Genomic DNA, 333382 nt, shown 5'->3' on the forward strand with positions numbered 1-333382 from the left:
TGCACGAAAGTAAGGACCAGAGGCAAAGCTTCGAGGTGTGATGAACACGAAGTCGCCGCCTGGTTTGAGCAGCGTTGCTCCAATCGCCATAAACAGCCCATAGATATTGGGTTGGCCATGCACTACGCTTAACGCTGCCTGAGCTCGGGGATCTGCCTTACTAAGTTTGAAGTAGGGAGGATTAGAAATGACAACGTCATAGGAATCCTCCGTCTTAGCGGTGAAGAGCCCTCCGAGCTGCTCAAGCCTATCGGCATTTGCAAGTATGAAGTCGGATACATGCACGTTAAATGTGAGTTGAACTTCCTGCTCAGCGGCCCAGTGTTCCAATGCTGCCAGGATAGTTTGCAGCTTGCTGGCAAGAGCAGGGTCAACTTCGTAAGCTGTAATCGCGATTTGACGCGGTCGCCCAGAAGACACAAGCGCCTCAACGGCAGCACAAAGGAGGATCCCAGCTCCTGCGGCTGGATCGAGGATCTTGATGGTCTCTCCATGGTCGCCGATTAAAGCGCCCATGAATCGCGCTACCGCAGGTGGAGTTAAGTACAACCCATGGTTCTTGCGATGGTCAGCGGTCACTGCCGCAGCATACTCCGCCCCAACTTGGTCGGCGAGGTTGCTGGGCAGTTGAATGCCGCTATCAATGAAAGCACGTTGGTTGAGCTGGTTCATCCATGCAATTTAGCTTTACCTGCGCGGGTGGCTACCTATGCCTTTGTCCTGTCCCAAGGAAATTTGCCATGAAGGCTTCAGTTCACAGGTAGCCCTAGATTCCTAGATCTTTAACGAGGATCGCTCGAGGAAGCGTGTCCAGGTCGAGACCGGCGGGAAGATCTATCTCACTTGTCACCAAGACACGGCGTGGGTTCTCGCGATCCGGCGGCTGGGCCAGAAAAGCTCTCATACGCTCAGTCTCGTGGATAAGGAGGCATTCGATTATGCCAAGATATGGCGACAAGTTCGAGGGCGGCTCTCCCCCACGCTGTTTTACATACTCTCTCAGATGCTGCTCCAGCTTTTTCGGTGGAAGCTCGATGAGCTTACATAATTCAGCAATATTAAGAGCCAATCTTCGCATGTCTTTGGGAGCAGCATCGCCCCAGAATTGGCGGATAATTGTAGCGAACTTCTTTATACGAAGGATGTCCAACGTGGTCTTTGACAACACGCTGTTCTTTGCAAGAGGAACTGCCTCCGCAATCGAAACTTCAGCATGCTCGAGCATAGCCTTGACTTGGTAGGCAATGCGGTCAGTCGGCCATTCGACCCCTTCGCTCTTATATATGAGGTCGTGGGTTGCAATAGACCAAGCATGCTGCAGAAAGGTCTTGATTTGAACCTCGAAGGTGATCCCTTCAATACCTGTCTCTGGGTAGCGCGTATCTGACCGCACAGCCACATAGAGCCGTAAATCATCAAATGGAAAGCTGTCGGGGGTTTTATGAGTTATGTCCCTATTCTTAGGGCGCCGAGAGCGGAGCTCAAACTGTTGGCACACCAGATCCTCTGCCTGGCTCAATGCCAGGAGGTTAGGCACAACCAGAGTTGCAGCGAAGAAATCCTCTAACTCACCGGGGACTGGCACACGTCCAGTTTCGATTTTCAAAGCGAAACTCTCTTCACCTTTGACACGGCTCTCATAGTGCCAACGTGGGTCTCGCCAGCCGATAACGCGTTGGTCGACCTCTGCTTTTAGACGAGCGTAAATAGGCCTACGCTCTGCGTAGATTGCTCGGAGGGATGCAGGGATCTTCATTGTTGATTGAGAAGTGCCCGCCGAAGGGCCTCAAAACGCTCGGTCCGTGGCGTCAAATCCGTATTCGCACCGCGCAGCGCGTTAAGATAGCGGAGTGCATCTGCATATTCCTCGGACGCGCCCTGCATGAAGTCTACAATGTTATCTTGTGCAGAAAGGGTCTCAACCTTCCGCATGAACGCCGTGTACCTATCTGCGAGAACCGCTGGTTCTGGGAGATTTGTTTCGAGGACGACAAGACTCCAGAGTGAGTAGACATTTCCAAGTGCTCGGGAGAACCTAGCTACGTTCGCATCGACTCGGGCCATGTCACTTAGATAGCGCCGCGCACGCTCGAAACGTGCCGTGAAGTCCTCAAGGTCGAATTCGGCTTCAAGCTCAGAAAGTGAGTCGTACTGAGCATATGCAGCGTCAAGCGCATCTTGATCAAAACCGTGCATTCGGTTTTCGATCACAACAAGCATAAGCTCCGAGATGAACTGCACATCCGCCATTCGCTTGGATCGAGCGGCTGTTACAACGCCTAATTCACGCCATTCATCTTGGATTGCCTCGCGCTCTGCTTCTTGAGCGAACCAGCCGCCGAATTTCGCGTGACGGAGCTCTTGGTTCGTGAGGCGTCTAGCATTGCGATTGAGCCGATCAAAAACTTGGTTCACAAGACTAATTTCATCGAAATCGATGAGCTCGACCGTTAGCTGATAGTTCCAAAACTGACGACGCAGGTCTGGCTCCGAGGTCAGGTCAGACCATTTCTTCCCGTCTAATCGAATATCACCAAAGTCGCTGCCGATCCGAATTCTGTCGTTGACGAATTCGAGTATGGTCTGTGTCCGCTGTTTACCATCTACGACGTGATAAGTTGTCTTGCCGCTCTCATCAATCGTCTTATGTAAGAATATTGCGGGACTTGGATAGTTCCGGAAGATCGTGTCCAGGAAGAATTTTTGATCACTTGGCGTCCAAACACTCTTTCGTTGGTAGGGCGGGTTGAGATCCAGCTGCTTGTTGCGATCAAGATCAAGGAGCCAAGAGATATCCTGTGTCGTTGGGCGGCGCTGCATTTTAATTCCGTCTATTTTTTACACCGCGTGATTTGGCGCGGCGGAAAACTACCGGAGCGCCACAACCGTTGGCCAGAGCCTACTTAGTAGCACTATTCGAGTGTGGGTGGGGAGGGGGCTTCATGATGTGTTGCATGTATCGGCAGATGGGTGAGTGAGCGGTGTATACCCCGCAGCAAGGGTCTGCACAGTAGGTGAGGGTGTTAAAATCATCGCAATCTCAGTCCCAGAGATGGGCTTTCGCTCCTGGTAACCCTCATGAGACCAGCGGTACCGCGCGCCCCGCCAGATTAACCAAGGAATATTCGGAGTATCAGGAAGGGCGATCATAGCTCCATCGGGAAGAGCTGATGCTGTTGTGCATCGACGCTCTTGGTCAACCCTTGACCGATGCAGCGCGACGTCAATGGCTTTCGATGGCAATGGCCCCTCTTGCGCGAGCCCATTGCCTTCTATCCACGCTTGCTTGAACCGCTGATAAGCTGAACGTCGGCACTCGGCACAGGGCCGATGCCCGGCGGCCAGCGCCGTTGCTTCGTCGAGGAAGAATAGCTCACTGTATTGATCAGGAGCAAAAATGGTACGACGGCGCTTTCTGTAATGCAGCTGGCATATGATCCAGTGCTGGTGTCTCCAGCGCGCTTGCCCCAGTCGCCCTGTCTCGTCATGCAAAATACCCCGATTACCCATGAGCAGGCCTCGAGCTGGGCTTTCTTCAAACTCGCCGAATGGGTTGACGCGGTTCCGGTGTGGCATGACACATGCTGTGCGATCGATTTCAACCCATTCGGGGAGGATAAGTCACGGACGGCTCAGGATGCATTCGCATCGCGCTCATCATCCCACTCTTGGATTTCGATGTGCTGAGGCTGCAAACGCACCCGAAAAGTTCTGTCATCCACTTTATCAAGGTCAATAAGATAGTATGCGCTGTCCCGATAGCGCCAGCTAAAGCGCAATGCTCCCTCATGCTCAGTCACAATAAGGTTCGTCTGCTCATTAGACGGAAACTCGACCACAACCATATCCCCGTCTCTCCAGGGTTGGGGTGCATCTATAAATGTTATTTCTGCGCCATGCTCGACCCGGCGGCTACTTGTGAAGCCATTGAAAATGCGACTTGGGGTAATATCCATGTTCGTGTTTCCTTCGAGATTTAGGTTAGCTTGCGTTGTTGGTGTTTTGTCCGGGCCGCGCTAGTACTCGTGCGACTTGCGCAGCGCTCCAGCTCCCGCCTCTACGAGGGGTCTGGATACCACGTTCGGTTAATGTAGCTGCAACAGTGCGGAGCGAAGCTCCAGCGGCCTGAAGCTCTCGGATTATGGGAACTAGATCAGCAGCTCGCTTGTCTGCTCTAGCCGAGCGTACTGCAATACTCATAGGAGGGCCTTTAGCTCGGACCGTAGCGAAGTTGCCACGGTCTCCTCCGAGCTTAGTCCCGCGAGCTTTAGCTGCCTTGAGTGCTGCCTTCGTGCGAACCGCTATCATCTCCCGTTCGTGTTCCGCAACAGCCGCTAGGATATGGACCGTAAGGCGGTTGGCCTGTGGGAAGTCCACAGCAACGAAATCGACGCCGCTATCCATTAGGTTTGAAATGAACGCAACGTTGCGAGCGAGCCGGTCGAGTTTGGCGATGATAAGGGTGGCTCCATGTAAACGGCATAGACGCAGAGCCTCGGTAAGCTTCGGGCGGTCCGAGCGCTTTCCGCTTTCAATCTCAATCACCTCAGCCACCAGACTCCCATCATTCCTGCTCAGGTAAGTCCGCACAGCTTCCTGTTGCGCCTCTAAGCCGAGGCCGCTTTGGCCCTGACGAACGGTGCTGACACGGAAATAGGCCACGAATTTGCCGCTCGCCATGTCCTCTCCTGCGGTGCAACCTGTTGCACCGAGCGCATTACATTTATGCCAACGTGGGTTGCCGTAAATGTAACAAATGCCGCGGTACTGTCAAGCTTGGTCCTAGAGGGGACGCATACTGATCTAAGCTAAATGGCCTAGCTTGGCAGTATTGTTCTCAGGTTCTATCTTGAGCCGCTGACGTCCGAGGAAGGGTTTATGAAGCTGCTTGGCTACCTGTTCTTAGTTGCTGGCCTACTTGGCATGGCGGCTGCTTTTTTCTTTCCCATCGCACACACCACATTGGAGGTCAGTGGCGGGCTTGGAAGCATCGCGAATTTGAACTTGTTAGCCCAGCGCAGCATGCTCCACATGACGGCTGGGACACTTGCGCTCATAGGATCGGTTCTTCTGGGAGCGAGCTACGTTGCACACTCGTTGAACCCGCCGAAGGCTAGGCCGCTACCTGCTGAGCAGGATTACGCGGAGATAGATGCAATTTGGAGCGGCAGAAAACGAGGATGAGCAGTTCAGGAGTGGTTGAAGTGCTCGATAGAGTGCGCGATCTTCGGTTGCCTCATGGTCGCTGTGCTCAATCTAATATGCGCTGAAGCAGTTCGTAGATGGTAAGAAGGTTAGATATCGACGGACCAGACCTGAATGCCATTCTTCTCGAACTGCGGCCAGCGCTCGTTCCCCGGAAACAGGGGCGACATGAAGAACACATAACGGTGGAGCTCGGGTCGGGCAGCGAGCTTTGCGAGGTCGCCCGCCAGCTTGCCATTGTTGCGTGGGGTCACTGCTGCAAACGTCTCGGCGCCAACCAAGCCTTCGACCTCACTCATGATGTCAAGATCAAGAGAGGCATGGGCGCCAGGTGCAAGATGGAAGCCGCCGGCATTTGGGTGTAATACGAGCAGCTGGCGCGCAGCCGCGATGGCAACTGCATAGGTCCAGGTCTGGTTTATCTGTTCAATTAGGTTGAGAGGGCGGTGCTCAATAGGGTGAAAACCGATAGGCTCAAATTTCATCCGGCGCAGCAGGTTGAGCGGATCGCCTTTCTGGGCCGCAATCCAATCGTGGGCGCGGGTGGCTGAGAGCCGTACCTGCTCCATCAACCGGTCCGCGTCCCCCACCGTGCGTACGCTCAGATGGGTTACTACCTCAACCTCAGTCATTTGCTCTGCTGCCCCTAATGCTATGTATGATGATAGATACTGTTGAGGTCCGGGAGTTCACCCAATTCACCTCAGGCACTATCCTTCGCTAACGCTTACAACACCTTCCGGATGGTTAGTGCATCTGTCTCGAAACCGCGCGAACGTTGTCGCAAGAGAAGATATCAGAACAAATCGTCGGGATAGGTTTCGCTCAATTGGTGCAACCCGTTGCATGACACCCAGCTTTGTAAGATCCTCAGCAAGGCGGCAGAGGCTAGTATTACGCCGAGCGGTTATGCTCCCATCAAAAGTCAGTTGCGATAGCGTTTCACGGATTAAAGTTACATTCCCCTGAGCTGTTCTAGCGATCACCTCGAGTGCCCGGGAGAGTTCGACCATATCATCTGCCGCTTTCACCATGGCTATGCTCGGTAGTTCGCCAAGCAGACGATTGATACATCTTGCCCCATCGATCCGTAGGCGCTCAAGGCGTTCAACAAGCGGGGTATTGCTGCGAAATCGAAGATCCGATTGAACTATATCCCCAATTGATGGTGGGCCTTTGTAGGTCACCTCTAGCCGAATTCGGCCGTCGAGCTTCGCATAAACAGTAAATCTCACTCCCTTACGCATCTTAATCGAGATCCACCGCGCAGCATCATCTCGTCCTTCGCTAAGATTGATTTGTTCCTGCACAGAAAAATTATGTGCAGTCGCTCTCAAGGCGCGTTCTAGAGCGGCATAAGAGAGGCGGGCGTCACTAGCGCTCAACTCCCAATGGACCTCAGCATGCTGCAGGGACGGAACGTGCGTGTTCAGGTCTTGGAGCCGGAGCTTAGGAGGATTGTTCGGGCATGTAATCGCCGCACGTGTGTTGAAATCTTCGGTGACAAATCGGGAGACGGCTTCAATGTATAGAGCGAGAAGCTGCTGCCACTCCTTAGTTACGGAACTGATCCAAGGAGTGGACGGGATCCAATTATCCCATTGCGCGAGCGATGCTGCTTCGAGCGACGCTCGGCGTTGCGGGTCGCGGTGGAGCAGATCAGAAAGTTCGATTTCTCTTAGATCTGCTACGCTGCTTGGATCAAAACGCTGAGCATATGCGGCAAATCGAGTGGGGTTTATACTTAGCTCTAATCGAACGGAGCGCGCACCCTGGTCAATTTGACCATGGTAACGCAGTTTCCCCGCGAATAGCCAGGTGTTCCTCGCAATCTCCTGCCATAGAGATCGCCCACTGCGGCGTGGCGCGGTGAAGACTTTGGGCCTCTCTCGCAACTTGTTGTGGGAGCTATTTATAACGGTGTTCAGATCGTCGAGGTCGTCATAAGTCACGGCTCCATGAAGAACCAATTCGATCTTATCATGTCGACCATAGTCCGAGATCACCTGTGTCTCGTCTCGTAGGAGGTGAATACCAGGACGAGCCCGGCGCCTGGTCGTGGGACGAAGTACTGTGTTTTGGTTCACTGGGAGGCCAATAGTATACGTTTGAGCGAAGTTGTTGAGTTCTGCATCGAGTTAAATATCCACTATCTAGCCGACGGGAACGGAACATGTAAGTGTCCGAGGTTTAGGCCAGGATATTGTACTTTCTCAATCTCATTCGCGAGTGTGCTCGCGCGGAGACCGGAACCGTAGTCATCCTCTGTTCTGCCGCTAGACCAGCCGCCTAGGGCGCGCACTCGTTCTGGCGAAATGTTCGCCTCGCGAAGGGCATCTCGATATGAGTGTCGGAAGCTATGGAAGGATGTTCTCGGCCTTTTGGCCCCTGCCGATCTCAGAAAATTCGCAAACCATTTGCTAAAGTTGTCGCTGAGATAGCCAGAGGCCTCGGATGCTGTCAGCTCCGGAAACAATCGCCGCTCGCCACCTTCCCGCATCAATCGATGGTACTCAAGAAATCCGATTTGCTTTAGCTCAGGGTGAATTGGAACGTAGCGCCGTCCGGCCGCCGACTTGATCCGCTTTACCCCTGCATCGTCATCCTGAACGATGATCACATCTACTCCATCCAAGATTGCAATGTCTGAGACCTCCAGCTGGCAAATTTCTTGCATTCGCATTCCGGAGAAAAGTGAGATCAGAGGAACCCAGAAGCGTCCGCGGCGAATGATATTTGGACCTCGCTTCGCGTAACCCTGCTGATCATCTTTGCACCCTGTGTACAGAGGTGCACTGAAGATCTTATTCAGCTGCTCAGTATTGAACGGGTGACGCCTATCCTTCGCAGATATGCGGTCACTGCCGACCGAGAGACGCTGGGCTGGGTTGTCTGTCCTGAAGCCGCGGCTGATTGCAAACTCCATAAGCGAGGAGAATGCTGATAAATAGCTCTTTGCAGAGATGCGCGACATAGGCGCAAGTCGTTTAGTAACTGCAATGTCTACCACGTCACGGGCTGGAAGTCCGGGAAATCGCTTTGAGGCGTTTGCGGGAAGTTTTGTAAGGACGTCAACCAGAGCTGCTGCATCATCCCGTGTGATGTCGGATATTAGTTTCTCGGCCCCAATGACTTCCTTGAAGAGGCGAGCTTGTCCCGCGGCTTTGATTTTTGATTTTGGCGATAGCGCTAGCCGCGAGGGCTCTGTCGTCTGCTTATTGATAAGTTCGGACAGGGTTACTCGTGCAACCCGTTGCAGCGGTCGGTCCCCGTGCACATGCTCAAATAGCTCATCTCCCACCCCTCTGGAGAAATCCTGGCGGAACGCCCGCAATCGGCGGCGCTCCTGCTCAAGCATTCCTCGCCGGATCAACTCAAACAGGTGCGCAAACTCACGAGCTGCCGGATCGATGGAGATGCCTTGTTTCAGAAATATCTGCTGCACGGTCCCATGGACGGTGACGGAGCAGTCGGGATGATTAGGATCGGCCAAAACCGCTTCCCAATAAAGGTGGTCATGTTCACTCTCTTCTCTGGAAAGCTCGCTTTCGCCAGTTGGAGAAGTGATAACTCGCTTGTTCTCGCTTTCATGGAACCACTGTAACGCTAAGTAGTCGAGATCGGAACGAGATAAAGTTGCTACTGGGGTGGATTCTAATTTGCGCCACCCTGCGGCAATCTCAGCATCAATCCGAATGCTCTCCATGTGGAGGAGCCGACGTGCTTCGGCCAAATTTGCAGTTCCAAGCGACTTGCGAAATTCACGCTTTTTGATGATGCCTGCCGTCCTTAGGGCTTCCGGCACCTTCACTCGGATGTGCCACCGGCCATTTCGACACTGGAGCCGGGGATCGCGCTTGGGCATGGCTTCTCGCTGTTGGTGTACCAGGACGGTGTACCAAATTCGGCGGAAAAAGCCTTATAAAGCAAGGATCTTATTGTTTTTTAGCAACTTAGCTGGGGCTTGGTGGAGCTGAGGGGATTCGAACCCCTGACCTCTGCAGTGCGATTGCAGCGCTCTCCCATCTGAGCTACAGCCCCGGCCGGTGTAAGACCATGCGGGCCGAGTATTAGGCCTCCTCGCTTGGGTCTGTCAATCGGCGACGGAGCGCATCGGAATCGCCTTTCGGGGGAGAAGGTCCTCTTTTGAGGGGCTTGCGGGTTGTTCAGCCCCGCTTGGAAGGTTACATGAACAGCGCCCGATCCCGACAGGTTTCCCATGCGCGCTCTGTTCGAAGTCATCCTGGTTGCCCTGCAGCTCTACACCTACCTGATCATCGCCTCGGCGATCCTGAGCTGGCTGGTCGCCTTCAACGTGGTCAACACCCGCAGTGAATTCGTCCGCTCGGTCTGGAAGTTCCTGGATGCGGTCACCGAGCCCGCTCTGCGGCCGATCCGCAACATCATGCCCAATCTCGGCGGGGTCGACATCTCGCCGGTCATCCTGATCCTGCTGATCATGCTGGTGGACCGCGCCATCCGCTACTACGTCCTGCCCTTCGTCTTCTGAGGGAGGAAATCCTGAGCCTGCCCTGGTGGATCCGTCCCGACGGTCTCGAAATCCGCGTAAGGGTCGCGCCGAGGACGGGATCGCCAACGGGGCCGTGAGGCGCCTGCTCGCCAAGGCGTTGAGGCTGCCCGCTTCCGCCGTCAGCCTCGAGCAGGCCGACCGCCCGGCTGAAGACATTCTGATCGCCGGCGAGGGGGAGGCCCTCGCCAGAGACATCGCCGCTTTGACAGGACAGAATCCATGACCGCTACGATCATCGACGGAAAGGCCTATGCGCAGGGCCTGCGGGGCCGCATCGCGAATGCGGTCGCGGACCTCTCGGGTCAGGGCGTGACCCCGGGGCTGGCCGTGGTGATCGTGGGCGAGGATCCGGCAAGCCAGCTCTACGTGAAGAACAAGGCCCGCCAGACCGTGGAAGTGGGAATGGGCTCCTTCGAGCACGTCCTGCCCGCCTCCGCCACCGAGGCGGAGCTCCTCGCCCTGGTAGCCCGGCTCAACGCCGATCCGGCGGTGGACGGCATTCTCGTCCAGCTGCCGCTGCCGAAGCAGATCGACGCGCAGAAGGTGATCGAGGCGATCGATCCGGCGAAGGACGTGGACGGCTTCCATCCGATCAACGCCGGCAAGCTCATGACCGGCGTGCCGGGCCTCGTCTCCTGCACCCCGCTCGGCTGCCTGCTTCTCATTCAATCGGTTCGCCGCGATCTCGCCGGTCTGAACGCCGTGGTGGTGGGCCGCTCCAACATCGTCGGCAAGCCCATGGCGCAGCTGCTGATCGCCCAGAGCTGCACGGTGACGGTGGCTCATTCGAGGACCCGCGACCTGCCCCGGGTCTGCCGCGAGGCCGATATCCTGGTGGCCGCCGTCGGGCGGCCCGAGATGGTGCGCGGCGATTGGGTGAAGCCTGGCGCCATCGTGATCGACGTCGGCATCAACCGCGTGCCGAACCCCGCCGCCGGCCAGGACAAGACCAGGGTGGTCGGCGACGTGGCCTACGCGGAGGCGGCTCAGATCGCCTCTGCCATCACCCCGGTACCGGGCGGCGTGGGCCCCATGACCATCGCCTGCCTGCTGCGCAACACGCTGGAGGCCGCGTGTCTGCGCCGCGGCATCCCGATGCCGCAGGTGGATTTCGCGGCTTAGACCATCGGCGGCCCGCTTCTGCGCGCGATGCACCCGTCAGTTCGCCGCAAAGCAGTAGAACAAGCCTGCCCCGCCGGTGCTCTTCAGGGCATCCTGGCTGCACCCGCCCCGTGTGGGGTGCGAGGCGTTCCAGGATTTCGCCGGCGGCTCCTCGTTGAGGCCCATGCGGTCGTGGTGCCCGACCATCGCGGCGCCGTCCGTGCCGCTCTTCGTCCAGTTGCCGCAGGTTCGATCCTCGGGCCCCGCGAAGGCCGTCCCATCCGCCTGGGATCCTGTCAGGATATCGTGCTCGTTCGGCGAGTCGCCCCGGCCCTTCACCATCGCGCCCTTCTCGGTCAGGGAGGTCTGCTTGTTGAGGTTGTTGCCGGGTCCGTGCAGATCCGCCACGTCCCTGGCGATCACGACCCCCTTGGCGTTCCGCCAGGGGCCGCGGCCGATCCTGTCGCGGGCATTGACGGCCGCTGAACCGCCCGCGGCCTGGGTGGAGAGATAGGCGCGCCACGTCTTTCCGCGGATGCCGGCAGCCTCCGCGAGGGACTGGCAGTGCCGGTCCGCTCCTTCGAGCCCGCCGAGATCGGCACCCTTGCCGGATCCGACGCTGGTGACAAAGAAGGTGGTGTCTACGGAAGCGCCGGTGCCCTGTGCGTGGGCGGCGAAAGGGACTACGGCCAGAAGGCCCATGGCGGGCCACATGGCGGGCCACACGCTCCTCACCCTTCTCATTCGTTCCTCCTCGTGTCATTGGCAGGCTTCCGCTGCCGTGAACGAAAGGATTCTCGTCCTTCCCGCGGCGTTTTGAGGGCAGAAGGCGAATAACGAAATCCCAAAGGCGTGATCGGGCTCAGGTCCTTCGCCGCAAATGCTCCGCCAGCATCCGGGCGGAGGGCGGCAGGTCCTTGAGGGAGCGGATGCAGAGTGTCAGGTCGCGGGCAGCCCAGGAATCGTCCAGGGTGACGCTGCTGATCGCCATGGTGCGCGTGGCGGGCTGGGCCGTGGTTTCGGGCACGATGCCGAGGCCGACGCCGGCCTCCACCATGCGGCAGACGGCGTCGAAGCTGCGGAGCTGCACCCGAAGCTTCAAGGGCTTGCCGATACGGCTCGCCTTGCTCGACAGGAAGCGCTGAAGGGCGCTCGCCCGGTCGAGGCCCACGAAGTCGTGGTCCAGCACCTCGGCGAAGGCGATGCTGCGACGGGAGGTGAGGGGGTGACCCTCCGGAACCACGAGCACGAAACGATCGCTGCGGAACGGATAGGTCTCGAGCTGGCCCGTCTCCACGGTGCCCGCCACGATGCCGATATCGCCCACGCCTTCAGCGATCAGCCCCACGATCTCGTCGCTCAGCCGCTCCTCCAGGTCGATGGAGACCTGCGGGTGCTGGGCCAGGAACGCGCCCAGAGCCTCCGGCAGGAACTCGGTCAGCGCATTGGTGTTGGAGAGGATCCGGATCTGGCCTGCCAGGCCTCCCGTATAGGTGCCGAGATCCTCCTTCAGCTTCTCGGCCTGGGCCAGGAGCGTGCGGGCGTGCTGGAGGAGGGTCCGTCCGGCAGGGGTCGGGGTGACGCCGGCGCGGGTGCGCACAAGGAGAGGGGCCCCTAGGGACTTTTCCATGTTGCGGATGCGGGTGCTGGCGGCCGCGAGGGCCAGATGGGCCCGCTCGGCCCCATGGGTGATGCTGCCAGCCTCGACCACATGGCGGAAGAGGCTCAGGTCGGTCAGATCGAATTGCATGAGGTTCCTTCGTCATTCGCGAAGGGAGATAAGAATAATTAAAAATTGCACGTTAAGCGAGCCCGGGGCATTCTTCGCGGCCGACGAAGTGTGCCTCTTGTGACCATCTTGGGCGGAAGGCGCATTGCGGTGTTCCCGCGCTTCCGATACGAACCATTCCAAACTACGGGCGACGCCGTCGCCGATCAGGAGTGAAAGCTATGGCTGAGGCGAAAGTGGCCCCGCGGCCCTTGTCCCCACATCTTCAGATTTACCGGTGGAGCTGGACGATGGCGATGTCCGTCGCCCACCGCATCACAGGGCTCGCGCTTTACGGGGGCATCGTGCTCTTCGCGATTTGGCTGGTGGCGCTGGCGTCGGGCCCGTCTGCGTTCGACACCGCACAAGGGTTCTTCGGATCGCCCCTCGGGTACCTGATCCTGTTCGGCTACACCTGGATCCTCATGCACCACATGCTTGGCGGCGTGCGCCACCTGGTCTGGGATTTCGGCTATGGCATGGAAGCCGCCCAGCGCATCAACATGGCCCGTTTCACCCTCATCGGCTCGATCGCGCTCACCCTCGCGATCTGGGTCGTAGCCTTCCTCGCTTTCTAAGGAGACCGGACCATGGCCGACAACAGGGCTGACACCCGCGTTTCCATGCGCACCCCGCTCGCCCGCGTGAAGGGCCTCGGCGCTGCCGGGCACGGCGTCGAGCATTGGTGGATTCATCGGGTCACCGCGGTGTCCAACGTCCCGCTCATCATCGCCTTCGTGATCATCGTCGCGGCGCTCGCGGGCTCCTCCTATCAGGACGCCATCGCGATCATCTCGCATCCGCTCATCGCGATCATCCTCATCCTCGCCGTGATCTCGGTGACGAACCACATGCGGCTGGGCATGCAGATCGTCATCGAGGACTACGTCCACGACAAGGGCTACAAGATCGCGGCCCTCATCGCGAACAACTTCTATGCGGTGATCGTCGCGGTGGCGTGCCTCTACGCCATCCTCAAGGTCAGCCTCGGCCGCATCCTGGTTTAAGGAATTCTCCCATGGCTCAAGCAACGAACGGCCCGGCCATCAACGGCAAGGCCTATGACATCATCGATCACACCTTCGACGTTGTGGTCGTGGGCGCGGGCGGTGCGGGTCTTCGCGCCACCGTCGGCTGCTCGCAGGCGGGCCTGCGCACGGCCTGCATCACCAAGGTGTTCCCCACCCGCTCGCACACGGTCGCGGCGCAGGGCGGCATCTCCGCCTCGCTCGGCAACATGGGCCCGGACGACTGGCGCTGGCACATGTACGACACGGTGAAGGGATCCGACTGGCTCGGCGACCAGGACGCCATCGAATATCTGGTGCGCAACGCGCCCGCCGCCGTCTATGAGCTGGAGCACTGGGGCGTTCCCTTCTCCCGCACGGCGGAAGGCAAGATCTACCAGCGGCCCTTCGGCGGCATGACCACCGAATACGGCAAGGGCACCGCCCAGCGCACCTGCGCCGCCGCCGATCGCACGGGCCATGCGATCCTGCATACGCTCTACGGCCAGGCGGTGAGGAACCAGACCAACTTCTTCATCGAGTATTTCGCCCTCGATCTGATGATGGATGCGGAAGGCCGCTGCATCGGCGTCGTGGCGCTCAACCAGTCGACCGGCGAGATCCACCGCTTCCGCGCCCATATGACGATCCTCGCCACCGGCGGCTACGGACGCGCCTATTTCTCGGCCACCTCCGCCCATACCTGCACGGGCGACGGCAACGCCATGGTGCTGCGCGCAGGGCTCCCGCTGCAGGACATGGAGTTCGTGCAGTTCCATCCCACCGGCATCTACGGCGCGGGCTGCCTCATCACCGAGGGCGCGCGCGGCGAGGGCGGCTATCTCACGAACTCGGAAGGCGAGCGCTTCATGGAGCGCTATGCGCCCTCCGCCAAGGACCTCGCTTCCCGCGACGTGGTCTCCCGCTCCATGACCATGGAGATCCGCGCCGGCCGCGGCGTGGGCAAGAACAAGGACCACATCTACCTGCACCTCGACCACCTCGACCCGAAGATCCTGCACGAGCGCCTGCCCGGCATCTCGGAGAGCGCGAAGATCTTCGCGGGCGTGGATGTGACGAAGGAGCCGATCCCGGTTCTGCCGACCGTGCACTACAACATGGGCGGCATCCCCACGAACTATCACGGCGAAGTCCTGACGCTCAAGAACGGCAACCCGGACACGGTGGTGCCGGGCCTCATGGCGCTCGGCGAAGCGGCCTGCGTGTCCGTGCACGGCGCGAACCGCCTGGGCTCGAACTCGCTCATCGACCTCGTGGTGTTCGGCCGCGCGGCGGGGCTGCGCTGCGCCGAGATCCTGGAGCCGAATGCCCGTCACGCGGACCTGCCCAAGGGGGCCGACGAGCTCGCGCTCTCGCGCCTCGACAAGCTCCGCTATGCCAACGGCTCGACGCCGACCGCGCAGCTGCGTCTCCAGATGCAGAAGACCATGCAGAACAACTGCGCGGTGTTCCGCACCGGCGAGGTTCTTGAGGAAGGCAGGAAGCTCATCCACGACGTGTGGAACGCGGCCTCCGACGTCAAGGTCACGGACCGCTCGCTCATCTGGAACACCGACCTGCTCGAGACGCTGGAGTTCGACAACCTGATCGGACAGGCGGTCGTCACCATGGAAGGGGCGGCCAACCGCGAGGAATCCCGCGGCGCGCATGCCCGTGAGGACTTCCCCGAGCGCGACGACAAGAACTGGATGAAGCACACCCTGGCATGGCTCGACGACACCTCGCACAAGGTGACCCTCGATTACCGCCCGGTGCACACCTACACCATGTCGAACGACATCCAGTACATCGAGCCGAAGGCTCGCGTGTACTAGCAACACCCGTCATGGCCGGGCCAGACCCGGCCATCCACGTCCTTCCCACGCCCCAGCGGAGCAAAGGCGCGGATGTCCGGCACGAGGCCGGGCGTGACGAAGTAGAGGCAAGGTAAGTCCTAATGGCCCAATTCACGCTTCCCAAGAACTCGAAATACACCGAAGGCAAGGCCTGGCCGAAGCCGGCGGGCGCTACCAACGTCCAGGAATTCCGCATCTATCGCTGGAACCCGGACGACGGCGCCAATCCGCGCATCGACACCTACTATATCGACCGCGACGATTGCGGCCCGATGGTTCTCGACGCCCTCATCTGGATCAAGAACAACGTCGATTCGACCCTGACCTTCCGCCGCTCCTGCCGCGAGGGCATCTGCGGGTCCTGCGCCATGAACATCATGGGCAAGAACACGCTCGCCTGCACGCTGGGCATCGAGGATTGCGAGTCGGATTCGATCAAGATCTATCCGCTGCCGCACATGCCCGTGCTCAAGGATCTGGTGCCCGATCTCACCAGCTTCTTCGCCCAGCACGCCTCCATCCAGCCCTGGCTGCAAACGGAGACGGCGGAGCCCGAGACCGAGTGGCGCCAGACGCCGGAGGAGCGCTCCAAACTGGACGGCCTCTACGAGTGCATTCTCTGCGCCTGCTGCACCACCTCCTGCCCGAGCTACTGGTGGAACGGCGACCGCTTCCTGGGGCCGGCGGCTCTGCTCCAGGCCTATCGCTGGCTCATCGATAGCCGCGACGAGGCCACGGGCGAGCGCCTCGACAACCTGCACGATCCGTTCCGGCTCTATCGTTGCCACACGATCATGAACTGCGCGAACACCTGCCCGAAAGGCCTGAACCCGGCCAAAGCCATCGCCGAGGTAAAGAAGATGATGGTGGCGCGAGCCGTGTGACGCTTCTTTGCAACACTTCTTCGAAAAGGCGCCTCGTGCGCCTTTTTTTGTCAGTATGGTTCCCATAGTTTCGGGCCACTGGATTCCTTCGGCGGATAGCCGGATCCCCCGGACCGTACCGCCGATGCCTCGTCCGTGAGGCGACCAAGCAACAAGAGGACCATAATGAAGAGCCCCATCTGGATCCTGACCGTGACGCTCTGCTCGGCGCTGGCGCTCGGCGCGTGTTCCTCGACTCGCTTCGGCGGACCGTCCATGCGCGGCGCTTCCGCGGCACCTGCGTCGCCGGCTCCGATCGAGGCCGTGCCGTCTGGGCCCGTCGAGTCCGCGCCGCTCGCGCCCATCGAAGGCCAGCCCCTGCCGCCGCTGGCCGGTGCGCCCGCTCCCCTGAATTCGGAACTGGCGCCCGCTCCCGGAACGGACGTCGCCGGGCTGCCTCCGGCCGCCGCGCCGGCGCCTGCCGCCCCCGCCAGCCGCACGGCCATGGTCGGGAACTGGACCGTCAGGGAGGCTTCCGGCAAAACCTGCCGCGTCCAGCTGTCGAGTTCGCCGGCGCTCGATCTCTACCGGGCTTCCGCCTCGGGCTGCTCCAATCAGGACCTGTCGAAGGTGAACGCCTGGGACTACCGCGACGGTGAGGTTTATCTCTATCAGACCGGCGGCTCCGTCGCGGCGCGCCTGCGCGGCTCCTCCTCCTCGCTCTCCGGCGTGCTCGCCAAGTCCGGCGCACCGCTGTCGCTGGCGCGATAATCACGTTGCTCTTACGTCAGGCGAGCGGTATCGGTGAGCACGTGACCGATACCGACTTCCACCCGCCGCAATCCATTACAGCCCGCTACGATGCGCTCGTGTCCTCGGGCGCGATCGAGCGCGATCCCGCGCAGGTGAGGCTCCTGCGGCAGCTCGAGACGCTCGCCGAAAGCCTCGGGAATTACCGCCTCGCCCGCAAGCCCAGCGCCCTGGGGTGGCTCTTCGGCAAGAAGAACCCGGCTCCGCCCAAGGGGCTCTACGTCTGGGGCTCCGTGGGGCGCGGCAAGACCATGCTCATGGACCTGTTCTTCGACGCGCTGCCGGTCAGGCGCAAGCGCCGGGTCCATTTCCACGCCTTCATGGCGGATGTGCACGAGCGCATCCACGATTTCCGGCAGAAGCTGAAGACCGGCGCTGTGAAGGGCGACGACCCCATCGCTCCCGTCGCCGAGGCGCTGGCCGCCGAGGCCTGGGTTCTCTGCTTCGACGAATTCACCGTCACCGACATCGCCGATGCGATGATCCTGGGGCGCCTGTTCACGGCGCTCTTCGCCCGCGGGGTCGTGGTGGTCGCCACATCCAATGTCGAGCCGCAGCACCTTTACGAAGGCGGCCTCAACCGGGCTCTCTTCCTGCCCTTCATCGCGCTCCTGCAGGAGCGGATGACCATCGTGAAGCTCGAATCCCGCACGGATTTCAGATTGGAGAAGCTTGCGGGCAGCCCGGTCTTCTACACCCCCGCCGACGAGCGATCCCATGCGGCGCTCACCCGCGCCTTCAGGAGCCTGACCGGGCGCGAGCAGGGCAGGCCGGCGACGCTCACCGTGAAGGGGCATCCGGTCGAGGTGCCGCAGGCCGCCTCCGGCGTCGCCCGGTTCTCCTTCGAAGATCTCTGCTCCAAGCCGCTCGGAGCCGCCGACTACCTCGCCATTGCCGACGAGTACGAGACGGTCATTCTCGAAAACATTCCCAGAATGTCGCTCGAGCGCCGCAACGAGGCCAAGCGCTTCATCATGCTCGTCGATGCGCTCTATGATGCCAAGGTCAAGCTGCTTGCCTCCGCCGAGGCCGAGGCCCATGAGCTTTACCATGCCGACACGGGCCGCGAGGCGTTCGAGTTCGACCGCACCGTGTCGCGGCTCATCGAGATGCGTTCCGAGGAGTATCTCGCCCTTCCGCACGGGCGGGAGGAATCCGGCAGTTCGGAAGGGCTGGTCGAGACATGAGGCGGCCCCGCGCCTCCGTCCAGCGGATGATGGAGGCCGACGCTCCGGCGGACAGCCGGCTGCTCGCCATCGCCGCCGACCAGCTCAAGCATTTCGGACCCAGGCATGTGACGGTGGTCGGCATCGCCGATGCCGCCGGGATGACCCATGCCAACGTCTACCGTTACTTCGCGTCCAAGGCGGCGCTCATCGACGCGGTGGCGGGGCAGTGGCTGCGCCGAATGGAGGCCATCGTCGCCGATATTGCCGATTCCCCCGATCCGGCCGACGACAAGCTCGAGCGCCTGATCCAGGCCTGGGCCCGCACGCACAGGGAGCTGCTGAAGGAGAACCGGCACCTCTTCGACGTCTATTGCTCCGCCACCGAGACCTCCAGGGCTCTCGTCCGCAAGCACCGCTCCCGGATGAGGGTTCTCATCGAGCGTGTCCTGGACGAGGGCATCGTGACGGGCAAGTTCGACCCCCGGGACCGGGAAAGAGCGCTCGCCTTCATCAGCGACGCGGTCTATCGCTTCATCAATCCCCTGACCGTTCGCCTGGATGCGGAGGTCCCTCAGGACATTCTGGACCAGCGTCTGGCGGCCATGATCCGGGTGGTTCTCCGGTCTCTGGAGCTTGGCGTCGTCTAGACGAAGTTACATTTTCCCAAAAATGTAACAGGAAAATTTACCCCAGGCGAAGAACTCTAACCGCCTGAAATCAAAGGTCAATCCGCGGCGGCTGAGCTGCGGCGGAGACCGCAAGCGCCTCAGTCCTCTGGCGGTTAACCTTTTGCTGGCTTGAAGCATCCCCATTTCTGGTGTCAAACAGCGCCACCTTTCATAAGGCCCCAGCCTAACCAACATCCAAGGACAGACCATGGCCCGGAAAAAGATCGCGCTCATTGGTGCAGGCCAGATCGGCGGAACTCTCGCCCATCTCGTCGGCTTAAAGGAACTCGGGGACGTCGTTCTCTTCGATATCGCCGAAGGAATTCCCCAGGGCAAAGGTCTCGACATCGCGGAATCCGCTCCGGTCGACGGGTTCGATGCCAAGTACAAGGGCGCCAACGACTACGCTGCCATTGAAGGCGCCGACGTGATCATCGTGACCGCCGGTGTGCCGCGCAAGCCGGGCATGAGCCGCGACGATCTGATCGGCATCAATCTGAAGGTCATGGAAGCGGTCGGCAACGGCATCAAGCAATACGCTCCGAACGCCTTCGTCATCTGCATCACCAACCCGCTCGACGCCATGGTGTGGGCCCTCCAGAAGTTCTCCGGCGTCAGGCCTGAGAAGATCGTCGGCATGGCCGGCGTTCTCGACTCGGCCCGCTTCCGCCACTTCCTGGCCGAGGAGTTCAACGTGTCGGTCGAGGACGTGACCGCCTTCGTGCTCGGCGGCCACGGCGACGACATGGTACCGCTGGTGCGCTACTCCACCGTGGCCGGAATTCCGCTGCCCGACCTCGTGAAGATGGGCTGGACGACGCAGGAGAAGCTCGACGCGATGGTCGAGCGCACCCGTAAAGGCGGCGGCGAGATCGTCAACCTGCTCAAGACCGGCTCCGCCTTCTACGCCCCGGCCGCTTCCGCCATCGCGATGGCCGAGAGCTACCTGAAGGACAAGAAGCGGGTTCTGCCCTGCGCCGCGTATCTCGCTGGCCAGTACGGCGTGAAGGACATGTTCGTCGGAGTGCCGATCGTGATCGGCGAGAACGGCGTGGAGCGCGTCGTCGAGGTCGAGTTCTCGGCGGAAGAGAAGGCCATGTTCGAGAAGTCGGTGGCCTCCGTGCAGGGCCTTGTGGACGCCTGCAAGCAGATCAATCCGTCCCTCGCCTAATCGCCGTACGTCATGGCCGGCTTCGGGCCGGCCGTCATGTCTTTAACCGCCACGCCTCCTGGGCATGACGGAGAGGAAAACAGATGAACATCCATGAATACCAGGGCAAAGCCATTCTGAAGGAGTTCGGCCTGCCCGTCTCCAATGGCGTCGCCATCTTCTCCGCCGACGAGGCGGAAGCCGCCGCCAACAAGCTCGGCGGTCCCCTCTGGGTCGTGAAGTCCCAAATTCATGCTGGCGGCCGCGGCAAGGGCAAGTTCAAGGAGCCCGAAGCCGGCGAGAAGGGCGGCGTGCGCCTCGCCAAATCCGTCGACGAGGTGAAGCTCTTCGCGGAGCAGATGCTCGGCAAGACCCTCGTGACCGTGCAGACCGGCGAAGCCGGCAAGCAGGTCAACCGTCTCTACATCGAGGACGGCTCCGACATCGAGCGAGAGCTCTATCTCTCCATGCTCGTCGACCGGGCCACGGGCCAGGTCGCCTTCGTCGTCTCCACCGAAGGCGGCATGGATATCGAGCAGGTCGCACACGACACCCCCGAGAAGATCATCACCTTCTCCGTCGATCCGGCCACCGGCGTCATGCCCCATCACGGCCGCACGGTTGCCAAGGCTCTGGGTCTCAAGGGGCCGCTCGCCAAGGAGGCCGAGGATCTGGTCACGAAGCTCTACAAGGCCTTCACCGCGAAGGACATGGAAATGCTCGAGATCAATCCGCTGATCGTCACGAAGGAGGGGCACCTCAAGTGCCTCGACGCGAAGATCTCCTTCGACGGCAACGCGCTCTACCGTCACCCTGACGTCGTCGAGCTGCGCGACATCACGGAGGAGGACGAGAAGGAGATCGAGGCCTCCAAGTACGACCTCGCCTATATCGCCCTCGACGGCACCATCGGCTGCATGGTCAACGGCGCGGGTCTCGCCATGGCGACGCTCGACATCATCAAGCTCTACGGCGAGGAGCCGGCGAACTTCCTCGATGTGGGCGGCGGCGCCTCGGAAGAAAAGGTGACGGCGGCCTTCAAGATCATCACCGCCGACCCGAACGTGAAGGGCATCCTCGTCAACATCTTCGGCGGCATCATGAAGTGCGACGTCATCGCCCGCGGCGTTCTCGCCGCCGTCAAGGCGGTCGGTCTGCAGGTTCCGCTGGTGGTGCGCCTCGAGGGCACGAACGTGGAAGAGGGCAAGAAGATCATCCGCGAATCCGGCCTCAACGTGATCCCGGCCGATGACCTCGACGACGCCGCCCAGAAGATCGTGAACGCCGTGCGCGGCGGAAAGTAAGGTTTCGAGCTGATGTCCATTCTGATTGACAAGAACACCAAGGTCATCTGCCAGGGCTTCACCGGCAAGAACGGGACCTTCCATTCCGAGCAGGCCATCGCCTACGGCACCAAGATGGTCGGCGGCACCTCGCCGGGCAAGGGCGGTTCCACGCACCTGAACCTGCCCGTGTTCGACACGGTCATGGAAGCCCGCGAGGCGACCGGCGCCGATGCTTCGGTCGTCTATGTTCCGCCGCCGGGCGCGGCCGACGCCATCTGCGAGGCGATCGCCGCCGAGATCCCGCTCATCGTCTGCATCACGGAAGGTATCCCGGTGCAGGACATGGTGCGCGTGAAGCGCGCGCTCTCCGGCTCCAAGTCGCGCCTCATCGGCCCGAACTGCCCCGGCATCGTCACCGCGGGTGAATCGAAGATCGGCATCATGCCGGCCAACATCTTCAAGCCCGGTTCCGTCGGCATCGTGTCCCGCTCCGGCACGCTCACCTACGAGGCGGTGTTCCAGACCACGAGCGAGGGCCTCGGCCAGACCACAGCCGTCGGTATCGGCGGCGACCCGGTGAAGGGCACCGAGTTCATCGACATGCTCGACATGTTCCTCTCCGACCCGAAGACGGAGTCGATCATCATGATCGGCGAGATCGGCGGCTCCGCCGAGGAAGAGGCGGCCGAGTTCATCGCCCGGGAGGCCAAGAAGGGCCGCAAGAAGCCGATGGTCGGCTTCATCGCGGGCCGCACGGCTCCTCCGGGACGCCGCATGGGCCATGCCGGCGCGATCATCTCCGGCGGCAAGGGCGGCGCGGAAGACAAGATCGCCGCCATGGAGGCCGCGGGCATCCGCGTGTCGCCATCCCCGGCGCGCCTCGGCAAGACCCTGGTCGAGGTTCTCAAAGGCCAATAACAAGCAAACGGCCGCCCCGATGTCGGGGCGGCCAATCACCTTTCGGATTGTAGATTGCCATGGCACGCCAAGACGCCAACGAAAACTTCCTGAACACGGCTTTTCTCTATGGGGCGAACGCGTCCTATATCGAGGAGCTTCACGCCCGGTACGAGAAGGATCCGTCCTCGGTGGATGCCGAGTGGCAGGCGTTCTTCGGCGCGCTGAAGGACGACAAGCAGGCTGTCGAGAAGGCGGCCAAGGGTCCTTCCTGGGAGAGGCCGAACTGGCCAATTCACGCCAACGGCGAGCTGATTTCCGCGCTCGACAGCAACTGGGCCCAGGTCGAGAAAGCCGTCGGCGACAAGCTCAAGGCGAAGGCGAAGGACAAGGGCGTCGAGATCAGCCAGGCCGACGTGCAGCAGGCGACCCGCGATTCCGTGCGCGCCATCATGCTGATCCGCGCCTATCGTGTGCGCGGCCATCTCCATGCCAAGCTGGATCCGCTGGGCATCAATCCGCGTCCGAACGATCAGGAACTGCACCCGTCCCACTACGGCTTCACCGAGGCCGATTGGGACCGCAAAATCTTCCTCGACAACGTGCTCGGTCTCGAGTTCGGCACGATCCGCGAGATCGTCGCGATCCTTGATCGCACCTACTGCCAGACCATGGGCGTCGAGTTCATGCATATCTCCGATCCGGTCGAGAAGGCCTGGATTCAGGAACGCATCGAGGGCCCCGACAAGGAGATCACCTTCACGAAGGAGGGCAAGCGCGCCATCCTCAACAAGCTCGTCGAGGCCGAGGGCTTCGAGAAGTTCCTCGATCTCAAGTATACCGGCACCAAGCGCTTCGGCCTGGACGGCGGCGAGTCGCTCATTCCGGCGCTCGAGCAGATCATCAAGCGCGGTGGCAATCTCGGCGTGAAGGAGATCGTGCTCGGCATGGCCCATCGCGGCCGCCTCAACGTCCTAACGCAGGTGATGGGCAAGCCGCACCGCGCGCTGTTCCACGAATTCAAGGGCGGTTCCTTCGCGCCCGACGACGTGGAGGGCTCCGGCGACGTGAAGTACCATCTCGGCGCATCGTCGGACCGCACCTTCGACGGCAACAACGTCCACCTGTCGCTCACGGCGAACCCCTCGCATCTGGAAATCGTCAATCCCGTGGTGCTCGGCAAAGTCCGCGCCAAGCAGGATCAGCACGGCTGCACGCCGGACAACCGGGGCGCGGTCATGCCGCTCCTGATCCACGGCGACGCAGCCTTCGCCGGTCAGGGCGTGGTTGCTGAATGCTTCGGGCTTTCGGGCCTGCGCGGTCATCGCACCGGCGGCTGGATCTCCTTCATCATCAACAATCAGATCGGCTTCACCACCGATCCGCGCTTCTCGCGCTCTTCGCCCTATCCGTCCGATGTGGCGAAAATGGTCGAGGCGCCGATCTTCCACGTCAACGGAGACGATCCGGAGGCCGTGGTGTTCGCGGCGAAGGTCGCGACCGAGTACCGCCAGCGCTTCCAGAAGCCTGTCGTGATCGACATGTTCTGCTACCGTCGCTTCGGCCACAACGAGGGCGACGAGCCGTCCTTCACCCAGCCGCTGATGTACCGCAAGATACGGTCGCATCCCTCGATCACCGAGATCTACACCAAGAAGCTCATCGCCGAGGGCGTCATCACGGAGGCCGACCTCGAGGAGATGAAATCCAGCTGGCGCTCGAAGCTCGACGCCGAGTTCGACATCGCCTCCAACTACAAGCCCAACAAGGCCGACTGGCTCGACGGACGCTGGTCGGGCCTGAAGGCGGTGCGCGAGGATCAGGACGATCCGCGCCGCGGCAAGACCGGGGTGTCGGCCGAGACGCTGCAGAAAATCGGCAAGGCGCTGACCACGGTGCCGGAGGGCTTCCACGTCCATCGCACGATCCAGCGTTTCCTCGACAACCGCAAGAAGATGCTGGAAACCGGCGAAGGCTTGGACTGGGCCATGGCCGAGGCGCTCGCCATCGGCTCGCTGCTCGTGGAAGGGCACCGGGTGCGCCTCTCAGGCCAGGATTGCGAGCGTGGCACCTTCTCGCAGCGCCACTCCGTTCTTACCGACCAGGAGAACGAGGAACGCTACACCAACCTCAACCACATCGACGAGAAGCAGGCCCGCTACGAGGTCATCAACTCGATGCTCTCGGAAGAGGCGGTGCTGGGCTTCGAATACGGCTATACCCTCTCCGAACCCAACGCCCTGACCCTGTGGGAGGCGCAGTTCGGCGACTTCGCCAACGGCGCCCAGGTGGTGTTCGATCAGTTCGTCTCCTCGGGCGAGCGCAAGTGGCTGCGCATGTCGGGCCTCGTCTGCCTTCTGCCGCACGGCTATGAGGGCCAGGGTCCCGAGCATTCCTCCGCCCGCCTGGAGCGCTTTCTCCAGATGTGCGCCGAGGACAACATGCAGGTGGCTTACTGCTCCACGCCCGCCAACTACTTCCACATCCTGCGCCGCCAGCTGAAGCGCGACTTCCGCAAGCCGCTGATCCTGATGACGCCGAAGAGCCTGCTGCGCCACAAGCGCTGCACCTCCACGCTCGCCGCCATCTCGGAAGGAACGTGCTTCCACCGCGTCCTCCAGGACGACGCTCAGGCAGGCCGCGAGGGCGTCAAGCTGGCGAAGGACGACAAGATCCGGCGCGTCGTGATCTGCTCGGGCAAGGTCTACTACGACCTGCTCGAGGAGCGCGAGAAGCGGGGCATCGACGATGTCTATCTGCTTCGCGTGGAGCAGCTCTATCCGTTCCCGGCGAAGTCGCTCGCGGCGGAGCTCTCCCGCTTCAAGAAGGCCGACGTGGTGTGGTGTCAGGAAGAGCCCAAGAACATGGGCTCCTGGACCTTCGTGGAGCCCTATCTCGAATGGGTGCTCAAGACGGCAGGTTCCAAAGTGGATCGTCCGCGCTATGTGGGCCGCCCCGCTTCCGCCGCGACGGCGACCGGCCTGATGTCCAAGCATCTCGCCCAGCTCCAGGCATTCCTCGACGAGGCTTTCGCGGCCTAAGACCGCGAAGGCTCTCACTCCTTTCCCCGGGCCTCAAACAGCTCAGACAAAGACTAGAACGATCATGGCAACCGAAATCCGCGTACCCACTCTCGGCGAATCCGTTTCAGAGGCCACCATCGGCCGCTGGTTCAAGAAGCCCGGCGATGCCGTCAAGGCCGACGAGCCCGTTCTCGAGCTCGAAACCGACAAGGTCACCCTCGAGGTCAATGCGCCCGCGAGCGGCACGCTGGGAGAGATCGTCGCCCAGGACGGCGAGACGGTGTCCCCCGGTGCGGTGCTCGGCTCCATCGTCGAGGGCGGCGCGGCCGCTGCCGCTCCCGCCTCAGCCCCCAAGGCGGAGGCTCCCAAGGCCGCTCCGGCCCCGGCTCCCGCTGCCCCCGCTCCGGCGGCTCCGGGCGCCGCCAAGGATCACGGCCCTGCCGTGGCGCGGCTCGCGGCCGAGAGCGGCGTGAGCCCGGCGAATGTCGGCGGCACCGGCAAGGACGGCCGCGTGACCAAGGGCGACATGCTGGCCGCCATCGCGACCGGCGCCGCTGCCGCTCCCGCGCCCGCCGCGCCGGTCTCCGCCCGCGCCCCCTCCGCTCCGGTCGATGCCGAGCGTGAGGAGCGTGTGAAGATGACGAAGCTGCGCCAGACCATCGCGCGCCGCCTCAAGGATGCGCAGAACACCGCCGCGATGCTCACCACGTTCAACGATGTGGACATGAGCGCGGTCATGTCGCTGCGCAGCCAGTACAAGGACATCTTCGAGAAGAAGCACGGCACCAAGCTCGGCTTCATGGGCTTCTTCACCAAGGCCGTGATCCAGGCGTTGAAGGACATTCCTGCTGTCAACGCGGAGATCGACGGCACCGACCTCGTCTACAAGAATTACTATCATATCGGCATCGCGGTCGGCACCGAGAAGGGTCTCGTGGTTCCGGTGGTGCGCGACGCGGATCTGCTCTCGATCGCCGGCATCGAGAAGACCATCGCCGATTTCGGCCGCCGCGCCCGCGACGGCAAGCTCGGCATCGACGAGATGCAGGGTGGCACCTTCACCATCACCAACGGCGGCATCTACGGCTCGCTCATGTCGACGCCCATCCTCAACGCGCCTCAATCCGGCATTCTCGGGATGCACCGCATCGAGGAGCGCCCGGTGGTCCGCAACGGGCAGGTGGTCGTGCGTCCGATGATGTATCTCGCGCTCTCCTACGATCACCGCATCGTCGACGGCAAGGAGGCCGTGACCTTCCTCGTGCGGATCAAGGAAGCCCTGGAAGATCCGGCCCGCCTCGTTCTCGACCTGTAAGCGAAACACCTGCTCAAGCCCGGCCTCACGCCGGGCATCCACGCCTTCTCAGCCGGGCGGCCGCCGCAACAAGTGGATGGCCGGGACAAGCCCGGCATGACGTCCAAGGGGATGACTCCCATGTCCTACGATCTCATCGTCATCGGCACCGGCCCGGGCGGCTACGTGGCCGCCATCCGGGCCGCGCAGCTCGGCCTCAAGACCGCCGTGGTCGAAAAGCGCAAGACCCACGGTGGCACCTGCCTCAACGTCGGCTGCATTCCCTCGAAGGCGCTGCTCCATGCCTCGCACATGTTCGAGGACGCGCGCGATCACTTCGAGCATCTCGGCATCGGCGTCGCCGCGCCGACGCTCGATCTGAAGAAGATGCAGTCCTTCAAGCAGGAAGGCGTCGACGGCAACACGAAGGGCGTCGAGTTTCTGCTCAAGAAGAACAAGATCGACGCTTTCCAAGGCACCGGACGCATCGCAGCCGTCGGCCAGGTCGAGGTGACGTCGGAGGACGGCTCCAACCAGATCCTGGAGACCAAGAACATTCTCATCGCCACCGGCTCGGACGTGACGCGCCTGCCCGGCATCGAGATCGACGAGAAGGTGGTGGTGTCCTCCACCGGCGCCCTCGAACTCGAGAGCGTGCCGAGGCGCCTCGTGGTCATCGGCGCCGGAGTCATCGGCCTGGAGCTCGGCTCCGTATGGCGCCGCCTCGGCGCCGAGGTCACGGTGGTGGAATATCTCGACCGCATCCTGCCCGGCATGGATGGCGAGGTCGCCAAGAACTTCCAGCGAATCCTGTCCAAGCAGGGCTTCGCGTTCAAGCTCGGAGCGAAGGTCACCGGCGTCGAGACGACCGGAAAGGGCGCCACGCTCACCTACGAGCCCGCCGCCGGCGGCGCCGCGGAGACCATCGAGGCGGATGTCGTGCTCGTGGCGGTAGGCCGCGTGCCCTACACGCAGGGACTCGGCCTCGAACATGTGGGCGTTCAGCTCGACAGCCGCGGGCGGATTCAAACGGACGAGCATTTCGCGACCAACATCACCGGCATCTATGCCATCGGCGACGTGATCGCGGGCCCCATGCTCGCCCACAAGGCCGAGGACGAGGGCGTCGCGCTGGCCGAGATCCTCGCCGGCAAGGCCGGCCACGTGAACTACGACGTGATCCCGAGCGTCGTCTACACGTTCCCGGAGGTCGCTTCCGTCGGCAAGACCGAGGAAGAGCTGAAGAGCGCGGGCGTCGCCTACAACGCCGGCAAGTTCCCCTTCACGGCGAACGGCCGCGCGAAGGTCAACCGCACCACGGACGGCTTCGTGAAGATTCTGGCGGATGCCTCGACCGACAAGGTCCTCGGCGTGCACATCATCGGCCCCGAGGCGGGCAACCTCATCCACGAGGCTGCCATCGCCATGGAGTTCGGCGCGTCGTCGGAGGACATGGCCCGCACCTGCCATGCACATCCGACCCTCGCGGAAGCTGTGAAGGAAGCGGCGCTCGCAGTGGAGAAGCGCGCCATCCATATGTGATATGGATTCATGGCCAAACTTCACTTCCTCTACTCGGTGATGAACGCGGGCAAGACGACGCATCTCCTGCAGGTTCGTCACAACTACATCGAGAACGGCGGCCACGTGCTGCTGTTCTCAAGCCCCATCGACGACCGCTTCGGCGTCGGCAAGGTGAGATCGCGCATCGGCATCGAAGCGGATGCGACGGTCCTGAGGAAGAACGACGCCGTCGACGACATCGTGGCGGCCGAGCACGGCAAGAAGAAGGTGACTGTGGTCCTCATCGACGAGGTGCAGTTCATGACGGCGGACCAGGTTCGCCAACTCGCCCGGATCGTCGACGAACTCGGCATTCCGGTGATGGCCTATGGTCTCAAGAACAACGTCTACGGCGCGTTGTTCAGCGACGCGATCGCGGCGATGATGGCGCTGGCCGACGATTTCCAGGAGATCAAGCAGCTCTGTCATTGCGGCCGCAAGGCCACGATGATCCTGAAGTTCGATCCCAACGGGGAGCCCGTGCGGTCCGGCACCGTCATCGAGATCGGTGGCGAGAGCCGCTATGTCTCCGTCTGCCGTCCCCACTGGACCAAGGGCGATATCGGCCCCGCCGCGCGCCAGCTCCTGGCGCAGGCCGTGGTGCCCGCGGAGTAAACCCGCCGTCCCGGCGAAGGCCGGAACTGATCCCCGGATCAGATCCAGAGACAGCCATGACAGAAAGTAGCCATGACGGCGTAGGTTGCCCTCATCGCTCCATACCCTCTCTCACGTCATCACCGGCGCGGAACCCGGAGCCTACTTCACCCGTGCCCTGGGATGCGCGGCATTGAAGGCGTCCATCAGCCGTGCCGCATCCACCTTCGTATAGAGCTGCGTCGTCGAAAGCGACGCGTGGCCCAGCAGTTCCTGGATGCCGCGCAGATCGCCGCCCCTGGCGAGAAGATGGGTGGCGAAGGAATGGCGCAGGGCATGAGGCGTCGCGCTGTCGGGCAGGCCCAGGGCGCCACGCAACTCCTCCACCGCGAGCTGAATGATGCGTGGCGATAGCGGACCGCCGCGCGCGCCGACGAAGAGCGGACCTTCCGGCGGGATCGCATAGGGGCAGAGGTGCAGATACTCCTCCAGCGCCCGCTGAATCGCCGGAAGCACGGGAACGCTGCGCACCTTGCCGCCCTTGCCGGTCACGGTGATCGAATCGACGCCGTTGACCGGCGCGTCACGGCGCTGGAGGCCGAGCGCCTCGGATATGCGCAGGCCCGCGCCGTAGAGCAGGGAAAGGACGGCGGCATCGCGCGCCAGGATCCATGGTTTGCGGTCCTCGGACGCGCGCGCCTCCTTGTTCGTCACCGCCACGGCGGAGGAGGCGGAGAGGGGGCGCGGAAGATTCCTGTCGGCCTTTGGGCTGCGAATCGCCGCGAAGGCCGAGGCCGTGCCGTGGCCTTCCCGTTCCAGATAACGGGCGAACGAGCGAAGCGCCGAGAGCTGACGCATGAGGGACCGGCTCCCCACCGCCTTCATGCGTCGCGCGGCGAGAAAGGAACGGATGTCGAGGGGCTTCAGGCCCAGAACGTCCTTGACGCTCGGCGGCTCGCCGAGATGCTCGGTCAGAAAGGTCAGGAACTGCCGCAGGTCCCGGGCATAGGCCTCCACGGTCTTGGGCGAGAGTCTGCGTTCCTTCGCAAGCCCGTTGAGCCATGCCATCATCTCCCGGCGCGTATCCGCCGCGCCGGGCAGGACGAGGTCGAGGCTGTCTTCAGGTGCGCCGCCGGACATTTCGCTCTTTGACATGCTGCCGCTATATGCAAGGGGGCAGACAGAGTAGCAGCCACAGGTTAACTCCTTTCAAATGACAAGCCGCATCGCCGATGTCCTCATCCCGCTGGCGCTGGACACGGCCTATTCCTACGCCGTGCCGGATGGCCTCTCGCTCGAGGAGGGCGACGTGGTGCAGGTGCCGCTCGCGACCCGCGAGGTGGCGGGCGTCGTCTGGAGCCTGCGGGAGGGGCAGGGCGCCAATTTCAAGAAGGTGACGGGCGTCCTCGAGGGGCCGAACCTGTCGTCCGAGATGCGCAGGTTCATCGACTGGGTCTCCTGGTACACGCTGTCGCCCAAGGGCTCGGCCCTTGCCATGAGCCTGAAATTCCCGGATCCGGACCGGACGGAGGTCGTGCGCGTGGGCGTCAGACTCACCGTCGACCGGCCCAGGCGCATGACGCCCGCGCGCCAGAAGGTGATCGAAGCCGCGCAGGACGGGATCGTGCGCTTGAAGAGCGAGCTCGCGCACGCGGCCGGCGTCAGCAACAGCGTCATCGACGGGCTGATCGACGAGGGCGTGATCGAGACATTGGCCTTGCTCCAGGAGCCGGTGGCCGGGCTGCCGAACCCCGATTTCGGCGACACGGAGCTCTCCGACGGCCAGCGCGAGGCGGCGGGCGAGATCGTCGGCGCCATGCGCGGCGAGCATCCGCCCGTGATCCTGCTCGAAGGCGTCACGGGTTCCGGCAAGACGGAGGTCTATTTCGAGGCGGTGGCCGAAGCCGTGCGCCAGGGCCGGCAGGCCCTCATTCTGATGCCGGAGATTGCTCTCACCGCGCAGTTCCTTGACCGTTTCGCAGCGCGCTTCGGCGTGAAGCCCGCCACTTGGCATTCAGGGGTGACGGGCCGCAAGCGCGAGCGGCTCTACGCGGCCATCGCCTCAGGCGAGGTCAAGGTGGTGGCGGGTGCGCGCTCGGCGCTGTTCCTGCCTTACGCGGATCTGGCGCTCATCATCGTCGACGAGGAGCACGAGACCGCCTACAAGCAGGACGACGGCGTGCATTATCATGCCCGCGACATGGCGGTGGTGCGGGGCAAGATCGAAAATGCCATGGTGGTGCTGGCCTCGGCCACGCCCTCCATCGAGAGCCGCGTCAACGTGGAGCGCGGGCGCTACCGGCACGTAAAGCTGCCGGAGCGCTTCGGCGGGCGCTCCATGCCTCGGATCCGCGCCATTGACCTGCGGCGGGAGACGATCCCGAAGGGCCGCTGGCTCTCGCCGACGCTCGTCACTTCCGTGGAGGAGACCGTGGGTCGAGGAGAGCAGGCGCTGCTCTTTCTCAACCGGCGCGGCTACGCGCCGCTTACCCTCTGCCGCGCCTGCGCCCATCGCTACGAATGTCCGAACTGCTCGGCCTGGCTCGTGGAGCACCGGTTCCGGCGCGCCCTCGTGTGCCATCATTGCGGCCATGTGGAGCGCACGCCGCAGGCCTGCGTGGAATGCGGCAGCCTCGATTCGCTGGTGCCCTGCGGTCCCGGCGTGGAACGCATCGCCGAGGAGGTGGCGGAGCTCTTTCCGGACAAGCGATCCATCGTGCTCTCCAGCGATTTTCCCGGTGGCACCGAGCGGCTGCGCGCGGAGTTGGCGGCGATCGCGGCGGGCGAGGTCGACATCGTCATCGGCACGCAGCTCGTGGCGAAGGGCCACAACTTCCCGCTCATGACCCTCGTAGGCGTGCTGGACGCCGATATCGGCCTCACCTCTGGCGACCCGCGCGCCGCCGAGCGCACCTTCCAGATGCTGCAGCAGGTCACGGGCCGCGCCGGGCGCGGCGAAAAGCCGGGGAGGGCCCTCGTCCAGACTTGGCAGCCGGACCATCCCGTCATCGCCGCCCTGGTTTCCGGCGATGCAGAGCGGTTTTACGAGGAGGAGACCCGCGTCCGCGAGATGGCGGGGCTGCCCCCCTTCGGGCGGCTCGCCTCGCTGATCATATCGGCGGAGGAGCGCGAGGCGGCCGAGGTCCATGCCCGGGCCATGGCCATGGTGACCGAACCGCCGCCCGGAGTCATGGTGCTCGGCCCCGCCGAGGCGCCGCTCGCCCTGATCCGGGGGCGTTACCGCTACAGACTTCTGGTGAAGACGGAACGGGAGGTCGACCTCCAGGGATATCTGCGCTCCTGGCTGGCCCGCTGTCCGAAGGCAAGGGGCAACATCCGGGTCACTGTGGACGTGGATCCTCAGAGCTTTCTGTGAGGCCTGCGGCGACGGTCTCTCCGGACGGCACCCGCACGTTCTTCGGCGCGAGCACGAGGACGGGCTCGCCGCCACGCGCCGCGGGCGCGACCTTGGATCGGACGGTCCTCTCGATCTGCGGAGCGAGGGGCGCCAACAGGGGATAGCTCCAGAACAGGCTCAGGGAGAGCAGGGTGAAGGTGGCGAACAGGCGCATCGGAGCCTCATCGAATCAACCACTCGTTAAGGATGGAGGCCGGCTCCGGCTTCTCAAGGGCACAAAAGCCGATCTGCGGCGGAGTACCTCATCCGGGGCGAGGCGCTCGTCGGCGGGGCGTCCCCCGGATCGCTCCGAAAGTGGATTCCCCTTTCGGGCCGGATGTTCTACCGAGGACCCCATGCCCAAGATCGTTCACTGCATCCGTCACGGCCAATCCACCTTCAACGCCCATTTCGCCGAGACCGGCGAGGACCCGCTGCATTTCGATGCGCCCCTCACCGAGCTTGGCCGCAGGCAGGTTCAGGAGCGGGCCCGGGAACTGCGTCGGTACCCTTACGAACTCGTCATCACGTCCCCGCTCACCCGCGCGATCCAGACCACCCTGGGGCTGTTCGGCGATCATCCCGCCGCGCCGCCGATCCATGTGGAATGCCTCCACCGGGAGCACCTGGAGAGCAGCTGCGACGTGGGACGCGCCCCATCCCTTCTCAGGCAGGAGTTTCCTCACCTCGCCTTCGATCACCTGGACGAGATCTGGTGGCACAACGAGGGAGAGGCGGACCCGCGCGGCTTCGTCTACGAGCCCGGCCATGTCTTCGAAGGCCGGGTCGAGCAGTTCCGGCGCTGGCTCCAGGGCCGGCCGGAACGGATGATCGCGGTCGTGGGGCACGGCACCTTCTTCAGCCGGCTCACCGGCCGTTACCTCGGCAATTGCGAGGTCGCCGTCCTGGAGCTGGGAGACTGAATGCCCGAGCGGTTTCGCCGAACTTTTAGAGGGCGCTCCTGGTCCAGCTCGCCTTGCGTCCCGGGAAAACCCATGCTAGTGCACCCCCGCCTGCGGGCGGATACGGTCCCGCCTAAGGCTCACTTCCATCGACCCGACGGGATTCCCGACAGCTTGCTTCAAGGCTCGCCGGTGTGAAACCCGTAACTTGAGAGAGACGATTACGTGGCGCAAAGCGGTTCGCATGAAGGACCCCTCCTGTCGGGCGTAGCGTTGCGCTACGCATCGGCGCTGTTCGAGCTCGCTCGGGAGGCCAATGCCGTGGATGCCGTCGCCGGCGACCTCGGCCGCTTCGAAGGCATGATCCGGGGCAGCGAAGACCTGCAGCGCCTGATCCGTAACCCTGTTTTCACGGCGGAAGAGCAGTCCCGCGCGATCGACGTCCTCCTGACGAAGGCCGGCTTTTCGGGCCTGGCGGGCAATTTCATCCGCCTCGTGGCGTCCAAGCGTCGCCTCTTCGCCCTTCCGGACATGATCCGCGCCTATCAGGATCTCGTGTCCGACGCGAAGGGCATCGTCCGGGCGCAGGTGATCCTGGCGGAATCTCCGTCGGACGCCGTCCTCAACGAAATCAAGGCGGCGCTGCGCGACGTCGCCAAGGCTGACGTCGCCGTCGACGTCAAGATCGACCCGAGCCTCATCGGCGGCCTCATCGTGAAGATGGGCTCCCGCATGGTGGATGCCTCGGTGCGCACCAAACTCAATTCCATTCGTCTAGCGATGAAAGAGGTCCGCTGATGGACATTCGAGCCGCTGAGATCTCCGCGATCCTCAAAGAGCAGATCAAGAACTTCGGTACAGAAGCTGAAGTCACCGAAGTCGGTCAGGTCCTGTCCGTCGGTGACGGTATCGCCCGTTGCTATGGCCTCGACAAGGTCCAGGCCGGCGAGATGGTCGAATTCGAGAGCGGCGTGCGCGGCATGGCCCTCAACCTCGAAACCGACAATGTCGGCGTCGTGATCTTCGGCTCCGACCGTGAGATCGCCGAAGGCCAGACCGTGAAGCGCACGGGCGCCATCGTGGACGTGCCGGTCGGCAAGGGGCTCCTCGGCCGCGTCGTCGACGCGCTGGGCAACCCGATCGACGGCAAGGGCCCGATCCAGTCCACCGAGCGTCGCCGCGTCGACGTGAAGGCTCCCGGCATCATTCCGCGCAAGTCGGTGCACGAGCCGATGGCGACCGGCCTCAAGGCCATCGACGCCCTCATTCCTGTCGGCCGCGGCCAGCGCGAGCTGATCATCGGCGACCGTCAGACCGGCAAGACCGCGATTGCTCTCGACACGATCCTGAACCAGAAGCCGCTGAACCAGGGCAACGACGAGTCGCAGAAGCTGTATTGCGTGTACGTCGCCGTGGGCCAGAAGCGCTCCACCGTCGCCCAGTTCGTGAAGGCCCTCGAGGACAACGGCGCGCTGGAATACTCCATCGTCGTCGCCGCCACCGCCTCCGACCCGGCCCCGATGCAGTTCCTGGCACCGTTCTCCGGTTGCGCCATGGGCGAGTTCTTCCGCGACAACGGCATGCATGCCGTGATCGTGTATGACGACCTGTCCAAGCAGGCTGTCGCCTACCGCCAGATGTCGCTGCTGCTGCGCCGTCCTCCGGGCCGCGAGGCTTACCCGGGCGACGTGTTCTACCTGCATTCCCGCCTGCTGGAGCGCGCTGCGAAGCTCAACGACGACAACGGCGCCGGCTCGCTCACCGCTCTGCCGGTCATCGAGACGCAGGCCAACGACGTGTCCGCCTACATCCCGACCAACGTGATCTCCATCACCGACGGCCAGATCTTCCTCGAGACGGACCTGTTCTACCAGGGCATTCGCCCTGCGGTGAACGTCGGCCTCTCCGTGTCGCGCGTGGGCTCCTCGGCCCAGACGAAGGCGATGAAGAAGGTCGCGGGCAAGATCAAGGGCGAGCTGGCGCAGTACCGCGAGATGGCGGCCTTCGCCCAGTTCGGCTCCGATCTCGACGCCACCACGCAGCGCCTGCTGAACCGTGGCTCGCGCCTGACCGAACTCCTGAAGCAGCCGCAGTTCTCGCCGCTGAAGATGGAGGAGCAGGTCGCCGTGATCTATGCCGGCGTCAACGGCTATCTCGACAACCTGCCGCTCAACCGCGTGCGCGCTTTCGAAGACGGCCTGCTCGCCACCCTGCGCGGCAAGCACGCCGACATCCTGGAATCGATCCGCGCTTCCAAGGACCTGTCGAGCGACACCGAAGCGAAGCTCAAGGACGTCGTCCAGACCTTCGCCAAGTCGTTCTCGTAAGATCCAGCCGGAACTCCGGAGAGGGTAGGGCCGCTCGATGCCGAGCTTGAAAGACCTTCGTAACCGCATCGCCTCGGTCAAGGCGACGCAGAAGATCACCAAGGCCATGCAGATGGTCGCCGCCGCGAAGCTGCGCCGCGCGCAGACAGCGGCGGAAGCCGCGCGTCCCTACGCAGAGCGTATGGCCGTGGTGCTCGGCAATCTCGCGTCCGGCATCACGGTCGGACCCGAGACGCCGCGCCTGCTCGCCGGCACGGGTGCCGATCAGGTGCATCTTCTGATCGTCTGCACGGCTGAGCGAGGCCTGTGCGGCGCATTCAACTCCTCGATCGCGCGCCTGGCTCGCGATCACGCCAACCGGCTTCTCGCCGAAGGCAAGACGGTCAAGATCATCTGCGTGGGCAAGAAGGGCCACGACATTCTCCGCCGCCAGTTCGGACAGCACATCATCGAGCTGATCGATCTCCGCTCCGTGCGCCAGATCGGATTCGAGCAGGGAGACATGATCGCGCAGAAGGTGCTCGGCCTCTTCGAGGCCGGCGAATTCGACGTGGCCACCCTGTTCTACTCGCGCTTCCGTTCGGTGATCGCGCAGATCCCGACCGCGCAGCAGATCATCCCGGCCCAGATCGAAACGACCGGCGCTTCGTCGGATGCTGTCTACGAGTATGAGCCTGAGGAAGGCGAGATTCTCGCGACGCTTCTGCCGCGGAACCTCACCGTGCAGATCTTCCGCGCGCTTCTCGAGAACGCCGCCTCCGAGCAGGGCGCCCGCATGAGCGCCATGGACAACGCGACCCGCAACGCGGGCGAGATGATCAAGAAGCAGACGCAGACCTACAACCGGTCGCGTCAGGCGATGATCACCAAGGAACTGATCGAAATCATTTCGGGCGCCGAGGCGCTCTGACGAATCCGAGAGGAGCCTCACATGGCTAACACCGCTACTGCCGGCAAGAAGGCCGGCCACATCACGCAGGTCATCGGCGCCGTCGTCGACGTGCAGTTCGACGGCCATCTGCCGGAGATCCTCAACGCCCTCGAGACGACCAACCAGGGCAACCGCCTGGTGCTCGAGGTCGCCCAGCAGCTCGGCGAGAACACCGTGCGCTGCATCGCCATGGACACCTCCGAGGGTCTGGTTCGCGGCCAGGAGGTCACCGACACTGGCGCTCCCATCTCCGTGCCCGTCGGCGCCGCCACCCTCGGCCGCATCATGAACGTCATCGGCGAGCCGGTGGACGAGGCCGGACCGATCACCGGTGAGTCCGCACGCGCCATCCACCAGCCGGCTCCGTCCTACGCCGAGCAATCCACCGAGGGTCAGATCCTCGTCACGGGCATCAAGGTCGTCGACCTGCTCGCCCCCTACGCCAAGGGCGGCAAGATCGGCCTCTTCGGAGGCGCGGGCGTCGGCAAGACCGTGCTCATCATGGAGCTCATCAACAACGTCGCTAAGGCGCACGGCGGCTACTCCGTGTTCGCCGGCGTCGGCGAGCGCACCCGCGAGGGCAACGATCTCTATCACGAGATGATCGAGTCACGCGTGAACGTCGACCCGCGCGAGAACAACGGCTCGGCCGCAGGCTCCAAGTGCGCCCTCGTGTACGGTCAGATGAACGAGCCCCCGGGCGCCCGCGCCCGCGTCGCCCTGACCGGTCTCACCGTCGCCGAGCACTTCCGCGACCAGGGCCAGGACGTGCTGTTCTTCGTGGACAACATCTTCCGCTTCACCCAGGCAGGCTCCGAGGTTTCGGCGCTTCTCGGCCGCATTCCCTCGGCCGTGGGCTACCAGCCGACGCTCGCCACCGACATGGGCGCCCTGCAGGAGCGCATCACAACCACCACGAAGGGCTCGATCACCTCGGTGCAGGCCATCTACGTGCCCGCCGACGACCTGACCGACCCGGCTCCGGCCACCTCCTTCGCCCACCTCGACGCCACGACCGTGCTGTCGCGCTCGATCGCCGAGAAGGGCATCTATCCGGCCGTGGACCCGCTCGACTCGACCTCGCGCATGCTCTCCGCCGCCATCGTCGGCGAGGAGCACTACAACGTCGCCCGTCAGGTCCAGCAGGTGCTGCAGCGCTACAAGGCCCTCCAGGACATCATCGCGATCCTGGGCATGGACGAGCTCTCCGAAGAGGACAAGCTCACCGTCGCCCGCGCCCGCAAGATCGAGCGCTTCCTCTCCCAGCCTTTCCATGTGGCGGAAGTGTTCACCGGATCGCCCGGCAAGCTCGTCGCGCTTGAGGACACCATCAAGGGCTTCAAGGGTCTCGTGAACGGCGACTACGATCACCTCCCCGAGGCTGCCTTCTACATGGTCGGCACTATCGAGGAAGCCATCGAAAAGGCCCAGCGCCTCGCGGCCGAAGCGGCCTAATTGAACCTTAGCGCTTGTCCCGGAGCGTGCCGTCAGCACGCCCCGGGACCTGCCTTTCCAAGACCGTCTCCCATGATCCCGGGCCGCTCCCACGGAGCGGACGGATGACGAGAAGCTCAGATGGCCACCTTCAACTTCGAACTCGTCTCTCCCGAGCGCGTACTGTTCTCAGGCGCCGTTGATGCCGTCGTCCTGCCTGCGAGCGAAGGCGACATGACGGTTCTTTCCGGCCACGCGCCGATGATGACGACCCTCAAGACCGGCTTTCTCGTCATCACGAGCAATCCCGGCAACGGCCGCCGGGTTCTGGTGCGCGGCGGGTTCGCCGACATCAACCAGAACGGCCTGACCGTTCTCGCCGAGCGCGCTCTTCCCGCCGAGGAGCTGACGCAGGAAATCCTCGACAAGGAAATCCTCCAGGCCGAGATGGCCTATGACGCCACGAACGACCCGGCCGCCAAGCACGCGGCCGAATCGGCAATCGCGCAGCTGCGCGAGGCCAAGGCGGCGCTGAACTACTGATCGGAAACAACCCGGCCACGAGCCGGGTTTTTCTTTTCATGACCCGCATTGCGCCGCTGATCCTCACGCTCGCCCTCGACGAGCACTCCTTCGCCTTCTTCGACGCGCAGAGGCGGCGATCCTTCCCGCCCGAGCGGAACTTCATCCCCGCCCATCTGACCCTGTTTCATCATCTGCCGGGCGATCAGCTCGAGAGCATTCAGGAGGTGATTGCGCAAAGGTGCTCCGTCCAGGGCTGCTTTCCACTCCAGGTGACGAGCCTGCGCTCCCTCGGTCGTGGGGTCGCCTATGTCCTGCATTCCGTCGAACTTGCGGCTCTGCGGAGCTCCTTCGCGAGAGAGTGGGCGCAGTGGCTGACCCCGCAGGACCGGCAGAAGCATCAGCCGCATGTCACGGTGCAGAACAACGTCGATCCGCAAGCCGCGAGGGCGCTGCTGGCCGAGCTCACCGCTGCCTTCGTGCCCTTCGAGGCCACGGGAATCGGATTGGACCTCTGGTGGTATCGCGGCGGGCCTTGGGAGAAAGTGCGCCGCTATTCCTTCCCCACAGGGTGATGCCCCTCCTCACGTCATGGACGCGCAGCGTCCTGGCCAACTCGGCCAAAAAGGAGGTGGCATTCCTGGACGGGATCACCGGCACAAGGCCGGTGAGCACGCATTTCAGCACGATGCAGCAACAAGAGGGGTGACAAGCCCGTCGTCACTCGCCCATCGCGATCAGGTTCGCATTGCCCCCTGCGGCAGCCGTGTTGATCGTCACGGTCTGCTCGGTGGCGAAGCGAAGGAGATAGTGCGGGCCGCCGGCCTTGGGTCCGGTGCCGGAGAGACCGTGGCCGCCGAACGGCTGCACGCCCACCACGGCGCCGATCATGTTGCGGTTCACATAGACGTTGCCCACCGACAACGCATCGACGACGCGGTTCACTGTGGCATCGATGCGCGAGTGAACGCCGAGCGTCAGGCCATAACCCGTGCCCTCGATGGCCTGGATCACCTCCTCGAAGCGATTGGCCCTGTAGCGCACCACGTGCAGCACCGGGCCGAACACTTCCTGTGCCAGATCGTGCGGCTTGTTGAGTTCGAAGACATGCGGAGCCACGAAAGTGCCGGAGGCAGGGGCGGTTCCCGCATAATGCACCTTCGCCCGGGCCGTCATGGCAGCAATGTGCGCATCGAGCTTGTCCTTCGCCTCCCGGTCGATCACCGGACCGACATGAACCGAGACATCGCGGGGATCACCGAGCTTCAGCTCCCGCGCGTTGCCCGCGATCATCTCGATCATGCGATCGGCTACGTCCTCCTGCACGTACAAGAGCCGCAGGGCAGAGCAGCGCTGGCCCGCCGAACGGAAGGCCGACATCGTCACGTCGTCCGCCACCTGCTCCGGCAGTGCCGTCGCATCGACGATCATCGCGTTGATGCCGCCGGTCTCCGCGATCAGCGGGACGATGGCAGCGTCCTTGTTCGCCAGGGTGCGATTGATGATTCGCGCCACTTCCGTGGAGCCCGTGAAGACGACGCCGGCCACATCCCTGTGCTCGACGAGGCGCGCGCCGATGCGCCCGTCGCCGGGCACGAGATGCAGAGCTGTTGCGGCAACACCCGCCTCATGCAGGATGCGCACCGCCATGCCGGCGATCAGCGGCGTCTGCTCGGCGGGTTTCGCGACGACAGCGTTGCCCGCCATCAGGGCTGCGCTCACCTGCCCGAGGAAGATCGCGAGCGGGAAGTTCCAGGGCGAGATCGCCACGAACACGCCGCGTCCGCGAAGACGCAGCACGTTGCTCTCGCCGGTCGGACCCGGCATCGCTTCGCCGGAGCCGAACAGGGTGCGGCCCTGCACGGCGTAATAGCGGCAGAAATCCACCGCCTCGCGCACTTCCGAGAGCGCGTCGTCGAGCGTTTTGCCGGCCTCGGTCTGCAGCAGGTAGAGCAGCGCGCCGCGGCGCTCTTCGAGCAAGTCGGCCGTGCGCTCCAGCGCCTTCGCGCGGGTCTCGGCATCCGTCCGGCTCCAGGAGCCGAAGCCGGCGCGGGCCGCGGCCATGGCGCGGTCGACGGTCTCGGACGTCGCCTCCGTCACCTGGCCGACAATGGTCGCGCCGTCGATGGGGCTGACGACCGAACGCGTTTCTCCCGAAACGGCCTTGCCGTCGATCAGCGGATCGGCGCGAAAGCTCTGCGGTGCCGCCTTCCTGATCTCGCCGAGCAGCGCTTCGAGCGAAGCCCGGTGGCCGAACTCGACCCCCTTCGAGTTGGCGCGTTCCGATCCATAGAGATCGCGCGGCAGCGGAAGCTTCGGGTGGCGGGCTTGATCGGCGGAGACGATGATGTCGGCAGGGCGCTTGAGCAAGGCCTCGACCGGGACGCCGGGATCGGCCGCAACGGACACGAAGGATGAATTCGCACCGTTCTCGAGCAGGCGGCGGACGAGATAGGCGAGCAGGTCGCGGTGGCCGCCGACCGGCGCATAGGCGCGGCAGGCCAGACCCGGATTGTCCTCCAGCAGGCGTGCATAGAGCGCCTCGCCCATGCCGTGCAGGCGCTGGAACTCGTAGCCCTCCGTGCCGCCCGCGCGCTCGATGATGGAGGCGACGGTGAGCGCATTATGGGTCGCGAACTGCGGATAGATGCGCGGACGAAGCGAGAGCATCTTCTCGGCGCAGGTCATATAGTGCAGATCTGTCATGGCCTTGCGGGTGAAGACCGGGTAATCGTCGAGCCCGCGCTCCTGCGCGCGCTTTACCTCCGTATCCCAGTAGGCGCCCTTGACGAGGCGCACCATCATCTGGCGATCGTACTTCTCGGCCATGGCCGCGATCGAGTCGATCACGGAGCCCGCGCGCTTCTGATACGCCTGGATGGCCAGGCCGAAGCCCTTCCAGGCCGCCAGCGACGGATCCGCGATCACGGCCTCGATCACCTCGAGAGAGAGTTCGAGGCGGTCCGCCTCCTCCGCATCGATTGTGAAGTTGAGGTCGTAGGATTTGGCCTTTTGGGCAAGCTCGATCACGAGCGGCACGAGCTCGCGCATGACCCGTTCGCGGCTCGTCGCCTCGTAGCGGGGATGGAGCGCGGAGAGCTTCACGGAGATGCCCGGCCGGTTCGGCAGCGGCTCGTTGCCCGCCGAGCGGCCGATGGCGTCGATGGCGGACGCATAGGACTCGAAGTAGCGGTGCGCATCCTCCGCCGTGCGGGCTCCTTCGCCCAGCATGTCGAAGGAATAGCGGTAGATCCGGCCCTTGGAGGAGGTGGCGCGCTTCAACGCCTCCTCGATGGTCTGGCCCAGCACGAAATGGTTGCCCATGACCCGCATGGCCTGACGGGTGGCGGTCCGCACGGCGGGAAGGCCGATGCGCTTCGTGAGCTGGCCCAGGATGCTCTCCGGCGTCTCGCCGGGCTGGATCACCCGGGCCGTGATCCCGAGCGCCCAGGCCGAGGCCGAAACCAGAAAGGCCTCGGATTTCGCCTCGTGGCCGGCGAAATCCGCCTGACCGAGCTTGTCCTCGATGAGCTTGTCGGCGGTAGCGGCGTCCGGAACGCGCAGCAGGGCTTCCGCCAGGACCATGAGCGCCAGGCCCTCCTTGGTGGAGAGCGCATATTCCCGCAGCATCTCCTCGACGCCGCCAAGCCCGCCGCCCTTGGCGCGGATGGCCTGGATCAGGCGGGTGGCGCGCTCGTCGATACGGCGCTCGCGTTCAGGAGAGAGGCGGGAGCTCGCGAGAAGCCGGGCGGCGATGGCCTTGTCGTCCTCGGCGAAGGGCGGGTTGAAGGCGGGGGCAATGCGGGGATTGAAGGTCATGAGGGCCTCGGAAGGTTTTTTAGGACTATACAGGGCTCGCTGCCGTGTTTCGATGGCGATATTGAAGCCTTTGCCTTAAGTTGGTCGCCAAGAGCGGCTTAAAGGCGTTGAAATGACGGAAATTGACCGGATCGATCGGAAGATCCTGAAGCTCCTGCAGCAGGATGGACGCATTTCCACGGTGGATCTGGCCGAGAAGATCGGCCTTTCGCCCACCTCCACGGGCGACCGGATGAAGCGGCTGCAGCGGGAGGGCTACATCGCCGGCTTCGGGGCGAGGCTCGACCCGCACCGCCTCGGTCTGGAGCTCCTGGTCTTCGTGGAGGTTTCCCTCGACAAGACGACCCCGGACGTCTTCGAGAAGTTTGCAGGAGCCGTCAAACGCGCGCCGGAGGTTCTCGAATGCCACATGGTGGCGGGAGGCTTCGACTACCTGGTGAAAACGCGCGTCGCCGATATGGGAGCCTATCGCCACTTCCTCGGCGAGATCCTGCTCGCATTGCCTGGCGTCAAGGAAACCCGCACCTATGCCGTGATGGAGGAGGTCAAAAGCGACGGCATGCTGCCGGTCTGAACCGGCGACGCGGCATGACCGGGGCGGCCCGGCCATGCCTTTCTTCGAGGGGCGTCGCCTTGCAGGCGGGGATGACGAGGTGGATGCGTCAGCCGGTCGCCTTCCTGTACGCTTTCCTGCACTTCGTCACGCGTCCTCCAGAGACTCCAGAGGACACCGGTCGCGAGAATGGCGAAGGTGATGCCGAGCGAGACAGGGGCCGGGATCCTGGCGAGGCCGAGCATGTCGGCCACGAGGATCTTGGAGCCGATGAAGATGAGCACGAAGGCCAGCGCGAACTTCAGGTAGTGGAAGCGATGCACCATCGCGGCGAGCGCGAAGTACAGCGCCCGAAGCCCCAGGATCGCAAAGATGTTGGAGGTGTAGACGATGAACGGATCGGTCGTGATGGCGACGATCGCCGGAACCGAGTCCACTGCGAAGATCACGTCCGCGATCTCCACGAGCACCAGCGCCATGAAGAGCGGGGTCATGAACCACGCGAGCTTGCCGGCCTTCGGATGCTCCTTCTTCACGAAGAAGTGCTCGCCATGGTGCTCGTCGGTGACGTTGAAGCGGCGGCGCATGAAGCCGATCACCGGGTTCTTCGCGATGTCGCATTCCTTGCCGGAGAAGGGAGCATCGTCACGCCGGTGCCGATCAGGAACACGGCGAAGACATAGAGCACCCAGGAAAACTGGGAGATTACCGCCGCGCCGAAGCCGATCATGATCGCGCGCAGCACGATGACGCCGAGAACGCCCCAGAACAGCACCCGGTGCTGGTAGAGACGCGGCACGGCGAACAAGGAGAAGATCATGGCGATGACGAACGCGTTGTCCATCGCCAGCGCCTTTTCCACCGCAAAGCCCGTTAGATAGTTCATCCCCGCTTCCGGGCTGACATACCACCAGACAAAAGCGCCGAACGCGAGGCCGAGACTGATGTAGAGGGCGCTCATGAGAAGGCTCTCGCGAACTCCGATCTCATGGTGCTTGCGATGAAGCGCGCCAGGATCGACTACGAGGAGAGCGACGACAATTCCGAGGAAGGCAAGCCACATCCACAAAGGCGTGCCAAGCCAGCTTAAAGCCAAGACTTCGAGCATATGACCGAACCCATTGTTGAACCATATCGGTTCCGAGATCGCAGGGCTTCTTGCGCCTGCCAGAGGGGCCCGGTCACTGATGGGATTCAACTTGGGAGCGCGCCCGAGAAGCGTCAGGAGCCTTGCGGAACGGGAGGGCTGCTCAATTTTATGTCAGATGACGGCCTTCAATGCGCCTTCGCCCGGGCAACAGGCTTGACCCTGCCTGCCGATCTGATTGCATGAGCAACAGGGCGAGGCAAACTTTTCAAGGAGCTGGGCCATAACAACAGAGGTGATGGTGATGGCGTCGGGACGTTCGACGAAGGCGCGGTGGGTCAGGGGGCTTTTGGCAGGTGCTGCGGTGCTTCTTGGCATCGTCGCAGCGCAGGCGCAAACCCCCGTGCGGTTTTCCCTCGACTGGCGCTGGGAGGGACCGGCGGCTCCTTTCGCCGTGGCTCTCGACAAGGGCTACTTCGCGGCCGAGGGCCTGGACGTCACCATCGATCCGGCATCGGGCTCCCGCGAGCCGATCTCGCGCGTCGCCTCCGGCACCTACGATGCGGCCCTCGGCGACGTGAACTCGCTGGTACGCTTCCGCGACGAGAATCCCGGCAAGGATATCAAGGCGGTCATGATGGTGTACGATCGCCCGCCTTTCGCGATCATCGGCCGCAAGAGCCGAGGCATCACCAAGGAAGTCTCAAGCCTTCAGGGCAAGACGTTCGGGGCGCCCGCGGGGGACGGCGCCTTCGCGCAATGGCCGATTTTCAAGGCGGTCAACACCATCGACGATTCCAGCATGAAGTTCGAGAATGTGGGCTTCCCGGTCCGCGAGCCGATGCTCGCGCAGGGCGAGGTGGATGCCGTGTTCGGCTTCGCCATGTCCTCCTACATCAACCTGAAATCCCGCGGCGTCCCCGCCGACGATATCGTGGTCCTGCTCATGAGCGACTACGGGGTCGATCTCTACGGCAACGTCATCATCGTGTCGGAGAAGTTCGCAAAGGAAAATCCGGAAGCGGTCAAGGGACTGCTGCGCGCAATCATGAAGGGCGTGCAAGATACGGTGAAGGATCCGGAGAGCGCCGTGGATGCGGTGATCAAGCGCAACGACGTCGCCAAGAAGGACGTGGAGCTCGAACGGCTCAAGATGGTGCTGGAGCAGAACATACTCACTCCTTTCGTGAAGGAGAACGGCTTCGGCGGCATCGACAAGGTTCGCTTCGCCAAGGCTCTCGATCAGATCGGGCTGGCTTTCACCTACAAGGAAAAGCCGACGGTCGAGAGCGTGTTCACGGAGGAGTTCCTGCCCGCGGCCGATCAGCGGAAGGTGAACTGAGGCTGTTCAGGGCCCGGCCGCATTGCTGCAGCCATGCCCTCGAGCCGCCGCAAAGGCTCCGGTTCGCCGCCGAAAGAATGCGGCGCACCAAGGAAGAGACGTGATTTCACCCAGGTCCAAACAGCTCTAGCGTCTCAGGGAGAGCGGGTTGTCCGACAGTGCAGCCGCGTCAGGCTGATCGACGGCGGGGCGCCCGAGGAAAGCGTTCCAGAGCTTTTCCACCGTCTCCCGCTCCAGATCGTCCACGATAAAGACGATGCGGCTGCGCCGGTCCTCGCTCGGCCAGCGCGGCAGGATCGCAGGTACATGGATCACGTGCTGAACGCCGTGAATGACAACGGGATGCTCCGGGTCCTCCGCGAGCGCGACGAGGCCCTTCACGCGCAGGAGCTTCGCGCCTTGCGACGAGCGCAGCAGGTCGAGGAACATGTCCAGCGTGCCCTGCCGGACCGGCTGGTTGCTGGTGAGGCAGAAGGCGCGGATGCGCTCGTCGTGGCGATTCACGTCGTGATGACGATGACCGTGATCGTGACCGTCGTGGTCATCATGGTGGTGATGCGCATGCTGATGGGCGTGGCTGAGGCGCTCGGCCTCCTCCACGGCCTCCGTCTTCAGCCACCCGGCCACATCGGCGATCTTGCCGTCGAGGTCGAAGAGGCCGCCCGCGACGATGTCCTCCACGGGCGCGTCGGCTTCGAGAATGGCCGCCCCCGGATTGAGTTGGCGTAGCCTCTCCCGCAGATCCCGAAGGCTCGTCCGGTCCTGGACCAGATCCATCTTGGCGAGGACGATCCGTTCGGCGACGGCGGCCTGTTTGACCGCTTCACGGTGCAGATCGAGGGTCAGCGCGCCGTTGACAGCGTCGATCACCGTCACCACGCCTTCCACCGCGTAACGCATGGACAGATAGGGGTGATAGAGCACCGCGTGGAGGATGGGGGCCGGGTCCGCGAGGCCCGTCGTCTCGATGATCACGCGCCTGAAGGGCATGATGCGGCCATTGTCGCGCTTGCGCAGGAGGTCTTCCAGCGTGGCGATGAGGTCGCCGCGCACGGAGCAGCACAGGCAGCCTGCGGAAAGAAGCACCATGCCCTCGTCGACCGTTTCGACCAGGAGATGGTCGAGGCCGATTTCACCGAATTCGTTGATGATCACGACCGTATCCTGCAAGGCGGGGCTCTTCAGCATCCGGTTGAGCAGGGTCGTTTTTCCGGCGCCGAGAAAGCCCGTGAGGATCGTCAGGGGGATCGGCGGAGGAGGGGTCATGGGGGCATTCGTCATGGCTTAATCCGCAACCGGAAGCAGAGGCGCGTGCTTCACGCGGCGCTGTTCCAGGAAAACATTGGCGATGATCGCGGCCAGCACAAGGGTACCGCCCGCAACCTGCAGGGGAGAAAGGACCTCGTTCAGGATCAGCGCCGAGCAAATGGCCGCGACGACGGGCTCGGTGCAGAAGATGATTCCGCCCGCGACTGCCGAGATGCGCCCGAGGGCCACCAGCTGCAGCACGAATCCGCCGACATAGCCGCCAATGGTCACCGCGACCGCGAAAGGCGCCAGGGCCAGGACCGACGGCGGCGCGAGCTGTCCCGTGACGAGGCTGATGAGGATGGCCGTGGGCAACACGATCAGTTGCACCCAGAACACCTTTGCCACGACTCCCGTATTCGTGCAGCGGGCCGCAGTGAAGAACTGAACGGCCGTGGCGACGCTTGCACCGAAGGCGAGCGCCAGACCGCGCCAATCGAGCTCCGTGAAAGCCGGTCCGACCACAAGGCAGACTCCCGCGGCTGCAACCGCGGCGACACCGACGAGCGTCGGTGTCAGAGGTTTTTTCTCCACGAAGGGGTTCGCGAGAACGATGAGGATCGGAAAGGTGTAGAACACCACGGCTGCGACCGTCACGGGAATGAAGGCGACGGAGGACAGATAGCCGATACCCTGGAGAGCGCTGGAAACGCCGAGGAGAAGGAGCGCGCCGCGCTCCTCCCGCGCCACGGTGAGGGGGCGCCTTGCGACGAAGGCCACGATGGCCACGAGAGCCAGCATCAGGAACACCCGGTAGACCACGATGGCCGAGCCGCTGGCCCCGGCGAAGGATGCCACCCGCGCGAAAACGATGTTCAGGCCGTAGAGACCGGCGGAGCCGATGGCGAGGAAAAGGCCGGTGCCGTGCGAAGAGCGCGTCATGTCAAGGAGTGTGGCTTTTTAGGACGAACACCGTTCGCGCGGATTAGCGGCGAATGCAAGGGGCTTCAGGCAAGGGCGGCCTCAAGCAAGACGCCCGGCACGGGGGCCGGGCGTTGCGATGGGGCTCGAGGACGATCAGTTCGCCGAGGATTTGGCCTTCGGGGCGGCCTCGGCCTTCTTCTGGTCCTTCTTAGCAGTGGGCTTTTTGTCCTGGCCCGTCACCGGCTTCACGGTGACGCTGACGCGGCCTTTGGACTTGGTCTTGTCGCCGTCCTCGATCACGGGCTTCACATCCGGCTTCTTGGTAGCCTGATTGGTGCTTTTCTTGCGGGCGGCAGACTTCTTCTTGTTGAGGCGGGTCTTCTCGGCGGCTTCCTCCGCAGCGGCCTGGGCGGCGAGCTCGGCGCTGGTGGGCGGGTTCAGGCCGATCCAGACGCGTTCGGGCTGCACGGCGGCGCGAGGCCCGAGCACGGTGCGTACGGGTTTCTGGGTGTTGCCGGCAAAGGCCATGACATCGGAGGAGAAGAGGTTGGGAATATTCGAGTTGTCCTCGGCCACGACCGGGGTGTCCTCCTCCTGAGGCATCGGCCCGCGCCGGTCGCAGATCACTGGGCGCATGTCCGGCGGAGTGGTGTTGGCCGAAGCGGGCAGGGCAGCGAGCTCGGGATTCGTGAAGTTCACCTTGCTGTTGAAACCGCGGTCGAACAGTTCCGCGGCCTTCATCGTGCGCTCATTCGCCGAGGGCGCGCCGAGCACCACCGTGATCAGATGCCGGCCGTCGCGATGGGCGGTGGCTACCACGTTGAAGCCCGACGAGCAGATGAAGCCGGTCTTCATGCCGTCGGCGCCCGGATAGCGGCCGATGAGGCCGTTCGTGTTGCGCATGATCCGGCGGCCGAACTGGACGGCGCCGATATGGAACAGGTCCTGATGCTCGGGAAATTCCATCAGAAGCGCACGCGCGAGGATCGCCATGTCGCGGGCAGTCGTCTGGTTGCGTTCGTCGGGCAGCCCGTGGGGATTGGCGAAATGACTGCTCGTCATGCCGAGCCGCTGAGCGTGAGCGTTCATGAGCGCCGAGAAGCCGTCGATGGAGCCGGCGATATTCTCCGCGATGGTTGCGGCGACGTCATTGGCCGATTTCACCAGCATGATCTTGAGGGCGTTGTCGAGGCGGATCTGGGTGCCCGGCTTGAAGCCCATCTTGGACGGTGGCAGCGCCGCGGCGCCGTCGCTCACCGTGAGCAGGGTGTCCATGCTCAGCTGGCCGGAGCGCACCTTGTCCAGGGCGACATAGGTCGTCATGAGCTTGGTGATGGACGCCGGATACCATGGATCGGTTGCCCGCTCCGCGTGCAGAACGCGTCCCGAATCGAGCTCGACCACGAGGGCGGGGGTGCCGGCGGCCAGCGCCTGACCGCCCAGGAAGGCAGCAACGGCAAAGACGGTCGCGCGAAGGGCTCGGCTAACGTTCATACGGAACGACTCCTTGACTAAGCAACGTTCGGAGAGGGGATTCTAAAGCCCCGCTTGCCAGCTGAGCTATATTCTTATGCCCAGACCCGGGCTTTGCCTAGGTGAGGGTGGTGCAGTGCAATCCCGGTCTGCTCTTTGTACCGAACTCCATGGCAAGAGAGTGGCAAGAGCCGCTCGCTTTAAAGAACAAGAGAGCTCGGCCATTGTTTCACGGCGGCGCGAACAATTGCGCCCCAGGTTAAGGGATCACCGGACTAGGGCTCCAGCGCCAGGGCCAGCGGCAGGATCGTGTCCCGCGTGAGCGGGGCGAGTTTTCGTTCGCCCGGTGACCGCGGATCGACCCAGGCGAATTCAGCGATCTCGGCTCTGCAGACGACGGAACCCGAGAGGCTGGCCGCATAGGCCGCAGCACGCACCCACTGGCCCGGCTCGTTGGCGGCGGGCGCCTCGAAGATTCCGAGCAGCCGCACGGAGGCCGGAACGATGGCGCAGCCGAGTTCCTCGCCGAGCTCCCGCTCGAGCGCCGCCAGATCGCTCTCTCCGGGTTCGCGCTTGCCGCCCGGCTGCATGAAGCTCTCCGTGCCGCGCTTGCGAACGAGCAGCACATGGCCCTGCCCGTCGCGGATGAGGGCCGTGACGATGTCGATCAACGCTCGCCCGCCCTGATCCATTTCTCGACCTTCGGAGGCTCGTAGCCGCGGATAGCCTCCACCAGGGCCGCCGGCTCCTCCTTCACGATCAGCATGGCGCGGTGAACGGGCTTCACGAAGCCGCTCTCCACCACGCCGTCGAGAAAGGCCGCGAGCCTGTCGTAGAAGCCCGCGACGTTGAGCAGGGCGCAGGGCTTCCTGTGATAGCCGAGCTGGGCCCAGGTCCAGACCTCGAACAGTTCCTCGAAGGTGCCGAGGCCGCCCGGCAGGGCGACGAAGCCGTCGGACAGCTCGGCCATCAGCGCCTTGCGCTCGTGCATGGAGCCGACCACCCGCAGGTCGCTCAGGCCCGTATGGGCGATTTCCTTGTCGACGAGCGCCTGGGGCATGACGCCGATCACTTGGCCTCCCTCCGTCAGCACCGCATCCGCCACGGCCCCCATCAGACCGACCGAGGCGCCGCCATAAACCAGTCCGATGCCGTTTCGCGCCAGAGTATCACCCAGCAGGCGGGCGGCCTCCATATAGACAGGGTCCCGGCCCGGGCTGGAGCCGCAGAAGACACAAAGACGCATGGGAGTGGTCCCTTGATTCGTTCCGTGCGTCCATGGAGGCCGAGCACGCCGTAAATTCAAGGGCCGTTCCGCCAAAGATCAGGGCTGGCTTGCCGAACGGCCGGAACCATTCCACCTTAGGTCAGCAATCAAGCTCTGTGAGGAGACACCCATGACCGCCTGCATCGTCGGATGGGCTCATACACCCTTCGGCAAGCTCGACGCGGAAAACGTCGAGAGCCTTATCGTCCGCGTCACCAACGAGGCGCTCGAGCATGCCGGGATTGGGCCCGAAGACGTGGACGAGGTCGTGCTCGGCCACTTCAACGGAGGATTCTCCCCCCAGGAGTTCACGGCCTCCCTGGTGTTCCAGGCGAGCGACAGGTTCCGTTTCAAGCCCGCCACCCGCGTGGAGAATGCCTGCGCGACGGGTTCCGCGGCCGTGCACCAGGCTATCAAGACCATCGAGGCCAGGCGCGCCAGGACGGTGCTGGTCGTAGGCGTCGAGCAGATGACCCGCACGCCCGGCCCGGAGATCGGCAATATCCTGCTGAAGGCCTCCTACCTGCCGGAGGACGGCGAGACGCAGGGCGGCTTCGCAGGAGTGTTCGGCAAGATCGCAGGTCAGTATTTCCAGCGCTACGGCGACCAATCCGACGCGCTGGCGCTGATTGCCGCCAAGAATCACAAGAACGGAGTCGATAATCCCTATGCGCAGATGCGCAAGGATCTGGGCTTCGAGTTCTGCCGGGCCGAGAGCGACAAGAATCCCTTCGTGGCCGGCCCCTTGAAGCGGACCGATTGCTCGCTCGTCTCGGACGGTGCGGCCGCGCTCGTGATCGCCGACACGGAAACAGCGCTCCGCATGCGCCGCGCCGTGGCGTTCCGCGCTGCCGCCCATGCGCAGGATTTCCTGCCCATGTCGAAGCGCGACATCGTGGAGTTCGAGGGCTGCGCGGAAGCCTGGAGGCGGGCGCTGGATCAGGCGGGCATCCGGCTGTCGGACCTGTCCTTCGTCGAGACCCATGACTGCTTCACGATCGCCGAGCTCATCGAATACGAGGCGATGGGGCTCACCCCGCGCGGGCAGGGAGCGATTGCCGTCAAGGAGGGCTGGACCAACCGGGACGGCCGGCTGCCGGTGAACCCCTCCGGCGGGCTCAAGTCCAAGGGGCATCCGATCGGCGCGACAGGCGTGTCCATGCATGCGCTCTCCGCCATGCAGCTTTGCGAGGAGGCCGGCGGCATCCAGGTCAGGAATCCGGTCCTCGGCGGCATCTTCAACATGGGCGGCGCGGCGGTGGCGAACTACGTCAGCGTGCTCGAGCGGATCAAGTAGAGTCCGGAATGGTCTCCACGTCATCACCGGCCTCGGGCCGGTGATCTCGCTTCCGTAGGGCGCTTGCGCCTTTCGCAATCGGGAGGGGCGGCCGCGAGGGGAAGGGCTCTCCTCACTCCCCCGGCGCCTTGGCCTGAACGGCCAGGGCGTGCAGGCCCCTGTCGAAGGCGTCCTTCAGCACCTCGTTGACGAGGCGGTGGCGCTCGACCCGGCTCTTGCCGGAGAAGGCATCCGATACGATATGTACCCTGAAGTGAGTTTCGCCCCCCTCCCGCCATCCGCTGTGACCGTGATGCTGTTCCGACTCGTCCGTGACGGTCAGTTGGGACGGATGCAGGCGCTCCTGCAGAGTTTGGGTGATCCAGCGGTGAAGGGTCATGGGTCTCGATAAGCCTTTTTAACGGGTCTGCGGCGAAAAGCTCTTAAGCCTTGGCTCAGGGCCTCAAGCCCCTCATAATGTCTGAATCATGGATCTCAACTCGCCTCTTTTCGACCGCATCCGGATCAAGCCCTCCTGCGAAGAGCCGCGGGAGACGAAGGGACCTGCCTGCGAGCATCCCGGCTGCAAGGCCGCGGGCGAGTACCGCGCGCCTAAGGGCCGGGACAGGGAGGGCCAGTATTGGCGCTTCTGCCTCCAGCACGTGCGCGAGTACAACGCATCGTACAACTATTTCTCGGGCATGTCCGATTCGGCGGTTGCGGCCTACCAGAAGGATGCGGTCATCGGGCATCGCCCGACCTGGGCCATGGGCGTGAACGCCTCCGGCAAGGGCGAGGAGCCGGGACAGAAGCAGGAAACCCGCGACTGGGCCTATTTCGACCCCTTGGGCATTCTCAGGGGCGAGGACTTCACCCAGGCCCGAACCCGCGGCCAGGAGAGGCCCGAGCCGCGGCGGCCGCGCTATTCGGGCGCGATCCGCCGGGCGCTGGACATCCTCGGGCTGGACGAGACCGCCGACGGGCCTGCCATCAAGGCCCAGTACAAGTCCCTGGTGAAACGGTTCCATCCGGACGCCAATGGGGGGGACCGCTCCTTCGAGGAGCGGCTGCGCGACATCATCAAGGCGCACGATACCCTCAAGAGCGCTGGCCTCTGCTGAAACGCCGTTGTTTCATGCAGCCCCTCCGGCGTTTAGGAAATTGCACCGTACCGCCATGGCGTTTAAGAAGCCATGGCACGACATTGAAACACCCATCCGATCGAGAGGCCCCTATGACGGCACAAACCGACACAACGACCCTACTGCCGGATATGAAGGTATCCGTGCGACAGGTCTTCGGCATCGACTCGGATCTGGAAGTTCCGGCCTTCTCCCAGACCGACGAGCATGTGCCCGATCTCGATCCGGATTATCTCTTCGACCGGGAGACCACGCTCGCCATCCTGGCCGGGTTCGCGCGCAACCGTCGTGTGATGATCACCGGCTACCACGGCACGGGTAAGTCCACCCATATCGAGCAGGTGGCCGCCCGCCTGAACTGGCCCTGCGTGCGCGTGAATCTGGACAGCCACGTGTCCCGCATCGACCTGGTCGGCAAGGACGCCATCGTGCTCCAGGACGGCAAACAGGTGACCGCCTTCCAGGACGGCATCCTGCCCTGGGCGCTTCAGCACAACGTCGCCCTTGTGTTCGACGAGTACGACGCTGGTCGCCCGGACGTGATGTTCGTGATCCAGCGCGTGCTGGAGCAGTCGGGAAAGCTCACGCTGCTCGACCAGAAGCGCGTGATTCGCCCTCACCCCGCCTTCCGGCTCTTCGCCACCGCCAACACGGTGGGCCTCGGCGACACGTCGGGACTCTATCATGGCACGCAGCAGATCAACCAGGGCCAGATGGACCGCTGGTCCATCGTCACCACGCTCAACTATCTGCCGCACGACAAGGAGGTGGACATCGTCCTCTCCAAGGCGAAGCATTACCAGGACAGCTCGGAAGGGCGCGATATCGTCAACAAGATGGTTCGCGTGGCCGATCTCACCCGCTCAGCCTTCATGAACGGCGATCTCTCCACCGTCATGAGCCCGCGCACGGTGATCACCTGGGCCGAGAACGCCGAGATCTTCGGCGACACGGGCTTCGCGTTCCGCGTCACCTTCCTGAACAAGTGCGACGAGCTGGAGCGCACGCTGGTCGCAGAGTTCTACCAGCGCTCCTTCGGCAAGGAACTGCCGGAAAGCGCCGTGAACATGGTGCTGTCTTAAGGTGTCATCCCGGAGGCGCCCTAGCGCAATCCGGGACCGTTTGGGAGCTTCGCTGGTTTTAGCGATCCCGGCTCTTCGCGATGCTCCGGCCGGGATGACGGATGAAGGAAAGCGATGTCCATCTCGAACCGCAAGCCGGGTGAGAAGAAGGAAGCGCCGGCAGAGCCGCTGAAGCGCTCCATCGCCGGCGCCATGAAGGCCATTGCCCGCAAGCCCGATCTCGAGGTCGCCTTCGCGTCCGACCGCCCGGTGCTCATGGGCCAGGAAAAGGCCCGCCTGCCGGAGCCGCCCCGGCGGCTCACGCTCCAGGATGTAGCGATCCTGCGCGGCAACGCGGATGCCATGGCTTTGCGCCTCGCTTGCCACGATGCCACGCTGCATCGCAGGCTCGCCCCGGAGGGTCAGGCCGCGCGTGCCGTCTTCGATGCGGTCGAGCAGGCGCGCGTGGAATCCATCGGCTCGCGCCGCATGGCCGGCATCTCCTCCAACATCTCGGCGATGCTGGAGGACCGTTATCACCGCGGCGGCAAATACGAGGAGATCACGGACCGCGCCGATGCTCCCATCGAGGACGCGCTGGCGCTCATGGTGCGCGAGCGCCTGACCGGCGAGAAGCCGCCGGCGGCTGCGGCCAAGATCGTCGATCTCTGGCGCGACTTCATCGAGGAGCGCGCGGGCAAGAACCTCGACGGGCTTCTGAAGAACATCGACAGCCAGCGCGATTTCGCGCGCGGCATCCGGGAAATGCTCTCTTCCCTCGAGATGGCCGACGACGCGGCCCTGGATCAGGAGGACGAGGAGAACGAGGACGACAACGAATCCGAGCAGCAGGAGCAGCAGGGCGAGGGCGAATCCGAGCAGGAGAGCCAAGGCGACCGCGCCGAAATCGAGATCAGCGAGGATTCGAGCGACGACATCGAGGACGGAGCGACGGAAGAGGCCGATGGTCCCTCCGGCGAGCTGCCCGAGGAAGCGGACGAGGCGGATTCGGACGAGGCCGGCGAATCCTGGCGTCCGCCGTCCCGCTCCAACGAGGCGCGTGGACCGGACTACAAGGCCTATACCACCAAGTTCGACGAGATCATCCATGCGGAGGATCTCTGCGACGCCGACGAGCTGACCCGCCTCCGCGCCTATCTCGATAAGCAGCTCGCGCACCTTCAGGGCGTGGTGGGACGCCTCGCCAATCGCCTGCAGCGCCGCCTGATGGCCCAGCAGAACCGCTCCTGGGAGTTCGATCTGGAGGAGGGGACGCTCGATCCGGTGCGCCTGCCGCGCATCATCATGGATCCGTTCCAGCCCCTGAGCTTCAAGCAGGAGCAGGACACCAATTTCCGCGATACGGTGGTGACCCTGCTGCTCGACAATTCGGGTTCCATGCGCGGACGCCCCATCACGGTGGCGGCCACCTGCGCCGACATTCTGGCGCGCACGCTGGAGCGCTGCGGCGTGAAGGTGGAGATCCTCGGCTTCACCACCCGTGCATGGAAGGGCGGGCAATCCCGCGAGATGTGGCTGCAGAGCGGCAAGCCCGCTAATCCGGGCCGCCTCAACGATCTGCGCCACATCATCTACAAGTCGGCGGATGCGCCCTGGCGGCGCGCGCGCAAGAACCTGGGCCTGATGATGCGCGAGGGCCTGTTGAAGGAGAACATCGATGGCGAGGCCCTCGATTGGGCGCACAAGCGCCTGCTCGGGCGCCCCGAGCAACGGCGCATCCTGATGGTGATCTCGGACGGCGCGCCGGTGGACGATTCGACGCTCTCCGTCAATCCAGGCAACTATCTCGAACGGCATCTGCGCTATGTGATCGAAGAAATCGAGACCCGCTCCCCCGTCGAGCTCATCGCCATCGGCATCGGTCATGACGTGACGCGCTATTACCGGCGCGCCGTCACCATCGTCGATGCGGAGGAGCTCGGCGGAGTGATGACCGAAAAGCTCGCGGAGCTGTTCGAGGAGAACGCGCAAGCCCCGCGCGGAGCGCCCCGTCTCCGGGCTCGCGCGTGAGGCTTCTCACCCGCCGGAATCTGCTCCTGGGCGGCGGCGCGCTCGCCGCCGCGACCGCCGCGGGCGCGGCCCTCGCGCAGCGCCCGCAGGCATTTCGCGCAGTAACACCGATCAGGGTCTCTGCGCAGCCGATCGGCCATCTGTCCAACACGGATCCGGACCGCACGCGCTTCGGATCGCTCCTCTTCCGCTCCGGGCTCAGCCTCAGATCGGATGTGTCCGCCTTTGGCGGGTTCTCCGGCCTGTGGCGTTCGCCCGAGGGGGACGAGGTCATGGCGCTGGCCGACAACGCGCAGATCCTGAAAGCGCGGATCGAAACCTCGGATGGGCGCCTGTCGGGCCTCTCCAACGCCAGAATGGCGCCCCTGCTGTTGAGCGACGGGCGTCCGGCGCGCCGGTCTCGTTACTATGACACGGAAAGCTTGGCGATCGCGGAAGACGTGGCGTTCGTCGGCGTCGAGCGCAACCACGCGGTCATCCGCTTCCGGCGCAATCGGGAAGGAACGTTCGTCCAGGGTGCTGCGATGGCGACGCCGGGGATCCTGAAGGATCTTCCGAACAACGGGGGGCTGGAGGCGCTCGCGGTGGCGCCGCAGCGCTCACCTCTCGCCGGTTCTCTGATCGGCATCGCGGAGGGCGGAAGGGGCTTCATCCTCACGGTGAGGCGGCAGGACACTTTCGAGGTCCGGCCTCGCGACGGCTATGACATGACCGATCTTGCCTTTCTCGATTCCGGCGATGCGCTCGTCCTGGAGCGCCGCTTCTCGCTGTTCGGCGGCTTCGGATGCCGCCTGCGCCGGATCGCTTCCGGAGCCCTCAAGCCGGGGGCGAGCCTGGACGGCGAGGCGATCTACGAGAGCGAGGCCTCGCACCAGATCGATAACATGGAAGGTCTTGCAGTGCACAGGGAGGGAAGCGAAACCGTCGTCTCCCTGATCTCGGACAACAACTTCAATGCCAATCTCCAGCGGACGCTGCTGCTGGAATTCTCCCTTAGGGAGTGATCGCTGCACGCTTGCCCGGGGTGAGGCCGCCAGCCGCCGGATCGATCAGGCGGCCCGGTGGGCCGCCGTGTAGCGCATGATCCGCAGGATCGCGCCGTAAGGGGCGATCGCGATGGCCGCGAGGGCGAGCTTCACCAGGTAATCGGCAACGGCGAGGTTGACCCAGGGCAAGGCAATGCATTCATCCGCGACGCCCGCGCGGGCGAACATGTCCGTGATGGTCAGGTCAAAGCCCGGAACGGCGCCGCAATAGAAGGCGAAGGAGAAGAAGATTGCCGTATCGAGACCGGAGGAGATCACCGAGGAGACGAAGGGCGGCATCCACCAGGCGTACCCGCGCAGGCGGAAGAAGATCTGAATGTCCAGGAGCTGGGCCGTCAGGAAGGCCGCGCCCGAGGCAATGGCGATGCGCGGCGTCGCGAGCACGATTGAGAGAGCCACGGCCAGCGCAAAGCCCGTATAGACGATCCGCCGCGCTCCTTTGGGGCCGAAGCGGCGATTCGACAGGTCCGTGACCAGGAAGGCGAAGGGATAGCTGAAGGCGCCCCAGGTCAGATAGTCGTCCAGGCCCAGATGCTGGAAAGGATATTGAACAAGAATGTTCGACGAGAGGACGACGAGAGTCATCGCGGCCAGGGCGATGAGAAAGTCGCGGTGCTCGGTCTTGATCATGATCGGCCTTCCCGGAGCGAGGCTGGGCTATGAAAGCAACGCAAAACGGGCGGCCGTGAGGCCGCCCGCAGCGTAGAGCATGAAACGAGGCCTGAGATCAGCTCGCAGCGGCGAGCTTCTTCTCGATCTCGCGCTTCACGGCAAGGGCGGTGGTCGAGAGCTCGCCAGCCGAGGCCTTCGCCAGGAAGGCGTCGAGACCGCCGCGATGCTCGACCGAACGCAGAGCATGGGCGGAGACGCGCAGACGCACGGAGCGCTGCAGGGTCTCGGACTGGAGAGTGACGTTGCAGAGGTTCGGCAGGAACTTCCGCTTCGTCTTGCGGTTCGAGTGGCTCACCAGGTGGCCACTCAGCACGGCCTTGCCGGTCAGTTCGCAACGGCGGGACATGGGTTCAATCCTATTGTCAAAGGGGTCGCGGCCTTGAATTCGCGGGTTTGCCTCAACGCAGATCCCACGTGGCCGGACACCAGAAGTCCTTGGAAGGTGCAGGGCTATAGGCCGAAAACCGGCCCCGCGTCAAGAATAGTGCGACAGCACAACTCCTTTTTTTGCGCGGCCGCGGTCATCATTTATTCGGAATCTCGTGCGATGCAACAGAATAGACTCACGGGACAGCCCCGGGACCATCTCAATGCGCTTCACCGCTTCAGCTCTGCTAGCCTTGGGTCTGACTGGAATCCCCTTTCAGGTTCAGGCTCAGCCCGCCCAAACGCTTAGGGTGAACTATAGCCTCTCCTTGGCGGGCCTGCCCTTGGGAAAGGCTGATCTTTCTTCGACTTTCAGCGGCCCGAAATACGAGATGCAGGGCAGCGTGAAGCTCACCGGGCTCGTGAGGATGATTACCGGCGGCAAGGGGGCTGGCACGGCCTCCGGCACGATCGTGGGGTCTCAGCTCCAATCGGAAGGCTTTGCCGTCAACACCAAATCCTCCGGAGAGCGGCGCGTCGTGCGCATGGCGCTCGATGGCGGGAACGTGGCCGAGGTCGAGATCGAGCCACCCATCGAGCCGAAAGAGGGCCGGGTGCCGGTGAAGGCGGCGGACAAGAAGGGGGTGCTCGACCCCCTGAGCGCCCTCATCATGCCTGCCATGGCGTCAAAAGGCCTCACCGATGCCGCGAACTGCAACCGCACCATCCCGGTCTTCGATGGGACGGCGCGGCAGAACATCGTGCTCTCCTATTCCGAGACCAAAACCGTCAAGGTGCCGGGTTACTCCGGTCCCGTCCTCGTCTGCAACGCGCGCTGGGTACCGATCTCAGGCCACCGTCCGCAGCGCTCCACCATCAAGTTCATGCAGGAGAACAAGGACATGAACGTATGGCTGGCGCCGGTGGAGGGGGCCCGCGTGCTCTTCCCGATCAAGGTGGCCGTGCGCACCATGATCGGCATGGGCGAGCTCGAGGCCGCCAGCTGGACGGTCGAGGGCGGGGGAGCCGCGACGGCCGCCAAGCGCGGAGTCAGGGGAAGGGAGCCCGTGAGGGCGGGGGGCGGTCAATAAGCCCTCAAAATCCCTGGAGAATTCTTGGAAAAGCCGGTAGCGAAACCGGCTTGAGATCCCATATAAGAGGGAGCCTGCCGCCGGACATTCGGGCCAGGCCTGTTTTGTGAGAAGGCTGCCTGCATCTCCCGATGCGGGAGCATCTCGTCCCTCTCACCCGGGATCGTATCCGACATTAGCCCGCATCCAGGCATGGTTCGCCGTTCTCTCCCCCCGCAAGTGCGCGCGCGCGGCGTCACCGCCGTGCTCGGCCCCACCAATACCGGCAAGACACACCTTGCCATCGAGCGCATGCTCGGCCACGACAGCGGCATGATCGGCCTGCCGCTGCGCCTGCTCGCACGGGAGGTTTACAGCCGAGTCGTCGAGAAGGCGGGGCCACACAACGTCGCTCTCATCACGGGCGAAGAGAAGATCAAGCCGGACCGGCCCCGCTACTGGATCTCCACCGTGGAGGCCATGCCGCGCGACATCGACGCGGCCTTCGTGGCGATCGACGAGATCCAGCTCGCCTCAGATCTCGACCGTGGTCATGTGTTCACCGACCGGCTGCTCAACCAGCGCGGGCGCGAGGAGACAATGCTCATCGGCTCCTCGACCATGCGACCTCTCATCGAGGCGCTGATTCCCGGGGTTCACGTGGTCACGCGGCCGCGCCTCTCAAAGCTCACTTTCGCAGGCGAGAAGAAGGTTTCCCGCCTGCCGCGCCGCTCGGCCATCGTGGCCTTCTCGGCCGAGGAGGTCTACGGCATCGCGGAGCTTATCCGCCGCCAGAGCGGCGGTGCGGCGGTGGTGCTTGGCGCGCTCTCGCCCCGCACCCGCAACGCGCAGGTCGAGCTCTATCAGAACGGGGACGTGGATTATCTGATCGCCACCGATGCCATCGGCATGGGCCTCAATCTCGATGTAGACCATGTGGCCTTCGCCGCCGACAAGAAGTTCGACGGTTTCCGCTTCCGCAAGCTCTATAATCCGGAGCTTGCGCAGATCGCGGGCCGCGCGGGCCGCTATATGCGCGACGGCACCTTCGGCTCCACCGGCCGCTGTCCCCCCTTCGGCGCAGAAACGGTGGAGGCACTGGAAAACCATACCTTCGACCCTGTCCGGATTCTGCAATGGCGCAATCCGGATCTCGATTTCTCGTCCCTGGGACGCCTGCGGGATTCCTTGAGCCAGCAGCCCCGGGAGCACGGTCTCGTGCGCGCCCCCATGGGCGAGGACGTGGCGGCTCTCGAATTACTGGCCCGGGACGACGACATTCAGGCCTTCGCCCGCACCAAGCATGCGGTCGAGCGGCTCTGGCAGATGTGCCAAGTTCCTGATTATCGAAAGGTTTCGCCCCAGACCCACGCGGATCTCGTCGGCCAGCTCTATCGTTTCCTCATGAGGGAGGGGGCGATCCCGGCGGACTGGTTCGCCCGCCATCTGTCGGCCTCGGACCGGACGGACGGCGACATCGACACCCTCTCCAACCGCATCGCCCAGGTGCGGACTTGGTCTTTCGTCGCTAACCGTCCGGACTGGTTGAAGGACCCGGAGCATTGGCAGGGTGTTGCGCGTCAGGTAGAGGACAAGCTATCGGATGCGCTTCATGAACGTCTCGCCCAAAGATTCATCGACCGGCGGACGAGCGTTCTCATGCGGCGCTTGAGAGAGAACACGATGCTCGAAGCGGAAATTACGACCACCGGCGACGTCACCGTCGAGGGGCAACATATCGGCCACCTGCACGGCTTCCATTTCGTGCCTGACCCCCAGGCCGATACGACGGAGGCCAAGACCCTGCGCAATGCTGCCAGCAAGGCCCTGGCCGGCGAGATCGAGGCGCGGGCCGACCGGTTCGCCGAGACGCCGGACACCACGCTGGTGCTGTCGAACGACGGCACGATCCGCTGGACGGGCGATCCCGTGGCGAAGCTGGAGCCCGGCGACAAGCTCTTCGAGCCGCGCGTGCGCATTCTCTCGGACGAGCACCTCACGGGGCCCGCCCGCGACAAGGTGGACAACCGCCTGCGCGCCTGGCTTAAGGCCTATGTGGTGCGCCTGCTCGGCCCGGTGATGGATCTGGAGACCAATGCCGAGCTGACGGGGCTCGCCCGGGGCATCGCGTTCCAGGTCGGCGAGGCGCTCGGCGTGCTGGAGCGCGCGAAGGTTCTCAACGAGGTGCGCAGCCTCGACCAGGGTGCCCGCGCGGCGCTTCGCAAGGCGGGCGTGCGCTTCGGGGCGTATCACCTTTACCTGCCGGCTCTTCTGAAGCCCGCTCCGCGCGTTCTGGCGACACAGCTCTGGGCCCTCCAGAACGGCGGTCTGGATCAGAAGGGAATCGATGAGATCGCCCATCTCGCTCAGTCCGGCCGCACCTCGATTCCGGTCGATCCGGATATCGCGACGGGCCTCTACCGGGCCGCGGGCTTCCGCGTCTGCGGCGGCCGCGCCGTGCGCGTGGACATTCTCGAGCGCCTGGCTGACCTGATCCGCCCGGCCATCGCCTACCGTCCCGGCCTTACCCCCGGCGAGCCACCGGCCGGCGCGGCCGATGGCGACGGTTTCGTGCCCACCGTGGCCATGACCTCCCTGGTCGGCTGCGCGGGCGAGGATTTCGCCACGATCCTGAAGTCCCTCGGCTATGTGGTGGAGCGCCGGCCCGGTCCGGCCATCACGGTGCCGCAGGCTGCGGCTCCGCAGCCTGTCGAGGGCGAAGCAGCCTCTGCCGGCTCGTCCGCCGAGGCTCCGGCCGCGGACCAGGCCGTGGCCGAGGAAACCGGCGCGGTGGCCATGGAGGCGCCTGAGGCTTCCATCGCGCCCGAGGCCGTGGAGACCAGCGCCGCCGAGGCCGTTGCCTCGCCTGAAGGGCAGGCCATGGCCCCGGCCGAGGGTGTTGCCGAAGCGTCTGCCCAAGCTCCCGCCGAGCCCGAGATGATCGAGGTCTGGCGTCAGCACCGCCGCCACGAGGGCGGGCATGCCCGTCAGGGCCGCGAGGCTCGCGGCAACCGTGGCGAGCGCGGCGACCGCCGCCCTCGCCAGGGCGAAGGCAAGAGCGAGCGCCCGGGCGAGCGCCCGCGCCGGGAGGCCCAGGGGGAAGGCGGCCGTCCGCAGAACCGTCCCCCTCGCGGGCCCCGCTCGGACGACCGCCGGGGTCCGCGCCCGGACAAGCGCGCCGATAACCGCCGCGAGGGCGGGCAGGAGCGCCGCGAGAAACAGCCCGATCCGAACTCGCCTTTCGCCAAGCTCATGGCCCTCAAGGCTCAGCTCGAAGACGGCAAGAAGTGAGATGGCCCCATGCGTGAGGACCGGCAGCGGCTCGACAAGTGGCTCTGGTTCGCACGCTTTGCCAAAACCCGGACGTTGGCCGCCAGGCTCGTGACGAGCGGGTTCGTCCGGGTCAACGGCCAGCGCACCGACAATGCCGCCAAGGCCCTGTCCGTCGGCGACGTGGTCACCATCGCCCTCGCCCGCACGACTCTTGTGGTGCGGGTCGAGGGGCTCGGGGAGCGCCGGGGCCCTGCGCCGGAAGCAAGGCAGCTCTACGCGGATCTCAACGAGAGCGACGGAACGCTTGTCAGCGAAGGCGACAAGAGCTAGAGCGGCGGCAGCAGCCTTGCCTTCTGTTCGAAAACGACCCTCAAAGGACCGGTCATGACCTACGTCGTCACGGAAAATTGCATCAAGTGCAAATACATGGACTGCGTGGAGGTGTGTCCGGTGGATTGTTTCTACGAGGGCGAGAACATGCTGGTCATCCACCCGGACGAGTGCATCGATTGCGGCGTCTGTGAGCCGGAATGTCCTGCCGAGGCGATCAAGCCCGACGCCGAGCCCGGCCTGGAGCAGTGGCTGAAGATCAACGCCGATATGGCCAAGAGTTGGCCCAACATCACGCAGAAGAAGGAGCCCCCGGCAGACGCCAAGGAATTCGACGGTGTCGCGGGCAAGTTCGAGCAGTACTTCTCGCCCAATCCCGGCGAGGGCGACTGAGGCCCGGCCGCGAAAGCAGGTCTTCTGCCGGATCGGGCCGGGATGTCTTTTGCCCGTGCGGATTCCGCGGAGAACTGGAAGTCCCGTTCGGGAAACCGGGTCCGCTTTCGTGCAGCATGGCAGACGCCGAGCCCGGCCATAAACCGAGCTTCTTTACGCTACGCTTTGAAATATTTTTGCTTTTTCGGCCGGACTGTGATAGGGTCTGCCAATGCCGTCGCTTGCGCTCAAGCCGTGCACCGTCCCCCGCAGGTCGTCGGTTCACACACTGAAGCATGATGCACGAAGCCCAGCCGAAGGGGGGCGAGTCCACCTTGGGTCCGGGACGAGCGTGTTCTAGCTGCTGGCTTACATCAGGGAGTCGAGCGGAATAGTCAAGTTCCGTCTTTGCTCATCTCATTCCTGTTCCCCTGGGGCCCTGCTCAGTGGAACCACCGCTCCCGTGCCTTGAAAGGCAGGGGACCATGCAAGGAGGCCTCTCTCGCATGACAACCGCTAAGAAGTCCACTCAGCGCCTGGGTTTCAAGTCCGGCGAAGCCATTGTTTATCCCGCTCACGGCGTCGGCCGCATCACGGCCATCGAAGAGCAGGAAATCGCCGGCTTCAAGCTGGAGCTCTACGTGGTCTCCTTCGACAAGGACAAGATGGTTCTGCGAGTTCCGACCGGCAAAGCTGCCAGCGTCGGCATGCGCAAACTCGCCGAACCGGCCCTGGTTCAAAAGGCTCTGGACGTTCTGACGGGTCGTGCTCGCGTGAAGCGCACCATGTGGTCGCGCCGCGCTCAGGAATACGAGGCGAAGATCAATTCGGGCGATCTCATCTCGGTCACCGAGGTCGTTCGCGACCTGTACCGCTCCGAGGCCCAGCCCGAGCAATCCTACAGCGAGCGGCAGCTTTACGAATCCGCCCTCGACCGGGTCGTGCGCGAGATCGCCGCAGTGAACAGGATCACGGACACGGAGGCCCTCAAGCTCATTGAGCAGAGCCTGGCCAAGTCCCCGCGCCGTTCCAAAGGCGCCGAGGCGGATGTCGAAGCCGACGGCGACGACATGCAGGAAGAGGCCGCCTGATCGGGCGGCCCGGCTCCATCCTCAGCTTTCAAGAAGCCTGGCCTCGTGCCAGGCTTTTTTATTGAGAGCGGGCCCTTGCTTTTGGGGTCCGGGAATCTATTTCGCAAAACTTGACTGTCAGGCGTGAACTTTTTCCCGTTTCGCTCGTTGTGTCTCTGCCAAGGGAGGACACAATGGGAGAAATCTCAGGGGTTCGTCGTCGTTTCGTCCGCGCCGCCATGAACGCACCTTTTCTCGAAAGAGAAGAGGAGCATGCGCTTGCCGTGCGCTGGAAGGAACACGGCGATGAAACAGCTCTTCACCAATTGACGGCTGCGCATATGCGCCTCGTGATCGCGCTGGCGGCCCGCTTCCGTCACTACGGCCTGCCGATGGCGGATCTCGTTCAGGAAGGGCATGTCGGCCTTCTCGAGGCCGCCGCTCGGTTCGAGCCGGAGCGGGAAGTTCGTTTCTCGACCTATGCCACGTGGTGGATCCGCGCTTCCGTGCAGGATTACATCCTTCGTAACTGGTCAATTGTCCGTGGAGGAACAAGTTCCGCGCAAAAAGCCCTTTTCTTCAACCTGCGACGGTTGCGGGCCCGTCTGACGCGTGGCGGCGAGGAGCGCATCTCCTCCGACGTGCACGAGAAGATCGCCGAGGCGATCGGCGTGTCCAAGGCCGACGTGGCCCTCATGGACGCCCGCCTTTCGGCTCCGGATACATCTCTCAATGCGCCGGTCCTCGATGCCGATCCGGCCAATTCCGCCGAGCGCGTGGAGTTCCTCGTGGACACGAGCCCGCTGCCGGACGAGAGCGTGAGCGACGTTATCGATACCGAGCGGCGCGTGCGCTGGCTCAAGCAGGCGCTCGAAGTGCTCAACGAACGTGAGCTGCGCATCCTGCAGGCGCGCCGCCTCGACGACGAGCAGGTCACCCTCGAATTCCTCGGCGACCGGTTAGGGATCTCGAAGGAGAGGGTCCGCCAGATCGAGAACCGGGCCCTGGAGAAACTCAAGCGAGCCCTGATCGACAAGTATCCTCAGGCCTCGGGTGCTTTCGTCTAAGGAAATTCGAGACCCTTAGAACAGATCAGGCGAGCCGGTCCCCGGCTCGCCTGATCATTTTTGGCTGATAGTTAAGGACTGGCTCCGGTCCTGAAGGAGGGGCCTCGCCCCCCGAGACCGGGCGCGCATGCTCCCGGCGCGAGCCCGCGTCAGCTTCGTTCGCTACTCGACGATGATCTTGTAGCGCTCGCCCGGTTTCAAGGGGCCGTTGCGATCGAGCCCGTTGATCAGCAGGAAACGCTCGAGCGCCCGGTCGACCGGCATATGCGCGGCGAGGGATTGCGCCGTATCACCTCGCTGCGCCGTCACGATCCGGAGTTTGAGCGGGCGGATACGGCGCGCCTCTTCCGGCTGCACCTGGCGAACGCTGCCGAGCGTCTGCTGGAACATGCTCTCCAGTTCCGCGCCGCCGCTGCGGGCCGCCATGATGAGGCGATAGGTGGTGTTGCCGATGCGAATGGCCGAGAGGCGGAAGGTCCATTCCTTGCCGATCGACAGAGCCGTCACGACCGGGAGGTCGTTGACGGTTGTCGTGACCAGGCTGCCCGGCTCGATGGTGTCGGTCCAGGTGGAACGCAGCACCTCCTCCAGACTCTGTCCGGCCGGAGTATCGGCCGCATCGAAGAGCAGGCGGCGCTCGCCATCGGGCGAGGAGCCGAGAACGGCCTGGGAGGTATTTTCCAGAGTGAAGCCCGCCGGCGCTTCGAAGGCGACGCCGAGGCGCGCATGGATGAAGCGGCGGCCTTTCACGACCCCGTCACCCGGGTCGTCTCCATAGGCGAGCCCGTCGAGGGCCGTCAGGTACTCGAGCCTGCCCGTTTCCCCCATGCCCCGGGGCCCGGCGCGGCGGGCCGCCTGAAGGGCCTTCGAAACGCGCTCGGCGGTGCTCGGGTGGGAGGCGACACGATCCGTCGTTCCCCCGGTGCTCGCCGCGGAGCGGCCCAGGGCCGTGAGGAAGCGCGGCGCGCCATAGGGATCGAACCCGGCCCGGGCGAGGACCGTGATGCCGGTCTGATCCGCTTGGAGTTCCTGCGAGCGGGAGAAGCTCGCAAGCGTGGACCGGGCCTGGTCCTGGACCACGGCCGCTTCCCGGGAATCGTTCAGGACGTTCTCCGCCACGCGCTCGATCAGCTCGGAGCGCGCCTGCAGCTCGCTGCGCTGGGAGGCGTGGCGAAGGGTGATATGGGCGATTTCATGCGAGAGCACGGCCGCCACTTCCGAAGTGTCGTTCGCCAGGGCCAGCAGGCCGCGCGTCACGTAAAGGCGACCGTTCGGCAGGGCGAACGCGTTCACTACCGGTGAGTTGAGGATCGTGACCTGATAGGATTCGTCCGGCCGGTCGGTGGCCATGACGAGCCTGTTCACGGCGTCGGTCAGAAGCCGCTGAAGCTGGGGCGCGCGTCCCTCGCCGCCGAACGCCGCTACGAGTCGGATGTGATCGCGGTCCCGGTCCGGTCCGATCACGCGGGGCGCGTTTGCCGGCAGGGAGGCGTTGCCGCCCAAGCCCGAGCAGGCCGAGACCAGGCCCGCGATGAGCAGGCCGGCAGCGATCCGGATCTTACCTGTGTGACGTCTCTCGTGCATGCTCGCTCAACGGGCCAAGCGTTAATCTTCATCTCTGTCGCCTCGAAGGCCTTCGCCTTCGAGGTGTTCGATCATCTCCGGTAAATCAATGGTAAGGGCGGTGCCCTGCCAAGACTGCAAAATGCCTCGGGCCCGCAGGATGCGGCCCTTCAGCGAATTTGCCGAAATGCCCCTCTCGGCCATCCGCATCCAGGTTTGTCGCGGGATGATGATCGTGAAGTCTTCTGCCCAGTGCCCCCCGAAGTTCAAATAGGTTCTCCGCTTGCGCTCGCCGATGCTGCGAACCCGCCCCTCGACGATCGCGAAGCTGCCGACGCGCTCTTTCAAACGCTCAGTTTGCTCAGCAAGAATGGGGTTATAGCGGCCATCGGCCCAAAGACCAAGGCGTCGTTCGCGTGCCGTTTCTTCGAAAGCGAGCAGTTCAGGCTGGCAAAAGACCTGGTCCGTGCCCGCATCGACGACGGCGAGGCCCGCCTCGACGAGGCCGTGGCCGAGGTCGAACCCCTGGCCCTGAGCGAGGCGGGCGCGCAGGGAGCGGCGATCCCAGCGATCGCGATGGCCCTGAACGGAGACGAGAAGCGGCTGATCGATCCGGGCTTTGAGCCAGTCCAGGGCCTGTTGCCGGTAAGGAGGACCGTCCGGAAGCCTGATGCCCGATAGTTTGGCGAGCAGCTCCGTTTCGAGCACAAGATCGCCTTGGGCCGTGAGACCGGCCAGACGGTCCTGGCGAACCTCGTTCGTGCAGGCAGGCGCGAGGGCCCCTGCCGCCGCAGGTTCTACCGCAAGCGCTGCCAGAATGCCTATCGCCGCTCTGATCCGCATAGCCGGTCCCGTATGTGGCCCGGGATCATACGCGGTCTTTCGGATACGGTCAGGCTCGGAAATGCAACCTCAGTGCTTTTCCTGAGCGGGGCTGTGCTTCTGCGGTTTGTGTCCGCTCTGGCCAGGCTCGTTGTGCTTGTTGTGCTCGCGGGTTTCCTGATGGGTCGCGCCGCCCTGACGCCCGATGTCGGGAGAGCCGGAGGCGTTGTCGTGAGCTTGACGATCCTGCCCGTCCGGATGGCCGGACACGCGGGTCTCGTTCGGGTTGCTGCGGTTGCCGGTGCTGCTCATGACTTTTTCTCTTGCTGCCGCTTCTGGGCTCCGTTGCCGTCCTTGCCCTGCTGGTGTTGTGTGCCGCGGGTGTTGGAACCACCATGCCCTTCCTGCGGGATGCCTTCAGGATTGGTCCGGGAGCCGGGAATGTTCTTGGTCATTGCGAAGATCCTGATCGTTCATTGGCTGCGATGAACAGCCTGCTCGACACGCACGGCGTGTGGAGCAGCAGTCCGCAGGGTCAATCGATCGCGCCGCCGATGGTTTCAGGCTGGGCCGGAGGCTTTTGGCCTCACCACCGGATGACGACGACGGTCTGCTTGCCGTTTCCGAGTTCGACAGCCTCAAGACCCTCCGATCTCCTGTTCTGCGGTTTGGCGTTTTCGACGATTTCGAATTCCTCCACATGGGACGCGAAAGCCTCGTCCACCTCCGCCACGCAGAGCAGGGTGTCGGGGGGAAGCTTCTCGACCTTCTTGAGAAAGTCGCGCAGGGTCTGAGCCATGGAATGTCTCCGGTTGCCCTCACCAAACCGGCTGAAGCGCGGCAGGTTCCTTTGCTGCTCCCCAGGGCCCAAACCTGCCACTCCGCGCCGCCCTCGGCACAGCGATTCAGGCATGATGGAGAGCATTCCGCCGCAAGGGTCTGGCAGCCGGAAGACGACCGTGCTATCTCATCTCGCGTGCGGTCCCGTAGCTCAGCAGGACAGAGCAGCGGTTTCCTAAACCGAAGGTCGGAAGTTCGAGTCTTCCCGGGATCGCCAGCATTTCAGAGCCGCCAAATGGGCCGTGGTCACCACTCGGTTACACGGTGAGGGAATACCCGAACTGCCTGGGTGGACGATTGCTCCTTATCAAGCGGAGAACTGGCCACTCCTGAGGAGCTGGATATCTCATAGTTATATCCGCCCTTATGCTTGCGAGCATATGTGTAATTCCGTCACATCTGGCGGCCTTTCAGGGAGGGGGGTGAGCCTTGATCCTGACCTTGCCCGAGCCTTAGGATGCGCGTAATCTTGACTATACCGGACATTCGCGATCGCGAGTGCCGGGAGTAAGGCAGCAGGCTATGCTGACGTTATGAAGTACAAGTCCAAAGATGGGTCAGCGTTGGGGGCGCAGATAGATGCATAAGCAATCATACGTTTCTTAACGTTTATCTCAAATAATCAAGAACCGCTTTGACTTAGCCGATGCTTCACTAGTTGACGAAGTTCTTTCGCCCCAAGTGTCGCATCGATGCTTTTGCGGCTTCGTAGATCACCAAACAACTATATCTGGCCTTATGAATAGGGCGCTTCAACTGCGCTAGAAATATGGACAAATTCCAGCTCAGTGAGCGCGACATATGCTCTAAGTTCATTACACCAGCCATCCAACAGGCTGGCTGGCAGCAGCACCAATTCCGCGAGGAAGTGAACTTGACCGACGGCCGCGTTATGGTGCGCGGAAAACTTGCGGCACGCGTTCGTAACCCAAACGCTAAGGGCGGCCCAAAGCGGGCTGACTACGTACTCTATGCACGTCCGAATCTGCCTATCGCAGTAATCGAAGCTAAACAGGCTCGTTTTTCGGTCGGACATGGAATGCAGCAGGCACTACTCTACGCCGAAATGCTCGACACGCCATTCGCCATCAGCAGCAACGGTGATGGTTTTTTGTTACACGACCGCACGGGTTTGACTCAACCCGTCGAGCGTGAGTTGCGGCTCAATGCATTCCCAGCCCCTAACGAGCTGTGGGCGCTTTATCAGCAATGGAAGTCCTTTACCACGCCAGAGGCCATGAAGCTGGTCGAGCAGCCATTCCACACCGATGGCAGCGGCAAGGAACCACGTTACTACCAGCGCGTGGCCATCAACCGGGCTATTGAGGCCATCGCCAAAGGGCAGTCGCGTGTGTTGCTCGTTATGGCCACCGGTACCGGCAAGACATACACCGCCTTCCAGATTATCTGGCGGCTATGGAAGGCCAAGGCTAAGAAACGCATCCTGTTCCTGGCGGACCGCAACATCCTGGTCGATCAGACTATGCAGCAGGACTTCGCTCCCTTTGGCGAGGTGATGCACAAGGTCACAAACCGCGAGGTCAAAAAGAACTACGAAATCTATTTGGCGCTTTACCAGGCTGTGACAGGCCGAGAAGAGTGGAAGCAGATCTACCGGCAGTTCCCTGCGGACTTTTTTGACTTGGTGGTCGTTGACGAATGCCATCGCGGTAGCGCTGCCGATGACTCCGCCTGGCGGGATGTACTCGATTATTTCAGCGGTGCCACACACCTGGGGCTGACCGCGACGCCAAAGGAAACAAAGGAGGTGAGCAATATCACCTACTTTGGCGACCCGGTCTACACATACTCGCTCAAGCAAGGCATCGAGGACGGATTTCTCGCCCCCTACAAAGTTATTCGAATTGCCACCGACGTTGATGCCGTAGGCTACACGCCCGAGAAGGGCAAAATCGACAAACTCGGTCAAGCCGTTGAACAACGGCAATACAACACCAAGGACTTTGACCGCAATCTGGTGTTGGAGAGGCGTACGCAGCTCGTGGCCAGCAAGGTGTGGGAATACCTCAAGGCCACTGACCCGATGGCTAAGACCATAGTGTTCTGCGACGACCAGGACCACGCCGAGCGTATGCGGCAGGAGCTGGTGAAGATCATTCCGGCTGCCGCCAGTAACCGCCGTTACGTGATGCGCATCACCGGCGACGATAATGAGGGGAAGGCCCAGCTCTCCTACTTCATCGACAATGACGAGCCGTATCCCGTCATTGCCACCACCTCCAAGCTGCTCACCACCGGGGTAGATGCCAAGACCTGCAAGCTCATTGTGTTGGATCAGAACATCAACTCAATGACCGAATTCAAGCAGATCATCGGCCGTGGTACCCGCTTGCGCGAAGACTATCAGAAGCTCTATTTCACTATTATGGATTTCAAGGGCGCCACGCGCCTGTTTGCCGATCCCGATTTTGACGGCGAGCCAGTGGTGATCTACGAGCCTAAGCCCGACGAACCCGTGGTACCGCCGGAGGACCCCAATCCAACTGGCTTCGACGAATCCGAGCAGCCGCCCTATCGTCCTGACACGACAGGCGGTGATAACATGCCATCCGGCGGGAACACGGGCGGTGGCGAAGGCCGTGTAAAATACGTGATCGACGACGTGAGTGTGCGTGTCGCAGTTGAACGTTCGCAGTACCTGGACGCCGACGGCAAGCTCATCACCGAGGACTACCGCGTCCTCCTGAAGGACGATATCAAAAGGGCACTGCAGGCCGAGTTCGGCAGCCTTACCGAATTCCTACGTCGCTGGAACAGCGCCGAGCGCAAACAAGCCGTGCTTGAGGAGCTAGCCGATCACGGCGTGCCGTTGGACGTCCTGCAACAGGCCGTGGCCAACGGCACTGAGCTCGATGTCTTCGACCTGGTAGCCCATGTGGCCTTCGACCAGAAACCGCTCACCCGCCGCGAGCGAGCCAATAACGTCAAGAAGCGCAATGTGTTCGGCCAATACGGCGAACAAGCCCGTGCCGTGCTCGAAGCCTTGCTCGAAAAGTTCGCCGACCACGGCGTACAGGACATCGAAGACGCCAAGGTGCTGGAGCTGCCGCCCTTCGACCAGTTCGGCAGCAAGACACAGATCCGGCGCGGCATCTTCGGCAGCGCCGAGCAGTACACCCAAGCCCTGCAAGCGCTCGAACAGGCGCTGTACGAGCAAAACGAACAAAAGCAGGCCTGAGACACCACGCAAGCCGATTGAAACGAAACAACACGATGAACCTCAGCAGTACCGTCAAGTCGATCCAGGACATCATGCGCAAGGACGATGGCGTCGACGGCGACGCCCAGCGCCTGGGCCAGCTCACCTGGATGCTTTTCCTCAAGGTCTTCGATCAGCGTGAGGAAGAATGGGAAGACGACAACCCTCAGTACAAGTCTCCGCTGCCCGAGCGCATGCGCTGGCGCAACTGGGCCGCCTATGTGGCAGGTGCTGATGGAAAAAAGGCCCCGCAGAAAGCAGCCAGCGAGATCATCAGCTTCGTCAACAACGAGCTGTTCCCCACGCTCAAGGAACTGGACGCAAATGCCAGCCCCCAGCACAAGGTGATCCGAAGCGTTTTTGAAGACGCCAACAACTTCATGAAGTCTGGCACTCAGCTGCTCGCCGTCATCGAGAAGCTGGATGAGGCCATCAACTTCCACGACTTCAAAACACGGGCTAACTTGGGCGACGTGTACGAGCAGTTGCTCAACGACTTGCGCGGCGCCGGCAACGCGGGCGAGTTCTATACTCCACGCGCCATCACCCAGTTTATGGTCGACCGCCTAAATCCCAGCCTGGCCAAGCGCGAAACAGTGATGGACCCGGCCTGCGGCACCGGTGGCTTCTTGACAGCTGCGATCGACCACTTCCGCAACCAGATTACCACCAAGTCGAGCGCCACAGACAAAGCAGCGATTGAGGCACTGATTAGAGGCATCGAGAAGAAGCAGCTGCCGCACCTCTTGTGCACCACCAACATGCTGCTGCATGGCATCGACGTGCCCAGCCAGATCGAGCACCGGAACACCCTGGGGATCGGCTGGAACGATTGGAGCGCCAACGATAGGGTGGAATGCGTCATCACCAACCCGCCGTTCGGCGGCTATGAGGAAGACGGCGTTGGCAATACCTACCCGGCCGACCTGCGCACCCGCGAGACGGCCGACATGTTCATGGCCCTTATCGTCAAGAAACTACTGAAGGAAAACGGCCGCGCCGCCGTGGTCCTGCCCGACGGCTTTCTGTTTGGCGACGGGATCAAAGCCACGCTCAAGAAGCTTCTGCTGCGGGATTGCAAGCTGCACACCATCGTGCGCCTGCCCAAGGGCGTGTTCGCGCCTTACACTACCATCAAGACTAATCTGCTGTTCTTCACCAAGGGCGCCACGGTAGACGATGGCACCGAGCACTTCCACACCGAAACTATCTGGTACTACGAGCACCCGTACCCACCGGGCTACAAGAGCTACAGCAAGACCAAGCCCATACGTTTCGAGGAATTCAAGGCCGAGCAGGACTGGTGGGGCAACGAGGCTAACGACTTCGCCGACCGTGTGGAAAATGAATTTGCCTGGAAGGTGGATTTCAAGACCAAGCGCGAACAGGCCGAAGCCGCAGCGCAGCCGCATTGGGATCGCGCCGAACAACTCAATAACAAGGCCAGTGCGCTGGAAAACCGCGTGCGCGACCTGCGCGAATCCATCAAGGGGGTAAGCGATGCCAAACAGCGCCAGCCAATAGAAGACGAGATTGACACGCTGCGCGCCGACGCCGAGGGCCTCCGCCTTCAAGCCCGCGACGCCAAGGCCGCCGGGGACCGTCTCTACTGGCCCATCTACAACCTAGATTTGAAGAACCCCAACGCACCGGAAGAAGAAAGCCAAGATCCCGACGTGCTGCTGGATAAGTACAAGGCCCTGCTCGGTCAAATTGAAGAAACAGAAAATCGCCTGAAAAGCGAACTCGCCGCCGCCCTCGCGCATCACTTTGTCAGCGAGGACGTCTGATGGACACGCAGCAATTTTTGGCCGAGTTCGGGCATATCGCGAATGCGCAGGGGGGAATCTCCCAGCTGCGGCAGATGATCTATCAACTGGCTGTGACCGGATCGCTTACTCCGCGCGACAATAGCTCGGAAGACGCAGGTCAACTTCTGTCTAGCATCGAGCAAGAGCGACAGCGGCTGATCCGAGCCAAGAAATACAAGCGGATGCTTGAGCTTGAGAGTGAGCCCATTAGGCAGCCTCAGGGCGTTAAACTTCCTGCAACTTGGCGTTGGTCTCGTTTGCTCGACGTCGGCGAGATCAATCCTCGCAATGAGGCAACGGACGATATGTTGGCTGCCTTCGTACCGATGAGTGGGGTGCCCCAGCTTCATAAGGCACCCATCGTTGCCGAAACCAAGCGCTGGAGTGAGATCAAGAAGGGCTATACCCACTTTGCGAATGGCGATGTGATTCTGGCTAAGATCACGCCTTGCTTTGAAAATGGCAAGGCGGCGGCGATTGAGATGCTGCCCGGTGATGTAAGGATCGGTGCCGGGACAACCGAACTTCATGTATTCCGGCCTATCCATGCAGGCGTTCTGCCAGATTACGTGTATCTGTTCCTACGATCGCCACTGTTCACGGTTGAGGGTCAGGCGAACATGACCGGAACTGCTGGCCAGAGGCGCATTCCCACAGACTATTTTGCGACGCGCGCCTTTCCGTTGCCGCCAACGGAGGAACAAGCCCGCATCGTCGCCAAAGTCGATGAACTGATGGCCTTGTGCGACCAGTTGGAAGCGCAGCAGCAAGACCGCCGCAAATTACAAATCACCCTGCGCCAGTCCTCCCTGCAAGCCCTCGCCAGCGCCCAAAGCCCACACGAACTGCAAGAAAGTTGGCAACGCTTGCAAGCCAGCTTTGGGCGCTTGTTCAGTGAGCCGGAAGATGTTCGCCTATTTCGCGACGTGCTTTTTGATCTCGCACTCCGCGGCCTCCTTTCTCCTGATTCAAAACTAATCCCAAGCAACGATTCTTCGGACAAAGATCTGAGCCCGCTTCCAAATGGTTGGGCATGGAAAACACTGTCCGACCTGTCCGAGTACATCACGAGTGGGTCGCGGGGCTGGAAGGCCTATATGGCGAGCGTCGGCGATTTATTCATCCGCTCTCAAGACATCAGGCAGGATGCTCTGATTTTTGATAGTCCGGCTTTCGTCAAATTGCCTGACCGGGTCGAGGGGAAGAGGACTCTAGTTCGTCCCGGTGATCTTCTGCTTACAATAACTGGCGGAAATGTCGGCCGGTGCGCAGTTGTTCCAGAGCTTCCGAACCAGGCTTATGTCAGCCAGCACGTTGCCCTGATCCGTTTGAAAGAGCCGAGCCTGTCGGAGTTCATTCACTTCTGGATGATCAATGCTTTTGGCGGGCGAGCATTCTTGGCTCGATATATATATGGGGACAAACCGGGGCTGAATCTTGCCCAGGTGGGTAGTGTTCTGATCCCCGCCCCCCCAGCGCCTGTTGTTCCCGAGATACTGAGAAGTTTGCGCAGGCATCAGCAACTCTGCGATGAACTGGCGAAACAACTCGGTGCCAAGCAGGATCTTGCGGCAAGACTTTCTACCGCCGCCGTCACCGCCCTCACCGGTATTTCCATCAAACAAGAAGATGAGGCCCCTGTGAAAGCTCCGCAAACCGAACTGATTGCCCCGTTGCGCCTCGGCATGTCGCCCGACGCGAAAGCCCAGGCCCCCCTGGCCACCCTGCTGGCCCGGCACAACGGCGAGATGTCGGCTCGCGACCTGTGGCAGCGCTTCGGCGGCGAGATCGATGCCTTCTACGCGCAATTGAAACTCGAGGTCGCACACGGCTGGATTGACGACCCGACCTATGTGCTGGATAGGGAGGCTCCGGATAGCCCGAAGAAATATCCGGACGGTGCTCAAGTCGCTAAGATGAAAGTCAAAGTGGAGGCTTGAGTTGCAGCTTCTTCATCTAGCCATTCCGGACTTCCGCAATCTGCACGGGGTGGAGATTAACTTCGCGACGCGGCTGTCGCCCCGGCCAGATGCAAAAGTCGATTCGGATGCCAAAACCATCCGCAGCCATGCCTTAATTGGCCAGAATGGCACCGGCAAGTCCAACTTGCTCGAGGCGCTGATCACTATTTTTCGCGACGTGGATCTCGACCGCGATGCTGCACTCGACTACACCCTAGAATACGAGATCCGTGGCCATAGAGTACGCCTCCAGGCGGACACGGCTAATCAGAAGCGACCCTTCGTATGGGTGGACGGAAAAAGCGAGTCGCAACGCCACCTGCTGAAGAACCGCGAGCTGCTGCCTTCACACATCTTTGCGTACTACTCCGGCCGCAACGAGCGCATCGAAGCCCTGTTCCAGGAACATCAGCGCCGCTTCAACCAGCGGCAAGAGATCACGACCGACGAGGTATTGCCCGAGCAACTGCTGGAGAACTTCACTGCCAGCGAGGCAGACATCCGAGCCCTGGAAGAGGCTAAACGCCGCCGCGAGTCCCGACTAAGACAGACCGGAGATGATCGCCTACGCCGCTTATTCTATTGCCGAGGCGGCCACAGTCAGTTGGTGTTACTGGTCTGTTTGCTGTCCGATGACCCGGTGTTTCAGAAGGTGCTGAGAAACCTACACATCGAGTCTCTGGAATCAGCCCTGTTCGTTCTGAAAGAGCCGCATCGTCTGCGTGAAAAGCGCCGGGGTGGTAAGTTTGACGAGAATGACCTCACCGAAGGTGATCCACGCTTCTGGTATGCGCGCGGTAATGTAGTGAGCGAGTTTCTCGACAAGCTGTGGCAGGTGGCCTGGGCGCCGATCGAGCAGGAAGCTACCCGGCAGATTGACTTCCGTGGCCGTACCGAAAAGCAGAAGCAGCTATACCTTTTTGTGCCAAGCCTCGCCAAGCTCAAGCAGCTAGGCGAGCTGATGGGCGGTACTGACAGCTTTTTCCGCTATGCCGAAGGCGCCTACATCGGCGACCTGATCGACGAGGTGCGCATCACGGTCAAGAAGCGCGACGAACACGGAGGCAAGGTAAGCTTCACCCAACTCTCGGAAGGTGAGTTGCAAATGCTCACTGTACTGGGCCTGATGCGCATCACACGTGAGGACCACTGCCTGTTCCTGCTCGACGAACCCGACACGCACCTGAACCCGATCTGGAAGCTACGCTACTTCGACGACATCGAGGGGGTCCTTAGCCCCGACGCCGGCCACCTGATGCAAGGCGAATCGCAGATCCTCATCACCACGCACGACCCGATGATGGTGGGTAGCCTCAAGCGCGAACAGGTGCACATTCTGCGGCGCCACGGCCACCGCACAGTCGTGGAGAATCCCGACGAACATCCGCAGGGTATGGGGGTGACGGGGCTGCTCAAAAGCGAGCTGTTCGGCCTGTCGTCTACGCTAGATATTGAGACAGAGCGGCGTTTGTTTCGGCGCAACGAACTGTTCGTGAAGTCACCGCGCACGCCCGAGGAGGACGTCGAACTTTCACGGTTGTCGGCCGAACTGGCCGACCTTGGCTTTTCTACGGCCGATTTTCGTGACCCGGACTATGCGTTATTCGTGCGAAAGATGGCGCAGCACCGCAAGTTCCGCAAACCGACGCTCACACCGGAAGAGCAGGCCGAGCAGGACCAAATTGCGGAGGAGATCATCAACGAAATCTTGCGCAAGGAGGGGGGCCAGTGATCTTCATAGACTTGGAACACAAGCGCCCAACCGATACTGACATCCCGGGGTGGACACCCTGGACGCAGGCGGAATGGGATGCGTGGCTGGAGAAGTCCAGGAGGCTTGTGGACCAACTTGCGGAACTCGATGCTGCAGGCGCGCGCGATGCGCGCAATGAGTTAATTGATGCGAACAGTGCTCACTGGGGCGCATTGAAGGAATGGCTGCTCACCCTGTCGGCTGGTAAATGTTGGTTCTCCGAAGCGCACGAGCTGTTCTCGCACTATGACGTGGAGCACTTCCGCCCTAAGAAAGAAGCCAAGTCACTCGATGGCAGCGAGCGCGACGGCTACTGGTGGCTGGCTTTCGACTACATGAATTTCCGCGTCTGTGGGAACGTTGGTAATCGCAAAAAAGGGGGCTGGTTTCCACTACGGGAAGGCTCACTTTGCTCTAGCCATACCAACCGTTGTGAGGAATCCGAGACTATCTACCTACTCGATCCTATCAACCCAGCAGACGTAGCCCTTCTTGCTTTCGATGAAGAAGGCAAAGCGATTCCCGCCCCAGGCAATTCTGACTGGGATGAGAAGCGCGTCATAGAGACAGTCAAACGCCTCAAGCTCAATGAGCACGCGAGGCTTACTGAAGCACGACGCAAAGTATGGCAACATATGAGTAATCTCATTGCGGACTATCGCCGCGCGAAATCGCGCTCTTCTGGCAACAACCCGGCCGCGAGTGCCGAGATGCGTCTTGCAGCCAAGCAGATTCATGCAATCACCCGGCGAGACGCAGAGCTCTCAGCCGTTGCACGATACTGTGTTTTGTTCAGCGGAGACCTGCACCTCACGAGGCTCGTGGCCTAGGGACTTAAGCCTCGGGAGGCCTGCTAAGCACATGCAGAATTGTTATAAGATGCCCTCAGATATTCGCCGTCCGGAATGGGGCCCCCGGTGGAATTGGCGCTGACATACACAATGGGGGGAGGTCGAGCAGTCGGGGGCGAGACGCCCCTGACGTCGTGGTACGATTCTACTTGGCCCGAAAGACGACTCTGAGACTAGCGTTTATTCTGTATCGATGATTCGGTAGCGGTCTGTCTCACAGATCCCGTACTCCTCGAGCGCCCACTCAACATCCTCAACCAAGAGCTCTGATATCTCAGCGGCGGCATAAAGGCAGAGGCGTGACTCGGCAGAGGTGACTAGATCTACTAAGACGACTTCTCTATCAGACATGTGCTACTCCTCCTTATCGGAAAAGCAAAACACGCCGGAGTCTCGCACAAAATTATCCGCGACGCAGGGTTCCGCGCCGCGGCATGTTTCGAGAGCATAATCCGATCTGACGCTCTATACGAAAGCTCGCTCTAGCGCCGCAATTGCATCCTCGCCGCCGCGTACAGCTTGTGTGTAGTGACCGAGCGTAACTACAGCGTTCGAGTGCCCCGCAAGTTTGGCGACAAGACCAACCTCGACGCCCTGTGCCTGCAATGTGGAAATGAAGCAGTGACGCGCTGAGTGAGGCGTGACGTACGGCAAGCCGAGCCTCTTGAAAGCCGGCAGCCAGAAGCGCGTCCGGAAATTTGCATATAGCAGGGTGCCCCCGCCACCGACACGTCCTTTGGGCCAGGCTCGCCGCTGCCCAGGGCTTGGGAAGACACGAAAGAGCTCTCCTAGCTTGCGAGGACAGCGTACGCGCCAGTCCAACAGCATCGCCCGCAGTGTCGGGCTCATGGGGATGTCGCGCGTGCCTGCGGCCGTCTTTGTCATCTCGCTGATGGTCCCGTCCATCTCTTGCATGCGCCGGATGCGGATTAGGTTTTTTTCGAAGTCAACGTCATCCCACAATAGGGCAAGCTGTTCGCTCGGCCGAGTCCCAGTGAGGAAAGGAAAGGCATAGTAGATCCCGCGCTCTAGGTCGTCGCGCGCAGCCTTGAGTAACGTTGCGACCTGATCTGGGGTCAGGATGGCCTTCTTGAGCTTTTGACGTCCACGGCCCAATTTGGAGGGCATAGCGGGCGGACGGATATTGTGATCCTCGGCAGCGAGCGCTAGCACCGCTTGCAAGTACGTCTTGGCGCGGTTTGCCGTGAACGAGCCAACTTCCTTCGTCAGGAGCTTATGCCAAGCCCGAATGTCGGCCGTGGTCAAATCCGCGACCTTCACTGGCCCTAACAGGGGCTGTAGCCGCGTACCCTTTGGCATCTTGCCAGTCAGCGTATATTCAGTGCGCTGGTCCTTGGACCCCACCAAAAGCGGGCCGATGATGGAGCGCGCGACGTGACGATAACCCCGTAGGGTCCGTTCCTTGACGTTACCAACACAGTTGTTGAGCCAGTTCTGAACGACATCCTCGACGACCAAATCAAGACGGGCCGCTGGTGTGGGGGCATAAGTGCCCGTCACCACAGCTGCGGCGATCTCGCTTGCCTTATGCTGCGCGTCTTTCTGTCGCTCAAAGAACAGCTGTTTACGCTTGCCGGTAATCGGGTCGCGGAAATTGATCACGTATCGCGTTTGCACGACGACTTCGCCCGACTTGAGGCGGCGCCGGCGTTCGCGCTTGGTAACTTTGATGGCGATCGACATCTTGGTTCCTTAGGAGAACGAAAAATCAAAAGGGAAACATGCCCGTGCAACTGGCACAATTATTCGCGGTGCTGCGAGGCATCGAAAGGCGGCGAGGCGTGTGCGAGAGTGACCACGCAGGTAACCACGGGACCATTCTGGCCCGAGAGTCCCGAAGAGGCGCGGCCTGAACCACGGTTCGCAGGGCCGTAGGTCGCTTCGATCAATCAAGCAAATGACCGCGGGAGCGGGTGGCGGTGTGGCGGGTATGGCATGTGCAGCGGCTCCCCCATGGGCTGCTGGTGCGGATCTGCCGCAGAGACTCTACTACCCACACACCGACGCCCATACGTGACGTGCCACACCTGCCACACCCGCCACTGACTAGAACTTGGGTTTGTCGTGGTGTCCTTCTGGCTTCGGCCGTTCATAACCTCGGATCGTTTGGCCTCCGATATTGAACTTTTTGCCCTCCCATCCGAGTTTGCGCATGAGAGTGGCGAGGCGTTTTGTGTGTGCCTGCGTTTGTCGTTCGGGAGGGATCTGGAGTGCTCCCGCGAGGAGTTCCTGAGTAAAGACTCGGACCACCTCGTCGTGTGCCGTTCCGCGCTCGACCGAAAGTCTCTCAAGCCAGGGATCATCTTCAAGGCGTTCGGCCTGTTCTATAGCTGCAGCAGCCCAAAGGGCTTTGGGTAGAACAATCGATTCTCCTTGTGCTTCCCGGTAAGCTGCCTCAGCCCATAGTTGATCTCGGTCCTGCCGTAGAGCTTCCAGATCGATGCTCCCGGTCTTCACGGGCCAGAAGCGCCGGTTTCCTGTTTGGTCACGAAGATACTTCGCCTCGTTGGTTGTACCAATGAAGATCGCTTGGCGTGGCCGTTCTACCGCATAGTGCGCATAAGCCATCCTGCTACGGTCTGCTGTACGGGAGACAAAGGCCTTGATCTTGTTGATCTCGGCTTTGTTGAATCCTTCAATTTCACCGAGTTCGTAGATCCAGATGCCTTGCAGCATTTCCATCTGTGTCCTGGTATCCGCTGTGATGATCTCTTGGTCTGAATGGTTGCCCGGTCCAGCCAGGACGACGAGGGCGGAGGATTTGCCTGTGCCTTGTGGCCCCTCAAGAACGACGACCTGATCGAACTTGACGCCCGGCTGCCGAACGCGCCGGATGGCTGCGACCAGTACAATCCGGGAAATGGCACAATTAAGAGGCGTATCCTCTGCACCCAGGTAGGTGGTCATCCACCGGTCAATGCGTGGGACGCCGTCCCAGATTAGGCCGTCGAGCATCTGTTGGATCGGGTGGAATGCGTTCTCAAGACAAAGCAGCGAGATCGCATCACGAACGTGCTCTGATCTGGGATCAAATCCATATTGCGCGAGGATCATTCCCCTGAGGAGCATACAGGCGTCGTCACTTATTTCACCCTGGTGGTCCTCAAGTTGGTTACCACCCAAAACCTTTCGCATCCGGAATCGGTCGTAAGCACATGATATACCGAGACGTCTAATCGCGGTGACAGAATTACGCATCGTGGGCAAAGGGTTGCCTCTCTTGTCGCAGTCTGGCCAACCTTCTTCAATAGCGGCCCTTGCAGACCTCGCTTGCCGAAGGGCGTATTGGACCGGATTTCGCTTCTCGACGACCGAAACAGAAATGCCCAAGTCCTGGTTGGTCAGTACACCTGCGATAATTTCCTCAGAGCAGCCCGCACGCACGAGCTCACACGCAACATGGAAGACGGCTTCACTGCGCGAAGGATATCTCGGCGCCTCACTGTTGCGTGGTCGTCCAGGATCGTCGCCGATTTTGATCACAGCACGAACTGCAGCTGTGACGCTCAGGGGCAGGTCGTCCAAGCTAATCGGAGTGACACGCATAGCTGAAGCTTGCGGGGACGTTGGGCTGGGCTCTGGCGCTCCTTCGGAGAACTCATCAATAGAATAGACTCGGTCCCACTTCGTGAGCTCGCCCACCACGTAAGCTAAAGTTGGCTTGCGCCCTGCTGCACGTTTCTTTGCATTTGGGACATTGATTGTGCCCGGTAGCCGCATGATACGGTCTACGTTATGGCATTTGTCGCCGCCAAGACCAGCAGCAATCGCTTTATTGCATCGCTCGATACGATCTAGATCAAAGCAATCCTCAGAAAGCCTCCAGAAGGCTTGATAGCCTCCTCCCGAGAACACAACAACTGTAGGGGTTGGGGAATATTGTTCGATCCGACTTAGAGCTCCGAGATCATCAACATCGACATGGAGGTAGATTGCTTTCTGTATGACCGCCTTCGTCGCCTTCTTGTCTCGGATCTCAGGTGTCAGATAGTTTACATGAAAGTAAATATTCTCCATACCTTGGCGCTCGTCGATCCAAGCAGACAGTGCATCGAGTTCATCAGAATCGAATGTCTTTGCTCTGACAGTTTGATCTGAGCTGATTGCTACGAGATGCCAAGGCCCGTCCGGGCTCATCGCCTGTAGGAATGTAACCGCTTCAGCAGTCTCAGGAGCTCCTCCCGACAAGCGTCGTAGGAGGTGTGTCTCGTCGCGGGTGCATTCACGCATGGTCGCTGCCCCCCTGACGCGAGGCTTCGATGAACGTGATAACCTCCGAGAGACGGACCAGGACTCGGCTATTGTGGAATCTATATGAGGGAACCAACCCCGCCTTCACAGCGCGGCGTAGTTTCCAACGATAGATCCCCAATCTATCGGCCGCCTCTATAACTGGAATGAACGGTTCTACCTTAGTTACTGATTGGTCGAGCATGCTTTTTCCTTTCAGGTTGCATGCCCTTCCTAATAATCACCTTCGGTGCAGCGTGGTGGGGTTTATCTTGGTAGGATGCTACCCAAAACCAACTCCAACTGGCGCTCCGACAATGCGAGATCACACAGACGATGAAGGCACGACGGACCCGCTTACAGGGCCCTCAATAGGTAGATCAGCTCAAGATAAATTCTTGCTGGCCATTATTGATGCCTACCCTGATTGGGACGACACGGGATTGACCAGAGAGGAGCGCCGTGAGCAAAGGCTAGCGGAGGCGAAGAAGGCCTTATTTAATGAAAGGCCTGCCGATGGGCCGAAGCCCAGCGACGATAGGCGAGCTCTCCTTTACATGGCGCAGCAGCGCTATAAGGATCTTGCAATTCGGGATGTGCGGAAGCTCAATCCAACAGCGTTTCCGAAGTGGGCTTTGAGGAAGCCGCGTTCAATTCGTAAGCTTGCCGAGGAGGCTGCAAAACTTGTTGTGTCGAACTCTGCTGATGCGGCTGTCGAACGCCTCAGAAAAGCGTTTGCTAGGCAGGAAGACTTCTGGATGGAGATGGTGAGGACACACGACGATGTTGTCGAGTCTCTCGAGCATAATCTGTTGCAGGAGGTCGCCATTCGGCTGGCGAAGTTAGATATTCGCTTGAGCATTAACGTGCGCAAGAACGCTTGATGTAGCATCCCGCAGCTGGGCCCCACGGATGCGGAGGCCCCACGCTGGCGCGCTGTGGCCCCGCGGACGCCGCTGCAGCACCGCCTAGCCCCTACTATAGCTCCCTGGCCCACGCCAGCCCGCCGGCGCTTCCTCGTGAGTATATGGCGGCGCCCCCGCGCGTGCGTGTATGTGGCTATGGGGAAGCGGCTCCTAGTAGTTCCATGACGAGCCGTATGGTAAGTACCAAAGTATCTAAGAGTTGACTGTGTAGGACGAAGTCTCTCACGTCGCAGCGAGCGAACGTCACTCGTATGGCATCTACCTACGCCGCATCATTCACGCCTTAAGTGTTTATACCTGCTTAGCAGGCTGGCGCTTCACCTGTATGGCGGGTATTTGTAGCCAAGTTTTGAGGTTTGGTCGATCACAGGTGGGTGGGCGTGGCATTAGAGAACCAAATCATTTCTCAGCTTGAGAAATCTAAGAATGAGCTTCTGGAAAGAGGCGAGCTGATTCCGGTAGAGCAACTAAACGAAAGTTACGCGCTGTTTCGTAGCCGGTTCGGGCCTGAGCGGTTGCGTGCCTTGGATGGCGAGGAGCTCCTTAATGTCATGCACTTGCATGGTAGCCAGGATAGCCTTGTCTATTGGCTGGAGTTCAAGGAAGACGACGAGTTGCCACCTGTATTTGGGAGTATTGCTGGTGGAAGCGCGCTCAAATTTGGAATGTATAAGCGAAAAGATGCTGGTGTGTGGATGACGGGGCATCCGTCAAACCAAGTTCAGCTTACCACGGCGCAGGCGGTTGAGATTGCCCGGAAACATCGTGATCAAATCCTAGCAGGCTCTGAGTTGCTGCACGCTCTTCCGCAGGATGGAAGCGACGCCGACTATCTTAGGCTTCAGCGCGACTTGGATAGATACGCGCCGGAAGTCAGTAACAGTTCCTGGGGACACAAGTACTTTAGCCTTCTATATCCTAATAAAATTGACAGCTATCATGCTGAGGATTTTCAAAGGTTTCACCTTATAAGGCTTCTTCAGATGCCTCCGGCAGAACAGGGCCGCTATGTTGCTGCGGGGCGCTTCGTTGCCGTCGCAGCAGAGCTTAGCGTCCCTCTGAATCACCTGATGTCCATGTTGAAGCACGTGAACGGTCGCCCTTACCGCACGTGGCGAATTGGGACGAAGCTTAGAGAAGACGCTAGCATCTGGCCATTTATGCGAGAGGCAGGATGTATTGCAATTGGCTGGGATGCACTCGGAGACCTAAGTTGGATTGAGAGAAACCAGGACCACAAGAGTCGACTTCGAGCTCTGGTCAAAAATGAGTATTATCCGAACGACGCTAACACTGGATCGAGAAAGGCGGGAGAGATCTTTAACTTCATCACTGCCATCCAGGATGGAGATCTCGCTCTGGCGGCAGATGGTCAACAGATCCTTGGTATTGGCCGCGTAATAAGTGGATATCGATACGATGCTGCCCTGAATGCTGGTGCGCCTCATCAGCGTCCAGTGGATTGGCTTAACATTTCGGATTGGAAGCTGCCAACTGGTGAAGGATTGCGTACGACCGTTTTTCAGGTTCGCAAACAACCAGAAAATTTGATTCAGGTAGAAAGAAGACTTTTGGGTGCTCCGCCTGTTAGTCAGGTTGGTCCTTCAACTCGGGTAATGGAGCGGGAGCAGCTCACTGGTATTCCGGGCCAGGTTCAAGGAATTCTTGAGCGAAAGGGACAAGTTATTCTCTACGGACCGCCTGGCACTGGCAAGACTCACTGGGCTAGGGCTGCTGCCGCCGATCTAGCATCGCTCGCGACCTATAAGAAAAGGTATGAGGCACTTGGACCAACAGACCGGGCCATCATCGACGGTGATGATACTCATAGGGGACTTGTTCGCCTTTGTACGTTCCATCCTGGCTATGGTTACGAAGATTTTCTGGAAGGCTATCGCCCCCATAGCAATCAGGATGGACAGCTCGTCTTCGAGCGTCGTAGTGGCATCTTCAAGCAGCTTTGCGCAGATGCGGCAGTACAGCCCGAAAAGAACTTCTATCTGATTATTGACGAGATAAACCGCGGGGACATCCCACGCATCTTTGGTGAGTTGATTACCCTCTTAGAAGCGGACAAGCGCGGGGTAAGCCTCCACTTGCCCTTATCTGGCGAGCGCTTCTCTGTTCCGAAGAACGTTTACATCATCGGAACGATGAACACAGCGGATCGGTCTATTGCCCTTCTAGATACAGCGCTACGCCGACGCTTTGGTTTTGTGGAGCTGCTGCCGCAGCCGACGCTTTTGTCAGATGCCGTAGTGGCCGGTAGCATTCCGTTGAGCCCCTGGTTATCAGCCATAAATGATAAAATTCGCCAGCATGTAGGTCGTGACGCGCGAAATCTCCAAATCGGGCATGCGTACCTGTTGCACAGGAGCCGACCGATCACGGACTTGACGCACTTTTCCCGCGTTCTGCTGGAGGACATCATCCCACTTCTCGAGGAATATTGTTACGAAGATTATAGCGCGCTCGAAAAGATCCTAGGATCAGGGCTTGTAGACAAGGACCGTCAGCGCATCCGAGAGGAGTTGTTCTCTCCGTCTAGGAGCCAGGATCTTATCCAAGCCGTTCTGAACCCTCATTCCGAGCTGGCAACTCTAGGCCAGGTTGTCTCAGCATCAGGTGCCGATGACATCAACGAGGAGGATTCAGAGGAAGACGAGACCACCGCATGAACCCTACCGCTGTTTCAGCCTCCGAATGGCAGCGGCTTGATCCTAAGTCCGACCCGAAAGTAGCGGGCCTCTCGTTAGGGGCCGGAGCCGAGTTGGCAGAGGTGCTCTCGCGCTCCGGGAAGGTGGAAATCATCGAACTCGCCCGCGGCCTAGATATTCGTACGTCGTCTTGGGTGGGTCGGGTCGCTCTTGGCGATGTGGTGCTTACGATCGAGCCGAAGCTGAAGGGTGCCCCACTGCTAAATTTGCTCCGCTATGCCTATGGCCTTCGTGATCTCGCCCTGTTTTCCAACACCTACTACACGTCATCCGACGTGACGTTTCAGGATCTCTTAATAGCGCAGCTGGCAGCAGAGGTCGCTGAACTCATGGCCCGGGGTCTCCATCGTGAGTACCAAGCTCGGAAGGATGACTTGCCGAACCCAGTAGGGAGGATCGATTTTTCGGCGTACGCACGGTCCGCTAGTCAGGCGCGAGCATCGCTGCCATGCGTCCATTATCCTCGTACCCTTGCGACGCCACTCAATCAGCTTCTAGTCGAGGGGATGCGCTTCGCTGCCCGAAGAGCCGCAGATCCAAGGCTAAAGAGCGATGTGAGACAACAATGTAAAATTCTGGAGGTAGATATCCCGCGTGTCCACCTTGACTGGAACACCCTTAAGAGTGTTCGGGCGGGAATGGACAGGCGACATGCGGCCTATGAACCTTCTCTTCGGTTGATAGAACTGCTTTACCAAGGCTCCGGCGTATCTCTAGATGATGCTGGCTCGTCGCTTCCGATGTCAGGTTTTTTGTTTGACATGAATCGCTTCTTCCAAGCGATGATTTCGCGCTTTCTGCGGGAACACCTGCCCGATTACCTTGTTCAGGACGAGCAAAGTTTAAAGGGCCTTTTCAACTATCTCCCAGATAAGAACCCACGAGACCGCAGGGCCCCAACTCCGCGTCCGGATTTCATCGTATCCCAGGCAGGCCGGGTGGTTGCGATTTTAGATGCGAAGTACCGAGATCTATGGGAGACCGCGCTGCCCCGGGAGATGTTGTACCAACTTGCACTCTATGCATCGAGCCAATCCGGCCCGAACGCTCAGGCCACCATCATTTTCCCCACCCTTCAATCAAGGGCCAAAGAACAGGCTATCCAGTTTAACGATCCGCGATACGGAACGGAGCGGGCCAGGGTTATCCTTCGCCCCGTCAATCTACTTGAACTGAAGGAAGCTCTTGAAATGAATGGTGCGGCTGGGTTGCACACACGACGTTCACTGGCGCGGAAACTGACCTTTGGTGACACAAGCCATTCGCACTAAGGCTGTATCAACGCAGATGCTCGATTTAAAGCCGGGATACGGCGGGCGTAGTGCTGACAATGTGAGGCAAGCTACCTAGCTGATGAACCATCACAGTTCATTCGCCAAACACCGTGCCGTGATGATTGCGAAGTGGGTACCAGTATGTCTAGTTCAACGCTCCCCGTACGTCTCCTGGTAGATCTCACGCAACAATCGTCCGTCAAATGTCCAATATGGTCCCGGGGCTACACTGTACTCTAGACCAAGTACCCGACGAGTAGCCGCCGTCAACGACATCTCCTCATCTCCTAAGCGTACTCTTTTGGAGCTCACAACGGTCACGCTGACATCTTTGGTCGTGGACTGGAGTATCGATCCAACTGGAATTCCCATTTCACTAAAATCTAAATTTGGTCGACGGGAGCGGAAGTTCTCAGCAGCAGCTAGTTCCTGCTCTGCAACTAACGGAGGTCGCCCTGATATTTCGGCCGTGGCGTCTTCAGTGTGTAGGAGCTTCAGTATAGCGATTGCCTGAGCAGGCTCGACCGCAAAGAACTCCCTTTTTGCATTTACGCGATTGGGAGCAAACGCTGTGTGCAAAGCCTGTTCAACCTCATCTGCGTTGGTGACCCGGCATGCAAACTCAAGCTTAAAAGGGAATGGAACACCCGTTGTATAGAGCTGGGCGATACGTAGATTTGCATCTTCGTGAGTGGTCTTCCCAATCTTAATCAACCCTGGCATCGCAGGGTTTGTTACAACATATACGATGCTGTATTGAATGGTGGGTAGGTTGTCTATGGTCCTGGATTGAGCGAAAGGCTCTGCTGTATCGGCCATTTGGAAATCTTTGTTGGCGGGCTATTGTCGAGGGGTTCGCGGAAACTCAGGTCGAAGTTTCGATAGATTGCCGTCTACAATCTGAGGTGATGCTAACGGAATCCTATTGTGGCGCTACAGACTGGTGCTCTCACACTTAAGAGCTGCCTGCGCCGCTTCGATAGCTATGTGAGCATCCGTTTTTATTGCGGTCACAGTTCCGAATTGGCTACGAAGTGCGTTGATGATGACTTCGGGGACCATATTCTCCATTCCGGCATTTGCCCAAGTGCAGCGACGGGTCATGTGCAGATCGTACAGGTCAAAGGCGCCTCCCACCCTATACTCGAACTCGCCCTCAATCCGGCAGCACCAATACTCACCGGCTCCAGGTATATAGGTCCAGCAGAAGTCTCCGACCTTCATCTGGCTCCCGAAGATCTTCGCTGCTGTCAGCATGGCTGAATTGGAAGGAAAAACCTTTTTGGCGTGGCGGAGGTATTTCAGGAGATCACGGCAGCCATCTGGTACTTCAGTTTCCTGGGTAGAACCATTCAGGCCCCATCCAGCGCCCACAACACCATTCGTGAGGGCAAACTTGCGTGCTGCGGTGTGGTCAACGCCAGGAGCGCCAGACTTCATCCTCACACGCCAGACATTGGGCATCGTTCCCCCTTATTCATCCGCCGGTTGCTTGCCGGTTACAGTTTCCTGCCTTCATAGGGATGAAAGCCGTCGCGCTGGATTACAATCCAATCCATCCGGCGAGGGATTTCCATAGGGCTGCTCTCGATAGAAAGCGATACACCCAGGTATATTTCGGTGAAATGCTGTAGAATACCGAAACGATACAAATTATCGCTTCCTAAACCGAAGGTCGGAAGTTCGAGTCTTCCCGGGATCGCCAGTTCGTTCCAAGCCGTTCTTGTCAGGAGGGCTTGGACATTCCTCCCAAGGGAAAGTCGATGAGGCAGACCACGCCCGTCGGCTCGTAGCGAAGGTGCACCTCGCCGTCCAACTCGCGGGCCAGGCCGCGCTCGAGGAGACGGGTTCCGAATCCCTTGCGCGCCGGAGGCGACACGGCCGGGCCGCCGTGCTCCTCCCAGCGGATTCCAAGGTATGGCCTGTCGTCCGACGTGCGCTCCGCCCAGGTGATCCGCACGAACCCTCCAGGATGGCTCAGGGCTCCATGCTTGACGGCATTCGTGCTGAGCTCATGGAAGGCCATGGAAAGGCTGAGGGCGGTTTGGGGCGGCAGGCGGATATCCGCTCCGGATAGGATGAAGGGACCGTTGCCGTCCAGGCGCTCCCGGTAGGGGGCCGTCGCCTGCCTGAGAATGTCCATGAGGCCGACGCTCTCCCAGTTCTCCTGGGTCAGGACGTCATGGGCCCGAGCCAGCGCGAAGATGCGTTCCTCGAACGCGCCTTTCGCCGCGAGAGCTGCGCCCTCATCCGAGAGACGAACGTCGCGAAGGCTCTGGGCCGCGAGCGACTGGACCGTCGCCAGGGTGTTCTTGACCCGATGGTTCAACTCGTTGATCAGGAGCCGCAAATGCTCCTCGGCCCGGGTTCTCTCCGTGACGTCGTAGAACGTGCTCATGGCCAGAGCGTCGCTGCCGATGCCCTCGACCGGGGCCGAATTGACCGCGAGATGCACGACCCGCCCGTCCGCCCGATGGTAGATCACCTCGTCCCGATCCACGAAATCCCCGCGCAGGATCGCCCGCGTGATCGATTCCTGCTCGTCATAGGCGGCGGCTCCGTTGCGGCGGACGGCCCCGAAACCGGATTCCGTCCCGCCCTCCATGAACGTCGTCTTCGGCCCGAGCAGGCCGACGGACATCGCATTCTGGAAAAGGATCTCTCCGGATGGAATTCTCGCCAGGGTCACACCGACGGGCATGCGTTCCAGCAGCATCCTGAGGCGCTCCTCGCTGGCCCGTACAGCATTCTCGGCGCGCCGATGCTCCGTCACGTCGATTTGCACTCCGTCCCAAATCACCTGGTCATCCGATGAGAGGCGCGGGGCCCAGATCAGGCGACACCAGCGGGTTTCGCCGCTTTGCGCGTGCCGGATGGCGATCTCGACATCCAGAGGCTTGAGGTCGCGAAGAGCGGCTATCTCCGCCTCTGCGAGCACGGGGACGTAGTCCGGCAGAACCAGCCTGTAGAGAAGGGTTGGATCCCTGAGAACATCCTCCGGCGACACACCGTTCACGGGCAGGCAACTGCGCGATATGTAGACGAATCTGCGTTCGGAACCGTCCCTGGAGCTCACGATCTGGTAGATCATGGTCAGCGGGATGTTGTCGGCGACGGCCATGAGCCTGGCTTCGCTCTCGCGAAGGGCATCCTCCACCGTCTTGCGATCGGTGATGTCCAGGAGGACGCCGATCATCCGGATCGGCGTCTCCTTCTCGAAGAGGATCTCCGCCCGCAGAAGGAACCATCGCCAGGCGGCGTCGCCGCAGCAGAAACGGAACTCGGCCTCGAAGTGCCGCTCCCCACGCGAGGCGGCCTCCTGAACGGCGGCATGAAGCCGCTGGCGGTCCTCGGGATGATGGCGGTCCTGGAGTTCACGGGTGGTGAGATCGTGGTCCGGGTGAAATCCCAGCAGCACCTTGAGTTCACGGGATGGATGAAGAATCCCCGTCCCGATGTCGTATTCCCAAACGGCGAGGCGGCCGGCAGTGAGGGCCAGGCGCAGCCGGGCCTCGCTCGTGCGCAAGGCCTCTTCGGTCCGGCGCTCGTCGGTCTTGTTCCTGAATCGGACGCCGAGGCCGTCATCGTATCGGAACAGGTGGACCTCATAGGTCCTGTCCGGATGCCGCATCGATGCCGTCTCGAAGGTGGAGGGGAGGCCCGTTTTCATGGTGTCTTCGTAACGGTCCCGGCACGCGCTCCCGGACGTCCAGGGGAAAGCCTCCCAGATCGTCCTTCCGAGCATCGCCTCCTGCGGCTGGCCGAAATGGACCTCGGCGGCTCGGTTGACGTAGGTGTAGCGCCATTTCCGATCGAGGGCACAGAAGGCATCGCCCATGCCTTCGAGCACGTCGGTCAGGCACCTCTCGGCCTTTCCCTTGCCGACTGCGATCCCATGCATCTCAAGCGACGCCCTCATGGCGCCCCTCACATTGTTTTTTTCACACGCTTACGGAAGCTGAAACTCACCGCCGATCCAGAGGCTGTTGCGGTTCAGACGAACAAACAGAGCGAGACCGAAGATCCGCCGCCGCTCCGTTTCATTCTGTACGTATCATTATATCGATGCAAGAAGATTTGGCCGGCTCCGGTGCAAACCGGCGCCCTGACCCGGAAAGGCCCGGAACTTGCGTCCCGCAGGCCATGGGCGCACCTCATGGGCGCATGGGCCGACCTCCTGTCAGCGAAGGCTGAAGCGCAGAGGCACCGAGAAGGTGAATTGTTGCTGAGGGAGCGCCGCAGGCGCGGCCGGTAGCGACGAACCGGGGCGGGCCGCCGCCAGAGCGGCGTTGTCCAGCATGGGATGTCCGGCACTGCGAGCAATGGTTGCGCCGATGATCCGCCCCGAGCGGTCCATAGAGAACCGCACGGTCGCGACGCCGGATATGCCCTGGCTGCGGGCCTGCTCGGGATAACGGAGGCGGCTGCGGAGCGAAGCGGCAAGGCTCGCCACGTAACGGTTGAGCACATTGGGATCCGCTGACGCTGCCGAGCCTTGCATGTTCTCACGGGACGAGGATGCCTGCCCCCGGCGGGCATTCGCAGGAGGGGGGCTGCGCTCGGCGATCACGCGGCGCGGCTTGGGAGCGGGCTTGCGCTCGACCTTTTCCGGAGGCTGCCTCACGGGCTTGGGGGCGGGCTTCTCTTCCAGCGGCCGGGCGACCACGATTTCGGACGGAGCCAGCGCCGGCACGGCTTCGGGCGCGATGCTCTCCTCGGCGGGCACGGCCTCGACCTCGGTGGCTTCCGTCATCTCCAGGGCGGTTTCTTCGACCGGCTCCTCGATGGGCACGGCTTCCGCGACAGGAGGTTCGAGCGGCTGCGCTTCGGCCTCGACGGGCGGAACCTCGGGGGCGGAGACTTCGGCCGGCGCAATCGATTCGATGTTCTCCATGGCGGGAGCGAGATCGATGGTGATTTCCTGCTCGCCGGGCGGACTCACGGCATTCTGGGACTGCCAGAGCGTCACCGCCAGCAGGGCGCCGGCATGGAGGGCGAGCGCCGTCAGAAACGCCAATCCGATACGGCGCGGCTCCTGCAAGGGTCGTGTACTCTGAGCGAACATGAATGCGGCTGCCGTTTACGGACGCGACCCGCCGGGCGCCTGCGCAATCAGGGACACCTTCTGGAAACCGGCCGCGTTGATCTGTCCCATGATCTCGACGATGCGCCCGTAAGGGACGGCCTTGTCCCCGCGCACCAGAACGACCTGGGAAGGATCGGCGTCCGCGAGCTCCCGGAGGCGCGGCAGAACGGCCTCCGGCGGCAGCGGCTCCTTGTCGAGGAAGGGCTGGCCCTGACCGTCGATGGTGACGACGACCGGCTGCTTCGGTTGCGAAACCTTCGGCGCTGCCGTCTTCGGCAGCTGCACGGGAACGCCGACCGTCATGAGGGGAGCCGCCACCATGAAGATGATGAGCAGCACCAGCATCACGTCGACCATCGGCGTGACGTTGATCTCGGACAGGGGGCTTGCGCCGAACTCGTCCTCGGAATCGGTCGTGCGGATCGGTCCCAGGCCCATTATTCGGCGGCCTCCGACCGGAGCTGGGGCCTGCGGTCCCGCGCCAGGCGGTCGCCGAGTGCGGTGATGCCCGCCGCGAAGGATTGCTGAAGGCGTCCGAGATCGGTGGTGAGCTTGTTGTAGGCGATCACGGCGGGAATGGCGGCCACGAGGCCGATGGCCGTGGCGAACAGGGCCTCCGCAATGCCGGGGGCGACGACGGAGAGGCTGGTGTCCTGGCTCGACGCGATGGCCGAGAACGAATTCATGATGCCCCAAACCGTGCCGAACAGACCGATGAAGGGTGCGGCCGAGCCGGTGGTCGCGAGAAACGCAAGACCCACCTGAAGCTGTCGCAGGTCGACCGAGAGCGCCGCGCGCATAGCGCGCTCGATCCGCTCGCGGCGCTCCGCGCGCGTCTCGGACGGGTCCTGGTCGCGCCATGCCTCGTAGCCCGCGGCTACGACGCGTCCACTGGTTCCCGGCATCTGCGGATCGAGCTTGCCTCCGGCACGGGCTGCGGTCTCGAAAGCGCGGGCCTGACGGCGGACGGCCATGAGGCGCAGGAGCTTGTCCAGGATGATGGTCCAGCAGCCCAGGGATGCCAGTACGAGCAGGATCATGACCCCTTTGACGATGGGGTCCGCCTGCAGAAAGAGGCCGAGGAAGGAAAGGTCATGTGTCGGCGCGGCGGCAATCGGATCCATGGCTCTGTCCTCACTTGGCAAAGGAAACGCTGTCGACCTTCGAGGTCGTCTCGATGGTTGCCAGGCACTCCTCGCGCGAGGTGCCTGCGCCCTCGCAGGCTACGACGTCGTTGAGGAGGACGCTGCCGATCTGCGGACAGCTCAGGCCAGGGAAGTCGAAGAGCTTGATGAGCGTCTTGCGGCCCGGCACCGGGCCGACCTCCACGGCCAGCCGCTTGGCGGCGACGCCGTCCTTGTCGAGAGCGAACAGATCGAGCTTGAGGGAGCGCCACGCCTCCTGCTGCCGATTGTCGATCAGGAAATAGGTGCGGCAGTTCTCGCCGGCCGCTTCGATCTTGTTCAATTCGACACGCAGGGACGTTGCGGCTTTCGATGGTTCCTCGGCAACCGCCATCGCGCTGAAGCCGGTGATCGTGAAAGCGCAAACCGCACTCGCGAAGATCGATTTCACCGCATGCCATCCGTTCTGGCGCATGGTCCCATCTCCTTGTGCCGGCACGGATTCGCGATGCGTGGCAAGGGGGCAGCTTCGGCACCCTGCGAAAACGCCGTTCACGGATCTTGTCGGCAGTTTCGATCAATCTCAGGCAACCTGATCGACGTCAGGCGGCGACAATCAGGAGATATCTGAAAGAAGCCAGACGGATCAAGGGCTTAGAACAAGATCAGATCCATTCTAAAAGAACCTCTACGGCTTTGAGATTGGGATGGAAATCGCCTCTTTAAAAACGCTTCAAAGTGATTTTCTTCTCTTTTCAGGCCAGTCCGCTGCGTGAAACAGCTTCGTTCGACCGGCTCAGCGGCGGGCATTCTCGAGAGCCCCGCAGAATCTCGCTCCACGCATGTCCAGAGTTTCTGTCCCGGCACGGCTCGTCGGTTTTCCGCTCCCGTGCCTCCGGTCCTGCCGACGGGCCAGGCTCTGGCAGGTTCGGTTCCGGCGTCTCCCTAGCAGATCATGCATGTCCGGGAACAGGTTTCCGCAGAGGCAGCCATGTGACGCATAGCACCTCCATGAACGGCCAGGTGCATTACAGATCCGTAATTCGATCGTAAGCGTGGAGTGGCGCGGGCAAGCCTAAGCTCATGGCGAGGCGGTGAGACTTACCGATGGTCCGCCCACGGAATCGAGAGTCGTGGGCTCGACTGCTCGAGATCCGTATTTTCGAAAGGGCTGCCGGTCGTCTGCCGCAGTTTCCGATGTGCGATCGACCGCATTGGTTCGAGTGGAGCATTGCCGATGGTGATCAAACAGAATTCCGCGACGGATGAAGCCCGGCTTGTCATGGTTCGCTCCCTCGGCGAGATCAGGGATGCGGTGCGGATGCTGCGAGAATCCGCGCCCGACAGCGCCCTGGCCAGACTCGCGGAGGAGATGATCGAACGGATGGAGCAGGGCCATCCTGAAGGGCCGGATCTCCACGGCGACGAGTCGAGCAGAACAACCAGCCGCAACGGCTGAGCGGCTTCGCGAGGGCCCAGCACAGGCACATCCTAATGGACGACGGGGGATCATTCCATCTCGTCCACCGGCGGCGTCCCGTAGGTGTGGAAGGATTCGGCGGTCTTCATGCCCCAGGCCTGCCCTTTCTTCCGCTCGTCCTCCGTCCAGACGATCGTCTTCCAGTCGGGCGCGAGGATAAGGCGCGCCCCGGCGTTGCACACCTCCACGCGATTGCCGCCGGGTTCGTACACGTAGAGGAAGAAGGTCTGCTGCACGGCATGCTTGTGCGGGCCCGCCTCGATCGGAACGCCCGCCTCGAGGAAGATGTCGGCCGCTCTCAGGACGTCCTCGCGGCTGTCGACGGCGTAAGTCAGATGATGGAAGCGGCCCTTGGCTCCCGTGTGATCGCGCGTATAGGCGAAATCGTAGCTCTTGTTGGTCACCGTCATCCACATGCCGGCCTCCGAGCCGTCGCTCATGACGATCTGCTCGGTGAGGCGGCATCCGAGATAATCCTCGAAGAAGATGCGGTTCGCCCGGACGTCGGACGCAAGGCAGTTCAGGTGATCGAGCCTGCGCACATTGATGCCGCGGGCCGGGAAGCGCTGAGCCTGATTTTTCAGGGCGGGCTTCAGCTCGGGCGGCGCGGCATACCATTCGGTCTCGTAGTAGAGCTCGATCACGTGCCCGTCGGGATCCCGGCAGCGGAAAGCCGGGCCGTGGCCGAGATCGCCGTCCGTCCAGCCGATATCATGGCCCGAGCCTTTGAGGGCGGCGACCCGCCGCTCCAGGGCCTGCGGGCTGCGGGTGCGGAAGGCCATGTGCCCCATGCCGGGCTTTTTCGCCGCCGTCAGCTTGAGGGTGTGATGCTCGTAATCGTCCCAACCCCGCAGATAGACGGAATCTCCCTCGCGTCCGCTCTCCGCCATGCCCATCACATCGACGAAGAAGCGAAGACTCGCGTCCGGTTTGGGCGTCAGCATTTCAAGATGCCCCAGATGGGCCAGGTCGAGAACGGGCTCAGGTTGCATCCTCATGCGGCTCCCAGACGGAACGGGCGTTCTCAGCCTGCATGAATCATCGGGATGCAACAAATGGTTTGTTTGTGATTATCCGGGAATTCAATTCCTGAGCGCCGCTTCACGCGAATGTCCGGACGATGATCCTTCGCGGCTCTTCGGCGAGCGGCGAGAGGGACGCCGCGCTCGTCGACCCTGTCCCCCAAAATATACCACTTGCTTCAGATCCTGTTTGCTGGCGTCCTGATGCCGGCGAGGCGCCATGGGCAGCCTGGATGCTTGGGAGGAGAGCCCGGAGGGCCGCATGATGGCTTCCGAGACGGCCGAGAAATTGTCTCTTGATGGGGCCGGAGTCTGGGCCAATACTCAAGAGAAGTTCCGTGGGTCATGTCACTGGAGGAAAGGTGCTGGGGATCCCGTAAGACGAGCCGGGCACAAGATTGAACGAACCGCAAGAACGTCGAACGGCTCTGGCTCGAAGACTTTATGGAAAGGCTGGTGGTGAACGGGTCCTGACAGGATCGGAGAATCCTGCATTCGCGCTCCACCGGTTGCGTATCGCGGGATGCTGCGGAACCCCGGCAGAGTCAAAAGACAAGGCAGATAATGCCGAAGAGGGAGGGAAGGACCATGCGACGGAGAAGTGTCTTGAGCGCGGCCGGCGCTGCTCTGGCCATATTGGCTTTCGGGGGCACGGCATCGGGTCAGGAGGTGGTGAAGATCGGCCTGATCCTGCCGATGACCGGCCCGTTCGCCTCGACCGGCCGGCAGATCGAGGCGGCCGCCAAACTCTACATGCGGCAGAACGGCGATACGGTCGCCGGCAAGACGATTCAGCTGATCGTCAAGGACGATACCGGTGTCGCCGACATTACCAAGCGCCTGGCGCAGGAATTGATCGTCAACGAGAAGGTCGGCGTGATCGCGGGCTTCGGCCTGACGCCGCTCGCCCTGGCGTCCGCACCTCTCGCGACCCAGGCGAAGGTGCCCGCCGTCGTCATGGCGGCGGCCACCGCCACGATCACCGAGGCGTCTCCCTACATCGTGCGCACCAGCTTCACGCTGCCGCAGGCCACGGTTCCGATGGCGAACTGGGCATCCGAGAACGGCATCAAGAAGGTGGTCACGCTCGTCTCCGATTACGGTCCCGGCATCGACGCCGAGAAGGCGTTCACCGGCGCCTTCTCGGCCAAGGGCGGGCAGGTGGAGAACCTACGCGTCCCGCTCGCCAACCCCGATTTCTCGCCCTTTCTGCAGAAGGTCGCCGATGCCAAGCCCGATGCGCTCTTCGTATTTGTGCCGTCCGGCGTCGGCGCGCAGTTCATGAAGCAGTTCGTCGAGCGCGGTCTCGACAAGAGCGGCATCAAGCTGATCGGTCCCGGCGACGTGACGGATGACGACATTCTCAATGGCATGGGCGATGTCGCGCTCGGGGCGATCACGACCCAGCATTACTCCGCCGCCCACGACAGCCCCGAGAACAAGGCCTTCGTCGAGGCATTCAAGAAAGCCAACAATGGCATGCGGCCGAACTTCATGGCGGTGGGCGGCTATGACGGCATGCACCTGATCTATGAGGGACTGAAGAAGTCCAATGGAGCCGGGGGCGAGGCGCTGGTCAACGCCATGAAGGGCCTGAGCTGGACGAGCCCGCGTGGGCCGGTCAGCATCGATCCGCAGACCCGCGACATCGTTCAGAACATCTATGTGCGCAGGGTCGAGCGGGTGAACGGCGAGCTCTACAATGTCGAATTCGCGACGATCCCGAACGTCAAGGACCCGGTGAAGGCCGCCAAGTCCAACTGATCGATGCAATGGGTGAGAGCGCCGCCTCCTGGGCGGCGTTTTCGTAAGCCTCTCCGGAGAAGCCGTGCTCACCATTCTCTTCGACGGCATCGCCTATGGCATGGTCCTGTTCGTCCTGGCCTGCGGATTGGCCGTGACGCTCGGGCTGATGAACTTCGTCAATCTGGCCCATGGGGCCTTCGCCATGGCCGGCGGTTACGTGACGGCCGTTCTGATGAACCGCTACGGGGTGCCGTTCCTGGCGACGCTTCCGCTGGCCTTCATCGTTCCGGCGATCATGGGCCTCGTGCTCGAGCGGTCCCTCTACCGGCAGCTCTATGCGCGCAGCCACCTCGACCAGGTCCTGTTCTCCATCGGCCTCGTCTTCATGGCCGTGGCCGCCGTCGACTACGCCATGGGCTCCCAGCAGCAGCTGATCCAGCTTCCCTCATGGCTTCAGGGCCGCGTCGAGGTGCTCGGCATCCAGGTCGGGCTCTATCGCAGCTTCATCATCGCCATCTGCGGTGTGCTCGTCGTCGCGCTGCAGCTCATCCTGTCCAGGACCCGCTTCGGCATCCGCCTGCGGGCTGCCGTGGACGATCCACGCGTCGCCCGTGGTCTCGGGATCAATGTGAGCATGATCTTCGCCGCCACGTTCGCCGTCGGATCGGGCCTTGCGGGGCTCGGCGGGGCGCTCGGCGCGGAAATCTTGGGCCTCGACCCCACGTTCCCGCTGAAGTTCATGATCTACTTCCTGATCGTCGTCACGGTGGGAGGGACGACCAGCATCACCGGCCCGTTCCTGGCCTCTCTGATCCTCGGCATCGCCGACGTGGCCGGCAAATATTACGTCCCGAGCCTGGGCGCCTTCGTCATCTATACGCTCATGATCGTCGTTCTCATTCTTCGACCGCAAGGACTCTTCGCTCGTGCACGCTGATCCGATTGCAAAGTCCGCGCCGCCCCCGAGCACGGCCGACCTCGTTCGAAGGAGCCTGGTCCGGAAAGGCCGCTGGGGCGTCGCCGAGATCGGTTTCTGGGCTGTGGCGGCCGCGACCCTGTTTTTCCTGCCCGAGCGCCATCTGATCCTGAACGAGATCGCCATCATCGGGCTGTTCGCGCTCTCCCTCGACCTGATCCTGGGCTATGCCGGGATCGTCTCCCTGGGGCACGCGGCCTTCTTCGGGTTCGGCGCCTACACGGCCGGCATCCTGGCGAAACACGGGTTCGCCGATCCGCTGCTCGGGCTGGGCGCCGCAGCCTTGGCGGCGGCCCTTCTCGGCTTCGTCACGAGCTTTCTCGTCCTTCGCGGAACCGACCTCACGAAGCTGATGGTGACGCTCGGCGTCGCGCTTCTCCTCGGCGAGATCGCCAATCAGGCCTCCTGGCTGACCGGCGGCGCCGACGGTCTCCAGGGCATTTCCATGGGGCCGGTTCTCGGCCTGTTCGAGTTCGACATCTTCGGCACGACGGCCTATGCCTACAGCCTCACGGTGAGCTTCCTTCTGTTCATCCTTGCGCGCCGGATCGTCGTCTCGCCGTTCGGGCTTTCGCTCCGCTCGATCCGCGACAACCCGCTGCGCGCCCGCGCGGTTGGCATTCCGGTCAGCCGCCGCCTCGTGGCGGTCTACACGCTTGCCGCAGCCTATGCGGGCGTGGCCGGCGCGCTTCTGGCGCAAACCACCCAGTTCGTGTCGCTGGACGTGCTCGCCTTCCACCGCTCGGCGGACATCATGCTCGTGCTGGTGATCGGCGGCGCCGGTTACCTCTATGGCGGACTTCTCGGCGCCATCGGCTTCAAGGTGCTGCAGGACATCCTCTCCGGCTGGACACCGCAGTACTGGCAGTTCTGGATCGGGCTGATCCTGGTGGTGATCGTGCTCGTGGGCCGCGAACGGCTGACGGACAAGGTCGGGGCCCTGTGGCCGCGCTCCAGAACCCGCCCGGCCGGGCAGGCGCAGGTTCTACCAGCCACCCCGGCGCGGGAGGTCTGACATGGCGGCCGCTCTCGAAACAAGAGGTCTCGTGAAGCGCTTCGGCGGGCTCGTGGCCACCGACAACGTCACGTTCCGGCTGGAGCAGGGGGCGCGCCACGCCCTCATCGGCCCGAACGGCGCGGGCAAGACGACCTTGATCAATCTGCTCACCGGCGTTCTCGCCCCGACCTCCGGGCAGATCTTTCTGGACGGGGTCGACGTCACGCAGATGCCGCCCGAGCGACGCGTCCAGCGCGGGCTTGCCCGCACGTTCCAGATCAACCAGCTGTTTCCGGCCATGACGCCTCTCGAAACGATCGGGCTCGCGGTATCGGAACGCATGGGAGGAGGGCGCGATTGGTGGCGCGTTACCGGCAGCAAGCGCGAGATCGTGGACGAGATCGTCGAGATCGCTCAGCGCTTCCGCCTCACCGACGTGCTCGACGAACGCACGTCGAACCTGGCCTACGGCAAGCAGCGCCTTCTCGAGATCGCCGTGGCGTTCGCATGCCGTCCGCGGGTGCTCCTCCTCGACGAGCCGGCCGCCGGCGTGCCGGAGGCTGAGCGTCATGAGCTGCTCGCCACGGTGGCCGCCCTGCCGCGCGACGTCTCGGTGCTCCTGATCGAGCACGACATGGATCTCGTCTTCAGTTTCGCCGACCGGATCTCCGTTCTCGTCAACGGTGCATTGTTTGCGGAAGGTACCATCGAGGAGGTTTCGACCGACCCGAGAGTGCGGGCGGTCTATCTCGGGGAAAACGTCGATGAGTGACCTTCTGAACCTCCACCAGGTGTCGGCAGGCTATGGAGACGCCACCGTGATCTCGAGGATCGATCTGCGCCTGCAGCCCGGCGAGGCGCTCGCGGTGCTGGGGCGCAACGGAACCGGCAAGACCACGCTGCTCAACACCATCATCGGGGTGACGCGCCACAGAGGCGGCACCGTCACGCTGGCGGGCCGGGACCTCACCGGCGCACGTCCCGACAGGCGGGCGCTCGCCGGCATCGGCTGGGTGCCGCAGGAGCGCAACATCTTCAAATCACTGACCGTCGAGGAGAACCTGACGGCGGTCGCCCGCCCGGGCCTCTGGACGGTCGGACGCGTCTACGAGATGTTCCCGCGCCTGAAGGAGCGCCGCGCGAACATGGGCAGTCAGCTCTCGGGCGGCGAGCAGCAGATGCTGGCGATCGCGCGGGCGCTCGTGCTCAACCCGAGGCTCCTGCTGCTGGACGAGCCCACGGAGGGGCTCGCGCCGATCATCGTCGAGGAATTGCTGGCGGCTATGAAACGCATCATCCGGAACGAGGGCATGTCGGCCGTGGTGGTGGAGCAGCACGCTCAGAAGGTCCTCGGCGTGACGGATAGCGCCATCATCCTGGATCGCGGTACGATCGTCCATGCGGGTTCGAGCAGGTCCCTGATCGACGATCCCGCGCCCCTCGAGCAGCACCTTGGAGTCACGGCCAGGAAGAAGCCGCGCCAGGGCGCCATTCATTGAACACCCACCGGAGGAACAGCCCATGCAGCGCACCACACCACCTTTTCGGGCCGATATGGTCGGCAGCCTTCTGCGTACCGGGGAACTGAAGGAAGCGCGGCATAAGCACCATCAGGGCGAGCTCTCGGACGCAACCCTGAAGGAGGTGGAGGATCAGGAGATCCGAAAGATCATTCGGCGCCAGGAGGAGATCGGTCTGCAGGCCGTCACGGATGGCGAGTTCCGCCGGGCCTACTGGCACTTCGACTTCCTGGAGCATCTCGACGGCGTGACCTCGATCGAGGCCGATTCCGGCATGAACTTCAAGGGCGGCATCGGCATCACCAAGGCTTTGCGGATCACGGGCAGGGTCGGCTTTTCCGATCACCCGATGATCGATCACTTCCGCTTCGTGAAGGACAACACGAGCCGGGTGGCCAAGATGACGATCCCCGGCCCGAGCATGCTTCATTACCGCGGCGGCCGGAAGATGATGAATGTGGGCATCTATCCGGAGATGGACACGTTCTATGCGGATGTGGGTGCAGCCTACAACAAGGCGGTCCACGCCTTCTACGATGCGGGCTGCCGCTATCTCCAGTTCGACGATATCTCGTTTGCCTATCTGTGCGATCCCGACCAGCGCGAGATGCTGCGCCAGCGCGGCGACGATCCCGAAAAGCAGCCGGACATCTATGCGGGCATGGTGCGCGAGGCCCTTAAGGACAAGCCCGACGATCTCTCGATCACCATGCATCTGTGCCGGGGCAATTTCCGCTCCACCTTCATCGCCTCGGGCGGCTACGAGCCCGTGGCCGAGACATTGTTCAACGCCATGCCCGTCGACGGCTACTTCATGGAGTGGGACACGGACAGGGCAGGCGGGTTCGAGCCCTTGCGCTTCCTGCCCAAGGGCAAGACCGTGGTCCTGGGGCTCGTCACCTCCAAGACGGGCACGCTGGAGAGCAAGGACGACATCAAGCGCAGGATCGATGAGGCGACGAAATATGTCGGGCTCGATCAGCTTTGCCTGTCGCCGCAATGCGGCTTCGCCTCGACCGAGGAGGGCAATCTCCTCGCGGAGGACGAGCAATGGGCGAAGCTGCGCATGATCGTGGAGATCGCCCAGGAGGTCTGGGGCTGAACGCGCGATCCTGCCTTGCGGCGCCGGCGGCAAGGCGGGACGGATCCTCCCGCGAGCAGACGTCGAGATCTCCGGGACAAAGAATCAGGGCTTCATCTGTGCCACGGCTGCCTTCGCATCATCGAGATCGGGCGCGTCGATGTGGCGGTAGCGGGCCTGCACCAGGCCGTACAGGCCGAAGGCGAAGAGGCCCATGGCCGTGAGAGCCAGAAGAACCCAGCCATAGGGCTGCTGTTGCAGAGTCCTGAGGGCGCCGCCGAGGCCTTGGACCTCCGCAGACGAGCTGTGAAGAGCGGCCAGGGCGAGAAAGCCGCCGATGATCACGAAAACCACGCCTCGGGCGGCGAACCCCATGCGGCCCAGAGACACGATCCACTCCCTCTTGTCGGCCGGGAGCGAGAGGTGGGCCGCCACGTCGCCGCGCCAAGCCTTCCAGGCAAACGCAAGGCCTGTCGCCGCGATGGCTGCCCCGATGAGTCCCACGAGCCAGAGGCCGAAGGGCTTGCTCATGAGCCAAGCCGTCCAATCCTGGGCGGCCCGATTCTCTCCGCCGCCAGCTCCTTGACCAAGCGCTAGGCTCAACGCGGAAACCGCAAGGCCGGCATAGATCACGCCGCTGATCAGATGGGCGCCTCTGATCGCCCAGCCTTTCAGGTCGGATCCGCGACGATCGGCGTCGGTCAGCGCCTCGACGATGCGCCATGTGCAGAACCCGAAGAGGCCGAGCGCGATCAGAAACAGCCAGACCCGACCGAAGGGTTGTGCGAGCAAGGTCTGCAACGCGGAACGGCTGCCGCCGGTCTGCCCGCCCGAGCCGATGGCGGCGAGAAGGGCCAGACCGCCGACGAGGCCATAGACCACGCCGCGCGCGCCGTATCCCAGCCGGGCCAGTGTCTCGATGGGATTAGAGGTGAGATTCGGCATCGAACGCGGCTCCGCTTACATGAGCATGAACCAACAAGCCTTACCGGATGTTCCTTGTCACAGGCGTCAAGCGAGGATTACGACTGGTGCGAATGTCCGGCGTGATCGAAGACGTCGTCTACGAGAGGAGGACCTGCGACCAGAACGAGCAGAAGGGCAAAGGGCAGGGAAAACAGGAAGCCGAGATGGCTGAAGCCGATGGCCCCCGTGACGCCGCCGAGGAAGAACGAGCCGAGCAGCAGGAGAAGCAGACGCAGCTTCTCGCGATCCGCCAGCACGATCCCATCGAGATGACGGCTCCGGTTCCAATAGAAGAGCTTTCCGAGCTCGATACCGATATCCGTCACGATGCCGGTGACATGGGTCGTGCGCATGCGTGCGCCGGAGATCTTCGTGACGGTGGCATTCTGCAGGCCCATGATGAAGCATAAGAGAGGCACCGCGCCTGCGACGAAGCTCGGCGAGGGATGTGCGATCCAGCCGAGTAGGCCGAAGACGCAGAGGAGGCACGCCTCCAGTATCAGGGGGAGGGCGTAGCGGCCGCCGAGACGATGGCGCCTGCCCCAGTTGATCAGAATGGCCGAACAGGCCGCCCCTGCGACGAAGGGGAGGAATGCGGCAAGACCCGCCGCCACGAGCGCGACGCTGCCTAAGGCGAGGTTGTCCGCCATGGACGAGAGAATGCCGGACATATGCGAGGTATATTGCCCGACGGCGAGAATGCCGCCCGCATTGATGGCCCCTGCGATGAAGGTGAGCGCCATGCCGAGCAGGTTATCCGCCGCGCCGGTCCGTTCCGAGGCTGCGATTGCCTTCACCGATCCCAAGGCGCGGGCGGCTACGGTGCGATGCTTCACGGATGGGCGCTTCAGTTCCATTGCCTGGAGATTCCTGCGGTGGTCTGATCGGGTCCAACGATCAGAAAGCCGCTCGAAGGATATCGAGCGACTTCCAGGGACTTATTGCGCAACGCTCGTCGAAGCGGAGGCGCGCCGCTCCTGGGGCGGCATGCGGATCGTGTTCAGGATCTCCGCTTCGCCGACCGCCTCGGCAAGCGAGCTGCCGCCGACGAAAGCCTGGATCGCTCCGGCTTCGACGACATAGGTGCCGTCGCTAAGGTGAAAGCCGAGGGCCTCGACAGGTACGCGCAAGGTCACGCGCTTCGTCTCGCCGGGCTTGAGGCTGATCTTCTCGAAGGCCTTCAGCTCGCGCAAGGGACGGCTGCGGCTCGCCACGGGATCGCGCGTATAGAGCTGCACGACCTCCTGTCCGGCTTTCGAGCCCTTGTTCGTCACGCTCACCGAGACCTCCAGAACATCGCCCGCGTCGAGCCTCTGTCGCGCGATCGTCGCGTCGGAATAGGCGAACTGGGTGTAGCTGAGACCCCAGCCGAACGGATAGAGCGGCGTGATCTCCTCATCGATGTATTGCAGGGTGAACCGGTTGTCGGGAATCGTCGGGCGGCTGCTGGGCAGACGGTTGTAATACATGGGCAGCTGACCCGTGGCGCGCGGCCAAGTGAGCGGGAGCTTGCCGCTCGGGCTGACGTCGCCGAACAGAACGTCGGCGACGGCGTTGCCGCCTTCCGTGCCCGGGTACCAGGCCATGAGGATCGACGGGATGCGCTCCGCCACCGGACCCAGGACCTGCGGGCGCCCGCCCATGATCACGAGCGCCGTCGGCTTGCCGGTCGCCGCGAGGGCCTCCAGGATTTCGATCTGCTTGCCGTTGAGTTCGAGATGGGCGCGCGAGGCGGCCTCGCCCGAAAGCTCCTGCGGCTCGCCGAAGACGGCGATGACGAGGTCGGCCCTCTTCGCCGTCTCAAGCGCCGCGGGCAACTGCTCGGTGGAGCGGCACATGAGGTCGCAGGCGGGCGCATGGGTCACCGCGATTCCGGCGGATCGCGCGCGCTGGCGGATTCCCTGAAGGATCGTGACCGTATCCTCCTTGTGGCCGCGGGCCGCGTGCGGGCCCATCTGATCCTGCGGCGCATCGGCCAGCGGGCCGATGACGGCGATCGAGCGCGTGCCGGGCTTCACCGGCAGAAGGTCGCCCTTGTTCTGCAGCAGCACGAGCGTTTCGCGCGCGACCTCGCGCGCGGCCCGGCGCGCTTCCTTCGAGGGAAATTCCGCATCGGTGCGGGTGGGGTCGATGGCGGGCCGGTCGAACAGGCCGAGGCGGAACTTCGTGCGCAGGATCCGGCGCACCGATTCGTCGATCACGCTTTCCGGCACGCGTCCGGCGCGCACCTCCTCGGGCAGATGCTCGATGTAGAGCTGCCCCATCATGTCCATGTCGACCCCGGCCAGAACGGCCTTGCGCGCGGCCTCGGCACCGTCCGCGGCGACGCCGTGATTGATCAGTTCGCCGATGCCCACCCAATCGGAAGTGACGAAGCCGTCGAAGCCCCATTGCCCGCGCAGAACGTCGGTGAGCAGCCAGGCATTGGCTGTCGAAGGTTCGCCGTTGAGCGCATTGAAGGCGGCCATGAGGCTCGCCGAACCTGCCTCGACAGCGGCGCGGAAGGGGGGCAGGTAGGTATCGTACATCTCCGCGCGGGGGATATAGGTGGTGTCATAGTCGCGCCCGCCCTGAGGCGCGCCGTAGCCCGCGAAATGCTTCGCGGCGGCGGCAAGGCCGCCTTTGCGGAAGCCCTCCACGCGGGCGGCCGTCAGGACCGAGCCCAGATAGGGATCTTCTCCGAAGCCCTCGACGATGCGGCCCCAGCGGCTGTCGCGCGAGAGATCCGCCATCGGCGCGAAGGTCCAGTTCACGCCCACATGGGATGCCTCCTTCGCAGCCGTTTCCGCCGCCAGGGCCGAGAGGCGCGGATTGAAGGCCGCAGCCTCCCCCAGAGGAAGCGGGAACTGGGTGCGAAAGCCGTGCAGAACGTCGAGACCGAACAGCAGCGGGATCTTGAGGCGCGATTGCTGAACGAGGGCCTGAGCCCTCGCAACATCCGCGGCGTTGTTGAAGTTCAGCACAGCCCCCGCTCGGCCTTCGGAAAGATCCTCCCAACGCAGCGGCGGTCCGTGGGAGACGAGGTTCATCTGCCCGATCTTTTCCTCCAGAGTCATCTGCCCGAGCAGTTCGTCCACGCGGTGTTCGATGGTATCCTGCGCGAGGACCCCGTTCAGGGGCAGGCCGGACACGGCAAGGGCTGAGAGAAGGCCAAGGACATAAGAAAGCCGCACATTCGTCTCCTAGAATACGCACGAGAACGTTATTGCGAGAGTTGTCCCGCCTGCCGATCGTTCGTGCTACATAAGATAACGTCCCGAAGTGGCGTCTCGCGGACGTTAGGTCAATCCATTTGTGAGAAATCGCGAGCAACCCGTGCCGGCACTCCTGAAGCTGCCCTTTCTGGCCTTGTCCTGCGCCCTGATCCTGTCGGGCTTGGCGCTGACAGCGGCCGCCTATGCCCGGGATCCTGAAGCACTCGCGGCGTCCCTGGCCTTCTTTCTCGCGGTGGCGGCTGGCGTTCCCCTGCTGGTCGGCCGCCAGATCGGCAGGATCTTTGCCGAGACGGAAAAGACCATCGAGGACGTCTCCTTGCTGGAGACCATCACCCTGGATCACGCTGCGGGGGCGGACCAGCTGCCCGCCGCCGAGGAGCCTGTGCCCGACGAGGACAAGGAGACTCTGCGCCGCCTCCAGAAGGCGGAGGCCGTCGAGCATCTCCGGGACGGCATCACGCACGACCTCAACAACAAGCTCATGGTGATCAGCGCCAATATCGATGCGGTTGCCCGCCATATGATGGATCAGCCGTCAATTCAGCGCAAACTGCTCTCGGCCCTCGTTGCGTCCGATCAGGCGGCGAAGCTCATCGCAAAGTCAGCCTCCTTTTCGCGGCCGAGCGAACCGCAGGTTCAGTACCTCGATCTGTCCGAGAGGATCGGCTCGGTCGCGGCGCTCATGGGAAGGTCCCTCCTGCGCGACACGGTGGAACTGCACCTGTCCCTTGCGGAGGAGCTCTGGCCCGTGGAGGCGGATCCCGACGACATCGAGACCGCCATCGTTACGTTGAGCGCTTATGTGCGGGACAGCCTGACGCAAGGCGGCACGATCTCTCTCTCGGCACAGAACGCCCGGATCGAGAAAGGCATTCTTCCAAACCTGGATGTCGAGGGCGATTTCGTCGAGCTTCGAATCTGCAGCACTCCGGCGGTCGAAGGCTTTCTCGACGTCGGCGACAGCGCGGAACAAGCCTTCAGGCTTCAGGATATGGACGTGTCGTCCTGGCTTCGTCTGAACCGGAGCCTGCATTTCCTGCAAGGGATCGGTGGAGCCTCGAAGGTTTCGCGCAACGGCGATGAGATCGCGATCACGCTGTACCTGCCCCGCGCAGAGGCCGCCACGACTCTGCCCTTCCGGGCGCACAGCGAGGACGATCTGCCCGAGGACAGCGTGCGGCGGAACGCGGAGATTCTCATCGTCGACGACGAGCTCGAGGTTGCTCTGGCGCTGCAATCCACGCTCGAAGAATTCGGTTACGTCACCAGCATCGCCACCGATGCCGCGCAGGCGGTCAAAAGCCTGCATTCTCGAAAGCCCGGTCTCGTGCTCACGGATGTCGCCATGCCCGGGACCATGAACGGCGTGATGCTGGCGCGCGAGGTGCGGCAGGTCTTCCCGGGAATGCCAGTGCTGCTGATCACGGGCAATCCCGTGATGGCAGGTGAGGCCGGCGAATTTCCGCTGCTGCAAAAACCCATCGTCAGCCGTGACCTGCATGCCGCGATCCAGCATCATCTGACATCGCCGGGCGATGAGAGCAAGATCGTGCCGCTGTTCCCGCGCTCGACCAAGCGGGTAAGCTGAGTCACGAGACAAGCGCTGCGGCGGCCAGTGGAGACGCAACTTCGCCGGCAGCATGCACGAGAGCTGCGAACAGCCGCTGCTGCGGCTTCTTCCAGACCAGCAGTTCAGGATGCCATTGAACCCCGATGAGGAAGGGCGCCCTGTCGCTCTCAATGGCCTGAACGATGCCGCTCTCGTCCCGCGCCGCGATGGCCAATCCCTCCCCGAGCCTGTCCACCGACTGATGGTGCAGGGCGTTCACCAGGCAAGGATTGCAGCGCAGGATCCTGTCCAGACGGGAATCGGCCTTGATGGTCACACGCTTCTTCGGCAGGACGGTGCGCATCTTGGGCGCCTGGACATAGACTTCGTAGATATCCGTGTGCAGGGTGCCGCCCAGCGCCACGTTGATCATCTGCGATCCGCGGCAGATACCGAGAATGGGAAGCTGCCGGGGCAAGGCGGCCCTCAGAAGAGAAAGCTCCATTTTGTCGCGATCGGGATCGATGCGAACGTCGGGCAGAACCTTTCCGCCATAGATCTCTGCGCCGATATCGTCGCCTCCGCCGATGACCAGTCCCTGGAGAGGTTCTCCCGGCAACGGCTCGCCGGGCACGAGACGCACGGAACGTGCGCCCACCCGGGCGAGAGCCAGCCGATGCATGAGATAGCTGCGCCAGCCGCCCTGCCGGGAGGTGGTGACGCCGATCAGAGGTCTCGTCATGATCGTACGACCTGCTCCACCACGTTGGCCCAACTTTTGTCCTCGCCCTTGAAGGCAAGATAGGTGTTGCCCACCATGTCGAGCGTCTCGCGGTCCGATGCCAGGCGCTCCACCGCGACCCAGCGATTCCAGTCCGGTGCGATGCTCCAGCCGGCGTCGCTCACGCGCGCGTCGGGAAGCCGGTAGTGAAAGGTCGGGCGCCCGTTGATCTTCTCGTTCGGCAGCACGGCTCGGACGCGGCTCCTGTCGAGGTGGTGCAGCAGGGGCAGAAGGTCCAGATCGCGGTTGCGGGTCGGATTCGCGGCCAGATAATCGTCGATGAAGCGCGGGGTATCGGGCCAGTAAGCGGGCGAGACGATCATGCGGACATAGTCGGGCGGGAACGGATCGGCAAAGCCGAGAAGGTCCCGGGTGCGATCGGGGGAGACCTCCCGGCGCAGCCATGGGTTCAGGAGCACGAAGCTCTTGATGAAGGCCGTGACGGTGTGAGCGTCCTGGCGCGGAGCTTCCGGATTGAAGTGAAGCCCGAAGGCATAGAAGGGAGCATCCTGCGTACCCTTCGCGCCGAGGCGGCGAAGGATATCGAGAACGCGGTCGAAATCCTGCAGCCGGTCGATGGGCGTGGGGCCCGTCACCAGCTCGCAGGGCACGAGGTAGCTTGCCGCAAAGCCGAAGAGGGCCGCGACCTTGGGCAGAACGCCCTTTCCCCCGCCTTTGCTCTTGCCCGGATGCAGGATGCGGCTGTCGAGCTCGACCGTCAGCTCACCGATGGCGGAATCCTTCAGAGCGAAGGAATGCGGGTCCACCTCGACAAGACGGCCCCCGAGCGCCTCCTGCAGGGCCTGTATGGTCTTCTCGGCCGAGGGGCCGACGAACTCGATCTCCACGCCGACCGTGCGGACCTCGCCGCGCTCGTTGTGGAGCACGGGCGGGGCGAGGAAACCAATCGAGGTCGGAAGCGCGGTCTGCGCCATCGGGAACTCCGGCGGAACACCAAAATGTGCGGCCTTTGAGCAACGGACGCCGTCCGGCGGAGTTCCTTGCCCTTGTCCTCTTCCCTCTTTTCGGGATGCCGGTGTGGCTTTCCAAATGTCCTTTGGCTACAAGCCCGCTACCATGATCGCGAAACACCGGACCTTCGATAAATTCGCCTGGATGGCGGAACTGCGCGCCACGATCGCGTTGGGCTGGCCTCTGGTCCTGACGAACGTGGCCCAGAACGCCCTGATGACATCGGACGTCATCCTCATGGGATGGCTCGGCTCCGATGCGTTGGCCGCGGGCGCGCTCGGCACGAATCTCTATTTCGCCTTCCTCATCTTCGGCATCGGCCTCATGAGCGCGACCTCGCCTCTCATCGCGGAGGAGCTGGGCCGAAGGCGCCATTCCGTTCGCGAGGTGCGCCGTACGGTGCGGCAGGGGTTCTGGGCTGCGATCACCGTTGCGGTACCGATCTGGGCCGTGTCCTGGAACGGGGAGATCATCCTCCTCGCGATGGGACAGGAACCCAGGCTCGCGCATGAGGCGGGTCAGTACATGAGGGCGCTCCAATGGAGCCTGCTGCCCTTCCTGCTCTATCTGGTCCTGCGTTCCTTCCTGGCGGCGCTGGAACGTCCCGGATGGCCGCTGATCATCGGCATCATCGCCGTGCCGGTGAATCTCGGCGCGGCCTATTGCTTCATGTTCGGCACGTTCGGCATGCCTCATCTCGGCCTGATCGGGGCGGGCGTCGGCACGGTGATATCCAGCACCTTCATGTTCGTGGCCCTCGCCCTCGTGATCGTCCTCGATCCGAAGCTCAGGCGCTATCGCATTTTCGGCCGTGTCTGGCGTTCCGACTGGCCGCGCTACCGGACCCTGTGGCGCATCGGCGTGCCCATAGGCCTGACGCTGGCCTTCGAGGTGACGATCTTCAACGCCGCCGCCCTGCTCATGGGCCGCATCGGCGCCAATGAGCTGGCGGCTCACGCCATCGCCCTGCAGATCGCTTCCTTCTGCTTCATGGTGCCCTTCGGCCTCAGCCAGGCGGCGACCGTGCGGGTCGGTCGCGCCTACGGGGCTCAGGACGCTCCGGGCGTGGCCCGGGCCGGCTGGACGGCCTTCGTCCTCGCCACCAGCTTCATGGTCGTGACGGCATCCCTCATGCTCTTCGCGCCGCGCCTTCTGCTCAGCGCCTTCCTCGATCTCAGCGACCCGAAGAACGAGCCGGTGGTCGCCTTCGCCATTTCGTTCCTCGTGATGGCGGCGATCTTCCAGCTTGCCGATGCGGCGCAGGCCGTCGGCGCGGGCATGCTGCGCGGCCTGCAGGATACCCGGGTGCCGATGATCTATGCGGCTCTCGGCTATTGGGGTGTCGGCCTGCCGCTCGGCGTCATCCTGGCCTTCGGCACGCCCCTTCGCGGCATCGGCATCTGGATCGGGCTGGCGACGGGCCTCGGCGTCGTCGCCTCGCTGATGCTCTGGCGATGGGTCCGCCGCGACAGGCTGGGCCTCGTCACAGCCATGCCGAGGGACGTTCAGGAGGCTTTCGCGAGCTGAGCGATCAGCCGCGAAAGATCGACAGGGGCGAATTGCGCGCCCTCCTGGGTCACGCGGACTTCCTCGACCGTGAGCCTGCGCCACTGGGCGAGCACGGCCAGGGCCTCCTGAACCAGCTCTTCCGGGGCCGATGCGCCGGCGGTGATGCCGATCACCGCCGCCCCGTCGATGAAGGAGAGCGTGAGATCCTCCGGGTCCTGCATCAGAAGCGCAGGCCGCCCCTCGCTCTCCGCCACCTCGCAGAGCCGGTTGGTGTTCGAGGAGTTGCGCGCGCCGCAGACGATGATGCGTTCCGCCCGCTTCGCAATCACGCGCACGGCGAGCTGGCGGTTCTGCGTGGCGTAGCAGATCGTTCTGGTATCCGGTCCCTGGATGGCGGGAAAACGGGTCTTGAGGACGGCGATGATCTCCCGCGTCTCGTCGACGGAGAGCGTGGTCTGCGTCACGTAGGCGATGCGCTCCGGGTCGCCGACGACCAGCTCCAGGGCCTCTTCCACGCACTCGATCACATGGACGGTGCCGCCGATCCGGCCGATGATGCCTTCCACCTCCGCATGGCCGCGATGGCCGATGACGACCACTGCGCGGCCTGCCTGCGCATGCCGCTGTCCCTCGAGGTGAACCCGGCGCACCAGGGGGCAGGTGGCATCCAGGACCGCGAGATCACGGCTCCTCGCCTGCCGCTCCACGGCACGGGAGACACCATGAGCGCTGAAGATGGCGACCGCGCCGTCCGGGATGTTCTCCACGTGGTCGACGAAAACGGCGCCCTGCCGCTTCAGCCCGTTCACGACACGCCCGTTATGCACGATCTCGTGGCGCACATAGACGGGCCGCTCGGTGTGCTGCAGGGCATCCTCGACGGCGCGGATGGCGCGCTCGACGCCGGCGCAGAAGCCGCGCGGTGCCGCCAGCAGAACGGTGAGGGAGGGACGGTCCTGAATCATGCGGCGTCCTCTCGTCGGGGCGGATGATGGCGAGAGGCACGGATTCCGGCGGCAGGCGCGTGCTGGAGCGCCGCGACGGCCTCCTCGCCGGAGATGATTGCACTCTCGATGGTGGCCGGAAGCGCGCCCAGCCAGTCTCCGGCGAGCGCCAGATTAGCGAGGGGTCGCAAGGGCGGTTGCGGCAGCGAAGCGGCGTCCTGGCGGATCGTGGCGCGCTTCTCCTTCACGATCCGCGCCTCCGGCTGCCGCTCGGCACAGGCATCGAGGCCGAGATCGCGCAGCACCGGGACAATCTCGCGCCAGATGGCCGAGGCGAGGTCGGCCGCAGGTTCTTGAACCACGGTCTCGGCTGCGGAGACCGTGACGCTCACATGGTCGCGGCGCACGAGCAGCCATTGCGTCAGGGCGCCGGTAAAGCCGATGAAGCGGGGCCTCTCCGGGCCGGGCAAGCGGAAATGCACGTTGAGAATCGCTTCGAACCGTTGCGGGACAGCCAGGGCCGGGAGCAGCCTTTCGACTTCGTAGGGCGGGAGAGCCACGATCACGTTGTCCCTGGGGCCGAGGGCAACCGCACGGTCCGTGAGGCTCAGGCCGATGACCCGTTCGCCATGAATCACGAGGTTTTTCAGGCGCTGTCCTGCCAGGATGGGGATGCCCGAAGCCTGGAGGGCCTCGACCGTGGGCAGGATGAGGTCCTCGCTCAACCCGTTCCTGGCCACCAGGAGGCGGCTCGCCTGGGGCCACAGCAGACGCCGCAGGGCGAGAGCGAGCCGACGGGCGGATGCCACCTCTGGAGGTGTGTTGAGAATGGCCAGCGTGAGCGGACCGACGAGATTGTCCATGATCGGCCGGTCGCCGACGATGGAGGCCACGGGGCAATCCCGCACGGACAAGGCGAGACGCACGAGCCGCGCGAGGTCGGCCATGCGGATGCCTTGCGGACGACGGGACGGCCGCAGCCAGGACCAGGGCGACAACCCGATCCTTTGCATCGTGCCGCTGCGCATGTCGTAAAGCGGAAGCCCCCTTCGCTCCGGCTCGATCCATCGGTCTCTTGCGCCGACGGTTCTGAGCAGGTTCAAGGCATGGCGGTTGGCCGTGAACAGGACATGGGTGCCGTTGTCGTGCGAGAACCCGTCGGCGGAGTGGATCGTCCGGCAGCGGCCTCCGGGCTGCGGGGCTGCTTCGTAGAGTACGGCCTCGCCTCCTTCCTCGGCGACGGCGAGGGCAGCGCTCAGGCCGGCGATGCCGGCGCCGACGATATGAGTTCGTCCTGCGGTCATGCGGGCCTCATGGCGCGGGTGAGAAGCAGCAACTTGTCCGCGGCGGTCAGCCGGAGCCTGCCTTGGCGCGTTCCCCAGCCGCGCGCGATGAGCCGGTCGAGGACGCGGCGGTAGTTTTCCATCATCAGAATTGCCGGCTTGAGCGCTGCTCTGTCGAGCCGCGTCAGGGCCTCGTCCGCGGCGGCAAAGCCCGCGCGTGCCTCCTCGGCCAAGGCTTCGCAGACCCGGGCGAAGCGCGGATCCGCGACGAGAACGGCCGCGGGCGCATCCTGCACGCCGAGCTGCGCGAGACGGGAGAGCGGGATGTAGACCCGTTCGCGTGCGGCATCCTCATCCACGTCGCGCAGGATGTTCACGAGCTGCAGCGTGCGCCCGAGATCCAGGGCGAAGGAGCGGGCCTTCGGCGTACCGAAGATGTGTACCGAGAGAGTGCCGACGGAGCCCGCCACGCGGCGCCCGTAAAGCTGAAGGTCGTAATCGCTCTTCAGGCGCACCCGTTCGGCGCAGTCGACCTCCAACCCGTCGAGAAGGGCGTGGCATTCGTCGAGCGGAAGCTTGAAGAGGCTGGAGGCGCGCGCAAGCTCGCGTCCGATGGGCGTTTCGGGCGCGCGGTGCAGCCGGTCGACCTCCCGGCGCCAGTCGCGCAGGGCGCGGATTTTTTCGGAGACGGGGGCGGCCCCGTCGGCAATGTCGTCGACGGCCCTGCAGAAGGCATAGACCGCGTGAATGGCGCGACGGCGCTCGTGGCTCAGGCTCCGCATGCCGAGCCGGAAGGAGGAGCCCGACCGGCGCACGGCGGCTGCGGTGATGCGGGCATCGCCGTTCCCGGGCTTGCGGACGAAACCCCACAGGCCCGTCAGGAAGGCCAGGGCGGCGTCGGCCTTGCCGATCTCGACGCGCTCACTGGCCGGATCGCTGCGGCGCAGGCGCTGGCTCAAGCGTTCGGCCAGCGCGACGGTCGCCGTGCTTTGAGCGCGCAGGCGTTTGTTCTGAAGCCGTTCCGGCAAGGCGCGCGCCCGGTGGATCAGTTCATCGACGCGATCCAGCATTGCGTCGAGCACCATCCGGCGCGCACTTGCCTGGGCGGGCGTGAAGAAGGCTCTCTCGCCTCCGCCCAGCATCATCCACTGAAGGGGTATGTAGATTCGCCCCAGGCGCTCATGATCCTGACGGCAATCCTGCAGGTGGTTGAGAATCTGCAAAGCGGTGCAAAGCGCATCCGCAGGCGCCTCTGCGGAGGCGCATTCCCCGTGAAGCTTCAGCAGGAAGCGCCCGGCGGGATTGGCGGAGCGGCGGCAATAATCGACAAGATCCGCCCAATCGTTGTAGCGCGCCTTGATCGCATCCTGCCGAAAGGCGCGCAGCATCTCGCGGGCCTGAGCCATGCCCGCCCTGTGCCTCCCGTCCACCTTGTGCAGGCGTGCCGCCTCGGGAACGCGCGGATCGCCTGTCAAGAGCGCCTGCTCGAGGGCTTCCAGGCGCGTCAGCTTTTCGGCTGCTCGGAGATCGGCGGCATCGGCGATGTCGTCGGCCATGCGCACGAACGCGTAGAAGGCCAGCACGGCCTCCCGGCGATCCGGTGACAGCACGAGGGAAGCGACGGGAAAGTTCTCCGTCTTCGGCGTCTTCGTCGGTTCCCTCGCCAGCGTGCTCATCGCGTCATCCCACCGGATAGAGCCTGCCCTTCCATCCCGCCCGGCGCGCACGGCCGATCCGCAGCAGAACACTCCACTGGATCGCCAGGCTCGTCAGGACGGTGAAGGGATGCAGAAGAATCGAGAGAGGATTCTCGCGGGTCGCGACCGTCACCATGGCACGCGTCGCAAGCGAGAGCAGGGCGGCACTCACGACCGGCCATGTGGGGGCGAGCGGGAGGAGGGCGAAAGGCAGCACGTGCCCGCCCAGGAGCAGAATGGTCCAGACCGGCAGAGCCACGGGCTTCGCCATGCCCTCGTGGGCGTTCTTCGAAAAACCGTTCCAAGCGTCGGCAAAGCGCGTGTACATGCGGCACGAGGCGAGCCTGTCTCCCGGGACGAGATCGGTCATGAAACCGCTTCGCCGGAACTGGCGGGCAAGCTGAATGCCGTCATGGATCAGGGACCGGATCGCGGCATGGCCGCCGCTCGCGCCATAGGCCTCCCGCTCCACGAGCATGAGCTGCCCGCAGGCCGCGCCGAAACCCGGATGGGCCGATGCGCGCATAAGGCCCATGGGCAGGTAGCCGAGGAGGAGAAGATTGATCGCCGGTACGGTGAGCCATTCGCCCGGTGACTTCATGATTTGCCGGGGAACCGCGCTGACGAGGCCGGCGCCTGTCGCCTGGGCATGTCCGGACAGCAGATTCGCAGCATGGGGCGTCAGTCTCACATCCGCGTCGACGAAGAGGAAATGCGTTCCCCGCGCGTGCTTCGAGAGGTGATGGCAGGCGTGGACCTTCCCGGTCCATCCTTCCGTCAGAGCGGGCGCAATCAACAGGCGGATGCGCGAATCGCCGGAGGCCATGGAGCGGACGATCTCGGCGGTGGCATCCGTCGAGCCGTCGTCCATCACCAGCACCTCGATATCGACGCCGCGGCTCGCGAGGGCCGCTTCGACGGCCGGCCCGATATTCGCGGCTTCGTTGCGCGCCGGGATAAGAATGGAAACGAGGGTCCGCCCACGTGCGGGCGCATGAGGCGTTCGGCTCAAGACAGCGAGGTTGACGACGGTGAGCCCTGCCGGGAACGCCGCAAGCACAAGGAGGATGAGGGTGAGCACCGTCATGGCCGGCGACCCTCGTGGGAAGGGTTGAAGGAGCGTCCGGACAGGGCGGAGGACATGCGGCGCCAACCGTCGTAGATGCCGCCCACGCCCGAACGCCCTTCGATCAGGGACTGGAACCGCGCGGGATCACGGGTCATCACATCGCCGCTCAGGCGGTCGATCGCTTTCGTGAGCTCCGCATCGAGACGCTGCAAGCGGGCCGGTCGGGGGAGATCGAGCAGATCACGGCCGTGCATGGGATCGCCGAAAGCCAGGAAGGCTTCCGCGCCTCTCTCGATCCAGAACCCGTATTCGATCCCGAGGGGAATGATCGTGCATTCGGGCGCGATCTCGATCAGGTGAGCGATGCCGGGCTTCAGGCCGAGAGGGCGCTCCCGCACATCGGAAAAGCGGCCCTGGGCCGTCACCCAGAGAGCGCGGTGGGACGAAGAGAGAATGTCCGCGCTCGCCGTCAGGAAGTCCGCCGCGCCCCGCGCGGTGTGCAGGTCCACTCCGAACGCGCCGATGCGCCCGAAGATGCCGTATCTCTTCAGCATTTCGGCATCGATGGGGGCATAGCTTTCATAGGACGGAAACAGGTGGTCCGCCGAGAGGATGTAGATGGCCGCGTCCCACCATGACGGGTGGTTGGAGTAGACGATGACCGGGCCGCTGCGCGGCACGTCGGGAAAGCCCCAGGCGGCGATCCGCAGCGCATTCATGTGCTGGGCGAAATAGCGGCGGAATACCGATACCATGAACCGGTGGATCAACGCGGAGCGGCGCGTGACGGGGGAAGGCCCCCGCCGCCGCGAGAGCCGAGATCCTCCTGCCGCGCTGCCTGTCTCGTGCATCAGGATGCGTTCCGCAAATTCCCGGCCTTGAGATCGGCGTCGAGAGCATCGGCCGCGATCCAGCCCGACATCATCACCATCGGCATTCCGGGACCCGGATGAGCCGCGCCGCCGGCGAGATACAGCCCGCGTACCTGCCGGCTCCTGTTGCCGGGCTTGAACGCGCCCATGAACTTGCCATGGCTTGCGAGGCCGTAGATCGCGCCGTTCAGAACCCTGTAGCGATCATGGATATCCTGGGGTGTCAGATGTCGCTCGACGACGATGCGCTCCTCGATGTCGTGCATCCCCGCCGTGCGCTTGAGCTTGTCGATGATCGTCCGGCGATAGCCCGGGAACATTCGGGACCAGTCGTGATGAGGCCGCAGATAGGGCGTGTGAACCAGAACGTAGAGCGCCTCTCCGCCCTCCGGCGCGACGCTCGGGTCGGTTCCAGCCGGGGCTGCGAGATAGCAGGTCGGATCGGGGGCGGGCTCGCCCCGGCGGTAGATGGAGTCGAACTCCTCTTCCGGGTCGCGGGAGAACACGAAGTCGTGGTGGAGGATGTGATCGTAGCGCCTGTTCAGGCCGAGATAGAGCACAACGCCCGAGCAGGCCGGCTCGAAATCCTTGCGCGCGTAATGCTCGCCCACTTCGCCGCCCACGAGCTCGCGATAGGTGCGGATCGAATCCATATTGGAGATGACGCTGTCGTACGGCGCGGTCTCGCCGCCGGCAAGGACGAGACCCTTCACCTCGTCGTTCTCGATCCGCAGCGATGCCACGTCGGACGCGGGCTTGAAAGTGGCGCCGAGTTCGGAGGCCAGATTCATCAGCGCTTCGGCGACGGCCCGCGTGCCGCCCATGGGATACCACACGCCATCCGCCGCCTGCATGTGTGCGATGGCGCAGAGCACGGCGGGGGAGCCATAGGGGGACGAACCCACATATTGCGTGAAATGATCGAGCATCTGCGCCAGCCGCTCGTCCTTCACCTTGGAGCGGATGGTGCCTGCAACGGACGAGCCCATGCGCAGCGACAGAACATCCCGCAGGGTGGCGGGATTCATGTTGGCGCGGATGTTGATGGTGTCGAACAGGTCCTCCACCGGTTTCCAGAAGAAGAAGCGGTTGGAGATGTCGTGGAGATGGGCGGAGATTTCCTGGAAGCGCCTGTAGCCGTCACCGGCGCCCGTACCGGGAGCGAAACGGTCCATGGCGGCGGCCATCGCAGGGATGTTCTCCTGCAGATCGATGTGGGTGCCGTCGGCGAAGAAGCAACGCCATTGCGGGTCGAGCCGGACCAGATCGAGATAGTCCGCAAGGTTGCGCCCGGCTTCCGCGAAGATGCGCTCCAGAACGCGTGGCACGGTGAGGATGGTGGGGCCCATATCGAAGCGAAATCCACCCTCGTGCAGCACCGCCGCCTTGCCCCCGAGCCATGGGTTCTTGTCGTAGAGCGTCACTTGGTGGCCACGCGCCGCCGCGACGCAGGCCGCCGCCAGCCCGCCCAGACCGCCGCCGATCACGGCAACCGAAGATGCTTGAGCGCTCACGAAGATCCTCCAGTCGGATCTGGACCATGGATTGCTGGCCAGACGGTTTCCAGGCCTCTTGTCCTGGCCAGGCACATGACCCGAGGCCTTGGTTGTAGGAGGCAAGAAACTCAGTTCAAGGCAACCTCCCGATCAAGGAGCGGCGGGCCGGGTCATCCGCAGCGCGTCTGCCTGAGCCGAGGGCGCGATCGGAACGGGCCCTAGGACCATCCAAGGCGTCCCATGTGAGCCCCTTCACAAGGCGGCTCCGCGGATCGCTTCGATGGGGGCTTCCTGCTCCCGCCAGCCCGCGCGGCGGCGTTCCCAATCCTCCATCAGGAGGCGCGCGGTGATGCGCGCACCCTCGAAAATCACGGGCAGGCCACTGCCGGGATGCGTGCCGCCGCCGACGAGATAAACGTTGCGGCCGAACCGGTTGTGCGGCCGGAAATAGAGCATCTGCGTGAGGTTGTGCGCGAGGTTGAAGGTCGCGCCTTCGTACACGGAGAAGTCATCCTGCCAGCCGCGTGGGGTCACCACGCGCTCGTAGCGGATCCGGCTTTCGATGTCGGTGAGGCCCAAGAGCCGGAGGCGCCGGATCACGAGATTGCGATAGCGCGGCGCTTCCTTCTGCCAGTCGATGCTGCATCTCAGGTTCGGCACAGGCACGAGCACATAGAGGCTCGTGTGCCCTTCCGGAGCGAGCGACGGATCGGTCGCGCCCGCATGCTGGATGTAGATCGAGGGCTCTTCCGAAAGAACCCCTTCGGTGATTTCGCGGATGTTTCGCTCGTAGTCGCGAGCGAGAAGAATCGTGTGGTGGGCAAGATCTCCGACCTCGCCCTCGATGCCCAGATAGAGCATGAAAGTCGAACAGGAAAGTTTCGCCCGGCGGAGCTTTTTGTCCGTCCAGCGCGGGCGCATGGATTCCGGGACGAGGCGGCGCATGGCGTGTCCGAAATCGCCGTTGACGACGATGGAGTCTGCCGCGAAGCGCTCTCCGCCCGCCTCCACGCCAACAGCCTCGCCGTCGTCGTAGAGAATGCGGTCGACCGGGGTGTTGAGGCGGATATCGACGCCCATCCTGCGGGCGACATTGGCCATGGCTTCCGACACGGCGCCGCAGCCGCCGGTGGGGTGATAGACGCCGTGCTCGTACTCCAGGAACGACAGGATCGTAAAAAGACTCGGGCACTGGAACGGCGACATTCCGAGATATTTCGTCTGGAACGAGAAGGCGAGGCGCACGCGCGGATCGGCGAAGTAGCGCTTCAGGTTGCCGTCCACGCTGGAAAAGGGTCGCAGCTTCGGCAGGGCTGCGAGCATGGCAGGCGTTACGAGATCGGCCGGGCTCGTGAAGGCCTGTTCGAGAACGGGTCGGAAGGCCTCGAGCTTTGCACGGTTATCGTCGAGAAAGCGGCGGACGTTGCGCGCATCCGCAGGCGCAAGACGCGCGATCTCCTGTTCGAGACGCGCGAGATCGGGTGTCGCGCGAATTTCGCCGCCCCTCTCGAAGACCAGGTGATATTGCGGGTCGAGGCGCCTGAGATCGACATGGTCCTCCAGGCGTTCGCCGCAGGCTTCGAAGATGTCCCTCAGGACGCGGGGGTAGAGAAAGAACGTGGGGCCGATGTCGAATTTGTAGCCGCCGGGCGCACGGATCGTTCGCGTGCGGCCGCCAACCGCGGGCTCGCTCTCGAACAGGGTGACAGGAATGCCTTCCCGCGCGAGCAGCATGGCGGATGCAAGGCCTCCCGGACCCGCTCCGACAATGGCGACATGCGGCGACTGCGAGGCACTCGACATGGATCAATCACCCCATGAACCGGCAGGTAAGCGGACGTCCCGACTCAAGCTCAGGTAGAACTGCGTGACTCGAAGACCAGAGGTTCGGCATTCGGGAGGCACAATTCGGCAAATTTCCCTCAGAGCGTGAAACGATATTAAGGCTAGTTACAGATTGAATCGGAAGATTCTAGGCTATAGTTTCGAGGAATGCGCTGTCTCAAAAGTATGAGCTTGCAAGGAGAAAATCTAAGCGCCTTATTCTTGCCTTTTTAAAGTTGAGCTTCACTTCCAACCAAAATGGAAGGGGAGACGATCTTTGAAGAACATCCTCACCCGCATGTCGGCAATCGCGCCACTTCTATTCGTCGCCGCGTGCAATACGACCGCGTCCAATGACCCCTCGACCACGGGATCGATCTCGCAGGCCAGTCTGGGCAAGGAATTCCAGCGCGGTACGGCCTCCTGGTACGGCCCCGGCTTCCACGGCCGGAAGACCGCCAGCGGCGAACGCTTCAATTCCAGTGCCATGACAGCGGCCCACCGTTCCCTGCCTTTCGGCACCCGTCTGAGGGTCGTCAACGAGCAGAACGGCCGCTCCGTGGTCGTGCGCGTCAATGATCGCGGACCCTTTGCCCACCGGCGCATCATCGACCTCGCGAAAGGGCCGGCCCAAATTCTGGGGCTGACCACGACCGGAACCGGGTATGTCTCCCTGCACAGGCTCGACTGAGGCCTCCTTTCCGGAGTTAGGCGCTTCTTAATCCCTTGAGGCGATTCTTGGCCCGATTCGGGACCAAGGGTTGCTTACATGGAATCGAGATCGTCACAGCCGACGAACGTCATCCGTTTTCCGGGCGCGCGCTCGTCGGCCAATCCGCGCCGTGATCAGAAGAGCCTCATGGACGCCGTCTATGCCGCGGGCTCGCTGCCGATCCCGGCGGATGATCGAGCAACCAAGGATGTGGCGACACGGCTCCATATTTTCGGGTTCGTCGTCATAGACGAGGTGCTGTCCGACGGCACGGCGCGCCGCCTGCGCCCCTCCGAGTCGTTTCAGTCCTCCACCCTTCATCCGTGGCGTGTCTCGAAGCCTTCGGGCCGCTATCGGATCGACGAGGATTGGCCTGAGACCGATCAGGATCTCTTCGCTGCTCTTCTTGCCTGATCTGCCGGGCCTCGCTTTTTTAAGCCCTTGAACTATTTCCTGCGGCAGGGCGGGGCTTGCACAGTCTCCGCAGAGACCCGCGACCGCAGGACCGAAGCGATGCATCTGGTGCAGATCCTTCTGCCGCTGGCCGACAATGCCGGCCGCCGTTTCGACGGCAAAGCCTATGGCCGCGTCCGTTCCGAACTGTCCGAGCGATTTGGCGGCATTACCAGCTTCACCCGTGCTCCCGCGGAAGGGGTCTGGAAGGAAGGCGGCCATACCACCCATGATGACATCGTGGTTTTCGAGGTGATGGCCCGCGAAATCGACCATGGCTGGTGGGAAAACTATCGTGCGGAGCTGGAGCGCCGATTCCAGCAGGAAACCATCGTAATCCGTGCCATCAAGGTTGAAATGCTCTGATATCGGAACCGGCGCCGCGCCGCTTCGCTTGTCGTGTCGGTTAAGCGCATTCTGCGGAGGGTCGTGTTGGGGCTTCCGCAATGAAGGAATGCGCTCTGGTCAAAGAGAGCACCGCCATGTCTAAGCCCCTCATTGTTTCCATTCCCCATAACCTCGGCAAAGCCGAGGCGCTGCGCAGGCTCCAGGGTGGCATGAGTGGCCTGAAATCGCAGTTCAGCGACAAGGTTGCATCCATCGATGAAAGCTGGGCCGGGGACCGCATGGATTTTCGTGTCGGCGCCTTGGGGCAACAGGTGAGCGGGAACGTCCTGGTGATGGACGAACAGGTGCGCGTGGAAGTGCAACTGCCGTGGATCCTCGCCATGATCGCCGAAAAGGCGAAGACCTTCATCCAAAAGCAGGGAGCCCTGATGCTGGAGAAGAAGTGATGCGTACGATCATCATGAATAGTCGTTCACTAACATGAATGCAGATGGAACCAAATAGCACCTCCTGCGTTGAATAAACGATTGCGCCCGCGACCGATTTCCGGTGCGCTTCACTAAAGACATCGTTTTATTCACCCCGGACTGTGTTCTTCCGTCCGTTCGTGACAACACATCTGTTCTTGAGGATCGCGCTATGCATGAGCGTTTGATGACGCAGCCGCATGCCCTCCGTTCGCCCTCCAAGGCCAACTCCGAAAAGCCTCTCCTCGTCTGTTTCTCGCACCTTCGGTGGGATTTCGTCTGGCAGCGTCCTCAGCATCTGCTCAGCCGTGCTGTCAGGCACTACGACGTGCTGATCATCGAAGAGCCGATGTTCAAGTCCGGGATAAAGCCGCACATGGACGTGAGCGCCCGGCCCCAGGGTGTTACCGTAGCGGTGCCGATGCTGCCGGAAGGCCTCTCGCGCGAGGACGTCATTGCCGAGCAGCACGATCTCGTCGAGGCCCTGATCGGGCGTGAGCCGAGCGGCTCCCGGGTGTTCTGGTACTACACGCCGATGGCCATGGCCTTCACCAGCGATTTCGAATGCGACCTGTGCATCTACGACAACATGGACGAGCTGTCGCTCTTTCGGGGCGCGTCGCAGGAACTGCTCGATCTCGAGAATGCGCTTTTCTCGCGGTGCGATCTGGTCTTCACCGGCGGCATGAGCCTCTATGAAGCCAAAAGGAGCCGCCACCGCAGCGTTCACGGCTTCCCGTCCTCCATCGACTTCGACCATTTCTCGCAGGCACGTTCCATTCACGAGGATCCGGAGGACCAGGCGCATATTCCGCGTCCGCGTCTCGGCTTTTTCGGCGTCGTGGACGAGAGAATGGACACGGATCTTCTGGTCGAGGTCGCGGATCTGCGTCCCCACTGGCAGTTCGTCATGATCGGTCCGGTCGTCAAGATCGACCCCGCCACGCTGCCGCAGCGCCCCAACATCCATTGGCTCGGCGGGAAGCATTACAAGGAACTGCCTCGCTATCTCGCCGGCTGGGACGTGGGCTTCATGAACTTCGCGCTGAACGAAGCGACGAAATTCATCAGCCCGACGAAGACACCGGAGTTCCTCGCCGCAGGCGTACCGGTGGTCTCGACCCCCATCACCGACGTGGTGAGGCCCTATGGCGAAAAGGGGCTGGTCGAAATCGCCCGCACGGCCGAGGAGGTGGTCGCCAAGGTCGAAACCATCCTGGCAAGACCGAGGGACGCCTGGCTCGCCAAGGTCGACCGGCATCTGGCTCAGGGTTCCTGGGACAAGACCTGGGCCGCGATGCACAGGCTCATGCTCAACGCGGCCGGCGACGCGGCCGGAGATCGCCCTGCCGCAGCCTCCCTCCCGACCTATGCCACCACCCCTGCGGAGTGAAATGAATGTACGATTGGCTGATTGTCGGCGCCGGCTTCGCAGGTAGCGTTCTGGCCGAGCGTCTCGCAACCGAGCGCAACGAACGCGTCCTTCTCATCGACCGCCGCAACCATATCGGCGGAAACGCCTATGACCGCTACGACGACGATGGCCTGCTGATCCATCAGTACGGGCCTCACATCTTCCACACCAACTCGAAGCAGATCTTCGATCATCTCTCGCGCTTCACCGAGTGGCGCTTCTACGAGCACCGGGTTCTGGCGGAGGTGGACGGCATGCAGGTGCCGATCCCGATCAACCTCGACACTGTCAACAAGCTGTACGGGTTGAATCTGACATCCGAGCAGTTGCAGGACTGGTTCGCCCAGCGGGCCGAGAAGATCGGCGAGATCAGGACGTCGGAAGACGTGGTGGTCTCGACGGTCGGCCGCGAGCTCTATGAAAAGTTCTTCCGGGGCTATACCCGCAAGCAATGGGGGCTCGATCCCTCCGAACTCGACAAGTCCGTGACCTCCCGCGTGCCGACCCGCACCAACCGGGACGACCGCTACTTCACGGACGAGTTTCAGTTCATGCCCAGGTACGGCTACACCCGGATGTTCGAGAAGATGGTGAGCCATCCGAACATCCACGTCATGACGCAGACGGATTACGGGGACGTGAAGAACGTCGTGCCTCATCGCCGCGTCATCTATACGGGCCCGATTGACGAGTACTTCAACTACCAGTTCGGAAAGCTGCCCTACCGCTCTCTGCGCTTCGAGCACGTGACCCTCGACAAGCCCTGGCATCAGTCCGTCGGCGTGGTGAACTATCCGCAGACGCAGGATTATACCCGGGTGACGGAATACAAACACCTCACCGGCCAGGAGCACGCCAAAACCGCCCTGACCTACGAGTACCCATCAGCCGAAGGCGACCCCTATTATCCGATTCCGAAACCGGAGAATCAGGAGCTCTTCAAGAAGTACGAGCGTCTGGCGCTTGCGACGCCTGACGTTTGGTTCGTGGGCCGATTGGCGACTTACCGCTACTACAACATGGATCAGATCGTCGGTCAGGCGCTTGCCACGTTCCGGCGCATCAATGAGGCCCTGCCCGTGGGCGCGGACACGTCGAGCGTGAAGGTGATGTCCGGATCGACGGCTCTGCTCTCGTAGCGACGATGTTTCATCGAACGATCCGTGCTGATCATAGTTTGTGTGAGTTGGTGTAAGTTAGCTCGGAGCTGAATGATGAAACGACCCCTGGAGCTTTGGGGCGGTATCGAGTGTACTGTCGCGCGTGTTGGCGACGAATACCGTGACCAAAGCCTCGAGACCGGATACAGCGACCGGATCGAAGATCTCGACCGGATTGCCGAACTCGGAATCCGCACGCTGCGTCATCCGGTGCTTTGGGAAAGGATCTCTCCGGAAAGTCCGGACCGCACTGACTTCACGTGGCATGACGAGCGTATGGCGCGTCTTCAGACGCTCGGCATCCGCGCCATCGCAGGTCTGTGCCATCATGGCAGCGGCCCGCGCTACACCCATATGCTCGACCCCGCCTGGCCCGAGCTTCTGGCGCGTCATGCCGCCAACGTGGCGAAGCGCTATCCCCATCTCGACCTCTACACCCCTGTGAACGAGCCGCTCACCACGGCACGTTTCTCGGGTCTTTACGGCCATTGGTATCCGCACGGAACAAGTTATGAGACCTTCCTCAAAATCCTCGTGAACGAGTGCAAGGCGACCGTCCTCTCCATGCGGGCCATTCGCGAGATCCAGCCCGATGCGAAGCTCGTGCAGACGGACGACATGGGCAAGACATTCTCGACGCCTCTGCTTGCCTATCAGGCCGAACATGAGAACCAGCGCCGGTTTCTAAGCTTCGACCTCCTGTGCGGCATGGTCGACCGCGATCATCCGTGGTGGGATACATTCATCAGGAGCGGCGTGAGCGAGAAGGATCTCGCGCTCTTCCTCGACGCGGGGGATGCTGCGCCCGACATTATCGGCATCAATCATTATCTCACGAGCGAGCGCTACCTCGATGAGGATATGAAGCGATATCCCGAGCATCATTGGGGCGGCAACGGCAGGCACGAATACGCGGATGCCGAAGCCGTGCGCATACCTCTTCCGCCTGGGGATCTCGGACCCGCCGCCCGTCTGCGCGAGGTATGGGAGCGCTACAAGCGCCCCATCGCGGTGACGGAAGCCCACCACGGCAGCACACGTGACGATCAACTGCGGTGGCTCGTCGAGGTGTGGAACGACGTCAATACCTTGCGGGACGAAGGCGCCGACATCCGCGCCGTGACGGTCTGGTCTCTCTTCGGCGCCGTGGATTGGAACAGCCTGCTGACGCGACGCAATGGCTTCTACGAGCCGGGACCCTTCGATGTGCGCGCCCCCGAGCCGCGGCGTACGGCCCTGGCTCACGCCGCCGAGGCATTGGCGAAAACAGGTGCCTACGACCATCCGGTGCTCGACCGCGCCGGCTGGTGGAAGCGGGACATCCGCTTCTACAGGCGTCCGGCCAAGCAGTCGCGCTCCTGCTGGCTCGCGGACGAGCCGCGCCGGCTTCTGATCACCGGCGCCACCGGCACTCTCGGGCGCGCATTCTCACGGCTCGCAGAGTTTCGCGGCCTCAACCACGTGCTGCTCTCACGCAGGGACATGGATATCGCAGATGCGAAGAGCGTGAGGAAAGCGCTCGCCTGCTACCGGCCTTGGGCGGTGATCAACACGGCGGGCTACGTGCGCGTGTCCGAGGCCGAGAACGATGCGGCAGCCTGCTTTCGCGAGAACGCTCTCGGGGCCGATGTTCTGGCGAAGGCCTGTGCCGATCTCGGCATTCCCCTCGTGACCTTCTCGTCGGACCTCGTCTTCGACGGTACGCTCGACAGGCCCTATGTGGAGAGCGACGAGGTCAATCCCGCCACGGTCTACGGAGCGAGCAAGGCCGAGGCCGAGAGGCGCGTCCTGGCCGCTCACGACCAGGCTCTCATCATCCGCACGAGCGCCTTTTTCGGCCCCTGGGACCGCTACAACTTCGTCTGGTCGATCCTCAACACCTTGAGCAAGGGCGAAGGCGTTGCGGCAAGCGTCGATGTGGTGTCGCCGACCTACGTGCCCGACCTCGTCAACACCTCCCTCGATCTCTTGATCGATGGCGGAACCGGGATCTGGCACATGGCCAATATCGGTGAACTCTCCTGGCGCGATCTGGCCGCCCAGGCCGCCGAGCGGGCGGGTTTTGACCCGAGCCTTGTGACGGATGCGGGAGACCTGCCGGTTCTCAACACGGCTCTCTCGACAGAGCGCGGCATTCTGATGCCACGCCTGGAAAACGCCCTCGACCGGTTCTTCATCGACAGCGAGATGGATTGGTCCGAAGAGCGCCTCAAGATGGCTGCCGAGTAACGCTCCGACATCAGCAGCAAGAAAGCGGCGCGGATCCTCTCCGCGCCGCTTTCCATTGGAGGATCATCGACGACTTACGCGGCAGCTTCCGCCGCCCGCACGGCCTCCTCAAGGCGGGATGCCCGCGACTCGACCGCCAATTCCACCAGGGCATCGGTCAGCATGGTGGCCGTGGGGTCGGCGAGAGGCGCATCGCGCAGCAGGCGCAGCGTCGATGCGACGAGGCGACCGCGTCCGTAGGAGCGTTCCACGCCGAGGGCGACGGGCTTGTGAATCCAGCCGACCACAAGGCCGGCGAAGACGCGAGCCTGGAAGTCGAGAAGATTGCAGCCCGAGATCACGTAATCCGGCAGCACCCGATCCATGGTTTCGTCGAGCAGCGGGCCGGAGGGGAAGCGGGTGAAATGGCCCGAGCGGCGCAGCCAGGCGAAGGACGAGGCCCAGTCGCCGGACCATAGCGTGCCGTGCCGAGCCTGCACCTTCACGGCCTGCCAATGCGGGAAGAACGGATAGAGGCTCATGTCCTCTTCCGGGAGCAGTAGCAGTTTGGCGCCGGCGCGCACATGGTCGGCAATTGCCTTGTTGTGCGTGCGGGCGACGATCAAGGTCGATTCATCGAAAGCGCGCGCGATGGTGTAACCCAGGGCGCGGAAGCGCTCGCGGATATCCTCGTCCGGCGACCACACTAGCTCCCGCACATGGACCGGTCTCGTGCGCTTTGGATGAATGGCGATGTCATGGTGGTTTTGCGCGACGAGGTGACCGTCGGACGTGCGCAGCGCGAAGCCGATGCGCCGTAGCGAGGCTTCGTCCATTTCCGGAAGCCGCAGCTCGACCTTGCCGATGTTGAGTACATCGGGCGCTTCGATAGGCGGCAGATCAATGCGCTGGGTCTCGTTGCAGAGGGTGATCTCAAGATGGCAGTTCTCGAGCCTCGGCCCCGCGCCGTGCGCGACTGCGAGCTCCAGCGTCACGGTCTCGCCTGTCCAGTAGGAGGCGCGTTCCCATTTCGGCACGATCACCGTATCCGAGTTGAAGATGTGAAACAGCTCGTGGAACACGCGTGTGTTGCGGCGCATGTCGAGAAGGCCGTTCGACTCCCAATGGCAATCATGGAGCTCGGTGATCACGTAGCCGGCGAGGTTGGGCTTCCTGCGCATGGCTTCGATCTCGTACTTGAAGGCGCGGAACTGTTGCCATTGCGCCGCGATCACGAAACGGCGCAGATCGCCGAACACGCGATCCAGGCTCCAGTCCGAAAAGCGGTTCTCGACGCCGTGGGCATACATCACGCCCTCACCCCAGTCGTGGCCCGTCTCGAACCACCAGGGCTCCTCGCCCTTGGCGTCCCGCAGGTCCTTCGGATAGGGAAGGCCCCAATTGCCGAACTCCGAGCACATGAGCGGCTCGCGGCCGGTGATCACCGCGTCTCCATGCGGCGAATAGAGCCAGGATGCACGGTTCGACAGTTCGTCGACGAACTGGTCCCACTGTGCCCGGTGATCGGGATAGGCGGCATAGAAGTGATAGTCCGCGATGTCGGATTCCACGTGGAAGCTCGGGGCCAACGGCGAGTTGTCGACGACGAGGCGCGTGGGATCGTAGGCTTTCAGCCAGGCAAAGGTGCGCTTGAGCCAGTCGCGGTGGTCCGCATCGTTGACGAGGTCGACGCCCCAGTTCTCGTTGATGATGGTCCAGATGATGATGGACGGGTGATTGCCGTCGCGGTCGACGATGCCCTTCAGGAGCTTCTCCTTTCGGCCTCGCGAGCGGTCGGTGGCCATGCCGCCGTTGGGCAGCTCCGTCCAGATCAGCATGCCCATGCGATCCGCGGTCTCGTAATAGCGTGGGTCCGCCGCCTTGATGTGGCAGCGCAGGCAGTTGAGGCCGAGTTCCTTGGCCTTGCGAAACTGATCCTCCAGAAATTCCACGGAAGGCACGGTGCAGATCGTGTCCGGGTAGTAGTCCTGGTCGAGAGCCGCGCGCAGATAGAGCGGCTCGCCGTTCAGATAGAGCTTGCCGTTGCGGGTCTCGATGGTGCGGAAGCCGAAATTGTCGGCGATCTCGTCCTTCACCTCGCCGCCGCGGATCAACTCCAGGCGGATCCGGTAAAGGTTCGGGTGATCCGGCGACCAGGGCTGCACGTGCGGCACGGCCAGCTCGAAAGGCATGCTGGTGACGCCGATCTGCGTCTCGTGCATCTCGTCGATCACGACCTTGCCCGAGGGGTCCGTGACTTCGATATGGATCTGCGTGGCGTCCGAAAGCGGCCGCGCGAAGAACACGCCGGACACGACGCGGCCGGTGGCCAGGTGCGGAACGAGGCGCACACGGTTCATGTGGTCGGGAATGCGGCGTTCGAGATAGACCGGCTGCCAGATTCCGGAGAGCGGACCGTACCAGCTCTGCTTGCCGAAGGGGATCTCGGCGAAGGGTGAGTCCGGGAACTCGGCCGGGTTGTCGGTGGGCGAATCCACGCGGACCTTGATCTCGTTCGGGCCTGGCTTCAGGTAGGACGTGACGTCGAACGAGAAGGGCAGGAAGCCGCCTTCGTTGTGGCCGACGGGCTCGCCGTTGATGAAGACCTTCGTGTTGTGGAAGACGGCGCCGAAGCGGATCCAGATGCTGTCATGCAGCCATGCTTCGTCGATCTCGATCGTCCTGCGATAGATGCCGATTCCAGCCCGCATGCGCAGGTCCGAGAACTGGGCCTGCCAGGGACTCGGCACCACGATCTGGCGAACCTCCGCCGGGCCGGACAGACGGTCGTCGGCCACGTGCAAAAATTCCCAAGTCCCATCCAGACTGATGCGATTGTCCTGCATAATGTCTCCTTGAATCAGAGATTACCCAAGGGCGCCCAAGACGGCGAAAAAAAGGCTGAGGACCGGGAGACAAAAGCCTTGTGCAGAGGTGCGACAATCGATGCTTCCAAAGTCTGCCCGAACCATCGCCCTCGTTCCTGACATTGGTTTGCGGCCTGTCTCGAACAACGGCAAAACCCAATATTGGATCCAGAGCCGGTTGCGCATGAGAGATCGCTTCGTTTCCTGGCTTGGCAGGAACCGCCCTCCGCATCTGGCGTTGCCCTGATAACGCCGAGTCTCGCTGCTCGCCCGAATACTTCCAGCTCTTGAAAGAGGCTTCAGATGGCCGCACAAATTCCAGACGACCGCGCCCGCCAGGGCGCCTCCGGCCGCCCCGTTCTGGGCGTTCTGCTCGGCTCCCTGCTTCTCCTTGCGATCGCAGTGGGCGGTTACGTGATTTGGGCGGGTGCCCAGTCGCCCGATGATCCCGGCACGGATGCCGCCCGCTCCGCCACGACGGGTTCCACAACCGGTTCGTCGGATGCCAACCCTACGAACCGGATCACGCCGGCAAACCCGGCCTATCCCGCCCCGGAGGCGCAGCCTTCCGCCAACGAGCCCGCGCGTCGCTGAGTCCCGCTCTTTGGGAAAGCCTGGATGGGGAGGTCCCCATCCAGGCTTTTTTGTTGCGCTTCGTCCGTCCGGCGGCGAGTTTTCGCCTTATTGATTCGCGATGAACCAGCCCGCAAGGGGAATGCGACAAGGCGGACTGAATGACCGGAGTTGGACTGAAGCGGCTGTTTTCGGCTGCAATCGTTGCATGCGGCCTTGCCTCTGCAGGCGTTGCCTTTGCTCAGCAGGCGCAAACGCCGCCCTTGGCCCAGTCTCAAGCCCCTGCGCCGCAGGCTCCAGCTCCGGCGGCGCCGGCTCAGCCGCCCACTCAACCCTCCGACGCGCCCGCCGCCAGCGTTTCTGCCGAGACCAAGGCAGCCCGCGCCAAGCTCGATGGCTTCGAGGCCGACCTCGATCAGAAGGAGCTGGCGCTCCAGGGACGCACCCTGTCCGATGCCGAGCTGCAAAATCTGCGTCAGCAGATCGAACCGATCATCGCTGAGATTCGGACCGTCATTCAGGAGCAGGCGCCGAGGCTGGAGGCGAGCCGCCAGCGTCTCTCCCAGCTCGGGCCGAAGCCGGCCAGCGGCCAGCCGGAGGAAAGCGCTGACGTGGCCCGGGATCGCGCCGACCGCGAGGCCGCCGTCGCCGAACTCGACGAAACCCAGCGCCTCGGGCGTGCGCTTCTGGTGCAGGCCGAGCAGCTGAGCGCCGAGATCGGCGATCTGCGCCGGGCCGGTTTCGCACGCGCGCTATTCGAGCAGAGCGACGGCCTTCTCAGTCCCAATCTTTGGATGAGCGTGATCCAGGCGATCCCGCAGGAGTTGAGAGCCCAGCGGGTCGTGCTCTCGGATACTCTCGAGCAGGTGCAGCGCAATGCAACGCTTGGCGTGCTCCTGCTTCTCGGCGTGGCCGTCGGTGTGGCCGTCGCGCTCTATGTCGGCCGTCGCTCGCTTGCGCCGCGACTCATCCGGCGCGATCCGGCGATCACGGATCCTTCGCGCCGCAGTCGCCTCATGGCCGCGATCGGCGTTCTCGTGTTCAGCGCGGGTCCCGCCATTGCGGGGAGCTGGATCGTCTGGGTCGCGTTCGACTCGATCGACATGGTGACGCCGCGCCTGGAGGAGGTGGTGCGATCCCTGCTCGGCGGTTTGGCGTTCGTCGCCTTCGTGCGTGCGCTCATCGATGCCATCCTCGCACCGGATCACACGTCCTGGCGTTTGATCCCGGTGCGGGACGAATCGGCCGCACGCATCATGGGCTTCTCGATCATCTTGGCGACTGTGCTGATCGTCGGGAAGGTCATCGAAGCGTTCAACAAGGCCGTCGCTGCTGTCCTGCCCATTACCGTGATGACCAGGGCCGTTTTCGCCTTGGCGATGGCGCTCATTTTTGCCGAACTGCTGCGCCGCTTCGCGGCTGGCGAGAGTCAGGACGAGAGCAGCCTTGGTCCCTATGTCACGCGTGAGGTCGATATCGGAGGCCCCCTGCGGAGCCTGGGCTGGTTCATCGTCGCCATCGTCATCGGCGGCGTGCTCGGCGGGTACACGGCACTCGCCTCCTTCGTGGTCGATCAGGCGATCTCGATCTCCCTGATCATCGCGATGCTTGTTCTCGGCATCACGCTCGCGGATGAATTCATCGCCGGATCGCTGCGCGGCCCGAGCAGGCTCGCCACGACTCTGCAGGCCAATACGGGCATCCGCCGCCGTTCGCTGGAGCAGATCGGCGTGCTGGCGAGCGGCGTCGCGCGGCTGGCGCTCATCATTCTGGCTCTCCTTCTGATCCTGCTGCCCTGGGGCATCGAGTCCGCGGATGTGACGAGCTCGCTACGGGCGCTTTTCTTCGGCTTCAGCGTCGGCGACGTCACGATCTCCCTGTCGTCGATCCTGATCGCGGCGCTTCTCTTCGCGGCAGGCTTCACCGTCACGCGCATCATTCAGCGCTGGCTCGACAACACCTTCCTGCCGGCGACCGATCTCGATGCAGGCCTGCGCAATTCGATCCGTACGGCGGCGGGGTACGTGGGCATCATCACGGCAGGCGTCGTCGCCTTCACCTATCTGGGTCTCAGCCTGGAGCGCCTGACCATCGTCGCCGGCGCCCTGTCGGTGGGTATCGGTTTCGGCCTGCAGTCCATCGTCAACAACTTCATCTCGGGCCTGATCCTCCTGTGGGAGCGTCCGATCCGGGTCGGCGACCTCGTAGTCGTGGGCGACGGCGAGGGCTATGTGCGCCGGATCAATGTACGCTCCACCGAGATCCAGACCTTCGACCGCTCGACGTTGATCGTGCCGAATTCGAACCTGATCTCCGGCATCGTGCGCAACCGGGTGCGCAACGACCGCGTCGGACGCGTGATCGTTACGATCCCCGTGCCTCGTTCGAGCGATCCGGATCTGATGGCGGGCATCATGCGCAGCGCGGCGCTGGCCCATCGCGAAGTGATGAGCGAGCCCTCGCCGCGGGTCATCTTCAAGAAGGCCACGGAGAACACGATCGAGTTCGATCTCGTCTGCTTCGTGGACGACATTGATGCGGCAGGTAGCGTGTCGAGCGATCTCTACTTCGAGATCTTCCGGGAATTGCGCAAGGCGGGGATCGGCGTGCCCGGACCCGTCGCTCCTGCTCCCGAGCCCAAGGCGGAGAAGGCGGACGCATCCAGAAAGGAGGGAGCTGAGGATGAAACCTTAACCCTTCTCAAGGATAAGTCCTCTGCATGAAAAGCCTCATTTGCTTAAGCCTTTCGGCACTCGTCCTGGCAGCCTGCCAGTCCGAGCAGCGCCATGTCCGCTCGCAGACGCCGAGCTTCTATGCCTCCATGGCCAGGACCGGGGCCGCGGTGGATGCGGCCATGGCGCGCGACATGATCGGCGCCTACCGCCGCAACAACGGCTTGGGTCTGCTCACGCTCGATCCCGAATTGCAGGCGGCCGCCCAGGCCGAAGCCGAGGCCATGGCGTCGGCGGACAGGCCCAGCTCCGCCGACGCGTTCAAGCGCCGGCTGCTCTCGGATGGCTTCGTCGCGCCGGCGGCCAACCTTTCAGCGGGCTACCATACCCTTGCCGAGGCCTTCTCCGGCTGGCGCGAGAGCCCGCAGCACAACCGGGTGCTGCTCGATCCCAAGGCGACGCGGATCGGCATCGCTACGGCTTATGCGCCGAATTCCAAGTACAAGGTTTACTGGGCTTTGGTGCTCGCGGCAGACAAGACCTGAGCCGAAGGCCGGGTCTTTCCAGATCGGCTGGAACCTGAGTCGAAGCGTCGCTCTTTAGCTTTAACGCCGGATTGCGGTGTAAGAGTGTGCTTCGAAAAAGACCATGCCGGACTTCGATCCTAAGCTGGGCAGGCAGATGCCCCCGCCCCCTGCGGCGGGAAGCAATCAGGATGTCGGTCCCGGTCAGGATACGACGCTGGCGAAGGAAGCCGACCACGCCGCCGCTCACCAGAGCGAGCCGCAGGCTCTAGGCACATCCCCAGAGATGAAGCCCGGCATCGGACGGGAGCTGTTCCTGCTGTTCCGGGACATGTTCCGAAACCGGAAGGGCTGGCCGATGATGCGGCTTGCCCTTGCAATCCTGGTCGTTCTCATCGGCAACATGGTGGGACAGGTCCGCCTGAACCAATGGAACGGCGCCTTCTTTGATGCGGTGGAGAAGCGCAATACGCCGGCCTTCTTCGAGCAGCTTCTCGTCTTCGTCGCCATCGTCGCTGCGCTGCTTGCCCTGGTCGTAGCCCAGACCTGGCTGCAGGAGCGGCTGAAGATCCGTTTGCGGCAGCGCTTGACACAGATTCTGCTCCATCTTTGGCTGAAGCCCAACCATGCCTATCAGCTCGGCTTCATGGGGGAGGCCGCCCGTCAGCCCGATCAACGCCTCCAGGAGGATTGCCGCCTCTTTTCAGAGCTCTCGACCGAGCTGGGGGTCGGAATGCTGCAGGCTTTTCTCCTGCTCGTCAGTTTCATCGGGGTCCTGTGGACGCTCTCCGGTGAGACAACCTTCGTCATTCGCGGAGACGAGATCACGATCCCCGGCTACATGGTGTGGGTCGCCATCGGCTATGCCGGAATCGGCTCCGGCCTGACCTGGCTTGTCGGGCGTCCGCTGATCCGCCTCAACACCCTCCGTTATGCGCGCGAGGCCGACCTGCGTTTCGCGCTCGTGCGGGTCAACGAGAGCGCGGAGAGCGTATCCCTCTACAACGGCGAGGACGACGAACGGCGCAATCTCGACGAATTCGTGGAGGCGGTCCTCAGGGCGACGCGCCGCCTGTCCGGTGCCCTCGCGCGCCTGACCTGGATCACGTCGGGTTACGGCTGGTTGGCGATCGTCGTACCGATCCTGGCGGCCGCGCCGGGTTATTTCAGCGGACGTCTTTCCTTCGGCGGCATGATGATGGTGGTCGGCGCGTTCAACCAGGTGCAGGCGGCGTTGCGCTACTTCGTGGACAACTTCCCGAAAATCGCGGACTGGCGCTCGGCCGTCCTGCGCGTCGCCACTTTCCGGCAGGCGGCGATCGATCTCGAGGAGGTGACGGCCGAGAACGGCAAGATCGACATTCAGCCGCATCCCAAGGGCTGGCTCAGCTTCGAGGGGATGACCATCGCCTTGAGCGACGGCAGCATCCTCATCGAGGACGCGACGGCGGAGATCCAACCCGGTGAGCGCGTTCTGATCATGGGCGAGTCCGGGGCGGGCAAGAGCACATTGTTCAGGGCTGTCGCGGAGCTCTGGCCCTGGGGCTCCGGCACGATCCGCCTGCCTCCGGGGCACGAAATGATGTTTCTGCCGCAACGGCCTTATCTCCCCCTGGGAACTCTCAGAGCCGCGCTCAGCTATCCGGCCTCGCCCGACACGTTCAACGATGCGGACATTCGCGCCGCCCTGGACCGCTGCGGATTGGGCGAGTTCGTGGACATGCTCGACAGGAACGAGCGCTGGGACAAGACCATGTCGCTCGGCCAGCAGCAGCGTGTCGCGTTCGCCCGCGTTCTGCTGCACAGGCCGCGCTGGGTGTTCATGGACGAGGCCACCTCCGCTCTGGACGAGGAAAACCAGGCTGCCATGCTCTCCCTGTTCGAGAACGAGCTGAAAGGCGCGACTGTGATGTCCATCGGGCACCGGCCGGGCCTGGAGGAGTTTCACACGCGCACCCTTCACATCCGCAAGACCGAGGAGGGTGCGATCCTGCTGGCGAAGCCAAGCCTCCGGCGGGCCGCGCATCCGCGGCGGAGATGGATCGGCCATCTGCACAAGCGGTTCGGAAGGAGCAGCCATGATCCCAGCCAGAGCAAGGGATGATGTGTCGATACGGCCGAGCCTCGGTACCCGGCTCGAACAGGGTTGCGAACCCCCCCGTCGCCAGCGGAGTTCTTCCTCCGAGCTTCACCCTGCCGACAGGCTGACACCATGCGGCTGATCAGACTTTACGTGCGCGTTCTCGGCCAACTCGGGTCGGACCTGAGGGTTGGCGCCCTGCTCGCCCTGGCGAATGTCGCTCTGGCGATCTCGGCCTTCGCCGAGCCGATCCTGTTCGGCCGCATCATCGACGTTCTCACCCGCGCTCAGATCCCGGGCTCGGCGCCCGTCACCTTCTCGGTGCTCACGCCGCTCATCGTCGCCTGGGTGGCCTTCGGCCTTTTCTCCATCGGGGTCGGTGCGCTCGTGGCGCTTCATGCGGACCGGCTGGCCCATCGCCGCCGCCTCGCCGTGGTCGCCAATTACTTCGAGCATGTTCTCGAGCTTCCGCTCGCCTTTCACACCTCCACCCATTCCGGCCGTGTCCTGAAGGTGATGCTGGAAGGCTCGGGCGGCATGTCCTGGTTGTGGCTCGGCTTCTTCCGCGAGCATCTGTCGGCGATCGTCGCTCTCGTGGTGCTTCTGCCGCTCACCGTGTTCCTGAACTGGCGGCTGGGGCTTCTTCTCGTGGCGCTCGTCGGCGTCTTCGCGGTGCTCACCGCCATCGTCCTGCGCAAGACCGAGACCCTGCAGGGGTCCGTCGAGCGCTACCACTCGAGCCTCGCGGAGCACGCCTCCGATGCCCTCGGCAACGTTCCCGTGATCCAGTCCTTCACGCGCATCGAGGCGGAAAGCCGCTCGCTGCGTGCCATCATCCAGCAATTGCTGCAGGCGCAGAACCCGGTGCTGTCCTGGTGGGCTCTCGCCTCCGTGGCGTCCCGCGCATCGGCCACCATCACGGTGACAGCCATCTTCCTGCTCGGCACGTGGCTGCACCTCAACGGCCTCGCCAGCATCGGCGAGATCGTCACCTTCATGAGCATGGCGACGATGCTGATCGGCCGCCTCGAGCAGGCGGTGAGCTTCATCAACCAGCTCTTCATGCAGGCGCCGAAACTGCAGGAGTTCTTCGAGATCCTCGATACGGCACCCGCCGTCCGCGATCGGCCGAACGCCAAGACCGTCGACCGCTTCGAGGGCGAGGTCATATTCGACAATGTGAGCTTCTCCTATGATGGAAAGCGCTCCGCCGTGCAGGACGTTTCGTTCGCGATCCGGTCCGGCGAAAACGTGGCGCTGGTCGGCGCCACCGGATCGGGCAAGTCCACGACGCTCGGTCTCCTGCACCGGGCCTTCGACCCGCAATCCGGCTGCATCCGGATCGATGGCGACGACATTCGCGACCTGACGCTCGGCTCGCTTCGCCGCAATATCGGCGTTGTGTTCCAGGAGCCGATGCTCTTTGCCCGCACGATTCGCGAGAACCTGCAGGTCGGGCGTCCCGGTGCCGCCGATGACGAGATGATCGAAGCCCTGCAGCGCGCGCAGGCGATCGAGTTCATCTCGCGTCAGGCGGAAGGTCTCGATACGGTCATCGGCGAGCGCGGGCGCTCCCTGTCGGGCGGCGAGCGCCAGCGGCTTTCCATCGCGCGCGCCTTGCTGAAGAACCCGCCGATCCTCATCCTCGACGAAGCGACGAGCGCCCTCGACGCGGCCACCGAACAGAAGCTGCAGCGTGCCCTCGACGAGGTGATGAAAGGGCGCACGACCTTCGTCATCGCGCATCGTCTCGCGACGATCCGTAACGCCGATCGCATCCTCGTCTTCGACCAGGGGCGCGTCATCGAGACAGGGAGCTTCGATGAACTCGTGGCCAAGGGCGGGCGCTTCGCCGGACTGGCCCGCGCACAGTTCATGGCGGCGGAGGAACCGGCTCGGCAGGCGCCGCGGGATGCCGCCGCGGCGCCTGCGTGAAACGGACTCTTCAAACATTCCGGGAGAAGTAGATGCAGGCAGTCGATTCTCAAGCGCCGGGCATTCGCCTCCAGGTCAACGGCATCACGCTCCATTGCCTCGAGGCCGGCCCGAAGGATGGCCCTCTGGTCATTCTGCTGCATGGCTTTCCCGAGTTCTGGTGGGCTTGGCGCTACCAGATCGAGCCCCTGTCCGGAGCCGGATACCGCGTCCTCGTGCCGGACCAGCGCGGATACAACCTCAGCGACAAGCCGGAAGGCCGCGGAGCCTACGGCCTCGACACGCTGGCACGGGACGTCGTCGGCCTGAGCGATGCACTGGGATACGGCGCATGTTCTCTCGTCGGCCACGACTGGGGCGGCTTGGTGGCCTGGTGGGCGGCAACGCGGCATCCTGACAGGTTCGAGCGGCTTGTGGCGATCAACGCGCCGCATCCTGCCATCACCGGCGCCTATATGCGCCGTCATCCGAGCCAGATGCTGAAAAGCTCCTACATCGGCTTCTTCCAGCTGCCGTATCTGCCCGAGGTCCTCTTCTCGGCAGGGGACTACCGGACGCTCAAGCGAGCGCTCCAAAGCACGAGCCGGACCGGCACGTTCTCGGAACGGGATCTGGCGGAATACGCCAAGGCCTGGAGCCGTCCCGGTGCGCTCACCAGCATGCTGAACTGGTATCGTGCGCTGCCGCTCACTCTGCCCAGCCGGTCATCGGGCACGCTCGGCATGCCGGTGCTGGCGATCTGGGGAATGCGGGACCGGTTCCTGGAATTCGGCCTCTGCGAACAAAGTTTGACGCTCTGCGCCCGTGGCAGGGCCATGCCTCTCCGGCAGGCGACCCATTGGGTCCATCTGGAGGAGGCCGAGACGGTCAATCGGGCGCTGCTGGATTTCCTGAAGACGTGAGTCAGCTCTCGCGACGCACCAGGGCGAGAGGGGTGATCCTGAGCGCCGTGATGCGGTTGCGCGACTTGCGCAGAACCTGAAACCGGAAGCCGTGGAAGGTGAAGATCTGGCCCGTGTCGGGAATCGTCTGCGCCTCGTGAATCACGAGGCCTGCGATGGTGGTGGCCTCCTCGTCCGGCAGGTTCCAGTCCATGGCGCGGTTGAGATCACGGATCGGGACCGATCCATCCACGTTCACAGAGCCGTTCGGCTGAGGGCGGACGCCCTGCATGGAGAGATCGTGCTCGTCCTTAATGTCGCCGACGATTTCCTCGAGGATGTCTTCGAGGGTCACGAGACCCATCACCTCGCCGTATTCGTCCACCACGAGAGCGAAGTGGGTTTTTCGGGCGAGAAACGCCTTGAGCTGGTCGCGCAGAGACGTAGTGTCCGGCACGAACCAGCTTTCCAAGGCGATCGCCTCCACCTTGAGCTTGCCGGCATCGCCGCCGACGGCGTCGAGGGCGCGCAGCAGGTCCTTGGCGTGAAGGACGCCGACGATGTTCTCCTGGCTCCCGCGCCAGAGCGGCATGCGCGTATAGGGAGAGGAAAGCACTTCGCGCACGATCTCCTCCGATGAAAGATCCGCATTGATGGTGCGCATCTTCGTGCGGTGGACCATGACTTCGGAGACGGTGAGGTCCTCCAGATCGAGCAGGCCCCCCAGCATGTCGCGCTGCACCTTCGCAACGCCGCCCTCCTTGTGCAGCAGGGCGACCTGCCCGCGGATTTCCTCGGATGCGGACAGGATCGGTGTGTTCTCTCCGATCCGGATCCCGAAGGGGCGCAGCATCAGGCGCGCGAGACGCTCGATGGCGATCGCCAGCGGCCCGAGCAGCGCCACGACCCAGGACATGGGCCGCGAAAGAAACAGGGAGACGTTGTCAGCCGATGAAATGGCGACCGTCTTCGGCAGCACCTCCGCGAAGACGATGACCAGCACCGACATGATCGCGGTCGCATAGAGCGCACCCTCGTCGCCGAAGATCGCGACGAGTGCGCTCGTGGCGAAGGCAGAGACGCCGATATTGACGATGTTGTTGCCGATCAGGACGGTGCCGATGAAGCGCTCGCGCATTTCGAGGAGGCGGTTCACCAGGCGCGCGCGCTTGTCGCCGCTCTTCTCCAGCATGAGCATGCGGGACCGGGATGCGCCCGTGAAGGCCGTCTCACCCGCCGAGAAGAAGGCGGACAGCAGAAGACAGAAGACGACGACCATAGCCGCAAACCAGAGGTCGCCGGAAGAGGATTCCTCGATCATGGTCAAGTTGCGTCGATTTCGCTCGTTAGGAAGGCGCGCACTTTCTCCGCTTCGACGCCGGGAGCGATGAAGCTCTGCCCGATGCCTCGTGCCAGAATGAACGTGAGCGATCCGCCTTTCACCTTTTTGTCCTGTGTCATGGCGTCCAGAAGCTCATCGACCGTGCCGCATCCTCCCGGTACATGGGACAGGCGGGTGGGAAGTCCAACGCTCTTCAGATGCGCCTCGACGCGCTCGGCGTCGGAGAGCGGGCACAGCCCGAGGGCGGCGGAGAAGCGGAATGCAAGGGTAAGGCCGATGGCCACGCCCTCGCCGTGGACGAGGCGCGTGGAATCGTAACGCGTGATCCGCTCGAGCGCATGGCCGAAGGTATGGCCGAGATTGAGCAGAGCGCGGTCGCCGGTCTCATGCTCGTCGCGCACCACCACGGCGGCCTTGGCGCGGCAGCTCTGCGCCACGGCCTCGTCGCGCTCCGGGCCGCCGTCGAAGATGCCTGTCCAATTGCCTTCGCACCAAGCGAAGAAACGCGCATCGTCGATCAGGCCGTATTTCGCCACCTCCGCATAGCCCGCGCGCATCTCGCGAGCGGGAAGCGTGTCGAGCAGGCTCGTGTCGGCCAGCACGAGGCTCGGCTGGTGGAAGGCGCCGACGAGGTTCTTGCCGTGGCGCGAGTTGATGCCGGTCTTGCCGCCGACGGAGGAATCGACCTGGGAGAGCAGGGTGGTCGGCACCTGCACGAAGCGCACCCCCCGGCGCACCACTGCGGCGGCGAAGCCCGCGAGGTCGCCGATCACGCCGCCGCCCAAAGCGACCACGAGATCGCCCCGCTCGATCTTGGCTTCGAGCACCGCGTCGCAGACCCGCTCCAGGCCGGCATAGGATTTCGTCGCCTCTCCCGGCGGAAGAGTGATCACCGCCGTGCGCAAGCCGTTTGCCGCGAGAGAGCGGCTGAGGGCCTGCGCATAGAGCGGACCCACATGCTCGTCCGTCACGAGGGCGGCTGCACGGGCGCCGAGGGCCGCGATGCGGGCGCCCGCCGCCTCGATCAGCCCGCGCCCGACCAGGATGTCATAGGCCCTGTCGCCCAGGGGAACGGGAACCGTGATGGCGGATGCGGTCTGAGCCGGTATGCTGCTCATTCGGCCTCCCCCGGCTTTTCCGTGTCGAGCCATGCGCCGAGAGCCTCGACGATGTCGGCCACCACGCGGTCGTGCGGCGCCTCGTGCGAATCGATGGTCAAATCCGCCAGGGCGTAGACCGGATAGCGAAGCTCCATGAGCCGGCGCATGGTCCCTTCCGGGTCGGGATTGCGCAGGAGGGGCCTGGTGTCGCGCTTGCGGACGCGGCGCATGAGAATGTCGAGATCGGCCTTCAGCCACACCGAAATGCCGTGCTCGGCAATGTTCTGGCGGGTCTCCGCGTTCATGAAGGCCCCGCCCCCGGTGGCGAGGACGATGGGGCCGTCCTGGAGCAGCCGCGCGATGACGCGGCGCTCTCCGTCGCGGAAGTACTCCTCGCCGTGGATGGCGAAAATGTCGGGGATCGTCATGCCGGCGGCCGCCTCGATCTCGTGATCGGCGTCGCGGAAAGGCAGTTTGAGCATCTGGGCCAATCGACGGCCCACCGTGCTTTTTCCGGCGCCCATGAGACCGACGAGCACGATCGACCGCGTGCCGAGCTGGCGGCTGATGGGATGGCCGCGCCGGCTGCCTAGTGTCTGCCCGCCAGCTTCATCGAGCGGATTGAAGCGGCTGATATTGTTCATGCCCCTGTCCTAGCACGGGGCTCCGGCTCTGTCACAGGGAGGTTATTGGGCCGTCGCGCATATCCCTAACCTTAGGTTAGGTCTTGCCTTTGCGGCCCATGCATGGTTCTACCGAGGTAACGCTCAAAGAGGATCCCTTGCCCACTCTCTTCCGGTTTCTTCTCGTCGTCGCCATTCTCGCGGGCCTGGGGTTCGCCGCCATGTACGCGCTGGCAACCCTCGTCAACCCGGAGCCGCGCGAGATCACGGTGCCGGTGCCCACCCAGCGTGCCCCCTCGTCCTCATGAGCGGGGCGCGCCAGGCCAGCCTTTTCCTGGATATGCTCGCCGCCGAGCGCGGTGCTTCCAAGAACACGCTCGAGGCCTATCAGCGCGATCTGGACGATTACCTCGCCTATCTCGATGAAACGGGCGTCCGGCCCGACTCCGCCTCCGCCGCCACCATCCGGGGCTTCATGGCGAGCCTTGAGGAGCGGGGCCTGAAAGCCTCGTCCGCCGCCCGCCGGCTCTCCGCGGTTCGCCAATTCCACAAGTTTCTGTATGTGGAGGGCTATGCTCCCGCAGATCCTACGGCGGCCGTGTCGGCCCCGAAGCGGGGCAGGGCGCTGCCCAAGGTCCTCTCCGTCGACCAGGTGGATCGGCTGCTGCAGGTCGCTCATGAGGGTGTCTCCCGACCGGGAGCCTCGCCCGCCGAGCGGCTGCGGGCGGCCCGCATGGCCTGCCTTCTGGAGCTGCTCTACGCCACCGGGCTGCGCGTCTCCGAGCTGGTCTCGCTGCCCCGCAGCGCGGCCAAGACCCGTGAGCGCTTCCTCGTGGTGCGAGGCAAGGGCGCCAAGGAGCGTCTCGTGCCCCTCACGGATGCCGCGCGGGATGCCGCGCGCGCCTATCTCGCGCTGCTGGAGGAGCTGGGCAGGGCCGTGGGCCCATGGCTGTTCCCTGCGGACAGCGAGACAGGCCACCTCACCCGCCAGGCTTTCGCGCGCGACCTGAAGGCGGTCGCGGCCGGCGCGGGCCTGCGCGCCAACACGATCAGCCCCCACGTGCTGCGCCATGCCTTCGCCAGCCATCTGCTTCAGAACGGCGCGGACCTGCGCGTGGTGCAGGAACTGCTCGGCCATTCCGACATCTCGACCACGCAGATTTACACCCATGTGCTGGACGAGCGCCTGAAGAGCATGGTGCGCGATCTGCACCCGCTGGCATCGGGGGAGGGATGACCGTCGAGCCAGGTGCGATGTCCAAGAACTATGCCGCGAATATCCTGGCCAGTCGGAAAAATGGTACGCTCTGACTTCGGCGCCACTGGAAATTTTGCTCAGGAGAATGGAGCTAAGTCTCTGGAGCATCGGACCCGGAAATGGAATCCACCTTTGGGATCCAGGCCGAGGCCCCATTCTCTGAACAGCGCATCCTTGGCGCGGAAAACCGGGTCCACTGTTCCGCACAATGCGCTAGCCGTGCCCGGCTTCGTTATACGTTATTGCTTTTCAAATCTCATGTATATCGACTGCCGCGACGATGTTCACGAGACATCGCGCGAGAGAAACAGCTGAAGGGCTCGAACAGAGCCTGGCAGATCAGGCATGCCGAGCAATCCGACCCTGACCGGAGCGATCTCGATCCAACGGCCCTCCGATGGGCTGGTGTCATCCCCGGCCGGGAGACACCGGAGCGAATTCACCGCCGCTTCAGCAGGAACACGCCCTGGTCCCCGAGCAGGTTCCACACCCACCAGGGCAGGCTTACCTGCATCGGCTTGCCGCCGGCATTCAGGGCCACCGCCTTTTCCATCTGCGCGCCGACTTCCCGGCACAGCTCCACGAAATCGCGGATGGTGCAGAAATGGATGTTGGGCGTGTCGTACCAGGAATAGGGCAGGTTCTCCGTCACCGGCATCCGTCCGCGAAATCCGAGGTCCACGCGCACGCGCCAGTGGCCGAAATTCGGAAAGGAAACGATGGCGCGGCGGCCGATGCGCAGAAGATTTTCGAGCACCACGCGCGGCTGGCGCGTCGCCTGGATCGTCTGGGAGAGGATCACGTAGTCGAAGGCATCGTCGGGATAATCGGAGAGGTCCGTGTCCGCGTCGCCCTGTATTACCGGCAGGCCCTTGGCGAGGCAGGCGTTCACCCCCTCGCGGGACAATTCGATCCCGCGTCCGTCCACATTCTTGCGCTCGCGCAGGAGGGAGAGGAGCGCGCCGTCGCCGCAGCCTACGTCGAGCACCCGCGAGCCCGGCTCCACCATCTCGGCGACGAGCAGAAAATCGAGGCGGTGGCCCGTGATGCTGTCGGTGGCAGGCACGGCGAGACTGGATGCCATCACGGGATCCCCCGCGCCCGCGCCGCCGCGTCGATGAAGCCGTAGGCCGCGGCGAACATTTCGGGCTCGTCGAGCAGGAAGGCGTCGTGGCCCTTGTCGCTTTCCACCTCCACGAAGGCGACGGAGGCGGCGGCCGCGTTGAGCGCATGGACGATGGCGCGCGAATCCGAGGTCGGGAACAGCCAGTCGGAGGTGAAGGATATCACGCAGAAGCGCGTGCCCGAGCCTTGGAAGGCTCTCGCCAGCGAGCCGCCATGTTCGGCGGCAAGATCGAAATAATCCATCGCCCGCGTCACGTAGAGATAGGAATTGGCGTCGAAGCGCTCGACGAAGGAGATGCCCTGGTAGCGCAGATAGCTCTCGATCTGGAAATCGGCGTCGAAGGAGAAGGTCGGCGCGCTGCGGTCCTGGAAATTGCGGCCGAATTTCCGGTGCAGTGCCATCTCCGACAGGTAGGTGATGTGCGCGCCCATGCGGGCCACCGCGAGACCCTTGGAGGGGCGCGTGCCCTCGAGCAGGTAGCGCCCGCCGCGCCAGTCGGGGTCGGCCATCACGGCCTGGCGGCCGACCTCGTGGAAGGCGATGTTCTGAGCGGAGTGGCGGGCGGCTGCGGCGATGGGCAGCGCCGCGAAGACCCGGTGCGGGTAACTCGCAGCCCATTGCAGCACCTGCATGCCGCCCATGGAGCCGCCGATCACGCAGAACAGGGATTCGATGCCGAGCCTGTCGATCAGGGCTCCTTGGGCGCGCACCATGTCGCGGATGGTCACGACAGGAAAGTTCAAGGCGTAGGGCTGGCCCGTGGCCGGGTCGGTGGAGGCCGGGCCCGTGGTGCCCATGCAGCCGCCGATCACGTTGGCGCAGATCACGAAGAAGCGGTTCGTGTCCACCGGTCGGCCTGGGCCGACCATGGTTCGCCACCAGCCGGGCTTGCCGGTCACGGGGTTGTCGTTCGCCACATGCTGGTCGCCGGTGAGGGCATGGCAGATCAGCACGGCATTCGACTTGTCGGCATTGAGGGTGCCGTAGGTCTGGTACGCGATCTGCCACGGGGCGAGCGCAATCCCGGCATCCATCATCAGGGGCTCGTCCGCGCCGAAGCGCATGACAAGACTCGACGGGTCGTCGGCTTGGCTTCGCGCTTCCAGGGAGAGGGGGGATAATGTCATGGATGGCCGCAACTGCGTTCGGTTTGCCGAACAACTCGTAATTCGAACAGGTCCGATCGTCAACGAACATGACGTCCGGCGGGGGCTTTCGTTCGGGCGGGGGGCGGATCGGGGAGGCCCTCCGCGCATGCTTCTTTGCAGCGGGGGCGCAGGCTCAGGGCCGTCATGCCTATGCCCTTCGTCATGGACGGGCCCGTCCTGGCCGTCCCGATTGGAAGAGCGCCTCGCCCCAACGGATCGGGATCCCCGATCCTGTGCCGGAGATGACGCGGAAGGTTGAGAGGCGGCGGCGTGACGGAATGGGTGTCATGCACGGCGAGGGATGACAAAGGGCGGCAAAATGGTCAAAGAGAAGCGCAGTTTCCGAAAGACCGAAGCCATGACAAGCGAGAAGCCCGCCCCGTCCCTAGCCGAGCTGCGCCAGGAGATCGACCGCATCGACGAGACGATGCACCGGCTGCTCATGGAGCGCGGCACGATCATCGACCGCCTGATCGAGGTCAAGAAGGCCTCCGACACGGGGCTCAGCTCCGCCTTCCGCCCGGGCCGCGAGGCCGCGATGATGAAGTCGCTGGCCGAGCGCCACCGGGGCATGCTCCCGCTCGACACGGTGGAGAGCATCTGGCGGGTGATCATCGGCACCTTCACCTATGTGCAGTCCAACTACGCCGTCCACGCGGACGTTTCGGGCGGCGACGCGCCCATGCGCGACTCGGCCCGGTTCCATTTCGGCTTCACGGTGCCCTACATCGCCCATCCGAGCGCGGCGGCGGTGATCGAGGCGGTGGCGGGCTCCAAGGGCGATCTCGGCATCTTCCGCCTCGACCAGGGCGCCACCAGCGGCGCCTGGTGGCGGACCCTTGCCGAGAGGGACCGCCCGAAGATCATCGCGCGCCTGCCTTTCATCGAGCGGCCGGACCATCCGGCGGGCACCCCGGTCTTCGTGATCTCCAAGCCCCTCACCGATGCGGCCGTGCGCGACGTGGTGCTCTACGCGGCCCAGTTCGAGCGCTGGCATAAGGGGGCGAACGAGGCGCTGTCGCGGCTCGGCGGCGAGGTTGTGGCGAGCGCGGCCGACGCCAACGGCCTGTCCGAGCTGATCGCCGTGCCCGGCACCGTGGAGGCCTCCCGCCTCCAGCAGAAGCTGACGGAGGCGGGCGCCAGCCTCGCCCAGCTGGCGGAGGTCGGCAGCCATGCCGAACGTTTCCACGTGAAATGATCGCGAAGCTGCGCTAGAGCATGACGCGGCGAAGTGGGTACCGGTTCGCCGATGAGGACGTGCTCCAACGTCAAAGAATCCTCATTCGCCAATCGATTGCTTAGGAAGTTGTCCATGTCCGCTCGTCCCGAACCCCGTCCCGGCGTGATGAAGATCGACGCCTACGTGCCCGGCAAAAGCGCCGCCGCGGGGGTTGCGAAGGTCCATAAGCTCTCCTCGAACGAGACGCCGCTGGGCCCCTCGCCGAAAGCCGTGGAGGCCGTGCGGAACACCGATCATCTGGAACTCTATCCCGACGGCTCCGCCACCAGGCTTCGCGAGGCGATCGCCGCGAAATACGGCCTCGATCCCAGCCGCATCGTCTGCGGGGCGGGCTCGGACGAGCTTCTGTCGCTCATCGCCTATGCCTATGTGGGTCCGGGCGACGAGGGCATCTTCAGCCAGCACGGCTTTCTCGTCTATCGCATCGCGATCCTCGCCGCCGGCGGCACGCCGGTAGTGGCCGAGGAGAAGAATCACCGCACCGACGTGGATGCCATCCTCGCGAAGGTGACGGAGAGGACGAAGATCGTCTTCCTGGCCAATCCCAACAACCCGACCGGTACCTACATTCCCTTCGACGAGGTGAAGCGCCTTCACGCGGGCCTTCCCTCACATGTCGTGCTGGTGCTGGACGCTGCCTATGCCGAATACGTGCGCCGCAACGACTACGAGGCGGGCCTCGAACTCGTCGCCACCGCCGAGAACGTGGTGATGACGCGCACCTTCTCGAAGATCTACGGCCTCGCAAGCCTACGCATCGGCTGGATGGTGGCGCCCGCCCATATCGCCGAGGCGGTGAACCGCATCCGCGGCCCCTTCAACATGAACGGCCCGGCCATGGCGGCGGGCATCGCCGCCGTTCAGGACGAGGCTCATGTGGCGAAGGCCGTCGAACACAACGAGCAATGGCTCGAGTGGCTGACGAAGGAGATCGGGTCGCTCGGGCTGACGGTGACGCCGAGCGTCGCCAACTTCCTGATGATCACCTTTCCCGACGAGCCGGGCCGGACAGCGAAGGACGCAGATGCGTTCCTCTCCGGCCGCGGCCTCATCCTGCGCCGGATCGATGCCTATGGTCTGCCTCACGCCCTGCGCCTGACCGTGGGCGGCGAGGAGGCGAACCGCCTCGTCGTCGAGGCCCTGCGCGACTTCATGAAGGGTGGCAGCGATGCCTGAGCGTCTCGGCCCATCTCTCTCGAAGCCGCTCTTCGAGCGCATCGCGCTGATCGGCCTCGGCCTGATCGGCTCGTCGATCGCGCGTGCCGCGAGGCATCTCAACCTTGCCGGGACCATCGTCGCCGTCGATCGCAGCGAGGAGGTGGTGGCGCGCGTGCGTGAGCTTCGCATTGCCGACGAGGCGACGACCGACCTCGTGGCGGGCGTGAAGGACGCGGACCTCGTCATTCTCTGCGTGCCGGTGGGCGTGTGCGGCGCCGTCGCCGAAGCCATGAGGCCCGGGCTGAAGCCCGGCTGCATCGTGTCGGACGTGGGCTCGGTGAAAGCCTCCGTGATCGCGCAGGTCCAGCCGCATCTGCCTCAAGACGTGCATTTCGTGCCTGCGCATCCCGTCGCCGGAACGGAGCATTCGGGCCCGGACGCGGGCTTCGCGACGCTCTTCCACAATCGCTGGTGCATCCTCACGCCGCCGGACGGCGCGGACGAGCAGGCGATCGAGCGCGTGCGCGTCTTCTGGAGCGCCATTGGCTCGAATGTGGAGATCATGAGCGCGCAGCACCACGATCTCGTGCTCGCCATCACGAGCCATGTGCCGCATCTGATCGCCTATAACATCGTGGGAACGGCTGCGGATCTGGAGACCGTCACGCAGAGCGAGGTGATCAAGTTCTCCGCGGGCGGCTTCCGCGATTTCACCCGCATCGCCGCTTCCGATCCCACCATGTGGCGCGACATCTTCCTGCACAACAAGGAAGCGGTGCTCGAGATGCTGGGCCGCCTCAACGAGGACATCGCCCTGCTGGCGCGAGCCATCCGCTGGGGCGAGGGCGACAAGCTGTTCGATCTCTTCACCCGCACGCGCGCCATCCGGCGCGGCATCATCTCCTCGGGCCAGGAAACGCCGGAGCCCGATTTCGGGCGCCGGCGCGAGGACAAGGCGTAATCGAGCCTATCGGGGCCGGTGACTTTGCCGTCGTGGCCGTGCCTGTCCCGGTCGTACCGATCGGAAAGCGCGGCGTTTCAGATCTTCGGCATCCCGGCACAAGGCCCGGGATGCCGAAGGGGAGACTGAGAGGTCACGCTCAATACAGCGGCTGCAATCTCACGTTCGGGATCACGAAGGGCCCCAGGGCGAGGAAGCCGTTGTCGAGGGTGAGCGGCGGCAGCGGCGAAAGCTGCGGCTGCCCGGTGCCCTTGTCATTGGCGCGCGGATTCTGGCCGAGCAGCGCGCCGAGCAGGGCGCCGCCGGTGCGGCTGCCGGTGATCTTGCCGATGAGACCGTCGAGACCCGCGGCAGCCATGCTGAGCCGGCCTGCCGGGCGGTGCTCCTCGTCGAGAGCGAGCGTGCCCTTGGCCTCCAGGCGGCGCGGTCCCTTGGTCACGGATAGCATGCGGACATCGAGCATCCCGCCGGCGCTGCGCCAGCGCTCGAGCTCCTCCGCCAGAGGGCGGCCCCGGAAGCCGGCCGTCTGGGTCGCCGTCACATCCGCGTCCAGGTCCGTAGGCTCCGTGCCGCCGATGAGGGCATCGAGCATCGGAATGGTCGCCTTCGTCACCGAGAGGGCCGCGTCATAGGCTTGGTCCGACGCGCGCGTGGGATTGGGGCGCAGATGCAGCTCCAGATGCTGGCCGGAGGTGGCGATTTCCTGCGGCAGAAGGCCCGTCACCGTGAAGGCGGGCGCGCTGGCCGCGATCGAGAGACGCTGAAGCCCGGTCCGCGAGGCGTGGATGCTCGCCTGCAGAAGATCCCAGCGGCCCTGCACCGTCACTTGGCCGTCGGTCACACGCAAGGGGCCCCCGATCTCGGCGATCACGAGGCGCGGCTGATAGACCTGCGCGATGGCTTCCGTGCGCCCGAAGGAGGCGGTGACCGCACCCTGTTTCAGCTCGAGAGCGTTGCAGACGATCTCGACGCGAAAGGGATAGCCCGCGATGGTGCGGTCCGGGCAGGTCCATTGCCGGCCGTCGCGCGCCTCCGCCGCGAGCCATGCATCGAGCGCCTCGGCCGTTCGGTTGCGGATGACGAACCATGCGACGCTCCAGGCGATGGCGACGAGAAGCAGCAGGACGAAGGGCGTATAGAGCCAGAAGCGGCTGTGGTGCTTGCTTTCCGCTGGGATGGCCTCGGCCATGCAAGATCTCCTGTTGTGCTGCTGCTTCGTAGCTGCTAGCGCCCCACAGGGAAAGTGGTCTGCGCTTTTCGCGTGAATGCAGGCGCTGCTTAGAAGGCAAAGCAGGCAAGGTTCAGGCATGGGAACGATGACGGACGGTTCCGGGGATCTGTGGGTTTTCGGCTACGGCTCCCTCATGTGGAGGCCGGGCTTTCCCTTTGTCGAACGCCGCCACGCGCATCTTCACGGCTATCGCCGCGCGCTCTGCGTCCTCTCCCATGTCCATCGCGGAACGCCCGAGAATCCGGGCCTCGTGCTCGGCCTCGACCGGGGCGGGCGCTGCCACGGCGTCGCGTTCCGGGTCGCGAAGGAGGAGGTTCAGGCGACCGTGCGTTACCTGCGCGAGCGCGAGCAGGCGACGAGCGTCTATCTGGAGCGGCACCTGCCCGTGCGGCTCGAGGATGGCCGCGCCGTCACGGCCCTGGGCTACGTGGCCGACCGCAGGCACGGGCAATATGCGGGCACGCTTTCCTTCGAGGAGGTGCTGGCCCTCGTGCGGCAGGGCAGGGGCATTTCCGGCGCCAATCCGGATTACGTGCGCTCGACCTACGAGCACCTGCTCGGCATGGGGGTAGTGGATCCGCTGATGAAGCGGATCGTCGCCGCGCTCGATCAGGAGGCCTGATCCGCGTTCTCGCGCAGATCCGCCAGAATCTCGCGGCGGCGGGCCTCCGTATCGGCAAGGCGATGGATGTGGAGTTCGGTGGCGCCGCGCTCCCGGGCCGCATCGAGCCAGCGGGTCCGGGGCTCCGCGCTCGGCCTGTCGCCGGCAAGAGCCGAATCGATCACGTGGGCGATGCCGGTCTCGTCGCGGTGCACGGCCAGGATCACCGCGTCGGTGACCTCCAGCAGTTCCTTCAGGTCGAGAGGATGCACGCCGACGATGTAGCGTCGGCCCGACAGGCCACGCCAGGAGCTCAGGGTGGAGTTCAGCGTGGAGGAGGAGCGAAGCCCCGCCGTTGCTCTCAGCCGTTCCTCGCGCACGCCAGCCCTCCGCATACGGTCGTTGCGGAGGTCCCGCATGGCCGTGTTCCAGGATATGGTCCGCTTGTTCGCCATTTGTTCTTATATGTAAGAAAGGAAAGGCGATCCGTCAAGGTCCGGGAAAGCTTAGCAGTATCAGATATTTGGTGTCGATGTGACGGGCTCGGGCGGGATGCCTCCGAGTCCTAGCTCGTGCCGGCCCTCCGCCAGCAGCCTGCCGGAGGATTCCTCGATGGCATCCTGCATGCTCTGGAAGAATTCCTCCCGCTTCAGACCGGGGGCGATCGGGTCGAGGATCTCGACGCGGATCGTGCCGGGACGGCGGATGAACTGGCGGCGGGGCCAGTAAAGGCCGGAATTCAGCGCCACCGGAATGCAAGGGAAACCGAGGTTCTGGTAGAGATGCGCCACGCCATACTTGTAGGCGGCCGGAGCTCCGGGCGGCCGACGCGTGCCCTCGGGGAAGATGATGATTTGGCGGCCGTGCTGGGCCTCTTCCCTAGCCCGGGCGGTCATCTGCACGAGAGCCTGCGAGCCCGCCCTGCGGTTCACCGGTACGCAGCGCGCCTTGCGCAGGTACCAGCCGAAGAAGGGAATCCACATCAGCTCCCGCTTCAGGATGAAGGTGGGATCGTCGAAGATCGTCACCAACGCGAAGGTTTCCCAGAAGGACTGGTGCTTGGCCGCGACGAGGGCTCCTCCCGCCGGGATCCTCCCCACGCCGCGGATTTCGACCCTCGTCCCGGCGATCACCCGCAGCAGCCAGAGCGACGAGCGTGCCCAGACCTTGACCAGGGCGATGAAGACCCGGCGCGGCACCAGGAAGGCCGGGATCAGGATGATCAGCCACAGGACGAGATTGGCATAGAAGGCGACGTTGAACAGGAAGGAGCGGACGAACAGCATGGCTTCGTGAAAGGAAAAGCGGAGCATACGGCTCCGCGGGCCGGCGCACCTTAACGCATCGCGCGAGAAAGTGGACCCGTTTTCCGGCGCGGAATGACGATGAGGCCGACGTCCCGACCCGTCGCTGGCGGGAGGAGGTCATGACGAGGGGCGGCCCGATCCTCGCAGACCCGCTGATTCCCCACCACCTTTGCATAGTATCTTGGTGCCGGAACATCCGGCTCAGGAGACTGCTCGAAGGCTGGAAACCCCCCCGCTGCCGGCCTCGTGCGCATGGAAGAGCACAGCGCCTGCCGGCGCCCGGAGATTTCCTGCCCAGATTTTAGTGCGAAGTCGTTTCGACGTTCGCCTGCTGGCTCGGGGCGCCACCGCTGATGATGTGGGCAACCGAGGAGCGCTCCGGATCGTCCTCGAAGCGCGTGCGAACCCAGACGGCCAGGAGCTTCAGGTATTCCAGGGCCAGGACCTTGGCCGTCGCGGGGTTGCTCCACCAATCGTGCGGGTCGATGGTGGCTGCGACCGGGTAGGGGATCTTCTGGAGATTCGGCAACGCGTGGTCGAGTTCCACCAGAGTCCGTGGCATGTGGTAGTTCGAGGTCACGATGATGATGGTGTCGAACCCGTTCCGCTCCGTCCAGCGCCGCGTCTCGATGGCGTTGCCGATGGTGTTGCGGGCCCGGTAGTCCAGATCCACGCAGCATTCGAAGAGCTGTCGCTGACCGGGGTTGAGGCGGGAGATCTGATCCCGGCTGGTCCTCTCGTTGACGCCGGAAATGAGGAGGCGCTTGGCATAGCCCTTCGCCAGAAGATCGATGGCATCGCCGATGCGCTGGGCGCCTCCGGTCAGGGCCACGATGCCGTCGGCCCGCGTCTCGGGCGGCCTCTCGGAACGGTCGAGGCTGTAGACGAAGGCGAGAAAGCCGAGGAACCCGGCCAGGCAGAAGGCAGCAAAGCTCCACAAAACGGCACTCAGGAGACGCCGGGTCATGGAACTTTCAGCCGGAATCGCCGGATCGCTCTGCATCGTCCAGCGCCAGCCAAGGGCTTCGGCAGGATCCGTGGCGTGCGGCGACGCCCAGGTTTGCGTACGCGAGGTCATCTCGGACGATGATAGAGGTGAATGCGGCAATGGAGAGGCAGCCCCCTTTATCCACGGGTAACCTAGGATCAACCATTTCCATTAAGAAAACGTCTCACCGTCAGCCGCGACACGATGCCTGTGATCAGCGCCACGAGGAGGGCGATCAGGATCACGATCAGATAACCGGTCAAGCTCATGTTGAAGGCGCCGAACAGGGCCTCGATCTGATCGCCCGCCGGGCTGGCACGCCAGGAGCGGGTGACCAGGCCCAGAACCACCGTGAGAGCCAGGGCAGCGGCGGCCCCGACGGCGCTGCCGCGCAGGCCCAGCTTGAAGAAGCGGCGCTGGAATTCCCGGGCGATGAAGTCGTCGTTCGCCCCCACGAAATGGAGCACTTCCACGACTTCCTTGTTGCCGGCCATGGCGCCGCGCGTGGCGAAGATCACCGCGAGACCCGCTGCGATCAAAACGAGGGCGACCAGGAAGATGCCTGTGCCGATGATCGTGTTCGCCATGGCCGACAGGCGCGACACCCAGAGCGCGTGATCGTCGAGCGTCGCGCCGGGCACCTCCTTCCCGAGGCTCTGCCGCAACGGTCCGAAATCCGGTCGGGTGTCCTCCTTCAGCTTGATGACGATGAGGCGTGGCACGGGCAGGTCCTTGAAATCGAGGCCGCTTCCCAGCCACGGCTCCAGCAGGCGCTCCGATTCCTCTTTCGTGAAGGCATGCGCCTGCTCCACGCCCGGCGTCCGGCTGGCCAGCGCAACGGCCCGGGCGACGTCCTCGTCGATGGCTCGCTGGGGATTGGGGCGGATCTGGATGGTCACCTCGCGGGCGATCTCGGATCGCCATTGCGCGGAACTGGCGGCGACAAGCTCGGCGCCGCCCGCGCAGAGGGCGGCGAGAAAGGTCAGGATCGCGATCACGGCGGCGAGGGCCTGCCCTCCCGCCGAATCCACCGGGACGAGGGGTGCGTTGCGACTGAGGGAGGCGGGCAGGGCGCGTTTGTCTCCCCCCTTTCCTTTCGGCGGCGGCGAGGCTTTCCTCAGATAGGGCTGGGGCGCGTTCATCCGGCTCACTCGTCGATGTGCAGCCGGCCGTCGCCGAGCACGAGGCGGCGCACGTTGAGCTGATCCATGAGGCTGAAATCGTGGGTGGCGATGACAACCGAGGTTCCGAGCCGGTTGAGTTCGATGAACAGGCGCAGCAGGCGCCGGGCCAGGGACGGATCCACGTTGCCGGTGGGCTCGTCGGCGAGCAGAAGATCCGGCCGCACGATGAGGGCGCGGGCGATGGCCGCGCGCTGCTTCTCGCCGCCTGAAAGCACCGGCGGCAGCATGTGCATGCGGTCGCCCAAACCCACCCAGCGCAGCAATTCCACGACCTCGGCGCGATAGCTCGATTCCTCCTTGCCCTGGACGCGCAAGGGAAGGGCGACGTTCTCGTAGGTGGTCAGGTGATCGAGCAGGCGGAAATCCTGGAACACCACGCCCATGCGGCGGCGGAGGTCGGTCAGATCGTCCTTCGAGATCCTGGAGACGTCCTCGCCGAAGAGGGAGATCAGCCCGCGCGTGGGCTTCACCGAAAGCAGGATGAGGCGAAGCAGCGTGGTCTTGCCCGCGCCCGAGGGGCCCGTGAGGAATTGAAAGGAATTCGGCTCGATGGAGAAGGTCAGGTCGCGCAGGACCTCGGGCCCCATGCCGTAACGCACGCCCACATTCTCGAACCGCACGGACGGGATGCCCGGGCCCTCGTCGAATTCCTCGTCATCATAGGCTCTCACGCGCGCCCGAACCCTCCTTGAAAAGCCGGCGAAGCGACGGACCGGGAGCGTCCGCGGCCAGCGACCGCTCGCGATTCGTGTTCCTTATGGCCCGGTTATGGTTAGCAACCCATAAACTTGCCGGGGGGCGACGGAAAGCGAAGCGGTCGCGGGACATTGCCGCAGGATCGGCTCCGCGGGTCCGGAATTCGCCATTTTGCCGGGAAAATCGTGAAGTCCGTTTGACTTCCGCGCTCCGCCATGGTCGTGAAGAAACCGGCTTTTGCGCTTTTCCCGTTTTTCTGGACTGAACGACGATGACCGCTGCTCACCGTATCCGGGTTCTCTTCGACGAGGACACCATCGCCAGACGCATCGAGGCCCTGGCGCAGGCAATCGCGAATTCCAAGCCCGAGAACCTGCTCGTCGTCGCCGTTCTCAAGGGCAGCTTCATGTTCGCGGCCGATCTGATCCGGGCCCTGCACAAGGCCGGTCTCGCGCCGCAGGTGGAGTTCGTGCATCTGTCCAGCTATCTCGACGGCACGGTCTCGACCGGCCAGGTCACGATCCTGCGCGACGTGGAAAGCGACGTGCGCGGCCGCGACGTGCTGCTCGTGGACGATATCCTCGAATCCGGCCGCACGATCACCTTCGCCAAGGACCTGCTCATGGCCCGCGGAGCCAAGAGCGTGAAGACGGCCGTTCTCCTGGAAAAGCCCGGCAAGCGCGCCGTGAGCATCGATCCGGACTATGTCGGCTTCACCTGCCCCGACGTGTTCGTCATCGGCTACGGCATGGATGTTGCCCATTCTTACCGCCAGCTGCCGTTCGTCGGTGTGCTCGACCGGCACGACACGAATCCCGATCTGTTCGACAAGCCCGAATAGAGCGCGCATCCCTCCCCATCCGTCTCGGATCCTTCCGAGATGGGCCTTCTCTTGCGCCATCAGCCCTACGACGTCAGGCCGGGTTCGTCCCGGGGATCGCGCCGCTGAGGAGCGCGTCGCTTCGGATCATCGGGGTCACCGGCCATGGGCCGGGGATGACGCGGGGAGAGCTGGTTCGAGCGTGCGCCCTTATGGCCCGTTCAACTGCCAGATCGCCCCGTTCAGGGCGGTCGCAAAGAGAACCCAGGCCAGATACGGCACGAGCAGGAGGGCCGCCAGCCGATCGAGCGGCCAGAAGGCGCGGATCGTCGCCAGGATCGCCACAATCAGGGCGACGATGACGACGAGGCCCGCGACCGGGCTGTGCGCCCCGAAGAAGGCGAAGGACCACAGGCTGTTCAGGGCGAGCTGCACGAAGAACGCCGCGATGGCCCCGGAGCGCCCGGGGCGATCCTGGGACAGGGACAGGATGCGCCAGAGGGAAAAGGCCATCAATGCATACAGCACCGTCCATGCGACCGGAAAGGCCCAGTTGGGCGGCGTGATGCCCGGTTTCTCGAGACCGGCATACCAGCCCGGGATATTGGGGCTGGTGACGAGAGAGCCCGCGACGGCGACGGCCACGACGGGCAGTACGGTCACCAGGAACCGCCGGAACGGCGGGGTCGCATGGCTGCCCGGCATGGTTTGCTCTGTTCGCATCCTCAAAATCTCTTTATGTGGCAGGCATCATTTCCAGGTGGCGAAACCAGCCACTCTCTCGGAGGTTCCCATGTCGTCGTCGCGTTCTTCCTGGTCGAAGCGCAGCCTCACCGCCCAGGCCATGGGCCGAGTGGATCCGATCACCAAGGCCGTTGTGCCGCCGATCCATGTGGCGACCACCTATATCCGCGACGAGGACAACGCCTATTCCTCCGGCTACGTCTATGGCCGCCCGGACAACGCGACGATCCGCGAGGCGGAAGAGGTGCTGGCCATGCTGGAGGAGGCCGAGGCGGGGGCGCTCTTGTTCTCCTCAGGCATGGCGGCGGCCACCGCCGTGTTCCAGGCGCTCGATCCCGGCGATCACATCGTCGCGTCCAAGGTGATGTACTGGGCGCTCCGCAGCTGGCTCTCGACGGAGGCCGTGCGCTGGGGGCTTTCGGTCGATTTCGTGGAGACCGACGATCTCGATGCGCTGCGCGCCGCCGTGATTCCGGGCCGCACAAAGCTGGTCTGGGCCGAGACCCCGTCCAACCCGCTCTGGACGATCACCGACATCGCGGCCGTGGCCGAAATCGCCCATGCGGCCGGCGCGCGCCTGGCCGTGGATTCCACCACCGCCTCACCGGTCCACACGCGGCCGCTGAACCTGGGCGCCGACATCGTCATGCATGCGGCGACCAAGGTGCTCAACGGCCATTCCGACGTGGTAGCTGGCGCGCTGGCGGGCGCGAAGGCCGACGAGTTCTGGGCGAAGGTCGCCTCCATCCGCAAGATGCAGGGTGCGATCCTGGGCCCCTTCGAGGCCTATCTGCTCATGCGCGGCATGCGCACGCTCCATGTGCGCGCGGCCGCTCAGGCGAAAAGCGCGCTTGACCTCGCGCAACGCTTCTCCTCTCACCCGAAGGTGGCGCGGGTCCTCTATCCCGGCCTGCCGCAGCATCCCGGCCACGACATCGCCGCGCGGCAGATGGAGAGCGGCTTCGGCTACATGCTCTCTATCCAGGTGACCGGAGGAGAGGCGGCGGCGATCCGGACGGCCGCGAAGGTGGGCCTGTGGAAGAGGGCCACGTCCCTTGGCGGCGTCGAGAGCCTCATCGAGCATCGCGCCTCCATCGAGGGGCCCGGAACGCCCTGTCCGCCGGACCTCCTGCGCCTCTCCACTGGCATCGAGGACGTGGAAGACCTCTACAGCGACCTCGACGAGGCGCTCAGGGCGTCTTGATCTGCCTCCGGCCTTTGCCGGTGATCGCGGTCCGTGGAGCGCAGCGCCTCTCCAACCGGGATGACCGAGACTGATCCTCGATCACGTCCGGGAACGGCTCTGAGGCGGGGAGGGTGTGTCGATCCCCTGGCCGCCGGGCGCCTCGAGCGGTCTCTTGATCCTGTCACAAAAGGTGTGCTCTCCTCGGTTAGGGAACATCGTTCCATCGGAGGAAGCCGTCCATGACATCGTCGATCACCCGCCGCCGCGTCCTTCAGACCGGGGTGGCCGCCGCCGCCCTCGCAGGCCTGCCGCAATTCGCCTGGGCCGCCGGTCCCGTGGTGAAGCTGCGCATCATGGAGACCACCGACCTCCACGTAAACATCTTCCCCTACGACTATTACCGCGATGCGCCGGACGACTCGGTCGGCCTCGCGCGCACGGCGTCCCTCGTGAAGGCCGCGCGGGCCGAGGCCAGGAATGCCCTGCTCTTCGACAATGGCGACATTATCCAGGGCTCGCCGCTGGGCGATTACGTGTCCTATCGCAAGGGCATGAAGAAGGGCGACCTGCATCCCATCGTCGCCGCCATGAACACCCTGAGCTACGATTGCGGCACGCTCGGCAACCACGAGTTCAACTATGGCCTCGAATTTCTGCAGAATTCGCTGGGCGCTGCGAAATTCCCCGTCGTCTGCGCCAACGCGATCAAGGACAACGGCGAAACCCTCTACAAGCCTTGGCTCGTCCTCGACCGGGAATTCACCGACGAAGCCGGTGCCAAGCAGAAACTGAAGGTGGGCGTGATCGGCTTCGTGCCGCCGCAGATCGTGCAGTGGGACAAGGCCCATCTCGACGGCCGGGTGACCACCATCGACATCGTCGAAGCGGCGATGAGGCATGTTCCGGACCTCAAGAAAGCGGGCGCCGACATCGTCGTGGCGCTCTGCCATTCAGGCATCGCAGGCGGCGAGCGGAAAGGAGGCGAGGAGAACGCGGCTTTGCATCTGGCCAAGGTCGACGGCATCGACGTGATCCTCACCGGCCACCAGCATTTCGTGTTCCCGGGCGGCAAGGAATTCAACAACATCGAGGGCGTCGACGCGCGGAAGGGCACGCTGCACGGCAAGCCCGCCGTCATGGCCGGGTTCTGGGGCAGCCATCTGGGCCTCATCGACCTCGACCTCGTAAAGGAGGACGATGCCTGGAGGATTGCGCAGTTCCGCACCGAGGCGCGCCCGATCTATGATCGGATCGATCGGAAAGTGGTGGCGAAGGTGGATTCGGAGGCGGGAGTCATCGCCGCCGTGAGGGCGGATCACGAGGCCACGCTCACATATGTGCGCGAGCCCGTGGGAAGAACGGCAGTTCCGATCCACTCCTACTTCTCGCTCGTCTCCGACGATGCCTCCGTGAAGCTCGTCGCCGAGGCGCAGGCCTGGTACGTGGCGGATCAGCTGAAATCCTCCGCCTTCAAGGACCTGCCGATCCTCTCGGCGGCGGCGCCCTTCAAGGCGGGCGGGCGCGGCGGCGCAAACTACTTCACCGATATCAAGCCTGGCCCGCTCGCCATCAAGGACATGGCGGACATCTACATCTATCCGAACACGATCCGCGTGGTGAAGGTCACGGGCGCGCAGGTGCGCGAATGGCTGGAGCGCTCCGCCGGGATCTACAACCGGATCGATCCGGCGATGGGCGGCGAGCAGGATCTCATCAATCCCAAGTTCCCGGCCTACAATTTCGACGTGATCGCAGGCGTGCGGTACAAGATCGATCCGACTCAGGCCTCCCGCTACGACGATGACGGAAAGCTCGACGCGCCCGACGCGCACCGCATCAAGGACCTGACCTATGACGGCAAGCCCATCGCGGACGATCAGCAGTTCCTCGTGGTGACGAACAACTACCGCGCGGGCGGCGGCGGCAATTTCCCGGGCAACGACGGCACCACTATCGTGTTCGAGGCTCCTGACCTCACCCGCGACGCGATCATGCGCTACATCGTCGAAAAGAAGGAGGTCGCGCCGAAGGCCGACGGCTCCTGGTCGATTGCCGTCCCCGCCGGCGTCACCATGACGTTCACGACGGGCCCGAACGCCGCTGCCTACCAGCCGGCGGGCATCAAGGTCGAGAAGATGGGCGATGCGCCGGAAGGCTTCGTCAAGTACCGCATCGTCGGCTGATTCTCCTCCACATGAGTTTCGGAGCGGTCGGGTTCTGCCGGCCGCTTCCGTTTTGGCTGATGCGTCCTTATGTCCATCGTGCATCTCTGGAGGATTTCATCCCTAGATTGAGAGACTTCAGAGTATCCATGCCCAAATGGATATGATCCTGATGAATTTTTGAGCATATCCCAGGCTAAAACACAGTTTATCTCTTCTTAAGCATGCCGTGTTTGAATGATATTACACGACCTATCATTTTTGAGATTATATTCTTTATTGATTCATGATTCTCCAGCTTCGGAAATTCGCTGTCCTGTTGTCGTTTGTCCTTGGAACTTCTTCCGTGGCCTATGCGCTTGAGGAAGGCGGAGGAAGCGCAGCCGACGGGCAGCCCTGGACCCTCGACAACGTCGCCGTGTGGCGCGCGAAGGCCCCTCGGACCGCCTTTTCCCTGAGCCGCACCCAGACATGGGCTAACGGCCTCGCCCCGTCGCGCATCCCCGCCTTCACACCCTCCACCATAGACAAGACGGTGGGAGCCAAGATGCAGCCGTTTCAGGACTGGAACCTCCTGATCGGCACGGAGCTGATCCGCAGCGGGGGCCAGAGCGGGCTTCTGTCCTCGAAATCCATGTGGGAATCCTCCTGGTCGCAGGACTTGGAAGAATACGGGCGCCTTCGGGTCGGCTTTTCGACGACGGGCTCTCTCGATAATCGGCAAGCCGACTACTTCCAGTCGTTCAGCGGGAGCCTGAACGTCCCCCTGGACCTGCCGCTGAGCGCATGGAACCTGGAGCTCCGGTTGTCGCCCACCATGAACGTGGACGTTTCGCACGGATCCCTCAGCTCGAACCTCATATCCGAGCTTGTGGGGCAGACGGTTCTGAGCGCGCAGGACGCCGCCTTCCGCTCGACCCTCGACCTCTCTGTCGGCTACAGCTTCGCGCCGGATACGCGTCCCGCCGCGTCGGCACGATTGCAGCTCACGATCTCACCGAAACTCTGAGGCGAAGCGCCGTTAGGGAAGCGCGATGACGTCGTTGGGGCCGGGCGGCGGCGGCTTGGTGCCGAGCCGCCTTTGCTTGGCGGCGAGGATGGTCCCGTTCAGCTCGCCGCCGAACAGGAAGATCGCTCCCAGGGTATAGAGGAAAATCAGCGCCACCATTGCGGTGGCGAGGCCGCCATAGGTGGACGCATAGGCACCCGGGTAATAGTCGAGGTACCAGCTGAAGGCGAAGCCCCCGAAGAGCCACAGGAAGAGAGTCATGCATACGCCGGGAACCACGGACCGGAACGTGCGGCGTCCAGCCGGAACGAGCTTGTGGGCCAACATCAGTCCGGCCACGATGATGAGCGTCGCGACGCCCACCCTCAGGAACCCGACCAGAGCGTCGAAGGGCTGGAGAGCAGGCACCCAGCGCAGGATCCCGCGCCAGATGAACGGTCCCAGCACCACGAGCAGGGCCATGGCCATGAGCACGAAGGCGCCACCGATGACGAAGGCGATCGATTCGAGACGGGTCAGCCACCAGGCGCGTGTCTCGCGCACGTTATAGGCTCGGTTCAGGCCGACCCTGAGACTCTCCACGCCGCTCGACGCGAAGTACAGGGTCAGCACCACGCCGAGCGTCAGCACGTCACTGCGCCGTCCGGTCAGGATGCTGTGCACCTCTCCCGCGATGGGGCCCGCAATCTCCTGCGGCCAGGCCTCGAGGATGAGGCCCGCCACCTCGTCGGCGAGCGTTCCGGTACCGAACACGCTCGCCAGGGCCGTCACCAGAATGAGAAAAGGGAAGAAGGATGTGAGCACCGACAGCGCGATGTGGCTCGCAATCGCCCAGGCGTCGTGCAGCACGAAGCGGTTCATCGCGATCACGAGCAGTTCGAAATAGAGGCGCAGGCGTTTCAACAGCGGGGCTCCAGACTGCTGGAGATGGTTTGGCGACAGGCGGGCCGGGCAAACTCCATCTCCCGGCCGCGAACAGGACCGTGCCCGATCAGTTCTAAACGGCGACGCTGCCATTCGTTCCGAGCGGGTCCCGGTGAACAAGACCATCGCCGGCGCTTCGGGCAAAGGGCACGGTTGCGGCGGGACGAACGGCATTGTGGCCTTCGGATCTCACTATACGGTTGTCTTTCACATAAAAACCTGTTCCTCCGATCGCTCCGAAAGAATGCGGCTCTCGCGCCGGAGCCGGCCGGCTCCGGCGCGGAGACATCTGAGAACTCGCCCATGCTAGCCCGCCTTGCTCCTCCCCTCTTCGTGCTCATCTGGGCCACCGGCTTCATCGTCGCGCGGGTCGTAGCGCCACATGCCGAGCCTCTGACGTTTCTGCTGGTGCGCTACCTGCTGGCCTTGCTGGTGCTCGCCGGTATCGTCCTGGCGGCGCGCGCGCCCTGGCCCCGGAGCGGGCGCGAATGGGGTGAGGCCATGGTGGCGGGCGTTCTCCTGCACGGGTTTTATCTCGGCGGGGTGTTCTGGTCGGTGAAGCACGGCCTCCCGGCGGGTATCTCGGCCCTGATCGCGGGGCTTCAGCCCCTCGTGACGGCCGCTCTGGCCGTGCCTCTGCTCGGGGAGAGGGTATCCGCCCGCCGGTGGGCCGGGATTCTCGCCGGACTTGCAGGCGCCGTTCTGGTCATCGCGCCCAGGATCGGCGATGGCGGCGTGCCGCCTCTGGCACTCAGCGTCTGCTTTTTCGGGATGCTGTCGATCACCCTCGGCACGATCTGGCAGAAGCGCACCGGCAACACGCTGGATCTGCGCGTGAACGCTTTCGTGCAATATGTGGGCGCGGCTCTCGTCACGCTGCCCCTGGTCCTGCTTCTGGAAGAAGGGCATATCGCACTCACGCCTCCGCTCCTGGGCGCCATGGCCTGGGCCGTGCTCGGTCTGTCGGTCGGCGCCATCGGGCTCCTGCTCTATCTCATCCGCCAGGGCGCGGTCGTGGGCGTGGCGACGCTGCTCTATCTCGTGCCGCCGGTCGCCGCCCTCATGGCGTTCGTGCTGTTCGGCGAAACCCTGAGCACCGTCCAGTTGGTCGGGATGGCCCTGGCTGCTCTGGGCGTCGCCGTGGCGAGCCGCAACTGAACCGGGCGCGAAAAGACCCGGGCGGTTCGGCCCGGGCTTGTGCGGGATGAAGCTACTTCGTGATCTTCACGGAAACCGGATCACTCGCCGGAAAGGTTTCTTCAACGCCTTCATCGAGCTTTTCGTCGAGAGACGTCTTGGAGTTCTCCGGCAGCTTCGCATCCTTGGGATCGGACTTGCCGGCCGATTTATCCTGGTCGTGAGTCTTGTCGTTCATGCCGTGTCTCCGTGGGATTGAAGGAAGATCGTCGCGGAAATAACGCGGCAGAGCGGGCATCGATCCAGGCAGAGAAAGCAGAGAAAGGAGAAGGCGGCGCTTTCGCGCCGCCCTGCTTGTTCAGCGTTGGCCTTGCTGCTGGTTCACGAAATAGTCGAAGGGCAGCTCCGCAATGCGGAACCAGGTCAGCTCCTTCTCGCGGAAAGCGTTCCAGTGATCGAAGATCTTCTTGAACTTCGCGTTCGAGGCCGCGATCTCGTTGTAGAGCTTGAAGGCTTCCTTGTAGCTCTGCTCCATCACGTCCTTCGGGAAGGCGCGAAGCTGCGCGCCCTGCGAAACCAAGCGGCGGACGGCTTCCGCGTTCTGGGCGTCGTACTTGGCCATGCACAGGGCGTTGGCCTCGGCGCAGGCCGCTTCGAGAATGGCCTTGTAGTGGGCAGGCAGTGAATTCCACTTCTCCATGTTCACATAGAGGGAGGGCTGTGCGCTGCCTTCCCAGAAACCCGGGTAGTAGTAGTACTTGGCAACCTTCACGAAGCCGAGCTTCTCGTCGTCGTACGGACCGGAGAATTCAACGGCGTCCAGGGTGCCGCGCTCCAGCGCCGGATATATGTCGCCGCCCGCGAGAACCTGCGGCACGACGCCGAGTTTCGCCATGATTTGGCCGCCCATGCCGGCGATGCGCATCTTCAGGCCCTGCAGATCGGCAACGGAATTGACTTCTTTGCGGAACCAGCCGCCCATCTGCGCGCCGGTCTGGCCGGCGGGGAAGGAGATGATGTTGTAGTCCTTCAGGAACTCCCGCACCAGTTCGAGGCCGCCGCCGTAGTACATCCAACCATTGTGCTGGCGCACGTTCAGGCCCCATGGCACGGAGGTGTCGAACATGAAGGTGGGATCCTTGCCGATGTAATAGCTCGACAGGGTATAGCCGCATTCGACGGTGCCGTTCTGCGTGGCATCGAGCACCTGCAGGCCGCTCACGATCTCGCCCGCCGCGAAGACCTGGATCTGAAACTTGTTGTCGGTGGCGGCAGCCACGCGCTTGGCGACCATTTCTCCCGCGCCGTAGAGGGTGTCGAGGCTCTTGGGATAACTCGACGCCATGCGCCAGCGGATTTCCGGCTGCGACTGCGCAATGGCGGGCGACGCGACGGCGCCTGCGGCTGCGGCGAGACCCGCGCCTTTGAGAACTTTTCTTCTGTCCATGGGAGCTTCCTCGTAATCTTGCTTCACGTAAGCCGTCTGGGCTGAAACGATGCATAGAGCGGGAAGCCGTCCGCTGTCACTCCATCTTCCGTCTGAAGTACAGCCTTAGGGGCAAGGCGAGTGCAACAAAGTCACCCCGGAGGCTCACGCATCCGGGGTGACGGGAAAACATGGTGGAACGAGATCAGCGTTCTTCCGAGCCGCCCTTGGAAAGCGGACGGCTGACCTGTCCCTCGGCGGCGCGGCCTGCACGCTTCGGAGGCTTCTCGTCACCCGTTGAGGACAGCGACTTCCCGCCGGACTGGCTCGCGGTAGGATGGCCGCGCACGAGCGTGCCCTTGGGCACATCCACCGCATTGCCAGGCGCAGGCACGCGCTTGCGCGAGGCTGCGCCGCCGCTCATGCCGGAAGGACCCGTTTCGCCATCGGTGCGCGCGGAGCGGGGCGCCGGGCTCTTGTTGGCGGTTGTCGGCACGCCCTCGGCGATTTCCTGGTTCGACAGGGTGAAGCCGGCGTCGTCGTCTTCCTCGTCCGGCACTTCCTTGAACGAGCGAATGCCGGCACTGGAGCCGCTGGTCACGCGGCCGTCGTCCACATGATCGATGTCGAGGTCGGGATCGAGCTTCTTCGATGCTCCCATCACGCCCGTGGCCTTGGCCGCCGCGCGCTTTGTGTTGCCTACATCGTTCCGCTGGGTCGGGCCCGCGACGAACTCGTCGCCGCCTTCATCCTGCGCCAATTCGTTCAGCACCTCATCGACCGGCGGTTCTGGTGGATTTCCGCGCTTGTCTCGCGCCATCGGATATTCCTCTCCTTGGTTCTCCGGCGGGCTTGGGGAGGCCCGCGTCTCCTCAGGCAACGGCCTGTCGAAAGAGGGGTTCCGGCCCCGCGTCGCAAACGAGCGGGGCCGGGCGTCTTCAGCGGCCGAGTTCCTTTCGAATGACTTCGAGCATGGCGATGTGCTCCTTGATCTGTCCGCGGGAGAGCTTGGCGATGTTGGTCATCTCGCGGTTGCCCGAATTCTTGAGGTAGTCCTCCTGCAGCTTGAGCAGTTTCTGGTGTCCCTGAATCTGCAGGGCGATATACTCGTGGTCGAGCGCCGCGCTAGGCTGCGCTTTCGACAGGCGTTCCATGGCGGCCGAATCCTCCTGGCTCAGTTCCGGCGCGGTGGACGCGGAGGCCTGTGCGCCTGCGCTGGTTGAAGCCGTGGCGGCGGGGTCTGCGAAGGAATGCAGAATGTCGGTGAGGTTGTTCTGCTCGCCGATCTCGAATTCCGCGAACTGCTTCACGCGCGGATTCTGTGCTTTCGAGAGGGCGAAGTTCGACTGCTGAAGCGAGACCGTGCTCAGCGCGAGCGACTGCTGAATGTACTGGCGATCAACCTGCGACTGCTGCTGGCCCTGTGCGGCGGGCGCGCTGTTGGCCTGGCCCTGGCGCATGGGCGTCTGCGTGTCCTGCGGGGCGCCGCCCTGCTGCGTGCGCTGCTGGCGCTGCTCGGCTCCCTGGCCGAGGGCCTGATTGGGCTGCGTTTCGGTGGGTTGCGGTGTTGCGGGATAGGGAATCGCCTGGTTCTGCTGCTGTGCGAAGGCGGGGAAGACGAAAGCCGCGGCGATTCCGGCGATCACGAGGTGGCGAGAGGACATGCAATTCTCCTGCGAAGGTCTGCGTGGCGAACGCGCACGGAGGATTTTTGTTCGTGGCCTCGTTCGAGAGGAACGAAGTCTGCTCAAGCGCGTCCATTGTGAGTGCGCTACGCGCAGTTCATCATCCTCAGACGCTGGGTTCATCGAGAAGGAGTCGACATGCAGGATCGGGCAACACGCGCAATCATGCTGGCCGTCGCGCTTCTGCTCGCGTTTCTCGTCATCCAGCCCTATGTGAACGGCTATCTCTTCTCCGCACGGGAGCCGCGACCGGTCGCGGCGCGCGGCGATCTGTCCGAGCTGGAACGCTCGACGATACGGGTGTTCGAAACCGTGGCGCCCTCCGTGGTGCAGGTGGTGAGTCTGTCGAGCCGGGGTTCCATGACAGAAGCGGAGCCGTCGGGCTCGGGAACCGGCTTCGTGTGGGACGCGGCCGGTCATGTAGTGACCAACGAGCATGTGGTGGCCAACGGCAGGGGCTTCGTGGTGCGCCTTGCCTCCGGCGAAGTGCTGCCCGCCAAAGTGGTGGGGCGTGCGCCCAACTACGATCTCGCGGTGCTGCGCCTCGAACGGCGGGGCGGCCTGCCCGCGCCCGTCTCCGTGGGACGCTCGGCTGATCTGAAGGTCGGGCAGACGGCTTACGCCATCGGCAATCCGTTCGGGCTCGACCAGTCGCTCACCACTGGCATCATCAGCGCCCTCAAGCGGCGTCTGCCCACCAGCGAGGGACGTGAGATCGCGGATGTGATCCAGACCGATGCGGCCATCAATCCCGGCAATTCCGGCGGGCCGCTGCTCGATTCCGCCGGGCGGCTGATCGGCGTCAACACCGCGATCTACTCGCCGTCCGGCACCAATGCCGGAATCGGCTTCGCCATCCCGGTTGACGTGGTGAACCGGGTCGTCCCGGAGCTCATCCGCACCGGCCGCGTTCCCACGCCTGGTATCGGCATCCTCGCCGCCAACGAGACGGTGGCGGCTCAGCTTGGCGTCACGGGCGTGATCGTCGCCGGCGTCGCGCCGGGCTCGCCCGCGGAGCAGGCCGGCTTGCGCGGGGTCGATCCTGCCCTCGGCGTCATCGGCGACGTCATCGTGGGCGTCGGGGACGAACCGGTGCGGCGCCTGTCGGATCTCACGGACAGCCTCGAACGCGCCGGGGTCGGCAGCACGGTCACGCTGAAAGTCATGCGCAGCGACGCAACGCGCGACATCGAAGTTCAGGTAGTGGATATCGGACAGAACGCCTCGCGGGTTCGCAGACCTTGAAGGTACGCCGCTAAGACATTTATCTTGAGACGGCACAGCAACCATCATGCCTGTGCCCCGTTAGCCCCCGAACTTCATCCAACGGAGGAGCGAATGAGTCTTGAAGGCGCCGAAAACAGCATTCTGGTGCAAAGCTCGAATGTCGACCTGGGTGATGTATTTCCCGAATTTGCGAGAACGAGTATCCGTCAGGTCGCCGGGAAATATTTCGGACGGCTGAGCAATGCCTCCGTGCACGTGACCCGTGAGGGCATCACCTATCGCTGCACGGTCAACATGCAGATGGGCGCGCTGAAGATGATGACCGGCGAGGCCAAGAACAAGGATGTCTACGCCGCGTTCCGGCAGGCCCTGCAGAAGACGGCCAAGCAGCTTCGTCGTTCCAAGCGCGAGCTTCGCGAAGACAAGGCCGAGCGCATCGACAAGGACATGCTGCTCCGTGAGGGCACGAGAACGCCCGCTCGCGAGGAAGACGAGTTCCGCGCGGCTGCGGAGTAACGCTTTGAGCGTTCAAAAGGAAAGGCCGGGGTGAACCCCGGCCTTTTATGATGCGAGCGTCGCGGCTCAATTCAACCGCACGCCCTCCGGCGGACGTTCGCTAGCCTTGGCCATCGTGGCATTGCCGATGGTCAAGCCCATGGGGCCCGCATGCACGGGCACGGTCTCGCCGTCCTTGATCTCGCCGGCGAGGATCGCCTCGGCCATCGGGTCCTGCACGTGCTTCTGGATCACGCGCTTCAGAGGACGCGCGCCGTAAGCCGGATCGTAGCCCTTGTCGGCAAGCCAAGCTCGGGCGTCGGCGTCTAGCTCAAGAGTGATCTTGCGGTCCTCGAGCAGCTTCTGCAGGCGCCCGATCTGGATGTCGACGATGGCACCCATCTCCGAGCGCTTGAGCCGGTGGAACAGGATGATCTCGTCCACGCGGTTGAGGAACTCGGGCCGGAAGTGCGAGCGCACAACTGCCATCACCTCGTCGCGGACCTCGTCCGTGTCATGACCTTCCGCCTGGTTCACCAGATATTCGGCGCCCAAGTTCGAGGTCATGATGATCAGCGTGTTCCGGAAGTCCACGGTGCGGCCCTGGCCGTCGGTGAGGCGTCCGTCGTCGAGCACCTGCAGGAGGACGTTGAACACGTCCGGATGCGCCTTCTCGATCTCGTCGAACAGCACGACCTGATAGGGCCTGCGGCGCACGGCTTCGGTGAGCGCACCACCCTCCTCGTAGCCCACATAGCCGGGGGGCGCGCCGATGAGACGGGCGACCGAGTGCTTCTCCATGTATTCCGACATGTCGAGGCGCACGAGCGCGGTCTCGTCGTCGAACAGGAAGTTCGCCAGCGCCTTGGTGAGTTCGGTCTTGCCGACGCCCGTGGGGCCGAGGAACATGAACGAGCCGATAGGCCGGTTCGGGTCCTGCAGGCCCGCGCGGGCGCGCCGCACCGCGGTCGACACCGCCTCCACCGCTTCGCGCTGGCCGACGACGCGTTTCGCCAGATCCCGCTCCATGTGGAGCAGTTTCTCGCGCTCGCCTTCGAGCATCTTGTCCACGGGCACGCCGGTCCAGCGGGAGACGACCTGCGCCACATGATCGGGCGTCACGGCCTCTTCCATCAGGCCGCCGCCATCGGCTTTAGCCTCGACTTCCGCGAGCTGCTTCTCCAGCCCCGGAATGACGCCGTAGGAGAGCTCGCCCGCCTTCGCCCAGTCGCCGTTGCGCTGTGCCTGGCTGAGCTGGTTGCGGACCTCGTCGAGCTTCTTCTTCAGGTCGGCAGCCGTGCCGAGCTTGTCCTTCTCGGCCTTCCAGCGCGCGGTGATTGCAGCCGATTGCTCCTCCAGATCCGCGAGCTCCTTCGTAAGGCGCTCGAGGCGATCCTTGGAGGCGGCGTCCGTCTCCTTCTTCAGCGCTTCCTGCTCGATCTTGAGGCGCACGATCTCGCGGTCGATGTTGTCGAGCTCTTCCGGCTTCGAATCGACCTGCATGCGCAGGCGGGACGAAGCCTCGTCCACGAGGTCGATGGCTTTGTCCGGCAGGAAGCGGTCGGTGATGTATCGGTTCGAGAGCGTCGCCGCAGCAACGAGCGCGCTGTCGGTGATGCGCACGCCGTGATGCTGCTCGTACTTCTCCTTCAGGCCGCGCAGGATCGACACCGTGTCCTCCACGGTGGGCTCGTTGACGAAGACCGGCTGGAATCTGCGGGCGAGCGCCGCGTCCTTCTCCACGTGCTTGCGGTATTCGTCGAGAGTGGTCGCGCCGACGCAGTGCAGCTCGCCGCGCGCCAGTGCAGGCTTGAGCAGGTTCGAGGCGTCCATGGCGCCATCGGCCTTGCCCGCCCCGACGAGGGTGTGCATCTCGTCGATGAACAGGATGATGCCGCCTTCGGCAGCCGTCACTTCCTGCAGCACGCTTTTGAGGCGCTCCTCGAACTCGCCGCGATATTTCGCGCCCGCGATCAGCGCGCCCATGTCGAGGGCGAGCAGCTGCTTGTCCTTGAGAGACTCGGGCACGTCGCCGTTGACGATGCGCAGCGCCAGACCTTCCACGATGGCGGTCTTGCCGACACCGGGCTCGCCGATGAGCACCGGGTTGTTCTTGGTGCGGCGCGACAGCACCTGGATCGTGCGGCGGATCTCCTCGTCGCGGCCGATCACCGGGTCGAGCTTGCCGTCGCGGGCCGCCTCGGTGAGGTCGCGCGCAAACTTCTTGAGGGCGTCATAGGTGTTCTCCGCCGTCGCGTTGTCGGCGGTGCGGCCCTTGCGCAAGGCATTGATCGCGGTGTTCAGCCCCTGAGCGGTCACGCCGGCCTGGGCCAGAATCCTGCCCGCTTCGCTGTCCTTCTCGACGGCGAGCGCCAGAAGCATCCGCTCGACGGTGACGAAGGAATCGCCTGCCTTCTCGGCAGCCTTCTCGGCGGTGTCGAAGAAGCGCATCAGCTCACGCGTCGCCTGCGGCTGGGCGGCGGAGCCGGACACCTTCGGCTGCTTGGCGAGCCATTGCTCGACGGCCGCGTGGGCATCGCGCGAGCGGCCGCCGGCGCGGTCGATGAGGCCCGCGCACAGGCCTTCAGGATCGTCCAGCAGAACCTTTAGGATATGGCCGGGGGAAAGCTGCGGGTGACCTTCCCGCATGGCCAGATTTTGCGCAGCCTGGACGAAACCCCGGGCGCGCTCGGTGTATTTCTCGAAGTTCATGATGTCATCCCTCCTCAGGCTCGCCCGCCCTCTCCGGAGGCACGGGCCAGCCCTGCGATGTCGGACCTCCACAAGGAAGCATCCGCTGCGCCTAAGGTGGTGGCATTGATGCAGAACAGCAAGAGGGGAACCCCCTCGAAGCCCTCGCATTGACCCTGCGAGCGATATCAATGGATTCGAGGAGGCTTCCATGACGCGCGATCCGCGCTCAGACGCCGAGAAGGCCCGCGCCGACCTGGCGCGCAACGCCGAGATGGGGCTGGCCGTGCCAGAGAGCCCTCTGGAGGAGCAGCCCTCCGTCACGCCGCAGACCTTCGGCGACACCAGCGAGAACGGGCGGGTGCTCCGCGACGGGGAGGGGGCGATGGCCACCGATGCCGGCCAGGACATCGGCGATTCCACCGGCACCATGAAGACCTCCCGCGACATCCCCGAGAACCGTCAGAACGTTCAAACCCCGCCCACCCATCGCAGCGACCGGAGCGATGGCGTGCTCTCGCGCGCAAAGGAGTAATTCACCATGGGTCTTTCCGATCTACTCGCCCGTTTCAGCCCTAAGAGGCGCAAGGCCGAACAGGCCCGTCAGGAGCTGATGGCCAACGCCGAGAAGGCGCTCCGCATGAAGCAGGAGGCTGGCCCGACCGCCAACATTCCTGAGCACCAAACCGCCCATGAGGGCATGAACCCGAAGACCACGAACGAAGATCACATCCCGGCGCGCGAGGGCTATTTCGAGCCTGAGCTCAAGCGCACGAAAGTCGCCCGTTCGGGAGACGCTTCGTAACCGACGACATCTTCCCTTATGCCGTTTTTCTCGTCATCCCCGGGCTTGTTCCGGGGATGCACGTCTTTGCAGAGGTTGAAAGGCGTGGACAGCCCGAATAAGTCCGGCCGTGACGTGGGGGGAACACTCATACGAGGTGTCTTGCTCAGCCATCCCGCGCCGACTATCGGTAGGCCATGAGCATCCGCATCGCCTCCCTCCAACGCTATCCCGTGAAGGGCTTGTCGCCCGAGACGCTGGAAACCGCCACCCTCGTCAGGGGCGGGTATTTCCCCGGCGATCGGCTGTTCGCCATCGAGAACGGCCCCGCCGGGTTCGACCCGGAAAACCCCCAGCATCAGCCGAAGGTCAAGTTCCTGATGCTCATGCGCAACGAAAGCCTTGCCCGGCTGAAGACGCGCTATCTCGACAGGATCACGACGCTCTTCATCGAAGAGGGCGGGCGCGAGGTGGCGCGGGGGGATCTCTCGACGCGGGAGGGGCGGCTTGCGATCGAAGCGTTCTTCCGCCGCTTCATGCCCAAGGAACTGCGCGGCCCGCCGAAGGTGCTCAACGCCCCCGACGGCTTCCGCTTCACCGATTCCCGCCGCGGCTACGTCTCCCTCATTAATCTTGCCAGTGTGCGCGCCCTGGAGAGCGTCGTCGGCGCTCCCATCGAACCGCTGCGCTTTCGCGGCAACATCCATGTCGACGGGCTGGAGCCATGGGCCGAGTTCGGCCTCGTCGGTCATGTGCTGACGACGGTTTCCGGCGTGCGCCTGAAGGTAACGAAACGCATCGAACGCTGCGCCGCCACCAACGTGGATCCTCTCACCGGCATCCGCGACCTTCAGATCCCGAAGAGCCTGATGCAGGCCTATGGGCATTTCGATTGCGGCATCTATGCCGAGGTGGTGGGCGGGGGCGCTATCGGGGTCGGGGATATTCTGGAGGCCGAGCAGGCGACGCTGGCTTTGTAGTCGGAGGAAGCAAATAAAAAGGGAGAGCCATGCTCTCCCTTTCTCTTTCTCGGCCCGGGTTCCCGGCCTTTACTCGGCAGCGGGGGTTTCCACATCCGGCTTGAAGCTGGCGGCCTCATCGCCTGTGCTCTCCACCACATCGCGGCGGGTGCGGCGGGTGCGGCGGCGCGGACGTTCCTCGACAGGCTGCTCGTTGCCGAAATCCAGGGTCGGAGCTGCCGGGCCCTGATCCTCAGCGGGAGCGGGCGTGGCGCGCACGGGGTTTGTCAGGAAGGCCGGCAGGCTGCCCGTAGCCGGCGCATCGGCCTCTTCGCGACGGCGGTCGCGCTGAAAACGCTCGCGGCGCTCTCCGCGTTCCGGACGATCCTGTCGCTCGGCGCGTTCTGCCCGGTCGAAGCGGGCGGGACGCTCGCCCTCGCCATTGGAGGGCTGGTCGTCGCGCTGGAACTCCTGACGGGGGGCGCGGTCGCGCTGGAAGCGTTCACGACGGTCCGGACGCTCGCCGCGCTCCTGGCGCTCTGCCCGATCGAAGCGGGCGGGACGCTCGCCCTCGCCGCGCGTCTCATAGGGTTGCGGCTGGGAGCCGAGGTCCGAGTCCTCGCTGTTGCCGACGCGCTCGAAGTTCGGGCGCTCCATCTGAGCGAGGCCATCCTCGTCGCCCTCCTCGTCGAAGCGCTGTTGGTAGCCATACTGCTCGCGCAGCTGCTCCTGGGCGGCGGCGATGATTCGGAAATAGTGCTCGGCGTGCTGGAAATAGTTTTCCGCCGCCACCGGATCGCCGCTGGCCTGCGCATCACGGGCAAGCTGGCTGTATTTCTCGGCGATATGCTGAGCCGTGCCGCGGATCTTCACGTCCGGGCCGTTCGACTCGTAGCTCTTGGTCAGGGGATTGGGACCCTTGTTGCCATTGTTGCGGTTACGACCGCGCATACGCCTGTTCTGTCCTGGTCTCATTTTATGCTCTACGAGCCTCGCTGGTTCTTAAGCCCACGCGATATTGCAAGCCAATGTTCACCGAACGGGCTCAACGCCCACCGTTCGCGTGGCAAACCGTCTGTTGTTCAGCCAGAGCCGTTCAGGGCGCCTGACTATCCTTCAGTATCGGGTTCAGATGACCGCGCCTGGCTGTTCAAATGCCCCTGCCTGCGCGATGGATATCGTTTGGTCTTCCGGCATGTCCCCTCAGGAGCCGCCGTTTTCTTACGACCGAGGACGATCTCTATGATCGAATCTAGCGGGTTCCTCCCGGTCCAACAAGCCATTTTTCAGCTTTTACCCCCTCCTGAGGCAAGAATGCCTCACCCTGCATGGTCATGCACGCCTCAAGGCAACGCATCGGGGGTTGTCAGATAGATCGTGTGCGACCCGCAGGATTTCAAGGCCGTAGGCGTCGGCCAGGCTTCGCAAATGTTCGGCTTGGTCGTAGCCGATCTCGACAGCCAGAAGCCCGCCGGGCACCAGGAGGCGCTTCGCCTCGCCGAGGAGGGTCCGGTAGGGCTCCAGGCCGTCCGGGCCGCCATCCAGCGCCAGGAGCGGATCATGCTCGCGCACCTCCCGGTCCAGGGTCGGGATGACGGAGGAGGCGATGTAGGGTGGGTTCGAAACGATCAGATCGAACCCGCCCGCGATCGCGTCCGCCCAGTGGGAGAGGGCGAAAAGGCTCCGCTTGCCGACCCCGTTCGCCTCGGCATTCCGGCGGGCGGTCCGCAGGGCGCCGAGCGAGAGATCGACACCAAGGCCGGTGGCACGGGGCAGTTCGTGGAGGAGGGAGACCAGAAGGCAGCCCGACCCGGTGCCGAAATCCGCAATCAGCAGCGGGGCCTGCCGGTCGGGCAGAAGGTCGAGCGCCGTCTCCACCACGGTTTCCGTGTCCGGGCGCGGCACCAGGGTCTCGGGCGAGAGGGCGAAGGGCAGGCCCCAGAACTCCCGCTCGCCGACGATTCGCGCCACAGGCTCATGGGCCAGGCGGCGGCGGGTGGCGGCGGCGAGGCGCTCGGCCTCCCCGGCTGTCAGCGGAACATCGGGATCGGTGACGAGCGCCGTCGCCGGAATGCAGAGCACGGAGAGAAGCAAAAGCCGCGCGTCGAGGGCGGCCGTCTCGAAGCCGGCTCGGGCGAAGGTCTGGCGCAGTTCCTGGAGCGCCCGGGCGCGGGTGAGGGGGCTCAAGCCTTGGTACCCAGCCGGTATCGCTCGAGCCGCTCCTCCAGCATGCCGGTATGCAGCTCGAACAGGTGGTTGTCGTGATCGTAGAAATACAGCGAATGGCCCTCGCCCTCGACGCGGGGACGCGATTCGCGAAGGTCCAGCCCGAAACGTTCGATGCGGTCGCGATACGCATCGATGGCCGAAGGCGCGATCTTGAACGCGATGTGATTGTAGCTGCGCGAGGGTAGACTTTGCCCTTCCATTACCGCGATCCAGTGCCCGCCGACGATGAAGAACTTTTCTCGCGAGAGGGAGAAGGTCTCGCTCCCTGACGAGTAGACCTCCCTGCCGTCGAGTACCTGTTCCATGATCGCGCTCATCCGCGCAAGGTCGCTGGTGATGAGCGTGATATGGCTCAGGCCTTCGATCATGCGGCCTGATCCTGGGCGGCGAGCTGGGCGGCCTGATGCTCAGTGACGAGCGCGTCGATCAACTCGTCGAGCGCATTGCCAGCCATCACCTCCTCTAGCTTGTACAGCGTGAGATTGATCCGGTGATCCGTCACGCGGCCTTGCGGGAAGTTGTAGGTGCGGATGCGCTCCGAGCGGTCGCCGGAGCCGACCTGCGACTTGCGGTCGGCGGCGCGCGCCGCATCCTTCGCCGTGCGTTCGGCGTCGTAGAGGCGCGAGCGCAGCAGCGCCATGGCGCGGGCGCGGTTCTTGTGCTGCGAGCGCTCATCCTGCACGAACACGATGGTGCCCGTGGGAAGATGCGTGATGCGGATCGCGGATTCGGTCTTGTTTACGTGCTGGCCGCCCGCTCCTTGAGCGCGCATGGTCTCGATCTTCAGATCCGCCTCGTTGATGATGATATCCACGCCCTCCGCCTCGGGCAGCACAGCGACGGTAGCGGCGGAGGTGTGAATGCGGCCCTGCGTTTCCGTGTCGGGCACGCGCTGCACGCGATGCACGCCGCTCTCGAACTTGAGGCGGGCGAACACGCCGCGTCCTTTGACTTCGGCGACCACTTCCTTGTAGCCGCCCGCCGTGCCCTCGCTCGCGGAGACGATCTCGACCTTCCAGCCTTTCAAATCCGCGTAGCGCGTGTACATGCGCAAGAGGTCGCCCGCGAACAGCGCGGCCTCGTCGCCGCCCGTGCCGGCTCGGATTTCGAGGATCGCGCTCTTCTCGTCCGCCTCGTCCTTGGGCAGAAGCATGACGCGCAGGTCCTGCGCCGCCCTTTCCAGGTCCTCGCGCGCCTGCGGCAGCTCCTCCTCCGCGAGCTTGCGCATTTCGGAATCGGTCGCGGGGTCGTCGATCAGCGCCTGAAGGCCGTTCAGGTTGTCTTCCATGGCGCGATAGGCGCGGATCGCGCCGACGACTCCGTCGAGTTCCGCAAGCTCGCGCGACAGCGCGACGAAGGTTTCCGGGTCGGGGCCGGCATTGAGGGTCGCCGTGATGATGTCATGGCGCGCGAGAATCGCATTCAGGCGGTCGGAGGGAGGTGCGATCGACATCAGATCGGGATACCACGGGTTTCCGCGAATTGGACAAGCTTCGGGCGCAGCGTATCGCCGCTCCCGGCATTCTCCAATTCCTCTTGGATGAAGGCTTCGAGCTCGCCCACGTCGAGGGCGAGGAGCATGGCTTTGACCGGCCCGATCGAGGCCGGGGACATGGACAGCGAGCGGAACCCTAAGCCCAGCAGAGCCATGGCTTCGAGGGGACGTCCGCCGATCTCCCCGCACAGGGTCGCCTGGCACCCCGAGACCCGCGCCTGCTCCGCGACGAGGCGCAGGGCCCGGAGCATGGGCGTGCTCAGCGGGTCGAAGCGGTCCGCCACGCGCCGGTTCTCGCGGTCGATGGCGAAGAGAAACTGCATCAGGTCGTTCGAGCCGATGGAGATGAAATCGGCGCGATCGCAGATTTCCTTGAGCTGGAAGAGGAGCGAGGGCACTTCCAGCATCACGCCGAGCCTCAGATCGGAGGGCAGGGCGTGGCCATGATGCGAGAGATAGCTCTTCTCGCGCTCCACGATGGCTCGCGCGCGCTCGAACTCGTCGCAGGTCGCCACCATCGGGAACATGATTTTCAGGGGCCGCCCGGCGGCGGCCTTCAGGAGGGCGCGCACCTGCGCGCGCAAAAGCCCCGGCCGGTCGAGCCCGATGCGGATCGCGCGCCAGCCCAGAGCCGGGTTCTCCTCCTCGAGGGCCTGCATGTAGGGCAGGATCTTGTCGCCGCCGATGTCCAGGGTGCGGAAGGTGACGGGCCGTTCGCCGGCTTCCGCGAACACGGCGCTGTAGAGCGCCTGCTGATCGGAGGCCGAGGGCATCCTCTCCGCGATCATGAACTGCAATTCGGTGCGGAACAGGCCGACGCCCGCCGCGCCCGTCTCGGCGAGATGCGGCAGGTCGACCAGGAGGCCCGCGTTGAGCTGCAGGACGATGTCGACCCCGTCCTTGGTGACGGAGGGCACGTTGCGCAGCTTTTGATACTGCTCCTGGCGCTTTGCGCGAAGCCGCGCCTTCTCGGCATAGGCGGCTTCCACATCGGCGCTCGGTCGGATCTGCACCTCTCCCGCCGCGCCGTCGACGATGATGGCATCGCCCGGCTCGGTGAGCGAGGTCGCGTTGGACACCTCGCCCACGGCGGGAATGCCGAGCGCCCGCGCCACGATGGCGATGTGGCTCGTGGGGCCGCCTTCCTCCAGCACGAGACCGCGCAGGCGCGAGCGGTCGTAATCCAAGAGGGCGGCCGGTCCCATGGAGCGGGCCACGATGATGGCGTTGTCGGGAAGCGATTCACGTTCGGCCACCATGTCCCGCCCGACGAGCCGGAAGAGCAGCCGGTTGGCGAGATCGTCCAGATCGTGCAGGCGCTCGCGAAGATAAGGATCGGTCTGGCGCAGCATGCGGGCGCGATTGTCGGATTGCACCCTCTCGACCGCCGCCTCGGCGGTGAGGCCCGAGGCCACCGCCTCGCGCATGCGGCGCAGCCAGCCTTGGTCGTGAGCGAACATGCGGAAGGTCTCCAGGACCTCGCGGTGCTCGCCGTGATGGGCCACGTCGCCTCGTTCGATCAGCTCGTCGATGGAGGCGCGCACCTCGCCGATCGCCTTCTCAAGGCGTTGCAGCTCCGCCTCGACATTCTCTGCGATCAGGTTCCTGACGACGACGCGGGGCTCATGGAGCACCACGTAGCCGAGGCCCACGCCGTCAGCCAGCGCCGTCCCTTTCTGGTAGACGGGGCGGCGCAGGGCAATCCCGGTCTCGATGGGGGCGAGGGCCTGCAGCTCGCCGGTAGCCAGCATCTCGGCCACCACCATGGCGGTGGTCTGAAGGGCCTCGACCTCTTCTTCCGTATAGACGCGGTAAGTGCGGTTCTGAACGACGAGGACGCCCAGGGTATTGCCGGCCCGGAGCAGCGGCACGCCCAGAAAGGCATGGTAGATCTCTTCGCCGGTCTCGGGCTTGTAGGAGAAGGCCGGGTGGCTCTGGGCATCGGAGAGGGCCAGTGGCTCCGCCGTCGAGGCGATGAGGCCGACGAGGCCTTCGCCCGATCGCATGACGGTCTGGTGGACGGCCTCCCTGTTCAAACCTTCCGTGGCGAACAGCTCGAGCACGCCGTCGCCTCGCAGCACATAGACGGAACACACCTCCGCCACCATGTTGGCGGCGATCTGGATGACGATCTTGTCGAGGCGGTCCTGAGCCCCCACCGGCTCCGCCATAATCTCGCGGAGGCGGCGCAGCAGAAGGCGCGGACCGCCGGGAGCACTTGGCATGAGCTTTCAGGTTCCCGTCTTTCGGAGCCGGTGAAGCGAACCGGCGGTTGTTGACTCAGTGTTGCAGCCCGACCGACCGGCCGTCAATCGGGACGCGCGCCGGTCAGGCTTTGTCCAGGCCGTATAGCGAGTGGAGCGTGCGCACCGCAAGCTCCGTGTAGGCCGAGTCGATCAGCACCGAGAACTTGATCTCCGACGTGGTGATGGCCCGGATGTTGATGCCCTTGTCCGCCAAGGCCTTGAAGGCCTTGGCCGCCACGCCGGTGTGGCTGCGCATGCCGACCCCGATGGCCGAGACCTTGACCACGTCCGTAGCGCCCTGGAGGTCTCGGAACTCGATCTCGCTCTTGTGAGCGTTGAGCACCGCGCAGGCTCGCTCGTATTCCGCGGAAGGCACCGTGAAGGTGATGTCCGTAGTGGTGGTGTCGTCCGAGACCACCTGAATGATCATGTCCACATTGATGTTGGCATCGGCCAGGGGCACGAAGATCGAGGCGGCGATGCCCGGCTTGTCGGCCACATTCCGCAACGTAATTTGGGCTTCGTCGCGCGAATAGGCGATGCCCGTGACAACCTGCTGTTCCATGATGTCTTCCTCGTCGCAGATGAGGGTGCCGAGCTTGGGGTCGGCGGGATCGTCGAAACTGGAGCGCACATAGGTGGGTACCCGGTGCATCATGGCGAGCTCGACCGAGCGCACCTGGAGCACCTTGGCCCCGAGGGAGGCCATCTCCAGCATTTCCTCGTAAGAAACCTTGTCCAGGCGCCGTGCCTTGGGCACGACGCGCGGGTCGGTGGTGTAGACGCCGTCCACGTCCGTATAGATGTCGCAGCGCTCGGCCCCGATGGCGGCGGCCAGCGCGACGGCGCTGGTGTCCGATCCGCCGCGGCCCAGGGTCGTGATGCGCCGGGTCTCCTGGTGGACTCCCTGGAAGCCGGAAACCACGGCGACTTCCTTGTTCGCCTCGAAGCCCCTGATGATGCCGGAACCGTCGATGTCGGCGATTCTCGCCGCTCCGTGGGCGTCCGAGGTCAGGATCGGGATCTGCCAGCCCTGCCAGGAGCGGGCGCTGACCCCCATCTCCTGCAAGGCGATGGCGAGCAGGCCCGAAGTCACCTGCTCGCCGGAGGCCACGACCACGTCGTATTCCTTCGCGTCGTAGAGGGAATTGGCCTCTTTCACCCAGCCGACCAGCTCGTTGGTCTTGCCTGCCATGGCCGAGACCACCACGGCGACATCGTAGCCGGCCTCGACCTCGCGTTTGACATGCCGCGCCACGTTGCGGATGCGCTCTACGTTGGCGACGGATGTACCGCCGAACTTCATGACAAGACGGGGCATGCGAAGAAGGCCGTTGGTTGAAGGGGAAAATTTTGCCCTTCGCGAGTTCGGAAAGGCGCGTATACATGACGGTAGGGCCGCACGCTGTCAACGCGCGGAAATCATTTCTTCGTTCAGGGGATTTAAACCTATGCCTGACGGCGCTTCCACGACCATCGACCCGGCCGAGGTCGCCCGATTCGAACGGATCGCCGAGACTTGGTGGGACCCGGACGGCCCCATGAGGGTGCTGCACAAGTTCAACCCGGTGCGGCTGGCCTATATCCGCGACGAGGCCTGCCGCCGGTTCGGGCGGGATCCGCGCTCCGCCCGTTCCCTCGAGGGACTGACGATTCTCGATGTGGGCTGCGGCGGGGGCGTGCTGTCGGAGCCTTTGGGGCGCCTGGGAGCAAAGGTGACGGGCCTCGATCCAGCTCCCACCAACGTCTCGGTGGCCCGTCTCCATGCGGAGCGGGCGGGGGTACCCGTCGATTTCCGCAACGAGACTGTCGAGGCGGTCGTAGCGCGTGGCGAGAGCTTCGATATGGTTCTCGCCATGGAGGTGGTGGAGCACGTGGCGGACGTGCAGGCCTTCGTGACGGCCTGCACCCGGGCCGTGAGGCCGGGAGGCTGCCTCGTTATGGCGACGATCAATCGGACGCTCCGCTCCTTCGCCTCCGCCATCGTGGGGGCCGAGTACATCCTCGGCTGGCTGCCGAAGGGCACCCATGAATGGGACAGGTTCGTCACCCCCGACGAATTGACCGACGCTCTCAGGAACGCGGGCTTCGGCGTGAACGACCTGACCGGCGTCGGCTACAATCCACTGAGGGACAGCTGGTCTCTCTCGCGGGATCTCGCCGTCAACTACATGCTGCTGGCCTCGCGCACCTGAATCTTTTCACGCGGGGCGAAGCTGAGGAGGGCGAAGCCCGCCAGGGCCGACAGGGCTGAGCCCATGAGCACGCCGATCTTGGTGGCGTCGGTGAGTTCCGGGTTCTCCGGAAAGGCCAGCGCACCGATGAACAGGCTCATGGTGAAGCCGATGCCGCAGAGGAGCGCTACCCCGTAGCATTGCAGGCGGGTGGCGCCTGCGGGCATGTCGGCGAGCCCGAAGTGGATCGCGGCCGAGGAAAAGGCGTAGACGCCTAGCTGCTTGCCGATGAAGAGGCCCATGGCGATGCCCAACGGCAGGGGGCTGAGCAGGACATCGAGCGAGAGACCGGACAGCGCCACGCCCGCATTGGCGAGGCCGAAGATCGGGATGATGCCGTACGCGACGGGACGATGAAGCGCGTGCTCCAGCCGGTGCAGCGGCGCATCCTCCTCGCGGGTCTTCTTCGGGTTGGGCTGGAGCGGAACGGTCAGGGCCAGGGCGACGCCTGCCAGCGTGGCGTGAATGCCCGATTTGAGCACGAAGAACCACAGCACCGCGCCGACGAGGAGATAAGGCACAAGGCTCGTGACGTTGAGGCGGTTGAAGGCCACGAGCGCGATCAGGCAGAGCGCGGCCGCGCCCAGCATCGCGAGCGAGAGGTCGCTCGTGTAGAACAGGGCGATGATAACGATCGCGCCGAGATCGTCGAGGATCGCGAGCGCCGTCAGGAAGATCTTGAGGGATGTGGGCACGCGCGATCCGAGAACTGCCAGCACGCCGAGCGCGAAGGCGATGTCGGTGGCGGCCGGGATGGCCCAGCCGTGATGGAGCTGCGGCTCGTCCCATGTAATGGCGAGGTAGACGAGAGCCGGCACGATCATGCCGCCCAATGCCGCGATACCCGGCAGGATCCGCCGGGGCCAGGTGGAGAGCTGCCCGTCCAGCATCTCGCGCTTGATCTCGAGCCCCACCAGCAGGAAGAACACCGCCATCAGCGCGTCGTTGATCCAGTGGAGCACGCTGAGGCCCAGAACATAGGTCTTCAGGACTCCGAAATAGAGATCCGCCAGGGGAGAATTGGCGAGGACGAGGGCGATCACCGTCACCCCCATCAGGATTATGCCGCCGGATGCCTCGCTGTCGAAGAACTTGCGCATCAGCGTAATGCGCCGCTTCGTTGCTAGCTTGCTGTCCGGCCGATCCATGCATCCATCCTCCTTGGTGGAGGCCGGTCATACGATGAAAGCCCCGGCACGGAAGGCCCCGGGGACCCGCTATCCCATCACAAAATCGGGAGCAACTCTGCCGCTCAGGCTTGCGCGGCTGCCCGGCGGCGCCTGGTGCTGAGGATCGTCTCGAGGCTCACGGGGCGATAATCCCATGCGTCGACGCCCACGTCGTATTGCCGGGTCTGAGGCTTCAGCTTGGCATGGGAGTGGCCGTGGAGATCGATCCAGCCGCGGCCCATGTTCTTCCAGGTGCGGAAGGCGTAGTGGCACATCACCACCGCGCGGCCGCCCACATTGAGCTCCGCATAGGCCTGTACGCTATCCCAGCCCTTGGCGGCGAGCGTCGCCGGGCCGTCGTTGTTGCCGGCGATCAGGTGCTTGCGCCCGTGCAGCCCCGAGAGCAGCTCGTCGATGCGCTCTGGGCTTGCATGCAGGGCGAAGTCGCCCAGGTGCCAGACCTCGTCCTCGGGGGAGACGGTCTCGTTCCAGTTGGCGATGAGCGCCTCGTCATGCTCGGCAACGGTCTTGAACGGCCGCTTGTCGATCCGCAGCACCCGCGGGTCGCCGAAATGAGTGTCGCTGGTGAAGAAAACCGTCAAGGGGCTGCTCCGCCTCAATTCCGAGAATCAGATGGGGCGTGAGTTCGAAGATTCGAGATCTGCCAAGCTGAGGACAAGATCGATGGCCTCGACTTCGGGGCCGGGCCAGGCTCGTCTGAAATGGGCTCTGTCCAGATTCCCCCTGAGGCATTCCAGTGCCCAATCGCTGCCAGGCGCTTTTGCGGCAACCAATTCAAGGAGACGTGGAAGGAAGTAGCGGAACTCGTTGGCTCGATAGGCTCCCTCATAAGGGGCAGCATCGATGTACTCGGGATAGGCAAAGACCAGATCGGGGCTCAGGCCCCGCAGCGGATTGCCGATCAATTCTCTCGTCATCTGCGCATGCGCTCCATCGCTGGCGGTCACGTCAGCCGCAAAGTCGAGATCAGGGCCAATGTGATATTTCTCGAAGATTCGATAGGAGGCCTCTACGCCTTTATCAGATTAGGGCTCATGCTGCACATTCAGTTCCGGTCGTCCGGCACATGGGGGATCGGCAACACGTCGATTCCCTCCTCCAGCAGCGAGCGCGCTTCCTCGAGGTCGGCCTCGCCGTAGATCGAGCGCTCTTCGGCCTCGCCGTAATGCATCTTGCGGGCCTCCTCGACGAAGTCCTTGCCCACGTTCTCCGCGTTCTTCATCACGTGCTCGCGCAAGGCGCGCAAAGCCGCGCGAATCTCCCGCTCCCTGTCCGAGAGAACGGCCATGGCCTGCGCCTCGGGTTGCGCAGCGGGGACCTTGTCGGTGCGCGCGATGGAAGGCGCCATGATCTGCTTCTCCACCTTGGAGGAGTTGCAGAGCGGGCATGTCACGAAACCGCGCTCGCGCTGCGTCTCGAACGCCTCGCTCGACGGGAACCAGCTCTCGAATTCGTGGGCCTGCTCGCAGGCCAGGGCGTACTTGATCATGTCCTTAAGTGTTTCAACACACGCAACGATAACGGTCAGGCGGAGGCCGCCAGACCGAGGGGCTTGGGGTCGGAGGCGGCCGCCATCTCGAAGGGGCGCGCGTTCTTCAGGGTCGGAATGCGCCCGCGCACCTCGGTGACGAGGGCCGGGTCGATCTCCGCCAGGATCACGCCGGGCTCCGTGTCCGCTTCCGCCAGCACGCGTCCCCAGGGATCGACGATGATTGAGTGGCCGAAGGTCTCGCGGCCGTCCGCGTGGAGCCCTCCCTGAGCGGCGGAGATCATGAACGAGCCGGTCTCGATGGCGCGGGCCCGGTGGAGCACATGCCAATGGGCCTCGCCCGTCTGCTTGGTGAAGGCGGCCGGAGCCGTGAGGAACGATGCGCCCCTCTCGGCGAGCGCCTTGTAGAGGGCGGCGAAGCGCACGTCGTAGCAGATCGTCATGCCGAGAAGACCCCAGGGCGTCTCCGCCAGAACCGCCGTATCGCCGCCCGTATAGGTGGCGGATTCGCGCCAGCTCTCCCCGTTCGGCAGGTCCACGTCATAGAGATGGATCTTGTCATAGGAGGCGACGACGTCGCCGTCCCGGTCGATGAGAAAGCCCCGGTTGGCGACCTTGTCGCCCTCCTTCACGGCGATCGAGCCGATCTGGACCAGGATGCCCTTCTCCCGCGCCACCTCGCGAAGGGCCGCGAGAACCGGGTCCTGATCCTGTGGCCCGATCTTCTCGAACAGTTCCGCCCGGTCGCGGCAGACGAGGGAGGTCATCTCGGGCGTCTGGGCGAAATGCGCGCCCTGATCGGCGGCCTGGCGCACGAGGGCCACGGCGGCGTCGCGATTCTCGAGGACATCGCGGCCGGAGCGCATCTGGATGCAGGCGGCGGTGAAGCGGGGGGAGGAGGTCATCGGGGCGGCTCTCCGTCAGGCCTGAAGGAGGGGTTCGAGCTGCCCCCGGTCGTCGAGCGCATAGAGGTCGTCGCAGCCGCCCACATGCCTTTCGCCGATGAAGATCTGCGGCACGGTCGTGCGCCCCTTGGCCCTCTGGATCATCTCCGCCCGTGCTTCGGGGGTCTTCTCGATATCGATCTCGGTAAAGGCTGCGCCCTTCTCGTCGAGAAGTCTCTTCGCGGCCGCGCAATAGGGGCACCAGCCTTTAGTGTAGATCGTGATGGACGGCATGAATGTCTCCGTGCTTGGCGCATCGTGCGAAAAAGTGGGCCCGGCTTCTCACTGCCGTGGCCCTTCGGGTCGCACCAGACGATGCTCCGGAGCCTAGATATAGGAAGAACAGGGCCCGGTTCACAACTCCTGCGCAACGCGCGCGAACGCGAGAACGTCCACCGAGGCCGCGCCGCCCCGCAGGAGCGCCCGGGCCGCCGCATTGGCAGTGGAGCCGGTGGTGAGCACGTCGTCGACGAGGAGCACCCGCTTGCCCGTCAGTCCGGTCCTGGCCTCGGACGGCACACGGAATGCGCCCTGCAGGTTCTCCCGCCGCTGCGCCTTGGTGAGGCCCACCTGACGCCGCGTGGGCTTGACGCGGGCAAGGACTGAAGGGTCGCAAGGCAGGCCGCTTTCCCCAGAGACCACTCTGGCCAGGGCCATGGCTTGGTTGAAGCGCCGCCCCCAGAGCCTCCAGCGATGAAGCGGCACCGGGACGATCACGTCCGCATCGTGCAGGAGCTCAGCCCCGGCCCGGGCCATCATGCTCCCTAAGGCACGCGCCAGCTCCAGCCGGTCATTGTACTTGAGCCGGTGCACGAGCAGGCTCGCCGTCCCGTCGTATTCCGCTACCGCCCGGGCACGCCCGAAGACGGGCGGGTCGGCAAGGGCGGCCGGCGACACCAGGGGCTGCCCGAGATCGACGGGGAAAGGCATCCCGAGCCGTTCGCAGAACGGGCGCTCGATGAAGCGGATGCCGGACCAGCAGGCGGCGCACAGCCCGTGCGGCTCGCCCGTCGCCGCCTCGCAGGCGATGCAGCCGGGCGGGTAAACCAGGCCGATCATCAAGCGGCCGGCCTCTCGCGTCGCGTGGAGCACGCGGGAGGATAGTCCGGACCGTTGCGTCTCGGTGAGATCGCTCATCGGACAAGCTTAGCGGATAAGGGATTGATGGACGAGATGTAATTACGCTCTCTAGGGCAGGGTGCCGGCGTGGGCGGTGAAACCCGTTTTCTGCACGTCGTCGCCGGCCTTGTGCCGGTGACGCCAATGGCTTGGAGGGCCGCGTCTTTCCGATCTGGATGACCGGGACGCGCCCGGTCATGACGCGGAGGGGATGCGGTCCAAGAAGGCCCCGGAAAATGTCCTTGGCTAGAATTCCCTTGGCTGGCGTGCCGTTACACGCCATATCGAGCGCCTGATGAGCACACCCGACGTCTTCGACCGCACCCTTGTCCGCCAGCGCCTCTCGCGCGCGCTGAGGGCCGGCTATGCCGATTTCCTCCTGGTTCGTGCCTTGGAGGACCTGCAGGAGCGGCTGGCCACCGTGCTGCGCTCCTTCTCCCTGGCCCTCGACGTGGGAACGCCGACGCCTGCCGCGGCCGATGCCCTGATGCGCGGCGGCCTCGCGGAGAAGGTGGTGCGCCTTTCCCCCACGCCCGAGGCAGGCAGCGTGCTGGGCGACGAGGAGCGGTTACCCTTCTCCGGGGAACGGTTCGATCTGGCGGTATCGCTGCTCGCTCTCCACGCGGTCAACGATCTTCCGGGCGCGCTCATCCAGATCCGGCGGGCGCTCAAGCCCGACGGCCTGTTCGTCGGCGCGCTGCTCGGCGGCGCCACCCTGACCGAACTGCGGCAGGCCCTGACCCAGGCCGAGGCCGAAATGGATGGCGGGGTGAGCCCGCGTGTCGCTCCCTTCGCGGACCTGCGCGACATCGGCGGCCTGCTCCAGCGGGCCGGCTTCGCCCTGCCGGTCACCGATACGGACATCGTCCGCGTGCGCTACGCCAATGCCTTTGCCCTCATGCGCGACCTGCGCGCCATGGGTCTGACGAACGCGCTGAACGATCGCCGCCGGACGCCTCTGAAACGCGGCACCCTGATGCGCGCGGCCGGGATCTATGCGGAGCGCTTCGCCGATCCCGACGGGCGAATCCCTGCGACCTTCGAGATCGTCTGGCTCTCCGGCTGGGCACCGCACGAGAGCCAGCAGAAGCCCTTGAGGCCGGGCTCCGCCAGGATGCGGCTCGCCGATGCGCTCGGCGTGAAGGAGGGGGATCCCATGCGGCCGGAAAAGGAATGATCTTTCGTATCGGGGCCTTCAGCTGAAACCGGGCTGCGCTATCTCAGTTGTCGAGAGAGCCCCCTGGTGAACCCTTGGAGAGCCCAGCGCCATGAATGAGCCCGGTCCGGATCATCCGATCACGATCACGCCCAACCCGCATCGCATCCGGGTCATGCTCGGTGGCTTCATCGTCGCCGAGACGACGCAGGCGCTGACCCTCCAGGAGGCCACCCTCCCGCCCGTGCACTACATTCCCCGGCAGGACGTGCACATGGACCTTCTCGATCCCACCAATCACCGGAGCCATTGCCCCTACAAGGGCGACGCCTCCTATTTCACCGTGAACGGCGGCGGGCTCGTGCGCGAGAACGCGGCGTGGAGCTACGAGAATCCCGCCCCTTCCGTGGCGGCCATCAGGGATCATGTGGCCTTCTACCCTGAGAAGGTCGACGCCATTGAGGAGTTCCGGGACTGACGGAAAGAGCGGGAGGGCCCGCGCCTGACCGGCGCCGGTGAGTGGGGCGGACTTCGCCTAAGGCAAGGCTTGCCGCCGCCGCTGCCTCGCGTCACTCTTCGTGAAAACGGATGATCCCATGCCGCCTTTCACGTTCAATACCGCCCCGTCCCTCGTCTTCGGTGCCGGCAGCATCGCGCGCCTCGGCGAGATCGCGGCGCGGCAGCTCGGGCCCCGAATCGCGCTCGTCACCGATACCGGGCTGGTGAAGGCGGGCCTGCTCGACAGGGCTCTCCATTGCCTGGAAGAGGCGGGCGTTGCGGTCGATGTGTTCGACGGGGTCGTGGCCGACCCGCCCGAGGCGGTCGTTCTCGCGGCCGTCGAAAAGGCAAGGGCTTTCGACGCCCGGGCGGTGATCGGCTTCGGTGGCGGATCGTCCATCGATGTGGCGAAGCTCGTCGCCCTGCTCGTCGCGGGCGGCGAGAGTCTCCCTGAGATCTACGGCGTCGGAATCGCGAAAGGCCCCAGGCTCCCGCTTCTCGCTGTTCCCACCACTGCGGGCACCGGGTCGGAGGTGACGCCGATCTCCATCGTCACCACCGGCGCGCACGAGAAGAAGGGCGTGGTGTCGCCCGTCATCATCCCCGATGTGGCGCTGCTCGATCCGGACCTCACCCTGAACCTGCCGCCGCCCGTGACGGCCGCCACCGGCATCGATGCGATGGTTCACGCCATCGAGGCCTATACCTCTGCGAGCCTCAACAACAATCCCGTTTCCAGGGCGCTCGCGAAAGAAGCGCTGCACCTGCTCGGGCGCAACATCGAGCGCGCCGTGCACCACGGCCGGGACGGGGAGGCGAGGGCCGCGATGCTCGTCGGCTCCATGCTGGCGGGACAGGCTTTCGCCAATTCGCCGGTCGCCGCCGTGCACGCGCTCGCCTATCCGATCGGCGGCCGTTTCGGCGTGCCGCACGGCCTCTCCAATGCCCTCGTTCTGCCGCACGTGCTGCGTTTCAATGCGAGCGCCTGTGCGAGAGAATATGCGGAACTCGCGACACATGCTTTCCCCGAACTCGGAGAAGGCGCCGGGGCCGACGCCTTCGTCGAGGCCCTGGCCTCGCTCTGCGCGAGGGTCGGCCTCCAGCCGCGCCTGCGCGAGGTGGGGATCCCGCAGGATGCGTTGCCGCTTCTGGCCGAGGACGCGATGAAGCAGACCCGTCTTCTCGTGAACAACCCGCGCCCGGTCACCTTGAGCGACGCGCGCGCGATCTACGAAGCCGCTTGGTGATCCGCCCCATGTCCGAACGTCCCGCGCGGCTGTCCCGCTCCGCCTTCAAGGTTTTTCGCCCCATCGCCACGCGCTGGATGGACAACGATGTCTACGGCCACGTGAACAACGTGCATTACTATTCCTATTTCGACAGCGCCGTGAACGCATGGCTCATCGATGAAGGTTTGCTCGACATCGCCCATAGTCCCGTGATCGGCCTCGTGGTGGAAACCGGCTGCACCTATTTCGAGAGCGTCGCCTTTCCCGAGCGGCTGGAAGCGGGCATCGCCGTTGCCCATCTCGGCCGCTCCTCCGTGCGCTACGCCGTCGGCGTCTTCAAGGAAGGCGCGGAGTTCACCGCGGCGCAGGGCCACTTCGTCCATGTGTATGTGGAGCGGGCGACGCAGCGTCCCGTCGACATTCCGTCGAGGACGCGCGAGGCGCTCAGGGCCCTCGCCTGAGCCTGCCCGAGAACGACACGAGCGCAACGCCCGAGAGCACCACCGCTCCGCCGAGCAATTCGCGCGGGCCCACGCTCTCGTTCAGGAACAGGACCGCGAGCAGAACAGTCCAGACCGGCGCGAGATAACCCACCATCGAGGCGCGCGTCGGACCCGTGCGGCGGATGAGATTCATGAACAGCAGGATCGGCAGGGCCGTCGAGAGGGCGCCCAGCGTCAGCAGCGGCGCAAGATGCGAGGGGACGGCCGCGAAGGCCGTAGGGCCGGCGATGGAAAGAGCCAGCAGAGTCGCTGCGAGGCCGGAGCCGATCTGCTGGCCGAGCGCCATGCGTGCCGGGGGCATGGTCTTGACGGTGCGCACATAGACATTCGCCGCCGCATAGCTGCAGGCGACCAGCACCATGGCGAGAATGCCCGTGGCGCTGATGCCGCTGTCGGGCAGGGCCGCGGGGCCGATCAGGATGCCCATCCCCATGAAGCCCACGAGCACCCCGGAGAGTCGCTGGAGGGTGAGCCGCTCGTCGGCAAACAGCAGATGCGAGGCAAGGGCCACGATCAGAGGGGAGGAGGCCTGGATCATGGCGGCGGGCGCGGTGGCGATCTGCGTCAGCGCATAGGCGACGAGCACGTTCGGCAGCCAGCCGTTGAAAGTGCCGAGAAAGGCCCAGACCCTCCATTCATCGCCCTGGGGCAGGATGCTCTTGCCCTGCAGCGCGAACCATGTGGCCAGGGCCGTGCCTCCGATCGCGCCGCGCATCGCAGCCAACACGAAGGGATCGAGATCTCCGCTCAGCTTCACGAACAGGAGCGCGCTGCCCCAGAGGAAGGAGCAGGCGAGGAGATTGGAGAGAATGAAGGCCGGGGTCGGGGCGGGCGTCGATGGAGCGGCCTCGGCGGTCTGGGACGACATGGACGGACCTTACGATCCGAGAAGATCGAGAAGGAAGGGGATCAGCGGCTCGTCGGCGGGCGGCATGGGATAGCCGCGCAGCTCCTGCGGCTTCACCCATTTCAGGGCCTGCCCTTCCATGGATTGCACGAAGCCTTCCCAGCGGCGGCAGATGTAGAGCGGCATGAGGAGGTGGAAGCTCTCATAGGCATGGCTCGCGAAGGTCAGCGGGGCGAGGCATGGCTCCTTCACGGTGATGCCGAGCTCTTCGTGCAGCTCGCGGATCAGGGTCTCCTCCGGCCGCTCGCCGGGCTCCACCTTGCCACCCGGAAACTCCCACAGCCCGGCGAGCTGCTTTCCTTGAGGGCGTTGCGCCAGAAGGATCCGGTTGTCCGTGTCGACGAGCGCGACGGCAACGACGAGGGTGAGCTTGAGAGGAGAGGTGTTCGCGGTCATGGCAGGCTCTCCCTCAGCAGATTTTGAGGCGGAACACAATTGGGACTGTCGAATAGGGAGCCGTCCCTGCGAATGGCATGCCGGCCGAAGGAAAGCGCAAGGCTCAAGGGATCGAGGACGAAGAGCCCCGGCCCTGCCTCTTCTGTCCGGTCAGGGGGGAGCGGGGTCGATCCTGACGGCCGTTGAGCGGCGGCCTGGGCTCAAGGCAGCGTCACGCTGCCGCCTGTGCCTGTTCCGCCCGTCGCCGATCCACCCGTGGATTGCGCGGACGATGTGCCTTGAACCGAGGTATTCACCCTCGTCTTGACGCCCTGGGCTCCGATTCCCAGAGCGATTCCCGCACCGGCGCCCGTCAGGAACGAAGTCACAGGCGCTTGGGCAAAACCTGCTGCGACAGGAACATATCGGCCCGGGCGTTCCTCGAAGAGCACCACGCTCGTGGGGGGGCGATACGCCGTCTCCAGGGCTGGAGACCATGGCGACCCGCTGGCGCGTGGACAGCGTGCTCTCGCGAACCGTCATCGTATTGCAGGCGGATGCGAAAAAGCAAAGAACGCAAGCGGTTACCATCCGCGGTACGGGCCTTGCCATAGCTTGCATTGTCGACGCTCCTGCGATCGGCGGCACCGCCTTGAGCGGGGACGCCTTCGGCGGTGCGGCCAGCGTGACCGGGACCGGCGGCGGCTCGGCCACCGGCGGATTCGGCACGAGCGGCTCGGCCTTCGGCGGTGGCGCCACGATCGGCGGTGGCGGCAACGGCACCAATGGCGGCTCGACGGATTCGTCCGCAAACGAGCTTACGACGGCACGGGATGCCTGGGGCTGCGCGGATGGAACGAGAGGCGGCTGCTAAATCCCAAGCCTAAATCCCAAGCGTGCTCTCGCGAAGAGAGCCTTCGAATCGGCAACGGCCCGGCCCGAAAACCCATCGAGCCGGGCCGTCAACCATTGCCCCGTCGCGAGCTTTCGTGCGGGCTCTGATGCGGGAGGCCGCTTTGGACTTGATCCTCCGGCGCACCGGGTGGATCAACTCCGGTAATCGCCGTTGATCTCCACGTAGGCCTTGGTGAGGTCGCAGGTCCATGCGGTGGCCTCGCCGCGCCCCAGACCCAGGTCGACGCGGATCATGATCTCGTCGCCCTTCATGTAGGCCGAGGTTTTCGCCTCGCTGTAGTCCGGGTCGCGTGCGCCCTTCACGGCCACGCGGATGTCGCCGAACCAGATGGCGAGCTTGTCCCGCTCGGCCGGCTCGCCCGCCTTGCCGACGGCCATGACCACGCGGCCCCAGTTTGCGTCCTCGCCGGCCACCGCCGTCTTCACAAGCGGGGAATTGGCGATTGCCATGGCAATGCGCTTGGCGGACGTGGCGCCTGCGGCGCCCGTCACCTTCACGGTCACGAACTTGCGTGCGCCTTCGCCGTCGCGGGCGACCTGCTGGGCGAGATCGCAGAGCAGACCCTCGAGCGCGGCGCGGAATTCCTTTAGACGGCGGTCGCTCGGCAGCGATATCGCGGGCGCGCCGCGCTTGGCGGCAGAGCCGGTCGCGAAGAAGAGCAGGGTGTCGGAGGTGGAGGTGTCGCTGTCCACCGTCACGCAATTGAAGCTCTTGTCGGCGCCTTTCTTGAGCAGCGCCTGCAGAACGGGCGCCGCGATCGGCGCGTCGGTGAAGATGAAGGAGAGCATGGTCGCCATGTCGGGCGCGATCATGCCCGCTCCCTTGGCGATGCCGTTGATCGTCACCTCGACGCCCCCGATGGTGGCCGTGCGGGTCGCCACCTTCGGGAAGGTGTCGGTGGTCATGATGGCCTTGGCGGCGTCGAGCCAGACATCGGGCTTTGCCTTTTTCTCGCAGGCCTCCAGCACGCCCTGAAACCTGGTGGCGTCGAGCGGCTCGCCGATCACGCCGGTCGAGGCGATGAATACCTGCGAGGCGCGGCAGCCCGCGGCCCCGGCCGCGATCTCGGCGGTGAGCTTCACGGCCTCCGCGCCTTTCTTACCCGTGAAGGCATTGGCATTGCCCGAATTGACCACCAGCGCGCGCGCCGTGCCCTTGGGAAGGTTCTTGCGGCACCAATCGACCGGGGCCGAAGGGCATTTGGAGCGCGTGAACACGCCTGCCACCGCCGTGTCCTTGGGCAGGGTCACGTAGAGTACGTCCGTCCGGTTCTTGTATCGGATTCCGGCCTCCGCGGTTGCCAGCCGGACGCCGTCGATGGCGGGAAGGCTGGGAAATGTCTTAGGCGCGAGCGGAGACACGGTTTGGGACATGCAAAGTCTCAACGGTGAGCGGATGGAACAGTGTTAGGAACCGCGACCTGCGGTTTTTTAAGGCTTTTTGTCAAGTCAAAGCTGCACGAAGCACGGCTGCAGATGGCCGGGAACGCGTCGGCTGTGTCCTCGTTGACCCGGTCAGCAGGCAATGGAGGCATTCATGACGGGCAAGCACCCGAAGACCAAGCCCGAGGAGCGGCCGCGCAGCGACCTCGAGGTCGATCCAGGAATCGGACGCTCCAAAGGCACCACCATGTCGGGTGAGGATCCGCGCGATCTTGACGGCGGCTCGACCTTTCAGGGCGATGTGGAGAACCAGACCAACCGCGAGGGCGGCGTCGATCCCGGCCGCATGGGCCGGACGAACAAGTAACGGCAGTCCTGCCTTCGTGATCTCGCTCGTCATCACCGGCCTCGTGCCGGAGATCGACGCCTGTGAGGTGCAGCGCTTTCCGGGTTAGAGGCGGCCGGGACACGCCCGGCCATACAATGGGAGGTGCGCGGGCAGGAGGGGCCACAATGAAAAAAGGCGGCCCTCAGGGCCGCCCTTCGAAGCTGTGAGCCGCGGCTTACCGTTTCGGCTTACGGCTGCTTCTGCTCGACGAGGTTGCCCTTGTCGTCCAGGCGCTCGATCTTGGCGTCCTTGCGCAGGCTCATGATGAGGTCCTGCTGCGCCTTGCGACCGAGATAGGCCTCGACCTGATCCTTCGTCTCTTCGAAGCTCGGCGCGGGCTTGGTGCGCTTCTCCTCGACCTTGATCACGTGCCAGCCGAACTGGCTCTTCACCGGCTCGGAGATCTGGCCGGGCTCAAGCTTGAAGGCGGCTTCGGCGAAGGGCTCGACCATCCGGTCCTTGGTGAAGAAGCCGAGGTCGCCCCCGTCGGTCTTGGAGCCGGGATCCTTGGAGAGCTCCCCGGCCACCTTGGCGAAGTCCTCGCCGCCCTTCACGCGTTCGGCGGCCTTCTTGGCCTCCTCCTCGCTGTCCAGGAGAATGTGGCGGGCGCGAACCTCCTGCTCGGCCGGGAGGCTCTTGACGGTCTCGTCGTAGAGCTTGCGGGCGGCTTCCGGAGTCACGGCCTTCTTGGCGGTCTGGTCGAGGTACTCGTCAAGCAGGGTCTTGTCCCGGTTGTAGGCGAGCTTGCGGGCGAAGTCCGCGCTGCTGCCGATCTTGGCGGCTTCGGCCGCCTTGGCGCCGAGTTTCAGGTCGATCATGTAACCGGTCAACAGGTCCCGCTTCTGCTCGTCGGGCACGTTCGGCATCTGCAGGGCCGGGTCCTCGGCGGCGATGGCCAGGTCCCCTTCCGTGATCTCGATGCCGTTTACCCGGGCGACCACCTTGGAGGGATCCACGGCGGGCACGGCGGCCGGCGAGGTGGCGGGCGACGAAGCCGGGGGCGTTTGGGCCGGGGGCGTCTGGGCCAGAGCGGCTCCTGCCATCAGAGGCAGGGCGGTGCCGAGGGCGAGAAGGCTTTTACGTACCGAGAGTGCAGACATGTCAGATCCTCTAGTGGGCTGACAGAGCCCACGGACAGCTGAGATCAGATGGCTCAACCCGTTTACGTTTGCAAGCGATGGCATATTTATGTCACAGCATCCTGCCGAGCGTGGCCCTATTCTCGGGCCCGCTTGCGGAGGCCGGACTGCGCTGTTCAGGCTCGGTCTTTAAGATGCGCTTCCGCATAATTAGGTCTATAAGGCGGCCTCAACGCCCCTTATCTCCTGGATTCTGGAATTTTCGAAGGCTCTCGATGTTCGGTTCTCTCGCGAAGAAAATCTTTGGCTCGGTCAACGATCGCCGGCTGAAGTCCTACCGGCCCAAGGTCGCGGCCATCAACGCGATGGAGGCCGAGCTGGAGGCTCTCTCCGACGACGAGCTGCGCGCCCGTACGGAAGAGTTCAAGGCCCAGCTCGCCGCCGGAAAGACCCTGGACGACATCCTGGTTCCGGCCTTCGCGACGGTCCGTGAAGCCGCCAAGCGCACCCTCGGCCAGCGTCATTTCGACGTGCAGCTCATCGGCGGCATGGTGCTCCATGAAGGTTCTATCGCAGAAATGCGCACCGGTGAGGGCAAAACCCTTGTGGCGACCCTGCCGGTCTACCTGAACGCCCTTGCGGGCAAGGGCGTCCACGTGGTCACGGTGAACGACTATCTCGCCCGCCGCGACGCCGAGTGGATGGGTCAGATCTACCGCTTCCTCGGCCTTTCCGTGGGCGTGATCGTCCATGGCCTCGACGACGCCGAGCGCGCTCAGGCCTATGCCGCCGACATTACCTACGGCACCAACAACGAATACGGCTTCGACTATCTGCGCGACAACATGAAGTACGAGATGGCGCAGATGGTCCAGCGCGGACACAACTTCGCCATCGTGGACGAGGTGGACTCGATCCTCATCGACGAGGCGCGCACGCCGCTCATCATCTCCGGTCCCCTCGACGACCGCTCCGAGCTGTACAATGCCATCGACAAGGTGATCCCGCGCCTCGACAAGAGCGACTACGAGGTCGACGAGAAGCAGCGCTCCGTGGCTCTCACGGAAGAGGGCACCGAGAAGATCGAGGAGCTGCTGCGCGCCGAGGGCCTCCTGAAGGAAGGCGACCTCTACGACGCCCAGAACGCCACCCTCGTTCACCACATGAACCAGGCGCTGCGCGCCCACACCCTGTTCCAGCGCGACAAGGACTACATCGTCCGCAACGGCGAGGTGGTGATCATCGACGAGTTCACGGGACGCATGATGCCGGGCCGCCGCTACTCGGAGGGCCTGCACCAGGCGCTCGAGGCCAAGGAGCACGTGCAGGTCCAGCCGGAGAACCAGACCCTCGCCTCCATCACCTTCCAAAACTACTTCCGCCTCTACGGCAAGCTGGGCGGCATGACCGGCACGGCGGCGACCGAGGCCGACGAGTTCCTCGAGATCTACAACCTTGAGGTGGTCGAGATCCCCACCAACCGTCCCGTGGCGCGCATCGACGACGATGACGAGGTCTACCGCACGATGGAGGAGCGCTACCAGGCGGTCATCCGCGACATCGAGGCGTCCTCGGCCAAGGGCCAGCCGATCCTGGTGGGCACCACCTCCATCGAGAAATCGGAATATCTCGCAGACCTCCTCATCAAGGAAGGCTACAAGCTCATCGACTTCGAGAATCCGCAGGCGCTCGAACCGCTCTACAGGGATGCGCGCGCCGGTCGCGGCACCAAGCATTTCGCGGTGCTCAACGCCCGCTTCCACGAGCAGGAGGCCTTCATCGTCGCGCAGGCGGGCGTGCCGGGCGCGATCACAATTGCCACCAACATGGCGGGCCGCGGCACCGACATTCAGCTCGGCGGTAACGCTAAGATGCGCATCGAGCGCGAGCTCGCCGGAATCGAGGGCGAGGAGCGCGCGCGCCGCGAGCAGGAGATCCTCGACGAAGTCGCCATGTTCAAGGAAAAGGCGCTCGCGGCGGGCGGCCTCTACGTGCTCGGCACAGAGCGTCATGAATCACGGCGCATCGACAACCAGCTGCGTGGCCGCTCAGGCCGCCAGGGCGACCCGGGCCGGTCCAAGTTCTACCTGTCGCTCCAGGACGACCTGATGCGCATCTTCGGCTCCGACCGCATGGACGGCATGCTGCAGAAGCTCGGCCTCAAGGAGGGCGAGGCCATCATCCACCCATGGATCAACAAGGCCATCGAGCGCGCGCAGGCGAAGGTCGAGGCGCGCAACTTCGACATCCGCAAGAACATCCTGAAATACGACAACGTCATGAACGACCAGCGCAAGGTCGTGTTCGAGCAGCGCAAGGAGTTCATGGCGGAAGCGAGCGTACGCGAGACCATCGACGATATGCGTCACGGCGTGATCGAGGACATCGTCGCCCGCGCCATCCCCGAGAACGCCTATGCGGAGCAATGGGACGTTCAGGGTCTTAAGCAGAACGTCGCCAACTTCCTCAACCTCGATCTGCCGGTCGATGAATGGGCGAAGGAGGAGGGCATCGCGGACGACGAGATCCGCGAGCGCATCACCAAGGCCGCCGACGAGGCCTATGCGCAGCGCGTGGAAGCGAACTCTCCGGAAGTGATGAACTACGTGGAGAAGCAGGTTCTGCTGCAGAGCCTCGACCATCTCTGGCGCGAGCACTTGGTCACCCTCGACCATCTGCGTCAGGTGATCGGCTGGCGCGGCCTCGCCCAGCGCGATCCGCTCAACGAGTACAAGTCGGAAGCCTTCGAGCTGTTCAACACCATGATCGCGCATCTGCGCGAGCAGGTGACCGGCCAGCTCATGCGCATTCAGGTGGTGTTCCAGCAGCCCGAGGAGCAGCCGCTGCCGCCCATGTTCCCGCAGCACCTCGACCCCGCCACCGGCGAGAACGAGTTCGACATGCCCCAGGGCGCGGCCTTCGGAGAGGGCGGAGCCCAAGGCTTCGCCGCGACGTCCATCAACCCGGTCACGGGCCTGCAGCGCGACCCGAACGACCCCTCCACCTGGGGGCGGGTCAGCCGCAACGAACCCTGCCCCTGCGGGTCGGGCAAGAAGTTCAAGCACTGCCACGGCCAGCTGGTGGCCTAGCGCGAGAGCCTGGATGAAATGAGAAAGCCCGCCGAACCGGCGGGCTTTCTGCTTTTCGGGATGCTCTTTGAGCGAGGGCGGGTCGCCTTCGCCTCCTCTCGCCTCGCCATCCGCTCTCACCCCGTCATCACCGGCCTTGTGCCGGTGATCCCGCTTCCCTCAGCGCCGCGCACCTCCGACCGGGACGGCCGGCCCGACCATGAGGGCAATGCCGGATGCAGGAATGCACGATCTGCTATCGTGTGGAGCGATCCTGGCTCCGATAGAGATAGTCGTCCGGCAGCCTGAGGCGGCGGCAGGATTGCACGGCGGGGGATGACGGCAGGACGAGGCGGTCGCCCGCCTTGGCCGTGGCGCGGACGAAGGTGCGCTCGATCGGATTGACAATCCAGTCCGGTCCGAGACCAAGTCGTCTGCGGATCCAGGGCGGCAGAATCGCGATTGCGGCCTTGAGCAGCACTGTCTGCGCCGGCCGCGCCGGTGCCGGCAGGATCGGGGCCCGCTTCATGATCTCCAGGAACTCGAGCACGACGGGCGAGGGGACGAGCCTGCTCCTCATGGCCTCGAACAGCGCATCGAGCTCGGCTTGCGACGAAGGAGCTCCGACGGCTCCGTAGAGCCGCGCGATCGGGACGGATTCCACGAGCAGCGACGCGCGCTCCTCGCCGCTCAGGGGCCTCACATAGGCGTGGTAGGCCTCCGTGAAGCCGAAGCCGGCCGTCGCCTGAACCCAGTCGAGCAGCTCAGGGTCGTTCGCATGGTACGGTTCGCCCTCGCGCGTGTGTCCGGCCACGCGGTCGTGCCGCCGGACCACGCCCGCGATCATGGCCTGCGCCTTGCTGCGCGCGCCGTAGACCGTGACCATGGCGGCAAGGCCCGTCCGTTGCAGACGGGTGAGCGGATCCGTCCGGAAGCTGCTGTGCTGCCATATGCCGTCCCGCACGCGCGGCTCCCCGAATTCGAGCAGAACCGCCGCCACCCCGCCGACGAAAACGGAGACGGGATTCTTGAAGATTCGCCAGGAAACGGATTCCGGCGGCACCAGGGCGGCTTCAAAACGGGGAGTCGAAAAATCGAATGCCTGGACCGGCTGGAGGAGCGACCGGGCGAAGCTGTCGATCCGATGCAGCAGGGGGCTGGGAAGTGTGATGGGGGTTGAATCGTCGAGCACGGCAGGACCTCCCGCCGTCAATTCGCTCGGGAACCGGAAGTTGCCCGGTCAGTCCTTCGCAGACCCGAAACGCCAACAAAAAGCCCGCCGGAACGGCGGGCCTTCGGGATCTCGCTGTGGCGATCGTCAGTTCCTGACCTGGGCCACCTTCACGCCTGTCGAGGTCTCGACTCGTTTCTGCGTCTTGGCCGGGGGCCCGGCGGCTGCGGGAGCCGCGGCTGGTGCGGTCAGGACCGTCTCGGCAGGCTGCGACGAGACGCTGAAGAGATCGGCGACGTTGCCGAACATCTTCTTGTAGAAGGGGGTCTCCTCCGAGGCCGGCACTGAGGCGGCGGCCGCCGCCGGCTGGGTTGCCGCGATCCTGGGCTGCACGGCGTCGGCGGGCTCTTCCCTCATGGAGGCGAAGGCCAAGGCGGTCGACGGCGTCTCGATCGCCTCGCGGCCGCTGTCGTCGAGCGCGATCTGGCGCGGGCCGGAGGCGATGCCCTCGGTGCGGCTGACATAACCGAGCTTGCTGTCAGTCACGCCGGAGACGTTGGCGAGCGCCGTGCGGAAGGATTCGTGGGTGTCGCCGTCGTGATAGACGAGCTTGATCGGCTTCACGCCCTTGGCGACGAGCTCGGCCACTTTCTGCTCATCCTGAGCCTGCTTCTGCGCCACGGCCGAGGCCACCTCCGGACTGGCATTGAAATGGTAGCGCCGGTTGGCCACCGCCACCTGCACCTCTTCCTTCGTCACCTCGAAGGTATCGGCGCCTTCCTTCAGGTTCTTCCAGAACGCGATGTTCGGATCGAGCCGGTGCTTGGCCAGGTTCTCCGCCGTCATCCGGAACGGATAGGATTGGAACTGGAACGCGCGCTGGCCGCTGGCAAAAGCCTCGCGAGCGATCGCGTAGATCTCGGCGACGTTCTGGTCCGTCATGGCGAAGCAGCCACGGGAGGAACACGAGCCATGAACCATGATGTCCCCGCCGTTGCGGCCGAAGGAGCGGTCATAGGCGTTCGGGTAGCCGGTGTCGAACGATAGGTAATAGGCGGAATTTGGGTTCATCTGCGCCGGGGTGACCGTGTAGAAGCCTTCCGGCACCTGGCGATCGCCTTCACGGGTCTTGGGGCCGAGCTGGCCGGACCAGCGGCAGACGGGATAAGTCTTGAGCAGGGCGTACTTGCCGTCTGATCCGCGCTTCCAGATCTCCAGCTCCGATTCCTTCTTGTAGGCCCGGATCAGGATGGGATCGCTCTTGGACATGCCCTTGGTGGACATGAGCGCCATGGTGGCTGGCGGAATCGGTACAAGGTGGCGTGTGGAGCCTCGGGCGAGATTTTCGTCCTGGCAGGCAGCAAGCGCGAGCGCCAGGCTCGCGGCCAATGCGATACGCTTCAACATGGGGGACCCCGCATTTCTGATCTGCAGGCTCTATGCCCGACAGTTCCCCTTGATCCCTAAACCGTTAGCCTTAACTGCATCTTACTGCAAGCGGGGCTGTGACTGAGTCATGGTTAAAGCGAGGTAAATGCACCTCCCTGGAGGGAATTTATTGCTGGGCTTATTCTCCCGAAGAGGGATCTCTTCGGAGAAGGAAAAGCGGCAGGGCGGCAGGATTATTCCCCCTGGCGGGAAGAGGGAGGTAAGGGGAGCCTGGCCGGGTGAACGGTAGAGCCAGCTCCCTTCTCGCGATTGCCGGCCTTGTGCCGGTGGTAACGACGCGGAGAGCGCTGCGCCTTTCCGATCGGGATGGCCGGGACATGCCCGGCCATGACAGGGAAAGCCGCCGTGTTCTCCGGACGAGGCGCTAAAGCTTGCGGCCGATGTTGAGGAATTTCTCGGCCCGGTGGTCCCGAATCTCCGCGGGACCCATGTTGCCGAGGTCGTGGAGCGCCTCTTCGATGGCGTTGCCCGCGGCTTGGACGGCGGCCTCGGGGTCGCGGTGGGCGCCGCCCACCGGCTCGGTGACGATGCCGTCGATGATGCCGAGCCGCAGGAGATCCTGGGCGGTGATCTTCATGTTGGTGGCGGCGTCCTGGGCGCGGGCCGCGTCGCGCCAGAGAATCGAGGCCGCGCCTTCCGGCGAGATCACGCTGTAGATGGCATGCTCCATCATCAGCACCTTGTTGGCCGTGGCGATCGCAATCGCACCACCCGAGCCGCCTTCGCCGATGATGATCGACACGTTCGGCACGCCTAGGCCGAGCTGCATCTCGGTAGAGCGGGCGATGGCCTCGGCCTGGCCGCGCTCCTCCGCCTCAATGCCGGGATAGGCGCCGGCGGTGTCCACGAAGGAGAGCACCGGAAGGCCGAAGCGGTCGGCCATTTCCATCAGGCGCACGGCCTTGCGGTAGCCTTCGGGGCGCGCCATGCCGAAATTGTGCCGGATGCGGGTTTCCGTGTTGTGGCCCTTCTCCTGGCCCATCACGCAGACGGGCTGGCCCCGGAAGCGGCCGAAGCCCGCGACGATGGCCTCGTCCTCGGCGAACTTGCGGTCGCCGGAGAGCGGTGTGAACTCGGTGATCAGGCCGGCGCAGTAATCGACGAAATGGGGCCGCTGCGGATGGCGCGCGACCAGGGTTTTCTGCCAGGGGGTGAGCTTGGAATACAGATCCTTCAGGGCGTCCGCCGCCTTGGCTTCCAGACGCGAGACGTCCTCCGTGATGGAGACGGCGTCCCGGTTCTCGCCAAGGGCGCGGAGCTCTTCGACCTTCGCCTCGAGCTCGGCGACGGGCTTTTCAAAATCGAGATAACTGCGCATCAGACTCTATGGAAAATGAAGGCCAGGGTGACCGAACAGCCTCGCCGATGGGGGCGGACACTGGCGAGTTAGGGCTCTCAAGTCAAGTTGGGGCCGGTCTTACTCCCCCAAAACCCGGCAAAATCAAGGAGGCGTTCCGATCCTCGATGCCGTCGCCGGTACGAAAACCGGGACCGTGCGGCGGGAGCGGCGCACGGCCATGACCGTGCCGGGGCGGTAGAGCTGCTTGGTCGCCTCCACGATGTGAAGCCCCGCGAAGGGCAGGGAAAATCCCGATCCGATGCTCTCCCAGGCCTGCGCCGTGCCGAGCACGAGCCGGCTGGCGAGGGGTGGAACGTAGAGGGTCTCCGCCCATCCCTCCGGCGAGAACCAGGTCTGCCGCATGAGACTCTTGAGCTGCGAGCGGCTGTAGGGCTGACCGTAGCCGAAGGGGGTGGTGTCCATCCGCGCCCACAGGCCCCGCCGGTTCGGAGCCACCATGATGATGCGGCCGCCCGGCGTGAGGATGCGCCAGATCTCGTGGAGGAGCTCGCTCGGGCTCTCCACCGTCTCGAGGGCGTGCACCACGAGCACCCGGTCGATGGAGGCCTCCGGAAGGGGCATCGTCAGCGGGTCCACGAGGGCCGAGGCGGAAACTCCGGTGCTCGGCCAGTTCACCACGCCCTGGCTTGCGGGCATGAAGGCGATCGTCCGCTCGGCCTCCGTTCTGGCGGTCGAGAGATAGGGCGGCGCATAGCCGAGGCCGAGTACGCGCAGGCCCGTCAGCGGGCCCCAGAAGCGGTCGATGGCCCGGCCCACATAGCGGCGCGTCACGGCCCCGAGGGGGCTCGCGTAGAAGCTGCGCAGATCGGTGATGTCGATGCTCATGGCCTCGTCAGGATGTCTTTCGATCCATGCGGACAACGCATGGTGATGGACCGGGATCGGGTTTGGCCCGCGGATCGTTCATGGGTAAAAGTGGGTCCACTTTTCCGCATGATGCGCTAGTTGACTGTTCCATGATCGCTCCCGGAGCATCAAGACAAGGTTCCGCGATGTCAGCCCAGATTCACGCCTTTCTCTGCCTGCAGGACAATATCGGTGTCCTGATCCACGATCCCAAGACGGGCGAGTGCGCCGCCATCGATGCGCCGGAGGAGGGGCCGATCCTCGCGGCCCTGGCCGAGAGGGGCTGGCGCCTCACGGATATCCTCGTCACCCATCGTCACAGCGATCACGTGCAGGCCGTCGAGGGCCTGAAGAGGCGCACCGGTTGCCGCGTCGTCGCACCCGCCAAGGCGCGCGAGGCGGTGCCGGGCGCCGATCTCTGGGTGGGCGAGGGCGACGGGGTGCTGGTGGGCACGCTCCAGGCGCAGGTCCTCGAGACGCCGGGCCATTGCGCGGATCACGTCTCGTACTGGTTCGACGAGAATCGCGTGCTGTTTGCCGGGGATACGCTCTTCACTCTCGGCTGCGGGCGCATGTTCGAGGGCACCTATGCCGACTTCTGGCGCACGCTGCAGCGTCTGGCGGCCCTGCCTGACGAGACGAGTGTCTATTGCGGCCACGACTACACGCTCTCGAACGCGCGCTTCGCGCTGGCGGCCGATCCGGACAACGCCGCGCTGAAGGATCGGGCCGGGCAGGCCGAGCAGGCCAAGGCCGAAGGGCGCTTTCTGGTGCCGACCACGATCGGCGCGGAAAGGATGACGAACCCCTTCCTGCGGGCCGGGGAGCCTGCGCTTGCGAAAACCGTTCATAAGGAGGGCGCTGCGCCCGTGGAGGTCTTCCAAGCCTTGCGGGAATGGAAGAACAGGTTCTGATGCGGGATGGCGGGAGCGCAGGTCTCATGAGCGACAACAGCCTCATCATCGGACTCGAAAGCCGGCTTCTGAATGCCTGGCCCTCGTTCGAGTATCAGGCTTATGAAGGCTGGATTCTGCGTCTTGCCAACGGCTATTCGAAGCGCGCCAATTCCGCGACGCCCTTTCTGCCGGATGCGCCTCTCGACGAGGAACTGATCGACTACATGATCGCCCGCTTCGTCGAGGCGAATGTGCGTCCCACCTTCCGGCTGAACGGGCTTGAGGCGGCGGATGCCGACGAGCGGCTCAGACTGCGCGGCTTCAAGGAGATCGAGCCGACGCACGTTCTCGTGGCATCGATCAGGAGGGAGGATTGCGAGCGCGATCCGGAGATCGAGCTACAGCCCCGCGCCAAGAAGAACTGGGTACGCGAGGCAACGGCTTCCTATGGCGGCGACAAGGCCGACGATGAGACCCTGATGCAGATCGTCTCCCGCATCCGGCAGACGGCGGCCTTCGCCACGCTCAGCCTCGACGAGAAGCCTGTGGCCTGGGGGCTGGGCGTCGTGGAGCGGGGCTATGTCGGGCTCTACGATATCGTCGTCGCGCCCGATCTGCGCGGAATCGGGCTCGGGCGCCGCGTCGTCTCGAGCCTCATGGCCTGGGGCTGCCAGGAAGGCGCGCACAGCGCCTATCTCCAGGTGCGCGAGGAGAACGAGGTCGCGCGCTCCCTTTACGGAGCGCTCGGATTCGCAACCGCCTACCGCTACACCCACCGGGTCATGCCCGGGCGGTCCGTCTAGGCGTCAGCGTCGCCACCAGGGCGCCTGCGACGATGAGGCCGCAGGAGAGCGCGAGCGTCAGGGTCGGCTCCGCATAGCCGGCAAGGACGAGCAGGAGCGTCGAGAGGACGGGCGTCGCGTAGGATGCGACCCCGAGAAGGCGGATGTCGCCGCGCTTCATGCCGATGTCCCACACATAGAAGGCTCCGCCCACCGGCCCCAGGCCCAGGGCCAGCACGGCCAGCCATTGGGTCGTCGTCTCCGGCCATACGGTGGTCTCGAAGGCGAGGTGGCAGACCCAGCTCAGCAGGGCCGTCATCAGGCAGAAGCCCGCCACCGCGTCGGTCGGCACCTGTCCGAAACGCCGCGAGAGCACGGAATAGCCGCCCCACACGAAGGCCGCGACGAAGGCGCAGGCATAGCCGGGCAGATACTCGGTCCGCGCGTCGAAGGCGCCGCGCCCGGCAATCAGCACGATGACGCCCGTAAAGCCCAGAAGCGCACCCACGAGATGGGCGCGCCGCAGATGCTCGCCCGGCAGGAACGAGGAGAACAGCACGATGAGGAGCGGCCAGAGATAGTTGATCAGGCCCGATTCCGCCGGCGGCGCCAGGCGAAGCGCCGCGAAATAGAGTGCATGATAGCCGAACAGGCCGCCGATCCCGAGTGCCCACACCACCGGCTTCTGCCGCAAGGCCTTGACGGCGTTGGGCCGGGCGACCCAGCTTCCCATGCCCACGAGCCCGCCGACGAGGAAGGTCATCGCGTTGAGCTGGAAGGGGGGAATCGTGCCCGTTGCCGCCGTGAACAGGGCGAGCAGGGACCAGAGCAGGATGGCAATGAGGCCGATGGTGGTGGCGGTGCGCGTCGTCATGATGCCCGCCACTAGAGCATCGGGGCCAAAAGTGGAACCCGCATTTGTGATTTATCCGATGCCCACGTTTTCAACTGCGCATCGGCGGTTGCGACCGCACGTCCACATTGGCGAAGGCCGGAGCTACCTGTAAGCACAATGAAGAGCCTCTGCCGATCGAGCAGGGTATGCGTACAGTCGCGAGAGGTCTGATCGGGGGGCCGCTGAAAAGGAGCTTGGCAGTGAATCGAGGATCCACTAGAGCCCGGCTGTCATGACCCATTCAGCGAATTACGATTTCGTAATTTCCATGGCCCGGCTCCTTGCCCAGAGTGAGAACCCCCGCGTTCTCGACTTCGGGTGCGGCCGCGGGGCTATCGTCGATCTCGGTCTTTCGCAGGGACTCGATATTTTTGGCGTGGATACTTTCGATGGAATCTACACGCGCTGGTATGAGCGACTGCCAGAACGACTGAAAGGTCGGATCAGCCGAATTGACGGTTCTCTGCCATATGAGACGGCCAGCTTCGATGTGGTGGTCGCAAACCAGGTCCTCGAGCACATTTCGGAGCCTGCAACCGTTCTTCCGGAAATCCGCCGCGTCTTGAAGCCGGGTGGGGTCTTCATGGCTCTCTTCCCGGTCAAAGAGACTTGGTACGAAGGGCATGCTGGCGTCTATTTCGCTCACCGCCTTCAGCATCACCCTTGGCTCCTGCGGCGGTATCTGCGGCTGGCCCACAGGCTCGGGCTTGGTCTCTACCGGCATGGGAAGGATTCCACGGCCTGGTCGGAACACCTTGCCCGTACGATCGAGACGGCCTGCTATTATCATCGTCGCACGGATATCGTGGCGATGCTGACCAAGACTTTCGGCAGCGTCCCGCGCTCATTGGCCTCGGAATATGTCGGCTACCGCCTCGGGAGCCATATCCCGGGATGGATCCCAAGATCCGTTCAGGACCTGTTGTTCCGCGCTGTAGCTCATGCGAGAGTGGGCGTCATTCTCGCTGTAACAGTTCCCTCCGAGGATTGAGCCGCAGCCGTCTTCCTGCGGCATGGCGCTCTTGACTGCGCGATCCGGGACGCCGGCACTGAGGCCGCTGCAATCGTTCGAGAATGCAGCGGCGCTCGCCGATGGTGTAGCCGATGCCGCGGGCGCCACCCGTGATGAGAGCACCCTTGTCTCACGCCATGTACTGGCCGCCGTTGAGGCTCAAGGTCGATCCGGTCACGAAGCCCGCCTCGTCGCTCGCGAGAAACAGCACGCCACGCGCGATCTCCTCCGCCTCGCCGAGACGGCCGACGGGAATGAGGGGCAGGATCTTGGATTTCAGGACCTCCTCCGGCACGGCCTTCACCATCTCGGTGGCGATGTAGCCGGGGGCGATCACGTTGACGGTGACGCCCTTGTTGGCGTTTTCGAGGGCCAGCGCCTTCGCGAAGCCGATCACGCCGGCCTTCGCGGCGGAATAGTTCGTCTGTCCCATCTGACCCTTCTGGCCGTTGATGGAGGAGATGATGATGATGCGCCCGAAGCTGCGTTCGCGCATGCCTTCGATCACGGGGCGCGTGCAGGTGAACATGGAATCGAGATTGGTGCGGATCACGGCGGACCACTGATCGAAGGTCATCTTGTGGAACATGCCGTCGCGGGTGATGCCCGCGTTGTTGACCAGGATGTCGACGGGGCCGAGTTCGGCCTCCACCGCCCGGATGCCCGTTTCGCAGGCGGCCGGATCGGACACGTCGAATTTGAACACGGGGATGTCCGTCTCGGACTTGAACCTGTTCGCCGCCTCGTCGTTGCCGGCATAATTCGCCGCAACCCTGTATCCGGCCTGCTTCAAGGCCGTCGAGATCGCGGCGCCGATGCCGCGAGTGCCTCCGGTGACCAATGCAACGCGCGCCATGCTTTTTCCTTCCTCAAGCCGTTCCTGTGCGGATTTCTGCGAATCCTTGATGCGGTGGGTCCGTTCCTCCACCATCAGCTTAATACATGTGGCGCGGCCTGGCACGGTGTAGGTCCGACATTTCCCGTAAGCCTTCCGAGACATACGAAAACGGCTTGCGCTTCACTGAAAGCGCAAGCCGCCCTTGACTGTTTGGGCGGCGCCGGAGCGCCGCCGGTCGGAACGTCCTTCCTACCGCTCAAGGCACATGGCGACGCCCATGCCGCCGCCGATGCAGAGGGTGGCGAGGCCCTTCTTGGCGTTGCGGCGGCCCATTTCGTGCAGCAGGGTCACCAGGACGCGCGCGCCGGAGGCGCCGATCGGGTGCCCGATGGCGATGGCGCCGCCGTTCACGTTCACGATGGAGGGGTCCCAGCCCATGTCCTTGTTGACCGCGAGAGCCTGGGCCGCGAAGGCTTCGTTGGCTTCCACGAGTTCGAGGTCGGACACCTTCCAGCCGGCTTTCTCGAGAGCCTTGCGGGAGGCCGGGATCGGGCCCGTGCCCATGATGGCCGGGTCGACGCCGGCGGTGGACCAGGAGGCGATGCGGGCGAGCGGCGTCAGGCCGCGCTTCTGCGCTTCCGCTTCGGTCATGAGCACGACGGCGGCCGCGCCGTCATTGATGCCCGACGCGTTGCCCGCGGTCACCGTGCCGTCCTTCGAGAAGGCGGGCCTCAGCTTGGCGAGCGCCTCGACGGTGGTGCCGGCGCGGATGTACTCGTCCTGCTCCACCACGATGTCGCCCTTGCGGCTGGCGATGGTGACGGGCGTGATCTCGTCCTTGAAGCGGCCTTCCTTCTGCGCGGCCTCGGCCTTGTTCTGGGAGGCCGTGGCGAAAAGATCCTGCTCCTCGCGGGTCAGCTGCCAGCGCTGGGCCACGTTCTCGGCGGTGTTGCCCATGTGATAGCCGTGGAAGGCGTCCATAAGGCCGTCCTTGAGCATCGTGTCCATGAGCTTGAAATCGCCCATCTTCGTGCCCGAGCGCATATGCGCGGCATGGGGAGCGAGCGACATGGATTCCTGGCCGCCCGCCACGATGATGCCCGCATCGCCGTTGGCGATCTGCTGCAGGCCGATGGCCACCGTGCGCAGGCCCGAGCCGCAGAGCTGGTTGAGCCCCCAGGCGGTCTTCTCCTGCGGGATCCCCGCGGCCATCGCAGCCTGACGGGCCGGGTTCTGGCCCTGGCCTGCGGTCAGGATCTGGCCGAGGATCACCTCGTCCACTTCCGCGGCCTCGACCCTGGCGCGTTCGAGGGCGGCCTTGATGGCGACGGCGCCCAGCTCGTGGGCCGGGGTATTGGCGAAGGCGCCGTTGAAGGAGCCGACCGGCGTGCGCGCGGCGCCGACGATGACGATGCTGTCCTGGGCCATTCCTCACTCCTGTGACTGGATGCTCAAAAAGATAGGGCTGGTTCGATCAAAGCCCCAGACGGTGCGATGTCAAGGACAGGATAGAGCAACTCAGTCATGCGGACCTTAGACTTTTGGCGCTTTGATCGTGGGGCATAAGGCTTATAATCAGAGCAAGCCGCTGATCTTCGCGGGAAACCCGGCCACCGGTCTGCAGGAGCGTATTGGGTCCACATGGCGACGGAAAAAAAGCCGACGATCATCAAGAAATATGCCAACCGCCGCCTCTATCACACCGGCACCTCCGCCTATGTGACCCTGGAAGATCTCGCCGGCATGGTTCGCCAGGGCGAGGATTTCGTGGTCTACGACGCCAAGTCGGGCGAGGACATCACCCGCACGGTGCTGGCCCAGATCATCTTCGAGCAGGAGAACAAGGAGGGGCAGAACCTTCTGCCCGTCACGGTGCTGCGCCAGCTCATCCGCTTCTACGGCGACAGCATGCAGGCCCTGGTGCCGAGCTATCTGGAGTTCTCCATGAACAACCTGTCCCAGGAGCAGCAGAAGCTCCGGGAGCAGATGGCCCAGGCCTTCGGCCCGGGAGCCTTCCAGGCCATGGAGGAGCAGGTGCGCAAGAACATGAGCTTCTTCACCGAGGCCATGCGCATGTTCTCGCCGTTTCCGCCGGGCGGTGCGGGGATGCCCGCACCGAAAGCGCCCCCGCAGGCCGACGAGGCGGACGACCTCGACGCCCTCAAGCGTCAGATGGCCGAGATGCAGGCCAAGCTCGACAAGCTGGCGGAGAAGTAATCCTCGTCCATCCCGCTCGTCAGGGCAGCGCTTGTCCCAGCCCGCGTCCGGCAGGCACGGCGCTTCGCGTCATCGGGATCACCGGCGCGGAGCCGTGGATGACGCATGGGTTAGCCCCTGGCTTTCTTCAGCATCCCTCGGAGGCTCTGCGACGGCAGGACGGCTTCCGGCTCGCCGAACAGGGTTCCTTCCAGATAATCGGCGCCCCAGGCGGAGAGCAGGCGCGCGGTCGCCTCGTCGTCGACCCATTCGGCGGCGACGGCGATGCCTAAGTTCTGCGCCCGGTCCACGAGGGCGCGCACGAAAAGCCGGTCCTCGGTCGAGCGCTTCAGGGGCTGGATGAGGACGCCGTCCACCTTCAGCATGTCGAAAGGCATGTGGGCCAGGCTCGGGAGCGGCACATGGCCCAGGCCGAAGCCCGAGAGCGACAGGCCGATGCCGATGGCCTTCATGGCGTGAAGGCGCCCGACGAGCGTTCCGTCCTTGGCCAGGGCCGCCTCCGGAACCTCGATCACGAGGCGCGACTCGATGCCGGGCCGCGCTCCCAGATGGGCAGCCAACATCGGCAGCCATTCCGCATCCTTCAGGGTCGCGGGCGCGACCGGCAGGGCGAGGCGCTCCTGGGGATGACCCGCGAGGTGCTCCGCCGCCAGCTCCAGCATGCGCCCGTCCACGAGCAGGCTCAGGTTGGCGTCGTCCAGGGCCGGGATCGCGCCGAGAGGGATCATTCGCCCGTCGGGACCGGCCAGGGCCGCCATGGCCTGCTTCAGAACGGGGCCGCGGCTGTGGGCGTCCACCACCGGCGCGCAGGCCAGGGTCAGGCTCCGGTCGTTGAGGGCGCCGACCACGTCGAAGGAGGCCTTTTCGAGCCTTGCGGACCGGGAGGCCGGGCGGGAATCGTAGAGGACGAAGGGCTCAGAGCCTGCCTGAGCCGCTTCCAGGGCCTGCTCGGCGAGGCGCAGCAGCTTGGTGGCCTTGAAGGTGTGGTCCGGCGCGCAGGCGGCCGCGAGGGTCAGAGTGCCGGAGCAGTTCGTCAGGAGCCCCGCCGCCCGCCTCATGGCGTCCGGAGCCTCGATGGCCGGGCAGCCGATCAGGGTGAGGGTGAAGCGGCTCGGGCTCAACGCACCGAAATGGTCCTGCCGCCGCATCATGGGACGCAGCTTGCGGGCGATCACGTCCAGGGCGTCCGCGTCGTCCCCTTCCAGCGCTCCCACAATCAGGGTGCAGGTCTGGGAGACGCGGAGCGCTTCGTTGACGCTGTTCTGGATCTGCACGAGCAGGCCCGAGCGGGCTTGGATCCGCGCGGGGAGGCAGTCCTGCGGGGCAAAGCCCGCATCGGCCCGCAGCAGGCCGCGCACGAAGGCGGGACGCCCCTGGCTGTCCGGCTGCCAGCGGCCCGTATCCTCGACGACCAGCACCTGATCGGGTCCGAGGCGGAGGACATAGCGGGTTTCGAAGCTGCGATTCGAGCCGGACCGCGCGGCCATGGCCTCGCTGCGGCCGGTGCCGCTTCCGGGTTCGACGAGCTGGAAAAAGGCTTTGCCCGTGCGCGGCAGGTCCCGGGCCTGGAGTCCCAGGAGCGCGGCGGCATTGGGGCTCCAGGTCAGGGCATCGGACACGACGTCCCAGGAATAGGCGGCCCCGGAATGCGCAAGGGGGGAGGCTCCGACGCCTTGGCGCCGGCGTGACGTCCGGGGTGTTCCCTCAAAGATCCCCGCCCGGCCCGGCCGCTTCGTCGCCATTGCCCAATCCTCACGATACCCAATACACGCCGGGGCAGGAAAAGGCTGCGCCCGTCCCCGTTCAAACCGAAGTCTCAAGGATCGGGCTTCAGCCTTAATGAACCCTAAAAAACGGATGAGAAATCAGAGGCTTTGGGGCAGGGGTCCGAGGATGGGGCCTGGGGATTGCGGGCATAAAAAAACCGGCGCATCGCGCGCCGGCTTTTTATTCGCATGCCGCGTTCGGGTTACGCGTCCGCCTTCACCTTCAGGACCTGACGGCCGCGGTACATGCCGGTCTTCAGGTCGATATGGTGAGGACGGCGAAGCTCGCCGGAATCCTTGTCCTCGATGTAGGTCGGGGCCTTCAAGGCATCGGCGGAGCGACGCATGCCACGCCGCGAGGGCGACGTTTTTCTCTTAGGAACGGCCATTTCTCGTCTCCGGTCAAAAAGCGGAGCGCCCGCTCAACCGGGGAACGCTCACATCTCAAACTTGATGAGGTTGCGCCTCATACAAGGTCTTGGAGGAAATATCTAGCCCCTTCCGCTTCGAAAAGGCTCTTCGTGGTCGCAGGTCACGGCTTCAGGCAGGCGCTGTAGGGGGCGGCTCGCACCATCCGCGCCTGAAGCTGCCCAGCCAGGGCCCTGAGGCGCGAGCTGGGGCGGGCTGGGTTGCGCCTGAGCGGGTTGGGCAGCGCCCGGGCGAGCAGGGCCGCTTCCCGGCGCGTCAGGTTCTTGGCGGATTTGCGGAAGTACTTGCGGGCCGCAGCCTCGGCCCCGAAGATCCCTTCGCCCCATTCGGCCACGTTGAGGTAGATTTCCATCATCTGCCGCTTGGACCAGATCAGGTCGAGGTAGAGCGCGACCGGGATCTCCAGTCCCTTCCTGACATAGGAGCGGCTCGGCCAGAGGAAGAGGTTCTTGGCCACCTGCATGGGAATGGTCGAGGCCCCCCGGGCGGGCCCGTCCTCGTCGGCCTCCTCCACCACCTCCCGGATTGCCTCCCAATCCACCCCGTGATGCTCGCAGAACCGGCTGTCCTCCGAGGTCATGACCGCCAGAGGCAGGTGAGGGGAGATCTCGTCGAGGGAGACATAAGTCCGCTCGGCGCTCTGGAGGGTGAGCCAGCGGCCGAGCATCAGGGTGGAGACGGGCGGCACGACCCAGTACGAAAGCCCTAGCCAAACGACGGCCCCGACCCATAAGAGAATGAGGCCAAGGCCGACCTGGACGAGGCGGCGGAAAAATCGGGCGGCCGTCAGGGGCCGTGCCGGCCGCAGCGTCCAGCCCCGGCCCGTTCGTCCATTATCACTCTCCTCGGAGGGAGCGGTTGCCCCTTCCGCATTCGGGCTCATCATGACGCCATCCACCAGCACTTTCAGCGCGCGGCTCAACCAGACCGCGAAGCTTGTCGAAGCCACTCTCGAAGCCTTGCTAGCAGACAATGCCCGCCACGGCGAGGCTGCGCGGCCTGCCCGGCTGATGGCGGCCATGCGGCATGCGGCCCTCGGGGGCGGCAAGCGCCTGCGGCCTTTTCTCACCATCGAGGCGGCGCGCCTCTTCGGGTCGGAAGGTCAGGGGGCCCTGCGGGCGGGCTCGGCCGTCGAGCTGCTTCACTGCTATTCCCTCGTCCACGACGATCTCCCGTCCATGGACGACGACGACCTGCGCCGCGGCCGCCCGACGGTGCACAGGGCCTATGACGAGGCCACGGCGATCCTCGCAGGCGACGCGCTTCAGACCCTGGCCTTCGAGGTGCTGGCCAGTCCTGAGACCGATGCCGATCCGGCTTTGCGCTCCGATCTCGTGCTGGGCCTCGCCCGGGCCTCGGGACTCGGCGGCATGGTCGGGGGGCAGATGCTCGATCTCTCGGCGGAGGGCCGCTACGGCTCGGTCGCCATGGACGAGGCCGAGATTCGTCGGCTTCAGATGATGAAGACAGGGGCGATCCTCACCTTCTCGGTGGAGGCCGGCGCGATTCTGGGCCGGGCCGATGCGAGCGCGCGCCGGAGCGTCGTAGAATACGGGCGCGCCCTGGGCGCAGCCTTTCAGGTCGCCGACGACATTCTCGACAGGGAGGCTTCCGCCGAGGCGCTCGGCAAGCGCACGGGCAAGGACCGGGAGAAAGGCAAGGCCACCCTGGTCGATCTGCTCGGGCTCGAGGGCGCGAAGCGCGAGTGCGGTCGGCTCGTGGAGCAGGCGGACGCCGCGCTCGCCGGATTCGGCGAGAAGGCGCAGATCCTGCGCGAGGCGGTGCGTTTCGTGGTCGAGCGCGAGGTTTGAGGCAGGTCAGTCTCCTGTTCCTTCTCCCACCTCGGCATCATCGGCTCTGTGCCGGTGGCCGCGATCATGTGAAATGCCGCGCATTCCCGACCGGGATGGCCGAGCTGATTCCCGGATCAGTTCCGAGGACGGCCATGACGGAACAGGTAACGGCCATGGAGAAGGAGAGAAGGGGCGTCAGCCGATCCCGGATCGACCTCAGGCGCTCGCCGACTGACGGCTCTTGATCCGGCGCGGCAGCTTCATCTCGCTGACGATGACGCCCGCGATGATCAGCGCCGCTCCGACAAGGGCTGCGGCGGGCAGGCGCTCGCCGACCATGCGCCCGACGATTCCCGCCCAGACCGGCTCGCCCGCATAGATCAGAGTGGCGCGGGTCGGGGAGACCGTCCGCTGCGCCCAGTTCATGGCGAGCTGAATCCCGGCGCTCGCAAGGCCGAGGCCCGCGCCGCTGAGGACGAGAAGCCATGATGGTTCCGGCAGCGGCTCTCCGAGGGGCGCCATGAGGCCGAAGGCGAGAACCGACGTGACGGCGAGCTGCACCACGGTGACGCGGCGAGCGTCCACCTTTCCGGCAAAGCCGCCGATGAGGATGATCTCGGCCGAGATGGCGACGGCGCTCAGAAGCGTGAGCAGCTCCCCGGGTCCGAACCCGACGGCGGTACCGTCGGGGCCCGCGAGGAGCGCGAGGCCCACGAAGGCGAAGGCGATGCCGGTCCAGGCCATGACGCCCGGCGGCTTCTTGAGAACGAGCCATTGCAGCAGCGGCACGAAGGGCACGTAGAGCGCCGTGATGAAGGCCGATTTGCTGCTGGGGATGTATTGCAGGCCGTAGGTCTGGAGCGTGTAGCCGAAAAAGATCGCGGTGCCGATCATCACGCCCGCCTTCATCTCCAGCCAGGTCAGTCCGCGCAGCACGGGCGCCGCGACAAGCGCCATGGCGAGGGCCGCCGTTCCGAAGCGAAGCCCCACGAAGAACAGCGGACCGCTGACGCTCAGCGCATTCTGGACGACGAGGAAGGTCGCGCCCCAGATCATCGTGACGGCGATCAGCACGGCCTCGCTGCGGCTGAGGCTGAAAGGGGACGCGGATGGGGTGGCGTTCAAGACGGGCTCCTCGACGGGACGTGCGTCGTTAGGAGCAATCACGGCTCCGGTCAAGGATAGGTGCCCCGCGGGGCTGCCGGCGCTTTCGGGCCGGCAGGTGGCGCAGCCGCAGGAACCGTAGGGCTGTGAGGCTCAGACGGTGACCTGCGTGCCCACCTCCACGACGCGCCCCGTGGGAATCTGGAAGAAGTCCGTCGCATCGTTCGCGGATTTCGCGAGGCCGATGAACAGCTTGTCCTGCCAGAGGGGCATGCCGGACTGGCTGGCGGGGCGGATCGAGCGCCGCGAGAGGAAGAACGACGTCGCCATGATGTCGAACTTGAAGCCCTGCTTGCGCAGGATCGCAAGGCCGCGCGGAATGTTGGGCGTTTCCATGTAGCCGTAGCTCAGGCGGATGCGCCAGAACGAGTCCCCCACATGCTCGATGGCGACGCGGTCCTCGTCCTCCATGCGGGGGACATCGGCGCCGTTGACGGTCAGGATCACGTTTTTCTCGTGCAGCACCTTGTTGTGCTTGAGGTTGTGCAGAAGCGCGGCCGGCGCGGTATCGGGGTCGCTGGTGAGAAACACGGCAGTGCCCTTCACCCGGTGGGGCGGGCTCTTCTCGAGCATCTGCACCAGTTCGAGCAGGGGCACGTCGATCTTGCGGGTCTTCTCGAACAGGATTCGGGTTCCCTTCACCCAGGTAAACATGATCACGAAGAACACGCTGGCGATGATCAGCGGCACGTAGCCGCCGTCCAGGAGCTTGACGAGGTTCGACGACAGGAAGGTGAGGTCGATGAGCAGCAGGGGCACCATGACGATGGCTGTCTTCACCGGTCCCCATCCCCAGCTTCGGCTTATTACCAAGCAGGCGAGCAGGGTCGTCACCACCATGGTGCCGAAGACCGCGATGCCGTAGGCGCTGGCGAGACTGCTGGAGGAGCCGAAAAGCAGCACGAGGCTGACCACGGCGCCCAGGAGAAGCCAGTTCACGCGGGGCAGATAGATCTGCCCCTGGTGGGTTTCCGAGGTGAAGCGGACTTCCAGGCGCGGCAGGAGGCCCAGCTGCACGGCCTGCCGGGTCAGCGAATAGGCCCCCGTGATCACGGCCTGGCTCGCCACGATGGTCGCGATCGTCGCGAGGATCACCAGCGGCAGGAGCAGCCAGGGCGGGGCGAGCAGGAAGAACGGGTTCCTGATGGTTTCGGGATTCGACAGGACGAGGGCGCCCTGTCCGAGATAGTTCAGAGCCAGGGCCGGAAACACGACGGTGCCCCAGGCCATGCGGATCGGCTTCCGTCCGAAATGGCCGAGATCCGCATAGAGCGCCTCGGCCCCCGTGACGGCGAGACAGACGCTGCCGAGGATCGCGAAGGCCGTTCCCGGATGTGTGACCAGGAATGATACGCCGTAATAGGGGTTGAACGAGAGCAGGACCTCCCAATCGTCCGCGATATGGAACAGGCCCAGGGCCGCCATGGTGAGGAACCATAGCAGAGTGAGCGGGCCGAAAAGCGCCGCGACCTTCCCGGTGCCGCGGCTCTGCACGGCGAACAGGGCGATGAGGATCAACAGCGCACCCGGCAGAACGTAGCTCTCGAAGGCGGGCGCGACGAGCTTCAGGCCTTCCAGCGCCGAGAGTACGGAGATCGCCGGAGTGATCGCGGCGTCGCCGTAGAACAGGGCGGCCCCCGCCATGCCCATCATGAGGACAGGCAGGCTTCGCCGGCCGAGGGCGCGCTGCGCGAGCGCCACCAGGGTCAGCGAACCGCCTTCGCCCTTGTTGTCCGCGCGCAGCAGGAGAACGACGTATTTGACCGTGACCGTGAGGATCAGAGCCCAGATCAGCAGCGACAGGATGCTGATCACCAATTCGCGGTTCAGCGGAACCGGGGTGCCGTGATGGCCGCCTGTGGCGGCCATCACCGTCTCGCGCATGGCATAAAGCGGGCTGGTGCCGATGTCGCCATAGACGACGCCGATGGCGCCGAGGGTGAGGGTCCAGAAACTCGCCTTGTGGTGGCTCTCCGGGAGGGTAGCCTCAGGGACTGCGGAATCCGCATGTCCGGGGGCGACAGCGTGCTGTTCTGCCATGTGTGCTTATCTTCGCGGACGTGCTCGCGGACGGCCCTTGTTGAATGACTCTGCGAACGACGAAGGGCGGCCCCTTCTCAAAAAAGCGCAGCGGCCGTCATTGCCGGCGCGGCGCGCTCTCTAGCACATCGCGCCTGAGCTTAAAACGGAATTCCACTCGATGTTCCCTGGTTACGTCCGCCGCCTCACTCGGCGGCGTCGCGCCCGTGTTGTCCATAGGTCTTCTCGATGTAATCGAGCACGATCTTCTGGAAGTCCTGCGCCAGGGTCGGGCCGCGCAGGGTCATTGCCTTCTTCCCGTCGATGAAGACGGGCGCCGCCGGCTGTTCGCCGGTGCCCGGCAGCGAGATGCCAATATTCGCATGCTTCGATTCGCCGGGACCGTTCACGATGCAGCCCATCACGGCCACGTTGAGATTCTCGACGCCGGGATAGGTGCGGCGCCATTCGGACATGGAGGTCGATATCCAGCTCTGGATGTCCCGTGCCAGCTCCTGGAAGACGGAGGAGGTGGTGCGTCCGCAGCCCGGGCAGGCGGCGACGAGCGGCACGAAGGTGCGGAAGCCCATGGTCTGGAGCAGTTCCTGCGCGGTCTTCACCTCGAGAGTCCGGTCCCCGCCGGGTTCGGGCGTGAGCGAGTAGCGGATCGTGTCGCCGATGCCCTGCTGCAGCAGGATGCCGATGGCAGCCGAGGAGGCGACGATGCCCTTCGTTCCCATGCCGGCCTCGGTGAGGCCCAGATGAATGGCGTAGTCGGACCGGCGGGCGAGCTCCTGGTAGACGGCGATCAGGTCCTGCACGGCGGAAACCTTAGCCGAGAGGATGATGCGGTCCTTCCCCAGGCCGATCTCCTCCGCGCGGGCGGCGGAGAGGAGGGCGGACTGGATCATGGCCTCGCGGGTCACCCAGCGCATGTCGCGCGGCGATGCGGAGGCCGCGTTCTCGTTCATGAGATGGGTGAGGAGCTCCTGGTCGAGCGAGCCCCAGTTGGCGCCGATGCGCACCGCCTTGCCGTACTTGATCGCCATCTCGACGATGGCTGCGAACTGGCGGTCCTTCTTCTCCTTGAAGCCGACATTGCCCGGGTTGATGCGGTACTTGGCGAGGGCTTCCGCGCAGGCCGGATGGTCGGCGAGAAGCTGATGGCCGATATAGTGAAAATCGCCGACGAGGGGGACGTCCACCCCGAGCCGGTCGAGCCTCTCGCGGATCTTCGGCACCGCGGCTGCGGCCTCATCCCGGTCGACTGTGATGCGCACGAGTTCCGAGCCGGCGCGGGCGAGGGCCGCCACCTGGGCCACGGTGGAGTCCACATCCGCCGTGTCCGTGTTGGTCATGGATTGAACCACGATCGGCGCCCCGCCGCCGACCATGACGGAGCCGACCCGGACCCCCACCGTGCGATGGCGCGGAGCGGGCCCTGCGAGGCTCCCGTCAAGGGAGGTTTCGGGAGAGGGGGACATCAAAGACATGCTGTGATCCATGGCGGCCAGTGAGTTGAGGGCCGTCGCCGTTTAGCTGATGCCAAAAGCCTCCTCCGTCAAGCGCGGCATGCTCGACAGGCCGGAAGCGGCGGTCTTGCCTGCCAGGGGCGAGGCGCCCGCATCGATCCGGCCACGGGTCCTGCCTAACCGGCGCCGCATCGAGGGTAGGGCAATCTTATTCTTGGCGAAATTCAAAGACACTCGACTTCTTGATCTCGGCATCCTCGAGGGTTCGCGTCACCGGCACCTCGTAGCTCGCGAGCCGGCCGAGACGCTCCTTGGGAAGGTAGCTGCGCCCGGGATCGCCGATGAGGACCCTGGCCCCGCGCCGGCTGAGGCCGAACAGCCAGTCCGTCACCCGGGCGGCGAGATCCCGCTCGTAGCAGATGTCGCCCGCCAGAACCGTATCCCATCCCTGGTCCTGCCCGACGAGGTCGGCCTGGAGGGGCATGACCGTGACCCCGTTCACCTCGGCATTCAGCGCAATGGCGGCGATGGCGAAGCTGTCGATGTCGCAGGCGGTGACCTCGGCGGCGCCCGCCTTCATGGCCGCGATGGCCACGAGGCCCGAGCCCGACGCGAAATCGAGAACGCGCCGTCCGCGCACGGTCTCGGGATGATCGAGGATGTAGCGGGCGAGCGCCTGGCCTCCCGCCCAGGCGAAGGCCCAGAAGGGCGGCGGCAGGCCGATCTCCCCCAGCTCCTCCTCGGTGCGCTGCCACAGCTCCGTCGCCTCGTCGGCCACGTGCAGGACGAGCTCCGGCGCATGGGGCACCGGCAGGAGCCGCGTCTCGGCGAGAATGAAGGCTTCCGGGTCGGTGATCATGAGCTCAGCATGGAGGCGTACAGCCGTTCGACGCCCTCTCTTACATCCCGTTCCGTGAAGCCGTCGAGAACCCGGGCGCGGGCCGCTGCGCCCATGCGCGCCAGGCGCTCCGGGTCACGGGCGAGGGACAGGAGCGCCTCCGCGAGGGCGGGGGCATCGCCGGGCGGCACGAGGAGCCCCTCCACGTCGTCGCGGACGAGGGTGCGGCAGCCGGGAACGTCGGTGGTGACGATGGCGCGGCCGCAGGCCGCCGCCTCCAGGAGCGTTCGCGGCAGGCCCTCTCCGCCGCGGGAGGGAAGGCAGGCCACATGATGTTCGCGCCAGACGGCGGCGACGTCCCGGGTCGCCCCATGCCAGGAAATTCCGGATTCCGCGCCCCAGGCTCTCAGGGTCTCTTCCGGAACGGCTTTCGGGTTCGACGGGTCGGGCGCTCCATAGAGGGAGAGCTCGATGTCCGCTCCTTTCGCCCGGGCCCCGCGGACGGCCTCGACGGCGAGATCGACCCCTTTCGACCAGAGCATGCGCGCGACGAGCGCAACCTTCAGCGGCGGCTGCACAGGCAGGGGAGAGGGAACCAGGGCTTCCGGATCGATGCCGGCGCCGCCGACGATGGTGACCTTCGGTCCCGCCGGGTCGAGGCCGAGGAGCTTCGGATCGTCCGAGTTCTCGAAGAGATAGTGGGTTTTCGGGGTCTCCAGGCTGCGAACCAGGAGCCGCACGGCGCGCTGCGAAAGGCGCCCGATCCGGTCCGTCCGGGCGCCCAGGAAGCCGAGGCCGGTGAGGGCATAGACCCGGCGGCCGAGTCCCGCGAGGGTGGCGGCGAAGCCTCCGACCAGGATGCTCCTGAGGGCGATGCAATGGACGATGTCGGCCTTCTCGTCCTTCAGGATCGCGGCGAGTTGACCCGCCGCATAGCCGGCCGTCATGGGATTGATGCTGCGCCGCTCGGCTTGAAGCGGGATCACCCGCGCGCCGGTGGCCTCGATGGCCTCCCTGTGCGCGCGCACGCGAGTGACGACGGCCACCTCGAGCCCCAATTCGCGCGCGGCGCGGGCCATGGGGAGGAAATGGGAGGCGAAGAACCAGTCCTCGGTGACGACGAAGACGAGCTTGCGGCCTGAGAGGTCGGGACGATCGGACGGCAAGGGAAACCTTGGGTGAGACGGACGTCTCGTTCTAACGGTCTCGATCCGCCGAGGGAACCACCCATTTCTCCCGCCCGTTGCATTCGGCCTGGAAAGGAGGCGTGAATGAGCGAGTGGTTGCCGACGATCCTGGCGACGGTTGCGGGGATTCTGTCCACGGCGAGCTTCGTCCCGCAGGTGCTGAAAGCATGGCGGGAACGCGATACGGCGGCGATCTCGAAGCGCATGTACCTGGTGACGGTGAGCGCCTTCACGCTCTGGTCGATCTACGGATTCCTGATCGGCGCCATGCCGCTCATCATCTTCAACCTGCTGAGCTTGGGCCTGAGCGGCGCCATCCTGTTCCTGAAGATCCGCAACGACCGTCGGGAGGCGCGGGCCGACAAGTCTGCCGCAGGCCTGCGGAAGGAACCGCGCATGGCACAGCCCGGTTGATCCTCTGCTTCAAGGCAAGGCGAGACATGCTGCTGGACCCACAATCCTCCACCGACTCCGTCGTCGATCCGCGCGATGCCGCCGAAACGGCGGGGCTCGTCTATGTCTCCGACGAGGAGCCCGGCATCCGCCGCAAGAAATCGGGCAAGGGTTTCACCTATCTGGGCCCCGACGGGAAGAAGGTGGACGATCAGGCCACCCTCGACAGGATCAGGTCGCTCGCCATCCCGCCCGCCTATACCGACGTGTGGATCTGCCCCTGGGAAAACGGCCATATCCAGGCCACGGGCCGCGACGTGAAGGGGCGCAAGCAGTACCGCTATCATCCCGCGTTCCGCGAGGTCCGCGAGAGCACCAAATACGAGCGCATGCTCGAATTCGCCAAGGGCCTTCCCGCCATCCGCAGGACCATCGGCGAGCACATGAGCCAGCGCGGCCTGCCCCGCGAAAAGGTGCTGGCCACGGTGGTTCATCTTCTCGAGAACACGCTGATCCGCGTCGGCAACGAGGATTACGCGAAGCAGAACAAGAGCTATGGCTTAACGACCCTGCGCGACCCGCATGTAAAGGTGGACGGCAGCGAGCTGCGCTTCCAGTTCAAGGGCAAGAGCGGCAAGACCTGGAAGCTGCAGGTGAAGGACCGCCGCGTCGCCAGGATCGTGAAAGCCTGCCAGGACCTGCCGGGGCAGGATCTGTTCCAGTATCTCGACGACGAGGGCGAGCGCCAGTCGATCACGTCCTCCGACGTGAACGCCTATCTCAAGGAGATCACGGGACGCGACATCACCGCCAAGGATTTCCGCACATGGGCCGGCACCGTGCTCGCGGCCATGGCGCTCGCCGAGTTCGAGCAGTTCGACAGCGAGGCCAAGGCGAAGAAGAATATCCGCGCTGCCATCGAGCGGGTCGCCGCCCGCCTCGGCAATACGCCCACCATCTGCCGCAAGTGCTATGTGCATCCGGAAGTATTCAACTGCTATCTCGAAGGCAGCCTGCTTCTGGAGATCAAGGAGGAGATCGAAGCCGAGCTGCGCGAGGATCTATTTACGCTCCGGCCCGAAGAGGCGGCGGTGCTGAGCCTGCTGCAGGAGCGGCTTTCCCGCGAAGCCCAAGAGCAGGCGGACAAGCAGGCGGACAAGCCGGCAAAGAGCCGTCGTTCATCGAGGGATCGAAAGCAGGCCAGGGGCCGGCCCGAAGCGGCTTAGACAATCCGGCTTATCTCGCGCTCTCCCCATCTGCGCATCTTGGCCGGGCTCGTCCCGGCCATCTCGACAGGAAAGGCGCGCTCGACGGATCGGGATCACCGGCCCAAGGCCGGTGATGACGTGAGGAGGCCTCAACGCTGAGGATGGACACGGCGCGGAAAGAGACGGCGCATGCCGGGGACCGATGTTCGCCCAGGCCCGATCTTGACCCGAATCATCCCGCGTGTTCCATCACGCACACCGCGCCGAGGATCGAGCCGAGGGCCGATATGAGCAGTTGGATGAAAGCGCTCGCCGTTCTCGCGACGATCCTCATCGGATCGGCATCGGCCGTCGCGCAGGAGGCGAGCTGGGTCGAGGTGAAGTGCACCCGCTATAAGAAGGCCTGGGGCGAGGCCCTCGCACGCACGAAGGCAAAGGAGCTGGGGCGGGAGTTTCTCGATCGGCATGAAGCCTTTCTGGCATCCGGATGCACGGCCAGGGCCGACGTCTGCCCTCGCTCCGAGGAGGAGCTGGCGCTTGCCAACATGATGGTCGTAGCCGCCATGAATGCGGGAACGGCAAGCACATTCCCGCCTTTCGCGTGCCTCAGGTCGGGGACGGGATCCTCCGCATCTCGAACATTTTCCTGATCTGGGGCGTTAGGGTCTCGCCCATCTCTTCGGCGAGGCTTCTCATGCGCATTCACCACCTCAATTGCGGCTGCATGTGCCCGGTGGGAGGAAGGTTCTGGGACGGGGTGAGCCGCGGGATCACCGGGCAGCTCGTGTGTCATTGCCTGCTGGTCGAAACCGACCGGAACGGGCTGGTGCTCGTCGATACCGGCTTCGGCTCGCGCGACGTGGAGGATCCCTATGGGCGGATCAGCCCCCTGTTCCTTCATGTGAACCGGATCCGGCTCGAGCATCGCTACACGGCCCTGGAGCAGGTAAAGAGCCTGGGCTTCTCGCCCCGCGACGTGCGCCACATCGTCCTGACTCATCTCGATTTCGACCACGCAGGCGGGCTGGAGGATTTCCCCGGGGCCACGGTTCACGTGCTGCGCGCCGAGGCGGAGGAAGCGGAGGTGCGCCAAGGCTTCATCCATCAGCGGCGCTACCGCCCCGAGCAATGGGATGAGGTGCGCGACTGGCGCTTCTACGATCCGTCCGGGGAGAGCTGGTTCGGCTTCAGTTTCGTGCGTGATCTCGAAGGCTTGCCGCCCGAGATCCTGATGGTTCCGCTGCCCGGCCACACGATGGGACATGCAGGCATTGCCATCGACACCCCGGAGGGATGGCTCCTCAATGCGGGCGATGCGTATTTCCATCGGCATGAAATGGACGAGGAGCCGTCCTGCACGCCGGGATTGCTCGCCTATCAGCGGATGATGGAGGAAAACCGGAGCATGCGCCTTCGCAATCAAGACCGGCTGCGGGCGCTGGCGAACGACCCGTCCGGCAACGTGCGGATTTTCTGCAGCCACGACCCGGTCGAACTCGAGGCCCTGCAGCGCCTCAGCACCGGCTGGCGGCCGCTTCGCTCAGATTATGTTCCGAGCCGGCACTACTCATAACGCCACGGCCTCTGGTTTCATGCCGCCCGCGCCCTAAAAGCCAGGGCAGGACCTTAAAAGGGACGCGGTATGGAACTCGATGCCCTGATGCTGTCACGCATCCAGTTTGCGTTTACGGTCGCATTCCACATCATCTTTCCGGCCTTTACCATCGGTCTTGCGAGCTGGCTCGCCGCGCTGGAATTCAACTGGCTCCGCACGGGCAATCCGCTCTATCGCAATCTCTTCCGCTTCTGGGTCAAGGTCTTCGCCGTGTCCTTCGGCCTCGGCGTCGTCTCGGGCATCGTCATGAGCTATCAGTTCGGCACGAACTGGTCCCGCTTCTCCGAGTTCACAGGCAACGTCCTGGGGCCGATCATCGCCTACGAGGTGGTCACGGCCTTCTTCCTGGAGGCGGCCTTTCTCGGCATCATGCTGTTCGGCTGGGAGAGGGTGGGCGACCGTCTCCACTTCTTCGCGACCTGCATGGTGGCCCTGGGCACGCTCATTTCCGCCTTCTGGATCCTCTCCGCCAATTCCTGGATGCAGACGCCGGACGGCTTTGCCATCGAGAACGGCAAGGCGGTGCCGGTCGACTGGTTCAAGGCCGTCTTCAATCCGTCCTTCCCCTTGCGCTATGCCCACATGGTGCTGGGCTGCTACATCACCACAGCCTTCGCGGTGGCCGGCATGTCCGCCTGGATGCTCCTGCGCCATCCGCACGATGCGCCGGAGGCGAAACTCGCGGCCTCGCGCCGCTCCCTGTCGATGGCCCTGTGGTTCGCCGCCATCTTCGTGCCGGTCCAGATCGTGATCGGCGACCTGCATGGCCTGGGCGTTCTCAAGTATCAGCCCACCAAGCTCGCGGCGATCGAGGGCAACTGGGAGCGCATGTCGAACATGCCGCTTCGTCTCTTCGCCATTCCCGACGAGGTGGCGGAAACGAACCATTACGAGATCGGCATCCCGAAGATCGGCAGTTGGGTTCTCACCCACGCATTCGACGGGGAGGTGCCCGGACTCAAGGAGGTGCCGCGCGAGGACCGCCCGCCCGTGTGGCCGGTGTTCTTCTCCTTCCGCATCATGGTGGGCTTGGGCTTCGCGATGCTCGGCATCGGATTGTGGAGCCTGTATCTGCGCTGGAAGGGGACGCTCTTCGCCAACCGGACGTTCCTCACCGCCACGATGCTGATGACGCCGTCGGGGTTCGGGGCGGTGCTCTTCGGCTGGTTCACGGCCGAAATCGGCCGCCAGCCCTTCGTGGTCTACGGGCATCTGCGCACGGCCGACGCCGTATCACCGGTAGCGGCGGGCGCGGTCGCGACGTCGCTCGCCATCTTCCTTGTCGTCTATGCCTTCGTCTTCGGGTTCGGCTCCTACTATCTCGCGAAGCTCCTGCGGCGCGGGCCCGATCCCATCGAGGACATCCGCGGCGACGATCTCGGCAAGAAGCCGAAGCGTCCGTTCTCCGTGCCGGACGAGGGCGTCGAAGGCAAGCCCGGCCACCAAGCGCAACCCGCGGAATAGGAGGACGGGAGCATGTTCGGGTTTGGCAACGAATACGAAGGTCTCGCCTTCTGGCTGCCGCTGATCTGGGCGGGCCTGATCGCCGTGGCCGTCGCAATGTACGTGATCGTCGACGGGTTCGATCTGGGTGTCGGAATCCTGTTCAAGGCGGCCCGCAGCGAGAATTGGCGCGACCGGATGATGTTTTCCGTGGCGCCGATCTGGGACGGGAACGAGACTTGGCTCATCCTCGGCGGCGGCGGTCTCTTCGCGGTATTCCACGTCGCCTATGCGGTGCTCATGCCGGCGCTCTACGTGCCGATCATCCTCATGCTGATCGCGCTCATCTTCCGCGGCGTGGCCTTCGAGTTCCGCTTCAAGTCCGACCGCTCGAAATTCCTGTGGGACAACGCGTTCTTCTTCGGTTCCCTGCTCGCGACCTTCTTCCAGGGAATGGTGCTCGGTGCTTTCGTGCAGGGCTTTGCCAACGACGGACGCCAGTTCACCGGCGGCACGTTCGACTTTCTCTCCCCCTTCAGCGTCGTCACCGGCATCGGCCTCATCTTCGGCTATGGTCTTCTCGGCGCGACCTGGTGCGTGATGAAGACCACGGGCGAGCTTGAAATCTGGGCGCGGCGCATGGCCGTGCGCTTCCTGATCCTGACAATCGCCGCCATGGCCGTGGTCTCCCTCTGGGTTCCATTCCTCGGCAGGCAGATCGAAACCCGCTGGTTCTCCTGGCCTAATATCGCGTTTCTCGCGCCGATCCCGCTGATTACGGCCTATGTTGCCTATCGCCTGTTGCGCGACTTGGAAGAGGGGCGGCACTACCGCCCGTTCTTCCTTGCCATCGGCCTCTTCCTGCTCGGCTATCTCGGGCTTGGCGTCAGTCTCTTTCCGTTCAACGTGCCGCCGAACCTGACGATCTGGGATACGGCCAATACGGTCGATTCCCAGCTCTTCGCGCTCGTGGGCTTTGCGATCGTGATGCCGCTCACCTTCGCCTATACGGCCTATGCCTATTACGTGTTCCGCGGAAAGGTGGCCGAGGAGATCCAGGGCGGCGGCTACGGATATCATTGATGCGGGCGGACATCCATCGTCCGCCGGAGACGTGCCAGGACGCATCGCTCGGCGCCGAACGATGCGCCGTTTCAGACGATGAACATCGGGCTGATCCCGAAGGCGGTCTCCACTTTCGGGTGCGATACAAACGCCTGCTCTGGTTCGTGCTCATCTATCTCGCGAGCCTCGCGGCCTTTGCGGCCCTGGTCTACGGGCTCAAGCTCATCATTCCGCGCTGAGGCTGGGCGCGGTGCCGATGAGATCCTCGGCGGCAACCCCCGCCGCAAGGCTATGCCGAACCGTCATGGATCCTGCGCGCACCCGGTTCGCCGGTTCGGGCCAGCGTGGCTGGCAGAGGACGGAGGCTGCCCGGGATTTCCATAATGTGACCTCATTTCTGGGCCAGATCCGCTTAACCATAAAATGGATCGGTGAGTTCTGCTGGATCGAATGATCCGTGATCCGTCCTCCCTGAACGAAGGGGAGGAGCAGCCGGACCGAAGACTGACGGCGTTTTTAGTTGACATTTTGATATGAATTATTGTTACAAAAAAAGTGGCGTAACGGAAGGCGCCGATTTGGGGCTAATCAGCATCCTTAAGAGTTAAATCCTTAGAGCTAGGCGAGCACCGGGAAAACCGGCCCGTGTCCGCTAAATGCTCCTATGATCCGAAGCAGGGGAACAAAGCCGTCGCAGGACAGCTGGTCTCGTGTTAGGGTATAGCTTTACATGGTGGTGCAGGACTGGACGGTGTGCCGGGAATCCGGACCATCGATGGAAAGAAGATAATGAAGCAATCATCGAAGAATCGGGAAGAGAGCACAGAGGTTCAGGACGCTCTGAAAGCGTGCTTGCCGTCCTTCACGAACGTGGCCGTTTTCTCGGCGGTCGTAAACATCCTGGCCCTGACCGGCTCGGTCTACATGCTCCAGGTCTATGATCGCGTGCTGTCGAGCCGGAGCATCCCGACCCTCGTCGGCCTCTCGCTGCTCGCGCTGGCGGCCTATGCCCTCTCCGGCGGTCTCGACATGCTCCGCGGCAGGATGCTGGCCCGCATCGGCGCCCGCTTCGACGAGATCCTCGCGCCCCGTGTGTTCGATCTGGTCGCCACCATGCCCCTGAAGGGCGCCAAGACGTCCGAGAGCATGCAGCCGATCCGGGACGTGGACACGATCCGCGGCTTCCTGTCGGGCCTGGGCCCTACGGCTCTCTTCGACATGCCCTTCATGCCGATCTTCCTGATTGGCTGCTTCATGATCCATCCCTGGATCGGCGTCATGTCCGTGATCGGCGGCGTGTGCATCATCATTCTGACCATCTACACGGACGTCAAGAGCAAGGAGCCGTCCTACGAGGTGACGAAGAGCGGCGCCGAGCGTCACGCCATGGCGGAAACCAGTCGCCGCAACGCGGAGGCGATCCGCGCGCTCGGCATGCTGGGTTATCTCGGCAAGCGCTATGACCAGGTCCATGTCCGCCATGTCAACGACGGTCTCGCGGTCAGCGAATCCTCAGCGGGCATCAGCGCCTTCGCCAAGGTGTTCCGGATGGTCCTGCAATCGGGCATCCTGGGTCTCGGCGCCCTCCTGGTGATCGAGGGACAGATGACGGGCGGTCTGATGATCGCCGGGTCGATCCTGATGTCGCGGGCTCTCGCTCCCATCGAAATCGCCGTGGCGCACTGGAAAGGCTTCACCGCCTCCCGGCAGGCCTATCGCCGTCTTCAGCACATCATGACCCTCGTTCCGCCGCAGGGCCAGCGCATGCCGCTGCCGGCCCCGAAGCAGGTCGTGTCCGTGGAGGAGGTTTACGTTTCCGCGCCGGGTGCGCAGTTCCCGATCGTACAGGCTGCCACCCTGCGCCTCCAGGCAGGCCAAGGCCTAGGCCTGATCGGTCCGAGCGCCTCCGGCAAGTCGACGCTGGCCCGTGCTCTGGTCGGCGTGTGGCCGACCCTCCGCGGCGAGATCCGACTCGACGGCGCCGCCCTCGACCAGTGGGAGCCCGACAGCCTCGGGCGTCACATCGGGTATCTGCCGCAGGACGTGGAACTCTTCGAGGGCACGGTGGCCGAGAACATCTCGCGCTTCCATCCGAACCCCAATCCGGAGGACGTCATCGCCGCGGCGAAGACGGCGGGCGCCCATGAACTGATCCTGGGCCTGCCGGACGGATACGACACGCGCATCGGCGAAAGCGGCGCCTCCCTGTCGGGCGGCCAGCGCCAGCGTGTCGCCCTGGCCCGGGCTCTCTACGGCGATCCGTTCCTGGTGGTGCTCGACGAGCCGAACGCCAGCCTCGACGGCGCGGGGGACGAAGCGCTGAACCAGGCGATCCTCTCCGTCCGGCAGCGCGGCGGCATCGTCATCGTCATCACCCACCGCCCGGCCGCCCTGGGACAGGTCGATCAGGTCGCTATCATGGAAGAGGGGCGGATCAGGGCCATCGGCCCGCGGGACGAGGTCCTGCAGGGCGTGATGAAACGCAATACGGCTCCGGCACAGGCCCCCACGGTACGGGCGCAGCCGGCGCAGGCGCAGGCCGGCAGCCTGCGGGAGGTTGGTTAAATGATTGTCATGCAGAAGCCCCAGAAGCCTTCGTTGCACGAGAAGGTTCTGCGCCGGTCCGGTGTCGCGGGCCTGGCGATGATCGCCCTGTTCGCCGGCACGATCGGTCTCTGGGCGGCAACCTCGACCCTGTCGGGCGCCGTCGTGGCCGGCGGTCAGTTCGTGGTCGACAGCAGCGTCAAGAAGATCCAGCATTCCACCGGCGGCATCGTCGGGGAGCTGAAGGTGCAGGACGGCGACCGCGTCGAGGCCGGCGATCTCCTGATCCGCCTGGACGACACCCTGACGCGCGCCAACCTGCAGGTCGTGGCCAAGCAGCTCGACGAGTATATCGGGCGTCAGGCGCGCCTGGAGGCTGAGCGGGATGGTGCCGACGAGGTCAAGACGCCGCCCGAATTCGCTGCCCGCTCCGCTGATCCCGCCGTTCAGAAGATCATGTCCTCGGAACGCACGCTCTTCCTGGCGCGCCGCGCCTCTCGGGAAGCCCAGAAGGACCAGCTCAGGAAGCGCATCGCCCAGTCGCAGGACGAGATCGCGGGTCTGAAGGCGCAGCAGAAGGCGAAAGCCCGCGAGGCCGAGCTGATCAAGGAAGAGCTCAAGGGCGTTCGCGAGCTCTACGAGAAGAACCTCGTGCAGCTCCCGCGCCTGAACGCGCTCGAGCGCGATGCCGCCAGTATCGAGGGTCAGCGCGGCCAGCTTATTGCCGCCGTGGCCCAGGCGGAAAGCCGCATCGCGGAAACCTCGTTCCAGATTATCCAGATCGACGAGGAGATGCGTGCGGAGGCGATGCAGGAACTGCGCGAAATCCAGAGCAAGATCGCCGAGTACACGGAGCGGCGTGTGGCGGCCGAGGACCAGCTGAAGCGCATCGACATCCGCGCGCCCAGCGACGGTTACGTGCATCAGCTGAACGTCCACACCATCGGCGGCGTCATCTCCCCGGCCGAGCCGGTGATGCTCATCGTTCCCACGAACGACAAGCTCGAGCTCGAGGCCAAGGTCCTGCCCAACGACATCGACCAGGTGAAGCTGGGACAGAAGGCCACGGTGAAAGTGCACGCTTCGAACGCGCGCATGATGCCCGATCTGCACGGCAAGGTCAGCCGGATCTCGGCGGACGTGTCCCGCGACCAGCAGACGGGCATGACCTACTACACGATCCGCGTGGAGCTGCCGCAGGAGGAGATCAAGCGCCTTGAGGGTCTTCACCTCATCGCTGGCATGCAGGCCGAGGTCTTCATCGAGGTCAACGAGCGCACTCCGTTCGAGTACTTCTTCAAGCCCATGAAGGACCAGATCGCCCGCGCTTTCCGCGAGCATTGAGACCCCTAAGGGTTGCCTTTCGGACCGCACATGGCCCCCAGCCATGTGCGGTTTTTTATTGCCTGCGAGTCCAGTCTGAGGCCAAACCTGGAAAGTTCCGGAGAAAAGCCCATAACAGGGACGGGCGGTCCCCCACGGCAGCCCCGGACAGAAGCAGTACACCGAGCTTTTCGGCTGTTGCGGCTTCAGCCCTCCGAATTGTCTCGAGGATCGTGAGGAAGCAGAGGTTTGAGGATTATTTTTCGCTTCGGCGGTATTGCGTTGCTTGTCGCGGCCATCGTCATCCTGGCCGTTCTCCCGTTCGCCACATCCTTCGTCGAACAATGGGCACGGCGGGATGTGGAACTGCGATCTCATCTGGTCTTCAACTCCGCTCGCGACCAGGTCGCGGGTCTCCTGGCGAGCGGAGACGCGGCAAGGCTTGCCAGCTTCTTCGAGAGAATCGCCTCCGACGAGCGGGTTCTCGCCATCGGCTATTGCGATGGGGCGAGCCTGCGCGCGCCGACGCGCAACATGCCGCCCTCGTTCTCCTGCGCCCAGGCCGCCAGGGGCGAGGCCGTGAGCTTCTCCACGATCAGCAGCGAGGGCCGCGACATTCTGGTGAGTGCGTTCCCGCTGGCCGTATCCGGGCGGGAGGGGCATCTCGTGGTGCTGCATGATCTAAGCTATGCGGCCCGCCGGGGAGGGGAAGCCCGCAACTATCTCTTCCTGGCTCTTGCCGGCGTCGCCTTCGGAGCGTCCACCCTCGCGGCCCTGATCGCGGCGTTCATCATGCGCCGATGGCTGGCATCCATCCGGCAGGCGCTGGAGAGCGCCCGCGCGGGCGCCGCGGGTCCGCCGGAGCAGGAGAACATCATTCCTCTCGGCCAGGAGATCCGGGACGTCCTCCAGGAGCTGGAATCCTCGCGGCGCACCATCGATGCGGCCCATACGGACTGGAACCCGGATACCTTGCGGGCGGCCCTGTCCAACGAGCTGTCGGGCTCCGAGGTGATCGTGGTCTCGAACCGGGAGCCTTACATCCATAACCGGGCGGAGAACGGCGGCATCTCCCTGCAGATTCCCGCGAGCGGGCTCGTCTCCGCTCTCGAGCCTGTGGTGCGCGCCTGCGGCGGCACCTGGGTCGCGCATGGCAGCGGAACGGCGGACCGCGAGACGGTGGATGCGAACGACCGCGTGCCGGTCCCCCCGGCCAACCCGTCCTATACGCTCCGCCGCGTCTGGCTGACGGACGAGGAGCAGGACGGCTACTACTACGGCGCCGCCAACGAGGGGCTCTGGCCGCTCTGCCACATCGCTTTCGTGCGGCCGATCTTCCGTGAGCAGGACTGGCAGTACTACCGCTCCGTCAACGAGAAATTCGCGGACGCCATCGTCGCGGAGGCCAAGCGCGAGGACCCGATCATTCTGGTGCAGGATTATCATTTCGCGCTCCTGCCGCGCATGATCCGCAACAGGCTTCCCCAGGCGACCATCGTCACGTTCTGGCACATTCCCTGGCCCAATGCGGAAACCTTCGGCATCTGCCCCTGGCGGGAGGAGATCATCGACGGTCTGCTCGGCTCGTCGATTCTCGGCTTCCACACCCAGGCCCATTGCAACAACTTCCTGGACGCAGTGGATTCCTATGTGGAAAGCCGCATCAACCGGGAAACGGACACGGTCACGTTCGGCGGCGAGGAAACGCAGATCCGCCCCTATCCCATTTCCATCGAGTGGCCGCCGACGGCCCTGGAAGGCCAGCAGCCCGTCGAGGAATGCCGTCGCTCCGTGCGCGAGCGGCTCGGGCTGCCCTTGGACATGCGGATCGGCGTCGGCATCGAGCGGTTCGACTACACGAAGGGCATCCTCGACCGGATGCAGGCCATCGACGCGCTGCTGAACGAACATCCTGAATGGCACGGCAATTTCTCCTTCGTTCAGGTGGCGGCCCCGACCCGCAGCAAGCTCGCGAATTACCGGCAGCTGCAGGAGGAGGCCGAAGCCCTGGCGCGTGAGATCAACGAGCGCCATGGCAGCGAGGGATACGAGCCCATCAAGCTTCTCATCCGGCATCATGAGCCCGACGAGGTCTTCGAGCTGTTCAGGGCGGCTGACCTCTGCATCGTGTCGAGCCTGCACGACGGCATGAATCTCGTGGCCAAGGAATTCGTGGCGGCTCGGGATGACGAGGAAGGCGTTCTGATCCTTTCGGCCTTCGCGGGCGCTTCGCGCGAGCTGTCGGAAGCCCTGATCGTGAATCCCTACAACGCTCATGCCATGGGCCAAGCTATCAATCGCGCGCTCACGATGCCTCCGGCCGAACAGCGCGAGCGGATGCGCCTGATGCGCGACCAGGTGAAAGAGCGTAATGTGTATCGCTGGGCAGGGCAGATGCTGCTTGCTGCCTCACGCCTGCGCAAGCGGCAGAGAATTCGGCGCTTGATCACTGCTGGCAGAAACCGGGCCGCCGCCAATGCATGATCACTCCATTGGGCTTTCCGGCATGGAGGAGGCTTACGCCCTTTTCCTCGATTTCGATGGAACGCTGGTGGACATTGTGGAGCGCCCCGACGCCGTCGTGGTGGATCCCGCTCTGCCCGATATTCTCCTGCGCCTCGAGGAGGGGCTCGGCGGCGCGCTCGCCATCGTCAGCGGACGGCCCGTGGCCTTCCTCGACCGCCAGCTTCAGCCTCACCGGTTCGACATGGCGGGGCTGCACGGCCTCGAGCAGCGCATTGCCGGCAACCTGCACCTCTGCGATCCGGAAGAGCACCCTGAGCTGCGCCGGATGATCGGCCGTTTGCAGGAAGTGGTTGCCGAGAAGGCCGGCGTTCTGGTCGAGGACAAGGGCTGTTCGGTGGCTCTTCACTGGCGCCTCGCGCCCCAGGAAAAGGAATTCGCCCTGGCGACGGCCCATGCCGCGGTGGAGGCTTTGGGCAGCGAGTACCGCCTGCAGCACGGCAAGTCGGTGGCGGAAATCCTTCCTTCCGCCGCCGGCAAGGGAAAGGTCATCGAGCGGTTCATGCACTCCGCGCCCTACAAGGGCCGCCGCCCGATCTTCGTCGGGGACGACCTGACCGACGAAAACGGGTTCAGGACGGTGAACGCCCTGGGTGGCCTGTCCGTCCGCATCGGGGCAGGCGAGACAATTGCCAAGGTTCGCTTGAGAACGCCGGCCGATCTGCGACATTGCCTGTCCAGATGGGCATCGGATGGGTCTCTTCCTTTCAACGTGGGTGATTGAACAGATGAGTTCGCTGGATCTCGCCGTCATCGGCAATTGCATGATTTCGGCCCTGGTGGATCGTCGGGCGCAGATCGTCTGGAGCTGCTTTCCCCGGTTCGATGGCGACCCCGTCTTCTCCGCACTGCTCGATTGTCCCGAAGGGCAAACGGATGCGGAGCAGAAAGGCATCTTCGCGATCGACATGGTCGGCATGGTCAGCTGCGAGCAGAGCTACATTCCGAACACGGCCGTCCTCGTCTCGCGAATGACGGATTCCTTTGGAAACATCATCGAGATCACGGATTTCGCACCGCGCTTCAAGCACTTCGACCGCATCTTCCGACCGCCCATGCTGATCCGCCGCGTCACGCCCCTCAAGGGGCGCCCGCGCATCCGCATGCGGTTGCGGCCGCATTTCGAATGGGGCAGTTGCGCCCCCGGCACGACCCGCGGCAGCAATCATCTGCGGTTCGTGGGGCCGCATTCCTCCTTGCGGCTCACCACGGACGCGCCCGTGTCCTATGTGCACGAGGAAAGACCGTTCGTGGTGGAGCGGCCCATCTCCTTCTTCTTCGGCGAGGACGAGCCGCTTCGCTCCGAGGCCGACACCACCGCCCGCGAGTTTCTGGACAGCACCATCGGCTTCTGGCGTGATTGGGTGCGCTCTCTTTCCATCCCGTTCGATTGGCAGGAGGCGGTGATCCGGGCCGCCATTACGCTCAAACTCTGCAACTTCGAGGAGACGGGCGCCATCGTGGCCGCACTCACCACGTCGGTGCCGGAGGCGCCGCACACGCAGCGCAACTGGGACTATCGCTATTGCTGGCTGCGCGATGCCTATTTCGTCATTCAGGCCCTCAACCGGCTGGGCACCACCAAGACGATGGAGGAGTATCTCACCTATATCACCAACATCGTCGACGACATGGACGCCATTCCCGACCAGAAGGACATGCCGCCCCTGTTCAGCATCACGCGCTCCCCGTATCTGGAGGAGCGCGAGGCCACGGCCCTGGCGGGCTACCGGGGCATGGGGCCGGTGCGCGTGGGCAACGCGGCCTATACGCAGATTCAGAACGATGCCTATGGCAGCATCGTCCTGGCCTCCGTGCACGCCTTCCTCGACAAGCGCATGATCCGCCCGGTCGGCAACCGCGCCCTGTTCTCGCATCTGGAGAAGCTCGGTCACCGCGCCATCCAGGTGTTCGATCAGCCCGATGCCGGGCCCTGGGAGCTGCGCACCAAGGCGGCCGTGCATACGTTTCCGAGCGTGATGTGCTGGGCGGCCTGCGACCGTCTCGCCAAGATCGCCGTTGCCATGGAGCGCGAGGACCGGGCTGCGTTCTGGCGCGAGAATGCGGACAGGATGCACCGCATCATCGACGAGAGGGCTTTCAATCCGCAGACGGGCACCTTCGTCTCGTCCTTCGGCGGAGAGCATCTCGACGCGACCCTGCTGCTGCTCTCCGAGCTCAACTTCGTGAAGCCGGACGATCCGCGCTTCGTCGCTACCGTGGATGCGGTGGGCAAGACCCTGCGCCGCGGCGACCTTCTCCTGCGTTATGATGTGGAGGACGATTTCGGGCGCATGCACACGGCTTTCATGATCTGCGGGTTCTGGTACGTGGACGCCCTGAACGCCATCGGGCGCAAGGAAGAGGCGAGGGAGCTCTTTGAGCACATCCTGAGCCTGCGCAATTCCTTCGGCCTGTTTTCCGAGGACGCCGACTTCACGACCGGCGAGTTATGGGGCAACTTTCCCCAGACCTACTCCATGGTGGGTCTCATCAACTCCGCCGTTCGCCTGAGCCGGAGCTGGGAAGACGCGCTCTGAAGGGTGGCCGCTCCGGCGGGGTGAGACAAGGACGATAGGCTCTCTCGATGTTCGCATTCCCTGTTCTGCTCGGAGACATCGGCGGCACCAATGCACGCTTTGCCGTGCTGCCCGCCCCCGGAGAGCCCGTGCATCTCCTGCCTCGCACCCTGACGGCGCAGACGCCCGATCCGGTCGGCGCCATCAGGATCGCCCTCCAGGGCTATCAGGGCGAGGCGCCCCTTTCGGCCATGTTCGCCGTGGCCACCCGCGTGGACGCGCCCGCGATCCGCCTCACCAATGCCCAATGGGTGATCGATGCCGAGGAGATCGGCACGGCGCTGGCGCTCGAGCGCGTGACCCTTGTCAACGATTACACGCCCGTCGCCGCCTCCGTGGCGGTGCTGAGCGAGGAGAAGGGAGATCTCGCCCCGATCGGCAGCGGCCATTCGGCGACAGGGGGGCGGGTCGTGCTCGGGCCGGGCACGGGTCTGGGAGCGGGGGCGCTGATCCCAGTGGAGGATCGGTTGGCCATTGTGGCGACCGAGGCGGGGCATATCGAGTTCGGTCCCTCCACCGACGAGGAGGCGGCGCTCTGGCCGCATCTGGAGCGGGTCGGCGGGCGCGTTTCGGCGGAGGTGGTGCTGTCGGGGCCGGGCCTGTTCCGCATCGCGAAGGCGATCGCCGCCCACCGACGCGTCGATTGCCCCTATACTAAGCCGAACGACGTTCTCTCGGCCGCCCGCGACGGTGACGAGCTGGCGCAGACCGCGCTCGATCTCTTCGCACGGTGGCTCGGACGCTACGCGGGCGACATGGCGCTGACCTTCGAGTCCTCCGGCGGCGTGTTCATCGCGGGCGGCATCGCGCCGCGCATGGTGGATATTCTCCAGAGCGGCGGTTTCCGGGACGCTTTCGACCGCAAGGCGCCCCATGACGCCTGGGCGCGCAAGGTACCCGTTTTCGTGATCGTGAACCCGGAGCCGGCCTTGCAGGGGCTTGCCGCAATCGTTACGAATCCCGGCCGCTTCGTGTTCAAGTCACAGGGGTGGGTTGCCTGACGCAGGCCGCCTCGATGCCTGGGCACGGTCCCTCTCATAGACGGCGTATCGTGGGATTCGCAAAACCGGACCCGCTCTTCACTGACGTGGCCCTTCGGGTCCGCACGATGCGCTAGAACCCGCTCAGGCCGCCGCCGTTTCCCGTCATGAAAACAGAACAGATCGCCCTTTCGCCGCTCGCTCCCGGTGCCAGCCTGTCGCTCACCGTTCACCGCTTCGGCGAGGCTGGCGCGCGCCCCCGCGTCTATGTGCAGGCCTCGCTCCACGCGGACGAGATCCCCGGCATGATCGCCGCCCACCATCTGCGCGAACGCCTCGCGGCCCTTGAGGCGGAGGGCAGGATCAGGGGCGAGATCATCCTCGTGCCGAGCGCCAATCCCATCGGCCTCGCCCAGCGTGTCCTCGGCGACCATATCGGGCGCTTCAATCTCGCCGACGGCCTCAACTTCAACCGCGGCTATCCGTATCTCGTGCCCAAGGCGGCCGAGCGGATCGAGGGAAAGCTCTCCGCCGATCCGGAGGCGAATGTCCGGCTGATCCGTGAAGCCCTGCGCGCCGAACTCGACGCCTGGGGGACGAGCAACCCGGCCGAGGCGATGAAGAAGGCGCTGCTCACCCTCGCCATCGAGGCGGACATCGTCCTCGACCTGCATTGCGATGCCGAGGCGGTGGAGCATCTCTACACGCATACCCGTTCGGCGGACGAGTTCGCGCCACTCTCCGCGCTCATCCGGGCGCAGGCCTATCTCCTGGCGGACGAATCCGGCGACGATCCCTTCGACGAGGCCTGCAGCCGGCCCTGGGCCGAGCTCGCGGACCGTTTCAAGGATCATCCGATCCCCTTCGGCTGCCATTCCACGACCCTCGAGTTCCGCGGCGAACGGGACGTGAGCCATGAGCTCGCCCGGTGCGACGCGGCGGCGCTCGTCGCCTACATGACCCTGCGCGGCGCCATCGCGGGAGAGGCTCCTCAGGTTCCCGTCCCGCTCTGCCAGCCGACGCCGCTCGCGGCGTCCGAGCCGGTCCCGTCCCCGGCCACCGGCATCGTGGTGTTCCAGGCTCAGGTCGGCGACCGCGTGAAGGCGGGCGACGTGATCGCGGATATCGTGGACCCCCATGGCGGCACCGTAACCCAGGCGACATCCCCCTGCGACGGTTTGGTCTTCGCCCGGATCGCACAGCGTTTCGTTACGGAAGGAACGCGCCTCGCCAAGGTGGCCGGAACCACGGCCAAGCGCACGGGCAAGCTGCTCAGTGCGTGATCCGGCGGGCGCCTCGCGTCATGTCCATGACACGTCATGGCCCGGCTCGTCCCGGCCACCTCGACGAGGAGAGGCATCGGGATCACCGGCACAGGGCCGCTGCCGGCGGATCCGCCGGCTTTCCCCTTGGAGGCTTGTCAGAAAAGAAAGGCCGCCTCTAAGAGGCGGCCTTTCCATTGTCGGTTCCACGGCCCGCTGAAAAAGCCGGCCTATTGATGTGCGTTACACACCGATCTCGGCAGAGGCCAAGATCCAGGTCACGGCAACCGGGGACCGTAGGGTATGACAATGAGACACTGGATCACCTCCTTTCGTTGTTGACGGGAAACCCCCATATGGGGTGAGAAGACAGACACGAAAGGGCGGGGCGCTGCGGCGTTCTGACCCCCCACCGTTTCCTGAAGTACTTGAGAGCCATGACCGACCTTCCGGCCCCTGTGGGCCGCCGCCGAACCTTTGCCATCATCTCCCACCCCGACGCGGGTAAGACCACGCTGACCGAGAAGCTCCTGCTCTTCGGAGGCGCGATCCAGCTCGCGGGCGAGGTGAAAGCCAAGAAGAACCGCGTCTCGACCCGCTCCGACTGGATGGGGATCGAAAAGGAGCGCGGCATCTCGGTCGTGACCTCGGTCATGACCTTCGAGTATGGCGGTTGCGTCTTCAACCTCCTCGACACGCCGGGCCACGAGGACTTCTCGGAGGACACCTACCGCACGCTCACGGCGGTGGATTCGGCCATCATGGTGATCGACGCGGCGAAGGGCATCGAGGCGCGCACGCGCAAGCTCTTCGAGGTGTGCCGCATGCGCGACATCCCCATCGTGACCTTCATCAACAAGATGGACCGCGAGGCGCGCAGCCCCTTCGACCTGCTCGACGAGATCGAGAAGACGCTGGCCCTCGACACGGCGCCCATGACCTGGCCCATCAGCCAGGGCAGGAGCTTTGCGGGCACCTTCGATCTGCGCCGCAACGTGGTGCGTCGCATCGACACGGACGACGAGCCGACGCCGATCTCCGGCCCCGACGATCCGAAGGTCCTGAACCTGTTGCCCCCGGAAGAGGCGGAGGCATGGCAGGAGGAGGTGATGCTGGCGCAGGAGGCCTGTAGGCCGTTCGACCTCGAAGCCTTCCGCGAGGGTCATCTCACGCCGGTCTTCTTCGGCTCCGCCTTGCGCAATTTCGGCGTGCGCGACCTCATCGACGCCCTCGCCGAATACGCCCCCCCGCCACGCGGCCAGGAGGCTGACAAGCGCCTCGTGAAAGCCGGCGAGAGCCGCATGACCGGCTTCGTTTTCAAGATCCAGGCGAACATGGATCCGAACCATCGCGACCGAATCGCCTTCATGCGAATCTGCTCAGGCAGGCTCCAGCGCGGCATGAAGGCGAAGCTCGTGCGCACGGGCAAGCCCATGAGCCTCAACACGCCGCAATTCTTCTTCGCGCAGGACCGCGCCATCGCCGACGAGGCCTGGGCGGGCGACGTGGTGGGCATTCCCAATCACGGCACGCTGCGCATCGGCGATACGCTCACCGAGGGCGAGGACATCGTGTTCCGCGGCGTGCCGAGCTTCGCCCCGGAGATCCTGCGCCGCATCAAGCTGCAGGACGCGATGAAGGCGAAGAAGCTGCGCGAGGCGCTGCAGCAGATGGCGGAGGAGGGGGTCGTCCAGCTCTTCGTTCCGCAGGACGGTTCCGGCGCCATCGTGGGCGTCGTCGGCGCGCTGCAGCTCGATGTACTGAAAGAGCGTCTCGGCGCCGAATACGGCCTGCCCATCGATTACGAGCCGACGCGCTTTTCGATCTGCCGCTGGATCACGGCGGACGATCCCAGGGAGCTCGACAAGTTCATCGAGAGCCACCTGTCATCAATGGCGCGCGACCTCGACGAGGCGCCGGTGTTCATGGCGGCGAATGCCTTCAACCTGCAATACGAGATGGATCGCTATAAATCGATCCGGTTCTCGGATGTAAAGGATTACCAGAAGAAGGCGGCTTAAAAAGCCGCCTTTTCTTTTGACGCTTTGATGTTCTCGTCCCAAGGGCTCCCTTCGTCATCCCTTCCGCGGGATCACCGGCCTTGTGCCGGTGATCCCGATCCTTGGAAGCGGGTGCGCTCTTCGCATTGGGATGGCCGCGACAAGCCCCGTGATGACGAACGAAGTGCGATGGTGTCGCTCTCAGGCCGCGAGCTTGCGCTCGGAAAAGCGCGCCTGAGTGTGTGCGATGTCGCTGAGACTCGGCAGACTCGCTTCGTTGCCGAGATGCTGAATAGCATGGGCGGAGGCCGCGCGGGCGAGGATGAAATGCTCGCGCCAGGGAAGCTCGGGGCGCGCCATGGCGGAATAGACGTAGGCCCCGTGGAAGATGTCACCCGCCCCGTTGGTGTCCACCACCAGCGAGCTTGGAACGTCGAGCGCCGGAAGGACGCTTTCCGTGCCGCTCTCGTCGTACCAGAGCATGCCGCGCTCGCCCATGGTCACGCCGCCGATCCTGCAGCCGCGCCCCTTCAGGTAGGCCAGCATCGCACTTGGACTGAGATCCATCTGCTCGCACAGGCGCTCGGCGACGATGGCCACATCGATGAATTCGAGAAGCTCATGGGTGTTGGAGCGCAGGCCGCCGCCGTCGAGGGAGGTGAGAATGCCGGCCTCGCGGCAGGCCTTGGCGTAGTGCATCGCCGCATCGGCCTGATGGCCGTCGAGATGGAGCGCGCGGCAGTTCTGCAGGTTCAGCGGCGGCACGGGATGGAGGTAGTGATCGTCGCGGCAGCGCACGATGGCGCGCTTGCCGCCGCGCGGCATGATGAAGGAGAGCGATGATTCCTTCACCTTCCGGTGGTGGACCGAAATGCCGTATTTCGCGGCCATGTCGATGAACATGCGGCCCAGCCAATCGTCGGCGATCGAGGTGAGGAGGTCCGGGGCGATGCCGAGCTTCGCGCAGGCGAAAGCGGCCGTCACGGCGTTGCCGCCGAAGGAGATGGCGTAGTCCCGGGCGACAGTCTTGTCGTCTCCGGTCGGGAGTTCGTCCGCCAGGAAGGTCACGTCGATATAGGTCTGGCCTACGAAGAGAGCTTGCATCGTCAACAATGGTCCCGGTCCGAATGGAGTTTGGAGTCTTGAACGAGGAGAGGGCAATAGGCAAGCCTTGCCGGCACGGTCATGCCTTGTTCAAGGTGGCGGCGAGCCTCGCGGCGGTCAGGCCGGCATCCAGGTCGGTGCTGATGAATTCGACCGGCACGACGAGGTTGTTCCGGAAGGATTCCGCAACGATGGGATGGAGGCGCGAGCTGCCTCCCGCGAGCGCCACGGGCCGGGGACCGATGCGCTTGGTCAGGCTGTTGGCGAGGCGGGCCAGCTCCTCGCCGGCCTCCCGCAGGATGCGCAGAGCCGTGCCGTCGTCCGCCCTTGCGGCCTCCCCGACGACCTTGGCGAGAAAGCCGATTTTGCCTCTGTCGCCGCCATAGACATAGGAGCGCACGATGTCCCAGTCCGTGCCGCCGAGCGCCCTTTCGAGGCATCGGCCGAGGGGCGTGGCCCAACCCTGGCCCGGGCTCTCCTCCTCCTTGCGCAGAATGGTCTTGAGGGCCTCCCGGGCAATCCAGAAGCCGGAGCCGCCGTCGTCGATCAGGTTGCCGCGGCCGCCGATCCGGATCACCTCCTTGGTCTCGGACAGATAATAGCCGATGGAACCCGTGCCGCTGTAGACGAGGATCCCCTCTCCCAGCGCAAAATAGGACAGGTACGCGATCCACATGTCCTCGGCGACGAAGACCTTGTCCGGTTGCAGCGCGAAGATTTCCGCGAAGAGGACGCGCATTTTCGCCTCGGACGGCGTGTCGCGGGTGAGCCCCGTGACTCCGGCGATGATGCCGAGCGGCTTGCCGTGACGCACGATCGCCTGGGCCATGTCGAGGATGATCTGGCGGGCTCTCTCCTCCGCGGCGGCGGAGAACAGGTGGCCGGTGAGCGGATCGGCATGCCCCTGCGCGACGCATTGCCCCTGTTCGTCCGCCAGACGCCAGCGCGTCGCGGTTCCGCCCGCGTCGATGCCAAGCCCCAATGCCATGACGCTTCTTCAAGCCCTTCCCGCCGTCAGCCCTTCGCGGCGTCTTATGTCTTCTTCGAGAAGTCTGCCAGGGCTTTGCGCAAATTGCCACCGCTGCGCGCAAGCGCCTCTTGAGCCTCCTGCGCCTCGGCGCCCATGGCGATGAGAACGGCCGTCTTCAGGTCGCCGCCGGCCTGAAGAATGGCATCGGCGGCGGTGGCTTCGTCGCAATCGGTGATCTGGCGCACCATGATCTCGCTGCGGCGGCGCAGTTTCGCGTTCGTCGCGCGCATGTTCACCATGAGCCCGCGATAAACGCGGCCCATGCGCACCATGATGAGGGAGGAGAGCAGGTTCAGGATGACCTTCTGCGCCGTGCCCGCCTTCATGCGGGTCGAGCCTGCGATCACCTCCTCGCCCGTGTCGGCGAGGATCGGATGGGAGCAGACATCGAGGAGGGGCGCGTCCGCATTGTTGGAAATGCCGATGGTCTGCGCGCCGCGCGAGGCCGCCTCCTTCAGGGCCGCAATGGTGAACGGAGTCTGGCCGCTCGCCGCTACGCCGATCACCACATCGTCCGGCCCGACATCGTTGCCGCGGATGCCGGCGATGCCGTCCTCCACCGAATCCTCCGCATTCTCCACCGCCCTCATGATCGCGCGATCGCCCCCGGCGATCAGATAGACGAGCTTGTCGTCGGGCCAGTTGAAGGTGGGCGGCAGTTCGGTCCCGTCCTGCACCCCGATGCGGCCGGAGGTGCCCGCGCCCACATAGACCAGACGCCCGCCCCGGCGCAGGCGAATCGTTGCTTCTTCGGCGGCAGCGGCGATGGCCGGGAGCGACGACCTTACGGCGGCGACCGCCGAGAGCTGCCCCTCGTAGAAGGCCGAGAGGACATCGAGGCTGGTCCAGGTGTCGAGATCCAGGAAGCGGGTGCTGAAATGTTCTGTCGCCATTCTGCCAACTTTCTTCCAGACCAATATAGGACCAGTTGGCGGCTCCAGCAATCGAAGGTGGGAGCTCCAAAGGCCCGCGTCACCACCTTTTTGCAGGCATCCTTAAGGCCGGGTCCGGCCGTCGAACAACGCGATGACCCGCTCGCCCGTTGCACGTCGCAGGTCGACGATTCCACTGTCCCTGTGGCGGGATGGATGAACCCTGTTGGTCAGGAGCGACCAGGCGAGCCCCCGCTCGAAATCAATCCAGAGGCCCGTGCCCGTAAAGCCCGTATGGCCGATGGTCGTGGGGGAGCACACATCGCCCCCGTGCCAGCCGGGGTAAGAACCTTCCCAGCCGACGGTCCGCGTCTCCGATTCGCGCGTCCTGACAACCTCGAGCGAAGGAGCGGAGAGGGCCGAGCCATCGAGAAGTCCCTGGGCGAAATCCAGTACGCCGTCGATGGTGCCGAACAGGCCCGCGTGGCCGGAAGCGCCGCCGAGCGCGAAGGCGTTCTCGTCATGCACTTCGCCACGGATCACGCGTTCCCGCCACGTGCAGTGCTCCGTCGCCGCGCATAGGCGCGGGACGGGCCGGAAGGAAAGACTCTCCGGTAGCGGCTGATCGATCAGCGCCTGTCCCGTGATGCGCTCGATGGCGATGCCGAGCAGCATGAAGTTGATATCGGAATAGACCGGCGGGCCGCTCCGCCAGACGCGCTGGAGGATGAAGGCGCGCAGCGTGCTCGGATCCTGCCCATAAGTGTAGAGCGGCTCGACGGCGGGCAGATGCGTCTGATGCGCGAGGCATTGCCGGAAGGTGAGCCGCCGCTCGGCGGCGCTCATGTCGTACTGGCGCAGATCCGGAATCGCAGTGATCAACGGATCGTCCAATGCGATGCGGCCTTCCTCGACCAGGTGCAGAATCCTTGTGGTTGTGAAGATCACTTTCGTGAGCGAGGCGAGGTCAAACCATGTCCCGCGGGAGAGGCTCTCCTCATGGGGCTCGATCTGCGCGTGGCCTTTCCAGCGGACGTCGCGCTGCCCGTCCGCTGTGACGATCCCGAGCATGGCGCCGGGAATGTCGCGACGCTCCACAGCGGCGAAGGCAGGCGCGAAGGCTCGATCGATGATCTTGTCGAGAGACATGACTTAGACGGCGCGATGGAGTTCGCCGCCGGGCATGGGATGCGGCACGCCCGTCGTCGTGGGAAGGCTGAGAGGCAGGCCGAGCGTCGATCTGACGGCGAGATAGCCGAAGGCCTGGGCTTCGAGGAAGTCACCGTTCCATCCCACGGCCTCCACGGGATCGACAGGAACCCCGAGGCGCTCGTGCAGCCGGCGCATGAAATGCGCGTTGAGACGTCCACCGCCGGTGACGAGCCAGCGCTGCGGCGCGCGCGGGACATGGCGAAGCGCGGCGATTGTGGATTCGACGGTGAAGGCCGCGAGCGTCGCCGCGCCGTCCTCGTCCGAGAGAGCCTCGACACCTTCGGCCCGGGCGTGGAAATCCTGCCGGTCGAGGGCCTTGGGCGCTGGACGCGCGAAGAAGGGATTGCTCATGAAGGCGGCGACGAGTGGCTCGTTCACCGTACCGGATGCGGCGAGCCTGCCGTTCTCGTCGAAACTCAGACCCCTGCGGCGCAAAACGAAATCGTCGAGCAGGGCACTGGCCGGTCCGGTGTCGAAGGCGATTACCGTCTCGCCGTCGATATAGGTGACATTCCCGACACCGCCGAGATTGAGGATCATGATCGGCTGCGGCAGGCTGCTTGCGAGCGCGCGGTGATAGAGCGGAACGAAGGGCGCGCCCTCGCCGCCCGAGGCGACATCCGCATGACGGAAGCGGGACACCGTGTCGATTCCGAGCTCCTTCGCGACCATGGCGCCGATGCCGAGCTGGCGCGTGAAGCGTATCTCCGGCCGGTGATAAACCGTCTGGCCGTGAAAGCCGACGAGGCTCACCTCCTCGGAAGAGATGCCGTTCTCTTCCATGAAGTGGCGGATGGCGTCGATATGCGCTCGCGTGACCGCCCGCTCGAGCTCATCGAGCGGTTCGCTTTGCGCGCGCTCCGGCTGTGCGATCAGATCCTGCAGGGATCGTCTCAGCCCGGCGGGGTAGGAGAATGTGCGCCCAGATCCAGGCTTCACGAGAGCCTCGCCATCCGTCTCGACGATGGAGACGTCGATCCCGTCCATGGACGTTCCGCTGATCACGCCGATAGCTTTGACGGGCGGGCGTTGCGACATCGGTTCCTCCAGGAATCGGGCTGTTTCGCGGACCATAGCACAGGACCCCAAGTGGTCTAGAGTGGTATGAGATTGGATCATGACAGGCCCGAGGACCTGCTCTATAAATTTCGCGCGGCTTGCAAGGGAGAAAAGACGCATGTTCAGGTCAATGCTGCGCGGCGTGGTCGGCGCGGGATTCATGGTGGTGGCGCTGACGACCGCCTCGGCCCAGGTTCTGGAGATCGGAGCGGATAGCGGTCCCACCGGGCTCGATCCCCATCTCATCACAGCCTTCCCGAGCTTCATGGTGGTCAACGGCAACATCTATGAGGGCCTCACCGCCATCGACAAGGATCTGAAGATCATCCCGGGCCTCGCCGAATCCTGGACCGTTTCGGAGGACGGCAAGACCTATACCTTCAAGCTACGCTCGGGCGTGAAATTCCACGACGGCTCATCCATGGAGGCTACGGACGTGGTGGCATCCGTGAGGCGCCTGCTGAGCAAGGACATGGCCTCGCCCCTTGCGAGCCGCCTCTCCGCCGTGGAGAGCACCAATGCCATCGACGCGCGGACGGTGGAGCTGAAGCTGACGGAGCCGTCCGCAGCGCTGCTCAGCTCATTGTCCGGCATCGCCATCGTGCCGCGCGCCATGGAGGCGAACAAGGACGCGCTCCAGAAAACGCCTGTGGGGACCGGCCCCTTCAAGTTTCAGGAATGGCAGCCGAACGGCTATATCCTCCTGACCAAGAACGAAGCCTACTGGGACAAGGGACTTCCGAAGCTCTCCGGGCTCAAGTTCACCATCGTGCCTGAATCGGCCACCCGTCAGGTGGGGCTGGCCAACGGCCAGTACGCGCTTCTTCCGAACATCGACGCGGCGACGGCTCTTCAGCTCAAGGGCCGGCCGAACGTGAAGCTCGCAGAGACTATGGATCTCGCCTACACGTTGATCGGGCTTAACGTGTCGAAGCCCCCCTTCGACAACCCGAAGGTGCGCGAGGCCGTGAACTACGCCATCAACCGACAGGAGATCGTCGATGCGGCGCTCTTCGGCGCAGGCGTGCCCGGCGGTCCTCTCTCGCCGGCCCTCAAGTCTTGGGCGCTCGACGTGAAGGAGTTCGGCTGCTATGCGCACGATCCGGCGAAGGCGCAGGCTCTACTGAAGGAGGCGGGCGTGAAGACGCCCGTTGCCGTTTCCATGAAGGTCCTGCCGCGCCAGGACATCAAGGACGTGGCCCAGGTCGTTCAGGAACAGCTGAACAAGGCAGGCTTCAAGGTGGAGCTGATCAACCAGGAGCAGGGCCAGTTCATTCAGGATTGGCGCAACAGCAACTTCGACATGTTCGCCTCCATCAATGCGGGCCAACCCGATCCGGACGAGTATTTCTACCGCACCTTCCGCACGGGTGGCTCGACCAATGTATTCAAGTATTCGGATGCGGAGATCGACGGCCTGCTCGACAGGGCCCGTACCCTGTCGGATCAGGCCGAGCGCAAGAAGGCCTACGATCAGGTGCAGAAGAAGCTCGCGTGCACGGGCCCGGTCGCGCATCTGACATACGGCACGCTGTTCTCGGCCATGAACGACAAGCTCAAGGGCTATGACGTGATGCCGAACCGATCACTCATGATGCTGCGCAGCGCATCCTACTGACCTACTGACCGCTTCCGACACCGGCGCGGTTCTTCGCTGCGCCGGTGCACTCTTTTCAGGAGGACCTGTCCCGATGAGTCGCGTTCTGCTCGCACGCCTGATCGATCTCGTCATCGTGCTCTTCGGCGTGTCGATCATCGTGTTCCTGATGATCCGGCTGATTCCGGGCGACGCGGTGGCGATCATGCTGGGAGCCAATACCGAGATCACGCCGGAGCGCATGGCGGAACTCAACCGCCGTGTCGGTCTCGATCGTCCGATTGTCGAGCAGTACCTGCTCTGGGCCGCGTCCGCCCTGCGCGGCGATTTCGGAACTTCGCTCTGGACCGGACGTCCTGTCGCGACAGAGATTCTCGTCCATGTCTGGCCGACGCTCGAGCTGACCGCTCTCGCGCTCGCCATGGGTGCGGTTCTGGCCGTTCCCGTCGGCTGCCTTATGGCGCAAACGCGCGGAGGCACCGCCGATGTTGCCATGCGCATCGGTGCCATCGCGGGGCTCACGATCCCGTCGTTCTGGCTCGGGATCGTCATGATCCTCCTGCTTTCGGCGTGGGCGCCGAGCTTCGCGTCCCTCGGCTATGTGCCCTTCTCGGAGGATCCGCTCGGCAATCTCCAGCGCATGCTGCTGCCGTCGGTCGCGCTCGCTCTGCCGATTCTCGCCAATCTTTCTCGCCTCGTACGCTCGGCCATGCTCGACGCGCTGGGGCAGGACTATATCCGCACGGCGCGCGCCAAGGGCCTGCCGGAGCGGCGCGTGGTCTACAAGCACGCCCTGCGCAACGCGCTCATCCCGTTCCTCACGTCCGTTGGCATCATGACAGGCTATCTCCTCGGCGGCGCCATCGTCGTCGAGCAGGTCTTCGCCATCCCGGGTCTCGGACGCCTGATCCTCGGAGCCATTGGCGAGCGCAACTATCCGTTGATCCAGGCAACGATCCTAGTGGTGACGGCGGGCTTCGTGCTCGTGAACTTCCTGGTCGACTTCCTCTACATCCTCGTCGACCCGCGCGTGAGGGCTTGAGCCGTGAAGTCATTGGCGAAGAACAAGCTCCTCACCTTTGCCGTTTTGCTCGTGGCGATCCAGCTCATCCTCGCCATCGGAGCGCCTCTGCTCGCGCCCTACGATCCGGTGGCCCAGAGCGTCGCGCGCCGTCTGAGAGGACCGAGCGAACTCAACTGGCTCGGAACCGATCAGCTCGGCCGCGATGTGCTCACCCGCATTCTCTACGGTTATCGCACGTCGCTGATCGCCTGCGTGCTCGCCGTCGGTGTCGCTCTTTTGGCGGGCGGTTCGCTCGGGCTCGTCGCAGCCTTCTATCGCGGCTGGCTCGATCGCATCATCATGCGCATCATGGACGTGCTGTTCGCTTTCCCAGTCATGCTGCTCGCCATCGGCATCATCGCGGTTCTCGGACCGCATACCTATAGTGCGGCTGCCGCCATCGCAGTCGTCTACACGCCGGTCTTCGCCAGGCTCCTGCGCGGACCCGCGCTCGTCCTCTGCGAGAGCGAATTCGTGGCCGGCGCGCGCGCCATCGGCTCTTCCGATGGGCGCATCATCTTCCTGCACATCCTGCCGAACCTTGCATCGGTCATCCTCGTCCAGACGAGCCTTCTTCTGTCCGCCGCCATCCTGGTGGAAGCGTCTCTCTCCTTTCTCGGTCTCGGCACGCAGCCGCCGACGCCGTCCCTTGGACTGATGCTATCGGAAGGCCGCAACTTCCTCATGCTCTCTCCCTGGAGCGCGATCTTCGCCGGATTCGCAATCCTCTTCCTCTCCTTCGGCTTCAATCTCCTAGGGGATGCCCTGCGCGATACGCTCGATCCGCGCCTGAGGGGCCAGCCGTGATCGTGCGCCAGGCGCGGATCGAGGACATCCCCCTGCTCGCCCGGATCGCGGCGCGCTCCCAGCGTGCCGCCTTCGCGACGATCCTGGAGCCGGATGCTCTGGCAGGCCGCGATGCGGCTTACTTTGCCGAGCGCTTCACAGGTTCCTGGAAGCGCATGCTGGTTGCCGCGCAGCAGGATGAAGTCCTCGGTTTCCTGCTCATGACCGAGGGCCATATCGACATGCTGTTCATGGATCCTGACGGGAGCGGACAAGGTGGGGGCGCGCAACTCCTCGAGGAGGCCGAAGCCCGAGGTGCGAAAAGCCTGGAATGCTTCCGTGACAATCATGGCGCGCGGCGGTTCTATGAGCGGCGTGGCTGGCGCGTCACGCGCACATACGAGCGGGAGTTTGCCGGTCGAAATCGCAGCTTCGTCTTTTACGAGAAAGGCACCGCTATTTAGGGCGAAGCCTCGCCGCCGATCCAGGTGTCCTGCACATGGAGGCCTTCGTCGAGCAGCACGAGATCCGCGCGATAGCCGGGGGCGATGCGTCCAAGCTCGTGATCGAGCCTCAGGAATGCGGCAGGCACGAGAGAGGCCATGCGCAGCACGTCCGGCAGACCCAGGCCGAGACGCTCCACGCCGTTGCGGACGGCGCACGCCATGTCGAGATCCGAGCCCGCGAGCGTCCCGTCTTCCGTGGAGAGCCTGCCTTCCTTGCGGTAGATCGTGCGGCCGTGCAGGTCGAAGGTTCTCATGTCAGTGCCGGTCACGGCCATGGCATCCGTCACCAGCATCATGCGCTCCGTCCCCTTGGCCGCAATGGCAAGACGCAGCGAGGCGTCGCTGACATGGTGCCCATCGACAATGATCCCGCACCAGGCGTCGCGATTGTCGAGGGCCGCTCCCACGGGGCCGGGCTCCCGCCCGGCGAGGGGCGGCATGGCGTTGTAGAGATGCGTGAAGCCCCTGAGGCCGTAGCGGAAGGCTTCCATCATGGTATCGTAGTCGCTCGCCGTATGGCCGGCGCAGATGAGAACGCCTGCCGCGGCCAATCTCGCGATGAACTCCATGCTGTTGCATTCAGGTGCGAGGGTCACGAGAGTGCGGCCCTCCTTCAGCGAGGTCAAAATGTCGAGGTCCGCCTCCTCCATCGGCCGCATGAAGGCTGCATTGTGCACGCCTTTTCTCGCGGGATTGATGAAAGGGCCTTCGACGTGGATGCCGAGAATGCCCGGGAGGCGCATGGAAAGCGCGGCACGCGTGGCTTCGACGGCTTCGGCCATTTTGCCGCGTGTATCGGTGATGAAGGTGGGAAGCAGGCCTGTCGTACCATACTTGCGATGCGCGGCGGCCATGGTCCTGAGGCCCTCCACGTTGCGCGCATCGTTGAACATGATGCCGCCGCCGCCATTCACCTGAACGTCGATGAAGCCGGGTGCGAGCAGACCCGCCAGCGCACGCCGCTTGATGCCCGCGCCGAGGTCGCGTTCCTGCGGGAGGGCAATGATGCGGCCATTCTCGACGACGACCGCGCGGCCTTCGAGCATATGGGTTCCGTCGAAGATGCGGGCGCCTGTCAGGGCAAGAGGCATCAGACCGTCTCCGTGACTTTGCGAAGGCGCGGGGGATTGTCCGGGTTGCGGCCGCGCGCCAGAGCGATCGCATTCACGAGAGGATAGAAACTCTGAATCATGGCGATCGGAGCAAGGTAGGGATGCACGTTCTCGACCGAAGGGAGCATCACGGTTGCAGGCCCCTCGGCGGCACCGGCCACGACGACGGGAACTCCCTGCTCGTTGAGCTTCGTGACGAGATCGTTCACGCCGCCAAGAGTCTCGTCACGCTGGCTCAGAACCAGGATAGGGAAGTGATCGCCCGCCAAGGTCCAGGGGCCATGCATCAGTTCGGCGGCGCTCATGGCTTCCGCGTGAACGCCAGAGGTTTCCTTCAGCTTGAGGGCAGCCTCCTGTGCGACGGCAAACCCGACGCCGCGTCCGACGACGAAGAGGTTGTCGGCCTGGGATAGTTCGGGGAGCGCGGCCGACCAGTCGATGGCCGCTGCCTTGGCGAGAATGTCCGGCAGGCTGTCGAGCGCCGCGAGCAGCTCCTTGTCCTGCGACCAATGCGCGACGAGCTGCAAACCGGATGCGAGAGCCGCAATGAAGGATTTCGTCGCGGCCACGCTCCTCTCGGGGCCTGCATGGAGCGGCAGCACGACCTCGCAGGTGGAGGCCAGCGGCGACGAGGTGTCGTTGACGAGCGCGACCGTCAGCGCGCCGTCGTCCCGCCCGGCCTGCGCGAGGTTCAGAATATCGGGACTGCGGCCCGATTGCGAGACGGCGAGAAAGAGCGCATCGCGCATGCGCGGGCGTGCTTCGTATACCGATGTCACCGACGGGCCGACGGAGGCCGTCACGAGGCCGGAGTGAATTTCGAGCAGGTATTTGACGAAGGTCGCGGCGTTGTCCGAACTGCCGCGGGCGCAAGTGACGGCGAAGGGCGGCGGCGATGCGCGAAGGCGCTCGCCGACGTCCCGGCACAGAGGTGTATTGGCGTCGAGCAGGCGCGCTACTACCTGCGGCGCCTCGCGAGCCTCGCTCAGCATGGCGGTGATGGTGGAGGAGGTCAGGTCAGTCGTCATGGTGGATCCGCTCAGGCTGGGCAATGGACAGCTCGGCCACGAAATCATAGGCGTCGCCCCGGTAGTAGGACGAGGTGAACTCGACAACCTCGCCTGCCGCCGTGAATGAACGCCGCTCGATGTAAAGGGCTGGGCTCTGGGGTGCAACGTGAAGCAGGGACGCCTGTTCCTCGTTCAGCAGCACGGCGTGCAGTCTCTGCAGCGCACGGACCGGCATGCATCCCTGCTCGTGCAGTGCTGCATAGAGCGACTGCTTCACGAGGCTCGGATCAGGCAGAAAGCGGGAGGGGAGCACCGCATGTTCGATGGCCATGGGAATGTCGTTGGCCATCCGCAGGCGATTGACTCGGCTCACCGTCTCGCCCGGCGACAGGCCGAGCGCCATGAGCTCATCGGGCGAGGCTTGTCCTGCCGAGCGGCTCAACAGAACGGCGGACGATTGCAGACCGCGCGCCGACATGTCGTCGGTGAAGCTCGACAGGCGCGAGAGCGGCTGCTCCAGACGCATCTGCGGTGCGATGAACGTGCCGGATCCCCAGCGTTGAACGAGGACGCCCTTCTTGACCAGACCGGTGATGGCCTTGCGCACGGTGACGCGCGAGATGCCGAACTGCTTGGCAAGGTCGCGCTCGCCGGGGAGCGCATCGTCCGCCTTGAGGGAGCCTTTGCGAACGGCGTCCTCGATGGATTGCTGAAGCTGCAGATAGAGCGGGGTCGGGTTGCTCTCGTCGAGGGGAAGGGTCAGGATCGCGTTTGCTTGGCCATTCATGGCTGCCTCCGCGAGGCGGCACTCCGCCCGAGAAGGATGGCTCCGTCAAGGGCATCTGCGGCGGGAGGCACGATGGCCTGCTGGACCGGCGGCGGCATCCATGGCCGCAGGGGCTCCGCCAGGCCGCCGAACAGACATAAGGCGGGTGCCCCCAGTTCCAGGAGGCGCATGGCGATGCGTGTGGCGCCCGCGGCGGAATCCTCGACCAGCGCGATGCCGAGCGGATCGCGCCGGCTGGCATATTCGAGCACGAGCGGCGCATAGCGCGCATAATCGCCAGGGCGTGCGTTGCCGATCCAGTCGACCAACACTTCCAAATCGTTATCGAACTCGGCCAGAAGTGCACCGGAGAGCGGCGTGGAGGGAATCCGCCCGTCATGCGCCCAGACGCAGCGGCGCAGAAGCTCGCGCCCCATAGCGGCTCCGCTGCCCTCGTCGGAGATCTCGAAGCCCCAGCCGCCCACGTAGCGGCATTGCCCGCCGGCTCCGCCATAGCCGCAGGAGCCTGTGCCCAGGATGAGGATGGCGCCGTCACCGCCATTGAAGGCACCAAGCCAAGCCGTGTGCGCATCCGTGGCGATGGCGAAGGAGGCGAAAGGATGCGGGCGGGAGAGCAGCCTTTCGACGGCGCTCTTCTGGCCAGCGCCGGCGGCTCCCATCCCGGCATGCACGGTTCTGACCTCGCTTTCCGGAAGCCCGGCGTGCCCCAGAGCCTCGCGACAGGCGGTCAGAATGGAGTTCCAGACCAGATCGGGATCCAGGCGGAGATTCGATGGACCACCTGCGCCTTCTCCCAGCAGGTTTCCGGCCGAATCCCGCAGCCGCGCCCGGCATTTCGTGCCGCCGCCGTCGATGCCTAGGAAAAGGGGGGTGTTCATGGGGCAGGGGAGCTCTCGAGAAAATCGAAGACCGGACTGGTATGATGCCACTTAATGTCCAGTTCTGGAAGGGGCGCGGCCAAGCCATGCTCTGCCGCTTTCAGAACTGGACCTCCTCAGGAACCGCCGGGCGGGCAGGGGAAGAACGCGAAAACCATCTGAAGTCCCGAGGCTTCCAGAGGAGACGGCACTCAGGTGTTCGAGGTCGCAGCGGCGATTCTCGGGGCGAGGGAGCCGCCAAGGATGGCGGAGGGTGTATCCGATGCGAGGACCTTGCCGTCGGCCACGAACACCATCTGGTCGGCCAGATCGGCCACGTCCTCGGGTGTATGGATCGTCATCAGGATGGTGACGGGGCGCTGGCGGCGCAGTTCACCGACGAGACGAACCATGTCGCGCCGAAGGCCTGGATCGAGGCTGCTGAAGGGTTCGTCGAGGAGGATCATGGGACGGCCCGAGACAAGGGCTCGCGCCAGCGCCACGCGCTGGCGCTGCCCGCCCGACATCTCGCCGGGGTTGCGCGTTCCGAAACCCATCAGGCCAACGGCTTCCAGCATCTCGTCGATGCGCCGACGCTCACCCTCGGATATGCGCAGGGAGGGGCGAATTCCTAAGGCGACGTTCTGTCCCGCCGTGAGATGCGGAAAAAGATTGTGGTCCTGAAAGACGATCGCAACGGGGCGCTTGGCCGGTTCGAGTGGCACGAGATCGACGCCGTCGAACGCGAGCTTTCCGCTTTCGGGCGTCTCGAAGCCTGCGATCATGTGCAGCAAAGTGGTCTTTCCGCCGCCTGACGGACCGACGATGGCGCAGAGCGCTCCCTTCTGCACCGTCATGGAATAATCGGCAGCGAAATCCGGCCATGTGAGGCGGCAGTTTTCAATCACCAGCATGCGACAGGCGGCCTGATACATGAGCGAGGAGGAAGGCGACGAGCACGATGAAGAGGCCGATGGCCGAGGCTTCATCGAGCCGGTACGATCCAAGACGCTCGAAGAGGAGATAGGGAAGCGTGACGAGTTCCTGCCCGCCGAAGAGGGCGATGATCCCGAAATCGCCGAACGAGAGAGCCATGGCCAAGGCGAAGGCGGCGCCGAAGGGGCGCTTGAGCAGGGGCCAGTCCATAATGGTGAGCTTGTTCACGCCCGTGATGCCCAGCGCCGCGGCAACCCGGCCGTAGCGCTCCTCCGCCGTCAGGAGACGAGGCGCGAGAGAGCGATAGGCAAACGGGACGGCGGCCAGTCCGTTGATCAGGGGCAGGAGGATGAAGCCCGCGGAGGAGGGATCGACAAAGGACCGCACGATCAGGTACAGGCCCGCCGTAAGTGCAAAGGGCGGCACGGCCAGCAGGGTATTGGGGAGAAAGTCATAGAAGGCCGCGGCGCGCGGGGAGCGCAGAGCGACACGCTGCCGGCGTGCGGCGGAAGCAAGCGCAAGTGCGAGAAGACAGGCGATCGTGGCGGCGATGACGGCGATCGTCATACTCGTGACGAAAGCCCGCAGCAGATCTGTATCGATGACATCTAGGATGTTGTTCAATCCGCTCAGGAGGCTGAGCGCCAGAGGAGCGATGAAAAGCGCCGCCGCCACGAGGACGATGGCATCAAGGAGCTTCAGGTTTCGGTTGCGCGCGTCAGGACGCTGAATCAGGCCCCGGATCGTGGGAGCGGTCGGAGGCCTCGTGAAAGCCCAGTGGAGGACGCCGGTCAGCGTCAGGCAGATGACGAGCTGAATCAGCGAGAGCCAAGCCGCGCGGCCGAAGTCGAGATCGATCTTGAGGGCTTCGTAGATGGCGACTTCGAGGGTGGACCGGCTCGGTCCCCCGCCGAGCGCCAGCACGATTGCGAAGCTCTTGAAGCAGAGCAGGAAGACGAGACCCGCGAGTCCCGGCATTTCCGCGCGCAGCACGGGCCCGTCGAGATGGCGGAAGACATGCGCGGGCGAGAACCCGAAGGCCGATGCGAGCCGCCAGTGCTCGGCCGGAACGAGGCTCAACGAATCGAGAAGAATACGCGCCACGAACGGCCCGTTGAGGAAGACATGCGCGATCAGGATCCCGGGATAGCCGAAGATGCTGAAGCCATCCCTCCACCCCAGAAGCGAGAGGACACCGGTCGCCCATCCGCTTCGCCCATACACGGCGAAGACCGCGAAGACCACAACAATGGTGGGGATCACCATCGTGGTACCGAGAAGCGCCAGCACCATCCCGCGCCCTGGGAAGCGTCGGCGCGCCAGGGCCAGGGCCAGGGCTGCGCCGAGAACGAGGGACAGAAGAGTGGAAAGAGCGGCCTGAACGATCGAAAAGGCCAGGACACGCCAGAGATAGGGCCCAATCGCGAAAAGCGTCGGCCTCTCTCCGCCGACTGCCGCGAGAGCGATGAAGCCGCCCGCAACCAGAGCCAGGATAGCAAAGGCCACCAGGGTTCCGGGATGAGGCGGCTTCCGGAGCATGCCGATGCGGTCAGCGTGCCGTGGCGTTGAGCCAGGTGTCGGTGAAGGCGCGGCGGTTCTGCCGTACTTCCTCAGGCGTGAAGAGCAGAGCCTTCTGGGGTTGCGGCAGATCCTTGAAAGCGTCGGGAAGGCCCGCGACCGGTGCCTTGGCGGGCATCATCCAGTTGCCTTCGGGCATGGCCGATTGGAACGCATCACTGAGCACGAAGGCCATGAACTTCTTCGCGAGCTCCGGCTGCTTCGCCGTGCGCGTCATGCCGGCGATCTCCACCTGCATGTAGTGCCCTTCCGCGAAGATGGCCGCTTTGTAGTTGTTCTTCTTCTCCACGGCGATGTGGTACGCAGGCGACGTGGTGTACGACATCACCATGTCAGCCTCGCCTTTCAAGAACAGCCCGTAGGCTTCCGACCACCCCTTAGTGAAGGTCACGATGCGCGGCTTCAGCTGCATCCACGCTTTGCCTGCGTCGTTGCCATAGACCTTCTGCATCCAGAGGAGAAGGCCGAGGCCCGGAGCGCTGGTGCGCGGATCCTGCAGCACCACCTTCGGGCCGTTCGGGTTCTCGACGAGTTCCTTCAGGCTCTTCGGCGGATCGGGCAGCTTGTCGGCATCATAGACGAAGGCGTAGTAGCCCCAGTCGAAAGGGACAAAGGTGTCGTCGTTCCACGCGATCGGCAGCGAGAGATCCTTCACGTCCAGGCCATGGGGCGCGAAGACGTTGAGCGCCTTGGCTTCAGCCGCGAGGTTCACGTCGAGTCCCAGGACCACATCGGCTTTCGTATCCGTTCCCTCGAGGCGAAGACGCCCGACGAGGCTCCCGGCGTCTTCGGCCGTGACCCAGTCGAGAGTGCAGTCACAGGAGGCCTCGAACCGTTCCTTAACGGTTTTTCCCGGACCGTATTTTCCGGCGAACGAACCGTAGGTATAGACCGTGAGGACAGGTTTGCTCTGCGCGAAAGCGGCGTTCGCCGCCAGGCAGAGCGAGGCGAGGGTGAGAAGAAGTCGGCGTAACATCAAGATTGCTCCCATGCATGATGCAAGCCGGGTTGGCGGTACAACTCGCACGGGGCGCAGTCTCGTCTGCGATGTCGCATGCTCAATCCCTCCGCCGGCATGACCCGGATCAGGTTCGACGGGTCGGCGGCCCTTCCGCCTCTCAGCCTCCTGTGAGGCTCCCCGTGAGACAGGAGCGGTTCTAGAGCAGATCGCCGGGCAACACAAGGCGAGCCCCAGGCGGGGTTCTCCCGGCTATCGCGCACTCTTGCGGCAGAGCCGGGTTTCTGTATGGAATGGGAAAACAGGTGGGTCTCCTGCGCTATGGACTTTTCTCGATCCTGTGATGTTGCCGTCGTCGGGCTCGGTGCCATGGGTTCGGCGGCGCTCTACCAGCTGGCGAAACGGGGCGTGAAGGCCATCGGCATCGACCGCTTCGCGCCGCCTCATGACCAGGGTTCGACTCATGGGGAGACGCGGATCACCCGCCAAGCCATCGGCGAGGGCGAGATCTATGTGCCGCTCGCCCTGCGTTCCCATGAGATCTGGAAGGAGCTGGAGGCCGAGACCGGCGAGCGGCTTCTGGTGCAGAATGGCTGCCTCGTCGTCGATTCGGCTTCTTCCGTGGCCGGCGGCGTCATTCGCGCAGCCTTTCTGGAACGCACCCGTAAGGCCGCCATGACCTACAAGATTCCTCACGAGATGCTGGACGCGGCGGAGATCCGCCGGCGCTATCCGCAATTCACGCCGAAAGAGCACGAGATCGGCTATTTCGAGCCGGAGGGCGGCTATCTCAACCCGGAGCGCTGCGTTGCCGTTCAGCTCGAGCGCGCCCGCGCCATGGGAGCCGTGACACAACTCGGGACACGTGTGGTCTCCGTTTCACCTGACGGTGAGGGCGTGCGGATCGTCACCGATCAAGGAGAGCTTCTGGCAGGGCACGCGATCGTCTCCGCCGGGGCCTGGGCTCCGACGTTTCTGGGCGCGCCGTTCAGACAGCTTTTGTCTCCCAGTCGCCAGGTGATGCACTGGTTTGAGGTGGAGCCGGATTATGCCCGGCACTGGTCGAAGAGTCCCGTCTTCATCTGGTGCCACGGAACCAGCCCTAACGATTTCTTCTACGGTTTTCCGTCCTTGAGCGGCAGCAACGCCGTCAAGACGGCGGGCGAGCAATATGACGTCTCCGTCCATCCCGACGAGGTCGAGCGGACCGTCACGCCTGCGGAATCCGCCGCCATGTGCGAGACGCATCTTGCCGGACGGGTTCGGGGACTTCGTCCCGACGCCACGCGTGCTGTGACCTGTCTTTATACCGTTACGCCAGATTCTCACTTCCTGATCGACCGTCATCCGGAGAGCGAACGCATTCTCGTGGTGTCGCCGTGCTCGGGCCATGGCTTCAAGCATTCAGCCGCGATCGGTGAGGTGGCGGCGCAACAGATCGAAAATAGGGGGAGCTCCATTGACATCTCAGCCTTCGCCCTGTCGCGCTTTCCCCGCGCTCGCTCATCCATGTGACCACCGGTCGAAGGCCGGTGGTCACATGGAGATAGGCGCAGCTCCATCACAGGACTGATCCCGGATCGCGTCCGAAAGGTCGTGACACGGTGTCCTGGCGCATCGTGCGACTCGAAGGGCCGCGCCGAACGATGCGCTGCTCAGGAAAGAGGGCATCGGATTGGCCCGACAAGTGCAGCTCTGCTTTTCACGTTCGATGCTTCAAGCCCTCATCTCGACTATCAGCGCCTGGCGTTCTTGTCCTTGCCCGAAGGTGAAGCCATGCCTGCACGACGAAGGGCATCCGCCAGGGCGCCGCCGGAGGCGGCCGGGGCCGCCGCCTTCTTGTCGTTCTGTGAACGATGCTTCTGGACAGCGCCGCGATTGTCGTCGGAGCGGCCGGACGAACGCTTTTCGACCGGATCGCTCATGCGCATGCTCAGAGAGATGCGCTTTCGCGGAATGTCGACCTCGAGCACCTTCACCTTGACGATGTCGCCCGGCTTCACGACGTCGCGCGGGTCCTTCACGAAGGTGTCGGACAGCGCGGAGATGTGGACGAGGCCGTCCTGGTGCACGCCCACATCCACGAAGGCGCCGAAGGCGGCCACGTTCGTCACGACGCCCTCCAGTATCATGCCTGGCGTGAGATCACTGATCTTCTCGACGCCTTCCATGAAGGTCGCCGTCTTGAACTCGGGGCGGGGATCGCGACCCGGCTTTTCCAGCTCACCGAGAATATCCTTAACCGTGGGGACGCCGAACTTGTCGTCCGTGAAGCTCTCAGGCTTGAGCTTCTTCAGCACCCCGCCGTTGCCGATCAGGACCTTGATGTCGCTCTTCGTGGCTTCGAGAATACGGCGCACGACGGGATAGGCTTCCGGGTGGACGCCGGATGCATCCAGCGGATCGTCTCCGTTCGGGATGCGCAGGAAGCCTGCGGCCTGCTCGAAAGTCTTCGGGCCGAGGCCCGACACTTCCGTAAGAGCTTTACGGGTCCGGAACGGGCCTTTGGCGTTGCGGTGCTCGACGATGTTCTTCGCTACCCATTCGCCCAAGCCCGAGACGCGGGCGAGAAGCGGCGCGGAGGCGGTATTGAGGTCGACGCCTACCGCGTTCACGCAATCCTCCACCACGGCATCGAGGGAGCGCGAGAGCTTGTACTCGGCAAGATCGTGCTGGTACTGCCCGACCCCGATCGACTTGGGGTCAATCTTCACCAATTCCGCCAGAGGATCCTGCAGGCGCCGCGCGATAGACACGGCGCCGCGCAGGGAGACGTCGAGATCAGGCAGTTCCTGGCTTGCGTAGGCCGAGGCCGAATAAACGGAAGCGCCCGCCTCCGAGACCATGATCTTCGTAAGCTTCAGGTCCGGATGCTTCGCCACGAGTTCGCCTGCGAGCTTGTCGGTCTCGCGCGAGGCGGTGCCGTTGCCGATGGCGATGAGCTCCACCCTGTGCACGCGGCACAGGCGCGCGAGAGTCGCGAGGGATTCATCCCATTGGCGCTTCGGCTCGTGCGGGTAGATCGTATCCGTCGCCACCACCTTGCCGGTGGCGTCCACGACCGCCACCTTGACGCCGGTGCGATAGCCGGGGTCCAGGCCGAGGGTCGGGCGCGTTCCGGCGGGCGCGGCGAGCAGAAGGTCGCGCAGGTTTCCGGCGAACACCTTTACGGCTTCGTCCTCGGCGAGCTGCCAGAGCTTCATCTTCATATCGAGTTCGATGGCGAAGCGCAGCTTCGTGCGCCATGCCCAGCGCACCGTGTCCAGAAGCCACTTGTCGCCGGGGCGCCCCTGATCGGCGATTCCGAATGCAAGCGCAGTGCGGCCCTCGTAGCGGCTCACATAGCCGGGCTCCGCGGCAGCCTTGTCCTCTTCCATCCGCAGGTCGAGGATCTCCTCCTTCTCGCCGCGGAACAGTGCGAGAATACGGTGCGAGGGGAGCTTGGGGAGAGGTTCGGAGAAGTCGAAGTAATCGGCGAATTTCGCTCCCTCCGTCTGCTTGCCGTCACGCACCTTCGAGGTGAGGATTCCGCGCTCCCAGTAAATCTCGCGCAGGGCTCCCAGAAGCTCCGCGTTCTCCGCGAAGCGCTCCACGAGAATGGAGCGCGCGCCGTCGAGAGCCGCTTCAGGCGTCGCAACCGCCTTGTCAGGATCTACGAATCCGGCTGCCGCCTCCTTGGGGTCGCGCTGCGGGTCGGCGAGGATGAGGTCGGCCAGAGGCTCGAGTCCCGCCTCCTTAGCGATCTGGGCCTTGGTGCGCCGCTTGGGCTTGTAGGGGAGGTAAAGGTCCTCGAGCCGGGCCTTTGTGTCGGCATTGTTGATCTGGAGAGCCAGCTCGTCGGTGAGCTTGCCCTGCTCGCGGATGCTGTCGAGGATCGTCTTGCGGCGATCTTCCAGCTCGCGCAGGTAGCGCAGACGCTCTTCCAGGGTGCGCAGCTGCGTGTCGTCGAGAGTGCCGGTGACTTCCTTGCGGTAGCGCGCGATGAAGGGCACGGTCGCGCCGCCGTCGAGCAGCTCGATGGCCGCCTTGACCTGCCATTCCTGGACATTCAGTTCGCCCGCGATGCGCTGACCGATCGATAGCATGGACCTCTCCAACATTAGGTAAGGTGCGGCTTCTACGGGGTGCGAGCCCCCGGGGTCAACGGCCTATCCCCAGCCCCGGGGTCGCAGTGCCTTATGGGAAATCTGGAGCCGGATTCCTCGAAAAACCTCTTGGCTCCGGGGGATCGGCCGTATAGACCGTCCGGCCCTTTCAAATGAAACTCACCGGGTTCCCCATGTCCGCATCCCATGATCTGTCTATCGGCATCGATTTCGGGACCAGCAACACCGTGGTGGCCGTTGCCGATTCGCACGGGAACGTGGAGGCGCTGACGTTCGACCATGGTGGCGAAAGTCTCAAGGTCTATGTGACCGCCCTGTGCTTCTGGGACGAGCGCCACGGAAACGGCCTTCGCACCGAGGTCGAGGGCGGCCCCTGGGCCATCGAGCAGTTTCTTGAGGGCCTCGACCCGCACCGCTTCATCCAGTCGTTCAAGACCTTCGCGGCCAGCGCGACATTCCAGGAGACGCGGATCTTCCGGGACCGCTACCGCTTCGAGGATCTTCTGAGCACCTTCCTGCGCACTCTCGTGCGTCATGGCGGGGTGCGGCTGGATTGGGGCGCGCGCAACGTGGTGATCGGGCGGCCGGTGCAATTCGCCGGGCATAACCCGAACGATGATCTCGCCATGCAGCGCTACCGCGCCGCGTTCGGCAAGCTCGGCGCCGATCATGCGCGCTATGTCTACGAGCCCGTCGGCGCCGCCTTCTTCTATGCGCGCCGGCTCAATCACGACTCCACCGTTCTGGTGGCGGATTTCGGCGGCGGCACCAGCGACTTTTCCGTGATGCGGTTTTCTCGCGCAGGCGGCATTCTGCGGGCGGATCCGATGGGTCATTCAGGCATTGGCGTTGCCGGAGATGCCTTCGATTACCGCATCGTGGATCACGTCGTCTCGCCTCGGCTCGGCAAGGGCGGACTCTACCGCTCCATGGGCAAGACGCTGTCGATCCCCAACCACTACTACGCCAATTTCGCGCGCTGGAACCAGCTCGCCATGATGAAGAGCAGCGGCGACCTTAAGGAACTGCGCGAACTGGCGAAGGCGGCGCTCGAGCCCGAGCCCCTGGAAAAGTTCATTGATATCATCGAATACGATCTGGGCTTCGCGCTCTATCGCGCCGTCTCAGCCGCGAAAGTGTCATTGTCGCATGAGGAGGAGACGGAGTTCCGGTTCAGGGCCGAGAGCCTCGACATTGAGGCGCGCATCGCGCGCGCCGATTTCGAGAGCTGGATCGCCGAAGACGTGAGACGCATTGCGGAAACGCTCGACGAGGCCCTCTCGAAGGCTGGAGTGCCGGCGTCCGAGATCGACAAAGTGTTCCTGACCGGCGGCACTTCCTTCGTTCCCGCCATCCGCCGCCTGTTCGTGGAGCGCTTCGGAGAGGAGCGGCTGACCTCAGCCGACCAGTTCGAGTCCATCGCCTATGGCTTGGCGCTGATCGGCCAGACGGACGATCCGGGCCGATGGGCGGTCCAAGGCAATGCGGCGCGCAGGGGATAGGACCACGCTAATGGCCGGTTGCGGGGCGAGACACCGCGGCATGGCGAAGGCCCGACCGGCGCTCCCGGAACCCTCCTGTCGCGCCCGAGTTGAACCAGCGGACGCCGCCGGCCTTCTAGCGGGCTGGCCGCAGCCGAGTGGTTCAACCGAAGGAGAGCAGCATGTCTCGCGGTGACAAGTCGGCTTACACCGACAAGCAGAAACGCAAGGCCGAGCACATCGAGGAATCCTACGAGAGCCATGGCGTGTCGGAAAAGGAAGCTGAGCGGCGTGCCTGGGCGACCGTCAACAAGCAGGACGGCGGCGGCAGGAAGAGCGGATCCGGGCGGCACTGATAGAGTGAACTGCCGGCTTGTCATCTCTTTAGGACAGCGTCTCTCGTCCTGCGCCGGGGGAACGGTTATGCATGACGAAAGGATGCCGCCGGCAGGGGCTTTCCACGTGAGCGGAGTCGGGCCTTCAGACCTGTACGGGATCCGGCCTCGCGACAGCGGAGGATTTCTTTGCCTGAGCGAATGGTTCTGGCCCGTTGAGCGCTGCAATCATCACGTATGAGATGATCATCAGCAGGAACCAGGCGCCGAGCTTGGTGAACGGCACCATCGACCATTCCTTCATCTGATGCGGATAGAGCCACGCGCCCGCGACGGTGCCGATATTCTCGGCGAACCAGATGAAGAGCGAAACGAGCACGAAGCCGAGCAGAAGCGGCATCCGGCGATGCACGCGCCATACCTTGAAGTAGACCGTCGTGCGTCCGAAGAGCAGGGCGGTGACGGCAAACAGCACAAGCCGGAGATCCGTGACGTAATGGTGCGTGAAGAAGTTGATGTAGATGCCCACGGACAGAAGGATCGAAGCCCACACCGGCGGATGATGCGTGAAGCGGAAATCGAAGAGACGCCACACGCGGGCGAGATAACTGCCCACGGCCGCATACATGAAGCCCGCAAAGAGCGGCGCTCCTCCAATCCTGAGCAGGCTTGCTTCAGGATAGACCCAGGAGCCGACCGATGTCTTGAAGATCTCCATGGCGGTGCCGACGGCATGAAAGAGCAGGATGACCTTGGCTTCCTCCAGGGTCTCCAGGCGTGCTGCGATCAAGATCACCTGAATCAGGACGGCCGCGACGAACAGGAAATCGTACCGCTCAAGGGGTGAGGCCGCCGGATACCAGAGTCTCGTGGCGATCAGCAGTACCACCATGATGCCGCCGAACATGCATGCCCATCCTTGCTTGATGCCGAAGCGCAGGAATTCATAGAGCCCGGACATCCAGGGCCCCTTGCTCCCAAGTGATCGAGAGAGTTCTTCCTCCGCGGCGACGAATCGGGTGGTCAACGGCCAGAGTTTGGCGGCGCTGGGCTGAGAAACGGGCGGCTTATGGAACGTCATATCATCTCTATGGCATGGAGCCGATCTCCTGCCAAGTCCAGAACCTGCATTGACCCTGGAGAAGCCACGCAAGGGCGTGTAAGGAGAGAGCCCGTTATTCTGTCAGGGAGGAAGCCTTGCTCACGAGTTCTGCCGCCGGCGTTTACGTTATCTGCCCCACACCCTTCGAAGGCGATGGGCGGCTCGATATGGCCTCCACCGAGAGGATGGTCGAGGCCTATCTCAAGGCCGGCGCAACGGGTCTCACCATCCTCGGCATCATGGGCGAGGCGCCGAAGCTGGCCGCCGACGAATCTCAGGCCTTCGTCCGCCAAGTCATGAAGGCGGTGGCAGGTCGCGTTCCGGTGATCGTGGGTGTCTCGGCCGCGGGCTTTGCCGCCATGTCGGCCCTGTCGGCGAAGGCGATGGATGCAGGCGCGGCCGGCGTGATGATCGCTCCGCCTTCGACGCTCAGGACCGACGATCAGATCGTGTCCTATTATGGCGACGCGGTGGAGGCCATCGGCACGGATGTGCCTTTCGTGATCCAGGATTATCCGCTGACCACCAATGTGGTGATGACTCCCAAGGTGATCATTCGCATCATCGAGCAGAATCCGTCCTGCGTGATGCTCAAGCACGAGGACTGGCCGGGCCTCGACAAGATCACGACCCTGCGGCGCGCGAGCGATGCCGGCGAGGTGCGCCGCGTCTCCATTCTCTGCGGCAATGGCGGTCTCTTCCTTCCCTTCGAGATGGAGCGCGGAGCCGACGGCGCGATGACGGGCTATGCCTACCCTGAGATGCTGGTGGGCGTCGTCAATCTCGTCAAGGAGGGTAAGCGCCAGGAGGCGCACGACCTCTTCGACCGTCACCTGCCGCTGGTGCGCTACGAGACACAGCCTGGTGTCGGGCTCGCCGTCCGCAAATACGTGCTCAAGAAGCGTGGGATCATCGCCCACGACACGCTCCGCAAGCCTGGGCCGAAGCTGAGCGCGGAGACTGTCTCGGAGATTGACTGGCTGATGCAGCGCATCGAGCGCTCGGAATAACCAAGGAGTCTGAGAGTATGAAAACGGGATTGGAAGGAAAGCGGGCGCTGGTGCTCGGTGCGAGCAAGGGGCTGGGCTTCGGCATCGCCCAGGGCCTTGCGGAGGAGGGCGCGCGCGTCGCCGTGGCAAGCCGCACCATGGAGGGGTCCAAGGCAGCCGCCGACAAGATCGGCCGGGACGTGCTGCCTTTCGTCTGCGATACGGGCAAGGCGGATCAGATCGACGCCCTCGCAAATGACGTGACGGCAGCTTTCGGCGGTGTCGACATTCTCGTGCTCAACAGCGGCGGGCCGCCTCCGGGCAAGGCCCAGGGCGTGTCGTCCGATCAGTGGCGGCAATCGTTCGAGGCCATGTTCGTCAACCTCGTCCGCATCACGGACCATCTCCTGCCCGGCATGATCGAGCGCAAGTTCGGTCGCATCATCTCGGTGATTTCGTCCGGCGTCATTCAGCCGATCCCGAATCTCGCGATCTCGAATGCCATCCGCCCGGCGCTCGTCGGCTGGGGCAAAACGCTTTCGAGCGAAGTGGCCTCCTCCGGGGTGACTGTCAACGCGATTGCGCCGGGACGCATCGCGACGGATCGCCTGAAGCAGCTCGATGCCGCGAACGCCCAGCGGACCGGCCGGTCGGTCGAGGAGGTGGCTGCCGCCGCCCGCGCCGGCATTCCCGCGGGCCGTTATGGCGAGATCGAGGAGTTCGCTGCTGCCGCCGTGTTCCTGGCGAGCGAGAAGGCCTCGTTTATGACGGGCTCGATTCTGCGCGTGGATGGCGGGCAGATTTCGTCCGTGACCTGACTCGTCGACGGGGAGAGGCGAGCCCTTGCCTCTCCCGCACACCTCCACGGAGGTGACGCTCCGGTGGTGCCGATCCCCTTGGCCGGAGCGCTACTGGGGGGCAGGGACGAGAAGGCCGTTCTCGACGAGCGTTGCCCATGTGTCCTCGGCGTTTTCCGCGAAGTGAACGAGCTTGCGGTCCTCGGCGCTGACCATGCCATGTTCGAGCAGGGCGTCGAATTTGATGACCGACTGCCAATAGGCCTTGTCGAATAGAACGATCGGAAGAGGGGGAGCCTTGCCGGTCTGACGAAGGGTGAGGATCTCGAAGAGCTCGTCCAGGGTTCCGAATCCGCCCGGGAACACGACGAGCGCATTGGCTCGCATCGCCAAGTGCATCTTGCGCATGGCGAAGTAATGGAAGCGGAAAGTCAGGTCGGGTGTCGAATACGGGTTGGGCTCCTGCTCGTGGGGCAGAGTGATATTGAAGCCGATGGACGGGGCTCCGACGTCGGATGCTCCGCGATTGGCGGCTTCCATGATGCCCGGACCGCCGCCTGTCGCAATGACGTTGTCACGCACGCCGCCGTTCTCAGTCAATGCGCCGCCCCGCTGCGAGGCGATGGCTCCGAAGGCGCGGGCCTCGCCGTACCAGTAGGGATGCCGTCCGGGCCCGTTCTCACGGACGCGGGCGCTCCCGAACACCACGATGGTGGAGCGCACTCCCCAGATGCGCAGGCTCTCCTCTGCCTTTGCATATTCGAGCTGGAAGCGGACACCCCGCATGGAATCTCCCAGCAGGAAGTCCTGATCGAGGGCAGCCAAGCGATAGGAGGGAGCGGCGAGATGGGTCGCGTTGGAGGGCTTTCCGTTATCCATAGGCAGGATCTCCTGTGAGCATGGCCCGCAGAAAGCACATCCGTGCGCTGCGGTTAAGAGCCCAGAGGCCCGGTGGGGAGCTCCTGGGGGCTCGATGGTGGAATGCCCACAGGCTCGCCGGGGCTGGGGGCCTCACTGGGGCTCCCGGGCGGAACTCCCAAGGGCTCCCCGGGGCTTGGAATGCCGGCCGGGCCCGGATCGGGATGGACGGGCTGCGGGACCGGGTTCGGCACATCGGGCTGCGGCGGCGTCGGATTGGGCGTGTCTGACATGGCGGTCTTCCTTCTGATCGCGACAGAGGTTCGGAACGGAGGACAGACCGCCTTTGTTCCGGGCGCGGCCGGCCACACGACACATGCCGGCCGGCACCGACCATTTTGGCCTGGGCTCTAAGGTCGAGCTCGCTATAATGATCGTCAAGAGGGGCGAAAACGCTCTTCGAGGGATAAGGGGAGCGCCTGCCTGTGAAACGTCCGTCCTCATCGAATGCCGCTGAGATCCTGCCAGTCGATGGCTATCGGGGAGCCCTTGCAGGCCGCGTGTGGAGGCCGGGCGTCGGTCCTTCTGTGGTGGCGGTGCGGGAGGAGGGGGTCTTCGACATTTCCGAGACCTTTGCGACGATGAGCGAGCTCTCCGCAGCGGATAATCCCGCACTCGCGGTCAGAGCGGCGCAAGGCGAGAGGATTGCTTCGCTCGACGAAATCCTTGCCAACACGCCTCCTGCCCGCGACATATCGAGGCCGTGGCTGCTGGCCCCGATCGATCTTCAGGTGATCAAGGCGGCCGGCGTCACTTTCGCCATATCCATGCTCGAGCGTGTCATCGAGGAACGGGCCCGGGGCAATGCGAGTGCCGCAGCCGCCATCCGCGCTGAGGTTCTGCGTCTCGTGGGGGACGATCTCAGCCGCCTCAAACCCGGCTCGCCCGAGGCGATGGCCCTGAAGGATGTACTCATTGCCCAAGGAGCCTGGAGCCAGTATCTCGAGGTCGGCATCGGGCCCGACGCGGAGGTGTTCACCAAGGCGCCGACCTTGTCGGCCGTCGGCACTTTCATGGATGCCGGCCTGCATCCCAAATCCACCTGGAACAATCCCGAGCCCGAGGTGGTGCTCGTGGTCACGGCCGACGGCAGGATCGTTGGAGCGAGCTTGGGCAACGATGTGAACCTCCGCGATTTCGAGGGCCGCTCCGCTTTGCTCCTGTCGAAGGCGAAGGACAACAACGCTTCCTGTGCGTTGGGGCCGTTCATACGCTTCTTCGACGAGAGCTTCTCTCTCGATGACGTGCGCAGTACGACGGTGACCCTGACGGTGGAAGGCGAGGATGGGTTCACGCTCGAAGGCTCGTCGTCGATCACGAAGATCAGCCGCGATCCCGAAGACCTCGTTGCGCAAACGCTCGGACCTCACCACCAATATCCCGACGGTTTCGTCCTATTCCTCGGCACCATGTTCGCCCCAACGCAGGATCGGGACAATCCAGGGATGGGTTTTACGCACAAGACAGGCGACATCGTCACCGTTGCGGCGCCAAAGCTCGGAAAACTCGTGAATCGGATGAAACCAAGTTCCGAATGTGATCCGTGGACGTTCGGACTTGGCGCGCTCATGAGAAATCTTGCGGCGCGGGGTTTGTTGAAATCTGGGTAGCTCTTCCGAGATGCCCGCGTCCTGGCGGTGCGCGTGCATCTCGATGCGAGTAGCAGTCGGCATGTGTTCTGAAATATCTTTGCCCGCGGAATTAACCCCGTTTGCAATTCATTAGGAGCTTCTCGGGTATTCCATTGAAGTTTGCCTTCCGGACGCCATCATAAGCGCTAACAACGTGTTGTTGGTCCGAAGAGATCCGCTTGACATCACGCTGGAATGGAATTTTGTGTCGATGTGTGCGTTCCCGGCATGCTTGATGCGATTTGAAATTTCATTCCGTTAAATGTCGATGCGGCGAACTCTAAAAGCCCGACAGAGCCTTCGCGCATTGTATCAGAGAGCTTAAAATGGTTGCTTACAGACGTTATCTCATTGCTTCGTCTCTTGCGCGCCTGATCAGAAAAGAGAGAGGCGGCAACCGCATCACGGAAGGCCACTTCCCGAACCAAGCTGACCGGAGCTCTTTCGTGATCGTCGATGGCGACAAGGGAAGTCTTGTTCTCGTTCAAGCGGGAGCCAACGGTCCGGTCGAGGAGCGCACCGACGTGCCGCGTCCGCATGCAGAGGCGCTGCTCGATGTAACCCCCGGAAAGATCGACTACCTGCTCACTCATCTCACCGTCGGCACGCGTGACATTCAGATTGCCCGATTCGTCACGCCAGGGCCGCTCGACATGATCTCCGTGTCGTTCGAGAGCGAGGAAGAGGCGCGGGACTTCCGACCGCTCTCCTGGTTCGGCCCCGACATTACCTCGGATGCCTCCTACCAGAACCGCTCGATTGCGCTCAATGGCCCGCCGCAGGTGCCGGAGGTTCCGTTGACGAACGCAGCGCTCAACAGCCTGCTCGACACCCTTGAGAACCGCTATGGGGGTGGACGCGCGTATGCTTCGCAGCCCCAGCCGCAGACCAGGACTGCGGCCGAGGTCGAACTCGTCCAGAGCGGAACCGCCGCCGCTGGGTCCGAGAAAGCAGCTTCTGCAGCTCAGGGCCGGTCACAGGCACAGCAGACGCCGCCCGTTTCGACCGATGTCGAGATCGCGGAGGATGAGAACAACGACGATCTCAATCTCAGCATCGAGGACAACGTGATCCGTGAGCTGGCGCGGTCCTTACGGCCCCAGAGGCGATAGAAATCTCACAAAGCCCGGCTCAAGAGCCGGGCTTTTCGCTAGCTCGGCAGGACGACGCAGCTGCCGCCAAGGGAGCGGATCTTCCTGCACAGTTCCTCTCCGCCCTTGCGGGACTCGGCAGGGATGCGCACACGGTAGAAAATTCTCGTTCCGCGATAACGCAACCTGGTGCCGATGATCATGGGGCGCGTATCCTTCAGCAATGATGCGTAAGCCGCGCTGGAACGCTTGTATGAGGCCAGCGCACGTGCTTTCGAAAAGTTGCCGGCCAACTGAACGCCCCAGGGCGCGAATGGGGCTTCTATTTCGTCGGCTCGTCCCGGCTGTCGAAGAACCGCAACGATCTGCTGGCAACTTTCCGGATCCTGTTCGGCACTTTCCTGCTCTGGCGGCGCCGGAGGTTTCTTCAGATCCTCCGCCCATTCCTCAACGACGCGCCCGGTGACGGAAGCGACATAGTTTCGCGTCTCCCGAGGCAGATCACCGCGTCCCGAGAGCCATGACGAGACCCGGGTGGGGCCACCATTATAGGCGGCCGCCGCCAGACCTAGATTGCCGAAGCGCTCGGAGAGCTCGGCGATCAGTTCCGCGGCCTTGGGAATTGCCTGCTCGGGATCGAACGGATCGGCCAATCCGCGCTCCTTCGCGGTTCCTGGCATGAATTGCGCCACACCCTGTGCGCCGGCCGGGCTCACCACGCTCGTGCGGAACGAGCTTTCCTGCCAGATCAGTTTCGTCAGGAAGTCGCGCGGGACGTTCTGTCTCTGCGCCGCTCCTTCGATCAGACGACACAGGGCCTGCTCGACGGTTTCTCCCGAACGGGATGGGGCAGCCCAGCCCGACTCGCAGACGGCGAGAACGCCGCAGAGTGGCAACAGCCAGACGCGCATGTCACATGCCATGAGATAAATTTATGCAGCCTGAGAAGAGTCAAAGCCTAGAGATAGGCGATCATTCGTCCGGCCAAGAGGGTGGCGATCCATGCGATCAGCGAAGCGAATGCATAAAGGCGCACGTCCGGCGGCAGCGCATCGGCACGCAAGGCGGTGCCGAAGCGGAAATGGAACAGGATGACATTGACGAGCCCGGCGGCGATAAATGCCAGCTTGGCATAGAAGGCGGGGTTGGTGCCGAGCGCCCGCGCCTCGACGGCCAGAAGAAGGATGCCTGAGGGAACTTGCAGTGCCAGCCCCGAAGCCGCGAGGGGGATGGCATAACGGCCGACCTGCCGCGCATTCTTCCCACGCTCCGCCAAGACTTTGAGATCGAAGACCGCGATGCCTCCGACGACGAAGGCGGCTCCGAGCACATGAAGCAGATTCGCAACCGTGTAGAGCCAGGCTGAGTGGCGCCCCACATGTCCAAGCCAGGAGGCCTCCAATGCGGCGAGCATCTCGAAATACATGGCGCTAGCGCAGCTCGAAGGTCCTGCCGCCCACGACGATCCTCTCTGCTCTCATCTCGCTCTCGACCCTGGTCGAGGGATAGCCTTCGAGGGTGACCCGCGTCCCGGGCCTGATCATGTCCGGCTCCAGCCCGCGGGCATTCATGCGGAAGGGAGGCGCCAGAACCGCCTCCCAATCTTTGTTCTCGTGCCTTACGGAAACGGTCACGTGGGGGTTTTGCCAGCTCGCCTGCTGAACCGCGCCGGTGATGGAAATCTGTCTGGATGCGTCATAGCTGCCCCAGCCATGGTGAGCGAGAGCAAAGCCGCCGGTCTGCAGGGTGACAGATAGGCATAGAACGAACAGAGGACGTTTCATCATGTAACCTCTGTGCTATTGTTCAGGATCGAGCAAAGGTTCTCTCGAAGAGCGGCGCCGTCAAGGCGTATAACCTGACTTTCGGCCTGGATCAGTGACTTGTGATCGAATGCAACAGGGTTGACCCTCCAGAGCTCTCCGGAGATATGCTGGCCCGGACGAATCACAACGCTGCTCCGGTGGTACCATGGCTTCATTCTTCAAAGATCTCTGGACCCGATTTTCGGGAGCGGGCGGCCGTGACAGTGCCAGCGAGCCGGCCGCTGCGACAGTGGAGTACAAGGGCTTCCGCATCCGCCCTGCGCCCTATCCCTCGAAGGGGCAGTACCAGACCGCCGGAACGATCGAGAAGGATTGCGAGGGGGGCGTGAAGGAGCACCGCTTCGTGCGCGCCGAAACTCATGCGAGCAAGGATGATGCGGTGGCCTTCGCGATCGTCAAAGGCAAGCAGATCATCGACGAGCAGGGCGAAGGCATCTTCACCTGACAGGGAGACCGTTTCAATTCTCCGCCGTCTATTTCCTTTCGTATCGTCTGCATCAGGTAATCCCTTTCGCCGCATCTGAACGAGGCTGCGAAACCCGTGGTGGCATCGAGTGTTGGCTCGTGGTCAATCACTGGCCGCACCAGGAAGGGAGAACCAGATGGCTAACAGTCCCAAGAACCCCAAATCCGGCAAGTCCTCCGCGTCCGAGACATCAGGCCAGGTTCTGACGAACCGGCAGGGTCATCCCATCGCCAATAATCAGTCGCAGCGTACGGTCGGGTCGCGCGGGCCGGCGACGTTGGAAAATTATCAGTTCCTCGAGAAGATCACGCATTTCGACCGGGAGCGGATTCCGGAGCGCGTGGTCCATGCCCGCGGCTTCGTGTGCTATGGAGAATTCGAGGCCACCGGCAAGATCGGCGACGAGCCCGCCTCCAAATACACCCGCGCCAAGCTGTTCCAGGAGGCCGGCAAGAAGACGCCGCTCGCGATCCGCTTTTCCACCGTGATCGGCGGGCGCGACTCCTCGGAAGTGGCGCGCGATCCGCGCGGATTTGCCGTGAAGTTCTACACGGAAGACGGAAACTGGGACCTCGTCGGCAACAATCTCGCGGTTTTCTTCATTCGGGACGCCATCAAGTTTCCGGATGTCATTCACTCCCTCAAGCCGGATCCAGTCACGTTTCGCCAGGAGCCGAACCGCATTTTCGACTTCATGAGTCAGACGCCGGAATCCATGCACATGCTGACCCATTTGTTCAGCCCGCGGGGCATTCCGGCGAGCTACCGGCACATGGAGGGGTTTGGCGTCAACACCTATAAGATGGTCAATGCCCAAGGCGACACGGTGCTGGTGAAGTATCACTTCCACCCCCGCTGCGGCCTGGCGAGCCTGACGGCCGAGGAGGCTGCCAAGGTTCAGGGACAGGATCTCGGCTCCGCCTCCAAGGATCTGTACGAGGCCATCGAGCGTGGAGAGTACCCGCAATGGGACATGTATGTGCAGATCATGGAGGATCACGATCACCCCGAACTCGACTGGGATCCGCTGGACGACACCAAGATCTGGCCGGAGAGGGATTTCCCGCTGCGCCATGTCGGCGTGATGACGCTCAATCGCAACGTCCAGGATCATTTCAATGAAAACGAGCAGATCGCCATGGGCACGGGCGTTCTGGTGGATGGACTCGACTTCTCGGACGACAAGATGCTGGTCGGGCGCACCTTCTCCTACTCGGATACCCAGCGCTACCGCGTCGGCACCAATTATCTCCAGCTGCCTGTGAATCAGGCGAAAAACGCCAAGGTCGCCACAAACCTCAACGGCGGCCAGATGTCCTATGGCCGCGATCTCGCGCCGGGGCAGAACCCGCACGTGAACTACGAGCCGTCGATTCATGGCGGCCTGCACGAGTCGTCGCGCGAGGAGCCGAACAATCCTCCCGAGATCCGTGGACGCCTGACCCGCAGCGTGATCGAGCGTCGCAACGACTATAGTCATGCGCGCGGGCGCTACTGCACCATGATGGAGTGGGAGCGGGACGACCTGGTGCTCAACATGGGTACGCTGCTCGGCCAGTGCGAGCGGGACGTTCAGGAGCGCATGGTGTGGCACCTGTTCATGGTTCACGACGATTATGGCAGCCGGGTCGGGGACATGCTCGGCATCACCGCCGACGACGTTCGGCACTTGCCGCCGCTGCCGAAACAGGTTCTCACCGACGATGAAAAAGGGCGGATGGAGAAGCTGGGCAGGAACGGCGATCCGATCGACCCGACCGTGTGGGGCCAGTGGACGAGTTCCGTGAAGAACTACAAGGCCTCCGCCGAGGAGGTCCTGGGGGGAATGCGGAACGTTCCGACCGAGCCGGCAACCCGTCAGGCAGCGGAGTAGGAATCCTCCGGAGGAAAGCAAGTCGAATCAGCCGGCTTGCTTTCCGACCTCAGCGCTCTGGCTTCCGTGCCGTTCGGCATAGACTTTCGTGAATTCCGCGCCGAAAAGCAGAATCAGGGACGAGTAGTAGATCCAGAGCAGAATCGTGATGATGGAGGCGGCAGCGCCATAGCTCGACGCGATGTTGCTCTTGCCGAGATAGTAGCCGATCAGGAACTTGCCGAACGTGAAGAGCAGTGCCGTGACCAGGGACCCGGTCCAGACGTCGCTCCAGGTGATGTCCACATTCGGCAGCAGTTTGAAGATCATGGCGAAGAGCAGGACGGCAATGGCGAAGGCGACGAGGCTGTTGAGAAAGCGCAGGATGACCGTGGCGCCGGAGAAGCTGGGCTCGATATAGGCGCTGACCGCGGACAGCCCGGCGTCGATGATCAAGGAAACGAGGAGCAGAAAGCCTATTCCCAGGACCAGGGCGAAGCTTACGAGCCGGGTCCTCAGGAAAGTGAGGATGCCCGAGCTCTCCGGATGTTTTGCCTTCCAGACGATGTTCAGATCGTCCTGCAGCTCGATGACGGCGCCCGTCACCAGCAACAGGAAGGTGATGAAGCCCACGGTCGTCCCGATGATGCCGGATCCGACATTTCCGGCGCTGGCGATCATGGCCTCGAGGGTGGAGGCCTCGTCTTTTCCGATCATCCCGCCGAGTTCGGAGACGATGGCACCCTGCGCGGCCTCCCGGCCGAAAGCCAGCCCCGCCACGGCGATGGCCGCGAGCAGCATGGGCGCCAGCGAAAAGACGGTGAAGAACGCAATCGAGGCCCCGAGGCTCATGGCGCGGTCGTTCCACCACCCCTCGAACGCGGCCTTGAGAAGTCGCCCTGTTTCGGAAAGCATGCCTACGCCGTCTTTCCCCGCCGCGCCTGTGGCGGCTATGAACCTTCTGCCCTGGCCGTCAACCGGCAGGAACCTTGTCTTGTTCCTCGCCGAAGCCCAACCGGCCGGGATGCTCCAGGTAGCCTTGCAATAGGGCGCCATAACGTTGGGCCGCATGGCGCAGGCGGTCCTCTTCCGCGCTCCCGGGGACGGCATCGGCCGCCATCGTGTTGGCGCCGAGCTGAAAGGCCAGATAACAGGGAAGCATGAACGAGAGCAGCGCAAGGGAGACGGGACGGGCGCTTTCTTCCTGAACGAGGGCGCATAGACGCCTCGTATCCTGATCCGAGAGGCCGAACTCGACGGCTGCTCCGGCAATGTCCCACGTGATGTCCTGACAGCCGATGAGATCATGGGTCGCGCAATGATCGAGAGCGTCGGCCTTGACTGCCCGACCGTCGACCAGAAGCCATTCCCAGGGCTGCATGCGATTGTCGGTGAGAATCCGGTTCGACAAACTCAGATCGTCGACGTTCTGCAGAACGCGACTCAGGGCGGCACCGGCCCGTTCGCCCAGTGCTTGCTCGGCGTTGTAGAGCGCCATGTTGCGAAGCTCGATCAGAGACGCCCCCTGATGCGCTTGGGCGGGACAATGCCTCGCCCGAAAGCCAAGATAAATTCCGATGCGACTTACGAGCCTGTCCCGCCCAATCGGGATCCGGTCGAGCGAGGGTGCACTCTCATGCCAGCGCTCGACGAGGAAGCCGTGACGATAGCCCGCGACGTCCGGCGTGAAGCCCGCCTGGTGGAGTTGTCGAGCGAGTGCGTACTTCCTCAGGCCACTCTCGCCGAGTCCGGCAAATTTGACCAGCCAGGTTGCGCCTTCCGCACGGGCCAGGAACTTTCGCCGTTCCTGCTGCATATTCGTGGGGGGCCAATCTGCGGGGTCCTGGTATCGCAGTGTCCGCCATGCGCCACCGGAAATGTCCTGAAGATCTCCATCCAGGGGCCCGACGAGGCTCTCCACCCAGCCTCTGAGGTGGCTGCGCTCCCTGTCGCAGAGCAGCTGATCCATGCCGATGAAGTGCCGCGGTGCGCGTACCCAGCGCTCCCGATGATCGGAGCCAGCCTGCGGGCCCAGCGGCCCTGCATGACTCGGGAAGAAGTGGATCCGCTCGCGGGGGATACCGGCCGCTTCCAGCCAGTCCGCAACCGCGCCGAAGGAGCTGCCGGACAGGCCGGGGCCCTCATCGACGATCGCGAAGGGAGCTCCAGGATCCCGCGTCAGCATCGCAGCGGTCTCAGGATCGACGGTGATCTCCCGTCGGAAAGGGTGCCCGACCGGACGCACGGTCAAGGCAACGCGGGTGCCGAGAGCCGCGGCGACGAGACTGGCGAGGCCTGCGCCGATGCTGCGGATGCCGATGACCCGTGTCTGGGGGCCAAGGCCTGAGCGGGCGGCTGCTTCGACATAGCTTTCCGGGTATAGGGCGTAAAACGCGTAGCCCTCCGCCTGCTTGGTCCGGATCGACAGCCCGGCATCGAAGCTCAGTACCTTGTCTCTGAAGGTTTCCGGCAGAGCACCCTGCGCAAAGCCGCTCTGCCAGGATTGCACGATGCTGTGCGCGAGAAGGGACAGGCATTCGAGGCCATCGACATGGACAGGTGAAAGAGTGTCGAATCCGCGAGCCTGAAAATCGGCATCGACGAGGGCCTGGATCAGCTCGCTCGTATCGATGAAGGCGGCGACCAGGACCGCATGCCGCGCGCTGCCGGGCGGCAGCACGTTCATCTGATCGAGATGGGCCTCGATTGCTTTCTGCTTATCACGGACCGTCTCGATGCGTTCCACATCGCCGTAAACCAGCATAGGAAAGCTCTCCGGACACTGGTTGGATTAGGCTGCCGCCTCCTGCTTCAGAGAGGCCATATCGATCACGAAGCGATACTTGACGTCACTCCTGAGCATGCGCTCGTAGGCCTGATTGATGGACTGGATCGGAATCATCTCGATCTCCGCCGTAATCCCGTTCTGGGCGCAGAAATCAAGCATCTCCTGCGTCTCCGCGATGCCGCCGATCAACGAGCCGGCAAGCTGGCGCCGCTTCATGATGAGGTTGAACACTGTCGTCGCGGGATGCGGCTCGGCAGGTGCGCCGACCAAGACCATGGCGCCATCACGGGCCAGAAGCACGAGATAGGAATCCAGGTCGTGCGGAGCCGCGACCGTATCGAGAATGAAGTCGAAGCTGTTGCGCTGGGCTGCCATCGCCTCCTTGTCCCGGGAGACGACGACCTCATGCGCACCCAGCGCCAAAGCATCTTCCCGTTTGTTAGGGGAGGTGGTGAATAGCACCACATGCGCGCCCATGGCGCGGGCAATCTTGACGGCCATGTGGCCGAGGCCGCCGAGGCCCACGATGCCGACTTTCTGGCCTCGCTGAACGCGCCAGCGCCGCAGAGGGGAATAGGTGGTGATCCCGGCGCAGAGCAGCGGAGCAGCCGCTGCCGGATCGAGGCCGTCGGGGATCCGCAGAACGAAGCTCGCGTCGACGACGATCACGTTGGAATATCCGCCATAGGTGTTGGCGCCGGTACCCTGCTCCGGACCGTTGTAGGTGCCCGTGAATCCGACCTCGCAATATTGCTCCAGACCGTCACGGCAACTGTTGCAGGTGCGGCAGGAATCCACGATGCAGCCGACGCCGACCAGATCGCCCGGCTTGAACTTCTGAACGCCGCTCCCGACGCGGGTGACCCGTCCCACGATTTCATGGCCGGGCAGGCAGGGATAGAGCGTACCACTCCACTCGCTCCGAACGGTATGGAGGTCGGAATGGCAGACGCCGCAATAGAGAATGTCGATCTCAACGTCGCTCTCCCGCGGCTCGCGCCGCTCGAAGGTGAAGGGAGCGAGCGGCGTCGTGGCGTCCTGGGCGGCGTAGCCGAAAGCTCTGATCACGGGGCTCTCCGTTGCAGGGGTGGAGTATGGAGCGAGGCGGCGGCACGCTGGCCGCAGGCCTTCTGCTGTCGCAGACGATAGGTTAGGTCGGGCTGGCGTCAATGTGCTTCATTTCGAATCTGGACTGTCTCTCGTGCTTGACGCAATGCCGGATCTGCGTCACTGTTGCAGTATAACGTCAAAAATTCTCTTGATGCTTCTAGTATTTGCCGCCTTGCGATCTACCTCAGAAAGAGGAGGGTTTTTCCGACGTGGGAACGCTGCTGCTTTGAATTCGACGGCGGCAATGCGGCACATCCGAATCCGGTGTTTGATAGAAACTTTAACTTGCCGTGCCTGCAGCAATCCGCGAGGCTAGATGAGAAAGACGGCTCGTGAACGTCACGAAGGCTCCCATGCAGATCCGAGCGCCGTGATCATGCCGCGCAAGCCGCCAGCGAAGAGGGGGAGCTGCCATAGGCACGTTCTGACGCATCATCGCACCGTCCGGTCTGGGCAACCTTAGCGGTGCAGAATCGTTATCTCTGAGAGGGATCTGATTTCGGTGGCACCATGCATCACTCCGACGACCTGTTCTCGAGTTTCCTGAAGACCTACGAAAACCGCCGTGAGGCGGAGCTGTCCCTTGCGGAATACCTGGAGGGGTGCCGCGACAATCCCATGATGTACGCGAGCGCTCCGGAGCGCATCCTGGCGGCGATCGGCGAGCCTGAACTCGTCGATACGTCCAAAGATGCGCGCCTCGGCCGCATCTTTATGAACCGGACGATCCGCGTTTATCCGGCCTTCTCCGAATTCTACGGCATGGAGGAGACGATTGAGATGATCGTCAGCTTCTTCCGCCATGCCGCTCAGGGACTGGAAGAGCGCAAGCAGATCCTTTATCTCCTCGGCCCGGTCGGCGGCGGTAAATCCTCTCTGGCCGAGCGCCTGAAGGCGCTCATGGAGGTGCACCCGATCTATGTTCTCAAGGCCGGTGACGAGATCAGCCCGGTTTTCGAGAGTCCGCTCGCGCTGTTCGATCCTGAGCAGATGGGGCCCGTGCTGGAAGAGCGTTACGGGATTCCGAGGCGGCGTCTGACCAATCTTCTGAGTCCCTGGGCCATCAAGCGGCTCGACGAGTTTCGCGGGGACGTCTCGAAATTTCGCGTTGTGAAGATCAATCCGTCGCGGCTGCGCCAGATCGCGATCGCAAAGACCGAACCCGGCGACGAGAACAATCAGGACATCTCCTCCCTGGTCGGCAAGGTCGACATCCGCAAGCTCGAAACCCTCTCCCAGGCGGATCCCGACGCCTACAGCTATTCCGGCGGCCTCAACCGCGCCAACCAGGGCATTCTCGAATTCGTCGAGATGTTCAAGGCGCCGATCAAGATGCTCCATCCCCTTCTGACGGCAACCCAAGAAGGAAATTATGTCGGTACGGAGAATATCGGCTCCATCCCGTTCACCGGCATCATCCTGGCGCATTCCAACGAGGCGGAGTGGCAGAGCTTCAAGTCGAATAAGAACAACGAGGCGTTCATTGATCGCATTTATGTGATCAAGGTGCCCTATTGCCTGCGGGTCACCGAGGAGCAGAAAATCTACGAGAAGCTGATCCGGGGCTCCGAGCTCGCGGAGGCTCCATGCGCTCCTGCTACGCTGGAAATGCTTGCCCGTTTCTCGGTCCTGTCGCGATTGCGGCCTCACGAGAACTCGAACTTCTACTCCAAGATGCGGGTCTACGACGGTGAGAGCCTGCGCGAGGTCGACCCGCGGGCGCGCAGCCTTCAGGAGTACAAGGATGCGGCCGGCGTCGACGAGGGTATGGACGGGATTTCCACCCGTTTCGCTTTCAAGGTTCTGGCAGCCACCTTCAATCACGATACCATCGAGGTCGCGGCCGATCCGGTTCATCTCATGTACGTTCTCGAGCAGTCGCTCCGCCGGGAGCAGCTGCCGCAGGATGTGGAAAGACGATACCTGGAGTTCATCAAAGGTGAGCTCGCGCCGCGCTATGCCGATTTCATCGGGCACGAGATCCAGAAGGCTTATCTGGAATCCTATCACGATTATGGCCAGAATCTTTTTGACCGCTATGTCTCCTACGCGGATGCCTGGATCGAGGATCAGGACTTCAAAGATCCGGATACCGGCCAGCTCCTCAATCGTGAACTCCTGAACCAGGAGCTCACCAAGATCGAAAAGCCGGCGGGAATCGCCAACCCGAAGGATTTCCGTAACGAGGTAGTGAAGTTCTCGCTGCGGGCAAGGGCGGGCAACAACGGGCGGAATCCTTCCTGGACGAGCTACGAAAAGATCCGTGACGTGATCGAACGGCGCATGTTCTCGCAGGTCGAGGAACTTCTGCCGGTCATCAGCTTCGGGTCAAAGAAGGACAGTGATACCGAGAAGAAGCACGGCGAGTTCGTGCAGCGCATGATGGAGCGTGGCTATACCGAGCGGCAGGTGAGGCGCTTGGTGGAATGGTACATGCGTGTGAAGCAGGCGGGCTGATAGAAAGCGGAGGCAGAGCAGGCGTTCCTATGTATATCATCGACAGACGCCTCAATCCCGGCGGCAAGAGTCTTGCCAATCGACAACGCTTTCTTCGTCGCGCCAAGGCCCAGATACAGCGAGCCGTGCGTCAGACGGCCGGCGACCGCGACATTACCGATCTCGAAAGAGGCGGAGAGGTCTCGATCCCGGCCGATGGAGTGCGCGAGCCCAGCTTCCGCCGCTCGGGCGAGGGCGGCGTCAACGATCACATCCTTCCGGGCAACAAGCGGTTTGTGGAAGGAGACGCCATCGACCGTCCTCCGGGCGGAGGCGGCGGGGGCTCCTCTGCCAGCAACAGCGGAGAGGGAGAGGACGATTTTCGGTTCGCCCTGAGCCGCGAGGAGTTCCTGGACCTTTTTCTCGAGGACCTCGAGCTCCCCGATCTCGCCAAACGGCGCCTTGCAACCGTCGAGGTTCAGGGCATACGGCGCGCGGGCTACTCCGTCACCGGGTCGCCCGTCAATCTCGCGCTGCTGCGTTCCATGCGCAACGCCCTTTCCCGGCGTATCGCCATGCGCCGGCCGAAATCCGCCGAGATTGCGAGGCTGAAAGAGGAGATCGCGCTCCTCGAACAGGAGGGTGAGAGCGAGAGGCTCCTCGAGCTGCGCCAGGAGCTTGAAAAGCTGAACCTGCGGGCGCGGCGCTTTCCCTACATCGATCCGGTCGATCTCCGGTATCGCCGGTTTGAGCCGGTCTCGCGCCCCGTGGCGCAGGCCGTCATGTTCTGTCTCATGGACGTGTCCGGTTCCATGACGGAGCACATGAAGGATCTGGCGAAGCGTTTCTACATGCTCCTTTATATCTTCCTGACCCGACGCTACAAGCATGTGGAGATCGTCTTCATCCGCCACACTCATGAGGCAAAGGAGGTGGACGAGGATACGTTCTTCCACAGCCCCGAGACAGGTGGCACCGTCGTCTCTTCGGCCCTGCGGGAGATGCAGCGGATCATGACCGAACGCTACCCGCCTGAGAATTGGAACATCTACGCCGCACAGGCTTCGGACGGCGACAATTCTCCCAATGATGGCGCGACCAGCGCCGCTTTGCTAAGGAATGTCATTCTTCCGGCCTGTCAGTACTACGCTTATCTCGAGGTCGGCAGCGACCACGACCGGATGCAGGCCGGTTTCATCAATCACAAGACGGCCTTGTGGCAGACCTACGAGACGCTGCAGGACGACGGTCTGAACATCGCCATGCGCAAGGTCAATCACCGCCGCGAGATCTATCCCGTCTTCCGCGAGCTGTTCCGCCGCCGCGATGCCGAGGCAACGGCACCATGAGCTTGATCGACAAAGACACCTTGCTGTTTCATGGCGCCGATTGGGACTTTGGCGCTATACAGCGCGTCACCGACGCGATCGAGCACATTGCGGTCGGCGAGCTGGGGCTCGATGTCTATCCCAATCAGATCGAGGTGATCACGGCTGAGCAGATGCTGGATGCCTACGCGTCCATCGGCATGCCGCTTTTCTACAAGCACTGGTCATTCGGCAAGCGCTTCGCGATGCATGAGGCCGGCTACCGGCAAGGACTCATGGGCCTGGCGTACGAAATCGTGATCAACTCAAATCCGTGCATCTCCTACATCATGGAGGAGAACACGGCGACGATGCAGACGCTCGTGATCGCCCATGCGGCCTTCGGGCATAACCACTTCTTCAAGAACAACTATCTCTTCAAGGAATGGACGGACGCGGACGGCATCCTCGATTATCTGGAATTCGCCAAGGGCTATATCACCCGCTGCGAGGAGCGCTACGGACAGAACGCGGTCGAGAGGGTGCTCGACGCCGCCCATGCCCTCATGTCGCACGGTGTTCACCGCTATCCGCGCAAGAAGCGTCCTGACCTGCGTTCGGAGGAGCGTCGCGAGCGGGAGCGGCAGATCCATCAGGAGCAGACCTTCAACGATCTATGGCGTACCGTTCCTTCGAAGGGGGGAGCTCAAAAGTCCGCCTTAAGCGACGAACGGCGGCGTGCTCTTCTGGAGCTGCCCCAAGAGAATATCCTGTACTTCCTGGAAAAGTCCGCGCCGCGCCTCCAACCTTGGCAGCGTGAGATCCTGCGCATCGTTCGTCAGATCGCGCAGTATTTTTATCCGCAGCGCCAGACGAAGGTCATGAACGAGGGATGTGCCACCTATTGTCACTATCGCATCATGACCAAGCTCCATGAAACGGGGCAGATCAGCGACGGCGCTTTTCTCGAATTCCTGCAGTCGCATACCAACGTCATCCGTCAGCCGGAATACGACGACCCTCATTATGGTGGCATCAATCCTTACGCCCTCGGCTTCGGGATGATGCAGGACATCGAACGTATCTGCACCCAGCCGACCGCCGAGGACAGGGAATGGTTCCCGGATATTGCAGGTTGCGACGACCCCATGAGGGTGCTGCGCGATGTGTGGGCGAACTACAGGGACGAGAGCTTCATTTCGCAATTCTTGAGTCCGCAACTGATGCGGCAATGGCGCCTGTTCCATTTGGTGGACGACCCCGATCGCCCGGAACTGATCATTGAGGCCATCCATGATGAGCGCGGCTACCGGCGCCTGCGCCGTTCCCTGTCACGCCAGTACGACGTGGGGTGGAACGATCCTGACATCCAAGTCGTGGACGTTGACCTCGCTGGCGACCGGCGCCTGATCCTTCACCATCACGTGCTCAATCGCACGCTCCTGCACAAGGATGATGCGCAGCGTGTCCTGCAGATGATCGCCAATCTTTGGGGCTATGACGTTGTGCTCAAGGAGGTGGAGGCCGTCACGGGGGCTATCTTCCAGGAGCATGTCGCCCATCCGCATGAGACGCTCTTTTAATCGTCATTGACGCAAAAAAGCCTATGACTCGTTTCATGCTTGCTTCTCCAGGGCTTGGCCTTGGCTTCAGGGCCGGCTCCCATTGCGGAGAATACCGATGGAACACAAGCCTGTAGAGACACTGCGTGGCGTTGCTGAGGTACACGAGTTCAAGCAAGGTTTCCTCTCCCGGCACGAGCGCCTTGAGCGCTGGGCAGAACTGTTGGAACGGCAGCCGAAGCGGCGGCTGCGCTCACTGGGCGAGATCGAGTTCACGCCCGAAGAGAAAAGGCCTGAGCTGAGGTCCGACGAATCTCCGATCACGGTTGCTTTCGAAGATCCCATTCTCCGCGCGGACGGCCTGAAGGGGGACAGGCTAGGGGACGCCATGGAATATTTCGATCTCTCCGAGCGTTCCGCGCACCGGCTCCTCTGCTCCTGCATGAATGGCTGGAGCATGGAGGCAGGCGTCACGGCCCGCAAGGTGCGCCGCTTGGCCAATCCCGATCATCGTCTGGCGCTGTTCACATCCGCAGGCCTTCTGGCAGCGGTTCCCACGGTGCTCTACCTTTTCAGTTGACCATCCGATCCCGCATCGAGCCCTCGCTCCCTGGTGGGCTGCGAGGGCTCGATGCCCGCCAATCTATGGAAGACCCAGCGTGCCGGAGACGAAACGAAAGATTGCGCTGCCGTGGTACAGTCGTGAGGATTATCCGGACATTCGCCGCATGATGACCGACCGCCACAACCTTGCTCCGACCTACGAGCAATGGCTTGCCGCCGCCGAGAACAACGAGAGCGTCGGAAAGCAGGCGGGTCTGGATATCGAACGAATCCCGATCGAACCTTCCACTTTCGCCCGCTGGTGTGCCGCCGGAGGCCTGGAGCCGGACAGCACTGCGCGCATGCGCTATGTCGCGGAAATGCAGGGGAAAACAGCCAAGCCTTGAAGTCTCTCACCCCGTCTCTAGTTGCTCGGGCATAGAGGTGGAGATGAAGACTTGTTGAACGATAAGGCATTGGACAACGACGCATCTGCCGCTTCCGCTGAAGCTGGCGCGGATGCCGCAAGCGGGGTGGCGTATCCTGCGGCAGCCATGATGCGGGCAGCCGTTCTCACCGGTCCGGGACAAATCGAGATCAGGAGGATCGGGCGCCCTGAGCCCGGTGCGGGACAGGTGCGCCTACGTCTGGAAGGGTGCGGCGTATGTGCATCCAATCTCACGCCCTGGGCCGGACCGGAATGGGTGCGGTTTCCCACCGAGCCGGGTGCTCTCGGACATGAGGCCTGGGGCATCGTGGACGCCATGGGCGACGGTGTCGAGGGATTGACGCTCGGCGACAGGGTCGCGGCTCTCACGTACAAATCCTATGCGGAATACGATATCGCTGACGCCGACGCCGTGGTTCGACTGCCGGACAGCCTCGCAGATCAACCATTCCCTGGCGAGCCTCTCGGCTGTGCCATGAACATCTTCCGCCGCAGCGAAATCCAGGCCGGGCAGACGATCGCCATTATCGGGATCGGTTTTCTGGGCGCCATTCTCACCAGGCTCGCGACCGATGCGGGCGCGCGGGTGATCGCCATATCGCGGCGCCCCTTCTCGCTCGATCTTGCACGTCGGATGGGCGCCGCCGAGGTGATCCCGATGGAGGATCATCATGCCATCATCGAGAGGGTGAAGGAACTGACCGGGGGGACGTTCTGCGACCGCGTGATCGAGGCCGTCGGCAAGCAATGGCCCCTCGACCTCGGCGGCGAACTCACCCGCGAGCGCGGCAGGCTTATCGTCGCCGGCTATCATCAGGATGGGCCCCGGCAGGTCAATATGTGGCTCTGGAACTGGCGCGGCATCGATGTGATCAATGCTCACGAGCGTGATCCGAAAATCTATATGCAAGGTATTCGCGAGGCCATTGATGCCATAGCCTTAGGACGTCTCGATCCAAGATCGCTCTACACCCATTCCTATCCGCTGGAGCGTCTGGATGAGGCGCTCAACGCCACCCGTGACCGGCCCGACGGCTTCCTCAAGGCTCTGGTGACTTTCCAATGATCCCGCAGGCTTTGATCAGAACATCCATGGGAGCCGCTCCCGCCCGTCCACGCCTCGGATTTCTCGGCGTGGGCTGGATCGGCCGGCACCGCATGCAGGCGATCCTCGGAACGGACACAGTCGAGGCGGCCGCCATCGCCGACCCTTCACCCGAGATGGCTGCGGAAGCAGGAAAGCTCGCGCCGGAGGCGAAGCTGGTCTCAACGCTGGATGATATCCTCGATCTCGGTGTCGATGGCGTGGTAATCGCGACACCCAGCGCCATGCATGCGGAGCAGTCGATTCAGGCGCTCGAACGCGGTGTTGCCGTGTTCTGCCAGAAGCCTCTAGGGCGTAACGTGGCGGAGGTGAGGGCGGCCGTGGACGCTGCCCGGCGAGCCGACCGGCTGCTGTGCGTCGATCTTTCCTATCGCTTCACGGAAGGCATGCGCCGCATCCGCGAGGTCGTGGCCTCCGGCGAGCTGGGGCACATCTATGCGGTCGATCTCGTATTCCACAACGCTTATGGGCCGGACAAGCCCTGGTTCTACGACCCCGCGCTCTCCGGCGGAGGATGCGTCATGGATCTCGGTGTCCATCTGGTCGATTTGGCCCTGTGGACGCTTGGCAATCCCGGCATCGGCTCGGTTTCCGGAAAGCTCTTTGCGGCCGGCAAGCCGCTTACGGACAGCGCCTCTCACGTGGAGGATTATGCGGTCGCGACCGTAGAGCTCGACACAGGTGCGGTGGTTCAGCTTGCCTGCTCCTGGAGGCTCCAGGCCGGCTGCGATGCCGTCATCTCTGCAACGTTCTACGGAACACAGGGCGGCGTATCGCTGCGCAATGTCAACGGCTCGTTCTATGATTTCACGGCCGAGCGGTACCGGGGCACGTCGCAGGAAACGCTCACCACGCCGCCTGACGAATGGGGCGGGCGTGCCGCGGCCGATTGGGCGTCCCGTCTCGCGGCTGGGGAGCGCTTCGATCCCGCTGCGGACGAACTCGTCACGGTCGCTCGGGTGCTCGACCGGATCTACGGCAGATAGCCTGAGATCAGGGAGCGGTCATAAAAAAATGGCGGCTGAGAGATCGGCCGCCTTTCCTTTGGCCTGCATCTCCCTGGTGCAAGGCTTCTTGGCGCATCGTGCGTATAAAGTGGACCCGGTTTTGCGCATTGAGAGATGCTCTCGCCCAAGGAGAAAGCATCGGATCGATCTCGAAAGTGGATTCCACTTTTCTCATCCGATGCTCGAGGGGCGAGGAACGCCTTCGGGTTGCGATGGAAGGAGTGCGCTGCTTGGCCCTTCAAGACCCAATCACGCCTGTATCCACCCCAACGTCATCTGCTTGTCGCCAGCGTTCGCCGTGAATTTTTCCTTGAACCAGGCAAGTCCAGCCCGGCCTCCGGTATCGCCGGCGTTAATCCATTGCCGGTCAGGGTAAAGCCTGGATAGTTCATGGTAGGTATAGGGAGACACATTATACTCATTGTCGCCTTTACCGTACAAAAATGCCACCCAGGACATGCCGAGGTGGCTGGCGACGCCGTAGCCGATCACGTCATCATCCAACATCACCGCTAGATGCCGCACACCCAAGGGCTCCAGCATAGCCAGATTTTCCAAGGTCCAGAGTGTACGGGCTCGAAAAAGCAGGGACTTCCCTTTTGCTTTCATGCCTGCATACCATCGGGCATTGCATGCCAGCACGAGATCCAGATTCGCCGCATCGATCGGCTCCACATGCGCGCCCGCTCTCAGGAGCTTGTTGATCTGCCGGCGGTATTCCTTCAGCGTCGACCCGCTCATTCTCGAGAGGGTTTCGCGGAGCCAAACGAACTCGCGCTGGCTCTTGGTGACGGCGACGCTGTTCCGCCAAGCTCCGGGATGCTGTTCAGGAACATACCCCAACCGACCGCCGGATGGGAGTGCTGCGGCCTCCCGTTTCAGCACATGCTCGTATTCCTCCCAATCCGACACCAAGGGCAGGATCTTGGTCGCCTTGCGCAGGCGAAGGAGGATGCAGTCCCGCTTGACCTCTTCCGAGGCGCCATGGGCGAAATCCTGTGCCAGTGTCAGCAGGTTCAAGTAGTGTCCGCAAACCCCTAGCGATTCCAGGTTCCGGCCCCACTCGGCGGCCCGGGTGAAGGTCTCCCGTTCGAGCCAGGAGCGCTCCATCGGCGGCAGCCCCGACGTCTCCGGCTTCGGCAACCGCGCCAGCCGCTCCCGCGCGCGGGCATGGTCCGGCTGATCCATGAGGATGGCACGATAAAGCTGCTCTGCCTCCCGAAAGCGCAGCAGCTTGCGTAATTGCGCGGCCGCTTTGAGTTTCAGGTCCGTTCGGGAAGGCTTGGCCAACAGGGCAGCCCGGTAGTATCTCAGAGCCAGTCGCGGCTTGCCGCGCGCTCGGGCGACGTGACCGAGGCCGACAAGCGCCCGCACCAGTCCGGGTTGCTCCTCAAGCAGGTTCAGATACTGGACTTCCGCCTCGTCCAAGCGAGCCAGCGCGCGAAGTTTCCGTGCCGACTCCAGCTCCAGGTGCCTTCGGCGGGGCTCGGCTGCCGTGGCGCCCTGGATATCGGTGTCCGTTGCAGGAAGCTTCATCTGAGCAGATTGTGGCATCAATGGCTGCCTCCACCGACAGCTTAGAAAGGTATCGTTCTTGCCGTGCGTTCATGCTGCGGTGCGGAGCAATATCGTGTTGGAGATATTTATGGATATGGCTCTTATTGAGTGAAAAGCAGCTCTTGAGCTTTACCTCTCTGGTGGGGTGATTTAGTGCATCCATACATTGGTAGATTAGGCAGGCCGGTTTCTTGTCGGCTCTCCAGTATGGACCAGAATGAATTCTGGATGCGGCTCGGCACATCTTGCTGTTGAAGGCTCAGGTTCGCGCCGAGCGCAACCGCTCCAGACGAGGACGATCGCGCTCGACCAAACGTGCACTGAGGCTCAGGTGATCGCCTGCGGGCCGCGCATCAGGATGTGCATGATGCGCTAGACGAAGAATTCTCAGAGAGCTTCGAGCACCTCTTTCTCGGCCGAGCCTGCGCTCGTATGGGGAGCGTAGCGCCGGATCATGCTGGCGCAGAATTCCGCGAACTCTTCCTTCACCTGCGGGGGGCTGGTGTGGTGCGGCGCGATTCCGCGATGTTCCGGCGTGAAACAGAAGGTGACCGTGACATCGAAATCCGAGAGCGCCTCCATCTGGCGGTCGAACCAGTCGAGCGCGTTCGGGCGGAAGCTGTCTGCCCAGGAAAGGCCTGTGCGAAGATATTTCACGCCAAGGCGCTTCATCCACGCGACCGCGTCGTCGAGGCGGTGGTCTTCGAAGTGGAACCACTGGCAAAGTCCCATCTCAGCGGCGTATTTCTCATATTCCTTGAGAGCGGGCTTCGGCGTGCCGTCCTCACGCAAGAGGCCCATATAGAAATGCCGGTAATAGGACGAGCCTTCCGCCTCCCGATGGCGCGTGGTGGCTTCCCACGCACGGGGCAGATCACAGAGGCTATACCAGTGGATCTTCGGAACTTGCCCGATGAGGAGTTCTGCCGTGCGGTTCAGGCCCCAGACCTGCACCTCTTCCGCACCGAATGTCGAGATGCCCACCTCCGTTACCCAGATCGGCTTATCGGTGACGGCGCGAATCTCGTCGATCTTCGCTGGCCATTCATGAATTTGCCACAAGTTCCAATCGAGCGGGAAGCCGTGGACCGCGACCACGTCGACGTGGTCGAGAACGCCGCGCTCTTTCAGATTGCTGATGAAGCCCGGGTCGATGGGCGACATGCCTCCGAGAACACGTGGCAGATCGGGGTTAGCCTCCTTGATTGCCTGCCCGGCGGCAATCGCCATCTCGGAGAAGAGCCGCCAATCCGGATCGATCTCCGGATCCCAATGGGACTTGTTGTTAGGCTCATTCCAGATCATTGCAGCTTCGATCATGCGGTTCTCCCCTGAGCCGGATAGACCGCTCCCGCTCCGGGCGGGGCGTCGACACGGCGGCAAATGTAAACTTCGGCTTCCGGATGCTTGACGATCTCGAAACCGGCGCTGCGGAGCATGGCTTCCACGCAGGCGGCGTTCGGCGCCCACCAGTTGGTCGGATCGTCCGCGTAGCGGTGCTCGATGAAGTGCATCTTCGGATAGCGCGGATCGTCGAAATGGTCGGTCTGCCAGAAGGTGTAGTTCTCCTCCACCGGCATCGTCTCGCTCGATCCGCGCTGCATGGATTGGAACACCAGAACGTCCCTGGCCACGTGCTCGTGGATCAGGTCGAGGGCGAGGAGCGGATGGCGCAGATGGTAGAGAACGCCCATGAAGATCACGACGTCGAATCTCTCGCCAAGCTGACCGAGATCGTAGACCGAGAGCTTGCGGAATTCGATGTCGTAACCCATCACCTCGGCCGCGAAGCGGGCCTGTGCGAGGTAAGCATCGTCGAAATCGACCCCGAGCACGCGTTCGGCGCCGCGCTTCTTCATCTCGATCGAGTAGAAGCCGCCGTTGCAGCCGATGTCGAGCACGCTCTTGCCCGTCAGATCCTGCGGGATCGCATCGGAGAAATTCTTCCACTTGATGGCCGGGTAATTGCCGAGGAAGTGATTGGGAGCCGTCCACACGCCTTCCCTGATTTCCATGTTGTGGAACCAGGGTCCGAGAGCTTCGGCCCTTCTTTTGATCTCGTCGGGAGACATGGGGTCCATGGCATTCATCGGGTAACTACTCCCTGCTCAAATCATGGAGGCCGCGTGGCAAGCGCCCGGCAGGCCAGCCGAGGGCAACGCGTGCGCCGGTGATCGTGTCGTGTTGCGCGGCTTCGCTCAGGAGGCCGATGGCCGAGCGGTAGCCGTGAAGCGTTCCGACATCCACATAGGACTCTCCCGCCTTGACGCCGAGAGCCTGTCCCCCTTGCGTGAGATAGGCATTGACGAGAGTGCCGAAGTACTCGTCCTGACGATCGCGGGAGAGCCAGAGCTTTCGCAACGCTTCGAGAATATGGCCGGGCATCTTGAAGGCGCCCCAGATCCACCTTGACGAGGCATCTTCCCGCTTCACCTGAATTTCCTGAACCTGCATGGCATCGTCGAGCACGACGGCGTCGAAGACCTGCGGATTGTCGACGGGAAAGAGAAGGAAGGAGAGCGTGCCGTCGGGAAGCTCCGCCAGTGCCTTCTCGGGAAACCAAACGGTATCAGGAAGCCCGACGATCACGCTCTCATCGGGAGGGATGAGGGGGGCAGCCTGGAAGATCGCGTCGCACAATCCGCTCGCCTTCGGCTGGACCACATAGGCGATGGAGGCGCTGCCATAGCTTGCGCCGTAATACTCCATAATGTCGGACTTGCCCGGTGAGATTACGAAGCAGATCTTGTCGGCCCCACCGTGGATCATGCGCTCCACGAGGTATTCGCTCACAGCGCACGGCCGCTCGACGCCATTGTCGAGGCGGCTTCCGACAGGCAGGAGCTCCTTCGAGAAGGCCAATGGCTGAATGCGGCTCCCGAGCCCGGCTGCGGGTATGATGCCCCACATGGTTCACGTCTCCATCATGGCCGTGGATCGTCCCAGCGCGGACGGTGCCGAGTGAACACTCGCAAGGAGAGCCTCGAGTTCTCTGGCGCGATGCTCGGACGTATGCTCAGCCAGCGTCCGCTCCCGGCTGGCGCGAGCAATGCGGTCCAGCTCCGCATCGGACAAATCGAGCGCCGCGACGGCATCCTCGGTCGTTTCGGCAATAAGGATTTCACTGCCCGGATCGAAGAAGCTGTCGAGTCCCTCCCAATCGTCGGAGAGGATAGGAACGCCGCAGGCCGATGCCTCGAAGAGGCGTCCGGATGGACACCAACCCATCTCCGCCATGGCTTGACGCGTTACGTTGAGGGTCAGGCGCGAGGACGAGAAGAAGGCGGGATGTTCCGCGGGCGGCAGATGCCGGGCGAAATGAATGTTGGCCCGCCAAGGGAAATCGTCCGGATATTGCGCGCCGCCGATCAGGAAACGCCGTGCGGGACGAAGGCCCGCCGGATCGATGAGGAGTTTCCGGAGAGCTGTCTGCCGATCGGCGGCATAGGTCCCGAGATAGGAGAGATCGCACATGTAGCGTGCCACGGGCGCTACAGGATGGTGGACGTTCGGATCGACGTGTCCGTACAAGGGAGCGACGCGCTGTGCGCCAAGCACCGTTTGCAGCATCTCGAGGGCGCCGCCACCCGTGTAGCTGAGAACGAGGTCGAACTCCCCCAGGCCGCGTGGGCCGATATAGGTGAGCGTTTCCCTGGCCTGGAGCTTGGACAGGGTGACCGGTGTATCGAGATCGTAGAACGTGCGAACGACTCCTGGTGTATCGAGCACGAGTTCCGTCGCTTCCAGCCCATCCGGGCAATAGGACGTCACCATTGCCGCGTCGGCGCCGGATAGTTCCGATCTCGCCCGCTGCTTCACCGCGTCCCATGTGTCGTAGAGGACCAGATTCCCGTTCGGAACCTCGAAGACATCCCTGTTGGCGGAGTAATAGGGCGCATCCTTCTCGAAGAAGACAACCCGATGCCCTTGGCGGGCGAGAGCCCGGCACAATCCACGCCAGAGCGTGGCGTGGCCGTTGCCCCAGGACGACGAGATCGTGAGCCCGAATACGACAAGCTTCATGGGGCTATCACCTCGTTCATCCGAAGAATCTTGGAGCCCCAATCGCCGACGACGAGCGTGCTGATGGAAGCGGGCGAGACTTCAAGCCGCGTATAGGCATCGATCGGCATGCCGAGATGATAGAGGAGGGCTGCCTTGATCACGTCGCTGTGGCTGACGAGAACGACGGAGCGCCCGCCATGGAGTCTTCGTTGCCGCTCCATGGCGCGGACGATGCGCGCCTGCGCCTCCAGCATCGTCTCGCCGCCCGGCGGGCGGCTCGTGCTGCGGCTGCAGTTCCAGGTCGACCATTGCCGGTCGTCCGTTAGCATGTCGAAGCTCTTGCCCGTCCAGCCGCCAAAGTCGATTTCGGTAATGTCGTCGCAGATCTCAGGGGCGCTGCCGATCTGTGCCGCGATGGGCTCGGCCGTCTCGACAGCTCTTTCGAGCGGACTCGTCTGGACGCTGGCCACGCTCTCGCCCGCCAAACGCTGTGCCAGCGCCCGCGCCTGCGCTTTGCCAAAGTCGCCGAGCCCGACACCCGGCATGCGCCCGCAGAGCACCGTTCCCACCCGGTCATGGGCCGCATGACGCACGAGGAAGAAGGTGGTGGTCACGCTCGACGCCTCCTCAAACTTCCCCCTCATCGCCTGCAATGAAGCGAAGCGTTCTCTCGCGGGCTTCATTATCGGTAAATTGCTGCGGCGGAGATTTCATGAAGTAGCTGGAGGGGCCTGTGAGGGCTCCGCCGATCTTGCGATCCATGGCGAGCTTGGCGCAGCGCACGGCATCAATGACGATGCCGGCGGAGTTCGGCGAATCCCACACCTCGAGCTTCAGCTCCACGTTCAGCGGGACTCCGCCGAAGGAGGTTCCTTCCAAGCGGATATAGGCCCACTTTCGGTCGGTGAGCCACGGCACGTGATCGCTCGGGCCCACATGCACGTCCTCCGGAGGGAGGGGGATGTCGAGCTGGCTCGTGACGGCCTGCGTCTTGGATATCTTCTTTGACTCGAGTCGCTCGCGCTCGAGCATGTTCTGAAAGTCCGTGTTACCTCCGAAATTGAGCTGATAGGTCCGGTCGAGCCGCACGCCGCGTTCGCGGAACAGATTGGCCAGCACGCGATGGACGATAGTGGCTCCCACCTGGCTCTTGATGTCGTCTCCGACGATGGGGAGGCCGCGCTCCTCGAAGCGCTTCCTCCATTCGGAGTTCGATGCGATGAAGACGGGGATGCAGTTCACGAAGGCGCAGCCTGCCTCCAGGGCCTGCTCGGCATACCACTCGGTCGCCTTCTGAGATCCGACGGGAAGATAGGAGACGAGCACGTCGGTTTTCGTTCGACGCAGGATTTCCGCGATGTCGGCCTCGTCCTCCTGCGATTCCTCGATCTCGTCACGCAGATACTTTCCGAGACCGTCGAGGGTTTTCCCGCGGTTGACGATGATGCCGCTCTCGGGAACGGCAGAAAAGCGCTGCGTGTTGTTGGGATGAGCGAAGATCGCATCCGACACATCACGGCCGACCTTGGATGCGTTCACGTCGAAGGCTGCGGAAATCTCTATGTCACTGATGTGATAGCCGCCGAGTTCGGCGTTCATCAGGCCCGGGATAGGCTCGTTGCTCTTGGCATCCCGGTAGTAGGAAAGGCCCTGCACGAAGGATGAGGCGCAATTGCCTACGCCGACGATTCCGACGCGGACCTTTCGTGAACTCATAACAGATCTCCCTGATGGGTCTTCCTTGGCGAAAAGGCCAGGCCTCGGACACAGATTGCAGGCGTCATGCCCGGCCGGATTTCCCGAAGCTTGGCCGTCAACGCAGAAAAAGTGTTTGTTGTTCCCTGTCGGATTCCTGGGCTGAGACTCTTGTCTTCCTGGAGGGGCGCACAAGCTAGAGGTAGGGCCGAACGGTCAGGTTCAAGGCCGAGGAACAAAGATGATGACGGAGCGTTTGTTCCGTGAAATGCCAAGCTTTGAGAGGGAAGGATAGGGCGGCCGCCACACGGCCTGCTTTGCCCCAAAGCCCTGTTCCGCCTGGAAAATGCGAATGTCTCGCGTCGCTTCTCCAGCCGGGGGGCTGGATTCCTTCGTTCCGATCTTGGCTTGGTGGCGACCAACTGATCCGGAGACCCCTCGTGACGGATACCATCCTCATTACTGGCGGCGCAGGCTTCATCGGCCGGTATGTTGCGCGTGCTTGCCTGGAGCGCGGACATCGCGTTCGAGTGCTCGACAGCCTCATCGAACAGGTTCACGGCGACAAGACGCAGGCCGACGGCATCGATCCGGACGTGGAGGTCGTCGTCGGCGACATACGCGACGAGACGGCGGTCCTGAAGGCTCTGAAGGGGGCCACGAAAGTGATCCACCTCGCTGCGGAGGTCGGCGTCGGACAGAGCATGTACGCGGTCGATCGCTATGTCTCCGTAAACGATTACGGCACGGCGGTGCTGTTTCAGCAGCTCATCGACAACCCGGTGGAGCGCGTGGTCGTCGCCTCGTCCATGAGCATCTATGGGGAGGGCCTTTACCGTGACGCGGACGGGCGCATCATGGAGGACGTCGTGCGTGTTTCCCGCACCAGCGAGAACGCCCCCTGGGATCCGATGGATGCGCAGGGCCGTCCTCTCGTTCCGGTGCCGACCCCGGAGTGGAAGAAGCCAGCGCTCGCATCGGTGTATGCGCTTTCGAAATATGTGCAGGAGCGTCTGACGCTCACCCTCTGTCCGGCCTACGGCATGAAGGGCGTGGCGCTGCGGCTCTGGAACGCCTATGGTCCCGGTCAGGCTCTGTCCAATCCCTATACCGGCGTCCTCGCCATCTTCGCATCGCGGCTCCATAACGGCCAGCCGCCCATGATTTTCGAGGACGGCCAGCAGCGCCGGGACTTCGTGCATGTGGAGGACGTCGCGCAGGCTTTCGTCCTTGCTCTTGAGCACGAGAAGGCGCCGGGGGGTGTGTTCAATGTCGGCAGCGGCGTCGATCGCACGGTTTCCGAGGTGGCGGAACTTCTGGCAAAGGCCATGAACCGTCCCATGGCGCCCGAGATCGCCGGCAAGGCGCGAATCGGCGACATCCGGCATTGCATCGCGGATATTTCCAAGATCCAGCATGAGCTCGGCTACAGGCCGAAGAAGGACTTCTCGGAAGGGCTGGCGGAACTGGCCGAATGGGTGGCCCAGCAGGAGGCCAAGGATCTGGTTCAGGAAGCCCGCAAGGAACTCGAAGCACGAGGCCTTGTCGCATGAAGGAAGCGGATACAAAGACTGGCGCACCCGCCATTCTTCGCCGCCGCCCCGTCCTGGTGACAGGCGGCGCTGGGTTCATCGGCTCCAATCTGGCGGACCGTTTCGCAAGCGAGGGGCATGACGTTCTGGTTTATGATGCCTTGGCACGCCCTGGCGTCGACCGGAACCTCGACTGGCTGAAGAAGCGTCACCCCTCGAAGATCTCCGCGGCCATTGCCGATATTCGCGACGATGCCGCCGTCGCCGATGCCGCCTCGGACGCCCAAGCCGTCTTTCACATGGCCGCGCAGGTTGCTGTGACGACGAGCCTCGCAGAGCCCCGCGAGGACTTCGAGATCAATATCCGCGGCACCCTGAACGTGCTGGATGCGCTGCGCAGGCGCGACAAGCCGGTTCCCCTCGTCTTCGCTTCCACGAACAAGGTCTATGGGGACCTTGCGGATGTGGAGCTGGACATGACGAACGATGCCTATGTGCCGCGCGATCCCGCCATTCGCGACAACGGTATCGGCGAAACCCGGCCTCTCGACTTTCATACACCCTATGGCTGTTCCAAGGGAGCGGCCGACCAGTACGTCCTGGATTATGCACGTTCCTACGGCATTCCTACCTGCGTGCTGCGGATGAGCTGCATCTACGGGCAGCGTCAGATGGGAACCGAGGACCAGGGATGGGTCGCTCACTTCCTGATCCGCGCCCTCGAAGGGCAACCGATCACCATCTATGGCGACGGTTGCCAAGTGCGCGACATCCTCGATATTTCCGATGCGGTCAATGCCTACGCAGGAGCCTGGAGGCGGATCGACACCGTTCAGGGGCGCGCTTTCAACCTGGGCGGGGGGCCCTCGAATGCCATCAGCCTAAGGCAGCTTCTCGTCCATATCGAGGATGTCATCGGGCGGCCTGTCGAAACGGTCTATTCTGATTGGCGGGCAGGCGATCAACGCTACTACGTATCGGATACGCGCCAGATCAGACGCGAACTCGCACTCGAGCCGCCGACGCAGTGGCGCAAGGGTGTCGCTGCCCTAGCCCAATGGCTCCAGGAGGAGAGAGGGCTTTCCGGCATGGCCCGCCAAAGCTCCCGGCTTCAGGCAGCAGCGGCCTTGTCATGAACCGTGGCCTGATCGTTGCCGCGCGCCGTTTTTGCCAATCTTGCTCACCGTAAAGGAGCTGGAAGAGGAATGCCTGCATCCGAACGGACCACACCTGCTCTTCGGGTTCTCATGACGGCCGATGCGGTTGGCGGGGTCTGGCAATATGCGCTGGATGCTGCTCAGGGAATGCGCGCACATGGGGTCGAAACAACTCTCGCTGTCCTCGGTCCCGCCCCGTCTGACGACCAGACAGGCCAGGCCGAGGCCCTGGGCATCGAGGTGATCATGACGGATCTCCCTCTCGACTGGACAGCGGATCACGCGGGCGCCGTCAGGGAGTCCGGGCGTGCCGTTGCGCGTCTGGCCGCCGAAATCCAGCCTGACATCGTGCATCTCAACAGCCCCGCTCTTTTTGCCGGCGCGGATTTTGCCTGTCCCGTGGTAGCCGTCTGCCATTCATGCGTTGCGACGTGGTGGGATGCGGTGCGCGGCGGATCGCTTCCGGGAGAATTCGTATGGCGCACCGAACTTGTACGTCAGGGATACCAAAGGGCTGATACGCTCCTGGCACCGACAGCGGCTTTCGCCGACGCCACCGCTCGTGTCTATGGTCTTGCAAGGGCTCCGACCGTCGTCCGGAACGGACGTCAACCTATCACTGAACGAAACTCGAGAAGGCACGCGCTCTTTGCTTTCACAGCCGGAAGATTGTGGGACGAGGGCAAGAATTTCGCAGCCGTCGACCGGGCAGCATCGCGACTCTCCCTTCCCATTCTCGCCGCAGGTCCGCTCGAGGGCCCCAACGGCGCGCGCATGACCGCTCGTCATGCCACCGCCCTCGGGCGCCTGAGCGACGCCGAGGTTGCATCCTATTTGAGTGCGCAGCCGATCTTCGTCTCCGCTGCGAGATATGAGCCCTTCGGTCTTGCCGTGCTGGAGGCGGCCCAGGCGGGCTGCGCACTGGTCCTGTCCGATATTCCGACCCTTCGTGAGTTATGGGAGGACGCAGCTCTGTTCGTAGACCCGGATGATGACGAGGCCATTGCGCGCTCCATCGATCGCCTTGCCGCCGACGATGATGCGCGCCGCGCAATGGGGAAGGCAGCCAGCGATCGCGCTTCGATCTACAGCCTGGAATCCATGAGCACGGGCCTTCTCTCCGCATACATGTCTCTGCTCCCGTCCAAAGTCGATCCTCTCTCCCTAAAGGGGGCTGTCGCATGAGATTCGCCTACTTCACGCATTCCCTTGCATCGTGCTGGAATCACGGCAATGCGCACTTCCTCAGGGGCGTGCTGCGAGAGCTCATCCATCGCGGACACGAGGTCGTGGCTTATGAGCCCAAAGGGGCCTGGAGCCTGGACAACCTCTTGAGAGATCATGGTGAAACAGGGCTTGAGGCTTATCGCAGCCTCTATCCCGAGCTGACCTCGGTCATTTTCGCTCCTGATGCCGACCTCTCCGAAATGGTGGCGGGTGCGGACGTGGTGATCGTTCATGAATGGAACGATCCGGCGCTCGTCGCGGAGATAGGCCGCTTGCGAAAACAGGGCGCGCGCTTCACGCTCCTTTTCCATGATACGCATCATCGGGCGGTCAGCGAGCCCGACGCGATCCGTCGGTTCGACCTCAGTGGATATGATGGTGTCCTCGCCTTCGGCGAAACGCTGGCGGACGTCTATCGTCGCTGGGGCTGGGGCGAGCGCGTCCATGTCTGGCATGAGGCGGCCGACACGCGGCTCTTCCGGCCGCCGGCCGAAGAGGTCGAACGCAAGGGTCTCGTGTGGATCGGGAACTGGGGCGACAACGAGCGCAGCGTCGAGCTTGAAACGTATCTCTTCCGCCCGGCCCGGACTGTCGGCCTGCCTCTCGAGATCTATGGAGTGCGCTATCCGGAGCATGCACTGGAGACTCTGGCGCGCTATGGCGTGACCTATCGGGGATGGCTGCCGAATGCTCGGGCTCCGGAGGTGTTCGCACGGCATCTAGCCACCGTGCACGTGCCCCGCCGCTTCTACGTGAACATGCTTCCGGGGATCCCGACGATCCGCGTCTTCGAGGCTCTCGCCTGCGGAATTCCTCTCGTGTCGGCGCCCTGGATCGACTCGGAAGGTCTCTTCAAGCCCGGCACTGATTATCTCGTGGCGCGCGATGAGAGCGAAATGGAGCGCCACCTCACGGCCATCGGCAACGATCCGGACCTGCGCCGCTCGCTGATGGAGAGCGGTTTGGCTGCCATCCGTGATCGTCACACCTGCGCGCACCGTGTCGATCAGTTGCTGAGCCTCTTGAAAAACGACGGCGCCGAAGCGCCGATGGAGATGACCGCATGAAGATCGCCTTTTACGGCTCAAGCCTTCTCTCCTCTTACTGGAACGGAGCGGCGACATATTACCGGGGCATGCTGAACGAACTCGCCCGGCGCGGATACGCCATCACGTTCTACGAGCCTGACGCGTTTGACCGTCAAAAGCATCGCGATATCGAGCCCCCGGAATGGGCAGAGGTCAAAGTCTATCCTGCGACCGACGAGGCTATGCGCGGGGTCGTGGCCGAGGCGGCAAGGGCCGATGTGGTGGTGAAGGCCTCGGGCGTCGGCGTGTTCGACAAAGAACTCCTGGAAGGGGTCGTGGCTGCATCCCGGCCCGACGCCATTCGCATCTTTTGGGATGTGGACGCACCGGCGACACTCGCGGAACTACGCGAAAGCCCGGACCATCTCCTGCGGCGTACGCTGCCGGCCCTCGATTTCGTGCTGACCTATGGCGGAGGCCCGCCGGTGATCGAAGCCTATGAGGGGTTCGGCGCTCGCCGCTGCATTCCAATCTACAACGCCCTCGATCCTTCGACCCATCATCCAGTTCCAGCAGACGAGCGCTTCAAGGCGGATCTCTCCTTCCTCGGGAACCGCCTGCCGGATCGCGAGGCGCGTGTGGAACAGTTCTTCCTGGAACCGGCCGCGCGCCTGCCCAAACGGAGCTTTCTGATCGGCGGCAACGGCTGGGAGACGAAAGGCATGCCGTCGAACGTGCGCCATATCGGGCACGTCTATACGCGCGATCACAATGCATTCAACACGAGTCCGCTCGCGGTGCTCAACATCGCACGGGACTCCATGGCAACGACCGGCTACTCGCCGGCGACACGCGTGTTCGAGGCCGCGGGTGCGGGCGCATGCCTCATCACTGACGCCTGGGTCGGCCTCGAGCTCTTCCTGAAAGAGGGCGAGGAGGTGCTCGTGGCGCGTGACGGCAAGGATGTGGCCGATCATGTGGAGATGTTGAATCCCGAGCGCGCCAAGGCGATCGGCGACGCCGCGCGCCGGCGCATCATGGCGGAGCACACCTATGCCCGCCGAGGGGCCGAGGTCGATGCTATCCTGCGGGAGGCAGCCTCCCAGAAGCGCGAGAGGAGCGTGGCGTGAGCGGGCTGCGCGTTGCCGTTCTGGGCCTGAGCCTGTCCTCTTCCTGGGGCAATGGGCATGCCACCACGTTCCGCGCTTTGCTGAAGGCCCTCGCCGCGCGGGGACACGACGTGCTGTTCCTGGAGCGCGACGTGCCGTGGTACGCCGCGCACCGGGACCTCACGGATCCTGATTTCTGTCGCCTGGAGTTTTACACCGGTCTTGAGGATCTGGAACGGTACAAGGACGAGGTCGCCGCTGCCGATTGCGTGATCGTGGGCTCTTACGTGCCTGAGGGGGTCGCCGTCGGGCGCTGGGTTCAGGAGACGGCGAGAGGCGTGACGGCCTTCTACGACATCGACACGCCCGTAACCCTGGCGAAGCTCGAAAGGGGTGATTACGAGTATCTCTCGCCGCCGCTGATCCCCAATTACGACGTCTACTTCTCCTTCACGGGAGGCCCGACGCTCGATCTCCTCATGGACCAGTACGGATCGCCTGCGGCGCGGGCGCTCTACTGCTCGGTCGATCCCGAGCTCTATCCCGTTCTGGATCGGGAGAAGCGCTGGGATCTGAGCTATCTCGGCACCTATAGCCCTGACCGTCAGCCGACTCTCGAGCGACTCCTGATCGAGCCGGCTCGGCGCACGCCGCATCTGCGCTTCGTCGTGGCAGGGCCGCAATACCCATCCGATATCGCGTGGCCCGGGAATGTGGAGCGCATCGATCACGTGCCGCCCCGTGAACACCCGGCCTTTTATGCGGCGAGCCGCTTCACTCTCAATGTCACCCGCGCGGACATGATCCGCGCCGGCTACAGCCCGAGCGTTCGCCTGTTTGAGGCCGCCGCCTGCGGAACACCCATCATCTCGGACACGTGGGACGGCATCGGCACGCTTCTGGCTCCTGGAAGCGAGATCGTTCTCGCTCGGAATTCCGACGATGTCGTCCAGGTGCTCGAAGGATGGGACGAAAGCCGGCGCGACAGGATGGGACAGGCCTCGCGAAAGAGGATCCTGTCCGACCACACCGCTGCCCACCGCGCGGCCTCCATGGAGCAGGACCTGCTTGAAGCCATGGAGCGCCGCAAACAGGAACATCGCCTTGCAATGGGGGTGGAGGCCTGAAGGCCTGAATAGATTCTGAAGCCGGCATTGAACCAATGCCAAGCTTCGACGTTGGACCGGTAAAGGTATGTTCCTCGTGGCCGTTGTCGGCGGTCCCATACGGAGATGGTCTTCATGAAGAATGGCAAGAGCAAGCTCGTCCTTGTCGCGGGTGGAGCCGGCTTTCTCGGGTCGCATCTGTGCGATGCCCTGCTGAGCGAAGGCGCGCACGTGGTCGCTCTCGACAACTTCCAGACGGGACGAAAGCAGAATCTCCGGCACCTGGAGCGTGAGCCCCGGTTCGATCTGGTCGACAGCGACATCATCAAGCCGCTCCCGGCACGGCTGCGCTCAAAGAAGGTGAAGTTCGACGAGGTCTTCAATCTTGCCTGTGCCGCGTCGCCACCTCATTATCAGGCCGACCCCGAGCACACGATGCTCACCAGCGTCGTCGGGACCCATAATCTGCTCACCTTCGCCGAGGCGACGGGGGCAAGGTTCTTCCTGGCTTCCACCAGCGAAATCTATGGCGACCCTGAGGTGCATCCGCAGAAAGAGAGCTATTGGGGAAACGTGAACCCAACAGGCCCGCGGGCGTGCTATGACGAAGGCAAGCGGGCCGCGGAAACGCTGACCTTCGATTTCGAACGTGCCGGCCGCGCCGATGTGCGCGTCGCGCGGATCTTCAACACTTACGGTCCCCGTATGCGCGCCGATGACGGACGCGTGGTCTCCAATGTGATCTGCCAGGCCCTGGCCGGGGACGACATCACAATCTATGGGGACGGGAGCCAGACGCGCTCATTCTGTTACGTATCCGATCTCGTGGACGGATTCATGCGTCTCATGGCGTACAATGGCCCGTTCCCGGGCGCAGTGAACCTCGGCAACCCGAACGAGCTCACCGTGGGCGATCTGGCGCAGAAGGTTCTGGTGATGACGGGATCTTCTTCCCGCATCGTCTCGCGTCCGCTGCCGGTGGATGATCCGCGCCGCCGCCGCCCTGATATCACTCTTGCCAAGCAGATCCTCGGCTGGTCGCCGAAGACGTCGCTGGATGTCGGGCTGAAGGCGACCATCGCCTGGTTTTCCGACGAACGTTCCGATTCAAGCAAGGCCGCGCGCGCTCTGACCATGCTCCAGGGAGCTGTCGCGGCAAGGCAGGCCTGAGGCTGTATTCTTTCCCCTCACATAAAGGGGCGCCCGGATAGCCCGGCGCCCTTCTTGTTTGCTGTCGGTGTTCAAGCTTTCGCCACACCAACCGTATCAGCCATCTTGGCTCCTCGCGTGCCCATGGGTTCCCGCACACCTTCGGTGGTGTCCTTGACCGTCTGGTGCTCCATCTCGGCATTGATCTCGGCCCCCAGCAGAACGACGATGCTCGACAGCCAGATCCATGTCATGAAGCCGATGACCGCGCCCAGCGAGCCGTAGGTTTCGTTGTAGCTGCCGAAGTTGGATACATACCAAGAAAAGAGCATCGACACGGCAATCCACAGCACTGCCGCGATGATGCCACCGGGCGTCACCCAGCGCCATTCGGCCTTGTCCCGGCTCGGTCCGAAGCGGTAGATCAGCGACAGGCTGAAGGTGACGCCGATGAGAAGAACAGGCCAGCGCATGAGAGACAGCAGCCATTCCATGCTGCCGCCCATACCGATGAAGTTCAGGATGATCGGAAGAACGACGATGCCGCCGAGGGCGACGAGGATGAACAGGATGGCACCCAAGGTGAAGGTGAGAGAGGTCAGATTCAGCCGTAGGAAGCTGCGCTTTTCTTCCTCGTCATTGACGATGTTGAGAGCATCGAACACCGCTTTCATCCCGGCATTGGCGCTCCATAGCGAGATGGCGAGACCGAAGATGAAGCCAAAGCCGAGTGCACCACCTCCCTGCGAAGCAATGCGTTGCACCTGTTCGCCGATGATTTCCAGCGCGCCACCCGGGAGGATGCCAGACATGGCGTTGAGGTGATCCTGAATCGTGGCGGGATCCGCGAAGAGGCCGTATATGGAAACAAGAGCGGCAATGGCGGGAAAGACGGCGAGCAGGGCATAGTAGGTGACGCCAGCGGCGACCGACATGATCCGATCCTTGCCGAATTCCTCGTAAGTCCGCCAGAGTATGTCCTTCCAACCCTTCGCCGGAATTTTCGTAGGCTTGTCGGCCTCACGCCCACGGTCGCCCTCGGCTGCTGCCGCATCGGGGTCGGCATGCTGCTTCTGCGTGAATCCGGTATTCTTCTGCGGCTGACCCTTGCCGGCACGCCGAGCTCGGTCACCTGCCGGGGCAGGCGCATGGTTGCGCTCGCCCCCTGCCACGAGCCGGACCAGCGCCCAGCCGACTACGACGGCGGCCATTGTTGCAAGCGCTGAGGGGGCTTGGGATGGACCCTGCTGAGTTGCTGGATTGTTTGCCATCGACGGACTGAACCTTATGTTACCAGAAACCGAGCGGAAAGGCTTGGCTCATGCGTAAACCTCGTTGCAGAGTCGGCAGTTCCAAATGCGCCGCAAGCGGATGGGCGCGAAGGGCTGTGCTCCAATGAGCGATGCCCTAGTTCCATCCTGCATAAACTCAAGCTTCTTTCGATTGGGATGTCATGAATGGCGGCATCGGCGCGCTGGCTCGTCAATCTCGTTGTATTGGTTTTGTCGTTCCTTGCGATCATGGCGGAGTTCCCGCGCATCGCTCACGACGGAGGCTTGTGGGATTTCGGCTCTTTCGTCGCTTCGGGGCGGGCTGCGGCTGAAGGTTTGAATCCCTACGGCGTGTATCCGCTGACACTGCATGTCGAACTGCCAGGATTCGAATCCTGGAACCCTAATCTCAACCCGCCCGTATCGGCGCTTCTGTTCCAGATGTTCGACGCGCCGGATCCGCGCGCCGCCTTCGAAACCTGGCGTTGGATCTCGATCGCATCCTACGTTGCTGCCGTTTTCCTCATTGCATGGCGCTTCCGGAGCCCTCAGGCTCCGATCATGGCCATTTGGGCTTTCGCCCTTGCCGGATTCTGGGACACGCTCTTTCTGGGGCAGATCTACCTGCCGCTCGCCCTCGCGGCCGTCGCCGGATGGCTTCTTCTCGAGCGCGGACAGGTTGGGGCAGCCGGAATCCTCATTGGAATGCTGGTCTCGATGAAACCGAATTTCCTCGTGTGGCCGGTCCTGCTGCTTCTTTCAGGCCATTGGAGGCCGGCACTCACGGCGCTGGTCACGGCTGCCGTGATCAGCGCCATCCCGCTGTTCGTATATGGCCTCGAGGTCTACCGGCAGTGGTTCGAACTGATCGCCTCCGACAAGGAGCGGGCGTTCTTCCTCACCAATACCTCTTTTGCGGGCTTTGCGGCTCGCGCCGGAATCCCGCTTCTCGGGGTGATCGCCAGCCTTGCGCTTCTGGCGCTGCTCGCGGCATGGGCCTTCCGGCGTCGGCCGAACGCCATGGCTGCGAGTGCCTTGGCCCTGGTTGCGTCTCTTCTCGCCTCGCCCCTGGGGTGGGTTCACTATACGCTGTTTCTCCTGCCGGTCTTCCTGAGCCATTGGCATAAGCCTGCCATGCGCGTCGTCGCCCTTCTGCTCATCGTGCCGGTTCCCGTCGTCATCGACCAGTTCACGAGACCTGCATGGATCCAGCTCACCATCGGTTCAGTCTATGGCTGGGCCATGGTGCTTTGCCTCGCGGTTCTGGCTATGGCCGAGGTGCGCCGGCGAGCCGAGGCATCACCCGCGAGTGTTCCCGTGTCCCGGCTGGGCGGTGCCGAGCAAACATCCTAGCGCATCGTGGGAAAAGGGACCCGGCTTTTCGCACCGAACGATGCGCTAAGCATGGTTTCAGCCGCCGCTCGGGACAATGTCGTCCTCCTCGCCGTCTCGGTCGGAGTCGTTCGAGCGACTGACGGTCTCGGCCGGCGGCGCACGCAATACGTAAATCCTCCAGTCGGCGGTCTCCCCCGCGAACTCGAATTGATCGTTTATGAATTCGGCGTAAATCGCTTTGAGCCCCTCGGTCGTTGCGCCATCGACAGGCCATTTCGGCTCCATGATGATCCGCACGTCGTCGAACAAACTCTTGGCCGGAAGGAAACTGTGCTCGTTGACCGTGCGGCCCCAGTGATACCAGGTGCTGTCGCCGGTAGGTGCCTCAAGGCCGAGACCAGCGGAGAAGGGGCTGACGAAGTCCAGAACGAGCACGTGATCCGTTTCCTGTTCCAGAGAGGACAGAGCACGCGCGCCATCTGCGAGGCTGGCGAAGTAGCGGCTGAATGCAGGATAGTCTCCGTCGTTCCAGAGCCGGACGAGCTTGACCTCGCCGAAGTTCGGCAAGGGCGCGGCTTGCCCGCGGTCCAGGCTCGCCAATCCCGTGTGCAGCCCAAGAGCTGCCGCGTATTGAAGGCTTCCCGGCAGCACGAAGGCAAAGAGCAGAAGCTGCGCACCGGCGGTCAGGGGGCGGCGCCGAGGCTCGTACGCCTGCCGATCGCTGCGCGCCAAGCGCTCTACCGCCACTGCGGATGCCGCCATCAGGGTAACGATGCCCGAATTCTGGAAGTTCTGCATGATCAACAGAAATCCCGATCCTGCGCTGAAGCCGAAGAACAGGAAATCCCGAATGCTCCTGGTGCGCCAGAGAATTAGGCCCGCAAAGACGAAGAACAGCGTGAAATCGGGAAGATTGCCGAGGAGAAGTTGTACGATTTGATCGACAGGCTTCAGGCTGCCACTGACCTCGCCGGCGAGAAGGAGATCTGCAATGTGCGCCTTCGTCCCACCCCAGAAGACCTCGACGACGAGACAGCCGATGGCGGTGAGGCCGAGCGCGCTGATGGACCAGAGACGCTGACGGGCATCGAGGAGCAGGAGGATCAGAAAGCCGATTCCGACAAGTCCGTAGCTGATCTTGATATAGAGCATCAAGATCACCAGGAACGCGGCACACGCGGCATCGAGCCCATTCTGGCTACGGCCGGGACGTTCCGGGCGCAGATACATCACCAGCAGAAATCCGAGTCCGGCCCAGCCGATGCGGTTGTAGAACATCGCAAACGAAAGAGCGCTGACACTCTCGCCCAGGTTCATGGGAACGGCGGCCACCAGGATGAGATAGATGCCGAGAGGGAGGGCGACTGCGGGCCGCAAGCGCGAGCCGAGGATATGTGATGCCGGGAGCGCCAGGGCAGCAGTGATCAGTGCCATGCCGACCGGCATAGCCCCACCGAACGTGCCGGACAGCCAATAGCCGAGCGCAGGGGCATAATAGACGAGGGGGCCTAGAGCGGTGTGAAAGTCCCTGTTGGGAATCTGGCCCGAATTGATGCGGTGAACGCCGTCAAGAAAGATGAAGAGATCATTGACATATTTAGTCGTAACCGTCTGACCCGGCCAAGCGAGCATGAGGGCGCAAATCGCAGCCACTGTAATGATCAGCAGTCTGACCTGTGCTGAGCCTCGCATCCAAACTGTCATGGCCGAAATCCATCCCCCAGCCTCAACCATGAATAGGGACCCGCGTTCCCTGACGGCGCATCCTTGGCTGCAACCTCCGGGTTCTTGCGGCGGTATATGGCCCAGCCCTCGTTCTCAAGGAGCAGCTCGAAGGCCGAGTCGATGTGGGTTTGATACAATGTTCTCAGTGGGATGTTGTTGATGCCCCATGTGGGGAGCATCAATATCTCCACATCGGCAAGCAGTTTGCCCGGATGGGTGAAATGGACTTCATTGATGTTGCGCCCCCAGTGGAGCCAGGCGCTGTCACCGCGTGGAGGGGGAAGATCTAGGCCCGCCGAGAAGGGATTCGAGAAATCCAGGACAGATACCTTCACAGGCTTTTCCGGAAGGCTCTTCAAGCCACGGGCACCCTCCTCAATGCTTGCGAGATACGCATGCATCATCGTTCTTTCTCTCGACAGCCACGGGGAAATGAGCCGTATCTCTCCGAAACGAGGCAGATCGAACGCCTGTCCGGCCTTCGCGAGGGCCAAGGTCGTGTGAAATCCCAGAGCCATGGCGCAGTGGAGGAGCGTCGGCAGGATCAGCGCCATGAGCAGAAGGGGAGATCCTGAGCCGAAGACCGCGAGTTTCGCACCACGGCCGGGGGGATGGGCCGGTAAATGCAACAGCATCTGCGCCGCAGCGGCGGCACCGGCATGGATCGTCAGAATACCCCAAGGCTGGGAGTTCTGGCTCTGGATCATGAGGCCGGGAAGTGTGCAGAAGCCAAAGAACAGAAGGTCCGGCAGGCTGCGGGTTCGCCAGAGCACGAGGAGCGCGAAGATAGCCAGGAGAGAAAAATCGGCCAAGTGGCGGAGGAGGGCGGAGGCCAGATCGACGATGCCCCGCGACCCGCTCACTCGGCCCGTCAGAGCGAGATCGTCGAAATAGGCTGACGTGGACTGCCAGAACGCCTCGATGACAAGACCGCAGAGCAACGTCAGGCCAAAGGCGGCTGCAGCCCATCCACGCTGCCGCGCATCGAGCAGCAGAAAGGCCAGGAAGGCGAGCGCGACGAGGCCATAGGTGATCTTCGTATAGAGCATCACCACGATCAGCACCGTCGCGGAAAAGGCATCGAGAGCGTTCTGCCACCGCATCGGTCGGATCGGCCGCAGATACATGATCAGGAGCGCGCCCAGAGCGGCCCACCCGATCCGATTGTAGAACATTGCAAAGGACAATGCCGTGACGCTCTCGCCGAGATTCGCAGGTACAGCCAGGACAAGAAGCAGGAAGAGCCCATAGGGAATGCCTATGACCGGCTGCAGGCGTGAGCCAATGACATGCGCGATGGGGGGGGCCAGAAAGAGCGTAACCAGGGCCATGCCATAGGGCATGGCTCCGCCCATGGTCCCGGAAATCCAGTAGCCGAGCGCAGGGATATAGAAGGAGAGGGGTCCCAGGGCCGTATGGAAGTCCCGGTTCGGTATCTGCCCCCAGTCGATCCTGTGAGCGCCATCGAGGAAAATGAAGAGGTCGTTCACATAGGATGCTGTGACCGTCAGGCCCGGACCTGCCAAAAGACACGCAAAGAGAGTGGCGCCAACCAGAATGGCTCCTGCCGAAAACCGCATTCCATTCGCTTGCGCGCTCATGAGGAATCCGACGCATTCATGCCGATCCTTGGCTGGACTCCCAGACGACGATGGATCTTCCAATGATCCGTCTCCCGCACGTTCTCGTAATGATCGGCGATGTACGGCCCGTATAATGCTTTCAAGCCTGCGAGCTCCGGATTCCCGGTGTCGTCGCCGATGGGGGTTCTGGGCTCCATGACGATATCGGCGTTTGCCAGCAGGGCCTCGGCGGGAATAAAGGCGGAAGCATTGAGCGTGCGCTCCCATTGCAGCCAGGGTAGGTCGCCCTCGGGCGGGGCCGCACCGAGGATCATGGGAAAGGGATTGCTCCTGTCGAGAGCCAAGATCTTGCCGCCATCCAGGTTGGCCTCGGAGAGAGCCTTCACGCCGTCGCGCACGGTGGCGAGATACTGATTGGCCGCGTCGTAGTCGCCCCATGTCCACAGATTGGCAAGGCGGACCCGCTCGAGATGGGGCAAGTCGAGAGATTGGCCGGCCCGTGTGCTCGCTGCGATCATGTGCAATCCCAGTGCGGCAGAGCAGTGCACGATGGTCGGCAGAACAAGAGCCAGAAAGAGCAGCCGGGCGCCGGCTGCGACGGACCATGCTTGTATCCTGGAAACCGATACGGTTCCTTCCTCATGCCGCAGAATGGTTTCTGCCGCCACCGCGGCTGCGGCATGTAGGGCGACGATGCCCCAAGCCTGGAAGTTCTGATTGACGATGAGGAATCCTGTAACGGCACAGAAGAGATAAAAGAAGCCCTCGCGAGCGCTGCAGGTGCGGCGAAGCGAAAGGCCCGCGAACAGGCCGAGCAGAACGTAATCGGTCAGGTTGACCAGGATGTGATCCGCGATCTGTCCCCATGTGCCACGCAGGCGTCCTCCTACGTCGAGGGCAAGGCGCAGATCATTGAGATACGACAGCGACGACTGCCAGACGATCTCGATAGTCGTGCAGGAGACGACGATCAGCCCGAGAGCATGAAGAACCCAGCGTCTCTGTTGCCGATCGGTCAGCATGAACACGAGGAAGGCCATGGCTACGATCCCATAGGTGAGCTTAGTGTAGAGCATCACCAGGGTTAGGGCCGCGGCGCAGAGAGCATCCGGAAGATCCTGCCGCCCGCGTACCTCCCGTGGGGGCAGGAACATGACGAGCAGAATGCCCAAAGCCGCCCATCCGATCCGGTTGTAGAACTTGGCGAATGTCAGGGCCGTGATGCCCTCGCCCAGATTGATGGGAACGGCGAGAACCAGGAGAAGGAACACGCCGAAGAGAAGAGCGATGACCGGGTGGAGCCGTGTGCCGAGCACGTGAAGCATCGGCACCGACAGTGCAAGCGTGGCGAGGGCCATGGCGGCCGGCATGGCGCCGCCCAGGCTGCCCGAGAGACCGTATCCCGCTGCAGGTAGATAATAGGCCAGCGGACCCAATGGCGTATGGAAATCATGGCTCGGAACGTGGCCCGCCGTGATGCGATAGGCTCCGTCGAGAATGAGGAGGAGGTCGTTCAGATAGCGCGTCGTGACGGTCTGACCTGGAAGGGCCAGAAGGAGCGCGCAGGTCGCTGCCACCACGAGGAGGAAGGCCCGAACGGGTATGCGGCGGTCCGACAGAGCGTTCATCGGCGGCTCTTCCGAATCTAGAGGCGAAGGCGTTTGAAGATGCGCTCGGGAATGGAGCCGATGATCATCATCACGGGTCGCCAGACCGGGCGCACGTAGATGACGTCACTCTTTCCTGTCTCGGCAGCCGCGAAGATCGCCCGGCCGACCTCCTCGGCCTGTGCCGTGAGAACGGGAGGAAGTTTCAATCCGGCCGTCATCTGCGTGCGCACAAAGCCGGGCTTGACCGTAATCACGCGCAGGCCCGCCGGGGCGAGGCGGTTGCGAAGACCCGACAGGAAAGCCGTAAACCCGGCCTTGGCCGCGCCATACAGATAGTTCGAGCCGCGCCCGCGGTCGCCCGCTACCGAACTCACGCCGACGAGGGTACCGGAGCCCCGTTCGAGGAAGCGCTCCGCGAAGGATCCGAGCAGCAGGGCAGGGCCCTCGAAGTTGGTGCGCAGAAGCTGCGTCGCGTGAGCGAGATCCGTCTGCCCCCGCTGCTGATCACCCAATTCGCCGACCACGCACACCACCGTATCGGGAAGCTGCGGGAGTCCTTCGATGAACGACTCGAATTGGCCCGTCTCAAGAACGTCGAGGCGGTGAACGGTGACCTCGGAGCCGGTCCGGACGGCGATGTCGTCTGCATTGCGCCGCGCTTCTTCCTCCCGGCGGGCCGCAAGCTGCACGCGCCAGCCGGCCTGCGCATAACAGAGCGCGGTGGCGCGCCCGATATCGGACGTGCCGCCGATGAGAAGGAGGGTTCGAGATGCGTTCATCAGATGCCGAGCCGTGCCGATAAGCGGGAGGAGATCCGGCCGGTTGCCCCGATCGCCCGCCGCAGGTCGCGGAACCGGGGCAGTCCGGAGTAACCGGCTTCGAAAGTGGCGGGGGATTGCCGCGCATCCTTGGCGAGATAGAGCCGCCCCCCGGCCTCGACCACGATCCTATCGAGCTCGTCGAGCAGCGGGAAGACGCTCTCGCTCACCGGCAGGTCGAGGGCCAAGGTAAAGCCCTCCATGGGGAAGGACAGGTCGCCATGGCCGGGGCCCATCTGCTTGAGAACCGCCAGGAAGGAGGCAAAGCCCCGGTGTGAGATCCGGTCGAGCAGGCTCCTCAGGGCCGGGCCCGCGTGAGCTGTCGGGACGACGCACTGATACTGGAGAAAGCCCCTGCGGCCATAGATGCGGTTCCAGTCGCCGATTCCGTCGAGCGGGAAGAAGTACGGGTTCCAGTGCACGAGGAAGGGGTAGCCGGCCTTCAACGCCCCGGCACGGAAATACATCTCGTTGAACGCGGCCACGGAGCGCCGGTTGAGGGCAAAAGGCGGGAGATCGAGCGGAACCGAAAGCCGCCCCGAGCGCGAGGGGGGAAACGCCTTCGCTCCAGGCCGCAGGGCGTCCACTTCCCGGTGCGTGGCGTGCTCCGCTGCATAGATCAGAGAGCGGCCGAGGGATGGACCTTTGGCAAGGCAATCGATCCAGGCCACCGAGTAGGTGGAGTCGGCGGTCGCCCGAAGTGCTTCGAGCGCCGCGTCGAGATCGGACGCGACGATCGTCTGCTGGCGCATCCATCCGGTTTCGATGGGCCTCAGGCGAAGCGTGGCTTCGAGGATCGTTCCCGTCAGTCCCATCCCGCCGATCGTCGCGCGGAAGAGATCGCCATTCTCCGTCAGGGAGCACGCGGCGACTCCGCCATCGGGCAGAGCGAGGGTCAAGGACTCCACGTGATCGCCGAAGCCGCCGTCCCGGTGGTGGTTCTTGCCGTGCACATCCGAGGCGATCATCCCGCCGATGGTGACGAATTTCGTGCCCGGCACCACAGGGGGAAAGAACCCCTTCGGCACCATCACGTCCAGGAGGTCCGCGAGGAGCAGGCCCGCCTCCACACGGATGCGGCCCGTCGCAGGATCGAAGGCGCGGATCCGGTCGAGCCGGCGGGTGACGAGCGTCACCTGCTCGCCAATGGCCGCATCGCCGTAGGCGCGCCCGTTCCCGCGTGACACCAGACCGGTATGGGAGGCTATGAAAGGCGGCACGGCGGAGGGCGATGAAGGGGACAGGACATCCGACGGATGCCGAGGGTAGCGTCCCCACCCGGAAAGCTCCGTCATGCCTGCCGCTCCTTGAACACGAAGCTGCGATCGAGCAGGAACTTGGCGGTATAGCCGACAGCAAGGCCCAGCACCGCACCAGTATACTTCGCGAGATCGGTCTGCCAAATCGTCCAGAAGGCGATCTCGAAGCCCCAGAAAACCAGCGTGGTCAAGACGCTGAAGGCGCCGTAAAGGCCGATTTTGTGCAGTTCCCGCCGGTGGCCGGCATAGGCGTCCTCGAACACCCATTTCTTGTCGAGCACATATTTGAGAATGAAGCCCGCGGCAGTGCCCATGAGGATCGAAAAGCTCAAAGGCGCTCCCGGAGCGAAGCGGATGCTCGCCTCCTGGGTGAGCAGGTTCGCCAGCGTCGCAAGAACGGCAAACAGCACGTAGCGGATGAACATTCCCGGAGCGGGCGAGCCGGTCCTGCGAATGGAGCCCATGTGGTCCAAGTCCTGCCTCCGCGATATGGTCAAATGGCTGCAAGGACGAGGAGGGCCATCGCGCCGGCCGTGATCAGGCTGACCCTGTCCTTGATCGCGAACACCACCGGATCATCGTCCATGAGGCGGCGGCTGGCCAGCATCAGGGCACGTGCGATCCAGTACATCAGCAGGGGGCCGATCAGCCAGAGGACATGGGGACGTGTATAAAGTTCGTTGACGGCATCGCTTGAGATGTACAGCGTGAAGATCGTCACCGCGTTGAAGCCTGCTCCCGCCGCAAGAGCGGCCACGATCTCGAGATCGCTGTTCCTGTAGTCCCGACTGGTCGGGTCGGGCAGGCTGGCGTCGCGGCGCGCGGCCAGTTCCACATAGCGTTTGATCAGTGCCAGAGACATGAAGATCATCATGCAGAAGGCCAGGAGCCATTCCGAAACCATGATTCCCGTTGCCGCGGCTCCGCCGATCACCCGCACCGAGTAGAGCCCGGCCAGCGTGATCACGTCGACAATCATCATGCGCTTGAGGGCGAAGGAATAGGCCGTCGTCAGGGCGAAGTAGCCGAGCAGGACCCCGAGGAACGGCAACGAGAGCATCGCTGCGATTGCGACTGCGCTCAGGAACAGGATCGGAATCGTGACGACGCCGTGCATCAGCGGAATGGCGCCGCAGGCCAGGGGGCGATTGCACTTGCTGCGGTGTCGGCGGTCGTCTTGCAGATCAACAAGATCGTTAAGAATGTAGATGCTGGAGGCACACAGAGAGAAGGCGACGAAGGCCAGGAGCGCCTGGGTCAGCGCCTCCATCGTAAAATGGTGGGAAGTCAGCAGCGGGACGAAAATCAGAGCGTTCTTGGCGTATTGGTGGATCCTGAGCATCTTGGCCCAAGTCCGCCAGCCAGGCCGCGGGCAGGGGAGATGCTCAATCTCGGCCCGCTTCGAAGCAAGCTGCCTGCGGACTCTGGCCGGCGCTCGGATGGCGAAGGTTCGTGCGGCTTTCTCCCAGACCGGCAGGTCGGCTGCGTCATTGCCGATATAGTCGAAGCCTCTCTCTCCGAAGGCCTCGACAAGCTGGGCCGCCTTTTTCTCGCCGGCAAGGTTTGTGATTTCGTTGGAAGCAAACCATCCGGTGAAAAGGCCGAGGTGGGCGGCGATCTTGCCGACGAGCTTCTCATGACTGGCGGAAGCCAGATAGACCGGCCGTCCCTCGGCGCGCGCTTGCCGGATTGCGGCGAGGACCTCCGGATCGTAGGGGAGCATACCCGGATCGAAATCGACAGGCTCAGCGAGCCGGTGTTTGAGAGCGGCCTTGCCGCGCGCGAGGGCTCTGAGCATCTCGAACAGGGAATGCGGACGCCGACCCAGTTCGGAAAAAGCCGTCTCGATCAGGAGATCCGAGGCTATCAAAGTCCCATCGAGATCAACGACAAGGGGGCGAGCCTCTGCCCGGGCCGGTGTTTCGATCTCGAGGGTGGTCCAGCGGTCGTCCGAATCCTCGTACGGCCTCTCGATCGATTCAGCATAGCGGGCGCGTTGGGCTGTGCGGTGCAAGATCTGTGGCTTGGATTCGAATTGCGCCAAGAGCCCGTGCTCCCCTCGAACGAAGTTGTTAAGAACGGTCGCCGGAATGCCGACGAGGTGTGGTGTTGCGAACCGAGAAACACTTAGGGCGCGGGTGCGCCACTTCCACTCTGCAATCCTCCCGGGCACGCTGCAGGTGCGGCCATGTGGCCCGGTCGCCGTGATCCCTCATCGCCTTTCATGACTGGATTCGACAACGGCCCTTTCGTGCAAACGGGCGAAGAGCAACTTGACTGCCCTTCAACAAGCGAGGCTGCAAAAAGTTGCAGGTGCTCGACTCGATCACGGCAAGACGAAAGCCTCTTGCGCAGCCAATGATATATCGCTTCAATGATAGTCGAGAGCACCGGAGGCCGTTGTAGCGGACGGTGCACAACCTGCCATGGTCACGTTCGCTTCGTGCTGAAACCCGGTCGGCAATTAGGGGAAGGGAGACGTGCCCGGCAGGAAGCCGAGGAGGAGAGGGCTGAAGCCTCAGCCCTCGCTAGGATGTGCGTGATGGCACTCCCACGGAACGGATGGTGCGGCAGCAGGGTTCGGAGCGGCAAGAGCAGCAAGCGCGTTTGCGTAACGCAGTTACGGCGAACGAGGTCTTGTCGGCGAGCAACAGGGCCAGCGGAGCCCCTGCCGTCAAGGATCTTCGCGCAAAGGACCTTCGTCACAAAAGTGTATCAGACCTTCGTCTACACCCACTTGAGTGTTGTTCGCCCGGCGGAGCATAATTCTTGCACGCCTGTGCAACGAGTCTTGAACGACCCAGGTTAGAGGAGGGACATCGGTGAGTGCCTTTCTTGAAGTCGTGAATGCCCATGTCCTCTATGGCCAGCATGAGGTCCTGAAAGGGGTGAACCTCGCCGTGGAGAAGGGCGAGTTCGTAGCCCTCCTCGGTTCTTCGGGCTGCGGGAAGACAACCCTTCTGCGCAGCATTGCAGGCTTCAATCCCCCGGCTTCCGGCGCAATCCGCGTCAACGGCCACGATGTCACGGGACTTCCGCCGGACAAGCGGGGAATGGCCCTCGTCTTCCAGTCATATGCGCTCTGGCCACATATGACCGTCGACCAGAACATCGGGTACGGGCTGAAGCTCAGGAGAATGCCGAAGGCCGCGATTGAGGCACGGGTCGCGGAAATCAAAAGAATGCTGGGCATGGACACGCTCGGCGCGCGCAAGCCCGCAAATCTCTCCGGCGGTCAGCGTCAGCGCGTGGCGCTGGGGCGGGCGCTCGCGATCGAGCCCGATATCCTTCTGCTCGATGAACCGCTGTCCAATCTCGATGCGCGGATACGCTTGACGGTGCGTCATGAAATCAGCGCCCTTCAGCGGCGACTCGGAATTACGGCGGTGCACGTCACGCATGATCGTGAGGAAGCCATGGTGATGGCGGACCGGATCGTTATTCTCAACAACGGCGAGATCGCGCAGGTCGGCACCCCCGAGGACGTGTACAATCGTCCGGCTTCCGACTTCGTGGCGGCGTTCATGGGAGCGGAAAATCTCGTTGAACTCCCGGCGGAGACGAAGGGCGACCGGGTCGAGATCGCCGCCGGGCCGTTCAATTCGGCCGCTGTCGTCTCCTCGCGCGGGCGACTCCTTTCCGGTCTGTCGAATGCCCGGTTCCGTGGCGAGTCCGTGGAGTTGAGCGATGCGCAAGGGGCAGTCTCATCCGTTCAGGACGAAGGAGCCCTGCGATTGAGCGGCGTCGTCGAACAGACGAGTTATCCCGGCGGCCTCTGGCGTCATGTGATCGCCGTCGGCCCGAGGCATATGATCGTCGACTCGCCCCGCAGTTTTGAAATCGGCAGGCGTGTTTCCATCCGGATTCCGGAGGAGGCGCTCTTCCTGTTTCCAAAACAATAGTCCGGCAGTTTTCAACCGCCGGCAAGGAACAGATGGGCACCGGTTGAGGCCCAAGGAGGACTGACATGAAGGCTAAATTGATCGCTTCCACGCTGGCGGCAGGCCTGTTCTGCACGCCGCTTTCTGCGGCTGAGCTGACCGTTATCACGGCCGGCGACAAGAACATGGTCGATTATGTGAACGAGTATCTGGGGCCGCTCTTCGAGAAGGAAAACCCGGGCACGAAGGTCCGCGTGGTCGGCACCGGCCCGGGCGATGCCGGGTCGCAGAAGATTCTCGAGCGCTTCGAGGCTCAGAGCAAGGCGGGTGTCGCGAAGTGGGACGCCGACGTCGCTGTGGTTCACGAGAAGTTCGTCGGACCCATGGTCGAGCAGAAATTTCTTGAGGCCTATCGCAGCAAGATTCCGACCGGCTCCCTCGTCACGCGCGAGAACGCCAAGGTGGCTCTCGGAACGAACGTGGACGGTTATGTCATGCCTATGTTCAACAGCCAGACGGCCTTGGCCTACAACCCGGCTCTGGTTCCCAATCCGCCGAGAAGCTATGACGAGATCGTGGAGTTCGCGAAGAAGAACCCCAAGCAGTTCGGCTATAACGGCATCAAAGGCGGAGCCTCCGGCGTAAGCTTCGTCATGGGCTGGATCTATGCCTATGGCGGCGGCGATCCGCAGAAACTCATGAACGGACCTTTCGATCCGGACGAAGCCAAGAACTGGGACAAGGCCTTCGCGTCTCTGAAGGAATTCACGCGCAACGCCACGCTCACACCGGGTAATGCCGGTACGCTGGACATGCTCAGCCGCGGAGAGATCGCCATCGGTCCGGTATGGGTAGATATGTTCTATTCGTGGAAGGCCAACGGTCAACTCCCGCCCGAGATGAAGCTTGTCCTGCCTTCTCCCGGCATGCCCGGCCAGCCGATGCACTACGTGGTCCCAGCCAAGAGCGCGAACAAGGAACTTGCCGAGAAGTTCGTCGCTCTCGCGACGAGCCCGAAGGTGCAGGCAGAGGGAATCGTCAAACGGTTCAACTGGTATCCGGGTATCGACGCTCAGCACGTTCAGGCAAGCCTCGACAAAGAAACCTGGGAAAAGCTCTTTACGGATATCTCGCCGGAAGAATTGGCCAAGTATGGCAAGCCGTTCCCGATAGCTCCCTACAACAACGCGATTTTGGAAGCCTATGAGCGCCAAGTCGGAAACTGAGGTCACCCATGGCTGGGGGAGCAAAAAGCTTCCCCAGCCCGACACTGCCGGGGCATTCCGCGCGAAGCATGCCGGCGGCCTGGCAGAAGGGGGCTGTCGATTTGCCATGCCGGTTCATCTGCTGGGATTCTTGCTCGTCGCGCCGGCTTTGGCGATCGTCGTCCTTCTCTTCGTCGTCCCGCTCATCAGTTCGATTACAGGCGCATTCGAAGTCGGCGGGACGGTCAGTCTCGGGAACTTCACGAAGGCGTTCGAGCTCTACAGCGGCGACATGCTGTTCACGCTCGCCATCGTCCTGCTGTCGTCAGCCCTGATCGGCCTTTTCTCTATCATGATCGGCGGCTATCTCACGCTCGGCTCCAATCCACGCGCCGTCGCGATCCTGCGTTGGATTTATCGTTGGCCCCTATTCATTCCCTTCATCGTGGTCGGCCAGATTCTGCGGACGTTCCTGGCCAAGAACGGCCTGATGAACAACATCTTCATTGAGCTGGGTCTGATGACACCCCTATCGGCAATGTCCTTTCTCGACTGGAGAGGCATCGTCATCGCTTTTGTTTGGAAGCAGACGCCGTTCGTCGCTCTCCTTCTCTCCGGAGCCATGGCCTCGATCGATCGCAGCACCATCGAGGCGGCTCGCAATTTAGGCGCCAACCGCCTGCGGATCCTCATCGAGATCGTGCTTCCTCAGGTCCGCACCACGCTTCTTGTCGGCCTCATCCTCAGCTTCGTAACCATGATGTCGGTGCTCTCGGTTCCACTCATGATCAACGCCCAATCGCCCACCATGATCACGGCGAACATGGCGTTCCGCATCAACGCCTATAGGGATTACGGCGTGGCCAACGCCCTCGGGCTGATCTCGCTGCTGATGACCAGTGCGGTGGCCTGGGTCTATCTGCGTCAGACCATGAGGGAACATAGCCGATGAACGCTTACCTCGAATGGAAATGGATTCCGCGCGGCATCGCGCTTGGAATCCTGGCATTCGTCATCTTCGGTCCTTTGGTCAATCTTCTTCTCTGGACCGTTGCCGAGCGTTGGTACTTCCCGCATGTCCTTCCCTTGAAGTATGGCTTCTCCTTCTGGGCGAACGTATTCTCGCCTCGCGGCAACGCAATGTCTTCCCTGGGGACGAGCGTATTCATCGCTGTCCTCACGGTGATCCTGTCTCTCGGACTCGCCATTCCTGCAGGTTACGCCCTGGCTCGGCTTCGCCTGCCGTTCCGCGGCCTGATCCTGCTGGCATTGCTCATTCCGCAGGCCTTCCCGAATCTGCCGGTCTATGTCAACATCGCGCGCATCTTCTATCAGTATGGCCTTAATGGAACGATCCTCGGCGTAGTCCTCGTCCACGTGACCCATGGGCTCGTCTATGCGGTCTGGATCGCAACTGCGGCCTTTTCCGCTGTCGACAGGGAATTGGAAGAGGCGGCCCGTTCCATGGGCGCGAGCGCGCTGCGCGGGTTCCGGGACGTGACGTTGCCGATTGCTGCGCCAGGACTCCTGGCGAGTGCCATCTTCGTATTCCTGGAGTCCCTCGACGAGTTCACGGGAACGTATTTCGTCGGCGCGCCCGATGTCACAACCCTGCCGCTTCTGCTTTACACGGCGGGCTCTGGCGGCAATTATCAGATCGCGTCCATCACGGCGTTGATCCTGCTAGTCCCGTCGATCACCTTCATGTTCGTCGTCGAGCGCTTCCTCCGTTCGGACGTGCTTTCCAAGGTCGGACACTGATCGGACATGCAGGATACAGACGCAGAGCCTGAGGAGACCGGGCCACGCTTCATCAGCGCCCATATGGTGGCGGAACGGGCGGGTGTTTCCCGCTCCGCGGTTTCGCGCGCCTTCACGCCTGGGGCGAGCATCGCGCCTGGGACGCGCAAGAAAGTGATGCAGGCCGCCGCCGAGCTGGGCTATCAGGTGAATGATCTGGCACGGGGGCTCCTGGCAAATCGCAGCCGCCTCGTCGGTCTCGTCGCTTCCGATCCAGCAAGCCCCTTCCGGACGCTCCAGATCGCGGCCTTGTCCCGGCGCCTGGTGGAGCGGGGGAGCGTCCCTGTTCTCATTCCCACGGGACCCGGAGAGGAGCAGGTGAGCGCCGCCCACGCGACGCTCCTGCGATACAGGGCGGAGGCGACCATCGTCCTGTCCGGCATGCCTTCCTCGTCGATCGTCGATCTGGCGCAGCGCAACGGTCAGCCCCTCATCGTCATGGGACGGACGGAGTACGGCCCCGATCACATCCGAATTGACAATGCCCGTGCGGCGCAGATCGCGGTCGAAGTGTTTCTCTCGCGGGGATTGACGAAGCTCGGTTTCGTCACGTCTGCCGTCGGCAGCCCCAATCTGATCGAGCGGGAGGAGGCATTCATCGTGGCGGCCCGGAAGCACAGCCTCCCGGTCAAGGTGCAAAGAGCAGCCTACACCGATTACGATGGAGGACAGGCAGCCGCCTCATTGCTCCTGGGAGCAGGTGATCCCGTCGAGGCGGTGTTCTGCGTCAACGATCTCATGGCACTGGGATTGATGGATTATGCCCGGGATGTGCTGAACCTGTCGATCCCCGAGAGCCTGTCGGTCATCGGCTTCGACGGGATCCCCGAAACCCGGTGGGGCGCCTACCGCCTGACCACCTTCCACCAGGATGAAGAAGTGCTGGCTGCCGAAACCATCAGGGTCCTGGATCAGCGGCAAGCCGATCCGAAGGCTCCTCCCATTGTGTCGGTGCTCCAGGTGCCACTGGTGTATCGAGGAAGCGTCCGGCCCCTTAAGGCCGGCAATTGAGGAGGCGGCCCCGTCCGCATGCCGTGGAGGTGCAACATGAAGACCGAGTACCACTCCATTTGGCTGATGCCCTGTTCCGAGCATGAGAGGGTATTCTCGGAGATCGTTCAGAGCCTGGCGAGGCACTTCGACAGTCCGGCCTTCCAGCCCCATCTGACGCTCGTCGAGGATATGCCCAGGACCTGCGAGGAACTGGAGCCGATTCTGACGCGCGTGGCAGAGGGCGCGGCTTCCTTCGACGCGAGCGTGGAGACGGTCGAGGAGAGCCCGCTCTATTACCGCTCGTTCTACGCCCGCTTTCCCAACATCTCGCCTCTCAAGGCAATGAAGGAGAAGGCGGTGGCGCTTTTCGGAGTGGGAAGCATAGAAACCTTCATGCCGCACATTTCCTTGGCCTACGGCGTTCGGGAGAGCACCGAGAAATCCCAGGCTATCGCTGCCCTGCGGAGGGGGATGACGGGCATGAGCGTGCGCTTCGACCGGGTCTGCGTCGTTTCGTCCTCGCAGCACACCCCGATCGAAGAATGGGCGATCCGGTCTTGCATCTCCCTGCGCGGCTGAACAGCGGTTCGCAAGAATGCGGGACGCCGCCCATCTTGCCGAAGTCACTTAGCATGCGGGCTGTATCCGTCCTCGGATGGAGAGACCCCTACGCGCGCTCCTCCCAGATCCTGGCGAGTTCGATGATCGTCCGCACCGCCTTTTCCATGTCCTGGCGGCTGACGAATTCCAGCGGTGAGTGAAAGGCGTGGCCGCCGGCGAAGATATTGGCGCAGGGCAGTCCCATGAAGGAGAGGCGTGAGCCGTCCGTGCCGCCCCGGATGCTGCCGCGCACCGGTGTCATGCCGGCCCGTCTGACGGCCTCCAGGGCATATTCTGCGATCTCCGGATGCTTGTCGAGCACGAGCTTCATGTTGCGATACTGCTCCTTGACGGTGAGGGTGTAGCTGGAGCCCTGGTATTCTCCGAGCACTTCCCGGGTAATCCTTTCCAGAAGAGCCTCCTTTTCCTTCAAACCGTTCTCCGTGAAGTCGCGGACGATGAAGCTCAGATGAGCCTTTTCCATGACGCCGGACACGCCTGTCGGGTGGATGAAGCCGTCCCGGTCCCTCGTCGTCTCGGGCGCCATGTCCTGGGGCAGACGCGCGATGATGGCTCCGGCGATCCTGATGGCATTTTCCATCTTGCCGTAGGCGAAACCCGGATGGATCGCCACGCCCTTGATGGCGATCTCAACCCCATCGGCGGAAAAGGTTTCGTCCTCGACCGTGCCGGCCGTCTCGCCGTCCATCGTGTAGCCGAACTCGGCTCCGAGCTTGGCGAGATCGACCTTGTCGACCCCGCGGCCGATCTCCTCGTCGGTCGTGAAGAGGATGCGGATCGCGCCGTGCTGGATGTCCGGGCTGTTGATCAGGATCTCGGCTGCAGCCATGATCTCGGCGATCCCGGCCTTGTCGTCGGCGCCCAGCAGCGTCGTGCCGTCCGACGTGACGATGTCGTGGCCGATCATGTCTTCCAGCACGGGATAGTCTGCGACCCGAATGATTTGGCTCGTGTCGCCCGGGAGTCGGATGTCACCGCCCTGGTAGTTTCTCAAGATCTGCGGCTTGACGCCGGTGCCGGAAAAGTCCGGCGCCGTATCCATGTGGGCGCAGAAGCAGATGACTGGAACGTTGCTCTTAGCCGTATTCGCCGGGATAGTCGCATAGACGTAGCCGTGCTCGTCGAGGTGGGCGTCGGAGAGGCCGATCGCGAGGAGCTCCTCGACCAGCAGGCGACCGAGGTTCTTCTGCTTCTCGGTCGAGGGCTGGGTCGCGGATGCGGCGTCGGATTGGGTGTCGATCACGACGTAACGGAGAAAACGATCGGTAACATTGGTGGCCATGGAGCATGATCCAAACTGCGGGGCGAACAACAGTCTTGTACCCGGGTAGCGCCTGCGCGGGAATAGGCTGCGGGAATGCCTGCCTTCGGGCTCCCTCGTGAGCGGAGGCCTCGATCCGGCAGAGAACCGGTTGCCTGGACGGCTGTTTGAGCGATATGTGGGCTCATGTTCACGCTGGAACGAACCACATCCCTCGAGCAGGTCGTCAAGAAGAGCCGGTTCCTCGCGACCGCCGGGCCGGTTGCGAGCGAGCAGGCGGCAAAGGACTTCATCGCTGCTCATTCCCATGCCGGCGCCAATCACAATTGCTGGGCTTGGAGGGTGGGGCAGGTCTCCCGGTTCAGCGATGACGGGGAGCCCGGCGGCACGGCTGGCAAGCCGATCCTGCAGGCCATCGATCGCCTGCACCTCGACAATGTTGCGGTCGTCGTGACCCGCTGGTTCGGAGGCATCCTTCTCGGAAGCGGGGGCCTTGTGCGCGCCTATGGCGGGGCTGCGGCGGCCTGCCTGCGCGCATCGTCCCTTATGGAGATCCGGATCCTCCGGGAAGCCACCATCGAGACGACGTTCTCGGACCTCGCATTGGTCAAGGCGCGTCTTGTGGGTTTCGAGGGCGCCCAGGTTCTGAACGAGAGCTTCACGGAAGCGGGTGTCGTTATCTTGGCCGCTCTCCCTGAGGCAACTGCCGGGCGGATCGTTCAGATGGTGACGGATGTCACGAGCGGGCGCGCTCGCATTGCGCTGTCGCCGGGTCCGCTCCGGCGCTCCGTGCCGAGGCAGACCTCCCGAACGTAGATCGGTCCGGATGTGGAATGCTCGAGCGTTAACCCTTGCGACAGGGAAGACCTGACGAAGCCAGGGCAGTTCTTGACTTGCCGCCACAGGCGCGGAATGCTGGAAAAGCTGGAAGTTGCGATAGCGATGGCGGACTGGACGCTGCTCAAAGGGCAACGGTTCGAGGCATGATGCCGCTCCGCCATACCGGTGCGAACCCGGTATGTTCCCCTTTTCCATGTTTGTACCGAGACGTCCTGACCCTAGTCATGCCGTGACTCCTCCAGTGAGTGGAGACGTAAGGCTTTCGATGCTGACGGTCTATAACTGCATTGTTTCAGAACACGATCTCCGGCTGGTTGTCCTTGCGGCCATCATGTGCGGTCTTGCGTCACTGACAGGGATCCATCTTCTGCATCATGTCCGGCGTTCGGACGGTTCCCGGCACAACGTCTGGCTCGCAATTGCTGCAGCGGCGACCGGCTTTGGGATCTGGTCGACGCACTTCATCGGAATGCTGGCCTTCTCGCCGTCCATACAGGCGGAATACGATGTCGCGTTGACCGTCGTCTCCCTCTTGTCCGCGGTTGTCATAACAGGCGTGGGCTTTTCGATTGCTCTCCTGCCATGGCTTGCGGGTGCGATGTGGCTGGGTGGAGCCATCGTGGGGGCCGGCATCGCCTGCATGCATTACACGGGCATGGCGGCCTTTAACGTCGCGGGTACGATCGACTGGGATTCGACGCTCGTCATCGCTTCGATCTTGCTCGGGATCCAGTTTGCCACCATTGCCCTGCCGGTGGGTTTCCGAGCAGCGGCGGCGCGCTGGAGGCTCGCGGGCTCATTGCTGCTGACGCTCGCGATCTGCATCCATCATTTCACCGCCATGGCTGCTGTGGCCATTACGCCAGACAGCACCGTCCCGATCTCGGCGCTGGCGGTCCCGTCCAGCTGGCTGGCTCTTGGCCTCGCCTTCGTCTGCCTCATCATTCTCATGCTTGCCTGCGTGGCGCTGTTCCTGGACCTGAGGGAGCGGCAGCGCGCGGCTCTTGAGATGGAACGGATGCGCGATCTCACAGACGCTGCCGTCGAGGGACTCGTCCTGTGCGACGGTGAAACCATCGTTTCCGTCAACCGAAGTTTTATCCGCCTCATCAATTTCCGCATCGACGAAATCTGCGGAAGAGCTTTGAGCATGTGCATACCGGACGCTGCAGTACGCAAGGCGGTTTTCGAAGTAATGGGACGGGCCGTCGAGACGGATTTGTGCGATGCTCAGGGAGAGCTCGTGCCGGTCGAGGTGATTGCTCACCAGATCACGTATAATGGCCGCCAGCACAATGTCGTGGCCTTCCGGGACTTGCGGGATCGCAGAAATGCCGAGGCAAGGATCCGGTATTTGGCACATCACGATCCGCTGACGGGGCTGGACAATCGTGCGAGCTTCGACGAGCGCCTGGACCGCGAGATCAGGCGGCATCAGGGAGCCGGACAGGCGCTGGCTCTGCTGTGTCTCGATCTCGACGGCTTCAAGGAGGTGAATGACATCTACGGCCACGCGGCAGGAGACCAGGTACTCCGCGACATCGCCCTGCAGTTCTCGACCCTGCTGGCTGAGGATTGCCTGCTGGCCCGATTGGGTGGCGATGAATTCGCCGTGATCGTTCCGTGTGTGACGGGCCCGGCTCAAGTCGAAGCCTTGGCCGAGAGCTTCTTGGAGTGCCTCAGGGAGGGCGGACGCCAATCGACAGCGCCTATAGGCGTCATGTCTGTCAGTATTGGCATTGCCATCTATCCATCCGACGCACGAGACCGCACGGGGCTTCTCTCCAGCGCCGATGCTGCCCTGTACCGGGCCAAGCTGGAAGGGAAGGGGACCTTCCGGTTCTTCGAGCCGGCAATGGGTGCGCAGATCCGCGAACGCCGCAGCATGGAGCACGACCTGCGCAACGCTCTCGAGAACGGCGAGTTGAGCCTCGTCTATCAGCCGCAGGCGCGGGTCGAATCCGGCAGGGTTCTCGGCTTCGAAGTTCTGCTGCGCTGGAATCACCCGGTCCGAGGGGCTGTGCCACCCTCTGTGTTCATCCCGATCGCCGAGGAAAGCGGGCTGATCTTGAAAATCGGGGAATGGGTCATGCGGCAGGTCTGTCAGGAGGCCGCCGCATGGCAGCGGCCACTGAATATCGCGGTTAATGTCTCGCCGCTGCAACTGAGCAGCGAAGGATTCGCCTCTATGGTTCGGCATATCCTGGACGAAACCCGATTGTCGCCGGAGCGGCTGGAAATCGAAATTACCGAGACGGCTCTCATCCGCGACCCCAATCGCGCGCTGTCGGCCCTGGAAAAGCTCAAGGCGCTCGGCATCAACATTGCGATGGACGATTTTGGAACCGGCTACTCGTCGCTCTCCAATCTCCAGAACTTTCCATTCGACAAGATCAAGATCGACCGGTCCTTCATCCAGGCGGTTCACACGAAGCCACAAGCTGCAGCCATCGTGCGTGCGGTTCTAGGCCTCGGACGCGGCCTGGGGCTCCCCGTCATCGCGGAAGGCGTGGAGACTTCGGAGGAGTTGCGCTTCCTTGGTCTGGAAGGCTGCGTAGAGGCCCAAGGCTACCTGTTCGGCCGCCCGGCCCCCATCACCGAGCTGACCTCGCTGATCTTCGGCAATGCCGTCGCGCACCCGCAATGCTGATGCGGCATGCGGATCGGGAGCTTCGGTTCGGCAACGAAAGCAGATCCAGGGGCCGTTCCCGGCCAAGCACGGAGGAGGCCTTGATCAGCGCATCGAAAGAGCAGATGTCACCTTCGTGGAGCGGAATCAGCGGCACTCCATGCCAATTTCGTTAACTTTACGAAGAGTTAATAGGGGCTCGGATCGAATACGGCGTTGACTGCGATCCAATACTGCTTACGCTGTTCCGCATAGATCATATCTATCTATGGCAGATTGATAGCGCTCCCTCAGGGTGATGCAGTGTCAAAGGCATGATGCCGACCTGCCATACCGGTGAGAGCCCGGTATTTCCCCTGACAATCTCGTTTGTCCTCTCCCTGCGGCCGAAAGGTGCATGGTCGTGCCATGGATAGACTCACCGGTTCTACTGGATCATCTCCTGCTGACACAGCACCTTGGCTGACGCGCCCATTCGCCAGTTCGATCAGCCGCCACGGATCTGCATTCTTCATTCTGGTCCTTGAGGCGACGCTGGTGATCACGCTCCTGGCATTGGCGTTGCCGGCTGCCCTGCTCCAGGTCTACGACAGGATTCTCCCCAACAAGGGTGTCGGAACACTGGTCGTGCTCGCGATGACGGTGACAGCGGCCATTGCGCTGGAAGCCCTGGTCAGGCACGTGCGAGGGCGGCTGCTGGCCCGGGTTGCGGCCACATCTGAAGCTCAAGCCCACCGCCAGGCGATGGAGCGCCTGCTGAATGCCCCTCTTTCGGCCCTCGAGGCCCATGGCAACGGCTATTATGCCGAGCGCCTGTCGGCAATCGGCACATTGCGCGAGGCATGGTCGGGCCCAGCCCTACAGGCGATGCTCGATCTACCCTTTGCACTGTTGTACTTGGTCGGTATCTGGTACTTGGCCGGGCCGCTGGTGCTCGTGCCGCTCACGATCCTCAGCTGCGTCGGATTGCTGGCGGCCCTGACCGGCCGCCGCGTCCGCGGCGCGGCGCACCATCTCGCCGTTGCAGAGGAGCGCCGCTTCAACTTCCTCTTCGACGCGTTGAGCTGCATCCATGCCATGAAGGCCTTGGGGGCCGAGCCCCTGCTCGAGCGCCGTTATGAACGCCTGCAAGGCGGTTCTGCTCAACTGCGCCGCACGCTGATGCACAGCATTTCCGCAGGGCAGGAGGCCGGCATGCTGCTGGCTCAGACGGCGACCGTCGGCGTCGCGGCCTTCGGCTGCCATATGGTGCTCAACGGTCAGCTCAGTGTCGGCGGTCTCGGAGCATGCACGATGCTGGTGGGCCGCACCATGCAGCCCCTCCTGGGCGGCGTCGCGCTGTGGTCACGCCTGCAATCGCTGGCGGAGAGCCGAAGGCGCGTGGCGGAGATCGGTGCGCTTCCGCAGGAACGGAACATCGACCGGCCGCCGCTGCAGGTTCAGGCCGGGCACGTTCTCCTGCAAGACGTGCGGTTCCGCACCTGCGGCTTTTCCGACCGGCTGTTCGAGAGCGTGTCGCTGGAGGTCAAGCCGGGCGAGATCATCGGGGTGACGGGAGCGAACGGCTCGGGCCGCTCGACCCTGCTGCGGCTGATAGCTGGCGACCTCCAACCCGAAGGCGGCCAGGTGCTCATCGACGGGCAGAACCTCGCTCAGGTCAACATCGGACCCGCCCGTCCGCTGATCGCGCTGGTGCAGCCGGATCTTGCCCTGGTCCGCGGCACCCTGCTGCAGAACCTGACCCTGCATCAGCCGGAGCGCGAGGCTTCCGCTCTGCACTTTGCAGCCGAGCTGGGTCTGGACCAGGTGGCGAGCATGCTTCCCGGCGGTTGGCACACCCCGGTGGGCACTGCCGCGACGCCCCTGCCGCGCGGCGCGGCTCAACGCATCGGCGTGGTCCGCGCGCTGGTGGGGGGGCCTCGCATTCTTCTGCTCGACGACATCACCACGCAGCTCGATGCCGACAGCGATGCGAGACTTGCCAGGTTGCTGGCGGGGCTCCGGGGCAGGGTGACGGTTATCATTGTCACGCACCGTCCATCTACTCTCGGCATCGCTGACCGGGTGTTCGCTATTCGCGATGGACATCTGGAGCCTATGACATGAGCGGGTCCGGCGAAGAATTCATGAGCGAACCGTTGCATATCCCCCAGGATCTGCTGACCCCATCGGATCTTTCGCTCTGTCTGCCGGTGATGTTGTGGGCGCTTGGATGGGCCGGTGGGCCCGACGACCTGCTTGCGGCGCTTCCGCATGCCAAGCCGGATCTCGACGTCACCGATCTGCGCAACACATTGGCGGTGCTCGGATACCCGACCCGAATAGGGCGGCTAAAACGGGGCCGTCTCGATCGGCGCCGGCTGCCAGCCATCCTGCTGACGCCGAGCAAGGGTGCCACTGTCCTCTATCGCGCCGAGGCCGGTCAGGTCGTCCGGTATGACCCCGTCTCGGGAGAGGCGGCCGCCTGCGCGCCGGAGAGGTTGTGTGGGACCTTGCTGCTGGTGGAGGAGCCGCAGGCGGGATCGTCTCGTCAGGGCTGGTTCGGCAGCGTGGCGCGTCGTTTCCGCGGCGATCTTCCGATGCTGTTCGGCATCAGCGGATTGATGGCCTTGCTCGGTCTGGCCGTTCCGGCATTCACCATGGCGGTGTTCGACACCGTTATCGCCGGCCACAGCCCGGACACGCTGCCTATGCTGATTGCAGGCGCGGGCGGCGCGATCCTTGCAGAGACGGCCTTTCGCATCATGCGTCAGCGCGCGTTGCTGAGAATAGCCGAACGCTTGGACCGGCTGGTTCCGAACGCGGTCTTCACTCAGCTCATGTCGCTGCCGGCCGCTCTTGTGGAAAGGGCGGGCACAGCCTCCCAGGTCTCGCGCCTGCGGGACTTCGCAGCCATTCGCGAGTTCCTCACCGGCAGCTTCGCCATCGCAGTGCTGGATATGCCATTCACCCTTCTGGTCATCGTGATGATGGTGGTCCTGGGCGGGTGGATCGCGTTCGTTCCTGTTGGAACCGCGCTGGGTTTCGTTCTCCTGTTCCTGATGTTCCGGACGCCCATGCGCCTCGCCATTGAGCAGGCGGCACGCACCGCTCAAATGCGAGAGGCACTGGCTGTGGAGGCGCTGGAGGCGATCCGCACTCTGAAGCTCGGAAGGGCCGAGCAGCGCTGGACCGAACGCTATGCTTCCGCTGCTGCCGCCGCTGCTACGGCTTCGGCACGGGTGAGCACGCTGGCGGGTGCTGTGCTCGCCGCCAGTCAGGCGCTGGTCGGTCTGTCCGGGCTCGCGGCCGTGGTCATCGGGGTACTCTCGGTTCTGAACGGCACCATGAGTGCAGGTGCATTGATCGCCGGCATGATGTTAATCTGGCGCGTGCTCGGCCCGATGCAGACCTTCTTCGCGATGCTCTCGCGGTGGGAGCAGACACAGGCCTCCGTGCGCCAGGTGGACGGGTTGATGGCCCTGGAGACGGAGCGACCGAGCCCTCTCGAAGCCCGGATGGCCCCTCCAGAACAGGGGGCGATCGCGTTTCATCGCGTCACACTGCGTTACCTCCCGCAATCGGAACCCGTGCTGGCGGGGGCCAGCTTCTCGGTGCAACCGGGGCAGGTGGTGGCGATCACCGGGGCCGAAGGGGCTGGTAAGTCCACCCTCCTGTTGCTGATCGCGGGCCTGTATCGCCCCCAGGGTGGGTTGATCCGCATCGATGGTCACGATGTGCGCGCCTTCAATCCCGCTGTGCTCAGGCGCAGTATCGGCTGGGTGCCGCAATCCCCCGGGCTGCTCTACGGCACCGTCGCCCAGAATTTGCGCCTTGCCCGCCCTAGCGCCACGGACGACGAACTGCGCGCGGCCGCCGCCGAAGCAGGCGTTCTCGAAGCCATCGAAGCATTACCGCATGGCTTCGATACCCGGGTCGGCGACAATTACAGCAGTAGACTGCCCCGCAGCATTCTGCTGCGAATAGCTCTTGCGGGCGCATTGCTCCGCGACGCTCCCATCCTGCTACTCGACGAACCGGTCTCCGGCCTCGACGACGCATGTGCGAAAGCGTTCACCGACGTGATCGCCTCTCGCCGCGGCCGCTGCACCATTCTCATGGCGACTCACCGGCCCAGTCACATCCGGCTGGCCGATCGCGTCCTGCGCATTCGTGACGGATTGGTGGAAGAGGTCGAGCCGCAGACCTCGCCGATCACGCCGCGCCCGACGAGGGCGCCAATAGGCGGATCAGTGGTGAACGCTGCCTTCGCAGGCGGCCTTGCCGCTACCGGCGTCAGAGATAGACAATGACCCACACGACAACATCATCGTCCGCCGCCAGGCCTGCATCGGCATCGTCCCTCCCGCGGGCAAGTCGGGTACCACGTCCCGACAGTCATGTCCTGGCGCTGGAGGAGCTGCGGGTCCATGCGCTTGAGCGCGCGGTCGTCCTGGGAGCGGGTCTGCTTGTCGCCGCCACCCTGGTCTGGGCCTCCCTGACAAAAGTGCCGGAAGTTGCCGTCGGAGTCGGCGAGATCGCACCCGCCGTGGCGCTTGCGCCCGTGCAGCATCTGGAGGGCGGGATCGTCCATGAGGTGCTTGTCGCCGAAGGCGAGATGCTCGAAGCCGGGCAGCCTATACTGCGTATGAGCGATGCCGCAGCACAGGCTGATCTGGCCCAGGCCAAGCTCAGGCTCGAATCCTTGCAGATGCATTCGCAGCGCCTGGTGGCGGTCGCGGAGGGCAACATCAACATCATAGCCCTGCGAGGGCGCATGGAAACCGCTGCGGCTGCGGTGAATATCGGCGGCCAGGCCGACGACGTGCCGTTTCTCTCCGCCAGTCCGTTCGCGGCTCCGGAGCGCGCTGCCCTGGATGCGCGCCTGCGTGCGCTGGCCGACCGCATTGCCGTCCTGAACGAGCAGGTGGCGCAAAGGCGCAGCGATCTCGCAACGCTTTCCGGGCAAATCGCATCATTGCAGGAACAGATAAACCTGCATTCCCGTGAGCTGGGCATTCGCGAGGATCTGGCCCGCGATGGCTTGACGACGCGCCTGTCCGTCCTCGAAGCACAGCGCCTGCTCATGAGCGCGAAGGCCGAGCATGAACGTTTGAACGGGCAATACGCCTCCGCCCTGCGCAGTCTCGCGGAATCCGAGGCGCGGGTCTCCGAAGCGCAGTCGACCGCAATCGATGAGGCGCGTCACGAGGCGGCGCGCGTCGCCCTTGAGATCGCCGAGACGGCTGAAGCCGTCCGGAAGCTGGAGGATCGTGCGGAGCGTACTCTCCTGCGCGCGCCCATTGCCGGAATCGTGCGCGGGCTGAGCGTGCACCGGCCGGGAACCGTGTTGCCGCCCGGCGGTCTCGTCGCCGAAATCGTGCCGCAGGATGCGCCGCTCGTTGCGGATGTGCGCCTGATGCCGCGCGACATCGGATTCATTGAGGTAGGACAGACTGTCCAGCTGAAAGTGCAAGCCTTCGACTATTCCCGCTTTGGTTCCGTCGAAGGCGTTGTCGAACGGATCTCGGCCGGCACCTTCCTCGACGAGCAACGCCAGCCGCATTACCGCGCACGCATTGCACTCAAACAGCAATATGTCGGCCATGATCCGCGCGTGGCGCGGCTTGCAATCGGCATGACGGTTCAGGCGGACATCACGACAGGGCACAAGACCGTCCTGCAATACCTCTTGAAGCCGATCTATTCGGCAGTTGCGGCATCGTTCCACGAGCGCTGAGAGCAATGAGATGAGCCAGCACCCCGATCTGACGATCCCTCCCGATGCCAGCGTCGTCGACGAGGAAGTCCTGCGTGTGCTGAGAGCGGTGCAGCGTTCGCTCCCGCAAGGGGACGGCGGCTCGGACGGACATCTGGTGGGCGGCATCGCCACCGCTGCGATGTTCGGGATGGTGCAGGGAGATCCCCATGGAGGAGGCGCGCCGGGATCATCTGAAGCGGCACGGGAGCAGTCTCTCCACGCGATCAGGTCGCAGGACGAACCGCTGAGGCGATTGGATATTCCGCAGCCTGGCCGCATGACGATCCTGCCGGATTCTCTCGTGTCGGCACCATCGCTCGATCCGACTCCGAAGGCCCTGTCGAGGAGTGCTGCCAGTTACGGTTCTTCCGGAGCCGCGCCCCAGGGAAATACCGCCGCATCCATGCCGGAAGAGACGCTGATCGGCGCCGATACTCCACCCGAGCAGCCAGTCGTGGTGACGCCGCCGCCCATGGTCGACATCCCGGAGATCGTGCCTGATCCTGCAGCCGATGTTCCCCTGGCGATGGCGCGCGACGTCTCCGGCGAGGAGGATACGGCGATCGCCCTCGACTTGGCGGCCCGCCTGGCGGATCTTGACGGCTCGGAGGTGCTGGCGATCAGCCTCCTGGACGTTCCGGACGGGGCCAAGCTCTCGCACGGCTGGCGCGCGCCCGACGGCAGCTGGAGCGTCGATCCCGCCGACCTGCCGCATCTGACTCTCACGCCTCCACCTGACTTCTCCGGCCCAATCGAGCTGACCCTGCGGGTCAGCGCACAGGCCAAGAACGGCAGCGCGGCCGTGACGGAAAGCCCCTTCGTGGTGCAGGTGGCCGCGGTGGCGGATGCTCCGGACGTGACGGTGGCGGACGCGCAGGGCCGCGAGGATGCGCCGGTGGCGCTCCGGCTGACGGCCGCGCTGGCGGACACCGACGGTTCGGAGGTGCTGTCGGTGACGATCCTGGGAGTGCCGGAAGGGGCTTTGCTCTCCCATGGCACTCAGGTTTCCGCAGGCACCTGGGTGGTCTCTCCCGCCGATCTCGAGCACCTGAGCCTCACGCCGCCCCGGGATTTCTCCGGCACCATCGCGCTCACGATCAGAGCCACGTCCCGGGAGACCTCGAACAAAGATGAGGCGACGGTCGAGGCGGAGTTCCAGGTGCGGGTGGATGCGGTGGCCGACGCGCCCCGCGTCATGGCGCTCGACGTGGCCGGGCGGGAGGACGAGCCGATCGGGCTCGACCTGTCGGCTGCGCTGGCCGACACCGACGGATCGGAAGAACTCTCCACCGTGACGATCACCGGTATCCCAGCGGGGGCCTTTCTGTCCCATGGCAGCCGAGCGTCGGACGGCGGCTGGGTGGTGGACCCGGCCGACCTGCCTCACCTCGTGCTGACGCCGCCCGAGAACTATTCCGGAATTCTTGATCTGACCGCGCGCGTGACGTCGCGGGAAAGTGCGAGCGGTTCTGCCTCCACCACGGAGGTTCCTTTCAAGGTTCGCGTGAGCGCCGTTGCGGATAAGCCCGAGATCCGCGCGGAGAACGTCGCCGGAAAGGAAGACGACGCCATCCCGCTGAAACTCGATGCGAAGCTGACGGACACCGACGGTTCGGAGGTGCTGTCGGTCACCATCCTGAATGTGCCGGAGGGGGCTTCGCTTTCGCATGGCACTCAGATTTCCGCAGGCACATGGATTGTCGCCCCGGCCGATCTGGCGGATCTGAGAATGACGCCGCCTAAGGACTTCTCCGGCACGATGAACCTCACCTTGGAAGCCCTGGCGCGGGAGAGCTCGAATGGCTCGGTGGCCACGAGCCGCACGTCCTTCAGGGTGCAGGTCGATGCCGTTCCCGATGCACCCGACATCACCGCCGGAAGTGCCCGGGGCAACGAAGATTCGACCATTCCCCTGAATCTCTCGACAAAAGTGGGCGACAAGGACGGGTCGGAGGAGATCTCGTCCGTCATCATCTCCGGCGTTCCCGATGGCTTCGTCCTGACCTGCGGCACCCGCATCTCGGAGGGCACCTGGAGAATCGGCCCCGCGGACCTGCCCCATGTCGCCATCGTTCCGCCGGAAAACGCCTCCGGCACATTCGACCTGACCATCACGGCGACAGCCAGGGAAAAATCGAACGGCTTGGAGGAGTCCTCGAGCAAGACCTTCCAGGTTCACGTCGAGGCCGTTCCCGATCAGCCCGGCGTGAGCGCGCAGGACGCATCAGGCCGGGAGGATGCAGCGATAACCCTCGATATATCGGCCGCTCTGGCGGACACGGACGGCTCGGAGGTTCTCTCCATCGTGATCCGTGGTCTGCCGAAAGGCACGCAGCTTTCCGCCGGCCAGGAGAGCAGTGACGGCAGCTGGGCCTTGACCCCTGCCGAGCTTTCCGGGCTGAGGATGACGCCGCCTGCGCATTGGAGCGGCGATCGGATTGTGACCGTGGAGGCTTGGTCCCGCGAGACGTCGAACGGTGCGGAGGCGACCAACAGCACCACCTTCAGGCTCCAGGTCGAAGGAGTGGCCGACGCGCCGTCCGTCACGGCCAGGAATGTCTCGGGCCACGAAGACAAGGCGATTTCCCTGAATCTGAAGGCGTCTCTGGTGGATGCCGATGGTTCCGAGACGCTGTCGGTCATCGTTTCAGGTGTCCCGGACGGCGCGGTGCTGTCGCATGGCACGCCGTTGGCCGACGGCAACTGGAGTGTCAAGGCATCCGATGTCTCGAAGCTGAAACTGACGCCGCCACGGGACTTCTCCGGCGATATCAAACTCACCGTTCATGCGACCTCGGCCGAGGGAAACGGCGACACGGCCTCAACGGAGAAATCGCTCGTCGTGACGGTAAAGCCTGTCGCGGATGAGCCCGAGATCCACGCGGAGGACGTCGCCGGAAAGGAAGACGACGCCATCCCGCTGAAACTCGATGCGAAGCTGACGGACACCGACGGTTCGGAGGTGCTGTCGGTGACGATCCTGGGAGTGCCGGAAGGGGCTTTGCTCTCCCATGGCACTCAGGTTTCCGCAGGCACCTGGGTGGTCTCTCCCGCCGATCTCGAGCACCTGAGCCTCACGCCGCCCCGGGATTTCTCCGGCACCATCGCGCTCACGATCAGAGCCACGTCCCGGGAGACCTCGAACAAAGATGAGGCGACGGTCGAGGCGGAGTTCCAGGTGCGGGTGGATGCGGTGGCCGACGCGCCGGGATTGCGCGTGAGCCCGTCCGTGGGGAATGAAGATACCCCGATTCCGCTGCACGTGGGCGCCTGGACGACGGATCGCGACGGTTCCGAAAGCATCGTCGGCTTCCGTCTGGCGGATGTGCCGGATGGAGCCATCGTCACGGCCGGGGGAATCGTGCTGGAGAGAGAGGCCGACGGCAGCATCCTGGTGATGCCGGACGTCATCCACACGCTCTCCATTACGCCACCTTCCCAATCCGATGGCGATTTCACCCTTCGGGTTTCCGCCATCTCGGCGGAGCCCAACGGCAGCGAGGCGGAAAGTGCGCCGATGGACCTCCCCGTCACGGTTCGCGCGGTGGCCGACGCTTCCACCTTCACCAGCACGAGTGCCAGCGGCTTAGAGGACAAGGCCATCGCCCTCCACCTGGAAGCCGCCACGCTCGACGGGGACCGATCCGAGACGATCACCTTCGTCATCTCCAATGTGCCGCCCGGGGCCGTCCTGTCGGAAGGGACCTATCGCGGCACCGGCATCTGGTCGCTCACGGCCGAGGAAGCTGCTCGCGTGACCCTCCTGCCGCCTCCCGATTATTCGGGAACCATCGAGCTGACCGTCGCGGCCATCTCTCAGGAACGGAACGGCGGCGACCAGGCGGTGACGAGGATCGCCTTTCCGGTCCATGTCCAGCCCGTGGTGGATACGCCTGCGGTCGGCGGCCTCGACGCCGATCTCGGAAACTGGGGCACGATGAACGGCCTCGAGGATCAGCCGATCAGGCTCGTCCTCGACCCGGGTCTTTCCGACAGGGACGGCTCGGAAGCGGTTGTGGGCGACATCCTCATCGGCAATGTTCCCGAGACGGCGGTCCTGAAGCTCGCCGACGGAACGGTGATCGAAGCGAGCCCGGATGGGCTGTATCGGGTTCCGGCTGCGCAGATGGAAGGCGTCACGCTGACCATGCCCCCGAACAGCGACGATAAGGTGACGCTGACGATCGAGATGACGGTGGAGGATTCGGGAGGCGATCCGGAGACGATCCGGGGCCACATGGTGGTCGATCCGCTCGGAGACGCTGATAGCCCGACGCTCGAACTTGGGCCGTCGAACGGGACCGGTCACGACAGCATCGACGCGGATGACGGCTGGATCGCGCTGCAAATCGCGGCGGACACGACCGACAAGGACGGCTCCGAGACCCTGCACATGCTGGTGCGGGATGTACCGCCGGGGGCCTCACTCTCGGCCGGTAGCCCTGTCGGCAACGGAGTATGGCTGGTGCCGGTGGAGTCCCTCTCCGGGCTTTCCATTCGTCCGCCGGCGGGCTGGTCCGGCACCTTCGATCTGACGGTGACGGCTATTGCGGTCGAGCGGGAAGGCGACCAACACGCCCTCAGCGAGCCCCTCACCGTGACCGTAACCGCACCCGACGGGAGCGGAGGCGGAGGAGACAGCGGCGGAGGAACCGGAGGCGACGGCGGATCCGCTCCCGTTCCCAAAGCGGCTCAGCCACCCGTCCTCGCCGTTTCGGACGCGATCACCAACGAGGACAGCCGAGTGGAGCTGTCCATTGAGGCCGCGACTGCGGATTCCGATGATGGCGCCGAATTTCTGGGTGTGCGCATCCAAGGCGTGCCGGAGGATGCGCGGCTCTCGGCGGGCATTCGGGATTCCGAGACGGGCGACTGGCTGCTGCGGCCTTCCGACCTCGCGAACGTGGAACTCATTCCCCCGCCCGATTTCTCCGGCACGATCACTCTGACCGTGCAGGCGATTGCGCAGGAGGCGACGGGTGATCAGTCGGTGACGGTGGACACGCTGGACATCGTGGTCACGCCCGTTGCCGACTCAGCCGACATCGAGGTTTCCCCGAGCGCCGGTGTCGAGGATCAGCCGATCTTGCTCGACCTCGGCATCCGTCCGGGCGACAGTGACGGCAGCGAAATCGTCACAGCCATCCTTTTGTCGGGTTTGACGGACGGAGCGCGGATCGCCGATGGTCCTGGCATTACCGACAACGGCGACGGAACATGGACGATCGATCCGGCGCACCTCGCCGACATTCGCGTGCTCCCGCCTGCCGACGGCTATGGTCGGCTTGAGATCACTGTGGAGGTGACGACCCGGGAAACGGCGAACGGCCACACGACAACAACGTCGAAGATCATAGCGATCGATGTCGCACCGGAGGCGGATCTACCGACCGTGGTCGCGCATGATGCATCCGGCGGGGAGGACGGGCGAATCGAGCTGAACCTTTCGGCCAGCCTGAACGATACCGACGGCTCCGAGGTGCTCTCGATCGTGATCGATGGTCTGCCCGCCGGAACGCGTCTTTCCGCGGGTCTGAACAATGGCGACGGCAGCTGGACATTGACTCCTGAGCAGCTCTCCGACCTCGCCGTGATTCCGCCCGCCGACTGGAGCGGCACGATGGATCTGACCGTGCTGGCCCATGCCCGCGAGCGCTCCAACGGCTCCGTCGCGACGAGCCGCACGTCCCTTGAGGTACGGGTCGAAGCCGAGGCCGATGTTCCCCTGGCGATGGCGCGCGACGTCTCCGGCGAGGAGGATACGGCGATCGCCCTCGACTTGGCGGCCCGCCTGGCGGATCTTGACGGCTCGGAGGTGCTGGCGATCAGCCTCCTGGACGTTCCGGACGGGGCCAAGCTCTCGCACGGCTGGCGCGAGCCCGACGGCAGCTGGAGTGTGGATCCCGCCGACCTGCCGCATCTGACTCTCACGCCTCCACCTGACTTCTCCGGCCCAATCGAGCTGACCCTGCGGGTCAGCTCGCGTGAGGAGAATGGCAGCACAGCCGTGACGGAAAGCCCCTTCGTGGTGCAGGTGACGGCTGAGGCGGATGCCCCGGACGTGACGGTGGCGGACGCGCAGGGCCGCGAGGACGCGCCGGTTCGTCTGGACGGACTCGGCGGCAGCCTGCGCGACGGCGACGGATCGGAGACTCTGCGCTTCGAGCTCAGCGGCGTTCCGGAGGGCGCAACGCTCAGCGCCGGCACGGATCTCGGCGGCGGGTGCTGGGCGCTCACCGAGGCCCAGCTGTCCGGGCTCACCCTGACCCCGCCGCCCGATGCCTCCGGCACCTACACGCTCACTCTGGAGGCCATTGCCACGGAACGGGCGGGCGGTCCCAGCGCCCGGACTTCCGCCAGCTTCACGCTCACTCTCGATCCGGTGGCTGACGAGGGCACGATCACCGGCTCCGCCGCGGGCGGCGAGGACCAGTGGATTGCGCTGCAGCCGGCCTTTACAACGCCGGACCAGGACGGCTCGGAGAGCTGGTCGGCGACCACCACCGTGTCGGGCCTGCCTGCGGGTGCGGTGCTAAGCCAAGGCCGGGAGACCGAGACGGGGGTGTGGGAGGTGTCGACGGCAGCGCTGCAGGCCGGGGAGGTGGCGCTCCTGCCGCCGCCGAACAGTGACGCTCGGTTCAGCCTGACGCTGACGGCCACGCTGAGGGATGAGGCGAACGGTGCGAGCGACAGCCGAGTGGTGAGCAGCCGGGTTGATGTGACGGTGACGGCTGAGGCGGATGCCCCGGACGTGACGGTGGCGGACGCGCAGGGCCGCGAGGATGCGCCGGTGGCGCTCCGGCTGACGGCCGCGCTGGCGGACACCGACGGTTCGGAGGTGCTGTCGGTGACGATCCTGGGAGTGCCGGAAG

At 63.7% G+C, this 333382-nt stretch carries 290 protein-coding genes, 2 tRNA genes, 1 pseudogene and 1 riboswitch (1 of these 294 running past the window's edge); of the genes and pseudogenes, 154 read left to right on the forward strand and 139 right to left on the reverse strand.

What is annotated here, in order from left to right:
- From GR328_RS06875 to GR328_RS06895, 5 genes are all read right to left on the reverse strand, one after another.
- On the reverse strand, nt 1-672 hold the 5' portion of the coding sequence (locus GR328_RS06875) for an Eco57I restriction-modification methylase domain-containing protein (RefSeq protein ID WP_160883788.1). The gene continues 891 nt to the left of window position 1, outside the view; the window shows 672 of its 1563 coding nt (coding positions 1-672); its start codon is at nt 670-672; its stop codon lies beyond the left edge, outside the window.
- Between the two features lie 94 nt (nt 673-766).
- Nucleotides 767-1756: a hypothetical protein gene (locus tag GR328_RS06880; RefSeq protein WP_281351920.1), complete on the reverse strand. Its 990-nt coding sequence runs from the start codon at nt 1754-1756 to the stop codon at nt 767-769.
- Complete coding sequence (locus GR328_RS06885; protein WP_160883790.1) at nt 1753-2820, reverse strand: DUF262 domain-containing protein; 1068 nt, start codon at nt 2818-2820, stop codon at nt 1753-1755. Before GR328_RS06885 ends, GR328_RS06880 begins: the two co-directional genes overlap by 4 nt.
- Nucleotides 2821-3632: 812 nt before the next feature.
- Nucleotides 3633-3956, reverse strand: a complete 324-nt coding sequence (locus GR328_RS06890; protein ID WP_160883791.1) for a hypothetical protein — start codon at nt 3954-3956, stop codon at nt 3633-3635.
- 25 nt (nt 3957-3981) lie between these two features.
- Nucleotides 3982-4680, reverse strand: a complete 699-nt coding sequence (locus tag GR328_RS06895; protein WP_160883792.1) for a recombinase family protein — start codon at nt 4678-4680, stop codon at nt 3982-3984.
- A gap of 198 nt (nt 4681-4878) precedes the next feature.
- Between GR328_RS06895 and GR328_RS06900 the strand changes: the two genes are divergently transcribed.
- A complete protein-coding gene (locus GR328_RS06900) occupies nt 4879-5184 on the forward strand; it encodes a hypothetical protein (RefSeq protein ID WP_160883793.1) in 306 nt (101 codons plus the stop codon).
- Between the two features lie 110 nt (nt 5185-5294).
- Here the strand turns inward: GR328_RS06900 and GR328_RS06905 are convergent, their stop codons facing one another.
- The 4 genes from GR328_RS06905 to GR328_RS06920 form a co-directional block, all read right to left on the reverse strand.
- Entirely contained in the window at nt 5295-5837 is a 543-nt protein-coding gene (locus GR328_RS06905) for a hypothetical protein (RefSeq protein WP_160883794.1), read from the reverse strand.
- 78 nt (nt 5838-5915) lie between these two features.
- Nucleotides 5916-7211, reverse strand: a complete 1296-nt coding sequence (locus GR328_RS06910; protein ID WP_160883795.1) for a hypothetical protein — start codon at nt 7209-7211, stop codon at nt 5916-5918.
- A gap of 143 nt (nt 7212-7354) precedes the next feature.
- Nucleotides 7355-9070, reverse strand: coding sequence for a DUF6538 domain-containing protein (locus GR328_RS28205; protein ID WP_343039316.1), 1716 nt, complete (start codon nt 9068-9070; stop codon nt 7355-7357).
- Between the two features lie 100 nt (nt 9071-9170).
- Nucleotides 9171-9246, reverse strand: a tRNA-Ala gene (locus GR328_RS06920).
- A gap of 178 nt (nt 9247-9424) precedes the next feature.
- On the opposite strand from GR328_RS06920, the gene GR328_RS06925 reads away from it, so the two are divergent.
- The 3 genes from GR328_RS06925 to folD are packed head-to-tail and all read left to right on the forward strand — an operon-like array spanning nt 9425 to nt 10858.
- A complete protein-coding gene (locus tag GR328_RS06925) occupies nt 9425-9715 on the forward strand; it encodes a YggT family protein (protein WP_134500402.1) in 291 nt (96 codons plus the stop codon).
- A 25-nt stretch (nt 9716-9740) separates the two neighbouring features.
- Nucleotides 9741-9959: a DUF167 domain-containing protein gene (locus tag GR328_RS06930; RefSeq protein ID WP_160883797.1), complete on the forward strand. Its 219-nt coding sequence runs from the start codon at nt 9741-9743 to the stop codon at nt 9957-9959.
- Entirely contained in the window at nt 9956-10858 is a 903-nt protein-coding gene (folD, locus tag GR328_RS06935; protein ID WP_160883798.1) for a bifunctional methylenetetrahydrofolate dehydrogenase/methenyltetrahydrofolate cyclohydrolase FolD, read from the forward strand. Before GR328_RS06930 ends, folD begins: the two co-directional genes overlap by 4 nt.
- Nucleotides 10859-10894: 36 nt before the next feature.
- On the opposite strand, the gene GR328_RS06940 is transcribed toward folD, so the two are convergent.
- Both GR328_RS06940 and GR328_RS06945 read right to left on the reverse strand, forming a co-directional pair.
- Nucleotides 10895-11539 carry a hypothetical protein gene (locus tag GR328_RS06940; RefSeq protein WP_246215757.1) on the reverse strand — a complete coding sequence of 215 codons (645 nt, stop codon included), beginning with the start codon at nt 11537-11539 and terminating at the stop codon, nt 10895-10897.
- Between the two features lie 160 nt (nt 11540-11699).
- Nucleotides 11700-12587, reverse strand: coding sequence for a LysR substrate-binding domain-containing protein (locus tag GR328_RS06945; protein ID WP_160883799.1), 888 nt, complete (start codon nt 12585-12587; stop codon nt 11700-11702).
- A 200-nt stretch (nt 12588-12787) separates the two neighbouring features.
- Between GR328_RS06945 and sdhC the strand changes: the two genes are divergently transcribed.
- The 14 genes from sdhC (at nt 12788) to GR328_RS07015 (ending at nt 28806) form a co-directional block, all read left to right on the forward strand.
- Nucleotides 12788-13183, forward strand: coding sequence for a succinate dehydrogenase, cytochrome b556 subunit (gene sdhC / locus GR328_RS06950; protein WP_160883800.1), 396 nt, complete (start codon nt 12788-12790; stop codon nt 13181-13183).
- Between the two features lie 12 nt (nt 13184-13195).
- Nucleotides 13196-13612: a succinate dehydrogenase, hydrophobic membrane anchor protein gene (gene sdhD, locus GR328_RS06955; RefSeq protein WP_160883801.1), complete on the forward strand. Its 417-nt coding sequence runs from the start codon at nt 13196-13198 to the stop codon at nt 13610-13612.
- A gap of 11 nt (nt 13613-13623) precedes the next feature.
- Nucleotides 13624-15447 carry a succinate dehydrogenase flavoprotein subunit gene (gene sdhA, locus GR328_RS06960; protein ID WP_160883802.1) on the forward strand — a complete coding sequence of 608 codons (1824 nt, stop codon included), beginning with the start codon at nt 13624-13626 and terminating at the stop codon, nt 15445-15447.
- Nucleotides 15448-15569: 122 nt separating this feature from the next.
- Entirely contained in the window at nt 15570-16352 is a 783-nt protein-coding gene (locus GR328_RS06965) for a succinate dehydrogenase iron-sulfur subunit (protein WP_160883803.1), read from the forward strand.
- Between the two features lie 165 nt (nt 16353-16517).
- Entirely contained in the window at nt 16518-17102 is a 585-nt protein-coding gene (locus GR328_RS06970; RefSeq protein ID WP_160883804.1) for an AprI/Inh family metalloprotease inhibitor, read from the forward strand.
- A 41-nt stretch (nt 17103-17143) separates the two neighbouring features.
- A complete protein-coding gene (gene zapE, locus GR328_RS06975; RefSeq protein ID WP_343039318.1) occupies nt 17144-18328 on the forward strand; it encodes a cell division protein ZapE in 1185 nt (394 codons plus the stop codon).
- Nucleotides 18325-18957, forward strand: a complete 633-nt coding sequence (locus GR328_RS06980; RefSeq protein WP_246215739.1) for a TetR/AcrR family transcriptional regulator — start codon at nt 18325-18327, stop codon at nt 18955-18957. Before zapE ends, GR328_RS06980 begins: the two co-directional genes overlap by 4 nt.
- Before the next feature lie 229 nt (nt 18958-19186).
- On the forward strand, nt 19187-20149 hold the full coding sequence (mdh, locus tag GR328_RS06985) for a malate dehydrogenase (protein ID WP_160883805.1): 963 nt from the start codon (nt 19187-19189) through the stop codon (nt 20147-20149).
- Between the two features lie 83 nt (nt 20150-20232).
- Nucleotides 20233-21432 (forward strand): ADP-forming succinate--CoA ligase subunit beta, encoded by a 1200-nt coding sequence (gene sucC / locus GR328_RS06990; protein WP_160883806.1) that lies wholly within the window; start codon nt 20233-20235, stop codon nt 21430-21432.
- A 12-nt stretch (nt 21433-21444) separates the two neighbouring features.
- Nucleotides 21445-22332, forward strand: a complete 888-nt coding sequence (gene sucD, locus GR328_RS06995) for a succinate--CoA ligase subunit alpha (protein WP_160883807.1) — start codon at nt 21445-21447, stop codon at nt 22330-22332.
- 59 nt (nt 22333-22391) lie between these two features.
- Complete coding sequence (locus GR328_RS07000) at nt 22392-25352, forward strand: 2-oxoglutarate dehydrogenase E1 component (protein WP_160883808.1); 2961 nt, start codon at nt 22392-22394, stop codon at nt 25350-25352.
- A 64-nt stretch (nt 25353-25416) separates the two neighbouring features.
- Nucleotides 25417-26649 carry a 2-oxoglutarate dehydrogenase complex dihydrolipoyllysine-residue succinyltransferase gene (odhB, locus tag GR328_RS07005; protein ID WP_160883809.1) on the forward strand — a complete coding sequence of 411 codons (1233 nt, stop codon included), beginning with the start codon at nt 25417-25419 and terminating at the stop codon, nt 26647-26649.
- A 120-nt stretch (nt 26650-26769) separates the two neighbouring features.
- A complete protein-coding gene (lpdA, locus tag GR328_RS07010; RefSeq protein WP_160883810.1) occupies nt 26770-28170 on the forward strand; it encodes a dihydrolipoyl dehydrogenase in 1401 nt (466 codons plus the stop codon).
- Nucleotides 28171-28179: 9 nt separating this feature from the next.
- Complete coding sequence (locus GR328_RS07015) at nt 28180-28806, forward strand: thymidine kinase (RefSeq protein ID WP_160883811.1); 627 nt, start codon at nt 28180-28182, stop codon at nt 28804-28806.
- 141 nt (nt 28807-28947) lie between these two features.
- Here GR328_RS07015 and GR328_RS07020 read toward each other — a convergent pair whose 3' ends face one another.
- Nucleotides 28948-29940 (reverse strand): tyrosine recombinase XerC, encoded by a 993-nt coding sequence (locus GR328_RS07020; protein WP_246215740.1) that lies wholly within the window; start codon nt 29938-29940, stop codon nt 28948-28950.
- Between the two features lie 58 nt (nt 29941-29998).
- Between GR328_RS07020 and GR328_RS07025 the strand changes: the two genes are divergently transcribed.
- Nucleotides 29999-32161, forward strand: coding sequence for a primosomal protein N' (locus GR328_RS07025; RefSeq protein ID WP_160883812.1), 2163 nt, complete (start codon nt 29999-30001; stop codon nt 32159-32161).
- Here the strand turns inward: GR328_RS07025 and GR328_RS07030 are convergent.
- Nucleotides 32127-32357 (reverse strand): hypothetical protein, encoded by a 231-nt coding sequence (locus GR328_RS07030; protein ID WP_160883813.1) that lies wholly within the window; start codon nt 32355-32357, stop codon nt 32127-32129. The genes GR328_RS07025 and GR328_RS07030 overlap by 35 nt on opposite strands.
- Before the next feature lie 181 nt (nt 32358-32538).
- On the opposite strand from GR328_RS07030, the gene GR328_RS07035 reads away from it, so the two are divergent.
- The 7 genes from GR328_RS07035 (at nt 32539) to GR328_RS07065 (ending at nt 38873) form a co-directional block, all read left to right on the forward strand.
- Nucleotides 32539-33105 carry a histidine phosphatase family protein gene (locus GR328_RS07035; RefSeq protein ID WP_160883814.1) on the forward strand — a complete coding sequence of 189 codons (567 nt, stop codon included), beginning with the start codon at nt 32539-32541 and terminating at the stop codon, nt 33103-33105.
- A 204-nt stretch (nt 33106-33309) separates the two neighbouring features.
- Nucleotides 33310-33882 (forward strand): F0F1 ATP synthase subunit delta, encoded by a 573-nt coding sequence (locus tag GR328_RS07040; protein WP_160883815.1) that lies wholly within the window; start codon nt 33310-33312, stop codon nt 33880-33882.
- Complete coding sequence (gene atpA / locus GR328_RS07045; RefSeq protein ID WP_160883816.1) at nt 33882-35411, forward strand: F0F1 ATP synthase subunit alpha; 1530 nt, start codon at nt 33882-33884, stop codon at nt 35409-35411. The genes GR328_RS07040 and atpA overlap by 1 nt, the downstream gene beginning before the upstream one ends.
- A 37-nt stretch (nt 35412-35448) precedes the next feature.
- Nucleotides 35449-36321 carry a F0F1 ATP synthase subunit gamma gene (locus tag GR328_RS07050; RefSeq protein ID WP_160883817.1) on the forward strand — a complete coding sequence of 291 codons (873 nt, stop codon included), beginning with the start codon at nt 35449-35451 and terminating at the stop codon, nt 36319-36321.
- A gap of 21 nt (nt 36322-36342) precedes the next feature.
- Nucleotides 36343-37797, forward strand: a complete 1455-nt coding sequence (gene atpD, locus GR328_RS07055; protein WP_160883818.1) for a F0F1 ATP synthase subunit beta — start codon at nt 36343-36345, stop codon at nt 37795-37797.
- Between the two features lie 120 nt (nt 37798-37917).
- Nucleotides 37918-38319 carry a F0F1 ATP synthase subunit epsilon gene (locus GR328_RS07060; RefSeq protein ID WP_160883819.1) on the forward strand — a complete coding sequence of 134 codons (402 nt, stop codon included), beginning with the start codon at nt 37918-37920 and terminating at the stop codon, nt 38317-38319.
- 38 nt (nt 38320-38357) lie between these two features.
- Nucleotides 38358-38873 (forward strand): 2'-5' RNA ligase family protein, encoded by a 516-nt coding sequence (locus tag GR328_RS07065; RefSeq protein ID WP_160883820.1) that lies wholly within the window; start codon nt 38358-38360, stop codon nt 38871-38873.
- 145 nt (nt 38874-39018) lie between these two features.
- Here the strand turns inward: GR328_RS07065 and putA are convergent, their stop codons facing one another.
- Nucleotides 39019-42117 carry a bifunctional proline dehydrogenase/L-glutamate gamma-semialdehyde dehydrogenase PutA gene (putA, locus tag GR328_RS07070; protein WP_160883821.1) on the reverse strand — a complete coding sequence of 1033 codons (3099 nt, stop codon included), beginning with the start codon at nt 42115-42117 and terminating at the stop codon, nt 39019-39021.
- A 112-nt stretch (nt 42118-42229) separates the two neighbouring features.
- Between putA and GR328_RS07075 the strand changes: the two genes are divergently transcribed.
- Entirely contained in the window at nt 42230-42691 is a 462-nt protein-coding gene (locus GR328_RS07075) for an Lrp/AsnC ligand binding domain-containing protein (RefSeq protein WP_160883822.1), read from the forward strand.
- Nucleotides 42692-42807: 116 nt separating this feature from the next.
- Here the strand turns inward: GR328_RS07075 and GR328_RS07080 are convergent.
- Nucleotides 42808-43778 (reverse strand): annotated as a pseudogene (locus GR328_RS07080) (TerC family protein); the annotation flags it as partial.
- A 283-nt stretch (nt 43779-44061) separates the two neighbouring features.
- Here GR328_RS07080 and GR328_RS07085 point away from each other — a divergent pair.
- Complete coding sequence (locus GR328_RS07085; RefSeq protein ID WP_170304110.1) at nt 44062-45099, forward strand: ABC transporter substrate-binding protein; 1038 nt, start codon at nt 44062-44064, stop codon at nt 45097-45099.
- A gap of 126 nt (nt 45100-45225) precedes the next feature.
- On the opposite strand, the gene GR328_RS07090 is transcribed toward GR328_RS07085, so the two are convergent.
- The 5 genes from GR328_RS07090 to GR328_RS07110 form a co-directional block, all read right to left on the reverse strand.
- Complete coding sequence (locus tag GR328_RS07090) at nt 45226-46380, reverse strand: CobW family GTP-binding protein (protein WP_160883824.1); 1155 nt, start codon at nt 46378-46380, stop codon at nt 45226-45228.
- A 3-nt stretch (nt 46381-46383) separates the two neighbouring features.
- The gene (locus GR328_RS07095) at nt 46384-47289 is read right to left on the reverse strand and encodes a DMT family transporter (RefSeq protein ID WP_160883825.1); all 906 of its coding nucleotides are present in this window, start codon (nt 47287-47289) and stop codon (nt 46384-46386) included.
- Between the two features lie 135 nt (nt 47290-47424).
- Nucleotides 47425-48765, reverse strand: coding sequence for a D-alanyl-D-alanine carboxypeptidase family protein (locus GR328_RS07100; RefSeq protein ID WP_160883826.1), 1341 nt, complete (start codon nt 48763-48765; stop codon nt 47425-47427).
- A gap of 254 nt (nt 48766-49019) precedes the next feature.
- Nucleotides 49020-49415 (reverse strand): NUDIX hydrolase, encoded by a 396-nt coding sequence (locus tag GR328_RS07105; RefSeq protein WP_246215741.1) that lies wholly within the window; start codon nt 49413-49415, stop codon nt 49020-49022.
- Nucleotides 49412-49990: an LOG family protein gene (locus GR328_RS07110; RefSeq protein WP_160883828.1), complete on the reverse strand. Its 579-nt coding sequence runs from the start codon at nt 49988-49990 to the stop codon at nt 49412-49414. The genes GR328_RS07105 and GR328_RS07110 overlap by 4 nt, the downstream gene beginning before the upstream one ends.
- Before the next feature lie 151 nt (nt 49991-50141).
- On the opposite strand from GR328_RS07110, the gene GR328_RS07115 reads away from it, so the two are divergent.
- On the forward strand, nt 50142-51308 hold the full coding sequence (locus GR328_RS07115; RefSeq protein ID WP_160883829.1) for an acetyl-CoA acetyltransferase: 1167 nt from the start codon (nt 50142-50144) through the stop codon (nt 51306-51308).
- A gap of 112 nt (nt 51309-51420) precedes the next feature.
- Here GR328_RS07115 and GR328_RS07120 read toward each other — a convergent pair whose 3' ends face one another.
- Nucleotides 51421-51687 (reverse strand): BolA family protein, encoded by a 267-nt coding sequence (locus tag GR328_RS07120; RefSeq protein WP_160883830.1) that lies wholly within the window; start codon nt 51685-51687, stop codon nt 51421-51423.
- An 88-nt stretch (nt 51688-51775) separates the two neighbouring features.
- Here GR328_RS07120 and GR328_RS07125 point away from each other — a divergent pair, with 88 nt between their 5' ends.
- The 4 genes from GR328_RS07125 (at nt 51776) to GR328_RS07140 (ending at nt 56525) form a co-directional block, all read left to right on the forward strand.
- Nucleotides 51776-52408, forward strand: a complete 633-nt coding sequence (locus tag GR328_RS07125) for a J domain-containing protein (RefSeq protein WP_160883831.1) — start codon at nt 51776-51778, stop codon at nt 52406-52408.
- A 113-nt stretch (nt 52409-52521) separates the two neighbouring features.
- On the forward strand, nt 52522-53511 hold the full coding sequence (gene cobS, locus GR328_RS07130; protein WP_160883832.1) for a cobaltochelatase subunit CobS: 990 nt from the start codon (nt 52522-52524) through the stop codon (nt 53509-53511).
- Between the two features lie 114 nt (nt 53512-53625).
- The gene (gene cobT / locus GR328_RS07135; RefSeq protein ID WP_160883833.1) at nt 53626-55521 is read left to right on the forward strand and encodes a cobaltochelatase subunit CobT; all 1896 of its coding nucleotides are present in this window, start codon (nt 53626-53628) and stop codon (nt 55519-55521) included.
- Entirely contained in the window at nt 55518-56525 is a 1008-nt protein-coding gene (locus GR328_RS07140; RefSeq protein WP_160883834.1) for an esterase-like activity of phytase family protein, read from the forward strand. The genes cobT and GR328_RS07140 overlap by 4 nt, the downstream gene beginning before the upstream one ends.
- Before the next feature lie 45 nt (nt 56526-56570).
- Here the strand turns inward: GR328_RS07140 and GR328_RS07145 are convergent, their stop codons facing one another.
- Nucleotides 56571-57197 (reverse strand): queuosine precursor transporter, encoded by a 627-nt coding sequence (locus tag GR328_RS07145; RefSeq protein WP_160883835.1) that lies wholly within the window; start codon nt 57195-57197, stop codon nt 56571-56573.
- Nucleotides 57198-57294: 97 nt separating this feature from the next.
- Complete coding sequence (gene rpmB, locus GR328_RS07150) at nt 57295-57585, reverse strand: 50S ribosomal protein L28 (protein ID WP_160883836.1); 291 nt, start codon at nt 57583-57585, stop codon at nt 57295-57297.
- Nucleotides 57586-57829: 244 nt separating this feature from the next.
- Between rpmB and GR328_RS07155 the strand changes: the two genes are divergently transcribed.
- The 6 genes from GR328_RS07155 to GR328_RS07180 all read left to right on the forward strand — a co-directional run bounded on the left by GR328_RS07155 (nt 57830) and on the right by GR328_RS07180 (nt 64787).
- Nucleotides 57830-58696 (forward strand): DUF3108 domain-containing protein, encoded by an 867-nt coding sequence (locus GR328_RS07155; protein ID WP_160883837.1) that lies wholly within the window; start codon nt 57830-57832, stop codon nt 58694-58696.
- Nucleotides 58697-58888: 192 nt separating this feature from the next.
- Nucleotides 58889-61966 (forward strand): helicase-related protein, encoded by a 3078-nt coding sequence (locus GR328_RS07160; RefSeq protein WP_160883838.1) that lies wholly within the window; start codon nt 58889-58891, stop codon nt 61964-61966.
- A gap of 9 nt (nt 61967-61975) precedes the next feature.
- The gene (locus tag GR328_RS07165; RefSeq protein WP_160883839.1) at nt 61976-62278 is read left to right on the forward strand and encodes an RNA-binding S4 domain-containing protein; all 303 of its coding nucleotides are present in this window, start codon (nt 61976-61978) and stop codon (nt 62276-62278) included.
- 54 nt (nt 62279-62332) lie between these two features.
- Nucleotides 62333-62671, forward strand: a complete 339-nt coding sequence (fdxA, locus tag GR328_RS07170) for a ferredoxin FdxA (RefSeq protein ID WP_160883840.1) — start codon at nt 62333-62335, stop codon at nt 62669-62671.
- A gap of 485 nt (nt 62672-63156) precedes the next feature.
- Nucleotides 63157-63741, forward strand: coding sequence for a CarD family transcriptional regulator (locus GR328_RS07175; protein ID WP_160883841.1), 585 nt, complete (start codon nt 63157-63159; stop codon nt 63739-63741).
- Nucleotides 63742-63914: 173 nt separating this feature from the next.
- A complete protein-coding gene (locus GR328_RS07180; protein WP_160883842.1) occupies nt 63915-64787 on the forward strand; it encodes an RNA polymerase factor sigma-32 in 873 nt (290 codons plus the stop codon).
- A 162-nt stretch (nt 64788-64949) separates the two neighbouring features.
- Here the strand turns inward: GR328_RS07180 and GR328_RS07185 are convergent, their stop codons facing one another.
- The 5 genes from GR328_RS07185 to GR328_RS07200 all read right to left on the reverse strand — a co-directional run bounded on the left by GR328_RS07185 (nt 64950) and on the right by GR328_RS07200 (nt 67971).
- On the reverse strand, nt 64950-66371 hold the full coding sequence (locus GR328_RS07185; RefSeq protein WP_160883843.1) for a M48 family metalloprotease: 1422 nt from the start codon (nt 66369-66371) through the stop codon (nt 64950-64952).
- A 21-nt stretch (nt 66372-66392) separates the two neighbouring features.
- A complete protein-coding gene (locus GR328_RS07190; protein WP_160883844.1) occupies nt 66393-67193 on the reverse strand; it encodes a thermonuclease family protein in 801 nt (266 codons plus the stop codon).
- A gap of 69 nt (nt 67194-67262) precedes the next feature.
- On the reverse strand, nt 67263-67484 hold the full coding sequence (locus GR328_RS26650) for a hypothetical protein (protein WP_170304109.1): 222 nt from the start codon (nt 67482-67484) through the stop codon (nt 67263-67265).
- Nucleotides 67481-67627 carry a hypothetical protein gene (locus GR328_RS07195; RefSeq protein ID WP_160883845.1) on the reverse strand — a complete coding sequence of 49 codons (147 nt, stop codon included), beginning with the start codon at nt 67625-67627 and terminating at the stop codon, nt 67481-67483. The genes GR328_RS26650 and GR328_RS07195 overlap by 4 nt, the downstream gene beginning before the upstream one ends.
- A 131-nt stretch (nt 67628-67758) precedes the next feature.
- Complete coding sequence (locus tag GR328_RS07200; RefSeq protein WP_160883846.1) at nt 67759-67971, reverse strand: sugar phosphorylase; 213 nt, start codon at nt 67969-67971, stop codon at nt 67759-67761.
- A 181-nt stretch (nt 67972-68152) separates the two neighbouring features.
- Here GR328_RS07200 and GR328_RS07205 point away from each other — a divergent pair.
- From GR328_RS07205 to GR328_RS07230, 6 genes are all read left to right on the forward strand, one after another.
- Nucleotides 68153-68229, forward strand: a tRNA-Arg gene (locus GR328_RS07205).
- Nucleotides 68230-68781: 552 nt separating this feature from the next.
- Nucleotides 68782-71211, forward strand: coding sequence for an EcoAI/FtnUII family type I restriction enzme subunit R (hsdR, locus tag GR328_RS07210; protein WP_160883847.1), 2430 nt, complete (start codon nt 68782-68784; stop codon nt 71209-71211).
- Between the two features lie 35 nt (nt 71212-71246).
- Nucleotides 71247-73022 carry a class I SAM-dependent DNA methyltransferase gene (locus GR328_RS07215; RefSeq protein WP_160883848.1) on the forward strand — a complete coding sequence of 592 codons (1776 nt, stop codon included), beginning with the start codon at nt 71247-71249 and terminating at the stop codon, nt 73020-73022.
- Nucleotides 73022-74983: a restriction endonuclease subunit S gene (locus GR328_RS07220; RefSeq protein ID WP_160883849.1), complete on the forward strand. Its 1962-nt coding sequence runs from the start codon at nt 73022-73024 to the stop codon at nt 74981-74983. Before GR328_RS07215 ends, GR328_RS07220 begins: the two co-directional genes overlap by 1 nt.
- A gap of 1 nt (nt 74984) precedes the next feature.
- A complete protein-coding gene (locus tag GR328_RS07225) occupies nt 74985-76736 on the forward strand; it encodes an AAA family ATPase (protein ID WP_160883850.1) in 1752 nt (583 codons plus the stop codon).
- Nucleotides 76733-77587, forward strand: coding sequence for an HNH endonuclease family protein (locus GR328_RS07230; RefSeq protein ID WP_160883851.1), 855 nt, complete (start codon nt 76733-76735; stop codon nt 77585-77587). The genes GR328_RS07225 and GR328_RS07230 overlap by 4 nt, the downstream gene beginning before the upstream one ends.
- A gap of 201 nt (nt 77588-77788) precedes the next feature.
- On the opposite strand, the gene GR328_RS07235 is transcribed toward GR328_RS07230, so the two are convergent.
- The 3 genes from GR328_RS07235 to GR328_RS07245 form a co-directional block, all read right to left on the reverse strand.
- Entirely contained in the window at nt 77789-77959 is a 171-nt protein-coding gene (locus GR328_RS07235; protein WP_160883852.1) for a hypothetical protein, read from the reverse strand.
- Nucleotides 77960-78073: 114 nt separating this feature from the next.
- Nucleotides 78074-79312 carry a tyrosine-type recombinase/integrase gene (locus GR328_RS07240; RefSeq protein WP_160883853.1) on the reverse strand — a complete coding sequence of 413 codons (1239 nt, stop codon included), beginning with the start codon at nt 79310-79312 and terminating at the stop codon, nt 78074-78076.
- A 363-nt stretch (nt 79313-79675) separates the two neighbouring features.
- Entirely contained in the window at nt 79676-81859 is a 2184-nt protein-coding gene (locus GR328_RS07245) for a VapE domain-containing protein (RefSeq protein WP_160883854.1), read from the reverse strand.
- A gap of 398 nt (nt 81860-82257) precedes the next feature.
- On the opposite strand from GR328_RS07245, the gene GR328_RS07250 reads away from it, so the two are divergent.
- The 3 genes from GR328_RS07250 to GR328_RS07260 all read left to right on the forward strand — a co-directional run bounded on the left by GR328_RS07250 (nt 82258) and on the right by GR328_RS07260 (nt 86773).
- Nucleotides 82258-82743: a hypothetical protein gene (locus GR328_RS07250; protein ID WP_160883855.1), complete on the forward strand. Its 486-nt coding sequence runs from the start codon at nt 82258-82260 to the stop codon at nt 82741-82743.
- Between the two features lie 422 nt (nt 82744-83165).
- Complete coding sequence (locus GR328_RS28210; protein WP_160883856.1) at nt 83166-85463, forward strand: AAA family ATPase; 2298 nt, start codon at nt 83166-83168, stop codon at nt 85461-85463.
- Complete coding sequence (locus GR328_RS07260) at nt 85460-86773, forward strand: McrC family protein (RefSeq protein WP_160883857.1); 1314 nt, start codon at nt 85460-85462, stop codon at nt 86771-86773. Before GR328_RS28210 ends, GR328_RS07260 begins: the two co-directional genes overlap by 4 nt.
- A 153-nt stretch (nt 86774-86926) precedes the next feature.
- Here GR328_RS07260 and GR328_RS07265 read toward each other — a convergent pair whose 3' ends face one another.
- The 7 genes from GR328_RS07265 to GR328_RS07295 all read right to left on the reverse strand — a co-directional run bounded on the left by GR328_RS07265 (nt 86927) and on the right by GR328_RS07295 (nt 93461).
- A complete protein-coding gene (locus GR328_RS07265) occupies nt 86927-87595 on the reverse strand; it encodes a GIY-YIG nuclease family protein (RefSeq protein WP_160883858.1) in 669 nt (222 codons plus the stop codon).
- Between the two features lie 114 nt (nt 87596-87709).
- Nucleotides 87710-88216, reverse strand: a complete 507-nt coding sequence (locus GR328_RS07270) for a hypothetical protein (protein WP_160883859.1) — start codon at nt 88214-88216, stop codon at nt 87710-87712.
- A 286-nt stretch (nt 88217-88502) separates the two neighbouring features.
- The gene (locus GR328_RS07275) at nt 88503-90695 is read right to left on the reverse strand and encodes a PAS domain-containing sensor histidine kinase (protein ID WP_160883860.1); all 2193 of its coding nucleotides are present in this window, start codon (nt 90693-90695) and stop codon (nt 88503-88505) included.
- A gap of 261 nt (nt 90696-90956) precedes the next feature.
- Nucleotides 90957-91841, reverse strand: a complete 885-nt coding sequence (locus GR328_RS07280) for an energy transducer TonB family protein (RefSeq protein WP_160883861.1) — start codon at nt 91839-91841, stop codon at nt 90957-90959.
- Between the two features lie 15 nt (nt 91842-91856).
- Nucleotides 91857-92300, reverse strand: a complete 444-nt coding sequence (locus GR328_RS07285; RefSeq protein ID WP_160883862.1) for an ExbD/TolR family protein — start codon at nt 92298-92300, stop codon at nt 91857-91859.
- Nucleotides 92300-92986, reverse strand: a complete 687-nt coding sequence (locus GR328_RS07290) for a MotA/TolQ/ExbB proton channel family protein (protein WP_160883863.1) — start codon at nt 92984-92986, stop codon at nt 92300-92302. The genes GR328_RS07285 and GR328_RS07290 overlap by 1 nt, the downstream gene beginning before the upstream one ends.
- 10 nt (nt 92987-92996) lie before the next feature.
- A complete protein-coding gene (locus tag GR328_RS07295) occupies nt 92997-93461 on the reverse strand; it encodes a Tat pathway signal protein (RefSeq protein ID WP_205789809.1) in 465 nt (154 codons plus the stop codon).
- Nucleotides 93462-94223: 762 nt separating this feature from the next.
- Between GR328_RS07295 and GR328_RS07300 the strand changes: the two genes are divergently transcribed.
- Nucleotides 94224-94445 (forward strand): hypothetical protein, encoded by a 222-nt coding sequence (locus tag GR328_RS07300; RefSeq protein WP_160883864.1) that lies wholly within the window; start codon nt 94224-94226, stop codon nt 94443-94445.
- Nucleotides 94446-94495: 50 nt separating this feature from the next.
- Here the strand turns inward: GR328_RS07300 and GR328_RS07305 are convergent, their stop codons facing one another.
- The gene (locus GR328_RS07305) at nt 94496-95458 is read right to left on the reverse strand and encodes a catechol 2,3-dioxygenase (RefSeq protein WP_160884060.1); all 963 of its coding nucleotides are present in this window, start codon (nt 95456-95458) and stop codon (nt 94496-94498) included.
- Between the two features lie 618 nt (nt 95459-96076).
- Here GR328_RS07305 and GR328_RS07310 point away from each other — a divergent pair.
- From GR328_RS07310 to GR328_RS07335, 6 genes are all read left to right on the forward strand, one after another.
- Entirely contained in the window at nt 96077-97252 is a 1176-nt protein-coding gene (locus tag GR328_RS07310; RefSeq protein ID WP_160883865.1) for an ABC transporter substrate-binding protein, read from the forward strand.
- Between the two features lie 64 nt (nt 97253-97316).
- A complete protein-coding gene (locus GR328_RS07315) occupies nt 97317-98171 on the forward strand; it encodes an ABC transporter permease subunit (protein ID WP_160883866.1) in 855 nt (284 codons plus the stop codon).
- Nucleotides 98172-98175: 4 nt separating this feature from the next.
- A complete protein-coding gene (locus GR328_RS07320) occupies nt 98176-99225 on the forward strand; it encodes a branched-chain amino acid ABC transporter permease (protein ID WP_425487025.1) in 1050 nt (349 codons plus the stop codon).
- A 1-nt stretch (nt 99226) separates the two neighbouring features.
- Nucleotides 99227-99979, forward strand: coding sequence for an ABC transporter ATP-binding protein (locus tag GR328_RS07325; RefSeq protein WP_160883867.1), 753 nt, complete (start codon nt 99227-99229; stop codon nt 99977-99979).
- Complete coding sequence (locus tag GR328_RS07330) at nt 99972-100706, forward strand: ABC transporter ATP-binding protein (RefSeq protein ID WP_160883868.1); 735 nt, start codon at nt 99972-99974, stop codon at nt 100704-100706. Before GR328_RS07325 ends, GR328_RS07330 begins: the two co-directional genes overlap by 8 nt.
- Nucleotides 100707-100728: 22 nt before the next feature.
- Nucleotides 100729-101829 carry a 5-methyltetrahydropteroyltriglutamate--homocysteine S-methyltransferase gene (locus GR328_RS07335; RefSeq protein WP_160883869.1) on the forward strand — a complete coding sequence of 367 codons (1101 nt, stop codon included), beginning with the start codon at nt 100729-100731 and terminating at the stop codon, nt 101827-101829.
- Between the two features lie 84 nt (nt 101830-101913).
- On the opposite strand, the gene GR328_RS07340 is transcribed toward GR328_RS07335, so the two are convergent.
- From GR328_RS07340 to bglX, 3 genes are all read right to left on the reverse strand, one after another.
- Entirely contained in the window at nt 101914-102753 is an 840-nt protein-coding gene (locus tag GR328_RS07340) for a DUF1206 domain-containing protein (RefSeq protein ID WP_160883870.1), read from the reverse strand.
- A gap of 77 nt (nt 102754-102830) precedes the next feature.
- Entirely contained in the window at nt 102831-103631 is an 801-nt protein-coding gene (locus GR328_RS07345; protein WP_425487022.1) for a YoaK family protein, read from the reverse strand.
- A gap of 81 nt (nt 103632-103712) precedes the next feature.
- Complete coding sequence (gene bglX, locus GR328_RS07350; RefSeq protein WP_160883871.1) at nt 103713-105947, reverse strand: beta-glucosidase BglX; 2235 nt, start codon at nt 105945-105947, stop codon at nt 103713-103715.
- A gap of 142 nt (nt 105948-106089) precedes the next feature.
- Between bglX and GR328_RS28215 the strand changes: the two genes are divergently transcribed.
- Entirely contained in the window at nt 106090-107577 is a 1488-nt protein-coding gene (locus GR328_RS28215; protein ID WP_160883872.1) for a response regulator, read from the forward strand.
- A 1-nt stretch (nt 107578) separates the two neighbouring features.
- Here the strand turns inward: GR328_RS28215 and GR328_RS07360 are convergent, their stop codons facing one another.
- Both GR328_RS07360 and GR328_RS07365 read right to left on the reverse strand, forming a co-directional pair.
- Nucleotides 107579-108280 (reverse strand): gamma-glutamyl-gamma-aminobutyrate hydrolase family protein, encoded by a 702-nt coding sequence (locus tag GR328_RS07360; protein ID WP_160883873.1) that lies wholly within the window; start codon nt 108278-108280, stop codon nt 107579-107581.
- A complete protein-coding gene (locus tag GR328_RS07365; protein WP_160883874.1) occupies nt 108277-109254 on the reverse strand; it encodes an amidoligase family protein in 978 nt (325 codons plus the stop codon). The genes GR328_RS07360 and GR328_RS07365 overlap by 4 nt, the downstream gene beginning before the upstream one ends.
- Before the next feature lie 142 nt (nt 109255-109396).
- On the opposite strand from GR328_RS07365, the gene GR328_RS07370 reads away from it, so the two are divergent.
- Complete coding sequence (locus tag GR328_RS07370) at nt 109397-110818, forward strand: MATE family efflux transporter (protein WP_160884063.1); 1422 nt, start codon at nt 109397-109399, stop codon at nt 110816-110818.
- Here the strand turns inward: GR328_RS07370 and ispH are convergent.
- The 7 genes from ispH to crtI all read right to left on the reverse strand — a co-directional run bounded on the left by ispH (nt 110797) and on the right by crtI (nt 119964).
- Nucleotides 110797-111765 (reverse strand): 4-hydroxy-3-methylbut-2-enyl diphosphate reductase, encoded by a 969-nt coding sequence (gene ispH / locus GR328_RS07375; RefSeq protein WP_160883875.1) that lies wholly within the window; start codon nt 111763-111765, stop codon nt 110797-110799. The genes GR328_RS07370 and ispH overlap by 22 nt on opposite strands.
- The gene (locus tag GR328_RS07380; protein ID WP_160883876.1) at nt 111762-113048 is read right to left on the reverse strand and encodes a hydroxysqualene dehydroxylase; all 1287 of its coding nucleotides are present in this window, start codon (nt 113046-113048) and stop codon (nt 111762-111764) included. Before GR328_RS07380 ends, ispH begins: the two co-directional genes overlap by 4 nt.
- Nucleotides 113045-114703 carry a squalene/phytoene synthase family protein gene (locus GR328_RS07385; RefSeq protein ID WP_160883877.1) on the reverse strand — a complete coding sequence of 553 codons (1659 nt, stop codon included), beginning with the start codon at nt 114701-114703 and terminating at the stop codon, nt 113045-113047. Before GR328_RS07385 ends, GR328_RS07380 begins: the two co-directional genes overlap by 4 nt.
- Nucleotides 114704-114707: 4 nt before the next feature.
- Entirely contained in the window at nt 114708-115811 is a 1104-nt protein-coding gene (locus GR328_RS07390; protein WP_160883878.1) for a glycosyltransferase family 2 protein, read from the reverse strand.
- Nucleotides 115808-116548, reverse strand: coding sequence for a lysophospholipid acyltransferase family protein (locus GR328_RS07395; RefSeq protein WP_160883879.1), 741 nt, complete (start codon nt 116546-116548; stop codon nt 115808-115810). The genes GR328_RS07390 and GR328_RS07395 overlap by 4 nt, the downstream gene beginning before the upstream one ends.
- Nucleotides 116549-116643: 95 nt before the next feature.
- Nucleotides 116644-118179 (reverse strand): phytoene desaturase family protein, encoded by a 1536-nt coding sequence (locus GR328_RS07400; RefSeq protein ID WP_160883880.1) that lies wholly within the window; start codon nt 118177-118179, stop codon nt 116644-116646.
- 234 nt (nt 118180-118413) lie between these two features.
- Nucleotides 118414-119964 (reverse strand): phytoene desaturase family protein, encoded by a 1551-nt coding sequence (gene crtI / locus GR328_RS07405; RefSeq protein ID WP_160883881.1) that lies wholly within the window; start codon nt 119962-119964, stop codon nt 118414-118416.
- Between the two features lie 298 nt (nt 119965-120262).
- On the opposite strand from crtI, the gene GR328_RS07410 reads away from it, so the two are divergent.
- The 7 genes from GR328_RS07410 to GR328_RS07440 all read left to right on the forward strand — a co-directional run bounded on the left by GR328_RS07410 (nt 120263) and on the right by GR328_RS07440 (nt 126768).
- Nucleotides 120263-120676 (forward strand): septal ring lytic transglycosylase RlpA family protein, encoded by a 414-nt coding sequence (locus GR328_RS07410; RefSeq protein WP_160883882.1) that lies wholly within the window; start codon nt 120263-120265, stop codon nt 120674-120676.
- A 78-nt stretch (nt 120677-120754) separates the two neighbouring features.
- Nucleotides 120755-121111: a hypothetical protein gene (locus GR328_RS07415; protein ID WP_160883883.1), complete on the forward strand. Its 357-nt coding sequence runs from the start codon at nt 120755-120757 to the stop codon at nt 121109-121111.
- A 99-nt stretch (nt 121112-121210) separates the two neighbouring features.
- The gene (locus GR328_RS07420; RefSeq protein ID WP_160883884.1) at nt 121211-121516 is read left to right on the forward strand and encodes a hypothetical protein; all 306 of its coding nucleotides are present in this window, start codon (nt 121211-121213) and stop codon (nt 121514-121516) included.
- Nucleotides 121517-121632: 116 nt separating this feature from the next.
- Entirely contained in the window at nt 121633-121944 is a 312-nt protein-coding gene (locus GR328_RS07425; RefSeq protein WP_160883885.1) for a polyhydroxyalkanoic acid system family protein, read from the forward strand.
- Between the two features lie 193 nt (nt 121945-122137).
- Nucleotides 122138-123358 (forward strand): glycosyltransferase family 1 protein, encoded by a 1221-nt coding sequence (locus GR328_RS07430; RefSeq protein WP_160883886.1) that lies wholly within the window; start codon nt 122138-122140, stop codon nt 123356-123358.
- A gap of 5 nt (nt 123359-123363) precedes the next feature.
- A complete protein-coding gene (gene glf / locus GR328_RS07435) occupies nt 123364-124518 on the forward strand; it encodes a UDP-galactopyranose mutase (RefSeq protein ID WP_160883887.1) in 1155 nt (384 codons plus the stop codon).
- Between the two features lie 72 nt (nt 124519-124590).
- Nucleotides 124591-126768, forward strand: a complete 2178-nt coding sequence (locus tag GR328_RS07440) for a family 1 glycosylhydrolase (RefSeq protein ID WP_246215742.1) — start codon at nt 124591-124593, stop codon at nt 126766-126768.
- Nucleotides 126769-126842: 74 nt separating this feature from the next.
- Here GR328_RS07440 and GR328_RS07445 read toward each other — a convergent pair whose 3' ends face one another.
- On the reverse strand, nt 126843-129593 hold the full coding sequence (locus GR328_RS07445) for a glycoside hydrolase family 2 protein (RefSeq protein ID WP_160883889.1): 2751 nt from the start codon (nt 129591-129593) through the stop codon (nt 126843-126845).
- 324 nt (nt 129594-129917) lie between these two features.
- On the opposite strand from GR328_RS07445, the gene GR328_RS07450 reads away from it, so the two are divergent.
- The 6 genes from GR328_RS07450 (at nt 129918) to GR328_RS07475 (ending at nt 138300) form a co-directional block, all read left to right on the forward strand.
- Nucleotides 129918-130208 (forward strand): hypothetical protein, encoded by a 291-nt coding sequence (locus GR328_RS07450; RefSeq protein WP_160883890.1) that lies wholly within the window; start codon nt 129918-129920, stop codon nt 130206-130208.
- 140 nt (nt 130209-130348) lie between these two features.
- Complete coding sequence (locus GR328_RS07455) at nt 130349-132910, forward strand: DUF3772 domain-containing protein (protein ID WP_246215743.1); 2562 nt, start codon at nt 130349-130351, stop codon at nt 132908-132910.
- Complete coding sequence (locus GR328_RS07460) at nt 132907-133404, forward strand: CAP domain-containing protein (RefSeq protein ID WP_160883891.1); 498 nt, start codon at nt 132907-132909, stop codon at nt 133402-133404. Before GR328_RS07455 ends, GR328_RS07460 begins: the two co-directional genes overlap by 4 nt.
- A 103-nt stretch (nt 133405-133507) precedes the next feature.
- Nucleotides 133508-135487 carry an ABC transporter ATP-binding protein/permease gene (locus GR328_RS07465; RefSeq protein WP_160883892.1) on the forward strand — a complete coding sequence of 660 codons (1980 nt, stop codon included), beginning with the start codon at nt 133508-133510 and terminating at the stop codon, nt 135485-135487.
- 108 nt (nt 135488-135595) lie between these two features.
- Entirely contained in the window at nt 135596-137398 is a 1803-nt protein-coding gene (locus tag GR328_RS07470; RefSeq protein WP_160883893.1) for a glucan ABC transporter ATP-binding protein/ permease, read from the forward strand.
- A 32-nt stretch (nt 137399-137430) separates the two neighbouring features.
- On the forward strand, nt 137431-138300 hold the full coding sequence (locus GR328_RS07475; protein ID WP_160883894.1) for an alpha/beta fold hydrolase: 870 nt from the start codon (nt 137431-137433) through the stop codon (nt 138298-138300).
- Nucleotide 138301: 1 nt separating this feature from the next.
- Here the strand turns inward: GR328_RS07475 and GR328_RS07480 are convergent, their stop codons facing one another.
- The 3 genes from GR328_RS07480 to GR328_RS07490 are packed head-to-tail and all read right to left on the reverse strand — an operon-like array spanning nt 138302 to nt 141365.
- Nucleotides 138302-139600 carry an HlyC/CorC family transporter gene (locus GR328_RS07480; protein WP_160883895.1) on the reverse strand — a complete coding sequence of 433 codons (1299 nt, stop codon included), beginning with the start codon at nt 139598-139600 and terminating at the stop codon, nt 138302-138304.
- Between the two features lie 2 nt (nt 139601-139602).
- Nucleotides 139603-140739 carry a 3-dehydroquinate synthase gene (gene aroB / locus GR328_RS07485; protein ID WP_160883896.1) on the reverse strand — a complete coding sequence of 379 codons (1137 nt, stop codon included), beginning with the start codon at nt 140737-140739 and terminating at the stop codon, nt 139603-139605.
- Nucleotides 140736-141365: a shikimate kinase gene (locus GR328_RS07490; protein WP_160883897.1), complete on the reverse strand. Its 630-nt coding sequence runs from the start codon at nt 141363-141365 to the stop codon at nt 140736-140738. The genes aroB and GR328_RS07490 overlap by 4 nt, the downstream gene beginning before the upstream one ends.
- 137 nt (nt 141366-141502) lie before the next feature.
- Between GR328_RS07490 and GR328_RS07495 the strand changes: the two genes are divergently transcribed.
- Both GR328_RS07495 and xerD read left to right on the forward strand, forming a co-directional pair.
- The gene (locus GR328_RS07495; protein WP_160883898.1) at nt 141503-141652 is read left to right on the forward strand and encodes a histidine kinase; all 150 of its coding nucleotides are present in this window, start codon (nt 141503-141505) and stop codon (nt 141650-141652) included.
- Nucleotides 141649-142581, forward strand: coding sequence for a site-specific tyrosine recombinase XerD (gene xerD / locus GR328_RS07500; RefSeq protein WP_160883899.1), 933 nt, complete (start codon nt 141649-141651; stop codon nt 142579-142581). Before GR328_RS07495 ends, xerD begins: the two co-directional genes overlap by 4 nt.
- A gap of 460 nt (nt 142582-143041) precedes the next feature.
- On the opposite strand, the gene metW is transcribed toward xerD, so the two are convergent.
- Nucleotides 143042-143686, reverse strand: a complete 645-nt coding sequence (metW, locus tag GR328_RS07505; RefSeq protein ID WP_160883900.1) for a methionine biosynthesis protein MetW — start codon at nt 143684-143686, stop codon at nt 143042-143044.
- On the reverse strand, nt 143686-144855 hold the full coding sequence (gene metX / locus GR328_RS07510) for a homoserine O-acetyltransferase MetX (RefSeq protein ID WP_160883901.1): 1170 nt from the start codon (nt 144853-144855) through the stop codon (nt 143686-143688). Before metX ends, metW begins: the two co-directional genes overlap by 1 nt.
- Before the next feature lie 379 nt (nt 144856-145234).
- Here metX and GR328_RS07515 point away from each other — a divergent pair, with 379 nt between their 5' ends.
- From GR328_RS07515 to GR328_RS07525, 3 genes are all read left to right on the forward strand, one after another.
- A complete protein-coding gene (locus GR328_RS07515) occupies nt 145235-146074 on the forward strand; it encodes a chorismate mutase (RefSeq protein WP_160883902.1) in 840 nt (279 codons plus the stop codon).
- Between the two features lie 108 nt (nt 146075-146182).
- A complete protein-coding gene (gene hisC / locus GR328_RS07520) occupies nt 146183-147292 on the forward strand; it encodes a histidinol-phosphate transaminase (RefSeq protein ID WP_205789810.1) in 1110 nt (369 codons plus the stop codon).
- Nucleotides 147285-148235 (forward strand): prephenate/arogenate dehydrogenase family protein, encoded by a 951-nt coding sequence (locus GR328_RS07525; protein WP_160883904.1) that lies wholly within the window; start codon nt 147285-147287, stop codon nt 148233-148235. Before hisC ends, GR328_RS07525 begins: the two co-directional genes overlap by 8 nt.
- Before the next feature lie 139 nt (nt 148236-148374).
- Here GR328_RS07525 and GR328_RS07530 read toward each other — a convergent pair whose 3' ends face one another.
- Nucleotides 148375-149424, reverse strand: coding sequence for a DUF2125 domain-containing protein (locus GR328_RS07530; protein WP_160883905.1), 1050 nt, complete (start codon nt 149422-149424; stop codon nt 148375-148377).
- Nucleotides 149425-149542: 118 nt separating this feature from the next.
- Between GR328_RS07530 and GR328_RS07535 the strand changes: the two genes are divergently transcribed.
- Nucleotides 149543-150088 (forward strand): gamma-glutamylcyclotransferase, encoded by a 546-nt coding sequence (locus GR328_RS07535; protein ID WP_425487023.1) that lies wholly within the window; start codon nt 149543-149545, stop codon nt 150086-150088.
- On the opposite strand, the gene GR328_RS07540 is transcribed toward GR328_RS07535, so the two are convergent.
- The 5 genes from GR328_RS07540 to ftsE form a co-directional block, all read right to left on the reverse strand.
- Nucleotides 150076-150486: a hypothetical protein gene (locus GR328_RS07540; RefSeq protein ID WP_246215744.1), complete on the reverse strand. Its 411-nt coding sequence runs from the start codon at nt 150484-150486 to the stop codon at nt 150076-150078. The genes GR328_RS07535 and GR328_RS07540 overlap by 13 nt on opposite strands.
- Before the next feature lie 96 nt (nt 150487-150582).
- Nucleotides 150583-151380: a lysophospholipid acyltransferase family protein gene (locus tag GR328_RS07545; RefSeq protein ID WP_246215745.1), complete on the reverse strand. Its 798-nt coding sequence runs from the start codon at nt 151378-151380 to the stop codon at nt 150583-150585.
- Nucleotides 151381-151675: 295 nt separating this feature from the next.
- Nucleotides 151676-152341 carry a YdcF family protein gene (locus tag GR328_RS07550; RefSeq protein ID WP_425487024.1) on the reverse strand — a complete coding sequence of 222 codons (666 nt, stop codon included), beginning with the start codon at nt 152339-152341 and terminating at the stop codon, nt 151676-151678.
- 179 nt (nt 152342-152520) lie between these two features.
- Complete coding sequence (locus GR328_RS07555; protein ID WP_246215746.1) at nt 152521-153504, reverse strand: cell division protein FtsX; 984 nt, start codon at nt 153502-153504, stop codon at nt 152521-152523.
- Nucleotides 153505-153509: 5 nt separating this feature from the next.
- On the reverse strand, nt 153510-154217 hold the full coding sequence (gene ftsE, locus GR328_RS07560) for a cell division ATP-binding protein FtsE (protein ID WP_343039323.1): 708 nt from the start codon (nt 154215-154217) through the stop codon (nt 153510-153512).
- A 296-nt stretch (nt 154218-154513) separates the two neighbouring features.
- Here ftsE and hpt point away from each other — a divergent pair, with 296 nt between their 5' ends.
- Nucleotides 154514-155083: a hypoxanthine phosphoribosyltransferase gene (gene hpt / locus GR328_RS07565; protein WP_160883909.1), complete on the forward strand. Its 570-nt coding sequence runs from the start codon at nt 154514-154516 to the stop codon at nt 155081-155083.
- 189 nt (nt 155084-155272) lie between these two features.
- On the opposite strand, the gene GR328_RS07570 is transcribed toward hpt, so the two are convergent.
- Nucleotides 155273-155785: a TspO/MBR family protein gene (locus tag GR328_RS07570; RefSeq protein ID WP_160883910.1), complete on the reverse strand. Its 513-nt coding sequence runs from the start codon at nt 155783-155785 to the stop codon at nt 155273-155275.
- Nucleotides 155786-155855: 70 nt separating this feature from the next.
- Between GR328_RS07570 and GR328_RS07575 the strand changes: the two genes are divergently transcribed.
- The 3 genes from GR328_RS07575 to GR328_RS07585 all read left to right on the forward strand — a co-directional run bounded on the left by GR328_RS07575 (nt 155856) and on the right by GR328_RS07585 (nt 160163).
- On the forward strand, nt 155856-157010 hold the full coding sequence (locus tag GR328_RS07575) for a trans-sulfuration enzyme family protein (protein WP_160883911.1): 1155 nt from the start codon (nt 155856-155858) through the stop codon (nt 157008-157010).
- A gap of 221 nt (nt 157011-157231) precedes the next feature.
- Complete coding sequence (locus tag GR328_RS07580) at nt 157232-159175, forward strand: bifunctional 2',3'-cyclic-nucleotide 2'-phosphodiesterase/3'-nucleotidase (protein WP_160883912.1); 1944 nt, start codon at nt 157232-157234, stop codon at nt 159173-159175.
- A gap of 325 nt (nt 159176-159500) precedes the next feature.
- Nucleotides 159501-160163 (forward strand): hypothetical protein, encoded by a 663-nt coding sequence (locus GR328_RS07585; protein WP_160883913.1) that lies wholly within the window; start codon nt 159501-159503, stop codon nt 160161-160163.
- A gap of 12 nt (nt 160164-160175) precedes the next feature.
- On the opposite strand, the gene GR328_RS07590 is transcribed toward GR328_RS07585, so the two are convergent.
- Nucleotides 160176-161066: a YihY/virulence factor BrkB family protein gene (locus GR328_RS07590; RefSeq protein ID WP_246215747.1), complete on the reverse strand. Its 891-nt coding sequence runs from the start codon at nt 161064-161066 to the stop codon at nt 160176-160178.
- Nucleotides 161067-161390: 324 nt separating this feature from the next.
- Here GR328_RS07590 and GR328_RS07595 point away from each other — a divergent pair, with 324 nt between their 5' ends.
- Nucleotides 161391-162245, forward strand: coding sequence for a DMT family transporter (locus GR328_RS07595; protein ID WP_160883915.1), 855 nt, complete (start codon nt 161391-161393; stop codon nt 162243-162245).
- Between the two features lie 52 nt (nt 162246-162297).
- Here the strand turns inward: GR328_RS07595 and GR328_RS26655 are convergent, their stop codons facing one another.
- The 4 genes from GR328_RS26655 to GR328_RS07610 form a co-directional block, all read right to left on the reverse strand.
- Entirely contained in the window at nt 162298-162462 is a 165-nt protein-coding gene (locus tag GR328_RS26655) for a hypothetical protein (protein WP_170304111.1), read from the reverse strand.
- Nucleotides 162463-162582: 120 nt separating this feature from the next.
- Entirely contained in the window at nt 162583-163671 is a 1089-nt protein-coding gene (locus GR328_RS07600) for a TRAP transporter substrate-binding protein (protein ID WP_160883916.1), read from the reverse strand.
- A 184-nt stretch (nt 163672-163855) separates the two neighbouring features.
- Nucleotides 163856-164470, reverse strand: a complete 615-nt coding sequence (locus GR328_RS07605; protein ID WP_160883917.1) for a hypothetical protein — start codon at nt 164468-164470, stop codon at nt 163856-163858.
- Between the two features lie 118 nt (nt 164471-164588).
- Complete coding sequence (locus GR328_RS07610) at nt 164589-165314, reverse strand: DUF4142 domain-containing protein (protein WP_160883918.1); 726 nt, start codon at nt 165312-165314, stop codon at nt 164589-164591.
- Between the two features lie 159 nt (nt 165315-165473).
- On the opposite strand from GR328_RS07610, the gene GR328_RS07615 reads away from it, so the two are divergent.
- Together GR328_RS07615 and hpf are read left to right on the forward strand one after the other, a co-directional pair.
- Complete coding sequence (locus tag GR328_RS07615; protein WP_160883919.1) at nt 165474-166580, forward strand: S1C family serine protease; 1107 nt, start codon at nt 165474-165476, stop codon at nt 166578-166580.
- A gap of 93 nt (nt 166581-166673) precedes the next feature.
- Nucleotides 166674-167078 carry a ribosome hibernation-promoting factor, HPF/YfiA family gene (gene hpf, locus GR328_RS07620; protein WP_160883920.1) on the forward strand — a complete coding sequence of 135 codons (405 nt, stop codon included), beginning with the start codon at nt 166674-166676 and terminating at the stop codon, nt 167076-167078.
- A 66-nt stretch (nt 167079-167144) separates the two neighbouring features.
- Here hpf and clpB read toward each other — a convergent pair whose 3' ends face one another.
- A complete protein-coding gene (gene clpB, locus GR328_RS07625) occupies nt 167145-169769 on the reverse strand; it encodes an ATP-dependent chaperone ClpB (protein WP_160883921.1) in 2625 nt (874 codons plus the stop codon).
- 190 nt (nt 169770-169959) lie between these two features.
- Between clpB and GR328_RS07630 the strand changes: the two genes are divergently transcribed.
- The 3 genes from GR328_RS07630 to GR328_RS07640 all read left to right on the forward strand — a co-directional run bounded on the left by GR328_RS07630 (nt 169960) and on the right by GR328_RS07640 (nt 171512).
- Nucleotides 169960-170283 (forward strand): hypothetical protein, encoded by a 324-nt coding sequence (locus GR328_RS07630; protein WP_160883922.1) that lies wholly within the window; start codon nt 169960-169962, stop codon nt 170281-170283.
- A gap of 6 nt (nt 170284-170289) precedes the next feature.
- Nucleotides 170290-170553 carry a hypothetical protein gene (locus GR328_RS07635; RefSeq protein ID WP_160883923.1) on the forward strand — a complete coding sequence of 88 codons (264 nt, stop codon included), beginning with the start codon at nt 170290-170292 and terminating at the stop codon, nt 170551-170553.
- A 176-nt stretch (nt 170554-170729) separates the two neighbouring features.
- Nucleotides 170730-171512, forward strand: a complete 783-nt coding sequence (locus tag GR328_RS07640) for an MOSC domain-containing protein (protein ID WP_160883924.1) — start codon at nt 170730-170732, stop codon at nt 171510-171512.
- Between the two features lie 69 nt (nt 171513-171581).
- Here GR328_RS07640 and GR328_RS07645 read toward each other — a convergent pair whose 3' ends face one another.
- The 6 genes from GR328_RS07645 to GR328_RS07670 form a co-directional block, all read right to left on the reverse strand.
- Nucleotides 171582-172442 (reverse strand): DUF4167 domain-containing protein, encoded by an 861-nt coding sequence (locus tag GR328_RS07645; protein WP_246215748.1) that lies wholly within the window; start codon nt 172440-172442, stop codon nt 171582-171584.
- Between the two features lie 381 nt (nt 172443-172823).
- A complete protein-coding gene (gene prmC, locus GR328_RS07650; RefSeq protein WP_160883926.1) occupies nt 172824-173678 on the reverse strand; it encodes a peptide chain release factor N(5)-glutamine methyltransferase in 855 nt (284 codons plus the stop codon).
- Entirely contained in the window at nt 173675-174088 is a 414-nt protein-coding gene (gene fosX, locus GR328_RS07655) for a FosX/FosE/FosI family fosfomycin resistance hydrolase (protein WP_160883927.1), read from the reverse strand. Before fosX ends, prmC begins: the two co-directional genes overlap by 4 nt.
- Nucleotides 174085-175173: a peptide chain release factor 1 gene (prfA, locus tag GR328_RS07660; protein ID WP_160883928.1), complete on the reverse strand. Its 1089-nt coding sequence runs from the start codon at nt 175171-175173 to the stop codon at nt 174085-174087. The genes fosX and prfA overlap by 4 nt, the downstream gene beginning before the upstream one ends.
- Nucleotides 175173-177440 (reverse strand): phosphoenolpyruvate--protein phosphotransferase, encoded by a 2268-nt coding sequence (gene ptsP, locus GR328_RS07665; protein ID WP_160883929.1) that lies wholly within the window; start codon nt 177438-177440, stop codon nt 175173-175175. The genes prfA and ptsP overlap by 1 nt, the downstream gene beginning before the upstream one ends.
- Nucleotides 177441-177543: 103 nt before the next feature.
- Nucleotides 177544-178782 (reverse strand): aspartate kinase, encoded by a 1239-nt coding sequence (locus GR328_RS07670; protein ID WP_160883930.1) that lies wholly within the window; start codon nt 178780-178782, stop codon nt 177544-177546.
- Between the two features lie 130 nt (nt 178783-178912).
- Between GR328_RS07670 and ubiG the strand changes: the two genes are divergently transcribed.
- A complete protein-coding gene (gene ubiG, locus GR328_RS07675; protein ID WP_160883931.1) occupies nt 178913-179656 on the forward strand; it encodes a bifunctional 2-polyprenyl-6-hydroxyphenol methylase/3-demethylubiquinol 3-O-methyltransferase UbiG in 744 nt (247 codons plus the stop codon).
- Here the strand turns inward: ubiG and nhaA are convergent.
- From nhaA to GR328_RS07710, 7 genes are all read right to left on the reverse strand, one after another.
- Nucleotides 179629-180843: a Na+/H+ antiporter NhaA gene (nhaA, locus tag GR328_RS07680; RefSeq protein WP_160883932.1), complete on the reverse strand. Its 1215-nt coding sequence runs from the start codon at nt 180841-180843 to the stop codon at nt 179629-179631. The two genes, ubiG and nhaA, sit on opposite strands and share 28 nt — an antisense overlap.
- A 104-nt stretch (nt 180844-180947) precedes the next feature.
- Nucleotides 180948-181466, reverse strand: a complete 519-nt coding sequence (locus GR328_RS07685) for a metallophosphoesterase family protein (RefSeq protein ID WP_160883933.1) — start codon at nt 181464-181466, stop codon at nt 180948-180950.
- Nucleotides 181467-181493: 27 nt separating this feature from the next.
- Nucleotides 181494-181802, reverse strand: a complete 309-nt coding sequence (locus tag GR328_RS07690) for a hypothetical protein (protein WP_160883934.1) — start codon at nt 181800-181802, stop codon at nt 181494-181496.
- A gap of 128 nt (nt 181803-181930) precedes the next feature.
- Nucleotides 181931-182374 carry a DUF1178 family protein gene (locus GR328_RS07695; protein WP_160883935.1) on the reverse strand — a complete coding sequence of 148 codons (444 nt, stop codon included), beginning with the start codon at nt 182372-182374 and terminating at the stop codon, nt 181931-181933.
- Nucleotides 182375-182409: 35 nt separating this feature from the next.
- The gene (locus GR328_RS07700; protein ID WP_160883936.1) at nt 182410-183279 is read right to left on the reverse strand and encodes a carbon-nitrogen hydrolase family protein; all 870 of its coding nucleotides are present in this window, start codon (nt 183277-183279) and stop codon (nt 182410-182412) included.
- Between the two features lie 15 nt (nt 183280-183294).
- Nucleotides 183295-183552 carry a glutaredoxin 3 gene (gene grxC / locus GR328_RS07705; RefSeq protein WP_160883937.1) on the reverse strand — a complete coding sequence of 86 codons (258 nt, stop codon included), beginning with the start codon at nt 183550-183552 and terminating at the stop codon, nt 183295-183297.
- Between the two features lie 120 nt (nt 183553-183672).
- Nucleotides 183673-184377, reverse strand: a complete 705-nt coding sequence (locus GR328_RS07710; protein WP_246215763.1) for a ComF family protein — start codon at nt 184375-184377, stop codon at nt 183673-183675.
- A 355-nt stretch (nt 184378-184732) separates the two neighbouring features.
- On the opposite strand from GR328_RS07710, the gene GR328_RS07715 reads away from it, so the two are divergent.
- From GR328_RS07715 to GR328_RS07730, 4 genes are all read left to right on the forward strand, one after another.
- Nucleotides 184733-185614, forward strand: a complete 882-nt coding sequence (locus GR328_RS07715; RefSeq protein WP_160883939.1) for a methyltransferase domain-containing protein — start codon at nt 184733-184735, stop codon at nt 185612-185614.
- 91 nt (nt 185615-185705) lie between these two features.
- The gene (locus GR328_RS07720; protein WP_160883940.1) at nt 185706-186071 is read left to right on the forward strand and encodes a DUF427 domain-containing protein; all 366 of its coding nucleotides are present in this window, start codon (nt 185706-185708) and stop codon (nt 186069-186071) included.
- Between the two features lie 118 nt (nt 186072-186189).
- The gene (locus tag GR328_RS07725) at nt 186190-187338 is read left to right on the forward strand and encodes an iron-containing alcohol dehydrogenase (RefSeq protein ID WP_160883941.1); all 1149 of its coding nucleotides are present in this window, start codon (nt 186190-186192) and stop codon (nt 187336-187338) included.
- 8 nt (nt 187339-187346) lie between these two features.
- On the forward strand, nt 187347-187781 hold the full coding sequence (locus GR328_RS07730; RefSeq protein ID WP_160883942.1) for an acyl-CoA thioesterase: 435 nt from the start codon (nt 187347-187349) through the stop codon (nt 187779-187781).
- On the opposite strand, the gene GR328_RS07735 is transcribed toward GR328_RS07730, so the two are convergent.
- The gene (locus tag GR328_RS07735; protein ID WP_160883943.1) at nt 187765-188691 is read right to left on the reverse strand and encodes a DMT family transporter; all 927 of its coding nucleotides are present in this window, start codon (nt 188689-188691) and stop codon (nt 187765-187767) included. The genes GR328_RS07730 and GR328_RS07735 overlap by 17 nt on opposite strands.
- Before the next feature lie 9 nt (nt 188692-188700).
- A complete protein-coding gene (locus GR328_RS07740; protein WP_160883944.1) occupies nt 188701-189126 on the reverse strand; it encodes a (deoxy)nucleoside triphosphate pyrophosphohydrolase in 426 nt (141 codons plus the stop codon).
- Nucleotides 189127-189601: 475 nt separating this feature from the next.
- Here GR328_RS07740 and GR328_RS07745 point away from each other — a divergent pair, with 475 nt between their 5' ends.
- Nucleotides 189602-189979 (forward strand): hypothetical protein, encoded by a 378-nt coding sequence (locus GR328_RS07745; protein WP_160883945.1) that lies wholly within the window; start codon nt 189602-189604, stop codon nt 189977-189979.
- Between the two features lie 173 nt (nt 189980-190152).
- Here GR328_RS07745 and argJ read toward each other — a convergent pair whose 3' ends face one another.
- Complete coding sequence (gene argJ, locus GR328_RS07750; RefSeq protein WP_160883946.1) at nt 190153-191394, reverse strand: bifunctional glutamate N-acetyltransferase/amino-acid acetyltransferase ArgJ; 1242 nt, start codon at nt 191392-191394, stop codon at nt 190153-190155.
- Between the two features lie 163 nt (nt 191395-191557).
- On the opposite strand from argJ, the gene GR328_RS07755 reads away from it, so the two are divergent.
- On the forward strand, nt 191558-191770 hold the full coding sequence (locus tag GR328_RS07755; protein WP_160883947.1) for a hypothetical protein: 213 nt from the start codon (nt 191558-191560) through the stop codon (nt 191768-191770).
- A gap of 209 nt (nt 191771-191979) precedes the next feature.
- On the opposite strand, the gene GR328_RS07760 is transcribed toward GR328_RS07755, so the two are convergent.
- A complete protein-coding gene (locus tag GR328_RS07760; protein WP_160883948.1) occupies nt 191980-192891 on the reverse strand; it encodes a peptidylprolyl isomerase in 912 nt (303 codons plus the stop codon).
- Nucleotides 192892-193145: 254 nt separating this feature from the next.
- Between GR328_RS07760 and secA the strand changes: the two genes are divergently transcribed.
- Complete coding sequence (secA, locus tag GR328_RS07765) at nt 193146-195959, forward strand: preprotein translocase subunit SecA (RefSeq protein WP_160883949.1); 2814 nt, start codon at nt 193146-193148, stop codon at nt 195957-195959.
- A gap of 235 nt (nt 195960-196194) precedes the next feature.
- Here secA and GR328_RS07770 read toward each other — a convergent pair whose 3' ends face one another.
- The 4 genes from GR328_RS07770 to GR328_RS07785 all read right to left on the reverse strand — a co-directional run bounded on the left by GR328_RS07770 (nt 196195) and on the right by GR328_RS07785 (nt 200743).
- A complete protein-coding gene (locus GR328_RS07770; protein WP_160883950.1) occupies nt 196195-197130 on the reverse strand; it encodes an oxygenase MpaB family protein in 936 nt (311 codons plus the stop codon).
- A gap of 126 nt (nt 197131-197256) precedes the next feature.
- Nucleotides 197257-198516, reverse strand: coding sequence for a L,D-transpeptidase family protein (locus GR328_RS07775; RefSeq protein WP_160883951.1), 1260 nt, complete (start codon nt 198514-198516; stop codon nt 197257-197259).
- Nucleotides 198517-198922: 406 nt separating this feature from the next.
- Nucleotides 198923-199876 (reverse strand): acetyl-CoA carboxylase carboxyltransferase subunit alpha, encoded by a 954-nt coding sequence (locus GR328_RS07780; RefSeq protein WP_160883952.1) that lies wholly within the window; start codon nt 199874-199876, stop codon nt 198923-198925.
- A gap of 123 nt (nt 199877-199999) precedes the next feature.
- Nucleotides 200000-200743, reverse strand: coding sequence for a class I SAM-dependent methyltransferase (locus GR328_RS07785; protein ID WP_160883953.1), 744 nt, complete (start codon nt 200741-200743; stop codon nt 200000-200002).
- Nucleotides 200744-200910: 167 nt separating this feature from the next.
- Here GR328_RS07785 and gloB point away from each other — a divergent pair, with 167 nt between their 5' ends.
- Both gloB and GR328_RS07795 read left to right on the forward strand, forming a co-directional pair.
- Entirely contained in the window at nt 200911-201678 is a 768-nt protein-coding gene (gene gloB, locus GR328_RS07790) for a hydroxyacylglutathione hydrolase (protein WP_160883954.1), read from the forward strand.
- A 26-nt stretch (nt 201679-201704) separates the two neighbouring features.
- Nucleotides 201705-202463, forward strand: coding sequence for a GNAT family N-acetyltransferase (locus GR328_RS07795; RefSeq protein ID WP_160883955.1), 759 nt, complete (start codon nt 201705-201707; stop codon nt 202461-202463).
- Here the strand turns inward: GR328_RS07795 and yddG are convergent.
- Nucleotides 202441-203316 (reverse strand): aromatic amino acid exporter YddG, encoded by an 876-nt coding sequence (gene yddG, locus GR328_RS07800; RefSeq protein WP_160883956.1) that lies wholly within the window; start codon nt 203314-203316, stop codon nt 202441-202443. The two genes, GR328_RS07795 and yddG, sit on opposite strands and share 23 nt — an antisense overlap.
- Nucleotides 203317-203569: 253 nt before the next feature.
- On the opposite strand from yddG, the gene GR328_RS07805 reads away from it, so the two are divergent.
- A complete protein-coding gene (locus GR328_RS07805; protein WP_160883957.1) occupies nt 203570-204328 on the forward strand; it encodes a class I SAM-dependent methyltransferase in 759 nt (252 codons plus the stop codon).
- Nucleotides 204329-204479: 151 nt separating this feature from the next.
- Here GR328_RS07805 and phbB read toward each other — a convergent pair whose 3' ends face one another.
- Complete coding sequence (gene phbB / locus GR328_RS07810) at nt 204480-205205, reverse strand: acetoacetyl-CoA reductase (protein WP_160883958.1); 726 nt, start codon at nt 205203-205205, stop codon at nt 204480-204482.
- 231 nt (nt 205206-205436) lie between these two features.
- Nucleotides 205437-206615, reverse strand: coding sequence for an acetyl-CoA C-acetyltransferase (locus GR328_RS07815; RefSeq protein ID WP_160883959.1), 1179 nt, complete (start codon nt 206613-206615; stop codon nt 205437-205439).
- A 213-nt stretch (nt 206616-206828) separates the two neighbouring features.
- Here GR328_RS07815 and phaR point away from each other — a divergent pair, with 213 nt between their 5' ends.
- Nucleotides 206829-207404 carry a polyhydroxyalkanoate synthesis repressor PhaR gene (gene phaR, locus GR328_RS07820; protein ID WP_160883960.1) on the forward strand — a complete coding sequence of 192 codons (576 nt, stop codon included), beginning with the start codon at nt 206829-206831 and terminating at the stop codon, nt 207402-207404.
- A gap of 110 nt (nt 207405-207514) precedes the next feature.
- Here phaR and GR328_RS07825 read toward each other — a convergent pair whose 3' ends face one another.
- The 3 genes from GR328_RS07825 to mtgA all read right to left on the reverse strand — a co-directional run bounded on the left by GR328_RS07825 (nt 207515) and on the right by mtgA (nt 210485).
- Nucleotides 207515-209146 (reverse strand): EAL domain-containing protein, encoded by a 1632-nt coding sequence (locus GR328_RS07825; RefSeq protein WP_160883961.1) that lies wholly within the window; start codon nt 209144-209146, stop codon nt 207515-207517.
- A 227-nt stretch (nt 209147-209373) separates the two neighbouring features.
- A complete protein-coding gene (gene rpmF, locus GR328_RS07830; protein ID WP_027316271.1) occupies nt 209374-209559 on the reverse strand; it encodes a 50S ribosomal protein L32 in 186 nt (61 codons plus the stop codon).
- Between the two features lie 143 nt (nt 209560-209702).
- Complete coding sequence (gene mtgA / locus GR328_RS07835) at nt 209703-210485, reverse strand: monofunctional biosynthetic peptidoglycan transglycosylase (RefSeq protein WP_246215749.1); 783 nt, start codon at nt 210483-210485, stop codon at nt 209703-209705.
- Between mtgA and GR328_RS07840 the strand changes: the two genes are divergently transcribed.
- Complete coding sequence (locus GR328_RS07840; RefSeq protein ID WP_160883962.1) at nt 210484-211410, forward strand: polyprenyl synthetase family protein; 927 nt, start codon at nt 210484-210486, stop codon at nt 211408-211410. The two genes, mtgA and GR328_RS07840, sit on opposite strands and share 2 nt — an antisense overlap.
- A gap of 198 nt (nt 211411-211608) precedes the next feature.
- Here GR328_RS07840 and GR328_RS07845 read toward each other — a convergent pair whose 3' ends face one another.
- From GR328_RS07845 to GR328_RS07865, 5 genes are all read right to left on the reverse strand, one after another.
- The gene (locus tag GR328_RS07845; RefSeq protein ID WP_160883963.1) at nt 211609-212517 is read right to left on the reverse strand and encodes a DMT family transporter; all 909 of its coding nucleotides are present in this window, start codon (nt 212515-212517) and stop codon (nt 211609-211611) included.
- Nucleotides 212518-212649: 132 nt separating this feature from the next.
- Nucleotides 212650-214596, reverse strand: a complete 1947-nt coding sequence (locus tag GR328_RS07850; protein WP_160883964.1) for a potassium transporter Kup — start codon at nt 214594-214596, stop codon at nt 212650-212652.
- Nucleotides 214597-214781: 185 nt separating this feature from the next.
- Nucleotides 214782-216068 (reverse strand): flavodoxin-dependent (E)-4-hydroxy-3-methylbut-2-enyl-diphosphate synthase, encoded by a 1287-nt coding sequence (ispG, locus tag GR328_RS07855; protein WP_205789812.1) that lies wholly within the window; start codon nt 216066-216068, stop codon nt 214782-214784.
- A 187-nt stretch (nt 216069-216255) separates the two neighbouring features.
- Nucleotides 216256-216906, reverse strand: a complete 651-nt coding sequence (locus tag GR328_RS07860; protein WP_160883966.1) for a class I SAM-dependent methyltransferase — start codon at nt 216904-216906, stop codon at nt 216256-216258.
- Nucleotides 216903-218051: a glycosyltransferase family 4 protein gene (locus GR328_RS07865; RefSeq protein WP_160883967.1), complete on the reverse strand. Its 1149-nt coding sequence runs from the start codon at nt 218049-218051 to the stop codon at nt 216903-216905. The genes GR328_RS07860 and GR328_RS07865 overlap by 4 nt, the downstream gene beginning before the upstream one ends.
- A 105-nt stretch (nt 218052-218156) precedes the next feature.
- Here GR328_RS07865 and GR328_RS07870 point away from each other — a divergent pair, with 105 nt between their 5' ends.
- From GR328_RS07870 to GR328_RS07940, 15 genes are all read left to right on the forward strand, one after another.
- On the forward strand, nt 218157-218486 hold the full coding sequence (locus GR328_RS07870; RefSeq protein WP_160883968.1) for a SemiSWEET family sugar transporter: 330 nt from the start codon (nt 218157-218159) through the stop codon (nt 218484-218486).
- Nucleotides 218487-218512: 26 nt separating this feature from the next.
- Complete coding sequence (locus GR328_RS07875; protein WP_160883969.1) at nt 218513-219691, forward strand: DNA topoisomerase IB; 1179 nt, start codon at nt 218513-218515, stop codon at nt 219689-219691.
- A gap of 281 nt (nt 219692-219972) precedes the next feature.
- A complete protein-coding gene (locus GR328_RS07880; RefSeq protein WP_160883970.1) occupies nt 219973-220323 on the forward strand; it encodes a hypothetical protein in 351 nt (116 codons plus the stop codon).
- A 44-nt stretch (nt 220324-220367) separates the two neighbouring features.
- Complete coding sequence (locus GR328_RS07885; RefSeq protein WP_160883971.1) at nt 220368-221246, forward strand: MBL fold metallo-hydrolase; 879 nt, start codon at nt 220368-220370, stop codon at nt 221244-221246.
- A 69-nt stretch (nt 221247-221315) separates the two neighbouring features.
- Complete coding sequence (locus tag GR328_RS07890; RefSeq protein WP_160883972.1) at nt 221316-222752, forward strand: cytochrome ubiquinol oxidase subunit I; 1437 nt, start codon at nt 221316-221318, stop codon at nt 222750-222752.
- 12 nt (nt 222753-222764) lie between these two features.
- The gene (gene cydB / locus GR328_RS07895; RefSeq protein WP_160883973.1) at nt 222765-223814 is read left to right on the forward strand and encodes a cytochrome d ubiquinol oxidase subunit II; all 1050 of its coding nucleotides are present in this window, start codon (nt 222765-222767) and stop codon (nt 223812-223814) included.
- Complete coding sequence (locus GR328_RS07900; protein WP_160883974.1) at nt 223814-224035, forward strand: hypothetical protein; 222 nt, start codon at nt 223814-223816, stop codon at nt 224033-224035. The genes cydB and GR328_RS07900 overlap by 1 nt, the downstream gene beginning before the upstream one ends.
- Nucleotides 224036-224585: 550 nt before the next feature.
- Nucleotides 224586-226361, forward strand: coding sequence for a type I secretion system permease/ATPase (locus GR328_RS07905; RefSeq protein ID WP_160883975.1), 1776 nt, complete (start codon nt 224586-224588; stop codon nt 226359-226361).
- Complete coding sequence (locus GR328_RS07910) at nt 226362-227684, forward strand: HlyD family type I secretion periplasmic adaptor subunit (protein ID WP_160883976.1); 1323 nt, start codon at nt 226362-226364, stop codon at nt 227682-227684.
- A 228-nt stretch (nt 227685-227912) separates the two neighbouring features.
- Nucleotides 227913-230147, forward strand: a complete 2235-nt coding sequence (locus tag GR328_RS07915) for an alpha,alpha-trehalose-phosphate synthase (UDP-forming) (protein WP_160883977.1) — start codon at nt 227913-227915, stop codon at nt 230145-230147.
- Nucleotides 230140-230910 carry a trehalose-phosphatase gene (gene otsB, locus GR328_RS07920; RefSeq protein ID WP_246215750.1) on the forward strand — a complete coding sequence of 257 codons (771 nt, stop codon included), beginning with the start codon at nt 230140-230142 and terminating at the stop codon, nt 230908-230910. The genes GR328_RS07915 and otsB overlap by 8 nt, the downstream gene beginning before the upstream one ends.
- Nucleotides 230911-230914: 4 nt before the next feature.
- On the forward strand, nt 230915-232726 hold the full coding sequence (locus GR328_RS07925; RefSeq protein WP_160883978.1) for a glycoside hydrolase family 15 protein: 1812 nt from the start codon (nt 230915-230917) through the stop codon (nt 232724-232726).
- 104 nt (nt 232727-232830) lie between these two features.
- Nucleotides 232831-233766, forward strand: a complete 936-nt coding sequence (locus GR328_RS07930) for a glucokinase (RefSeq protein ID WP_425487026.1) — start codon at nt 232831-232833, stop codon at nt 233764-233766.
- Nucleotides 233767-233912: 146 nt separating this feature from the next.
- Complete coding sequence (locus tag GR328_RS07935; protein WP_160883980.1) at nt 233913-235028, forward strand: M14 family metallopeptidase; 1116 nt, start codon at nt 233913-233915, stop codon at nt 235026-235028.
- A gap of 416 nt (nt 235029-235444) precedes the next feature.
- Nucleotides 235445-237028, forward strand: a complete 1584-nt coding sequence (locus GR328_RS07940) for a peptide chain release factor 3 (protein ID WP_160883981.1) — start codon at nt 235445-235447, stop codon at nt 237026-237028.
- A gap of 180 nt (nt 237029-237208) precedes the next feature.
- Here GR328_RS07940 and GR328_RS07945 read toward each other — a convergent pair whose 3' ends face one another.
- The 5 genes from GR328_RS07945 to GR328_RS07965 all read right to left on the reverse strand — a co-directional run bounded on the left by GR328_RS07945 (nt 237209) and on the right by GR328_RS07965 (nt 242263).
- On the reverse strand, nt 237209-238111 hold the full coding sequence (locus GR328_RS07945) for a sugar kinase (RefSeq protein WP_160883982.1): 903 nt from the start codon (nt 238109-238111) through the stop codon (nt 237209-237211).
- Nucleotides 238112-238190: 79 nt separating this feature from the next.
- Nucleotides 238191-239099: an N-acetylglucosamine kinase gene (locus GR328_RS07950; RefSeq protein ID WP_160883983.1), complete on the reverse strand. Its 909-nt coding sequence runs from the start codon at nt 239097-239099 to the stop codon at nt 238191-238193.
- Between the two features lie 44 nt (nt 239100-239143).
- Nucleotides 239144-240034 (reverse strand): N-acetylmuramic acid 6-phosphate etherase, encoded by an 891-nt coding sequence (locus GR328_RS07955; RefSeq protein WP_160883984.1) that lies wholly within the window; start codon nt 240032-240034, stop codon nt 239144-239146.
- 102 nt (nt 240035-240136) lie between these two features.
- On the reverse strand, nt 240137-241162 hold the full coding sequence (locus GR328_RS07960; protein WP_160883985.1) for a serine hydrolase domain-containing protein: 1026 nt from the start codon (nt 241160-241162) through the stop codon (nt 240137-240139).
- A gap of 3 nt (nt 241163-241165) precedes the next feature.
- Entirely contained in the window at nt 241166-242263 is a 1098-nt protein-coding gene (locus GR328_RS07965; RefSeq protein WP_160883986.1) for an anhydro-N-acetylmuramic acid kinase, read from the reverse strand.
- Nucleotides 242264-242402: 139 nt separating this feature from the next.
- Here GR328_RS07965 and GR328_RS07970 point away from each other — a divergent pair, with 139 nt between their 5' ends.
- The 4 genes from GR328_RS07970 (at nt 242403) to GR328_RS27225 (ending at nt 246194) form a co-directional block, all read left to right on the forward strand.
- Nucleotides 242403-243902: an ABC transporter substrate-binding protein gene (locus GR328_RS07970; protein WP_160883987.1), complete on the forward strand. Its 1500-nt coding sequence runs from the start codon at nt 242403-242405 to the stop codon at nt 243900-243902.
- Nucleotides 243903-243975: 73 nt separating this feature from the next.
- Complete coding sequence (locus tag GR328_RS07975; RefSeq protein WP_160883988.1) at nt 243976-244923, forward strand: ABC transporter permease; 948 nt, start codon at nt 243976-243978, stop codon at nt 244921-244923.
- Between the two features lie 3 nt (nt 244924-244926).
- A complete protein-coding gene (locus GR328_RS07980; RefSeq protein ID WP_160883989.1) occupies nt 244927-245751 on the forward strand; it encodes an ABC transporter permease subunit in 825 nt (274 codons plus the stop codon).
- Entirely contained in the window at nt 245748-246194 is a 447-nt protein-coding gene (locus GR328_RS27225) for a GNAT family N-acetyltransferase (RefSeq protein ID WP_160883990.1), read from the forward strand. The genes GR328_RS07980 and GR328_RS27225 overlap by 4 nt, the downstream gene beginning before the upstream one ends.
- Here GR328_RS27225 and nagA read toward each other — a convergent pair.
- The 7 genes from nagA to thiB all read right to left on the reverse strand — a co-directional run bounded on the left by nagA (nt 246191) and on the right by thiB (nt 253492).
- Nucleotides 246191-247327, reverse strand: coding sequence for an N-acetylglucosamine-6-phosphate deacetylase (gene nagA / locus GR328_RS07990; RefSeq protein ID WP_160883991.1), 1137 nt, complete (start codon nt 247325-247327; stop codon nt 246191-246193). The two genes, GR328_RS27225 and nagA, sit on opposite strands and share 4 nt — an antisense overlap.
- Nucleotides 247327-248376, reverse strand: coding sequence for an SIS domain-containing protein (locus GR328_RS07995; protein WP_160883992.1), 1050 nt, complete (start codon nt 248374-248376; stop codon nt 247327-247329). The genes nagA and GR328_RS07995 overlap by 1 nt, the downstream gene beginning before the upstream one ends.
- Nucleotides 248366-249145: a GntR family transcriptional regulator gene (locus GR328_RS08000; protein WP_160883993.1), complete on the reverse strand. Its 780-nt coding sequence runs from the start codon at nt 249143-249145 to the stop codon at nt 248366-248368. Before GR328_RS08000 ends, GR328_RS07995 begins: the two co-directional genes overlap by 11 nt.
- Nucleotides 249142-250023, reverse strand: a complete 882-nt coding sequence (locus GR328_RS08005; protein WP_160883994.1) for a glucosamine kinase nucleotide-binding domain-containing protein — start codon at nt 250021-250023, stop codon at nt 249142-249144. The genes GR328_RS08000 and GR328_RS08005 overlap by 4 nt, the downstream gene beginning before the upstream one ends.
- A gap of 191 nt (nt 250024-250214) precedes the next feature.
- Nucleotides 250215-250916: a thiamine ABC transporter ATP-binding protein gene (locus GR328_RS08010; RefSeq protein ID WP_160883995.1), complete on the reverse strand. Its 702-nt coding sequence runs from the start codon at nt 250914-250916 to the stop codon at nt 250215-250217.
- Nucleotides 250903-252444, reverse strand: coding sequence for an ABC transporter permease subunit (locus GR328_RS08015; protein ID WP_160883996.1), 1542 nt, complete (start codon nt 252442-252444; stop codon nt 250903-250905). The genes GR328_RS08010 and GR328_RS08015 overlap by 14 nt, the downstream gene beginning before the upstream one ends.
- A 43-nt stretch (nt 252445-252487) precedes the next feature.
- Nucleotides 252488-253492: a thiamine ABC transporter substrate binding subunit gene (thiB, locus tag GR328_RS08020; protein ID WP_160883997.1), complete on the reverse strand. Its 1005-nt coding sequence runs from the start codon at nt 253490-253492 to the stop codon at nt 252488-252490.
- Between the two features lie 68 nt (nt 253493-253560).
- A riboswitch (TPP riboswitch) is annotated at nt 253561-253667 on the reverse strand.
- A 128-nt stretch (nt 253668-253795) separates the two neighbouring features.
- Here thiB and solA point away from each other — a divergent pair.
- On the forward strand, nt 253796-254989 hold the full coding sequence (gene solA / locus GR328_RS08025; RefSeq protein ID WP_160883998.1) for an N-methyl-L-tryptophan oxidase: 1194 nt from the start codon (nt 253796-253798) through the stop codon (nt 254987-254989).
- 221 nt (nt 254990-255210) lie between these two features.
- Here the strand turns inward: solA and GR328_RS08030 are convergent, their stop codons facing one another.
- Nucleotides 255211-257559 carry a Tex family protein gene (locus tag GR328_RS08030; RefSeq protein ID WP_160883999.1) on the reverse strand — a complete coding sequence of 783 codons (2349 nt, stop codon included), beginning with the start codon at nt 257557-257559 and terminating at the stop codon, nt 255211-255213.
- 194 nt (nt 257560-257753) lie between these two features.
- Here GR328_RS08030 and GR328_RS08035 point away from each other — a divergent pair, with 194 nt between their 5' ends.
- Both GR328_RS08035 and GR328_RS26660 read left to right on the forward strand, forming a co-directional pair.
- On the forward strand, nt 257754-259082 hold the full coding sequence (locus GR328_RS08035; protein ID WP_160884000.1) for an Hsp70 family protein: 1329 nt from the start codon (nt 257754-257756) through the stop codon (nt 259080-259082).
- Between the two features lie 161 nt (nt 259083-259243).
- Nucleotides 259244-259417 carry a hypothetical protein gene (locus GR328_RS26660; RefSeq protein WP_170304112.1) on the forward strand — a complete coding sequence of 58 codons (174 nt, stop codon included), beginning with the start codon at nt 259244-259246 and terminating at the stop codon, nt 259415-259417.
- Nucleotides 259418-259541: 124 nt separating this feature from the next.
- Here GR328_RS26660 and GR328_RS08040 read toward each other — a convergent pair whose 3' ends face one another.
- Nucleotides 259542-260477 carry a DUF817 domain-containing protein gene (locus GR328_RS08040; RefSeq protein WP_160884001.1) on the reverse strand — a complete coding sequence of 312 codons (936 nt, stop codon included), beginning with the start codon at nt 260475-260477 and terminating at the stop codon, nt 259542-259544.
- Between the two features lie 116 nt (nt 260478-260593).
- Here GR328_RS08040 and GR328_RS08045 point away from each other — a divergent pair, with 116 nt between their 5' ends.
- The gene (locus tag GR328_RS08045; protein WP_160884002.1) at nt 260594-261508 is read left to right on the forward strand and encodes a dihydrodipicolinate synthase family protein; all 915 of its coding nucleotides are present in this window, start codon (nt 260594-260596) and stop codon (nt 261506-261508) included.
- Nucleotides 261509-261525: 17 nt separating this feature from the next.
- Entirely contained in the window at nt 261526-262305 is a 780-nt protein-coding gene (locus tag GR328_RS08050; RefSeq protein WP_160884003.1) for an SDR family oxidoreductase, read from the forward strand.
- Between the two features lie 90 nt (nt 262306-262395).
- Here GR328_RS08050 and GR328_RS08055 read toward each other — a convergent pair whose 3' ends face one another.
- Nucleotides 262396-263163 carry an LOG family protein gene (locus tag GR328_RS08055; protein ID WP_160884004.1) on the reverse strand — a complete coding sequence of 256 codons (768 nt, stop codon included), beginning with the start codon at nt 263161-263163 and terminating at the stop codon, nt 262396-262398.
- Between the two features lie 464 nt (nt 263164-263627).
- Here GR328_RS08055 and GR328_RS08060 point away from each other — a divergent pair, with 464 nt between their 5' ends.
- Together GR328_RS08060 and GR328_RS08065 are read left to right on the forward strand one after the other, a co-directional pair.
- Nucleotides 263628-264812 carry a fumarylacetoacetate hydrolase family protein gene (locus tag GR328_RS08060; RefSeq protein ID WP_160884005.1) on the forward strand — a complete coding sequence of 395 codons (1185 nt, stop codon included), beginning with the start codon at nt 263628-263630 and terminating at the stop codon, nt 264810-264812.
- Between the two features lie 347 nt (nt 264813-265159).
- Nucleotides 265160-265945 (forward strand): CYTH domain-containing protein, encoded by a 786-nt coding sequence (locus GR328_RS08065; protein ID WP_160884006.1) that lies wholly within the window; start codon nt 265160-265162, stop codon nt 265943-265945.
- Nucleotides 265946-265983: 38 nt separating this feature from the next.
- Here GR328_RS08065 and GR328_RS08070 read toward each other — a convergent pair whose 3' ends face one another.
- Genes GR328_RS08070 through GR328_RS08080 form a run of 3 tightly spaced genes read right to left on the reverse strand, consistent with a single transcriptional unit; the run spans nt 265984 to nt 267711 of the window.
- Nucleotides 265984-266835, reverse strand: a complete 852-nt coding sequence (locus GR328_RS08070) for a lytic transglycosylase domain-containing protein (protein ID WP_160884007.1) — start codon at nt 266833-266835, stop codon at nt 265984-265986.
- 47 nt (nt 266836-266882) lie between these two features.
- On the reverse strand, nt 266883-267350 hold the full coding sequence (locus tag GR328_RS08075; protein WP_160884008.1) for a DUF6644 family protein: 468 nt from the start codon (nt 267348-267350) through the stop codon (nt 266883-266885).
- A gap of 4 nt (nt 267351-267354) precedes the next feature.
- Nucleotides 267355-267711: a DUF6152 family protein gene (locus GR328_RS08080; protein WP_246215751.1), complete on the reverse strand. Its 357-nt coding sequence runs from the start codon at nt 267709-267711 to the stop codon at nt 267355-267357.
- Between the two features lie 184 nt (nt 267712-267895).
- Here GR328_RS08080 and GR328_RS08085 point away from each other — a divergent pair, with 184 nt between their 5' ends.
- On the forward strand, nt 267896-268195 hold the full coding sequence (locus GR328_RS08085; protein ID WP_160884009.1) for an HlyU family transcriptional regulator: 300 nt from the start codon (nt 267896-267898) through the stop codon (nt 268193-268195).
- Between the two features lie 157 nt (nt 268196-268352).
- A complete protein-coding gene (locus tag GR328_RS08090; RefSeq protein ID WP_160884010.1) occupies nt 268353-270089 on the forward strand; it encodes a catalase in 1737 nt (578 codons plus the stop codon).
- Nucleotides 270090-270116: 27 nt separating this feature from the next.
- Here the strand turns inward: GR328_RS08090 and GR328_RS08095 are convergent, their stop codons facing one another.
- The 3 genes from GR328_RS08095 to GR328_RS08105 are packed head-to-tail and all read right to left on the reverse strand — an operon-like array spanning nt 270117 to nt 273924.
- On the reverse strand, nt 270117-270983 hold the full coding sequence (locus tag GR328_RS08095; protein WP_160884011.1) for a YihY/virulence factor BrkB family protein: 867 nt from the start codon (nt 270981-270983) through the stop codon (nt 270117-270119).
- Nucleotides 270984-271041: 58 nt separating this feature from the next.
- Entirely contained in the window at nt 271042-272832 is a 1791-nt protein-coding gene (locus tag GR328_RS08100) for a hypothetical protein (RefSeq protein WP_160884012.1), read from the reverse strand.
- Between the two features lie 27 nt (nt 272833-272859).
- A complete protein-coding gene (locus GR328_RS08105) occupies nt 272860-273924 on the reverse strand; it encodes a zinc-binding dehydrogenase (protein ID WP_160884013.1) in 1065 nt (354 codons plus the stop codon).
- 552 nt (nt 273925-274476) lie between these two features.
- On the opposite strand from GR328_RS08105, the gene GR328_RS08110 reads away from it, so the two are divergent.
- From GR328_RS08110 to GR328_RS08140, 7 genes are all read left to right on the forward strand, one after another.
- Nucleotides 274477-276423, forward strand: coding sequence for a PrkA family serine protein kinase (locus GR328_RS08110; protein WP_160884014.1), 1947 nt, complete (start codon nt 274477-274479; stop codon nt 276421-276423).
- 29 nt (nt 276424-276452) lie between these two features.
- Nucleotides 276453-277751, forward strand: a complete 1299-nt coding sequence (locus tag GR328_RS08115; protein WP_160884015.1) for a YeaH/YhbH family protein — start codon at nt 276453-276455, stop codon at nt 277749-277751.
- The gene (locus GR328_RS08120) at nt 277748-279292 is read left to right on the forward strand and encodes a SpoVR family protein (protein WP_160884016.1); all 1545 of its coding nucleotides are present in this window, start codon (nt 277748-277750) and stop codon (nt 279290-279292) included. Before GR328_RS08115 ends, GR328_RS08120 begins: the two co-directional genes overlap by 4 nt.
- A 97-nt stretch (nt 279293-279389) precedes the next feature.
- On the forward strand, nt 279390-279851 hold the full coding sequence (locus GR328_RS08125; RefSeq protein ID WP_160884017.1) for a hypothetical protein: 462 nt from the start codon (nt 279390-279392) through the stop codon (nt 279849-279851).
- A gap of 79 nt (nt 279852-279930) precedes the next feature.
- Nucleotides 279931-280221, forward strand: coding sequence for a hypothetical protein (locus GR328_RS08130; protein ID WP_160884018.1), 291 nt, complete (start codon nt 279931-279933; stop codon nt 280219-280221).
- Nucleotides 280222-280371: 150 nt separating this feature from the next.
- The gene (locus GR328_RS08135; RefSeq protein WP_160884071.1) at nt 280372-281328 is read left to right on the forward strand and encodes an MDR/zinc-dependent alcohol dehydrogenase-like family protein; all 957 of its coding nucleotides are present in this window, start codon (nt 280372-280374) and stop codon (nt 281326-281328) included.
- Entirely contained in the window at nt 281325-282353 is a 1029-nt protein-coding gene (locus GR328_RS08140) for a Gfo/Idh/MocA family protein (RefSeq protein ID WP_160884019.1), read from the forward strand. Before GR328_RS08135 ends, GR328_RS08140 begins: the two co-directional genes overlap by 4 nt.
- A 270-nt stretch (nt 282354-282623) precedes the next feature.
- Here GR328_RS08140 and GR328_RS08145 read toward each other — a convergent pair whose 3' ends face one another.
- The 7 genes from GR328_RS08145 to GR328_RS08175 all read right to left on the reverse strand — a co-directional run bounded on the left by GR328_RS08145 (nt 282624) and on the right by GR328_RS08175 (nt 289652).
- Entirely contained in the window at nt 282624-283802 is a 1179-nt protein-coding gene (locus GR328_RS08145) for a hypothetical protein (protein ID WP_205789814.1), read from the reverse strand.
- 516 nt (nt 283803-284318) lie between these two features.
- Nucleotides 284319-285251 carry a glycoside hydrolase 5 family protein gene (locus GR328_RS08150; protein WP_160884021.1) on the reverse strand — a complete coding sequence of 311 codons (933 nt, stop codon included), beginning with the start codon at nt 285249-285251 and terminating at the stop codon, nt 284319-284321.
- Entirely contained in the window at nt 285248-286021 is a 774-nt protein-coding gene (locus GR328_RS08155; RefSeq protein ID WP_160884022.1) for a TIGR04290 family methyltransferase, read from the reverse strand. The genes GR328_RS08150 and GR328_RS08155 overlap by 4 nt, the downstream gene beginning before the upstream one ends.
- Nucleotides 286022-286028: 7 nt before the next feature.
- Nucleotides 286029-286841 (reverse strand): nucleotidyltransferase family protein, encoded by an 813-nt coding sequence (locus tag GR328_RS08160; RefSeq protein ID WP_160884023.1) that lies wholly within the window; start codon nt 286839-286841, stop codon nt 286029-286031.
- Nucleotides 286842-286844: 3 nt separating this feature from the next.
- Nucleotides 286845-287954 (reverse strand): CgeB family protein, encoded by a 1110-nt coding sequence (locus GR328_RS08165; protein ID WP_160884024.1) that lies wholly within the window; start codon nt 287952-287954, stop codon nt 286845-286847.
- The gene (locus GR328_RS08170; RefSeq protein ID WP_160884025.1) at nt 287951-288550 is read right to left on the reverse strand and encodes a histidine phosphatase family protein; all 600 of its coding nucleotides are present in this window, start codon (nt 288548-288550) and stop codon (nt 287951-287953) included. The genes GR328_RS08165 and GR328_RS08170 overlap by 4 nt, the downstream gene beginning before the upstream one ends.
- Nucleotides 288551-288563: 13 nt before the next feature.
- On the reverse strand, nt 288564-289652 hold the full coding sequence (locus GR328_RS08175) for an inositol-3-phosphate synthase (protein WP_160884026.1): 1089 nt from the start codon (nt 289650-289652) through the stop codon (nt 288564-288566).
- A 419-nt stretch (nt 289653-290071) separates the two neighbouring features.
- Between GR328_RS08175 and GR328_RS08180 the strand changes: the two genes are divergently transcribed.
- From GR328_RS08180 to GR328_RS08210, 7 genes are all read left to right on the forward strand, one after another.
- Nucleotides 290072-291184, forward strand: coding sequence for an SDR family NAD(P)-dependent oxidoreductase (locus GR328_RS08180; protein ID WP_160884027.1), 1113 nt, complete (start codon nt 290072-290074; stop codon nt 291182-291184).
- Nucleotides 291181-292299: an NAD-dependent epimerase/dehydratase family protein gene (locus GR328_RS08185; protein WP_160884028.1), complete on the forward strand. Its 1119-nt coding sequence runs from the start codon at nt 291181-291183 to the stop codon at nt 292297-292299. The genes GR328_RS08180 and GR328_RS08185 overlap by 4 nt, the downstream gene beginning before the upstream one ends.
- A gap of 69 nt (nt 292300-292368) precedes the next feature.
- Nucleotides 292369-293505 carry a glycosyltransferase family 4 protein gene (locus tag GR328_RS08190; RefSeq protein ID WP_160884029.1) on the forward strand — a complete coding sequence of 379 codons (1137 nt, stop codon included), beginning with the start codon at nt 292369-292371 and terminating at the stop codon, nt 293503-293505.
- Complete coding sequence (locus tag GR328_RS08195) at nt 293502-294614, forward strand: CgeB family protein (protein ID WP_160884030.1); 1113 nt, start codon at nt 293502-293504, stop codon at nt 294612-294614. Before GR328_RS08190 ends, GR328_RS08195 begins: the two co-directional genes overlap by 4 nt.
- Nucleotides 294611-295705 carry a CgeB family protein gene (locus GR328_RS08200; protein ID WP_160884031.1) on the forward strand — a complete coding sequence of 365 codons (1095 nt, stop codon included), beginning with the start codon at nt 294611-294613 and terminating at the stop codon, nt 295703-295705. The genes GR328_RS08195 and GR328_RS08200 overlap by 4 nt, the downstream gene beginning before the upstream one ends.
- The gene (locus GR328_RS08205) at nt 295702-296811 is read left to right on the forward strand and encodes a CgeB family protein (protein ID WP_343039326.1); all 1110 of its coding nucleotides are present in this window, start codon (nt 295702-295704) and stop codon (nt 296809-296811) included. Before GR328_RS08200 ends, GR328_RS08205 begins: the two co-directional genes overlap by 4 nt.
- Nucleotides 296812-296925: 114 nt before the next feature.
- Nucleotides 296926-297960: a UDP-glucuronic acid decarboxylase family protein gene (locus tag GR328_RS08210; RefSeq protein WP_160884032.1), complete on the forward strand. Its 1035-nt coding sequence runs from the start codon at nt 296926-296928 to the stop codon at nt 297958-297960.
- Between the two features lie 71 nt (nt 297961-298031).
- Here the strand turns inward: GR328_RS08210 and GR328_RS08215 are convergent, their stop codons facing one another.
- Entirely contained in the window at nt 298032-299210 is a 1179-nt protein-coding gene (locus GR328_RS08215) for a YihY/virulence factor BrkB family protein (protein WP_160884033.1), read from the reverse strand.
- Nucleotides 299211-299396: 186 nt separating this feature from the next.
- Here GR328_RS08215 and GR328_RS08220 point away from each other — a divergent pair, with 186 nt between their 5' ends.
- Entirely contained in the window at nt 299397-300563 is a 1167-nt protein-coding gene (locus GR328_RS08220; protein WP_160884034.1) for a glycosyltransferase family 87 protein, read from the forward strand.
- A gap of 57 nt (nt 300564-300620) precedes the next feature.
- On the opposite strand, the gene GR328_RS08225 is transcribed toward GR328_RS08220, so the two are convergent.
- From GR328_RS08225 to GR328_RS08255, 7 genes are read right to left on the reverse strand one after another with little or no spacing between them, the layout of a single operon-like run.
- Nucleotides 300621-302249: a hypothetical protein gene (locus tag GR328_RS08225; RefSeq protein WP_160884035.1), complete on the reverse strand. Its 1629-nt coding sequence runs from the start codon at nt 302247-302249 to the stop codon at nt 300621-300623.
- Nucleotides 302246-303871, reverse strand: a complete 1626-nt coding sequence (locus tag GR328_RS08230) for a hypothetical protein (protein WP_160884036.1) — start codon at nt 303869-303871, stop codon at nt 302246-302248. The genes GR328_RS08225 and GR328_RS08230 overlap by 4 nt, the downstream gene beginning before the upstream one ends.
- A complete protein-coding gene (locus GR328_RS08235; protein WP_160884037.1) occupies nt 303868-305481 on the reverse strand; it encodes a hypothetical protein in 1614 nt (537 codons plus the stop codon). The genes GR328_RS08230 and GR328_RS08235 overlap by 4 nt, the downstream gene beginning before the upstream one ends.
- A 17-nt stretch (nt 305482-305498) precedes the next feature.
- Nucleotides 305499-306242 carry an SDR family oxidoreductase gene (locus tag GR328_RS08240; RefSeq protein WP_160884038.1) on the reverse strand — a complete coding sequence of 248 codons (744 nt, stop codon included), beginning with the start codon at nt 306240-306242 and terminating at the stop codon, nt 305499-305501.
- Nucleotides 306242-307576, reverse strand: a complete 1335-nt coding sequence (locus tag GR328_RS08245) for an FAD-binding oxidoreductase (protein WP_160884039.1) — start codon at nt 307574-307576, stop codon at nt 306242-306244. The genes GR328_RS08240 and GR328_RS08245 overlap by 1 nt, the downstream gene beginning before the upstream one ends.
- Nucleotides 307573-308004: a GtrA family protein gene (locus GR328_RS08250; protein ID WP_160884073.1), complete on the reverse strand. Its 432-nt coding sequence runs from the start codon at nt 308002-308004 to the stop codon at nt 307573-307575. Before GR328_RS08250 ends, GR328_RS08245 begins: the two co-directional genes overlap by 4 nt.
- A 29-nt stretch (nt 308005-308033) precedes the next feature.
- Nucleotides 308034-309584: a UbiA family prenyltransferase gene (locus tag GR328_RS08255; RefSeq protein ID WP_246215752.1), complete on the reverse strand. Its 1551-nt coding sequence runs from the start codon at nt 309582-309584 to the stop codon at nt 308034-308036.
- Nucleotides 309585-310362: 778 nt separating this feature from the next.
- On the opposite strand from GR328_RS08255, the gene GR328_RS08260 reads away from it, so the two are divergent.
- The 6 genes from GR328_RS08260 (at nt 310363) to GR328_RS08285 (ending at nt 315998) form a co-directional block, all read left to right on the forward strand.
- On the forward strand, nt 310363-311442 hold the full coding sequence (locus GR328_RS08260) for an ATP-binding cassette domain-containing protein (RefSeq protein WP_160884040.1): 1080 nt from the start codon (nt 310363-310365) through the stop codon (nt 311440-311442).
- A gap of 65 nt (nt 311443-311507) precedes the next feature.
- Nucleotides 311508-312647, forward strand: a complete 1140-nt coding sequence (locus tag GR328_RS08265) for an ABC transporter substrate-binding protein (RefSeq protein WP_160884041.1) — start codon at nt 311508-311510, stop codon at nt 312645-312647.
- 106 nt (nt 312648-312753) lie between these two features.
- The gene (locus GR328_RS08270) at nt 312754-313578 is read left to right on the forward strand and encodes an ABC transporter permease (RefSeq protein WP_160884042.1); all 825 of its coding nucleotides are present in this window, start codon (nt 312754-312756) and stop codon (nt 313576-313578) included.
- The gene (locus GR328_RS08275) at nt 313575-314387 is read left to right on the forward strand and encodes an ABC transporter permease (protein ID WP_160884043.1); all 813 of its coding nucleotides are present in this window, start codon (nt 313575-313577) and stop codon (nt 314385-314387) included. Before GR328_RS08270 ends, GR328_RS08275 begins: the two co-directional genes overlap by 4 nt.
- Before the next feature lie 6 nt (nt 314388-314393).
- The gene (locus tag GR328_RS08280) at nt 314394-315437 is read left to right on the forward strand and encodes a LacI family DNA-binding transcriptional regulator (RefSeq protein ID WP_160884044.1); all 1044 of its coding nucleotides are present in this window, start codon (nt 314394-314396) and stop codon (nt 315435-315437) included.
- 36 nt (nt 315438-315473) lie between these two features.
- Nucleotides 315474-315998 (forward strand): 2'-5' RNA ligase family protein, encoded by a 525-nt coding sequence (locus GR328_RS08285; protein ID WP_160884045.1) that lies wholly within the window; start codon nt 315474-315476, stop codon nt 315996-315998.
- 88 nt (nt 315999-316086) lie between these two features.
- On the opposite strand, the gene pepT is transcribed toward GR328_RS08285, so the two are convergent.
- Nucleotides 316087-317322, reverse strand: a complete 1236-nt coding sequence (gene pepT / locus GR328_RS08290) for a peptidase T (RefSeq protein ID WP_160884046.1) — start codon at nt 317320-317322, stop codon at nt 316087-316089.
- 165 nt (nt 317323-317487) lie between these two features.
- Here pepT and GR328_RS08295 point away from each other — a divergent pair, with 165 nt between their 5' ends.
- The 6 genes from GR328_RS08295 to GR328_RS08320 all read left to right on the forward strand — a co-directional run.
- Nucleotides 317488-318117: an IMPACT family protein gene (locus GR328_RS08295; protein ID WP_160884047.1), complete on the forward strand. Its 630-nt coding sequence runs from the start codon at nt 317488-317490 to the stop codon at nt 318115-318117.
- Nucleotides 318118-318406: 289 nt separating this feature from the next.
- Entirely contained in the window at nt 318407-320791 is a 2385-nt protein-coding gene (locus GR328_RS08300; protein ID WP_160884048.1) for an EAL domain-containing protein, read from the forward strand.
- A 387-nt stretch (nt 320792-321178) separates the two neighbouring features.
- Complete coding sequence (locus GR328_RS08305) at nt 321179-322876, forward strand: peptidase domain-containing ABC transporter (RefSeq protein WP_160884049.1); 1698 nt, start codon at nt 321179-321181, stop codon at nt 322874-322876.
- The gene (locus GR328_RS08310) at nt 322873-325062 is read left to right on the forward strand and encodes a peptidase domain-containing ABC transporter (protein WP_160884050.1); all 2190 of its coding nucleotides are present in this window, start codon (nt 322873-322875) and stop codon (nt 325060-325062) included. The genes GR328_RS08305 and GR328_RS08310 overlap by 4 nt, the downstream gene beginning before the upstream one ends.
- Nucleotides 325059-326489 carry an HlyD family type I secretion periplasmic adaptor subunit gene (locus GR328_RS08315; RefSeq protein WP_160884051.1) on the forward strand — a complete coding sequence of 477 codons (1431 nt, stop codon included), beginning with the start codon at nt 325059-325061 and terminating at the stop codon, nt 326487-326489. The genes GR328_RS08310 and GR328_RS08315 overlap by 4 nt, the downstream gene beginning before the upstream one ends.
- A 10-nt stretch (nt 326490-326499) precedes the next feature.
- Nucleotides 326500-333382: hypothetical protein (locus GR328_RS08320; RefSeq protein WP_205789816.1), on the forward strand; the 6883-nt coding region annotated here is incomplete at its 3' end.

Origin of the sequence: Microvirga makkahensis, from assembly GCF_009830105.1 — a bacterium.
GTDB lineage: Bacteria > Pseudomonadota > Alphaproteobacteria > Rhizobiales > Beijerinckiaceae > Microvirga > Microvirga makkahensis.

Coding starts and splice junctions, on each gene's coding strand:
- GR328_RS06880 (WP_281351920.1), bottom strand. CDS start 1,756: ATGAAGATCCCTGCATCCCTCCGAGCAATCTACGCAGAGCGTAGGCCT.
- GR328_RS06885 (WP_160883790.1), bottom strand. CDS start 2,820: ATGCAGCGCCGCCCAACGACACAGGATATCTCTTGGCTCCTTGATCTT.
- GR328_RS06890 (WP_160883791.1), bottom strand. CDS start 3,956: ATGGATATTACCCCAAGTCGCATTTTCAATGGCTTCACAAGTAGCCGC.
- GR328_RS06895 (WP_160883792.1), bottom strand. CDS start 4,680: ATGGCGAGCGGCAAATTCGTGGCCTATTTCCGTGTCAGCACCGTTCGT.
- GR328_RS06900 (WP_160883793.1), top strand. CDS start 4,879: ATGAAGCTGCTTGGCTACCTGTTCTTAGTTGCTGGCCTACTTGGCATG.
- GR328_RS06905 (WP_160883794.1), bottom strand. CDS start 5,837: ATGACTGAGGTTGAGGTAGTAACCCATCTGAGCGTACGCACGGTGGGG.
- GR328_RS28205 (WP_343039316.1), bottom strand. CDS start 9,070: ATGCCCAAGCGCGATCCCCGGCTCCAGTGTCGAAATGGCCGGTGGCAC.
- GR328_RS06925 (WP_134500402.1), top strand. CDS start 9,425: ATGCGCGCTCTGTTCGAAGTCATCCTGGTTGCCCTGCAGCTCTACACC.
- folD (WP_160883798.1), top strand. CDS start 9,956: ATGACCGCTACGATCATCGACGGAAAGGCCTATGCGCAGGGCCTGCGG.
- GR328_RS06940 (WP_246215757.1), bottom strand. CDS start 11,539: ATGGGCCTTCTGGCCGTAGTCCCTTTCGCCGCCCACGCACAGGGCACC.
- GR328_RS06945 (WP_160883799.1), bottom strand. CDS start 12,587: ATGCAATTCGATCTGACCGACCTGAGCCTCTTCCGCCATGTGGTCGAG.
- sdhC (WP_160883800.1), top strand. CDS start 12,788: ATGGCTGAGGCGAAAGTGGCCCCGCGGCCCTTGTCCCCACATCTTCAG.
- sdhD (WP_160883801.1), top strand. CDS start 13,196: ATGGCCGACAACAGGGCTGACACCCGCGTTTCCATGCGCACCCCGCTC.
- sdhA (WP_160883802.1), top strand. CDS start 13,624: ATGGCTCAAGCAACGAACGGCCCGGCCATCAACGGCAAGGCCTATGAC.
- GR328_RS06965 (WP_160883803.1), top strand. CDS start 15,570: ATGGCCCAATTCACGCTTCCCAAGAACTCGAAATACACCGAAGGCAAG.
- GR328_RS06970 (WP_160883804.1), top strand. CDS start 16,518: ATGAAGAGCCCCATCTGGATCCTGACCGTGACGCTCTGCTCGGCGCTG.
- GR328_RS06980 (WP_246215739.1), top strand. CDS start 18,325: ATGAGGCGGCCCCGCGCCTCCGTCCAGCGGATGATGGAGGCCGACGCT.
- mdh (WP_160883805.1), top strand. CDS start 19,187: ATGGCCCGGAAAAAGATCGCGCTCATTGGTGCAGGCCAGATCGGCGGA.
- sucC (WP_160883806.1), top strand. CDS start 20,233: ATGAACATCCATGAATACCAGGGCAAAGCCATTCTGAAGGAGTTCGGC.
- sucD (WP_160883807.1), top strand. CDS start 21,445: ATGTCCATTCTGATTGACAAGAACACCAAGGTCATCTGCCAGGGCTTC.
- GR328_RS07000 (WP_160883808.1), top strand. CDS start 22,392: ATGGCACGCCAAGACGCCAACGAAAACTTCCTGAACACGGCTTTTCTC.
- odhB (WP_160883809.1), top strand. CDS start 25,417: ATGGCAACCGAAATCCGCGTACCCACTCTCGGCGAATCCGTTTCAGAG.
- lpdA (WP_160883810.1), top strand. CDS start 26,770: ATGTCCTACGATCTCATCGTCATCGGCACCGGCCCGGGCGGCTACGTG.
- GR328_RS07015 (WP_160883811.1), top strand. CDS start 28,180: ATGGCCAAACTTCACTTCCTCTACTCGGTGATGAACGCGGGCAAGACG.
- GR328_RS07020 (WP_246215740.1), bottom strand. CDS start 29,940: ATGTCAAAGAGCGAAATGTCCGGCGGCGCACCTGAAGACAGCCTCGAC.
- GR328_RS07025 (WP_160883812.1), top strand. CDS start 29,999: ATGACAAGCCGCATCGCCGATGTCCTCATCCCGCTGGCGCTGGACACG.
- GR328_RS07030 (WP_160883813.1), bottom strand. CDS start 32,357: ATGCGCCTGTTCGCCACCTTCACCCTGCTCTCCCTGAGCCTGTTCTGG.
- GR328_RS07035 (WP_160883814.1), top strand. CDS start 32,539: ATGCCCAAGATCGTTCACTGCATCCGTCACGGCCAATCCACCTTCAAC.
- atpA (WP_160883816.1), top strand. CDS start 33,882: ATGGACATTCGAGCCGCTGAGATCTCCGCGATCCTCAAAGAGCAGATC.
- GR328_RS07050 (WP_160883817.1), top strand. CDS start 35,449: ATGCCGAGCTTGAAAGACCTTCGTAACCGCATCGCCTCGGTCAAGGCG.
- atpD (WP_160883818.1), top strand. CDS start 36,343: ATGGCTAACACCGCTACTGCCGGCAAGAAGGCCGGCCACATCACGCAG.
- GR328_RS07060 (WP_160883819.1), top strand. CDS start 37,918: ATGGCCACCTTCAACTTCGAACTCGTCTCTCCCGAGCGCGTACTGTTC.
- GR328_RS07065 (WP_160883820.1), top strand. CDS start 38,358: ATGACCCGCATTGCGCCGCTGATCCTCACGCTCGCCCTCGACGAGCAC.
- putA (WP_160883821.1), bottom strand. CDS start 42,117: ATGACCTTCAATCCCCGCATTGCCCCCGCCTTCAACCCGCCCTTCGCC.
- GR328_RS07075 (WP_160883822.1), top strand. CDS start 42,230: ATGACGGAAATTGACCGGATCGATCGGAAGATCCTGAAGCTCCTGCAG.
- GR328_RS07085 (WP_170304110.1), top strand. CDS start 44,062: ATGGCGTCGGGACGTTCGACGAAGGCGCGGTGGGTCAGGGGGCTTTTG.
- GR328_RS07090 (WP_160883824.1), bottom strand. CDS start 46,380: ATGACGAATGCCCCCATGACCCCTCCTCCGCCGATCCCCCTGACGATC.
- GR328_RS07095 (WP_160883825.1), bottom strand. CDS start 47,289: ATGACGCGCTCTTCGCACGGCACCGGCCTTTTCCTCGCCATCGGCTCC.
- GR328_RS07100 (WP_160883826.1), bottom strand. CDS start 48,765: ATGAACGTTAGCCGAGCCCTTCGCGCGACCGTCTTTGCCGTTGCTGCC.
- GR328_RS07110 (WP_160883828.1), bottom strand. CDS start 49,990: ATGCGTCTTTGTGTCTTCTGCGGCTCCAGCCCGGGCCGGGACCCTGTC.
- GR328_RS07115 (WP_160883829.1), top strand. CDS start 50,142: ATGACCGCCTGCATCGTCGGATGGGCTCATACACCCTTCGGCAAGCTC.
- GR328_RS07120 (WP_160883830.1), bottom strand. CDS start 51,687: ATGACCCTTCACCGCTGGATCACCCAAACTCTGCAGGAGCGCCTGCAT.
- GR328_RS07125 (WP_160883831.1), top strand. CDS start 51,776: ATGGATCTCAACTCGCCTCTTTTCGACCGCATCCGGATCAAGCCCTCC.
- cobS (WP_160883832.1), top strand. CDS start 52,522: ATGACGGCACAAACCGACACAACGACCCTACTGCCGGATATGAAGGTA.
- cobT (WP_160883833.1), top strand. CDS start 53,626: ATGTCCATCTCGAACCGCAAGCCGGGTGAGAAGAAGGAAGCGCCGGCA.
- GR328_RS07145 (WP_160883835.1), bottom strand. CDS start 57,197: ATGATCAAGACCGAGCACCGCGACTTTCTCATCGCCCTGGCCGCGATG.
- rpmB (WP_160883836.1), bottom strand. CDS start 57,585: ATGTCCCGCCGTTGCGAACTGACCGGCAAGGCCGTGCTGAGTGGCCAC.
- GR328_RS07155 (WP_160883837.1), top strand. CDS start 57,830: ATGCGCTTCACCGCTTCAGCTCTGCTAGCCTTGGGTCTGACTGGAATC.
- GR328_RS07160 (WP_160883838.1), top strand. CDS start 58,889: ATGGTTCGCCGTTCTCTCCCCCCGCAAGTGCGCGCGCGCGGCGTCACC.
- GR328_RS07165 (WP_160883839.1), top strand. CDS start 61,976: ATGCGTGAGGACCGGCAGCGGCTCGACAAGTGGCTCTGGTTCGCACGC.
- fdxA (WP_160883840.1), top strand. CDS start 62,333: ATGACCTACGTCGTCACGGAAAATTGCATCAAGTGCAAATACATGGAC.
- GR328_RS07175 (WP_160883841.1), top strand. CDS start 63,157: ATGACAACCGCTAAGAAGTCCACTCAGCGCCTGGGTTTCAAGTCCGGC.
- GR328_RS07180 (WP_160883842.1), top strand. CDS start 63,915: ATGGGAGAAATCTCAGGGGTTCGTCGTCGTTTCGTCCGCGCCGCCATG.
- GR328_RS07185 (WP_160883843.1), bottom strand. CDS start 66,371: ATGCACGAGAGACGTCACACAGGTAAGATCCGGATCGCTGCCGGCCTG.
- GR328_RS07190 (WP_160883844.1), bottom strand. CDS start 67,193: ATGCGGATCAGAGCGGCGATAGGCATTCTGGCAGCGCTTGCGGTAGAA.
- GR328_RS26650 (WP_170304109.1), bottom strand. CDS start 67,484: ATGAGCAGCACCGGCAACCGCAGCAACCCGAACGAGACCCGCGTGTCC.
- GR328_RS07195 (WP_160883845.1), bottom strand. CDS start 67,627: ATGACCAAGAACATTCCCGGCTCCCGGACCAATCCTGAAGGCATCCCG.
- GR328_RS07200 (WP_160883846.1), bottom strand. CDS start 67,971: ATGGCTCAGACCCTGCGCGACTTTCTCAAGAAGGTCGAGAAGCTTCCC.
- hsdR (WP_160883847.1), top strand. CDS start 68,782: ATGGACAAATTCCAGCTCAGTGAGCGCGACATATGCTCTAAGTTCATT.
- GR328_RS07215 (WP_160883848.1), top strand. CDS start 71,247: ATGAACCTCAGCAGTACCGTCAAGTCGATCCAGGACATCATGCGCAAG.
- GR328_RS07220 (WP_160883849.1), top strand. CDS start 73,022: ATGGACACGCAGCAATTTTTGGCCGAGTTCGGGCATATCGCGAATGCG.
- GR328_RS07235 (WP_160883852.1), bottom strand. CDS start 77,959: ATGTCTGATAGAGAAGTCGTCTTAGTAGATCTAGTCACCTCTGCCGAG.
- GR328_RS07240 (WP_160883853.1), bottom strand. CDS start 79,312: ATGTCGATCGCCATCAAAGTTACCAAGCGCGAACGCCGGCGCCGCCTC.
- GR328_RS07245 (WP_160883854.1), bottom strand. CDS start 81,859: ATGCGTGAATGCACCCGCGACGAGACACACCTCCTACGACGCTTGTCG.
- GR328_RS07260 (WP_160883857.1), top strand. CDS start 85,460: ATGAACCCTACCGCTGTTTCAGCCTCCGAATGGCAGCGGCTTGATCCT.
- GR328_RS07265 (WP_160883858.1), bottom strand. CDS start 87,595: ATGGCCGATACAGCAGAGCCTTTCGCTCAATCCAGGACCATAGACAAC.
- GR328_RS07270 (WP_160883859.1), bottom strand. CDS start 88,216: ATGAAGTCTGGCGCTCCTGGCGTTGACCACACCGCAGCACGCAAGTTT.
- GR328_RS07275 (WP_160883860.1), bottom strand. CDS start 90,695: ATGAGGGCGTCGCTTGAGATGCATGGGATCGCAGTCGGCAAGGGAAAG.
- GR328_RS07280 (WP_160883861.1), bottom strand. CDS start 91,841: ATGTTCGCTCAGAGTACACGACCCTTGCAGGAGCCGCGCCGTATCGGA.
- GR328_RS07285 (WP_160883862.1), bottom strand. CDS start 92,300: ATGGGCCTGGGACCGATCCGCACGACCGATTCCGAGGACGAGTTCGGC.
- GR328_RS07290 (WP_160883863.1), bottom strand. CDS start 92,986: ATGGATCCGATTGCCGCCGCGCCGACACATGACCTTTCCTTCCTCGGC.
- GR328_RS07295 (WP_205789809.1), bottom strand. CDS start 93,461: ATGCGCCAGAACGGATGGCATGCGGTGAAATCGATCTTCGCGAGTGCG.
- GR328_RS07300 (WP_160883864.1), top strand. CDS start 94,224: ATGGTGATCAAACAGAATTCCGCGACGGATGAAGCCCGGCTTGTCATG.
- GR328_RS07305 (WP_160884060.1), bottom strand. CDS start 95,458: ATGCAACCTGAGCCCGTTCTCGACCTGGCCCATCTGGGGCATCTTGAA.
- GR328_RS07310 (WP_160883865.1), top strand. CDS start 96,077: ATGCGACGGAGAAGTGTCTTGAGCGCGGCCGGCGCTGCTCTGGCCATA.
- GR328_RS07325 (WP_160883867.1), top strand. CDS start 99,227: ATGGCGGCCGCTCTCGAAACAAGAGGTCTCGTGAAGCGCTTCGGCGGG.
- GR328_RS07330 (WP_160883868.1), top strand. CDS start 99,972: ATGAGTGACCTTCTGAACCTCCACCAGGTGTCGGCAGGCTATGGAGAC.
- GR328_RS07335 (WP_160883869.1), top strand. CDS start 100,729: ATGCAGCGCACCACACCACCTTTTCGGGCCGATATGGTCGGCAGCCTT.
- GR328_RS07340 (WP_160883870.1), bottom strand. CDS start 102,753: ATGCCGAATCTCACCTCTAATCCCATCGAGACACTGGCCCGGCTGGGA.
- GR328_RS07345 (WP_425487022.1), bottom strand. CDS start 103,631: ATGGAACTGAAGCGCCCATCCGTGAAGCATCGCACCGTAGCCGCCCGC.
- GR328_RS07360 (WP_160883873.1), bottom strand. CDS start 108,280: ATGACGAGACCTCTGATCGGCGTCACCACCTCCCGGCAGGGCGGCTGG.
- GR328_RS07365 (WP_160883874.1), bottom strand. CDS start 109,254: ATGGCGCAGACCGCGCTTCCGACCTCGATTGGTTTCCTCGCCCCGCCC.
- GR328_RS07370 (WP_160884063.1), top strand. CDS start 109,397: ATGATCGCGAAACACCGGACCTTCGATAAATTCGCCTGGATGGCGGAA.
- ispH (WP_160883875.1), bottom strand. CDS start 111,765: ATGATTCAGGACCGTCCCTCCCTCACCGTTCTGCTGGCGGCACCGCGC.
- GR328_RS07380 (WP_160883876.1), bottom strand. CDS start 113,048: ATGACCGCAGGACGAACTCATATCGTCGGCGCCGGCATCGCCGGCCTG.
- GR328_RS07385 (WP_160883877.1), bottom strand. CDS start 114,703: ATGAGCACGCTGGCGAGGGAACCGACGAAGACGCCGAAGACGGAGAAC.
- GR328_RS07390 (WP_160883878.1), bottom strand. CDS start 115,811: ATGACGGTGCTCACCCTCATCCTCCTTGTGCTTGCGGCGTTCCCGGCA.
- GR328_RS07395 (WP_160883879.1), bottom strand. CDS start 116,548: ATGGTATCGGTATTCCGCCGCTATTTCGCCCAGCACATGAATGCGCTG.
- crtI (WP_160883881.1), bottom strand. CDS start 119,964: ATGTCGAGTGCCTCGCAGTCGCCGCATGTCGCCATTGTCGGAGCGGGT.
- GR328_RS07415 (WP_160883883.1), top strand. CDS start 120,755: ATGGAATCGAGATCGTCACAGCCGACGAACGTCATCCGTTTTCCGGGC.
- GR328_RS07420 (WP_160883884.1), top strand. CDS start 121,211: ATGCATCTGGTGCAGATCCTTCTGCCGCTGGCCGACAATGCCGGCCGC.
- GR328_RS07425 (WP_160883885.1), top strand. CDS start 121,633: ATGTCTAAGCCCCTCATTGTTTCCATTCCCCATAACCTCGGCAAAGCC.
- GR328_RS07430 (WP_160883886.1), top strand. CDS start 122,138: ATGCATGAGCGTTTGATGACGCAGCCGCATGCCCTCCGTTCGCCCTCC.
- glf (WP_160883887.1), top strand. CDS start 123,364: ATGTACGATTGGCTGATTGTCGGCGCCGGCTTCGCAGGTAGCGTTCTG.
- GR328_RS07440 (WP_246215742.1), top strand. CDS start 124,591: ATGATGAAACGACCCCTGGAGCTTTGGGGCGGTATCGAGTGTACTGTC.
- GR328_RS07445 (WP_160883889.1), bottom strand. CDS start 129,593: ATGCAGGACAATCGCATCAGTCTGGATGGGACTTGGGAATTTTTGCAC.
- GR328_RS07450 (WP_160883890.1), top strand. CDS start 129,918: ATGGCCGCACAAATTCCAGACGACCGCGCCCGCCAGGGCGCCTCCGGC.
- GR328_RS07455 (WP_246215743.1), top strand. CDS start 130,349: ATGACCGGAGTTGGACTGAAGCGGCTGTTTTCGGCTGCAATCGTTGCA.
- GR328_RS07460 (WP_160883891.1), top strand. CDS start 132,907: ATGAAAAGCCTCATTTGCTTAAGCCTTTCGGCACTCGTCCTGGCAGCC.
- GR328_RS07465 (WP_160883892.1), top strand. CDS start 133,508: ATGCCGGACTTCGATCCTAAGCTGGGCAGGCAGATGCCCCCGCCCCCT.
- GR328_RS07470 (WP_160883893.1), top strand. CDS start 135,596: ATGCGGCTGATCAGACTTTACGTGCGCGTTCTCGGCCAACTCGGGTCG.
- GR328_RS07475 (WP_160883894.1), top strand. CDS start 137,431: ATGCAGGCAGTCGATTCTCAAGCGCCGGGCATTCGCCTCCAGGTCAAC.
- GR328_RS07480 (WP_160883895.1), bottom strand. CDS start 139,600: ATGATCGAGGAATCCTCTTCCGGCGACCTCTGGTTTGCGGCTATGGTC.
- aroB (WP_160883896.1), bottom strand. CDS start 140,739: ATGAGCAGCATACCGGCTCAGACCGCATCCGCCATCACGGTTCCCGTT.
- GR328_RS07490 (WP_160883897.1), bottom strand. CDS start 141,365: ATGAACAATATCAGCCGCTTCAATCCGCTCGATGAAGCTGGCGGGCAG.
- xerD (WP_160883899.1), top strand. CDS start 141,649: ATGAGCGGGGCGCGCCAGGCCAGCCTTTTCCTGGATATGCTCGCCGCC.
- metW (WP_160883900.1), bottom strand. CDS start 143,686: ATGGCATCCAGTCTCGCCGTGCCTGCCACCGACAGCATCACGGGCCAC.
- metX (WP_160883901.1), bottom strand. CDS start 144,855: ATGACATTATCCCCCCTCTCCCTGGAAGCGCGAAGCCAAGCCGACGAC.
- GR328_RS07515 (WP_160883902.1), top strand. CDS start 145,235: ATGACAAGCGAGAAGCCCGCCCCGTCCCTAGCCGAGCTGCGCCAGGAG.
- GR328_RS07525 (WP_160883904.1), top strand. CDS start 147,285: ATGCCTGAGCGTCTCGGCCCATCTCTCTCGAAGCCGCTCTTCGAGCGC.
- GR328_RS07530 (WP_160883905.1), bottom strand. CDS start 149,424: ATGGCCGAGGCCATCCCAGCGGAAAGCAAGCACCACAGCCGCTTCTGG.
- GR328_RS07535 (WP_425487023.1), top strand. CDS start 149,543: ATGGGAACGATGACGGACGGTTCCGGGGATCTGTGGGTTTTCGGCTAC.
- GR328_RS07540 (WP_246215744.1), bottom strand. CDS start 150,486: ATGCGGGACCTCCGCAACGACCGTATGCGGAGGGCTGGCGTGCGCGAG.
- GR328_RS07545 (WP_246215745.1), bottom strand. CDS start 151,380: ATGCTCCGCTTTTCCTTTCACGAAGCCATGCTGTTCGTCCGCTCCTTC.
- GR328_RS07550 (WP_425487024.1), bottom strand. CDS start 152,341: ATGACCCGGCGTCTCCTGAGTGCCGTTTTGTGGAGCTTTGCTGCCTTC.
- GR328_RS07555 (WP_246215746.1), bottom strand. CDS start 153,504: ATGAACGCGCCCCAGCCCTATCTGAGGAAAGCCTCGCCGCCGCCGAAA.
- hpt (WP_160883909.1), top strand. CDS start 154,514: ATGACCGCTGCTCACCGTATCCGGGTTCTCTTCGACGAGGACACCATC.
- GR328_RS07570 (WP_160883910.1), bottom strand. CDS start 155,785: ATGCGAACAGAGCAAACCATGCCGGGCAGCCATGCGACCCCGCCGTTC.
- GR328_RS07575 (WP_160883911.1), top strand. CDS start 155,856: ATGTCGTCGTCGCGTTCTTCCTGGTCGAAGCGCAGCCTCACCGCCCAG.
- GR328_RS07580 (WP_160883912.1), top strand. CDS start 157,232: ATGACATCGTCGATCACCCGCCGCCGCGTCCTTCAGACCGGGGTGGCC.
- GR328_RS07595 (WP_160883915.1), top strand. CDS start 161,391: ATGCTAGCCCGCCTTGCTCCTCCCCTCTTCGTGCTCATCTGGGCCACC.
- GR328_RS26655 (WP_170304111.1), bottom strand. CDS start 162,462: ATGAACGACAAGACTCACGACCAGGATAAATCGGCCGGCAAGTCCGAT.
- GR328_RS07600 (WP_160883916.1), bottom strand. CDS start 163,671: ATGGACAGAAGAAAAGTTCTCAAAGGCGCGGGTCTCGCCGCAGCCGCA.
- GR328_RS07605 (WP_160883917.1), bottom strand. CDS start 164,470: ATGGCGCGAGACAAGCGCGGAAATCCACCAGAACCGCCGGTCGATGAG.
- GR328_RS07610 (WP_160883918.1), bottom strand. CDS start 165,314: ATGTCCTCTCGCCACCTCGTGATCGCCGGAATCGCCGCGGCTTTCGTC.
- GR328_RS07615 (WP_160883919.1), top strand. CDS start 165,474: ATGCAGGATCGGGCAACACGCGCAATCATGCTGGCCGTCGCGCTTCTG.
- hpf (WP_160883920.1), top strand. CDS start 166,674: ATGAGTCTTGAAGGCGCCGAAAACAGCATTCTGGTGCAAAGCTCGAAT.
- clpB (WP_160883921.1), bottom strand. CDS start 169,769: ATGAACTTCGAGAAATACACCGAGCGCGCCCGGGGTTTCGTCCAGGCT.
- GR328_RS07630 (WP_160883922.1), top strand. CDS start 169,960: ATGACGCGCGATCCGCGCTCAGACGCCGAGAAGGCCCGCGCCGACCTG.
- GR328_RS07635 (WP_160883923.1), top strand. CDS start 170,290: ATGGGTCTTTCCGATCTACTCGCCCGTTTCAGCCCTAAGAGGCGCAAG.
- GR328_RS07640 (WP_160883924.1), top strand. CDS start 170,730: ATGAGCATCCGCATCGCCTCCCTCCAACGCTATCCCGTGAAGGGCTTG.
- GR328_RS07645 (WP_246215748.1), bottom strand. CDS start 172,442: ATGCGCGGTCGTAACCGCAACAATGGCAACAAGGGTCCCAATCCCCTG.
- fosX (WP_160883927.1), bottom strand. CDS start 174,088: ATGATCGAAGGCCTGAGCCATATCACGCTCATCACCAGCGACCTTGCG.
- prfA (WP_160883928.1), bottom strand. CDS start 175,173: ATGTCGATCGCACCTCCCTCCGACCGCCTGAATGCGATTCTCGCGCGC.
- ptsP (WP_160883929.1), bottom strand. CDS start 177,440: ATGCCAAGTGCTCCCGGCGGTCCGCGCCTTCTGCTGCGCCGCCTCCGC.
- GR328_RS07670 (WP_160883930.1), bottom strand. CDS start 178,782: ATGCCCCGTCTTGTCATGAAGTTCGGCGGTACATCCGTCGCCAACGTA.
- ubiG (WP_160883931.1), top strand. CDS start 178,913: ATGCCTGACGGCGCTTCCACGACCATCGACCCGGCCGAGGTCGCCCGA.
- nhaA (WP_160883932.1), bottom strand. CDS start 180,843: ATGGATCGGCCGGACAGCAAGCTAGCAACGAAGCGGCGCATTACGCTG.
- GR328_RS07690 (WP_160883934.1), bottom strand. CDS start 181,802: ATGACGAGAGAATTGATCGGCAATCCGCTGCGGGGCCTGAGCCCCGAT.
- GR328_RS07695 (WP_160883935.1), bottom strand. CDS start 182,374: ATGATCAAGTACGCCCTGGCCTGCGAGCAGGCCCACGAATTCGAGAGC.
- GR328_RS07700 (WP_160883936.1), bottom strand. CDS start 183,279: ATGACCTCCTCCCCCCGCTTCACCGCCGCCTGCATCCAGATGCGCTCC.
- grxC (WP_160883937.1), bottom strand. CDS start 183,552: ATGCCGTCCATCACGATCTACACTAAAGGCTGGTGCCCCTATTGCGCG.
- GR328_RS07710 (WP_246215763.1), bottom strand. CDS start 184,377: ATGATCGGCCTGGTTTACCCGCCCGGCTGCATCGCCTGCGAGGCGGCG.
- GR328_RS07715 (WP_160883939.1), top strand. CDS start 184,733: ATGAGCACACCCGACGTCTTCGACCGCACCCTTGTCCGCCAGCGCCTC.
- GR328_RS07720 (WP_160883940.1), top strand. CDS start 185,706: ATGAATGAGCCCGGTCCGGATCATCCGATCACGATCACGCCCAACCCG.
- GR328_RS07725 (WP_160883941.1), top strand. CDS start 186,190: ATGCCGCCTTTCACGTTCAATACCGCCCCGTCCCTCGTCTTCGGTGCC.
- GR328_RS07730 (WP_160883942.1), top strand. CDS start 187,347: ATGTCCGAACGTCCCGCGCGGCTGTCCCGCTCCGCCTTCAAGGTTTTT.
- GR328_RS07735 (WP_160883943.1), bottom strand. CDS start 188,691: ATGTCGTCCCAGACCGCCGAGGCCGCTCCATCGACGCCCGCCCCGACC.
- GR328_RS07740 (WP_160883944.1), bottom strand. CDS start 189,126: ATGACCGCGAACACCTCTCCTCTCAAGCTCACCCTCGTCGTTGCCGTC.
- GR328_RS07745 (WP_160883945.1), top strand. CDS start 189,602: ATGGCGACCCGCTGGCGCGTGGACAGCGTGCTCTCGCGAACCGTCATC.
- argJ (WP_160883946.1), bottom strand. CDS start 191,394: ATGTCCCAAACCGTGTCTCCGCTCGCGCCTAAGACATTTCCCAGCCTT.
- GR328_RS07755 (WP_160883947.1), top strand. CDS start 191,558: ATGACGGGCAAGCACCCGAAGACCAAGCCCGAGGAGCGGCCGCGCAGC.
- GR328_RS07760 (WP_160883948.1), bottom strand. CDS start 192,891: ATGTCTGCACTCTCGGTACGTAAAAGCCTTCTCGCCCTCGGCACCGCC.
- secA (WP_160883949.1), top strand. CDS start 193,146: ATGTTCGGTTCTCTCGCGAAGAAAATCTTTGGCTCGGTCAACGATCGC.
- GR328_RS07775 (WP_160883951.1), bottom strand. CDS start 198,516: ATGTTGAAGCGTATCGCATTGGCCGCGAGCCTGGCGCTCGCGCTTGCT.
- GR328_RS07780 (WP_160883952.1), bottom strand. CDS start 199,876: ATGCGCAGTTATCTCGATTTTGAAAAGCCCGTCGCCGAGCTCGAGGCG.
- GR328_RS07785 (WP_160883953.1), bottom strand. CDS start 200,743: ATGAGCATCGACATCACCGATCTGCGCAGCTTCTACGCGAGCCCCCTC.
- gloB (WP_160883954.1), top strand. CDS start 200,911: ATGTCAGCCCAGATTCACGCCTTTCTCTGCCTGCAGGACAATATCGGT.
- GR328_RS07795 (WP_160883955.1), top strand. CDS start 201,705: ATGAGCGACAACAGCCTCATCATCGGACTCGAAAGCCGGCTTCTGAAT.
- yddG (WP_160883956.1), bottom strand. CDS start 203,316: ATGACGACGCGCACCGCCACCACCATCGGCCTCATTGCCATCCTGCTC.
- GR328_RS07805 (WP_160883957.1), top strand. CDS start 203,570: ATGACCCATTCAGCGAATTACGATTTCGTAATTTCCATGGCCCGGCTC.
- phbB (WP_160883958.1), bottom strand. CDS start 205,205: ATGGCGCGCGTTGCATTGGTCACCGGAGGCACTCGCGGCATCGGCGCC.
- GR328_RS07815 (WP_160883959.1), bottom strand. CDS start 206,615: ATGGCCCAGGACAGCATCGTCATCGTCGGCGCCGCGCGCACGCCGGTC.
- phaR (WP_160883960.1), top strand. CDS start 206,829: ATGGCGACGGAAAAAAAGCCGACGATCATCAAGAAATATGCCAACCGC.
- GR328_RS07825 (WP_160883961.1), bottom strand. CDS start 209,146: ATGGCGACGAAGCGGCCGGGCCGGGCGGGGATCTTTGAGGGAACACCC.
- rpmF (WP_027316271.1), bottom strand. CDS start 209,559: ATGGCCGTTCCTAAGAGAAAAACGTCGCCCTCGCGGCGTGGCATGCGT.
- GR328_RS07840 (WP_160883962.1), top strand. CDS start 210,484: ATGACGCCATCCACCAGCACTTTCAGCGCGCGGCTCAACCAGACCGCG.
- mtgA (WP_246215749.1), bottom strand. CDS start 210,485: ATGATGAGCCCGAATGCGGAAGGGGCAACCGCTCCCTCCGAGGAGAGT.
- GR328_RS07850 (WP_160883964.1), bottom strand. CDS start 214,596: ATGGCAGAACAGCACGCTGTCGCCCCCGGACATGCGGATTCCGCAGTC.
- ispG (WP_205789812.1), bottom strand. CDS start 216,068: ATGTCTTTGATGTCCCCCTCTCCCGAAACCTCCCTTGACGGGAGCCTC.
- GR328_RS07860 (WP_160883966.1), bottom strand. CDS start 216,906: ATGATCACCGACCCGGAAGCCTTCATTCTCGCCGAGACGCGGCTCCTG.
- GR328_RS07870 (WP_160883968.1), top strand. CDS start 218,157: ATGAGCGAGTGGTTGCCGACGATCCTGGCGACGGTTGCGGGGATTCTG.
- GR328_RS07875 (WP_160883969.1), top strand. CDS start 218,513: ATGCTGCTGGACCCACAATCCTCCACCGACTCCGTCGTCGATCCGCGC.
- GR328_RS07880 (WP_160883970.1), top strand. CDS start 219,973: ATGAAAGCGCTCGCCGTTCTCGCGACGATCCTCATCGGATCGGCATCG.
- GR328_RS07885 (WP_160883971.1), top strand. CDS start 220,368: ATGCGCATTCACCACCTCAATTGCGGCTGCATGTGCCCGGTGGGAGGA.
- GR328_RS07890 (WP_160883972.1), top strand. CDS start 221,316: ATGGAACTCGATGCCCTGATGCTGTCACGCATCCAGTTTGCGTTTACG.
- cydB (WP_160883973.1), top strand. CDS start 222,765: ATGTTCGGGTTTGGCAACGAATACGAAGGTCTCGCCTTCTGGCTGCCG.
- GR328_RS07900 (WP_160883974.1), top strand. CDS start 223,814: ATGCGGGCGGACATCCATCGTCCGCCGGAGACGTGCCAGGACGCATCG.
- GR328_RS07905 (WP_160883975.1), top strand. CDS start 224,586: ATGAAGCAATCATCGAAGAATCGGGAAGAGAGCACAGAGGTTCAGGAC.
- GR328_RS07910 (WP_160883976.1), top strand. CDS start 226,362: ATGATTGTCATGCAGAAGCCCCAGAAGCCTTCGTTGCACGAGAAGGTT.
- otsB (WP_246215750.1), top strand. CDS start 230,140: ATGCATGATCACTCCATTGGGCTTTCCGGCATGGAGGAGGCTTACGCC.
- GR328_RS07925 (WP_160883978.1), top strand. CDS start 230,915: ATGAGTTCGCTGGATCTCGCCGTCATCGGCAATTGCATGATTTCGGCC.
- GR328_RS07935 (WP_160883980.1), top strand. CDS start 233,913: ATGAAAACAGAACAGATCGCCCTTTCGCCGCTCGCTCCCGGTGCCAGC.
- GR328_RS07940 (WP_160883981.1), top strand. CDS start 235,445: ATGACCGACCTTCCGGCCCCTGTGGGCCGCCGCCGAACCTTTGCCATC.
- GR328_RS07945 (WP_160883982.1), bottom strand. CDS start 238,111: ATGCAAGCTCTCTTCGTAGGCCAGACCTATATCGACGTGACCTTCCTG.
- GR328_RS07950 (WP_160883983.1), bottom strand. CDS start 239,099: ATGGCATTGGGGCTTGGCATCGACGCGGGCGGAACCGCGACGCGCTGG.
- GR328_RS07955 (WP_160883984.1), bottom strand. CDS start 240,034: ATGGCGACAGAACATTTCAGCACCCGCTTCCTGGATCTCGACACCTGG.
- GR328_RS07960 (WP_160883985.1), bottom strand. CDS start 241,162: ATGTCTCTCGACAAGATCATCGATCGAGCCTTCGCGCCTGCCTTCGCC.
- GR328_RS07965 (WP_160883986.1), bottom strand. CDS start 242,263: ATGTCGCAACGCCCGCCCGTCAAAGCTATCGGCGTGATCAGCGGAACG.
- GR328_RS07970 (WP_160883987.1), top strand. CDS start 242,403: ATGTTCAGGTCAATGCTGCGCGGCGTGGTCGGCGCGGGATTCATGGTG.
- GR328_RS07975 (WP_160883988.1), top strand. CDS start 243,976: ATGAGTCGCGTTCTGCTCGCACGCCTGATCGATCTCGTCATCGTGCTC.
- nagA (WP_160883991.1), bottom strand. CDS start 247,327: ATGCCTCTTGCCCTGACAGGCGCCCGCATCTTCGACGGAACCCATATG.
- GR328_RS07995 (WP_160883992.1), bottom strand. CDS start 248,376: ATGACGACTGACCTGACCTCCTCCACCATCACCGCCATGCTGAGCGAG.
- GR328_RS08000 (WP_160883993.1), bottom strand. CDS start 249,145: ATGAATGGCCAAGCAAACGCGATCCTGACCCTTCCCCTCGACGAGAGC.
- GR328_RS08005 (WP_160883994.1), bottom strand. CDS start 250,023: ATGAACACCCCCCTTTTCCTAGGCATCGACGGCGGCGGCACGAAATGC.
- GR328_RS08010 (WP_160883995.1), bottom strand. CDS start 250,916: ATGCTGGTGATTGAAAACTGCCGCCTCACATGGCCGGATTTCGCTGCC.
- thiB (WP_160883997.1), bottom strand. CDS start 253,492: ATGTTACGCCGACTTCTTCTCACCCTCGCCTCGCTCTGCCTGGCGGCG.
- solA (WP_160883998.1), top strand. CDS start 253,796: ATGGACTTTTCTCGATCCTGTGATGTTGCCGTCGTCGGGCTCGGTGCC.
- GR328_RS08030 (WP_160883999.1), bottom strand. CDS start 257,559: ATGCTATCGATCGGTCAGCGCATCGCGGGCGAACTGAATGTCCAGGAA.
- GR328_RS08035 (WP_160884000.1), top strand. CDS start 257,754: ATGTCCGCATCCCATGATCTGTCTATCGGCATCGATTTCGGGACCAGC.
- GR328_RS26660 (WP_170304112.1), top strand. CDS start 259,244: ATGTCTCGCGGTGACAAGTCGGCTTACACCGACAAGCAGAAACGCAAG.
- GR328_RS08040 (WP_160884001.1), bottom strand. CDS start 260,477: ATGACGTTCCATAAGCCGCCCGTTTCTCAGCCCAGCGCCGCCAAACTC.
- GR328_RS08050 (WP_160884003.1), top strand. CDS start 261,526: ATGAAAACGGGATTGGAAGGAAAGCGGGCGCTGGTGCTCGGTGCGAGC.
- GR328_RS08055 (WP_160884004.1), bottom strand. CDS start 263,163: ATGGATAACGGAAAGCCCTCCAACGCGACCCATCTCGCCGCTCCCTCC.
- GR328_RS08065 (WP_160884006.1), top strand. CDS start 265,160: ATGGTTGCTTACAGACGTTATCTCATTGCTTCGTCTCTTGCGCGCCTG.
- GR328_RS08070 (WP_160884007.1), bottom strand. CDS start 266,835: ATGCGCGTCTGGCTGTTGCCACTCTGCGGCGTTCTCGCCGTCTGCGAG.
- GR328_RS08075 (WP_160884008.1), bottom strand. CDS start 267,350: ATGTATTTCGAGATGCTCGCCGCATTGGAGGCCTCCTGGCTTGGACAT.
- GR328_RS08080 (WP_246215751.1), bottom strand. CDS start 267,711: ATGATGAAACGTCCTCTGTTCGTTCTATGCCTATCTGTCACCCTGCAG.
- GR328_RS08085 (WP_160884009.1), top strand. CDS start 267,896: ATGGCTTCATTCTTCAAAGATCTCTGGACCCGATTTTCGGGAGCGGGC.
- GR328_RS08090 (WP_160884010.1), top strand. CDS start 268,353: ATGGCTAACAGTCCCAAGAACCCCAAATCCGGCAAGTCCTCCGCGTCC.
- GR328_RS08095 (WP_160884011.1), bottom strand. CDS start 270,983: ATGCTTTCCGAAACAGGGCGACTTCTCAAGGCCGCGTTCGAGGGGTGG.
- GR328_RS08100 (WP_160884012.1), bottom strand. CDS start 272,832: ATGCTGGTTTACGGCGATGTGGAACGCATCGAGACGGTCCGTGATAAG.
- GR328_RS08110 (WP_160884014.1), top strand. CDS start 274,477: ATGCATCACTCCGACGACCTGTTCTCGAGTTTCCTGAAGACCTACGAA.
- GR328_RS08115 (WP_160884015.1), top strand. CDS start 276,453: ATGTATATCATCGACAGACGCCTCAATCCCGGCGGCAAGAGTCTTGCC.
- GR328_RS08120 (WP_160884016.1), top strand. CDS start 277,748: ATGAGCTTGATCGACAAAGACACCTTGCTGTTTCATGGCGCCGATTGG.
- GR328_RS08125 (WP_160884017.1), top strand. CDS start 279,390: ATGGAACACAAGCCTGTAGAGACACTGCGTGGCGTTGCTGAGGTACAC.
- GR328_RS08135 (WP_160884071.1), top strand. CDS start 280,372: ATGCGGGCAGCCGTTCTCACCGGTCCGGGACAAATCGAGATCAGGAGG.
- GR328_RS08140 (WP_160884019.1), top strand. CDS start 281,325: ATGATCCCGCAGGCTTTGATCAGAACATCCATGGGAGCCGCTCCCGCC.
- GR328_RS08150 (WP_160884021.1), bottom strand. CDS start 285,251: ATGATCGAAGCTGCAATGATCTGGAATGAGCCTAACAACAAGTCCCAT.
- GR328_RS08155 (WP_160884022.1), bottom strand. CDS start 286,021: ATGAATGCCATGGACCCCATGTCTCCCGACGAGATCAAAAGAAGGGCC.
- GR328_RS08160 (WP_160884023.1), bottom strand. CDS start 286,841: ATGTGGGGCATCATACCCGCAGCCGGGCTCGGGAGCCGCATTCAGCCA.
- GR328_RS08165 (WP_160884024.1), bottom strand. CDS start 287,954: ATGAAGCTTGTCGTATTCGGGCTCACGATCTCGTCGTCCTGGGGCAAC.
- GR328_RS08175 (WP_160884026.1), bottom strand. CDS start 289,652: ATGAGTTCACGAAAGGTCCGCGTCGGAATCGTCGGCGTAGGCAATTGC.
- GR328_RS08185 (WP_160884028.1), top strand. CDS start 291,181: ATGAAGGAAGCGGATACAAAGACTGGCGCACCCGCCATTCTTCGCCGC.
- GR328_RS08190 (WP_160884029.1), top strand. CDS start 292,369: ATGCCTGCATCCGAACGGACCACACCTGCTCTTCGGGTTCTCATGACG.
- GR328_RS08195 (WP_160884030.1), top strand. CDS start 293,502: ATGAGATTCGCCTACTTCACGCATTCCCTTGCATCGTGCTGGAATCAC.
- GR328_RS08200 (WP_160884031.1), top strand. CDS start 294,611: ATGAAGATCGCCTTTTACGGCTCAAGCCTTCTCTCCTCTTACTGGAAC.
- GR328_RS08210 (WP_160884032.1), top strand. CDS start 296,926: ATGAAGAATGGCAAGAGCAAGCTCGTCCTTGTCGCGGGTGGAGCCGGC.
- GR328_RS08215 (WP_160884033.1), bottom strand. CDS start 299,210: ATGGCAAACAATCCAGCAACTCAGCAGGGTCCATCCCAAGCCCCCTCA.
- GR328_RS08220 (WP_160884034.1), top strand. CDS start 299,397: ATGGCGGCATCGGCGCGCTGGCTCGTCAATCTCGTTGTATTGGTTTTG.
- GR328_RS08225 (WP_160884035.1), bottom strand. CDS start 302,249: ATGACAGTTTGGATGCGAGGCTCAGCACAGGTCAGACTGCTGATCATT.
- GR328_RS08230 (WP_160884036.1), bottom strand. CDS start 303,871: ATGAGCGCGCAAGCGAATGGAATGCGGTTTTCGGCAGGAGCCATTCTG.
- GR328_RS08235 (WP_160884037.1), bottom strand. CDS start 305,481: ATGAACGCTCTGTCGGACCGCCGCATACCCGTTCGGGCCTTCCTCCTC.
- GR328_RS08240 (WP_160884038.1), bottom strand. CDS start 306,242: ATGAACGCATCTCGAACCCTCCTTCTCATCGGCGGCACGTCCGATATC.
- GR328_RS08245 (WP_160884039.1), bottom strand. CDS start 307,576: ATGACGGAGCTTTCCGGGTGGGGACGCTACCCTCGGCATCCGTCGGAT.
- GR328_RS08250 (WP_160884073.1), bottom strand. CDS start 308,004: ATGGGCTCCATTCGCAGGACCGGCTCGCCCGCTCCGGGAATGTTCATC.
- GR328_RS08265 (WP_160884041.1), top strand. CDS start 311,508: ATGAAGGCTAAATTGATCGCTTCCACGCTGGCGGCAGGCCTGTTCTGC.
- GR328_RS08270 (WP_160884042.1), top strand. CDS start 312,754: ATGCCGGTTCATCTGCTGGGATTCTTGCTCGTCGCGCCGGCTTTGGCG.
- GR328_RS08275 (WP_160884043.1), top strand. CDS start 313,575: ATGAACGCTTACCTCGAATGGAAATGGATTCCGCGCGGCATCGCGCTT.
- GR328_RS08280 (WP_160884044.1), top strand. CDS start 314,394: ATGCAGGATACAGACGCAGAGCCTGAGGAGACCGGGCCACGCTTCATC.
- GR328_RS08285 (WP_160884045.1), top strand. CDS start 315,474: ATGAAGACCGAGTACCACTCCATTTGGCTGATGCCCTGTTCCGAGCAT.
- pepT (WP_160884046.1), bottom strand. CDS start 317,322: ATGGCCACCAATGTTACCGATCGTTTTCTCCGTTACGTCGTGATCGAC.
- GR328_RS08295 (WP_160884047.1), top strand. CDS start 317,488: ATGTTCACGCTGGAACGAACCACATCCCTCGAGCAGGTCGTCAAGAAG.
- GR328_RS08300 (WP_160884048.1), top strand. CDS start 318,407: ATGCTGACGGTCTATAACTGCATTGTTTCAGAACACGATCTCCGGCTG.
- GR328_RS08305 (WP_160884049.1), top strand. CDS start 321,179: ATGGATAGACTCACCGGTTCTACTGGATCATCTCCTGCTGACACAGCA.
- GR328_RS08310 (WP_160884050.1), top strand. CDS start 322,873: ATGAGCGGGTCCGGCGAAGAATTCATGAGCGAACCGTTGCATATCCCC.
- GR328_RS08315 (WP_160884051.1), top strand. CDS start 325,059: ATGACCCACACGACAACATCATCGTCCGCCGCCAGGCCTGCATCGGCA.